General features: G+C 41.8%; 406 protein-coding genes, 5 tRNA genes, 3 rRNA genes, 1 other RNA gene, 8 pseudogenes and 1 other annotated feature (2 of these 424 only partly in view). Of the genes and pseudogenes, 253 read left to right on the forward strand and 170 right to left on the reverse strand.

The features are described 5' to 3' along the window. Positions 1 to 614, forward strand: the final stretch of a protein-coding gene (locus tag I3B46_RS02465) for a DNA-processing protein DprA (RefSeq protein ID WP_104873020.1). 736 nt of this gene lie to the left of the window's left edge; only the last 614 of its 1350 coding nucleotides appear in the window; its start codon lies off the left edge, out of view; its stop codon occupies positions 612 to 614. Between the two features lie 490 nt (positions 615 to 1104). Here I3B46_RS02465 and aarP read toward each other — a convergent pair whose 3' ends face one another. Next, positions 1105 to 1512, reverse strand: coding sequence for an HTH-type transcriptional activator AarP (gene aarP / locus I3B46_RS02470; RefSeq protein ID WP_004924490.1), 408 nt, complete (start codon positions 1510 to 1512; stop codon positions 1105 to 1107). 156 nt (positions 1513 to 1668) lie between these two features. Next, positions 1669 to 2835 carry an MFS transporter gene (locus tag I3B46_RS02475; protein ID WP_104873019.1) on the reverse strand — a complete coding sequence of 389 codons (1167 nt, stop codon included), beginning with the start codon at positions 2833 to 2835 and terminating at the stop codon, positions 1669 to 1671. 385 nt (positions 2836 to 3220) lie between these two features. Here I3B46_RS02475 and ivbL point away from each other — a divergent pair, with 385 nt between their 5' ends. The 4 genes from ivbL (at position 3221) to I3B46_RS02495 (ending at position 6253) form a co-directional block, all read left to right on the forward strand. After that, positions 3221 to 3310 (forward strand): ilvB operon leader peptide IvbL, encoded by a 90-nt coding sequence (ivbL, locus tag I3B46_RS02480; protein WP_154598840.1) that lies wholly within the window; start codon positions 3221 to 3223, stop codon positions 3308 to 3310. A gap of 104 nt (positions 3311 to 3414) precedes the next feature. Then, positions 3415 to 5112 carry an acetolactate synthase large subunit gene (ilvB, locus tag I3B46_RS02485; RefSeq protein WP_014656869.1) on the forward strand — a complete coding sequence of 566 codons (1698 nt, stop codon included), beginning with the start codon at positions 3415 to 3417 and terminating at the stop codon, positions 5110 to 5112. Between the two features lie 2 nt (positions 5113 to 5114). Continuing rightward, complete coding sequence (gene ilvN, locus I3B46_RS02490; protein ID WP_004924476.1) at positions 5115 to 5399, forward strand: acetolactate synthase small subunit; 285 nt, start codon at positions 5115 to 5117, stop codon at positions 5397 to 5399. 191 nt (positions 5400 to 5590) lie between these two features. Then, positions 5591 to 6253, forward strand: a complete 663-nt coding sequence (locus I3B46_RS02495) for a hypothetical protein (RefSeq protein ID WP_060560926.1) — start codon at positions 5591 to 5593, stop codon at positions 6251 to 6253. Here the strand turns inward: I3B46_RS02495 and I3B46_RS02500 are convergent. Continuing rightward, positions 6250 to 6807, reverse strand: a complete 558-nt coding sequence (locus tag I3B46_RS02500; protein WP_004924471.1) for a helix-turn-helix domain-containing protein — start codon at positions 6805 to 6807, stop codon at positions 6250 to 6252. The two genes, I3B46_RS02495 and I3B46_RS02500, sit on opposite strands and share 4 nt — an antisense overlap. A 224-nt stretch (positions 6808 to 7031) precedes the next feature. Between I3B46_RS02500 and I3B46_RS02505 the strand changes: the two genes are divergently transcribed. Together I3B46_RS02505 and I3B46_RS02510 are read left to right on the forward strand one after the other, a co-directional pair. Then, positions 7032 to 7784 carry a sulfite exporter TauE/SafE family protein gene (locus I3B46_RS02505; protein ID WP_014656867.1) on the forward strand — a complete coding sequence of 251 codons (753 nt, stop codon included), beginning with the start codon at positions 7032 to 7034 and terminating at the stop codon, positions 7782 to 7784. 168 nt (positions 7785 to 7952) lie between these two features. Further along, positions 7953 to 9143 (forward strand): MFS transporter, encoded by a 1191-nt coding sequence (locus I3B46_RS02510; RefSeq protein ID WP_004924464.1) that lies wholly within the window; start codon positions 7953 to 7955, stop codon positions 9141 to 9143. A 51-nt stretch (positions 9144 to 9194) separates the two neighbouring features. Here the strand turns inward: I3B46_RS02510 and I3B46_RS02515 are convergent, their stop codons facing one another. Next, positions 9195 to 10865 (reverse strand): ArnT family glycosyltransferase, encoded by a 1671-nt coding sequence (locus I3B46_RS02515; RefSeq protein WP_102780984.1) that lies wholly within the window; start codon positions 10863 to 10865, stop codon positions 9195 to 9197. A 634-nt stretch (positions 10866 to 11499) separates the two neighbouring features. Between I3B46_RS02515 and I3B46_RS02520 the strand changes: the two genes are divergently transcribed. The 3 genes from I3B46_RS02520 (at position 11500) to I3B46_RS02530 (ending at position 15658) form a co-directional block, all read left to right on the forward strand. Then, the gene (locus I3B46_RS02520) at positions 11500 to 12846 is read left to right on the forward strand and encodes an NCS2 family permease (protein ID WP_004924678.1); all 1347 of its coding nucleotides are present in this window, start codon (positions 11500 to 11502) and stop codon (positions 12844 to 12846) included. 260 nt (positions 12847 to 13106) lie between these two features. Next, positions 13107 to 14756 (forward strand): Na+/H+ antiporter, encoded by a 1650-nt coding sequence (locus I3B46_RS02525; RefSeq protein WP_004924681.1) that lies wholly within the window; start codon positions 13107 to 13109, stop codon positions 14754 to 14756. Between the two features lie 17 nt (positions 14757 to 14773). Next, the gene (locus I3B46_RS02530) at positions 14774 to 15658 is read left to right on the forward strand and encodes a carboxylate/amino acid/amine transporter (protein ID WP_014656864.1); all 885 of its coding nucleotides are present in this window, start codon (positions 14774 to 14776) and stop codon (positions 15656 to 15658) included. On the opposite strand, the gene metR is transcribed toward I3B46_RS02530, so the two are convergent. After that, positions 15558 to 16514, reverse strand: coding sequence for an HTH-type transcriptional regulator MetR (gene metR, locus I3B46_RS02535; protein WP_004924682.1), 957 nt, complete (start codon positions 16512 to 16514; stop codon positions 15558 to 15560). The two genes, I3B46_RS02530 and metR, sit on opposite strands and share 101 nt — an antisense overlap. A gap of 108 nt (positions 16515 to 16622) precedes the next feature. Between metR and metE the strand changes: the two genes are divergently transcribed. Next, positions 16623 to 18896: a 5-methyltetrahydropteroyltriglutamate--homocysteine S-methyltransferase gene (gene metE, locus I3B46_RS02540; protein WP_104873017.1), complete on the forward strand. Its 2274-nt coding sequence runs from the start codon at positions 16623 to 16625 to the stop codon at positions 18894 to 18896. Between the two features lie 68 nt (positions 18897 to 18964). On the opposite strand, the gene I3B46_RS02545 is transcribed toward metE, so the two are convergent. Then, a complete protein-coding gene (locus tag I3B46_RS02545) occupies positions 18965 to 19354 on the reverse strand; it encodes a YidB family protein (RefSeq protein WP_004924685.1) in 390 nt (129 codons plus the stop codon). Between the two features lie 396 nt (positions 19355 to 19750). On the opposite strand from I3B46_RS02545, the gene ltnD reads away from it, so the two are divergent. The 17 genes from ltnD (at position 19751) to tatC (ending at position 35453) form a co-directional block, all read left to right on the forward strand. Continuing rightward, a complete protein-coding gene (gene ltnD / locus I3B46_RS02550; protein WP_004924688.1) occupies positions 19751 to 20659 on the forward strand; it encodes an L-threonate dehydrogenase in 909 nt (302 codons plus the stop codon). Further along, entirely contained in the window at positions 20656 to 21933 is a 1278-nt protein-coding gene (otnK, locus tag I3B46_RS02555) for a 3-oxo-tetronate kinase (protein WP_004924691.1), read from the forward strand. The genes ltnD and otnK overlap by 4 nt, the downstream gene beginning before the upstream one ends. Next, complete coding sequence (gene otnC / locus I3B46_RS02560; protein WP_004924692.1) at positions 21926 to 22567, forward strand: 3-oxo-tetronate 4-phosphate decarboxylase; 642 nt, start codon at positions 21926 to 21928, stop codon at positions 22565 to 22567. Before otnK ends, otnC begins: the two co-directional genes overlap by 8 nt. A 10-nt stretch (positions 22568 to 22577) precedes the next feature. Then, positions 22578 to 23357 (forward strand): 2-oxo-tetronate isomerase, encoded by a 780-nt coding sequence (otnI, locus tag I3B46_RS02565; RefSeq protein WP_004924693.1) that lies wholly within the window; start codon positions 22578 to 22580, stop codon positions 23355 to 23357. A gap of 12 nt (positions 23358 to 23369) precedes the next feature. Beyond that, positions 23370 to 24137, forward strand: coding sequence for a DeoR/GlpR family DNA-binding transcription regulator (locus I3B46_RS02570; protein ID WP_004924695.1), 768 nt, complete (start codon positions 23370 to 23372; stop codon positions 24135 to 24137). Positions 24138 to 24192: 55 nt separating this feature from the next. Further along, on the forward strand, positions 24193 to 25152 hold the full coding sequence (denD, locus tag I3B46_RS02575; protein ID WP_104873015.1) for a D-erythronate dehydrogenase: 960 nt from the start codon (positions 24193 to 24195) through the stop codon (positions 25150 to 25152). 10 nt (positions 25153 to 25162) lie between these two features. Continuing rightward, complete coding sequence (locus I3B46_RS02580; RefSeq protein ID WP_004924699.1) at positions 25163 to 26539, forward strand: GntP family permease; 1377 nt, start codon at positions 25163 to 25165, stop codon at positions 26537 to 26539. A 258-nt stretch (positions 26540 to 26797) separates the two neighbouring features. Continuing rightward, positions 26798 to 27553: a uridine phosphorylase gene (gene udp, locus I3B46_RS02585; RefSeq protein WP_004924702.1), complete on the forward strand. Its 756-nt coding sequence runs from the start codon at positions 26798 to 26800 to the stop codon at positions 27551 to 27553. A 213-nt stretch (positions 27554 to 27766) separates the two neighbouring features. Continuing rightward, positions 27767 to 28549, forward strand: coding sequence for a tyrosine-protein phosphatase (locus I3B46_RS02590; protein WP_004924704.1), 783 nt, complete (start codon positions 27767 to 27769; stop codon positions 28547 to 28549). A 69-nt stretch (positions 28550 to 28618) separates the two neighbouring features. Continuing rightward, positions 28619 to 29149 carry a DedA family protein gene (locus I3B46_RS02595; RefSeq protein WP_004924706.1) on the forward strand — a complete coding sequence of 177 codons (531 nt, stop codon included), beginning with the start codon at positions 28619 to 28621 and terminating at the stop codon, positions 29147 to 29149. Between the two features lie 104 nt (positions 29150 to 29253). Then, the gene (rmuC, locus tag I3B46_RS02600; protein WP_102780989.1) at positions 29254 to 30609 is read left to right on the forward strand and encodes a DNA recombination protein RmuC; all 1356 of its coding nucleotides are present in this window, start codon (positions 29254 to 29256) and stop codon (positions 30607 to 30609) included. A 76-nt stretch (positions 30610 to 30685) separates the two neighbouring features. Beyond that, complete coding sequence (gene ubiE, locus I3B46_RS02605; protein ID WP_004924710.1) at positions 30686 to 31441, forward strand: bifunctional demethylmenaquinone methyltransferase/2-methoxy-6-polyprenyl-1,4-benzoquinol methylase UbiE; 756 nt, start codon at positions 30686 to 30688, stop codon at positions 31439 to 31441. Between the two features lies 1 nt (position 31442). Next, positions 31443 to 32096 carry a ubiquinone biosynthesis accessory factor UbiJ gene (locus I3B46_RS02610; RefSeq protein WP_163761905.1) on the forward strand — a complete coding sequence of 218 codons (654 nt, stop codon included), beginning with the start codon at positions 31443 to 31445 and terminating at the stop codon, positions 32094 to 32096. Continuing rightward, positions 32083 to 33717, forward strand: coding sequence for a ubiquinone biosynthesis regulatory protein kinase UbiB (gene ubiB, locus I3B46_RS02615; RefSeq protein ID WP_004924714.1), 1635 nt, complete (start codon positions 32083 to 32085; stop codon positions 33715 to 33717). Before I3B46_RS02610 ends, ubiB begins: the two co-directional genes overlap by 14 nt. Before the next feature lie 113 nt (positions 33718 to 33830). After that, positions 33831 to 34124 (forward strand): twin-arginine translocase TatA/TatE family subunit, encoded by a 294-nt coding sequence (gene tatA / locus I3B46_RS02620; RefSeq protein ID WP_004924718.1) that lies wholly within the window; start codon positions 33831 to 33833, stop codon positions 34122 to 34124. A 3-nt stretch (positions 34125 to 34127) separates the two neighbouring features. Continuing rightward, complete coding sequence (gene tatB, locus I3B46_RS02625) at positions 34128 to 34676, forward strand: Sec-independent protein translocase protein TatB (protein ID WP_014656861.1); 549 nt, start codon at positions 34128 to 34130, stop codon at positions 34674 to 34676. Positions 34677 to 34679: 3 nt separating this feature from the next. Beyond that, positions 34680 to 35453 (forward strand): Sec-independent protein translocase subunit TatC, encoded by a 774-nt coding sequence (gene tatC / locus I3B46_RS02630; RefSeq protein ID WP_004924722.1) that lies wholly within the window; start codon positions 34680 to 34682, stop codon positions 35451 to 35453. Positions 35454 to 35545: 92 nt separating this feature from the next. On the opposite strand, the gene rfaH is transcribed toward tatC, so the two are convergent. Next, positions 35546 to 36037: a transcription/translation regulatory transformer protein RfaH gene (gene rfaH / locus I3B46_RS02635; RefSeq protein WP_004924724.1), complete on the reverse strand. Its 492-nt coding sequence runs from the start codon at positions 36035 to 36037 to the stop codon at positions 35546 to 35548. Between the two features lie 168 nt (positions 36038 to 36205). On the opposite strand from rfaH, the gene pepE reads away from it, so the two are divergent. The 3 genes from pepE to fre all read left to right on the forward strand — a co-directional run bounded on the left by pepE (position 36206) and on the right by fre (position 39230). After that, positions 36206 to 36931 (forward strand): dipeptidase PepE, encoded by a 726-nt coding sequence (gene pepE / locus I3B46_RS02640; protein ID WP_004924726.1) that lies wholly within the window; start codon positions 36206 to 36208, stop codon positions 36929 to 36931. 114 nt (positions 36932 to 37045) lie between these two features. Beyond that, a complete protein-coding gene (gene ubiD, locus I3B46_RS02645) occupies positions 37046 to 38518 on the forward strand; it encodes a 4-hydroxy-3-polyprenylbenzoate decarboxylase (protein WP_163761906.1) in 1473 nt (490 codons plus the stop codon). A gap of 10 nt (positions 38519 to 38528) precedes the next feature. Continuing rightward, positions 38529 to 39230, forward strand: a complete 702-nt coding sequence (gene fre, locus I3B46_RS02650; protein WP_014656858.1) for an NAD(P)H-flavin reductase — start codon at positions 38529 to 38531, stop codon at positions 39228 to 39230. A gap of 338 nt (positions 39231 to 39568) precedes the next feature. On the opposite strand, the gene fadA is transcribed toward fre, so the two are convergent. Both fadA and fadB read right to left on the reverse strand, forming a co-directional pair. Next, complete coding sequence (gene fadA, locus I3B46_RS02655) at positions 39569 to 40735, reverse strand: acetyl-CoA C-acyltransferase FadA (protein ID WP_014656857.1); 1167 nt, start codon at positions 40733 to 40735, stop codon at positions 39569 to 39571. Positions 40736 to 40739: 4 nt separating this feature from the next. Continuing rightward, positions 40740 to 42932: a fatty acid oxidation complex subunit alpha FadB gene (gene fadB, locus I3B46_RS02660; RefSeq protein ID WP_004924732.1), complete on the reverse strand. Its 2193-nt coding sequence runs from the start codon at positions 42930 to 42932 to the stop codon at positions 40740 to 40742. 257 nt (positions 42933 to 43189) lie between these two features. On the opposite strand from fadB, the gene pepQ reads away from it, so the two are divergent. The 8 genes from pepQ (at position 43190) to rrf (ending at position 52853) form a co-directional block, all read left to right on the forward strand. Continuing rightward, a complete protein-coding gene (pepQ, locus tag I3B46_RS02665) occupies positions 43190 to 44524 on the forward strand; it encodes a Xaa-Pro dipeptidase (RefSeq protein WP_014656855.1) in 1335 nt (444 codons plus the stop codon). Continuing rightward, positions 44524 to 45138 carry an IMPACT family protein gene (locus I3B46_RS02670; RefSeq protein WP_004924737.1) on the forward strand — a complete coding sequence of 205 codons (615 nt, stop codon included), beginning with the start codon at positions 44524 to 44526 and terminating at the stop codon, positions 45136 to 45138. The genes pepQ and I3B46_RS02670 overlap by 1 nt, the downstream gene beginning before the upstream one ends. 27 nt (positions 45139 to 45165) lie before the next feature. Then, positions 45166 to 46617 carry a Trk system potassium transporter TrkH gene (gene trkH / locus I3B46_RS02675; RefSeq protein ID WP_004924738.1) on the forward strand — a complete coding sequence of 484 codons (1452 nt, stop codon included), beginning with the start codon at positions 45166 to 45168 and terminating at the stop codon, positions 46615 to 46617. Positions 46618 to 46633: 16 nt separating this feature from the next. Then, positions 46634 to 47158 carry a menaquinone-dependent protoporphyrinogen IX dehydrogenase gene (hemG, locus tag I3B46_RS02680; RefSeq protein WP_004924740.1) on the forward strand — a complete coding sequence of 175 codons (525 nt, stop codon included), beginning with the start codon at positions 46634 to 46636 and terminating at the stop codon, positions 47156 to 47158. A 444-nt stretch (positions 47159 to 47602) separates the two neighbouring features. Continuing rightward, a 16S ribosomal RNA gene (locus tag I3B46_RS02685) occupies positions 47603 to 49142 on the forward strand. A gap of 135 nt (positions 49143 to 49277) precedes the next feature. After that, a tRNA-Glu gene (locus I3B46_RS02690) sits at positions 49278 to 49353 on the forward strand. Positions 49354 to 49699: 346 nt separating this feature from the next. Further along, positions 49700 to 52608 (forward strand): 23S ribosomal RNA (locus I3B46_RS02695). 129 nt (positions 52609 to 52737) lie between these two features. Continuing rightward, positions 52738 to 52853 (forward strand): 5S ribosomal RNA (rrf, locus tag I3B46_RS02700). Together the 16S, 23S and 5S rRNA genes with 1 tRNA gene alongside form the textbook arrangement of a ribosomal RNA operon. Before the next feature lie 2340 nt (positions 52854 to 55193). On the opposite strand, the gene idi is transcribed toward rrf, so the two are convergent. The 3 genes from idi to narX all read right to left on the reverse strand — a co-directional run bounded on the left by idi (position 55194) and on the right by narX (position 58358). Continuing rightward, entirely contained in the window at positions 55194 to 55709 is a 516-nt protein-coding gene (idi, locus tag I3B46_RS02705) for an isopentenyl-diphosphate Delta-isomerase (RefSeq protein WP_004923075.1), read from the reverse strand. A 215-nt stretch (positions 55710 to 55924) separates the two neighbouring features. Beyond that, entirely contained in the window at positions 55925 to 56563 is a 639-nt protein-coding gene (gene narL / locus I3B46_RS02710) for a two-component system response regulator NarL (protein WP_014656853.1), read from the reverse strand. Between the two features lie 40 nt (positions 56564 to 56603). Continuing rightward, a complete protein-coding gene (gene narX / locus I3B46_RS02715) occupies positions 56604 to 58358 on the reverse strand; it encodes a nitrate/nitrite two-component system sensor histidine kinase NarX (protein ID WP_014656852.1) in 1755 nt (584 codons plus the stop codon). 336 nt (positions 58359 to 58694) lie between these two features. Here narX and I3B46_RS02720 point away from each other — a divergent pair, with 336 nt between their 5' ends. The 5 genes from I3B46_RS02720 to narI all read left to right on the forward strand — a co-directional run bounded on the left by I3B46_RS02720 (position 58695) and on the right by narI (position 66855). Next, positions 58695 to 60092: a NarK family nitrate/nitrite MFS transporter gene (locus tag I3B46_RS02720; RefSeq protein WP_040132752.1), complete on the forward strand. Its 1398-nt coding sequence runs from the start codon at positions 58695 to 58697 to the stop codon at positions 60090 to 60092. A 67-nt stretch (positions 60093 to 60159) separates the two neighbouring features. Continuing rightward, positions 60160 to 63921 (forward strand): nitrate reductase subunit alpha, encoded by a 3762-nt coding sequence (locus I3B46_RS02725; RefSeq protein ID WP_036941951.1) that lies wholly within the window; start codon positions 60160 to 60162, stop codon positions 63919 to 63921. Further along, complete coding sequence (narH, locus tag I3B46_RS02730; RefSeq protein ID WP_004926510.1) at positions 63921 to 65462, forward strand: nitrate reductase subunit beta; 1542 nt, start codon at positions 63921 to 63923, stop codon at positions 65460 to 65462. The genes I3B46_RS02725 and narH overlap by 1 nt, the downstream gene beginning before the upstream one ends. Continuing rightward, positions 65459 to 66181, forward strand: coding sequence for a nitrate reductase molybdenum cofactor assembly chaperone (narJ, locus tag I3B46_RS02735; RefSeq protein ID WP_040132754.1), 723 nt, complete (start codon positions 65459 to 65461; stop codon positions 66179 to 66181). The genes narH and narJ overlap by 4 nt, the downstream gene beginning before the upstream one ends. Next, a complete protein-coding gene (gene narI / locus I3B46_RS02740) occupies positions 66178 to 66855 on the forward strand; it encodes a respiratory nitrate reductase subunit gamma (RefSeq protein WP_004926515.1) in 678 nt (225 codons plus the stop codon). The genes narJ and narI overlap by 4 nt, the downstream gene beginning before the upstream one ends. A 107-nt stretch (positions 66856 to 66962) precedes the next feature. Here narI and I3B46_RS02745 read toward each other — a convergent pair whose 3' ends face one another. Next, positions 66963 to 67889: a DUF808 domain-containing protein gene (locus tag I3B46_RS02745; protein WP_004926518.1), complete on the reverse strand. Its 927-nt coding sequence runs from the start codon at positions 67887 to 67889 to the stop codon at positions 66963 to 66965. A gap of 312 nt (positions 67890 to 68201) precedes the next feature. On the opposite strand from I3B46_RS02745, the gene I3B46_RS02750 reads away from it, so the two are divergent. Further along, positions 68202 to 69185 (forward strand): glycosyltransferase, encoded by a 984-nt coding sequence (locus I3B46_RS02750; RefSeq protein WP_004926519.1) that lies wholly within the window; start codon positions 68202 to 68204, stop codon positions 69183 to 69185. A 51-nt stretch (positions 69186 to 69236) separates the two neighbouring features. On the opposite strand, the gene uriH is transcribed toward I3B46_RS02750, so the two are convergent. Then, on the reverse strand, positions 69237 to 70181 hold the full coding sequence (gene uriH, locus I3B46_RS02755; protein WP_102780786.1) for a uridine-preferring nucleoside hydrolase UriH: 945 nt from the start codon (positions 70179 to 70181) through the stop codon (positions 69237 to 69239). 340 nt (positions 70182 to 70521) lie between these two features. On the opposite strand from uriH, the gene I3B46_RS02760 reads away from it, so the two are divergent. The 15 genes from I3B46_RS02760 to I3B46_RS02830 all read left to right on the forward strand — a co-directional run bounded on the left by I3B46_RS02760 (position 70522) and on the right by I3B46_RS02830 (position 85749). Next, entirely contained in the window at positions 70522 to 71292 is a 771-nt protein-coding gene (locus I3B46_RS02760; RefSeq protein ID WP_014656847.1) for a helix-turn-helix transcriptional regulator, read from the forward strand. A gap of 236 nt (positions 71293 to 71528) precedes the next feature. After that, on the forward strand, positions 71529 to 72833 hold the full coding sequence (locus I3B46_RS02765; RefSeq protein ID WP_104873013.1) for an NAD(P)/FAD-dependent oxidoreductase: 1305 nt from the start codon (positions 71529 to 71531) through the stop codon (positions 72831 to 72833). 46 nt (positions 72834 to 72879) lie between these two features. After that, a complete protein-coding gene (locus tag I3B46_RS02770; RefSeq protein WP_004926531.1) occupies positions 72880 to 73248 on the forward strand; it encodes a cupin domain-containing protein in 369 nt (122 codons plus the stop codon). A 27-nt stretch (positions 73249 to 73275) separates the two neighbouring features. Then, a complete protein-coding gene (locus I3B46_RS02775; protein WP_104873012.1) occupies positions 73276 to 74769 on the forward strand; it encodes an aldehyde dehydrogenase family protein in 1494 nt (497 codons plus the stop codon). A gap of 1259 nt (positions 74770 to 76028) precedes the next feature. Continuing rightward, positions 76029 to 76316 carry a helix-turn-helix domain-containing protein gene (locus I3B46_RS02780; protein WP_004926536.1) on the forward strand — a complete coding sequence of 96 codons (288 nt, stop codon included), beginning with the start codon at positions 76029 to 76031 and terminating at the stop codon, positions 76314 to 76316. Positions 76317 to 76581: 265 nt separating this feature from the next. Next, entirely contained in the window at positions 76582 to 77124 is a 543-nt protein-coding gene (locus I3B46_RS02785; RefSeq protein ID WP_004926539.1) for a fimbrial protein, read from the forward strand. 58 nt (positions 77125 to 77182) lie between these two features. Further along, on the forward strand, positions 77183 to 77725 hold the full coding sequence (locus I3B46_RS02790) for a fimbrial protein (RefSeq protein WP_004926542.1): 543 nt from the start codon (positions 77183 to 77185) through the stop codon (positions 77723 to 77725). 14 nt (positions 77726 to 77739) lie between these two features. After that, on the forward strand, positions 77740 to 80214 hold the full coding sequence (locus I3B46_RS02795; protein ID WP_163761907.1) for a fimbria/pilus outer membrane usher protein: 2475 nt from the start codon (positions 77740 to 77742) through the stop codon (positions 80212 to 80214). Positions 80215 to 80223: 9 nt separating this feature from the next. Beyond that, entirely contained in the window at positions 80224 to 80931 is a 708-nt protein-coding gene (locus I3B46_RS02800; RefSeq protein WP_004926549.1) for a fimbrial biogenesis chaperone, read from the forward strand. A 28-nt stretch (positions 80932 to 80959) separates the two neighbouring features. Continuing rightward, positions 80960 to 81358 carry a hypothetical protein gene (locus I3B46_RS02805; protein ID WP_036941941.1) on the forward strand — a complete coding sequence of 133 codons (399 nt, stop codon included), beginning with the start codon at positions 80960 to 80962 and terminating at the stop codon, positions 81356 to 81358. Then, complete coding sequence (locus I3B46_RS02810; RefSeq protein ID WP_004926555.1) at positions 81351 to 81851, forward strand: fimbrial protein; 501 nt, start codon at positions 81351 to 81353, stop codon at positions 81849 to 81851. Before I3B46_RS02805 ends, I3B46_RS02810 begins: the two co-directional genes overlap by 8 nt. Positions 81852 to 81865: 14 nt before the next feature. Next, complete coding sequence (locus I3B46_RS02815) at positions 81866 to 82399, forward strand: fimbrial protein (RefSeq protein WP_004926558.1); 534 nt, start codon at positions 81866 to 81868, stop codon at positions 82397 to 82399. A gap of 15 nt (positions 82400 to 82414) precedes the next feature. Beyond that, complete coding sequence (locus tag I3B46_RS02820) at positions 82415 to 83440, forward strand: PapG chaperone-binding domain-containing protein (RefSeq protein WP_004926562.1); 1026 nt, start codon at positions 82415 to 82417, stop codon at positions 83438 to 83440. A 600-nt stretch (positions 83441 to 84040) separates the two neighbouring features. Beyond that, entirely contained in the window at positions 84041 to 84838 is a 798-nt protein-coding gene (locus I3B46_RS02825; protein WP_036941938.1) for a methylenetetrahydrofolate reductase, read from the forward strand. Between the two features lie 140 nt (positions 84839 to 84978). Beyond that, positions 84979 to 85749, forward strand: coding sequence for an N-acetylmuramoyl-L-alanine amidase (locus I3B46_RS02830; protein WP_076914514.1), 771 nt, complete (start codon positions 84979 to 84981; stop codon positions 85747 to 85749). 239 nt (positions 85750 to 85988) lie between these two features. On the opposite strand, the gene I3B46_RS02835 is transcribed toward I3B46_RS02830, so the two are convergent. Continuing rightward, positions 85989 to 86660 (reverse strand): LuxR C-terminal-related transcriptional regulator, encoded by a 672-nt coding sequence (locus I3B46_RS02835; RefSeq protein ID WP_014656840.1) that lies wholly within the window; start codon positions 86658 to 86660, stop codon positions 85989 to 85991. Between the two features lie 398 nt (positions 86661 to 87058). Between I3B46_RS02835 and I3B46_RS02840 the strand changes: the two genes are divergently transcribed. The 7 genes from I3B46_RS02840 (at position 87059) to I3B46_RS02870 (ending at position 95378) form a co-directional block, all read left to right on the forward strand. Next, positions 87059 to 88552: an APC family permease gene (locus tag I3B46_RS02840; RefSeq protein ID WP_004926576.1), complete on the forward strand. Its 1494-nt coding sequence runs from the start codon at positions 87059 to 87061 to the stop codon at positions 88550 to 88552. Next, positions 88527 to 89132, forward strand: coding sequence for a DUF3156 family protein (locus I3B46_RS02845; RefSeq protein WP_169342126.1), 606 nt, complete (start codon positions 88527 to 88529; stop codon positions 89130 to 89132). The genes I3B46_RS02840 and I3B46_RS02845 overlap by 26 nt, the downstream gene beginning before the upstream one ends. A 56-nt stretch (positions 89133 to 89188) precedes the next feature. Continuing rightward, a complete protein-coding gene (locus tag I3B46_RS02850) occupies positions 89189 to 90775 on the forward strand; it encodes an alpha/beta hydrolase-fold protein (RefSeq protein ID WP_231405920.1) in 1587 nt (528 codons plus the stop codon). Between the two features lie 201 nt (positions 90776 to 90976). After that, positions 90977 to 92416, forward strand: coding sequence for an alkaline phosphatase (phoA, locus tag I3B46_RS02855; RefSeq protein ID WP_061064676.1), 1440 nt, complete (start codon positions 90977 to 90979; stop codon positions 92414 to 92416). 419 nt (positions 92417 to 92835) lie between these two features. After that, complete coding sequence (locus I3B46_RS02860; RefSeq protein WP_004926590.1) at positions 92836 to 94488, forward strand: Na/Pi cotransporter family protein; 1653 nt, start codon at positions 92836 to 92838, stop codon at positions 94486 to 94488. Next, entirely contained in the window at positions 94472 to 95005 is a 534-nt protein-coding gene (locus tag I3B46_RS02865; protein WP_036941931.1) for a GNAT family N-acetyltransferase, read from the forward strand. The genes I3B46_RS02860 and I3B46_RS02865 overlap by 17 nt, the downstream gene beginning before the upstream one ends. A gap of 112 nt (positions 95006 to 95117) precedes the next feature. Next, positions 95118 to 95378 (forward strand): DUF1435 family protein, encoded by a 261-nt coding sequence (locus I3B46_RS02870; RefSeq protein ID WP_004926595.1) that lies wholly within the window; start codon positions 95118 to 95120, stop codon positions 95376 to 95378. An 80-nt stretch (positions 95379 to 95458) separates the two neighbouring features. Here I3B46_RS02870 and I3B46_RS02875 read toward each other — a convergent pair. The 3 genes from I3B46_RS02875 to rsmC form a co-directional block, all read right to left on the reverse strand. Beyond that, positions 95459 to 95544: transfer RNA gene (locus I3B46_RS02875), tRNA-Leu, on the reverse strand. A gap of 69 nt (positions 95545 to 95613) precedes the next feature. Further along, positions 95614 to 95699, reverse strand: a tRNA-Leu gene (locus I3B46_RS02880). 155 nt (positions 95700 to 95854) lie between these two features. Continuing rightward, positions 95855 to 96868 (reverse strand): 16S rRNA (guanine(1207)-N(2))-methyltransferase RsmC, encoded by a 1014-nt coding sequence (rsmC, locus tag I3B46_RS02885; RefSeq protein ID WP_072502539.1) that lies wholly within the window; start codon positions 96866 to 96868, stop codon positions 95855 to 95857. A gap of 208 nt (positions 96869 to 97076) precedes the next feature. On the opposite strand from rsmC, the gene I3B46_RS02890 reads away from it, so the two are divergent. Together I3B46_RS02890 and rimI are read left to right on the forward strand one after the other, a co-directional pair. Beyond that, positions 97077 to 97487 (forward strand): DNA polymerase III subunit psi, encoded by a 411-nt coding sequence (locus I3B46_RS02890; protein ID WP_004926599.1) that lies wholly within the window; start codon positions 97077 to 97079, stop codon positions 97485 to 97487. Then, complete coding sequence (gene rimI, locus I3B46_RS02895; protein ID WP_004926602.1) at positions 97456 to 97908, forward strand: ribosomal protein S18-alanine N-acetyltransferase; 453 nt, start codon at positions 97456 to 97458, stop codon at positions 97906 to 97908. Before I3B46_RS02890 ends, rimI begins: the two co-directional genes overlap by 32 nt. A 79-nt stretch (positions 97909 to 97987) precedes the next feature. On the opposite strand, the gene I3B46_RS02900 is transcribed toward rimI, so the two are convergent. Next, a complete protein-coding gene (locus I3B46_RS02900) occupies positions 97988 to 99040 on the reverse strand; it encodes a hypothetical protein (protein ID WP_072502538.1) in 1053 nt (350 codons plus the stop codon). A gap of 211 nt (positions 99041 to 99251) precedes the next feature. Continuing rightward, positions 99252 to 100820: a BCCT family transporter gene (locus I3B46_RS02905; protein ID WP_004926609.1), complete on the reverse strand. Its 1569-nt coding sequence runs from the start codon at positions 100818 to 100820 to the stop codon at positions 99252 to 99254. Positions 100821 to 101111: 291 nt separating this feature from the next. On the opposite strand from I3B46_RS02905, the gene I3B46_RS02910 reads away from it, so the two are divergent. The 3 genes from I3B46_RS02910 to I3B46_RS02920 are packed head-to-tail and all read left to right on the forward strand — an operon-like array spanning position 101112 to position 104685. Then, entirely contained in the window at positions 101112 to 102239 is a 1128-nt protein-coding gene (locus I3B46_RS02910) for an aromatic ring-hydroxylating oxygenase subunit alpha (RefSeq protein ID WP_014656833.1), read from the forward strand. A 15-nt stretch (positions 102240 to 102254) separates the two neighbouring features. Next, positions 102255 to 103703 (forward strand): NAD-dependent succinate-semialdehyde dehydrogenase, encoded by a 1449-nt coding sequence (locus I3B46_RS02915; protein ID WP_040132764.1) that lies wholly within the window; start codon positions 102255 to 102257, stop codon positions 103701 to 103703. Positions 103704 to 103731: 28 nt separating this feature from the next. Next, positions 103732 to 104685, forward strand: a complete 954-nt coding sequence (locus I3B46_RS02920; RefSeq protein ID WP_004926619.1) for a PDR/VanB family oxidoreductase — start codon at positions 103732 to 103734, stop codon at positions 104683 to 104685. A 32-nt stretch (positions 104686 to 104717) separates the two neighbouring features. Here the strand turns inward: I3B46_RS02920 and I3B46_RS02925 are convergent, their stop codons facing one another. Both I3B46_RS02925 and I3B46_RS02930 read right to left on the reverse strand, forming a co-directional pair. After that, on the reverse strand, positions 104718 to 105617 hold the full coding sequence (locus tag I3B46_RS02925; RefSeq protein WP_004926622.1) for a helix-turn-helix domain-containing protein: 900 nt from the start codon (positions 105615 to 105617) through the stop codon (positions 104718 to 104720). Positions 105618 to 105638: 21 nt separating this feature from the next. Further along, on the reverse strand, positions 105639 to 106562 hold the full coding sequence (locus I3B46_RS02930; protein ID WP_004926625.1) for a LysR substrate-binding domain-containing protein: 924 nt from the start codon (positions 106560 to 106562) through the stop codon (positions 105639 to 105641). Between the two features lie 108 nt (positions 106563 to 106670). Here I3B46_RS02930 and I3B46_RS02935 point away from each other — a divergent pair, with 108 nt between their 5' ends. From I3B46_RS02935 to deoD, 10 genes are all read left to right on the forward strand, one after another. Continuing rightward, positions 106671 to 107738, forward strand: coding sequence for a tartrate dehydrogenase (locus tag I3B46_RS02935; protein WP_004926627.1), 1068 nt, complete (start codon positions 106671 to 106673; stop codon positions 107736 to 107738). Between the two features lie 269 nt (positions 107739 to 108007). Further along, positions 108008 to 109597 carry a peptide chain release factor 3 gene (prfC, locus tag I3B46_RS02940; RefSeq protein ID WP_004926630.1) on the forward strand — a complete coding sequence of 530 codons (1590 nt, stop codon included), beginning with the start codon at positions 108008 to 108010 and terminating at the stop codon, positions 109595 to 109597. Positions 109598 to 109876: 279 nt separating this feature from the next. Beyond that, on the forward strand, positions 109877 to 110287 hold the full coding sequence (locus I3B46_RS02945; protein WP_004926633.1) for a BON domain-containing protein: 411 nt from the start codon (positions 109877 to 109879) through the stop codon (positions 110285 to 110287). Between the two features lie 201 nt (positions 110288 to 110488). Continuing rightward, positions 110489 to 111643, forward strand: a complete 1155-nt coding sequence (locus I3B46_RS02950; protein ID WP_053110836.1) for a patatin-like phospholipase family protein — start codon at positions 110489 to 110491, stop codon at positions 111641 to 111643. Continuing rightward, the gene (locus I3B46_RS02955) at positions 111636 to 112418 is read left to right on the forward strand and encodes a metal-dependent hydrolase (protein ID WP_004926638.1); all 783 of its coding nucleotides are present in this window, start codon (positions 111636 to 111638) and stop codon (positions 112416 to 112418) included. The genes I3B46_RS02950 and I3B46_RS02955 overlap by 8 nt, the downstream gene beginning before the upstream one ends. Before the next feature lie 304 nt (positions 112419 to 112722). After that, entirely contained in the window at positions 112723 to 113997 is a 1275-nt protein-coding gene (locus tag I3B46_RS02960; RefSeq protein WP_196993213.1) for a NupC/NupG family nucleoside CNT transporter, read from the forward strand. A gap of 477 nt (positions 113998 to 114474) precedes the next feature. Then, a complete protein-coding gene (gene deoC, locus I3B46_RS02965; RefSeq protein WP_004926644.1) occupies positions 114475 to 115254 on the forward strand; it encodes a deoxyribose-phosphate aldolase in 780 nt (259 codons plus the stop codon). A 53-nt stretch (positions 115255 to 115307) separates the two neighbouring features. Then, positions 115308 to 116630, forward strand: coding sequence for a thymidine phosphorylase (deoA, locus tag I3B46_RS02970; RefSeq protein ID WP_004926646.1), 1323 nt, complete (start codon positions 115308 to 115310; stop codon positions 116628 to 116630). A 61-nt stretch (positions 116631 to 116691) separates the two neighbouring features. Then, complete coding sequence (gene deoB, locus I3B46_RS02975; protein WP_014656829.1) at positions 116692 to 117915, forward strand: phosphopentomutase; 1224 nt, start codon at positions 116692 to 116694, stop codon at positions 117913 to 117915. Between the two features lie 157 nt (positions 117916 to 118072). Beyond that, positions 118073 to 118789, forward strand: coding sequence for a purine-nucleoside phosphorylase (gene deoD / locus I3B46_RS02980; RefSeq protein WP_004926652.1), 717 nt, complete (start codon positions 118073 to 118075; stop codon positions 118787 to 118789). A 94-nt stretch (positions 118790 to 118883) separates the two neighbouring features. On the opposite strand, the gene I3B46_RS02985 is transcribed toward deoD, so the two are convergent. The 6 genes from I3B46_RS02985 to I3B46_RS03010 all read right to left on the reverse strand — a co-directional run bounded on the left by I3B46_RS02985 (position 118884) and on the right by I3B46_RS03010 (position 128486). Then, complete coding sequence (locus tag I3B46_RS02985) at positions 118884 to 119387, reverse strand: GNAT family N-acetyltransferase (protein WP_169342152.1); 504 nt, start codon at positions 119385 to 119387, stop codon at positions 118884 to 118886. 159 nt (positions 119388 to 119546) lie between these two features. Continuing rightward, positions 119547 to 122336: a M16 family metallopeptidase gene (locus tag I3B46_RS02990; protein ID WP_060560952.1), complete on the reverse strand. Its 2790-nt coding sequence runs from the start codon at positions 122334 to 122336 to the stop codon at positions 119547 to 119549. Then, positions 122326 to 124032, reverse strand: a complete 1707-nt coding sequence (locus I3B46_RS02995) for an ABC transporter ATP-binding protein/permease (protein WP_104873009.1) — start codon at positions 124030 to 124032, stop codon at positions 122326 to 122328. The genes I3B46_RS02990 and I3B46_RS02995 overlap by 11 nt, the downstream gene beginning before the upstream one ends. A gap of 45 nt (positions 124033 to 124077) precedes the next feature. Beyond that, positions 124078 to 126846: a secretin and TonB N-terminal domain-containing protein gene (locus I3B46_RS03000; protein ID WP_163761910.1), complete on the reverse strand. Its 2769-nt coding sequence runs from the start codon at positions 126844 to 126846 to the stop codon at positions 124078 to 124080. Between the two features lie 117 nt (positions 126847 to 126963). Next, positions 126964 to 127950, reverse strand: coding sequence for a FecR family protein (locus I3B46_RS22265; protein WP_004926667.1), 987 nt, complete (start codon positions 127948 to 127950; stop codon positions 126964 to 126966). Then, the gene (locus I3B46_RS03010) at positions 127950 to 128486 is read right to left on the reverse strand and encodes an RNA polymerase sigma factor (RefSeq protein WP_014656824.1); all 537 of its coding nucleotides are present in this window, start codon (positions 128484 to 128486) and stop codon (positions 127950 to 127952) included. Before I3B46_RS03010 ends, I3B46_RS22265 begins: the two co-directional genes overlap by 1 nt. Positions 128487 to 128665: 179 nt before the next feature. Here I3B46_RS03010 and I3B46_RS03015 point away from each other — a divergent pair, with 179 nt between their 5' ends. Next, positions 128666 to 129448 carry an energy transducer TonB gene (locus tag I3B46_RS03015; RefSeq protein ID WP_004926672.1) on the forward strand — a complete coding sequence of 261 codons (783 nt, stop codon included), beginning with the start codon at positions 128666 to 128668 and terminating at the stop codon, positions 129446 to 129448. 43 nt (positions 129449 to 129491) lie between these two features. Here I3B46_RS03015 and I3B46_RS03020 read toward each other — a convergent pair whose 3' ends face one another. Then, positions 129492 to 130271 carry an AhpA/YtjB family protein gene (locus I3B46_RS03020; protein WP_004926675.1) on the reverse strand — a complete coding sequence of 260 codons (780 nt, stop codon included), beginning with the start codon at positions 130269 to 130271 and terminating at the stop codon, positions 129492 to 129494. A gap of 96 nt (positions 130272 to 130367) precedes the next feature. Here I3B46_RS03020 and serB point away from each other — a divergent pair, with 96 nt between their 5' ends. From serB to nadR, 3 genes are all read left to right on the forward strand, one after another. Next, the gene (serB, locus tag I3B46_RS03025; protein ID WP_004926677.1) at positions 130368 to 131345 is read left to right on the forward strand and encodes a phosphoserine phosphatase; all 978 of its coding nucleotides are present in this window, start codon (positions 130368 to 130370) and stop codon (positions 131343 to 131345) included. 134 nt (positions 131346 to 131479) lie between these two features. Further along, on the forward strand, positions 131480 to 132868 hold the full coding sequence (gene radA, locus I3B46_RS03030; RefSeq protein ID WP_004926679.1) for a DNA repair protein RadA: 1389 nt from the start codon (positions 131480 to 131482) through the stop codon (positions 132866 to 132868). A gap of 79 nt (positions 132869 to 132947) precedes the next feature. Beyond that, positions 132948 to 134180 carry a multifunctional transcriptional regulator/nicotinamide-nucleotide adenylyltransferase/ribosylnicotinamide kinase NadR gene (nadR, locus tag I3B46_RS03035; RefSeq protein WP_104873007.1) on the forward strand — a complete coding sequence of 411 codons (1233 nt, stop codon included), beginning with the start codon at positions 132948 to 132950 and terminating at the stop codon, positions 134178 to 134180. 81 nt (positions 134181 to 134261) lie between these two features. On the opposite strand, the gene ettA is transcribed toward nadR, so the two are convergent. Together ettA and I3B46_RS03045 are read right to left on the reverse strand one after the other, a co-directional pair. Further along, positions 134262 to 135929, reverse strand: a complete 1668-nt coding sequence (gene ettA, locus I3B46_RS03040) for an energy-dependent translational throttle protein EttA (protein ID WP_014656823.1) — start codon at positions 135927 to 135929, stop codon at positions 134262 to 134264. 921 nt (positions 135930 to 136850) lie between these two features. Continuing rightward, positions 136851 to 137378, reverse strand: a complete 528-nt coding sequence (locus I3B46_RS03045) for a bactofilin family protein (protein WP_014656822.1) — start codon at positions 137376 to 137378, stop codon at positions 136851 to 136853. Positions 137379 to 138166: 788 nt separating this feature from the next. Between I3B46_RS03045 and sltY the strand changes: the two genes are divergently transcribed. Next, positions 138167 to 140083 (forward strand): murein transglycosylase, encoded by a 1917-nt coding sequence (sltY, locus tag I3B46_RS03050; protein ID WP_036941904.1) that lies wholly within the window; start codon positions 138167 to 138169, stop codon positions 140081 to 140083. 70 nt (positions 140084 to 140153) lie between these two features. Further along, positions 140154 to 140474, forward strand: coding sequence for a trp operon repressor (gene trpR / locus I3B46_RS03055; RefSeq protein WP_004926695.1), 321 nt, complete (start codon positions 140154 to 140156; stop codon positions 140472 to 140474). Between the two features lie 182 nt (positions 140475 to 140656). On the opposite strand, the gene yjjX is transcribed toward trpR, so the two are convergent. Further along, positions 140657 to 141193 carry an inosine/xanthosine triphosphatase gene (gene yjjX / locus I3B46_RS03060; protein ID WP_004926699.1) on the reverse strand — a complete coding sequence of 179 codons (537 nt, stop codon included), beginning with the start codon at positions 141191 to 141193 and terminating at the stop codon, positions 140657 to 140659. A gap of 52 nt (positions 141194 to 141245) precedes the next feature. Between yjjX and gpmB the strand changes: the two genes are divergently transcribed. Further along, on the forward strand, positions 141246 to 141893 hold the full coding sequence (gene gpmB / locus I3B46_RS03065) for a 2,3-diphosphoglycerate-dependent phosphoglycerate mutase GpmB (protein ID WP_004926704.1): 648 nt from the start codon (positions 141246 to 141248) through the stop codon (positions 141891 to 141893). A 173-nt stretch (positions 141894 to 142066) separates the two neighbouring features. Here gpmB and robA read toward each other — a convergent pair whose 3' ends face one another. Next, a complete protein-coding gene (gene robA, locus I3B46_RS03070) occupies positions 142067 to 142963 on the reverse strand; it encodes an MDR efflux pump AcrAB transcriptional activator RobA (RefSeq protein ID WP_004926707.1) in 897 nt (298 codons plus the stop codon). Between the two features lie 254 nt (positions 142964 to 143217). Between robA and creA the strand changes: the two genes are divergently transcribed. Continuing rightward, the gene (gene creA, locus I3B46_RS03075; protein WP_014656819.1) at positions 143218 to 143694 is read left to right on the forward strand and encodes a protein CreA; all 477 of its coding nucleotides are present in this window, start codon (positions 143218 to 143220) and stop codon (positions 143692 to 143694) included. Positions 143695 to 143798: 104 nt separating this feature from the next. On the opposite strand, the gene arcA is transcribed toward creA, so the two are convergent. After that, positions 143799 to 144515 carry a two-component system response regulator ArcA gene (gene arcA / locus I3B46_RS03080; RefSeq protein WP_004926714.1) on the reverse strand — a complete coding sequence of 239 codons (717 nt, stop codon included), beginning with the start codon at positions 144513 to 144515 and terminating at the stop codon, positions 143799 to 143801. Between the two features lie 654 nt (positions 144516 to 145169). Here arcA and thrL point away from each other — a divergent pair. The 4 genes from thrL (at position 145170) to thrC (ending at position 150011) form a co-directional block, all read left to right on the forward strand. Then, positions 145170 to 145238 (forward strand): thr operon leader peptide, encoded by a 69-nt coding sequence (gene thrL / locus I3B46_RS22625; RefSeq protein WP_071599685.1) that lies wholly within the window; start codon positions 145170 to 145172, stop codon positions 145236 to 145238. Next, positions 145177 to 145298: a sequence feature (Thr leader region), on the forward strand. (Overlaps the previous gene by 62 nt.) 24 nt (positions 145299 to 145322) lie before the next feature. After that, the gene (gene thrA / locus I3B46_RS03090) at positions 145323 to 147782 is read left to right on the forward strand and encodes a bifunctional aspartate kinase/homoserine dehydrogenase I (RefSeq protein WP_014656818.1); all 2460 of its coding nucleotides are present in this window, start codon (positions 145323 to 145325) and stop codon (positions 147780 to 147782) included. 3 nt (positions 147783 to 147785) lie between these two features. Then, complete coding sequence (gene thrB, locus I3B46_RS03095) at positions 147786 to 148715, forward strand: homoserine kinase (protein ID WP_004926720.1); 930 nt, start codon at positions 147786 to 147788, stop codon at positions 148713 to 148715. 3 nt (positions 148716 to 148718) lie between these two features. Then, positions 148719 to 150011 carry a threonine synthase gene (gene thrC, locus I3B46_RS03100; RefSeq protein ID WP_004926722.1) on the forward strand — a complete coding sequence of 431 codons (1293 nt, stop codon included), beginning with the start codon at positions 148719 to 148721 and terminating at the stop codon, positions 150009 to 150011. A 122-nt stretch (positions 150012 to 150133) separates the two neighbouring features. Here thrC and I3B46_RS03105 read toward each other — a convergent pair whose 3' ends face one another. The 4 genes from I3B46_RS03105 to yaaA form a co-directional block, all read right to left on the reverse strand. After that, positions 150134 to 150691 (reverse strand): hypothetical protein, encoded by a 558-nt coding sequence (locus tag I3B46_RS03105; RefSeq protein ID WP_004926724.1) that lies wholly within the window; start codon positions 150689 to 150691, stop codon positions 150134 to 150136. Between the two features lie 61 nt (positions 150692 to 150752). Beyond that, positions 150753 to 150926, reverse strand: a complete 174-nt coding sequence (locus I3B46_RS03110; RefSeq protein ID WP_191864237.1) for a hypothetical protein — start codon at positions 150924 to 150926, stop codon at positions 150753 to 150755. Positions 150927 to 151232: 306 nt separating this feature from the next. Beyond that, on the reverse strand, positions 151233 to 152228 hold the full coding sequence (locus I3B46_RS03115) for an aldo/keto reductase (RefSeq protein ID WP_004926737.1): 996 nt from the start codon (positions 152226 to 152228) through the stop codon (positions 151233 to 151235). A gap of 191 nt (positions 152229 to 152419) precedes the next feature. Further along, positions 152420 to 153196, reverse strand: coding sequence for a peroxide stress protein YaaA (gene yaaA / locus I3B46_RS03120; RefSeq protein WP_104873006.1), 777 nt, complete (start codon positions 153194 to 153196; stop codon positions 152420 to 152422). 284 nt (positions 153197 to 153480) lie between these two features. Here yaaA and tal point away from each other — a divergent pair, with 284 nt between their 5' ends. Both tal and mog read left to right on the forward strand, forming a co-directional pair. Continuing rightward, entirely contained in the window at positions 153481 to 154434 is a 954-nt protein-coding gene (tal, locus tag I3B46_RS03125; RefSeq protein ID WP_014656817.1) for a transaldolase, read from the forward strand. A gap of 309 nt (positions 154435 to 154743) precedes the next feature. Continuing rightward, positions 154744 to 155322: a molybdopterin adenylyltransferase gene (gene mog, locus I3B46_RS03130; protein WP_004926746.1), complete on the forward strand. Its 579-nt coding sequence runs from the start codon at positions 154744 to 154746 to the stop codon at positions 155320 to 155322. 55 nt (positions 155323 to 155377) lie between these two features. On the opposite strand, the gene satP is transcribed toward mog, so the two are convergent. Next, positions 155378 to 155944 (reverse strand): acetate uptake transporter, encoded by a 567-nt coding sequence (satP, locus tag I3B46_RS03135; RefSeq protein WP_163761912.1) that lies wholly within the window; start codon positions 155942 to 155944, stop codon positions 155378 to 155380. A 334-nt stretch (positions 155945 to 156278) separates the two neighbouring features. On the opposite strand from satP, the gene dnaK reads away from it, so the two are divergent. Continuing rightward, a complete protein-coding gene (gene dnaK, locus I3B46_RS03140; RefSeq protein ID WP_104873004.1) occupies positions 156279 to 158198 on the forward strand; it encodes a molecular chaperone DnaK in 1920 nt (639 codons plus the stop codon). 110 nt (positions 158199 to 158308) lie between these two features. Next, the gene (gene dnaJ, locus I3B46_RS03145; RefSeq protein ID WP_004926754.1) at positions 158309 to 159445 is read left to right on the forward strand and encodes a molecular chaperone DnaJ; all 1137 of its coding nucleotides are present in this window, start codon (positions 158309 to 158311) and stop codon (positions 159443 to 159445) included. A 59-nt stretch (positions 159446 to 159504) separates the two neighbouring features. Here the strand turns inward: dnaJ and I3B46_RS03150 are convergent, their stop codons facing one another. Continuing rightward, on the reverse strand, positions 159505 to 160353 hold the full coding sequence (locus I3B46_RS03150; protein ID WP_104873003.1) for an EamA family transporter: 849 nt from the start codon (positions 160351 to 160353) through the stop codon (positions 159505 to 159507). 391 nt (positions 160354 to 160744) lie between these two features. On the opposite strand from I3B46_RS03150, the gene nhaA reads away from it, so the two are divergent. Further along, complete coding sequence (nhaA, locus tag I3B46_RS03155; RefSeq protein WP_004926760.1) at positions 160745 to 161917, forward strand: Na+/H+ antiporter NhaA; 1173 nt, start codon at positions 160745 to 160747, stop codon at positions 161915 to 161917. A 183-nt stretch (positions 161918 to 162100) separates the two neighbouring features. Then, positions 162101 to 163024: a transcriptional activator NhaR gene (nhaR, locus tag I3B46_RS03160; protein WP_014656815.1), complete on the forward strand. Its 924-nt coding sequence runs from the start codon at positions 162101 to 162103 to the stop codon at positions 163022 to 163024. A gap of 52 nt (positions 163025 to 163076) precedes the next feature. On the opposite strand, the gene rpsT is transcribed toward nhaR, so the two are convergent. Beyond that, positions 163077 to 163337 (reverse strand): 30S ribosomal protein S20, encoded by a 261-nt coding sequence (gene rpsT / locus I3B46_RS03165; protein ID WP_014656814.1) that lies wholly within the window; start codon positions 163335 to 163337, stop codon positions 163077 to 163079. Positions 163338 to 163938: 601 nt separating this feature from the next. On the opposite strand from rpsT, the gene ribF reads away from it, so the two are divergent. The 6 genes from ribF to I3B46_RS03195 all read left to right on the forward strand — a co-directional run bounded on the left by ribF (position 163939) and on the right by I3B46_RS03195 (position 170438). Next, on the forward strand, positions 163939 to 164877 hold the full coding sequence (ribF, locus tag I3B46_RS03170; protein WP_004926774.1) for a bifunctional riboflavin kinase/FAD synthetase: 939 nt from the start codon (positions 163939 to 163941) through the stop codon (positions 164875 to 164877). 27 nt (positions 164878 to 164904) lie between these two features. Further along, on the forward strand, positions 164905 to 167715 hold the full coding sequence (gene ileS, locus I3B46_RS03175; protein ID WP_004926779.1) for an isoleucine--tRNA ligase: 2811 nt from the start codon (positions 164905 to 164907) through the stop codon (positions 167713 to 167715). After that, positions 167715 to 168215 (forward strand): signal peptidase II, encoded by a 501-nt coding sequence (gene lspA, locus I3B46_RS03180; protein WP_014656811.1) that lies wholly within the window; start codon positions 167715 to 167717, stop codon positions 168213 to 168215. Before ileS ends, lspA begins: the two co-directional genes overlap by 1 nt. A 65-nt stretch (positions 168216 to 168280) precedes the next feature. Beyond that, on the forward strand, positions 168281 to 168751 hold the full coding sequence (gene fkpB, locus I3B46_RS03185; protein WP_004926787.1) for an FKBP-type peptidyl-prolyl cis-trans isomerase: 471 nt from the start codon (positions 168281 to 168283) through the stop codon (positions 168749 to 168751). Further along, the gene (gene ispH, locus I3B46_RS03190) at positions 168732 to 169685 is read left to right on the forward strand and encodes a 4-hydroxy-3-methylbut-2-enyl diphosphate reductase (RefSeq protein ID WP_004926791.1); all 954 of its coding nucleotides are present in this window, start codon (positions 168732 to 168734) and stop codon (positions 169683 to 169685) included. Before fkpB ends, ispH begins: the two co-directional genes overlap by 20 nt. 93 nt (positions 169686 to 169778) lie before the next feature. Continuing rightward, positions 169779 to 170438, forward strand: coding sequence for an HAD family hydrolase (locus tag I3B46_RS03195; RefSeq protein ID WP_004926796.1), 660 nt, complete (start codon positions 169779 to 169781; stop codon positions 170436 to 170438). 110 nt (positions 170439 to 170548) lie between these two features. Here the strand turns inward: I3B46_RS03195 and I3B46_RS03200 are convergent, their stop codons facing one another. The 6 genes from I3B46_RS03200 to I3B46_RS03225 form a co-directional block, all read right to left on the reverse strand. Further along, positions 170549 to 171124 carry a TerD family protein gene (locus tag I3B46_RS03200; protein WP_004926799.1) on the reverse strand — a complete coding sequence of 192 codons (576 nt, stop codon included), beginning with the start codon at positions 171122 to 171124 and terminating at the stop codon, positions 170549 to 170551. A 72-nt stretch (positions 171125 to 171196) separates the two neighbouring features. Continuing rightward, positions 171197 to 171775: a tellurium resistance membrane protein TerD gene (terD, locus tag I3B46_RS03205; RefSeq protein WP_004926803.1), complete on the reverse strand. Its 579-nt coding sequence runs from the start codon at positions 171773 to 171775 to the stop codon at positions 171197 to 171199. Between the two features lie 48 nt (positions 171776 to 171823). Beyond that, positions 171824 to 172867 carry a TerC/Alx family metal homeostasis membrane protein gene (locus I3B46_RS03210; RefSeq protein WP_004926804.1) on the reverse strand — a complete coding sequence of 348 codons (1044 nt, stop codon included), beginning with the start codon at positions 172865 to 172867 and terminating at the stop codon, positions 171824 to 171826. A gap of 31 nt (positions 172868 to 172898) precedes the next feature. Next, positions 172899 to 173354, reverse strand: coding sequence for a tellurite resistance TerB family protein (locus I3B46_RS03215; RefSeq protein ID WP_004926805.1), 456 nt, complete (start codon positions 173352 to 173354; stop codon positions 172899 to 172901). A 25-nt stretch (positions 173355 to 173379) separates the two neighbouring features. Next, a complete protein-coding gene (locus I3B46_RS03220; RefSeq protein ID WP_163761913.1) occupies positions 173380 to 174552 on the reverse strand; it encodes a TerD family protein in 1173 nt (390 codons plus the stop codon). Further along, a complete protein-coding gene (locus tag I3B46_RS03225; protein ID WP_004926810.1) occupies positions 174549 to 175142 on the reverse strand; it encodes a TerD family protein in 594 nt (197 codons plus the stop codon). Before I3B46_RS03225 ends, I3B46_RS03220 begins: the two co-directional genes overlap by 4 nt. Before the next feature lie 320 nt (positions 175143 to 175462). Here I3B46_RS03225 and I3B46_RS03230 point away from each other — a divergent pair, with 320 nt between their 5' ends. The 15 genes from I3B46_RS03230 (at position 175463) to carB (ending at position 193574) form a co-directional block, all read left to right on the forward strand. Continuing rightward, positions 175463 to 176530 carry an ATP-grasp domain-containing protein gene (locus tag I3B46_RS03230; RefSeq protein WP_004926814.1) on the forward strand — a complete coding sequence of 356 codons (1068 nt, stop codon included), beginning with the start codon at positions 175463 to 175465 and terminating at the stop codon, positions 176528 to 176530. Between the two features lie 2 nt (positions 176531 to 176532). Continuing rightward, positions 176533 to 177678, forward strand: coding sequence for a phosphoribosyltransferase domain-containing protein (locus I3B46_RS03235; protein ID WP_104873000.1), 1146 nt, complete (start codon positions 176533 to 176535; stop codon positions 177676 to 177678). Further along, positions 177671 to 178453: a hypothetical protein gene (locus tag I3B46_RS03240; RefSeq protein WP_004926821.1), complete on the forward strand. Its 783-nt coding sequence runs from the start codon at positions 177671 to 177673 to the stop codon at positions 178451 to 178453. The genes I3B46_RS03235 and I3B46_RS03240 overlap by 8 nt, the downstream gene beginning before the upstream one ends. Beyond that, complete coding sequence (locus tag I3B46_RS03245; protein WP_014656807.1) at positions 178446 to 179525, forward strand: cysteine protease StiP family protein; 1080 nt, start codon at positions 178446 to 178448, stop codon at positions 179523 to 179525. Before I3B46_RS03240 ends, I3B46_RS03245 begins: the two co-directional genes overlap by 8 nt. Continuing rightward, a complete protein-coding gene (locus I3B46_RS03250) occupies positions 179525 to 180475 on the forward strand; it encodes an HpcH/HpaI aldolase/citrate lyase family protein (protein WP_004926828.1) in 951 nt (316 codons plus the stop codon). Before I3B46_RS03245 ends, I3B46_RS03250 begins: the two co-directional genes overlap by 1 nt. A 257-nt stretch (positions 180476 to 180732) precedes the next feature. Continuing rightward, a complete protein-coding gene (locus tag I3B46_RS03255) occupies positions 180733 to 181206 on the forward strand; it encodes a hypothetical protein (protein ID WP_004926830.1) in 474 nt (157 codons plus the stop codon). Between the two features lie 306 nt (positions 181207 to 181512). Next, positions 181513 to 182151 carry a vWA domain-containing protein gene (locus I3B46_RS03260; RefSeq protein WP_014656804.1) on the forward strand — a complete coding sequence of 213 codons (639 nt, stop codon included), beginning with the start codon at positions 181513 to 181515 and terminating at the stop codon, positions 182149 to 182151. A 13-nt stretch (positions 182152 to 182164) separates the two neighbouring features. Beyond that, complete coding sequence (locus I3B46_RS03265; RefSeq protein ID WP_004926835.1) at positions 182165 to 182803, forward strand: TerD family protein; 639 nt, start codon at positions 182165 to 182167, stop codon at positions 182801 to 182803. Further along, a complete protein-coding gene (locus I3B46_RS03270) occupies positions 182804 to 183442 on the forward strand; it encodes a vWA domain-containing protein (protein ID WP_004926837.1) in 639 nt (212 codons plus the stop codon). It begins immediately after the preceding gene. Between the two features lie 106 nt (positions 183443 to 183548). Then, positions 183549 to 184589 carry a TerY-C metal binding domain-containing protein gene (locus I3B46_RS03275; protein WP_014656801.1) on the forward strand — a complete coding sequence of 347 codons (1041 nt, stop codon included), beginning with the start codon at positions 183549 to 183551 and terminating at the stop codon, positions 184587 to 184589. Beyond that, positions 184589 to 186127: a PP2C family serine/threonine-protein phosphatase gene (locus I3B46_RS03280; protein WP_102780776.1), complete on the forward strand. Its 1539-nt coding sequence runs from the start codon at positions 184589 to 184591 to the stop codon at positions 186125 to 186127. Before I3B46_RS03275 ends, I3B46_RS03280 begins: the two co-directional genes overlap by 1 nt. A 30-nt stretch (positions 186128 to 186157) precedes the next feature. After that, entirely contained in the window at positions 186158 to 187660 is a 1503-nt protein-coding gene (locus I3B46_RS03285) for a helix-hairpin-helix domain-containing protein (RefSeq protein ID WP_036941869.1), read from the forward strand. 246 nt (positions 187661 to 187906) lie between these two features. Next, the gene (gene dapB / locus I3B46_RS03290) at positions 187907 to 188728 is read left to right on the forward strand and encodes a 4-hydroxy-tetrahydrodipicolinate reductase (RefSeq protein WP_014656799.1); all 822 of its coding nucleotides are present in this window, start codon (positions 187907 to 187909) and stop codon (positions 188726 to 188728) included. A gap of 446 nt (positions 188729 to 189174) precedes the next feature. After that, positions 189175 to 190338, forward strand: coding sequence for a glutamine-hydrolyzing carbamoyl-phosphate synthase small subunit (gene carA, locus I3B46_RS03295; RefSeq protein WP_169342130.1), 1164 nt, complete (start codon positions 189175 to 189177; stop codon positions 190336 to 190338). A 14-nt stretch (positions 190339 to 190352) separates the two neighbouring features. Continuing rightward, a complete protein-coding gene (gene carB / locus I3B46_RS03300) occupies positions 190353 to 193574 on the forward strand; it encodes a carbamoyl-phosphate synthase large subunit (protein WP_163761914.1) in 3222 nt (1073 codons plus the stop codon). A 69-nt stretch (positions 193575 to 193643) separates the two neighbouring features. Here the strand turns inward: carB and I3B46_RS03305 are convergent, their stop codons facing one another. Beyond that, positions 193644 to 194042, reverse strand: coding sequence for a hypothetical protein (locus I3B46_RS03305; RefSeq protein WP_014656796.1), 399 nt, complete (start codon positions 194040 to 194042; stop codon positions 193644 to 193646). Between the two features lie 172 nt (positions 194043 to 194214). Between I3B46_RS03305 and I3B46_RS03310 the strand changes: the two genes are divergently transcribed. Further along, positions 194215 to 195231 carry a MerR family transcriptional regulator gene (locus tag I3B46_RS03310; protein ID WP_104872996.1) on the forward strand — a complete coding sequence of 339 codons (1017 nt, stop codon included), beginning with the start codon at positions 194215 to 194217 and terminating at the stop codon, positions 195229 to 195231. 53 nt (positions 195232 to 195284) lie between these two features. Here the strand turns inward: I3B46_RS03310 and I3B46_RS03315 are convergent, their stop codons facing one another. Together I3B46_RS03315 and metC are read right to left on the reverse strand one after the other, a co-directional pair. Further along, on the reverse strand, positions 195285 to 195956 hold the full coding sequence (locus tag I3B46_RS03315; RefSeq protein WP_004926866.1) for a DedA family protein: 672 nt from the start codon (positions 195954 to 195956) through the stop codon (positions 195285 to 195287). A 170-nt stretch (positions 195957 to 196126) separates the two neighbouring features. Further along, positions 196127 to 197314, reverse strand: a complete 1188-nt coding sequence (gene metC / locus I3B46_RS03320; RefSeq protein WP_040132821.1) for a cystathionine beta-lyase — start codon at positions 197312 to 197314, stop codon at positions 196127 to 196129. Positions 197315 to 197675: 361 nt separating this feature from the next. Between metC and exbB the strand changes: the two genes are divergently transcribed. From exbB to yedF, 4 genes are all read left to right on the forward strand, one after another. Further along, positions 197676 to 198608, forward strand: a complete 933-nt coding sequence (gene exbB, locus I3B46_RS03325) for a tonB-system energizer ExbB (RefSeq protein ID WP_004926872.1) — start codon at positions 197676 to 197678, stop codon at positions 198606 to 198608. A 5-nt stretch (positions 198609 to 198613) separates the two neighbouring features. Next, a complete protein-coding gene (exbD, locus tag I3B46_RS03330; RefSeq protein WP_004926875.1) occupies positions 198614 to 199039 on the forward strand; it encodes a TonB system transport protein ExbD in 426 nt (141 codons plus the stop codon). 1453 nt (positions 199040 to 200492) lie between these two features. Continuing rightward, complete coding sequence (gene yedE, locus I3B46_RS03335; RefSeq protein ID WP_014656793.1) at positions 200493 to 201704, forward strand: selenium metabolism membrane protein YedE/FdhT; 1212 nt, start codon at positions 200493 to 200495, stop codon at positions 201702 to 201704. Continuing rightward, on the forward strand, positions 201701 to 201940 hold the full coding sequence (gene yedF / locus I3B46_RS03340; RefSeq protein WP_004926886.1) for a sulfurtransferase-like selenium metabolism protein YedF: 240 nt from the start codon (positions 201701 to 201703) through the stop codon (positions 201938 to 201940). Before yedE ends, yedF begins: the two co-directional genes overlap by 4 nt. Before the next feature lie 241 nt (positions 201941 to 202181). On the opposite strand, the gene I3B46_RS03345 is transcribed toward yedF, so the two are convergent. Together I3B46_RS03345 and rdgC are read right to left on the reverse strand one after the other, a co-directional pair. Further along, the gene (locus tag I3B46_RS03345; RefSeq protein WP_004926889.1) at positions 202182 to 202694 is read right to left on the reverse strand and encodes a GNAT family N-acetyltransferase; all 513 of its coding nucleotides are present in this window, start codon (positions 202692 to 202694) and stop codon (positions 202182 to 202184) included. Between the two features lie 227 nt (positions 202695 to 202921). Continuing rightward, on the reverse strand, positions 202922 to 203827 hold the full coding sequence (rdgC, locus tag I3B46_RS03350) for a recombination-associated protein RdgC (protein WP_004926895.1): 906 nt from the start codon (positions 203825 to 203827) through the stop codon (positions 202922 to 202924). Positions 203828 to 204023: 196 nt separating this feature from the next. Here rdgC and mak point away from each other — a divergent pair, with 196 nt between their 5' ends. The 7 genes from mak to I3B46_RS03385 all read left to right on the forward strand — a co-directional run bounded on the left by mak (position 204024) and on the right by I3B46_RS03385 (position 213649). Beyond that, entirely contained in the window at positions 204024 to 204929 is a 906-nt protein-coding gene (mak, locus tag I3B46_RS03355; RefSeq protein ID WP_014656791.1) for a fructokinase, read from the forward strand. A 220-nt stretch (positions 204930 to 205149) separates the two neighbouring features. Further along, complete coding sequence (locus I3B46_RS03360) at positions 205150 to 207099, forward strand: bifunctional 2',3'-cyclic-nucleotide 2'-phosphodiesterase/3'-nucleotidase (protein WP_014656790.1); 1950 nt, start codon at positions 205150 to 205152, stop codon at positions 207097 to 207099. A gap of 935 nt (positions 207100 to 208034) precedes the next feature. Beyond that, a complete protein-coding gene (locus I3B46_RS03365) occupies positions 208035 to 208310 on the forward strand; it encodes a helix-turn-helix domain-containing protein (RefSeq protein WP_163761915.1) in 276 nt (91 codons plus the stop codon). Between the two features lie 119 nt (positions 208311 to 208429). Further along, positions 208430 to 208942 carry a fimbrial protein gene (locus tag I3B46_RS03370; RefSeq protein ID WP_004926913.1) on the forward strand — a complete coding sequence of 171 codons (513 nt, stop codon included), beginning with the start codon at positions 208430 to 208432 and terminating at the stop codon, positions 208940 to 208942. A gap of 86 nt (positions 208943 to 209028) precedes the next feature. Beyond that, positions 209029 to 209778, forward strand: a complete 750-nt coding sequence (locus I3B46_RS03375) for a fimbrial biogenesis chaperone (RefSeq protein ID WP_014656789.1) — start codon at positions 209029 to 209031, stop codon at positions 209776 to 209778. Between the two features lie 14 nt (positions 209779 to 209792). After that, positions 209793 to 212261: a fimbria/pilus outer membrane usher protein gene (locus tag I3B46_RS03380; RefSeq protein ID WP_014656788.1), complete on the forward strand. Its 2469-nt coding sequence runs from the start codon at positions 209793 to 209795 to the stop codon at positions 212259 to 212261. Between the two features lie 227 nt (positions 212262 to 212488). Further along, on the forward strand, positions 212489 to 213649 hold the full coding sequence (locus I3B46_RS03385; protein ID WP_004926924.1) for a fimbrial protein: 1161 nt from the start codon (positions 212489 to 212491) through the stop codon (positions 213647 to 213649). 88 nt (positions 213650 to 213737) lie between these two features. Here the strand turns inward: I3B46_RS03385 and I3B46_RS03390 are convergent, their stop codons facing one another. From I3B46_RS03390 to sbcD, 4 genes are all read right to left on the reverse strand, one after another. Continuing rightward, positions 213738 to 214040 carry a hypothetical protein gene (locus tag I3B46_RS03390; protein ID WP_004926928.1) on the reverse strand — a complete coding sequence of 101 codons (303 nt, stop codon included), beginning with the start codon at positions 214038 to 214040 and terminating at the stop codon, positions 213738 to 213740. A gap of 464 nt (positions 214041 to 214504) precedes the next feature. Further along, positions 214505 to 215104 carry a nitroreductase family protein gene (locus I3B46_RS03395; RefSeq protein ID WP_004926931.1) on the reverse strand — a complete coding sequence of 200 codons (600 nt, stop codon included), beginning with the start codon at positions 215102 to 215104 and terminating at the stop codon, positions 214505 to 214507. Positions 215105 to 215379: 275 nt separating this feature from the next. Beyond that, on the reverse strand, positions 215380 to 219057 hold the full coding sequence (locus I3B46_RS03400; protein ID WP_104872995.1) for an AAA family ATPase: 3678 nt from the start codon (positions 219055 to 219057) through the stop codon (positions 215380 to 215382). Further along, entirely contained in the window at positions 219054 to 220271 is a 1218-nt protein-coding gene (sbcD, locus tag I3B46_RS03405) for an exonuclease subunit SbcD (protein ID WP_102957334.1), read from the reverse strand. The genes I3B46_RS03400 and sbcD overlap by 4 nt, the downstream gene beginning before the upstream one ends. A 283-nt stretch (positions 220272 to 220554) precedes the next feature. Here sbcD and phoB point away from each other — a divergent pair, with 283 nt between their 5' ends. The 4 genes from phoB to I3B46_RS03425 all read left to right on the forward strand — a co-directional run bounded on the left by phoB (position 220555) and on the right by I3B46_RS03425 (position 226379). Beyond that, the gene (phoB, locus tag I3B46_RS03410) at positions 220555 to 221244 is read left to right on the forward strand and encodes a phosphate regulon transcriptional regulator PhoB (RefSeq protein WP_014656785.1); all 690 of its coding nucleotides are present in this window, start codon (positions 220555 to 220557) and stop codon (positions 221242 to 221244) included. 19 nt (positions 221245 to 221263) lie between these two features. Further along, positions 221264 to 222580, forward strand: a complete 1317-nt coding sequence (gene phoR, locus I3B46_RS03415; RefSeq protein WP_004926950.1) for a phosphate regulon sensor histidine kinase PhoR — start codon at positions 221264 to 221266, stop codon at positions 222578 to 222580. 540 nt (positions 222581 to 223120) lie between these two features. Then, on the forward strand, positions 223121 to 224446 hold the full coding sequence (gene brnQ, locus I3B46_RS03420) for a branched-chain amino acid transport system II carrier protein (protein WP_004926953.1): 1326 nt from the start codon (positions 223121 to 223123) through the stop codon (positions 224444 to 224446). A gap of 214 nt (positions 224447 to 224660) precedes the next feature. Then, positions 224661 to 226379 carry a thiamine pyrophosphate-dependent enzyme gene (locus I3B46_RS03425; protein ID WP_104872994.1) on the forward strand — a complete coding sequence of 573 codons (1719 nt, stop codon included), beginning with the start codon at positions 224661 to 224663 and terminating at the stop codon, positions 226377 to 226379. Between the two features lie 181 nt (positions 226380 to 226560). On the opposite strand, the gene ggt is transcribed toward I3B46_RS03425, so the two are convergent. The 4 genes from ggt to I3B46_RS03445 all read right to left on the reverse strand — a co-directional run bounded on the left by ggt (position 226561) and on the right by I3B46_RS03445 (position 230981). Then, a complete protein-coding gene (ggt, locus tag I3B46_RS03430) occupies positions 226561 to 228327 on the reverse strand; it encodes a gamma-glutamyltransferase (protein WP_004926960.1) in 1767 nt (588 codons plus the stop codon). Positions 228328 to 228560: 233 nt separating this feature from the next. After that, on the reverse strand, positions 228561 to 229181 hold the full coding sequence (locus I3B46_RS03435; protein WP_104872993.1) for a hypothetical protein: 621 nt from the start codon (positions 229179 to 229181) through the stop codon (positions 228561 to 228563). 289 nt (positions 229182 to 229470) lie between these two features. Then, positions 229471 to 230073, reverse strand: coding sequence for a peroxiredoxin C (locus I3B46_RS03440; RefSeq protein WP_004926964.1), 603 nt, complete (start codon positions 230071 to 230073; stop codon positions 229471 to 229473). Positions 230074 to 230372: 299 nt separating this feature from the next. Continuing rightward, positions 230373 to 230981: an acyl carrier protein phosphodiesterase gene (locus tag I3B46_RS03445; protein ID WP_014656782.1), complete on the reverse strand. Its 609-nt coding sequence runs from the start codon at positions 230979 to 230981 to the stop codon at positions 230373 to 230375. 297 nt (positions 230982 to 231278) lie between these two features. Here I3B46_RS03445 and queA point away from each other — a divergent pair, with 297 nt between their 5' ends. From queA to thiL, 10 genes are all read left to right on the forward strand, one after another. Beyond that, entirely contained in the window at positions 231279 to 232349 is a 1071-nt protein-coding gene (queA, locus tag I3B46_RS03450; RefSeq protein WP_036941828.1) for a tRNA preQ1(34) S-adenosylmethionine ribosyltransferase-isomerase QueA, read from the forward strand. Positions 232350 to 232438: 89 nt separating this feature from the next. Next, a complete protein-coding gene (tgt, locus tag I3B46_RS03455; protein ID WP_004926970.1) occupies positions 232439 to 233566 on the forward strand; it encodes a tRNA guanosine(34) transglycosylase Tgt in 1128 nt (375 codons plus the stop codon). Between the two features lie 93 nt (positions 233567 to 233659). Continuing rightward, positions 233660 to 233992 carry a preprotein translocase subunit YajC gene (gene yajC, locus I3B46_RS03460; protein ID WP_004926971.1) on the forward strand — a complete coding sequence of 111 codons (333 nt, stop codon included), beginning with the start codon at positions 233660 to 233662 and terminating at the stop codon, positions 233990 to 233992. A gap of 28 nt (positions 233993 to 234020) precedes the next feature. Beyond that, a complete protein-coding gene (secD, locus tag I3B46_RS03465) occupies positions 234021 to 235868 on the forward strand; it encodes a protein translocase subunit SecD (RefSeq protein ID WP_014656779.1) in 1848 nt (615 codons plus the stop codon). Between the two features lie 10 nt (positions 235869 to 235878). Next, a complete protein-coding gene (secF, locus tag I3B46_RS03470) occupies positions 235879 to 236847 on the forward strand; it encodes a protein translocase subunit SecF (protein ID WP_014656778.1) in 969 nt (322 codons plus the stop codon). A 178-nt stretch (positions 236848 to 237025) separates the two neighbouring features. Then, positions 237026 to 237475 (forward strand): transcriptional regulator NrdR, encoded by a 450-nt coding sequence (nrdR, locus tag I3B46_RS03475; protein ID WP_004926977.1) that lies wholly within the window; start codon positions 237026 to 237028, stop codon positions 237473 to 237475. A gap of 4 nt (positions 237476 to 237479) precedes the next feature. Further along, on the forward strand, positions 237480 to 238595 hold the full coding sequence (gene ribD / locus I3B46_RS03480) for a bifunctional diaminohydroxyphosphoribosylaminopyrimidine deaminase/5-amino-6-(5-phosphoribosylamino)uracil reductase RibD (protein ID WP_088499025.1): 1116 nt from the start codon (positions 237480 to 237482) through the stop codon (positions 238593 to 238595). Between the two features lie 102 nt (positions 238596 to 238697). Beyond that, a complete protein-coding gene (gene ribH, locus I3B46_RS03485) occupies positions 238698 to 239168 on the forward strand; it encodes a 6,7-dimethyl-8-ribityllumazine synthase (protein ID WP_004926982.1) in 471 nt (156 codons plus the stop codon). A 26-nt stretch (positions 239169 to 239194) separates the two neighbouring features. After that, positions 239195 to 239611, forward strand: coding sequence for a transcription antitermination factor NusB (gene nusB / locus I3B46_RS03490; RefSeq protein ID WP_004926984.1), 417 nt, complete (start codon positions 239195 to 239197; stop codon positions 239609 to 239611). A gap of 135 nt (positions 239612 to 239746) precedes the next feature. Further along, positions 239747 to 240736, forward strand: a complete 990-nt coding sequence (thiL, locus tag I3B46_RS03495; protein WP_014656776.1) for a thiamine-phosphate kinase — start codon at positions 239747 to 239749, stop codon at positions 240734 to 240736. Between the two features lie 588 nt (positions 240737 to 241324). On the opposite strand, the gene dxs is transcribed toward thiL, so the two are convergent. From dxs to xseB, 3 genes are all read right to left on the reverse strand, one after another. Beyond that, a complete protein-coding gene (dxs, locus tag I3B46_RS03500; RefSeq protein WP_014656775.1) occupies positions 241325 to 243193 on the reverse strand; it encodes a 1-deoxy-D-xylulose-5-phosphate synthase in 1869 nt (622 codons plus the stop codon). A gap of 252 nt (positions 243194 to 243445) precedes the next feature. After that, a complete protein-coding gene (gene ispA, locus I3B46_RS03505) occupies positions 243446 to 244363 on the reverse strand; it encodes a (2E,6E)-farnesyl diphosphate synthase (RefSeq protein WP_004926990.1) in 918 nt (305 codons plus the stop codon). 3 nt (positions 244364 to 244366) lie between these two features. Then, a complete protein-coding gene (gene xseB / locus I3B46_RS03510) occupies positions 244367 to 244618 on the reverse strand; it encodes an exodeoxyribonuclease VII small subunit (RefSeq protein ID WP_004926992.1) in 252 nt (83 codons plus the stop codon). 219 nt (positions 244619 to 244837) lie between these two features. Between xseB and thiI the strand changes: the two genes are divergently transcribed. After that, the gene (gene thiI / locus I3B46_RS03515) at positions 244838 to 246289 is read left to right on the forward strand and encodes a tRNA uracil 4-sulfurtransferase ThiI (protein WP_004926994.1); all 1452 of its coding nucleotides are present in this window, start codon (positions 244838 to 244840) and stop codon (positions 246287 to 246289) included. 59 nt (positions 246290 to 246348) lie between these two features. On the opposite strand, the gene yajL is transcribed toward thiI, so the two are convergent. After that, on the reverse strand, positions 246349 to 246942 hold the full coding sequence (gene yajL, locus I3B46_RS03520; RefSeq protein WP_104872992.1) for a protein deglycase YajL: 594 nt from the start codon (positions 246940 to 246942) through the stop codon (positions 246349 to 246351). Then, a complete protein-coding gene (panE, locus tag I3B46_RS03525; RefSeq protein WP_004926998.1) occupies positions 246905 to 247816 on the reverse strand; it encodes a 2-dehydropantoate 2-reductase in 912 nt (303 codons plus the stop codon). The genes yajL and panE overlap by 38 nt, the downstream gene beginning before the upstream one ends. Before the next feature lie 241 nt (positions 247817 to 248057). On the opposite strand from panE, the gene I3B46_RS03530 reads away from it, so the two are divergent. Continuing rightward, on the forward strand, positions 248058 to 248549 hold the full coding sequence (locus I3B46_RS03530; RefSeq protein ID WP_014656773.1) for a YajQ family cyclic di-GMP-binding protein: 492 nt from the start codon (positions 248058 to 248060) through the stop codon (positions 248547 to 248549). Between the two features lie 44 nt (positions 248550 to 248593). On the opposite strand, the gene I3B46_RS03535 is transcribed toward I3B46_RS03530, so the two are convergent. The 9 genes from I3B46_RS03535 to I3B46_RS03575 form a co-directional block, all read right to left on the reverse strand. Next, entirely contained in the window at positions 248594 to 249961 is a 1368-nt protein-coding gene (locus I3B46_RS03535) for an MFS transporter (protein ID WP_036941811.1), read from the reverse strand. A 151-nt stretch (positions 249962 to 250112) separates the two neighbouring features. Next, positions 250113 to 251000, reverse strand: coding sequence for a heme o synthase (gene cyoE / locus I3B46_RS03540; RefSeq protein WP_004927005.1), 888 nt, complete (start codon positions 250998 to 251000; stop codon positions 250113 to 250115). A 12-nt stretch (positions 251001 to 251012) separates the two neighbouring features. Further along, a complete protein-coding gene (locus tag I3B46_RS03545) occupies positions 251013 to 251345 on the reverse strand; it encodes a cytochrome o ubiquinol oxidase subunit IV (RefSeq protein ID WP_004927007.1) in 333 nt (110 codons plus the stop codon). Continuing rightward, on the reverse strand, positions 251346 to 251960 hold the full coding sequence (locus I3B46_RS03550) for a cytochrome o ubiquinol oxidase subunit III (RefSeq protein WP_004927009.1): 615 nt from the start codon (positions 251958 to 251960) through the stop codon (positions 251346 to 251348). It lies immediately after the preceding gene. Beyond that, positions 251950 to 253941 (reverse strand): cytochrome o ubiquinol oxidase subunit I, encoded by a 1992-nt coding sequence (gene cyoB / locus I3B46_RS03555; RefSeq protein ID WP_004927011.1) that lies wholly within the window; start codon positions 253939 to 253941, stop codon positions 251950 to 251952. The genes I3B46_RS03550 and cyoB overlap by 11 nt, the downstream gene beginning before the upstream one ends. A 4-nt stretch (positions 253942 to 253945) precedes the next feature. Continuing rightward, positions 253946 to 254893, reverse strand: a complete 948-nt coding sequence (gene cyoA, locus I3B46_RS03560; protein WP_004927013.1) for a cytochrome o ubiquinol oxidase subunit II — start codon at positions 254891 to 254893, stop codon at positions 253946 to 253948. 441 nt (positions 254894 to 255334) lie between these two features. Continuing rightward, entirely contained in the window at positions 255335 to 256117 is a 783-nt protein-coding gene (locus I3B46_RS03565) for a nucleoside-specific channel-forming Tsx family protein (protein ID WP_004927017.1), read from the reverse strand. Between the two features lie 253 nt (positions 256118 to 256370). Next, the gene (gene ampG / locus I3B46_RS03570; RefSeq protein ID WP_104872991.1) at positions 256371 to 257882 is read right to left on the reverse strand and encodes a muropeptide MFS transporter AmpG; all 1512 of its coding nucleotides are present in this window, start codon (positions 257880 to 257882) and stop codon (positions 256371 to 256373) included. 126 nt (positions 257883 to 258008) lie between these two features. Continuing rightward, positions 258009 to 258587 carry a YajG family lipoprotein gene (locus tag I3B46_RS03575; RefSeq protein WP_014656771.1) on the reverse strand — a complete coding sequence of 193 codons (579 nt, stop codon included), beginning with the start codon at positions 258585 to 258587 and terminating at the stop codon, positions 258009 to 258011. A 245-nt stretch (positions 258588 to 258832) separates the two neighbouring features. On the opposite strand from I3B46_RS03575, the gene bolA reads away from it, so the two are divergent. From bolA to I3B46_RS03620, 9 genes are all read left to right on the forward strand, one after another. Then, positions 258833 to 259171 (forward strand): transcriptional regulator BolA, encoded by a 339-nt coding sequence (gene bolA, locus I3B46_RS03580; RefSeq protein WP_004927022.1) that lies wholly within the window; start codon positions 258833 to 258835, stop codon positions 259169 to 259171. 357 nt (positions 259172 to 259528) lie between these two features. Continuing rightward, positions 259529 to 260833, forward strand: a complete 1305-nt coding sequence (gene tig, locus I3B46_RS03585; RefSeq protein WP_004927024.1) for a trigger factor — start codon at positions 259529 to 259531, stop codon at positions 260831 to 260833. Positions 260834 to 261396: 563 nt separating this feature from the next. Further along, a complete protein-coding gene (clpP, locus tag I3B46_RS03590; RefSeq protein ID WP_004927029.1) occupies positions 261397 to 262017 on the forward strand; it encodes an ATP-dependent Clp endopeptidase proteolytic subunit ClpP in 621 nt (206 codons plus the stop codon). 111 nt (positions 262018 to 262128) lie between these two features. Continuing rightward, positions 262129 to 263406, forward strand: a complete 1278-nt coding sequence (gene clpX, locus I3B46_RS03595; protein WP_004927031.1) for an ATP-dependent protease ATP-binding subunit ClpX — start codon at positions 262129 to 262131, stop codon at positions 263404 to 263406. 210 nt (positions 263407 to 263616) lie between these two features. Next, positions 263617 to 266061, forward strand: a complete 2445-nt coding sequence (lon, locus tag I3B46_RS03600) for an endopeptidase La (protein ID WP_004927032.1) — start codon at positions 263617 to 263619, stop codon at positions 266059 to 266061. A gap of 213 nt (positions 266062 to 266274) precedes the next feature. Continuing rightward, a complete protein-coding gene (gene hupB / locus I3B46_RS03605; protein ID WP_014656769.1) occupies positions 266275 to 266550 on the forward strand; it encodes a nucleoid-associated protein HU-beta in 276 nt (91 codons plus the stop codon). Between the two features lie 172 nt (positions 266551 to 266722). Then, positions 266723 to 268579 (forward strand): peptidylprolyl isomerase, encoded by a 1857-nt coding sequence (gene ppiD / locus I3B46_RS03610; RefSeq protein WP_104872990.1) that lies wholly within the window; start codon positions 266723 to 266725, stop codon positions 268577 to 268579. Between the two features lie 145 nt (positions 268580 to 268724). Beyond that, entirely contained in the window at positions 268725 to 269093 is a 369-nt protein-coding gene (locus tag I3B46_RS03615; RefSeq protein ID WP_004927040.1) for a ComEA family DNA-binding protein, read from the forward strand. A 208-nt stretch (positions 269094 to 269301) separates the two neighbouring features. After that, positions 269302 to 269733, forward strand: coding sequence for an acyl-CoA thioesterase (locus tag I3B46_RS03620; RefSeq protein ID WP_004927043.1), 432 nt, complete (start codon positions 269302 to 269304; stop codon positions 269731 to 269733). Between the two features lie 52 nt (positions 269734 to 269785). On the opposite strand, the gene queC is transcribed toward I3B46_RS03620, so the two are convergent. Next, entirely contained in the window at positions 269786 to 270484 is a 699-nt protein-coding gene (queC, locus tag I3B46_RS03625) for a 7-cyano-7-deazaguanine synthase QueC (RefSeq protein ID WP_102780764.1), read from the reverse strand. Between the two features lie 200 nt (positions 270485 to 270684). On the opposite strand from queC, the gene I3B46_RS03630 reads away from it, so the two are divergent. The 5 genes from I3B46_RS03630 to amtB all read left to right on the forward strand — a co-directional run bounded on the left by I3B46_RS03630 (position 270685) and on the right by amtB (position 276588). After that, a complete protein-coding gene (locus I3B46_RS03630; RefSeq protein ID WP_004927047.1) occupies positions 270685 to 271146 on the forward strand; it encodes an Lrp/AsnC family transcriptional regulator in 462 nt (153 codons plus the stop codon). Positions 271147 to 271235: 89 nt separating this feature from the next. After that, positions 271236 to 272981 carry a SmdA family multidrug ABC transporter permease/ATP-binding protein gene (locus tag I3B46_RS03635; RefSeq protein ID WP_104872989.1) on the forward strand — a complete coding sequence of 582 codons (1746 nt, stop codon included), beginning with the start codon at positions 271236 to 271238 and terminating at the stop codon, positions 272979 to 272981. After that, on the forward strand, positions 272978 to 274762 hold the full coding sequence (locus I3B46_RS03640) for a SmdB family multidrug efflux ABC transporter permease/ATP-binding protein (protein ID WP_004927051.1): 1785 nt from the start codon (positions 272978 to 272980) through the stop codon (positions 274760 to 274762). The genes I3B46_RS03635 and I3B46_RS03640 overlap by 4 nt, the downstream gene beginning before the upstream one ends. 193 nt (positions 274763 to 274955) lie before the next feature. Then, entirely contained in the window at positions 274956 to 275294 is a 339-nt protein-coding gene (locus tag I3B46_RS03645; protein WP_004927053.1) for a P-II family nitrogen regulator, read from the forward strand. Positions 275295 to 275304: 10 nt separating this feature from the next. Beyond that, the gene (gene amtB / locus I3B46_RS03650) at positions 275305 to 276588 is read left to right on the forward strand and encodes an ammonium transporter AmtB (protein ID WP_014656764.1); all 1284 of its coding nucleotides are present in this window, start codon (positions 275305 to 275307) and stop codon (positions 276586 to 276588) included. Between the two features lie 236 nt (positions 276589 to 276824). On the opposite strand, the gene tesB is transcribed toward amtB, so the two are convergent. Then, positions 276825 to 277691 carry an acyl-CoA thioesterase II gene (gene tesB, locus I3B46_RS03655; RefSeq protein ID WP_004927058.1) on the reverse strand — a complete coding sequence of 289 codons (867 nt, stop codon included), beginning with the start codon at positions 277689 to 277691 and terminating at the stop codon, positions 276825 to 276827. A gap of 321 nt (positions 277692 to 278012) precedes the next feature. Between tesB and I3B46_RS03660 the strand changes: the two genes are divergently transcribed. Together I3B46_RS03660 and ffs are read left to right on the forward strand one after the other, a co-directional pair. Then, positions 278013 to 278471 carry a YbaY family lipoprotein gene (locus I3B46_RS03660; RefSeq protein ID WP_004927062.1) on the forward strand — a complete coding sequence of 153 codons (459 nt, stop codon included), beginning with the start codon at positions 278013 to 278015 and terminating at the stop codon, positions 278469 to 278471. 132 nt (positions 278472 to 278603) lie between these two features. Continuing rightward, an RNA gene (ffs, locus tag I3B46_RS03665) (signal recognition particle sRNA small type) lies at positions 278604 to 278700 on the forward strand. 376 nt (positions 278701 to 279076) lie between these two features. Here the strand turns inward: ffs and I3B46_RS03670 are convergent. The 4 genes from I3B46_RS03670 to gloB form a co-directional block, all read right to left on the reverse strand. Beyond that, on the reverse strand, positions 279077 to 279280 hold the full coding sequence (locus I3B46_RS03670; protein WP_004927064.1) for an HHA domain-containing protein: 204 nt from the start codon (positions 279278 to 279280) through the stop codon (positions 279077 to 279079). 79 nt (positions 279281 to 279359) lie between these two features. Then, the gene (tomB, locus tag I3B46_RS03675; RefSeq protein WP_004927067.1) at positions 279360 to 279728 is read right to left on the reverse strand and encodes an Hha toxicity modulator TomB; all 369 of its coding nucleotides are present in this window, start codon (positions 279726 to 279728) and stop codon (positions 279360 to 279362) included. A gap of 567 nt (positions 279729 to 280295) precedes the next feature. Beyond that, complete coding sequence (gene mltD, locus I3B46_RS03680) at positions 280296 to 281633, reverse strand: murein transglycosylase D (protein WP_004927077.1); 1338 nt, start codon at positions 281631 to 281633, stop codon at positions 280296 to 280298. A gap of 78 nt (positions 281634 to 281711) precedes the next feature. Further along, a complete protein-coding gene (gene gloB / locus I3B46_RS03685; protein ID WP_014656763.1) occupies positions 281712 to 282467 on the reverse strand; it encodes a hydroxyacylglutathione hydrolase in 756 nt (251 codons plus the stop codon). 33 nt (positions 282468 to 282500) lie between these two features. On the opposite strand from gloB, the gene I3B46_RS03690 reads away from it, so the two are divergent. Next, positions 282501 to 283226, forward strand: coding sequence for a class I SAM-dependent methyltransferase (locus I3B46_RS03690; RefSeq protein ID WP_053110025.1), 726 nt, complete (start codon positions 282501 to 282503; stop codon positions 283224 to 283226). A gap of 78 nt (positions 283227 to 283304) precedes the next feature. Here I3B46_RS03690 and rnhA read toward each other — a convergent pair whose 3' ends face one another. After that, positions 283305 to 283775 carry a ribonuclease HI gene (gene rnhA / locus I3B46_RS03695; protein ID WP_104872987.1) on the reverse strand — a complete coding sequence of 157 codons (471 nt, stop codon included), beginning with the start codon at positions 283773 to 283775 and terminating at the stop codon, positions 283305 to 283307. A gap of 54 nt (positions 283776 to 283829) precedes the next feature. On the opposite strand from rnhA, the gene dnaQ reads away from it, so the two are divergent. Both dnaQ and I3B46_RS03705 read left to right on the forward strand, forming a co-directional pair. Then, positions 283830 to 284591 (forward strand): DNA polymerase III subunit epsilon, encoded by a 762-nt coding sequence (gene dnaQ, locus I3B46_RS03700; RefSeq protein ID WP_004927092.1) that lies wholly within the window; start codon positions 283830 to 283832, stop codon positions 284589 to 284591. A gap of 114 nt (positions 284592 to 284705) precedes the next feature. Further along, positions 284706 to 284782: transfer RNA gene (locus I3B46_RS03705), tRNA-Asp, on the forward strand. 198 nt (positions 284783 to 284980) lie between these two features. Here I3B46_RS03705 and I3B46_RS03710 read toward each other — a convergent pair. The 10 genes and pseudogenes from I3B46_RS03710 to I3B46_RS03755 form a co-directional block, all read right to left on the reverse strand. After that, the gene (locus I3B46_RS03710; protein WP_004927095.1) at positions 284981 to 286399 is read right to left on the reverse strand and encodes a hypothetical protein; all 1419 of its coding nucleotides are present in this window, start codon (positions 286397 to 286399) and stop codon (positions 284981 to 284983) included. 125 nt (positions 286400 to 286524) lie between these two features. Then, complete coding sequence (locus I3B46_RS03715; protein ID WP_231405890.1) at positions 286525 to 286920, reverse strand: hypothetical protein; 396 nt, start codon at positions 286918 to 286920, stop codon at positions 286525 to 286527. 6 nt (positions 286921 to 286926) lie between these two features. Further along, the gene (locus I3B46_RS03720) at positions 286927 to 287139 is read right to left on the reverse strand and encodes a hypothetical protein (protein ID WP_230088463.1); all 213 of its coding nucleotides are present in this window, start codon (positions 287137 to 287139) and stop codon (positions 286927 to 286929) included. Between the two features lie 97 nt (positions 287140 to 287236). Beyond that, entirely contained in the window at positions 287237 to 287557 is a 321-nt protein-coding gene (locus tag I3B46_RS03725; protein ID WP_040132871.1) for a hypothetical protein, read from the reverse strand. A gap of 93 nt (positions 287558 to 287650) precedes the next feature. After that, positions 287651 to 288385 carry an outer membrane protein gene (locus I3B46_RS03730; RefSeq protein ID WP_004927112.1) on the reverse strand — a complete coding sequence of 245 codons (735 nt, stop codon included), beginning with the start codon at positions 288383 to 288385 and terminating at the stop codon, positions 287651 to 287653. Between the two features lie 627 nt (positions 288386 to 289012). Beyond that, positions 289013 to 289849, reverse strand: a complete 837-nt coding sequence (locus I3B46_RS03735; RefSeq protein WP_004927116.1) for a DUF932 domain-containing protein — start codon at positions 289847 to 289849, stop codon at positions 289013 to 289015. Between the two features lie 101 nt (positions 289850 to 289950). Beyond that, entirely contained in the window at positions 289951 to 290385 is a 435-nt protein-coding gene (locus I3B46_RS03740; RefSeq protein ID WP_004927121.1) for an antirestriction protein, read from the reverse strand. Between the two features lie 240 nt (positions 290386 to 290625). After that, positions 290626 to 291051, reverse strand: coding sequence for an antirestriction protein (locus I3B46_RS03745; RefSeq protein ID WP_004927124.1), 426 nt, complete (start codon positions 291049 to 291051; stop codon positions 290626 to 290628). Between the two features lie 91 nt (positions 291052 to 291142). Beyond that, entirely contained in the window at positions 291143 to 292015 is an 873-nt protein-coding gene (locus tag I3B46_RS03750; protein WP_004924756.1) for a GTPase family protein, read from the reverse strand. 230 nt (positions 292016 to 292245) lie between these two features. After that, positions 292246 to 292484 (reverse strand): annotated as a pseudogene (locus I3B46_RS03755) (IS6 family transposase); the annotation flags it as partial. 598 nt (positions 292485 to 293082) lie between these two features. Here I3B46_RS03755 and I3B46_RS03760 point away from each other — a divergent pair. The 7 genes from I3B46_RS03760 (at position 293083) to I3B46_RS22270 (ending at position 298996) form a co-directional block, all read left to right on the forward strand. Further along, complete coding sequence (locus tag I3B46_RS03760; RefSeq protein ID WP_042117387.1) at positions 293083 to 293328, forward strand: helix-turn-helix domain-containing protein; 246 nt, start codon at positions 293083 to 293085, stop codon at positions 293326 to 293328. 406 nt (positions 293329 to 293734) lie between these two features. After that, entirely contained in the window at positions 293735 to 294511 is a 777-nt protein-coding gene (locus I3B46_RS03765) for a fimbria/pilus periplasmic chaperone (protein ID WP_004927133.1), read from the forward strand. 2 nt (positions 294512 to 294513) lie between these two features. Continuing rightward, positions 294514 to 297012, forward strand: coding sequence for a fimbria/pilus outer membrane usher protein (locus tag I3B46_RS03770; RefSeq protein WP_163761918.1), 2499 nt, complete (start codon positions 294514 to 294516; stop codon positions 297010 to 297012). A gap of 8 nt (positions 297013 to 297020) precedes the next feature. Beyond that, the gene (gene afaD, locus I3B46_RS03775) at positions 297021 to 297437 is read left to right on the forward strand and encodes an AfaD family invasin (RefSeq protein WP_121875207.1); all 417 of its coding nucleotides are present in this window, start codon (positions 297021 to 297023) and stop codon (positions 297435 to 297437) included. Between the two features lie 75 nt (positions 297438 to 297512). Then, the gene (locus tag I3B46_RS03780) at positions 297513 to 298031 is read left to right on the forward strand and encodes a hypothetical protein (protein WP_163761919.1); all 519 of its coding nucleotides are present in this window, start codon (positions 297513 to 297515) and stop codon (positions 298029 to 298031) included. Between the two features lie 37 nt (positions 298032 to 298068). Next, positions 298069 to 298581, forward strand: a complete 513-nt coding sequence (locus I3B46_RS03785) for a hypothetical protein (protein ID WP_163761920.1) — start codon at positions 298069 to 298071, stop codon at positions 298579 to 298581. A gap of 286 nt (positions 298582 to 298867) precedes the next feature. Then, on the forward strand, positions 298868 to 298996 hold the full coding sequence (locus I3B46_RS22270) for a hypothetical protein (RefSeq protein WP_255425050.1): 129 nt from the start codon (positions 298868 to 298870) through the stop codon (positions 298994 to 298996). Positions 298997 to 299048: 52 nt separating this feature from the next. Here I3B46_RS22270 and I3B46_RS03790 read toward each other — a convergent pair. After that, a protein-coding gene (locus I3B46_RS03790) for an IS3 family transposase (protein WP_395756063.1) occupies positions 299049 to 300124 on the reverse strand; the annotation gives its coding sequence in 2 pieces (ribosomal slippage) (positions 299049 to 299875 and positions 299875 to 300124; 1077 coding nt in all). 697 nt (positions 300125 to 300821) lie between these two features. Between I3B46_RS03790 and I3B46_RS03795 the strand changes: the two genes are divergently transcribed. The 8 genes from I3B46_RS03795 (at position 300822) to I3B46_RS21650 (ending at position 307804) form a co-directional block, all read left to right on the forward strand. Beyond that, entirely contained in the window at positions 300822 to 301178 is a 357-nt protein-coding gene (locus tag I3B46_RS03795) for a helix-turn-helix domain-containing protein (protein WP_163762235.1), read from the forward strand. A 66-nt stretch (positions 301179 to 301244) separates the two neighbouring features. Beyond that, positions 301245 to 301862: a hypothetical protein gene (locus I3B46_RS03800; protein WP_163761921.1), complete on the forward strand. Its 618-nt coding sequence runs from the start codon at positions 301245 to 301247 to the stop codon at positions 301860 to 301862. Positions 301863 to 301873: 11 nt separating this feature from the next. Beyond that, complete coding sequence (locus I3B46_RS03805; RefSeq protein WP_004927154.1) at positions 301874 to 304327, forward strand: fimbria/pilus outer membrane usher protein; 2454 nt, start codon at positions 301874 to 301876, stop codon at positions 304325 to 304327. After that, the gene (locus tag I3B46_RS03810; protein ID WP_004927157.1) at positions 304317 to 305072 is read left to right on the forward strand and encodes a fimbria/pilus periplasmic chaperone; all 756 of its coding nucleotides are present in this window, start codon (positions 304317 to 304319) and stop codon (positions 305070 to 305072) included. The genes I3B46_RS03805 and I3B46_RS03810 overlap by 11 nt, the downstream gene beginning before the upstream one ends. 125 nt (positions 305073 to 305197) lie before the next feature. Further along, on the forward strand, positions 305198 to 305680 hold the full coding sequence (locus tag I3B46_RS03815; RefSeq protein WP_147441381.1) for a DUF5462 family protein: 483 nt from the start codon (positions 305198 to 305200) through the stop codon (positions 305678 to 305680). Between the two features lie 112 nt (positions 305681 to 305792). Then, positions 305793 to 306593 (forward strand): hypothetical protein, encoded by an 801-nt coding sequence (locus tag I3B46_RS03820; protein WP_004927161.1) that lies wholly within the window; start codon positions 305793 to 305795, stop codon positions 306591 to 306593. 11 nt (positions 306594 to 306604) lie between these two features. Beyond that, positions 306605 to 307555, forward strand: a complete 951-nt coding sequence (locus tag I3B46_RS03825) for a hypothetical protein (RefSeq protein WP_004916916.1) — start codon at positions 306605 to 306607, stop codon at positions 307553 to 307555. A gap of 63 nt (positions 307556 to 307618) precedes the next feature. After that, entirely contained in the window at positions 307619 to 307804 is a 186-nt protein-coding gene (locus I3B46_RS21650; protein WP_154628737.1) for a hypothetical protein, read from the forward strand. Positions 307805 to 307868: 64 nt separating this feature from the next. Here I3B46_RS21650 and I3B46_RS22630 read toward each other — a convergent pair. From I3B46_RS22630 to I3B46_RS03840, 3 genes and pseudogenes are all read right to left on the reverse strand, one after another. Next, a pseudogene (locus I3B46_RS22630) lies at positions 307869 to 308030 on the reverse strand (transposase); the annotation flags it as partial. After that, entirely contained in the window at positions 308030 to 308425 is a 396-nt protein-coding gene (locus I3B46_RS22275; RefSeq protein WP_004927164.1) for a hypothetical protein, read from the reverse strand. The pseudogene I3B46_RS22630 and the gene I3B46_RS22275, both read right to left, overlap by 1 nt. Beyond that, positions 308409 to 309137, reverse strand: a complete 729-nt coding sequence (locus I3B46_RS03840) for an RHS repeat domain-containing protein (protein ID WP_121875210.1) — start codon at positions 309135 to 309137, stop codon at positions 308409 to 308411. Before I3B46_RS03840 ends, I3B46_RS22275 begins: the two co-directional genes overlap by 17 nt. A 214-nt stretch (positions 309138 to 309351) precedes the next feature. Between I3B46_RS03840 and I3B46_RS03845 the strand changes: the two are divergent. After that, positions 309352 to 309447 (forward strand): annotated as a pseudogene (locus tag I3B46_RS03845) (IS5/IS1182 family transposase); the annotation flags it as partial. A 10-nt stretch (positions 309448 to 309457) separates the two neighbouring features. Here I3B46_RS03845 and I3B46_RS03850 read toward each other — a convergent pair. The 12 genes and pseudogenes from I3B46_RS03850 to I3B46_RS03905 all read right to left on the reverse strand — a co-directional run bounded on the left by I3B46_RS03850 (position 309458) and on the right by I3B46_RS03905 (position 321315). Beyond that, positions 309458 to 309889 carry a hypothetical protein gene (locus I3B46_RS03850; RefSeq protein ID WP_042117394.1) on the reverse strand — a complete coding sequence of 144 codons (432 nt, stop codon included), beginning with the start codon at positions 309887 to 309889 and terminating at the stop codon, positions 309458 to 309460. Further along, positions 309889 to 310488 carry an RHS repeat-associated core domain-containing protein gene (locus tag I3B46_RS21655; RefSeq protein WP_071599683.1) on the reverse strand — a complete coding sequence of 200 codons (600 nt, stop codon included), beginning with the start codon at positions 310486 to 310488 and terminating at the stop codon, positions 309889 to 309891. The genes I3B46_RS03850 and I3B46_RS21655 overlap by 1 nt, the downstream gene beginning before the upstream one ends. Positions 310489 to 310497: 9 nt before the next feature. Next, positions 310498 to 310581, reverse strand: a pseudogene (locus I3B46_RS22635) (RHS repeat domain-containing protein); the annotation flags it as partial. A gap of 187 nt (positions 310582 to 310768) precedes the next feature. Beyond that, entirely contained in the window at positions 310769 to 311197 is a 429-nt protein-coding gene (locus I3B46_RS03860) for a hypothetical protein (protein WP_004916875.1), read from the reverse strand. A gap of 45 nt (positions 311198 to 311242) precedes the next feature. After that, positions 311243 to 312121, reverse strand: coding sequence for an RHS repeat domain-containing protein (locus I3B46_RS21665; protein ID WP_004927185.1), 879 nt, complete (start codon positions 312119 to 312121; stop codon positions 311243 to 311245). A gap of 684 nt (positions 312122 to 312805) precedes the next feature. Further along, complete coding sequence (locus I3B46_RS03875) at positions 312806 to 313111, reverse strand: hypothetical protein (protein WP_004927190.1); 306 nt, start codon at positions 313109 to 313111, stop codon at positions 312806 to 312808. A 15-nt stretch (positions 313112 to 313126) separates the two neighbouring features. Next, the gene (locus tag I3B46_RS03880) at positions 313127 to 317389 is read right to left on the reverse strand and encodes an RHS repeat-associated core domain-containing protein (RefSeq protein WP_196993148.1); all 4263 of its coding nucleotides are present in this window, start codon (positions 317387 to 317389) and stop codon (positions 313127 to 313129) included. A 5-nt stretch (positions 317390 to 317394) separates the two neighbouring features. Continuing rightward, complete coding sequence (locus I3B46_RS03885; RefSeq protein WP_004927193.1) at positions 317395 to 317820, reverse strand: DcrB-related protein; 426 nt, start codon at positions 317818 to 317820, stop codon at positions 317395 to 317397. Between the two features lie 781 nt (positions 317821 to 318601). Then, positions 318602 to 319219: an inovirus Gp2 family protein gene (locus I3B46_RS03890; RefSeq protein WP_004927197.1), complete on the reverse strand. Its 618-nt coding sequence runs from the start codon at positions 319217 to 319219 to the stop codon at positions 318602 to 318604. Between the two features lie 362 nt (positions 319220 to 319581). Further along, positions 319582 to 320166 (reverse strand): resolvase, encoded by a 585-nt coding sequence (locus I3B46_RS03895; RefSeq protein ID WP_183124535.1) that lies wholly within the window; start codon positions 320164 to 320166, stop codon positions 319582 to 319584. A 39-nt stretch (positions 320167 to 320205) separates the two neighbouring features. Next, positions 320206 to 320943, reverse strand: coding sequence for a hypothetical protein (locus tag I3B46_RS03900; RefSeq protein WP_004927201.1), 738 nt, complete (start codon positions 320941 to 320943; stop codon positions 320206 to 320208). 165 nt (positions 320944 to 321108) lie between these two features. Beyond that, on the reverse strand, positions 321109 to 321315 hold the full coding sequence (locus I3B46_RS03905) for a helix-turn-helix transcriptional regulator (RefSeq protein ID WP_004927203.1): 207 nt from the start codon (positions 321313 to 321315) through the stop codon (positions 321109 to 321111). Between the two features lie 126 nt (positions 321316 to 321441). Between I3B46_RS03905 and I3B46_RS03910 the strand changes: the two genes are divergently transcribed. Beyond that, positions 321442 to 322215, forward strand: coding sequence for a hypothetical protein (locus I3B46_RS03910; protein WP_004927206.1), 774 nt, complete (start codon positions 321442 to 321444; stop codon positions 322213 to 322215). Positions 322216 to 322263: 48 nt separating this feature from the next. On the opposite strand, the gene I3B46_RS03915 is transcribed toward I3B46_RS03910, so the two are convergent. After that, positions 322264 to 323466 carry a tyrosine-type recombinase/integrase gene (locus tag I3B46_RS03915; RefSeq protein ID WP_004927208.1) on the reverse strand — a complete coding sequence of 401 codons (1203 nt, stop codon included), beginning with the start codon at positions 323464 to 323466 and terminating at the stop codon, positions 322264 to 322266. Positions 323467 to 325032: 1566 nt separating this feature from the next. Between I3B46_RS03915 and I3B46_RS03920 the strand changes: the two genes are divergently transcribed. From I3B46_RS03920 to I3B46_RS03970, 12 genes and pseudogenes are all read left to right on the forward strand, one after another. After that, positions 325033 to 325428: a helix-turn-helix domain-containing protein gene (locus tag I3B46_RS03920; RefSeq protein WP_061064704.1), complete on the forward strand. Its 396-nt coding sequence runs from the start codon at positions 325033 to 325035 to the stop codon at positions 325426 to 325428. 133 nt (positions 325429 to 325561) lie between these two features. Beyond that, positions 325562 to 326122, forward strand: coding sequence for a fimbrial protein (locus tag I3B46_RS03925; protein ID WP_004927218.1), 561 nt, complete (start codon positions 325562 to 325564; stop codon positions 326120 to 326122). 74 nt (positions 326123 to 326196) lie between these two features. Then, positions 326197 to 326721 (forward strand): fimbrial protein, encoded by a 525-nt coding sequence (locus I3B46_RS03930; protein WP_004927221.1) that lies wholly within the window; start codon positions 326197 to 326199, stop codon positions 326719 to 326721. 67 nt (positions 326722 to 326788) lie between these two features. Continuing rightward, positions 326789 to 329323: an outer membrane usher protein gene (locus I3B46_RS03935; RefSeq protein ID WP_042117398.1), complete on the forward strand. Its 2535-nt coding sequence runs from the start codon at positions 326789 to 326791 to the stop codon at positions 329321 to 329323. Between the two features lie 78 nt (positions 329324 to 329401). Further along, a complete protein-coding gene (locus tag I3B46_RS03940; RefSeq protein WP_104872986.1) occupies positions 329402 to 330151 on the forward strand; it encodes a fimbria/pilus periplasmic chaperone in 750 nt (249 codons plus the stop codon). Next, entirely contained in the window at positions 330135 to 330824 is a 690-nt protein-coding gene (locus tag I3B46_RS03945; RefSeq protein WP_163761923.1) for a fimbrial protein, read from the forward strand. Before I3B46_RS03940 ends, I3B46_RS03945 begins: the two co-directional genes overlap by 17 nt. Before the next feature lie 14 nt (positions 330825 to 330838). Beyond that, entirely contained in the window at positions 330839 to 331363 is a 525-nt protein-coding gene (locus tag I3B46_RS03950) for a fimbrial protein (RefSeq protein WP_231405893.1), read from the forward strand. Next, on the forward strand, positions 331360 to 331881 hold the full coding sequence (locus tag I3B46_RS03955; protein WP_102780758.1) for a fimbrial protein: 522 nt from the start codon (positions 331360 to 331362) through the stop codon (positions 331879 to 331881). Before I3B46_RS03950 ends, I3B46_RS03955 begins: the two co-directional genes overlap by 4 nt. Then, a complete protein-coding gene (locus tag I3B46_RS03960; protein WP_102780757.1) occupies positions 331878 to 332441 on the forward strand; it encodes a fimbrial protein in 564 nt (187 codons plus the stop codon). Before I3B46_RS03955 ends, I3B46_RS03960 begins: the two co-directional genes overlap by 4 nt. Positions 332442 to 332617: 176 nt before the next feature. Beyond that, complete coding sequence (locus tag I3B46_RS22280; RefSeq protein WP_104872984.1) at positions 332618 to 333505, forward strand: hypothetical protein; 888 nt, start codon at positions 332618 to 332620, stop codon at positions 333503 to 333505. Between the two features lie 201 nt (positions 333506 to 333706). Then, positions 333707 to 334089 (forward strand): annotated as a pseudogene (locus tag I3B46_RS21670) (transposase); the annotation flags it as partial. A 364-nt stretch (positions 334090 to 334453) separates the two neighbouring features. Further along, positions 334454 to 335137 carry a TenA family transcriptional regulator gene (locus tag I3B46_RS03970; RefSeq protein WP_088499034.1) on the forward strand — a complete coding sequence of 228 codons (684 nt, stop codon included), beginning with the start codon at positions 334454 to 334456 and terminating at the stop codon, positions 335135 to 335137. 108 nt (positions 335138 to 335245) lie between these two features. Here the strand turns inward: I3B46_RS03970 and I3B46_RS21675 are convergent. Next, positions 335246 to 335536, reverse strand: a pseudogene (locus tag I3B46_RS21675) (DUF6122 family protein). 662 nt (positions 335537 to 336198) lie between these two features. Between I3B46_RS21675 and tkt the strand changes: the two are divergent. The 5 genes from tkt (at position 336199) to I3B46_RS03995 (ending at position 342469) form a co-directional block, all read left to right on the forward strand. Further along, the gene (gene tkt / locus I3B46_RS03975; RefSeq protein ID WP_104872983.1) at positions 336199 to 338193 is read left to right on the forward strand and encodes a transketolase; all 1995 of its coding nucleotides are present in this window, start codon (positions 336199 to 336201) and stop codon (positions 338191 to 338193) included. Between the two features lie 308 nt (positions 338194 to 338501). Continuing rightward, the gene (gene epd / locus I3B46_RS03980; RefSeq protein WP_004927255.1) at positions 338502 to 339521 is read left to right on the forward strand and encodes an erythrose-4-phosphate dehydrogenase; all 1020 of its coding nucleotides are present in this window, start codon (positions 338502 to 338504) and stop codon (positions 339519 to 339521) included. Between the two features lie 85 nt (positions 339522 to 339606). Next, complete coding sequence (pgk, locus tag I3B46_RS03985; RefSeq protein WP_004927258.1) at positions 339607 to 340770, forward strand: phosphoglycerate kinase; 1164 nt, start codon at positions 339607 to 339609, stop codon at positions 340768 to 340770. Between the two features lie 59 nt (positions 340771 to 340829). Beyond that, positions 340830 to 341906, forward strand: coding sequence for a class II fructose-bisphosphate aldolase (fbaA, locus tag I3B46_RS03990; RefSeq protein ID WP_004927260.1), 1077 nt, complete (start codon positions 340830 to 340832; stop codon positions 341904 to 341906). 158 nt (positions 341907 to 342064) lie between these two features. Next, entirely contained in the window at positions 342065 to 342469 is a 405-nt protein-coding gene (locus I3B46_RS03995; RefSeq protein WP_004927262.1) for a hypothetical protein, read from the forward strand. A 48-nt stretch (positions 342470 to 342517) separates the two neighbouring features. Here the strand turns inward: I3B46_RS03995 and I3B46_RS04000 are convergent, their stop codons facing one another. The 3 genes from I3B46_RS04000 to I3B46_RS04010 all read right to left on the reverse strand — a co-directional run bounded on the left by I3B46_RS04000 (position 342518) and on the right by I3B46_RS04010 (position 344629). Further along, the gene (locus tag I3B46_RS04000; protein WP_076914468.1) at positions 342518 to 343225 is read right to left on the reverse strand and encodes a colicin Z family toxin; all 708 of its coding nucleotides are present in this window, start codon (positions 343223 to 343225) and stop codon (positions 342518 to 342520) included. 170 nt (positions 343226 to 343395) lie between these two features. Beyond that, a complete protein-coding gene (locus I3B46_RS04005; RefSeq protein ID WP_223854846.1) occupies positions 343396 to 343764 on the reverse strand; it encodes a nuclear transport factor 2 family protein in 369 nt (122 codons plus the stop codon). A 13-nt stretch (positions 343765 to 343777) separates the two neighbouring features. Further along, positions 343778 to 344629, reverse strand: coding sequence for a LysR substrate-binding domain-containing protein (locus I3B46_RS04010; RefSeq protein WP_014656753.1), 852 nt, complete (start codon positions 344627 to 344629; stop codon positions 343778 to 343780). Positions 344630 to 344714: 85 nt separating this feature from the next. Here I3B46_RS04010 and I3B46_RS04015 point away from each other — a divergent pair, with 85 nt between their 5' ends. The 8 genes from I3B46_RS04015 (at position 344715) to I3B46_RS04050 (ending at position 353165) form a co-directional block, all read left to right on the forward strand. Continuing rightward, the gene (locus I3B46_RS04015; protein ID WP_163761924.1) at positions 344715 to 345401 is read left to right on the forward strand and encodes an ankyrin repeat domain-containing protein; all 687 of its coding nucleotides are present in this window, start codon (positions 344715 to 344717) and stop codon (positions 345399 to 345401) included. After that, positions 345401 to 345865, forward strand: a complete 465-nt coding sequence (locus tag I3B46_RS04020; RefSeq protein ID WP_004927277.1) for a nucleoside deaminase — start codon at positions 345401 to 345403, stop codon at positions 345863 to 345865. The genes I3B46_RS04015 and I3B46_RS04020 overlap by 1 nt, the downstream gene beginning before the upstream one ends. Then, on the forward strand, positions 345865 to 347085 hold the full coding sequence (locus tag I3B46_RS04025; RefSeq protein ID WP_104872980.1) for a cyanate transporter: 1221 nt from the start codon (positions 345865 to 345867) through the stop codon (positions 347083 to 347085). Before I3B46_RS04020 ends, I3B46_RS04025 begins: the two co-directional genes overlap by 1 nt. A gap of 93 nt (positions 347086 to 347178) precedes the next feature. Continuing rightward, positions 347179 to 348048: a helix-turn-helix domain-containing protein gene (locus tag I3B46_RS04030; protein ID WP_004927282.1), complete on the forward strand. Its 870-nt coding sequence runs from the start codon at positions 347179 to 347181 to the stop codon at positions 348046 to 348048. 102 nt (positions 348049 to 348150) lie between these two features. Beyond that, the gene (locus I3B46_RS04035; RefSeq protein WP_004927285.1) at positions 348151 to 350292 is read left to right on the forward strand and encodes a TonB-dependent siderophore receptor; all 2142 of its coding nucleotides are present in this window, start codon (positions 348151 to 348153) and stop codon (positions 350290 to 350292) included. Beyond that, positions 350292 to 350549: a hypothetical protein gene (locus I3B46_RS22285; RefSeq protein ID WP_104872979.1), complete on the forward strand. Its 258-nt coding sequence runs from the start codon at positions 350292 to 350294 to the stop codon at positions 350547 to 350549. Before I3B46_RS04035 ends, I3B46_RS22285 begins: the two co-directional genes overlap by 1 nt. After that, entirely contained in the window at positions 350546 to 351976 is a 1431-nt protein-coding gene (locus I3B46_RS04045) for a PepSY-associated TM helix domain-containing protein (protein ID WP_036941739.1), read from the forward strand. The genes I3B46_RS22285 and I3B46_RS04045 overlap by 4 nt, the downstream gene beginning before the upstream one ends. After that, on the forward strand, positions 351954 to 353165 hold the full coding sequence (locus tag I3B46_RS04050) for a RhtX/FptX family siderophore transporter (RefSeq protein ID WP_036941737.1): 1212 nt from the start codon (positions 351954 to 351956) through the stop codon (positions 353163 to 353165). Before I3B46_RS04045 ends, I3B46_RS04050 begins: the two co-directional genes overlap by 23 nt. 40 nt (positions 353166 to 353205) lie before the next feature. On the opposite strand, the gene I3B46_RS04055 is transcribed toward I3B46_RS04050, so the two are convergent. From I3B46_RS04055 to I3B46_RS04160, 22 genes are all read right to left on the reverse strand, one after another. After that, positions 353206 to 355866: a TonB-dependent receptor domain-containing protein gene (locus I3B46_RS04055; RefSeq protein WP_231405894.1), complete on the reverse strand. Its 2661-nt coding sequence runs from the start codon at positions 355864 to 355866 to the stop codon at positions 353206 to 353208. 308 nt (positions 355867 to 356174) lie between these two features. After that, positions 356175 to 356693, reverse strand: coding sequence for a 4-hydroxyphenylacetate 3-monooxygenase, reductase component (gene hpaC / locus I3B46_RS04060; RefSeq protein ID WP_004927299.1), 519 nt, complete (start codon positions 356691 to 356693; stop codon positions 356175 to 356177). A gap of 19 nt (positions 356694 to 356712) precedes the next feature. Beyond that, positions 356713 to 358275 (reverse strand): 4-hydroxyphenylacetate 3-monooxygenase, oxygenase component, encoded by a 1563-nt coding sequence (gene hpaB / locus I3B46_RS04065; RefSeq protein ID WP_004927302.1) that lies wholly within the window; start codon positions 358273 to 358275, stop codon positions 356713 to 356715. A 552-nt stretch (positions 358276 to 358827) separates the two neighbouring features. Continuing rightward, positions 358828 to 359511, reverse strand: a complete 684-nt coding sequence (locus tag I3B46_RS04070) for a LysR family transcriptional regulator (RefSeq protein ID WP_004927309.1) — start codon at positions 359509 to 359511, stop codon at positions 358828 to 358830. Positions 359512 to 360012: 501 nt separating this feature from the next. Beyond that, positions 360013 to 360903, reverse strand: coding sequence for a UTP--glucose-1-phosphate uridylyltransferase GalU (galU, locus tag I3B46_RS04075; RefSeq protein ID WP_004927318.1), 891 nt, complete (start codon positions 360901 to 360903; stop codon positions 360013 to 360015). A gap of 110 nt (positions 360904 to 361013) precedes the next feature. Beyond that, a complete protein-coding gene (locus tag I3B46_RS04080; RefSeq protein WP_004927322.1) occupies positions 361014 to 361910 on the reverse strand; it encodes a sensor domain-containing diguanylate cyclase in 897 nt (298 codons plus the stop codon). Between the two features lie 21 nt (positions 361911 to 361931). Further along, positions 361932 to 362387: a cellulose biosynthesis protein BcsD gene (gene bcsD, locus I3B46_RS04085; RefSeq protein ID WP_004927325.1), complete on the reverse strand. Its 456-nt coding sequence runs from the start codon at positions 362385 to 362387 to the stop codon at positions 361932 to 361934. A 2-nt stretch (positions 362388 to 362389) separates the two neighbouring features. Beyond that, on the reverse strand, positions 362390 to 366085 hold the full coding sequence (locus tag I3B46_RS04090; protein ID WP_163761926.1) for a cellulose synthase subunit BcsC-related outer membrane protein: 3696 nt from the start codon (positions 366083 to 366085) through the stop codon (positions 362390 to 362392). Between the two features lies 1 nt (position 366086). Then, on the reverse strand, positions 366087 to 368390 hold the full coding sequence (locus I3B46_RS04095) for a cellulose biosynthesis cyclic di-GMP-binding regulatory protein BcsB (RefSeq protein ID WP_163761927.1): 2304 nt from the start codon (positions 368388 to 368390) through the stop codon (positions 366087 to 366089). Then, on the reverse strand, positions 368383 to 370494 hold the full coding sequence (gene bcsA / locus I3B46_RS04100) for a UDP-forming cellulose synthase catalytic subunit (protein ID WP_163761928.1): 2112 nt from the start codon (positions 370492 to 370494) through the stop codon (positions 368383 to 368385). The genes I3B46_RS04095 and bcsA overlap by 8 nt, the downstream gene beginning before the upstream one ends. 49 nt (positions 370495 to 370543) lie before the next feature. Beyond that, entirely contained in the window at positions 370544 to 370879 is a 336-nt protein-coding gene (locus I3B46_RS04105) for a hypothetical protein (RefSeq protein WP_004927336.1), read from the reverse strand. A 459-nt stretch (positions 370880 to 371338) separates the two neighbouring features. Next, positions 371339 to 372223, reverse strand: coding sequence for a 4-hydroxyphenylacetate catabolism regulatory protein HpaA (gene hpaA, locus I3B46_RS04110; protein ID WP_004927338.1), 885 nt, complete (start codon positions 372221 to 372223; stop codon positions 371339 to 371341). A gap of 75 nt (positions 372224 to 372298) precedes the next feature. Further along, positions 372299 to 373669: a 4-hydroxyphenylacetate permease gene (hpaX, locus tag I3B46_RS04115; protein WP_004927339.1), complete on the reverse strand. Its 1371-nt coding sequence runs from the start codon at positions 373667 to 373669 to the stop codon at positions 372299 to 372301. 323 nt (positions 373670 to 373992) lie between these two features. Continuing rightward, positions 373993 to 374799 carry a 4-hydroxy-2-oxoheptanedioate aldolase gene (gene hpaI, locus I3B46_RS04120; protein WP_163761929.1) on the reverse strand — a complete coding sequence of 269 codons (807 nt, stop codon included), beginning with the start codon at positions 374797 to 374799 and terminating at the stop codon, positions 373993 to 373995. Positions 374800 to 374809: 10 nt separating this feature from the next. Beyond that, the gene (gene hpaH, locus I3B46_RS04125) at positions 374810 to 375613 is read right to left on the reverse strand and encodes a 2-oxo-hept-4-ene-1,7-dioate hydratase (protein WP_004927346.1); all 804 of its coding nucleotides are present in this window, start codon (positions 375611 to 375613) and stop codon (positions 374810 to 374812) included. Positions 375614 to 375715: 102 nt separating this feature from the next. After that, a complete protein-coding gene (locus I3B46_RS04130) occupies positions 375716 to 377182 on the reverse strand; it encodes an NAD-dependent succinate-semialdehyde dehydrogenase (RefSeq protein WP_004927350.1) in 1467 nt (488 codons plus the stop codon). Beyond that, positions 377179 to 378405, reverse strand: coding sequence for a Bcr/CflA family multidrug efflux MFS transporter (locus I3B46_RS04135; RefSeq protein ID WP_004927355.1), 1227 nt, complete (start codon positions 378403 to 378405; stop codon positions 377179 to 377181). The genes I3B46_RS04130 and I3B46_RS04135 overlap by 4 nt, the downstream gene beginning before the upstream one ends. Before the next feature lie 9 nt (positions 378406 to 378414). Beyond that, entirely contained in the window at positions 378415 to 378795 is a 381-nt protein-coding gene (locus I3B46_RS04140) for a 5-carboxymethyl-2-hydroxymuconate Delta-isomerase (protein ID WP_004927358.1), read from the reverse strand. A gap of 9 nt (positions 378796 to 378804) precedes the next feature. Beyond that, on the reverse strand, positions 378805 to 379686 hold the full coding sequence (gene hpaD / locus I3B46_RS04145) for a 3,4-dihydroxyphenylacetate 2,3-dioxygenase (RefSeq protein ID WP_004927362.1): 882 nt from the start codon (positions 379684 to 379686) through the stop codon (positions 378805 to 378807). Between the two features lie 134 nt (positions 379687 to 379820). Beyond that, a complete protein-coding gene (gene hpaE / locus I3B46_RS04150; RefSeq protein WP_004927363.1) occupies positions 379821 to 381287 on the reverse strand; it encodes a 5-carboxymethyl-2-hydroxymuconate semialdehyde dehydrogenase in 1467 nt (488 codons plus the stop codon). Next, positions 381287 to 382054, reverse strand: a complete 768-nt coding sequence (locus I3B46_RS04155) for a fumarylacetoacetate hydrolase family protein (protein ID WP_004927367.1) — start codon at positions 382052 to 382054, stop codon at positions 381287 to 381289. Before I3B46_RS04155 ends, hpaE begins: the two co-directional genes overlap by 1 nt. After that, entirely contained in the window at positions 382054 to 382683 is a 630-nt protein-coding gene (locus I3B46_RS04160; RefSeq protein WP_004927370.1) for a fumarylacetoacetate hydrolase family protein, read from the reverse strand. Before I3B46_RS04160 ends, I3B46_RS04155 begins: the two co-directional genes overlap by 1 nt. 408 nt (positions 382684 to 383091) lie before the next feature. Between I3B46_RS04160 and hpaR the strand changes: the two genes are divergently transcribed. Continuing rightward, positions 383092 to 383544 carry a homoprotocatechuate degradation operon regulator HpaR gene (hpaR, locus tag I3B46_RS04165; protein ID WP_004927374.1) on the forward strand — a complete coding sequence of 151 codons (453 nt, stop codon included), beginning with the start codon at positions 383092 to 383094 and terminating at the stop codon, positions 383542 to 383544. Between the two features lie 78 nt (positions 383545 to 383622). Here the strand turns inward: hpaR and I3B46_RS04170 are convergent, their stop codons facing one another. The 4 genes from I3B46_RS04170 to I3B46_RS04185 all read right to left on the reverse strand — a co-directional run bounded on the left by I3B46_RS04170 (position 383623) and on the right by I3B46_RS04185 (position 387732). Next, a complete protein-coding gene (locus I3B46_RS04170) occupies positions 383623 to 385629 on the reverse strand; it encodes a BCCT family transporter (protein ID WP_014656736.1) in 2007 nt (668 codons plus the stop codon). A 468-nt stretch (positions 385630 to 386097) separates the two neighbouring features. Continuing rightward, positions 386098 to 386364 (reverse strand): DksA/TraR family C4-type zinc finger protein, encoded by a 267-nt coding sequence (locus tag I3B46_RS04175; protein WP_004927380.1) that lies wholly within the window; start codon positions 386362 to 386364, stop codon positions 386098 to 386100. A 72-nt stretch (positions 386365 to 386436) separates the two neighbouring features. After that, on the reverse strand, positions 386437 to 386874 hold the full coding sequence (locus I3B46_RS04180; RefSeq protein WP_004927383.1) for a GNAT family N-acetyltransferase: 438 nt from the start codon (positions 386872 to 386874) through the stop codon (positions 386437 to 386439). Between the two features lie 180 nt (positions 386875 to 387054). Next, positions 387055 to 387732 (reverse strand): hypothetical protein, encoded by a 678-nt coding sequence (locus I3B46_RS04185; RefSeq protein WP_036941715.1) that lies wholly within the window; start codon positions 387730 to 387732, stop codon positions 387055 to 387057. 297 nt (positions 387733 to 388029) lie between these two features. On the opposite strand from I3B46_RS04185, the gene I3B46_RS04190 reads away from it, so the two are divergent. Then, a complete protein-coding gene (locus tag I3B46_RS04190) occupies positions 388030 to 388683 on the forward strand; it encodes a DUF421 domain-containing protein (RefSeq protein WP_014656734.1) in 654 nt (217 codons plus the stop codon). 77 nt (positions 388684 to 388760) lie between these two features. On the opposite strand, the gene I3B46_RS04195 is transcribed toward I3B46_RS04190, so the two are convergent. Then, positions 388761 to 390470: a phosphoethanolamine transferase CptA gene (locus tag I3B46_RS04195; RefSeq protein ID WP_061064716.1), complete on the reverse strand. Its 1710-nt coding sequence runs from the start codon at positions 390468 to 390470 to the stop codon at positions 388761 to 388763. Positions 390471 to 390840: 370 nt separating this feature from the next. On the opposite strand from I3B46_RS04195, the gene I3B46_RS04200 reads away from it, so the two are divergent. From I3B46_RS04200 to ccmB, 3 genes are read left to right on the forward strand one after another with little or no spacing between them, the layout of a single operon-like run. Next, positions 390841 to 392016, forward strand: coding sequence for an ion channel (locus tag I3B46_RS04200; protein ID WP_040132859.1), 1176 nt, complete (start codon positions 390841 to 390843; stop codon positions 392014 to 392016). Positions 392017 to 392031: 15 nt separating this feature from the next. Continuing rightward, positions 392032 to 392649: a cytochrome c biogenesis heme-transporting ATPase CcmA gene (gene ccmA, locus I3B46_RS04205; protein WP_014656733.1), complete on the forward strand. Its 618-nt coding sequence runs from the start codon at positions 392032 to 392034 to the stop codon at positions 392647 to 392649. After that, complete coding sequence (gene ccmB, locus I3B46_RS04210; protein ID WP_104872975.1) at positions 392649 to 393314, forward strand: heme exporter protein CcmB; 666 nt, start codon at positions 392649 to 392651, stop codon at positions 393312 to 393314. The genes ccmA and ccmB overlap by 1 nt, the downstream gene beginning before the upstream one ends. 204 nt (positions 393315 to 393518) lie before the next feature. On the opposite strand, the gene ugpQ is transcribed toward ccmB, so the two are convergent. Beyond that, positions 393519 to 394259, reverse strand: coding sequence for a glycerophosphodiester phosphodiesterase (gene ugpQ / locus I3B46_RS04215; RefSeq protein WP_104872974.1), 741 nt, complete (start codon positions 394257 to 394259; stop codon positions 393519 to 393521). Positions 394260 to 394732: 473 nt separating this feature from the next. On the opposite strand from ugpQ, the pseudogene I3B46_RS04220 reads away from it, so the two are divergent. The 10 genes and pseudogenes from I3B46_RS04220 (at position 394733) to I3B46_RS04265 (ending at position 402879) form a co-directional block, all read left to right on the forward strand. Beyond that, positions 394733 to 396838, forward strand: a pseudogene (locus tag I3B46_RS04220) (type VI secretion system Vgr family protein). Continuing rightward, positions 396835 to 397671 carry a DUF4123 domain-containing protein gene (locus I3B46_RS04225; RefSeq protein ID WP_231405895.1) on the forward strand — a complete coding sequence of 279 codons (837 nt, stop codon included), beginning with the start codon at positions 396835 to 396837 and terminating at the stop codon, positions 397669 to 397671. Before I3B46_RS04220 ends, I3B46_RS04225 begins: the two are co-directional and overlap by 4 nt. Then, positions 397637 to 398014, forward strand: a complete 378-nt coding sequence (locus tag I3B46_RS04230) for a hypothetical protein (RefSeq protein ID WP_053110078.1) — start codon at positions 397637 to 397639, stop codon at positions 398012 to 398014. Before I3B46_RS04225 ends, I3B46_RS04230 begins: the two co-directional genes overlap by 35 nt. Continuing rightward, positions 398011 to 399300: a hypothetical protein gene (locus tag I3B46_RS04235; RefSeq protein WP_104872973.1), complete on the forward strand. Its 1290-nt coding sequence runs from the start codon at positions 398011 to 398013 to the stop codon at positions 399298 to 399300. Before I3B46_RS04230 ends, I3B46_RS04235 begins: the two co-directional genes overlap by 4 nt. Positions 399301 to 399516: 216 nt before the next feature. Continuing rightward, positions 399517 to 399960, forward strand: coding sequence for a hypothetical protein (locus tag I3B46_RS04240; RefSeq protein ID WP_104872972.1), 444 nt, complete (start codon positions 399517 to 399519; stop codon positions 399958 to 399960). A gap of 24 nt (positions 399961 to 399984) precedes the next feature. Continuing rightward, positions 399985 to 400302 (forward strand): hypothetical protein, encoded by a 318-nt coding sequence (locus tag I3B46_RS04245; RefSeq protein ID WP_104872971.1) that lies wholly within the window; start codon positions 399985 to 399987, stop codon positions 400300 to 400302. A gap of 46 nt (positions 400303 to 400348) precedes the next feature. Next, positions 400349 to 401457 (forward strand): IS3 family transposase gene (locus I3B46_RS04250; RefSeq protein ID WP_163762236.1). Its coding sequence is split into 2 segments (ribosomal slippage): positions 400349 to 400601 and positions 400601 to 401457, totalling 1110 coding nucleotides; the frame shifts between segments, so codons are not numbered across the junction. 46 nt (positions 401458 to 401503) lie between these two features. Then, complete coding sequence (locus I3B46_RS04255; protein WP_104872969.1) at positions 401504 to 401905, forward strand: Tox-REase-5 domain-containing protein; 402 nt, start codon at positions 401504 to 401506, stop codon at positions 401903 to 401905. A 15-nt stretch (positions 401906 to 401920) separates the two neighbouring features. Beyond that, positions 401921 to 402598 carry an immunity 52 family protein gene (locus I3B46_RS04260; RefSeq protein ID WP_104872968.1) on the forward strand — a complete coding sequence of 226 codons (678 nt, stop codon included), beginning with the start codon at positions 401921 to 401923 and terminating at the stop codon, positions 402596 to 402598. Positions 402599 to 402612: 14 nt separating this feature from the next. Further along, complete coding sequence (locus tag I3B46_RS04265) at positions 402613 to 402879, forward strand: PAAR domain-containing protein (RefSeq protein WP_163761931.1); 267 nt, start codon at positions 402613 to 402615, stop codon at positions 402877 to 402879. A gap of 348 nt (positions 402880 to 403227) precedes the next feature. Here the strand turns inward: I3B46_RS04265 and I3B46_RS04270 are convergent. Then, positions 403228 to 404493, reverse strand: a pseudogene (locus I3B46_RS04270) (tyrosine-type recombinase/integrase). Between the two features lie 521 nt (positions 404494 to 405014). Between I3B46_RS04270 and I3B46_RS04275 the strand changes: the two are divergent. Then, positions 405015 to 405539, forward strand: a complete 525-nt coding sequence (locus tag I3B46_RS04275; protein WP_196993109.1) for a hypothetical protein — start codon at positions 405015 to 405017, stop codon at positions 405537 to 405539. Between the two features lie 135 nt (positions 405540 to 405674). Here the strand turns inward: I3B46_RS04275 and I3B46_RS04280 are convergent, their stop codons facing one another. The 11 genes from I3B46_RS04280 to mutY all read right to left on the reverse strand — a co-directional run bounded on the left by I3B46_RS04280 (position 405675) and on the right by mutY (position 415903). After that, positions 405675 to 406493, reverse strand: a complete 819-nt coding sequence (locus I3B46_RS04280; RefSeq protein ID WP_196993108.1) for an SHOCT domain-containing protein — start codon at positions 406491 to 406493, stop codon at positions 405675 to 405677. 20 nt (positions 406494 to 406513) lie between these two features. Next, positions 406514 to 406855 carry a hypothetical protein gene (locus I3B46_RS04285; protein WP_196993107.1) on the reverse strand — a complete coding sequence of 114 codons (342 nt, stop codon included), beginning with the start codon at positions 406853 to 406855 and terminating at the stop codon, positions 406514 to 406516. Continuing rightward, positions 406855 to 407421 (reverse strand): recombinase family protein, encoded by a 567-nt coding sequence (locus tag I3B46_RS04290; RefSeq protein WP_154610426.1) that lies wholly within the window; start codon positions 407419 to 407421, stop codon positions 406855 to 406857. Before I3B46_RS04290 ends, I3B46_RS04285 begins: the two co-directional genes overlap by 1 nt. Before the next feature lie 250 nt (positions 407422 to 407671). Beyond that, positions 407672 to 408103 (reverse strand): JAB domain-containing protein, encoded by a 432-nt coding sequence (locus I3B46_RS04295; protein WP_081335901.1) that lies wholly within the window; start codon positions 408101 to 408103, stop codon positions 407672 to 407674. An 80-nt stretch (positions 408104 to 408183) separates the two neighbouring features. Further along, positions 408184 to 408483, reverse strand: a complete 300-nt coding sequence (locus I3B46_RS04300) for a hypothetical protein (protein ID WP_196993106.1) — start codon at positions 408481 to 408483, stop codon at positions 408184 to 408186. Positions 408484 to 408629: 146 nt separating this feature from the next. Beyond that, on the reverse strand, positions 408630 to 411080 hold the full coding sequence (locus I3B46_RS04305) for a phage/plasmid primase, P4 family (protein ID WP_196993105.1): 2451 nt from the start codon (positions 411078 to 411080) through the stop codon (positions 408630 to 408632). 298 nt (positions 411081 to 411378) lie between these two features. Continuing rightward, positions 411379 to 413046, reverse strand: coding sequence for a site-specific integrase (locus I3B46_RS04310; RefSeq protein WP_196993104.1), 1668 nt, complete (start codon positions 413044 to 413046; stop codon positions 411379 to 411381). Between the two features lie 130 nt (positions 413047 to 413176). Then, a tRNA-Phe gene (locus I3B46_RS04315) sits at positions 413177 to 413252 on the reverse strand. 190 nt (positions 413253 to 413442) lie between these two features. Next, complete coding sequence (gene mltC, locus I3B46_RS04320) at positions 413443 to 414516, reverse strand: membrane-bound lytic murein transglycosylase MltC (RefSeq protein WP_004923287.1); 1074 nt, start codon at positions 414514 to 414516, stop codon at positions 413443 to 413445. Positions 414517 to 414569: 53 nt separating this feature from the next. Further along, positions 414570 to 414839 (reverse strand): oxidative damage protection protein, encoded by a 270-nt coding sequence (locus tag I3B46_RS04325; RefSeq protein ID WP_004923284.1) that lies wholly within the window; start codon positions 414837 to 414839, stop codon positions 414570 to 414572. Beyond that, positions 414839 to 415903, reverse strand: coding sequence for an A/G-specific adenine glycosylase (gene mutY, locus I3B46_RS04330; RefSeq protein ID WP_036941561.1), 1065 nt, complete (start codon positions 415901 to 415903; stop codon positions 414839 to 414841). The genes I3B46_RS04325 and mutY overlap by 1 nt, the downstream gene beginning before the upstream one ends. 275 nt (positions 415904 to 416178) lie before the next feature. Between mutY and trmB the strand changes: the two genes are divergently transcribed. The 5 genes from trmB (at position 416179) to I3B46_RS04355 (ending at position 420175) form a co-directional block, all read left to right on the forward strand. Beyond that, positions 416179 to 416898, forward strand: a complete 720-nt coding sequence (gene trmB, locus I3B46_RS04335) for a tRNA (guanosine(46)-N7)-methyltransferase TrmB (RefSeq protein ID WP_053110099.1) — start codon at positions 416179 to 416181, stop codon at positions 416896 to 416898. Then, positions 416898 to 417227, forward strand: a complete 330-nt coding sequence (locus I3B46_RS04340) for a YggL family protein (protein WP_004923275.1) — start codon at positions 416898 to 416900, stop codon at positions 417225 to 417227. Before trmB ends, I3B46_RS04340 begins: the two co-directional genes overlap by 1 nt. 114 nt (positions 417228 to 417341) lie before the next feature. Then, the gene (gene glsB, locus I3B46_RS04345) at positions 417342 to 418268 is read left to right on the forward strand and encodes a glutaminase B (RefSeq protein ID WP_004923272.1); all 927 of its coding nucleotides are present in this window, start codon (positions 417342 to 417344) and stop codon (positions 418266 to 418268) included. Between the two features lie 38 nt (positions 418269 to 418306). Beyond that, a complete protein-coding gene (locus I3B46_RS04350) occupies positions 418307 to 419032 on the forward strand; it encodes a DUF2884 family protein (RefSeq protein WP_014656683.1) in 726 nt (241 codons plus the stop codon). 192 nt (positions 419033 to 419224) lie between these two features. Further along, positions 419225 to 420175, forward strand: coding sequence for a siderophore ABC transporter substrate-binding protein (locus I3B46_RS04355; protein WP_014656682.1), 951 nt, complete (start codon positions 419225 to 419227; stop codon positions 420173 to 420175). A 115-nt stretch (positions 420176 to 420290) separates the two neighbouring features. Here I3B46_RS04355 and hemW read toward each other — a convergent pair whose 3' ends face one another. The 9 genes from hemW to rsmE all read right to left on the reverse strand — a co-directional run bounded on the left by hemW (position 420291) and on the right by rsmE (position 427078). Beyond that, positions 420291 to 421430 carry a radical SAM family heme chaperone HemW gene (hemW, locus tag I3B46_RS04360; RefSeq protein ID WP_004923262.1) on the reverse strand — a complete coding sequence of 380 codons (1140 nt, stop codon included), beginning with the start codon at positions 421428 to 421430 and terminating at the stop codon, positions 420291 to 420293. Next, positions 421423 to 422016, reverse strand: coding sequence for an RdgB/HAM1 family non-canonical purine NTP pyrophosphatase (gene rdgB, locus I3B46_RS04365; protein WP_004923259.1), 594 nt, complete (start codon positions 422014 to 422016; stop codon positions 421423 to 421425). Before rdgB ends, hemW begins: the two co-directional genes overlap by 8 nt. A 15-nt stretch (positions 422017 to 422031) precedes the next feature. Next, complete coding sequence (locus tag I3B46_RS04370) at positions 422032 to 422616, reverse strand: YggT family protein (RefSeq protein WP_004923256.1); 585 nt, start codon at positions 422614 to 422616, stop codon at positions 422032 to 422034. An 18-nt stretch (positions 422617 to 422634) separates the two neighbouring features. Beyond that, positions 422635 to 423456: a pyrroline-5-carboxylate reductase gene (gene proC, locus I3B46_RS04375; RefSeq protein ID WP_036941558.1), complete on the reverse strand. Its 822-nt coding sequence runs from the start codon at positions 423454 to 423456 to the stop codon at positions 422635 to 422637. 10 nt (positions 423457 to 423466) lie between these two features. Next, positions 423467 to 424162, reverse strand: coding sequence for a YggS family pyridoxal phosphate-dependent enzyme (locus I3B46_RS04380; protein ID WP_053110101.1), 696 nt, complete (start codon positions 424160 to 424162; stop codon positions 423467 to 423469). A 123-nt stretch (positions 424163 to 424285) separates the two neighbouring features. Beyond that, positions 424286 to 424705 (reverse strand): Holliday junction resolvase RuvX, encoded by a 420-nt coding sequence (gene ruvX / locus I3B46_RS04385; RefSeq protein WP_004923249.1) that lies wholly within the window; start codon positions 424703 to 424705, stop codon positions 424286 to 424288. Further along, positions 424705 to 425265 (reverse strand): YqgE/AlgH family protein, encoded by a 561-nt coding sequence (locus I3B46_RS04390; protein ID WP_004923247.1) that lies wholly within the window; start codon positions 425263 to 425265, stop codon positions 424705 to 424707. Before I3B46_RS04390 ends, ruvX begins: the two co-directional genes overlap by 1 nt. Before the next feature lie 124 nt (positions 425266 to 425389). After that, positions 425390 to 426337 carry a glutathione synthase gene (gene gshB / locus I3B46_RS04395; protein ID WP_036941552.1) on the reverse strand — a complete coding sequence of 316 codons (948 nt, stop codon included), beginning with the start codon at positions 426335 to 426337 and terminating at the stop codon, positions 425390 to 425392. Between the two features lie 9 nt (positions 426338 to 426346). Next, positions 426347 to 427078, reverse strand: a complete 732-nt coding sequence (gene rsmE / locus I3B46_RS04400; RefSeq protein WP_004923239.1) for a 16S rRNA (uracil(1498)-N(3))-methyltransferase — start codon at positions 427076 to 427078, stop codon at positions 426347 to 426349. Positions 427079 to 427558: 480 nt separating this feature from the next. Here rsmE and I3B46_RS04405 point away from each other — a divergent pair, with 480 nt between their 5' ends. After that, positions 427559 to 428200 (forward strand): prepilin peptidase, encoded by a 642-nt coding sequence (locus I3B46_RS04405; protein WP_076914517.1) that lies wholly within the window; start codon positions 427559 to 427561, stop codon positions 428198 to 428200. Between the two features lie 4 nt (positions 428201 to 428204). On the opposite strand, the gene I3B46_RS04410 is transcribed toward I3B46_RS04405, so the two are convergent. Together I3B46_RS04410 and I3B46_RS04415 are read right to left on the reverse strand one after the other, a co-directional pair. Next, on the reverse strand, positions 428205 to 428849 hold the full coding sequence (locus I3B46_RS04410) for a DsbA family protein (RefSeq protein ID WP_104872930.1): 645 nt from the start codon (positions 428847 to 428849) through the stop codon (positions 428205 to 428207). Between the two features lie 69 nt (positions 428850 to 428918). Continuing rightward, positions 428919 to 429791 carry an MBL fold metallo-hydrolase gene (locus tag I3B46_RS04415; protein WP_036941546.1) on the reverse strand — a complete coding sequence of 291 codons (873 nt, stop codon included), beginning with the start codon at positions 429789 to 429791 and terminating at the stop codon, positions 428919 to 428921. A gap of 124 nt (positions 429792 to 429915) precedes the next feature. Between I3B46_RS04415 and I3B46_RS04420 the strand changes: the two genes are divergently transcribed. Further along, positions 429916 to 430836, forward strand: a complete 921-nt coding sequence (locus tag I3B46_RS04420) for a LysR family transcriptional regulator (RefSeq protein WP_104872929.1) — start codon at positions 429916 to 429918, stop codon at positions 430834 to 430836. Here I3B46_RS04420 and I3B46_RS04425 read toward each other — a convergent pair. Continuing rightward, positions 430810 to 431745, reverse strand: coding sequence for a LysR family transcriptional regulator (locus I3B46_RS04425; protein WP_014656673.1), 936 nt, complete (start codon positions 431743 to 431745; stop codon positions 430810 to 430812). The two genes, I3B46_RS04420 and I3B46_RS04425, sit on opposite strands and share 27 nt — an antisense overlap. A gap of 116 nt (positions 431746 to 431861) precedes the next feature. Here I3B46_RS04425 and lysA point away from each other — a divergent pair, with 116 nt between their 5' ends. Then, positions 431862 to 433121, forward strand: coding sequence for a diaminopimelate decarboxylase (lysA, locus tag I3B46_RS04430; RefSeq protein ID WP_004923229.1), 1260 nt, complete (start codon positions 431862 to 431864; stop codon positions 433119 to 433121). A gap of 1318 nt (positions 433122 to 434439) precedes the next feature. Beyond that, positions 434440 to 434904 (forward strand): RidA family protein, encoded by a 465-nt coding sequence (locus I3B46_RS04435; RefSeq protein ID WP_004923225.1) that lies wholly within the window; start codon positions 434440 to 434442, stop codon positions 434902 to 434904. Between the two features lie 419 nt (positions 434905 to 435323). Here I3B46_RS04435 and fadE read toward each other — a convergent pair whose 3' ends face one another. Beyond that, positions 435324 to 437783: an acyl-CoA dehydrogenase FadE gene (gene fadE, locus I3B46_RS04440; RefSeq protein ID WP_040132885.1), complete on the reverse strand. Its 2460-nt coding sequence runs from the start codon at positions 437781 to 437783 to the stop codon at positions 435324 to 435326. Positions 437784 to 438132: 349 nt separating this feature from the next. Here fadE and lpcA point away from each other — a divergent pair, with 349 nt between their 5' ends. Together lpcA and I3B46_RS04450 are read left to right on the forward strand one after the other, a co-directional pair. Continuing rightward, the gene (gene lpcA, locus I3B46_RS04445) at positions 438133 to 438711 is read left to right on the forward strand and encodes a D-sedoheptulose 7-phosphate isomerase (RefSeq protein ID WP_014656671.1); all 579 of its coding nucleotides are present in this window, start codon (positions 438133 to 438135) and stop codon (positions 438709 to 438711) included. 26 nt (positions 438712 to 438737) lie between these two features. Further along, the gene (locus I3B46_RS04450; RefSeq protein WP_004923223.1) at positions 438738 to 439505 is read left to right on the forward strand and encodes a class II glutamine amidotransferase; all 768 of its coding nucleotides are present in this window, start codon (positions 438738 to 438740) and stop codon (positions 439503 to 439505) included. Here I3B46_RS04450 and I3B46_RS04455 read toward each other — a convergent pair. Beyond that, on the reverse strand, positions 439476 to 440213 hold the full coding sequence (locus tag I3B46_RS04455) for a L,D-transpeptidase family protein (RefSeq protein WP_014656669.1): 738 nt from the start codon (positions 440211 to 440213) through the stop codon (positions 439476 to 439478). The genes I3B46_RS04450 and I3B46_RS04455 overlap by 30 nt on opposite strands. Before the next feature lie 415 nt (positions 440214 to 440628). On the opposite strand from I3B46_RS04455, the gene I3B46_RS04460 reads away from it, so the two are divergent. The 8 genes from I3B46_RS04460 (at position 440629) to nqrM (ending at position 447933) form a co-directional block, all read left to right on the forward strand. Then, positions 440629 to 441972 (forward strand): Na(+)-translocating NADH-quinone reductase subunit A, encoded by a 1344-nt coding sequence (locus tag I3B46_RS04460; protein ID WP_004923217.1) that lies wholly within the window; start codon positions 440629 to 440631, stop codon positions 441970 to 441972. A 4-nt stretch (positions 441973 to 441976) separates the two neighbouring features. Beyond that, on the forward strand, positions 441977 to 443215 hold the full coding sequence (locus I3B46_RS04465) for an NADH:ubiquinone reductase (Na(+)-transporting) subunit B (protein WP_004923214.1): 1239 nt from the start codon (positions 441977 to 441979) through the stop codon (positions 443213 to 443215). Next, positions 443208 to 444002: a Na(+)-translocating NADH-quinone reductase subunit C gene (locus I3B46_RS04470; protein WP_004923212.1), complete on the forward strand. Its 795-nt coding sequence runs from the start codon at positions 443208 to 443210 to the stop codon at positions 444000 to 444002. Before I3B46_RS04465 ends, I3B46_RS04470 begins: the two co-directional genes overlap by 8 nt. Next, positions 443995 to 444624, forward strand: a complete 630-nt coding sequence (locus tag I3B46_RS04475) for an NADH:ubiquinone reductase (Na(+)-transporting) subunit D (RefSeq protein WP_004923209.1) — start codon at positions 443995 to 443997, stop codon at positions 444622 to 444624. The genes I3B46_RS04470 and I3B46_RS04475 overlap by 8 nt, the downstream gene beginning before the upstream one ends. A 4-nt stretch (positions 444625 to 444628) precedes the next feature. Beyond that, on the forward strand, positions 444629 to 445225 hold the full coding sequence (gene nqrE / locus I3B46_RS04480) for an NADH:ubiquinone reductase (Na(+)-transporting) subunit E (protein WP_004923207.1): 597 nt from the start codon (positions 444629 to 444631) through the stop codon (positions 445223 to 445225). A gap of 15 nt (positions 445226 to 445240) precedes the next feature. Then, positions 445241 to 446467: an NADH:ubiquinone reductase (Na(+)-transporting) subunit F gene (gene nqrF, locus I3B46_RS04485; protein ID WP_004923204.1), complete on the forward strand. Its 1227-nt coding sequence runs from the start codon at positions 445241 to 445243 to the stop codon at positions 446465 to 446467. Between the two features lie 190 nt (positions 446468 to 446657). Continuing rightward, on the forward strand, positions 446658 to 447689 hold the full coding sequence (locus I3B46_RS04490) for an FAD:protein FMN transferase (RefSeq protein WP_036943998.1): 1032 nt from the start codon (positions 446658 to 446660) through the stop codon (positions 447687 to 447689). Between the two features lie 16 nt (positions 447690 to 447705). Next, entirely contained in the window at positions 447706 to 447933 is a 228-nt protein-coding gene (nqrM, locus tag I3B46_RS04495; protein WP_004923200.1) for a (Na+)-NQR maturation NqrM, read from the forward strand. A gap of 128 nt (positions 447934 to 448061) precedes the next feature. On the opposite strand, the gene I3B46_RS04500 is transcribed toward nqrM, so the two are convergent. The 3 genes from I3B46_RS04500 to I3B46_RS04510 all read right to left on the reverse strand — a co-directional run bounded on the left by I3B46_RS04500 (position 448062) and on the right by I3B46_RS04510 (position 451908). Next, on the reverse strand, positions 448062 to 448973 hold the full coding sequence (locus tag I3B46_RS04500) for a glycerophosphodiester phosphodiesterase family protein (RefSeq protein ID WP_104872928.1): 912 nt from the start codon (positions 448971 to 448973) through the stop codon (positions 448062 to 448064). A 26-nt stretch (positions 448974 to 448999) separates the two neighbouring features. Then, positions 449000 to 449530, reverse strand: coding sequence for an RNA polymerase sigma factor (locus I3B46_RS04505; protein WP_004923195.1), 531 nt, complete (start codon positions 449528 to 449530; stop codon positions 449000 to 449002). A gap of 77 nt (positions 449531 to 449607) precedes the next feature. Further along, entirely contained in the window at positions 449608 to 451908 is a 2301-nt protein-coding gene (locus tag I3B46_RS04510) for a TonB-dependent hemoglobin/transferrin/lactoferrin family receptor (RefSeq protein ID WP_231405896.1), read from the reverse strand. A gap of 174 nt (positions 451909 to 452082) precedes the next feature. Here I3B46_RS04510 and dinB point away from each other — a divergent pair, with 174 nt between their 5' ends. Beyond that, complete coding sequence (gene dinB / locus I3B46_RS04515; protein WP_014656663.1) at positions 452083 to 453138, forward strand: DNA polymerase IV; 1056 nt, start codon at positions 452083 to 452085, stop codon at positions 453136 to 453138. Between the two features lie 73 nt (positions 453139 to 453211). On the opposite strand, the gene pepD is transcribed toward dinB, so the two are convergent. Beyond that, positions 453212 to 454672, reverse strand: coding sequence for a beta-Ala-His dipeptidase (gene pepD / locus I3B46_RS04520; protein WP_004923192.1), 1461 nt, complete (start codon positions 454670 to 454672; stop codon positions 453212 to 453214). A gap of 262 nt (positions 454673 to 454934) precedes the next feature. On the opposite strand from pepD, the gene gpt reads away from it, so the two are divergent. From gpt to aas, 7 genes are all read left to right on the forward strand, one after another. Next, positions 454935 to 455399: a xanthine phosphoribosyltransferase gene (gene gpt, locus I3B46_RS04525; RefSeq protein ID WP_004923189.1), complete on the forward strand. Its 465-nt coding sequence runs from the start codon at positions 454935 to 454937 to the stop codon at positions 455397 to 455399. Positions 455400 to 455577: 178 nt separating this feature from the next. Continuing rightward, positions 455578 to 456828, forward strand: a complete 1251-nt coding sequence (gene frsA / locus I3B46_RS04530; RefSeq protein ID WP_004923186.1) for an esterase FrsA — start codon at positions 455578 to 455580, stop codon at positions 456826 to 456828. A gap of 70 nt (positions 456829 to 456898) precedes the next feature. Beyond that, entirely contained in the window at positions 456899 to 457300 is a 402-nt protein-coding gene (gene crl / locus I3B46_RS04535) for a sigma factor-binding protein Crl (RefSeq protein WP_004923183.1), read from the forward strand. A 115-nt stretch (positions 457301 to 457415) separates the two neighbouring features. Then, positions 457416 to 458519, forward strand: a complete 1104-nt coding sequence (proB, locus tag I3B46_RS04540) for a glutamate 5-kinase (RefSeq protein WP_014656662.1) — start codon at positions 457416 to 457418, stop codon at positions 458517 to 458519. 2 nt (positions 458520 to 458521) lie between these two features. Beyond that, positions 458522 to 459775, forward strand: a complete 1254-nt coding sequence (gene proA, locus I3B46_RS04545; protein WP_004923180.1) for a glutamate-5-semialdehyde dehydrogenase — start codon at positions 458522 to 458524, stop codon at positions 459773 to 459775. A 133-nt stretch (positions 459776 to 459908) separates the two neighbouring features. Further along, a complete protein-coding gene (gene aroL, locus I3B46_RS04550; protein ID WP_004923298.1) occupies positions 459909 to 460406 on the forward strand; it encodes a shikimate kinase AroL in 498 nt (165 codons plus the stop codon). A gap of 111 nt (positions 460407 to 460517) precedes the next feature. Next, a protein-coding gene (gene aas / locus I3B46_RS04555; protein ID WP_036941520.1) for a bifunctional acyl-ACP--phospholipid O-acyltransferase/long-chain-fatty-acid--ACP ligase crosses the window boundary here: on the forward strand, positions 460518 to 461373 show its start. The gene runs 1289 nt beyond the window's last position; only the first 856 of its 2145 coding nucleotides appear in the window; it begins with the start codon at positions 460518 to 460520; the stop codon falls past the right edge of the window.

Here is a 461373-nt window from a genome sequence, read left to right on the forward strand (position 1 = left end):
ATAGCGCTCTTGTGATCCATTCAGGTAAAAAAGGGGGCACGTTAAGTGGTGCTGAAGAAAATCTAAAAAAAATGTGGGTGCCTCTATGGGTCAAGCCGACAATTGACAAAAGTGCTGCTAATGCTGATTTGGTCGCTAAAGGCGCGCGCTGGTTAACGGATGATGTGCAACATTCTAATATTGCAGAACTTATTAGAAATGACGTCAATAGTGTTGAGCAGGTAAAAGAAGAACAGCCTGATCTTTTTTCATCTACCGTTCCTGAACAACCAGAATTATTTGCAGAGCCTAATCCAATATTAGAAGCCAACCTGCCAGAGATAGAGAGCAATGTATCAAGTGTTGTGGAGCAAACAGACAGTTTGGCCGTTTCAAAGCAGTCTATAGAGATTGAGGAGCTGCGTTCAACCCCTGTAGATTTTTATCAATTATTCACAATGGAGCTTCAAGGGTTGGCTAAAGAACCAATTTCACTTGATGAACTTATTGCAAAGACAGAATTACACAAATCACAATTAAATGAGTGGTTGAAGCGCGCAGAAAAAGATGGCTTAGTAAAAAAACTCAAACGGCCAGTCCGTTATCAAGCGGTAATTGAGAAAGAGCAGGGCTAAATACCACGTAGTGGAACAAGGATGTTTTACTTAATTGGTAACAATTGAACGAGTGATGGCAGAGTAAGGGGGTTTTAGGGATTTATAGCATTGATAAACAATATCGCTTAATATGCCGATGATCCAATGGGGGAAGCTATTACAATATAGGAAATTAATACTGAGTATCATATTATTGTGATTTGAATGTAGAAAATGACACTAATATTATCACCGTATGCAATAGGTCTAGAAAAACACCTAAATATAAAAAGTTTCTAATTAGTATGGTTTTTTATTTAACCTAATAATGAAAATTTGTCTTTTTATATCAATTATAAAATATTTATCGAGGATGAACATTAAGGGTTTCTTAATATTCAATCAAAAGGAAAAAGGATAACAAATGGATTTAAATAAAAATAAAGCTCCAGTAAGTATTATTACTAGGAGCATATTAGTCAGTAATACAGTAATGCGTCAAATTTCGATGTCTTTTCATATTCAATGGTTAAGCGACCTTAGGCTCTAGTAACAAGAGGTCATTATAACCAGTGTCGGAAAGACGATATAAAGAAGGTGAAATACCTAAATAAGCTTTAAACCTTTTGGCAAAGGATTGTTGGGAGTCAAATTGGTATTTCAATGCAATATCAATTACTTGAAGGTTTGTGGTTTGTAGCTCTTTCGCCGCTTCACAGATCCGTCGACGGCGTATATATTCCCCTAAAGGCATACCGACAATTTTACGAAATACCCGTTGCAAGTGCCATTTGGTATATCCAGAATGTTGTGCAATATCATCTAATGATAATCGATTAGTAAGGTTTCCTTCTATCCAAACTAGGATTTCAGAGATAATAGAGGACTGAAATTGAGTATGTTTTCTGCTATATGAAATGGGTAATTTATTATACATAATACATTTCCTATTTGTTAGATTATAAGCATATTACTCATCGGATAGCTTTTGAATAAATAAAACTTAAACAGGTTATAATACAGTGTATTCCACTATGGCAGACGACGATTACACCTGTATATATAAAATTAAATACCTATCTTATTGTTTAATTCATTGCGTAATATGTTTTTTTAAAACAATACAAAAAACAAGAATGAAAATTGAAATGACCATTGACAGGACATTCATCAATTGCCAACCGAGCGAGAAAAATAACACACCGGCTGCAAGGCTACCTAAAGCACCAAAAGAATAAATAAGAAAATCTGTCATACCTTGCACTTTTGCTCTTTCGTGATCTTCATAGCCGAGAGGCAATAGTTGGGTGGTACTGATTAAAATAAAATTCCACGCGACACCAACGAATATGCCTGATAGTAGATAGTGATAAAATTGGCTTCCCAGCAGGTTTATTGTGGCAGAGAGAAACAGCAACAAAATACCGATAACGATGATCTTTTTTGTTCCAATACGATGAATAAGGTGCCCTGTAAAAAAAGAGGGTGCGAACATACCGAGTACATGGCACTGGAATACAAGAGCTATTAAAGAGAAGGGGAAATTGTGTTGTTTCATAGAGAGTGGAATGGAAGCGAAAGTCAATACCACTAACGCATAGCCAACCGCACTTACGATAGTAATTAATTTTAATATCGGTTGTGAATACAGTTGTTTATAACTACGTTTCGCTTTGCTATGGTTTTGCCTTTGTTGTTCGACTTTTTTCAAAGGCACTCTTAATAATAAAATAAAAGCGATAACATAGATGAGCGTTAATGCACTAAAGGGGCCAGCAAAAGGGTATTCAGTGAAAAAGCGCTGTGTCATAACGGCCAACGTTGGGCCGATTAAGGCGGCTGCAATTCCTCCACTCATCACTAACCCAACCGCTTTAGCATGTAAAGCTTTAGGAGCTTCTTCGAGCGCTGCAAAACGAAATTGTTGTGCTGTACCAATGGCAATTCCTGTAAAGAATAGGCCAATTGAGAAATAGGTTAAGTTGTAATAAATAATACCAACAATGGATAGAATGGCTCCGATCATCCCAGAAAAACTCCCCAGTATAAAGCCGAGTTTTCTTGAGTATTTCTGCATTAAATATGCAATAGGAATGGTTGCCATAATTAAACCAATATATTGGCTCAGGAGTGGAACCGTAGAGTAAGTCGGATCTACGGCAAGTTTCTCGCCGATCACGACTGCCACTGAAAGTACAATAGCATTCCCCGTTGTAAACAGTGCTAATGCGATAGCTAACCACCAAACATTTTTAGGCATAATACCCTCTAAAAATCAAATAAACTAATAGAAATAATCAGTTAAGCTGAGTTTGCTTTGCCAGTTTATTGTTGTGAAATACAGGAAATGTGCAGCTTACAACTTCAAGTCAACTTGAAGTCAAGAGGGAATATCAGTCAATTTAAGAGCCTGGTTGTTATCTCGGTTTAACGAGTGGATAAAACCAAAAAATAACTAATTGCCAGTTAAATGCTCTGGTAAGTTAGTAGTGTGATATTGATCGCGTTTTAAATGTGAGATGAATAAAAATGGAAAAAATGATTGTCATTGTGAACAAGATGTGTTTTCTTAAATGCACTTACACAAAATAATGATTAATAATTTAAACCAAATTAATATCGACAGACAGGAATAACCCGTGAACATGACTCTTCATCATTCAAACCTACTACTAACCGCGCCACGTGCCGCGGTGGTCGTGCGTGTGGTGGTGGTCGTGGGCTTAGCGCCGTAACGGGAACAATCAACGCAGATTAAAAACCCCGCCGGCGCAAACCGAGCGGGGTTTTTTTATGAATCGCCGCTCGAATCTCACCGGCTAGTGTGAAGGATAAGATTATGAGCGAATCGGGTACAACATCATCAGATAAAACCTGCTACACAGGTGCAGAACTGATAGTCCATTTGTTAGAAAAACATGGCATTACCATTGTTTCAGGGATCCCTGGCGGTGCAGCCCTCCCTTTTTATGATGCTTTAGGTAAAAGTAAGCAAATCCGCCATATTTTGGCGCGTCATGAGCAAGGTGCTGGCTTTATTGCACAAGGTATTGCGCGTACAACCGGAAAAGCGGCAGTGTGTATTTCATCGAGTGGCCCAGGGGCAACGAATTTAGTCACGGCCATTGCGGACGCTAAGCTTGACTCTATTCCACTGGTTTGTATTACAGGCCAAGTTCCTTCTTCAATGATTGGCACCGATGCTTTTCAGGAAGTTGATACTTATGGGATTTCTATTCCTGTCACAAAACACAACTATTTAGTTCGTAACATCAATGAATTACCGCAAGTAATTTGTGACGCCTTCCGAATCGCAGAGTCCGGTCGTCCCGGCCCAGTATGGATTGATATTCCTAAAGATGTGCAGACGGCAACGATCGAATTAGACGCATTGCCAGATATTCAGCCAAAAGATAAGGCGCCGAACTTTGAGATGGAAAAAGTGATCCAAGCGGCGGAAATGATTAATCAGTCGAAACGTCCTGTACTTTATTTTGGGGGCGGCGTGATTAGTTCAGGCTCCACAGAAACGGCGATTGCGTTTGCAGAGAAAGCGACATTACCAACGACGATGACACTGATGGCATTAGGGACTATTCCTATGCGCCACCCGCTCTACTTGGGAATGTTAGGAATGCATGCGGCGCGTAGCACGAATATGGTGATGGAAGAAGCTGATTTGCTAATTGTTATCGGTGCTCGCTTTGATGACCGAGCGATAGGTCGTGCAGAAAAATTCTGTCCTAATGCCAAAATTATTCATGTAGATATTGATAAAGCAGAGATCAGTAAAATTAAACGACCTGATATTGCTATCAATGCAGATGCAGGGCAAATTCTCGAGTTATTACTGCCGTTAGTTGAAAAAAATCAACGTGAAGAGTGGATGACAAGAGTTAATCAATTAAAGCAGGACTACCCATTAAATTTAAGCGAAGCCGATAATCCATTAAGCCATTACGGCTTAGTGCTTGCTGCTGCAAGAGCCGCGGGCGAAGAAGCGATAGTGACCACTGACGTTGGGCAGCATCAAATGTGGGCGGCACAGGTTTATCCGCTATCACGTCCTCGCCAGTGGTTAACATCTGGCGGTTTAGGCACGATGGGCTTTGGCCTTCCTGCCGCGATTGGTGCGGCATTGGCGAACCCAGAGCAAACCATCGTATGTTTCTCTGGTGACGGCAGCTTGATGATGAATATTCAAGAGCTTGCCACCGCAGTTGAGCACCAATTAAATATCAAAATTGTTCTGATGAATAACCAAGCATTGGGGATGGTGTATCAGCAACAAGAGCTGTTTTTTGATAACCGCATATATGCCGCAGCTTATCCATATCAAACAGATTTTATTAAAATTGCGGCGGGGTTTGGTTTGAAAACCTGTGATTTAAATACGGAAGCGGATCCTGAAATGGCATTAGAAGCGATTATGAACACGAAAGGTCCTTGCTTAATTCATGCCCTGATCGATGTGAATCAAAAGGTTTATCCAATGGTTCCACCGGGTGCAGCAAATATTGATATGATCGGAGCGTAATTATGGTTTTTGAACATCACCCAATTGCATTAGAACTTATTGTCCGCAACCATCCTGGTGTTATGTCGCATATTTGTGGACTGTTTGCGCGTCGTGCTTTTAATGTGGACGGCATTTTATGTATGCCAATAAAAGATAAAGATGAAAGCCGAATTTGGCTATTAGTACAAAAAGATGAGCGCTTGTCACAAATGGTGAATCAAGTTGAAAAACTAGAAGATGTTAGGGAAGTCCGTTTTAGTGATGACCTAAGACTATTTGAGACAATGCAAAACTATTTGCAATAACATTGCATCGCCACTGGCTCTCTATATTCAACCTACATTTATCCTGTAGGTTGAATTTTTTATTTGGTTTGAACGCACAATTTAAGCACATTTGTTTGTTTTAATGTTCTATTGTTTCTTAAAGTGAACAATGGTGGTATAACAAACTCAGCATTACGCTGTAAAGCATCAACAAATAAGTGGGGCATTTTATGCAGAATAATATTTATCTGACTGATACTTATCGCTATGAAATTCAAACAACTGTACTTGAAAAAGGCCAAGATGATGAGGGGCAATGGGTTGCGCTAAGGGATAATATTTTTCATCCACAAGGCGGAGGTCAACCAGCCGATGCCGGGTGGATCAATGATCAGCCTGTTCGTATTAAGAAACACCCAAATGGCTGGATAATTGCTTATTTAGCGCCGGATCAGAATTTGAATGTTGGTGATGCTGTCAGTGCGAAAATTGATAAGGCACAGCGCCAATATCATGCGGCTTTGCATACGACGGGGCACTTATTAAGTTGGGAAATGGCTTGTTTTGGATGGAAGGGGCAAAAAGGGCACCATTTTCCGAATGAGTCACGAGTAGAGTTTAGTGCAATTAGTGATAACCCCACCCCCATTGAACAACTAGATGAAAGGGAAATAGAAGCTTTAGTCAATCAACGCTTGCACAGTGACTATCCTGTATCTGTTGAACAACGAGGAGAGTTACGCCTTTGTCGCGTTTCTGAAGGTGATGAGGTGCCTTGTGGCGGCACTCATGTTGATTCACTCGGTAAAATTTGCCAGTTTGTGATTAAGTCGATGAAATATAAAAAAGGGATCTTGCGGATCAGTTATGATGCGAAGCATGTCGAAGTTTAGATACTGTCACTAAGATGCGAGTACGTCATCACGACTGTTGCATTTAATTCCCCCTCCATGCAGAGATAGGAGTGGGGAAAATCACAACTAAAGGCATAAAAATCCCCTTCTTCTAATAACACGGTTTGTTCATCTTTTAAGCGTAACATCAATGAACCAGTATGCAGCATGATATGTTCATGAGTTCCGCTCATATGTGCGGGGCTATTAATGATGGCGCCTCGTTTCATATTCAACTGCCATATTTCAGAAATATTGCCCATATTGATACGAAATTTAAATTGTTGTGAATAATCCCCTTGCTGAGGAGCTGACTTCACAAAGTAGGGGTAGGCTTCATGCTGTAATGTAAATAGATCACTCAATGGGAAGCGTAATGCGATGGCGATGGCTTCTAAGGTATCAACTCTTGGGTTTGAATCGCCAGACTCCAGTTTAGAAAGAGCCGCTTTTGAGATCCCTGATAAACGTGCTAGTTCATTCAAGGAGAGGTTCCTTGCTTGCCGGAGTAAGCGTACTTTTTGACCAATTTTAATGTTGATTTTTTTATCCACCCTGTGTCTTCCTTGAAAGTTAAATTATGCTGCTAATTCTACCATCATAACAACGTTATGTCAGAAACGTACTGATAAAGGCATAATATTTCGACAATGGAAGAAAATGAAGATGGCAACCTGATTTAATAATCAATCCGTTCACTTAGGTAATAAAAACAGGGCTTTTTTATTTATTCAGAAAAAATTATAGTGAACAAAAATACTCCCTGTAAGGGCTAATTATGCCGTTTGATTTTTTCTCGCTAGAAATGGCGATCTGTTTTTTTACACTACTGTGCGCTTATTTAGTTTTTGGGATGGCTGGGTTTGGATCCGCTTTGATAGCCACGCCTGTATTAGCAATGTATCTTCCTTTAAATATGATCGTGCCTATATTAGCACTGATTGATTTAACGGCGGCGCTGATCAATCTAGTAAAAGATGGTAAAAACGCGGATTATCAAGAAATAAAATGGATTATTCCACTCATGGTTGTGGGGAGTTTAATTGGTGCGGCTATCTTACTAAAAACACGCCCAGATATTCTGATTTTATTACTTGGTATATTTGTGATTTTTTATGTTATGAACGCCTTTTTTTCAAAGAAAGGCCAATCGCATTTTTCTAAGATATTAGTTGTTCCTTTCAGCTTGATCGGCGGTATTTTTAGTGCGTTATTTGGTAGCGGTGGCTTTATTTATGCTATGTACTTATCAAGCCGCATAGCCGATAAACAGCGCTTTCGCATCACCCAAATGACATTAATAGGCTTTAGCACGTTAACGCGTGTCACAATCTTTTTAGTGATGGGTGTCTATGTGAATGTCGATATTCTGCTGATGGCATTAGCGTTCTCACCCGCAATGTTGATTGGTATTTGGGCTGGGCGCCATATTACCTTGAAAATATCGCGAGAATCTTTCCTGAAAATTATCAATATTATTATTTTAATTTCAGGTATTGCCTTGCTATATCGTTATTTTTTTATTTTGTAACTCACGTCACTGTTAAAGATTTATCAGTATAAAATATAAAGCATGATACAATTACCTTTCGTCATCTTCGGTAATTCCAGATGATGAAGGGTTTTTATATTGTGTTTAACGTTAATAAATAGAATTTAAAATGGAAGCTTTCATTAATGAAAGCAGATTAATATCAAAATGAGCTCTGATAATCAGCGTTTACAGCATTTTCGTCGTACCCCTTCGTTCGCTATTTTTACCATTACAACCAGTATTGCTGTCATTGGTATCGTTATTGGTTTAAGTATCCCAATGGTCGCTTTGCGATTAAATAACTATGGTGTTAGCGAACTCTATATTGGCATTATTTCAGCTGCACCTGCTTTAGGGATGTTTTTAATTGCCCCTATGGTGCAACGGATTGTTCGTTGGTGTGGGAAACGACAAGCAATGCTTATCGCAACCATTATTTCTGCAATAAGTTTGCTACCGTTACTGAGTTCGTTACCATTGTGGCTGCTCTTTCCATTACGTTTGATTACAGGGTTAGCCAGCGGTGTACTGATTTGTTTAGGGGAAACATGGATTAATGAACTTAGCCCGGAAAGCAAGCGAGGCCGTATCCTCGCCATCTACACCACCGTTTTTACCGTGAGCCAACTACTCGGCCCCTCTTTTATTGCTTACTATGGCGTAGAAGATAAATCTCCATTATTGATTTGCACCTTACTTCACCTGATATCTATAGCACTATTTTTAATTATGGAACAAAAGGTGGGTGACCGTATTTCCGCGACAGCCAGTGAATCACGTTTTTCAATTATTCAGTTTGTTAAAGTCGCTCCGGGCATTTGTGCTGGTATTCTATTTTTCGCCTTTTTTGATGGCACGATTTTATCGATGTTCCCTATTTATGGTATGGGAATGGGGCATACTGAGGCGATTGCCGCGATGATGATCAGTGCAATTTTAGCGGGGGATGCGGTGATGCAAATGCCATTTGGATGGTTAGCGGACCATATGAACCGTGAAAAACTGTATCGGATTTGCGGCGTTGTCACATTAGGAGCGAGTTGTTTATTACCTTTCTTGATAACTCACCATTATTTAATTTGGGTCTTGTTATTTGTTTTGGGGGCAACAGCCGGTGCTATTTACACCATTGCGCTTGTGCAAATTGGTCAATATTTTAAAGGCAATGACCTAATTATTGCGAATGCCGCTGCGGCTATGTTATGGGGAATTGGTAATTTGTCCGGGCCGTTATTAGCTGGCGTCGCGACATCTCTTTCGCTGGCGGGGTTACCCGTATTACTCATTTTTATTGCTACAGCATTTTTGTGGTTTACGCGTGAAAAATATAGCGCCCAAAGCACGCAACAAGCTTAACTAAAAAATAGTGTGCCAGTGGTGATAAACTGGCACAGATTTTTCATTTCTCTACTCAATGCTTTTATAAACAACTAAGTTTTCGGTGAATTCATCGGGGCGGTGGTTGCTCCAAAATAGCGTCATACCTGCGGGAGCTGGCTTGATCTGTTTTGATAACACAATTAACCAGCGGCACTGCTCTGGTTTTTCAAAGCGATCTTGCCGTTGATGTAAGATCTTTGTGTAGTAGTACAGCATAGGGGCTTCGGATTCACCGATATTATCGGATGCCATACAGTCATTGGTATGATAATGGCCTTTTAGATGTTGTTCTAAATCGACAAAGACATCTTTAAACCCTTTGGTATAGTCTATCCAGCCTAAAAATAAGCTGAATGTGATCCCCCATACGATACACATGCCTAGCGTCCAGTTTTGCATGGCACGTAAGGTAATCTGTCGGCTCAATAACGCTCCGCGTAAAAACCAGATGGCGGTGAGGATTGTCGCGACTAGCAAAGCAACTATCGAAAATGGCATTTGGTAACTCATCGGTAGCCATTTACTAAAAGGTGTAAGCCACACCTGCGTCTGACCCGAAAGGGCGATAAAATAGCAAACCCACAGGAAAATAATAAGTAGTGACCATAGCGTAGCCGCAAAGCATGAGAAACCGCGTAGCACTTTTTCAGGAAGCGCAAGCACGGTTTGGGTCCCTAAGATTGCAAGTGGGGCGATGAAAGGGAGCAAATAGAGCGCTCTACCTGTTGCTGAAATTTGTAAAAATACAATCCCAAGTAGCGGGAAAATGGTGACTAAGTACTCGTTACGGCTACGTAATCGTTTTAACGGATTTCTAATAAAATAGAGGGTAGCCAGTATGCCTGCTGGCAGTGCAAATAGCAGCACGGATGCTGGAACACGTGTTAAGTTCGCTTTGGCACCTAATTTTTCAACAGAGAAGCCTAGAAAACGACCGATATTATTTTCCCAAAACCAAGTCATAAACAGATCGGGATGTTGGCGATAGAGTAAAATAGGCCAAGGTAAAATCAAGATAAGAGCAGTGAGACCGGCGATGATTGCAGGTAGCCAAAAAAGCTTTTGGCGGCAGTGTGGTAGAAAAATCGGGGCTAGCAGTAAGCTTAACCATAACACACCCGGAATAAACACCCCTTTTGATAGCATGGTGATCACTGTGCCAAACATTAGCCATAATGCGGACATCGCAACCTTTTCCTGGCGTATTAGCCCAAGAATGCCGTACAAACCGATAGTAGCACCTGTAATGAGTGCAACATCCGTAAACATATCATGGCTATGCCTTAAAATGCCGGGGGCGCAAAGGTAGAGTGCGAATGCAATCCAAATGCGTTTATCACTAATATGGTCTGTATTGAAGGCACGGCGAGCAAGTAGAATAAAAAATGAAAAGTTAATCACTGAAAATAACAATGTCGCACTGCGCGCCGCATCATAAAGCGGCATAAAGCCAGATAGCAAATGGGCACTGATGGTGGCGACCCAATAGTACAGTGGTGGCTTCTCCATAAACGGTTCGCCAGCATTCGTTGGTACGAGCCAATTACCTGTTTCGAACATAGTTTGGATAATACCAAAGCTATAGTTTTCATCTTGCTTCCACGGAGTGTGCCCGTAAATACCAGGTAAAAGATAGATGGCGAGAAAGCCAATAAATAAAATTAATGACTTTTGATTAGGTGTTAATTTTTTTTGCATTGTTCTTGCAGTGAATATATGTCAGTAATTAATAATTTTATGTGATATTTAATTTTAACGAGATCAAATATAATTAATGTTTACACATAAAAATTGTTAACATGATGAAATTAAAGTTGATTTTTATTTAAATTCTCGTTGTCAGATTATATTTTTGCAGCATTATATTCTATGTAATAAATGCGATTTAAAAAATAAGTTATTTGTCATCCTCTCGCTAATACCCCTCACTATTATTTAGCGAAGCAACACTTAACTCTAACAAAATATTTATTAACTGTAGCTAAACGAAAAGAAAATCCATTCACAATAGAGAGGGTTAATAAGTCGGATAGTAAGGATGCCAAATTCGGTAAAACCTCCTCACTGTGCTAGGGATAAAATCTAAAAATTTATGTTAAGTTTGCTTTGTTGTGTGCGATTGCCCCATGTAACTTGAAAACACTTGATCAATACGTCGATTTCGATTGATAATTGCCCGCTTCATAGTCTGCCATCTCTATTGTTAAAGCCAAACGATTGCGTGAGAGTGGGGGGTGAGTAAATCACTCGCTCAATCAGTTTTTTCTAAAAACGTAATCGTTTTCGTCAGTGAGATTAGGCGCTTTTTGTCATATTTAGCAGGGGTATTTCCATGTCTGGCCAACAGGCTTCAACCAATTGCAAATTGGATAAATATTTTAAAATTTCTGCGCGTGGCTCTTCGGTTCGCCGTGAAATTATTGCAGGGTTAACGACATTTTTGGCGATGGTGTATTCCGTCATTGTCGTTCCGGGAATGTTAGGGCAGGCAGGGTTCCCTCCTACAGCTGTCTTTATTGCGACCTGTTTAGTGGCGGGTTTTGGCTCACTATTGATGGGGCTGTGGGCTAACCTGCCAATGGCGATTGGTTGTGCGATTTCACTTACCGCATTTACGGCTTTTAGCTTGGTGTTAGGCCAGAAAATCAGTATCCCTGTTGCTTTAGGGGCCGTGTTTCTTATGGGGTGCCTGTTTACTATTATTTCGGTGACAGGAATTCGTAGCTGGATCCTGCGTAATATGCCTATGGGGATTGCGCACGGTACTGGGATTGGTATTGGGTTATTTTTATTACTGATAGCCGCAAATGGTGTCGGGTTGGTCGTTAAAAACCCAAATGAAGGGCTACCTGTTGCACTTGGCGATTTTACCTCTTTCCCTGTATTAATGGCATTAGCGGGTTTAGCGGTTATTTTTGGCTTAGAGAAGCGTCGCGTGCCCGGTGGTGTTCTGTTGGTGATTATTGCTATTTCAATCATAGGGTTAATTTTTGACCCTGCCGTTAAGTACCAAGGTTTCTTTAAGCTTCCTTCATTAGGTGAAGATGGTTTATCACTGATCATGAGCATGGACATTATGGGAGCCTTGCAACCTATCGTGTTACCAAGCTTATTAGCATTGGTCATGACCGCAGTCTTTGATGCGACAGGAACCATCCGTGCGGTTGCTGGTCAAGCTAACTTGCTGGATAAAGATGGGCAAATTATTAATGGTGGTAAAGCATTAACTGCGGACTCGGTAAGCAGTATCTTTGCTGGAGCGATTGGGGCTTCTCCTGCTGCGGTTTATATCGAATCTGCTGCTGGTACTGCTGCTGGTGGTCGTACGGGGCTTACTGCGGTGGTCGTTGGCCTGTTGTTCTTATTGATTCTATTTTTATCACCTCTGTCTTATTTAGTACCTGCGTATGCGACGGCACCAGCTTTGATGTATGTCGGTCTGTTGATGTTGAGTAATGTTTCTAAACTGAACTTTGATGACTTTGTCGATTCGATGTCCGGTTTATTATGTGCTGTGTTTATTGTTCTGACCTGTAACATTGTTACTGGCATTATGTTAGGTTTCGCCGCATTGGTGATTGGACGTATCTTTGCAGGTGAGTGGCGTAAGCTGAATATTGGAACCGTGGTTATTGCTGTTCTATTAGTGGCATTTTATGCTGCTGATTTAGCGATTTAAGATTCGTTGTTCTGTGGGGGCTGGCGCATCGGCTGCCCCCTAATGTATTATCGCGATTAATCTTAAAGTTTGAATTATTTTCCCGCCTAGTAGTTAGTTAAGGATAGAATAGACAAAAGGCGGTGAAACATGTGAAATCCGCGGGTTTTCACGAGTTGCTGGCTTTACTGAAAAATTTCATGGCCTGACGAGCTACCTAATATTCTGCTGCGACGGGTCATATTTGGGTTTGGTTCATTTCGTTAATCAGTAAGGGCAACATGGAAATTTTCTTTACTATTCTCATCTTAATTTTGGCAGTTTCTGTTTCAGGTGTGGTGACAAAAGTCATCCCTGTTCGCGTTCCATTACCCTTAATTCAAATCGCGATTGGTGCATTGCTTGCATGGCCTCAGTTTGGATTACATGTCACGTTTGACCCTGAACTCTTTATGGTTCTATTGATCCCGCCATTGCTATTCGTTGATGGCTGGAAAACGCCAACACGTGAATTTTTCCAAAATGGTCGTGAGATTTTCATCCTAGTATTAGTACTGGTATTGGTAACCGTTGTGGGTATCGGTTATCTCATTTACTGGTTAATGCCGGGTATTCCTTTGATTGCTGCATTTGCACTTGCTGCTGTCCTTTCGCCAACGGATGCGGTAGCGCTCTCTTCGATTGTCGGTAAAGGTCGTATACCTAAGCGTATGATGAGCGTGTTGGAAGGCGAAGCATTGATGAATGACGCTTCAGGTCTGGTTGCATTAAAATTTGCGGTTGCGATTGCAATGGAAACCATGATGTTCTCAGTGTCTGGCGTCACGATTGAATTTTTTAAAGTGGCGATAGGTGGTTTGCTATCCGGTATCATTGTGACTTGGGTTTACAGCAAGTCATTGCGCTTAATGAGTCGCTGGAGTGGCGATGATCCTGCAACCCAAATTGTCTTTATGTTATTGCTGCCTTTTGCCTCTTATATGATTGCGGAGCATATTGGTTTCTCAGGCATTTTGGCTGCGGTGGCTGCGGGGATGACAATCACCAAATCTGGGGTGATCCGTAATGCGCCATTAGCGATGAGACTGCGTGCTGACAGCGTATGGTCAATGTTAGAATTCGTATTTAACGGTTTGGTGTTTATCATGCTTGGCTTACAATTGCCGGGGATTTGGGAAACATCAGTACTGCAAGCGGAACTGGATCCTAGCGTAGAAACGTGGATGTTGTTTGCGGCAGTCGCCATTATCTACTTTGCCTTGCTAATTTTGCGTTTTTGTTGGTTATGGCTCATGAAAAGGTTTAGCCGCCTGTTCCTGAAAAAAAGGCCACTGCAATTTGCTAACTATACGGTACGTGAGCTGTGGCTAGCTTCTTTTGCGGGAGTTCGTGGGGCGATTACCTTAGCCGGTGTGCTTTCAGTACCCCTCTTTTTAAGTGATGGTTCACCTTTCCCAGCGCGTTATCAATTAGTCTTTATTGCGGCAGGGGTGATTTTATTCTCAATATTCGCGGGCGTCATCGCGTTACCGCTGTTGCTGCGCAACTTTAAAGTCGGTGATAAAGAAGCGGATATTAACGAAATTCGTATGGCGAAAGCCGCAATGGCTGAAGTCGCCATTGTGAGTTTAAACAAGATGGAAGAGCGTTTATCGGCGGATGTTGATGAAAAATTAGACCCTGAGGATATTAGTGAAGTGGCCTCAAGGGTTACGGGGCATTTGCGCCGACGTACCGCTAGCCAAGATGAAATCGAACATAACTTACAGATTGAAGATTTAGAGCGGCGCTTTAGGCTAACCGCATTACGTGCTGAACGTGGTGAGTTATATCACCTGCGTGCAACGCGTAAAATTAGCAATGAAACGCTGCAATCCTTACTGACGGATCTCGATTTGTTGGAAGCTGTATTGATTGAAAAAGAGCATTAATTGAGAACAATACAATAATGTGGTTACTTGTGATTACGACGCTGCTTTGGGCAGCGTCTTTTAGTCTTATTGGTGAATATCTCGCTGGGCAAGTGGATAGCTGGCTATCCGTCCTAATACGTGTTTCTTTAGCGGCATTGGTCTTCTTGCCATTTTTACGCTGGCGAGGGCTGGGATTCAAAGTGATTGTGCTGTACATGATTGTTGGTGCATGCCAACTCGGTATTATGTATTTCTTTGTGTTCCAAGCGTATCGCCATCTCACCGTCGCGGAATTTTTGTTATTTACGGTACTCACCCCTCTGTATGTGACGCTCATTTATGATCTATTGGAGCGCCAACGTTTACGGATGGGCTATTTGTTTAGCTCGCTACTTGCCGTTATTGGTGCAGCCATCATTCGTTATGACCATCTTAGTGAATCTTTCTGGGTAGGTCTGATATTTGTGCAATTAGCTAATATCTTCTTTGCTGTCGGTCAGGTGGGATATAAGCGTTTGATGGAAATATATCCTATCCCTCAGCATCAAGCTTTTTCATGGTTTTATATCGGTGCAACGCTGGTCGCACTGTTCGGATGGGGGCTATTTGGGGATAAATCGCTAGTGCCAACCACACATGTTCAATGGTGGGTTTTACTGTGGTTAGGTGTTGTGGCTTCTGGCATCGGTTACTTTATGTGGAATTATGGCGCCACAAAAGTAGACGCCGGAACCCTTGCTATCATGAATAATATGATGGTTCCAGCGGGGCTACTGGTTAATTTTGCCATCTGGCAACAGCATCCAGATTGGTTGAGTTTTACCATTGGAGCGAGCCTGATTGTCGCGTCTCTGTGGGTACATAGGCGTTGGATACTTTCACCGGTTTCACGTAAGACAGATTCTCAACGGCATGATTAGTGGCCGTTTTGGTAAAAGCTTCAATAGCGGGTTGGCGTTGCTCTCCTTCACGGCATGCAGCGTACAACCGGCTCCACAAACCACTCCCTAATGTTTTTATACTAATTAACCCCTGTTTTTCAAACGAATCCACCGCCCAATGTGGTAATGCGGCGATCCCCATTTTAGCTGCCACCATCTGTATTAAAATCAATGTATTATCAACGGCTTTCACCTTTGGTGAAACCCCGGCTGGCTGTAAGAAATGGCGCCAAACATCAAAGCGATGACGTTGTACTGGGTAAATTAGTAAGGTCTCATCGGCGAGATCATGAGGCTCGATAATCGGTTTTTTTGCTAAAGGGTGATCATTAGCCACAATTAATTTTACTTCATAATCAAACAGCGGCGTGTAGTGGATCTCTTTATCAGCCAAGATATCTGAAGTCAGTACAATATCCAGCTCTCGTGAAAGTAATTCGGGCTGCGGGTCAAAAGTCACTCCCGATTTAAAATCCACTGAAACTTGCGGCCATGTTTGCCTAAATTGCTGTAATGCAGGTGTTAGCCATTGAATGCAGCTATGGCATTCGATAGCGATACGTAGCGTCGACACGCCCGGTTCATTACAAATACGAATAGCATCTTTCACCATTGGTAATACTTGGTGTGCCAGTTGCAATAGCACTTCCCCTTGCGGTGTAAATCGTAATGGCTGGCTTTTACGAATAAATAGCTTAAAGCCCAAACGATGTTCTAAGTCACTAAATTGATGTGACAATGCTGACTGAGTCTGGTGCAGGTAAGTTGCAGCCGCTGCCAATGAGCCATGTTGGCTGAGCGCATGCAATGTTTTTAGATGTTTTAATTCGATCATGAGAAACCTTCAAGATGACAATGAATAATTTGCGCTTGTGCTTTATACAGTACCTGTTGATTATAGATGTGTAAACATCTAGACGGCTAAAAATTTTAAGGGGTCAATATGTCTGTTATAAATCATACACTTGGATTTCCTCGTGTCGGTCTGAAAAGGGAGCTAAAACGCGCACAAGAAGATTATTGGGCTGGAAAAATTGACCAAGCAGCGCTTTTAGCAACGGGTCGTGAATTACGTGCTCGTCACTGGCAACAACAAAAAGATGCCGGTGTGCAACTATTACCAGTCGGTGATTTTGCTTGGTATGACCAAGTATTAACGACGAGCTTATTGCTGGGGAATGTACCTCCACGTCATCAAAACGAAGATGGCTCAATTGATTTAGATACACTATTTAGAGTGGCTCGTGGCCGCGCGCCAACAGGAAAGCCAGCAGCGGCAGGCGAGATGACTAAGTGGTTTAATACCAATTACCACTACATCGTACCTGAGTTCCAAAAAGGGCAGAAATTCAGCTTATCATGGACACAACTGTTTGAGGAAGTCGATGAAGCGTTAGCACTAGGCCATACTATCAAACCTGTTGTAATTGGTCCGTTGACTTACCTATGGTTAGGCAAAGTAAAAGGTGAATCATTCGATCGTTTATCATTATTGAATGATCTGCTACCTGTCTATCAAGAAATTCTTGCACGTTTAGCGCAAAAAGGAATTGAGTGGGTACAAATTGATGAGCCAGCACTGGTGTTAGATTTACCAACAGAGTGGCAGCAGGCGTATCAAACGGCTTATCAAGCGTTAGCTGGGAAAACCAAACTGTTGCTGACAACCTATTTTGATGGCATCAGTCACCATCTGGATCTGATTAAACAGCTACCAGTACAGGGATTGCATGTTGATGTTGTCGCTGGGCAAGATGACATCGAAAAATTACACCAAGCGCTACCACAAGATTGGGTGCTCTCATTAGGCATTATCAATGGTCGTAACGTATGGAAAGCTGACTTAGGTGAAAAGTTTGCACGTATTAAGCCGTTGTTAGGCCAACGTAATTTGTGGGTCGGCTCATCGTGTTCACTACTCCATAGCCCTATCGATCTCAACGATGAGACTCGCTTAGATGAAGAAGTTAAAAGTTGGTTTGCTTTTGCGCTACAAAAATGTGCGGAATTAGCATTACTAAGCCAAGCGTTAAATGAGCCAACGGCAGAGCATCTTGCTGGATTAGAACAATACAGCGCTCCGGTTCGTGCTCGTAAGACATCAACTCGTGTCAATAATGCGGCGGTCAATCAGCGTTTGCAAGGGATCCGTAAAGGGGATGCTGAACGTAATAGCCCATATGAAATACGCGCTCAACGTCAACGTGAACGCTTTAATTTGCCATTATGGCCAACCACAACAATTGGTTCGTTTCCACAAACGAGTGAAATTAGAACACTGCGCCTTGATTTCAAAAAAGGTAACTTAGATAAAATGCACTATCGTACCAGTATCAGTGAACACATTAAGCAGGCGATTAAAGAGCAAGAACTGCTTGATATTGATGTGTTAGTGCATGGTGAAGCCGAACGTAACGACATGGTTGAATACTTTGGTGAGCATTTTGACGGTTATGTCTTTACACAAAATGGCTGGGTACAAAGCTATGGTTCGCGCTGTGTGAAACCTCCCGTCATTATTGGAGATATTAGCCGACCAGAAGCTATCACGGTAGAGTGGGCGAAATACGCACAATCGCTGACTGAAAAGCCAGTCAAAGGGATGTTAACGGGGCCTGTGACTATCCTATGTTGGTCATTCCCGCGTGAAGACATTAGTCGTGAAACAATTGCCAAACAAATTGCTTTGGCGCTACGCGATGAAGTGGATGATCTACAAAAAGCGGGGATTGGCATTATTCAAATCGATGAGCCTGCACTTCGCGAAGGCTTGCCATTACGTAAGGATGAGTGGGCTGAATATTTAAATTGGGCAGTAGAAGCATTTAAACTCAGTGCGGCAATTGCCGATGATGACACTCAGATCCACACCCATATGTGTTATTGCGAGTTCAATGACATCATGGATTCGATTGCTGCGCTGGATGCTGATGTGATCACGATTGAGACTTCGCGCTCTGACATGGAATTGTTGGATGCTTTCGAAGACTTCCATTATCCCAATGAAATTGGCCCAGGTGTATATGATATTCACTCACCAAACGTGCCAAATGTTGAGTGGATTGTGGCGCTACTGAGAAAAGCTGCTAAACGTGTTCCGGTTGAACGTCTGTGGGTGAACCCTGACTGTGGCTTGAAAACCCGTGGTTGGACAGAGACACGTCAATCATTGGCTAACATGGTGGAAGCTGCTAAAAGGTTAAGAAGCGAATACTAAGCTAAATATTGGTGAGTGGTAGGTTAGCATGTTGGTTAACCTACCACTTTTGCTTTGATGAGGCAGTATTAACCAAACAACTTTTCTTTCAGCATATTCATGCCAACTGCAGACAAATCAACGTGTTCTGGCAGAACACCTTCTGGTGTAGCTTGATTAACGAGTTTTGGGAGATATTTGGCGATCAATTCTGTCGTTTCTTGCGGGTCAATACCCACTTTTTGAGCTAATTGTTGGATATCTAAGTTACCAAAAACTTGAATTAATTGGTTAACGCTCACAGGTAGGTTCTCAGAGTTACTGATCCATGATTGAATAATGTCACCTAAGCCTTGTTGGTTAAATTTATCAACAACCCCTGCTAACCCACCTTGTTTATCAATCCATTCAATTACGGATTGAAACTGGCTCATTTTATCACCGGCAACCATGGTGATCAGTTGATCGAACAAACCCATTTAATACTCCTCATTATTTCTCAAACTGTGGGCTTCAACAGCGTGTTCAGTGCGTTAAAGGATCCCTAAAAATTAAGTAATCGGCTATTTTGGTCAATTTCAGCGAGGCGTCAATCAAAAATGATGCTATTGCGATTTAACTGAACGGAAAAGCGGAAAAGTTTTATTTTTTACACTTGATAGGTATAAACCACGCTCTCATCACATTTTTTATCACATTGCGATGTGAATTGTTTTGTGAATTACCAAAAATTAAAAATGCATTAAAAACAATAAATTAAAATAATATTGGTGATTTTTTATATTATTCATAATGTGATATCCATCATGTGTTTGTGAATTTTGTTATGTGAGAATTCACATCAATAACAAAGATTAACAACATCAGGGGTTGTTATGGGAAATTTCGTTAAGAACGTCGGTGTTATTGGCTTAGGCTCAATGGGTATGGGGATCGCTAAATCCCTAATAAAAAATAATATTCCTACCTATGGCTTTGACCTAAACCAAGATGCCTGCCAAACCTTAAAGCAAGCCGGTGCTGTCGCAGTAGGCCAAAATGCGGCGGAGTACGCTCAACATCTGCAAGCTTTACTGTTAGTTGTCGTCAATGGTCGCCAAGTCGAGGCAATCCTATTTGGTGGCGATAAGCCTCTGGTAGAGCAGTTGCAGCCAGGCACTATTATTATGTTGCATAGTACGCTATCTGCTGAGCAAACAAAACAGATTGCTCAGCGTTTGGCGCAATATCAGTTACCACTGATGGATGCACCTATTTCAGGCGGCGCGCTGAAAGCGGCAGAAGGCAAACTAACGGTGATGGCATCTGGCGCTCCGATCTTGTTTGAACAGCTTAACGAAGTTTTTGAGGCGATAGCTGAGCGTTTATATCGTGTCGGTGATGAGGTGGGGTTGGGGTCGACAGTAAAAACCATCCATCAACTACTTGCTGGGGTTCATATTGCGGTTGCTGCCGAAAGCATGGCATTAGCCGCTAAAGCGGGTATCGACCTGAATATGATGTATGACATCGTGACACATGCAGCGGGTAACTCGTGGATGTTTGAGAACCGTATGCAGCATGTTCTTGATGGTGATTATACGCCCAAATCGTCCGTTGATATTTTTGTGAAAGACTTAGGGTTGGTCATGGAAACAGGGAAAGCCTTGAACTTCCCATTACCTATCGCGGCCACTGCTCATCAAATGTTTATCTCTGCAAGTAACGAAGGTTTTGGCCTTCAAGATGACAGTGCAGTGATCAAAACTTTCAAAGGCATTGCTTTACCGGAGAAAAAAGTATGACTGTGAAATTAGGTGTGATTGCCGATGATTTTACTGGTGCAACCGACATCGCAGGATTTATGGTCCAGAACGGCTGGCGAGTCGTTCAATTACTGAATGAACCAGATGACAATACAGTCGTACCACACGATGTTGATGCGATTGTTATCAGCCTAAAAAGCCGTTCTTGTCCTGTAGATGAAGCAATTAACGCATCGTTAAACGCATGTCGTTGGTTAAAGCAACAAGCACACTGCCAACAAATTTTCTTTAAATATTGCTCCACATTTGATTCCACTGACAAAGGCAATATTGGCCCAGTGACTGACGCGTTGATGAAGCAGCTTGATACTCAAGTTGCACTGATTTGTCCTGCACTGCCCATTAATGGCAGAACCGTGGTTCACGGGCATTTATTTGTCAATGGTCAGCTGCTCAATGAAAGTGGTATGCAGCATCACCCCGTGACGCCAATGAAGGATGCTAACTTGATGAGGGTGATGGAAAAGCAATCAGAAGGTAAAGCTGGACTGATCCCATTATCTGATATTCAGCAAGGCAGCACGCTAATTAAACAGCGTTTAGCAACCTTAGCCGAGCAAGGTGCGAGTTACATCGTTGTTGATTCATTAACAATGAATGATTTGTTACCGATCGCCAAAGCGGTAAAAGAGATGCCTTTACTGACAGGCGGCTCTGGGCTTGGGGCGGCATTAGCCAATGTGGATACCGGATGTGAATGGGGGGCAGGTGGTAGCCGTGGTGAAACGCCTAGCCGCCAAGGCCGTCAGACCGTGATTTTATCTGGCAGTTGCTCAGCAATGACCAACAAACAAGTGCAAAACTACCAACAAATTGCACCAGCTAAAGTCGTGGATGTCGGGGAGTGTATTGATAACCCTCTCTATGCCCAACAATTAGCAACGTGGGTTCAAGAGCAAAAATTAACAGGACTCGCACCACTATTATATGCGACCCAACCACCTGAAATTCTGAGAAAAATTCAAGAGACGTATGGGGCAGATATAGCGAGTAGCGCAGTGGAAAATGTGTTTGGGGAAGTGGTAAAACTTTTACAAGCACAAGGTTATAACACCTTTATTATTGCGGGTGGCGAAACATCCGGCAAAGTCGTTCAAAGCCTAGGAACCGAGCAATTAAGCATTGGTGCGCCAATCGCACCGGGCGTTCCATGGGTTCAAGATTTAACAAGCGGTCACTGGTTGGCACTCAAATCGGGTAATTTCGGCCAAGAGAATTTCTTCCAGTACGCACAGGAGATGTTTAATGAGTGAAGAAAAGGCACTACGCCAAGAGCTGGCTGATTGGGCTAAATCGATGTTTAACCGTGGCTATAGTAGCGGCGGAGCTGGAAACATCAGTGCCAAACTTCCGGATGGGAACATTATCGTCACGCCAACTAACTCCAGCTTTGGGGATTTAGATCCTGAAAGACTAAGTAAGTTGGATGCAGAAGGGAACTGGATCGATGGCGATAAGCCCACTAAAGAAGTCTCTATGCATATGGCGATGTATCGACAGCGTCCTGATTGCCGAGCGGTGGTTCACTTACACTCCCCTTGGCTAACCGCACTGTCGTGTTTATCAGGGCTTGATAGCAGCAATTGCTTGCCGCCAATCACGCCTTATTACGTGATGCGAGTCGGCAAATTGCCATTAATTCAATACTTGCCACCGGGGGATGACCGTATTGGTGAAGAAATTGAAAAATTGGCTCCTAACCATAACGCAGTACTGCTATCGAATCATGGACCCGTAGTTGGCGGTAAAACCTTAAGGCAAGCTTTCTTCAATGCTGAAGAGTTGGAAGATACGGCGCGTTTATATATCACATTACGCCAGCAAGGTTTTACAACACTCACTGAAGAGCAAGTTAACGAGCTAGAAAGCCGTTATCCAAAGAAATGAGGCACCTGATATGGCTAAATTTGCAGCAAACCTCAGTATGATGTTTAACGAAGTTCCTTTTATTCAGCGCTTTGAACGCGCTGCACAAGCGGGCTTTACTGGCGTTGAATATCTTTTCCCCTATGAAGAACAACCTGAAGCGATAGCTGAACAGTTGGAAAAATATGGTTTAACTCAAGCGCTGTTCAACATGCCAGCGGGCGATTGGGCGGCGGGTGAACGCGGCATGGCATCTATTCCGGGTCGTGAAGATGAGTTCGCACAAGGCGTACAGACGGCACTGAAATATGCCAAGGCGTTGGGTTGTAAGCAGGTGCATGCGATGGCAGGTAAATTGGATGCCCGATTTACCCCTGAACAGCAGCAAGCGTGTTTTATTAAAAATATTCAATATGCCGCAGATATTATGGCTGAGCATGGCATTCGTGTATTAATTGAGCCTATCAATACGCGTGATATGCCGGGTTACTTTTTGACTACGCAAAAGCAAGCTGAGGCATTGCTACCAAAGATCGCACGTGAAAATGTGTTTATTCAATTGGATCTCTATCACTGCCAAATCATGGAAGGTGATTTATTGAAAACAATTGAGCGTTTATGGGGTAAATTTAGTCATATTCAGATAGCTTCAGTTCCTTATCGTCATGAGCCTGATAGCGGTGAAGTCAATTACCCATGGATTTTCAAACAATTAGATGAAATGGGATATCAAGGTTGGCTTGGATGTGAATATCACCCCGCAGGTCGTACCGAAGACGGTTTAGGTTGGCTGAAGCAAGCACAGTCTTAAACAGGAGAGCCTATGATCCCTTCAGAGCGTCGTGATTTTATTTACCGTTACGTCCATGAGTACCAAACCGTGTCGATTAACGACTTGGTGGAGCTAATGAATGTGTCGCATATGACGGTAAGACGTGATATCCGCATGCTAGAAGAGGAAGGGAAAGTCGTTGCAATAAGCGGTGGTGTTCGGTTAAACGATGCGTTACGCCAAGAGCTTCCTTGGAGTGAGAAAGCGCGTTTACATCACCGAAGCAAACGTGAAATAGGTAAATTTGCCTCATCGCTCGTTGAAGATGGGCAAGTGGTTTATCTCGATGCGGGAACAACGACATTTGAGATAGCCCGTGTGCTGGGTGAACGGTTTAATTTGACGATTGTGACTAATGATTTTTCTATCATGCAGTATTTGATGAACAAATCACAACTCAATCTGTATCACACGGGGGGGCAAGTGGATAAACGTAACCATTCGTGTGTTGGCAATACCGCCGCAATGATGCTGAAAACCCTAAATGTTGATGTGGCATTTATTAGCACTAGCTCTTGGGATTTACTGCATGGGGTTTCCACGCCTCATGAAGAAAAAGTACAAATAAAACAAACATTACTGGATGTTGCTCGGCGCTGTGTGCTGGTTTCTGACAGTAGCAAATTTGGTAAATATGGCATGTTCCGTGTTTGCCCACTAAATCAATTGCACGACATTATTTGTGATGATCAGCTACCAAACGATGCTGTGCAGCGGATAACAGAACAAAATATAAAACTTCATTTAATAAAGACATAAATAATCTTACCTAATGATGAATAGCTCAAATTAGGGCTATTCAAGGAGAATAACAATGAAAGTTATCATTACAGGCGGCGCTGGCTTTTTGGGTCAGCAGCTAGCCGCTGCTTTACTTAAAAACAGCCAGGGTTTTAAATTTGACCAACTCGTTTTAGCGGATATTCAGTGCCCTACATCGCCAATTGAAGACGCTAGAGTGAGTTGTGTTGCAACAGATTTAACTCAGCTGGGTGCCGCTGATAAGCTGATTGATGCGCAAACCGACATCGTTTATCACCTCGCTGCTATTGTGAGTAGTCATGCTGAAAGCGATTTTGATTTAGGCATGAAAGTAAATTTCGAAGCGACTCGCCAATTATTGGAAGTGGCTCGTGCTAAAAACCCTGCAATGAAGTTTATCTTTACCAGTTCATTAGCAGTATTTGGCGGTGAACTACCTGACGTTATCACCGACCTTTGTGTGGTTAACCCGCAATCATCGTATGGTGCACAAAAAGCGATGTGCGAATTGATGGTTAATGACTATTCACGTAAAGGCTATGTTGATGGACGTGTGTTACGCCTACCAACAATCAGTGTGCGCCCTGGCGTTCCGAACAAAGCCGCTTCTTCATTTGCCAGTGGCATCATTCGTGAGCCATTAAATGGGGTTGAGAGTGTTTGCCCTGTTTCACCTGAACTTGCGTTGTGGCTCTCGAGTCCAGAAACGGTTGTCAGTAATTTCATTCATGCTGCAACCATTTCAGCAGAGCAATTTGGCTTGTCTCGTACGGTTAACTTACCGGGGATCACTGTGACAGTTCAAGGGATGATTGATGCTCTACGTGATGTCGCAGGCCAAAAAACGGTTGATCTGATCCGTTTTGAGCCGGATGAAGCCATTAACCGTATTGTCGCAAGTTGGCCGGGTAAATTCGATATTAGCCGTGCTTTAGGCCTTGGTTTCCGTGCAGATGGTTCGTTTGCTGATGCAATTCGTTCATTCATCACTCACCACGGCTCACAGCAATAGGGGATAAGCTATGTCCTATATTCCTATTATTGGCCTCGCGGTGGCCATATTTGTCCTGATCTTCTTGGTATTGCGAACGCGTATTCATGCGTTACTTGCCATGTTGATTGCAGCAGCTATTGCAGGTATCTCAGGTGGGTTAACCGCCGCAGAAACCGTCTCTGTAATTACAAAAGGTTTTGGTAGCACACTCGGTGGTATCGGTATTGTTATCGGTCTCGGGGTAATGATGGGAAGGGTACTAGAAGTTTCTGGTGCCGCTGAACAAATAGCGTATAGCTTTATTCGTTGGTTAGGGAAAAAACGCGAAGAATGGGCGCTGGCTATCACAGGTTATATCGTCAGTATTCCAATTTTCGTTGACTCCGCATTCGTGATCCTCTACCCATTAGCGAAGGCATTAGCGAAAAATGGTAAGCGTAGTCTGCTGACACTTGGTGTCGCATTAGCTGGTGGCTTAGTGGTTACTCACCACACAGTGCCGCCGACTCCGGGTCCTTTAGGGGTTGCTGGGATCTTCGGTGTGGATATTGGTGCCATGATCTTAACGGGGATGACCCTTGCTATCCCTTGCGTTATTGGGATCGTATTTTACGCGAAGTGGTTAGCTGTTAAATACCCTGAGTTTATGCCCGATGAAAGCAACAACGCAGATCTGAAAGAAATTCACGACCGCTATATGGAAGAAAAGGCGAACAAGCCGTTACCAAGCCTCTTCTTATCTGTATTACCTATCGTAACACCGATCTTGTTGATCTTTATCAATGCGGTCAACGGGTTATTGCTAAAAACCGACGCCTTTCAAGGGATGGAGAATAATTGGTATTTCCAGACCTTTGAATTCCTTGGTGCGCCAATAATCGCTCTGTCTATCAGTGTGTTGATTGCCGTTTATACGCTGATGCCAAAAGCGACGAAAGAAGAAGTCATCGACCGCATGGAAGAAGGCTTACAGTCAGCCGGGATCATCTTACTGGTAACAGGTGCGGGTGGTGCGTTAGGTGCGGTTTTACGTGACAGTGGTACGGGGAATATTTTAGCGGAGCATGTGGCGAGTTTACCAATCACTCCAGTGTTGATCCCATTTATTATCGCCACATTGGTACGTTTAATTCAGGGTTCGGGCACCGTCGCGATGATCACAGCGGCATCGATTTCTGCTCCCATTATTAGCCAGATCCCTGATATCAATCTGCTTGTTGCGGCTCAAGCTGCGACAATGGGGTCACTGTTCTTTGGTTATTTCAACGACAGCCTCTACTGGGTTGTTAACCGAATGATGGGTATTAAGGACGTTAGACAACAGATGATGGTTTGGTCTATCCCAACAACGATAGCTTGGGCCATTGGTCTAGTAGGCGTTCTGATCCTTGATGTAGTTCTCTGATAGATAAACTATCTTTTATTTCTGCCAATAATTCAAAGCGCCTTCGGGCGCTTTTTCGTGACTTTCTTTCATATCGTCTATACTGATTGCATATTTGTATTTAAAACAATTAATTTGTGATCTAAATCACCATTTAATGAAATCTAGATAAAATCATTTCCATTAAAAGTGACTATGGTCACTAAATTGACATGGGTTTACCGCTATATTAATCACAACGTATAAATTCAATGATGCCATTGTGTAAAGGAGTTTGATATGTCTGACGTATTCCACTTAGGGCTAAAAAAGAGTGACTTACAGGGTGCAACCGTTGCAATTGTTCCCGGTGATCCAAATCGTGTCGAGAAAATCGCACGCCTGATGGATAATCCGGTACATCTCGCTTCTTTACGTGAGTTCACCTCTTGGCGTGGTGAGCTTGATGGTAAAGCAGTCATTATTTGTTCAACGGGAATTGGTGGTCCTTCAACCTCTATTGCTGTAGAAGAACTTGCGCAGCTAGGTATTCGTACTTTCTTGCGTATTGGTACTACAGGGGCTATTCAAGAAAATATTAATGTTGGTGATGTGTTAGTGACAACCGCAGCCGTAAGATTAGACGGTGCGAGCCAACATTTTGCGCCATTGGAATACCCAGCCGTTGCTAACTTTACTTGTACGAATGCACTCTATGATGCAGCGAAAGAAGCGGGTGCAACAGTCCATGTGGGTGTGACTGCTTCATCGGATACCTTCTATCCAGGCCAAGAGCGTTATGACACCTATACTGGTCGTGTGATGCGCCATTTCAGAGGTTCAATGAAAGAATGGCAAGATATGGGCGTGATGAACTATGAGATGGAATCAGCGACGTTGCTGACCATGTGCTCAAGCCAAGGCCTACGTGCGGGTATGGTTGCAGGTGTGATTGTTAACCGTACTCAACAAGAAATTCCAGACGAAGCACTGTTGAAGAAAACAGAAAGCAATGTATTAAGCATTGTTGTTGAAGCTGCGCGTCGTCTACTTTAATTTCTCCTATTACTGGCTCGTTTACTTTGATGTTCGCTCGGTTGTGAATAAACCGTAGACGAGCCCAGTTTTCTTTCTCTTTTTCGATATTGATTACATTTCAATGCACTCTTTTATGAATACCTGCTTAACGGCGGGTATTTTTTCTGATTTTTTTCCGGTCATAATCTGTTATGGTTTTAGTCATAATCAATATCATAGGTAGCGATAATTATGACAAAAACACCTTATTTACACCCTTCAGTATTACCGTTAAAAGGTGGAATTAACTTCCGTGACCTCGGCGGAAAAAAATTAGCCAATGGCAACAAAATAAAATCAGGCGTGCTATTTCGTTCAGGAGCTTTGAACCATTTAACGACAGAGGATTTGGCCGTTTTACAATCACAAAACCTTTATCAAATATTGGATTACCGTGATGTGGCGGAAACAAAAGCAAAACCAGATATGATTTGGGATGGTGCTCATTATGTTAATGCCCCAGCGAACCCTATGGCAAAGGAGGTCAGTGCCGACTTAGGTCAACTGACACCAGAGTCACTTGAACAGTTTGACCCTAAAATATTTATGGGGCGCCTTTACGAGCTATTGCCTTTAAATAATCCTGCTTACCATCAACTTGTGAGTATGTTAAAGCAGCCTGAAAAAGGGGGGATCGTTCAGCATTGTGCGGTCGGTAAAGATCGTACTGGTGTTGGCGCCGCTTTGGTACTATTTGCGCTGGGTGCAGACTTAGATACCGTCATGGAAGATTACCTACTGACAAATGAAACCCTCGCGCCATTCCGTAAGCATTTATTGGAAGAGCATGCACAAAGGATGAGTGACAGTGTGGTGAAAAAGTTTGAGTATGTCTATTCTGTGCGTGAAGAATTTCTTATGACAGCCATAAATAGCATAAAAACACATTATGGTAGTATTGATAAATGGCTGGAGAGTGATTTTGGACTGGATAATGCTGGCAGAAGCTTACTTCAAAGTTATTTCCTCGAATAATTAGTTTAAGATTGGTTTATTACATATTAGTTAATGTATTAAACCAATCCATTATAAGGGAGAAAGGCTGTGACGTTGAATGAAATCGTCCATACAGTGACCGAATTTACCCGTGAACATGAAATATGGGCGCTGCCAATCATCTTCTTTCTAGCATTTGGTGAATCTTTAGCCTTTTTATCTTTGCTGTTGCCTGCAACTGTCATCCTGTTAGGTTTAGGTGCCCTCATCGGCGAAAGTGGTATTACATTCTGGCCTGTATGGCTTGCGGCAACGTTAGGGGCATTTTTTGGTGATTGGCTCTCTTATTGGTTTGGTTTTCACTATAAAGATAACGTCCGTAAAATGTGGCCGATTTCTCGCAAACCTCAAATGATTGATAGAGGGCAGCACTTTTTCAATCGTTGGGGCATATGGAGTGTCTTTTTAGGGCGTTTCTTCGGCCCATTCAGAGCCGTCGTACCTTTAGTGGCTGGGATTTGTAAAATGCCTAAACGCTATTTTCAGGCGGCAAACTTAGTGTCTGCGATGATTTGGGCATTTGGTATATTAGCGCCAGGCGCATTTGGATTACGTTGGCTAGCTCAGTGGATGGGCTAAGCTGCGAATCGTCTCGCAATTTAGGGCTTGTTTTAAATTACTTCTGGACTGATATACAGTATCCGATTACCTTACCCTAGATCTCGTCATGTAAGGATTTAACAGTGGATACCTCTCTTTTATATGGGGTTATTGGCGCCCTTGGCGGTATATTAATTGGCGGCTTAGCCGTTTGGCTGTTTATTGCGCAAAAACTTAATCAAAAAGAGCAAGAACTCCAACACATTAATCGTCAACTTGCGGCCAGTGATGAAAAAAACATCCATCTTTCTGAGTGGAAAATGGAATATGAACGTCTCGATCAAGAGTTGCGAACACTCAGAGATATTAATCGTGAGCAAGAAGCTGAATTACGAGAAATCACAACGCGTTTTGAGCAAAGCCAGCTAGCCAATGAAGAGAAACAGCGCCTGCTGCAAAACAGTGAGCAGCGGTTAACGATTCAATTTGAAAATTTAGCCAACCGGATTTTTGAGCAGAATGAGCGTAGGGCATCAGAGCAGCAGCAAAAAAGCTTGATTGCCATGTTATCCCCATTTCGTGAACAGCTTGAAGGGTTCCGCCAACAGGTACAGCAAAGCTTTGGTGAAGAAGCCAAAGAGCGGCATACACTGGCGTATGAAATCCGTCAGTTACAGCAGCTAAATACTCAAATGACCAAAGAAACGGTTAACCTGACTCGAGCCCTTAAAGGGGATAACAAGATCCAAGGAAACTGGGGAGAAACCATTCTGACGCGGATCTTGGAAGCTTCTGGTTTACGCAAAGGGAGTGAGTTTGAAACACAAGTCAGTATTAATACCAGCTATAACAGCCGTTATCAGCCTGATGTGATTATCCGCTTGCCTGAAGGTAAAGACGTGATTGTTGATGCAAAAATGTCACTGGTCGCTTATGAAAGATATTTCAATAGTGAAGACCCTGACGAACAAACTCAGGCTATCAAAAACCATGTAGCTTCAATTCGTAATCACATGCGTATGCTAAGTCATAAGGACTATCATCAACTACCGGGGATACGCTCTTTAGATTATGTATTGATGTTTATTCCAATTGAACCGGCTTACTTATTGGCTTTAAAAGAATCGCCTGAGCTACTTGATGAAGGTATAAAACAGAATATCATGTTAGTTTGCCCTTCCACATTATTAGTGGCGGTGCGAACAATTAACAATTTGTGGCGCTATGAACGCCAAGGGCAAAATGCGCAAGAAATTGCCGCAAAAGCCGCAAAAATGTACGACAAATTACGCCTTTTTGTTGATGACATGCAACTTTTAGGGGCAAGCCTTGATAAAGCGGATAATGCTTACCAATCCGCAATGAAAAGGTTGGCTGAGGGGCGTGGTAATTTAATTAGTCAGGCAGAAAGCTTTAAAGAAATGGGGGTTGAGGTAAAACAGCCTATTTCACCACAGCTCGTTGAAAAGTCAGATAAGCCATATTGTGCGGAATCTTAGACTTCTTGATAGGGTTTTACCTCAAAGACTGTTACACTTCCTACAAAAGTTTGAATTATAAACAGGCATAATAGAAATGACAGAACCATCAAAAGAAACTATTGATTTTGGTTTCCGTACCGTAGGCAAAGAAGATAAAGTTGGCCTTGTGGCTAATGTTTTTCACTCTGTAGCATCAAAATATGACTTGATGAATGATTTAATGTCTTTCGGCATTCATCGTGTCTGGAAACGTTTTACGATAGAAGCCAGTGGTGTACGTCGTAACCAACGTGTTTTAGATCTTGCTGGTGGTACTGGTGATTTAACCGCGAAGTTTTCTCGTCTTGTCGGTGAAAAAGGTGAGGTGATCCTCGCTGATATTAACGACTCTATGTTAAAAATGGGACGTGAAAAATTACGTGATCTTGGTATTGTTGGTAATGTTAGCTATGTTCAAGCCAACGCAGAAGAACTGCCATTCCCTGATAACTATTTTGATTGTATCACCATCTCTTTTGGGCTACGTAATGTGACCGATAAAGACAAAGCTTTACGCTCAATGTTCAGAGTGTTAAAGCCAGGTGGTCGTCTGCTAGTACTTGAATTCTCTAAGCCTGTTATTGAGCCGCTTAATAAGGCTTATGACGCGTATTCATTCCATGTTCTACCTCGTATTGGTCAAGCTGTGGTTGGGGATCCTGATAGCTATCGTTATCTTGCAGAATCTATCCGTATGCACCCAGACCAAGAAACACTGAAATCAATGATGGAAAATGCAGGCTTTGAACAAGTCTCCTATACCAATATGACAGGTGGTATTGTCGCATTGCATAAAGGGTTTAAATTCTAAGATGGAAGCCACATCAGCACAGGCTGAAAGCCAAAATACAGTGTTATATTCTTTAATGACGGCATTCATGGAAACATGTTTGAATCATATGTTATTTAAAGAATCGGTCTTAAAACCCGCTAGAGCGCGCTTAGCGGGTAAAGTCATGTCTATCGATTTGAAAGAGCTGAATAAAACATTGACGTTGATTTTCAGTGATAACCATGTCGATGTTTTAAGCCAATGGCATGAGCCTGCTGATTGTACAATCAAAACATCCCTCTTTACGCTAATTAAGCTAAAAGACAAACAACAGTTATCACAGCTAATCAATAGTGGTGAAATTGTTATTGAAGGTGATATGCAGGTTGTACAGCATTGGTCGTCATTATTAGATATGGCAATTTGGGATCCTGCACACTATCTATCCCCTTACTTAGGCGATGTCGCGGCACAAGGTATTAGCCAAGTACTACGCAAGGGCGCGAGTTTAGCTTCACATTTAGCATGCAGGCAAAAAAACTATATCAAAGACACACTGCTTGAAGAGTGGAAAATGGCTCCAAACCCACTCGAACTGGCTTATTTTAGTAATGAAGTAGAACAAGTTTCTGATTCACTAAGTGAGCTAGAAAAACGATTGAGCCAGTTGGAGGAGTATAATGACGCCCGGTGAAATAAAACGTCTCTACTTTATTATTCGGGTATTCCTTTCGTATGGTTTGGATGAGCTCATCCCAAAAGTAAAGCTGACGTTACCGCTGCGTATTGGTCGTTTTGGTTTCTTTTGGATTAAAAACCAGCATAAGGGCAAAGAGCTTGGTGAGCGTTTACGTTTAGCTTTACAAGAATTGGGGCCTGTCTGGATCAAGTTTGGGCAGATGCTATCTACCCGACGCGATCTGTTTCCACCCGCTATCGCTGACCAACTCTCTTTGCTGCAAGATAAGGTCGCTAGCTTTGACGGCAAACTGGCTCGTCGTTACATTGAAGAATCATTAGGCGGCCCACTCGAACAGTGGTTTGATGATTTCGATGAAAAGGCACTAGCGTCAGCTTCGATTGCTCAAGTACATACCGCAAAACTCAAAGAGAATGGTAAGGAAGTCGTTTTAAAAGTTATCCGTCCTGATATCCTGCCGGTTATCAAAGCGGATGTAAAACTCATGTATCGTATCGCTAATTGGGTGCCTTTACTGCCTGATGGTCGCCGTCTACGCCCTAAAGAAGTGGTTCGTGAATATGAAAAAACCTTGATCGATGAGCTAAATCTCTTACGTGAATCGGCTAATGCTATCCAGCTTCGTCGTAATTTTGAGAATAGCTCAATGCTATATGTACCAGAGGTTTATGCCGATTATTGTCGCGAAAACGTTATGGTCATGGAGCGTATCTATGGTATTCCTGTTTCCGATATTGCGGCTTTAAAAGCGCAAGGAACAAACATGAAAATCTTGGCGGAAAGGGGCGTGAAAGTCTTCTTTACTCAAGTTTTTCGTGACAGCTTTTTCCATGCAGATATGCACCCCGGCAATATTTTTGTCAGCTATGAGCACCCTGAAGATCCGCTATATATCGGCATCGATTGTGGTATTGTTGGTTCACTGAATAAAGAAGATAAGCGCTATCTTGCAGAGAACTTTATTGCTTTCTTTAATCGTGATTACCGTAAGGTCGCTGAACTGCATGTCGACTCAGGTTGGGTGCCAGCAGATACTAACGTTGAAGATTTTGAGTTTGCTATCAGAACCGTTTGTGAACCTATTTTCGAAAAACCGTTAGCTGAAATTTCATTTGGGCATGTGCTATTAAACTTATTTAATACTGCGCGCCGTTTCAATATGGAAGTGCAGCCCCAACTTGTACTGCTACAGAAAACCTTACTCTATATTGAAGGCTTAGGCCGTCAGCTTTATCCTCAATTGGATCTATGGAAAACGGCGAAACCATTTTTAGAAGATTGGGTACACAGTCAAGTCGGTATTCCTGCAATTACCCAAGCGTTAAAAGAGAAAGCCCCTTACTGGGCCGAGAAAATGCCTGAAATTCCAGACTTAATTTATGGTGCTTTGCGTCAACATAAGTTCTTACAGTCCAATATCGAACAATTGTCAGAACAATTAAAACAGCAACGTAATAAACAGCGTAAGTCTCAATACCTATTAGGAATTGGTGCAACACTGATTCTTTGCGGGAGTTTATTCTTTATTTCCGCTTCAAATAGAATGGCTATAGCATTTATGTCTGCTGGCGCGTTATCATGGATTATAGGCTGGTATAAATCGGGGAAAAGTTAAGTAAACCTTGTTTTGCGACAAGTTTATAAGCCTGTGAATATTTCCGTATTGTGAGCAGGTTGTATATAATGGGATAAATAACTATTGATCCCACTTTTACAGAGGTATAAACAATGGAATCAACTATTGCAACGGCCGCTTTTGGTAGCCCTTGGCAACTTATTATTATTGCTCTACTTATTATTTTAATTTTCGGCACCAAAAAATTACGTTCTCTGGGGTCGGATTTAGGTGAATCATTGAAAGGCTTTAAAAAAGCGATGAACGATGATGAAGCTGCTAAGGCTGCAAAAGAAGAGCAAGAAAAACAAGATGCTGACTTTGCACCTAAAAATATTACAGAACAGCAACAGGCTGCTGACAAGAAAGACAGCCCAGTTGAGAGCAAAAATAAAGAGCAGGGTTAAACCGTGTTTGACATAGGTTTCAGTGAACTGCTGCTTGTTGCAGTTATTGGTCTTGTCGTCTTAGGCCCTGAGCGCCTACCAGTAGCAGTGAGAACTGTTGCTGGTTGGATCCGTGCGATGCGTTCATTAGCCTCCAATGTGCAAAATGAATTGTCACAAGAACTCAAATTGCAAGAGTTACAAGACACGTTGAAAAAAGTTCAGGAAAAAGCGGGTATGGAAACGCTTTCCCCTGAACTGAAACAATCTATGGATGAGCTTCGCCAAGCTGCACAATCATTAAAAACAGGATATCACTCGACAACAGAGAGCGTTGCAAGTGAGCTACAAAAAGCAAAAGAGTTAACTGATAACTACGACAATGCAGTTAAAGATGCTCAAAATAAAGCTTCGCAACCACCAGAGTCTGAATCGGATCCTGATCCTGAATATGCAGCAAAAATGGCAGCTGTCGTCGATGAGCCGACAAAGCCATCGCTAAACAATGACAGCGACCAGCAAAATGGCGTTACAGAGAAAAAAAATCCTAATCAGACAGAAAGCGAAAAATAGAACATGGCTGTAAATGATACACAACCACTTATTAGCCACCTCATTGAACTCAGGAAGCGGCTGTTAAACTGTTTGATTACGGTTTTGATTGTGTTCGCTGCCTTAGCTTACTTTTCAAATGATATATATCGGCTAGTCGCCGCACCTTTGATTGATAAGCTTCCTGTTGGTTCTCAAATGAGTGCGACAGATGTGGCATCAACCTTTTTCACTCCAATTAAACTGACCATGATGGTATCGGTATTTATTTCGATACCGGTGATCCTATACCAAATTTGGGCCTTTATTGCGCCAGCGTTATATAAGCACGAACGTCGGCTGATGCTGCCTTTATTGGTCTCTAGTAGCTTCCTTTTCTATTTAGGGATGGCTTTTGCTTACTTTGTTGTCTTCCCATTAGCCTTTGGTTTCTTTGTCAAAACAACACCGGATAGCGTCAATTTCATTCCTGATATTAGTAAATATCTCAGTTTTGTAATGACGTTATTTATGGCATTTGGTGCGGCCTTTGAAGTACCGATTGCTATTATTCTGTTGTGTTGGACCGGCGTCACAACCCCTGAATCACTAAAACGCAAACGGCCTTATATTTTAGTCGGTGCATTTATTGTGGGGATGTTTTTAACGCCACCAGATGTACTTTCTCAAACGTTACTTGCCGTGCCAATGTATCTGTTGTTTGAGCTCGGTGTGCTTTTATCTAACTTTTATGTGGGTAAAGGTCGGCGAGATCGGGAAAATAATGAAGAAGACGATGAAGAGAAAGAAGAGTCTTAATTTATCGTTATTCAGTCTATAAAAACTCGATTTATAACTGCACTCAACAGGTTGGTAGCCAACCCAATTAAGGTGCAGTTTTTTTATGTGGGTTAAGATAGCTTTTTAAACTGAGTATTATCGAGTACTTTAGACACATTTTTATTTAAAATATTCAGTAATAAGATTGAGCGTGATTCACCATTAGGCTCATCATAAATTGCCTGAATACCTGCAAAAATGCCTTCGGTAATCAAGACATTATCACCATGAGTTGGTGTTTCGGGATCGACGAGATGCCCAAGGGGCGCTTGTTGCAAAAGTTCGATAATTTCGTCTGGTACAATGGCGGGGTGTAGGCCAAAACGGACAAAATGGCTGACACCGCGAGTGGATTGTATTGTAGTGGTATGGATTTCGTTATGATCGAACTTCACGAACAGATAATTAGGGAATAGCGGCTCTTGTACTTTTGTTCGCTTTCCTCTAACCACTTTTTCTATTTCTGTCATGGGAGTCATGCAGATCACATTTTGCCTATTTAGGTGCTCTATGGCCCTATCAATTTGGCCACGTTTACAATATAGCAGATGCCATTTTTCCATTTCTTAAACCCAATACAACAAAATTATGCTCATCATAACAAATTAAAGTATAAAAATGTGACTAATCGACAAAGTAAGAATAGCATTTAGAATCAGAAATATATACTAACTAAAAATCAATAAATTATAGTTAGTGATAATGTAATAACAGGTTATCTAGGAGACAGCATGGAAATTTTTTTATTGAGTAACGGTAAGCTTCCAAACAATCCAGTATGGCTAAGTTATGCCTTACCTCGTATCCATGAAATGATCGCGCGTAGGAACATTACATCAGCGGTATTGGTGCCTTATGCGATATTACGGGATCCTCATGATGAGCGAGCAGAGCAATTAAGCGAAGCTTTAGGTATTAAAGTTACGTCAATTGAACATTTTTCCAGCCCTGTCGAAGCGATTGAACAAGCAGAATGTATCCTTGTAAGTGGGGGCAATACATGGTGGTTAAATAAATGCCTGCATGAAAATGGGTTGATTGTTGCGATCCAGCGCGCGGTTAAAGAGCGTGATGTTCCCTATATTGGTTGGAGTGCGGGTTGTAATGTGGCTACACCAAGTATTCGTACGACCAATGATATGCCTGTGAGTAATGCGGTGATTATGCCGTCTTTGGGGTTGTTTCCCGTACAGATAAATCCCCACTATATCGATTCTCATATCTCAGGTCATATGGGGGAAACGCGAGATGAGCGATTACAAGAGTTTTGTGTCATCAACCCTCATGAAGTCGTGGTTGCACTGAGAGAAGGTAGTGGATTACAGATTAAAGGCAACACATTGACTTATTTCAGTGGTAAAAATGAAGGTTTTAAACTCTTTCAGCACAACCAATCATTCCCTGAACAGTTTGATACTTTATCATTAAAAGCATTGGTTCCATTCGATTGCCAGTAAAATAAGATGTTTTTGACTATAACCATATTGATTATGAATAGTTTTTGTGGGTAACTTGTAACCTTGGCCGGACGTCTTATAATGAGACTCCCTCTGTAATAGTAAAAGATGACAATGAAATACCGTGACCTAAGAGACTTCATTGCCCAGCTTGAAAAGCAAGGCGAACTAAAACGTATTACGATGGAAGTCGACCCTTACCTCGAAATGACGGAAATAGCTGATCGCACGCTTAGAGCAGGGGGCCCTGCCTTATTATTTGAAAACCCTAAAGGCTATGATATGCCCGTTTTGTGCAACCTATTTGGCACAACCAAACGTGTTGCGATGGGAATGGGGCAGGAAGATATCAAGGCACTACACGATGTTGGTAAGCTGCTTGCTTTTCTAAAAGAGCCGGATCCACCGAAAGGTTTTCGTGACCTGTTTGATAAATTACCTAAGTTCAAACAGGTACTCAACATGCCAGCAAAACGGCTAAGCTCAGCCCCTTGCCAAGAGCAAATTTGGGCGGGGGATGACGTCGATTTAACCAAAATCCCTGTTATGCACTGCTGGCCTGAAGATGCTGCGCCGCTGATTACATGGGGATTAACGGTAACAAGAGGCCCTAATAAAGAGCGTCAAAACTTGGGTATTTACCGCCAACAGGTGTTGGGGAAAAATAAAGTGATCATGCGTTGGCTCTCTCACCGCGGTGGTGCGCTGGATTTTCAAGAGTGGTCCCAACAGCATCCGGGGGAAAAATTCCCTGTCGCAGTAGCGCTTGGTGCGGATCCTGCAACTATCCTAGGTGCGGTGACTCCAGTTCCTGATACGCTGTCTGAATATGCGTTCGCCGGTTTATTACGTGGTAATAAAACGGAAGTCGTTAAATGTATCTCGAATGATCTTGAAGTACCTGCGGGCGCTGAGATTATCTTAGAAGGCTACATTGAACCTGGTGAGCTCGCGCCGGAAGGGCCTTATGGTGATCATACTGGTTATTATAATGAGATAGATAGTTTCCCTGTCTTTACGGTAACCCATGTTACTCAACGCCGTGATGCGATTTACCATTCTACCTATACAGGCCGGCCACCCGATGAGCCTGCCGTACTGGGTGAAGCCCTAAATGAAGTCCTAGTACCTATTTTACAAAAGCAGTTTCCAGAAATCGTCGATTTTTACCTTCCTCCAGAAGGGTGCTCATATCGTCTTGCTGTTGTTACGATGAAAAAACAATACGCAGGCCATGCAAAACGCGTCATGATGGGTGTTTGGTCTTACCTCCGTCAATTTATGTACACAAAATTTGTTATTGTGTGTGACGATGATATCAATGCGCGTGACTGGAAAGATGTGATCTGGGCGATAACCACTCGTATGGATCCTGCTCGCGATACTGTTATGATGGAAAATACACCTATCGATTATCTTGATTTTGCATCACCAGTCTCTGGTCTAGGGTCAAAAATGGGGCTAGATGCAACAAATAAATGGCCCGGTGAGACAAACAGGGAATGGGGTAGGCCAATTGTTATGGATGAACAAGTGAAGTCGCGAATTGATGATATTTGGGATCAATTGAATATTTTTGAAAAATAAGAGGGGAGCCATGGCAACTTTGAGCTGTAAAGTCACATCTGTTGAGTCCATAACTGACACAGTATATCGGGTTATTTTGTTGCCGGATGGTCCTTTTCATTTTAAAGCAGGTCAGTACCTTATGGTGATCATGGATGAGCGTGATAAGCGCCCATTCTCAATGGCATCTACACCTGCTAATAACGAAACAATTGAATTACATATTGGCGCTTCAGAAATCAATCTTTATGCCATGGCGGTGATGGATCGAATTTTAGATCAACGCCGTATCGATATTGATATCCCACATGGCAAGGCATGGTTTAGAGAAAATAGCCAAAACCCAATGATCTTAGTTGCAGGGGGCACGGGGTTTTCTTACACGCATTCTATCCTACTCGCGGCTCTCATGGAAAACCCTTCTAGGGATATTACCTTCTACTGGGGGGGGCGTCAGCTAGAGCACCTTTACGACTTAGGAGAGCTGCAAGCGCTTAGTGAACGTTATCCTAATCTAAAAGTGATACCTATCGTTGAACAACCGGATGAACAATGGAGAGGGCGCTCAGGAACGGTTTTAAGTGGGGTATTGGAAGATTTTGGTGATTTGTCCTCCTATGATATTTACATAGCAGGGCGTTTTGAAATGGCAAAAATCGCCAGAGAACGTTTTTGTGCAGAGCGTAATGCAAAGCCTGAACAATTATTTGGTGATGCCTACGAGTTTATTTAAATGATAATTTACTGAATATTTGAATCGATGGCCTGTGGCATGATTGAGCATATATGTGCCACTTTCCTCGTTGGAGATGACATTGATTTGTTGTTTTAGACAGTAACTTGTCAGTTAAACTTTGCCCAAATGGATAAACCAAGTGGCAAAAAAGAAAAAGCCCGCCCCTGACTAGGCGGGAATGTTGACAACATACAACAACACTACGGCAACTCGCGGCTATACCCTTTATATTTCAATTGGCGCAGGTTTAGCTGTTTGGCATTGCTCAGATAATACCGTTTTTGAGCTTATCCTTTTGGCAAACATGCGCTTGAACGACTTAGGGTATAGACACACTATACACGCTCAATGATCGTGGCAATGCCTTGCCCAAATCCGATACACATTGTTGCTAGGCCAAATTGTTTATCCTTCAGCTCTAACTGATTGAGCAATGCCGTTGTAATCCTTGCTCCAGAACAACCCAGAGGGTGGCCCAATGCAATAGCACCGCCATTAAGGTTGACTTTTTCATCAATAAGGCTTTCTGGCAGTTTCAGCCCTTTTAAGCAGGCAATGGATTGAGCGGCAAATGCTTCATTTAATTCAATAATATCGATATCCGCTAATGATAACCCCGCGCGTTTTAGCGCTAGCTCTGTAGCAGGAACTGGCCCAAAGCCCATGATTGAAGGATCACAGCCAACAACGGCCATTGAGCGAACTTTGGCACGTGGCTTGAGCCCTCGTTCTTTAGCGTAGCTTTCGCCTGTGATGAGCATTGCTGACGCCCCATCTGAAAGGGCAGAAGAGTTACCTGCCGTGACGGTACCACTTACGGGGTCAAAGGCGGGGCGCAATGATGCTAGGCTTTCGAGGCTTGCATCAAAACGGATAACTTCATCATAATCCACGGCAAAGAGATTGCCTTGGCTGTCATGCCCAGCTACGGGCGCTATTTCATGTTTAAATTGACCATTTTTAGTGGCTTGGGCAGCACGTTGGTGCGATCTAAGGGCAAACGCATCTTGCTCCTCACGGCTAATTTTGTACATTTTAGCCAGCATTTCTGCGGTTAGGCCCATTGCACCAGCCGCTTTTGCGACACGTAACGTTAATTTAGGGTTGAAATCAATACCATGTGTCATGGGAACATGACCCATGTGCTCCACACCACCAATTAAGACTGAGTTTGCATCGCCTGTCATAATAAGTCGGCTAGCATCATGCAGAGCTTGCATTGAAGAGCCACACAAACGGTTAACTGTGACCGCAGGAACTGTATGTGGGATATCAGTCAGTAACGCAGCGTTTTTAGCGATATTAAACCCTTGTTCAAGGGTCTGTTGCACACAGCCCCAAATAATATCATTGAGTTCTTTTTTGCTTGCGTTAGGGTTGCGTTCAAAAATCACATTCATCAGGTGTGCTGAGAGGTCTTCCGCTCGGACATGGCGAAATACACCGCCCTTTGAACGCCCCATTGGTGTACGTATTCCATCGATAATAACGACATTTTCCATACTATTAGCCTCTCGCAACTTTTTTAATATCAATTGCCACTACAGGTGGCTTCGCATAATAACTGGAATTGGCCTGAGATTTTTCTTTGAGACCCGCAGGAATTTGATACAGAGGGCTTAACTGAGCATAGGTCTCCGCTGTCTTAGCATAAGATTGTGTGCCAACGGTATCTAAGTAGCGGAAGACGCCTCCTCGGAAAGGAGGGAACCCAAGGCCGTAAACTAAAGCGATGTCTGCATCGGCAGGGCTTTGAATGATGCCCTCTTCTAAACAACGAACGACCTCATTGATCATCGGGATCATCATACGTGCAATGATCTCTTCTTTTGTAAATGAGCGCTTGCCTTGACTGATTGAGGCGAGTAATGCATCTGTGGCGGGGTCATCAACTTTCTTTGGCTTTCCTTTTTTATCTTTTTCATATTGATAAAAGCCTTTACCATTTTTTTGCCCAAACCGTTTTTCTTCAAACATAACATCAATAGCATTTTTGCCTGTTTTACTCATGCGCTCAGGGAACCCTAATGCCATTACATGCTCTGCATGGGATGCGGTATCAATACCAACTACATCAAGAAGATATGCAGGTCCCATCGGCCAGCCAAATTCTTTTTCCATGACTTTATCGATTTCTCTGAAATCTGCACCATCTTGTAGCAGTAAGTTAAAACCTGCAAAGTAAGGGAAAAGAACCCTATTGACGAAGAAACCAGGGCAGTCATTAACGACAATGGGGGTTTTACCCATTTTGTTGGCGTAAGCGACGACTTTGGCGATGGTATCCTCTGAGGTTTTTTGACCACGAATAACCTCAACAAGCGGCATGCGATGCACAGGGTTGAAGAAGTGCATACCACAAAAATTTTCGGGACGTTTTAACGACTTCGCTAGCTCAGTAATCGGTATGGTCGACGTATTAGACGCTAAAATTGTTTCTGGGCTAACTAATGCTTCAACTTCCGTCAGCACAGCGGCTTTAATTTTGGGGTTTTCAACGACCGCTTCCACGATCACTTGTGAATTTTCGATACCCGCGTAAGAAAGCGAAGGATGAATCGATGCGAGTGTTTTCGCCATTTTTGAGGCATTGATTTTCCCGCGCTCAAATTGACCATTTAATAGTTTATGAGCCTCTTCGATGCCTAAATCTAAAGATTTTTCATTAATATCCTTCATGAGCACAGGAACGCCTTTACTTGCGGACTGGTAGGCTATTCCACCTCCCATAATTCCTGCTCCTAGTACTGCGGCATGTTGAGGCGCTTCAACGTGACGAGAAAGCTGTTTGCTTGTTGATTTAACTTGCTGATCATTTAAGAAAATACTAACTAATGAGCGAGCAACATCGCTATGAGCAAGTGGAACAAAAGCTGCTGTTTCATGTTTTAGGGCTTCAGTACGAGCACAGTTGGCTGCTTTTTCAATGGTATTGACTGCCGTCATAGGGGCGGGATAGTGTTTTCCTGCAACCTTATACACCATACCTTTTGCAACATTAAAGCTCATGCTCTGTTCAATAGGGCTAAGTTGTAATGGTTGTAACTTAGGTTGACGTCTTTGCTGCCAATTAATCGCTCCTGCGATTGCTGATTCAATGAGGGCAAGGGCTGATTCTACAAGTTTGTCCGTCTCAACAACGGCATCAACCAAGCCGAATTTGAGTGATTCTGCGGCACTAATGTCTTTGCCTGCGGTAATAATTTCTAGGGCGCTATCTAAACCGATTAATCGAGGTAAACGAACAGAGCCGCCAAAGCCCGGCATAATACCGAGTTTCGTTTCAGGTAACCCAATACGCGCATCTGGAGTCGCAATACGTAAGTCAGTAGAAAGAATACATTCACAGCCTCCACCTAGCGCATACCCATTAATGGCGCTAAGAGTAGGAACAGGTAAGTCTTCGATACGATTAAAAATACCATTTGCGTAGCCTAACCACTCGCTTAGGGTCTCTGCTGGTGCTTCAAAAAGTGAAAGAAACTCTTTGATATCTGCCCCAACAATAAATGCAGGCTTGTCAGATCTTAGAATAACGCCTAATAGGCCTGATTGCTGTTCAAGTACAGCAACTGCTTCATCAAGTGAAGCAACGGTATGAGTATCCAATTTATTTATTGGCCCAGGCGAGTTAAAAACGAGTTCTGCAATACCTGTTTTCAACCATTGAACATAGATTGTTTCACTTTGATAAAGCATGCCGTTCTCCTTATGATGATTTTATCATCTGGTACGACCAGATAGAGTTGAGTGTGACTAGAATGTTAAAGGAATGCAAATAATTGATAACAAAACTGGAACGTTGATCACAGCAAATAAGTGAAATATAGGAGAGGGAAAATAGTATTCTATTTAATAATCAGTTGATTAAGTGGATTTCCCCTCAGATTGCATACCAGTCAATTCAAGAACGTGCTAAGCTTGGATTTTCTAATAAAACTGAAAGGTTGAATGAAATGGAAAAACTGACTGCACTCTACGCTGACCATATTAAAACTTTGCAAACAACAACTCAGCAGGTCTTACAACGCAGCAAGCTAGACGCCATACTGATTCATTCGGGTGAACCTCAACGTATTTTTCTTGATGACAGCGACTATCCTTTCAAAGTGAATCCTCACTTTAAAGCATGGGTGCCTGTCACCGATGTTCCACATTCTTGGTTATTAGTGGATGGTGTGAATAAACCTAAACTTTGGTTCTATTCTCCCGTTGATTATTGGCACAGCGTTGAGCCATTACCAAATAGCTTTTGGACCAAAGAAGTTGAGCTTATTCATTTAAAAAATGCAGATGATATTAGTGAGTTTTTAGCGAATATACCTAAAGAAAATATTGCCTATATTGGTTCAGCTAAAGCTAGAGCGGAATCACTGGGTATTCGCCTACAAAATATTAACCCAAAACCTGTCGTTGATTTCTATCATTTCCATCGTTCTTATAAAACAGATTATGAAATGTATTGCATGCGTGAAGCGCAAAAAATGGCGGTAAATGGTCATTTATCGGCATTCGAGGCTTTCCAAGCAGGCATGAGTGAGTTTGATATCAACATCAGTTACTTACAAGCGACAGGGCATCGCGATACAGATGTGCCTTATGGGAATATTGTTGCACTCAATGAAAATGCAGCCGTATTGCATTACACTAAATTACAGCAACAAGCACCGAATGAAATAAGAAGCTTTCTGATTGATGCAGGGGCTGAGTATAACGGCTATGCTGCTGATATAACTCGTACTTATGCCGCAAAAGGCAAAAGTGAGTTTGCTGCTCTTGTTGCCGATATGAATAAAGAACAGTTGGCCTTGATTGATACCATCAAAGCAGGTGTACGCTATACCGATTACCATGTCGATATGCACCATCGAATTGCTAAGCTATTGAAAAAACACTCAATCATTAAGGGAATTAGCGAAGAAACTATGGTGGAGCAAGGGCTAACCACGCCATTCCTACCCCATGGGTTAGGCCATCCTCTAGGTTTACAAGTTCATGATGCTGCTGGTTTTATGCAGGATGAAGATGGCACACTGCTTGCTGCACCGAAAATGTATCCTTTCCTTCGCTGCACTCGCGTACTGGAACCAAGAATGGTGCTGACTATTGAACCCGGCCTTTATTTTATCGAATCGTTACTGTCATCTTGGCGCTCAGGCGAATTTGCTCAACACTTTAATTGGGAAAAAATTGAGCAGTTCAAACCTTATGGGGGTATTCGTATTGAAGATAACATCATCATTCATCATAATCGGATTGAAAATATGACGCGAGATTTGCAACTACCGTAATGAAACCTTATTTAATACCGGCTGAATCTATCTGTTATACAGAAGAAATTAAAAAAAGCCGTTTTATTACCTATCTTGCACATACAGAAGGTATTGATGCCGCAAAGGAGTATATTCAATCCATTAAAGCTCAATACCCAGATGCTCGGCACCATTGCTGGGCATTTGTTGCAGGACGCCCGGATGATTCTCAGCAGTTAGGTTTTTCCGACGATGGTGAGCCAACAGGAACGGCCGGAAAGCCAATAATGGCACAATTGCTCGGCAGCAATCTTGGGGAGATCACCTGTGTTGTTGTACGTTATTTTGGTGGTATCAAACTAGGGACAGGCGGTTTAGTTAAAGCTTATGGTAATGGTGCTCAGCAAGCACTTAAGTTATTACCAACACAAACAAAAGTACCGCAAAAATTTTTCCAGCTAGTTTGTGATTATGCATTTATTAATACGGTTGAGCAGCTAGTTACGCAGGTCAACGGGATGATTTTACACAGTGAATATAACGAATCTGTTTCCCTACGAATTGCAATTCCTGCTACCTTAGAGCAAGAAGTCAATGATAAATTACGCGATATGAGTCGCGGGGCTTTAGAACTCATACCTGAATCTGAATAGTCAATTGGTTAGCAAGGAACCTGCCGAATGCATTTTCGTGCAATAACCCGTATTGTCGGGCTGCTCGTTATTATCTTCTCTTTTACCATGGTTGTGCCGGGTATTGTTGCGCTTATTTATCGTGATGGAGCAGGTCGAGCATTTAGTCAAACGTTTGTTACGGCTTTAGTGCTCGGATTACTGTTATGGATCCCAACGCGCAACAGCAAGCATGAGCTTAAAGCAAAAGAAGGGTTTCTTATTGTCGTCTTGTTTTGGACCGTGTTAGGAAGTGTGGGGGCATTACCTTTTATCTTTTCTGAAAAGCCAAACCTTTCCATAACCGATGCTTTTTTTGAATCCTTTTCTGGGTTAACCACAACAGGAGCGACAACGTTAACTGGGCTCGATACGCTTCCGAAAGCCATCTTATTTTATAGGCAAATGCTACAGTGGTTAGGTGGGATGGGGATCATCGTACTTGCTGTGGCGATCCTGCCATTACTCGGTGTTGGGGGAATGCAGCTTTATCGTGCTGAAATGCCTGGGCCGCTTAAAGATAATAAAATGCGACCGCGTATTGCAGAAACGGCAAAAACCCTTTGGCTCATCTATGTATTGCTGACGATTGTATGTGCGATTGCGCTGTGGATAGCAGGTATGGATGTGTTTGATGCCATCTCTCATAGTTTTTCTACAATAGCGATTGGTGGTTTTTCAACGCATGACGCGAGTGTGGGGTATTTCAATAGCCCAGCGATAAATACCATTATTGCGGTTTTCTTAATTATCTCAGGTTGTAATTTTGGTCTGCACTTTGCCGTGCTTACTGGGCGTAGCTTAGGTATCTATTGGCGCGATCCTGAATTTAAAACATTCATTAGCTTCCAGTTAGCCCTCGTCATTATCTGTACACTGGTTTTACTTTATCACTCAGTGTATGGCTCTTTTGGGCAAACATTAGATCAGGCATTTTTCCAAGTTGTCTCAATGGCAACAACTGCAGGTTTTACAACAGATAGTTTTGCCGGATGGCCTTTGTTCCTGCCGATGCTTCTTCTATGTGCCGCATTTGTTGGCGGTTGTGCTGGTTCAACAGGAGGCGGATTAAAAGTTATCCGTATCTTGCTATTGTTTTTGCAAGGATCTCGGGAATTAAAAAGGCTTGTTCACCCAAATGCCGTTTACACCATAAAGTTAGGGCAAAGAGCTTTACCTGAAAGGATCATCGAAGCGGTATGGGGCTTCTTTTCAGCATATGCGCTCGTTTTTATCGTCAGTTTACTTCTATTAATTGCAACGGGTGTCGATGAATTTTCTGCTTTTTCAGCTATCGCAACAACGTTAAATAACCTAGGGCCAGGCCTTGGCACTGTCGCTGATAACTTTACATCGATGAACCCAGCAGGGAAATGGATACTGGTAGTGACTATGCTGTTCGGTCGTCTTGAAGTCTTTACATTATTAGTGTTATTCACGCCAACCTTCTGGCGCGATTAATAAGATAGGATCAAGAATGAGTTACTTACTTTTGCATTCGAGCACAGATGGACAAACTAAAAAAATTGTTTTGAAAATGGCGGAGCAACTACGAAGTGTAGGGCGCCAATGTGATATTCGAGATTTAAATAGCGAAAAAAATATCAATATTACATCGTATGAAAAGGTGTTAGTTGGAGCGTCTATTCGTTATGGTCACTTCAATAAAGCGCTGATGCGGTTCGCAACGATTCATCAAAGCCAATTAAATACAATGAAAACCGCTTTCTTTGGTGTGAACTTAACTGCGCGCAAAGAAGGCAAAGATACTCCTGAAACGAATGCCTATACGCGCAAGTTTCTGGAGAAAAGCCCTTGGCAACCAACACTAAGCTCAGTATTTGCTGGCGCATTGTTCTATCCACGTTATGGTTGGTTCGATAAGACGATGATTCGACTTATTATGAAAATGACAGATGGGCCAACCGACCCAAATACAGAGATAGAATATACGGACTGGGAAAAAGTGAGCAAGTTTACACAGGAATTTGACTGTTTATAGCTCATATCTTTAACGATAAGTGGTGTTTTTAAACGATTTGTTTAATGTTTCATCGGTTGAGTTAAAAAGTTTAAAAAACACTTGCTAGAATTTTCTGACTCCCTATAATGCGCATCCGTTGTCACGACAAACCGCTTCGGTGGTCAGGTTAGAAAAGAAACCAGTGGCAACGAGAGGTGAAAAAAGAAAGAAAAAGTTGAAAATAATCGCTTGACTTTCTCACGAAAAAACGTAGTATACATCACCTCGCGACAACGACCTAACTGGTTAATATCGAAAGATAAAGTCGCAACGCTCTTTAACAATTTATCAGACAATCTGTGTGGGCACTCACAGGACACTATCAAAAAAATATTTGATTTTAAAGTCTTGAAGAGTGACTAACACGTTAATTCATATATGAAAGAATGTAGTCAGTTTAATTCTTTGAGCATCAAACGCTTTTAATTGAAGAGTTTGATCATGGCTCAGATTGAACGCTGGCGGCAGGCCTAACACATGCAAGTCGAGCGGTAACAGGGGAAGCTTGCTTCTCGCTGACGAGCGGCGGACGGGTGAGTAATGTATGGGGATCTGCCCGATAGAGGGGGATAACTACTGGAAACGGTGGCTAATACCGCATAATCTCTTAGGAGCAAAGCAGGGGACCTTCGGGCCTTGCGCTGTCGGATGAACCCATATGGGATTAGCTAGTAGGTAAGGTAATGGCTTACCTAGGCGACGATCCCTAGCTGGTCTGAGAGGATGATCAGCCACACTGGGACTGAGACACGGCCCAGACTCCTACGGGAGGCAGCAGTGGGGAATATTGCACAATGGGCGCAAGCCTGATGCAGCCATGCCGCGTGTATGAAGAAGGCCCTAGGGTTGTAAAGTACTTTCAGTCGGGAGGAAGGCGTTGATGTTAATACCATCAACGATTGACGTTACCGACAGAAGAAGCACCGGCTAACTCCGTGCCAGCAGCCGCGGTAATACGGAGGGTGCAAGCGTTAATCGGAATTACTGGGCGTAAAGCGCACGCAGGCGGTTAATTAAGTTAGATGTGAAATCCCCGGGCTTAACCTGGGAATGGCATCTAAGACTGGTTAGCTAGAGTCTTGTAGAGGGGGGTAGAATTCCATGTGTAGCGGTGAAATGCGTAGAGATGTGGAGGAATACCGGTGGCGAAGGCGGCCCCCTGGACAAAGACTGACGCTCAGGTGCGAAAGCGTGGGGAGCAAACAGGATTAGATACCCTGGTAGTCCACGCTGTAAACGATGTCGATTTGGAGGTTGTTCCCTAGAGGAGTGGCTTCCGGAGCTAACGCGTTAAATCGACCGCCTGGGGAGTACGGCCGCAAGGTTAAAACTCAAATGAATTGACGGGGGCCCGCACAAGCGGTGGAGCATGTGGTTTAATTCGATGCAACGCGAAGAACCTTACCTACTCTTGACATCCAGAGAATTTAGCAGAGATGCTTAAGTGCCTTCGGGAACTCTGAGACAGGTGCTGCATGGCTGTCGTCAGCTCGTGTTGTGAAATGTTGGGTTAAGTCCCGCAACGAGCGCAACCCTTATCCTTTGTTGCCAGCGATTCGGTCGGGAACTCAAAGGAGACTGCCGGTGATAAACCGGAGGAAGGTGGGGATGACGTCAAGTCATCATGGCCCTTACGAGTAGGGCTACACACGTGCTACAATGGCGTATACAAAGAGAAGCGACCTCGCGAGAGCAAGCGGAACTCATAAAGTACGTCGTAGTCCGGATTGGAGTCTGCAACTCGACTCCATGAAGTCGGAATCGCTAGTAATCGTAGATCAGAATGCTACGGTGAATACGTTCCCGGGCCTTGTACACACCGCCCGTCACACCATGGGAGTGGGTTGCAAAAGAAGTAGGTAGCTTAACCTTCGGGAGGGCGCTTACCACTTTGTGATCCATGACTGGGGTGAAGTCGTAACAAGGTAACCGTAGGGGAACCTGCGGTTGGATCACCTCCTTACCGTTGAAGTGTTTTGTGAAGTGTTCACACAGATTGTCTGATGAAAAGTAGAGCAATAGGCTATACGTGGGAGACTTATTCAAAAGAATAGGGCTTACATGAAATGGGCCACAACGGTGTTGTGCAATATTTTATGTCCCCTTCGTCTAGAGGCCTAGGACACCGCCCTTTCACGGCGGTAACAGGGGTTCGAATCCCCTAGGGGACGCCAATTGCGCCGATATCGAGTGAAAGACGATGTCCTCAATAATGATTAAGCTAATTCAGTGAGTTAGCTTAACAATTATGCTCTTTAACAATCTGGAACAAGCTGAAAATTGAAACAACGCACATTGTTTATCGCTTAAACAATGTGAGAGTCTCTCAAAATTTCAAACCTGAAATTTTCGGTCATTCAAACGAGTGGCATGAGCGAGCAGGGTGAAATTCAAGGCGGACAGCGCGCAGCAAGCGCAGCGTACAGGAGTACGTGAGCATTGCGAGCACTGCCCAACGCAGAAGTTCACCACGCACAGCCATGACAGTCAGGTGATCGTTGAAACAATTTCGGGTTGTGAGGTTAAGCGACTAAGCGTACACGGTGGATGCCTAGGCAATCAGAGGCGATGAAGGACGTGCTAATCTGCGAAAAGCGTCGGTAAGGTGATATGAACCGTTATAACCGACGATGTCCGAATGGGGAAACCCAGTGCAATTCGTTGCACTATCGTTTGATGAATCCATAGTCAAACGAGGCGAACCGGGGGAACTGAAACATCTCAGTACCCCGAGGAAAAGAAATCAACCGAGATTCCCCTAGTAGCGGCGAGCGAACGGGGAGCAGCCCAGAGTCTTAATCAGCATCAGCATCAGGAGAACGGTCTGGAAAGGCCGGCAATAAAGGGTGATAGCCCCGTATCCGAAGGTGTTGGTGTTGTGAACTCGACGAGTAGGGCGGGACACGTGTTATCCTGTCTGAATATGGGGGGACCATCCTCCAAGGCTAAATACTCCTGATTGACCGATAGTGAACCAGTACCGTGAGGGAAAGGCGAAAAGAACCCCGGCGAGGGGAGTGAAATAGAACCTGAAACCGTGTACGTACAAGCAGTGGGAGCCTTGATTTATCAGGGTGACTGCGTACCTTTTGTATAATGGGTCAGCGACTTATATTCTGTAGCAAGGTTAACCGAATAGGGGAGCCGTAGGGAAACCGAGTCTTAACTGGGCGAATGAGTTGCAGGGTATAGACCCGAAACCCGGTGATCTAGCCATGGGCAGGTTGAAGGTTGGGTAACACTAACTGGAGGACCGAACCGACTAATGTTGAAAAATTAGCGGATGACTTGTGGCTGGGGGTGAAAGGCCAATCAAACCGGGAGATAGCTGGTTCTCCCCGAAAGCTATTTAGGTAGCGCCTCGTGAACTCATCTTCGGGGGTAGAGCACTGTTTCGGCTAGGGGGTCATCCCGACTTACCAACCCGATGCAAACTACGAATACCGAAGAATGTTATCACGGGAGACACACGGCGGGTGCTAACGTTCGTCGTGAAGAGGGAAACAACCCAGACCGCCAGCTAAGGTCCCAAAGTCATGGTTAAGTGGGAAACGAAGTGGGAAGGCTCAGACAGCCAGGATGTTGGCTTAGAAGCAGCCATCATTTAAAGAAAGCGTAATAGCTCACTGGTCGAGTCGGCCTGCGCGGAAGATGTAACGGGGCTAAACCATGCACCGAAGCTGCGGCAGCGACATGTAAATGTTGTTGGGTAGGGGAGCGTTCTGTAAGCCTGTGAAGGTGTGCTGCGAGGCATGCTGGAGGTATCAGAAGTGCGAATGCTGACATAAGTAACGATAATGCGGGTGAAAAACCCGCACGCCGGAAGACCAAGGGTTCCTGTCCAACGTTAATCGGGGCAGGGTGAGTCGACCCCTAAGGCGAGGCAGAAATGCGTAGTCGATGGGAAACAGGTTAATATTCCTGTACTGGTGATAATTGCGATGGGGGGACGGAGAAGGCTAGGCTGGCCGGGCGACGGTTGTCCCGGTTTAAGGATGTAGGTGGGTGAATTAGGCAAATCCGGTTCGCTATACACTGAGGTCTGATGACGAGTCACTACGGTGGCGAAGTAGCTCATGCCCCGCTTCCAGGAAAAGCCTCTAAGCTCTAGATTATCATTAATCGTACCCCAAACCGACACAGGTGGTCAGGTAGAGAATACTCAGGCGCTTGAGAGAACTCGGGTGAAGGAACTAGGCAAAATGGTGCCGTAACTTCGGGAGAAGGCACGCTGGCATTAGGTGAAGTGGTTTACCCATGGAGCTGAAGCCAGTCGCAGATACCAGCTGGCTGCAACTGTTTATTAAAAACACAGCACTGTGCAAACACGAAAGTGGACGTATACGGTGTGACGCCTGCCCGGTGCTGGAAGGTTAATTGATGGGGTTATCCGTAAGGAGAAGCTCTTGATCGAAGCCCCAGTAAACGGCGGCCGTAACTATAACGGTCCTAAGGTAGCGAAATTCCTTGTCGGGTAAGTTCCGACCTGCACGAATGGCGTAATGATGGCCAGGCTGTCTCCACCCGAGACTCAGTGAAATTGAACTCGCTGTGAAGATGCAGTGTACCCGCGGCAAGACGGAAAGACCCCGTGAACCTTTACTATAGCTTGACACTGAACATTGAGCCTTGATGTGTAGGATAGGTGGGAGGCTTTGAAGTGTGGACGCCAGTCTGCATGGAGCCAACCTTGAAATACCACCCTTTAATGTTTGATGTTCTAACGTAGCCCCATAATCTGGGGTGCGGACAGTGTCTGGTGGGTAGTTTGACTGGGGCGGTCTCCTCCCAAAGCGTAACGGAGGAGCACGAAGGTTGGCTAAGCATGGTCGGACATCATGCGGTTAGTGCAAAGGCATAAGCCAGCTTGACTGCGAGAGTGACGGCTCGAGCAGGTACGAAAGTAGGTCTTAGTGATCCGGTGGTTCTGAATGGAAGGGCCATCGCTCAACGGATAAAAGGTACTCCGGGGATAACAGGCTGATACCGCCCAAGAGTTCATATCGACGGCGGTGTTTGGCACCTCGATGTCGGCTCATCACATCCTGGGGCTGAAGTAGGTCCCAAGGGTATGGCTGTTCGCCATTTAAAGTGGTACGCGAGCTGGGTTTAGAACGTCGTGAGACAGTTCGGTCCCTATCTGCCGTGGGCGTTGGAAGATTGAAAGGGGCTGCTCCTAGTACGAGAGGACCGGAGTGGACGCACCGCTGGTGTTCGGGTTGTCATGCCAATGGCACTGCCCGGTAGCTAAGTGCGGAAGAGATAACCGCTGAAAGCATCTAAGCGGGAAACTTGCCTTGAGATGAGTCTTCCCTGACTCTTTAAGGGTCCTAAAGGAACGTTTAAGACGAAGACGTTGATAGGCTGGGTGTGTAAGCGTAGCGATACGTTGAGCTAACCAGTACTAATGAACCGTGAGGCTTAACCTGACAACACCGAAGGTGTTTTAGAGAGACGATTGTTGAAGCGCACGAGAGAGTGGTGCGAAAAAATCAGCTTGTTCAAGATTGCAGTTCTGGTTTGCGGTGTCGACGCGAACGAGAACGAAACCGAATTTGTCTGGCGGCAATAGCGCGGTGGTCCCACCTGACCCCATGCCGAACTCAGCAGTGAAACGCCGTAGCGCCGATGGTAGTGTGGGGTCTCCCCATGTGAGAGTAGGGAACTGCCAGACATCAAATCAGTGAGAAAGCCACCCGATGGGTGGCTTTTTTGCGTTTGGGAGAGATAAAGTTTAATCCCTTATTTTTGTGGTAGTGGCCTCACGGTGAGAGGCCGTTGCGAACACCACGACCCACCTTCAGTTTTACTGATTTTGGCAAATTCAGTCGCCTGTACTTTTAGTTTTGTTTGTATAGTGGGGGGAAGTTTAGCCTAGCAAGAATAGGTAGCCACACACGATTTAAATCACCGCATCCCATAAAACACGGTATGGTGGCTGATACATTGTTTTGATGGTCGTTATTATCGATATCATAAAATTAAACCCCAAACCCCAAACCCCAAACCCCAAACCCCAAACCCCAAACCCCAAACTCCAAACCCCATTTCATACTTTATTAACCACTTTTTATCTCAGCGCATATCTCCCCCTGATTAGCTATAACCATAATTATGGTTGTTATTCTCCCTCTACAGCACAGCTATACCGAGTTTGGCACACTACATGAACCGTTATTGATAGGATGATTGATGCGTTAATTAAAGGGGGGAATTAAAGCTTCAGTGATAATGCCCTGCTTTAAACAAAATTATTTGGTCATTGAATAGATTGAGTAAATATAAAGTAGTGAGTAACAGCTCACAGGTTTGTGTGTTCCAGTATTGAGAGTGTCAAATTTATTACTAATTATTAGCTATTTCAATGTGTTAGAGGGGGTTAATAAAAAAGGTATCATTCACTGTTTTTTGCTGGGTATTGATAGGGCGAATAGGTTTAGTGGATATAAAGTAGTGAGTAACAGCTCACAGGTTTGTGTGTTCAGGTATTGAGGGTATCAAATATGTTGTTAATTATTATCTATCCCAATGGATTAGGGCAGATGAGTAAAAAACTTATCACTTACCGCTTCTTTTGATGGACATTGATAAGGTGAATAGGTTTGGCAAATATAAAGTAGTAAGTAACAGCTCACAGATTTGTGTGTTTTGGTATTAATCAGGATATCAAGTTAGTTGCTAAACTATTTATTTCAATGAGTTAATGAATTATTAGCAAGGGATTTATAACTCACTACTCTCTTTGCTGGGTATTGATAAGGTGAATGGGTTTGGTAAATATAAAGTAGTAAGTAACAGCTCACAGGTTTGTGTGTTCCGGTATTAATCAGGATATCAAGTTAGTTGCTAAACTATTTATTTCAATGAGTTAATGAATTATTAGCAAGGGATTTATAACTCACTAATCTCTTTGCTGGGTATTGATAAGGTGAATAGATTGAGTGGATATAAAGTAGTGAGTAACAGCTCACAGGTTTGTGTGTTCCAGTATTGAGAGTGTCAAATTTATTATTAATTATTAGCTATTTCAATGGATTAGATGGTGTTAATGAAAAAGTATCACTCACTGTTTTTTTGATGGATATTGATGAGGTGAATAGTTTGAGTGGATATAAAGTAGTGAGTAACAGCTCACAGGTTTGTGTGGTCCGGTATTGAGAGTATCAACCTTATTACTAAGCTTTAATTATACTAATGAGCGAGGCGCTTGAGTAACGTTCTGCTTTTATTCTTTTGAATGTATCTAAGATCTGTAATACATATCTTATAATTTAGATTATTTTTGTGTTATTGAGGATGTTAAAGTAACCCGTTGTTACTTAAGCTGTTTCTATGGTTATTGAGGATGTTAAAGTAACCCATTGTTACTTAAGCTGTTTCTGTGGTTATTGATGTATTAAAGTAACTTCTTGTTACTTAGGCTGTTTCTATGGTTATTGAGGATATTAAAGCACTCCCTTGTTACTTAGGCTGTTTCTGTGGTTATTGATGGTATTAAAGTAACCCATTGTTACTTAGGCTGTTTCTGTGGTTATTGATGTATTAAAGTAACTTCTTGTTACTTAGGCTGTTTCTATGGTTATTGAGGATATTAAAGCAAACCTATTGTTACTTAGGCTGTTTCTATGGTTATTGAAGATATTAAAGTAACCCTCCTGTTACTTAGACGGCTCTGTAGGTACTGAGAATATTAAAAAATGCCTTATCACTACTCACTTAGACTATTCCCAGCGGTATGCAATATCCACTCAGCCTGACGCTAGCGGCAATCAATCCCAGTTACGTACGGATAGATGATGAGGGAAATATTATATCTGTATTCATTTTTATTACTCTATGCCCTTTAAAAGATAGAGCTAAGATTAAAATCAGTAAGCCAATTAAATAAACGTTATCAGCCTCAGTTCTTTATTATAGAATTTATTAATGCTAATAAAAAATAAACTGAGGGGGATTGATAACAGATAAATTTATTACTCATTAGAAATAAAATTTATATATAATTAAATATAAATTACTTAAATTGCAGTAATGGATATTTATTAATAATTAATTTAAACCAAGGCGTAAATTGGTCAGGGGTATTTTTGATTTCTGTTTGTAAGTCTGAAGGTAATACCCAGCGAATGGCAGAAACTTCATCACGATTAGGGGTTACGGCGCCATCATAATAACCAATAAAAAGGTGGTCATATTCATGTTCAATTAAGCCGCCATTGACTTCTGCATGATAAACAAAGTGGCCAACTAATGAAATTTCGGTAGTAAAACCAAGCTCTTCCATTAATCGACGTTTAGCCGCCGCTAATGTGTCTTCGTTAGGGCGAGGATGGCTACAGCAGCTATTTGCCCATTGACCCGCAGAGTGGTATTTATGAGCAGCACGCTGTTGAATAAGTAATTCTCCCTTGGTATTAAAAATAAAAACCGAGAATGCGCGGTGTAATCTTCCCTGTTGATGGGCTAATAGTTTAGGCATAGTGCCTATAGGATTATCTTGTCTATCAACAAGAATGATCTTTTCTTCCATTTGATTTAATCTTCCGTATTAATTATTTCATTAGTTTATCATATTATAGTTCAATTCGTGTTACTTGTAGATTTGAGCTTTTTCATTGATAAACGCTATTTATAACGACCCTAATCACATATTAGCTATGTGACTAGGGGGATTTTTTAGACTCAATTGGTTTGCTTAGCAATTATGGGGAACGTAGGTACGTTGTTATGCACATTAAATAGCGACTATTTTTGTTGTAGCACCCATACAGCGGCCTCGACACGAGATTTTAGATTCAATTTTTTCAAGAGGTGCTTCACATGAACTTTGACTGTACTTTCTGCGATATCGAGTTTGCGAGCAATCATTTTATTTGATAGCCCTTGTGCAATAAGCTCTAAGATATTGGTTTCTCTAGGCGTTAAAGATAGAAGATTATTTTCGGTTTGTGGGCGATTGTCTCTCAGTGATTCTGCCAACACGGAAGTCAACGCTGGGCTAACCACCATTTTGCCACTGGCGGCTTCTTTAAGAGCGACAATCAGCTCTTCTGGCTCCATATCTTTCAATAGATAACCATCCGCTCCGCGTTTGAGGGCGCTAACAAGGTCTTCACCGTAATTAGAAACGGTGAAAAGAATGATCCTGCCAGATAATTCCCGTTTTCTAAGCTCATCTAGGGTTTCAAAACCATTCATACCTGGCATATTGAGATCAAGAAGGATAAGGTCTGGATCTTGTTCTTCAGCAATTTTTATACCTGTAGCGCCATCACCGGCTTCACCTATCACGAGTAATGATGGCTCAAGACTGATTAATTGTTTGACGCCATTTCTTAGCATCGGATGATCATCAATCAATAAAATCGTGGATTTTTCGCTCATTATATTTGTGTTTCCCATGAATTGCTTTGCTCCAAAATGATTAAGTAACAGGTAAAGAAAAGGTGACTTGCACTTTTGTTCCACCTTGCGCTCTTGGAATGATTTCACACTCACCATTAAGGCTAAGCGCTCGCTCTCTCATAATAATTAAACCATAGTGGTTTTGTTTGCTTGGTGTAGGGGCAATACCTTCGCCATTATCTTCGATTGTAATTGTGACAACACCGGAATCTTGTTGAAGAGTAACTTGTGCCCAATTGGCGTGAGCATGCTTCAGAATATTGCTCAGCGCTTCTCGGATTATCTGTATGATATGAATCGATTGATGGGGTGAAATGCTTTTCGCTGGAATATGGTAATTCAATAAAATCTTAAATCCCATCTTCTGACTAAATTCGTTAATTGTGCTTTCCAATGACGGAAGTAGTCCAGGCTCCATTAACTTTAATCGAAACGTGGTGAGTAACTCTCTAAGCTGACTATAGGCAGTGTTAATTTCACCTCGCATTTCACTGAGCAATTGTTGGTGTTTATCTGGCAAAGATTCAGGTTGCATTTGTAAATAGCTAATTTGCATTTTTAGACAAGACAGCGATTGGGCGATCGAATCGTGTAGCTCTCTTGCGATAGCAGAGCGTTCATCCATAATGAGTAATTGTTGCTGTTGCTCTATTTGATGTTCCATCGCTAGCATGCCTGAAATTTGTTTTACTAGCATAAGAACCAAGTTATTTTGTTCCTCAGAAATATCTTCATTATTCTCAATTTCCGCAGAAATGACACCATAACGGTGCATATTATCGGATAGCTCCCATAATAATGTTTTGGGATGATGAACAATATCTTTGGGAATAAATGACGGATCTTCGGATAGCGGATCATTTGAAGTACAACAAATTTCATGAAAGTATTTTTCATTGCTATCTTCGTAGAGCTTTAAACTCAAGTTTTTTAAACTTGTGATATTTTTGAGTTCGCCAAGGACTTTTTGTAATCGTAAATCGAGCGGCTCAGTTGAATGTAGTATCTGATTTGATTGATAAAGATAAGAAAGTACACGGTTCTTGTTGCGAAGATCGGCCGTTTTTTCCGCTACTCTCGATTCGAGCTGATGATAACTTTGTGCTAACTCATCAGACATTTGATTCAAGGTTAGCCCTAAAGTATTTAACTCATCTTGTTTGTTATTATTAGGGTATCGTTGGCTAAAATCTTTTTGCCCAATCGCATGAGCCATAGAGAGGAGTTTCATCCATGGATAATAAATTTTACGTCTAAGGTGCCAAATCGTGACCATTAATAACAAAAAGACTAAGCCAATAAAGATCATTTGTGTCATGGCGACATATGCGATTTTTCGTTCTGTTTTTTCGTCAATATCATGAACGAGTTCATCCAACATATTGACAAAAGAGATCACTTCATACCGCGCATCGCTGGCAGAATTGGCCTCAGAGAGTGCAGGGCGTAAGGTTTTTAACCAAAATGTGTGTAATTCGGAGAATTTTTCAGTGAGATCTTCAGCTTTAACAACTTGAGTTAATTCTAGGCTGGATAAATCATTTTCTAGTATATCAAGGTACTCTTTGGTATGGTCATTTAAAGGAATTAAAGAAAGCAGCCGGTAGCTTTGCATTCGAAGTGAACCGGATTTATTAATTGCATGAGCGTTACCTTGCACACTGATTATCATACGATTTGAAATCGTCATTCCGATAATACCAAGGATGGCTATAAGCAACATCAATCCGATAACTTGATTAATAATTGAAAATCGACGGTGAAATACCGGCATATTCATTTCCTTCAAAATGACCTCGCAATCTACTTTTTCTTTTTTATGATGGTTATATTGTTCAGAGATTGCTTAAATTTAAATATACTACTTCAGGGTTAACCCTAAATTTCTTATCTATAGGATAGCGTAAATATCAGGATAAAAGTAATTTAAATAAATCTATTTTTATTTTGAATATTTATAGGGTTAGCTAAATATACCCCTTGTACCCCTCTAGTAGGTTGTTTATATAGTGTGCAAAACCTAACTTGAATATTTCTTGATTTAGATCAGTCTAGCTGTTCCTAAATGAACACAAACTGACCTCATAAATGCTATTTATTGGGGTGAGTTATGTCTCAACGAGAAAGTTTAAATACACGGACAAAACAATCTGGAGCGATTATTCAGGATTGGCGCCCTGAAGATACTCAGTTTTGGCAAACAACAGGGCAGCGCATTGCAAATCGCAATTTGTGGATCTCTGTACCATGTTTGTTACTCGCATTCTGTGTCTGGATGTTATTTAGTGCAGTTGCCGTTAATTTAAATAAAGTAGGATTTAATTTCACAACTGACCAACTATTTTTATTAACAGCGCTACCCTCAGTTTCGGGTGCACTTTTACGAGTACCGTATTCATTTGTTATTCCTATTTTTGGTGGCCGTCGTTGGACTGCAATTAGTACTGTTTTTCTTGTTATTCCCTGTATTTGGTTAGGGTTTGCTGTTCAAAATCCAACAACACCTTATAGTGTTTTTGTCATTATTTCGTTGCTATGTGGTTTCGCTGGGGCCAATTTTGCGTCCAGTATGGCAAATATCAGTTTCTTCTTCCCTAAATCACGTCAAGGAGGAGCGCTTGGGCTAAATGGTGGCCTTGGTAATTTAGGGGTGAGCGTAATGCAGTTAGTTGCGCCATTTATTGTTGGTGTTGGCGTATTCTCTTTTATGGGGGGAGCAGGCACACCACAGGCTGATGGCTCTGTGTTATGGCTAGAAAATGCTGCATGGATTTGGGTACCTTTCTTATTATTTTTCACCGTGATGGCTTGGTTTGGCATGAATGATTTGGCAGCTAACAGAGCATCGTTAACGGCACAACTTCCTGTACTCAAAAGAGCCCATCTTTGGATCTTAAGTTTTCTTTATCTTGCGACCTTTGGGTCTTTCATTGGCTTTTCTGCAGGGTTTGCGATGCTGTCTAAGACGCAATTTCCTGACGTCATCATCTTAAAGTTCGCCTTTTTTGGGCCATTACTCGGCGCACTTGCCCGCCCTGCCGGAGGTATGCTGTCTGATCGCTTTGGCGGCGTAAAAGTGACGATGATTAACTTTATTGTGATGGCTATTTTCTCTGGATTGCTGTTCTTCACACTACCAACTCAAGGTCAGGGCGGCTCCTTTATCGCGTTTTACGCGGTATTTATGGTGCTGTTTTTAACGGCGGGATTAGGTAGTGGCTCAACATTCCAAATGATCGCAGTTGTTTTTCGCAAGCTAACTATTGATCGCGCCTTGTCTCTTGGGGCTTCAGAACAAGATGCACAAAAGCAAGCGGTGACAGAGAGCGCGGCAGCATTAGGTTTTATTTCCGCTATTGGGGCAATCGGTGGGTTCTTTATTCCAAAAGCATTTGGAACCTCTTTAACACTGACAGGTTCACCCGCTGGTGCGATGAAAGTTTTCTTCGTGTTCTATGTCTCTTGTGTGTTTATCACATGGTTAGTTTATGGGCGTAAGCACAAATAATAACAACCAATAAATACGATTTAAGCAATGTATGACGCCTGTCGGCGTCTCTTTGGAGGCAATCCGAATGAGCAAATTTTTAGACCGATTTCGTTATTTCAAACAGCTTGGCGAGACTTTTTCAGGCGATCACGGACAAGAGTTGAACGTCAATCGTGATTGGGAAAATGGTTATCGTAGCCGTTGGCAGCACGATAAAATTGTGCGCTCGACACATGGCGTAAACTGTACAGGGTCATGTAGTTGGAAGATATATGTCAAAAATGGTTTGGTAACATGGGAAACGCAACAAACAGATTACCCACGTACACGCCCTGACCTACCTGATCATGAACCAAGAGGCTGCCCGCGTGGAGCGAGTTACTCATGGTATCTTTACAGCGCTAATCGGGTGAAATATCCAATGGTTCGTAAGCGCTTACTAAAATTATGGCGTGAAGCGAAAGCAGAACATCAAGATCCTGTAAAGGCTTGGTTTTCTATTATCAATGATCCACAAAAAGCACAAAGCTATAAGCAAGCTCGTGGGCGCGGCGGCTTTGTACGCTCAAGCTGGCAGGAAGTAAATGAGCTGATAGCCGCAGCTAATGTCACAACGATTAAAGAGTTTGGCCCTGACCGTATTATTGGTTTCTCTCCAATACCCGCAATGTCGATGGTTTCTTATGCTTCAGGAGCAAGATATTTATCGTTGATTGGTGGTGTTTGCCTCAGTTTCTACGATTGGTATTGTGATTTACCGCCATCTTCACCGATGACTTGGGGTGAACAAACGGATGTACCAGAATCGGCGGATTGGTATAACTCCTCCTATATCATTGCATGGGGTTCTAATGTGCCTCAAACGCGTACTCCGGATGCGCATTTCTTTGCTGAAGTACGTTACAAAGGTACGAAAACGGTCGCAGTCACACCTGATTATGCCGAAATAGCTAAATTGTGTGACCACTGGTTGAATCCTAAACAGGGTACAGACAGTGCAATGGCGATGGCGATGGGGCATGTGATCCTTAAAGAATTCCATATCGAACGCCAAGCTGAGTATTTTCGTGAGTATGTACGTACTTACTCCGATATGCCAATGTTGGTTATGTTGGATAAACGTGAAGACGGAACATATGCTGGCGGTAGAATGTTACGAGCCGCCGATTTGGTTGATTCTCTGGGCGAAGAGAAAAATGCTGAGTGGAAAACCATTGCTATTGATGAAGCAACAGGGGCGTTATGTGTTCCTCAAGGTTCAATGGGGTTCCGCTGGGATGATAGTCGCAAATGGAACCTCGAGCCTCGTAAAGCGGATGATGGGCAAGAGTTCAAAATGCAGCTTAGCCTCTTGGATGGATGCGATGAGGTTGTCGAGGTTGGTTTCCCTTACTTTGGCGGCTTAGAAAGCGAACATTTCCAAAATGTTGAGCTTAAAGACGTGCTGTTACATAAACTGCCCGTAAAACGTATTCAATTGGCGGATGGTAGCGACGCTTTGGTGACCACTGTTTATGATTTGATACTCGCGAACTATGGTATTGAACGTGGTTTAGGCGATGAGAATTGTGCCGCAGATTACGATGATATGAAGGCATACTCCCCCGCATGGGCGGAGAAAGTGACGGGGGTTAGCCGTCAAAATATCATCCGGATTGCACGGGAATTTGCGGATACGGCAGAAAAAACGCATGGACGCTCTATGGTGATTGTTGGTGCAGGTATCAACCACTGGTATCACATGGATATGACCTATCGCGCTATTATTAATATGTTAGTGTTCTGTGGCTGTATAGGACAAAGTGGTGGTGGTTGGTCACACTATGTCGGACAAGAAAAATTACGTCCACAAACGGGTTGGCTGCCTCTTGCTTTTGGCTTAGATTGGCAACGTCCACCGCGCCATATGAATAGCACCTCATTTTTCTACAATCATTCAAGCCAATGGCGCTATGAAACAGTCAAGACGGAAGAGCTATTATCCCCATTAGCCGATAAAAAAGCATTTAGCGGCTCTCTTATTGATATGAATGTGCGCGCAGAGCGCATGGGATGGTTACCTTCCGCACCACAATTAAACGTTAACCCTATTACGATTGCTAAACAAGCCGAAAGTGCAGGTATGTCAGCGGTAGATTACACGGTTAACCAATTGAAAGAAGGGAATATTCGCTTTGCTGCGGAGCAACCCGATAGCCCACAAAACTTTCCGCGTAACCTATTTATTTGGCGTTCGAACCTACTTGGCTCAGCCGGTAAAGGCCATGAATATTTATTGAAATACCTATTAGGTACTGAAAATGGTATTCAGGGGCTTGATTTAGGACAACAAGGAGAAGTGAAGCCTGAAGAGGTTGAATGGGCAGATAAAGCGGCAGAAGGAAAAGTCGACTTAGTCGTAACCCTCGACTTTAGAATGTCGAGTACCTGTTTGTTCTCGGACGTGGTTCTACCAACCGCAACGTGGTATGAAAAAGACGATATGAATACTTCGGATATGCATCCATTTATTCATCCATTGTCTGCGGCGGTTGATCCTGCTTGGGAATCGAAAAGCGATTGGGAAATTTATAAAGGGATTGCTAAAGCATTCTCAGAAGTCAGCGTAGGTCACCTCGGGAAAGAAACCGACGTTGTTACGCTGCCAATCCAGCACGACAGTGCCGCTGAAATGGGGCAACCTTTCGATGTGCGTGATTGGAAAAAAGGCCAATGTGAATTGATCCCAGGGAAAACGGCACCGCACATTATGACGGTTGAGCGTGATTATCCATCGACCTATGCACGTTATACCTCACTTGGTCCTTTGATGGATAAGCTCGGTAATGGCGGTAAAGGGATCAGTTGGAATACGCAAGATGAAATAGACTTCCTGAAAAAACTGAATAAAACCCAACCTAGTGGCGTTAACCAAGGACGGCCGAAGATTGAAACTGCTATTGATGCTGCGGAAGTTATCTTAACGTTAGCACCAGAAACCAACGGGCAGGTGGCAGTGAAAGCGTGGGATGCTTTAGGTAAAGTCACAGGCCGTGATCATACCCATTTAGCACGCTATAAAGAGGATGAAAAAATCCGTTTCCGCGATATTGTTGCGCAGCCACGTAAAATCATCTCTAGTCCCACATGGTCAGGCTTGGAAGATGAGCATGTGTCTTACAATGCCTGTTATACCAATGTTCATGAAATGATCCCTTGGCGTACCTTAAGTGGTCGTCAACAGTTATATCAGGATCATGAGTGGATGAGAGCTTTTGGTGAAAGCCTTGTGGTTTATCGTCCTCCTATTGATACCCGTGCGGCCCAACCGTTGATGGGGAAAAAGCCAAATGGTTTCCCTGAAAAGGCGCTTAACTTCTTAACACCGCATCAAAAATGGGGGATCCACTCCACATATAGTGACAATTTACTGATGCTAACGCTGGGTCGAGGCGGACCGATTGTCTGGTTAAGTGAAGAAGATGCCCGCCAGTTAGGTATTGAAGACAACGATTGGGTAGAAGCCTTCAACAGCAACGGGGCGTTGACCGCGAAAGCCGTGGTGAGCCAGCGTATTCCTGATGGCATGATCATGATGTATCACGCGCAAGAACGCTTGATTAATTTGCCAGGCTCCGAAATTACGGCGCAGCGCGGCGGGATCCATAACTCAGTGACCCGCGTCTGCCCTAAACCGACCCACATGATTGGTGGTTATGGGCATTTAGCATATAGCTTCAACTACTATGGCACCGTGGGCTCTAACCGCGATGAATTTGTGGTGGTACGTAAAATGAAGCAGGTCGATTGGCTTGATGGTGAGCAAGATGGCTATCAGCAGGCGCTGAGCGGAAAGGAGAAAGCATAATGAAAATTCGTTCTCAAGTCGGCATGGTATTGAACCTCGACAAATGTATTGGTTGTCATACCTGTTCAGTGACCTGTAAGAATGTCTGGACCAGCCGTGAAGGCGTTGAATATGCTTGGTTTAATAACGTTGAAACGAAACCAGGTATCGGTTATCCCCATAATTGGGAAGATCAGGAAAAATGGAAGGGCGGCTGGATCCGTAATATCAAAGGTAAATTAGTGCCGCGTATGGGCAACCGAGTCGGGGTACTTTCAAAGATCTTCGCTAACCCAGATGTTCCTGCTCTGGATGATTACTATGAACCATTTGATTATGACTACAGTCATTTAAAAAATGCTAAAGAAGGGCAACATGTGCCAACGGCTCGCCCACGCTCATTAATTACTGGGCAGCGTATGAGCAATGTCAATATGGGGCCAAATTGGGAAGATGATCTTGGTGGCGAATTTAGCAAACGCGCACACGATAAGAACTTTGAGCATATTCAAAAAGAGATGTATGGGCAATTTGAAAATACATTCATGATGTATTTGCCGCGCTTATGTGAGCACTGTTTGAATCCAGCTTGTGTGGCGACTTGCCCGAGTGGTGCTATCTATAAACGTTCAGAAGATGGCATTGTCTTGATTGACCAAGATAAGTGTCGTGGTTGGCGAATGTGCTTAACAGGCTGTCCATACAAGAAAATTTACTTCAATTGGAAAAGTGGTAAATCAGAAAAATGTATTTTCTGCTATCCACGCATTGAGTCTGGTATGCCGACAGTGTGCTCTGAAACCTGTGTTGGGCGCATCCGTTATTTAGGCGTGCTGCTATACGATGCCGATAAGATTGAGCAAGCGGCGAGTGTAGAAAAAGAAACCGACCTATATCAAAGCCAACTTGATGTATTCCTTAACCCACATGATCCACATGTGATAGAAGAAGCACAAAAACAAGGGATCCCTCTGAGTGTGATCGACGCTGCTCAAAAGTCCCCTGTTTATAAAATGGCGATGGAGTGGAAGCTTGCATTGCCATTGCACCCAGAGTATCGAACTTTACCGATGGTGTGGTATGTGCCGCCTTTGTCACCCATCCAATCCGTTGCGGATGCAGGTATGTTGGCGAGCAATGGTGTCTTACCTGATGTTGAAAGTTTACGTATCCCAGTACAGTACCTAGCGAATTTATTAACCGCTGGAGATGTCGAGCCAGTATTGCTTGCACTAAAACGTATGTTAGCGATGCGTCACTATAAACGGGCTGAAACAGTAGAAAATCAATGTGATACCAGTGCACTAGAACAAGTTGGTCTAACAGAAGCTCAGGCACAAGAGATGTATCGTTATTTGGCAATAGCGAACTACGAAGACCGCTTTGTGATCCCATCAAGCCATCGTGAGTTAGCGCGAGAAGCTTTCCCAGAAGCGAAAGCGTGTGGCTTTAGCTTTGGCGATGGCTGTCATGGCAGCGATAGCAAGGTGAATTTGTTTAATAGTCGCCGTATCGATGCGATAGATGTGACACCAAAAACATCGCAGGAGAAAACATTATGATGTCGTTGAAAGTGATTTCGCGCTTACTTGACTACCCAAGTGAAGCGTTATGGCAGCATCGTGATGAGCTTATCGAGGCGCTAGAGCAAGCGAATGAGTTGCCATTTACCCAAGCCGTTCAACTGATGATGTTTGTGCGCGAATACCTTGATGAAGATCTGTTAGACATGCAAGCACAATATTGCGAGCTATTTGATAGAGGACGCGCAACTTCCTTGTTGCTATTTGAACATGTGCATGGGGAGTCTCGTGATAGAGGGCAAGCAATGGTTGATTTGATGGCGCAGTATCAACAGCAAGGATTGCAGATTGATTGCCGCGAATTACCGGACTATTTACCGATTTATTTGGAATATTTAACGGTATTAACCCCCGACCAAACCCGTGAAGGCTTAAGCGATATTGCGCCAATTTTGGCGCTATTGGGTGAAAGATTGAAACAACGCCAAAGCCGATTCGGTGTGTTATTTGACCTTCTTTTGACGCTATCGGCGACTGCTATCGAAACTAGCCAATTGAGTGGGCAAGTCGCAGCGGAAGCACGAGATGATACGCCAGAGGCATTGGATGCTGTTTGGGAAGAGGAGCAAGTGAAATTCTTTACCGATGAAAAAAGTTGCGCGAGTGAAGTGACGGCTCATCAACATCGCTTTGCAAACGCGGTTGTGCCTCAATACTTGGATCTTGATGCGGGCTATAATGCGGGAGTTCAAAAATGAATTTTATCAATCAATTCTTCTTCGATATTTACCCCTACATTGCCGGTACTGTGTTTATTGTCGGTAGCTGGTTACGCTATGACTATGGGCAATATAGCTGGCGAGCTGGTTCAAGCCAAATGCTTGATAAAAAGAATATGCGCTTAGCGTCCAATTTGTTCCATGTCGGGATCATTGGTGTCTTTTTGGGGCATTTTTTCGGTATGTTAACCCCGCATTGGGTATATGAGTCTTTCTTGCCAATGCATATTAAGCAATTGATGGCGATGATTGGTGGGGGCGTATGTGGGCTAATGGTACTGATAGGTGGAGCGATGTTATTAAAGCGCCGCTTAACGAATCCGCGTGTCAGAGCTACTTCATCCTTTGGCGATATTATGATCTTAACCTTACTGGTAATACAGGTCTGTTTAGGTTTACTGACTATTCCATTCTCTGCTCAGCATATGGATGGTAGTGAAATGTTGAAATTGGTAGGGTGGGCACAATCGGTTGTCACCTTCCATTGGGGGGCGTCACAATACCTCGAAGGAGTTGGAATTGTCTTTAAGTTACACCTTGTTTTAGGAATGACGCTATTTTTGTTATTCCCATTCTGCCGTTTAGTGCATATCTGGAGTGCGCCAATAGAGTATATTACGCGCCGTTACCAGCTAGTGAGAAATCGTCACTAAAAATATGGCCTTGCAAATGAAGGCAAGGCCAGCTCGTGTTCTTGTGTAAACAACAAATATTGCTAATGTAGCAACCCCATATCATAGATATGGGGTTTTTTGCTTCTTTAGGCGCTTAAACGTGTTTTGACTTGTTTGGCTAAAGTGATAAGCAAAACGAGTATAATGCCCACGATTAACCCAAAAATAAGGTTTGCCAATGAAGGCGTAATGAATTGCATTACCTTACCAATTGCAGGTGTTAACGATAGCGCTAGGGCTAACTCTTCTATCCAATAATAGACTGTTGTTATACCATGAGTCAGAATACCGCCTCCGACCATAAACATGGCAGCTGTGCCGACAACGGATAAGGTTTTCATTAGGTAAGGCGTGGCATAAATAAGCCATGTACCTAATTTGCTTAACCAAGCAGAAGCCTTTTTCTGTAAATAGAATCCGAGATCATCCAGTTTGACAATACCTGCCACTAGCCCATAAACCCCAATTGTCATAACAATCGCAATAATGGAAAGAACAATAACTTGGTTCATAAAGGTTGTTGCAGAAACGATACCGAGTGTGATCGCAATAATTTCAGCGGATAACACAAAATCCGTACGTACTGCTCCTTTGATTTTGCTTTTCTCAAATGCCGCCAGCTCTTCCGGCGACATGACGGCTTTTTGTTCCCTTTTTTCATGGTGTTCTTGGGCGGAATGGAGATATTTATGCATTAATTTTTCTGCGCCCTCAAAACACAGGTAAGCCCCACCAATCATCAGTAAAGGCGTCACGGCCCAAGGTATGAAGGCACTGATCAATAAGGCAAGCGGAACCAATATCAGTTTATTGATAAAAGAGCCTTTTGCTACGGCCCATACCACAGGGATTTCTCGTTCAGCTCGAACCCCTGTGACTTGTTGGGCATTTAAGGCGAGATCGTCACCTAATACACCGGAGGTTTTTTTCGCGGCCATTTTTGTCATTACAGAAACGTCATCTAATACGGCTGCAATGTCATCAAGTAAAGCAAGTAAGCTACTTCCTGCCACAGAGTGATCCTTTTTTGTCTAATTTAAGGTGTGTTTAATGTTAATTAGGCTGATATTGCGATAATTAGTTCACCTTTTGGTAGGTAAATAAATCCGATTTAGAAGGAATCTATGTCTGTAAGCCAAGAGATGGAGGCTCCACTTTTTAATTGTGAATTTTTTGTGACAGTGGAACCAATATATATATTTTCTCTCTAATCATCTAAATTACCGTGTTTAGATGAGTTTTAAAAAGTATCGTTTGAACAAAATAATAGCAGAAAGTGACCAAGGAAGGTGGCTTTCGAATGAATGGTTTAATAAGGTTAATACATGTCTCCTGCACCTGTTTTGAGTATTGTCGTTGCCGTTTATAATGGTGAAAAGTTTCTTCCTCATTTTTTTGATAGCTTATTAGCGCAAAATCTGAGTAATTGGGAATTAATCGTCGTAAACGATGGTTCAAAAGATAACAGTGAGGCGGTGATCCGCCAGTATCAAGATAAATTCAGTCACTTTACATTATTAACGCAAGACAATCAGGGGGTTTCTGTCGCACGTAATACCGGCATGGCAGAAGCGCGAGGGAAATATATCACTTTCCCTGATATTGATGACGAAATTAGTCCTAAAATGTATGGTCGCTTGTTAGAAATTGCGTTGGCGGGAGATTTGGATGTAGCCACCTGTAACGGAACATATATTTACACTAATGGTGATGCACCAAAAGCGATTTTTCCACCCAATAAAGTACCATCAACAGGTGTGATTAGTGGCCCTGAATGGCTGGAAATTGGTTTAAGTTCACGTAAATTTTTACATGTGACTTGGTTGAATCTTTATCGTTTGGATTTAATTCGCCAGCATAACTTTTCCTTTGAACCTAAATTGCACCATCAAGATATTCCATGGACTACGGAATTACTGCTGGTGGCGAAGCGAGTTCAATTTATTAATGAGCAATATTACGATTATCTGATCCATAATCAGTCGGTTTCCCACTCCTTGCAAGGGGATGAACGGTCTATTCGTAAGATAAATACCTATTTGAAAATCATTGATATGCTGTTGGATATCTATAAGCGCTATCCGAAACAGGTTGAACAGGCGCCAGCGTGTTTATGGCAGGTCGGTAAAGAAGGGCTTGGGATTACTCAAGCCATACTTGCCATTAAATCACCGGAAACACAGCGAGATGTCGCCCGCATGTTTTTTGAGAAAGGTTATTGGGATGTGATCTGGTCTCATGCGACGACGATCAAGTTAAAATGGCGTTTGATCCGTCGTTACACTAAGTTGAAAGCTATCGCTAAATAATCGCTAAAGGGTAGCGAATGGAAACATTGGCTACCCTTGTTTTGAAAAGGCCTAATTAGGTAATCTTTTCAATGAATCAATAAACAATTCCCACAATCTAGCATTATCCAATCGAGTCGCAACTTGCGTATGGCAGTCGCTAGCTGGCGGATGCCGGAAATCAGTGACAGTCATCCCTGTGGTCAGTGCCCCTTGTAATTCAATATTTACCGGCGCTTTTTGGGTTGTGATTAATGTTGGATCAATAACATAAGCAACAGCGCAAGGGTCATGCACAGGGGCGTGCTCATTGGTTCCATTACGTTGGCGATATCCCGCAGTGTAGTAACTTAATGAGTCCACGACAAACTGGCTTATCGGTGTATTGAGTGCGGCGATATCGGCCATAATTTTGTCTGTCGGCCTTGCTTGGTGTGTTAAATCGAGGCCTACCATGGTGAGTGGCCAGTGTTCATTAAACACAATATGAGCAGCTTCTGGGTCGATAGCAATATTGAATTCGGCGACCGCAGAACGATTTCCGGTGTGGTAGCCTCCTCCCATTAAAACCACTTCTTTAACTAAATCGACGATCTCAGGCGCTTTTCTTACAGCAAGGGCAATATTAGTTAGCCCCGCAGTAGGAACGAGTGTGACCGTTTTAGGTGGATGGGATTTTAGGGTATCGATGATGAGATCAACGGCATGGCGCTTATCGAGTGGCTGTGTAGGGGAAGGAAGATGGGTGCCATCAAGGCCACTTATACCATGTACTTCTGCCGCATTTTGGATGTTACGTATTAGTGGGCGAGGACAGCCTGCTGCAATAGGGATTTGTTTTCCACCAGCGAATTCAGTGATGGCTTGAGCGTTGTGGGTGACTTTATCTAACGTTTGATTACCGACGACAGTAGTAATTGCTAGCACATCGATATCAGGATGCCCTAATGCCAATAGAATTGCCATTGCATCATCATGGCCGGGGTCGCAGTCTAAAATGATTTTCTTTTGTGGCATTTTTCTCTCCTAAAGTTGGCAGGAAAATGGTTAAGCATGAATGTATTAAGGAATGAGCTTAACCATAGGATCCATTGCTAATTGAGTCTATCTAAGCGTGTTATTAAGGTTAAAAAATTGCGTGTACATTTCCTGTGATACATCTCGGATTTATATGGATGGTGATAAATAGTTGGTAACAAATTATTAATACTTTTGGACGAGAGTGTGATTTGATTAACATATTAATAACAATTGGATTGAGTTGCTTAGGATAATGTGGTTTTTATAAGCTTTTGGCAGCTGATTTTATCGCTGAGAGAAAATAGCTTATTAATAAGTTAATGACTTTGGAGGCAGAATGGAAAACTATCTGGATAAACTACCTGATGTGATTGATTCTGTTGCAACCAACCAATTTTATCCTAATTTATTATCATGGCTATCATCATTTATTGCATTTGATAATGCCATTGTTTATTCATTTGAAAAAGATGCCCCACCACGCTTTTTATCGAAAGTTGAAAAGCGCAACAGTGACAGTGTGAACCGCATTTATCAACGCGGGGCTTACCTTATGGATCCTTTCTACCAAGAGTTACAAAAAGGGGGAGGTTCACAGGTGCTGACATTGAGAGAACTAGCACCAAAAGGTTTTTATCACACGGATTACTATCTCAATTTTTACCGGAAAACAGGTTGGTGTGATGAAGCGGGGCTGCTACTGGAAATCACCGCAGATAGGCAGTTAGGGATCTTTTTTGGTAATGAAGATGAACCGTTTTTATCTGAAAAATCAACACAGGCACCTTTAAAAGAAGCATTTGAAATTATTCGTAGCATGGCAAAACTGCATAAAGAAATTTCTCCAAATGATGTTTCTAGCCACTATCGCTTAGCAGATATGCAGACTCGTTTCGGTTTAACGCCAAGAGAGTGTGAAATAGTGGAACTGATCCTTGAAGGTAAAGGCTCTCCGCAGATTGCGCAGTCTCTCTTTATTAGTTTAGGCACAGTAAAAAACCATCGTAAGAATATCTATCAAAAGTTGGATATTAATTCTCAAGCAGAATTGTTTAACTTATTAATGAATCATCGAAACCACCCTTCTTATCGTCGCTGTTTGTGTTGAAATTTCTAACTTCAAGCATGACTTTAAAATTGTGATTATTAATATAAAAATAATACGTAATATTATGATTTAATTTGTTTTTGTTCTATTTTTAAATTAGTTGTTTATATCGAAATATTCTACCTGTGTCACAAATGTTAAATCAATGTTTCAAATATCCCTAAAGGGCTATGTAAATGTTAAAGAAAGGTTAAGATAATCGAGGTTATCGAAAGATACTAAATAGGGTATCCATTATGAATAACCAAGTAGAATCATTAACTTATTACGCTGCTACTAAAAAGTATGACCTACGTTTTCCAACATTGAGAGAAGACTTAGATGTTGACGTTGTGATCATTGGTGGTGGCTTTTCCGGTATCCATACGGCACTTGAATTATGTGAAAAAGGCATCACCAATATCGCGATTTTAGAAGGGCGTTATTTGGGATATGGCGGTTCAGGGCGTAACGGTGGACAAGTCATGGCGGGAATCGGTCATGATATTGACGCCATTAAAAAATATGTTGGCAAGGAAGGTTTAGAAACTATTTTTAAGCTTAGCAACATGGGGGCGGGGATCATGCGCGACCGTATTGCTAAATATAATATTGATGCCGATTTTTGTCGTGGTTACGCCTACTTAGGGAGTAACAAACGCCAAGAAAAAACGTTACGCAGTTGGTTGAATGATTTTAAAGCCGTCGATCCAGATGAGGAAATTGAGTTTTACTCAGGCTCTGATCTTAAACAGATCATTGGTTCGGATGCATATACCTGTGGCATCAAGCATATGGGCGGCGGTCATGTTCACTCCTTGAATTTACTCTTGGGTGAAGCAAAAGCTATTAGCGAAGTCTATGGCGCGAAAATTTTCGAAAACAGCCAAGTCGTCAATGTGGAATATGGTAATACCATCACAGTGCGTACGGCAATGGGATCTGTGCGAGCGCAAAAAATGCTATGGGCTTGTGACTCATTCCTGAATGGTCTTGAACCCACAATTTACCCAAAAACCATTAATACCTACGCTTATCAATTAATGACAGAAGAGTTACCTGAAGAACTCATTGAGCAAATTAGCCCTATTCGTGGTGCTTACAGTGATATTCGCCCTGTCATTGATTATTACCGAGTGACAAAAGAAAACAGGCTGCTGTTTGGTAGCTCAACGCATTTTCTTGAGTATATCCCGTCTGATCTAAAAGCTTGGAACCGTAATTTGATGCTAAAAATTTTCCCCTATCTAAAAGATGTCAAAATCGAATTAGCATGGGGCGGACCGATGGCATGTAGTGCGAACCTATTCCCGCAAATAGGAACATTGCCACAACATAAAAATGTATTTTATGTACAAGGCTATTCCGGTTTTGGTGTGACGCCGAGCCAGATCGTGTGCAAAGTGCTTGCAGAAGGTATGGTCGAAGGGTCAAGCCGTTATGACTTAATGAGTTCTATTCCTCATGCCAACATCATTGGTAAGGACAAACTGCGTAATGTCATCGTATCACTGGCAAAAATTATGCACCAAACATCGGGTTACTGGCAGGGGCGCCGCTAACTCAACTATTTTGTACCATCGTGTTAATAAATAAAAAGGTGAAGTCATGATTAGTCCACTACTGTTAAACAAACCACTTCCTGATTTACTGAATATTGGTAGTGTAACCAATTTAGGATCAGAGGTTGTTGAAGGTGACCCACAAGCTAGCGTTGCGATGATCCATGGTGAGCCAACAGATAACCTAACGTGTGGTATTTTTGCCTGTACTAAAGGTAAGTTTAAAATGGTTTACCCATTTGATGAAATGGCGACAGTATACGAAGGCTCAGTCAAACTGACTGATGTCAAAACAGGTAAGACTGTTGAATATCATAAAGGTGACACTTGGTTTGCTGCTAAAGGCACTGAAGTCCTATGGGAGATCACCGCTGAGCGTTTTGTTAAGCATTATCTTGCTTGTGTAAACGCATAATTTATTTTTAAAAGTGGAGTGATAACGATGAATCAATTAGCCCTATTGCCGGAAGTTAGTGCGTTTTTGCAACGTCAACATGGACATTTTATCAACGGCCAGCCAGTTTCCGGTGAGGGGGATGCCTTCTTTGAAGTCGTTAACCCTGCCACAGAGCAAGTTATCGCGAAAGTGAAAGAAGGCACTAAGGCCGAAGTGGATGCTGCTATGCAGGCTGCTTACACCGCTTTTCGTGGTGCTTGGGCAAAAACAACGCCGATGGAGAGAGGTAACTGCCTCAATCGCTTAGCGGACTTGCTCGAAAAACATCTTGAAGAGCTGGCGCAGTTAGAAACCTTATGTTCAGGGAAAAACATCCAATTATCGCGTTTTCTTGAAGTTGGCTCTGCTGCTCAGTTCTTACGTTATTTTGCAGGTTGGGCGACAAAAATTAGCGGTGAAACACTGAATGTCTCTCTACCATCATTTAAAGGTGAACAGTATTCAGCCTTTACCCAGCGTGAACCAGTAGGGGTTGTTGCCGGCATTATTCCGTGGAACTTCTCAATTATGATTTCCATTTGGAAGTTGGCAGCGGCGCTGACTTGTGGCTGTACTATTGTTTTAAAACCGAGCGAATTTACACCGTTAACTATGCTGAGAGTGGTTGAATTAGCCAAAGAAGCTGGGATCCCTGATGGTGTTATTAATATTGTTAACGGCGGTGGTCGTGAAGTTGGCCCAGCGTTAATTAGTCACCCATTATGTTCGAAAGTGACCTTTACGGGGTCAGTACCCACAGGACTTGCCGTAGGCCGAGCTGCAATGGAAGGGAAACTCACCCGTGTAACTCTCGAATTAGGCGGTAAGAATGGGGCGGCTTTCTTGGCTGACCTGCCTGTTGAAAAAATTGTTGATGGCATTATTGAAGCGGGTTACCTCAATCAAGGCCAGATTTGTGCGGCAGCGGAGCGTTTCTATATCCCATCTTCTTTGATGGATGAAGTATTAGCTCAGCTTAAACAGCGTTTATCTACCTTGAAAATTGGTTCTCCGTTGGATGAAACAACCGAAATGGGGCCATTGGCGAATAAAGCCCATTATGAAAAGATTTTAGGGTTATTTGAGAAAGCGCGTAAAGAAGGCAATGAAATTGTCTACGGTGGTCAGCCGATAGCTGGTGCGGGTTATTTCGTACCGCCAACCATTATCCGTGCGAACAGCCCAGATGATGCATTAATGAAAGAAGAAACATTCGGTCCAGTGGGTACTTTCTTAAGTTACGATGATGAAGAAGAGTTGATCGAACAGATGAACAGTACGCCATTTGGTTTGGCCGCGAGCCTTTGGACTAACGATCTGAGTAAGGCGATGCGTATGATTTCACGTATCGAGGCAGGAACCGTTTGGGTCAATATGCACACATTCCTTGACCCTGCCGTACCTTTTGGCGGGATTAAATCCTCGGGTATCGGTCGTGAATTCGGCAGTGCGTTTATTGAACATTACACAGAACTGAAGTCAGTCATGGTTCGTTATTAATTGTTAATGTTGTTGTATTCAGCATGCCTCCAATGCAGTGTTGCCAGTAGTTGTATTTGGACGTGTTGTATCGAGTATTTTTTGAGTCAATTTTATAGTGGTTGCCCAGCTAACGCTGGGTTTTTTTTTATCTCCAAAAAGTCAGGCGCAGCTTTTCTAACATTAGCCTTAAAGGGACGTTGAGACTCGGCTGGAGAAAATTATCAGTGGAGGTCACTCATGAAAACCCGTGCTCCCTGAGCTTTTGTTATCTTTTTCCTCTTGGTAACGTCGGTATCACAATCTTCGAAGAGAGTGCCTTAACAACGTACATAACCCAGTGTTAGGTAGGGCACAGAATGCCTTTTAGATAGGTTAGAACGTTTTCTGATATTGATTGTGAGACGATGCAGGATACCGCTTATCCATTAATTATTTTTAGTCTAAAGATAGATATCAAATCGCCGTAAACTCATTTCAGTTTCAGTGTCACGTTCAAAAGCCACCTAGCAAGAGCGAGTTATCAATGTACAGGTAACCGATTTGAAGGTTATTTGTAACGGCATTCACTATTAACTCTCAAACGACAAATTCTCGATATGGTTTTGTGTTGGTTTTTGGGAAACATATTAAAAATTAACACGAAAAGAGAGTTTACTTGAATTTACAAAAATCGATGAGTGAGATACAAGATAATTTAGTAGATAATGCTTTGATGGTAGGGGTAAATAATCATAAAGACAATTAAAATGTTTATTTTTTAATTTTAAATATTATAAAAAATAATGAAACTCATTTTAGTTGTTTTTGCTTTTGGTTATTTTATTTACGATAATGTTATTAAGTTTGTTTTTGTCTAAAAAATTATTTTAGCGAAAAACATGATAAATGGGTATACGTATTTTTTAATGTTTTCATATGTAAAAATTTATTTTAATAATAATGGGTAAATATACGTATATTAATTTAATGGGATTATTAAAATATAAAGTAATCATTTAAAGTGTATTATTCAAAAAGTCTTTTTAATCATTTGGTTAGTTGTGAAAATCCAGTAGTTGTATTTATATTATTATTTAATTCATCGAACAATTTACGTCACTTGATAGGTCTCACCTATCGTAAGTGGTTTGTTCGATCGAAATAAACTTCTTTAATCGAATATAGATAAGAGTTAGATTACATGCAAATAAAGAGTATTTAATTATCTAATAATTTATTTCTATTTGGTTTTTCATTTTTTTTATTCTGATAAATACTTGCACTAGAGAGATTGTTTTATGGTTTCACAAGAAAAAGAACATTTTGATGTGATTAACTCTGAAATTGGTGAATTTATAAGAATGATTAGAATAAAAAAAGGGTTAACGGGAGCTGAGCTTGGTAAATTAATAGGTGTAAGTCAACAGCAAATTTCACGGTATGAAAGAGGTTATCATACACTCTCATTATCAGATTTTACATTTATACTATCAGTGATGAATGTGTCATTTTTAGACTTTATTTCATATTCGTCATTCTTTAAGTCTGATGATTGCCATATAACGCCAAAAGACTACATGTTATGAAATGATAACCTATTTCTGTTTAAAGAATCTTTATAGTATAGATAAAAGTTAAACTAGTTTTAGCTGTATTGTCTTTCTAATATATTAAATTAACCTTTTAGCTTTATAGCTAATGGGGATGGACTTCGTGAATTTTTATGTATTAGAAAGTGTTTTATCTAAAATGCTTTCTAATACAGATATATTTATCTGTGTTGAGTAATTAAATAGTCTTAATTTTATTATTCAATTTATAATTAAACTTAAAACATTGATAGGAAATAGTATGAAATTAAATAAAGCTATGGCTGTATTAGCAGCGGCTATGTTAACCACATCTTTCGCTTCACTTGCAGACGTTAACTCAGGCACCGTGACTTTCAAAGGTGAAGTTCGTGATACTCCTTGTAACCTAGATGCGGGTCAAGGCGGTACGGCAACGGTTGTTGATTTTGGTCAGCTATCTCTAAGCCAATTAAATGCGGGCGATTCAAAATACAAAAATTTTGAATTGAACCTGAAAAATTGTTCTTTGACTTCTATTGACGATACAGATCCACAAAACCCAGTCACAGTTACTAAGACCGCAACGATTACTTTTGATGGTGTTAGCAAAATTGCAGGTCAAAATCTTTTAGCAACATCAGGTAGCGCAGCAAACGTTGCAGTTGGTATCCAAGATATTACTTTTGGAACCCCTGCGGCACTGAACCTACGTGATGGTGATAATACATTGACTTATTCTGCTTTCGTTAAGAAGGTGGGTGCTAATGCTGTAACAGCAGGTGATTTCTCAACGATCTCTACTTTCGAAATCGCATACCAGTAAGTTATACAGGCTCCTTCACTATTAGGCGAAGGAGCCTATAATTTGAAAAATTAATACTATGAAAAGCTTGCTGATTATTACTCTGTTATTCTCACCTATTTTCAGTATGCCAGTCTTTGCTGCAATGAATTGGGGACAGGCAACAGTAAAAGGAGAGGTACTCGCTTCTGGTTGCTCAATTCAATTGACGAGTAAAGACCAAATTATTGATTTTGGTGCCTATGCCTTAAGCAAGTTAGAAGAAAATAAGATAAAGAAACCATTTAAAATAATTTTAAATAATTGCCAATTATCAAATTCTTACTTCAATGATGAAAAATCGCCTGTACGAATAAAGTTTACAGGTCCAGCAACAAATAATTTTAATGGCTTTAAATTTAATGATGCCGATGGTTTAGCTATTTATATATTAAGTGGAAACGATGTTGTTAAACCTAATCAATACTACCCAATTTATAAATTAAAAAGAATATCTGGGAAAACAAAATCGATTAATGAACAGCAATTAGACTTTTTATCTGAGGTTATTGTTGTTGATAAGCTAAAGCCTCAATTAGGAGAATTCTCAAGTATCATTACATTTGATATCGATTACTATTAATCTAATGAGTATTTATGATGTTATCAACAAAAGAAAAAATAACGATATTCATGGTATCGATGCTTTGTTTGACTAAAGTGTCTTACGCTGTAGAGTTTAATACCGATATACTTGATAGCGAAGATAAAGCTAACATTGACGTCTCAAGATTTAAAAATCCTAATTTCATTCTACCGGGAACTTATTTCTTTAACATCATTATAAATAGTACTCAATTGACGCAGTCTACAGTTCCTATTCAAATTATTGGTGATAGTACAGATGCCTCTGTCAGTGATGTGTGCATTGATAAGTCATACATTAATAGCTTAGGTATTAAAGAAAAGTATATTGACCAATTAACCTATTGGAATGATGGGGCGTGTATTGATTTTTCGGCATTAAAAGGGGTCAGTGTTGTCCCTAATTTATCCGAAGGCACTGTGACGCTAAATATACCACAATTATATCTCGAATATATGGATAATAACTGGTTACCGAAATCATTGTGGGATGAAGGTATCAGTGGGTTGTTATTAGACTATAATGCAAACTATCAATATAGTGATCGGGATAGCTTAAAGAATCAGATTGCTTCCATTAGTGGATATCTTGGCGCCAATATGGGAGCATGGCGCCTACGTAGTGAATACTATGGTAATTATCAAAGACAAAATTCCAATGGTAAAACATCGACAATACGTAATTTTTTATTTAATGCCATTTATTTATATAGAAATATAAAAGCGCTAGATTCTAAATTAGTGATTGGTGAGAGTACAACCCCCTCACAAATTTTAGAGCCAATTAAATTTACAGGATTATCATTATTCACTAATGATTCCATGTTACCACCAAGGTTACGTGGATATGCACCAGAGATAACAGGTATAGCTAAAACGAATGCGCGAGTTGTCATTACACAACTCGGACGTGTATTGCACGATGGAAATGTACCTGCTGGACCATTTAAGATTCAATCATTAAACAGTGGAACTCGTGGTGAGCTTAACGTAAAAATTATTGAGCAGGATGGTACTGAACAACAATTTACAGTGAGTAGTTCGAATGTTCCGTATTTAACGCGTCCGGGCACCACGCGATATAACGTATCTGCGGGGCAACCGACAAAAATGGATCATTCGGTATATCGTGGTGTGTTCTTTTTTAGAGCAGAGGCTTCTCACGGTTTAAATAACAATTGGTCGTTAAACGGTGCAACAGATATTAGCCAAGGCTATCAACAGGTTTCATTAGGTGTTGGTCGTTTTATGAATCGGTTTGGTGCACTTTCTGTGAACATTACGCGTTCGTTCGCACAATTAGATCATGATAGTCCTTCAGGTAACTCATACAGTGTTAATTACTCGAAAACATTCGATGACTACGATATGGACTTAACTTTTGCAGGGTATCGATTTACTGATAGAAAATACTATACATTATCCCAATATTTAGATTTAAGAGATGATAGGGTTGTTGATAGCGAAAAAGAACGTTATCAAATAACGCTTTCTAAGCGCTTAGGTGAGTTTAATATAAACTTAAATTATCAATTGCAACAATATTGGGATAGAGGTCAAACTCATCAATATGGTCTTAATATAGGTAAAAGTATCAATCTTCCTTACTTAAAACTACAGGGAGGAAGCATTACATTATCAGCAAATAGAAGTTATTATCAAAATAAATATGATGACCAAATTAGCTTAATGCTTTCTGTGCCATTTGGTAAGCAGTTTTATACTTTTGATACAATGAAATATAACGATACTTATAATTCGCGTGTTTCAGTGTCTAATTTAACAGATGATAATGACTACTATAATATAAGTGCATCGACAAGCTACGGTAAAGATGCCAAAAAACAAAGTACACTTGCTGGAATGTATGATTTACCGACACGCTATGCATCTATCAATAGTAATATGTCTATCTCGGATAAAGGGGATAGTAGTTTAGGCTTAGGACTCAATGGTGGGGTGACATTGACGCAACATGGTGTAGCTTTACACAGTTCATCATATTCTTCTGCCTCAAGGTTAATGATAGACACAAATAATATCGCGGATGTTCCTTTAAATAATGGTACAACCGTGACGAATGGATTAGGTATTGGCGTTATTCCTAACATGACTAACTATTATAAAAATAGTTACAATGTGGATATGAGTAAATTACCAGATAATATTGAATCATCAAATACAATTTATGATATCGCCTTAACAGAAGGCGCTATTGGATATAGAAAAATAAGTGCAGATAAAGGTTTTAAATTATTTGCAACGATTAAAATGTCTGATAACTCAGGGTCACCACCATTTGGTTCTCAGGTATTAAATGAAAAAGGGAGAGAGGTCGGGATTGTAAGCGATAATGGATTAGTTTGGTTAACAGCGGTTCAATCAGAAGAAAAGTTAAATATCAACTGGTCTAATAAAATACAATGCAGTACGACCTTACCAACCTTAGATAATGTAAATCAAATTATTTTAATTTGTGAGAAATAGAGAGTTTTTATGAAATATAAGTTATTGTTAATTCCACTATTATTTATAGCACATAACAGCATGGCCGCGGTTTCTCTTGATAGAACAAGAGCGATAGTAGAAGGGAGCTCTAATCCAGTTATTATTAATATTGAGAATCAAAGTGATACTTTGCCCTATTTAGCTCAGGCTTGGATTGATGATAAAGATGGTAATAAATTAACAACAGGGCCGTTAATTGCAACACCATTGGTTCAACGTTTGGAACCAAACGTAAAAAGTATGATTCGAATCTCGACGACGGATGTATCTCAGTTACCGAAAGATAGAGAGTCTGTTTATTACTTTAATTTAAGAGAGATCCCGCCTAAAAGTGATAAACCGAATGTTATGCAGGTCGCATTACAGTCAAGAATTAAATTATTCTATCGCCCAGAGGCGATTTTAGATAAGGCAAAAACCAATTGGGCTTTAGATTTAGAATTACAATCTGTCAGTAATGGTTATGTGGTTAAAAATACATCACCTTTTTATTTGACCGTGATAGGCTTAGCCGGTGATAGAAATAAGTCAGAAAATGGTGCCTTTGATTCGTTTATGATCGAACCTTTTGGTTCTTATCAAGTCAAGACTGCTCATTTTCAAAAGCCTTATCTTACTTATATTAACGACTATGGCGGAAGGCCAACAGTTTCATTTAACTGTGATGCATCCGTCTGTAAAGCAGATAAACAATAAATTTCAGAGCTAACAAAGTGAGAGTGCAATGAAGTATTTTTATTTAGTGTTTTACACTTTATTTATTTCATTTAGTAGCATGGCCACTCAGTATGAGGAAAATAATTATTTTCCTTCGAATGATGTGACATCTGCAATGAAGATGAATGAATTAAGTGGAAAACTGAATTTTAAAATAAGTTTAATGTACTCTCCGTGTGTCATTTTAGCTAATGAATATGTTGGAAGTTTCTTTTTTATTGAGTTAGATAAATGCTTGTTTAATGATAATAATATAAAAATTCCATTACAGGCAAAAGCGAAAGTGTTTGAAGGTAATCAGCAAGTGATGGCATCTCAGAAGCTATTCTCAGGTAGAAATAATGTTTATCTACAGACTAAAAACATTAAGGGTAGAGCAGTGATTATGGAGCTAGATTATGATTAAAAAAATACTGGTCATATTACTTAGCTTGATGGTATCTCCCGCTTTTGCCAGTGAATTGGTTATTAATTTTAATGGTAATTTAGTTGATAAAAAGTGTGAAATTAAACAATCAGATATAACAGTTCAATTCATACCTTATTCATTAGGCTATATTGAAATCGGTGGCAATATCTCGGATAAAAAATCATTTGCAATTGAATTTCAAAATTGTACGCCAACACTGATGAATAAGATTATAAAAATTTCATTAGACTCTACTAATGTATATAGGCGAAATGGCGTTGATTATTTGAAAACGCAAGGTGGAACCGGTCTCATTGTCGGCCTAGAAAGCATGAGTGGGGAGCCTATATCATTTAATCAACCTTTAGAAGTACAGGTTACTAATGATAGTAAAGCAGAATTAGTTTTAAATGCATTTTTAACTAAAGGTGATTTCGCTAAACCTGGCACTATTCATGGCACAGCAAGTGTTATGGTTAATTATAATTAATAAGAGGAAATAATATGATAAAGACAAGACAGTTACTCTTATTATTATTGTTTCTATCCAATTGGAGTCTTGCCGCTGATTTTAATAGCGGTCGTGCAGATGTCAGAATAAATATTAGTGCAACGATTGTTGCTCCGGTCTGTACCGTTTTAGGCAATAATAATCAATCACCCTTGTTTGTGAACTTTGATAACATTGATTTTTCTGACGTAGAGAGTGGAACTGCTTATCAAGATATTCAACTTAAATATAACTGCGCTGGTAGTTCAGTACCCGCTAACAAAGTGATGAGCTTATATTTATATCCGACAAAATATGGCATTTATACACAGGTAGGTAATAATGTATTACGCACATCAAAGGAGGGATTAGGAATTTCGTTGACAAAAGAAAATACTAATCTTGATTTAAATAAGTGGATCCCTTTTGGGAGTAATGAGCTAGAAGGCTCATTTATTCTTCGTGCATCTTTAATTACACCTGATAAATCACTATTAACTGAAGGTAGCTTTGACAGTACGGTGGCTATTTTGATGAGTTATTTATAATCTGAATTAGGTCTTATGATGAAAAAATTTTTTTCTTTACTACCGGTCGTATTATTTGCTTTTTCAAATATTAGCTCCGCTGGAGACCCTGATGATTGGACTGTCATGGGATATAATGGCACTCAGTTTACCGCAAATACAACTTGGACAGGGGCTAATTTTAATGGTGTAAACTTAACGTTGAATGCCATTTTAAGTAGCTCTGGCGGGAGAATGACAGAATATGCTTGGGGGACTCGTGCCTGTGCTCCTTATGGTGGTTCTCCTAATTCAATTAACGTGCAGTATGTTATCGTACCAAATACAGTGAGATATGTTGATCCTGTAACGCGGAAGGCATTTGATTTTAGAATTGTTTTACCTCAATCTTTGGGATCAATTTCGGGATATCCTAATGCTCAATACGCAAAAATAGGTCAAAGTGCAGGTAATGTCGGGCGTGCAACGTGCAATTCAGTACCTTATACACCGATGGCTTTTAGTGGGCAAACGGCAGTAACTTTAATTAGTAATACAAATTTACCGATTAGAAGTACACCGCATATTATTCAAGTGGATACAACTTTGTTTGGGGTAAGGAATCCGGAGGTACCTAGTAAATGGTTAAGTTCTGTTGCGCTAATCCAGCCTAAAAACTCAGCAAGGTTAAACTTTTATGTCACGGTGGTGAATACGTGTCGAGTCGATAAAACTCAATTAGATTTTAATTTTGGTACATTACCTCAGTCATTAGCAGAAGGTAAAAATTTGACTAAAACAATAACGGTTAGTTGCACTCATCCAGGCAATATTAAAGTGACTTACCGACCATCAAAACCAATTGATAGTGCTAATCCAACTCGTACTAGTTTAGATTTAGGTAACACGTCATCGGGTTGGTATGGTGAGCTATCCGTGGATAATAAAAAACAGTTAATTACCACTTTACAAGGCATTACAAATAAAACATTAGATATTGGTATGACATTAGGAAAAAATAGGGCTAATGCATCGGTAGGTAATATGAGTGGTGGTGGTGTATTAATTTTTGAGTATATTTAATTTGAATTACGTTTGGTGATGGTGAAAATCAATGGATTGATTTTTACCATTTTTTATTGATATTAACACGCATAATGAGTCATTATACGTGTTAATATATGCTTTGTTTTATGATTCTCTTCATCTTCTGAGTTCACTATCACCATTTTTAATTCTCAAAATAATAAGCATCAATAATAATGAAATTAATCGTTTGATTTCCTATATCAACCTCGTAATCAATTAAATATTGATTGATTCTGTCTGTTCGATGAGTTCGTGAATATGCGCCATGACTGAGTTGATAGAAAAATACCACTCGTTTTATGCGTATTTTGTTTGTTGAAGTATTTTAGTTGTTCTCCTATGATGAACTATAATTTAAATAAAAGGATAAAGTTATTGAATATAAAATTAAAATAATTCAGTGTTTTCTCTATAGAATAGTGAGTTGAGGAACCGTGTTTCAAGTCATCTATAAACGTTTAATAAAATGATTAAAGGTATAAGATGTCCTCTATTTTAAATGTTCGATTGTTTTGTTTTTTGGGATGCTGTTACTTATGATTAATGAATGAGTGAAGCTTTAGTGGCGAAATGTTAGAGAGCGAGGGTATGTATATGGAAACAGCCTTGAGCTTTGAAATCAGTGCTATGTCTAAAATAGATAATACATTAGAACATTTGCTAAAAAATACTGAAGAGCTAACGCCCTTATTCTATACAGTGAATACTGAGATAGGTAAAACTGAATGGCGAGATACCTATAATACGTGTTGTGAATTAAAGAACCTTACTCATGTAAATGTGGTTCCTCATATTGCGATTAATAATAAAGATGAATGTGAGTTATGTTTTATTATTGAAGAGTATTTGAAGAATGATATAACAGAATTGTTTGTCATTAGGGGGGATAGACACCGTTTTGATGAGGAACTCCCATTTAATTATGGCATAGAACTTATTGATTTTATTCGGAGGAGATACCCTGAAGTGATGATAAAATCCAGTATTTATCCTGATTATCACAAAGAGAGTATCACACCTGAAATAGAAATTGATTGGCTAAGAAAAAAATTGCAATTAGGCGTTACAGAGCTTATTAGTCAATTATGTTTGAATAAAAATGCATTTTCTTATATGAAAAAGCAATTGGGGAATGATATTCCTATCACAATATCAATGATGCCTATGCTTAACTTTAGTTTTATCGAATCGTTTTTTAAAAATAATGCGATCGATTATCCATTATGGATAAAGAAACACATAAGACCGAGTAATATTAATAACCATAGGGCATTTGGTATTCAGCTTACTCAATTTCTCATCGGAGAGTATATAAAAGAAAACAAGCGATTGCATTTTTTTACATTAAATAATGCAGAGATGGTCAAAAAGCTATTTGATAAATTGAGATGAATCATCTGAATATCACTGATAGATTGAACTATTTTTTCCAGCGAAATTAATATTGGTTTTATCCCAACGACAATAGGGGATGATAATCAGTTTTAATTTTATCCTTGTTAGGCTAATTCAGTATCAATGAGGGCATGATAATGTTAAAAGTCGATTACAATGCGTACCGTTCAATAAAAGGTTTTAATCGTAGAGTAAGGTTTTTAGTCATGCATTACACTGCTTTGAATTTTCAAGGTTCAGTTAATGCATTATCAGGAAATGCCGCTGTAAGTGCTCATTATTTAGTTCCCGATCCAACAGATAAAATGTATACAGATGCTGGGTTTAAGGGGATGAGAGTCTTTAATTTAGTTGATGAAAATGAAAGAGCTTGGCATGCAGGCGTGAGTGCATGGGCTGGTAGAACTAACTTGAACGATACTTCGATAGGTATTGAAATTGTCAATGAAGCTCAAGATAACAACGGGAATTTTCTTTTTCCGCCATATAATGAAGTGCAAATTGAAGCAATCAAACAATTAGCATTAAATATTATCGAACGTTACCCTGATATTATTCCTACCAATATTGTCGGACATGCGGATATTGCACCTGATGGGCGTAAAAGTGATCCCGGTGCAGCGTTTCCTTGGAAACAACTTTATGATGCAGGAATTGGGGCTTGGTATGATGAGGCGACTAAATCTTGTTATATGCAGAAATATAACGGGGGATTACCAGAAAAAGCAGAAATTTTAGAGAAGTTAAAACGCTATGGGTATGACGTTTCAAAAGCGAATACAGATAATGGCTATAAAATGTTAATTCGAGCTTTTCAGCTTCACTTTAGACCAGAAAACTATGATGGTATTGCGGATGTTGAGACGGTTGCGATCATTTATGCCTTAGTTGAAAAGTACTTCCCTTAATGTAATTGCGTTAGTTGAATAATAGGACTTTGCCTAATACTTCATTGAGTGTGATAGTGAACGTATTTATTTAAGAATGAAATGCATTGGTGTTCAATCCTATTTGGAGAGCAATGTAATAGGGGCGTTGCCAATGCATTTACTCCCAGTTGTATTATTAAATAAACAAATAATTATATGGTTAATGAATCAAATATATTGGTTTTTCCATGAATTTATTAAGGGCTGTGTCTAAGCACTCACAGCATCTTTTCTTGGCGAATAATAAAACCGGATGAAACCAGTTCTGTGCGGTTGCTGACATTCGCCTTAGTAAAAATATTGCGTAAATGGGTTTTCACCGTAGACAGTGAGACCCCAAGTTGCAAAGCGATACGTTTATTGCTTGCGCCTTCTCGGACTAAGTGAATGATCTCTTGCTCCTTCGGGGTATAAGAAACCAGAGAATCAGGCAAAATGTCAAAAGTCATTAATTCAGCAATAGGTAAAATCGCGTTAAGCCGCATAACTTCTTGTTGTTGAAAGGGAGCATCCCGCAATACGGAGATCCCTGCGATGATCTTGTTTTTACGACGGATAAAAATCTCTGCCATATCTGTAATATTATTTGGCCTCATAAAGTCGTTATAAAACTCTTGGCTTTGTTGTTTCATGTCAGGTGCCATTCTGACTAATCGTAAATCATCACCTCGGAATTTATCGGGGTGTAACGGATCTAACTGATAAAAATGCTTTAAATAATCTTGATGCATACGTGAGCTAATACCATAGAGCACATGGTTATCAGGCTGCCAAAAATCATCCACCAAGTAATAAACGGATGCCGAAACAGGAATAATATGAGCAATTGTGTTCAAGCAACAGTTGATTAATGTTCGCTGGTGGTAGCACAAAGGGGGTGTCTTCATCATATTACCTTCCGTAGTGGGTCCAATCATTATCATGCAACTAATTCCTGTTAACATAAAATAAACATGTTAATAACGTGAGCTTGATTACAATATTTAAACTTCATCGGTGATAAGCCAACTCACTCAATTCGCCAATCTGTATCTTTCGTTACTACTTTATTAACATATTAATAATCTAGTTGTCTGTTATTTGTTGATTTTTAATGTATTATTTGTTTTTTTTGCAATTTATCCGGTACTTTTCGCGGCTATCCCCTTTATTCCCTCCCCCTATGGGTATCGTCCTTTAGGACGATAGCGGCAAGATTATGCTTATTTCTATAGTGGCAATGCAGTCACTCTATTTTTACAAAAAATTCACAATCATGACTGTGTTCTGAGAAAGAGAGGGAAGCAAAATGAATATATCCTCAAAATTAACCTCACATATTGAAAAGGGGAAAGTAGGGTTTCCAACGACCCTAGCTAGCTCTGTGGGTGTAATTATGGCAAGCCCTGTCATCTTGACGGTGACAAGCGGTTTCGGGATCGGCGGTGATACTTTTGCGTTAGCCGTACTGCTGAGTTTTATCATGATGCAAGCTCAGTTGACGACATTCTCTGAAGCAGCGGCGATTTTGCCAACATCAGGTTCTGTCTATGATTATATTTCATGTGGTATGGGGCGTTTTTGGGCAATTACGGGGGCATTATCAGCCTATTTGATTGTGCATGTGTTTGCAGGAACGGCGGAGACAATTCTGTCGGGTATCATGGCATTGGTAAACTTTGAAAGTCTCAATACCGTGATGGAAACCAGTAATACTTCTTGGATGGTTGGGGTTGGCTTAGTGATCACATTCGGCCTACTCAATGCCTTTGGTATCGAAGCTTTCAGTAAAGTGGAAGTGGTGCTCACGTTTGCGATGTGGAGTACTTTAGTCATATTTGGTATTGCCGGATTATTAATGCCATTCCATGCATCAGCTGAAGGCTGGTTTGGTCTTGGATTAAATATTTCAGACCCAACACTCGTGTTAAGCTTTGTGGGGATGGCGATGTTTATGTTTGTCGGTTGTGAATTGGTCACACCGATGGCCCCTGAAATTAAAAATTCAGCAAAAGTTATTCCTCGCGCCATGGCAACGGGGTTGTGTGGTGTTGCTTTTTGTATGTTCTTATTTGGTGCTTCAATGACACACCAAGTTGAAAACATCATTGTTGATCCTGCGAACAATGTTAGCTTGTTAGAAACACCAATGGCGATCCCTGCTTTCGCGGGGCAAGTGTTTGGGGATATTGGTAAATATTGGATTGGTATTGCGCTGTTATTAGCGGGTGGTGCAACGATTAACACATTGATGGCGGCGGTGCCACGGATCCTTTATGGTATGGCTCTTGATGGCGCATTACCTCGCATCTTTGCTTACCTGCATCCACGTTTTAAAACACCAGTATTTGGTATTTTTGTGGCGGTGATGATCCCTTGCCTACATACTTTCGCGATCCAAGGTGATTTAGACCGGATCATTCCATTAGTTTTAGCGGCAGTATGTTCTTGGGGAACGGCGTATTTGTTGGTGACTATCTCGGTTATTCTATTACGTATTCGTCGTCCTGATTTACATCGCGCTTATCGTTCACCGTTTTTCCCGCTTCCACAAATTATTTCTAGTGTCGGCATTATCTTGGCGATTATTTATATTACGCCGCCGGGAATGAATAAGTCTGATGTCTACATTCCTTTTATTATTATGTTAAGTCTGACAGCAAGTTACGCTTTAATTTGGACTGTCTTTGTGCAGAAAGTAAATCCATTTAAACCTGTTCCAGTTGAGCAAGTGCTATCAAGCACCTTTACTGAGGAAGAGTTGAAGGGGGTGAAAATTGAGCCACTACGCAACCTCGCCTAAGGGCAACATTTGGCAGCGTTTAAATAAAAAACGGTTGCCAGCAGGTTATCAACAAGGGTTAACCTTGAATAGGGTAGAGCGTGATATTTTACCGTATCAATGTGAATGGGGAGCTCCAGGGGAGCTCCTAATACACCCGCAGGCGTCATTGACTATTCGAGTGACTGAACGTGTTAAAACCTTATTTATGGCGTTTATTGTATTTAGCCGTTTTTCTGTGACAGGGCGCTGTGGTTCAGCTATCAATGCAAAAATTACGGTGAAAACCCGCGGGAGCTTAAAGCAAAAACATGTTCATTTCATCTCGAAGGATGAAGAAGGGCAAGCCGTCGTTAATTTATTGAAAGAGTACCCCATTATTGCTCAAACACTTGAAGAGTTAGACTTTAATTATTTTCACTTAGTGATCAAAGATGGGGTTTGGCATTGTGAAATAGAGCCTTTTACCGCTTCCGAGATGGTGTGTCGAATGCCAGCAATCCGCCGTTATTTACGTTTAACTCCAGAACAAAGGCACCGCCTATTAAGTGCATTGCAATTATTCCAGCAATTTATGGAAAAACATTATGATAATCATTGAGTTTGAAATGTTAATTTGATAGTAATGTTTGCTATTGAAACTCTTTCTCAATGGAAATGGATGTGAAATCGTTACCGTTATTAGGCTGTATCTTACTTTCATCGGCAGCTATGGCAGCCGTTCCAGATTGTATTCGCTTGGATGAATTATCTCCTTCTATTGAGGGGATTCATAATAGCGAAGGTCATAGCTGTTTGCTGGTTGAAATCTCAAATAAACAGTACATTCGCCAAGAGGGGGATGGTATTTCAGAAGCTGTGCTTTCAGGGAATGATAAGCAACCCATTCGCGTGTTAGTACAACATTTACCACAAACAGAGCCGCATTCTGTCTCTTATATTGTGCCCAAGCAGGGGCAATATTACCTCAATTTACAAGGTGCACCGGAGCAGCCTTGGCATCTCAAATTTAATTTAACTGACTATCAACCATTAGCGATTGAAGCGGAACATAAAATTGATAGCCCTAAATTACAAGCTTTACTTGATGCACATAAACAAGAGAAAACGACAGACGCTTTTTGGCGAGAGGTAAAAGCACAGGGAACCCCCTTAGTTGAAGAGTATAAAAAAGGACAAAAGAAGGTCACTTTTTTATGGCGTGGTGCAACCGCTAATGCTTATATTTTAGGTGCGCCTTCAGGGAATCATGAAACCATGGCCCATATCCCGAATACGGATATCTGGTATCGCACTTTTATCGTTCCGAAAGACACTTTGTCACAATATAAAATCGCCCCTGATGTGCCGAAAGTGACAGAAGGTGGGTTCGCACAACGCAAAGCGATTTTGGCGACGGCACAAGCCGATCCATTCAATGCGCATGGGATCCCGTCATTTGCGACGGATCGCTATAATCGCTTTTCATTATTGTCATTAGCGCCAGAAAAACGTCAATGCGACTTTGCCAAGATTGAGGGGCACCAACGTAAAGGCCGCTTAGAATCATTTAATTTTCACAGTAACCTGTTAAATAATGATAGGCAGATTTATCTGTATCGCCCTGCGGTCGCAATGAGTAAGCCATCGGTGTTGGTATTATTAGATGGGCAAACCTACTTGCATACTTACAAAATGGCTGACTTTTTTGATAAGTGGATGTCGGAGGGCGCAATACCACCAATGTATGTGGTGTTCCTTGATAGCATTAGCTCCGAGCGCCGCAACGTCGAGTTACCACCAAATCCTGATTTTCCGAAGATGCTGTCAAAAGAGCTGATGCCTGTCTTAACAACAAAAGGTATCCAAGCACCTGCACAGTCAACCATTATTGCCGGATCGAGTTATGGAGGATTAGGTGCGACTTGGAACGCCCTCTCACATCCTGAATTATTCGGCAATGTACTTAGTATGTCAGGCTCTTATTGGTGGGCGCCTAAAGGAAAAGAGCCTGAGTGGCTGATCCGCGAAATAGAGCAGATGTCGAAAAAACCATTGCGTTTTTACCTTGAAGCGGGGCTATTTGAGCAACGTGGTAGTTGGGGCGGTATCATTCAAAATCATTATCGATTATTGGATGTATTGAAGCATAAAGGTTATCAGGTGGAAGCGACTGAGCTACCAAGTGGACATGATTATGTCTCTTGGTGTGAAACGCTCTATACAGGAACTCGTTACTTAATGGCGGAACCACCGAAACAATAGTGTCATTTAATTGACCCAAAGAAAAACAATAATGGAAGCAGCCACCGTGTTGTTAGGCTGCTTTTTTTATTCTTAATGACAATGATCTTTTTTTCGACATAAAAGCGTCATGCAACTGTCATCTGACTCAATTAGCATGCCTGTCATTATTTGAAGCAATTACATATTTAATTTCTTTTTATTATTGGCAAGGAAATGGTTATGACAGGTCATTGCATGAAATCGATTTTAGCTGTTGCTGTAAGTACAATGATTTTTGGTAGTGCTATCCCTGTATATGCGGCAACGCCGACAGATGCGGTTTCACAAAATCGCGCAGCACAAGGTGATATCACTAAATTTGGCGGTGCTCGTCGACTAGCACAAGAGCAAACCGATATTATGAAAGCGGCGCTCCATAATGGGCAGGCGAAAAACGTCATTCTGTTTATTGGTGATGGTATGGGCGACTCTGAAATTACGGTAGCACGTAATTATGCAGAAGGGGCAGGCGGTTTCTTTAAAGGTATCGACGCATTACCTATTACTGGTCAATATACTCACTACGCATTAGATAAAAAAACGAAAAAACCTGATTACGTAACAGATTCAGCCGCTTCAGCGACAGCTTGGTCTTCTGGCGTGAAAACCTATAACGGTGCTTTAGGTGTTGATGTGTTTGATAAAGACCATGAAACCTTACTTGAAATCGCTAAGCGCCATGGTAAAGCGACAGGTAACGTGACGACCTCTGAAATTCAAGATGCGACCCCAGCCGCGCAATTTTCCCATGTCACAGCGCGTAAATGTTATGGGCCAGAAGAAACCTCCGCAAAATGTGCGAGCAATGCCTTAGAGAATGGCGGTCGTGGTTCAATCTCTGAGCAACTGCTGGTTACCCGTGCTGATGTTACATTAGGTGGCGGTGCGAAAAGCTTTAAACAAGTGGCGAAAGCCGGTGAGTACAAAGGTAAAACGCTAGAGGAGCAAGCAAAGGAGCGTGGTTTCAATATCGTGCGTGATGCGAAATCCTTAGATGCGGTTACTGTTGCAAACCAAGATAAACCTGTTTTAGGCCTATTCCATGATGGCAATATGGCGGTTGCTTGGGAAGGTCCTAAAGCAACGCATTATGGCAATATCAATAATCCACCGCTTGAGTGCAAACCGAACGCTAAGCTAGATCCAAATGCACCGACATTGGCTCAAATGACACAAAAAGCAATCGATCTGTTGCAAGTCAACCCGAATGGTTTCTTCTTGCAAGTTGAAAGTGCTTCGATTGATAAACAAGATCATATGGCTAATCCATGTGGCCAAATTGGTGAGACGGTAGCTTTGGATGAGGCCGTACAAGTTGGCTTAGAGTTTGCGAAAAAACACGGTGATACATTGGTGATTGTCACTGCTGACCACGCGCACTCCAGCCAAATTATCCCTGAAGGAACCAAGTCTACTGGGTTAACACAAGCATTGATCACAAAAGATGGTTCCGTCATGGTGGTTAACTACGGTAACTCTGAAGAAGAAGATTCACAAGAGCACACCGGCGCACAGTTACGCGTTGCAGCGTATGGCCCACATGCCGCTAACGTCATGGGGTTAACTGACCAAACCGATTTGTTCTTTACCATGCGCGATGCCATGGGATTGAAACAATAAACCAACCTGTAAGTGGAATCCTCTGCGATAGGAGATTGCGGAGGATTTTTTATTGCCCCCTCTTTTTAACCTCCCGCTATTTACGCTCTCTTACATTAACTTTTTTGCGTTAACTCAGCGATTCAGGTATAAAAAATGATTAGACGATTGAGCCTGCTTGATGCGTATTGTGGCATAGTGGGGAGAGTTTAATCGCTTATTCATACCATCCGCATTAAGGTTTATTGTTAACTTTTTGAATAATAATAAAAATAATGTATGATTGTATGATTTCACTTAATTCGGCAACGTTTTAAGTTATCTAATTAATTCATCCATCAAGCTAGAGTGAAAAAGGCGGTCTCCTTCCGTTTGAAATCACTCGTACAGTTTTATCACCATTGTCTTAAATATAACAAATATAACGTCATAGGGTTTCAATGCTGGCACTTTTACATCTTTTATCATCTGTCGCATTGCTAGTTTGGGGCACACATATTGTCCGTACTGGTATTATGCGGGTTTTTGGTGCAGATCTACGCCGTATTTTAGGAAAGAGTGTTAATAAGAGAACAAGCGCATTTCTTTCCGGCGTAGGGGTAACTGCGCTCGTGCAAAGTAGTAATGCAACGGCATTACTGGTTATCTCTTTTGTTTCTCAGGGGCTGATTTCATTAACGCCTGCCATGGTTATCATGCTTGGTGCCGATGTCGGGACAGCGTTGATGGCGAGGGTGTTAACGTTTGATCTCTCTTGGTTATCACCGCTGCTGATCCTTGTGGGTGTTTCAACCTTTTTAAGCCAAAAGAAAAATCGCACAGGGCAAATTGGTCGTGTCGGTATCGGGCTTGGGCTTATTTTATTAGCGTTACAGTTAATTGTGGCATCGGCAGAGCCGATTACCCATGCTGATGCGGTGAAGGCAATTTTTACCTCGTTAAGTGGGGATGTTGTCTTGGCACTGCTGGTGGGTGCTCTGTTTGCCATGGTGAGTTATTCAAGCTTAGCAGCGGTGTTATTGACTGCCACATTAAGCGCAACAGGCTTGGTGCCTCTTTATATTAGCTTGAGTATCGTTATTGGCTCTAACATTGGTAGTGGCTTACTCGCCATGATGAGTAGCCGCGGGCAAAATGAAATTTCACGACAAGTCGTTCTGGGGAGTTTGCTATTTAAACTAATCGGCTGTGTTGTCGTATTACCTTGGGTGAAACCACTGGCAGAATGGATTGGGGGCTACGGCTTTAATGAAGCCGAAATCGTGATCTATTTTCACGTGTTTTATAACCTAGCTCGTTGTCTTGTCATGTTGCCTTTTGTTGGGCCAATGGCGAGGTTATGTAATAAATTAATCCCTATTGTTCCTTCGATGGAGCAAGAGGTTGCCCCGCGTTATTTGGATAAAAGTGCATTAGAGACGCCATCACTGGCAATCGCTAACGCCGTACGAGAAACATTACGTATGGGGGATCTACTTGAATTAATGCTTCAACGTTTTACAGATGTTCTTAACGGTAATAAAGAGCAGAAAAGGGAAATTAACCGCTTGGATGAAGAGGTCGATATGCTGCATAGCAGCATTAAACTCTATTTAGCGCAGTTACATCAAAGCGAACTCAGTGAGGAAGATTCAAGGCGTTGGGCTGAAATTATTGATACTGCTTTTAATTTGCAGCAATCATCGACTATCATCCACCGAATGACTTCTGAGTTAGTCAAAAAATCGATTGATAATCGCCGTTCCTTCTCTAATGAAGGTTATAAAGAGCTACATTCTTTACTTGAGCGATTACAGACGAATTTGAATCTAGGGATGTCTGTTTTTGTTTCGGCCGATATTGATAATGCGAAACGTCTACGGCGTGCAAAACACCGTTTTCGTCTTATTAACCAACGCTTTGCTTATGCGCACGTTGAAAGGTTACACAAACAAAATATGCAAAGTCTAGATACTAGTAACTTACATGTTAGCCTGCTAGGCGATATGAAACGGTTGAATTCATTATTTTGTGCCGTTGCTTATCATGCGCTAGAAGGCGTAGCAGAAAGCCGTAAAGAACAATTGAGTTTAGAAAATGAGAAAAATACGTGAATTAACAAGGGATGAAGTTCCTTCGGTTTGGTCAATTGATAGAACAGAATTAATCGAAAATTTATATCTTCACCAAAATGGGAAATTAGTGTTATCCGCGCAACGCTTTGATATGAAAGGTTGGCCGGAAGGTGAACCTGAGGCATATACGCCACATTTACTCGAAAGCTATGATAACGGAGCGGTATTTATTGGCGTGTTTGATCATGACACACTAATCGCCGCTGCAAGTTTAGATAATGTATGGCGTGGTGAAGAGCGTAATTTACTTCAATTGTCATTCTTACATGTTAGCCACCGCTATCGGGGTGAGGGCTTAGGGGGCATGTTATTTAATCAGTGCTGTGAATTAGCCAAAGAGAAAGGGGCAGCTGGCTTATATGTATCAGCAACGCCTTCTGAAAATACAGTCCATTTTTATCAGTATATGGGGTGTGAACTGCTGGATAAGCCAGACCCAGAGCTATTTGCCTTAGAGCCTGAAGATATTCATTTTGTTTATTTATTTAATGAATAAATAGCTTTTATTTTTTCTTAAATCGGCATGGTTTCCTCAATAAAAAATATTGTATTTTGCCAAAAACAAGATATGATTGATAATCATTATCATTTAGATTGTTGAGGTCGCTATGCCAACTAGCGTAACAAAAAGCACTTATCTACGTCGCTCTACAGCAGGGTTATGGGGTGTTTTCGCGGTTATTTTGTTGAGCGTGATTTATCTACTCAGCAATATGGGGCTAAATAGCCTTAAAGCTGTCACGATAGTGACTATGCTAACCACCGCCGCAATGTTATTCAACCGCGGCTCTCGGCGCTTATTGATTATCCCCGCCGTGATAGCACTGTTATGCAGTCTAATGGCTTTAGTCTCACAACATAGCGTATAAGATAACCGTAGTTTACACGCCTACAGCGAATCTTCGGGTTATAGGGAAAGGGTTCGTTGATCGAGATAGGAAGTTAACAGTGGTGCGAAAGGGGGGACTTGAACCCCCACGCCCGAAGGGCACTAACACCTGAAGCTAGCGCGTCTACCAATTCCGCCACCCTCGCAGGTACTGTCAATTCATTGAAAGCTATCGATTTAATTTTTAACTTGGTGATTAAAAATTGTAGTCTGTATGGTGCGAAAGGGGGGACTTGAACCCCCACGTCCGAAGGACACTAACACCTGAAGCTAGCGCGTCTACCAATTCCGCCACCCTCGCAATATCAGACTCTATTTTGTGTCGATAGTACGCAGCGGATTTTAGGCTAATTTAGCCGCGCGTCAATAATTTTTTTATTATGCTTTTATTATTTGATGTAAAAACGGCCAACCATTTCTAGGTTAGCCGCGATAGAAATCATGGAGGTTTATGGATTAGCGTTTAATTGCTTGATAAACCTTAAATTTACCTGTTTTTGCTAATACTTCATGGCTGCCAAATGCCTTATCAAGCATGTCTGGATAAGGTAAAAAAGCATTGGCCACAATACGGAGTCGCCCACCTTTTTTCAGGTATTTCGGGGCTTGGAAAATCATATTTTCAGCCGCACTGTAGCTGGTATTTAACCCATCATGGAAAGGGGGGTTAGAGATAATCCAATCAAAGGTGTCATTGATATCTGAGTAGGCATCGCTTGCAAGTACTTTGCCAGTTAACTGATTGGCTTGTAATGTGGCGATAGAGGAGGCAATAGCAGCCGCGCTCACATCACTCAGTGTCAATGTTACATTAGGGTTGTGGCTTCCGACGACGGCAGCTAAAACGCCATTACCGCAAGCAATATCAAGTAGATTACCTGTAATAGGCTCATTCAGTGTAGAAAGTAGGAGTTCACTACCAATATCTAATTCATTGTGACTAAACACGCCAGGTAAGGCTTGGATCTGTACGTTCTCTACTTCATAGCGGCGCCACCAACGAGTTATATCAAAATCCGTAGGTTGTTCTAACTCACCATAATACAGCCCACAGCGTCTTGCAGAGTCAATTTTTTGCAATGTCGCGATGCCTTCCATGATAGATTCGGCACTTTTTACACCGCTACGGTTTTCGCCAACAATAAAAATTTGGCTACCTGTGGTCAGGTGAGTGCATAAATCATCCAGTTGAAAGCAGGCTTCTTGTTTATTTTTAGGCCAGAAATAGATCAGGGTATTGCAAGGACGTACAAAATCAGCATCTGCTACCGCAGCAAATTTCACACTGTCGCCCATTAAGGAGTGCAAATTTTGCCAACGATGGTATTGATTAGTGAGAACACGTACGCTCGCAGCTTCTAAGGTTGCTGCTAATTCATCTTGGATGTCACCCGCTAAAATGACATGGCGATCGGTAAAATGCTCAAGGTGGCGTTGGATAACTTCGCTAGCCGGTGTCAGTAGTGACATACTTTGTTGATCTCCTAAAATACCCTCAATCTTTCGAGCCATCGCGTTTTAGCGTCTAGCTACAATGCAAATTGTTTATGGTATGTATGTAAGCCTAATTATTTTGTGCACACTTTATCAGAAAATGGGGAAATAGCATTGCTCTGTTGGCGCTATTGATCCGCTTTGATAAGATGTCGTTGTTAACATAGCGACTGGAATGAAATGAATGGCACGACGTGACAGACTTTTAAATCAAATGGGTATCACTCAATGGGTAGTGAGAAACCCTGCTGTATTACGTGGTGAACGTGGTGTAAGAATTCCAGATTCGACTAAGCTTATTATTATTACTGATGAGAACCTTGATTTAAACAACCGTCTGTTAAAAGATATTTTTCTGGCGATGAAAATTTATCCAACGGATGTGGTTTGTATTAATTCAGAGCAATTGGCAATGCTTCCAACACCAATAACAATAAATTGTTGGGTCTTAGGCGGCCAATCTCATCCAGAAGGGTTAAATACAACCTTTATTTCTCCTGTATTAGATGAGCTGGCAGCCAGCAATAGCGCTAAACGGGCACTTTGGGAGCAGATTTATCAATATGACGAAAATTTCAGCACTAAAGCAGTCTGATCTTGCGACAGCTTTCTTAATCGAAAAGTTAAGTCATGATTTTCCTTGGACTGAGCGTGTTTTTTATGGAAACCAAGGGGAAAAGTATCATAACATCAAAATTACTCTTAATAATCAGATCGTTGGTTTTGCTATAACACAGTGTGTTCTTGATGAGGCAACACTCTTTAATATTGCCGTGCACCCCGATTATCAAGGAAAAGGGTATGGGCGTATGTTAATGGAGCAACTGATTAAGGATCTGGTTGATAAAGGGATTTTGACATTATGGCTTGAAGTTCGTGAATCGAATGCACCGGCGCTGCACCTGTATGATAAATTAGGGTTTCATCAAGTGACGGTACGTAAAGATTATTACCCTGCAAAGCAGGGGCGAGAAGATGCGCTTATTTTGGCATTAACCCTGTTTAATGACGCATAATGTGATTATTAAACCACGGCCGAATATGGGTCGTGGTAAATTTGCCTGCCGATTATTTAATACGAATACTTAAGCCATATTAGCCTTTTACAATGAGTGGGTCTTGGCTAACCATATTATATTCAGCATCTTTTCGGTAACCAAAAAGCCGAACCAGTGTGCGACGGTTATCTTTTACAATATCCCGACTATGTAAGCTTAATTTATTATTAATCACTATCATCCTATATGGCTGCAAATCGACGGCATCAAATTCCATATTTTCGGCAATAGAATTAAATTTATTATACGTTTTTTGGACGAATTCTGAAGCCGCGGGATTGAGTGAAAAACGCTCTGAATTATAATTCATATTCAATTTTCCATGCTTATCAAGTTCAAGGATAGAAATACATTTTCCACCGATACTTTTTCCTTCACTGGCTGTTTTCGCTTTACGGAAATCAAAGCTGGCTGTGGTTAAAGCAACGATTTCTTCAGGTGATAATTGGTCAATGATGCGCTTAATGGGGGCTACTTTTGTTGTTTCTGATAAAGGGTTCCACCTTGCAGTGAGTATCAGCGATGACGGTGAAGGGGAGTGCCCATCGATAATGTTAATTGCGGAGTAATAAGGGTCTTCAGTGTGTGGTACGACCGCTTTGCCCGAATGGGAACTGGCATCAGGGGCTTCATTTTGGCGTTTTTCAGCACCACCGCCATTAAAGTTAGCTACAATTCTAATAATATTTCCTAGGTTTTCAGTATCATAAGCAAATGTGGTTTCATTTAATAATGCTAAAATAATTTGCTCTTGTGAGGCCAATTTTAAAATTTCGATATCACTTTCTAATTCTTGGAGGGTCGGTAAGGCGCTTTTATTCGGAAGGTTAATCGGTTCACCATTAACGTCCGTATCCACAAACCCTTCAAAAACTAAATAAGGAATTTTTTCATTCCTATAGTCATCCAGTAGTTTCTTATCTTCATCATTGAATAAGTTGTATAACTGAGTTGCAACCTGCTCTGCTAATTTTTGACTTCCTGATATTTGAGGCCCACCATTTAAAGCGAATTGATAGGACTTTTCCTGTAAAAGCGTGGCGATCTCACTGCTGAGGAAAATGTGATTAATGGTTTTATTGTCTGGCATAATTTTATTATTCCTATAATTCAATTTGTTAGATAACGATTTTTAATGAATAAAAACTAATTCATTAATTAAGGAATAATAAAAAAATATTATTTTTTTTCGATTTCTTAATCTATTAGTGTTTGATCTTATAATCGGATGCTTTTTATTTGACGGCATGAAAAACCACAGTATCCAAACTGTGGTTTTATTCTAATAGGCTTTTAGAGGGTTATTTAGATAGCTTTTCAGATGCAGGTAGAATAGGGGGATTGATCACAACTTGGCTTTTTTTGCGGTACTTCTTTTCTGCTTTTTCTGTGCGGACCTCTTCATTAAGGCCTTTGTATGTCGAATAACACATCAATAGCATTAATATGGAAAGCGGGATAGCAGTGGCAACTAAAGCAGATTGTAAACCGGATAATCCACCTGTGATGATCAATACGATAGCAATAGCCGCGATAACCACTCCCCAAATGGTCTTCGTCGTATGGGTTGGATTTGGGTTACCATTTTCACTGACCATTCCCAATACGAATACGGCTGAGTTTGCTGAAGTAATAAAGAAAACCATCACTAAAACCATAGCCAATACGCATAAGAAGGTGCTTGCAGGGAAATAGTCTAAGAATTTAAAGAAAGCAGAAGTCACATCTGATTTCACCGCTTCTGCAAGTGCTTTTTGTCCCATGTTTTGGATAAGATGGATGGCTGAGCCTCCCATCACGGCAAACCAAGCGAATGAGCCGAACACAGGAATAAAGACAGCGCCAATCATAAACTCTTTAATGGTACGCCCTTTGGAAATACGCGCCACGAAACTCCCTACTAAAGGCGCCCATGCAATCCACCAGCCGAAGTAAAAGAGAGTCCAGTTCGCAATCCAAGCACCATCATTATAGGGTTCAGTACGGAATGACATACTGACAAAGTTTTGTACATAGTCACCAATACCTTGAAAAAGAACTTTAAGGATCGTTTGTGTCGGGCCAGCAAAGAGAATAAAACCCATCAAGGCGAATGCTAATAGCATATTTAAGTTAGATAAATGCTTAATCGCACCTTGTAAACCAGAGATGGTCGACATGATATAAATGATGGTGACCACTGCAATAATCGCAATTTGGATCCAGATACTTACAGGGATCCCCCATAAGTAATTCATGCCACTGTTAACTTGCAGTGTGCCAAAGCCTAGCGAGGTCGCAATACCAATAACGATCGACAATACCACTAATACATCGACCCATTTCCCTATCGAGCCTTTGATACGTTCACCGATCAGTGGGTAAAACACAGAGCTCAGCGATGAAGGTAATTTCTTTCTAAATTGGAAAAAGGCTAATGATACACCGACTAAGGCATAGCAGGCCCAAGCTGAGACCCCCCAATGTAAATAGACATATTGCATGGCGGTTTTTGCTGCTTGTTCGGTATAGCCTGTACCAACTGGAGGGCTGATATAGTAAGAAACAGGCTCGGCAACTCCCCAAAACACGAGGCTAATCCCAATCGATGCACTAAATAACATTCCAACCCATGTTGCGGTACGATATTCGGGGCGATCACTGTCCTCTCCAAGCCGAATATGACCAAACTTTGAAAAACCGAGATACATACAAAAACTAAAAAAGATAAAAACGGCTCCGAGTATAAACCAACCTAAATTGTTATAGATAAAACCCAGAGAGTAATTTGAAAATGCTTCGAGTTTGTCAGGTATAAAGGCGCCTAAGCTGATTAATACCAGACTAAAGGCGAGTGATACGTAAAATACAGATTTCTTATTATTCATCATACCTCTTCTCCAGTTGCTCACTTATTTTTATGTCTTTTAATGAGAGTTGGTTTGCAGGGAATGCTACTTTTGGTTTACAGAGAATATCCATGAAAATATTGCGTGGTCAACAATTAATTAACCTGTAATTAACAAATGTATTTCACGATATGTCATTATCTATATGTTTTAAATAGGTAAATTATTATTGTTATAATAATGTTTAATATTTCGTTTGATCATTATTGAGATCTAGATTAACATTCCCAAAAAACATGTTAACTATAAGTTTACATAAGTGAGGCAATAATGATGAGCAATGCAAAAAAAGTCATTTCGATTAATGATCACCTTGATATTGATAATGCGTGGACCATTCCTGCACGCTATTACACGTCAGATGACGTATTTGAGTTCGAAAAAGAAAATATCTTTGCTAACTCTTGGGTTTGTGTTGCTCACAGTAGTGAGGTGAAAGAGAAAAATGCCTATATCACTCGCCAGTTGATTGGCGAAAGCCTTGTTATCGTTAGGGGGCGAGATGATGTTTTGCGGGGCTTTTATAATGTCTGCCCGCATCGAGGCCATCAGTTGATCAGTGGTGAAAGCGGTAAAATGAAAAATGTCATCACTTGCCCTTATCATGCTTGGGCATTCAAATTGGATGGTCAATTGGCACATGCGACAAACTGCGAAAACGTGAATAACTTTGAAGCCGATGCCATGTCATTGAGCAGTTTTCATGTGATTGAGCACGCAGGGTTTATTTATATTAATTTGACAGAAGGGGAGCCTCAACCTATCGAGGAGCAACTGCCTGGATTAGCGGCAAAAATGGAAGAAGCTTGCTCAGTGATCCGTGATCTGAAATTAGCGGCACGCTTTGTCAGCCATACGCCAGCTAACTGGAAGACGATTGTTGATAACTATATCGAATGTTATCACTGTCCAACAAACCATGTCAGTTTTGCTAGCTCGGTCGATGTCAATGTGTATGAGCACCAGTTGAATGAAAACTGGACGGTACAGATTGGTCAAGCCAAACCTTCAGAGTCGTCATATCAATTTGATGAATCAGTAGTCAATCCACGTTTCTTCGGCTTTTGGATTTGGCCTAGCACCATGTTTAATATGCCGCCAGGTGGTGATTTTATGACCGTCATTTATGAGTTTCCGGTTAGTGCGGGAGAAACGTTGCAGCATTACGATATCTATTTCTTAAACGAAGAATTGACGGAGTACCAAAAGAATTTAGTGGAGTGGTATCGGACGGTATTTCGCCCAGAAGATCTGCGCCTCGTTGAGAGTGTTCAAAAAGGGTTACGTTCCCGTGGCTATCGAGGGCAAGGGCGGATCATGGCTGATAGGCAACGTAGTGGGATCAGTGAGCATGGCGTCGCACACTTCCATAAGCTGATTGCAACGGCACACACTGAGTGACGGGAGAAATAGCACATGAATAGGTTAAATAACCCAGCGCTATTCCGCCAGTCTTGCTATATCAATGGTCAATGGGTGGATAGTTCGAAGACTATTTCAGTATTGAACCCTGTGGATCAATCGGTGCTGGGTACTGTACCCAGCCTTTCACCAGAGCAGGTGAATGATGCGATTGTGAAGGCACATCATGCGATGGAGGCTTGGCGTCAGTTCACGGCAAAACAACGTGCTACGATTTTACATCGCTGGTTTACATTGATTGAAGCCAATATGGATGACTTAGGTTTGCTGATGACATTAGAGCAGGGCAAACCGTTGAATGAGGCTAAAGGGGAAATTCGTTATGCCGCCTCGTTTATCGAATGGTTTGCAGAGGAAGGCAAGCGAGTTTATGGTGAGACGATCCCGCAAACCGTAGCTAGCAACCGTCTTTTAACCATCAAGCAACCGATTGGTGTGTGTAGTGCCATTACGCCATGGAACTTCCCCGCCGCAATGATCACGCGCAAAGCCGCTCCCGCATTAGCAGCGGGCTGTAGCATGATCATCAAACCCGCCAGTGAAACACCGTTTACGGCTCTCGCACTTGCTGAGTTGGCGCAACAAGCTGGCGTGCCTGCTGGGGTGCTGAACATTGTGACAGGGGAATCTCGTGTTTTAGGGGAATTACTCACACGCCATGAATTGATCAGTAAATTTTCTTTTACTGGCTCTACGCAAGTTGGACGTCAACTGTATGAGCAGTGTGCCTCAACGATCAAAAAAAGCGCTTTAGAGCTTGGGGGAAATGCCCCTTTTATTGTGTTTGATGATGCGGATATTGATAAAGCGGTAAACAGCGCAATACAGGCAAAATTTCGTAATGGTGGGCAAACCTGTGTTTGTGTGAATCGTTTTTATATTCATGAGTCCATCTATGCGCCATTTATCGAGAAATTCACTGCGAAAGTAAGCCAGTTACGTGTTGGAAATGGGTTGGATGAGGGTACTGATATTGGGCCTATGATTACATCTCGAGCCATCGATAATATGAATCTATTAGTTAAAGATGCACTTGCTAAAGGTGCCAAGCAGCTAACGTTGGGGAGTGAAATCACTGAGCAAGGTAATTTTATCAATCCAAAAGTGTTAGTGGATGTGGATGATTCAATGGATATCGTACACGAAGAGATTTTTGGCCCTATTGCGGTACTTATTCGTTTTCGTGATGAAGATGAGGTTATTAAGCGAGCGAATAATACGATTTATGGTTTAGCCGCCTATTTCTTTTCAAAAGATATTGGTCGTGTTTATCGCGTGGCAGAGAAACTGCAAAGCGGCATGGTTGGGATTAATACAGGCCTGATCTCCAATGAAGTTGCTCCATTTGGTGGTGTTAAGCAATCGGGCCTAGGCAAAGAAGGTTCCCGATATGGCATAGAGGACTACCTGACCGTGAAATATCTGTGTATTGACATCGCTTAGCCAGTAATCAGTAAAAGAGGGAATTGTGATGAGCCAACAAAAAATAGCCGTAAATGTTAGCCGCATAGAGCAACTTAGCCCAACCATTAAAATGTTCGAGTTCGTTGCAAAAGAGACCTTGCTTGAACCGTTTAGTGCGGGGAGCCATATTACGGTACATATGAACGAAGAGCTGGGATTACAGCGGGCTTATTCGTTAATTAGCGATCCTAAAGATTGCCATTGTTACCGTATTTCTGTGCTACGCGATGAGAACTCGAAAGGCGGCTCTGCTTATATGCATGAACAGTTAGCGGAAGGGGATTTAGTTTATTTATCGCCTGCTCAAAACTATTTTTCATTGAAACATGACAGTTCTTGTAAGCATATTTTGATTGCGGGAGGGATTGGTATTACCCCGTTCCTCTCATACCTTTATGAATTAGAGCAAACGGGTATGGAATTCGAGCTTCATTACTGTTTTCGCGATCAAAATACGGCTGCTTTTGTTGAACAGCTTCAAGAGCGATTGGGGGAACGATTATATCTTTATGATAATGCGAAAGCGCAGCGCCTATCTGTCGAGCAGTTGGTTAAAGCGCAACCCAAAAATAGCCATGTTTATGTGTGTGGCCCTGAATCATTAATTAATGCGGTTATCGAACATGGCAATGCACATTTAGGTGAATCTCAAGTTCATTTTGAAAACTTTGGTGAAGTAGCAAATGAAGGCGAGGCTTTTGAGGTTTATTTCCAACGTTCAGGGTTTAGCTTAAATATCAGCGAAGATGTCTCCATTTTGCAGGCGATCGAAGCAGATAAACGTATTCAGGTTGAATGTTTGTGCCGCAATGGCGTGTGTGGCACTTGTGAAACGGCAATTTTAGAAGGCGAGGCAGATCATCGCGATCACTACCTTGATGATGATGAGCGTGCGGAGCAGAAGACCATGATGTTGTGTGTTTCGCGTGCTAAGACTAAACGGTTAGTGTTAGATTTGTAATGTATGATAGCCCCGATAATGGGGCTTTTGTGTTATTTAAGCTGAAACATGAGGAATGGCTGCTGCTCATCATTGAGATGATAAGAGGCACTAATTTCACGGTCTTGGAAGTGAATGTGGCCGTGACCTTTACTATACACCCCTTCTAACCACGGCTTATGATTGATAGCGAGTTGATAGAGTAAGCGCTGTAATTCCAAATAATCGATATCCGCAGTTTGGCTTTCGAGATTACTGGCAAGTATTTCCCCCGCTTTATCGGTAAACACAACTAAATGGTTAAAGTGAGCGAGTAAGACATCAAAGTAGCACTTAATTTTACGTAGCCGTAGTTCTGTATTTTTACGTTCGGTGTTATCTAGGCTGATCCCCACCAATTTAGTCACTTTACCATTTGGGCCTTTAACACCGGTTGCTCGTGAGGTGATCCATCGGTAGCCATCATCCCACGCAATTTTAAAATCCATTTCATGGGCGCCACCTTCACGAATGATCTTTGAGTAACCATTCACTAATTTATCTTTCGATTCTTGGTTCATTAAAGCCCAAAAATCATCATTAGTGGTGATTTTGATGCCGTAAACATCTTCAACATTATCCGAATAGTTCAGTTCGCCCGTGAGTAAATCCCATTCCCAAGTAACGATCTCAGTGGACTCTTGAAGATGCACTTCATTGATATTACGAACAATGGCTGGGTGTGAAGCGGTAGAGGCGTGATTGGTGTATTCACCATATTTGAGCCATATTTTATCAACATTCAGTAATTGTGCTAATTTCTCAAGGTTGTTTTCATCAATCATACCGCCTTTTGTCCACTTGTTGACGGCAGTCCGAGAAACACCAAGTGCTTCAGCGGCTTTTAACTGGCTCATTTTTTGTTGTTTCAATAAGGCCAGCAAACGTTGTCCAAATGTTTGCGTGTCTTTCATCGGCTCATGTCCACCTTTTGTTTATTCATCCTGAAATTGATGCGGTAAATGTTTTGATAAGTATTCTGTTAAATTTTCAATAAAAACGCGCAAGTTTGCATTATTGCGGGCGGTGCGTGAATAAACGGCATACACATCAGCAGGTTGGCTCCATTGTGGAAGTACGCGAATTAATTTCCCGCTCTCTAACTCCGGTAGTACACTCCATAATGAACGCAACAAAATACCTTCACCGCCGATACACCACTGTTTAGCGACATCACCATTGTTCACCATGAGCTTACTATTTGGTGCCACCGTCATACTTTCTGTTTGATGTTGTAGTTTCCATTGTGCAGGTGCTTGGTTGCGCTCTTTAATCGTAATGCAAAAATGTTGTTTTTCTAGCTCTTGAGGATGATTAGGGCTGCCATGCTGCTCTAAATAAGCAGGGGAAGCGCAGAGAATGCGTTTATTTTTGGCGATTTGCTTCGCAATGTAATGATCGGGGATTGTGCCACCAATATAAATATCGAGATCAATGTTTTCGCTGATAATATCAATGGAACGATCGGTTAAAGTAAGGTCGATCCCTAAGAGTGGATAGTTAGCACGTAATGCTAGGATAAAGGGGTTGAGATAGGCGCTACCAAAGCCTGTGCTGCAACTGACCCTTAACTCACCACGGATCTCCTCTCGACAGGCGTTTAACGCATTGTGCATATTGTCGAGTTCGTGTAATAGCCGCTCACCACTGCTCAGAACAATGCGTCCTTCATGAGTTAAATTAATTGAGCGGGATGCTCGCAGAAATAGCGTCTGTCCGAGATTTTCTTCAAGTAATTTTATGCGTTTGGAGACATAGGCGGGTGAAACAAGCAGTTGCTCCGCGGCTCGTGAAAAACTCATTAAGCGAGCAACAGTGACAAATACTCTAATGTCTTCCAATGCGGGTAGCTTGTTCATAGTTTGTAAACCCAAAGATTACACTTCGACGCTATACTTTATCACAGCAACCCATAAACTGGAGATCTTACTTACTCATAAAATTTATTGTTGTGGGAGTGCCGTGACATGTCACAATTTAATATCGCAGTCATTCCAGGTGATGGTATAGGAACAGAAGTTATACCTGAGGGATTAAAAGTCTTAGAGGCCGCAGCAAGTCAACATCAGGTAAAGCTTAACTTTACCCATTTTGATTGGTCCTGTGAAACTTACCATCGTACAGGGCGAATGATGCCTGAAGATGGTTTAGAACAGTTAAAAAAATTTGATGCTATTTTCCTTGGCGCAGTCGGGTTCCCTGGTGTGCCTGACCATATTTCACTTTGGGGGCTGTTGTTACCCATCCGCCGTGCTTTCAACCAATATGTTAATTTGCGTCCGGTACGCCTATTTGAAGGGATCAAATCCCCTTTAGCCGATAAAAAACCCGGTGATATTGATTTCTATGTGGTACGTGAAAACGTAGAAGGGGAGTATTCGGCTATTGGCGGCATTCAGTATGAAGGTACTGAAGATGAAGTGGTGTCTCAGCAAAGTATTTTTACCCGTAAAGGTACGGATCGAATATTAAAATATGCGTTCGAATTGGCACAATCACGGGAGAAAAAACATTTAAGTTCGGCAACGAAATCAAATGGCCTTTTTCACTCAATGCCTTATTGGGATAGCCGTTTTGCGGCAATGGCAAAACACTACCCTGATGTGAAAGTGGATCAATTCCATATTGATATTTTCGCCGCTAACTTGGTCAGAATGCCTGAATTTTATGATGTGATTGTAGGCTCCAATTTGTTTGGTGATATTTTGTCGGATTTAGGCCCTGCCTGTACCGGAACCATTGCCATTGCACCTTCTGCGAATATTAATCCTGAAAAACAGTTCCCATCTATGTTTGAGCCAGTACATGGTTCAGCGCCTGATATTGCGGGGCAAAATATTGCTAACCCAATCGGCACTATTTGGGCGGCCGCAATGATGATGCAGCATCTCGGCTGCCCAGCAATGCATGATACCATTATGGATGCGGTTGAAACGGTGATCAAAGAGCGCCATCACTTGACTCGCGATATGGGCGGAAATGCAAGTACACAGCAACTTGGGCAAGCCATTGCTGATCTGATTTTAGCCAAATAGTCACTCTTTTTGGGGAGCCTACTGAGGCTCCTTGATGGCTTTGGCGTGTCGTCCGTTCTGTTTTAATTAGTTTAATGGCAGTAACAAAAGAGTCTCTTTCTCGGTAACAATCGCTATCAATTAAGTGACCTTTGATTGTTTATGACCCTAAGATCTGAGAAAATAGCCGCCAATTTCGATTAACAAGACGGATTTGCTGAGCTAAGAGCCACCTATTGCCTCTCCTAATGCATGTACAAATCTGTATTCAAACAAAAAAGAACGGTTAAATGGCAGATCAGAATTTTCTACATGAAGTCAACGCGCGCAGGACGTTTGCGATCATCTCTCACCCTGACGCAGGTAAAACCACCATTACTGAAAAAGTATTGCTATTTGGGCAAGCGATTCAGCGTGCGGGAACGGTAAAAGGCCGCGGTTCAAATCAACACGCAAAATCAGACTGGATGGAGATGGAAAAGCAACGTGGTATCTCAATTACCACATCGGTGATGCAATTCCCTTATCATGATTGTTTAGTTAATTTGTTGGATACCCCGGGGCACGAAGACTTCTCTGAAGATACTTATCGTACTTTAACGGCGGTTGACTGCTGCTTGATGGTCATCGACTCCGGTAAAGGGGTTGAGGATAGAACTCGCAAATTGATGGAAGTCACTCGCTTGCGTGATACGCCGATTTTGACTTTTATGAATAAACTTGACCGTGATATTCGTGACCCAATGGAGTTAATGGACGAAGTTGAAAATGAGCTGAATATCGCATGTTGCCCAATTACGTGGCCCATTGGTTGCGGTAAGTTGTTCAAAGGGGTTTATCACTTATTACGTGATGAAACGATCCTTTATCAAACAGGCCAAGGTCATACAATCCAAGAAGTCCGTATTATTAAAGGGTTAGATAACCCTGATTTAGATAAAGAAGTCGGTGACGAATTAGCGGCTCAGCTACGTGATGAGTTGGAGTTGGTAAAAGGGGCCTCTCATGAGTTCGATCATGATGCTTTCCTTGAAGGCGAATTGACTCCGGTTTTCTTTGGTACTGCACTTGGTAACTTTGGTGTGGATCATATGTTAGATGGTTTAGTCCAGTGGGCGCCATCGCCTCAGCCACGTCAAACTGATGTGCGTGAAGTTGAAGCTACAGAAGAGAAATTTACCGGTTTCGTCTTCAAAATTCAGGCGAATATGGATCCAAAACACCGTGACCGTGTTGCTTTCATGCGTATTGTTTCAGGAACTTATGAAAAAGGTATGAAGCTGCGTCAGGTGCGTACGAAAAAAGATGTCGTCATCTCTGATGCGCTGACCTTTATGGCAGGTGATCGCTCTCATGTCGAAAATGCGTATGCGGGTGACATTATTGGTTTACATAACCACGGTACGATCCAAATTGGTGATACCTTCACACAAGGGGAAGATCTGAAATTTACGGGGATCCCTAACTTTGCACCTGAGCTGTTCCGTCGTATTCGTTTGCGCGACCCATTAAAGCAAAAACAATTGCTTAAAGGGTTGGTTCAGTTGTCAGAAGAAGGGGCTGTACAGGTTTTCCGTCCACTGACCAATAATGATTTGATTGTTGGTGCTGTGGGGGTGTTGCAGTTTGATGTCGTTGTATCTCGTTTGAAGAGTGAATATAACGTTGAAGCCATTTATGAAGCGGTTAACGTATCAACGGCACGTTGGGTTGAGTGTGATGACGCGAAGAAATTCGAAGAATTTAAGCGTAAGAACGAGCAGAACCTAGCACTTGATGGCGGCGATAATCTTTCTTATATCGCTCCAACCATGGTTAACCTAAACTTGACCAGTGAGCGTTATCCGGAAGTCAAATTCCGTAAAACCCGCGAACACTAATTTTATTTTCAGGCTAAGCCCACTACAGAAAGGCCTTTTTTGTAGTGGGTTTTCCCAAATTAACCATCCATTTTCGAATACTCTCCTGTTTTTTTATCTAAATATTGCAGATTACTCTGTCTTTTGCGTTTGAATACTTTATTTCAAGGGGCTTTTCCCATAGTCTATAGTTATCAATTGAAATAGCGACAGCGCTTAGGCATATGGCGTATGACGTCGATTATGGCGATACAGTGGGTATTTCAATACTTAAAACAGTAGTTGATAAGGAAGGTACCGATGAAACATTCAGCACTTTTACGTTCTTTAATTGTTATTGGGTTAAGTGGGACCTTATTTGCGTGTAGCTCATCGGCAAACTCCCCATTGAAAGAGCAAGCTGCTGAAACTTGGGATAGCGCAGTTAAAACAGCAGATATTGCAGGGAAAGATACCAGCGAAGCGATATCCAGTGGCGCGAAAAGTGTCGATAACTATATGGATGATTCCTCCATCACTGCTAAGGTCAAAAGTAAGCTGCTAACAACCAGTGGTATCGACAGTAATTCGATTTCGGTGAAGACAGTCAACGGCGTTGTTTACCTCTCTGGGTTTGTGAAATCGAATAACCAAGTCGATAAAATTGTTCAGGTTGTCTCGATGGTTGAAGGTGTAAAATCAGTACAAAATGGTTTAGTTGTGGCGAATTAATCGATAACGGCCAGCACAATAGCTCAAGTCAGCACATATTGGGTGAGTTGAGCGACTAAAATAATTTGCTCAAAGTTAAAAACTGAACCTCACTGAGAGGTTCAGTTTTTACATTGTTGATTCGTGACAATTTACTTTATGGGGCTGTGTTTATACATAGGCATCCTATCGCTATGTGTAGAAGGTTGTCAGGGGACGAAGATGGGAAAACATGTATCAGTAACACTTGGCAGTATTGAGCCTTTGGCTTTTTATGATGAGCTAAATAAAGGAAAAACAGCGCTTATCTGTGAAGGTGGAGGGCAACGCGGTATTTTTACGGCCGGTGTTTTGGATGAGTTTTTAAAAACAGGCTTTAACCCCTTTGATATCATGATTGGCACATCGGCGGGAGCACAAAATCTCTCTGCTTATATCTGTGGTCAATATGGCTATGCTAGGCGAGTGATCACGCGTTATACGACAAGCCCACTCTTTTTCAACCCACTGCGTTTTATTCGAGGGGGGCATTTAATCGATTTAGATTGGTTAGTGGAAAGCACCTCGAAAGAGTTTCCTCTGCATATCTCCTCTGGCATTGAGTTAATGGAGGCGGGGCGTGAGTTTTATATGGGGGCAAGCCGTAGCGATGATTTTGAAGCCGAATTTTTAAAGCCTAATGCGGATACATGGCTCGATATCATTCGGGCATCCAGTGCGATCCCCGGTTTTTACCGCATGGGGGTTGAGTTTGAAGGGACTTTGTATCACGATGGTGGGATCAGTGCGGCGATACCAGTTGAAGAGGCATATCGTCAGGGCGCTGACACGATTGTCGTCATCCGTACGGTGCCTTCACAAATGTACTTTACCCCTGAATGGGTCAAGAGAATGACTCGCTGGCTAGAAGGTGAAAAGTATGGTCTACAACGAATGGCAACCATGCTAAAAGTTCATCTGAAAAGTTATCGTCGTACTCAAGAGTTTATTGAAAATCCACCGGGTGATTTACAGATTTTTGAAATTTATCCACCGACACCGTTAAAAAGTAGTGCATTAGGAAGCCGCTTATCAGCACTTAATCAGGATTATCATGTCGGTCGTCGTTGTGGGCGCTATTTTATTGCCGCATTGGGTCACTGCTTTACAATGAATAATGATGCCGTCAATCGCTTTAGTTTTGAAAGTGCAGCCCATGAAGAGATGCAGATCCTCCAAGATTATGAAGAGGCGATATCTGATGCGCAGAATGATGGTGAATTAGTCGCTCAACGTAAAGCGAAAAAAGCGACCGATACAGCACAAGCCATTATGACGGGCGCAATTGTGGCAGCCAATGAGGAGCCGGCGCAACAGATCAACGAGAAAAATGACTAACCGATTTATTGATACACATTGCCATTTTGATTTCCCACCTTTTATTGGTGATATCAATAAAAGCCTAGAGGCTGCTCAAGCGGCAGGGGTCACTGATATTATTATTCCTGCTGTCAGTGCCGATAATTTTGAGCGTGTTTGGGGGTTAGCACATGATCATCAACAACTGCATGCCGCTATCGGCTTGCACCCTTTGTATTTAAATGTTTTTCAAGAACACCACTTGGAAACATTGGCTGAATATCTCCATCAACATAGCCCAAAATGTGTTGCAGTAGGGGAAATCGGTCTTGATCTCTATATGCAAGAGCCCTTGTTTGATTTACAACAACGTGTCTTGATTGCACAGCTAAAATTGGCGAAGCAATATGATCGACCTGTTATTTTACATTCGCGAAAAAGCCATGACCAATTAGCGGCAATATTGCGCCGTTATCCTGTTCCTGCATGTGGGGTTATTCACGGGTTTGCGGGGAGCTTATCTCAGGCTCAAGCCTTTATTAAATTGGGTTATTCGATTGGAGTAGGGGGCACCATCACCTACGAACGAGCTAATAAAACTCGCCAAGCGATAGCTCAGTTACCTCTTACTTCACTGGTGTTTGAAACGGATGCACCAGATATGCCTGTCTCTGGTTTTCAAGGCGAACCCAATCGCCCTGAGCGCATTCAATGGATTTTTCAGTCGTTATGTGAACTACGCCACGAAAGTCCAGATGAAATTGCGCAGCAACTTTACATAAATAGCCTATCATTATTTAATCTGCTCAAATAAAGGCCATCAAAATTCACTTAAGTGAACAGTTGGTTTATATTCCTCCATCGGCATATCTCGTTCGATTTTTCACCTATTTTTTGTGTTCTACGATGCTTTCCAGACTAAACTGATAATTAAATGTGATTTTGGTCACAAGAACTGAATTTTTGTTACTTTTTACACTGCGTATTTGTGACGTAGGTTGCGGGTTCTTGGAAGGGACTAGGTATAATCATCGCACAAAGAGTCAAGGGAACTTATGGGTTCTCTTTCTACATCAATCTAGCATTAAGTGAACAGGGATACTTCCATGCAACTCATTATGAGTCTGGTTGGGATGGCAGTACTGATTGGTATTGCCGTACTATTTTCCAGCAATCGTCGAGCGATTAAACTCCGTACCGTTGGCGGGGCTTTCCTTATCCAAATCGTTATCGGTGCATTCGTGCTTTATGTACCAGCAGGTCGTAGCGTATTACAAGGGATGTCTGATGGCGTTTCTAAAGTCATCAGTTATGGCCAAGATGGGATGAACTTTATTTTTGGCGGCCTTGTTTCTGACAAAATGTTTGAACTATTCGGCGGCGGCGGGTTTATTTTCGCACTACGTGTACTGCCAATTATTGTCTTCTTCTCTTCTTTAATTGCCGTTCTTTACTACCTTGGCATTATGCAGCTGGTTATCAAGATTCTTGGTGGTGGCCTGCAAAAAGTACTTGGCACATCAAGGACGGAGTCTCTATCTGCAACAGCGAATATCTTTGTTGGGCAAACGGAAGCACCATTAGTTGTACGTCCTTATATCTCTACCATGACCAACTCTGAGTTATTCGCGGTAATGTGTGGTGGTTTGGCCTCTGTTGCTGGGTCTGTACTGGCAGGCTATGCTCAAATGGGTGTTCCAATGGAATACTTGATTGCAGCATCATTCATGGCGGCGCCAGGTGGATTACTGTTTGCTAAACTCTTAGTGCCAGAAACGGAAAAAGCGTATGATAATGTCAATGCGACAGAGCTGATTGCTGAAGATGAGCGCCCTGCAAATATTATCGATGCAGCCGCTTCAGGTGCTGCTTCCGGTATGCAATTGGCCTTGAACGTAGGTGCGATGTTACTGGCATTTATCGCTTTAATCGCCCTAATTAACGGTATCTTAGGTGGTATTGGTGGCTGGTTCGATTACCCTGAACTGTCTCTTGAATTAATTCTAGGTTGGTTGTTTGCTCCGATTGCTTATTTGATCGGTGTGTCATGGAGTGAAGCAACAATTGCAGGTTCATTTATTGGACAGAAAATTGTTGTCAACGAATTCGTGGCCTTTATGAACTTTGGTGAATACATGAAAGCCGATGCGGATGTACTTGCAGCCGGTAAGCAAGTTCTGTCTGATCACACTAAAGCCATTATTTCATTTGCACTGTGTGGGTTCGCTAACCTATCTTCTGTGGCTATCTTACTTGGGGGGCTTGGGGGCATGGCGCCAAACCGTCGTGGTGATGTGGCACGCTTAGGTATGAAAGCGGTTCTCGCGGGTACACTCTCTAACTTAATGAGTGCAACAATTGCTGGTTTCTTCCTAACACTCGCAATTATATAACCTCAAATCTTTGAGAAAGGGCAAATGCCCTTTCTCTTTCATTATTATTTCATTATTTTCAGCTATATTCTTTCTTACTTTTTATTTCATCCTTCTATTTTTGAACTACGCTTAATCAAGTGTATTTATGGCGTGAAGTGACAAAAAAAGTCATAAAAAGCCATTTGAGAGAATAAAATTGAGACTAATTAGCGTATAATTGAGACATTGTTCACAAATATGTATTTAACAATGTAACTTTCAGGCAATTAATGTGATTTGTGGCACATAAAATAGCCGAGTTCCATGGTCAAATAGGTATAAATTAGCTGCTATGGGCTGCTAGTTCTCAGAGTGCATACACTCTAGGGCATTGTGCGGTGAGAAGGAATTCAGCTGCTACATTCGGGTTTTCGAGTAGCATCTTTAAGGAACCAAGCCCGCTCGCCAACAAAGAACGTGTTGTTCTGACAGAATTCACAAAGTTGGAGAGTTTTTATGACTGATTTAACTGTAGCTGCGCAACGCGCACTAAATCTAATGGATTTAACCACCCTGAATGATGACGATACTGATGAGAAAGTGATTGCACTGTGTCATCAAGCGAAAAGTCCTGCAGGGCAAACGGCTGCCATCTGTATCTACCCTCGTTTCATCCCTGTTGCCCGTAAAGCACTACGTGAGCAAGGTACGCCAGAAGTGCGTATTGCAACAGTGACTAACTTCCCTCACGGTAATGACGATATTGATATTGCACTGGCTGAAACGCGTGCGGCAATCGCTTATGGTGCAGATGAGGTTGACGTGGTTTTCCCGTATCGTGCATTAATGGCTGGGAACGAAAAAATTGGTTTTGATTTAGTGAAAGCCTGTAAAGAGGCTTGCGCTGCTGCAAATGTACTTTTGAAAGTCATTATTGAAACGGGTGAGCTAAAAGATCCGGCTCTGATCCGTAAGGCTTCTGAAATTTCAATTAAAGCAGGAGCAGATTTCATTAAAACATCAACAGGTAAAGTACCTGTTAACGCCACCCTTGAAAGTGCTGAGATCATGATGCAAGTGATCCATGATATGGGCGTAGCAAAAACAGTGGGTTTTAAACCGGCTGGTGGTGTGCGTACCGCTGAAGAAGCTGCTCAATACTTAGCATTAGCAGATAGAATTTTAGGTAAAGATTGGGTTGATGCTCGCCATTTCCGTTTTGGTGCATCAAGCCTGTTAGCTAATTTGCTGAATACGCTTGGTTTTGAAACTAAAAAATCAAGCAGTAGTTATTAATTAGACCGCGCTTAAGCGATTACCTAGATTCTGTTTGAATTAAGGAGCATACCGTGTTTCTGGCACAAGAAATTATCCGTAAAAAACGTGATGGTAAACCACTGAGCGAAGAAGAAATTCGTTTCTTCATTAATGGTGTACGCGATAATTCAGTTTCTGAAGGTCAAATAGCCGCTTTGGCAATGACCATCTATTTTAATGATATGACCATGGCTGAGCGTGTTGCCCTGACGTTAGCAATGCGTGATTCAGGCACTGTTTTAAATTGGAAATCATTAAACTTAAATGGCCCACTCGTCGATAAACACTCTACGGGTGGCGTTGGTGATGTCACCTCATTGATGTTAGGTCCAATGGTAGCGGCATGTGGCGGCTATGTTCCGATGATTTCGGGGCGTGGTTTAGGCCATACCGGTGGCACACTGGATAAGCTTGAAGCGATCCCTAATTTCGATATTTTCCCTAATGATGAGCGTTTTCGTGACATTATTCGTGACGTTGGTGTTGCAATTATTGGGCAGACGAGTTCACTCGCACCTGCGGATAAACGCTTTTACGCAACACGTGATATCACTGCAACGGTTGACTCTATTCCACTGATTACCGCCTCTATTTTAGGTAAAAAATTGGCAGAGGGCCTTGATGCACTAGTCATGGATGTTAAGGTGGGTTCAGGTGCATTTATGCCAACCTACGAAAAATCAGAGCAACTGGCCGAGTCCATTGTTAAAGTCGCTAATGGTGCGGGGTGTAAAACAACCGCACTGTTAACCGACATGAATGAAGTACTCGCTTCTAGTGCCGGTAATGCGGTTGAAGTACGCGAAGCCGTTCAGTTCTTAACGGGCGAATACCGTAACCCTCGTTTGTATGAAGTGACGATGGCGCTGTGTGTTGAAATGCTGGTGTCTGGTTCATTGGCGGCAAATAGAGAAGAAGCTCGCCAAAAATTACAAGCAGTCTTAGATAACGGTAAGGCAGCGGAAGTCTTTGGTCGTATGGTTGCGGCTCAAAAAGGCCCAAGTGACTTTGTTGAAAACTACAACAAATATTTGCCTACTGCTGTACTGAGCAAAGCGGTGTATGCAGAGAAAGCGGGTATAATTACCGCGATGGATACACGTGCGCTCGGCATGTCTGTTGTGACATTAGGTGGTGGCCGTCGTAAGGCAACGGATCCGATTGATTATAGTGTTGGTTTGAGCGATATCGCCGCGTTAGGTACTTCGGTTGATAATCAAACTCCACTAGCAATTATTCATGCTAATAGCGAGAAATCGTGGGAAGAAGCGGCAAAAGAGGTGCGTGCAGCCATGGTTATTGGTGATCAAAAACCAGAAACGACGCCAATGGTTTATCGCCAAATTAGTGAATAATTGACAAACAGTTTTATCAGTGGCACTTCCTAATTAGGAAAGATGACGCAGGAGAGAAGTTATGAAACGTACATTTATTATGGTGTTGGATTCTTTTGGGATTGGTGCAGCCGGTGATGCGCACAAATTTAATGATGAAGGTTCAAACACATTAGGTCATATTGCAGAGGCCTGTGCACGTGGTGATGCAGACAAAGGTCGTCAAGGACCACTGCATTTACCTAACTTAACCAAATTGGGTTTAGGTAAAGCGGCTGAAGCATCTTGCGGTAAATTCCCTGCTGGCCTTGATCCCAATTCAGAAATTATCGGTGCTTATGCTTACGCGAGCGAAATCTCGTCTGGTAAAGATACACCATCAGGCCACTGGGAAATTGCGGGTGTACCTGTGCTCTTTGATTGGGGGTATTTCGCGGATGAAGAAAATAGCTTCCCACAAGAGCTGTTAGATATCATTGTTAAACGTGCTAATTTGCCGGGTTACTTAGGTAACTGCCACTCTTCAGGTACGGTTATTTTGGATAAACTGGGTGAAGAACACATGAAAACGGGTAAACCGATTTTCTACACCTCCGCTGACTCCGTATTCCAAATCGCCTGCCATGAAGAGACTTATGGCTTAGACAAACTGTATGAGCTATGTGAAATCGCTCGTGAAGAGTTGACAAACGGCGGCTATAACATTGGTCGTGTTATCGCACGTCCATTTATTGGCGATAAAGCTGGTAGCTTTGAGCGTACCGGTAACCGTCATGACTTAGCCGTTGAGCCACCATCACCAACGATGCTGCAAAAATTAGTTGAAGAAAAACAAGGTGAAGTGGTTTCTATCGGTAAAATTGCGGATATCTACGCACATGTAGGTATCACTAAGAAAGTCAAAGCAACAGGGATTGATGCGCTGTTCGACGCAACCGTGAAAGAAATGAAACTGGCTGGTGATAAGACTATTGTATTTACTAACTTTGTTGATTTCGACTCCGCTTATGGTCACCGCCGTGACGTACCGGGCTATGCAGCAGCGTTAGAACTCTTTGACCGCCGTTTACCGGAACTGATGGAACTGGTCAAAGAAGATGATATTTTGATCTTAACCGCAGACCATGGTTGTGACCCAACTTGGCATGGTACTGACCATACCCGTGAGCACATTCCTGTTCTGATTTATGGTCCGAAAGTCAAACCAGGCTTTTTAGGTCATCGCGAAACATTCGCGGATATCGGTCAGACAGTCGCTAAATATTTCGATCTATCACCGATGGAATACGGCAAGCCAATGCTGTAATTGGTTAACATAAAAACTAAATAAGGCAGGAAACTGCCTTATTTATTGTTGATAGTATTGGGTCATTTGCCGTAGACAGCGAGTATTATCAGTCGCTACTATTATCAGGTAATGATGTTAAACCCTTTAATTTAATGATTTATAAGGAATAATAATAATGGCAACTCCTCATATTAATGCAGAAATGGGTGATTTTGCTGACGTCGTATTGATGCCAGGTGACCCGCTGCGTGCAAAATATATCGCTGAAACTTTCCTCGAAGACGTGCGTCAGGTGAATAATGTTCGCGGTATGCTAGGTTTCACTGGTACTTATAAAGGTCGTAAGATCTCCGTGATGGGTCACGGTATGGGTATCCCTTCTTGCTCTATCTATGCAAAAGAGTTGATCACTGATTTTGGTGTAAAAGTGATTATTCGTGTGGGTTCATGCGGTGCGGTAATGGATGATGTGAAACTGCGCGATGTTGTGATCGGCATGGGGGCATGTACTGATTCGAAAGTAAACCGTCAACGTTTTAAAGATCACGATTTCGCGGCAATTGCTGACTATGAACTTGTTCATAATGCGGTAGAAGCTGCGAAGGCAAAAAATGTTAATGTTCGTGTCGGTAACTTATTCTCTGCTGACCTGTTCTATTCTCCTGATCCAGACATGTTCAAAGTCATGGAAAAATACGGCATTCTGGGTGTTGAGATGGAAGCTGCGGGTATTTATGGTGTGGCTGCGGAGTTCGGTGCTCGTGCGCTGACCATTTGTACTGTTTCTGACCATATTAAAACAGGTGAGCAAACAACCTCAGCGGAGCGCCAAACAACGTTCAACGAAATGATTGAAATCGCATTGGATTCAGTGCTATTAGGCGATAAATAATCATTAAATGATTTTTAATTGAGTAATGCCACGTACATCACGTGGCATTTTTATTTGGGGAAAAATGAAGCTCATGGCACCCAAGTGGGTTTGATTACCCTCGATTTTTATTAATCCTACTCATCATAATCGCATCGACATATTGGCCATCGCGGAAAGCGTAATCACGCATCACACCTTCTTGTTCAAAACCAAACTTTTTATAGAGCCCCAAGCCATTGTCATTAGTGGCATACACTTCTAATTCAATACGGCGGATGTTTAACCAGTTATCACAGTAGTCGACCATCACTTGCATAAGCTTCGAACCAATACCTTTTCCTTGGTGCATTTGACTGACCGTAATGCCAAAACTCGCGGCATGTTTACGCCGTTGTTGACTTGGTTGATGGAGAGTGAGGATCCCAACGACAGTATTATCAAGAGTAGCAACAAAATGCGTGACGAGAGGATCATTGGTAGCTAGACGTGCCTCCCAAGTTTCTGTCGATGGGTAGGGTAGCTGTAATGTATTAGCGTATGCCGAATAATCAATATGCATTTGAGTGACGGCGGGAATATCGTCTAAGGTTGCTCTACGGATAACGATGTCGTTCATCATGCTATTTCTCTTTTTTATTTGAAAACACGATCATTAATCATATAAGCCTAGTGAACGTCAAATAATTAAATGATCGTATTTTCGTGAGGCAGCGTTTTATCAGCCCGTATTTTAAGCGAATAAAAAGGGGGGATTAACCCCCTTCAATAGCTACGGTTATGGTGTCATCGTAAATACTTTCGGGTTTTGCCCCAGATATTGATTGGCGATACGGTTGAGATCATTGACCGTAAGTTGCTGGATAATGGCACGCTCTTGGTTTAGACGCTGATATTGTTGGTCATCGGCAGCGACCTGAGCTAACGCCTCGGTCCAATAACCTGAACTGTCGGTTATTTGTGCATTTTCCGTAAGCCAAATATTTTTTGCTTCAGTTAATTCTTTACTATTTACCCCTGAGTGACGTAGTTGATTAATTGTCTTTTGGGCGATCTGTGACATCTCCTCAGTACGTTCTGGTGAGGTGGTAAAGTTGAGGCGTGCAAAATAGTAAGGCTGCGGTTTTTTCGCCAGCATTTGTGAAAAACCAAGTGCATAGATACCGCTGGCTTTTTCGCGGAGTTCGCCGCGTAGACGTTGGCTCACAATGGTATCTAGCAGTTGCATTGCTAACTGATCTTGCTGTGTCCATTGTGCAGGGGCAGCAAATTGGATGCTGACCATACTTTTATCACTACTGCTGATCGGGTAATTTTTATTGAAGCTCGCCATTTTAGGCATGATCCCCTGATCACGCCATGCCAGCTGATGATGACTGGCAGGGATAGAAGCAACCCACTGTTCTAATAATGGTTTTAAGTCACGGGTATTCACTGCTCCGCTAATTACCAGTGTCATATTCGCCGTCGAAGTGAGTAACTGGCGGTTAGCTTGCTGTAATTGGCCAGCGGTGAAATTTTTCCAGCCACCTTGTGGGTTAATGACTAACAGTTCACCGTGCTGGTAGCTTTCCTTATTAATATTATCAAGGAAGGTGCGCTCAACAGGTGTTTTGGCAAGGTTCAACGCAAATGACTGTTTCTGCTGCTCTAATTTTTCACCGCTAAATTGCGGAACTGTCAATTTTAAGTGCAGTAATTGCAGGGCGGTTTCGAGGTTATCAACAGGGGCCTTACCGCGGAAACCATGAGTGAGCAATTCACTATAAGGGCGAAGCGAAATCTGATTTTGTTTCGCTAATAATGCCAAATCACGTGCGCTATATTCACCATAACCGCTACTTTCTGGTAGCTTTAATGCCCAATCTGTTAGCCCCGCAGTTTGCATGGTTTCAAGTGAACGGCCGCCGGGTAGCTGTAAATTAAACTGAATATCTTCTTTAAGATTTTTATCAGCTTTGACGATGACCTGAATACCATTGCTAAGTAGCCAACGTTCGGTTTTTGCGACAGGAAGTGCAGTCTGCTCAGTGATTGTGCCTTTAGCCACTTTAGGCAATTGCAGAGTGATCGCTTGAGAGCGTAAGGTGAATGGCCCCGGTGAACTTAGGCGGGTATTTTGCCACTGCTCACTAAAGTCCGCATGATTGACTTTATTTGCGTCAGTATCAGGACCAATTAGGGCTAAGCGTGGTGAAGCTTCATTTAAAAAGTTAGCAACGTGCTGCTGTAAATCGTGCGGTTTAACTTTTCCAATCAGTTGGTAGCTCTTATCCAATTGTTGGCGTTTATTCCACATTGGCATCTCATATTCAAGCGCGGTGGTTAATTGACCTGCCAAATAATCATTGCCATAGCGCTGTTCAGCGGCGGCCTGCTGGCTGAGTTTTTTCAATAGATTTTGACGAGCGCTATCAAGCTCTTCTTGTGTTACCGGCTCAGTCGCTAATCGCTGTAGCTCAGTAAATAAAACCTGAGTGGCGCCAATATAATCATCTCCTTTAGGGTGGATAATCATTAATTGTTGTAAGCGCTGGTTATCTAACATCGAGCCTTGCTCATTAATACTAATGGCGGGTAATACGCCATTATCCACTAAGACAGAGAAACGTTGATTTAGAATGGCGAGCCATAAGCTATCCATTAAATCTTCGTATTGCCCTTCTCGTGTGTTGAGAGGGGCGATAATGTCTTTTTGCAAAGCAAATTGAACATAACGAGCGCCTTGCTCTTTATCAAACACTGGTTGAACTAACAGCAAATTAGAGTGAGCAAACTGCTTCCATTCTGGATTGTCTTGAGACAAGGTTTCTGGCTTTGGTATAGCGAAAAGCGTATTGATTTCGTCACGTACTGTAGATTGATTGAAATCCCCAATCACCAGCAGGGTCATACGTTGTGGCTGATACCATGTCGCATAATACTCTTTTGCCAGTTCAATCGGTGCTTGGCGAACGATATCGAGTTCCCCTATTGGGTTACGCTCTGCATAGCGGCTACCGTGGTAGCGTAAATGCTCAAGGCTATCATTAACACGATAGCCCATCCCTTGGCGCAAACGCCACTCTTCAATAATCACTGGGCGCTCTTTTTCAAACGCTTGTTGATCAAATGAGATATTGGATGCCCAATCCGCCATCACTTGTAGGGCTGTTGAGACTTGTGCTGGTGTGGCGTTCGGGAGTGATAGCTTATATAAGGTTGAATTGAGGCTAGTGATCGCGTTGACATGACTGCCAAGCTTCAATCCTTGCTGTTCTAACTGTTTAAAGCCTGTTGTGCCTGGAAAATGTTTTGTACCTTTAAAGGCCATATGTTCAGTAAAATGGGCCAATCCTAGCTGTTGTTCGTTTTCTTGCAACGAGCCACTTTTCACTAATAAGCGTAGCTCAACACCTGGTTGAGAACGCGGTAATAGGTAAACGTTTAGGCCATTATCTAATTGATAATGTTGCAAATCAGTACGGATAGGCAATAAATTCTGCCCCATCGTACTGGATGAAGCAGACACCCCGCAGCCTGTGAGGCTGAGGCCAATAAAAGCGGCGAGTAATATTTTACGAAGCATATTCAGGCAATCCTGTGGTTATATTGGCGCGAGTTTGCGCTTCTTGAAGCGGAAGAGTGTGTTCGGCAACTTGTGATAGGAAACGTTGATGGGTAACCAACACAATAGCGCTATCGTGTAGTTCATGTTTAATGAGTTGAATTAACTCAAGGGCGCTATTTTCATCAAGTGCTGAAGTGGTTTCATCCAAAAGTAATAATTTAGGGCGATTCAGAAGAAGTCGAGCAAACATAATGCGTTGTTGCTCACCACCTGATAATCGGTTATGCCAGTCTGTCTCTAAACTTAATTGATAGTGCAGTTTCTCTAGACCCACTTTGCTAAGTGCGAGTTTAAAATCAGCCTCTGTAAATTGCTTAGCATCTTGAGGGTATGCCAGTAAGCTGTCTAAACGGCTGATAGGAAGATAAAGGCGTTGTGGGATCCACATTAGGTGGTTTGTACGTTTAATCGCACCTTCAAAGAATGGCCAATGGCCACTTAAAGTACGTAATAGGGTTGATTTACCAATGCCGGAGCGTCCAGAAATTAAAGTGACTTCCCCTTGTTTAGCCACGACATGCACATGCTCAATTAAAGTGCGATTATCTGAGGTAGTCACTTTAACAGCGGCATCAAGTAAATGTGGTTCTTCGGTGATTTCTACCTCAGCCGCTTTATCATTTTCCAATAAAATCACAAAATTATATAGACGTGAGACGGTAGCCTGCCATGCCGCTATTTCTTTATAGGCGAAAATAAACCAGCCTAATGAAGTGGCAACACTGCTAAAGGCTTGGCGTAACTGCATCAAACCGCCTAACATAATTTCGCCGGCGAGGAATTTGGGCAGCGCCAATAATACAGGGGCGAGAGCGGTCACTTGTTGGTAGCCAACGGTGTAAAAAGAGAGGTTCCGTTCGCAACGAATTAAGCGGTTCCAATTACGAATAATTTCACCGAAGCGCTGCATGAGCTCTTTTCTATCTTGCGTCTCACCACGTTGCCCTGCTATTGCATCGCCATGCTGACGGCAATTGATCAAGGCGCTACGGTAATCGGCTTCACGGCGCTGCTTATCCATATTTAAGCGACGTAGAGGGAAACCTATCCATTGCGTTAAGGCGATACCAATAAGGGTGTAAATAATACAGGCCCAAAACATATAACCGGGGATAGACCAATCAGTACCCACCAAGTTGAATGAGAGGCTACCTGACAGTGTCCAAAGAATAGTGGCAAAGGAGACCAGTGTTAACATTGAGTGCAGGAAGGTGACCAGCAGATTCAGTGTCGATTCAATCAGTAATCGAATATCTTCTGCAATACGTTGATCAGGGTTATCTGGCTCTTGTGAGGTTAATCGTAGCATGTAGTGTTTACTGTTTGGAGAAAGCCAGCGATTGAGCACTAACTCTGTCATGCCTTTACGCCAACGAATGATCAGCATTTGCTTGAGATAGTTCCCCATAACGACCACGAAAATTAATCCGCTTACTAACACCACAAAATATTGCAAGAGGCCATAGAGTGCCTGACCATCCAGTTTCTGTAACGCATTATAGAAATCACCGTTCCACATGTTCATTTTGACATTGAACCAGACCGATGACAGGGTTAGCCCCAGTGAGGCGGCAAGCAGTAGCCAGCAGAAAAGGGCAGCGCGCTGCCCCCAAAAAGGTTTAACTAAATAGAAAAATTGTTTCAGTGTCTTCATGACGTTCTTCGTATTGTTGTAGATTGCTCACATTGCTAACAAGATTTAAAGGTCGTAATTGACCTGTAGCCAGAATTGGCGACCTGGATCGTAAGATTTCAACACCCTATCTTCGAACACAAAGCGGTCTGCGATATTTTTGTTATTCAAGATATTGTTCACTTCAACAGAGAAACCAAAGCCATAGGCAAAATCAGGTTTCCAGCCAAGGCGGGTATCCCATGTGTATTTACTGGAGAAGTGCTGTTTGGTGTATTTACGAACTTGCCCATACTCGGGATCAAATGCGTAGGCATTGTCATAGCGAACAGCTTGGTCGCGTGCGCCCCACCATTGCAGGCGGTTATACCAAGTTAGGTCGTAATCATCCCAAACACTGGTCAGTTCTAAGTTTAATTTGAATGGCGAGTTGAAACTGGTGGATGGCAGTTTCGAGGCATCAATGACTTTACCGTCATACCATACCTTGTTGAGGTTCACTTTATTGGCAGGATCAAACGAGTTATAGCCTGCATCTTTTGGCGTATTACTTTCACTTTGCTGCCATGTCAGTGAAGCGGTCATCACATGAGAAGCTTCTGCCCACTCCCAAGGTTGGCTGTTATTAACGGAAAGTGTCACGGTGTCATGTGAACTACGACCGCCATTATCAAAGGTGCGAATGCTACGTTTACTTGCATCACGAGTGTCGTATTTGGTACGCGTTCTTACCTCATCATAACCTTCACGGTGGACATATTGTAGGCGCCATGTGGTTGATAAGATCTCCTGTTGCAGTGCAAGGGTTAGCTCATCGTTATAAGGGGTTTTAAGTGAATCAAGTCCTTCATAATCTTTTTTGTTATCCCAATCGTTTTTATTAGGATCTAGGGAGCAGCCATCATAACTATTGCATAATTGCATCCCATCATTTTGTGCGCCATATAAGGCATAGGTGAGCATTGAGCGACCGTAATAACGGTTCGCACCTGCAATAATCTGTGTTTTGCCATCGCCAAAGACGTCGTAGTTACCGGATAAACGCGGTGTTATATTGGTACGATTAACGAAGTCGTCGCGATCTAAACGGATCCCCGGACGAATGGTTAACTTGCCGTATTGAATATTGTCATCAAGGAATACAGCATAATTAGTGTAGTCCGCAGCGTGGCTTCCTGCTTGGAATCGAGTGACATTACTGAGGTAACCGTTATACATGCCACTGTCATCTATGCTACCTGTGTATGTATAACGGAAGTAGTCTTTATCTCGTCGATAAGTGCCTTTGGTGTAATTGAGCTCTGCGCCTAAAGTGGGTTTATGAGTGAGGCCTATGCCATCTTCCATGGTATTAAAACGCATCACCCCCTTTAACCCATGATTTTTCTGTTTTGAGGTGAGATCGCCTAAACCGCCGCTGCTACTTTCCGTGGTTTGATAGGTGGAATAGTCAATAGCACGGACTGTGAGTGAATATTTTTGGTCATCAGTACGATCATCTTTGAGTGTTTGGGTGTTAGCGGTTAACTCGAATTGGCCAATATCAAATTGATGTTTAAAAACCGCGGTAAAACCCAGTCCATCATGGGTTGAATCATAACCTGAATTCATGACTGAAGCAGAAAATAGACGACTATCGTAAGAGGCATAGTTAGCTGAGAGATCTAATGTGCTTTTATCTGATAGGTCGAGCGAATATTTCAGGAAGTAGTTATCCGATGTACGGTGCTGCTTCTTTTCACCTGAAGCGAAATTAACCATTTCCACTTGATTATTTTCATCAAAGATAACGGAATCGCCGCCAGTTACCGTCATTGGTATCGTGGAACTGCGGCGTGATGCTGAAAATACGATACCTGAATTTTCACTGACACCTAATTCGAACCAACCACCAAAATCATCTTTATCGTAGCGATTTTGGAAACGAGCAGGGTTAGCGGTGTCATTCTTGGTCGTATCGATCCCAAGCGAGGAATCATGAAATAAATTGTTCCAACCGGAGCGGGTTAACCGATAATAGGCATGTGCGCTGTTTTCACCTTGCCAACGGCGGCTATTAACCTCAACGGTTCCCCCCGTAAAGCCACCAAATTCGACAGGAATATTATTGTCATAGACCGCCATACTATCGATAAGACGACTATCGATATAGATCCCCTGATCGCTACTGCTTAAGCGGGTTGCTGTTTCACCAAGGCCATTATCTGCGGGGTCAAAGTCATTGTTGAAGCTAACGCCATCAAGACGATAAGCATTTTGATAACTGCTGGAGCCGTGAATTGAAATACGCGAAGGCTTTATTTCCCCTTGGTTCATTGAGTTGCTGTCATTATTAGCAAATTGAACGGCAGGGTTGGTTTTCATCAGATCCGTAATATTGCCATCGCCCGTGTTACGTTGGCTGATCTCTTCCGATGTCACATACTGTGGCGCAGACATAACATCTGTCGCTGGGTGATTTTGTTGTACGACCCCAGAAACCTGTGTTTCGGGGAGGACTAATGTGCCTTGATTAAGGTTCTGTGAACGGATCACGAAGATGCCATTATCACTGACTAACTCTAATCCGCTACCGATAAGTATTTTTTGTAATGCGGTTTGTGCGGTGTAGTGACCTGATAATGCAGGCGCGCGTAGGCCATTGAGTTGGCTCTTGTCATACAGTAATTGGATATTTCCTTGCTGGGTTATCTGTGCCACAGAAGTGGCTAGTGCTTGTTCTGGAAGTGAGAAAGCGACTTCTTGCGCAGCAGCAGATTGGCAAACTATTGCGCTACTAACGGCAACGAACAGTGCAAGCGGCTTAAACCGTTTGTGGGTGAATCGAATAGACATGAGTATCCCTTATTCTTAAGCGGCACAAAAAGTGTGCTAAAAATGGCAAAATAAATAACAACTGCTTAAGTAGAGGGGGAAATGAGAATTATCCTCACCTGTAAATCGAAATAATTTTCATTTATTTTTTTTATTTTGAATAATCAATATGTTATTTTTGTCTTGATAAACGACTTGTACAGGTAAAAGCATTGGAAGTGCTTGGAAAAATGACTCAGGTTGACGTAAATTGATCCGACCAGAGATTTTACTTTGCGCTAAAGAAGGCGGTGATAATTCAATGTTGACGGGTGAGTAAGCGTTAAGTTCAGAGAGCACCTCAGCCAATGGTTTATCAGTAAAGCTCAACTCACCAAAACGCCACCTTGCCACATCAAGAGGCGCAATTTTATTCATTTTGACAGGGCTATTGATGGCAGAGCTAGTCGCGCTATCCCCAGCAAACAGGTAAGTCGTTGCTTGCTCTTGCCCTGTTTTCAGACTCACTATCCCTTTGCTAACACGGACAGCGACTTGTTGCTGATGTCTATCGACTTCAAACTCAGTGCCAATGACTTGAATGCGCCTTTCATCGGCTAAAATCACAAAAGGCCGATAAGGATTGGATTTGACTTTGAAATAAGCGTTACCTTCATCTAGATATATCCGCCGAACCTCTGTTTCATAGGCTACCCGCACGCGTGTCTGGCGATTGAGAAATAATGCAGAGCCATCTGATAGAGTGACCTCTTTTGGCATATTAGTTGCGACGAGAGTCATATTGTTGAACAACATTGAGGGTAGCTGACTATAGGGTAAGAATAAAATAGCGGCAATAAATAGCGCTGCTAAGGTATTTCCCAATGGGCGCCATAACCGGAAAAAGAGCTGTTTTTTCGGGGGGAGTTCAATAGACGCTGGCCGTGGCATTGAATCGAACTCGCGCCAAACCCCTGCAATCGCTTCATAGGCTTTCGCATGCTCAGGAGATGCGTGTAACCAGATATCAAATTGCTTTGCTTGTTCAGCGCTCATCTGCTGACTGTGCTTGCGGGTGAACCACAGCGCTGCTTGCTCATCAATAGAATCTAATGTATCCGGCTCAGAGTGTGTTGTACGTGTCATTAATTATTATTGCTCTGATTATCAAGGTGTTTTTTACAATGTACCAAAGCTGCTGCTATATGCTTTTCGACCATACTAATGGAAATTTCCATTCGTTCAGCAATCTCACTTTGTGACAAACCATCAAATCGGTAGAGCAAAAAAGCTTCGCGACGCCGTGGAGGGAGCGACTCGATCGCCTCACTAAGCCACTGGATACGTTGTTGATGCTCCAGTATTTCACTGGGATCAGCTTGTGTCTCTTCGAGCTGCTGTTCAAGTAAAGCATCATCAATGTTTGTTTCAGACGTGGATTGGCGTTGATGACGTCGCCAATGGTCAATTAACACATGATTGGCGATTTTGAACAAATAAGCACGGCTCTCTTTAATCGGAGATTGCTCTTTTCGATTAAGCCATAGTGTAAACACATCCTGAGATAAATCATCAGCATCGTTACTATTACCTAGCCGATTGCGGAAAAAGCGGACAAGTTGGCTATACGTTGACTGATATGCGCCGCTAATTTTACGGGCAAGGGATTTATCAATAGTCATTTTTCGCTGGTGTTAAAAGTTAAATTACACGCTTAGGCGTGATAAAGATTTGCTCAAATCGCTTTATTGTTTTATTTCAAATAGTTATTTTAACTTTAGAATGTTATTAATAATAATGAATATCATTTTTGTTTGTATTATGCCTATAATCTGCAAAAAATAAAGTCGTGAGGCAGAATATGAGCAGTATCGCGGGTAAGTTAGAGCGCCCGATTTTCCGTCCACTGGGCGGTTTATTTTTAAGTCTTCTTTTCCACGGAACACTCGCAGTGATATTTATTGGCTGGTTTACGGCGTCAATACCGACAACAGGGGTATTGCCACCCGCAATATCATTACAACTAGGCGTTTATCAGCTTGAGCAGCATTCAGAGCCTGAAGTGAATCATGCTGCGAAACAGCAGATGGCGACACATGAGGAAGTTTTACCTGAATTAGTTGAAAAAACAGAAAAACTACCCGAAACACCGTTAGTTAATAATGGAACCTTAACCAAGGTCAGCGAAAAGAAACACCCACCTAAAAAGAAACCTACACAAGTCAAAAAAGTCGTTGAAGAGGCGCCTCTCAGTACGCAAGAGTCAGCAGTGACTTCGGCACCAGCAGCGGGGAGTGAAGCAAGTAGCAGTGCGAACTTCTCCAGTAATGCCTCGGTGGCGGTGAGTGGTCATCAAGGTTGGCACAGTGAGGTTCATCAGCGTTTAGCAAAAGCGAAACGTTATCCAAGGGCGGCGCTACGTTTTCGTTCAACCGGTGTCTCTCAGGTCAAAGTGATGGTGGACAGTCACGGTGAGGTGATTAGTGCCAGTTTGATTAATTCATCTGGAACCAAACTGTTAGATAAAGAGGCGATTGCGACCATAAACCGCGCAGCGCCATTCCCAGCCCCTCCTGAAACGCTATTAGTGGATGGCAAAGTCGAATTCGTTGCACCGATTGTTTTTGATACTTATTCCATGTAATTGAACTGCTGAGGGGAGATCCTCAGCAGTGTGAGTTCGTGGCTTAATTTTCAGGGGGTTTGGGCTTATTCGGCTTGCTTTTAGCACGACGTCTTTTAGGGCGATAAGGCCGATGTTCGCTTCTTTTCCGGTCAAAATGAGGTTTTTTGGCAATGTTTGGTGCCATATTTTCATCATCTTCATTGCCGCTGTCTTCATCAACAACGAGCTGAGGCGGTACATTTTTGCCTTTCTTTTTCTTGGTGCGGAATAAGGTATTTGCCAGCACAATCCCAATACAGAGCGCTAATAAAATAAAGAAACGTAATACATTGGTACTGTTATCAGCTTGCTGAATTTCTGTGGTTAGTAGCTCAGTATCAATGGTAAGCCGTAAATAACCTTTTGGCTCTTCTTTTCCGGGAATAGGTACAACCAGTTGATATTGAAAAGGTTGTGTTGATTGTTTGCTATCAATGGCAAGGCGTTCACGTACCGGAACTGACTCTCCCGCACTCGCAATTAAGGTTCCTCCCGCCGAATAAATACTGGCATCCAAAATGTATTTGTCTTTGGTGACATTGTTTAAATTGGCGATAATGCGTTCTCGATTAAAATCTTTGCTGCCGGAAACGATATAATCGGATAAGCTGAAAGCCACTTGTTCGGCCAAAACTCGAGTTAGCTGTTTAAATTGTTCGACTCTGTTTTGGTTTTGGCTGTTACCTAAATAGGTTATGCCATGCATTAATAGGGCGATTAATGCGACACAGATAATAATTATCACTGTTTTGTGAAGCTTAAAGGTCAGTTTCATAGAAATCACTAAGTGCTCTTTATCCATTCTCTGGCATCATGTTGCCAGAGCTTGTACAGATAAGGTAGTTTTGGGGCATATTTTTATTATAAAACGTTGAGTCGATTACAGGAGCTAATTTTCATGTCAACGAGTTTGACCTATTGCTATTTACCCGATGAAATTCAAAAGTGGCCTGGGTTACCGCTGTCATTGAGCGGTGAAGAGGTCATGCCTTTAGATTATCGCGCTGGCGACAGTGGTTGGTTATTATATGGACGAGGGTTAGATAAGGCACGGATCAGCGATTTTCAGCAGCGTTTGGGGATAGCGATAGTGATCGTTTCATCATGGCGAATCGATGACTATCAAGTGGTCAGAATTGCGGGAAGCATTACTCCTCGCATCAAAAAATTAGCCGATGAAAGTTTATTAGATGTTGTTCCATTAGGGCAAATTCCCCGTTTACGTTCACCGGGCCTGCTGTTAATGGATATGGACTCTACGGCAATTCAAATTGAATGTATCGATGAAATTGCACGTTTGTATGGCGTGGGCGAGCAAGTATCGGAAGTGACTGAACGAGCCATGCAAGGTGAGTTAGATTTCACGGAAAGCTTAAGAGCGCGTGTGGCGTTACTTAAAGGGGCCGATGTGATGATTTTGCAGCAAGTCATGGATACGCTGCCATTGATGCCTGGCTTAACCAGCCTTGTTCGTAAATTACAAGCGATGGATTGGCATGTGGCGATTGCATCAGGAGGATTTACATTCTTTGCCGATAACTTACGTCAACAATTAAAATTGGTCGCCGCTGTTGCGAATCAGCTAGAAATCAAAGACGGCAAGCTCACCGGTAAAGTCAAAGGGCCAATTGTTGATGCCAAATTTAAAGCACAAACGCTGGTTAAGTTAGCAGAGCGTTTAGAAATACCGATTGAACAAACCGTGGCAATCGGCGATGGCGCAAATGACTTGAAAATGTTGCGTAAGGCGGGGTTAGGAATAGCTTATCACGCGAAGCCAAAAGTCTACGCACGTGCCAAAGTGGCTATCCGTCATGCTGATTTAATGGGGGTTATGTGCGTGTTGAGCGGGGGGCTTAAGCACGAAGAGCGGTAATATTCATCATACAGGGCAGCCGTAAAGCGACGGGGTATTTTAAGTATTACGGGCAGCAACTATGCGGATTATTGAATAGCATATACTTTGAATTAAAGGCAGTTAGTTAAAAAAGGGTTAATAGGAGCAATATTGTGGCGAAAGGTGCAAAAAGAGCGTTTGTCTGTAATGAGTGCGGTGCGGATTATCCGCGCTGGCAAGGGCAATGCAGTGCCTGTCATGCATGGAATACCATTACAGAAGTGCGCCTCGCCTCAAGTCAATCATCGCCACGTCATGATCGCTTAACGGGGTATGCCGGAAATGCTGCTGGCGTAAGCCGTGTGCAAAAGCTATCAGAAATTAGCCTTGAAGAGCTGCCGCGTTTTACCACAGGATTTAAAGAGTTTGACCGCGTACTTGGTGGTGGCGTCGTACCGGGGAGCGCGATTTTGATTGGCGGGAACCCAGGGGCTGGGAAAAGTACATTGCTACTACAGACCATGTGCTTACTTTCACGCGAAATGAAAACACTGTATGTCACAGGGGAAGAGTCGCTGCAACAGGTTGCTATGCGTGCACATCGCCTTGGTTTGCCGACGGATTCGCTAAATATGCTATCTGAAACCAGCATTGAGCAAATTTGTTTAACGGCAGAGCAAGAGCAACCTAAATTAATGGTGATCGACTCAATCCAAGTCATGCATATGGCTGATATCCAATCTTCCCCCGGCAGTGTGGCTCAGGTGCGTGAAACCGCCGCTTACTTGACGCGTTTCGCCAAGACGCGCGGTGTCGCTATCATTATGGTCGGTCATGTGACGAAAGATGGCTCTTTAGCTGGTCCTAAGGTGTTAGAGCACTGTATCGACTGTTCGATTATGTTGGATGGGGATGCCGATAACCGTTTTCGTACTTTGCGTAGCCATAAAAACCGTTTTGGTGCGGTTAATGAGCTAGGTGTGTTTGCGATGACGGAACAGGGTTTGAAAGAGGTAAATAATCCTTCGGCTATTTTCTTAAGTCGTGGTGATGAAATCACATCGGGTAGTTCCGTCATGGTGGTATGGGAAGGCACACGCCCACTGCTGGTGGAGATACAGGCATTGGTCGACCATTCAATGATGTCAAATCCTCGTCGAGTTGCGGTAGGGCTTGAGCAAAACCGTCTTGCGATTTTATTGGCTGTTTTGCATCGCCATGGTGGCTTACAAATGTCAGACCAAGACGTTTTTGTGAATGTGGTTGGCGGCGTTAAGGTCACTGAAACGAGTGCGGACTTGGCGTTATTGCTTTCTTTAGTCTCCAGTTTTCGGGATCGTCCTTTACCACGAGACCTTGTGGTATTTGGTGAAGTTGGCTTAGCTGGTGAAATTCGCCCTGTGCCGAGTGGGCAAGAGCGTATTTCAGAAGCGGCAAAACATGGCTTTAAACGGGCGATTGTTCCCCATGCGAACATGCCCAAAAAATCACCTCCCGATATGAAAGTGTATGGTGTGAAAAAGTTGTCAGATGCTTTAAGCGTAATGGATGAATTTGATTAATCGTCTCGTCATATTTCGCACTTTCGTGGCGTTCGATAGCGCTACATTTCGAATTATTGAGAGCAAATAAGGGAACTAAATGGCTGAATTTGACTATCTTAAGAATGCAATTAAGCAAGCTGGCTATACATTACAGCAAGTTGCTGATGCCTCTGATATGACCAAAGGGTATCTCAGCCAGCTTATCAACAACAAAATTAAAAGCCCGAGCGCACAAAAGATCGCGGCACTTCATCGCTTTTTAGGGCTGGAATACCCAAATAAACAAAAAAGCATTGGGGTCGTTTTCGGGAAATTCTATCCCTTACATACAGGTCAAATCTACTTGATCCAGCGTGCTTGTAGTCAAGTTGATGAGTTACATGTCATTCTTTGCCATGATGAGCCGCGTGATAAAGACCTATTCGTGAATAGCTCCATGTCACAACAGCCGACAGTCAGTGACCGTCTACGTTGGTTATTACAAACATTCAAATATCAAAAAAATATTCATATTCATTCATTCGATGAGCAAGGTATCGAACCTTATCCACACGGTTGGGAAGTGTGGAGTGAGGGAATGAAGGGCTTTTTGAAAAAGCACAATATTCACCCAAGTTTTATCTATTCGGGTGAAGCCAATGATGCACCGCGCTATAAAAAGTACTTAGGGATAGAAACTATCTTAATCGATCCTGAACGGACCTTCATGAATATCAGTGGTAATCAAATTCGTCAGGCCCCTTTCCGATATTGGGATTATATTCCGACAGAAGTGAAGCCCTTCTTTGTACGTAAAGTGGCAATACTCGGTGGTGAATCGAGTGGAAAATCGACACTCGTCAACAAACTGGCCAATATTTTTAATACCACCAGTGCGTGGGAGTTTGGGCGTGATTATGTGTTTTCTCATCTTGGTGGTGATGAAATGGCATTGCAATATTCTGACTACGATAAAATTGCATTAGGCCATGCTCAATATATTGATTTCGCGGTTAAATATGCCAATAAGGTCGCTTTTATTGATACCGATTTTATTACCACTCAGGCTTTTTGTAAGCGCTATGAGGGCAAAGAGCATCCTTTCGTACAGGCCTTGATTGATGAGTATCGTTTTGATCTGGTGATCTTATTAGAAAATAATACCCCATGGGTAGCCGATGGTTTACGTAGCTTGGGGAGTGAAAAAGACCGGCAAGAGTTTCAATCTTTGTTAATTGAAATGCTAAAGAAAAACAACGTGGAATTTGTTCATGTTGATTCTCCTGACTATGATACCCGTTTTCTCACCTGTATTTCGTTAGTACAGCAATTGCTGATGTTAGACGAATAATATAATGGGTTATTGAAAGTGAGAGATTGGAATAACACAAATACCTCATCATGAGGTATTTGTGTTTGTAGGAGGCTTGGCTTATTTGCTCATGCGCTTATATTTCATGCGATGAGGTTGTAGAGCTTCGGCACCCATAGTCCGTTTTTTGTAATCTTCATACTCAGAGAAGTTACCTTCAAAGAAGGTGATATTACCTTCATCTTGATAATCAATAATATGAGTTGCAATACGGTCAAGGAACCAGCGGTCATGCGAGATAACCATTGCACAGCCCGGGAACTCTAACAAGGCGTTTTCTAAGGCACGCAATGTTTCAACGTCGAGGTCGTTCGTGGGTTCGTCGAGTAACAGTACGTTACCGCCAACTTGTAGCAGCTTAGCTAAATGCAGACGTCCACGCTCACCACCGGACAACTCGCCAACACGTTTACCTTGGTCAACGCCTTTAAAGTTAAAGCGACCCACATAAGCGCGGCTTGGGATCTCAAAGTTACCAATACGCATGATATCTTGTCCGTTCGAGATCTCTTCCCAAACCGTTTTGCTGTCGTCCATGGAGTCACGGAACTGATCTACAGAGGCAATCTTGACCGTATCACCTAAGGTGATGGTGCCTGAATCTGGCTGCTCTTGGCCTGAGATCATACGGAATAGGGTTGATTTACCCGCACCGTTAGGGCCGATGATACCGACAATGGCTCCTTTTGGAATGGAGAAACTTAGGTTGTCGATAAGAACACGGTCACCGTAAGATTTGCTGAGGTTTTCAACTTCAATAACCTTATCACCCAAACGTGGACCTGGTGGAATAAATAATTCACTGGTCTCATTACGTTTTTGGTATTCAACGCTGTTAAGTTCTTCAAAGCGAGCCAGACGTGCTTTACCTTTCGCCTGACGGCCTTTTGGATTTTGGCGGATCCACTCTAACTCTTTCTCAATCGATTTACGTCTTGCCGCTTCCGTTGAAGCCTCTTGCGCTAAACGCTCATCTTTTTGTTCTAGCCAAGAAGAGTAGTTACCTTCCCATGGAATACCTTCACCACGGTCAAGTTCGAGGATCCAACCTGCAACGTTATCAAGGAAGTAACGGTCGTGGGTGATCGCCACAACAGTGCCTTCATAGTCATGTAAGAAACGTTCTAACCAAGCAACGGATTCCGCATCCAAGTGGTTAGTTGGCTCATCAAGGAGCAGCATGTCCGGTTTTTCTAACAGAAGACGGCAGATAGCAACACGGCGACGCTCACCACCGGATAGGTTTTCGATTTTAGCATCCCAAGGTGGCAAACGCAGTGCATCGGCAGCACGCTCTAGCTGGTTATCCAAGTTATGACCATCTTGCGCAGCAATAATGGCTTCTAACTCGCCTTGCTCTTTAGCTAACTTATCGAAATCCGCATCAGGATCGGCATAAGCGGCATAAACTTCATCTAAACGCGTTAATGCGTTTTTAACTTCAAAGACTGCCTCTTCAACCGCTTCACGAACAGTGTGTTCAGGGTTGAGCTTAGGCTCCTGTGGTAGATAGCCAATTTTGATACCGGGTTGAGGGCGTGCTTCCCCCTCAATTTCCGTATCGATACCCGCCATGATGCGTAATAAGGTTGATTTACCCGCACCGTTAAGACCTAAAACACCAATCTTCGCCCCAGGAAAGAAGCTCAGAGAGATATTTTTCAAAATATGACGCTTCGGTGGAACAATTTTTCCGACTCGGAGCATAGAATAAACATATTGAGCCAATTTTTTTACCTATTGTTTTATAAACGAAAGTTCAATATTTGATAGTGTTTTTAGCAGACATATGACCGTCTTATCACGCGATTATACCTTAGGCGACTTTTGCTGCTGTAAACGTTACTTTCTATCTTAAAATTTTTCTGAGCTTCACTCTAATTGTTCCTCACTCTAAGTCAATAGTTGCGTGTGTTTCCGATACTTTCTTGTGAATTAACCCCCACTTAAGACGGGATCAAAATTAAGTAAAAACGCGCATGTTTCATCATGGGGTAAATGACCTTTTACATTGTAAACAAAAAATAATCATTAACAGGGGGGAACGGGGGGTGTTGGCTATTTTTTAATACGGGGGCTGTTTTGTTTTATAGATAAACATATCGATTAGTCTTGTTAGGGTGAATTTAGTTTAAGGCTTAATGGAAATTTCTTTTCATTTAGCTTTGATGAAGGTATTTATTGGATCATGGTAGAGTGACATGCCATTTAATATTTCATTAATAAATCTGATATAAAAAAGATTATTTAGGGTTAATACTTTTACCTCTATTACTTTTTCTTCCGAGTTATCTAAATTTTGTGAAGATGATTTTGACGATAAGCTAAAGATGTCTATCAAAGCCCAAAAATCAGCGTGTAAAGCAGACGCTTAACCATTTGCAAGATGCAGCAAACGGCGACTGTTCAATAAAATAGGTTTTCCTGTTTTTATGTTTTGAAGATTACTGAGAGCTTATTATTTGATATTAATATTTAAATAGCGATTAATATTAAAAATCACATAGCGATTAAAATAGATTATTAGTAAATTATTAGCATAATAAATCGACATCTAAATATGTTGTAGATGATATTAATTCTATAGCAGAGCGATGACCACTATAGAATTAATTTTTAATATCATTAAAATCTGAAAATAAATAGATTTTATTGATTAGAAATAGGCGCTGATTCTAACTTAACGATATCAGGTTTTTTCTGTTTAAGCTCTCTTTGTACATCACTGGCCTGTATTTTTTTATCTGTTCTTTCAGAGGTTCCGGTGAATACCCCACCTTTCTTAATGGTTAGGTTTTTAGTTTGGCAGATCCCATCGAGCTGACCATTTTCTAGAATATCCAAGTTTTCAGAGACACATAAGCCTCTCATAATGCCGTTGATTGAAATGGTTTGAGCATAAATCTCGCCTTCAACAACCCCTTCTTTTTGGATTGTGACAATACCGTCATTGCTACGAACACTCCCTTTTATATGACCGAATATTTGGATGTCTTCATCTAAAACAAGGTCACCGGAAATGTTGCAACTACTTGAAATAGAAGTGCTCTTGCGTGCTGAAGGTGTTGAAAGCACTTTTTCTTCTTTAATTTCAACCGTTTCTTTTTCGGGCGTTAACTCATGCGTTTTTGCCGCTTCGATAACGTTATCTTTATCTTTACTTTTTTTCGCAAACATCCTTTTATTCCTTGTAGAGAGTATATAAAAAACAATGAAGAATATGATTAGGAAAGGCAGAGATACAAGAGAAGAGTGAATATCTGTTAATGTGTATATTAAAAGATATGCCCATCCGCACCCAAGAATAGAAAAAAATAAATTTTTGAAATCCATATCATATCTCATTTTAAAGGGAGTTTAGATTATTCCAAATGAGCTTCATCATATTGACAAAATTAAATAGTTTTTACATCCACTGATATTATTTAACAGTAAAGATCAAGATTTGTCTATTTTTACTGAAAATAATACATCAATATTGAGTAATTTAAGCATTCATACCTATTAATAAACATGGCTCACTGATTTTTATCTATTTAACAACCATTTTTATAGATAACTCATCATGTTATTCAACGATGTGCCATAAAGCCGACGATTATCAAATCCATCATTTTACGTGATTCAGCGTAGTCTATTCGGTGGATTAACCACTATTTTACTAGTTGTTTTGACGTATAGAAAGAGGCTACTCTCTATCAAGGCGTTAATTTCAAGAACACTCCTGTTGCTTTCAACCTAAAGATTTTATATTGATAAAAATCGTTTAACAAAGTTGTATCCACCTGATACGCATTATATTTCAGGCCATATCAATACAAGTTGTGTTTAGTGACTCAAACCGATGAGTTGATGGGGTCTTTTGGGAAAACTTCACTGAACACCTACATGCAACTCGAATAATTTCGAGTATAGTTATAGAAGCGAAAAATTTAGAGCAGCGCGGGAATAGGGAAATAGTCAGTATGAAAAAATTCTTGATGGCAGTGCCGATTGCCATGATGTTGGTATCGACGACGGTATGGGCAGACTCTTTACAGGCTCAACGAGAGCGTTATCAAGCCATCAAACAAGCTTGGGATGCCAAGCAAATGGATGAAGTTGAACGTTTATTGCCGACATTACAAACGTATCCATTGTACCCTTATTTAGAATATCGAGAGTTAACGCAAGACCTCGATATTATTTCGCCGAGTCAAGTACAAGCATTTATTGACGCTCACCCGACATTACCAGTCGCAAAAACGTTAAAAAATCGCTTTGTGAATGAACTTGCTCGTCGCCAAGAGTGGCAATCTTTGCTGGCATTCAGCCCTAAAGAGCCTATGCCTGCGGAGGCGAAATGTAACTATTTCTATGCTAATTGGGCTACAGGCAATAAAACGCTCGCTTGGCAAGGGGCGGAGAAATCTTGGCTTAATGGGCGTTCAATGCCTGCCGCTTGCGATAAATTGTTTAATGAGTGGGAAAAAGCCGGCCATTTAACACCGGAAATGATCCTTGAACGGATCCACCTTGCCATTGATGCAGGTAATACTTCAATGGCTACCTATTTAGCGAAGCGTCTGCCACCAAGTTATAGGACGATTGGTGATGCATTAGTGAAGCTGCAAAATGATCCTGCATCGGTTACCACTTTTGCTAAGACGATGACACCGACCGATTTTTCACGTCAAGCCACGATAGCTGCATTTAGCCGTTATGCGCGCCAATCGCCAGATCAGGCACGAGCCGCGTTAAAGGGGATCAGTAACGCGCAAAAAATGAATTTTGCCGAAACTCAAAAATTAAAAGATAGTGTTGCTTGGCAATATATGGGGGCGGTCACACCTGAGCAAGAAAACTGGCGCGATGAGGTGATCAGTGAAACGGATTCAACAGCCCTAAAAGAGCGCCGTATTCGCTTAGCACTTGGTGCTGGGGATAAAGCAGGAGTAGCAAAATGGCTGAAACAGCTTCCCGCTGATGCACGGCATAAAGATGAGTGGCAATATTGGCAGGCCATCACCTTAATGAATGAAGGCAAAAAAGCAGAAGGTGAAGCCATTCTACGCAAACTCATCGAGGGCAGAGGCTTCTACCCAATGGTGGCAGCACAAAAATTAAACACGGAATACCCTCTGTATATTAAAACGGCTGAAAAACCGGATAGCCAACAGCTAGATAAGTTAGCAGAAATCCAGCGTGTACGTGAATTAATGTATTGGGAAATGGACAATCTTGCTCGTACCGAATGGGTAAGTTTAGTCGCTTCACTACCACCAAATCAGCAAGAGCAGCTTGCCCGTTATGCGTTTGATAACAATTGGGCGGATTTAAGTGTGCAAGCAACTATCCAAGCGAAGTTGTGGAATCATTTAGAAGAACGTTTTCCATTAGCGTGGGAAAAAGAGTTTGAACACTACACAAAAGGTAAAACGATTTCTAAAAGTTATGCCATGGCGATTGCTCGTCAAGAGAGTGCATGGAACCCACAAGCCAAATCCCCTGTTGGGGCGACGGGGCTAATGCAGCTCATGCCAGCGACGGCGAAGCATACGGTACAGAAGCAAGGAATTGATGGTTATGTCAATACCAGCCAATTGGTGAACCCAGTTAAGAATATTGAAATCGGTACGGCTTACTTAGATGATGTTTATCAGCAGTTCTCTAATAACCGTATCCTATCAAGTGCGGCTTATAACGCTGGGCCATCAAGGGTCACGCGTTGGTTAGGTAATAGTAGCGGTCGTCTTGATGCTGTTGCCTTTGTCGAGAGTATTCCTTTTTCAGAAACACGAGGCTATGTGAAAAATGTGCTCTCTTATGACGTATTCTACCGTTACTTTATGGGACAACATGGGCCTGTATTGACCGATAACGAGTGGTTAATGAAGTATTAGTAGGTTTTACAGGTGATTTGTCAAATAGTGTGTTATCATTTGTACTAGTTAAATAGTATGGTTGGATAACATGACTGCAAATCACCTGAATGACCCAGCACTCACTACCGATGAGAACGATGATTGGCAACGCTTTGTTAAATTGCTACAGCTTGCGTTTGAGCAAGACTTACAACATCCCATATTACAATTGTTGCTGACACCCGATGAACGAACGGCGCTTGCGACTCGAGTCAGAATTGTGCAAGAGTTGATGCGTGGTGAAATGAGCCAAAGGGAATTAAAAAATGAACTTGGGGTGGGTATCGCTACCATCACACGCGGCTCAAATAGTTTAAAATCGGCACCTCAGCCTGTAAAAGAGTGGTTAGAAGCGCAATTGCTAAAATAGCCACTGCATATTCATTGAACACAGAGCACTCTATACACGTTACTCCATGACAGGGAGCCGAGTTGAGCATCAGTCCATACTGACTCAAGATGATGAGTTGTCAGTGTTAATTGTGTGATTTGTGTCATTAATATAGACAAATAGGGGCAAAGACTGCCCCTATTGTTATTTTTTCGTTATAATTAATCTTCTATCTGGTTTAGCTCTTTATAAATTTCATGCTTAATGGGAACCAGCGCCAGTATCAGTGCTTGTTGGTAGACACTGGTGCGTGTTAGTACCCCGTTAGTAAAAAAGCCGATGGCACCGCCTTGTTGTTTGATGTTATCGATGCCAGTTAAATCTGCCATTTCGTCACCAAGCTCACGCCCTTCACGGATACCCGCAAGGATTTTTTCTGGGATCATGATACTCGCTGAACGTGATTCACCACGGATCTGTTTATGTTCAATAACAATCCATGCAAAGGTCATATCTTCATCAATGCCAGCTTCAATCCCGACCCAAAAATCGGCCTCTGGGCGAACTTGCCTTGATGCCATTACACGTTGCCTTGCGCCTGTGCGGGTTTCATTATTACCGATAGGTTGCTGTGGAACGCTGCTATCAACGTTAATATCTTCTACTTGATAAGTGCCTGGCCCAAAAACAGCATCGAAAGCAAGATGAATCGCTTTAATTTTGGCAGGATTAGTCGTTGCAGCTATAACTTGGTACATTAATTATTTTCCTTTGAACACATATTTCGCAAAGTAATAACGGAACACATCTATGTTACAGGTTTATCTTGTTCGCCACGGTGAAACCGAATGGAACGTGGCACGTCGTATACAGGGCCAATCTGATAGCCCACTCACGGCCACTGGACGTCTGCAAGCAAGGCAAGTTGCCGAAAGGATGAAATCAGAAGGCATTACTCATATTATCACTAGTGATATGGGACGCACACGCGAAACTGCACAAATAATTGCGGATGTTTGCCGTTGTGAAATTATCATAGAACCTCGTCTTCGTGAATTAAATATGGGGGTTCTGGAACAGCGCGAAATAGAAAGCCTGACAGAGCAAGAAGAGCAGTGGCGTAAAAGCCTTATTGATGGCACAGAAGGCGGGCGTATTCCAAACGGTGAATCGATGGAAGAGCTGTATCAGCGTATGTATGCCGCTCTCAACAGTTGCCTCGATCTACCAAAAGGGAGTCGACCACTTTTAGTCAGCCACGGGATCGCATTGAGTACGCTAGTTAGCCGTATTTTAGGGGTTCCTGCTTATTCAGAACGCCGCTTGCGCTTACGTAATTGCTCAATTTCACGCGTGGATTACCAAAACAGCCCTTGGCTCGCAAATGGTTGGATCGTTGAAAGTACTGGTGAGGTTACCCACCTTACTCAGCCTGCGTTAGATGAACAGCAAGCGTAGTTGAGACCGTGTAAATTTGGAGTTCCAACAATGATAGATTCTAACTTATTCGAGTTGCAGCTAGGAGACTAACGGAGATAGTCGGGAACATAAATAATATGTGACTCGGCTAGCTAGGACAGTCCATGATGCCACAGCTTGGAAAGATAACGAGCCATTGAAACTCCAAATTATTAACGTTTTATCGGCACATAGTAATCAAAGGCCGCAACATGCGATTTCGGGTCATCATTTTTATGGTCTATATGACGTAACTCAACATTTTTGAGTTTATAGTGTTCGATATCATAGCCAGGTCGGCGCGTGATATTGAGCTTAGGCAGATAGACGCCATAAATCTGATATAAGAACTCTTGCATTGCTGCGCGCGTTGCTTCACCGCTAAAGCTAAACTTCACATATTCTCCAGCGGGAATAGTGAGATGGCTATATTCTGCATTGTTAAAACTTGCATCTTCAGGTTTTACTGCGGTGGTATAGAACACCGTCTGCTCATCTTCTTTATCGGCGTTATGAATCGCGTGGTGTAAGCCGAAGACCTCAGAGGCAATCGAGGTTGTATGTTCTAAATAGTAGTGCCAGAAAGTTTGGCGCATCTGTGAACAGGCGGTTGACCACTCTTCTAGCGCATAAGAACAGCTTTGCTCAAGCCCCACTAAAGGCTGCTCCTGCATCTCGACGAACTCATAATCTAAATGTTTATGTTCATCTAAAATAATAGGTGGACAAATACCCGTGGCACACCACTCATCGCTACGACGATAGTAAGCAGGGGTGATGTTAAATTGTTTCTTAAACGCGCGGGTAAAAGTTTGCTGTGAGTCAAAGCGATATTGTAACGCGATATCAAGAATCGGGCGGCTGGTCAGTCGTAAAGCTACAGCAGCGCGAGATAGCCGTCGAGCACGAATATAGGCGCCAATTGCTTGGTCAGTCACCTCTTTGAACATCCGTTGTAAATGCCATTTGGAGTAGCCAGCTTTTGCCGCAACATTATCGAGTGATAGAGGTTTATCTAGGTTATCATCGATCCAGCGAAGAAGGTCACGAATAATATTTGTTTGATCCATGTATATCCCTAGTCAATAAGACTTAAAAAACAGATATAGGTTATCAAGGAACGCCTATTCTATATCAAGTTACCTTTTTCGTTTATAGTAAAAGAGTTGTATTTACCATTTAGTTGTAAAGAAAATGATTAACTTCTTTTATACTTGTCATATTTCAGGCTGCCTTATGGTTAATAATGGCTGAAATGTCACTCGAATTGTTTAAAAAGTATATAACAAAGAGGCTAAGTCTTCTGGTTGAAAAGGAAATTTGTATGCATTTTTGCAAGTTGAAAAAGATCGTATTGGCATCACTGTTGTCTGCATTACCCTTTGCGACGTTTGCGGAAGAAATTGGCTCGGTAGATACCGTTTTTAAAGTATTTGGCCCTGACCATAAAATTGTTGTTGAAGCTTTTGATGATCCCGATGTTGAAAATGTGACCTGCTACTTAAGCCGTTCGAAGACGGGGGGGATTAAAGGTGGGCTTGGTTTAGCAGAAGATACTTCTGATGCGGCGATATCTTGCCAACAAGTTGGTCCGATTGAACTGAATGAACGGATCAAACGTTCACCGAAAAAACCGCACGTTGTTTTCCAAAAACGGACTTCATTAGTATTCAAAAAGTTGCAGGTAGTACGTTTTTATGATCCCAAACGCAATGCGCTTGTTTATTTGACTTATTCAGACAAGATGATTGATGGCTCACCGAAGAATGCATTAAGCGCTGTACCTATTATGCCATGGTAAGTCTTTAAGTGGGTCTACAGGTGCTCTTCCCGCATAAAATAACCCCCAATAATGGAATTATTGGGGGTTATTTATTCATCGGTCTTTATCGAACGATGGCGGGATTATTCGTCGAGATCACCACAAAAGCGATAACCCTCACCGTGGATTGTTGCGATGATTTCTGGGGTATCAGGCGTTGATTCGAAATGTTTACGAATACGACGGATAGTGACGTCGACCGTTCTATCATGAGGCTTAAGCTCACGGCCTGTCATTTTCTTCAACAAATCGGCGCGAGTTTGGATTTTCCCCGGGTTCTCACAAAAATGTAGCATAGCGCGGAATTCGCTACGAGGTAATTTGTAGTGTTCGCCAGCAGGGCTGATCAGTGAGCGACTGTTGATGTCGAGTTCCCAACCATTAAATTTATAGCTTTCGACTAAACGGCGCTCTTCAGTGCCACCAGCTAAATTCATAGTACGAGATAGTAGGTTGCGTGCACGGATAGTCAGCTCGCGAGGGTTAAATGGCTTGGTGATATAATCATCCGCACCAATTTCTAGGCCAAGGATCTTATCCACCTCATTATCACGGCCTGTTAGGAACATCAGTGCAATACTTTCTTGCTCACGTAATTCACGCGCAAGGAGAAGGCCGTTTTTACCGGGTAGGTTAATATCCATGATAACGAGGTTGATGTCATGCTCGGACAGAACATTGTGCATCTCTTCGCCATCAGTGGCTTCGTGAACTACATAGCCTTCAGCCTCAAAGATACTTTTCAGCGTATTGCGTGTGACAATCTCATCTTCAACAATTAAAATGTGTGGGGTCTGCATATTTGCTACCTAAAGTTTTAAAATAAAATTGTGAACTCATAAGCCGCTTCCAAATTAGGTGGTTTTGATTTTATTTTACTGGAACGACGCGTCTATGGGTTATAAATATGTTTTCGAGTCAAGGTTATTTTGTCGCCTCTATCGTCATCAGATTCTAAATTGAATCAAAATTTAGGCACCTTCCCAACGTTGGGCTGTTAACAGCAATATAACAGCTAATACTGCATTTACCACCTAAAAAAATAACTTTTGTTGATACATATCAAAATCAATTGTAGCACGTTAACAAAATTTGTTAGGAAGAAAATCTTACCGATTCAATGGCTGTTTAACTATCAGATAAAGAGTAAAAGTTTTTTATTCTTTGTTTACTCAAACGATGCGTTTGGGTGAAAAATGGCCAACTATTCAAGCTAACGCTAAAAAAAAGTTTATGGATATTTTAATCTGACAATTGTTAATTTTTTGGTTTTTTAAATTAGCAAATTGTGAGGCCTATTCATTTGTGATTAAATTTTGTTGAGAAAATAGGATAATTTTTGATAGGTCACGCTTTGAATAACGGGCTTTTTTTGCAAATAAATTTGACATTTTTGGGCAATTGCTTTAACCGTATAGGGAGCAAGTAACGAATCAAGAGACAGACAGAAATCTATGCGTAACATCAGCCTGACTACGATTATTATTACCACCACCGTAACCACAGGAAACGGGGCGGGCTGACGCATCCAAAAAATAAAAAACGAAAAAGCCCGCATCCAATCAGATGTGGGCTTTTTTTTGGTGTTAAATCAGGAGAGAAATACCATGCGTGTGCTTAAATTTGGCGGTACTTCGGTTGCAAATGACGAACGAGTACTGAATGTTGCTGACATCGCTGAAAGTAAATTGGCCGATGGGCAAGTGGCGTTGGTGCTATCTGCACCAGCAAAAATCACTAACCATTTGGTCGCAATGATTGATAAAACGGTTGCAGGTCAGGATGTCATCACGCATGTGAATGATGCAGAAATGATTTTTGCGAACTTATTAAAAGGATTAAAAGAAAAACAACCCGGTTTTGATTACGATAGACTGAAAAAACTCACTGAACAAGAATTCGCACAGATCAAACAAGTACTGCATGGTATTACTCTTCTAGGCCAATGCCCTGATAGCATTAACGCCTCAATTATTTGCCGTGGTGAAAAACTCTCTATTGCCATTATGGAGTCTGTGCTAACAGCACGCGGGCACAAAGTCACGGTGATTAATCCTGTCGAAAATTTATTAGCCGTCGGTCATTATCTTGAGTCCACTGTTGATATTAATGAGTCAACTAAACGTATTAAGGAATTAAACATCCCTAAAGACCACTTTGTATTAATGGCGGGTTTTACTGCGGGGAATGATAAAGGCGAATTGGTCGTATTAGGGCGTAACGGCTCCGATTATTCCGCGGCAGTATTAGCGGCTTGTTTACGTGCTGAATGCTGCGAAATTTGGACCGATGTGGATGGGGTATATACTTGTGACCCACGTTTAGTGCCTGATGCACGCCTATTAAAAGGGATGTCCTATCAAGAGGCGATGGAGTTATCCTACTTTGGTGCAAAAGTACTGCACCCGCGCACCATAGCACCAATCGCACAATTCCAAATTCCTTGCCTTATCAAAAACACCACTAACCTCAGTGCTCCGGGTACATTGATCGGGGATGGACAAACAGATGACAGCACCCCTGTTAAAGGGATCACCAACCTGAATAACATGGCGATGATCAACGTTTCAGGCCCCGGCATGAAAGGAATGGTTGGTATGGCCGCACGTATCTTCTCTGTGATGTCACGTAAGGGGATCTCGGTTGTACTTATTACGCAGTCATCATCGGAATACAGCATTAGCTTCTGTGTGCCTCAAGGGGAATTAGTACGTGCACGTGCTGCCTTGGAAGAAGAATTCTATTTAGAATTAAAAGATGGCGTCTTAGACCCTCTTGATGTCATGGAGCAGTTAGCCATTATTTCGGTCGTTGGCGACGGCATGCGTACTCTAAAAGGGATTTCAGCGCGTTTCTTCTCGGCATTAACACGCGGTAATATCAATATCGTGGCGATTGCCCAAGGTTCGTCTGAACGTTCAATTTCGGCAGTCATTGCCAATGAAGCAGCAACCACGGCGGTTCGTTTATGCCATCAAATGCTATTCAATGCAGAGCAAGTCATTGAAGCCTTCATTATCGGTGTGGGTGGGGTAGGAAACGCACTGATTGAGCAAATCCATCGTCAACAGCAATGGCTGAAACAAAAGCATATCGATTTACGCGTTTGTGGGATCGCCAACTCACGAGCAATGTTGACGAATATGCAAGGCATCTCTCTTGATAATTGGAAAGAAGAGTTGGCGCAAGCGACCGAGCCGTTTAGCCTGAGCCGCTTGATCAGATTGGAGCGTGAATATCACTTCCTCAATCCAGTGATCATCGATTGTACTTCTAACCAAGAAATTGCCCAGCAGTATGTCAGTTTCTTAAAAGACGGCTTTAACGTTGTGACACCTAACAAAAAAGCTAACACCTTATCAATGGAGTATTACCGCCAATTACGCTCCGCGTGTGAAGTATCAAAACGTAAGTTCCTTTATGACACTAACGTTGGTGCGGGTTTGCCTGTGATTGAAAACTTACAGAATCTCCTGAATGCGGGTGATGAGCTAGTTCACTTTAGCGGTATTCTTTCTGGATCACTCTCCTTTATTTTTGGCAAACTCGACGAAGGGATGTCTTTATCTGAAGCGACGGCTCTAGCTAAAGAGAAAGGGTTTACCGAGCCAGATCCTCGCGATGATTTGTCAGGCATGGATGTCGCACGTAAGCTGTTGATCCTCGCGCGTGAAGCCGGTTATGAATTAGAGCTAGAAGATATTGAAATCGAACCCGTATTACCTGCGGAGTTTGATAGCAGTGGCGATGTGACTGAATTTATGGCTCGCTTACCGCAACTTGATCAACCGTTTGCAGAGCGTATAAAAGCAGCAGAAGCAGAAGAAAAAGTGTTACGCTATGTCGGATTGATAGAAGAAGGACGCTGCCAAGTGAAAATCGTTGCGGTTGATGGCAATGATCCGCTCTTCAAGGTCAAAAATGGCGAAAACGCATTGGCTTTCTATACGCGCTATTACCAGCCAATTCCTTTAGTACTCAGGGGCTATGGAGCAGGTAATGATGTTACCGCAGCCGGCGTATTTGCAGATATGTTGCGTACTCTATCATGGAAATTGGGAGTCTAATAAGTGATTAAAGTTTATGCGCCCGCTTCAATTGGTAATGTTAGTGTCGGGTTTGATGTATTAGGCGCGGCGGTATCGCCAGCAGATGGAACGCTGTTAGGGGATTGTGTCACTGTTGAAGCGGCTGAGAGCTTTTCTTTGACGAATAAAGGCCGCTTTGTCGCAAAATTACCGAAAAAAAATGAACATAATATTGTTTACCAATGTTGGGAACTGTTTTGCGAACGCTTTGGTAAACCGCTTAATGTTGCGATGACTCTCGAAAAAAACATGCCTATTGGTTCAGGGCTTGGCTCCAGTGCATGTTCTGTTGTTGCGGCACTGATGGCACTGAATGAGTTTGCCGGTCAGCCTTTTGATGAGACCACGTTATTAAGTATGATGGGGGAGCTAGAAGGGCGTATTTCAGGCAGTGTACATTACGATAATGTGGCTCCTTGTTACCTTGGTGGCTTACAACTGATTATTGAGCAAAACGGAATTATTTCTCAACCTGTTCCCGCTTTCGAGAATTGGTATTGGGTGATGGCGTATCCGGGGATCAAGGTTTCTACCGCGGAAGCGCGAGCTATTTTGCCAAATAGTTATCCGCGCCATGATATTGTTAATCATGGGCGTTATTTATCGGGCTTTATCCATGCTTGCCATACAGGCCAACCAAAGCTTGCTGCGACTATGATCCAAGATGTCGTAGCTGAACCTTATCGAACACAGCTACTTCCTGGGTTTGCCGAGGCGCGTAAGAATGCTTATGAAATTGGTGCACTTGCATGTGGTATTTCTGGTTCTGGGCCGACACTATTTGCCATTTGTGATGATAAACAAATCGCTGAAAAAATGGCCGATTATCTACAACAACATTATGTTCAAAATGATGAAGGCTTTGTGCATATCTGCCGTTTGGATCTCACAGGGGCAAGGACAATAGGGTAAACAATGAAACTGTATAACTTGAAAGATAATAGCGAGCAAGTGAGCTTCGCACAGGCAGTAAAACAGGGATTGGGCAAACAACAAGGTCTATTCTTCCCGCAAGATTTGCCAGAGTTTAGCGCTGCTGAAATTGATGAGCTACTAAAACTGGATTTTGTCACTCGTAGTAGCCGTATTTTAACGGCATTTATTGGTGATGAGATCCCTGAAGCTGAGCTGGCGGCTCGCGTCAAAGAAGCTTTTGCATTCCCTGCTCCTGTTACTCAAGTTGAGCAAGATGTAGCGACACTAGAGCTATACCATGGTCCAACACTCGCCTTTAAAGACTTTGGTGGCCGTTTTATGGCTCAAGCACTTGCCCAAGTTGCTGGTGACCAGCCTGTGACTATTTTAACTGCAACCTCTGGGGATACAGGGGCGGCGGTTGCACATGCATTTTACCGTTTAAATAATGTGCAAGTGGTTATTCTCTATCCAGAAGGTAAGATCAGCCCACTACAAGAAAAGCTCTTTTGTACCCTAGGTGAAAACATTCACACGGTTGCAATCAAAGATGACTTTGATGCCTGCCAAGCCTTGGTCAAACAATCTTTTGATGATGAGGCGCTGAAAAAAGCATTGCATTTAAACTCAGCGAACTCAATCAACATTAGCCGTTTGTTAGCACAAATTTGTTACTACTTTGAAGCGGTTGCTCAAATCCCTGCTGAGAAACGTGAGCAACTCGTTATTTCTGTTCCAAGTGGTAATTTTGGTGATTTAACTGCGGGCTTACTTGCTAAATCACTGGGCTTACCGATTAAACGCTTTATTGCTGCAACTAACGTCAATGATACGGTTCCTCGTTACCTTGAAGGTGGGGAGTGGAAACCACATCAAACCGTTGCGACTTTATCGAATGCGATGGATGTGAGCCAACCTAATAACTGGCCGCGTATTGAGGAGCTATTCCGTCGTAAAGGGTGGTCTCTGAAAGAGCTTGGTTATGGAGCGGTGACCGATGAGGTGACTAAAGAAACGGTGCGTGAGTTAGATAAAAAAGGGTATGTATCTGAGCCGCACGCAGCTGTCGCTTACCGTGTTTTACGCGATCAATTACAAGATGGTGAGTATGGTTTGTTCTTAGGAACGGCGCATCCTGCTAAGTTTAAAGAGAGTGTAGAGGCGATTTTGAATAAACAACTTCCTCTACCAGAAGCTTTAGCTGAGCGTGCTGAGCTACCTCTGCTATCACACTTTTTGCCGTCGGATTTTGCGAAGCTAAGGGCTTTCTTAATGGAACGTGCACCTAAATAGCGATTTCTGGATCCATGAAACGGAAGCGATATGCTTCCGTTTCTATTTATCGTAATGATAATAGTTCATTGATTCAAATATTGATGACACGATGAGATCACGAAAGTCGGTATAGTAGAGGACTAGTGCGTAGAGCGATTTGAACTTGCACCATCTAGGCCGTTTCTGCCACCATTTGGTCCACCAAGACCTCCTTTACCCCCTTTTCCTCCTTCTGGGCCTGCATCTCCACCGTTTCCGCCATTGCCACTTCCTGAACCATGACCGCCGTTACCACCGTTGCCACCATGACCCCCATTCCCCCCGTTTCCGCCGTGACCATTTCCTGTACCATTACCGCCATTACCTCCGTTACCGTAGCCGTCACCATTACCGCCTCGGCCCCCGTTCCCGCCATTGATTCCGCCACTACCGCCATTACCACCATTACCGTTACTGCCGGGCTGTGCATGGCCCCCATCTCCTCCATTACCATTATTGAGTCCATTGCCCCCATTACCGCCGTTGGCACCATTACCTCCATTTCCACCATGATTCACATAAAAGATATTGTGCTCACTCGAAATCGCATGTGGTGGCGTTGTGCTGTGTAGTGGATTGTTGTAACTGAGTGAATGGCTTGATATTGCGGGAGTTAAGAAAAATAGCGTGCTGATAGTGAGAAGCCATTTTCGTTGCATAGTTTCCTCCGCCCCCCCTCCATTTAGAAGGGGGGAATAATCATATAAGATTACGAGTTAATTACCGACCATTACCACCGTTGCCGCCATTGCCACCGTTACCACCATTGCCAAAGTATTGGCCCGATACTGAGGTCGGATCCATTAGCATATCAAGGAGTTGATATTGAGGAAGAGAAGCGAAAGATAATGCAGGGGTAAACAGAGAAGCGATAAGGATATGTTTTATTTTCATATAATATTCTCTTGGTTAAATGAATTAAACAAACTGCTATTTCAGTTTATTTGTTCATTTTTATTTATCAATAAAAGTGGGCTTTTAGAATGTGTTGTATTTAAAATATCCTGATTTATAAGAGATTATTTATTTAAACGGTGAATTAACTTAATATATTCCTTTAAATAATATTAAATTAATTTATTGACCTGCGATCAGCAAAAAAGAAGCCACGAGACAGTTAATCACTGTTTTTGTGTTGAGGGGAAGTTGGTATGGCGCTGCCACTTCATACTCGGAATACAAAGGAGCAGCGGATAAGCGCTAAATGGCGTCTTCTAAGATAAGTTCAATGGTTTTTAGCTCTTCAGGTGTAAATTCGCGGTTTGCCATCATACCGAGAGCGTCATCAATTTGGCTAACTCGACTTGCACCAATGAGCACAGAGGTGATCCTATCATGGCGTAATACCCAGGCTAGGGACATTTGGCTCAATTTTTGGCCTCTTTGCAAAGCAAGTTCATTCAGTTTTTTCACCCGAGCGAGTACCGCGGAGGTTAGCCTTTCTGGGGGAAGAGAAGGGTTGCTTGCCGCCCTTGAATCGGCAGGAATACCGTTTAAGTAACGGTCGGTAAGTATGCCACCTGCAAGCGGCGAATAAGCTATGGAGCCGACGCCTTCATCTTCAAGCACATCAAGTAATTCATCTTCTGGATCACGGACTAACATGGAATATCTAGGTTGATGGATTAGGCAAGGCGTACCTAATTGGTTAAGGATCTCAATCGCTTCTTTTGCAAGCTCGGCAGGATAGTTAGAGATCCCAACATACAGAGCTTTACCTTGGCGTACGATCAGATCAAGGGCGCCCATTGTTTCCTCAAGAGGAGTATCAGGATCTGGGCGATGGTGATAAAAAATATCAACATAATCTAGACCCATGCGTTTTAGGCTTTGATTAAGGCTGGCAATTAAATATTTTTTACTGCCCCAATCACCATAAGGGCCATCCCACATGGTAAAGCCAGCTTTTGATGAAATGATCATTTCATCTCGGTAAGGTAAAAAATCTTGTTGGAGTATTCGTCCAAATAGGCTTTCTGCTGCGCCCGGCGGAGGACCATAATTATTGGCGAGATCAAAGTGGGTGATCCCATGGTCAAAAGCATACCTTAACATGGCTCGGCAGTTATCCGGGGATTTGTTGTCACCAAAATTGTGCCAAAGACCTAAAGAGATTAGTGGGAGCCTTAACCCGCTGCGACCACATAGGCGATATTCCATATCCGTGTAACGATCAGTATTTGCAATATAAGGCATACTTCACCTCCAAATAGTTGGCAGAGACCTAAACGATACTGACACAAATGTCATTTTCGCTATGGTGAATCAATGCTAATTTTTAACCAAAATACAAATTTTTAGTAAATATGTGATGGAGGATAAAAAAGAGACAATATTGCCGAGTCGTGAGTTAGGTGATCACACTAGCGACCACCTTATTTAAGGGATTAATGTTGTTCAGGACGGGTAAAGACCAGCTCATTTCCTTTGGATTGGCTCTCATCGAATTGGTAACCTTCAAGGTTAAAATCAGCCAATTGATCTGTTTTGGTTAGCTTATTTTGAATAATAAAGCGGCTCATCAAACCACGTGCTTTTTTAGCATAGAAACTGATCACTTTATATTTGCCATTTTTTTCGTCAAGGAAGACCGGTTTTATGATGACACCATCTAATTTTTGGCTATTAACGGCTTTAAAATATTCATCTGAGGCAAGGTTGACTAATACATGATCGCCTTGATCCGCAAGCGCTTTGTTGAGCTTGTCGGTGATGATATTGCCCCAAAATTCATACAAATCTTTGCCTCGAGGGTTTTTTAGGCGCGTTCCCATTTCGAGGCGGTAAGGCTGCATTAAATCGAGAGGGCGTAATAAGCCATATAGCCCTGATAAGATACGCAAATGCTGCTGGGCAAACTCAAAGTCCTGTGCAGAAAATGTTTCAGCTTGCATACCTGTATACACATCCCCTTTAAATGCAAGAATAGCTTGGCGTGCATTTTCAGGCGTGAAATCCGCATGCCACTCACCAAAACGTGCAGCATTGAGGCCAGCCAGTTTATCGCTAATTTTCATTAAGCTTGAGATGTCTGCTGGAGATAGTTTGCGGCAAACCTCAATCAGTTGCTGTGACTCATTCAGTAAATCAGGTTGTGTGAAAGAGTGTGTTGCGAGCGGGCTTTCATAATCTAATGTTTTGGCTGGTGAGATTGTGATGAGCATAGCAAGATCCCTATAATAAAATGACGACGACCACTTTAACAAAAATTGCCATTAAATAGCTAATCGGTGAGATAAGTAAAAACAATTTTTCTATTTTGTCGTACTGTGATTATGCTTATTCGAAGCTAAAAGGATTCAGTTTTAATTTAAATTGCGAAAACGATTGCATATCAATTAGTTGCTATAGAATAGTTTTAGTCGCTTGCAGCAACTTGGATGCGTGATATTATCATTGTACGGTGCGGCGTTTGCCTCAATTCCTTTATAACAACGAGATTAAAGAAATGACCGATAAATTAACCTCCTTACGTAGTCTGACCACCGTTGTTGCTGATACTGGCGATATTGAAGCGATGAAGCTTTATAAACCACAAGATGCGACAACTAACCCATCTTTGATTCTAAATGCAGCACAAATTCCTGAATATCGTAAACTGATTGACGAAGCGGTCGAGTGGGCCCGTAAACAAAGCAGTCATCGTGAACAGCAGGTTGTTGATGCTTGTGACAAATTGGCAGTCAACATCGGTTTGGAAATTCTAAAACTGGTTCCAGGCCGTGTTTCAACGGAAGTTGACGCACGTCTGTCTTATGATGAAGAAGCGTGTATCGCTAAAGCGCGTCGTCTGATTAAGCTGTACAACGAAGCGGGTATCAGCAATGACCGTATTCTGATTAAATTGGCTTCAACTTGGCAAGGCATCCGTGCAGCTGAGAAATTAGAAAAAGAAGGCATCAACTGTAACTTAACCCTACTTTTCTCTTTTGCACAAGCTCGTGCATGTGCGGAAGCAGGTGTTTATCTGATTTCACCATTCGTTGGTCGTATTCTTGACTGGTACAAAGCGAATACCGATAAAAAAGAGTATGCACCGCAAGAAGATCCAGGTGTTATTTCTGTGACTGAGATCTATAACTACTACAAAACCCATGGTTACAAAACCGTCGTTATGGGCGCAAGTTTCCGCAATGTTGGTGAGATTTTGGAACTGGCGGGTTGTGATCGCCTAACGATTTCACCTGCACTGTTAAAAGAACTCTCTGAAGCGCAAGGCGAAGTTGTTCGTAAATTAACTGACTCTGGTAAGACAAAAGAGCCAGAAGCTAAACTGACTGAATCTCAGTTCTATTGGCAGCATAACCAAGATCCGATGGCAGTAGATAAACTGGCTGAAGGTATCCGCAAATTTGCTATTGACCAAGAAAAACTGGAAAAAATGATCGCAGAGCTACTGTAATTTCTGCCTTCACTTTTTATGAGAACCCAGTGTCTTCACTGGGTTTTTTGCATTTTGGATCAGTGAGTACCAAATACAAAAGAGCCCCTGATAAGCAACCTGAATATTATTTAACTAAATGAAATCATTGACGACGCGGCTAATGCTGAACAGCCTACATTCCTTCATGTATTTTCACTAAGCAATATCGCGATACTTAGCACTGAAACCTTATATTTCCCATGATATGATAACCTACGTATTAATGCGCGTGATTTGCGGGGGCTGCCCGCAATGAGCACTTTTTATTGGTTATTTATTGAGGTTTGTATGGATGAATTGCGCATAGGTTTGGTTTCAGTTTCTGACCGTGCTTCAAGTGGTATTTATGAAGATAAAGGGCTCCCATCCTTAGAAGCATGGCTTGCGAAAGCGCTGACAACACCTTTTCGTATTGAAACTCGCCTGATCCCTGATGAGCAAATCATGATAGAACAAACATTATGTGAGCTAGTGGATGAGTTTGCCTGCCATTTAGTACTGACAACTGGTGGTACAGGCCCCGCACGTCGTGATGTCACGCCAGATGCAACATTAGCGATTGCCGATCGCGAGATGCCTGGTTTTGGTGAACAAATGCGTCAAATTAGTTTAAAATTTGTGCCAACGGCCATTCTTTCTCGCCAAGTGGGGGCGATACGCAATCAAGCATTAATCCTCAACTTACCGGGTCAACCTAAAGCCATTGCAGAAACACTGGAAGGGTTAAAGGATGCGGAAGGGAATGTCATCGTCTCTGGGATTTTTGCTAGTGTGCCTTACTGTATTCAACTGCTCGATGGGCCTTATGTCGAAACGGATCCGAGTGTTGTGAAGGCATTTAGGCCAAAGTCGGCGATCCGCTCTTAAATCATGATTATTAAGTCAGGTGAGGTTCACTCACCTGACTTGCTTACGACGACGATTAACAGCGCTGCCCTATTGGTAAAACAGTTTTGCCATATTGCTCATTCAACACTTCAGCCATTGCTAAGTAGAATGCACTTGCGCCACAAACAATCCCTTCAAAGCCTGCGATCGTTAAAATAGTGCTATTGCCTGTTAAATTACCGATGGCTAACAATGCAAACAGTATGGTTAAGCTGCCAAAAACAAATTGCAAAACAAAATTGGCTTTTAATGTTCCAAGGAACATAAAGAAGGTGAAGACTCCCCAAATCAGTAAGTAACCCCCTAAAAATGCAGGTCCGGTTGGCTCTGCTAAGCCCAGCGTGGGCAAAAATAATAGGCCAACTAACGTTAACCAAAACATCCCGTATGAGCTAAAGGCTGTTGCGCCAAACGTATTTCCTTTCTTATATTCAATAAGTCCGGCTATCACCTGAGCAATACCACCATAAAAAATCCCCATGCTCAAAATCACTGATGAGAGAGGGAAAAAACCTGCATTATGGAGATTGAGCAGAATTGTAGTCATACCAAAGCCCAATAAACCAAGTGGACCCGGATTAGCAATAGAGCTGGATTGCATATAACCTCTGGTGAAAAATGATTAAAATTCAAAAAGATATAAAATTTTTTGCCAGCTTGTTTAGGTTGGCGGCGAATCATACGCAGTTTTTTTGCTGAAACAATGATCGAAAGACAGGTTTTTTTGCAAAAAATATGAAATTTTTTTAAGTCATCCCCTTGATGAATGAATTTACGACCCCATCTTTAAAGCATCACTCGTTATCAGTCGAATAATTGTGTAAAGCAAAAAAATTGAGCCTCGGAGTAAAAACTCCCTTGAAAATGAAATATTGAGCCTCATATAGATTGGTAATGAAATTGAACAAAAAAGAATTCCTTTGGAGGCGTTTTAGATGGGTAAAATTATTGGTATCGACTTGGGTACAACTAACTCATGCGTTGCAATTATGGATGGCACAGCTGCTCGTGTTCTTGAGAACAGCGAGGGTGATCGTACTACTCCTTCCATCATTGCGTACACACAAGACGGTGAAATTTTGGTCGGTCAGCCAGCAAAACGTCAGGCAGTGACTAACCCTGAAAATACATTATTTGCGATCAAACGTCTGATCGGCCGTCGTTTCCAAGACGAAGAAGTTCAGCGCGACGTGGCTATTATGCCATACAAAATTATTGCGGCAGATAACGGCGATGCTTGGTTAGATGTAAAAGGCCAAAAAATGGCTCCACCACAAGTTTCGGCTGAAGTTCTGAAAAAAATGAAAAAAACAGCAGAAGATTACTTGGGTGAGCCAGTAACAGAAGCTGTTATTACTGTTCCTGCATACTTTAACGATGCTCAGCGTCAAGCGACAAAAGATGCTGGCCGTATTGCTGGTCTTGATGTTAAGCGTATCATCAACGAACCAACAGCCGCAGCATTGGCTTATGGCTTAGATAAAGAAGTGGGTAACCGTACTATCGCAGTTTATGACTTAGGTGGTGGTACATTTGACCTATCAATCATCGAAATTGATGAAGTTGATGGTGAAAAAACATATGAAGTGCTGGCAACCAATGGTGATACTCACTTAGGTGGTGAAGACTTCGATAACCGTTTGATCAACTACTTAGTTGAAGAATTCAAAAAAGACCAAGGTGTTGACCTACGTAATGACCCGCTGGCAATGCAACGTCTGAAAGAAGCGGCTGAGAAAGCGAAAATCGAACTTTCTTCTGCACAGCAAACAGATGTTAACCTGCCGTACATTACAGCAGATGCAACAGGTCCTAAACACATGAACATCAAAGTGACTCGTGCGAAATTAGAGTCACTGGTAGAAGATTTAGTTAAACGTACCATGGAGCCTGTTAAGGTTGCGCTACAAGACGCTGGCCTAAGCGTAAATGACATCAACGATGTTATTTTGGTTGGTGGTCAAATCCGTATGCCTTTGGTACAAAAAGCAGTTGCTGATTTCTTTGGGAAAGAACCACGTAAAGACGTGAACCCAGATGAAGCCGTTGCAATAGGTGCAGCAGTTCAAGGTGGTGTGTTAGCGGGTGATGTTAAAGACGTGCTGTTACTTGACGTAACGCCACTGTCTTTAGGTATCGAAACAATGGGTGGCGTGATGACTCCGTTAATTCCGAAGAACACCACTATCCCAACGAAACATAGCCAAGTGTTCTCAACAGCAGAAGACAACCAAGCTGCAGTAACAATCCATGTTCTGCAAGGTGAACGTAAGCGTGCCGGTGATAACAAATCACTGGGTCAGTTTAACTTAGATGGTATTCAACCAGCACCGCGTGGTATGCCACAAATCGAAGTTACGTTTGATATCGATGCTGATGGTATCTTGCATGTATCAGCGAAAGATAAAAACAGTGGTCGTGAGCAAAACATTACCATTAAGGCTTCTTCCGGTCTGAACGACGAGGAAATCGAAAAAATGGTACGTGACGCGGAAGCGAACGCTGAAGCAGACCGTAAATTTGAAGAGTTAGTTCAGGTTCGTAACCAAGCTGACCAACTGATCCACGGTACGCGTAAGCAAATTGAAGAAGCAGGCGATAAACTGCCAGCAGAAGATAAAGCGAATATCGAAAAAGCAACATCTGAGCTAGAAGTAGCAATCAAAGGCGAAGATAAAGCAGATATCGAAGCGAAGATCCAAGCTTTAGTAACTGCTTCAGCTAAACTTCTGGAAATTGCACAACAACAAGCTCAAGCTGGCTCAGCAAATGCTGGCGCAGGCGCAGAAGCGAAGAAAGATGACGATGTTGTTGATGCTGAGTTCGAAGAAGTTAACGATAAAGACAAAAAATAATGCCCTTAGCGGGCGCAGTGACCTTGCTAATGGTTATTAATGGTTACTGATACCGAACACGGGCGTCGAGGAAACTCCACGCCCGTGTCGGCATGTTAAGGGTAAAATAAATGGCGAAAAGAGATTTTTATGAGGTCTTAGGCCTCGAAAAAAATGCTTCAGATAAAGACATCAAACGCGCATATAAGCGTTTAGCAATGAAGTATCATCCTGACCGTAATCAGGATAAAAAAGATGAAGCAGAAGCTCAATTTAAAGAGATAAAAGAAGCTTACGAAGTCCTGTCCGATGAGCAGAAGCGCGCAGCTTACGACCAGTATGGCCATGCTGCCTTTGAGCAAGGTGGCATGGGCGGCGGCGGTTTTGGCGGCGGTGCTGATTTTAGCGATATCTTTGGTGACGTCTTCGGTGATATTTTTGGAGGCGGCCGCAGACAGCAGCGCCCAAGCCGTGGTTCTGATTTACAGTACAACATGGAGCTGACCCTTGAAGAGGCTGTCCGTGGAGTGACCAAAGAGATCCGTATCCCAGCTTTGGAAACCTGTGATGTCTGCCATGGTAATGGTGCTAAACCGGGAACCAGCGTAGATACTTGCCCAACATGTCATGGTATGGGTCAGGTACACATGCGTCAGGGCTTCTTCTCTGTACAGCAACCTTGTCCAACGTGTCATGGCCGAGGCAAAATTATTAAAGATCCATGCAACAAGTGTCATGGTCATGGCCGCGTTGAACGCTATAAGACCCTATCAGTGAAAATCCCAGCAGGGGTAGATACTGGCGACCGTGTTCGTTTATCCGGTGAAGGTGAAGCTGGGGAAAATGGGGCACCAGCAGGGGATCTGTTTGTTCAAGTTCGTGTGTTACCACACAGTATTTTTGAACGTGATGGCAACAACTTACATTGCGAAGTTCCGATTAACTTTGCGGTTGCGGCATTAGGTGGTGAAATAGAAGTCCCGACCCTTGATGGTCGCGTCAAACTGAAAATCCCAGCAGAGACCCAAACCGGTAAAATTTTCCGCATGAAAGGCAAAGGCGTGAAATCTGTCCGTGGTGGTATGCAGGGTGATCTCATGTGCCATATTGTCGTTGAAACACCAGTTAAATTGAATGAGAAGCAAAAAGAGCTACTCAAAGAGTTTGGAGAATCACTCGGTGGTACGAGTGGCGAAAAGAATAGCCCACGCTCAAAAAGCTTTTTAGACGGCGTGAAGAAATTCTTTGATGACCTAACTAACAAATAATAAATTAAATGGCCCGCTTAGTTGCGGGCTTTTTTTTGAGATTAGTGCCTTTCTTTGTATTAATGGCTCAGCTTCGCGAGTAACACACCAGCTAAAATAATCACACAAGCAGTAACGCGCATGAAGTTGAACCTCTCTTTTAAGAAAACGATAGATAAAAACATCGCGAAAAGTACGCTGGTTTCTCTTACCGCAGCAACCAAAACGATGGGGGCTTGGCTCATTGCCCAGATAGCAATGCCATAACTCACTAACTGCATTAATCCACCAATTAAACCAGAGCGCCAATACTGTTTGATACCTTGAAACAGGGTTTTTTGATATTTCAAAGCGCCCGAGAGAGTAAGTACTATGCCGTTAAGCAAAAATAGCCATAACGTATACACGATAGGATCTTCGCTAGCCCGAGAGCCTTGCCCATCGGATAAGGTATAGCAGGCGGTAAAAAAAGCAGTGCACAGTGCGTAACAGAGTGCTTTTCCTGTGATATTGAGCGTCAGCTTTCTTCCGGCAAACGCAATAATAATCACCCCACTCATAATGAATAGGAGCCCAAGTAGCCCAATTAAAGAGATCATTTCATGGAAGATTAGCAAACTGAGCAAGGCAGTAATAAGCGGTGCAGAACCTCGAGAAATGGGATATATCTGCCCTAAATCACCATGTGTATAGGCTTGGCTTAAAAAATAGGCATAGCCAAGATGAAAAAGGAGTGATAAGGCTAACCAAGGTATGGCATGAACGGAAGGCAACCCCAACACAAACAGTGCCGGTATTGCTAACACCGCAGAAAATAATGAGATCATGACTAAACCGAAAAAACGGTCATTACCGAATTTTACGATGGCGTTCCAACTGGCGTGACAAAATGCTGCAAATAATACAGCGAGCAAAACATAGGTTGTCATAATACGAATAGGTGAAATAGGTTGTCATTCAGTATTACGTAATGAGGCTTTTTTGTGAAGGGCTTACGAGGTTGATTGTCACTCACTGGATGGTGAAGCTTTATTTTGTGAGCCGGCACGAAAAAGAGCGTTTACTCTAAAAAAGTGGCTAGTGGTTGATCTGTTAAGCATATTATCTTAAAAAACGGGATGTGTACTGCGACTGCGTAAAAAGAAAAATATGGATTCAAATAAATTTGTCTATATTTAAATTTAACAGTAATTAAACAAAAAGAGTGAGTAATTTCTCATATTGCTCGAGAATATCGAATCATTACTGATAAATAAACGACTTTTTACGAACTAATGATTAGCATAATATTAACACTCTGTTTATTTTGGGGTTAAATATATGACAGCAATCATCCGTAAATTTTTAAGGTTAGAAGCAGCGGGAGGGCTACTCCTAATTATTGCTGCCATAGTCGCATTAATTATGGCGAATTCGCCAGCTCAGGGACTATACCAGCAGTTTTTAGATATACCTATCTCCGTTAAGATCTCATCACTAGAGCTCGATAAGCCATTAATTCTATGGATTAATGATTTTTTGATGGCGATTTTCTTTCTTGTCGTCGGTCTTGAGGTTAAACGAGAACTGCTTGAGGGGTCGCTTGCAGGGAAAGATAAAGCTATTTTTCCTGCTGTTGCAGCGCTAGGTGGGATGTTAGCACCTGCACTCATTTATTTGCTGTTTAATGGCGCTGATGATATTACACGCCAAGGTTGGGCAATACCCGCAGCAACAGACATCGCCTTCGCCCTAGGGGTTATGGCGCTTTTAGGTAAGCGAGTGCCAACAGAGTTAAAAGTCTTTTTATTGGCACTAGCGATTATTGATGACCTTGGTGTCATTGTGATTATCGCATTCTTCTATACCAGTTCGTTATCTTTAGTCGCGCTTGGTTTAGCGGCTTTATGTGTGGCATTACTGGTTATCATGAATTGGCGGCGAGTTGAAAATACCGCAGCTTATTTAGTTATCGGGCTGATCCTTTGGGTTTGTATTCTTAAATCAGGCGTGCATGCAACTCTCGCGGGGGTCATTGTCGGTTTCTTGATACCACTGCATGGCACAAATAATACAAAACCGTCAGAAGAGCTTGAGCATGTGCTACACCCTTGGGTTGCTTATATGATTTTACCGATATTTGCTTTTGCCAACTCAGGTGTTCAATTAAACGGCGTCACGTTTGATGGATTGATGAGTACATTACCTTTAGGGGTTGCGGCAGGTTTACTTTTTGGTAAGCCTTTAGGGATTTTTCTCTTTAGTTGGGTTTCGGTAAAACTTGGGTTTGCAAAATTACCTGAGTCCATTAATTTGAGGCAAGTATTCGCAGTATCTGTTTTATGTGGAATCGGTTTTACTATGTCTATCTTTATTACCGGACTGGCATTTGATGGGTTGGATGATAGCTATAGTACCTATTCAAGACTAGGAATTTTACTTGGATCAACATTAGCTGCCTTTTTAGGTTACTTTTTGTTAAAGGTAGTGTTACCGAAACCTCAACAAAAATAGTGATTGTCTGAATTCCAATAAATTCAGAAATAAATAGTAAGAAATTCCGAGTTAATGGACTATGATATACCCGCAACACACCTTTTTTGTGTTGTGGGTATATCTATATAACTCCTGCAAAAGGAGCAGTGAAAAATAGTATGGTCAGTATTGATTATTATTGGCGGTACAGAAGGAATCGATATGCGGGTTTCACACCTTAATTTTAACCACCTTTATTATTTTTGGCATGTCTGTAAAGAAGGGTCTGTCGTTGGGGCAGCTGAAGCGTTGTATTTAACCCCTCAAACCATTACCGGGCAAATAAAAGCATTAGAAGAGCGGCTAGGCGGTAAATTATTTAAGCGCCAAGGGCGCGGTTTAGTTCCCTCAGAGCTTGGGCAACTCATTTTTCGCTACGCTGACAAAATGTTTATGTTAAGCCAAGAAATGCTTGATATTGTCAATTATAGCCGAGAATCAAATTTGTTGTTTGATGTCGGTGTTGCTGATGCCTTATCGAAACAGTTAGTAAGTCGAGTTTTAGAAACGGCGGTCGTTGAACATGAGCAGATCCATCTTCGCTGCTTTGAATCGACTCATGAAATGTTGCTTGAGCAACTGAGCCAACACAAACTTGATATGATTTTATCTGATTGCCCAGTCGATTCATCACAGCAAGAAGGCCTATTTTCTGTGAAGTTAGGCGAGTGCAGTGTGAGTTTCTTTTGCCGCGACCCTGCACCTAAAAAGCCATTCCCTGAATGTTTAGAAGAGCGTCGTTTGCTGATCCCAGGTCGCCGTTCAATGTTAGGACGCCACTTATTGACTTGGATCCGTAATAAGAATTTGCAAGTTGAAGTACTTGGTGAATTTGATGATGCTGCTTTAATGAAAGCCTTTGGTATGCATCACAATGCAATCTTTGTTGCTCCCTCATTATATGCCGCGGATATTTTGGGAGGGGAGGATGTTATCGAACTCGGTCGGTTAGATAGCGTTAAAGAAGAGTATTTTGTCATTTTTGCGGAACGCATGATCCAACATCCTGCGGTTCAGCGTGTCTGTAACAAAGATTTTTCCAATCTGTTCTCAGCGCCATTTGATAAGCTTGAGAAAAAAGTTTAACAGACAAAAAAACCGGCAGAAGCCGGTTTTTTTAGCTAATCAAGAAGCAAAATTACATAGCTTTGATTTGAGCTGCTAAGTTAGCTTTATGACGCGCTGCTTTGTTTTTGTGGATCAGGCCTTTAGTGGCGTGACGATCAACAATAGGTTGCATGTCATTGAATGCTTTCTGAGCCGCTTCTTTATCGCCAGCAGCGATAGCAAGGTAAACTTTCTTGATAAAAGTACGCACCATAGAACGACGGCTAGCGTTGTGCTGACGACGTTTCTCAGATTGTATAGCGCGTTTCTTAGCTGATTTGATATTAGCCAAGGTCCAACTCCCAAATGTATTCTATTGAGGACAATTCAAAGGTCGAGGAATATGCCCTTTCGCCCTTCATTTGTCAATGGATTTGTGCAAATAAACGTCGTGTACATCGACGTAAGTGCGTTTGTGAATGGTGCAAGATTCTACCAGCAAATGCTAGAGGAATACAGATCTTCACGCGAAAAAAAAGCGTATTTGATGGCACATAATAAAAAATTTTTTTACTGAAAAAATTTTTGAGTTGAAGATAATAGCAGTTAGTATAATTATCACGCAATAATTGTTTGTTTATTGGTCATTGAGAACAATGGCTTGCATAAGTCTGGACGAAAATCAGAAAAATTTACGATTTTTCGAGACCTCAGCGCAATTTTGTTGTATTGATAATCCATTGGTTATCCCTATATTTTGATCTTTATATTCAGCAACAGCTAAATTTTTTTCGTTAAAACCGCTTAGTCGGGGTTTTATTCAGGCTAAAACTGGGCTGTAACTTGTGTATTGATCAAAAAATGGCGATTGAATGAAACCTTTTACGAACTTGGGTTAACCTTAAGCGTCGTACAAGGTATAATCCAGCAATTTCCTCGGTATTGAGCCTGTTATGGAGCTAATTCGCGGTATACAAAATATCCGGGCGTGCCATCATGGTTGCGTGCTGACTATTGGTAATTTTGATGGTGTCCATCGTGGGCATCAGGTTTTACTTCAAAATTTGAAGCAAAAGGGTGAACAGTTGGGGTTACCCTCTGTCGTGATGATTTTTGAACCACAACCCCTTGAGTTTTTTATTGGTGATAAAGCGCCTGCTCGTTTGACGCGTCTGCGAGACAAAGTGAAATACTTGGCAGACAGTGGGATTGATTACCTACTGTGTGTTGAGTTTAACCAACATTTTGCCTCTTTAACGCCAGATGAGTTTGTCGCTGAACTACTGGTAAAAAAATTGGGCGTAAAATACCTCGCCATAGGCGATGATTTTCGTTTTGGTAAGAATCGTATGGGCGATTTTGCTTTCCTACAGCAAGCAGGTAGCCAGTATGGGTTTCAAGTCGCGGATACAGAAAGTTTTTGTGATTCGGGGTTGCGTATCAGTAGCACTGCGATTCGCAAAGCAATACAAGATAACGATCTGGCATTAGCAGAAACGTTATTAGGCCACCCATATCGTATCAGTGGGCGTGTTGTGCATGGAAACCAACTTGGGCGTACCATCGGTTTTCCAACGGCAAACCTGCCATTAAAACGATTAGTCACACCTGTGACGGGTGTGTATGCTGTAGAAGTTTACGGTTTAGGGGATAAGCCTTTGCCTGGTGTAGCAAATATAGGTACTAGGCCAACAGTATCTGGTAAAGGGCAGCAATTAGAAGTCCATCTGATTGATGCCAATATGGATTTATACGGACGTCATATTGATGTCGTGTTGCGTAAGAAATTACGCGACGAACAGCGGTTTGCTTCATTAGACGCACTTAAGGAGCAAATCGCTAAAGATGTGATTGCGGCTAGGGATTACTTAGCGGCAATAAATGTCAGATAATTTAGCGGAAAATGGAACTGAGAATCGATGAGTGACTATAAAAATACCCTGAATCTACCAGAAACAGGGTTTCCAATGCGTGGCGATCTCGCCAAACGCGAACCACAGATGTTAGAGCGCTGGTACAAAGAAGGTTTGTATCATGCTATCCGTAAAGCAAAATCGGGCAAAAAAACATTTATTCTGCACGATGGTCCTCCGTATGCTAACGGCAGTATTCATATTGGTCACTCAGTCAACAAAATTCTCAAAGACATTATTATTAAATCCAAAGGGCTGGCGGGCTTTGACTCCCCATACATCCCTGGTTGGGATTGCCATGGTTTACCTATTGAACATAAAGTTGAGCAAATAGTAGGCAAGCCAGGGGAAAAAGTTTCCGCCGCTGAATTCCGTGCACAATGCCGTCAATATGCTAAAGAGCAAATTGAAGGCCAAAAAGCTGACTTTATTCGCCTTGGTGTTTTGGGTGAGTGGGATAAGCCGTATCTGACGATGGACTTCAAAACAGAAGCAAACATTATCAGAGCATTGGCGAAAACTATCGCTAATGGTCACCTAGTGAAAGGGGCAAAACCAGTTCACTGGTGTACTGCTTGTGGGTCTTCACTTGCTGAAGCAGAAGTTGAATACTATGACAAAACGTCACCATCTATCTACGTTCGTTTCCCTGCCGTAGATAGCAACGCGGTGTACGAAAAATTTGGCGTAGTGGGTGATAAAACGCCAGCGCTAGTCATTTGGACCACAACGCCTTGGACGTTACCAGCTAACCGTGCTATCTCACTGAACCCTGAGTTTAAATACCAGTTGGTTGAAGCCAATGGCGAAGTCGTTATCCTTGCGGCTGATCTCGTTGAAGATGTCATGAAAACAGTGGGCATTGAGTCATGGAAAGTGCTGAGCGAATGTGAAGGCAGTGCCCTTGAATTATTGCGCTTCGAGCATCCATTTATGGGCTTTGATGTGCCTGCTATTTTAGGGGATCACGTTACTCTAGATGCCGGTACAGGGGCAGTGCATACCGCCCCAGGTCATGGTCCAGAAGACTATGTAGTCGGTCAAAAATATGGCCTAGAAACTGCAAACCCAGTAGGTCCAGATGGTTGCTTCCTTGCGAATACCTATCCAACCTTGGATGGTGTGTTCATCTTCAAAGCTAACGATGTCATCGTTGAGTTACTGAAAGAAAAAGGCGCATTGCTGTATAAGCAAGCTATTTCACATAGCTATCCATGCTGTTGGCGTCATAAAACCCCAGTCATTTTCCGTGCTACACCACAATGGTTTATTGGCATGGATAAGAATGGCTTGCGTGAGCAATCACTAAAAGAGATTGATATCGTTCAGTGGATCCCAGGTTGGGGTCGTGCACGTATCGAATCAATGGTTGAAAACCGCCCTGACTGGTGTATCTCGCGTCAACGTACGTGGGGAACACCAATGTCACTGTTTGTGCATAAAGAGACCGAAGAGTTACATCCTCGCACGTTGGAGTTGATGGAAGAAGTCGCTAAACGTGTTGAAGTTGATGGTATTCAAGCATGGTGGGATCTGGATGCTGCTGAGCTATTAGGTGATGAAGCTGAAATCTACCGTAAAGTGCCAGACACACTGGATGTATGGTTTGATTCAGGGTCGACACATTTTGCCGTTGTGGATGCACGTCCTGAGTATCACGGCAATTCAGCGGATATGTACCTTGAAGGTTCAGACCAACATCGTGGTTGGTTTATGTCTTCATTGATGCTCTCAACGGCAATGAAAGGCAAAGCACCTTATCGTCAAGTACTGACTCATGGCTTTACTGTCGATGGTCAAGGCCGCAAGATGTCTAAATCTTTAGGTAACACAATTAGCCCACAGGATGTGATGAACAAACTGGGTGCTGATATTTTACGTCTATGGGTGGCATCTACCGATTACACTGGTGAAATTGCGGTATCGGATGAGATCTTAAAACGTGCGGCAGACTCTTATCGCCGTATTCGTAACACTGCACGTTTCTTACTGGCTAACCTGAACGGCTTTAACCCTGAAACTGATATGGTTAAACCTGAAGAGATGGTGGTGTTAGATAGATGGGCAGTAGGGCGTGCACTTGAGGCTCAAAAAGAGATCACTAAAGCCTATGATGAATATGACTTCTTGTCAGTCATTCAGCGCCTTATGCATTTCTGCTCTATCGAAATGGGCTCATTCTATCTGGATATCATTAAAGATCGCCAGTATACCGCGAAGAGTGATAGCCTTGCTCGTCGTAGCTGCCAAACAGCGTTATTCCATATTGCGGAAGCCTTGGTTCGTTGGATTGCACCAATACTGTCGTTCACTGCGGATGAAATTTGGAACGAGCTGCCAGGTGAGCGTGCTAAGTTTGTATTAACCGAAGAGTGGTATGACGCATTATTTGGTTTGGCAGAAACAGAAAGCATGAATGATGATTTCTGGGCTGAGCTACTTGCTGTTCGTGGTGAAGTTAACAAAGTTCTTGAGCAAGCACGTGCAGATAAACATATCGGTGGCTCATTAGAGGCCTCTGTCACCTTGTATGCGGATAAAGCGCTTGCAGAGAAGCTCAATAGCTTAGCGGATGAGCTCCGTTTTGTGTTGTTGACCTCTCAAGTACGAGTTGCTGATATTGCTGAGGCACCAGCGAATGCACAACAATCAGAGCTAAGTGGCTTGAAAATTGGCTTTAGCAAGGCTGCTGGTGAGAAATGTCCTCGCTGCTGGCACTATGCTAATGATGTAGGTTCCGTTGCTGATCACCCTGAATTGTGTGGTCGCTGTGTCACTAACGTAGCCGGAAACGGTGAAATACGTAAGTTTGCATAATGAAGAGACCTATTTGTTCTACTGGGTTACGTTGGTTGTGGTTAACCGTTGTGCTGATTGCATTGGATTTAGGCATTAAACAGTTAGTCTTGAAAGAGATGAACCTGTATGAGCCACATCCAATCATGCCTTACCTCAACTTGATGTATGCACAAAACTTTGGTGCCGCATTTAGTTTTCTTGCTGATGAGGGAGGCTGGCAACGTTGGTTCTTTGCTGGCATCGCGGTGACGATATCTGTCATTTTAATGGTAATGATGTATCGCCAAAGCGCGCAAAAACGACTAAGCAATATCGCTTATGCGTTGATTATCAGTGGAGCAATTGGCAATCTGAGTGATCGTTTAATACATGGCTTTGTCATTGATTATATTGATTTTTATATAGGCAATTGGCATTACCCAACATTTAACCTTGCAGATGTTACGATTTGTATTGGTGCCGCTTTAGTGATCTTAGAAGGCTTCTTGCCTGACAAGGACAAAAAGAAAGCAAATTAACTGATATAATAACCCTCAGCCCGGTTCTGCCGGGCTGATTTTTATAATAGAAATAGGTTCGATTTATGTCTACTCAGGTACAACCACAAAGCGCGGTATTGTTGCATTTTACGTTGAAACTAGAAGATGGTTCGACAGCCGATTCTTCCCATAGTCAGGGTAAACCTGCGTTGTTTAGTTTAGGGGATGGTTCACTTTCACCTGAATTAGAAGCGCAATTAGTTGGGCTGAATGTGGGTGAAAAGAAAAGTTTTTCATTACCGGGTGATACGGTCTTTGGTAAACATAATCCTGATTTAATTCAATACTTTTCTCTGCGTGATTTTACGGAAACAGGGATACCTGAGATTGGCACAATCATGCTTTTTACTGCAATGAATGGCAGTGAGATGCCTGGAGTAGTAAAATCAATAGAAGGTGAATCTGTGACGATTGATTTTAATCATCCGTTAGCAGAGCAACAAATCACTTTTGATATTGAAGTACTTGAGATTGACCCGCAATTGGAGAGTCAAAATGCAAATATTAATGGCTAACCCTCGTGGCTTTTGTGCAGGGGTAGACCGTGCGATCAGCATTGTAGAAAGAGCACTTGAGCTTTATGGTGCACCTATTTATGTACGCCATGAGGTTGTTCACAACCGTTATGTGGTAGATGATCTGCGTCAGCGCGGTGCTATTTTTATTGAAGAGATCTCTGAAGTACCCGATGGCTCGATCCTGATTTTTTCTGCTCATGGCGTCTCTCAAGCTATTCGTCAAGAAGCGCGCTCACGTGATCTGACGATGTTATTTGATGCGACTTGTCCATTGGTGACCAAAGTACATATGGAAGTGGCGCGTGCTAGCCGAAAAGGCAAAGAAGCTATTTTGATTGGTCACGCAGGCCATCCAGAAGTAGAAGGCACCATGGGGCAGTACAGTAATCCAGAAGGTGGAATGTACCTTGTTGAAAGCCCAGAAGATGTCTGGAAGCTGCAAGTAAAAGACGAAAATAATTTGTGCTTTATGACCCAAACAACGCTCTCGGTCGATGATACCTCTGATGTTATTGATGCATTAACTCAACGTTTCCCAAGCATTGTTGGCCCGCGTAAAGATGATATCTGCTATGCGACGACCAATCGTCAAGAAGCAGCGCGTGAACTTGCTGAGCGTGCAGATATTGTGTTGGTTGTGGGGTCTAAAAATTCGTCAAACTCGAATCGTTTGGCGGAATTGGCTTCCCGAATGAAAAAACCAGCTTATCTCATCGATGGTGCTGAAGACATTAAAACAGAGTGGCTAGTCGATAAAAAAATTATCGGTTTGACTGCGGGAGCCTCAGCGCCTGATATTTTAGTTCGCCAAGTGATCGATAAACTGAAAGAGTTTGGCGCCGATGAGGTTGTAGAGCTTCAAGGCCGCGAAGAAAATATTGTGTTTGAAGTGCCTAAAGAGTTACGTGTTGAGGTTAAGCAAATTAGCTAATGGCAAGGCGCCTAGTTATTTATTATAGAATACCTCTGATCTGCCTAATAGAGGCAGGTTGGAGGCAACGCAGCGTTTTTGGAGTTTTCATTCGTGCCCAACAATACCGCCCATGCCGTTAATGTACTTTCTGTTTTTGATTTCGATGGCACATTAACATATCGTGACAGCTTTATCCCATTTTTAAAATTCGCGTTCGGGAAATATCGTTTTTCCCGCAAAATTATTAGATTGGTTTTGCCTACTTTGCAATGTGCTAGGCGCAAGCTCACGCGTGACGAATTAAAAGAAGTGCTGATTAAGACCTTTCTCACGGGGGTTGACGAGAAGTGGCTAAAAGAGAAGGCCGAACAGTTTTGTAAGATTTATTGGACGAAATTGATGCGCCCTGAAGGGGTATTAGGTGTTGCCGCTGAAGTTGAAAGTGGTGCTGAAGTGACGATTTGTTCCGCCTCACCATCTCTGGTCCTTAAGCCGTTTGCAAAAAGGTTAGGCATCAAGTTGATCAGTACTGAACTTGAAGTGGTGAATGGTAAATTAACGGGGAATTTGGTTGGCCAAAACTGCCGCCGTGAACAGAAAGTAAAACGTTTAGAGCAGGTATACGGTGACTTGGGTCAATATCACCTACGCGCTTGGGGTGATACTCGTGGGGATTTTGAATTATTGCAAGCTGCGCAAGACGCACACTGGCGCCATTTCCATAAAAAGCACTACCGATATAAACATAAACAGGTGGTTAGTAGAGACTGATTTTATTATCAGTCTCTTGGGAAAATAAAGTCATCAAGAGAGAGATGAGAGCTTGATGACTGCCAGTAATCTTTATAGATGAGGGCAGTGCTCATCTTAGTTAAGGTGAATTAGATATTGACACCGTGTTGAGCTGCTAATGCACTCAAGCCACCCGCGAAGCCTTGGCCTACCGCTTTGAATTTCCACTCGTTACCATGGCGATATAGCTCACCAAAAATCATTGCTGTTTCAGTTGACGCGTCTTCAGATAGGTCAAAACGTGCTATTTCAGCATTGGTATCGTTGTTGTAAACACGCATAAAGCTGTTGCTTACCATGCCAAAGTTTTGTTTACGTGTTTCTGCATCATAAATCGTGACAGAGAAAACCAGTTTTTTCACTTCAGCAGGAACTTTAGTCAGGTCGATTTTGACTTGTTCGTCATCACCGTCGCCTTCCCCAGTACGGTTATCGCCTTGGTGTTCAACAGAACCACATGGGCTTACTTTGTTGTTGAAGAAGATAAAATTTGCATCAGAGAGAACTTTACCGTCTTCTCCAACCATAAATACAGAAGCATCTAAATCAAAATCTGCGCCGTCAGTAACACGAGCATCCCATCCCAGACCGACCATAGCAACATTCATTGTCGGTGCTTCTTTAGTCAGGGATACATTACCACCTTTAACGAGGGAAACTGCCATATAAAGCTCCTTTGCTGTTGAAAATTGGTAGCGTTTTTTCGCTACCAATACTTATCACTGATTTTACTGATATCAAGATGCATTGATGCCGTATTGAGCGCATACAGAGGCTAGGCCACCTGCATAGCCTTGACCGACGGCACGGAATTTCCACTCATTGCTATGACGGTATAATTCACCGAATAGCATTGCCGTTTCCGTTGACGCGTCTTCAGTCAGGTCATAACGAGCGACTTCAATTTGGTTGTCATCATTGACTAAACGGATAAATGCACCAGAAACTTGGCCGAAACTTTGGCGACGAGCTTGTGCATCATGAATAGTGACAACGAAGATGATTTTATCGATGTCCGCTGGGATCAGGTCTAATTTGATTTTCAGCGCTTCATCGTCACCATCGCCTTCACCAGTACGGTTATCACCGGTATGAGTTACTGAGCCGTCGGCAGATGCTAGGTTGTTATAGAAAATAAAGTCTGCATCACCACGTACTTTTCCGTTAGCGGCTAATAAAAATGCAGAAGCATCTAAGTCAAAGTCCTGACCGTCTGTTGAACGAGCATCCCAGCCAAGTCCAACTAGGACGTTTTTCATCGTTGGTGCTGCTTTGCTTAACGAAACATTGCCGCCTTTAGATAGAGAAACGCTCATTGTTATAACTCCTTGAAAATTTATGCAAAAATATGTTGTGAAAGAATGTTAGCTATGCTTTTCATCCTCAGATTTATCTTTTTCTGGAAAAAGTACGCTTGCGATAATGCCTAATGCAAGTACCCCAAGTACCACAAACAAGCTTGTGCTAGCAGAGATACTAAAGCCATGATGCCAAATATGATCTGTTGCATTCAAGCCAAGTTTAACGGCAATAAAGAACAGAAGAACGATGACGGCTTTTTCTAAGTAGACAAGATATTGCTTCAATGCTTCCAGAACGAAATAAAGCGTACGCAAACCTAATATTGCAAACATCATTGCGCTGTAAACAATCAGTGGCTCACGGCTTACCGCGATAATAGCGGGTACAGAGTCAAAAGCAAACATCACATCAGATAACTCAACGACAGCCACACATAACATAAGTGGGGTTGCGTAAAGTGCTGCTTTTTTACCGCGGCCGATTGTCACATCTTTGTTTTCAGGTTTGGCTAGCTCTGCATCAACTTCTTTTTGTGTTAATAAGAATGCGTGCCCCGTTATTTTAGGCCAAATTGGGAAGAAACGTTTGACTAAACGATAGGCTAAGTGCTGAGAATAATCCTCAATTTCATCACTGTCATCGCCGCTACGTAACATCATTACCGCTGTCCAAGCAACCACAAGGGCAAAGATGATTTCAACGTATGGTCCTAAGCTGAGAAGTCCTGTACCGATGGCGACGAAGATCCCACGGAAAATAATGGCACCGATAATCCCCCAGTATAGAACCCGGTGGCGAAAGCGATCCGGTACGGCAAACCAAGAGAAAATCGCCATCATGACAAACAAGTTGTCGACCGAGAGGACTTTTTCCAACGCATAACCTGTTACGAATAGGCTGGCAACTTCCGAGCCATGATGGATATATAGGAATCCAGCAAATGCCATAGCAATGGCAACCCAGAATATGGACCAGAAAATTGCATTTTTTAATGTGATCGGTTTATCAGCACGGTGCATAAATAAATCGATAAAAATAGCTCCGATTGCTAATACCACAAACACAATTACGGTTTCAGTCGGAAAGCCAATATGAGTGGATACCATAATAATTCCTAAACGGGGTCCTTAATTAAAATTACAGACCAAAGTCTGCTGGTGAAAAGCCTAATGCAGTTGCAATATCACGTACCGCGGCTTTCTCATCATTGTCAAAATCACCATCACTTTTGGCGACCGCAATACCAACGCGGATAGCTAACTGAGCGGCTTCAGGTTGATCTTTTAGTGCAAGGATGTATTTCATTGTTTCACCCTTGCCAATTTCTGAGTCGAAATCAAAGCTTGTAATGAGCTTATTAAAAAACTCAATCACTTCAGTGGTATCAAAAACTTTTAACTCATCAGAGGCTTTTAAGAAGCCAAGCATTTTCTGCTTCTCTTCAGAGCTAACGCCATCGCTGGCAATAGCAATACGAGCACAAACAGCCACGGTGCCTTGCATAAATTTTTTGTTTTTAAAACGACCGACTTGTTTGGTTAACTCTGCTCGGCCTGTATTCAATGCATCTTTAACTTTATTGAAAAAACTCATGGTATATCCCCTAATTTCCTTTTGATTATTTAGAACCGGTAGTCCAGCGAAACCCCCAGCCAAAGGCGTTATCCATATCTTTATGACCTTTAAAGAACTGGTTGATACGCTCAACTTTGATAGCGCCTTGCTCGTTCACGAGTCGCGCGATAGCGCACATGCCGCGACCATTATTTCCTTCGGTTAAACGTGTTTCAATTGGTGGTTGATCTGGTACATGAATAGTGACCACACCGTCCGTTTTATCCCAGCTTGGTACACCTTCGTAAATAAAGGCGTAAATCAGTATTTGCTTGATATTTTTCCACTCACGACCATTGATATATATCCATTCGCCACCTGAAACATCACCAGTGCGGTCATCCCCTTGTAACTCGACGAACGGTGGAGAATTAAAGAAGCCGAAAGTGTTTCCAAGCGCTTGGATAACCCCTTTTTCACGGTTCTGTAGCTCAACAAATGCACCTAAATCAAGGTCAATTCCTTTATTTCCACCACCAAATAAGCCACCTAAGAAGCCTGTTGACCCAGTATTACTACCACGGTGCCAATCAAGGTTGATCCTTATCTTCCCAAAATCGTCTTTTTTAACGAGGCTAATTGAAGGTTTTTCTTTAGTTAGAGACACTTTGCTCAGATTCACGGAAGCCGGAGCAGGGGGCGGTGTTGGTGTTGAGGCTGGTGCTGGAGTGGGTGTCGGTGTATCTTCAACATCAACACCAAAATGCTCAGCGAGAGGTTTTAGTCCACCATTAAACCCTTGAGCAATAAAGCGGAACTTCCAACTGTCATTACGGCGATAGAGTTCACCGAGAATTAATGCCGCTTCTTGGCGTCCATTAGTTTCCACCGTGCCGTTTAACAAAACTTCATTATTAGCATCAACTTGAATAGCAAGACGCTGCAAGCCAGCAATGGTTTGGTTGCCGTCACAAGTTGCTGTAAATGCAACTTTTTGCACACTAGGGTGTAAACGATTTAAATCGACGGTAAAGAGGCTATTGTTGCCTTCAGGACGAAAGCTAATGGTTTGATCATCATTCGTTGTTTGACCATAAAAAACCATATCCGCATCGTTTTTAACTTTACCTGTATCGTATAAACGGAAAGCCGAGGCATCAACAGCCATGCCAGATTGAATACGGATCGTCAGGGTTTGAGAAGGAACGGTAGCATTAGCACCTGGAGTCATATTCATGGGCGTACCACCACATTAACGATGTCAGATTGCATATCTTGAATAGTGCGACCTGTAGAAGGCGAACCGTGAGCGGTGAAATCCCACTGACCGTTATTACGACGCAAAGAAGCAATAATGATCCCTGTATGTGAGCCTTGTTCCGTTAATTTATAGTTTGCCAGCTCCTTTTTAGTAGCGTGATCAACAACGCGGCAAAATGCGTTTTCGACTTCATTGAAGGTTTGACCACGGAAGCTATTGACTGTGAATGCGAGGTATTCGGTATTGGCTGGCAGTTTATTGAGTTCTACAAAAATGGTTTCATCATCGCCATCACCTTCACCGGTAAGGTTATCGCCTGAATGAATGACAGAGTTGCAGCTTGATTTTAATTTGCGGAAAGAGACTACATCAATTTGCTTTCCTTGTGCATCAAGTAAAATGCAGCTAGCGTCCAAATCGATTGAATTACCGCCACCAAAAAGCCCACTTAAAAATCCTTTTTTCTTAACCTGAACCGGATCCCAGCCCAAACCAAACATCAGATGATTCAACGCAGGTGCTTGCTTGCTCAGGGAGATGGTTTGATTTTTGCTTAATGAAACCATAATAAAATTCCTTCAAAGTTACGATGAAATAGTGGTTTTTACATAACTAAAATCCCAAATATAAAGTTAATCATATCATGATGAAGTAGTTGGGCAACGCTATTTTTTTCAATATTATTTCTTTTTATTTTAACGTGTTGAATATAAATGATTAATTTATTTTTAGTATATTGATTAATGAGATTTTTCCGAACTAAATGTAAATATATGTAGTTCTAAACTATTAACGGTAATAAATCACAATATGATTGACATGTTGCGGTTTAAATCGCATTATTGCCGATCTTATTATTGGGTGCTTCGGATGGATGTAGGGATTGATGAACAGTAAAATATGGTTTATGGAAGGCTTGTCTTCGCAGCGAGACCTTATTCAAGGTGCTCGTGAGTTTGCTCAACAACAACTGAAAAACATAACGATATTTGCTTCTCATCGTCATGCCCGAAATGAAATTTTATCTCAGGCCGACTATGCACGATTAGAGCCAGAAGATAGTGCTGAGCGATTGGCATTTATCACTCGGCTGGTTGAAAAAGAGAAAATATCGGCAATCCAAGCTGGCCGAAATAGTGAATGGTTTGAATCTCACCGCCAGCAAATTGAGTCTCTTGGCGTTAAATTAACAACGGGGGCGATGAGTGTTAGTGCACTTCAGTTAGCCGATGATAAATATGCTTTTGCACAATCAATGGAAAAGCACGGTTTGCCCGTTGTCCCCTCTATTCAGATTGACTCAATTGATGAATTAAAAGCATTTATCGTGAATAACCCTTTTAAAAATGTGCCATTATGTGTGAAACCTATTAAAGGGATTTATGGTATGGGATTTTGGCGTTTTGATGATTCCGTTTCTGCTATGGCGGCATTTACTCACCCTGAGAGTCGTCGAGTTAACCCTCGCCTCTATTTGCAAGCGATGGAACAAGCAGACGGCTTTGAACCTTTAGTCTTAATGCCTTATTTGCCGGGGCCTGAATATTCGGTAGATATGGTTGTCGAACAAGGTCGTGTTATTGCTGCGGTTGCTCGTCGTAAAGAAGGCTCTTTGCAGCACTTAGAAAACTCAGGGGAAGCTTATGAGTTAGGCTGTGCTTGCGCGCAAGTGATGCAAGCCGATGGGATTGTTAATGTGCAAACACGCAATGATGCTCAGGGGAACGCCGTTTTGCTTGAAATCAATATGCGTCCTTCTGGTGGAATAGGTTACACACAACATAGTGGTATCAACCTACCTGGTATTTTTGCTTTGCGGCAGCTTGGTTTAATTAGCCAAGAGGAAGTCGTTGCTGAAAAAGCAAAATTCACACCTTCGATTATACGGCCTATCACAAATTCAATCAGTTATAGTTCAATAACAACCAATTTAATCAGTACGGATAAAAACTAATAATGAAGAGTACGACTGAGCCTGTAGTTTACCGCCGCAATCTGACGACTGGCACTTTGAGTGTTATTCCCACTTGTTCTTTGGACACGCTAGATGAACTCTTTGAAATCGCAGAGAGACGTAACCCGAAACGTGCCTTTCTATTTGTGAGTAAAGTGTTGGGCAGGCATATTCCTGTCCAGCCAAAATTGATGCGTAAAACATATCAGCAATTATGCCAACAATTTCCGTCAACACTTGAAGGGCCTGTTTTATTTATAGGCATGGCAGAAACCGCCGTGGGGTTAGGGGCTGGCGTGTTTGATGAGGCGAGAAAACATTATAAAGATTCTGTCTATTTGACGTCGACGCGTCATCCTGTTGAAGGGGGTGAGTTATTGTGTGAGTTCAAAGAAAATCACAGCCATGCGACGGATCATCTGCTTTATTTACCCCATGACCCTGAATTAAGACGCCGTGTATTGCATGCGCAAACCGTTGTCCTTGTTGATGATGAGGCAACCACGGGAAATACCTTTATTAATTTACTTTGTGCTTTACGTGACGCTGGCGGTTTGACTGAGATTAAACAGGTGCTAGCCGTCACCTTAACCGATTGGAGTGGTGACGCTTTACAAGAGCGTAGCCCCTTACCGATACGTACTCTATCGTTAGTGCAGGGGCAATGGCAGTGGCAGCAAAATAAAGATGCGCCTGTCCCCATCATGCCAAATGTGAATATTACAGGAACAGGTCATTTCCCAATTACAGGTAAGCAAAGTTGGGGAAGGTTGGGGATAGCAGCACCGGCTGGAGATTTGGGCCGCCATATCCAAGCCTCTTCCGACGAAAAAATATTGGTGCTTGGCTCAGGGGAATTTGTTTGGGAACCCTTTTTGTTAGCAGAGAGGTTAGAGCAACAAGGTGCGGAGGTAAAATATAGCTCCACAACGCGTTCACCAATTTCTGTTAATTATGCAATTCAATCTGCTATTGCCTTTAAGGATAATTACGGCTTGGGGATCCCTAATTTTGTTTATAACGTTGCCCATCAACATTTCTCACGCATCATACTGTGCATCGAAACACCCAAAGAGAGTGTGGACCCCGTACTACTTGAAGCACTGAATAAAGTGGCCCCAATAGTTGAGGTATTAAGTTATGAGTAGGCCGGTGATTTTTACCGATTTAGATGACACTTTGTTTCAGACCCGGCGGAAAATGGTTGATGAGCTAGACTTAATGCCTTTTCAGGTTGGCGCCTTAGACAGAGACCTAGAGCCACGTAGCTTTATGACCCAAGAGCAAGCCATGCTAGTGGATTGGATGATTGAAAATGCTGATTTGATCCCTGTTACCGCACGTGGAACGGAAGAGATCCGCCGTGTCACCATCCCCTTTCGTTCTTGGGCCATTACGACACACGGGGCGGTGATCTTAAATCCACAGGGTGAAGAAGATAGGCAGTGGCGAACACAAATATTAGCGAGCCTGCAAAATTACACTGAACAACTGATCCAGATGCAGCAAAAGATCACCGCGTTAATGGCCGAACGCAATATCGATGCTTGGGCACGAATTAATTATGAATATGATAATACGCCCATTTATTTGGTTATGAAGCACCGCGATAGCACTAAATTAGATGAGTTGTATGCCATTGGCGATGAAATTGAGCAGCTATTTTCAACCAAAGGTTTCTATATTCATCGTAACAGTAACAATATTGCTTGGTTGCCTGAGTCGATAGAAAAAGGGCATGCGGTGACTTATTTACTTAATAAATTGAGAAGTGAACGAGGCGTTTTTCCTGTGATTGGTTTAGGTGATAGTTTAAGCGATCATCGTTTTATGAAGCTGTGTAGTTGGTTTGGAATGCCAAAACAGAGTCAGTTTGCTGCTCAAATTAATACAAAGATTTTTGAGGGATTAGACGATGCGTGATTTTGAACCTTTTTCTGGTAGCTATTTGCCTGATGATGTCCATTTTTTGTTGCAGCCCGTCACCATCGAAATGACACCTGTTGAGCTAAAAGAGCAACTTATACAGTCAGGGGCAAAGCACTATTCAGATATGCTAAGTCAAGAGCCTGAACCGACTCCGTGGCACCTTGATTTATTTGCGAAAGCCCTTGATTCAGGCGCGGCACGTTTAGCTAGCGAGGTTGTGATGCTAGCCAAAGCGTTAATTCAGCAGTTCGATAAGACCCCAATTGTGCTGACGAGCCTTGTGAGGGCAGGTGTGCCGTTAGGTGTTATGTTGCAACAAACACTACGTGCGATGGGGAAAGAGTCTTATCACTATGGTATCAGTATTATTCGCGATAGAGGAATCGATACCACGGCATTAGAGTGGATTGAGCGGCGTCATGGCACCGAAGGTATTGTGTTTGTTGATGGCTGGACGGGAAAAGGGGCCATAACCGGTGAATTAGTGCGCTCATTAACGGGGCGTGAGGGCTATCCTGCGCAGCCTAGACTCGTCGTACTAGCTGATCCTTGTGGGTGTGCATGGTTGTCTGCGAGCCATGATGATTGGTTGATCCCATTTGGTATCATGGGAGCACCTGTTTCAGGGTTAATTTCACGCTCAATATGGACTGAATCAGGCTTTCATGGCTGTGTTAAATGTGATCATTTAAGCCAATTTGAGTGCAGCCGCCTGCTTGTCGATACCGTTGCTAAACAACGAGATGCTTTAGAGATGGCTTCAATTGCCACACCGTCTCCAAACTCCCCATTATGCGCATCGCTCAAACAGCGTAGCGAGCAGGTAATCAACACGTTGGCAGAGCAATACAGTATTACCAATATTAACCGTATCAAACCAGGGATTGCAGAGGCAACTCGTGCGGTATTACGTCGTGTTCCCGATCATGTTTTAGTGCGCAAAATGAGTGATCCTGATGTCGCTTTGTTGGTTTATTTAGCACAACAGAAAAATATTACTATCACTGAGGTTGGCAATGACATCGGCCAATATCGTGCAGTAACGATTATTAAGAAGGTAAAGTAATGGAGCAGAGACTCTCACCTTGGAAACTAGGTGCTACGCTTTATATGCCAGCAACACGTACTGATATTGCTGATGTTATTTTGAATCACAAAATAGCAGGACTACGTTCATTAATCATCTGTTTAGAAGATTCGGTGAGTGAATCGGATATTCCTCTGGCGCTAAATAACCTGCAAGCTTTACTACTTGAATTATCTGAAGTTAAAAAACAAACGGGTAATCAGGCGTGGCCGTTAGTGTTTATTCGCCCAAGAGAGACGGAAATGGGTGAATGGATAGTGCAACATCTTGATCTCAGTGCAATTGACGGTTTTGTACTGCCAAAATTTACCCAAGAATCACTCCCGGTCTGGTGGAATATCATCGAAAATACACATTTGTGCATGATGCCGACACTGGAAACAGAAGAAGTCTTTGATGTAATACAAATGACTGAACTTGCAAATCATTTACTAGTACACCCTTGTCATGAGCGAATTATTGCGCTACGAATTGGTGGAAATGATTTAATGAATGTGATTTCATTGCGACGTAATCGCCATTTTACGTTATATGATGGACCGATGGGGTATGTGATCAAAATGCTCGTTGCGGTTTTTGGCTCCCGTAATTTCTTTTTAACGGCTCCAGTTTGCGAGCATATCGACGACCATCAAATCATGGAAAAAGAGTTGATGCTTGATATTGCTAATGGCTTAGTGGGGAAAACGGCGATCCATCCTAAGCAGATCAGTAAAATAGAACAAGCACTGATGGTCTCTCAGTCAGAACATTCGGACGCTTTACGTATTTTGAACTCAACCCAAGCGGTGTTTAAATCTCAGGGCGCTATGTGCGAGCCTGCGACTCATCGGCGTTGGGCAATCGGTATTTTAGCTCGTTCAAAAATCTACGGTATCGCACAAGAGCAAGGCAAAATAGGTTCACCACGTTTAAATGCAACACAATGATGAAGTTGATGATTGACGTTTTAAATAATTCGATAGTATAGGAAGTATGGCTTGTGTTATCGACATTATTTTAAGTAAAATCGTTAGTTGGGTTGAAAATGGTTATCATACATGGATTTTCGCATGTTATCGCCAATAGGTGAGTTTTCTTTTGATATAATATATGTTATTAATATTTAAAGATATTATCATATATAAGTATCAAATCTATTTTGTATCCTTAATTTTCGATTTTATTCAAGTAAGTGACAACAATCATGCAACTCAGTACTCGCCAAATCAGAGTTTATACATTAGCCGCGCTTTTAAGTCCGGGGAAGCCAGTTGCTACGACAAAAATAATCTCTTCGCTAGAATGCTCAGAGCCAACGTTGACACGCGTATTGAAAGAGCTGCGTGAAGCTTATGGCGCAGAGATAAAATACAGTAAATCGAATCGTGCTTATCAAATGACCGAAAGAGGGCAATTGGATAATAAAACGATCCGTCGCATGCGCGAAGCATTAGTGGCTAATGAAGAAAGAATGCATCAAGAAATTACTAGTCGGGTAAGATTAGATAAAGACAAAAAGAAGTCAGTTTCATTGTCATTAAAAATGCTTACGTTAAGAAAGATTGACCGACTATCACGTTTAAATAAATCAACTCGTAGTGATGCCGTTGAATTACTGGTTGATAATTTTATTGAGCAGCTTATTCAAAAAATCTCCGCAGAAAATAAAAAAAGCTAACTTATTAAGTATATCTATTCGTTATGCTTTAAGTTATCGCATTGTTAATGATGCTTTTCCCTAATGTGGGCGAGAAATATAGTCGAGGCGTATCATTAGCATTCATTGAGATTTACTGAATTATGATTAATCCGAATAATAGCCGACTAATTTTAGTCGGCTATTTTTTTACTTAATTTTCAAATATTAACGGGATTGTTCTGATTGCCTTGCTACGAGTACTAAGTGCAATATTGATTGAATTCATGTTGAGATGCATTAAGATATTGTATAAATAAAAAACATAATTTTGAATAGGACTCATTCATGCGCCGATTGCCCGTTTATCTTTTACTTGATACCTCTGGTTCTATGCACGGAGAGCCGATTGAAGCGGTGAAAAATGGTGTGCAAACGCTGTTATCGACACTAAGACAAGATCCTTATGCACTCGAAACAGCCCATGTATCCATTATTACCTTCAACTCAACGGCACAACAAATTGTTCCATTAACCGACCTTATCAATTTTTCCTTACCTGATTTACAAGCGAGTGGCACGACAGCATTGGGAGACGCTCTCTCCGTTGTGGCTCACTGTATCGAAAATGAAGTGCAAAGAACAACCGTAGAGTCAAAAGGTGATTGGCGTCCGTTGGTATTTATTATGACGGATGGGGCACCAACTGATGATTGGAAGGCCGGATTAAACAAATTTAAAGCAGCAAGAACGGGGCTCGTCATTGCTTGTGCAGCGGGGCAATCAGCACAAACAAAAGTGTTAAAAGAGATCACCGAGGTTGTTCTTCAGTTAGATACCGCGGATTCAACGACGATTAAGTCTTTCTTTAAGTGGGTATCTGCAAGTATCTCCGTAGGTAGTCAGAAAGTGGATTTGAGTAAAAAAGATATTGCTGATCTCAATGACTTACCACCACCGCCACCAGAAGTTAATGTGGTACTTTAAAAAGGATTAATTTATGTCAGTTAGCTTAAAGAAAGGCCAAGGCGTCAGTTTAAAGAAAAGTGAATATGATCTTTCCTCTGTCACCATTGGGCTGGGTTGGGATATTAAAGAAGAAAAAAAAGGTTTTCTAGGAAGTCTTTTCGGTAAACAAGAAGAGTACGACTTAGATGTCATTGCTTTTTTATGTGACGCTAATGGTAAGGTTGCAGATTTAGGCAGAATGGAAGGCGGTCAAGCATCTCTTGTTGATGGCGACATTATTTTCTTTAATAGCCTAAGACATAAATCAGGGCAAATTTGGTTGACGGGTGACAACCGTACAGGCGCTGGTGATGGTGACGATGAACAGATTATCGTAAAACTGAACACCCTCGATGACAAATATGCCAAAATTGTCTTCATTGTGCAGATTTATAACGGTAAGCAGTTACAACAACATTTTGGCAAAGTACAAAATGCGTTTATTCGTGCAGTCGATGCGAAAAATGTTGAAATGGCGCGTTTCGATTTATCTGGTGGTGCAGAATTTAATCACCAGCGCTCTATGCTTTTTGCTGAGTTGGTCAGAGAAGACTCTGGCTGGAAATTGAATGCGATAGGTCAACCTTCAGACTCAGATTCATTCGTCTCTTATTTGAAGGATTATTGCTAAATGAGAAGGTTACCCGTTTATCTTTTGATTGATACATCTGGCTCAATGCGAGGTGAATCAATACATGCCGTAAACGTTGGGATCCAAGCTATGCTTAATGCACTAAGGCAAGATCCTTACGCATTAGAGAGTGTTCATATCGCGATCATCACCTATGATAACGAAGCACGTGAATTTATTCCTCTTACCGCATTAGAAAACTTTCAATTTACCGATATTGTCGTGCCTAGCTCTGGAGGGACCTTCACTGGCGCTGCATTGGAATGCTTAATTCAATGTGTTGATAGGGATATTAGACGTACTGACGATACGCAAAAAGGGGATTGGCGACCTTTAGTTTTTTTAATGACAGATGGTACTCCGTCAGACAGCTATGCTTATACCGAAGCCATTAAAGAAATCAAAAAGCGTTCTTTTGGTTCCATTATTGCTTGTGCCGTGGGGCCAAAAGCAAAACATGACCACCTGAAACAGCTAACCTCTCAAGTCGTTGCACTTGAAACACTCGACTCGAATGCCTTTTCCGGTTTCTTTAAATGGGTTTCAGCGAGTGTCTCTTCAGGGAGTTCCAGCGCAGGTATTAATAGTAATCAGGATACCTTGCCTCCTCCACCTCCTGAAATACAACTTGTATTATAGGAATAAAGCAAAGTTTCATTATGAAACTTTGCTTTTATTGGGCTATCCACTGTTTGATGAACAACAGGACAGCTTGAAAGGAATTTACTTGTAATAAGGTTTAGTGATGAGAAGACTGCCTATTTTCTTCGTGCTTGACTGTTCTGAATCCATGGTGGGAGAAAACCTAAAAAAAATGAATGATGGTCTACAGATGATCGTCAACGATCTCAGAAAAGACCCTCATGCATTAGAAACAGCTTGGATTTCCATTATCGCTTTTGCGGGTATTGCTAAAACAATTGTGCCGTTAACGGAAGTTGTTTCCTTCTATCCACCTCAATTGCCCATAGGGGGTGGAACCAGTCTTGGTAGCGCCCTGAAAGAATTATCCTATCAAATAGATACTCAAGTCCAAAAAACCACTTATGAAAGAAAAGGGGATTGGAAGCCTGTGGTCTATTTACTGACAGATGGGCGACCTACCGATAATGTGGCACCGGAAATTCAGCGTTGGAAAGAAAAATATGCCTCTAAAGTCAATTTAATTGCGATTGGCTTAGGCGCCTCTGCCGACTTAAACGTATTATCGCAATTAACGGAGAACGTTTTATTGTTTACGGAAGCTCAGGAAGGGGATTTTACTAAATTTATCAAATGGATTACGGCATCCGTTGTTTCCCAAAGTCGCAGTGTGGGCGATGAAGCACCACCACTATTGCATAAGACAGAGCAAGTGGTGCGGTTAGCTAAAGATGAAATTGCGGCAAGTTATGATGATACTTGCGTCACTTTTGTCGGGCGTTGTAACCGTTCTAAACGGCCTTATTTGATGAAATATGAACGTCCACCAACACATCTACCTAACCTGAACTTCAAATTGAACCTCAGTCACTTTAACCTTACAGGGTGTTACACAATTGATGAAAGTTATTTTGCGTGGAGCGATGATAGCGCGAATATGTCACAAGTGAACACTAGCGAGCTAAATGGTACGCCAGGTTGCCCATATTGTGGTAATGCGACCGCTTTCGCCGTCTGTGCCTGTGGCAAATTACTCTGTGTCAATGGCCCTGAATCTGTCATCTGTCCTTGGTGTGAAAGGGGGATCTCTTTTAACAATAGTGATGACCAGTCTGATTTTGATGTGACTAGAGGAAAAGGGTAATGGATCAAAATGCACTATTGATTAAATTGCTGCTAGAGCACGCAATTAGAAATCGTAATATGCCTATTTCTGAAAGCGCTTTGGTGGCAATTTATGAAGATAAACAGATAGCTGAAGCCATTTTTAACATTCTTGAGCAAATCCAAGAAAAATGTGCAGATATTAAAGAGCAGGCACAGTTCGCTGATAGGTTGAATGAGTGCCAATTCAGTGATTCACAACTGACTCTATTATTGCCTTATTTGCAAAGCCAGTCACAGCAGGTCACCGAGCCTGTATCTTTGGAAAAAGAGCCCGTGCTTAAACCGGGGCAGATCCCCGCAGCAGGCAATGCGAATATCACGAAAGAACCCGTTTCTCTGCCTCCTACTGCGAACATTGTGATCGCAAATGGGCGAGTTGGGCTTGCCTTTAATTCTCAAGTTCAAGTGTTATTGAGTAATGGTGAAACGGCAACCGTTGAGCGTGTCGATTTTTCAGATGAGATTGGCGTTACCTTTGATGCTGAAACATCAATGTTATCAGGCGTACCAACACAAAGTGGCAACATTAAGATGTCGGTAGTTTGGTCAAGTGAAGGCCGAGAGCCTTGTACCACAGAGGGGATTTTTATTATCAATCCTGATCCTCGTAGTCTATGGCAAATTAATGAGCCACCAGCAGATAGCCCTTACCCTAAAAAGCATATTGACCATCAAATTATTTCAGAAGGCCCATTGCGTATTGCAGCAGCAAGCCGCCGTGGTCGCTCTCATGAACACGCTGGATCATTTCGTGATGATGATTTTTATATTCACCATGATGATAAAAGTGGTTGGAGCTTAATGATTGTTGCTGATGGCGCAGGCAGTGCAAAAAACTCACGTGAAGGCTCACGTATTGCGGTCAATACATTCGGTGAGTACCTTAACGGGCGGTTATCGAGTGCTAGCGATGAAGAAAGAGCACAATTTATGGGAGCGCTGACGTCATGGGATGCGGAATCAACCAAATATATCGGTGCCTACTTTGCTAAGTTGTTCCATAACGCAGCACAATTGACGATCAATAATATTAAAAATGAAGCTATTCACGTTGATCAACCGATTAAATCATTCTCAACGACGCTACTGGCGACGGCTTCAATGCGTGTTGGCGATGAGTTATTCGCGGCTTCGTTTTGGATGGGGGATGGGGCAATTGCTGTTTATGGTCCAGCAGGTAAAGTACGTCTTCTTGGTGTACCCGACAGTGGGGAGTACGCAGGGCAAACCCGTTTCCTCGATGAGAGTGAAATCAATGATAACGACTTTAATCGGCGGATCGGGATTGGTAAATGGCCTGAAATCACTCACCTGATCCTGATGACTGATGGGGTTTCTGATCCTATTTTTGAAACCGATAACGGCCTGAAAGATCCACAGCGATGGGATGATCTTCTTGAGCAAATAACGCCTTGTTTAGAAAGCCCTGTAGAGGCTGATAAAAAGCTTGCCGAATGGTTAAATTTTTTCTCAGCAGGTAATCATGATGATCGCACCATCATTGTTGCTTGGTAACCGTTCTGAAATATAAATTTGGTGGTTTTTATGGCAAATATTATTACCTGTACAACTCAGGATGGGAAAACCGTTCAATACGTTGACGAAATTATTGGTTCCGGCTCCATGAAGGATGTCTATTTTTCGCCAGACAGATCCTATGTCGTCGCATTTTATAAAACGCCCCAAAATGCGCAAGCGCTTGAACGTATTGATATGATCACAGGGCAATACAGAAAAAATATTTTTGAGCAAATTGGTGGTGAATACTGGAAGGGTTTGTTTTGTTGGCCAACCGATATTGTGAAGCATGAAGGTAAGGTTGGTATTGTTGTTCCAACTTATCAATCCCATTTTTTCTTTAAATATGGCTCTAAGAATAATGACTTCCTAGCGATTAAAGGCCGTGAAAAAGAAGGAAAGTGGTTTGCCAGCGCAAATAATCAAAATAAATTCTTAGATCCGCGTGAACGCGGCAATATGCTGAATTACTTGAAAGTGTGTCTTTTGTTGGCAAGAGCCGTTCGCCGAATGCACGCTGCGGGTCTGTGTCACAGTGATCTAAGCTATAAAAACGTGCTAATCGACCCTGAACAGGGGCATGCGTGCGTGATTGATATTGATGGGTTAGTGGTTCCTGGAAAATATCCCCCCGATGTGGTCGGTACACCAGATTTTATTGCACCGGAAGTGGTCAAAACGGCTCATTTAGCCAAATCCGACCCAAATCGTATTTTACCGAGTATTACTACAGATAGGCATGCGTTATCAGTTCTGATCTATATGTATTTATTTTATCGACATCCACTGCGTGGCGGTAAAATTCATGATATGGATGATGAGATGAATGATGAAAGCTTATTAATGGGGGAAAAAGCGCTTTTTATTGAACACCCTACCGATAGAAGTAATGCCGTTAAATTGAATCAGGTTAAACCTTCATCTTTGCCTTGGGCTGATCCTGAAAAAATCCCTTATACCGTGATGGGGCCTTATTTAACGCCGTTATTTGAAAAAGCGTTTATTACTGGTCTGCACGAACCCTCTCTCAGGCCTACTGCGGATGAGTGGGAAACGGCACTAGTAAAAACTGTCGATCTCATTCAGCCGTGTCAAAACCATGATTGTGAGCAGCAATGGTATGTTTTTTCTGGGAAAATGCACCCTGTTTGCCCTTATTGTGGCACTGCATACTCAGGTAAATTACCGATCTTAAACCTATACTCTTCACGTAAAGCGGGAAATTATCGACCAGATGACCACCGGTTGATGGTATGGAGTGGGCAATCACTTTATGCTTGGCATGTTAATCGACTTATTGCGCCTAATGAGCGAACAACGGATGAGCAAAAGAAACGTGTTGGTTATTTTATTTTCCACAATAACCAATGGTGGCTAGTGAATGAACGTATTGATGGCTTGATGGTATTACCAGAAAAAAGACAGATACCTATTGGCGATAAGATTGCATTGACTGATGGCTTGCAGTTTGTGTTATCGACAGAAGAAGGCGGCCGACTAGTCGTCGTTCAATTAATTTCTAATGATTAGCTGACTTATCTCACACACTAGCCACAGAGGCCCCCCTTCTGTGGCTATTCCTATTTTTCCCACAACTTTTTCTGATAATTTCTAGCCATTATACGCTTTTGTTAATAATTCAAGATTAGAGCTAGCAGAGTCTCAAGAGGCTCGCTAAGCTATATCACAATGATTTTTCACATGACGATGTTGTGGTGGCGAGTGAAGTGGTATTGGGCCTCACATTCACCGCAAAACGGACAAAAAGGATAGCAAATGGCAAATTCAATGGTACGTGTTGCAATTGTTGGTGCAGGAGGGCGCATGGGGCGTCAGCTTATTCAGGCAACACAAAATCAAGAGGGTATCCGGTTAGGGGCGGCAATTGAGCGCGTCGGTTCATCATTAGTTGGAACGGACGCGGGTGAGCTTGCGGGAGTCGGCAAACTGGGTATTGCTGTCGTTGATACATTGGATAAAGTTGTTGATGATTTTGATGTCGTGATTGATTTCACGCGTCCCGAAGGTACGTTGAATTATTTAGCTTTTTGTCGCGCTAACCATAAGGCGATGGTAATTGGTACAACCGGTTTTGACGATCAAGGCAAACATGCCATCGCCGAAGCCGCTAAATCGATCCCTATTGTGTTTGCAGCAAATTTCAGTGTTGGCGTTAACTTAGTGCTGAAATTGCTGGAAAAAGCGGCGAAAGTGATGGGAGATTACACGGATATTGAGATCATCGAGGCTCACCATCGCCATAAAGTCGATGCCCCTTCAGGTACGGCACTGGCTATGGGTGAGTCGATTGCTCATGCACTAGGTAAAGATCTTAAAGAGTGTGCAGTATATGCGCGTGAAGGCCATACCGGAGAGCGCGAAGCTGGCACAATTGGTTTTGCGACTGTACGAGCGGGTGACATTGTTGGTGAGCACACTGCAATGTTTGCCGATATTGGTGAGCGTGTAGAGATAACTCACAAGGCTTCCAGTCGAATGACCTTTGCTAATGGGGCAATTAAAGCATCTGCATGGGTAGTTGCTCAAAATGCAGGCTTATATAATATGAAAGATGTTCTCGATTTAGAGAATTTATAGATTTATGTTTTAATATTGTTGATGCAAATCATGATGTTATTTACGTATTTGTTGTGATTTGCATTTATTTTTATGTATTTTATAAATTACCTTTATTTCTTACTGTTTAGTTGTTTTTTCTAAGTCTTTTTGCTTAAAAAATAGACTTTCTTCGATACTCTTTCTGCTTTACCATAAGATATTCACTTAATTCAGTTTGCAACCGTTTACTTAGGTACTATTGGTGTTAGTTTTGCTAGCCATCGCACTAAAAATCGGGCTGATCACTAAAAAAGTAACAAAAAAATGAAAAAAATGCGTTTTTTCCTAGACAAGACCTCATCTCATCATTAGAATGCGCGCAATTTGCCAAAAATTTGCTTAAAAACGCATTTTGGCATTGATTTAGATCCTCAAATCTGAATTAATATGCACTAATTGTGATTTATTATTCCCTGGAGGGTGTTTTGATTAAGTCAGCTATACTGGTTCTCGAAGACGGAACCGAATTCCACGGGCGCGCCATTGGTGCTGAAGGGGCCGCTGTTGGAGAAGTCGTTTTCAATACGTCAATGACCGGATATCAAGAAATAATTACCGACCCTTCCTATTCCCGCCAAATTGTTACTCTCACCTATCCCCATATTGGTAATGTCGGCACTAATGCCGATGACGAAGAATCCCCAAATGTTCATGCTCAAGGTTTGATTATTCGTGACCTACCACTGGTTTATAGTAACTTTCGCGGTCAGGAAGGCCTATCAGAATACCTGAAACGTCATAATGTCGTTGCTATCGCCGATATTGATACACGTAAATTAACGCGTTTATTAAGAGAAAAAGGGGCTCAGAACGGCTGTATCATTGCCGGTGATGCACCAGATGCGGCGTTGGCGCTGGAAAAAGCTCGCGCATTCTCTGGCCTAAACGGCTTAGATTTGGCGAAAGAAGTGTGCACGAAAGAAGCATACAGTTGGACTCAAGGCTCTTGGACTTTGGCTGATGGTCAACTGAGTGCGAAAAGTGAAGATGGGCTACCGTTACATGTAGTCGCTTATGACTTTGGGGCTAAGCGTAATATTTTACGTATGCTAGTGGATCGTGGGTGCCGTTTGACTGTTGTTCCTGCAACAACACCAGCAGAAACCGTATTGGCGATGGATCCAGATGGTATTTTCCTTTCTAACGGGCCTGGCGACCCTGCCCCTTGTGACTATGCTATCAAAGCAATTCAAGATTTCTTAAAAACAGAAATTCCTGTTTTTGGTATCTGCCTAGGGCACCAGCTACTGGCGTTAGCAAGCGGCGCAAGTACGATGAAAATGAAGTTTGGTCACCATGGTGCAAACCATCCAGTTAAAGATTTAGATCAAAATGTTGTCATGATCACAGCACAAAACCATGGTTTTGCTGTCGATGAGTCAACATTACCCGACACATTACGTGTGACACATAAGTCATTGTTTGATGGCACTCTGCAAGGTATTCACCGTACGGATAAGCCAGCGTTTAGTTTCCAAGGGCACCCTGAAGCAAGTTCTGGCCCTCACGATGCGGCGAAATTGTTCGATCACTTCATCGAACTTATCCATGAATATCGCCAGAACCAACCTCGTCATAACGCAAAATAATCGGGAGCAGAAAAATGCCAAAACGTACAGATATAAAAAGTATTCTGATTCTAGGGGCTGGCCCGATTGTTATCGGCCAAGCATGTGAATTTGACTATTCAGGTGCGCAAGCGTGTAAAGCACTGCGTGAAGAAGGCTATCGAGTTATTTTAGTCAACTCTAACCCAGCAACCATCATGACTGACCCTGAAATGGCTGATGCAACGTATATTGAGCCAATTCATTGGGAAGTGGTGCGTAAAATCATCGAAAAAGAGCGTCCGGATGCGGTGTTGCCAACCATGGGTGGGCAAACTGCTTTGAACTGTGCACTGGAGCTTGAGCGTAAAGGCGTATTAGCTGAGTTCGGTGTGACAATGATTGGTGCCACCGCCGATGCGATTGATAAAGCCGAAGACCGCCAACGTTTTGATAAAGCCATGAAAAAAATTGGCTTGGATACAGCGCGCTCCGGTATCGCACACAATATGGAAGAAGCCTACGCGGTAGCTGAAGATGTTGGGTTCCCTTGTATTATCCGTCCTTCATTTACGATGGGGGGAACTGGCGGTGGTATTGCTTATAACCGTGAAGAATTTGAAGAAATCTGTACGCGCGGCTTTGACCTCTCACCAACCAATGAGCTACTGATTGATGAGTCGCTCATTGGCTGGAAAGAGTACGAAATGGAAGTGGTACGCGACAAAAATGATAACTGCATTATTGTTTGTTCAATTGAAAACTTTGATGCGATGGGGATCCATACGGGTGACTCTATCACCGTTGCGCCAGCCCAGACACTGACCGATAAAGAATATCAAATTATGCGTGATGCCTCGATGGCGGTATTGCGTGAGATTGGTGTTGAAACTGGAGGCTCTAACGTTCAATTTGCCGTCAATCCCAAAAATGGACGTTTGATTGTTATTGAAATGAACCCTCGTGTATCGCGCTCTTCCGCACTTGCTTCGAAAGCGACTGGTTTCCCAATTGCCAAAATTGCCGCTAAGCTTGCTGTTGGCTACACACTTGATGAGCTAATGAATGATATTACAGGTGGTCGTACACCTGCATCATTCGAACCTTCCATTGACTATGTCGTCACAAAAATTCCTCGTTTCAATTTCGAAAAATTTGCGGGCACGAATGACCGCCTGACAACGCAAATGAAGTCCGTTGGTGAGGTGATGGCAATTGGTCGCACCTTCCAAGAGTCAATGCAAAAAGCATTACGTGGCCTTGAAGTTGGCGCGACTGGTTTTGATCCAAAAGTTAGCCAAGATGATCCTGAAGCACTAACACGTATTCGTCGCGAGTTAAAAGACGCGGGCGCAGAGCGTATTTGGTATATTGCCGATGCCTTCCGTGCAGGACTATCCGTTGACGGTATTTTCAACCTAACTAACATCGACCGCTGGTTCTTAGTGCAAATCGAAGAGCTGGTGCGCTTAGAAGAACAAGTTACAGAGCTAGGCATTAATGGGTTAACCAAAACGTTTTTAAGCGTTTTGAAACGCAAAGGTTTTGCTGATGCACGTTTAGCAAAACTTGTTGGTGTCTCTGAAGCTGAGCTACGTAAACTGCGTCAAGGTTATGGCTTACACCCTGTTTATAAGCGTGTTGATACCTGTGCGGCTGAGTTTGCAACAGATACCGCTTATATGTACTCCACCTATGAAGATGAGTGTGAGTCTAACCCTAATTTCGATAAGCCTAAAGTTATGGTATTAGGTGGTGGTCCAAACCGTATAGGTCAAGGTATTGAATTTGACTATTGCTGTGTTCATGCTTCGTTGGCACTACGTGAAGATGGGTATGAAACCATCATGGTTAACTGTAACCCTGAGACGGTTTCAACAGACTATGACACCTCAGACCGCCTCTATTTTGAGCCAGTTACCTTAGAAGATGTACTTGAAATTGTACGTATTGAGCAGCCAAAAGGGGTTATTGTTCAATATGGCGGGCAGACGCCATTAAAACTGGCTCGTGCCCTAGAAGCAGCTGGTGTACCCGTCATCGGTACTAGCCCAGATGCCATTGACCGTGCAGAAGACCGTGAACGTTTCCAACAAGCGGTTAATCGCTTGAACCTGAAGCAACCACAAAATGCGACTGTAGTGACGATTGAGCAGGCGGTTGAAAAAGCGTCAGGCATCGGTTATCCGCTGGTGGTACGTCCATCCTATGTTCTAGGAGGACGTGCGATGGAAATCGTTTATGACGAATCTGATCTACGTCGCTATTTCCAAACTGCCGTGAGTGTTTCTAACGATGCACCAGTACTACTCGACCGTTTCCTAGATGATGCAGTTGAAGTAGACGTTGACGCAATCTGTGATGGTGAAATGGTGTTGATTGGCGGCATCATGGAGCATATTGAACAAGCTGGGGTGCACTCAGGTGATTCAGCATGCTCATTACCTGCTTATACACTTAGCCAAGAAATTCAAGATGTGATGCGTGAGCAAGTGCGTAACTTGGCATTTGAGTTACGTGTTCGTGGCTTGATGAACGTCCAGTTTGCCGTAAAAGATAACGAAGTTTATCTTATCGAAGTGAACCCACGTGCAGCGCGTACTGTTCCATTTGTATCTAAAGCGACTGGGCTGCCTCTGGCAAAAATTGCTGCGCGAGTGATGGTTGGTCAATCATTAACAGAACAAGGGATGACGAAAGAGATTATTCCTCCTTATTATTCTGTAAAAGAAGTGGTGCTACCGTTTAATAAATTCCAAGGTGTTGACCCAATTTTGGGGCCAGAGATGCGCTCAACAGGGGAAGTGATGGGCGTTGGCCGTACATTTGCGGAGGCTTTCGCGAAAGCAATGTTAGGCAGTAACTCGACAATGAAAAAATCCGGTCGTGCATTGTTGTCTGTGCGCGAAGGGGATAAAACTCGTGTCGTTGATTTGGCGGCTAAATTGCTTAAGCATGGTTTTGAATTGGATGCGACCCATGGTACGGCCATCGTCTTAGGTGAAGCTGGGATCAACCCTCGTTTGGTCAACAAAGTGCATGAAGGTCGTCCTCATATCCAAGATAGGATCAAAAATGGTGAATACGATTATATCGTGAACACTACGGCTGGTCGTCAAGCGATTGAGGATTCTAAGTTAATACGCCGTAGCGCATTACAATATAAAGTACACTATGATACGACGTTGAATGGCGGCTTTGCGACCACAATGTCATTAAGCGCTGATCCAACGGAAAAAGTGATTTCAGTGCAAGAGATGCATGCTCTAATTAAATAATGCAATAAGATAAGTTTAAAACCCTGTCCTTAATCTTAAGTGGCAGGGCTTTTTTATTTTAAGAAAATACTATTGTGTTGCTTCTCTGTGTTTTAATATTTTGTATTCAATATCTTTTATCCACGAAAGTTTGAGATCATGGAATTGCTGGTCGGCAGCATAGAGCGCGGCTCCCCGCAAAGAAAGCTCTCGGAGGTTACTTTGTGGAATGTTGGCAACACTCATTTCTCGGTTGTATTGGCGAAATGACTCTATCTTTTGATCACAGTAACCAAGAGCCGCTTCGGCTATTTGGCTGGCAGGTTGGTCATATTGTCTTGCGATATCAAAAGCATATTGGTCAATACACGCTTTAGCTTCCTCGGCTTTCTCATACCCAGGCGTACTCGGCTCTCCGGTGTTTAGGGGATTTGCTAACCCTAAAGAAGGGAGTAAAAGCAATCCTATACATATTGCTTTCATACTCATTAATTTCACCATTATTATTCAGTGTGGGTTATTCCGCGAAAATTATAATCAGTGTGTTTGTGAAGATAAAGATGATCTAGAAAGAGAAAAAAAGATAAAATTCTTGTCAGAAACGGTTGACTCTCACGTAACGTGAGGCACTAACCTGCACATCAATCACAGGAGGTTCGATATGCTATTTCAAGTGGGTGAGATTGCACAAAAAACAGGGCTAACCATTCGCACACTTCATCATTATGAAGAGATAGGATTACTCGTTCCAACTGCGAGAACCGATGCGGGTTATCGACTCTATAACGTACAGTGTCTCGAGCGTTTAACTCAAATTCAAATGCTCAGACAAGTGGGCGTTAAACTCAAAGACATCGGTAAGATCTTAGATGGCCATAGTGGGAATATGGCGCAATTGTTACAGGAGCGTATTAGCGCGCTTTCTGAACAGATGAAACAGATAGCCAAACTACGCTATCGGTTAGAGCAGCTTCAATTACAAATGCAAGCTGGCGATATTCTCACTCAGGCTGATTGGTTTTCCATATTGGAGATGATGTCTATGTACGACAAGTATTTTACACCGAAAGAATTAGAAAAAATGCCATTATATACGGAGAATACGTTAAAAAGCCAAGAGTGGCAGCAACGCGTAGAAACCGTTAAAAACCTTATGCAAGAAGGTGTTACACCTGACTCTGAACAAGCGCGCAAAGTGTCAGCGGAGTGGATGATCGCTTTAGAGCGTGATACTGGTGGGAACCCTGACTTTTTCGCTAGATTGAATAAAATTCATTTATCGGATAATGAATTTGCATTGTCTTCAGGTATTACTGAGGAAATGATTGAATATGTGGCGAAAGGGTTTAGCGAGCACCAGCTTGCGATTTTTAAGTCTTATTTAACGGATTCACAGTTTGCATTTGTGCGTGAACACTACTTTGAATCAGGTAAAGTATGGCCTGAATTGATTGCGGGCTTATACAGAGCGCAGCAATCAGGTGTATCGCCTGAATCACCAGAAGTGCAATCCTTGGCTAAAACATGGTTAAACATGTTTAATCAATTTACTGGGGGAGACCCTGAATTACAGGAAAAAATTCGTCAAATTTATCGCGAAAACCCTGTTATTTCACAAGGTACGTGGATGACCCCTGAAATTGGTCAATACTTATTTGCGGCCTTAACAGCGCATTAAAATAAGCCATCATAACTAAGTCTAATGCCGCCTCAATGATGAGGCGGTTTTTATTATTTCGATTTATTATTGATAGACTTGCGATGTTTCCAATACATCATGATGGAGCCGATAAGCCCACCGATGAGCAAAAGTACAGGTAAGATCATTAATACGCTAATGACGATTTGTTCATGTTGCTTCACAAAAGGAATTTGGTTCAGTGCATATCCTAATGTCACGATAATGCCTACCCAAAGTAAGCCACTTAACCAATTGAAGAGTTGAAAACGTCGATGGCTTAGCTCAGACAGCCCAGCTAATACCGGCAATAGTGTGCGGACAAAGGCTAAAAAACGACCGATGAGTAAGGCGTAAAGGCCTTGTTTATGAAACATATGGTTGGCTTTATCATGATATTCATGCGGGATCTGTGAGAGCCAACGCTTAACGATTTTTGTTTCACTCAACCACCTTCCTTGAAGAAAACCGAGCCAACACCCCAAGCTTGCCGCTGTTGTTAGTAGCAAAATGGTCGGAATAAAGTGCAGCACTCCTTTTGCAATTAAGGCTCCCGAAAGGATCAATAAGGTATCACCAGGTAAAAAAGCGGCGGGGAGTACCCCATTTTCTAGCACAATGACTACAAAGAGAACTGTGTAAATAACCCAAAGCACTTCTGGATTGGAGAGTTTAAGGAAATCATGATGCCAAAGCGCCAGCACGATTTCGCGTAGTACTTCCATAATTGTTCCTGTCTATCTACGAAAAAGCGAATTTCTTTTCTTATATTACAGGAAAAAACCATACCAAGTTTGATTTGTTTACTAAATGAGAGGATTAGTTGATAAATAAGATGATTGAATTTTCACGCTTTCATCTTGGGTCGATGATGAAAGCGTGTAACAAAACACCATTATTGGATACGTTCAAATGCCAATGTGAGGTCATCAATTAAATCTTGGGGATGCTCCAGACCAACATGAATACGGAAAAAAGTACCCTCATTGGGGGTAAAATCATACTGACGCATGCTGATAAGATCTTCTTTTTGGTATCCCAAAATCAAAGATTCATAACCTCCCCATGAATACCCCATCTTAAAATGGCTGAAGTGATTTAAGAAATTTTCAAACTGTGTTTGGGATAAGCGTGATTTTAATTGAAAAGAGAATAGCCCGTTGCTGCCACTAAAATCACGAACAAAGAATGAGTGCCCCGGACAAGAAGGAAGCGCGGGATGGAAAACCCGTTCAACTTCAGGGCGCTGCGCTAACCACTGAGCAACAGCTAAGCCATTGGTTTCATGCTGTTTGAGTCTCGTTGCTAACGTATGTAAGCCGCGACCGGCCATATATACCGTATCAGGATCGGCAGTCTGACCGAGTAAATAAGAGTTTTCGCGAAGGGGTTCAATGCAGCGCTCATTAGCAACGGCAACGCCTAACATACCATCCGAGTGACCATTAATATATTTAGTCGCAGACTGGATAGAGATGTCGATGCCTAATAATAAAGGTTTTAATAACACGCCCGCGGCCCAAGTGTTGTCAATCATAATAATAGTTTCGGGGGCTTTTTGACGTATCGCTTGCACAATAGCAGGGAGATCATGAATCTCCATAGTGATAGAACTGGGCGCTTCTAAAAAGACTATTCGAGTATTAGGACGGATAAGCTCAGCGATACCAGCTCCAATCATCGGATCAAAATAGTCCGTTGTAACGTTTAGTTTTGTTAGGATCTTATCGCAAAAGTTTTGTGTGGGATCATAAGCTGAGCCTGTGACAAGAATATGATCTCCCGAAGAGATAAAAGATAACAGTGCATTGGTGATTGCGGCCGCCCCTGAGGGATAAAGTACCGCACCTGCACCACACTCTAATTCCGTCATCGCCTCTTGAAATGCAAAGTGAGTTTGTGTTCCACGACGCCCATAAAAAAGTACAGAATTGGCTCTGTTTTGTGTCGCATGGCGCTTCTCAGCAAGGGTGTTGAATATTACGGATGAGGTGCGCTGGATTATAGGGTTCACGCCTTTTTGAGTAAAAGCAGGGTTTCTACCAAGGTGCACGAGTTGAGTTTCTGGTTTGATCTTAGCCATATTGCGTCCTTTAGCTGCTCCTGAGCGATACGAAACAAAAAGAGAATACTTGAAGTTAAATGATTTTGTTGAAGATGTACAAGTGTAAACGTCCAATCGGATTTTTTTTCATGTCACTCAGTAATAGTCTCACTGTTGTTGAGGGCATATTTGTTAAAGCGCAAGAAATATGAAAAAAATATTGAATAGTAATGATAATTACTATCAATTCGCGCAGCGTTTGATATTATCTGCACCATCTTTTGAAAAAAGAGATGAATTGGGCGAGTCAATTTCGCTTTTATAGGTTAGTCGGTGAACGTGAAATCATCGGCACGAATTTATTAATAGAACACAGAAAAAGAGAGTATAAGGCCAACTGATGCGTAAACTAACAGCTTCTATTCTATTGGCGATAGGCCTGTTGGGGACAGCAAATGCTGAAACCACACCAGCAACAACCCCAGCGACATCCACAGCGTCAGCCCAAACAACACCAGCGGCACCGGCGACTGAAACAAATACCCCATCGGCAGCAGCACCGGCACAAACTCAAGCCGCAGCAGAAAATGGTGCAACAACACCAGTGGTTAGCGAAAGTATTGAGATTGCGACCGAAAACCAAGGTGGCTTTGATAAGGACCTATCGGTCTGGGGTATGTACCAAAATGCAGATAACGTTGTTAAAACAGTCATGATTGGTCTGGTTTTGGCATCAGTGATTACATGGGCCTTGTTCTTCTCTAAAGGCATCGAGTTATTGGCAGCGCGCCGTCGTTTAAAAGCTGAAGTAGCACAGCTTAATAAGGTCAAATCGTTAGATGAGGCAATGAGCATCGCTGAAGGTTTTAAGGCAAACAGTGTAACCCGTTTATTGTTAAAACAAGCGGTTGTGGAAAGAACACTGTCAGCACAAAGCACAGATCTTTCTGGTATTAAAGATCGCACAGGGTTCCGTCTTGAGCGTTCAATCGCTGCAATTAGCCGCCATATGGGGCGTGGAAATGGTTATTTAGCCACCATTGGGGCGATTTCTCCGTTTGTTGGGTTGTTTGGTACGGTTTGGGGGATCATGAACAGCTTCATTGGTATTGCTCACTCACAAACCACTAACTTAGCCGTTGTTGCTCCAGGGATCGCGGAAGCATTATTAGCAACAGCAATTGGTTTGATCGCAGCAATCCCTGCCGTTGTTATTTATAACATTTTTGCCAGAATGATTAATAACTACCGTGGTCAGGTCGGTGATGTTGCAGCACAGGCTGCGTTACTATTAGGTCGCGATCTGGATCTGGCAAATAGCAAAGCAAGGTAACGATTATGGCAATGCGTTTAGGTGACGAACAAGACGATAGTGGTGAAATGCACGAGATCAACGTAACACCGTTTATCGATGTTATGTTAGTTCTGTTGATTATCTTTATGGTTGCCGCTCCTTTGGCAACGGTTGATATCAAAGTGGATTTACCTGCTTCGACAGCGAAACCGCAACCACGTCCAGAAAAACCGGTCTTTCTGACGGTAAAAGCGGATAGCCAATTATTCATAGGAGACCAAGCTGTAACAAAAGAGCAGTTAGCGGCCTCTCTTGATCTGGCAACAAATGCGAATAAAGATACCACAATTTTCTTCCAAGCGGATAAGAGTGTTGATTATGAAACAATGATGGATGTAATGAATGCATTGCGTCAATCAGGGTATCTTAAAATTGGCCTAGTAGGCATGGAAGCGGCGGCGTCTAAGTAGTTCGCTAGTATCTTTTTCTATAGTAAGCGCACTTTATCCTTTTACATATAGTGGGGTGATAAGGTGCGTTTTTTATTGAGGGTTTAAATCTACAGGCACCAAACTGCATCATTGAGTTGCCTAAGTCACAATTTTTTTCTTGATTCGGTATGACGTATTGCGAGTAATGATTAGTTTTTTGAATTAATTTTATGACTTCTTTGTAATTTATCCGTTGAGTTGTATGGTTTTTTTTTGTCCACTAACACATCTTTTTTTGCCTAGTTCCTCAATAAGTGATTATTAAAAATAAACTATTTTTCTATTAGGATGTTATTTTATTTTGTGAGTTTTTAAGTAATTACGCGTATTTTTTATTTTTGCGTAGATAAAGGGTTTTTTATTTCGCTTTTATAACCTTTTGTTTTACATATAAAATTCTTATTATATTATTGAGAGTATAAATACAGATTATATTTATCCATTACAAGTGTTATTGAGTAGAATAGATAATGAAATAAATTAGATTAATGCTTATTCAAATTATGATATCTATATAAATAAATCTAACAATTAAATGTTAATTATTATCTAGATAAGAAGAGTTAATTGAATAATTTGTTTTGTAACATTTTAAAGATGTCGCTATTTATGTAAATTATTATTAAAAATATATAATTATGTTTTTTATATTTAACGATAATAGTGTAATAATATGATTTTATTCATTAAAATTGAATTTGCGTTGAAATTTTAGTTAAATGAAAAAAACACTTGCGCAACAATTATGTTGAGTTATAATGCGGTCAATAACATTTAGAAATACTTTTAAACACTTTTCATCTTTCAAATTTTTTTATTTTCTTTATTCGCCAAACTAGGGAAAAATAAAGTCATCTTGATAATTTGAGTTAGTAAAAATGATCTATATCGTATTATTTTTTAACTTACGGATGAATGCGTTTTTAAGTTGATAAATGTTATTACTGGAGTCAAATGGGCTGACTTCAGACTACGCATAGCATGCAACGCCGTTATACGGCAATTTCATATTATACTCCTCTACTATAGATAAAATAAGACTACACATTCCCGCGTTATCTCTGATAACGCTTTTTTTTTGCTTAAATTTCTTTTATAAAACATAAAGTTAATGTAAGTTTTCAAAAATCTTCATGTTAATGGCAAAACCTGAGATGCAATATAATCAACCTAGGGTATTGCGAGCCATCCTTTTATTTTCGATAGGTTATTATATCTGCTGTAAAAATCAGCGATTGAAGGGATAGACCGTGAAATATTTATAGCATATAGCTTCCCGAAACTAATTATCGGAGTATGATGTTATCCCTATCTGCTGTGGGGAATATGCCAATTTGCTTTCTTGCAACCATTGGGGGGCTTGTGAAGCGGGCATGCTATACAACGGCGGGGTTCTCTGCCAGGTTCTGGCGCGAATGAATTGGACGTTAAAATGACTTGGTCTGAGTTTAAATCTCACTATCTCATCCGTTTTTGGAAACCTCTACCTGCGGTTATTGCGGCAGGGATCTTATCCACCTATTACTTTGGTTTAACAGGTACATTCTGGGCTGTTACTGGTGAATTCACCCGTTGGGGTGGGCATATCATGCAGTTATTCGGTGCTGAACCCGAAAACTGGGGATATTTTAAAGTCATTGGCTTAGAAGGTAGCCCCCTAGATAGAATTGATGGTGTGATGATCATCGGTATGTTTGCGGGGTGTTTTGCGGCTGCGTTATGGGCAAATAACGTAAAATTACGTATGCCACAACACAAGATACGTATTTTCCAAGCAATTATTGGCGGTATTATCGCTGGTTTCGGTGCGCGTTTAGCGATGGGGTGCAACTTAGCCGCATTTTTTACTGGGATCCCTCAGTTTTCTCTGCACGCATGGTATTTTGCTATCGCAACCGCAGTAGGCTCCTATTTCGGTGCTAAATTCACATTAATGCCGATGTTTAGGATCCCTGTTAAGCTCAAAAAAGTCTCTGCTGCTTCTCCATTAACACAACACCTAGATGTGGCAAAAAAACGCTTTAAATTAGGGATGACTATCTTTTTAGTCGCGATCGCGTGGGGCTTTTATACCTTATGGGATGCGCCCGTATTAGGTATCGCCATTCTATGCGGTATTGGGTTTGGTTTGCTTATTGAACGAGCACAAATTTGTTTCACCTCCGCTTTTCGTGACTTATGGATCACCGGAAGAACACATATGGCAAAAGCCATTATTATTGGTATGGCGGTGAGCGCAATTGGTATTTTTAGTTATGTACAATTAGGTGCAACGCCAAAAATTTTATGGGCTGGCCCGAATGCCATTATTGGCGGGTTATTGTTTGGGTTTGGTATTGTGCTTGCGGGGGGCTGTGAAACGGGCTGGATGTACCGTGCCGTAGAAGGGCAAGTCCATTATTGGTGGGTCGGTTTCGGTAATATTATCGGAGCAACCATCCTTGCTTACTATTGGGATGATTTAGGCCCTTGGTTAGCAACAGATTTCGATAAAGTGAATTTGCTAGAAACCTTTGGTCCACAAGGGGGATTAGCGGTGACTTATCTGTTGTTAGCTTTAGCATTTATCTTGATGTTGGTGTGGGAACGCTATTTTTTCCGTAAACGTCAATCACCAGTTTCAACATCAGCGGAGGTTGTATGAGTCATAAAGAAATCATTCCTGACTATCGATTAGATATGGTCGGGGAGCCTTGCCCTTATCCGGCCGTAGCGACATTGGAAGCGATGCCATCCTTAAAAAAAGGGGAAATATTAGAGGTGGTCAGTGATTGCCCACAATCAATTAATAATATCCCTTTGGATGCCAAAAATTATGGTTATACCGTGCTGGATATTCAGCAAGATGGACCAACTATACGTTATTTGATCCAGAAATAACGATACTTGCCATACTTTAAGTTGCAGTGCTGTTGGCGGCTTCCACAGACCCTAGTGACATACTTATGTATGCTTCTAGGGATCTGCTCGTTTGCCGCCTTGCTGCAACCTGAATGAGTTAGATGATCTGCTGAAGTGAGCTTCGAGGTTCCCGCCTCAGAGAGATATCGGCATTATAGGCTTATGAATTGCCATGTTAATCATTAAATAATAATAGGTGGCAATCCCCCTATTTTCTAAATCACGGTTCTTCTTGCCAGTTAGTTAAATCAAGAACAAGTTCACATTCATCATCTAAATAAGCCCCTGTAGGAATAAAACCAAGCTTTTTATAGAATTCAAACGGGCTTTCTTCTCCTTCGCCACAGCTATTATAAAGTCGTGGATAACCTTTCTTTTTTAAATAGCGGATCACTTGAAGAAGGGCTTCGCGACCAAAGCCTAATTTTTGATAAGGCTCTGCTATCATAAAGCGCCATAGCATAATTCCATCATATTCAAGCTCGTCATCATCTAGCCCCGAATGCAGCATAATAAAACCAACGGGAACATCGTCAGCATATATACCGCGATACCATGCACAATCGGAAAATTGAGCTTCAACAATAGAATAGGCATTATCCGCTACCATACCGCGTTGTGCTTCGCTGAGCGTATGGCTGAGTAGGCAAATTTCCGAAAAATTATCTGCCGTAATTTTTTGTAGCGTGACAACTGAATGTTCATCCACTTCGGGTTCGATGAGCTCTTTCATAACAATTCCTGCGATTGAAGTTGACCTTATTTTGATAGTTAACGTGATTCGTTTAGTTATTTTTATTTAACAAATAAACGTTGCGATAATTTTGTTATCAAGATGTAATTCAATTCACCAGAGATTGAGTAGGCAGTCAATGAATTAATAGTGGCAATGCTAGCGAGGTCTAAAAAGTGATGGCAACACGGTGGATCGTCTGCTGCCATCTGGGGATATGGCATCGATTAATGTTCAGCTTCACCGCCGAGAACATCAATAAGGCGTGCAATCAGGGCGCTCAGTTCCCCTGTCATAAGCACATAATCGGCATCAAAACGCTGAGCATAATCTTCTTTACCGATATCATCGTTTTGTTCTTTTAATGTATCACTGAATTTTAGTCTTTTCAGTGAACCATCATCAGACAGCATAAATTGGATCCGTTCTTCCCAGTCTAAAGCCAGTTTAGTCACTAATTTCCCAGCCTCAATATGGGTCGCAATTTCATCAGAAATCAGATCCTGCTTTTTACAACGAATGATGCCACCTTCCTCTAGAATGGCTTTTAACTCTGCTTCATCCATTACGGCAAAACCTTGAGGCAGAGAGCCTGAGCGGATCCATTCGGTTAACGTTAGCTCAATAGGATCTTTAAAAGTTAGCGGCACAACAGGCAGTGAACCGAGGCTTTTACGCAATAGTGCTAAATTATCCTCTGCACGTTTAGCGCTGGCGGCATCAACAATAATCAATTGATTGACGGTATCAATCCAAATGTAGGTTTTATTGTATTTGCTGAATGCTCTTGGTAATAAGGCATGGACAACCTCATCTTTAAGAGAATCTTTTTCTGTTTTTTTCAGTTTACGGCCTTGGTCTGCTTCAAGTTTTTCGATTTTTTCTTGTAGCTCCTGTTTGATGACAGGGGAAGGCAGCATTTTTTCTTCTTTTTTGGCACAGATCAGTATTTGGTTACCCGCGGCATGGGTCAAAGCATCAGAACCTTTCATGGGTGACACCCATCCCGTTTTCATCATGTCTTGACTACCACAAGGATGATAGGCCAGAGGGGCAAGCTGTCTTTCCAGATCGTCAGCACTGAGAGCCAGATCACGATTCAGACGATAGACCAATATATTCTTGAACCACATGAAAAACCTACCTTTGTTGATGGATTACCTGTTTTAGCCGGTGGCTATGATAACGAATTGTCGGTTATTAAGCGAAAAAAAATGCCTTCTTGGCGTATTTGTTGTGTTTATAGGCCTCAGTTTTGTCGCTAATCGCTTGAAATCGATAGGGTATACAGGCAATGATACAGAAAATAGCTAAGTAGTGGGTGTGATGATGAGAATTGGAATTGACCTTGGTGGTACAAAAATAGAAGTGATTGCATTAGATGATAATGGCGAAACTCTATTTAGAAAGCGCGTGGCGACGCCCAGAGGAGACTATAACGCAACGTTAAATGCGATTGCAGGTCTTGTTCATGATGCCGAAGTGGCCACGGCGAGAAAAGGAAGTGTGGGAGTTGGGATCCCCGGGACACTATCACCTGTGACAGGTAAAGTGAAAAATGCCAATTCCACATGGCTCAATGGTCAATTTTTTGATGTAGATTTAGCGCGAATACTTGAGCGGCCTGTAAAAGTCGCCAACGATGCTAACTGCCTTGCTGTTTCAGAAGCCGTTGATGGTGCAGGCAAAGGGGCAAAAGTGGTATTTGCAGTGATCATTGGTACGGGATGTGGTGCTGGTATTGCGATCAATGGTCAGGTTCATTCTGGTGGTAATGGGGTCGCGGGGGAATGGGGCCATAATCCATTGCCTTGGCAAGACAGCCAAGACGCATTGTTTCTTCAAGAAGAGCAATGCTATTGCGGGCTAACAGGGTGCACTGAACTATTCGTATCTGGAACAGGTTTTATGGCGGACTATCGTAAATTGTCTGGTGAAACCAAAATAGGTTCAGAAATCATCGAATTGATGAAGTCTGGGGATCCACATGCAATAGCCGCAATGACACATTACCAATCTCGGCTTGCTAGAGCATTAGCTCAAGTTATCAATATGCTCGATCCCGATGTCATTGTGCTCGGTGGTGGAATGAGTAATGTCGAAGGCTTATATCAAACATTACCTTCACTGGTGAAAAACTGGGTATTCGGTCGTGAATGTGATACGCCAATTCGGCAGGCCATTCATGGTGACTCAAGTGGGGTGCGTGGGGCTGCATGGCTTTGGCCTAAATAGTTATGTACCGTCAATAATTTTGTGACTTATATATGATTAAATAGTGCTTATTAAGATAAACAGTGACTTCGATGGACAAGAGAGGCACTGTTTATCAACGCTTATCGAAATATCAACGAATAGAACGCACACATTCACTATATGTAATGCTGTTTGTACTATTTTTACAGAGAATATAAGCAAGGGTTATTTTGCACAAATCAACGTAAGGGGAATTACGGTGAATACTATTTTTAAATTATCAGCATTAGCTTTATTCGTGGCATTCAATGCCAATGCCGCAACAGTTGATTTACGTGTTATGGAAACGTCTGACATACACAGCAACTTGATTGATTTCGATTATTTTAAGGATAAACCAACGGATCAATTTGGATTGGTGCGTACTGCAAGTTTAATTAAGGCGGCTAAAGGTGAAGTGACAAATGCCGTCTTAGTTGATAATGGTGATTTAATTCAAGGCAGTCCTTTAGCGGATTATATGGCAGCAAAAGGCCTTGAGGAAGGGGAGTCACATCCTGCTCATAGTCTAATGAATACAATGGGCTATACTGTAGGTAACTTTGGTAACCATGAATTTAATTTTGGTTTAGATTATCTGCAAAAGGCAATTGCAGGGGCAAAATTCCCTTATGTTAACGCCAATATCATCGATGCTAAAACGGGTAAAAACTATTTTACTCCTTATATTATTGTTGATACTCCCGTCAAAGATCGTGATGGAAAAACCCATAACTTAAAAATTGGTTATATTGGTTTTGTTCCCCCACAAATTATGATTTGGGATAAACCCAATCTTAGTGGCAAAGTGACGGTCAACGATATTACGGAAACCGCCAAAAAATTTGTGCCTCAAATGAAAAAAGAAGGTGCTGATTTAGTGGTGGCAATCCCTCACTCCGGTTTTTCACAAGAGCCTTATAAGGCAATGGCTGAAAACTCTGTTTATTATCTGAGTGAAGTACCGGGAATAGATGCGATTATGTTTGGTCACTCTCATGGGGTATTTCCAAGTAAAGATTTCGCCAATATTAAAGGTGTTGATATTACCAAAGGTACCGTTAACGGGATCCCAGCGGTGATGCCAGGCCAATGGGGGGATCACCTTGGTGTCGTCGACTTAGTCGTCAATAATGACGACGGCAGTTGGAAAGTTGTTGATGCGAATGCGCATGCTCGACCCGTTTATGATAAAGCCAACAAAAAAGCGCTGGTTGAGCGTGATGATGAATTAGCGAAGATCATTGATAAACCTCATAACGATACACGTCAGTTTGTTGGGAAATTGATCGGAAAAGCCTCCGATAATATGTACAGCTATTTGGCATTAGTTCAAAGCGATCCAACGGTACAGATAGTGAATGATGCGCAAGTTGATTATACGAAACATTATATTCAAGGTGACCCTGACCTTGCTGACTTGCCTGTATTGTCTGCAGCTGCTCCATTCAAAGTAGGTGGACGTAAAAATGCGCCTGACGAATTTGTTGAGGTTGAAAAAGGAGATCTAACCTTCCGCAATGCCGCTGATTTGTATTTATATCCAAATACACTAGTGGTTGTGAAAGCGACAGGTGCCGAAGTGGTCGAGTGGCTGGAGTGTTCAGCGGGTATGTTTAACCGTATTGATCCTCAATCAACATCACCGCAAAGCTTAATTAACTGGGATGGCTTTAGAACTTATAATTTTGACACTATCAGTGGGATAAATTATCAAATCGACCTCACTGAGCCTGCAAAATATGATGTAGATTGCCAGCTAGTCAATAAACAGGCGAATAGAATTAAGCATGTCACTTATCAAGGGAAACCAATAGACCCGAAAGCTACCTTCTTAGTTGCAACCAATAATTATCGAGCATACGGCGGTAAATTTGCCGGAACGGGCGATAATCATATTGCGTTTGCTTCCCCAGATGAAAACCGTGCCGTATTGGCCTCTTATATTGCGAAAGTTTCTAAAGAACACGGTGAGGTTACCAGTAGAGCTGATAATAATTGGTCATTCTTGCCAATTAAAACAGATAAGGCTCTCGATATTCGTTTTGAAACCTCTCAGAGTGATAAAGCTGCGAAATTCATTCAGCAGAATGCCCAATACCCATTAAAACAGGTAGGCACTGATGATATTGGTTTTGCTATTTACCAAATAGACTTAACTGAGAAATAAGCAGTATCGAATTTAGTACCATTATTAAAATTTGATCATTAAAAGCCTCGTTATTGTTAATTTCATTTTAATAATAATGGGGCTTTTTTTATTGAAGGTATAAAAATCACTACCTCGTTATTAAAGATAAAAGCTGAAAAACATCATTAATAGGCGGTGAAAATAGGAGATACAATTCTGATATATAACAAAAGGGTTAGTCTAATTGTGTTTGTGTTTCTATCTAAGAATGAAATAAACAATAAGAGAAATATTAATTTTTTTATATATTTTTAATGTTAATTAATTTTTTTCATTACAAAAAGTTCTGTTCAATATATTCATTTTTTTAATATGAAATTTTTCTAAAAAAAGAAGATGAACTCATTTTTTATAATATCATTCAAAAAATGATTTTCTATAAAGGACGCTTTTTCAAGATGAAATCCAAAGATAATGTAATGTAAATATTAGTTATGTAATTAAATAGGTAACTTTACACAATTTTAAATTGTGAAAGGGGGCACTTTTTTATTTCTAGTTTCTATTATTGATGATTGATTTATGATTAAATTTTAATATAAATGAGTTACTCTAATTGCGAGTATTAATGATGATAATCTAAAAATGCAAATAGGTTGATATATATTAATACATAAAATTGATTTTTTTGGTGTTAATGTCGATTTTTCAACATTAAGTAGATTTTTTATCTTCTTTAATTGCTTGTTGATTTCTAAATCAGATGTTAATTCTGGTTTGGGATATTTGATTAACATTATGTTTTTATTGGCGTTGTTTGACTTCCGATAATTCTAGTTTCTATTTTTATTTTCATAATATATTTTACTCTTTCGTGAGTGGTGTTATTTGTTTTTAAATTATGGATACGTAATATATTTGACAAGAACTAATCTGAATCAATGTGTGAATAATAAATTCAGAGGTACCCGCATATGGAAAATGAAAGATATAAATATTCATTGTCTGTTGGGCAAAGAATAAAGTCACTGAGATTGCAAAATGGTTGGAGTGGAGAAGCATTAGGTAAAATAACAGGAATAAGCCAACAGCAAATTTCTAGATTTGAACATGGAGTTAATAGAATTGATGTCGAATCATTAGCAAAATTTGCTAATGCCTTTAATGTAGATATCGTCGTGTTATTGTCTGATTATGACAAAACTATTTACGATAAAAATATATTTGTCGCGAATACTTTAGTTATTTAGTTATTTAGTTTTTGGAATGTTGTCTTAAATGGATTTAGCTCTTACTTAAATGTGTAGTCAGTTGTCCTTATTTTTAATAATAAAGGATTGGAATTGTTTTATCTTAACAAAGGTTAAATATGAAAAAATCACTTTTAGTTTTATTCATTGCATCGTCAATTTCGGCATCAGCATTAGCGGCAGATGGTACTATTACGTTCAACGGTGAAATCACTGCAACAACTTGTGATGTCACTACGGGTAATGGTGGTGACTTCACAGTCACTCTGCCAACAGTATCGACTACTGCATTGAGTTCTGCTGGTGCAACAGCAGGTAATACATCATTCACTATCGAACTGGCTAACTGTAGCGTTAGTGGTGTTGATGTAGCAGCAAACTTCGAAAGTTTGACAAGTGGTGATGCAGTAACTGGTAATCTTATCCCAACAACTGCACCTGCTAACGTACAGATCGGTTTAGCAGACCAAGCTGGTAACGCTGCGAAAGTAAACGGCGCGCCAGCAGGTAGCCAGCCAATCGTTAATGGTGCAGCTACATTGGCATACCAAGCATTCTATTATGCGAAAGATGTAGTAACCGCTCCAGGTGCTGTTACAGCACAAGTTAACTATACATTGACTTATCCATAATAAGTTAATTCTGCCGGGGGAATTCATTCCCCTGGCAGATCAATAAAAGACTAAATTATTACAACTTAGAGTAGGGTTAGGTCATTATGATAACTAGGCTATCTATCATAAATAAAATCGTTTTATTTATTTCATTATTCATTGTATCAACATCCATGTATGCCAGCGTTATTATTAATGGCACTCGTGTTATATATAATGAAAAATCTAAAAGTAAAACAGTACAGTTGGTTAATGATAATAAATGGCCAGCTTTGGTGCAAGTTTGGCTAGATAATGGAGATCCTAATGAGTTACCTGAAAATATTAAAACTCCATTTTCAATTACACCACCGATATTTAAAATGTCTGCTGGAGCAGGTCAAAATTTAAGGTTAACTTATCTTGGTGATTCTTTACCAAAAGATAAAGAGTCTATTTTTTATTTGAACGTGTTAGAAATTCCACCTGAGAATGAAGATACTGCTTCTCAAAATAAGAATACAATGCAAATTGCCATTCGAACAAGAGTGAAATTATTTTATCGACCAACAGACATTAAAATGCCTGCACAGGTTAATGAAAAACTTTCTTTCTCAATAAAGAAAACGGCAAAAGGAAATGAGTTGCTTGTTAAAAATAACTCGCCATGGTTTATTACTTTTCAGGATGTTACATTATCTGAAGGGAATAGAAAGTTAAGCTTAGAAGGGAATATGGTTGCGCCATTCTCTGATATTTATCTGAATAGAGGAAAAGGTGTAGCAATACCCAATGATTTTATTAATGCAAAAAAAGTTAGCTACTCAGTCATTAATGATTATGGTGGCTTAGATTCCTACGAGTCTAATTTATAATAAATGGTATTGCTATGAAAATAAAATTACTTTTTGTTCTTGTTTCTTTGTCTTTAGGGTATGGTAGATTTGCATTAGCGGTAGAAGAAAACCAAAATGAAAAGAAATACTCTTACAATGAGGGGTTCTTATTAGGTAATGCTAAAGATATATCAATAGATAAATTAACAGAAGACCAAATTACTCCAGGTAATTGGTATGTCGATTTATATTTAAATAATGAATTTCTTTATAATAAAGAGATTAGATTTTATGAAAATGAACAGGGACGTGTTGTTCCTTGTTTAACCAAAGAAGATGTTGATGGGTTTAACATAAAACCAGAATATTTAGGGCTAATAGAGTCTAATGGTGAATGTGAAGACTTAAAATCATTATCAAAAGATGTTCAAGTTAATTTAAAGCAAGATATATTACGATTAGATATTTTAATTCCTCAAGCAATGGTGGAGTATTCAGCACGCGGCTCTGTACCAATCAGTGCTCTTAATGAAGGGGTTCCTGCTTTTTTTATGAACTATAACCTTAATGGGTATAGTACTCGTAGTCATGGTAAGGACGAACATTCTGCTTACGGAAATATATCGGCTGGGCTTAATTTAGGCTTGTTTAGAATTCGCCATCAATCTAATTTGCAATACAATGAAGATGATAAATTTCATCATGAAAGCATCAGAACGTATGTTCAGAGAGCTATTCCACAAATAAAAAGTGAATTAACGGTTGGGCAATCTTTTACCGATGGAAGCCTATTTGATAGCTTTTCGTATACCGGTGCTGAATTAGCGACTGATAACCGAATGCGTCCACAATCAATGCAAGGGTTTGCGCCAACAGTTAGGGGGGTTGCAAATAGTAATGCTCGGGTAAGAATAATACAAAATGGTTTTGTAATATACGAAACGAATGTCTCTCCCGGTGAATTTACGATCAATGACCTTTATGCAACAGGTTATGGCGGTGATTTAACTGTTGAAGTGACTGAAGCAAATGGCAGTGTTTCCACGTTTGTCGTGCCATTCTCAACGGTACCAGGTTTATTAAGACCGGGTCAGATTGATTATAGCATTGTGAGTGGTAAGTTACGGGGTGATCATACTTCTTCCGATATTTTTGCTCAATCAACAATAAAATATGGTTTAAGTAATATTCTAACGCCATTTGCAGGGGTGCAGTATTCCAATAAATACCAATCTGGGTTATTAGGTTTTGCGGTTAATACACAAGTCGGTGCATTTAGCTTTGATATGGCAAGCTCAAAAGCTGAATTAGACAATAAACGTACCTATAACGGTGCTCGTGCGCGAGTCACGTGGAATAAAGACATTAATGCCACTGGTACAAATATTGCGTTAGCTGGTTACCGTTATGAATCGCAGAACTATTTAAGCTTATATGAAGCAAGTTCTTATCGTGATAGTTATTTGTTTAATGGCGAAAGCATTAACCCAAGACGTTCCCAATATGTATTAACGGTTAACCAAAATTTAGCGGATTATGGTACTGTGTATGTCAGTGGTTCATTGCAAACTTGGCGTGATAATTTGCCAGATACTAAGCAATTGCAAGCTGGCTATATGAATAACTTTAAAGGTATTGGTTATAGCTTTACCTATATAAAAATGTATCGAAATGGCGATCAGGGTGGAGATAATAACTATATGTTTAACGTCTCTGTACCATTCTCACTTTGGTATCCAGAACAGAATACGTTATTAAGTAGCTCCATAACACGTTCTGATTCAGATCATCGTTGGTCAAATAATACGACAATTAGTAGCTCTTTCGGTGAAGATAATTCTATTTCTTGGAACGCGACAGCGAGTGATATTGGTAATTCAAACAGTAGCTTCTCTGGAAATATTCAGAAAGATTTCTCTTCGGCTTCTGTAAACGCGGGTTATTCACAAGGTAATAATTACAAGTCATTATCGGTGGGAGCAAGTGGTGCATTAGTGGCTTATCAAGGTGGCGTTATTCCGTCTCGCTATTTAAGTGATACTTTTGCGATTGTGGAAGCTAATGAAGCGGAAGGTGCATCAGTAGCCTCATGGAGTAATATTGTTATTAATGATAGCGGAAAAGCCGTTGTACCTTCATTAGTACCTTATCAATATAATACACTGTATCTTAATACAGAAAATATGGATACAGATGTTGAATTAGATAATAACTTAGCCAAGATAGCACCTTATGCAGGGTCTGCGGTATTAGTGAAATTTAATACACAAAAAGGTAACAACATTACTTATCGTATTATTTTACAAGATAAAAAAGCAGTGCCGTTTGGTGCCGATATTTATGATGAAAATAATAATAAGATTGGTTTAGTTGGGCAAGGTGGCTTAGTACATTTTAATTCTCAATCTGAACAAGGAACAGTTATTGTTAAATGGGGTGAAGGTAGTCATCAACGTTGTAAGTTTGATTATAACATCTCAAGTAATAGTTCTATTTCTGAATCTGTTTGTTATTTTTATTAAGGTTGTATGTTGTTTAAGAAGAAATGATTTCTTAAAGTGCTACTGTGCCTTATTTAATTTACGGTTTTTATGGTTAATAAGTTCCGATACTTTTCTAAAATATGAAAATTAGTATCTTTTAAAGATTAACTATTCAGTGTTGGGCTTATTAATCATTATGTTTTTTATTAATTTACCCATAAGTTTTTAAAGAAGACTTATTCGTTAACAAGTATTTTGGGGGCGTTATGTTTATATCTAAACGAGCCATAACATCAATTGGTTTTATGATTTTATTTTTCGCTGGAACAGCAAATTCCACTTGTATTATCCAAAATGGTGGGATACCTGGAACACAAGTGAGTATTGGCTCTAAGGTTGACGTCAGTATATATGGGTTACAATTTCAGCCTGCTGGAACAAGAATTGCTTTTGATTCTATAACGAGCACTCAAATGGCATCATTAATGGGCGCTCCGCCAGATCGTGTCGTTTTTAAATGTGATATCGCTGATGCATCCTCTATTTTTGAAATATACTATTTACCTAAAACTTATATTTTCGATAACGCCGCTCCCGCGTTTACGTATGACAATATAAAATATTGGGGAACGAATATTCAAGGAATGGCTTTTGAACTATTTCTAGGTATGAATAGAGATGCTTCATATCAATTTGATAATGTGGTGAATGCGAAGCCTATGGCATATGACATAGATCCTGATAACCCACAAAAAATTAATATTAAGCTGAAACATTTTTCGGGTCTTTCTATTGAACAGGTTCGCTCTCAGCAAAATGTCAGTGGTAACTCGTTAGGTACCGTTGGGGTCGTTAATAGAGGGGTTGTTGGGTTCAAAGGCCCTGGGATCAATAATACGATAAATAATAACTATGAACCCGCAGGCTACACTTTTTTTAAAATACGTCAGCGTCCAGTCGGGGGACGTCAGGTTACAACTTGTGGTTTGAAATCGTCGACATCAACCGTTTATTTAGGTAGCCATTCATCAAATGATATTCCATCAACTCCTACTCCTTTTTCTTTCACATTAGAATGTCAGAAAGGGGCTAAAATTAGTTATGGTTTTGCACCTGGTGAAGAAAATAGGGCTATGAATGAGGTTGACTATTTATTATTAGATCCTAATTTAGGCTCGACAGCAAAAGGGGTCGCGATTGAAATATTAAATTCATCGGGGCAGAGAAATAAACTACTTCGTTTAGGAGCAATTGATTCACCAATTCCTACAGCAAATAATTGGACTAGCGTTTCTGTGCCAACGACAGGCGCTGCAACACATGAGCTGCTATTAAACTTTACAGCACGCTATGTTCGTTATGGAACTGAGCCAATTAAACCAGGTAAAGCAAACAGTAAAATGACCATAACGTTAAATACTAATTAAATTTAACTATCAAATAAAAGCTTAGTTAATTTAGTATCGTTGAAAGAGTTAGCAAGATTTCGCTAACTCTTTTAATAAATAAAGAGCATTAATCGTAGGTCACATTTAGAGTGGGTTTATTGTTGAATTGATTATATTCGACTTTTACAAAATCAGAACTGAGTTTTTTGGCATTTTTAAGTGAACTGGTTTTGGTGATATTTTTACCATTGCGGAAACATTCAAGATCAATTTGTTCGCTACTGGATACTTTAACTGCGCATTGTGGCTCATAGACATAGCCAATAAAAGTAATGGTTCCACCTCCGATTCGATTGGTTGCAGCATGGGTAAAAGTAAAACTGGAAATGAGTAAAGCAGTCACTGTTACAATTGAGGATAAACATTTCATTGCTTCTACCTCCTAGTTGAACTAGCGCTAGTTAAATAACACGAGTAGCGCGTTACAAAATTCTCACTGACTAGTTTAGTTCAAATACGAGTAAAAAATATGATTTATGCTAATAAAATATCGATTTTATTTAGTTTATTTTGTAACAGTATGAAATTTAAACGAATTTATTTAGTGTAATATTCTAAAAAGATAGCTAAAAATAGATAGATACCGACAATAAGTCGGTATCTAATAGAGATTATCAATATGAAATTTTATTAGATTGCTATTAATTGATTTTATATTCTAAAGGATTAGCGTTTGATAGCATGGGTTGTGGAATAACTAATTGATATTGCATATCAATAATAATCGGATCCCTTGGTGTTGGCTGGTATTGAAAAGTGATATATCACATTATTTGGCAGGTGATTTGCCCTTGTTTTAATCAACAAGGGCTTTTTATTCGAATTTTATTCTGATTATTTAAAGATTTTGAAACGAATTTCATCATCCATAAAGTCTTTATCACCCGCAGGAGCATTAATTGACCCAAATACCATTTGAGCACGTAGTACCCAATTATCAGGTGTTCCCCACTCTTTTTGTACCTGAGTATCAATGAGTGGATTATAGTGTTGCAGTGATGCCCCGACGTTTTCTTGCGCTAAGGCTGTCCATACCGCAAATTGTGCGATACCGCTGGCTTGTTCTGACCAGATTGGGAAATTGTCGGCATAAAGTGGGAATTGCTCTTGTAAGCCTTTCACGACCGCCATATCTTCGAAAAATAAGATAGAGCCAGCACCCGCAGCGAAGCTATCAATTTTTTGTTCAGTAGCTGCAAATGCCTGTTCTGGCACGATGGCGCGCAATGTTTCTTTGGTGATGTTCCACAGTTTTTTATGCTCTGCGCCAAATAAGATCACAACACGTGATGTTTGTGAGTTAAAAGAAGAAGGTGAATGTTTTACTGCTTCTTTAATTAATTTTGTAACATGCTCTTCAGAAACTGGTAATGCATCGCCGAGGTTATAAATAGTGCGACGATTTTTAATCATTTCAATAAATGCGTTTGACATGTGAGTCTCCTAGCTATTTGTTAAGTATTACTATAGCGCTGTGAAGGGAAAATCATAGAAAAAAAAATTAACGGTAAGGTTCAAATTTTTCGGCTGAGTCAATTTAATTGTTTTTTATTAAAATCAATTAAATACAAATTGTTATTTTTTATGATTACATTGGGGAGCATCTATCAGCCCTTCATGATAGAAAATTGAAAGAAATTTTTGATTGATGTGGTAAGGCGCTTTTATCTAGGAATGTCTTGTTCCTATGATAAAGCGCCATTTATATTTTAACGGATACGATATCGGCTAGGTAATTCACTAAAGCCAAAACCGTTGGTCTTTTTCACGGGGATCTGTACAGAAATTCGCTCTTTCATCGCTTCAACATGGCTAATTACCCCAATCGTTTTTCCGGATGCATTCAGGCTTTCTAACGCATCTAAGGCAATATCTAATGTTTCAGGGTCGAGTGTGCCAAAGCCTTCGTCGAGAAATAAAGACTCGAGTTGAGTTTTGTTACTCACCATATCCGATAATGCGAGAGCAAGCGCTAGGCTGACTAAGAAACTTTCTCCGCCAGAGAGGGTTTTAATATCCCTGATAGTATCGGCCTGCCAGCCATCAATCACTTGTAATTCCAGATCCGCATTATGATTACGTTTTAGCAAATAGCGACCATGTAGCTTATCCAAGCGCAGATTAGCGAGAGAAATGAGGCAATCAAAGGTTAACCCTTGCGCGTAACGGCGGAATTTATCTCCTTCCGCTGAGCCAATCAGTTCGCAGAGATATCCCCAATCTTCATAGTGGGATTGGCTCTGCTCGATTTCTTGTAATAAGCCACGTTGTTGGTGACGTTGTTGTTTGTCTGCTTCGAGTTGGCTGAAGATCTGCCCCTGTTGTTTATTGAGATTTTTAATCTCCTCATCAAGCTGAATAATTGCTTGCTGCCACTCCTCCAAGCTTGCCTCAATATGATCATCGGGCTTTTGGGCCAAATGTTCTTGTCGTGCGCGCTCACCTTCTTTATAACGGGTTTGCGCTTGTAAACGTGACTGGAGTAATCGTTGTTGCAATTGTTCAAGTTGCAGCTTTTCATCCGGCGCTAATAGTGCGGCTAAGAATGCTTGCTGTGTTGCAAATGGGCTAGTCGAAAGGGCATGCTCGAAGCGCTGCTGTGCTGTGGTTAACTGATATCGTGTCTTTTCTATCGTCGTGATGACCTCGTTAAGGCTGCCTTTTAGAGAAGCTAAGTGTTTTTCATGATGCGTGACCTGCTCATTAAGTTGTTGTTGCTGATGAGCCAGTTTGTTTTGCTGATCTTGCAATCTACCCATAAATTGTGAAATAGATTGCCCATCAAGTAATAGCTGCCGTGCCGCCTGTTTTTGTTCAACCTGTTGTTGTAACTGTTGCAATTGCTGTTGCGTATTTTCTAGCCGTTTACTTAAATGGGTTTGTTGAGCTAACTCAACTTGCAACGTCGCCTCAGCGACCGCTATTTTTTGGCTAATATCTTGCGCACTTTGTTTTTTCGCAGCATATAGCTGACCACGCTGCTCTAGTAACGTAAACCACGGTTCAAAACTTTCGCTTTCAGGCAACCTAAATTCAGCCAAAGCCCCGTGGAGCTGTTGCTGCTGCTGATTATGGCGCTGTTGGTGTACGACATGCTCTTTTTGTGTTTCATCAATAAGTTGGTGCTGATGCTTAATTCGTTCAGTAAGCAAGGCGAGCGAGGATTGTTGCTGTTTATTTAATGACTGCTGCTCATGTAATCGGTGTTTAAGTTGTTGATATTCACGTTCGAGGGCGGTGAACGCCTGTAATGACTGCTGTTTCTCTGATAACTGTTTTTGGATATCCGTGAGCAACTGCTCTACGGCAGCATGAGTCGTGGTCAGTTCAGGGGCGAGAGCCTTCTGGCACGCGGTCATCCATTGTGTTCGCAGTTGACGCTCTTGAGCTATAAGCTGCTGTTGTGCCTGTTGATTTTCTGCTTGGCGCTGCATTTCTCTTTGCAGTAGCGACTGTTGAGTGACTTGCGTTTGCTTAAGCTCTTCTAACTGTTTGGTTAATGCGATTAAGCGCTGTTCAGTTTGCGTTGGCTCTACAGATTGATATTGTTCAATTGCAGGGTGTTCGGTAGAGCCACAAAGTGGGCAAGGCTCACCCGCAATAAGTTGTTGGCGCTCCTTTTCTAAACTGACGATTTTCTGCTCTAAGCGTAACCGCGCATTCAAATCTGTTAAATGAGGCTGAAGGTGCGTAATTTGTGTTTCAGTTAGCTGGAGCTGCTTTTCAGCCTGAGAAATTGATTGGGTTAGCTCCTCTTGCTGGTGTTGTTTGATTTTTAATTGGTTTTGCTGCTCTTGCCATTGAGATAACAATAAAGGTAAAAGTTGGGCATGTTGTGATCTGGTGTGTAGCTGTTCTATTGATTGATTAAGTTGTTCAATATCTTGTTTTTCTTGCCACTCTAGATAGCGACTTTCAACGAGTTGATATGCCGCAGTATCCTGTTCAAGTTGGTGCTGCGTTTGGGCATTTTGCTCAATTTGCTGTTGTTGCTCGCTAACTAATGCTGACTGCTCTTGTTGCAGTAGTTGTTGTTTTTGCTCTAAGGCTTGTACTTTTTGACTCAATTCATCAATAAATTGACCTTGTTGCCGCCATAAACCTATTTGTTGGGTAATAGCCGCATCTTGGGGATGTTGCTGTAGGTAATGTTCAATTTGTTGTAACTCTTCACGGTCCAAATGAGCTTGATGTTGGGTTCGAGTAATTAAGCTGTGCTGCGATTGATATTCCGTGTGATATTGCTCTTTTTGTTCTGAAATTTCTTTAATCTGTTGGTGTAGATGAAGAATCGCATTATCTAATGGGCGAACGTGGGTATCGATCAACACGGTTTGCTGCTGAACATAATTTTGGTGCTGGCTATGCTCATGTTGGACTTGAGCAAGTTGTGCTTGTAAAGGCGCAAGTTGTTGAGTGTTATTTTCACACTGTTGTGAAAGGCTCTGTTGCTTCTCTAATAATTCATTTAATGCCTGTTGTTGGCGTTCCACATCCTGCCATAAAGGGCGCAAATTTTCAGCAGGCAGATTGTCTGAGAGTTTTTTAAACTGAGGCTCAGCGTCTTGATATGCCTTTTCAGCCTGCTGTTGATCAAGCTCTAACTGATGTAAGCGGGCAGTTAACTGTTGTTGGCGTTGCTGCCAATACAACGCTTGTTGGTTTCGCGTTCGTTTTTGATTAAGCTGCCTTTCTTGGTCTGCTAATACGGTTTGTTGTTCGATGAGGGCTTGATGTTCGCTTTCGGTGAGCAAATGAATGCTTTGCGCTCGAGCTTTTAAAATCTCTAAATCATTTTTGACCTGTTTGTGCTGGCGATAGATATAGCTGGATATTTGACTATAAATTTCCGTGCCGGTGATCTCTTCTAACAGATCGGCTCGCTCTTTTTCGCTCGCATTTAAAAAGGCGGCAAAATCCCCTTGTGAAAGCAAAATAGACTTTGTAAACCGTCCGAAATCTAGCCCTGTGATCTGAACAATTTGTTCTCGTATGTCACTGACTTTTTCCGCAATGATTTTACCGTCACTGACAGTCGCTAGCTCGGCTTTTGGCGGTTGTAATTTTCCTTCTGGCTTGTTGCTGGCTCGTCGTTGGCTCCAAAATGCGCGGTAAGCGATACCTTTGACCTCAAATTCCACTTCAGCCAAGCACTCGCCAGTATGGCGTGTCATAAGCTCATTTTGTTTAACGGATAGTGTACTTAAACGAGGTGTTTGGTGATAGAGTGCGAGACAAATAGCATCTAGTAAGGTGGTTTTACCCGCCCCAGTAGGGCCTGTGATCGCAAACAATCCTTGGCTAGCAAACGGCTCTTGGGTGAAGTCAATTTTCCATTCGCCTTTTAGAGAGTTAATATTTTTTAGGCGTAGACTTAAGATTTTCATGAATTTCCCTCTAACTCAGCACGCAAAGCGTCATAAGATTGCCTAAAGAGTACTAATAAGCGCTGCTCTTTTTCTTTATCATCTAGCGACTCTTCCGCTAAACGACGCAAAAATACCTCTTCGGCGGTAAGCTCATTTAAGGTTTCATTAGCGAGAGCTTGTTGGGGGTTTTGTGGTTTACGTGCACGGCGTAACAATACAACTTCAACGGGTAAGCCTTTGATAATACTTTCGATACGTTGTTGGATATCAGCAAGATAGTCCTGTGAAGCGACTTCGATATCTAACCAAACTGGGGGCGTATCTGGCTTGATAGAGAGTGCATGTAACTGATTTTGAATGTCTGCAAGTGACCCTTTTAGTGTTTGCAAAGGTTGAAAAGTTGGGATCGCAAGTTGGTGGATTTGCGACAGTTCGCGGCCATCAAACTCCACTAAGCAAACACTTTTTTGTTGGTTCGCTTCATCAAAGCTTAATGCAATCGGTGAACCAGAGTAACGAATATGTTGCTGTTGACCAATAACTTGCGGACGATGAATGTGCCCCAAGGCGATATAGTCAGCCGGAGGGAAAGCGGCAGAGGGAAATGCGTCTAAAGTACCAATATAGATATCACGCACAGAGTCCGTCAATTCAGCCCCGACAACCGTTAAATGCCCCGTTGCGATAATTGGGATATCTAACCCCATAGTTTGCCGCTGCTGCTCGGCAAGCTGATAGCTAGCTTGGTAATAGTCACGAATGGCTGTTTGTAATGATAGCTGCTTCTCTTCACTGCTCTGTCCTGCAACACTTAATTGAATATCTCTAGGGCGTAGAAAAGGGATCGCACACAACAGTGCTCCGGGTTGCCCTTGTGCATTCTTTAATGTGATCACATGGGGCGTTGCTCCTGAAGTGACGACATCCGTATTCAAATAGGCAAGCAGTGAACTGGTTTCATTTAAGACGGAAACAGAGTCATGGTTACCACTTAGGATCACCAATTGGCAACCTGTTTGCTGTAGCGAGACGACAAATTGATTATAAAGCTCACGGGCATAACTTGGGGGGGAGCCGGTATCAAAAATATCTCCCGCAACAATCATGGCATCAACTTGATGAAGTTTGACCTGCTCAATAAGCCAAGTTAAAAACTGTTGATGTTCGGCTGCGCGGCTTTTAGTGAAAAAATACTGGCCAAGGTGCCAGTCAGAGGTATGGATAATACGCATGAAGGCCCCTTCCTACGGCTTTATATGTATACTATGCTCAGTATACCCTATCATGACCCTTTAAGGGGATCTCTGAACAAGCAGACAATTCAATGTGATAACGATAGGCGAAGCAGCAGGCGCGACGATGTAAAGTATGACGAGAATGTTTCACTTAAATGACAATTTACCGCTAATATAGAAAGGATTATTGTTATTTGATGACGGTATTCATAATTCTGTCATAAAAGTGACGCATAATGCTTTCACTTTTAATGATCTCTTCTTATTTACAGGATTAATCATGGCAAGACGCATTCTAGTGGTTGAAGATGAAGCGCCCATCCGAGAAATGGTTTGTTTTGTATTAGAGCAGAATGGTTTTCAGTCGATTGAAGCTGATGATTATGATTCCGCCATCGCGCAGTTAGTTGATCCATTACCCGACCTTGTTTTATTAGACTGGATGATCCCTGGTGGTTCAGGCATTCAAGTGATTAAACACATGAAACGTGACAGTGATACGCGCGATATTCCTGTGATGATGTTAACCGCAAGAGGGGAGGAGGAGGACCGCGTAAAAGGATTGGAAGTGGGGGCGGATGATTACCTAATAAAGCCGTTTTCACCCAAAGAGCTTGTCGCTCGTGTGAAAGCCATTCTACGTCGTATTTCCCCGATGGCAACAGAAGACATTATTGAAATGAACGGGTTAACACTAGACCCAACGTCTCATCGGGTCAGCAGTAATGACACTCCTATTGATATGGGGCCGACGGAGTATAAGCTGCTGCATTTCTTTATGACTCACCCTGAACGAGTATATAGCCGCGAGCAGTTACTCAATTATGTATGGGGAGCGAATGTGTATGTTGAAGATAGAACGGTTGATGTGCATATCCGCCGCCTCAGAAAAGCCTTGGAGGCTGAAGGGCATGATAAAATGGTTCAAACAGTGCGTGGTACTGGTTATCGCTTCTCAGTGCGTTACTGATCAATAACAGGAGATACCAGTGCTTGAACGCCTATCATGGAAACAGCTAATTTGGGGGCTGTTTTTATTCATCTTACCTGCATTAATCTTATCGATTTTTATCGGCCATCTTGCATGGCTTTTAGTCATCTCATTGACCGCAGCGCTGATTTGGCACAGTTATAACTTGATGAAGTTGTCATATTGGTTATGGCTTGATCGGAGCATGCTGCCCCCTGATGGTAAAGGCGGCTGGGAGCCAATCTTTTATGGGATCTATCAGCTTCAGCAGCGCAACCGAAAACGTCGGCGTGAATTAGGGCAGTTGATCAAACGCTTTCGCAGTGGCGCAGAATCTCTCCCTGATGCCGTCGTAATGATGACTCTTGAAGGGAATATTTTCTGGTGTAATCGCCATGCTCAACATTTATTAGGTTTTCGCTGGCCGGAAGATAGCGGGCAACCGATTTTTAATTTATTACGCTATCCAGATTTCAGCCGTTATTTTACATTACAAAACTATGAACAAGCGTTAACGATAGAGCTAAACAGTGGCGCTATTGTTGAATTTCGTGTCTTACCTTATACCGAAGGTCAGCTATTAATGGTTGCGAGGGATGTCACGGAAAAGCGCCGATTAGAAAAAGCACGTAGAGACTTTTTTGCGAATGTCAGCCATGAACTACGCACACCACTAACGGTGATCCAAGGTTATCTTGAAGTATTAGATGATCAAGAAAATGCCTCAGCTGCCAACAAAAAAGCGTTAACGGTAATGCAAGAGCAGGCGCATCGAATGGATAATTTGATTAAACAACTGTTACAGTTATCTCGCATTGAAGTGGCGCCTCATATTAATTTAGATGAGCAGGTAAATATTCCTGTAATTTTAAAAATGATTGAACAGGAAGCGATGAGTTTAAGCCAAGGGCGGCAACAGTTTAAATTTATGGTTGATGAAAAGCTGTATGTTTACGGTAATGAAGAGCAGCTTCGTAGTGCGGTGGCTAACTTGGTCTATAATGCCATTATGCATACACCGGAAGGAACAACGATCCAAGTCAGTTGGCAGAAAACACATAATGGGGCACGTTTTGGCGTTGCTGATAATGGGTTGGGGATCCCCCCAGAGCATATTCCACGTTTAACTGAACGTTTCTACCGTGTTGATAAGGCGAGGTCTCGCCAAACAGGGGGAGGAACGGGGCTTGGTTTAGCGATCGTCAAGCACGCTTTGCAGCATCATAATAGCCAATTAATGATAACCAGTCAGTTAGGCAAGGGGAGCGAATTCTCTTTTACTCTGCCTCCTGTATTGATCGTATCAGACAAAAAAACAGCTAAAACACTTCATTAAAGATGTGACATACCTCGATGAGAGCGGCAAACAGCCGTTCTTATCGACCCAATCCAACATATCATTATCACCGCCAGATATGTCGCTCCTTCTTATTTAAAAAATGAATCTCTCTATATTTGTGATGGGTTATTAAAAATTTCTGTTTTCTAAAAAACCTATATTTCGCTTTGCAAAACCATAATCGATTTAAAAGATAAGATAAATAATGGTTTAATTGGTTGTTTTTTGTTCAAATCATATAGCGCATATTCTTATTTTACTGACAGTAATCACTAGTTATAAAAAATACTTTAGAGATTTATTCTTGTTTTTAGGTTTGCTATTGCCTTTTTTCCCTATAAAAGTTTTACTTGTAGCCAGTTATTGGCGATTTTTTCTGTTTTTTGATTTTTAATCTTGCCTGATGTGATAAATCGTACACATTGTATTGTTTATCAACTTGTTAATTAGAATTCTATACCGCCATTTATAATTCAAAGAGTTACTGATTGGTTACTCTATATTTTCTAACACCGTTACAAAGATTTAACATAAAATATGGCTCATCGTTTAACATCCAGAGATATTCTTGCCTTAGGTTTTATGACCTTTGCGCTCTTCGTTGGTGCTGGAAATATCATATTTCCACCAATGGTTGGCTTACAGGCTGGCGAGCAAGTGTGGACTGCCGCGCTAGGCTTTTTGGTTACAGGTGTGGGGTTGCCTGTTTTAACCGTTGTGGCATTAGCCAAAGTGGGTGGGGGTATTGAAGCCCTAAGTACACCTGTTGGTAAAACGGCGGGGCTATTGCTTGCTGTTGTTGCTTACCTGTCCGTTGGCCCGCTATTCGCCACGCCTCGCACTGCGACGGTTTCTTACAAAGTGGGGATTGCACCGCTACTTGGTGGTGAATCAGATATATCATTATTAATTTATAGTGCAGTCTATTTTGTGCTAGTCATCGGTATTTCTCTATACCCAGGTAAACTACTGGATAGTGTAGGTCACATACTGGCACCTGTAAAAATGTTAGCCCTTGCTATCCTTGGTGTTGCGGCTGTGCTTTGGCCGGCAGGTCAACCTATGTTATCAACAGATGAATACCGCGATATGGCCTTCTCAAATGGCTTTATCAATGGCTATTTGACGATGGATACATTGGGAGCAATGGTCTTTGGTATCGTGATTGTTAATGCGGCTCGTTCGCGAGGTATCGAAAACTCCTCACTGCTGACCCGCTATACCATGTGGGCGGGGCTGATTGCGGGAGTGCTACTGACACTGGTTTACCTTTCACTATTTAAATTAGGTGAAAACAGCGCATCCATTATTCCAAACCCTCAAGATGGTGCTGATATTCTGCATGCCTATGTTCAGTATACATTTGGTAACTATGGTAGCTTCTTCCTTGCCGTATTGATTTTTGTTGCCTGTATGGTGACGGCTGTTGGTTTGACCTGTGCTTGCGCGGAGTTCTTTAGCCGCTATGTGCCAATCTCTTACCGCACGCTAGTTTTGGTACTTGGTGCATTCTCCATGGTCGTTTCTAATCTTGGATTAAGTAAACTGATTGCGTTTTCTGTTCCTGTATTAGTGGCGATTTACCCACCTTGTATTGTGCTTATTTTATTAAGCTTTACTTTAAAGTGGTGGCGTAACCCAAGTGTGGTGATTGCCCCAACCATGTTGACCAGTTTTATTGTGGGGTTAATTGGTGCAGCGAAAGCGTCAGATCATCTGAAAACGTATATTCCTGATTGGATGACTGGAATTCCGTTATATCAACAAGATTTGGCATGGTTATTACCATCATTTGTGGTGTTAATTGTAGCGGCAATTTGTGACCGAGTGATCACACCCGCAGCCGAACATAAACAAGCCTAAAAATATCAATATTCAATAATAGAAAAAGGAGCTTATTAGCTCCTTTTTTACTTCTTATTCTGACGGAAAAATATCATAAAAAGAAAGGTTTAAAATAAAAATAGTGCTTTTAATTGCAGTTATTACTTATTGTGATATTAATAATATAAATATGTAGACAAGAGTCATCTGTGATCTTTTGTTTATAAGAAATAATCTGCTATTGGAGCCTTGCATGAAAAAAAATGTTGCTAGCGTGATTGTTGATATTCTCCAAAATTCAGGTGTGAAGCATTGTTATGGCATCGTTGGTGATACCTTAAATTATGTCACGGATGCGATACATGAAAGTAAGATGGAGTGGATCCATGTAAGGCATGAGGAGGTTGGGGGATTTGCCGCCGGTGCCGAATCCTTTATTTCAGGCCAACTCACCGCATGTGCAGGCTCCTGTGGACCTGGAAGCTTACATTTTATTAATGGATTATATGAATCACATCGCAATGGCGCGCCTGTTATTTTGATTGCAAGCCAATTAGATACTAATACAACCGATAGTTCTTTCCCTCAATACGTCGATTTTAAATCCGTTTATAGTGAATGCTCAGTATTCTGCGAAGAAATTATTAGCCCTGATAAAGCGATAGAAGTGACAAAAAATGCCGTTAGTGCAGCTTTAAGTCAAAAAGGTGTCGCTGTTATTATTCTTCCAGTAAATATAAGTAAGTCTGAAATAGACTATCCAAATAAAATAGCCGTCAATTATCATCAACCGCGAATTATCCCTGCTCAAGAAGATATTAAAGCGCTGGCAGATGTATTAAATAAAGGTAAGAAAATAGGTATTTATGCGGGGATTGGTAGTAAAGATGCCAGAGGAGCACTTCTTCAATTGGCAGAAAAATTAAAAGCGCCAATTGCACATACCTCACGAGCCAAAGATTTTATTGAATATGATAACCCATATAATGTGGGAATGACGGGAATGATCGGTATTGAGTCCGGTTTTACCATGTTAAAAAACTGCGATACTTTGCTGCTGTTAGGTACTGATTTCGCATGGCCTCAATTTTTCCCTGAAAAAGCAACCATCGTACAAGTTGATATTAATTTAGAAAATATCGGTAAACGCCACCCTGTCAATTTAGGGCTTAATGGTGATGTCAATGAAACCTTATTGCAATTATTGCCTTTAATTGACAATAAAACCGATGATGAGTTTTTACGTAAATCTGTCGATTTGCACAAAAAGACACTCGAAAAAATTAGCTGGCTAGAAAAAGGGGCGAAAGCTCATGTCATCCACCCTCAATACCTTGCTCAGCTACTCGATAAGCATGCAGATAGCGACGCTATTTTTACGGCAGATGGGGGTTCTGCAATGGTTTGGATGCTGCGCTATATCAATACCAATGGGCAGCGAAGAACATTAACGAGCTTAAAACATGGCACCATGGCTAACGCAATGCCCCAAGCATTAGGATTGAAAAAAGCGTTTCCTAATCGCCAAGTGATCTCTATGTCAGGTGATGGTGGGTTAGCGATGCTATTAGGCGATCTACTCACTATGATGCAAGAAAAATTGGCGGCAAAAATCGTTATCATCAACAATAAATCGCTTAACTTTGTTGAATTAGAACAAAAAGTTGAAGGGTTATTGAATAACTATACCGATTTAGAAAACCCTGATTTTGGTAAGTTGGCGAGTGCGTTAGGGATGTTTGGTGAATCAGTTGAATCCCCAGAAGCATTGGAGGACGCTGTTATCCGCTTCCTAAATTATAATGGCCCAGCGGTATTAAACGTGCATACTTCACCGAATGAATTGGTTATGCCACCGAATGTAGAGCTTAATAGTGTTGTCGGTATGGGGCTTTATACGGCAAAAGCGGTTTTACATGGTCGTAGTGAAGAAGCGATCAGCCTTATTGTGGATAATTTTATTCGTAAATAACGCAAGGTAATTTCAGGCCGTGGGTCAACATCAAGGTGTTTGGCTGCGGTCATAAGAGATTGTGAAAACCATTAAAAATATCAATTTGTTGATTTTTTAGTAGATAATACTAAGCGGGTCTCCCCGCTTAGCTAATCATTTAAATGGCGGGTTATCCCGCCATTTGTTTTAAGTGTGGATTTTAATCGACACCAACGGCTTTACCGGCTGGACGACGAACATCATTTGAACCGTAGATATAGCCTTGGCGAACTTTGCCTGAAACTGCGGCATCATTGCCTGATGAGTCTGTTTTATCTCCTTTAGCATCCGGTACGGGCACCATAATTAACTCTGCTGCGCCCCATGGTGTTTGTTCTACCATTTTGTAACCCATCTTATCGAGCAACGCTAAGGTATCTTTAGAGACACCACGCTCCTCATAGTAAACTTCATCGGGTAACCATTGATGGTGGATACGCGGTGCGTTCACGGCTTCTTGAGGAGGCATTCCATGGTCAATGATATTCAGGGCGGTTTGCAATGTGATTGAAATAATCCGTGACCCGCCTGGGGAGCCGAGCACTAAGAACACTTTACCATCTTTGGTCACTATGGTTGGGCTCATCGATGATAGTGGGCGCTTACCAGGAGCAATCGCGTTTCTTTCACCTTGAACTAAACCATACATATTTTTCTCACCGACTTTGGTGGTGAAATCATCCATCTCATCATTTAAAAAGAACCCTGTACCAGGCGGGATCACCACGGAGCCGAAACGTCCATTGATGGTATAAGTCGTTGAAACCGCATTACCTTTGTCATCGACAACAGAGTAATGAGTGGTTTCTGGTTTTTCATGTGGCCCTACACCGGGTTGGACTTGTGTTGATGGCGTTGCTTGGTTAGGTTTGATCTCTTTACGTAGCTCTTCTGCGTAGGCTTTACTCAATAACTTGTCGGTTGGGTTATCGACAAATGCCGGATCGCCTAGGAAAGTGTTTCTATCCATGTAGGCATGGCGCATTGCCTCTGTGAGAGTATGAATATATTCTGCCGAATTGAACCCCATCTCTTTAAGGTTATAGCCTTCTAAGATATTGAGTGTTTGGCAGATGGTTACCCCACCCGAGCTAGGCGGTGGTGCTGAAATAAATTTATAGCCTCGATAGGTACAGCTAATTGGTGTGGTGTCGGTGATCGTATAATTAGCAAAATCTTTTGCGGTTAAGATCCCCCCATTCTTTTTAGACGCTTCTTCTACGATCTTCGGTATTTCGCCTTCATAGAAAGCTTTAGGGCCTTCTTTCGCAATTTTTTCAAGGGTATTGGCTAAGTCGGTTTGTACTAACAGATCGCCGGGTTGAAAGGCACTACCATTAGGTTTTAAAAAAATGCGTGCGACTTCTGGGTCTTGCTTAAAGCGATCGACAGTGGTATCTAGGACATCGGTATCTGCCCGCGTTAAAACAAAACCTTCTCTGGCTAATTTAATTGCCGGCTCCATGACTTGCTGGCGGCTCATTGTGCCATATTTTTCGAGCGCATAATCAAGCCCTTTTACCGTTCCCGGAACCCCCGATGCGAGGTAACCATAGAGGCTGGCATCTTTTATTAAATTACCATTCTTATCTAAGTACATATTAGCGCTAGCGGCTTCTGGGGCGGTTTCTCTAAAGTTGATAAAAAGATCTTTGCCATTAGCAAGGTGAATGGTCATAAATCCGCCGCCACCAATATTCCCACAGCATGGATTAACCACGGCTTGGGCATATCCCACAGCAACAGCCGCATCAACTGCATTACCGCCTGCATTAAGGATGTCGGCACCAATTTGAGAGGCTAGGTGTTGAGAAGACACAACCATTCCTTTTTTGGCCTCGACAGCAGGTTCTGAGGCGGCAAAGAGTTGAGGTGAGATAAGCAGTGAAAGTAATAGGACAGAGGGGCGCCATGATGTTTTTATCATTCGTATCTCCCGATGAATAAAATGGAATGGGCTTTTTATGAAATTGAGTAACACAATTAACTAATGTGATTCATTTGTTAATTAATTGTGTTCTTTATGTATAGCATAAAATAGCTGGAGAGACTGAAAGATACAATCGAGAAATGTTAACAATGTAGTGAAAAAATTAACTTAAACATATAAAACAATGGGTTAAGCAGAGCCTGATCGTGGCTCTGCTTAGGGAGACAAATTTATTTTTGGTTGAACAATGCAATATGGATCCAGCCGTTATTGGTCAGTACCAATGGGCTTTGTTGTGATTTTTCAGCACGCTCTTGGATTGATTTGATTTGTGGGTAGGCGGCAATGACTTTTTCATTTTTGGCCCAAGGTGCCACATCTTCAATTTTTTGTTTAAAGTTAGCGATAGAGATTTTTTGACCACCGCGCTCAGCTGGCTCTGTGAAATTCGTGACTTCAGTGACCACTAACTTACCTGTACAGAAGCTGCCACGCCCAGAAAATTCGGCTTTTGCTTCATCAAAGAATTTTTGACCTTCACTCGTTAAGGTAAATTCAACACCTTCACCTGTTTGTTCTGTTCCCCACATATCTTTGATAACGACTTTTTTTTCTGATTTGTTTAATAATCCAGCATCAACCAAACTATCTAATTGTTCTATTTTTCGAGTATTTGCTTGTGCTAAAAGCTCAGCAGGGAATGGGCCAGTATTGATACAAATAGCCGATTTAGTATCGAGATAATCTTGAATGGATTTTTTGAAATTACTTTCAGAGGCTGTTTGGTTGTTATCACAGCCTGCAAGCAAAGTACCAGCTATAACAACCGATGCTAACAGTTTAAATTTCATTGTTTTTTCCTACTTTACGATTGACGCTATATTGAGTTAAAAATGTAACTATTTATGGATAAATGTAACCATATTATAAATAGCAGTCCTGTAAAAGTATGGTGCGCTATATATCCTCAGATATATTGTTCTTTAGCATCAATTAAGAACTTTCTAGCAATAATTATTTGAAAAAAGACGAATAAAAAGCAGAGAATAAAGTAAAAGCGGGCAAATGGGATTGTCAAAAATAAAAAATCGGCATAAACCGAAGTTTATGCCGATCCATAAAAACAGTAAACGCTATGAATTATAGGCCAGTTGCGTTTTTAGTCAGGTAGTCAGCAACACCTTTAGGTGATGCGTTCATGCCTTCTTTACCTTTTTCCCATTGCGCTGGGCAAACATCACCGTGCTCTTCGTGGAATTGCAGCGCATCAACCATACGCAGCATTTCATCGATGTTACGACCGAGTGGTAGGTCGTTAACGACTTGGTGACGCACAACGCCATTTTTGTCGACCAAGAAAGAGCCACGCAGAGCAACGCCAGCTTCTGGGTGCTCAATGCCGTATGCTTTCATGATTTCACGTTTGACGTCAGCAACCATTGGGTATTTCACTTCACCAATACCGCCGTTATCAACAGGAGTTTTACGCCATGCGTTGTGAACGAATTCAGAGTCAAAAGAAACACCGATTACTTCCACACCACGTTTTTTGAATTCTTCATAACGGTGGTCGAACGCGATAAGTTCTGAAGGACAAACAAAAGTGAAGTCCATTGGCCAGAAGAAGATCACCGCTGGACGGCCGTTTAGGTGATTTTTCAGGTTAAAGTTGTCAACAATTTCACCGTTACCTAGAACAGCTGCAGCAGTAAAGTCAGGGGCTTGACGTGTTACCAGAACCATAATTTACTCCTATGAGTTTGAATTAAAGGTTTTATATCCATAATAGTTTAAACCACTTATTGGACCGCGTTAGGTGCCTAGTGATAGCGCTATTTTGCTGCTAGGAAGCCTTTCGCTGGTTGCCAACAAACCGTTCAAATTATTTAGGCAATATATCAAGAGAGAATATGAAATTCCCTACAAAGAATAAAGGTATAAATACCAATTTCTGTGATAGTTTTTATCTATCAATTATACTTATTTAACAAATTGATATCAATACAATAGTTTTATTACGGTAAAGTACAAGTGATAATTGATCAAGGCTTCAGTGTTGTGAGGTGACCGACAAATATTCCTTGTTCAGCCTGTTGTATCATTTGCGGATAAAACTGGAAAAAAATCTGTTCAAGTGGCTTATATTGCAATAAAAAGTCATCAAAAGAGCCGCTAAGCGCATGTAGTTTAGGCCGCCGACGTGCCATTCCATTCAACGATTGCCCTATATATGTTTTATCTGCATAGCGAATTAACCAATTTTGGGGCCAGAGAAACTCATTTAACTCCTGAAACTTTTCAGGCGTATGACGCAGATTAGGTTCAATTTGGCGACGTGCATAATAGATGAAATCGGCCAATCCGATAGTTTGTTCGATTTTAGACCAATGCAATGAGAGGAAATGATCCCATACAAGGTCAAGTGTGATCGGCGCGACCCGACGGTAATCCGGCCTGAACAGTGCGCGCGCTTCTTTGACTAAAGGGTGAGAGTCTGTCGCCTTATCAACGGCTCGATGCATAGTGATCCCCGCGACAACATCGGGCGCATAATGGCCTTCTGGGTTGCCACGAACGAAGTCGGCCATGATATTGCCCAATAGGGAGCTATTCGCTTTATAGGCAAGATGCAAGTGAGCAAGAAAGTTCATGTTGATATCATATACTCGATGCTTGGTAAATTATAGCCCGTTTACTGTGCACGCATCTTTAGATGTCTATGGTCTGTTGTTTTAACACGGATCTGAAATTGCCTAGAGATATCCGTTTAGCACGAAATCGAATAGCAAACAGCGATGCAGCGATGACATAAGGAAGAAAATTTTCGTGACTTGAGAAATATTTGTTAAATATTGAAGGTTTTTTCGGCAAAAATACGCTTATTTCTTGCGCCTTTGAGTGCTCAGCACTAGACTAGTCGCCTGTTTTTTTAGATTGAAGTTAAGACAATGCGTGTTTCCGATTTTACTTTTGAGTTACCTGAAGAATTAATTGCCCATTATCCTCAAGCGCAGCGAAGCGCATGTAGACTGCTAAGCCTTGATGGCCCAACGGGGCAGCTCACGCATGGTATTTTTACGGATATCCTTGAGAAACTGTCACCCGGTGATCTGCTGGTGTTTAACAACACGCGTGTCATTCCAGCAAGGCTATTTGGTCGTAAGGCGAGCGGTGGCAAAATCGAAATGCTGGTCGAACGAATGCTGGATGAGCATCGCGTACTTGCTCATATTCGGGCATCTAAAGCCCCGAAAGAGGGGGCAGAGCTGATTTTAGGTGAAGATGAAAGCGTTAATGCGACTATGGTTGCGCGCCATGGGGCTTTATTTGAAGTGCAGTTTGATGATCAGCGCGATGTATTGAGTATCCTCAATGAAATCGGGCATATGCCATTACCACCTTATATCGACCGCCCTGATGAAGAATCGGATAAAGAACTGTACCAAACCGTTTATAGCCAACGTCCTGGCGCGGTTGCAGCTCCTACCGCTGGCTTGCATTTTGATGAGCCTTTATTGGATGCACTACGTGAAAAAGGCGTTGAAATGGCGTTCGTCACCTTACACGTCGGCGCGGGAACCTTTCAACCCGTGCGTGTTGACACTATCGAAGATCATGTCATGCATTCTGAATATGCAGAGGTGCCACAAGAGGTTGTGGATGCCGTATTGGCATGTAAAGCGAGAGGTAACCGTGTGGTCGCTGTCGGAACCACTTCTGTACGCTCATTAGAAAGTGCGGCAAAAGCGAGCCAAGATGCGCTCATAGCCCCATTTTTTGATGATACCCAAATCTTTATTTATCCAGGGTTTGAGTATCAAGTGGTTGATGCTTTGATCACCAACTTCCATTTGCCAGAATCGACACTGATTATGTTAGTTTCTGCATTTGCTGGATATCAAAATACTATGCAGGCCTATAAAGAAGCAGTAGCACAAAAATATCGTTTCTTTAGTTATGGTGATGCTATGTATATCACGCGTAATCCTGATGCTCGTTTTGAGCAGATTGGGCAGTAGCGTGAGTTAGATAGGCGGTGGATAAGCTGCTCGCCTGTGAAAGTTAATATCAGCAACAGACTGTTTTTCTGCTGCTAGGAGAAATAAACGTGAAATATGAATTACAAACCACGGATGGCAATGCGCGTCGTGGGCGCTTGATTTTTGAGCGTGGCGTGGTGGAAACCCCCGCTTTTATGCCTGTTGGTACTTATGGAACTGTCAAAGGGATGACCCCAGAAGAGGTCAAAGAAACAGGTGCACAAATTCTGCTTGGTAATACCTTCCATTTATGGTTGCGCCCAGGGCAAGAGATTATGAAATTGCATGGTGACTTACACGATTTTATGCAATGGCAAGGTCCTATCTTGACTGACTCAGGCGGTTTCCAAGTCTTTAGCCTTGGTGCTATGCGTAAAATTAAAGAAGAAGGTGTGCATTTCCGTAACCCTATTAACGGTGAAAAAATCTTCTTAAGCCCTGAAAAGTCAATGGAAATTCAATACGATCTCGGCTCAGATATCGTGATGATTTTTGATGAGTGTACGCCATATCCTGCCGATTGGGATTACGCGAAGACATCCATGGAGATGTCCTTACGTTGGGCTGCACGTAGCCGTCAACGCTTTGATGAATTAAACAACAAAAACGCACTATTTGGCATCATTCAAGGTAGTGTTTACGAAGATTTACGTGATATTTCAGTTAAGGGGCTGGTAGAGATCGGCTTTGATGGGTACGCTGTAGGCGGTCTCGCGGTAGGCGAGCCAAAAGAAGATATGCATCGTATCTTAGAACATGTATGCCCACAAATTCCGGCGGATAAACCTCGCTATTTAATGGGGGTTGGTAAACCGGAAGATTTAGTTGAAGGTGTTCGCCGTGGCATCGATATGTTTGATTGTGTGATGCCAACACGAAATGCGCGCAATGGTCATTTATTTGTCACGAATGGCGTGGTAAAAATTCGCAATGCGAAGTATAAATCGGATACTTCAACACTCGATCCTGAGTGTGATTGCTATACTTGCCGTCATTATAGTCGTGCGTATTTACACCATCTCGATCGTTGTAATGAAATTCTTGGCGCAAGGCTAAATACCATTCATAATTTGCGTTATTATCAGCGTCTAATGGCTGGTATTCGTCAAGCGATTGAAGATGGTAACTTTGAAGAGTTTGCGAAAGATTTCTATCAGAAGATTGGCAAAAGCCAACCTTCATTAAATATGGAATGAATTTAAGTGCGAAATGAGCTTAATCTGTGTAGCATATTAAGCTTTGCTGTACTTATGTTTTAAATAGCGTTCAATAACAATGAGGAAAGTTGAATGAGTTTTTTTATTTCTGAAGCAGCGGCATCTGCAGGCGCGCCAGCACAGGGCAACCCGTATACGATGATTATTATGCTCGCCGTGTTTGCTTTGATCTTCTATTTTATGATTTTACGTCCACAGCAAAAACGTGCTAAAGAGCATCGTAAACTGATGGAGTCAATCACTAAGGGCGATGAAGTTTTAACAACAGGTGGTTTGATTGGTCGTGTAACCAAAGTTTCTGATAATGGTTATGTTGTTCTTGAACTGAGTGAGAACACCGAAGTAACTATCAAACGTGATTTCGTTGCTGCTGTTTTACCTAAAGGCACAATGAAAGGTATTTAATTTCTGATTTTTCCCGAAGGGAACTGCCGTGCTAAACCGTTATCCTTTGTGGAAGTATCTGATGCTGATCGCTGCGATCCTCATCGGTCTGCTTTATGCGCTTCCAAACCTATATGGTGAGGATCCGGCTGTTCAAATCACTGGCGTGCGGGGAACCGCCGCCAATGAGCAAACGCTGATCCAAGTCCAAAAAACGTTAGAAAAAGACAATATCCAGAGCAAATCTATTGCCTTGGAAAATGGGGCTGTACTTGCCCGATTCAACAACCCGGATATTCAATTGCGCGCTCGTGAAGCACTGGTTAGCGCTCTGGGTGACCAATATGTTGTTGCATTAAACCTTGCACCTGCAACACCTAAATGGCTAGAAGCTGTTGGTGGTGAGCCGATGAAACTCGGTCTAGACCTGCGTGGTGGGGTTCACTTCCTCATGGAAGTCGATATGGACACTGCATTAAGTAAATTGCAGGAACAAAACATGGACGGTATACGTAACGACTTGCGCCAAGCAAAAGTTCCGTACTCTTCTATCCGTAAAGGCGACAATTACAGCGTTGAGATCCGTTTCCGTAATGCTGATGATCGTAGCCAAGCAGAGAAAATACTCCTTCGTAAGTTCCAAGATCTTGTATTTTCTAATGGTAACAATAATACCATGACTGCGGTTATGACGGATGAGCGTCTACGTGAGGCTCGTAACTATGCCGTATCTCAAAACATTACCATTATTCGTAACCGTGTAAACCAATTGGGTGTTGCAGAACCTCTTGTTCAGCGCCAAGGTGCGGAGCGTATTGTTGTTGAGTTACCTGGTATCCAAGATACCGCGCGTGCCAAAGAAATTTTAGGGGCAACGGCAACCTTAGAGTTCCGTTTAGTTAACCAAAGTGTTGACCCAGCAGCGGCAGAAAATGGCCGTGTGCCGGGCGATTCTGAGGTTAAGTATGATCGTAATGGCTTCCCTTACGTTCTGTATAAGCGAGTCGTCCTGACTGGTGACCACATCACTGACTCAACTTCAGGTAGTGATGAAAATGGTGCGCCACAAGTAAGTATTGGCCTTGATAGCGCGGGTGGCTCTGTCATGTCTGATTTTACCCGTGACAATCAGGGTAAACAAATGGCAACGCTGTTTGTTGAATATAAAGACAGCGGGAAAAAAGATGCCGAAGGCCGTGTAATTTTGATGAAAGATGAGAAAGTGATTAACGCGGCGAATATTTCTGCGCGTTTCGGAAGCCAATTCCGTATCACGGGGATCACTGATCCAAACGAAGCTCGTCAATTGTCGCTATTGCTACGTGCTGGTGCGTTAATTGCGCCAATCCAAATCGTTGAAGAGCGTACTATTGGGCCGACTCTTGGTTTACAAAACATTGAACAAGGTCTAAAAGCTTGTTTAGCTGGTTTGTTCGCCTCAATCTTATTTATGATTATTTACTATCGTAAGTTTGGTTTGATTGCGAGTACGGCGTTGTTTGCAAACTTGATCATGATTGTTGGGGTGATGTCCTTGTTACCAGGCGCCACACTGACCATGCCAGGTATTGCCGGTATCGTACTGACCCTTGCTGTCGCCGTCGATGCTAACGTTTTGATTAACGAACGTATTAAAGAAGAGTTGCGCAATGGGCGTTCAGTCCAGCAATCTATTCATGAAGGCTATAAAGGCGCTTTCTCAAGTATTATCGACGCAAACCTGACTACACTTATCACTGCAATTATTCTGTATGCAGTGGGTACAGGGTCAATCAAAGGCTTTGCAATTACGACAGCTATCGGTGTCGCCACCTCTATGTTTACAGCTATTATTGGTACACGTGCTATCGTGAACCTGCTATATGGCGGTAAACGTATCAACAAGCTGTCAATTTAAGGAGCACGTTGTGGCACAGGATTATACTGTTGAACAATTGAACTATGGTCGTAAAGTCTATGACTTTATGCGCTGGGACAACGTTGCCTTTGGGATTTCTATTGTATTACTGATCGCATCTATCGCGATTATTGGGATGAAAGGCTTTAACTGGGGCCTTGACTTCACTGGTGGTACAGTCATCGAAGTCAACCTGAGTCAGCCAGCTGATTTGGATAAAATTCGTGACAGTCTTTCTAATACGGCTCACAAAGATCCTTTAATCCAAAATTTTGGTAGCAGCCGTGACATCATGATCCGTTTACCACCTATTGAAGGGGTTGCAGGTCAAGAAGTCGGTAAAGAGATCATCACTATCATCAATAAAAATGTTGATGAGCAAGCGACAGTGAAGCGTATTGAATTTGTGGGGCCTAGTGTTGGGGCAGAACTTGCTCAAACAGGGGCACTTGCACTGTTAACGGCGCTTATCTGTATCTTGATTTATGTTGGTTTCCGCTTTGAATGGCGTCTAGCGACAGGTGCAGTATTAGCACTTGCCCATGACGTTGTGATTACGTTAGGTATTCTATCTTTGTTCCATATTGAGATAGATATGACCATCGTGGCGTCATTGATGTCCGTTATTGGTTATTCACTGAACGACAGTATCGTTGTATCTGACCGTATCCGTGAAAACTTCCGTAAAATTCGTCGCGGTACACCGTATGAAATCATGAACGTCTCTTTAACACAGACCTTAAGCCGTACCATTATGACATCTGCAACAACACTGTTAGTGGTGCTGATGCTGTATATCTTCGGTGGCGCGATGTTAGAAGGCTTCTCATTGGTCATGTTAATCGGTGTAACCATCGGTACGATTTCATCTATCTATGTGGCTTCTGCACTAGCACTGAAAATGGGTATGAAACGTGAGCACTTACTTCCACCGAAAGTTGAGAAAGAAGGTGCTGACCAAGAGTCTTTACTACCGTAATCCCCATTGGGTGAAAGTCGGTGGCTTAGGTGACTGAATGAAAGCCGTCTGGTGTGTTCTAAAAAGATGGCTTAAACATGAAAACACCCCGTTAGACTGCAAATGTACAGTCTTGCGGGGTGTTTTTTATTAAGCTCTGGGTTACACTGTTTACCCGAAATAAGAATCAGGAAACACTATGCACTGCCCATTTTGCTCTGCTGTAGATACGAAAGTAATTGACTCGCGTCTGGTTGGAGAAGGCTCTCAAGTGCGCAGGCGTCGTCAATGTCTGCTTTGCCATGAACGCTTCACCACCTTTGAAGTGGCGGAACTTGTTATGCCACGGGTAATTAAAAGTGATGAAGTACGCGAACCCTTCGATGAAGAAAAGCTAAGTCGTGGTATGCAAAAGGCCTTGGAAAAACGGCCCGTAAGTGCTGATGCCGTTGAACAGGCCATTATTTCTATCAAATCACAACTACGTGCAACAGGGGAACGTGAAATCCCTTCTAAAATGATTGGTAATTTAGTGATGGATGAACTGAAGAAACTGGATAAAGTGGCTTATATCCGCTTTGCTTCAGTCTACCGTAGCTTTGAAGATGTACGGGAGTTTGGCGAAGAGATCGCTAAATTACAGGATTAAGAACATGATTGAACAAGACCGCATCTATATGGCGCGGGCACTTGAGCTTGCCCAAAAAGGCCGTTTTACCACTTCACCAAATCCTAATGTGGGTTGCGTTATCGTACGTGATGGTGAAATTGTTGGTGAAGGGTATCACCAAAAAGCGGGTGAACCGCATGCTGAAGTTCATGCCTTACGCATGGCAGGAGAGAAAGCGAAAGGCGCTACCGCCTACGTAACATTAGAGCCATGCAGTCATCACGGTCGTACCCCACCTTGCGCTGAGGCTTTGATTAATGCGGGTGTTCGTCGTGTTGTGGCAGCAATGCAAGACCCCAATCCTCAAGTTGCAGGTCGGGGATTATATATGCTTTCTCAAGCGGGGATTGAAACTGCAAGTGGCGTATTGATGGAAGAAGCGGAATCATTAAACCGTGGATTTTTAAAGCGTATGCGTACAGCATTCCCTTATGTTCAACTGAAACTTGCAGCCTCCCTTGACGGCAAAACGGCCTTAGAATCTGGCGAAAGTAAATGGATCACGTCAGCAGCAGCAAGGCAGGACGTACAGGTATTGCGTGCGCAAGCGAGTGCAATTTTGAGTACCAGTAGTACTGTGCTGGCAGATAACCCTTCACTGACCGTACGTTGGAATGAATTACCTGCCGAGATACATGCTGTTTATCCGCAAAGCACATTGCGTCAACCAATTCGTATTGTTTTAGATAACCATAATCGTGTCACGGCGGAACATAAGGTCACCCAATTGGCAGGTGAATGTTGGTTAGTTCGCTCTCAACCCGAGCCTGATGCGGTTTGGCAGGGGCAAGTTGAACAGCTTGCTATTCCATCTGATGATAATGGTATTGACCTTGTGATCTTGATGATGCAGTTGGCTAAACGAAATGTGAATAGCGTTTGGGTTGAAGCAGGACCAATACTCGCTGGCTCATTGCTAAAACTTGGTTTGGTGGATGAGCTGATTGTCTATATTGCTCCTAAATTATTAGGGGATACAGCGCGAGGTTTGGTGAATATTCCAGCACTTGCACATTTGTCAGATGCACAAAAATTTGAATTTACTGATGTGCAGAAAGTCGGTGATGACCTGCGTGTCAGGCTACGTCCTGTGTGGTAATAAAAGTTTTTTATCATTTTGCTAAAATTCAACCACGCGATTAACGAAAGAATGTGATAAAATCCGCGCCCCGCGGGTTATAATTAATATTAAAGGAAGGCTATGAACGTAATTAAAGGTGTTGTTGCCGCGCCACAAGCGCGTGTCGCCATTGCAATCGCTCGTTTTAACAACTTTATTAATGATAGTCTGCTGGACGGTGCTGTTGATGCTTTAGAGCGTATCGGCCAAGTGTCTCAAGATAACATCACTGTTGTCTGGGTGCCAGGCGCTTACGAGCTACCATTAACCGTTAAAGCACTGGCCGAAACGAAAAAATACGATGCTGTTATTGCATTAGGCACGGTGATCCGTGGTGGAACTGCGCATTTTGAATATGTTGCAGGCGAGTGCAGTTCAGGTCTTTCTCATGTCGCAATGAACAGTGAAGTGCCAGTCACTTTCGGTGTTTTGACGACTGAAAATATTGAGCAAGCCATTGAACGTGCTGGTACTAAAGCTGGCAATAAAGGCGCTGAAGCTGCTCTGACGGCATTAGAAATGATTAATGTACTTAAAGCTGTAAAAGGCTGATTTAGTTTTTATTTAAGGGGAATCTTGTGAAACCTGCTGCTCGTCGCCGCGCTCGTGAGTGTGCTGTACAGGCCATCTATTCATGGCAATTATCCGGTAATAATGTTTCCGATGTGGAATATGAATTTATTGCTGAACAGGACATGTCTGACGTTGACGTTATTTATTTTCGTGAACTGTTGTCGGGAGTCGCCAATAACGCTGCTAAGCTTGACCAGCTAATGGCTCCTTTCCTATCTCGCCAGCTTGAAGAGTTGGGGCAGGTAGAGAAAGCGATTTTACGTGTTGCTATGTATGAACTAAGCTACCGTGAAGATGTGCCTTATAAAGTTGCAATTAACGAAGGCATTGAACTAGCCAAAGTTTTTGGTGCTGAAGATAGCCATAAATTTGTGAATGGTGTTCTCGATAAGGCTGCGCCTTCTGTTCGTCGTAAAAAATAAAAATTGATCAGGGTTCCCTCCTGTAATACTACAGTAGTAATGAGGTAGGCTGGGTTCCGGCCTATCTTTGTCTTTTATGTCTAATTATCAGTGATGAAGTTGATAACTGGGCATAGCGAAAATGGAAAAGCTACCATGTCATATGGCGAATTTGACCTCATCGCGCGTTACTTTAACCGTCAAACAACAAACAGACGGGATGTGAATATTGGTATTGGTGATGACTGTGCGTTGATGACCATCCCAGAAAAACAGCAGCTTGCTGTGAGCACCGATACATTAGTTTCTGGTATCCACTTCCTTCCTGAAATTTCTCCAGCCGATCTTGCTTACAAATCATTAGCGTCTAATTTAAGTGATCTTGCTGCTATGGGAGCAGATCCGGCATGGGTTTCTCTAGCGATCACACTACCTCATGTTGATCCAGATTGGTTAGAGCAATTTAGCGATAGCTTATTTGAGCAAATTAACTATTACGGTATGCAGCTAATTGGCGGTGATACAACGCGTGGGCCAATGAGCCTAACTTATACCGTACATGGCTTAGTACCGAGTGGGAAAGCATTGTCACGCTCAGGAGCCCGTAATGGCGACTGGATATACGTGACGGGCACACTAGGTGACAGCGCTGCGGGTTTAGCAATATTACAGGGGAAATTAGATATTGCTGATGAGAGCCAAAAGTCATGGCTAATTGGGCGTCATCTGCGTCCTCAGCCGCGTATTTTACAAGGGCAGGCGTTACGCCACTTAGCTTCTTCCGCGATTGATATTTCTGATGGTTTAATTTCCGATCTCAATCATATCCTCAAGGCTAGCGGCTGTGGCGCTCGTATTAATCTTGATGCTTTACCACTTTCCGAGGCGTTGCAACAAAACTGCTCTGTAGAGCAGGCACGCATTTGGTCGTTAAGTGGTGGTGAAGATTATGAGCTTTGCTTTACGATCCCTGAAGTTAATCGTGGTGCTTTAGAAGTAGCATTGGCTCATACAGGCGCTAATTTTACGTGTATTGGTCAAATAAAACCGCAATCAGAAGGGATCAGTTATTATTGTGATAATCAGGCGGTTGATGTTGCCCTTAAAGGGTTTGATCATTTTGCATTAACGGATGTTAATAGTTAAGTTGATAAAATAATCATGCTGTTTAGTGAACCCGTGTCAGTGATTGAGACGGGTTTTTTATTTTAAGCGATCAAAAAAGATCTTTTTGTTATCGTAATAATCCGTGTTGTTATTTTATATAGGTTACAAAGAGGTCATTACCGTGATTTTTTATAGAAAAATATAATAGGTTCTAGATAGAGGATATTAAAAATAGCGATTAGAAAATTAGAGGGAATTACTTAATCTATTGAATCTATTTGATTTATTTTCTTTTTTGCAAAAGAAAGCTGCCAAAAGGCAGCTAAAATAAAAATGAGGCGTATATCTCATATAAATATGAGACATTTATGTCAATAATGACAAAAATTATTATGAGGGTAATTGGGTATTAACTTCATACTGAACTTTATTTGAGATAAAAGCAAGATCCTTTTAAAAGAATTTTAGCTTAGTTTGATCTTATCGATGATCAAAATAATTTTATCTTAAATAAGAAAAATGAAATTTCACATAAGGAAGAGGGGATTGTAATGGAAGATCGATTAAGGAAGAATATTGAGAAAAACAGGTATTGTTATTATCACAATACCTGTTTTTTACTATAGGTTATGATTTCTGCTGATATTGTTCGATTGCGTGAATAATACCTTGACTATCGAGACCTAAGTCAGCAATAAGCTCTTCTTGGCTGCCTTGCGGTATAAAGAAATCAGGTAAACCAAGATTTAATACAGGTATCATCTTATGTTCGCGCATCAGGAATTCGTTAACACCACTGCCTGCACCGCCCATGATAGCATTCTCTTCTAGCGTGACTAACATGTCATGGCTGTTTACCATATCGAGGATCAGTGCTTCATCTAATGGTTTAACAAAGCGCATATCAACAACGGTTGCATTAAGCGCTTCGGCAGCGACGAGCGCATGTTTGAGTAATGTACCGAAGCAGAGGATGGCAATTTTTTCCCCTTGGCGACGAATGACCCCTTTACCAATTGGTAGTGGTGCAAGAGGTTGTAATTCTGCTCCAGTGCCTGTTCCGCGAGGGTAGCGTACCGCGCTAGGGCCATCTTTATAATGGTAACCAGTATGTAGCATTTGGCGGCATTCATTTTCATCACTTGGCGTCATGATAACGAGTGTTGGAATGCACCGTAGGTAAGAGATATCAAATGCCCCTTGGTGAGTTTGGCCATCAGCCCCAACAATCCCCGCACGATCAATGGCAAATAAGATAGGGGTTTTTTGAATCGCAACATCATGGATCACTTGATCGTAACCGCGCTGCAAGAAAGTGGAGTAAATCGCGACGATCGGATTATAACCACCGATAGCTAAGCCAGCGGCAAAGGTAACGGCATGTTGCTCGGCGATGGCGACATCGAAGTATTGGTTAGGGTACTCTTTGGAAAAACGCACCATTCCTGACCCTTCACGCATAGCCGGTGTGATAGCCATGAGCTTATCATCGTTTTGGGCTTCTTCGCATAGCCAATCCCCAAAAATCTTAGAAAATGTAGGACGGGTCTCTTTACTCTTAGGCAGGGTAAATGTGCTTGGATCAAATTTAGGAACAGCATGCCAACTGATCGGATCTTTTTCAGCAGGCTCATAGCCACGACCTTTTTTGGTCATGATATGTAAGAACTGAGGCCCTTTTAGATCACGCATATTTTTCAAGGTTTGCACAAGCGCAACGACATCGTGACCATCAACAGGGCCGATGTAGTTAAAACCTAACTCTTCAAACATGGTGCCAGGAACGACCATGCCTTTGATATGTTCTTCTGTTTTCTTTAATAGCTCTTTAATCGGCGGCATATTAGAAAACACTTTTTTACCACCTTCACGCAAAGTGGTGTAGAGCTTGCCAGAGAGCAGGTGAGCAAGATGGTTATTCAGCGCCCCAACATTTTCAGAAATCGACATTTCGTTATCGTTGAGGATGACTAACATATCAGGAGCAACATCACCGGCATGGTTCATGGCTTCAAATGCCATACCCGCAGTAATCGCACCATCCCCAATGACACAGACGGTTTTGCGGTTTTTATCTTCTTTTTCAGCGGCAATGGCCATACCTAAACCGGCACTAATTGAGGTTGATGAGTGACCAACGCTCAATACGTCATATTCGCTTTCGTCACGCCAAGGAAAGGGATGCAAACCATTTTTTTGACGAATGGTATCAATGCGATCTCGGCGACCTGTTAAAATCTTATGGGGGTAGGCTTGATGGCCCACATCCCAGACAAGGTTATCGAAAGGAGTTTTATAGACATAATGTAATGCAACGGTGAGTTCAACGGCGCCTAAACCAGAGGCAAAGTGACCGCTAGATCGACCAACACTACTAAGTAAAAATTGCCTGAGTTCATCACACAGCTTCGGCAGGCTTTCTTTCGGCAGCAGACGTAGCTCTTCCGGTGTTTCTGCCAGCGCTAGTGTTGGATACTTAGCGATATCAATACTCATTAGGGGGCCCACGACTATTTATAATTGTTAATAAGGTAATAACGCTGGTTAATTCCAGCGTTTGAATTTAGCTATTATGCCACTTTTATTATCAATAGTATGAATAGAAAGCAGCATTGTATACTCGTTATGATCTCGATGGCAGCGTTATTGACTATGTTCACGCGTGCTGACCATAGATTTTTGTATGATCCTAGCAACTTGTTCGCTTCTCGCCTAGCCGCATCTTTAATCGTTTGAGAGTATGTAAGATTAGCTTTTACGCTCGATAATGAAATTCGCTAGGGCGACTAAAGTTTGTGTATTATAGCCTTCTGCTTCAATGGCTTTTAACGCTTCCAACGCATTATAATACAGCTCGCGAGCTTTTTCTTGAGCCGCTTCAAGTCCTAGCAAAGATGGATACGTGCTTTTCTCATGCTCAGCATCAGCGCCTTGGCGTTTGCCTGTCACTTCACTATCACCAATCACATCCAAAATATCATCTTGTACTTGGAATGCGAGGCCAATAGATTCTGCATACTTATCTAATGCAGGTAGTGCCTTATGTCCTTTTATTCCAGCGGCATAAGCACCCATACGAATAGCTGCTCGTATTAATGCACCCGTTTTGTGTTGGTGAATACGTTCAAGGGCTGCAAGATCAACACGCTTGCCTTCAGCCTCAAGGTCGAGTGCTTGACCACCACACATACCCGCTAGACCACTGGCATAAGCGAGTTCTGACAACATAGCAATTCGGTCTTTGTCAGTAACATCAGGCATTTCTGCGGAAGACAGTAGCTGGAAGGCTAATGTTTGTAGCGCATCACCCGCCAAAATGGCATTCCCTTCACCAAATTTGATATGGCAAGTGGGTTGCCCACGCCGTAGGTCATCATCATCCATAGCAGGGAGATCATCATGAATTAATGAGTAGGCGTGAATACACTCAACCGCTGCCGCTGGCGCATCAAGATTAACAGAATCGACACCCAGCATGCTTCCTACAGTATAGGTCAAAAACGGGCGTAGGCGTTTCCCCCCAAGTAGTGCACCATGTTTCATGGCAGCGGCAAGGGGTAAATCAGAGAAAGGAAGCGCATCTAAGGCATTTAGTAAATACTGGTTAACTCGCTCATACGCTTGTTGTTGCTGTATCGTGAAGCTATTAGGGTGTTGTTCGGACATAATTTATTCGGTATCTGGTGAAAAATCATCAAGAGCTTTATTTTCATCATCGCTAAGCAGGATTTGCACGCGTTGCTCAGCCTGTTGCAGGACTTTTTGCCCTTGTTTAGCGATTTGGATGCCTCGTTCAAACTCATTGAGCGCATCTTCAAGTGGTAGTGAGCCAGACTCAAGGCGAGAAACAATTTCCTCAAGTTCTTTGAGTGAGTTTTCGAAGCTAACTACAGGTACTTGCTGAGATTTTTCTTTAGCCATCTTTCTTTAACCACAAATATTTAATCATTCAATCAAAGGATTGTATTAATTGAGCAGACTAACTTAGTCTCGCGCTGGATACAATTTATTATTGGTGTTTTTAGATTCAACACACAAGATAGTGCTATAATACGCCTCTTTATTGACAATTGGTAACCTGTACGTGTGTCACTTTGAAAATACGTTCACTTGCCCCTATAACATTAACATGCTGCTATTATGAAGTTTATCATTAAGTTATTCCCAGAAATTACGATTAAAAGCCAGACCGTTAGGCTACGTTTTATTAAGATCCTTACCAGCAATATCCGTAATGTCCTGAAGCCGTTGGGCGAAGAAATCGCGGTTGTCCGTCATTGGGATAACATTGAAGTGCGTGTTAAAGGGGAAACGAAACACGACGAAATTTGTGACATGCTGACGCGCATTCCCGGTATTCACCATGTGTTAGAAGTTGAAGAAAAGCCGTTCACCAGTTTGCACCATATTTATGAGATGGTGCATGACTCTTATGCGCCTTCGCTAGAAAATAAAACTTTCTGTGTGCGCGTCAAGCGAAGAGGGAAGCATGAGTTTACTTCTATTGAGGCGGAGCGCTATATCGGTGGTGGCTTAAATCAACATATTCCTTCTGCGAAAGTGAAGCTGACAGCCCCCGATGTTACGGTGCATTTAGAGATAGAAGACGAAAACTTGATCCTCGTAAAAGCACGCTATGAAGGTATTGGTGGTTTCCCTATTGGGACGCAAGAAGATGTATTATCACTGATCTCTGGGGGCTTTGACTCTGGGGTATCAAGTTATATGTTGATGCGCCGTGGTTGCCGTGTTCATTACTGCTTCTTTAATCTAGGTGGAGCGGCTCATGAAATTGGTGTTAAACAAATTGCCCACTATCTCTGGAACCGCTTTGGTAGTTCCCATAAAGTCCGTTTTATTGCGGTTAATTTTGAGCCTGTTGTGGCAGAAATCTTAGAAAAAGTAGATGACGGACAAATGGGCGTTGTCTTGAAACGCATGATGGTCCGTGCCGCTTCAAAGGTTGCTGAACGCTATGGCGTTCAAGCGATAGTGACAGGGGAAGCATTAGGGCAGGTATCAAGTCAAACATTGACCAATTTGCGTTTGATTGATAATGCGTCTGACACTTTGGTGTTGCGTCCTCTTATCTCTCATGACAAAGAGCATATCATCAAAATTGCCCGTCAAATTGGCACAGAAGATTTTGCGAAAACCATGCCTGAATATTGTGGTGTGATTTCGAAAAGCCCTACTGTTAAAGCAGTGAAAGCGAAAATTGAAGCGGAAGAAGCCAATTTTGACTTTAGTATCTTAGATCAAGTCGTTGAGCAGTCACAAAATATTGATATTCGCCAGATAGCCCAAGAAAGCCGTGAACAAGTCATGGAAGTGGAAATGGTGAGTGAGCTTGCGCCTGAGCATGAAGTGATTTTAGATATTCGCTCTACGGACGAACACGAAGAGAAGCCATTATCCATTGAAGGGATTGAGGTTAAGCATATCCCGTTTTACCGCTTGGGTACTCAATTTGGCGATTTACCAAAAGATAAAACCTACTTGTTATATTGCGAGCGCGGGGTGATGAGCCGTTTACAAGCTCTTTATTTGCAAGAGCAGGGGTTTAATAATGTAAAAGTCTATCGCCCGTAACCGAGTCATGTCATAACTAAGATAAAGGCCGAACGGTATCATCGTATCGGCCTTTACTATTACTGTTCTAAATAATCATTAATCCCATTAGGTAAAATTAATTGAGATGCAACCTTGCCGGCGATATCGCGGCCAACCAGCAACTCAATCAATTTCAAGGCGAAATCAAAGGTTGTTGCTGGCCCTTGGCTCGTTAATAAGTTGACACGCTCATCAAAATAGACTCGCTTATCAACCCATTTATTTGCCGCAATTTGATTTTTCATCGTGGGATAACCTGTCATATTCCCGATTGGAAATAACTGGTGGTATTCCAATACCAAAGCAGGAGCGGCACAAATCGCGGCTACAATTTTACCATCAAGGTGCATTCTCCTCGCTTTTTCCACGACTAATGGGCTGTCGCGGAAGGTTTCGGCTCCTTTTACTCCACCGGGAAGAACAATCGCATCAAAAGGTTCATCAGCCACCTTGATAATTGGGATATCAGCGACAATTCTGACGCCTCTAGAGGCGGTTATTTCAATAGAGCCATCGTCAGTCACACTAGCTAATGTAACCTTGATCCCTGCTCTTACTAATAAATCAGCAGTGGTTACGGTTTCGATTTCTTCACTACCATTGGCGATGCATATCAGTACGGAAGCCGTCATTTTTTTCTTCTCGCTGTTTAATAAAATGGTACAAACGATCATTCTCTGGTGTGCTTAGGCCATGTGCTCTTGCTTGTTTAATGAGATAGCCTGTAATGTAGTCGATTTCGGTTCGTCGCTTATTACGAATGTCTTGTAACATTGAGGAGTAGTTACTCGCCGTACTGTGAATAATGCCATAAATATAGTCAACAAGCTGGGCTTTATCAGTATGCAGTCCTTCAATAGCCATCACTTGGCATATTTCATCAATTAGCAAATTAATTTGCTGTGAATGATTGAGTAAATCACCATTTTTACAATTATGAAGAATAGTGAGAGGATTTATCACACAGTTGACGGCAAGTTTCTTCCAACACGTCGTCAGGATCTGGTTATGCCATGCGACATCTGGAAGGGCCTCATGCAAAATATCGGCAATGGGGTAGTAATTTTCAGCCAGCGAGTTAACGGCTCCGATATGGGTTATACCATTAGCGACATGAAAAACTTGGTTGTTTTCTTGCCAAGCTGCGTGGGTGGTGATGCCGGATAAAAAAGGATGGCGTAAAGTGCCTAACTCATCAAGGGTCCCCATACCGTTATGAAGTAACAGGATCGGGCAGGCGTCTGGTATATTATGCAGTAAAGGCAGTAGCGCATCGGAGACTTGCCATGCCTTCAAACACACAATAACCAATTCACTGTTTTGTAAATGATTGAGGTTGTTGCAAGGGATCCATTCACGAAAAATACGGCCATCGGGTTCGTTGACATCAACAAATAAGTCAGATTGGGCTATGCGTAGCCAGCCTTGTATATCGTGCCCTTGCTGACTTAACGCGGCGAGCCATAATTTACCAATAGCACCACAACCGATAAGCGTTATTTTCATATTCCCCCTCTGGGTATTAGTCAGGTTCAAGCCAATAGTTATTTAATGGTCAGTTTTAACCCTTTCAAATTGCAGCTAGGTGTTAAAATCGTCATCTGATGGGTAAACACATAGCCAATGGTGCTGCGCTTGAAGCTCGACGAGTATAGATGCTTGTAAATTCATATATCAAGTATAGTGCTTTTGCTCTTAATAGAAAGAAGCTATCATGCATCACATTGATTATCAGGAGGTCATAACCATGCCATCATTTGATATTGTATCTGAAGTAGAAATGAATGAAGTGCGTAATGCGGTTGAAAATTCCGAGCGCGAATTAACCACCCGTTGGGACTTTAAAAATGTGGCGGCAAGCTTCGAACTCAATGAGAAGAGTGAATCTATCAAAGTAACGAGTGAGTCGGACTTTCAAGTTCATCAGTTGTTAGACATTTTACGTGAAAAAATGGCAAAGCGTGGCATTGATGGCGCTGTCTTGAATATTCCCGATGATGTTGTGCACAGTGGCAAAACTTACAGTGTTGAAGTGACGTTAAAGCAGGGGATTGATGCGGCAACGGCTAAAAAAATTGTTAAGTTAATTAAAGATAGCAAACTGAAAGTTCAAGCTCAGATCCAAGGTGAGCAAGTGCGAGTGACAGGCAAATCACGTGATGATTTACAATCAGTGATGGCACTTGTCCGTTCTGGCAACTTAGGCCAGCCATTCCAGTTTACTAACTTCCGTGACTAATAGGCACAACAGCCCGCTGCTGATATTGCCGCGGGCTATTTGTATTAATCTTCACCTTTAATTATTGCTTCTAGTTGTTCTCGCGTTGTCAGTTTCCTATCCACTTTCACATAAACGCCCATTTCATCGGGAATAATGACGGCTTCTAATACACCCGGCAGCGTGGAAAGTTGAGCTTGTAACTTGTCGATATTTTTAAATCGATGAGGTAAAACAAGACGAATACTGCTGACATAAGGAGGCTGCCGCATGGTCAGACTCACGATAAACCAAATGGCTGTTAAGGCTAGCCCGCCAATAAATACGGCTGCCGCTCCATCCATATCATAGAGCCACCCACCGAGTATGCCGCCTATCGCCACACCTAAAAACTGGCTGGTGGAATAAACCCCCATTGCGGTTCCTTTATAGCCAGCGGGAGCTTCTTTACTGATCAATGAAGGGAGAATGGCTTCCATAATATTAAAGGCGACAAAAAATAGCTGTAATCCTAAAAAGATCACCCACAGATGGTTTCCCGATAACCATAAAGTGACCTCAGCTAACGCCAAGATAAAAATACATAGTAAAAACACCTGTTTCATTTTTCGGTGTTTTTCAGCATAGATAATAAAGGGAAGCACTGATACAAAGGCGATCAGCATGGTAATCAGATAAGCCTTCCAGTGATCTTTTGCCAAGTATCCCGCATGAGTCATGATTAAGGGGAAGGCAACGAAGCTCGACATAAGCAAAGTATGTAGGCTTAAAATGCCAAAGTTGAGTTTTAGCAACTGGGGGTTCGTTATGACTGTACGCAAATTCTCTTTTACGAAAGCGGATTCGCGGTTAGTCATATGCTGATGGCTATTAGGCACCACAAACAGGGTGACCACAATAGCACCGCCCGCTAGTAGGGTGATCCCCCAAAATAACCCACTTAATCCAACCCAGTGAGTGACGATTGGTCCTAGGACTAATGCGATAGCAAAAGTGATGCCAAAGCTAATCCCTAAAAAAGCCATGGCCTTGGTACGATTCTGTTCGCGGGTAAGGTCAGAAAGTAATGCCATAACGGCAGCAGAAATCGCTCCAGCACCTTGTAAGGCACGACCAATAATGATCCCCCATATGGAGTCACTAAGTGCGGCGAGTACGCTACCAATGATAAATATCATCAACCCAAATACGATTAAAGGTTTACGACCAATTTTATCTGACATCAAGCCGAAAGGGATTTGGAAGATGGCTTGGCTTAGGCCATAAATACCAATCGCGACCCCGACCAAAAGCTCTGATGAATCTTTAAGGTGAATACCATAACTGGTTAATATGGGTAATACCATAAACATCCCTAGCATTCTTAGGGAAAAAACAGAGCCTAGCCCCCATGTCGCACGTAATTCGGAGCGGGTCATCTTGTTATCATTCATGGTAAAGCCTCGGGTATAGACGAAAAAGGTTATTCTATTGGGGAACCTAGAGGTAGGTAAATGAATATTTAATCATTATTAATAATCAATAATGATGTTATAAATGAAAACGGCAGGACTGGCCTGCCGTTGGGAGTTATTGTGTCAGAAATTATCTAACTAAAGCTATAACAGTATCGGTTGAAACTGTTGGGTCAACTGACATCATGACACTCAATGAAGTGATCGCCACAATGGAGAAGATAAACAGTTTACGAGCCCAAACACGGTCATCATTTTCGGTTTTAAACCCAGAAATTGCCATGCCAAGCCACCAAAGACTGACCGCAGCACCCACAACCAGATATTTATAACCAGCGTATCCGCTGATAGCTAACATGAGTGTGGCAACCATGAATGCCAAGATGTATAAGAAGATATGTGTCTTAGCGACAGAGATCCCTTTAATTACAGGCAAAACAGGAATATTAGCTGCTTTATAGTCTTTAAAACGGAAAATCGCGATGGCATACGAATGAGGCATTTGCCACAAGCTGAAAATCAATAACAGGATCAATGCACCAGTATCGAACTCATTTGTGACAGCGCAATAACCGATAACCGGTGGAGCTGCGCCAGATAAACTACCAATTAGCGTGCCATAGACTGATTTACGTTTCATATATAGGCTATAAATACCTACATAAACTACGAAACCAATTACCGCAAGGAGCATTGCCAGAGCATTTGCTGCTACAAGAAGTAGCAGCATGCCAGCAATACCTAATGCAGCGGCGTAAATCAGGCTAATTTTCGGGTCAATCAGCCCTTTAACTAAAGGGCGATTCTTCGTTCTTTCCATGATACGGTCGATATCACGGTCGATATAGTTGTTAAAAACACAACCAGAAGCGACGACCAGTGATACACCCAGCAAAGTCGCAATAAACAGCGGGTAATCAATCGAGCCTTTTGAGGCGAGAAGAAAACCGCCGATCACAGAAATTAGATTTCCGAAAATAATTCCTGGCTTGGTCACTTGCAGGTATTGCTTAAACATATCGGCAACTCTTTAGTCGAGCATCATATTGATGTTCAGGTTGTACATAATCCACAGAGAGCCAATGACAACGATACCGATGATTAGCATAGTGAACAGGAATGCAATCAGGTTCCAACGCTCATCTGATGATGTGTTCATGTGCAAGAAGCATACTAGATGAACGAGGATCTGTACAACAGCCATACCCACAACTGTCCAAAGGATAGTGGCTTGTGATGCTGTACCTTCCATCACCATCCAGAAAGGAATCACTGTCAATATGACTGACAGAACAAAACCAATCACGTAAGTCTTCATGCTACCGTGGCTTGCTCCAGTATGAGCATCTTTTGCGTGACTCATTTAAATTGCCCCCAGAAGATAAACAACGGTAAATACACAGATCCAAACAACATCTAAGAAGTGCCAGAATAGGCTCAGGCAGTTCAGACGCGTTTGGTTCACCTCAGTTAGGCCACGGCGTGAAACTTGGATAATCATGATGATGATCCAAACTAGACCACAAGTCACGTGGATACCGTGAGTTGCAACCAGCGTAAAGAAGCCAGACAAGAAGCCACTGCGGTCAGGACCATAGCCTTCTGCAATTAGCTCATGGAACTCATAAACTTCCATGATAACGAAGCCAAGGCCTAACAGGAAAGTGACAAACAGCCATAAGTTAACGGATGCAATTTTACCTTTATGCATGGCTAACATTGCAAAGCCGTAGGTGATACTACTGAATAACAGTAGGAATGTTTCACCTAAAACGAATGACAGGCTGAAAATGTCTTTACCTTCAGGACCGCCGGCAGTGCCGTCAGCCAAGACAACATAAGTTGCGAATAAACAGGCGAACAGAATCAGGTCACTCATTATGTAGAGCCAGAAACCAAATACCTTAGTTCCGCCTGCATCATGGTGCCCATGCTCTGCATGGGCCAAGTTTTGATTAGTCATTGTATTAGTTGACATCGTTCACACCTGCCTTACGTAAGTCTTCAAAGTGCTTATTCTCGATTTGCTCGATTTCGGCCACAGGTACGTAATAATCAACATCTTCGTCGAAGCTTTTTGCAATCCAAGTAACAATCATGCCAGCGAAACCAACGATTGCGAGCCACCAGATGTGCCAGATCATCGCGAAACCTAAAACCAAGCTGAATGCAGCGATGATCACGCCAGCGCCTGTATTTTTTGGCATATGAATTTCTTCATATTTAGCAGGACGCTTATGAGCGGTACCTTTTTCTTTCATATCCCACCAAGCATCGCGAGTTTGGATGTTTGGCTCGATGGCAAAGTTATAGAATGGCGGTGGAGAAGATGTTGCCCACTCCAGTGTACGGCCACCCCATGGGTCACCAGTTAGGTCACGGTTTGCATGACGGTCACGGATACTCACGATGATTTGGATAACTTGACACAGGATACCCAGCGCAATCAGTCCAGCACCACATGCAGCAACAACGAGCATCGTGTGATAAGCCGGATCAATATTTTGGCTTAAACGACGAGTCATTCCCATAAAGCCAAGGATATATAGCGGCATAAATGCTAAGAAGAAACCAGTGATCCAGAACCAGAAGGCACGGACACCCCATTTTTCATTTAGCGTAAAGCCGTAAGCTTTCGGGAACCAGTAAGTCATACCCGCGAAACAACCGAATACCACACCACCAATGATAACGTTATGGAAGTGAGCAATCAGGAATAAACTGTTGTGCAGAACGAAGTTTGCACCAGGTACTGCAAGTAGAACACCTGTCATACCACCGACAGAGAAGGTGATAATGAAGCCGACAGTCCACAGCATCGGTGATTTAAACTCAATACGACCTTGATACATGGTGAACAGCCAGTTGAAGATCTTAACCCCTGTTGGGATTGCGATAATCATCGTGGCGATACCAAAGAAGGCGTTGACGTTTGCTCCCGAGCCCATCGTAAAGAAGTGGTGCAACCAAACGATGAAGGACATAACGGTAATAACGATAGTTGCCCACACTAACGAGGTGTAGCCAAACAGACGTTTTTTGGAGAACGTTGCCGCAATTTCTGAGAAAACACCGAATACAGGTAGTACAAGGATATACACCTCTGGGTGACCCCATGCCCAAATCAGGTTGATGTACATCATCATGTTACCGCCCATATCATTAGTAAAGAAATGGGTACCTAGGTAACGGTCTAATGTCAGAAGCGTCAGTGTAACAGTCAGGATTGGGAACGCTGCTACGATAAGTACGTTCGTACAGAGTGCTGCCCAGCTAAATACTGGCATTTTCATCATCGACATACCCGGTGCACGCATGCGGATAATTGTCGCGATAAAGTTAACCCCTGTTAATAGTGTACCAATACCGGATATCTGGAGACTCCAGAGCCAATAATCGACCCCGACACCCGGGTTGTACTCCAAGCCCGAAAGCGGCGGATAAGCTAACCAACCTGTTTGTGCGAATTCACCCACCCCTAACGAGATGTTAATCAGCACAACACCGACGACGAAGAACCAGAAGCTCAGTGAGTTCAGGAATGGGAAAGCAACGTCACGCGCACCAATTTGCAGAGGAACAACAAGGTTCATCAGACCGACAACAAATGGAGTCGCCATGAAGAAAATCATGATAACGCCGTGTGCGGTAAAAATTTGGTCATAGTGGTGAGGGTTTAAGAAACCTTCTTGACCAGCAGAAGCGAGTACTTGTTGACCACGCATCATGATAGCATCCGCGAAACCACGGAATAGCATGACCATTGCGACAATGATGTACATGACACCAATTTTTTTGTGGTCAACGGATGTCAACCACTCTTTCCACAACCACTTCCATTTACCGAAGTAGGTGATCGCACCAAGAAGCGCAATACCGCCGATAATGATACAAATCAGTGTCACGACGACAATTGGCTCATGGAGCGGAATAGCATCTAGTGTTAATTTTCCGAACATGCCCTTATTCCTCAGCGCCTGTATGAGCGTTATGGCTCATATGCATAGATTGACCTGCAGTTTCATCTTTCTTGTCTGCAGGAGCGTGACCTTTATGGTGCTCATGACCAAACTTGAGAATGATGTCTTCATACAGATTTGGTTTCACGCTAGAGAAGTAGGTTACAGGAACGTTCATGCTAGGTTTGGCGACTTCATCAAACGCTTGCATGGTATCCATAGTCTTAGGTGACGCTTTCACCTTTTGTACCCACTCATCAAAACCTTGGCGATCAGGTGTTGCGATAGCATTAAACTTCATATCAGAGAAGCCATGACCACTGTAGCTTGCAGAGAAGCCTTTATAAGTACCAGGTTCATTAGCAATTAAGTGAAGCTTAGTTTGCATACCTGCCATCGCGTAGATTTGACCACCTAACGATGGAATGAAGAACGAGTTCATCACCGAATCAGACGTAATTTTGAAGTTGATTGGCACACCAGTAGGGAATGCGATTTCGTTAACTGTTGCAATACCTTGCTCTGGATAGATGAAGATCCATTTCCAGTCAGCCGAAATAACTTCAATAGTGACAGGTTCCTGATCACTGACTAATGGCTTATAAGGGTCAAGCTCATGAGTCGTCTTCCAAGTAATAGTACCTAGAATGATGATAATGATGATAGGAACGGTCCAGCAGACTAACTCAATTTTATTTGAGTGAGCCCAGTTAGGACGGTAAGTTGCTGATTTATTGGATTCACGATATTTCATTGCAAAGATAAATGCCATGAAAATAACAGGAATCACAACAACGAGCATTAAGCCGATTGCAATAAGAATCAGCTCTTTTTGTTTGACGCCAACGGCGCCTTTAGGGTCCATCAACACCATGTCGCAACCACCTAATAATAAGGCGGCTACAACTAGCGAGATTGCCCCAATGCTTTTTTTGTAGTTCATAAGTCTCATCCACGACCCCAAATGACAAAGATTCTAATTGTCGTTTCATCAGTGGGGGCATTCTACGGTAAGGTTATGTGAGTGTAAACAATTGTAAGGTAAAGAAGCAGGATTGTTAGCTCTTTATGTTAATATGATCACATGTAAAGAGCTTATGATTAAAAAGTTAAAAGTCATGCAGATTATAGGTATATTTTGCTAAAACGAAGGTAATACTAAAATATCTTTGTCATTTTTCAAAGAAAAATATGTACAAAAGTGAGCAAAAAATGAAGAAACTGCTATGATTGTTAAATAAAATGATAGGTGAAATTACGATTTTTAATGCCGATAAGGCGGCTAGCACCACCTTACCGGCCAAAATAGCTAAGAAAAATTGTTACTTTCTTGAAAAGAAAAGAGAGTTTTTAAATTTTTCTATAAGTATTCATGTTGACTTAAGTGAGCTATTTAGAACGTATATTTTAATGTATAAATAATCGCATCTTGATAGAAATCTTCACCTAACTTGTTATCAGCGTAGCGATATTGAACACCTGCTGCTAAATTTGGTGTTGCATTCCACCAAAATGCTAATGCACCATTGACACCATCACGACCACCGTTACCGCTGCCATAACGTTTATGGCGTGCAAACTCCATTTCGTGCCAGTTAGTGATCATGAAATTCTCTTCAAACATTTTGAATCCATAACCAGCAACCCAGCCGACGACATAGCCGTTATTACCTGAATAAAACGATTGATCGACATAGTGCATTGCAATAAATGGTTTGAACCACAGGTCACCAAATGCAGTGTTGTATCCTAAACCATACAATGTATTGACTTCATGGAAATTACCACCATATTTAGCTCCTGGCAGTGACCAAGTACCATAGACGTGTCCATATACGTTAAAGCCACTGTCACCTAAATAGAAACGTCCCGTGGTTTTGATTGTATAACGTTGGTTACGACCTGGTTCAGTACGGCGTTTATGGAATGGATTTTCCACATCAAAGAAGCCGTATAATTCCCCCCAATTGAAGTTAGCACCGCCTTCTAACTCAATGTAGGCAAAGTCTTTTTTACGAGAAGTATATTCTGACTTAGTTTCGGTGCGGTGAGACCAGTCTAGATAGTTGACATTGATATCCGCGAAACCATTCTGATAGCCAAGAAAGCCGTCGTCTGCATTCGCTGTTCCAGCTAAAGATACGAGTGCCGCGGCGCAGAGAAGTTGTTTTTTCATAATATATTATTTTCGTTTGAGTATTAACGATATTTATTATTCAGCCGTGAGGCTGATTAGCCCTTAACGTGTGAGATATTAGGCTTTTCATTTGTAATTAAAAAATATATTTCATTGAATAAGTGATATGCATCACGATATGACGCGAGGGATATCAATATTTGCTAGTCAGATCTAATTTAAAAGGTCAAGAAAAACCCGAAACAGATTTATCTTATTTCGGGATAATTACTCTAGTTATTAATTTTTTTGATTAATTAATAGCTTTTTTAACTACTTTCTTGACCGCAAAGAAATCAAGGCATCCACCAATAATCAAACTTAATGCCCCAATCCCAACGCCGGTATTGAAGATGCTATTTTGATATTCAGGCAAGGAAAGCCAAAGTGATAGATGAGTTGTAAACAGATAGATTTTGACAGATGAGAATGAGCTGATTAAGAGCGTTATTAGCCAAATAGCAAGGATGCTAATAGCTAGCAAGAATAAGTAAACCGCGATTTTGTAGGCTTTTGCATATTGTTCACGGCGCTGGAATAGCCCAGTTGTTTGGGTATAGATAAGCGATGTGCGGCAGGCAAGTAGCAGCAAGATCCCCGGTAGAGCAACGATAATCGAGAGTAAATAAAAGATTGGCCAATCATAAGCACTCACAAGAATACTGGCAACAGGGCCGATATATACGCGTCCTACTGCGGAAAGTGCAGATAGCAAAGCAAATTGTGTGGCAGAAAGAGACTTATTACATAAGGTCATCAATAAGGCAACAAAGGCGGCGGTACCCATTCCTGAGAAAAGGTTCTCAAGGAAAATAATTGTTCCCATAGTCATGATGTTAGGTGGCGTGACTGCAAGGAACCAATAGCCGATATTAGATACGCCTTGTAATATTCCGAAAATAAAGAGCGAGTTAAATAAGCTCATTTTTTTCATCAAATAACCGCCAAATAACGCCCCAATAATGGTCGCCAGCATACCTACTGTTTTATTGACAGTGCCGACTTCACTTAAGCTAAACCCTAGCCCATGCAGTAGAAAATTGGTGTTAAGTGCCATAACAAAAGCATCACCCATTTTATAAAACACCAGTAACAGCAGGATCAACCAAGCATTGTTACGGCTGAAAAATTCAGCTAATGGTTCATAGATAGCTTTTTTTAGTGAAGTTGGTGGTGCGCCATTATCTTCAGGCTCTTTGGCAAGCAGCGTCGCTACAACACCGATTAGCATTAACCCCGCCATGAGTAGATAGAGCTGTTTCCATGTGAGAAACGTATCTGCCATCCATAATGCTAATCCACCTGAAACTAGCATACTGATGCGATACCCCATCACCGACACGGCGGCACCAAAACCTCTTTCCTCTGCACTGAGCAAATCGGTTTTATAGGCATCGAAGACAATATCTTGTGAGGCGGAGCAAAAGGCAACCATGACGGCAAGTGCTGCTAACCACCATAGGTGTTCGGATGGATTCATAAAACCCATCGCCCCTATGCTAATAATAAGTAGGATCTGTGTGGTGAGTAACCAACCTCGACGCCGACCAAAAAAAGGAGGCGTATATCTGTCCATCATGGGAGACCACAGAAACTTTAAAACATAAGCTTGACCAACAAGTGAAAAGAAACCGATTGTTTTGATATCGATGTTTTCAACTGTTAACCAAGCTTGTAATGTACCTGCGGTAAGGGCTAACGGAAGGCCGGAAACAAAACCTAATAGGATTAAAATGACTGAGTTAGGTAAAAAGGCACGGGACATAATCTTCCTATGATTGGTTATTTGTAAAATAGAGGACTTCCGTTATTGGTTGCTTATTGTAGTAATAGCACCACACTTTTAAGAGCCTATAGAAATAGGCTCTTACCGTATAATAATGAAGGGCGATTACCGAGCGTTTTGTCTAATAAACTGCGTCAATTCTTGGTCATTTGCCATATCATTAATTAAATCTGTTAACGCGATATTGATCGCTTTTTCTATTTTATCGTTACTTGCACCAAGTAATTCTTGGTTGTTGTAATTACGCGTAAAAGTACGTGATTTCGTCGAGCCGTTAGGCGCTGTCGCATTAACGGTCACACTGGTGTTTACCGTGATATTGTGACGTAGACTGCCTTCAGTGACTTGGGCGTTTAATTGATTTAATTGTACGACTAAGTTAACACTCGCGGGTGACGACACCATAAAACCACGTGCTGCCATTTGTTTCTCAACCGCTTCTTGCATTAAATAGCGAGGATCACGCGAAGGTGACAAGACCACTAAACTCCCATTACGGTTGAGTTCCGTAAGTGATTTTGATGGTCGGTTATCAACGCTACTCACACTAATTGCGGTTGCATTGAGTGTCGGGTTGCGCGCAGGTAGCGTGATTTTGGGTTCGAGCGATAAAGTGTTATTGCTTGTTGCACAACCTGCTAGAAGAAATAGTGCAAAAAGTGGAAAACAAAGTTTTCTTAACATAATTTTTTCCAGTTAATCTTTCCTAATTGAGTCTGTTCCGTTATGGTGCAATCTAACGAACCCTGTTATGTTTTATAGGGTATAGTGCCATTGTGACGGATTTTCTAAAGGGTTAGACAACCATTTTAGAAAAAATTCGCCAAAGCGGGTATTTATCATATCATTGTAGAGTGATTGTCCTCTACCGTGACAAAAAAAGATAACAAAAAAAACGTAAATGTTGGTTGAAGAAAGGAGTTATTTTTATGGGGATAAATGCACCGCAGAATATGCAGTCACGTATTCAGCAAAAGTTGCATACAGCCTTTGAACCTGCTCATCTTGAAGTGATCAATGAAAGCTATCAACACAATGTGCCTGCTGGTTCAGAAAGCCACTTTAAGGTGGTTTTAGTCAGTGAAAAATTTGAAAATAAACGTATGGTTGGCCGTCATCGCGAAATTTATGCTATTTTGGCGGACGAATTAGCAGGAAGTATCCACGCATTAGCGCTCCATACGTATACCCCGACAGAATGGGGGGAATTGGCGGATACGGCATTAAATTCACCTGCATGTCGTGGTGGTGGTAAAACAAACGGCTGATTGACTCATTCTCTGTTTTACTGTCATTGTGATGAAATGATTCACATCATTTTACGATGTCGACATTAATTTCGATGAGCATTTTTTCTCCAATTTGCGTGGAGAAGACATTTTTTAGTCGGAAAAGTCACAAATAAAGCGGATTGATCGCTTCTTTTATCAGCTTTTCTCGACTCGGAGCATCTGCATCGGTATAATGTCGCGTCTAATTTTCAGTAAGGTTTCGGGACGCTTCTGATATCAGGGATGACCGTTGTGTAAGCAACGCCCCCGGTTCTGGAAGGGAGAAGGTCGTTATGATTTAATGACCAAACTCTGGAGTAGACCGATCACTAAGATTTTTTTTGAGGTAAGAAGATGCAAGTTTCTGTTGAAACGACTCAAGGCCTTGGGCGTCGTGTAACAATCACCGTTCCTGCTGCCGATATTGAAAAAGCAGTAAACAGCGAGCTGGTTAATGTCGCGAAGAAAGTACGTGTTGATGGTTTCCGTAAAGGGAAAGTACCAATGAACATCGTTAAACAGCGTTACGGCGCGTCTGTTATGCAAGACGTTCTGGGCGATGTGATGCAACGTAACTTCATCAACGCGATCATCGAACAAAAAATCAATCCAGCAGGTGCGCCTAGCTACAAACCTGAAATGCTGGAAGATGGTAAAGATTTTGTTTACTCAGTTGAATTCGAAGTTTATCCAGAAATCGAGCTGAAAGGTCTGGAAACTATCGAAGTTGAAAAACCAGTTGTTTCTGTAAAAGATGAAGATCTGGAAAACATGCTGGAAACGCTGCGTAAGCAACAAGCTCAGTGGAAAGAAGTTTCTGAAGCGGCAACTGCGGATTCACGTATCACTATTAACTTCACTGGCTCAATCGATGGTGAAGAGTTCGAAGGCGGCAAAGCAGAAGATTTCGCACTGGTTATGGGCGAAGGTCGTATGATCCCTGGCTTTGAAGATGGCATCGTTGGTCACAAAGCAGGCGAAGAGTTTGATATCGAAGTTAACTTCCCAGAAGATTACCACGCTGAAAACCTGAAAGGTAAAGCAGCGAAGTTTGCTATCGTTCTGAAGAAAGTTGAGCAACGTGAACTGCCAGAATTCACTGAAGAGTTCATCAAGCGTTTCGGTATCGTTGATGGTACTTTAGAAGGTCTGCGTGCTGAAGTTCGTAAAAATATGGAACGTGAACTGAAAAATGCAGTTCGTAACCGTATTAAAGCGCAAGTTTTAGATGGTCTAGTTAACGCAAACGAAATCGAAGTTCCTGCTGCTGTGGTTGATGGCGAAATTGACGTTCTGCGTCGTCAAGCTGCGCAACGCTTTGGTGGTAACGAGAAGCAAGCGATGGAACTGCCACGTGAACTGTTCGAAGAACAAGCAAAACGTCGCGTTGTTATCGGTCTGCTGTTAGGTGAAGTGATCAGCGCTAATGAGCTGAAAGCTGATGAAGATCGTGTTAAAGCATTGATCGAAGAAATGGCGTCAGCTTATGAAGATCCAGCAGAAGTTATCGAATACTACAGCAAAAATAATGAGCTGATGAATAGTGTTCGTAACTTAGCATTAGAAGAACAAGCGGTTGAGAAAGTTCTTGAAGTTGCAAAGGTGACTGAAAAAGAAACTAACTTCACAGAACTGATGAACCAAGTTCAAGCGGGTTAATTTCGCTTTTTCAGTTGTGCAAATAATAAACCCGTGGCATTGCGCTGCGGGTTTTTTGCCAATTAGAGTTATTACATTTCAAGTTAGGGTGAGGGTGCCTAGATAGAGGCTGAGCTTGGGGTTTATTAGCCATTTGTGCTGCCTAAGATGGCTTACTTGTCGCTTTATTACCATTCGAATTATTTAAGGTAGGCGCACCAATCGTCTTGAAAATCACATTTTCGCCCTAATTTTATTATAAGCGCTGCGGTATATTCACATAAGATAGGCTGTTTGGTTCTCGGTTATCTGAAAGAACAAATCCGTGAATCCTTACGGACTTGTGTTAAACTATTTTATAGTGGGTCTTGTTTTCTACGGCGTCATTCGCTGTGTTCATGCTCATCTCTATTAACGGCTTTTTAGTTAACTTAAAAGAAATAACGAGATGAGATAATAGTGGAAATAGGCAAGATAGAGAATTTTTAAAGACAAACTGTTTGTTTGCTGCTTAGAATGCTTAAAAGTCGAACAAACAGCAAATTTAGGCGCAAGCACCAGATAGTTTTTAATAGGAGATTTCGATGTCATATTTTGGCGGTCAGGAAAATCTAGCATCCCAAATGGCTCTAGTGCCAATGGTCATTGAGCAGACCTCTCGGGGTGAACGTTCATACGATATTTATTCACGTCTGTTAAAAGAACGTATTATCTTCCTGACAGGTCAGGTGGAAGATCATATGGCGAACTTAATTGTCGCACAGATGCTATTTCTGGAAGCGGAAAACCCAGAAAAAGATATCCAACTTTACATCAACTCCCCTGGTGGTGTGATCACCGCAGGTATGTCTATCTATGACACAATGCAATTTATTAAGCCGGATGTCAGCACAATCTGTATGGGGCAAGCTTGCTCTATGGGCTCTTTCTTGCTGGCTGCGGGGACTAAAGGCAAACGCTTCTGCTTGCCGAACTCTCGTGTGATGATCCACCAACCATTGGGCGGTTATCAAGGGCAAGCGACAGACATTCAAATTCACGCTCAGGAAATTCTGAAAGTGAAAACTCGAATGAATGAATTAATGGCATTGCACACAGGTAAATCAGTTGAAGAGATTAATCGTGATACTGAACGCGATCGTTTCTTGTCTGCAGATGAAGCCAAAGAGTATGGTTTGGTCGACCATATTTATACTAGCCGTTAATTAGCTAGGATTTATCCATACTTAATTAATATTAAAGAAATTTATTATCCTGTTTTAGGTTGTTTATCCAGCAAATAAACAGGGTAGTTTGACGATAAGTGAGGTCAACTGATGACAGAAAAACGCAAAGAGGGGTCAGGTAAGCTGTTGTACTGCTCTTTCTGCGGAAAAAGTCAGCATGAAGTCCGCAAGCTGATTGCCGGTCCGTCAGTCTATATTTGTGATGAATGTGTCGATTTATGCCTCGATATCATCCGTGAAGAGATCAAAGAGTTAGCTCCTCATCGTGAGCGTAGTGCACTGCCTACTCCCCATGAAATTAGAGAGCATCTTGATGATTACGTCATAGGTCAAGAACAAGCGAAGAAAGTACTTTCTGTTGCTGTTTATAACCATTACAAGCGTTTACGTAATGGAGATACCACTGCTGAAGGGGTAGAGCTTGGTAAAAGTAATATTTTGCTGATCGGCCCAACAGGTAGCGGTAAAACACTGTTGGCTGAGACGTTGGCTCGTTACTTGGATGTGCCATTTACGATGGCTGATGCAACCACATTAACCGAAGCGGGTTACGTGGGGGAAGATGTCGAAAATATCATCCAAAAATTACTGCAAAAATGCGACTACGATGTAGAAAAAGCTCAACGCGGTATTGTTTACATTGATGAAATTGACAAAATTTCGCGTAAATCAGATAACCCATCCATTACCCGTGATGTTTCAGGGGAAGGGGTACAGCAAGCGCTACTGAAACTCATTGAAGGAACAGTGGCGGCGGTTCCTCCACAAGGTGGTCGCAAGCATCCTCAACAAGAGTTTTTACAGGTTGATACCTCTAAAATCTTATTTATCTGTGGTGGTGCGTTTGCAGGGCTTGATAAAGTCATCGGTCAGCGTTTAAACACACGTTCAGGTATTGGTTTCGCTGCGGAAGTCAAAGGCGAATCTGACAAAATCAGTGAAGGTGAGTTGTTAACGCAAACAGAACCAGAAGATTTAATCAAATTTGGTCTGATCCCTGAGTTTATTGGTCGTTTGCCTGTTGTTGCGACATTAACTGAATTGAGTGAAGAAGCATTGATTCAGATTTTGCAGGAACCGAAGAACGCATTAACCAAGCAATATCAAGCGCTATTTAGCCTTGAAGGGACAGAGTTAGAGTTCCGTGAAGAAGCCTTAAAAGCGATTGCTAAAAAGGCAATGGCTCGTAAAACCGGGGCTCGTGGCTTACGCTCAATTGTTGAAGCCGCATTACTAAATACAATGTACGATCTGCCTTCTATGGAAGGTGTTGAAAAAGTCGTTGTTGATGAGAATGTGATTAATGAACAATCAGAGCCATTACTGATCTACAGCAAGCCTGATGCCCAAGCCTCTGGTGATAATTAGCGCCTAGGATTTAGCACCAAAAAGTTATCAGTGAAATGAGGGATCCTCCCCTCATTTCACTTTTTATCTTCAAGTACCCATTGAATGCTAAAATCTTATCCCCATATAGTTTATATTCTGAGTGTGGTTTCTTTGTTTTTAAAATAATTACTTTCTAAACAATAGTTGGAAACCCTTAAACTAGCGTAAGCTAAACGAAGAGAGAGCTTTATGAATCCTGAGCGTTCCGAACGCATAGAAATACCAGTATTGCCTCTGCGTGATGTAGTGGTGTACCCACATATGGTGATCCCACTGTTTGTTGGACGTGAAAAATCCATTCACAGTCTGGAAGCAGCGATGGATCATGACAAGCAAGTAATGCTGGTAGCCCAAAAAGAGGCCTCAACTGATGAGCCTGGGGTTAACGATTTATTTTCTGTTGGCACCGTTGCTTCAGTTATTCAAATGCTGAAATTGCCCGATGGCACAGTTAAAGTATTAGTTGAAGGTTTAAGAAGAGCACGCATAAGCAGTTTAACTGACAATGGTGAATATTTCTTAGCACAAGCTGAACTGTTACAGCCTGAATCAGTGAAACACGTTGCGGGAACTGATAACTTTTACAATGAAGCGGGTGCTAAAACGCAAGTTGCAGAGCTTCTTGATGAAAAAGAACAAGAGGTTCTTTATCGCACGATAGTCAGTCAGTTCGAAAGCTACATCAAACTGAACAAAAAAATTCCGCCTGAGGTGCTGACCTCGCTACACTCGATTGAACAAGATCAACTCGATAAACTAGCGGACACAATAGCCTCTCATATGCCATTGAAATTGGCAGATAAACAGCGCGTATTGGAGATGGCGAATGTCGCCGAGCGTGTTGAGTTCCTGATGGCCATGATGGAGTCAGAAACTGAGCTGCTGCAAGTTGAAAAACGCATCCGTAATCGTGTTAAAAAACAGATGGAAAAAAGCCAACGCGAATACTATTTGAATGAGCAAATGAAAGCGATTCAAAAAGAGCTTGGTGAAATGGATGACGCGCCAGATGAATACGAAGCGCTGAAACGTAAAATTGAAGAAGCGAAGATGCCAAAAGAGGCTCATGAAAAAGCGGAAGCTGAGTTGCAGAAGCTAAAAATGATGTCTCCGATGTCGGCTGAAGCCACCGTCGTACGTAGCTATATTGACTGGATGGTGCAGGTGCCATGGCATGCGCGCAGCAAAGTGAAAAAAGATCTTGTTAAGGCGCAAGAAGTCCTTGATAAAGACCATTATGGCTTAGAGCGCGTTAAAGAGCGTATTTTAGAGTATCTGGCAGTACAAAGCCGTGTTAGCAAAATTAAAGGGCCTATTTTATGTCTGGTAGGGCCTCCGGGGGTTGGTAAAACTTCTCTTGGGCAATCTATTGCGAAAGCGACAGGGCGCCAGTATACCCGTATGGCGTTAGGTGGTGTGCGTGACGAAGCGGAGATCCGTGGTCACCGTCGTACCTATATCGGTTCTATGCCGGGTAAATTGATCCAGAAAATGGCAAAAGTTGGGGTAAAAAACCCACTATTCCTGTTAGATGAGATCGATAAAATGTCTTCTGATATGCGTGGCGATCCAGCATCCGCATTGTTAGAGGTATTAGATCCTGAGCAAAACGTCGCCTTTAACGATCACTATTTGGAAGTGGATTACGATCTGTCAGATGTGATGTTTGTTGCTACGTCGAACTCAATGAACATCCCAGCGCCGTTACTTGACCGTATGGAAGTGATCCGTCTTTCCGGTTATACGGAAGATGAAAAGCTGAATATTGCTAAGCAACACTTATTGCCAAAACAAGTTCAGCGTAATGCCTTGAAAAAAGGTGAGCTAACCATCGATGACAGTGCATTAATCGGTATTATTCGTTATTACACGCGTGAAGCTGGTGTGCGTGGCCTCGAACGTGAAATTTCGAAATTGTGCCGTAAAGCGGTGAAAGCCTTATTGATGGATAAAAAGCTTAAACATATCGAAATTAACGCTGACAACCTAAAAGACTTTTTAGGTGTGCGCAAATTCGATTACGGGCAAGCAGATACTGAAAACCGAGTTGGTCAAGTGACAGGTCTTGCATGGACAGAAGTAGGTGGTGATTTATTAACCATCGAGACAGCTTGTGTTCCGGGCAAAGGTAAACTCACGTATACCGGTTCACTCGGTGAAGTTATGCAGGAATCCATCCAAGCGGCATTAACCGTAGTACGTGCTCGAGCAGAAAAACTGGGTATCAATAGCGATTTCTATGAAAAACGCGATATCCATGTACACGTTCCGGAAGGTGCGACGCCAAAAGATGGCCCAAGTGCGGGGATTGCAATGTCAACCGCGTTGGTGTCTTGTTTAACGGGGAATCCTGTTAAAGCTGATGTAGCAATGACGGGTGAAATTACTTTAAGAGGTCTTGTTTTACCGATTGGTGGTCTGAAAGAGAAATTACTTGCGGCACACCGCGGTGGCATCAAGACAGTATTAATTCCATTTGAGAATAAACGTGACTTGGAAGAAATTCCAGAAAACGTTATTGCAGATTTGGAAATTCATCCGGTTAAAACAATTGAAGAGGTACTCTCTTTAGCACTAGCGAACCCACCATTTGGTGCGGAAATCGTAAAAAATAAGTCAAAAAGAGTGAGCTGAATCAAGAAGTTTACATAAAAATGAGACTGACAGCTAATTTAGGGGTTGTCAGTCTTTTTTTTCGTCGCTAATTTAACGATGATTCTGATAATTATTTGGATGTAATCTGTTCTCTTGCCATTGGCATTCAGGATTGATATAACGGCTGCATCATTAATTAGCTTAAATAGCCTAATTAAGATCATAGTCAAAACTAATATGGGGATGATAAGAGTGAATAAGTCTCAACTGATTGATCAAATCGCTTCTGAAGCGAACATTTCTAAAGCTGCAGCTGGTCGCGTTGTTGATGCGTTTGTTGCATCTGTAACGACTTCACTAAGCAAAGGTGACGATGTTGCTTTAGTTGGCTTTGGTACATTCACTGTTCGTGAGCGTGCCGCTCGTACAGGACGTAACCCACAAACAGGTAAAGAGATTAAGATCGCTGCGGCGAAAGTACCTGCTTTCCGTCCGGGCAAAGGTTTAAAAGACGCGGTTAATAGCTAATTCAGTTTTCTTTTGGTTTTGTTTTATTTTTTCTAAAACACACACTGACTGAATAATATTAATCAGCTAATATAGAGGCGCATCATGGAAATGGTGCGCTTTTTTTTCAATCTGGGTTAAGATTAGCGTATTATTAGGAAATTGAATTTAACAAGCGGAGTTAAGCCTTTTTATGATGGACAATCTACGCACGAAAGCGAACAGTCCTTTTATCAAAGTGCTACTGGCTATTATTATCCTGTCATTCGTGCTGACAGGGGTTGCTGGTTACATGATTGGCGGTTCAAGTAATGATGCTGCTAAAGTTAATGGACAGTCAATTAGCAGGGAGCAATTCCAAACGGCTTTCTCGCAAGAGCGTCAGTCTTTACAAGATTCCTTGGGTGATAAGTTCTCTGAAATTGCTGGCAATGAAGAGAGCATGAAATTTTTGCGTAATCAGGTTTTAAATAACTTGATTAACAGTACGTTAATGGCTGAGTATGCTAATGAATTAAACTTATCTGCCAGTGATCAGCAGGTAAAGGATGCAATTTTTGAAATGCCAGTATTCCAAACTAATGGAAAATTTGATGGCGATAAGTATCGTCAGATATTGGCAGCAAATAACTACAGTGCTGATAACTTAGCGGAACAAGTCCGTGCTAATTTAATTCTCTCTCAGCTTTCTGATTCATTTATTAAAACCGATTTTGCGCTACCTTCAGAAGTGAAAACATATGCAGAGCTCGTTTTACAAGAGCGCGAAATTCGTGTAGCGACCCTTTCGTTAGCCGATGAACAAGCAAAGCAGACGGCGACTGAAGATGAAATTAAAGCTTACTATAATGCGAATCAGGATAGCTTTATTGCTCCTGAGAAAGTGCAAGTTAGCTATGTAGAAATAGACGCGGCAGCTTTACCTCCACAATCAGTCACTGATGAAGAGGTAAAAACGTATTATGAGCAAAACCTAAAAAACTACACTCAAGCTGAGCAAAAGCACTACAGCATGATCCAAGTGGCGTCAGAGAAAGAAGCTAACGCTATCATTGATGAGCTAAAAGCCGGTGCTGATTTTGTGGCGTTAGCGACTGAGAAATCAACCGATAAGCTTAGTGCGGGTAATAAAGGTATCATTGGTTGGATGGAAGAAGCCTCGACGCCCTCTGAAATCGTTAATGCTAACTTAACGGAAAAAGGGCAAATCTCTACACCTATTAAGTCAGATTCAAATTTTGTGATTTTCCGTTTGGATGATATCAAACCTGAAAGTATTAAGCCTCTTGACTCGGTGAAGGATGAGATTAAAAATAAACTGATTCAGGACAAAAATAGTAAGCAGTTTTATGACTTACAGCAGAAAGTCAGTGAAGCGGCCACAAATGATAATGAGTCACTTGCTTCAGTTGAAGAAGTATCAGGTTTAAAAGTGGTGGCAACGGATTGGTTTGATAAAAATAATCCGCCAGCAGCGCTTAATTACCCTAAAGTGATCAACGAAATATTCAGTGAACGTTTAGTGGATCAAAATGGTTCTACGGGGATTAACTCAGATGTTATCGACGTCCAAGGTGACCGTGCATTTGTTGTCCGTGTATCACAATATGCACCGGAGCAAACTCAACCATTAGAAGCTGTTAAATCTCAAGTTGAAACACTCGTTAAACGCCAGAAAGCGAATGCAGCATTAAAAGCTGAAGGCGAGAAATTAGTCGCAGCCTTGAAAGAAGGTAAAGGTGATACTGCGAATATTCAGTTTTCTGCACCTGAAAAGGTTTCACGCTTGATGCCTCAAACGCCAGTTATTGGCGCGGCAATGGCAATGGTGAAACCTGCTGACGGCAAAGCAACTTATACAACAGTGCGTGATGAAAAAGATAATTTAGTCATTATTCAACTTGATAAAGTGATCCCAGGCAAAGCTTCAGATAAAGAGCTTGAGCAGTTAACCGCAAGCTACCGTGGTATGATGGGAATGGCGGTAAATGAAGCTTTGATTCAGAACTTACGTAATAACGCCAAAATTGAAGTGATTAATTTAGACTAAATTGCGAAGCCGCTCGTAATTCTAAGTGCAACAAAAATAAGTTGAGGCCACCTTTGGGTGGCCTTTCTCATTTCTATCATCACAAAAAAGCTTTTGCATAATAAATTTGGCATTGTGGCATCTCAATTTAAACAGGAGAACATCAATGACATGGATGAAATTTATAAAGCAATCATTAGGCAGCGCTGCCGTTATTCTGACGATATTAATGTGCTCACAATCGGCGCTAGCAAAAAAAGCAGAAGCTGATAAGCCAGTGGCAGCGGTGGTTAGTAAAAAGCCTAAGGAGGAAAAACCATCGGAGAATTTGAAAGAGACAAATCAAGTGAACATCAACCAAGCGAGTGCCGAAGAGTTAGCGAAAAAGCTTCATGGAATTGGCATACAAAAAGCGAAAGCTATTGTTGAGTATAGGGAGAAATATGGCGCATTTAATACTCTTGAAAATATTTTGGAAGTACGTGGAATAGGGCCTGCATTTTTAGAGAAAAACAGAGGCAAGCTAGCGCTATAGTGAGCTGTGTGCCCACCTTGTTGTGGGCACTTAATCTTATTTGTGGTGAATACCAATATTATAGTGTGATCTAAGACGATCCTATTATTGTAATACTTGCCTTGGTACATAAAAAACGCGATCAGCATCGAAGAAAATAGAACATTTCAGCAAATAGCATGATTGTTTGTTATATTTTTGTAACGAATAGCAACTGGTCGGAGTAGTTATGGCAACGCAAATTAAAGTACGTGGTTATCATATTGATGTTTTCCAACATGTGAACAACGCACGTTATCTGGAGTTTTATGAATCAGATAGATGGGCCTGTATGGATGAGCACAATTTTCTGGGCTGGGCACTAAAAAGCCAGCTTGCCATGGTGGCGGTTAATATCAATGTGAACTATTTTCATGGTGCCATACTTGGCGATGAGCTAACAGTGACGACGCGTATTGAAAAAATTGGTACTAAAAGTGCGTTGTGCTATCAGCAAATAACACGCGAAAGGCAAGGTAAGAGAGAAGTGGTATCAGATGCAAAGGTGACTTTTGTCTTTATTGATTTAGCGCTGAATAAATCCATTAAGATTGAAGGGGAACTGCGCGAAAAACTTGAGTTATTATCCAAAAGCAGTACTGAAGATTTTATTGCCGCTTAATCATTAACACCGGAAAGTTGCTAACTCTCCGGTGTGGTTAGCAAGCAAAGTACTAAGCGAGATTAGCGAGTTTTTTTAGAGAAGCTAACACCGACTCTTTATGGCTTAAATAATAGTCCAAGCCTTTACTGCGAAGGTGGCATGCAGCACACTCCCCACAACCGTCACCTTGTATACCATTATAACAAGTCAACGTTTGCTCACGTATGGTTTCTAAATGCCCATAATAGTCTGCAAGTGCCCATGTTTGTGCTTTATCGAGCCACATTAAAGGCGTTTCAAAGCGGATATCTTTTGCTAGCCCAAGGTTTACGGCATGGTTAAGTGCTTTAACAAATTCGTCTCGGCAATCAGGGTAGCCTGAAAAATCGGTTTCACATACGCCTGTGATAACCGCCTCTGCTTGGACTTGGTAAGCGTAGATGGCTGCAAGCGTTAAAAAGAGAATGTTTCTACCCGGAACAAAAGTGCTAGGTAGCCCATTAGTTGCACTTTCGTTATAGTCGGGTACAGGGATATTGTCGCGGGTCAAACTGCTTACGGCTAACTCATTGAGTAGGTTTACATCAAGGATTTTATGCGCGGCTGCACCCAGTGAATGGCTTAGCTTTTGAGCCACTTCAATTTCAAGCCGATGACGTTGTCCATAATCAAAGGTGACACAATGGACTTCATCATACATTTTTAAAGCTTGAATGAGACAAGTCGTCGAGTCTTGACCACCACTGAAGACAACAACAGCACGTTTCATAAACACTTCTCCTACTCAAAAATATAAATACTTAACTGATGGGTCATGGTAATGATGCTAGCGTGTGATGAACAGGGAAATTTTTGTCTTTTTGTGGTTATTGATGAATTATTTATGCTGTCGTAAATCTATTTAGGTAAAATCATTCTATTATATAAAGTCGACAGTGATATTTTTTTATAAATAAAAAGAGAATACCTATGTTAGATAAGATAGATAAAAAGTTGCTTCGCTTGTTGCAAAATGACAGTAGTCTATCTTTAAATGCACTTGCAGAGGCCGTTAACTTGACGTCGACTCCTTGTTGGAAAAGGTTGAAACGCTTGGAGGATGAAGGGTACATTCGCCACCGAGTGACCTTGCTTGATGGGGAAAAATTAGGTCTCGGTCTAACGGTTATTGTTATGATCAAAACGCAACACCATAACAGCGAGTGGTATGAACAATTTGTCTCTTTTGTTAGCCAACTCCCTGAAGTCCTTATGTTTTACCGTATGGCAGGAGAGTATGATTATCTGATGCAAGTCGAAGTCAAAGATATGAAATCCTACGATCTATTTTATAAGAAACTGGTTAATGGCGTTCATGGCCTGATTGATGTAACCTCTAGTTTTGCAATGGAAAAAATCAAGTATACGACAGCGCTACCTATTCCTGATTAGTGTTGTTAGTTCTGCTTTTCTCAATTGTTTTGCATCGTTAGGATGCCACATAATGGCAAATATTAAATCTTATTCAAGGCAGTAACTCAGTGCGATTATTTTCACAATTAAGCTGGTATTTTCTTAGTGAATGGCGGCGCTATGTTGGCGCGGTTTGCTTTCTCATTATTATTGCTATTTTACAGCTTGTTCCTCCACGGCTTGTGGGCGTTGTTGTTGATGGTATTAGCAACCAGACGATGGCTACGAGCCAGCTAGTATCTTATGTCGCCTTGATGTTATTTATCGCTGTCGTTGTGTATGGGCTGCGCTATGTGTGGCGGATTTGGTTATTCGGAGCATCCTATAAGTTAGCCGTACAATTGCGACAAAAATTCTATCGCCAATTAAGCCTACAAAATCAGTCTTTCTATCTACGCTATCGAACGGGGGATTTAATAGCGCGTACAACCAATGATGTTGACCGCGTTGTTTTTGCAGCGGGGGAAGGGGTACTGACGTTTGTTGATTCCTTAGTCATGGGATGTGCGGTATTGATCATGATGAGCGTGGAGATCAGTTGGCAGTTAACGTTATTAGCATTAATTCCTATGCCAATTATGGCACTAGTTATTAAACGCTATGGCGACCAATTACATCATCGTTTCAAACATGCCCAAGGCGCATTTTCATCCCTAAATAATCATGCTCAAGAGAGTTTAACCAGTATTCGCATGATTAAAGCTTTTGGTCTTGAAGCTCACCAATCAAACCAATTTGAGCAGGTTGCGACAGAAGCAGGGCGGCGTAATATGCATGTTGCCAGAGTTGATGCACGCTTTGACCCAACCATTTTTATTGCTATCGGTATGGCTAACTTGCTTGCTATTGGCGGTGGCAGTTGGATGGTATTACAAGGAACATTGACGCTCGGTGAACTGACTAGCTTTGTGATGTACTTGGGGCTAATGATTTGGCCTATGCTGGCATTGGCATGGATGTTTAATATCGTAGAGCGTGGTAGTGCTGCTTATAGTCGTATCCGAAGTTTACTTGATGAGCCGCTCGATATTGAAGATGGGCATCAATCACTGGGTGCTGAAAAAGGGGCATTGAGCGCGAGAATTAAAACGTTTAGCTACCCTGAAACAGATAGAGTCGCACTCCACGACATTCAATTTGACCTCAAACCGGGGCAATTTTTAGGACTATGTGGCCCGACAGGTTCAGGGAAATCAACACTTATTACGCTGATCCAACGCCAATTCGATGTTACTGAAGGCGCGATTTCTTATCAGGGGAAACCGTTACCTGAGATTCGGTTAGATGAGTGGCGAGGTCGTTTAGCCGTTGTTAACCAATCACCTTTTTTATTCTCTGATACGATTGCAGGGAATATCGCATTAGGCAACCCACAAGCCACAGTAGAGCAGATTGAGGAAGCTGCGCGTATTGCTTGCGTACATGATGATATTTTGAGGTTACCTGAAGGCTACCAAACCCAAGTGGGTGAGCGTGGCGTAATGTTGTCTGGTGGGCAAAAACAGCGAATTTCTATTGCGCGCGCTATTTTGCAAAATGCCGAAATTTTAATTTTAGATGATGCGTTATCGGCGGTGGATGGGCAGACTGAATTTACTATTTTACAAAATTTAAGTCGCTGGCGAGAGGGTAAAACATTAATCATTAGTGCACACCGCCTATCTGCGTTAGTCGACGCTGATAATATTCTCGTGTTATCCCAAGGAAGCATTGCGGCGGAAGGTATTCACTCAACGTTATCAGTCCAACCTGGATGGTATAAAGATATGTACCATTATCAACAAATCGAAGCCACTTTGGATGGTGATTTATGAGTCAGAAAAAACCATTGTGGCCAGCGTTAAAACGCTTACTTAGCTATGGCAAAGTTCACCGCGGTACAATGTCGGTTGCCATTGTTATGCTATGGGTCGCTGCTGCGGCTGAAGTCAGTGGGCCTTTGCTGATTAGTTATTTTATTGACAACATGGTGGCTAAGAAACAGATCATCATGCCGTTAACCTTATATTTAGCGGTTGGTTTTGTGTTATTACAGATTGCTGCTGCACTCTTACATTATTATCAAACGATCTTATTTAACAAAGCGGCTGTTGGCGTGGTTCAGGCTTTACGTACCGACGTAATGAACTCAGCATTAAGACAACCATTAAGTGCGTTTGATAAACAACCTGTAGGTCAAATCATTTCCCGTGTTACTAATGATACCGAAGTTATTAAAGACCTATTTGTGATGGTTGTGCCGACAGTCTTCCGTAGTTTAGCGCTAATTTGTGCGATGCTTATCGCGATGTTTACCCTTGAATGGCGCATGGCTTTAGTGGCAGTCATGATTTTTCCAGCCGTGATGGTGGTGATGCTCGTGTATCAACGGCTAAGTACTCCGATTGTGCGCCGCGTTCGTTCTTATCTTGCTGAAATAAATAATGGCTTTAATGAAGTAATCAATGGCATGACAGTGATCCAGCAATTTCGCCAACAAGCTCGGTTTGGCGAGAAAATGTTAGAGGCTAGTCAAGATCACTACCTTGCACGCATGAAGGCATTAAAACTGGATGGGTTATTACTTCGACCTCTGCTTAGCTTGATCTCGGCATCGGTGCTTTGTGGGTTACTGTTATTGTTTGGATTTGATGGTACGAGCACAATTGGTGTTGGGGTTTTATATGCTTTTATCAACTATCTTGGACGTTTAAATGAGCCTCTCATCGAATTGACCTCTCAACAATCTATGTTGCAACAAGCGGTCGTTTCAGGTGAGCGAGTGTTTGAATTAATGGATAGTCCGAAACAAGCTTATGGCAATAATATACAGCCATTACAAAGTGGTGCTATTGATATTCAGGGGTTATCTTTTGCGTATCGTGATGACAAAAAAGTGTTAACGGATATCAATCTTCATATTCCTGAAAATAGCTTTGTTGCTTTAGTTGGTCACACGGGAAGTGGGAAAAGTACCATCGCAAACCTGATTATGGGCTATTACCCTTGGCAGCAAGGGGAGATCCTACTTGATGGACGTTCCTTACACACACTTTCACATCAAGTTTTACGTAATGGGATCGCGATGGTGCAACAGGATCCTGTCGTTCTAGCGGCATCTTTCTTTGATAATGTCGCGTTAGGGCGTGAGATAACCCAAGAAAAAGTTTGGCAGGTTCTCGATGTTGTACAGTTAGCTGAGCATGTCCGATCACTGCCAGAAGGATTAGATTCGCTACTAGGAGAACAGGGGAATACGCTTTCTGTCGGGCAAAGGCAACTACTCGCGATGGCTCGGGTCTTAGTTGCAACACCCAAAATATTAATTCTGGATGAGGCGACAGCCAATATCGATTCAGGTACAGAACAGGCTATTCAAAAAGCACTGCGTATAATCCGCCAAACGACTACACTCGTGGTTATCGCACACCGATTATCCACAATTGTCGATGCCGATCAGGTTGTTGTGCTTCATCGTGGTGCAATTGTTGAAAAAGGTAGTCATACACAGCTACTGCAACAAAAAGGGCGTTATTATCAAATGTATCAGCTTCAACAGGTCGGTGAATCGTTGAATTTGCATGATGATATGGAGCCTGAAGCGTTATTGAATTAGCCTGTTTGCACATTTTTAACGCATCGTCAAAAGGCCACTCGGATGAGTGGCCTTTTCTTTTGCGATGACTATTTGAATTATAAGCATAATTAATTTTGGCATGCTATTTGCTGTTAGTGTAGTTGCAGCCAATGATGATGTTGTCGTACGTCTTTAGCTGGATAGGTAGGGGATCATATTATCCGGAGGGAAAATGAAATATATCATCGCAATTATTAAGCCTTTTAAGTTAGATGAGGTCAGAGAGGCTCTTTCAGATATAGGGATACAAGGCCTTACGATGACTGAAGTGCGTGGTTTTGGGCGGCAAAAAGGACATTCTGAATTATATCGTGGTGCAGAATATACCGTCGACTTCTTACCAAAAGTGCGTCTAGAAATTGCTGTTTCCGATGAATTTGCTGATCTCGTTATTGAGTCAATAGAAAAAGCAGCCAATACAGGGCAAGTAGGTGATGGGAAAATATTTGTATTAGAGCTTGAGCAAGCCATACGTATCCGTACTGGCGAGAAACAAGATGAAGCACTATAGGAGAGTAGCGATGAGTAAACTGTTTCAACGTTTGTGTTGGCTATTTATAGCAAGTTTTCCTGCAAGAGTGTTTGCATCTGATGACGGTGTCGATAAAGCGGATAACGCATTTATGATGGTTTGCACTGCATTAGTCCTATTCATGATCGTTCCGGGTATTGCTTTATTTTATGGCGGGTTACTGAGAAGCAAAAATGTCCTCGCACTGATGGCGCAAACTATGGTTATTTTTGCACTTGTTTCAGTGATTTGGGTCATCTATGGTTACAGTATTTCATTTAGTGAGGGCAATAGCTTTTTTGGGGGATTAAGCCAATTTATGCTCAAGGGTATCAATATTGACAGCTTATCTGCCACCATCCCTCAATTTATTCATGTCGCATTCCAAGGTGCTTTCGCTTGTTTGACGGTTGCGCTGGTGGTTGGTGCGTTAGGCGAACGAGTTAAATTTTCTGCAATACTGATATTTACTGTCATTTGGACAACCTTTGCTTATTTGCCTATTGCTCATATGGTGTGGGGAGGAGGACTCCTTGCCCAAGATGGTGCTTTGGACTTTGCTGGAGGCACTGTCGTTCATATTAATGCCGCTGTTGCTGGGCTTGTTGGTGCTTACTTACTTGGAAAGCGCACAGGGTTGGGTAAAGAAGTCATAAAGCCTCACAATTTGCCGATGGTGTTTATGGGTACCGCAATCTTATTTATCGGTTGGTTTGGTTTTAATGCGGGGTCAGCGGGAAGTGCGAATTCCGTCGCGGCCTTGGCATTTATTAATACGGTGGTAGCGGCATCCGGAGCAATACTTTCATGGGTACTTGCTGAATGGATATTTAGGGATAAGCCCTCATTGTTAGGTGCCTGCTCAGGGTGCTTAGCGGGGTTGGTTGGTGTTACACCCGCAGCAGGAACGGTTGGAGTTGCAGGAGCATTAATTATCGGCCTACTTTCAGGTATTGCTGGGTTATGGGGGGTTGTGGTTTTAAAACGTTGGTTAAAAGTTGATGATGTTTGTGATGTCTTTGGTGTTCATGGTGTTTGCGGGGTGGTTGGGTGCTTACTCACGGGGGTGTTTACTTCGGCGGCTCTCGGGGGGATGGGGTATGCAGAAGGTATAACAATGATAAAACAAGTTGGCATTCAGGCGTTTAGCATACTTATTTGTGTTGTTTGGACCTCAATTGTTGCCTACCTTGCATTTTTAATCGCAGATAAGACAACAGGCTTACGTGTTGATGTTGAACAGGAGCGAGAAGGGCTTGATATCACTTATCATGGAGAGAGTGCCTATAATTGATCGAAGCCAAAAAGTGAGTTGGTACTAACATACAAGGAAGTTTATCAAACTAAAGCTGTTCAACACCTACATCTCAATATCTTGATAAACATAATGATAGATGAGTGCGGTCACGATATCCCAAACTAAAGCGAAAATAGTGAATGACCCCCAATAGTTGGATAACCCATTACTGGGGGCGTTTTTTAACTCACAAAATAGTTAGTGAGTACTCGCACTAATTAGCTATAGTTGACTTAGCGAGGCCTTCTTTTACGGATCACCCCTTCTTGAACCGCTGTTGCCACTAAGACCCCTTGTCGGTCATAAATTTGCCCTTTAACAAAGCCTCGTCCTCCAGAAGCGGAAGGGCTTTCAATGGCATAGAGTAACCAATCATCAATTTTAAATGGTCGGTGATACCACATTGAGTGATCGATTGTTGCGACTTGCAAATCTCTCTCCATAAACCCACGGCCATGTGGCTGTAGGGTTGCAGGTAAAAAATTATAGTCAGACGCATAGCCTAATAAGTAGTTGTGTAATGAGGGAATATCAGGCAATTGGCCTTTGGCTTTAAACCAAATATAACGAAAAGGCTCTTGCGGTGGGTTATTAAATGGGCTGTAAAATTGAATAGGCCGAAACTCAAAAGGATTTGGGCGCAAAGCATACTTTTTGACCGACTCGGGCAATTGGGTTGCCAAACGTTGAATGATTTCATCCTGTGATGCCAGTGTCTCTGGTAAAGGAACATCTGGCATGAGGTTCTGGTGATTAAACCCCTCTTCTTGTGCTTGGAAAGAGGCCGTCATAAAAAAGATAGGCTTGCCATGTTGTATTGCGCTGATGCGTCGTGTACTAAAGCTGCCACCATCTCTTAATATTTCGACATCATAGACAATAGGGCGTTGGCTATCACCAGGACGCAAGAAATAGCTATGGAATGAATTTATTACGCGACCTTCGGGGATAGTCTGTTCCGCTGCGTACATGGCTTGACCAACAACTTGCCCCCCAAATACTTGAGGTAATCCAAGATCTTCACTTTGACCTCGATAAATACCCTCTTCGATTTTTTCCAGCTCCAATAGGCTGATTAAATTTTGCAATTCTGGGCTCATAGCAACCTTGAAAGTTGATTAATATTTATCAGATGCGGGTATTTTCCCATTAATACATAAAAATAGGTAGAGCGTTTTTGTCTTATTGCTTTTATATATCAATAGCAGAAAGCATGGCTGGCTATGATTTTAAATAGGCGATGACTACCGTTTAGGCCGCTATGTTCAACAGTTGATTACATTTTGATGTTGTTTGTTACATTTTGAAAGAATATTTTGTTGGTGAGTATTTTTTAGCTATAATCAATTCGCCTTCAGTAAAAATCACACTCTGATTAGTATAAAAATACTTAACAACAAATTGTTTTTTGGACATTTATTATGAAACTACACCTATGCATAATTGGCTTTGTTCTGCCTGCTTTTTTGGTCGGTTGTGAAGGTAATAATAATAATGTAAAAGAGACGAAGGTTAACAATCACAGCCATAATGCAAAGCAGCATTTAGACACTGACGTCATTAGAGGGCAAGTTGTCATTCCGCAGCAGGTCAAATTGCCTCAGAATGCCGTGATTACAGTAACCTTAGCGGATATTTCAATCGCGGAACTACCTGCGTTGATCTTATCACAAAAATATTATGAGACTTTAGGCAAACAGTCTCCTTTTCCTTTTGAATTAAGCTATCAAAAGAATGAAGTACGCCCAGATGCCCATCTTGCGATGAGAGCGACAGTATCTGTTGATGGTAATATCTTGCTGATTTCCAAAGTAGAAAATCTCTCTACTAGTGATGATACGAGCAAAGAAATTAGGTTAGTTATTGAACCCACCAGTTGATTATTTTTTAATAAATATCATTAATTACGTATTTTGTGCAAGAAATCAGCACTTGGCAGTAGTTTTCTTGCTATTTTAGTTGTCATCAAGCATAATGCCTCCTGCTTTTTAGGAAGCAATCTATGGGGGCTCTGTTGGTTCTCCCGCAACACTAACTTGTTAATTTGGTCAGGTCTGGAAAGAAGCAGCCACAGCAGGAGATGTGTGTGCCGGGATGTCGCTGGCAGGGCCCCCACCCAATTATGAGTTAAGTAGCCTATCTGTTTATTTCCCCCCTCTTTTATCTTATAACTTAAGCTAATATTCATTGGCAGATAAAATAGCAAAATCGTAAATTTGAAATGAGTATTATTAATTTTAATGCTATTTTTATAAGATAAAGCGACGATTATTTGTAAGGTTTTATAAATTCTTTATGAATAAGCGTAGCGCTATTGAGAAGCTGTCTAATTATGAATATCCAAAGCTTAATTGGATAAAATACGAGCGCGATGGATACATTGTTTACAATGTATAATAATGGAATGAAAGACAATATACACATTAAGCCGATAAAATGAATTATCGGCTATAACCAGTTATTATCTGTGCATATTAATAAGTAGTTACCTAACAAATTTCCAAACCGATGCAGGGATTTTGTCATAAAGTTTATTCATAGTGAGTTCTGCAAGGCGATGGTCAGCAGCTGAATAGAACAATTCTAACTCATCTTCAGAAAGCTCATACTTATTTTTCTCAATAACACGCTCAAGTGTATCGATGGTTGTGCATTTTCTTAAACGCATCAGATAATCAGTTTTGGTCATAATACCCTTTCTTTTATTGATAATTAAAAAAGCTTTATAACATGCTATGTTATAGTTTATATAGCGACGAATAATATCTTTATGTTTTGCTTGCAGGGCACTTTAAATCATCATCAAGTACGGAAACTAGATTTTGATTCATGCTCTGCCAGTCAATAATTTCACTTAGAGTTATTACAGGGCTTCCGAATAAATCATAAGTCTCATCAAGATACTCTTCAACTAATGATATAACGAGATTCTCTTTGGGATATTTTATCTTAAATTGCCACACGAAGGCTGCAATATGTTCAATGAGTTCATTAAGTCTAGCACTTTGTGGTGAACTTAAATCATTGACCCAGTGTGTATTAGTTTTCTGTAAGCTTAACATTGCTTCTCGATTCAAACTGTTACACAAGTATTTTAACTCAGATATATCATAATTTTTGGGTGAATATTCATCCATAATCACCTCCGCAGGCGAGACTAACCTTTGCTATGTGTATTTCTATATCTAAATAATCTAGTACAAACTAAATAAAACACCTTGGTTATTAACATAAGCATTTACTAATCAACGCATTAGGTTATATATACTTTGTAACAAAGTAGGTGTAATTTTTAGAATTATCAATAATTATATCAGTAATATTCAAATACGGGCTAGCAGCGCTAACAGTTTTCGCTGTGCTAATAATATAGCACTTTTATTACATAAGTCACCACCTGACCGCGGTTTTTTTTCAAAAATAAAGCAGGATAAAGGACTTATAGTGCTATTTATATCAATTAAGCGCAGTTTTAAAGGAGTTTTATATCCAATTAGAGATACTTTTCGTTTGTTTACAAAAAATAACGATGATTTTAACTTAAAAACGATATGCAAAATAATTTGAAGAGGTTTTTTTAACAAAATAGAGAAAAGATTAACGGTAATTGAATATGATACCAATATTGATAAGCATAATTAATTTTTAATACCAAATAAGTAATACCTACCGATTAATCGGTAGGTACATGACAGAGACTTATTTTATAAGTAGAGGTTCAATGTGACACCAGGTTTTAGATCTGCCATTTTGACACCTGAATTCCAACTCATTAAATCATTGAGTTTGATCCCATGCCTTTTGGCTATGCTGTAATAAGAGTCACCTTTCTTCACTCTATAAGTTTTGGTTTTACGACTATTGGCAGTAGGGGCTGAACCTTTTATCTTAAGGGTTTGGCCCGGATAGATAGTGGCCGTTTTCATTCCATTAAGCCGTTTTATCTCTTTACTTGTCGTATTGAATTTTTTGGCAATACTTGCAACCGATTCCCCTTTAGCCACTTTATAAGTGAAATTATTGGCGGGTTGGGTTGATCTCTGATGCTGATTTTTAGCCACAGCGAGACGGATATTATCTAAAACAGCTTGGTCAGAAAGTGATACTTTTAATTGCTCCGCTTTTGCTGTCGGTAACATAATATAATGTGGGCCATTAGGTGATGTTACACCACGCTTATAGCCAGAATTATAAATTTTCAGCGACTCTTCCGAAATACCTGTTAGCTCGGCAGCTTGGGTTAATGTAATTTGCTGCCCAACATCGACTTGAGTTAACGCTCTATTTCGGTTACTACGCGGTAATTTAATTTGATATTTTTCAGGTGCTCTTAATATTTGGCTAAGTGCTAATATTTTAGGCACATATTGTTTTGTTTCTTTAGGTAAAGATAACGACCAGAAATCAGTTGGCAACCCAGCTTCTTCATTCTTCTTAATCGCATTCAGTACACAGCCTTCACCGCAGTTATAAGCGGCTAAGGTTAATTCCCAATCATGTCCAAACATGATATTTAAATTTTCGAGCAAATCAAAAGCAGCCTTAGTCGATGTGACTAAGTCACGGCGCTCATCGACCCATTGATCTTGTTTTAAGCCATAAGAGCGTGCGGTGATAGGAACAATTTGCCACAATCCTGCCGCCTGTGCAGGTGAGGTTGCTTTTGGATTGAATGAACTTTCTATGATTGGAATCAGGGCCAATTCCATGGGTAAGTTACGATTATCGATTTCGTCCACGATCCAGTACATATAAGGTTCGGCCCTTAATGTGACGTCGTAGAGAAAACTTTGTTTTGTATAGTAATTACTTGCCTGTTCCCTGATGATAGCATTATCAGGTATATCCATCTTCAGCTCATCACTGATATAACCCCAAAGGTCGTTATCTACCGTTGAGATTTGTCTGCTTGCTGCCTGATTATGTGGAGCAACGGTTTCTATAGTGTGGTTTGCTGAAGACCTGTTCTGCTTGGTTTGTTGAGGCGAAGATTGGCATCCGGCCAGCAGAACAATGGCGATAATAGTCGCTATTGTCTTCATTGTGTCTTGGTTCTTTGTTGTATGTGTAAAAGTCGAACAATAATACTTATCCGACACAAAGAAGACAATAATTAAACGTTAATAATGATCTTTTAATTGACGTAGAACGGTAAAAACAGCTCTAAGTGGTGGGTTAGCTTGATTTATATTTAATTTTCTTTGCAATTGTGCATTATCACACTGTAAAAAAATATTCACTTTTCGTTCTGTTTTTAGTGTGGTAGGTACAGTTGGTTGATTTTTGTTTCGCTTAGCGGCAACCTCTTCTTGATATTGGCTAATTTGCGTGTTTTCAGGCCAAATATGGTGAGCGAATTTCAAATTAGATTGAGTATATTCATGGGCACAACAAATTAATGTGTCATCAGGGAGAGCAGCAATTTTCTGAATGGATTGATACATTTGCTCCGGTGTACCCTCAAATATCCTTCCACACCCAGCAGAAAACAGGGTATCGCCACAAAATAGATAAGGGGCTTGATAAAAAGCAATATGACCAAGGGTATGTCCAGGTAAGCCAATAACATCAAAATTAAAATCGTTAATTTTGACACTATCACCTTGCTCAACGATTTGTGTTGCTCCTTTAACTTGAGTCTCTTGAGGCCCAAAAACAGGTAGGTTACTGAAGTTTTTCAGAATACCTTTTACACCACCAGTATGGTCATTGTGATGATGGGTCAGTAAGATAGCCGTTGGGGTAAGCTTTTTTTGCGCCAATATTTCGAGGACTGGCTCTGACTCCGCGGGGTCAACAATGATACACTGTTGGTTATTATCAGACAGAATCCAAATATAGTTATCATTTAAAGCAGGGACTCGTATTAACTCCATAATGACCTCTCTATTTTGATTAAGGGGAATTTGATGAAGCCAGCGCGTATTGAAAAAAAGTTCCAGATGCCTGTGAGTTGGTCTGATATTCCTTTTGGGGAACACTATCGCCAAGCGTTGCAATATCAGCTTCGCCCTTGGTGGCCAAAAATATTTGGCTTTCATTTGCTTAAGCTTGGGCACCTCAGTACTGAGGTCGATACCGAAGAGTGTATGGTATCGCATCAGTTTTGTTTGGGGAATGGTGACCCTCGTTTTCAAGTTATCGCTGAACCACAAGCGCTTCCCTTTACGGCCAAATCAATCGACGCATGCCTAATTTCACACATGTTGGCATATAGCCATGACCCCCATTGGGTATTGCGTGAAGTTGACCGTGTGCTCGTTGATGATGGCTGGCTAATTATTTCTGGCTTTAACCCATTTAGCTTATTAGGGATCGGTAAAATGGTGCCGTTCCTTCGTAAACAGCAACCTTATTGTAGCCGTCTTTTTCCTACGTTAAGGGTATTTGATTGGCTTAGTGTATTGAATTATGAAGTACTTTACCATCGCAATTGTCAGGTGTTTCCATGGCATGGCCCTGAAAATTGGTTAAATCAGCGCATAAAAGGGGTAGGTACTTTAAATGTGATTGTTGCGAGAAAGCGAACTTACCCTCTAACTCCGACATTGCTCAAATTTAAACAACCGAAAGTTAAAATAGGCACTGCACTGGGGGCAACAAAGCGTATTTCTGATAGCACCAAAAAATTATAAATTTCAGCGATAAACACGCGATATGAATTAAGGCCTACACTGTGTGGGCAAATGTAGGCAAGTTGGGATTGAACCCGTTTAATCTTGTGTAGGTTGGTAACCTGTATCTTCTTTTGTTGGTGATTCAGCCGCTTGGCGTGCGAGTTCATCACATTTTTCATTTTCCGGATGGCCTGCATGGCCTTTTACCCAACGCCAATCAATTTTATGGCGAGCGATAGCCGCATCTAAGCGTTTCCAGAGGTCAACATTCACTACCGGAGACTTATCTGCTTTACGCCAATGACGACGCTTCCAATTGTGGATCCATTGTGTGATCCCTTGGCGAACATATTGGCTATCGGTGGTTAAAATAATATCACATGGTCGTTTTAACGATTCAAGGGCAACAATAGCAGCAAGTAGCTCCATACGGTTATTGGTTGTCATAAAAAAACCTTCATTGAGTGTCTTTTCATGCTGTTGGTAACGAAGAAGAATGCCATAACCACCTGGACCTGGATTACCCAGACAGGAACCATCAGTGAAAATTTCTACCTGCTTTGTCATTTCTGTTAAACTCTACCTTATTCATCAATCTCTAGTTTGACACAAAAATCCATTATGAGCACGGCGATAACCAGACAAATTGTCCTCGATACTGAAACCACAGGTATGAACAAACTGGGCGTTCATTATGAAGGCCATAACATTATTGAAATTGGAGCCGTCGAGGTTATCAATCGTAGGCTGACGGGGCGCAATTTTCACGTCTATATAAAACCTGATCGTCTCGTGGACCCTGAAGCTTTTGAGGTTCATGGTATCAGTGATGAGTTTTTACAAGATAAACCCGTGTTCGCTGATATTGCCGATGAGTTTATTGAGTTTATTCGTGGAGCAGAGCTGATTATCCATAACGCCCCCTTTGATATTGGCTTCATGGATTACGAATTTAGCAAATTGAATAAAGATATACCGCCAACGGCCGATTTTTGCCAAATAACGGATAGTTTAGTGATGGCTCGGCAAATATTTCCCGGTAAACGGAATAACTTGGATGCGTTGTGTGATCGCTATTTGATTGATAATACGAAACGAACTCTCCATGGGGCTTTGCTCGATGCCGAGATACTGGCTGATGTCTATTTAGCGATGACTGGTGGACAGACGTCTTTGGCTTTTTCAATGGAAGCAGATACTTCAAACGAAAGTTATGTTGAAGAAGTACAACGGATAGACCGTCCTGTCAGTGGGTTAAGGGTACTTTATGCGACGGATGAAGAGCTGATTGAACATGAAAAGCGGCTAGATATCGTCGATAAAAAAGGTGGTAAGCCTTGTCTCTGGCGTCAATCGCCTGAGGAAGGGGAGACGGTTCATTAGCAGTTATTCGCTTTTAAGGCTAAAAACTGTTCAAATGCACGTTTTTTCAAGAAAAAGTATTGACTGTTATTGAAAGTATTCGTAATATGCATCGCGTTCCCAAGGGGAATGTTCGGAGCGGTAGTTCAGTTGGTTAGAATACCTGCCTGTCACGCAGGGGGTCGCGGGTTCGAGTCCCGTCCGTTCCGCCACATTATAACGCCATGCTATTGATTAGCATGGCGTTTTTGCTTTTGGGCTTTATGAGTATGCCATCCAGTATGCCATTTTATTTTGGTTTCCTTACTACTATTTTGGTTTGTATTGGACGTTATGCGCTATTTTAAGTGCTTCGCTCACAAGGATAACTTGATACGAAGTGCTCTTGGCTATCAAGTTATCCTACTTTATTATTGGGCAGAGATCGGTGGAAGGCGGAACGGGTCGTCCATTGCCATGTAATCATCTACATTATCAATATTACGCAATGAACCAGCTATGAGTTGACTCATATCCAGAGACTGTATACTGATAACCTCACCGTCTTTTGTTTCTTCAATCAATTGCTTCTCTTTTAAAAAGTAGCTATTAGTACCTTTGTTGTATTCCCAGACAATTTTTTCAATGCCTTTATCGGGATACTGTTGAAGGTAATGTTTTACGGTATTTTCAGCCGCTAACTTAGCTTGAGTATCGATGATTTTATTCTGTTCCTCTGGCGCTAGGCTGTTGAGTTTCTCTTGGTATTCCTGCATTTTTTGTGTGAGTTCGGTAATTTCTTGTTGGACCACTGAATTTTTGATACTCAGCATTGCATCGCTCATCGTTGTTAACGTGTTATCTAATGCTTGCCACTCTTCTCTAATCGGTTTTTCACAATGTATTGTTGCATTATTTCTCAGTGTTTCAATATCTTGCTGATAACGGTTTGCTGATTCACTATCAACATATTGATATTCAGGGAAGCTAATTCGACTTTCACAGGTTTTTAAATGGTTTGGGTCAAATCGGATATAGCGCTCACTGGAGCGTTTACAATCCTCTTTTTCTCGTTGAAGGTATTGTGCTTTTTTGGTTTCTAGAAACGCCTTATCATTCCTCACGGTATCTTTGTAAATGGCTTTCTGCTTATCTAATTCCGCCGAAATACAATGTGATGACATTCTGGATTTAGCCATATCAAGCATTTCCTGAATACGTGTTTTTACTTCAGGGTGGTGAAAATACAAATAAAGTTCTTGATAATGTTGGTAATGATCAAAATTGATTATTGTCAGGTTATGAATAGTACTATTGGGAGGTATATGACGATTTGGAAGTGTTGAGATGACCTTTTGTATTTCTGGCCTATTTTTATTCTGTTGATAATAAGAGGAGAATGCGTCTTGTAATACCGCTTGCTCTATGGGGGATAGGGATTTGATGGCAAATAGATTACCAGAATATTGCTGTAACTTTTCTAACTGCTTAACGTCGGTGCTTAATTGATTAAGGCGATCATTGGCATTATCCCGTATTGACTGTGCTTGCTGTTGTAAAAATTGAGTCTCTTGCTCATAGGCTTTTGTATACAATGCCTGTCGTGCTTCTTCACTGTAATTGAAGTAACTTTTGCCTTTCTTGAGTTCACAGGTATAAATGACGTGTTGATGAACCGTATTCTCCGTTGACCAAGCAGTGGATTGACACACACCACGATAATCTAAGAGCTGTTGATACGTATACTGACTAAAACCTGAGGGCGACATATCTTTAACCTGTTGTATTGCATTGTCACAACCTGTTAATAAGAATGAAATAGGAAATAAAAATACACAGATATTTTTCATGCGACGTCCTTCTGATAAAGGTTGGATCGGCTCATTAAGATTGAGCCGATAGCGAAAATAAAATGGAGGTTAGTGAGAAATACCTCGATAATGCAGCGGATCACACTGAAAGTTGGTAAAGATTTTTAGCCTATTTTTTCATTTGGTTGAAATTTCCCAATCGGCTTATCATCAACATAAACCTCAAATTGGTCAGCCTTCATGATGGCTCGCGTGAAACTGTCCCACATATTGCCTTCACTACGTGTTTTGGTTTCCTCGGGAATGTAATAAGCTTCATCGTCAATGATAAAGGCGATATCGTGGGTATCAATAAGGGCTTCTCCGTGATAAACATAAACACCATTATCGGCTTCGTCATCGGCAGCAACATTACAGGCAATAATGACACTGAGATGTTTATCATTACTAATACCGTACTCCATATAGCCTTGTGCATAGGTTGCTGACCAATAATTGGGGATAGCGAATGCACTTAGCGAGCCACTCATGAGAACACAGGCAAATAGTATTTTTTTCATTTTCATTTAACCTCTGCGATGTCGGGAACAATATTGAAGCGCTTTGGCGGAATAACCGAGATATTGACGTTGTTCTTCGGTTAATGATTGGGCTGTATTGATTTTCGACGTCATAAATTGGGCCAGTTTATCTTCGGGAAATTTTTTAGTCAGAAGAGTGAATGCGCATTCACACTCCTGTTTATTAAAGGCATTACTGTTGTTAACACATTGATGCATAAAAACCTCTTTGGGCGACTCTGAACAACTGGTTATCAGGAATAAGCTTAAAAGAAGCAGATATAAACGAAATAGGTTGCGATTTTTCATTGGATATTCAGCCATAAAAGAAAGAGTACACAGGGATTAGCCCGACAAACCAGCCAATGACTTGAGGGCCGATAGCCCAAAAGAGCTTGGCTTGTATCAGCCCTATCGCACCTTCGCGTGTTGTGATGTAATCTGGCATAATCGCGAGTCGTATAGCATTACCGATAAACATGCCCAGCCCTGTTCCTAAGCCCATGACAACGAAAAACTTAATCCCTGCCCAAACACCGTAGATATGACCGGTAGGCGAAATCCAATTATAAACAACGACAATTGCGCTAATGACGAAAGCAATTAGCAGGTATTTAATAAAATAAGATGAGTTCATGTAACCACCTTTTTTAGGATGTAAAATAGCCAACATCAAAAAGCATGTTGGCTAGGTAAGTTGAGGGTAATCTATAAGGCTGAATGCCAGAGATTAGAATCGGTAAGTCAAACCAAGCATGATATCGTTGGCCTTCACTTTGATTTTCGAGGTGTTTTCACCATCGCCCACCGCTGTCGTGATGTCGGCTTTTCCAGCATCTAAATAGCGATAACTCAGACCCATATCCCAATCGTCATTGAGGGCATAGTTCACCCCCGCACCAACACTCCAGGCAAAGTTATTGGCGGTATGCGTGTGAGTATCATGCAAAGAGAGTCCTGGGGTATAAGCATCAGCGCGGGTGGTTTTAAAATCCACGGCCGCATAGCCTAGCCCGACAGAGATATACGGCGTGAAATTTGAGCTATTTTTAATGTCGTAATACCCATTGACCATTAACGTATTGAGTTTGATTTGGTTTTTAATATCACGAGTTTGATGTACGCCATTGCGCACACGGTCACGGATATTGTAGGTTGAACTCACTTTATCACGCGCCATAAATTCCAATTCAGCGCGAACAGGGATATCAAACTGATTGGAAAAGTCATAACCCAACGCAAGCCCACCGCCAAATACCCCCGTACGATGGCTATCTCCATTTTTGGTACCATTATCACCCGCATCAGCATAGCCGCTGTAGACAAATTGCTGACCTGACATCTGCATAATGGATGCGCCCATTTTACCCGTAACATAAAGCCCCGTTTTACTGTCATCTGTGTTAGCGAATGCCGGTAATGAAATGCACCCCATTAGGGCGGGAACAATAAACGCTTTTTTCATGATTGATTTCCTTTTAATCAATATCACATTAAGTATGGTTGAATCGCGTTATATCAGTGGAAGGCATGAAAGATTTGACTCAATCACCTTAATATCACTGACATAAAGATAATTTAGCGTGAGATAGTTTAACTTAATTGATCTGTTTTACCTATCAATAATTAAAATACGATCGATAATATCGATCATATCTATCAATAAACGGTTATCGATCGGCATAATCGATCAACTGTTGTTTTGGTGCTTAAATAAGAAAAAGAGTTGATGAGGGAGTTAGTCAAAATGGAAGGGAATAAAATGATGTTTAAAGAATGCTCTCCTTTATTGAATAGGTTAGTGTGCTCGATATTATCAAATACCAAAATACGGAATAAGTCTTTATGTTAGCGCTAACGCTTTATAAGCAACGCCGTTTACTCATGTTATAGATATGAAAACCGAACTCCGTTAAGACCCAATGGTTTGATGTATGCCAGTGGATTAAGCCTTTCTTCTCCAGCGAGTTGAGTGTCCTTTTGTTGCAGAGTGAGCCATAATTGACTTTCACATTACCCAAGGTTTTTAGTTGCCGTTCTGATAATTTCATCGCGTTCACCGTAAGATCCAATTATTTAACGTATACTGTGGCTATAGTTGTTCGCGTCCAGCAAAATGAGCATGCATTTGTTCTGTCAGTACCCACAACGCTTTATTGAGCTTAATATCCCCATCAATTCCATTCACTGAACGCGTGCGAGCGCGTTTACCTTTAGCATTCCTGCCTGATAATCCTCCCTTGATTAAATTTTCCTGCAAACGTTGGTACACTGTCCAAAGATCGTCTTTTTTATCTTCAAAGCGGCGAGGTTGTAACACTTGGGCTTCAGTGATCGGTTGATGTTCTTCGCCATAACGATACATGAGAGCGGCTTGGGCGAAGATCTGTTGTGCTGGTGGCGGTAATAGTAAGGACTGCATTTGCTCACGTTTTTCAGCGATAGCATCAAACGTATCTAACACTTCGTAAGCCCCTTCAATCACTTTATCGACGACATTACCTTTATGGGGAACTCTGACCTCCCCAAAGGTATCGCCACAAACCAGCCCATTTTGACAAACATAGCGAAAAAAGCCAGGTAACATTTGATAACTGCTTGAACCATCATGGCTATTAAGTAAGATGATTTCAGGCACTTGGCTACCCGTAATTTGGTCATGACGTCGGAGCCGTAACATATGCTTAGTATGATCACGACGGCTGTCATCTCGCACACGAGTTTGGCATGCAAAGAACGGATAAAAACCTTCTTTTTGCAGGCTATCCAATAAGGTAATCGTAGGAATATACGTGTACTTTTCGCTACGAGATTCATGCTTTTCTTCAGAGAACACACTGGGTACGGTGCGAAATAACTCTTCGAGAGTTAACGGGCGGTCACGGCGAATGCTATTCGCCGCACCAAAGCGAGAAGCTAAACGAGACATAGGGGGCCTCCTCAGTGATAACACTGATAAATTAAAATAAGATAAAGGAAATAAGTGAGGTGATAAGCTGGTGGACGCTGTATTAAAGCGTTATCAATAACTTAGTCAATTAGGTGAAAGATTTGTGCTTGCTCGGGATGTTGCATCGCATAGTCACGAAGTTGGTAAAAATACTCTACCAGCACAGAACTCTCGGTTTTAAACGACCAGATGCTATACACCATTAGACAGACTGCGATACCGGCCGCTTCAGGGCTTAACTCAGCCTCGTTACCATTATGAGGGTTAAACATCGGCAAGGTGATTTCAATCATCTCAGGCCAGATAAAAGCCCCCCCATTCGATAACATGGTGAACTCCCAAAACGCGCCCTGATAGCGATGACAGAGCTTCGCCATCATGTTAAAAATATCGCCCTCGATACGTTGCCAATCGGGCACCGTCCCAAAGTAGAAACGCCAGAAGATATGACGGCCACTGGAGTGAACGAGATTGGTTTTGATAACAGTTGATTCTTGCTCTTGTAAGGTAAACATAATAGAACTCCAATTCAGTCGATATTGATAGACAGTAATAAGCAAAAAAGCCCTACACCTTGCGGTGCAGAGCTTTCTCGAAATGATAGGTATATTGAGTATCATTTTTAGTGACTCATTCTGATGATTGAGTCACTAAAATAATATAGATATAAAAATAAATGTAAGTTAATTAATGGGTTAGTCTGATGATGCTTTTATAATGAATCAGATAATACGAAGGCGTAAATAAGGACGTGGTTAATCGATTAGATTGAAAATGGCGGAACGTTCTGGGTGTTGCGCCGCATAATCACGCAATTGATAAAAGCGATCGACGAGGATGTCACTTTCCGTTTGAAATGACCATAAACTGTACATCATCAAACACACGGCAATACCTGCCGCTTCGCAACTGACGTTGGCTTCGTTACCGTTATGTGGGTTGAACAGCGTCAGTGTCTCTTGAGGTAAATCGGGATAAATAAAGGCGCCACCATTGGATAAGGTACAATATTCCCAATACCCGCCGTGGTAGTCATCACAAAACTGCCCCATAGTGGTAAAGATGACCACTTCAAAGGTGGTCCAGCCTTTCACACTCCCGAAGTGGTTGAGCCAAAAATCCAGGCGTTGTTCATTGGGGACGAGTGTCATTGCAATAACGGATTCAGTTGTATTATTCATCAGTTGATACTCCAAGAAAAAGAAATAAAAAAGCGTCAATCCCGTTAAGGACTGGCGCTTGATGTCATCAATGTTGTATTAATGTAAGAAGCTAAAAGAATATGCTCCACAGGGATTTAGCAACGGATACGATGCTATTTTTGACTGTATTCATCGTTCCTTTTATTAATGCAGGCAGGGGAAGGATATCTATCAGAGTATCGACGATATCACTGACGCATTGCCCAAAATCGTTACGTGCGGCGTTCTCCACGGATTGCGTCCGGTAAGCGCTGTTTAGTTGCCTAGCTACCCCGCTACTGGCTTGCGCCGGTAACGCCTGTATGAGTTGCTCTGCTAATTCAGTGAGTTGATAGTTTTCGACCGCAGAAACTGTTATCACAGGATGATGTGGCTTAAAGGCGGTTATGACGGCTTGTTGCTTTAATTTTAAGTTATAGGTCTGCTCTGAGGATGGTTGATGCTTGTATTCATCCCACTGGCGACAAGGCTCTATTTTATCGGCTTGGTTCAAGACAAATAGAAATTGATTAGGTTGGTAACCGCATTTCTTCGTGAGAAAGCGATAACACTGTTCATCAGAAGACCATGCTCGGTCATCGGCCTTGAGAACCCAAATGATTAAATCGAGTTCTGGTAATAAGTTGCGATAGAGCTGGTGGTACTCTTTATCTCGCTCAAGGCTTTCCCCCACACCGGGTAAATCAATAAAGGTGAGTGTATGGTTGTTCATCGTCATACTGAAGCGTTGCGCTTGGCGTGTGCAGCCGGAGACATCACTCACAGGCGATAGTTGGGATTGGAACAGCGCATTTAGCAGACTGGATTTTCCAGCCCCTGTTTTACCCATTAGACCAATGGTAGGGGAGTAATTGATGAGCTGACTGAGTTGGTTAAAAAATGATGTTTTAAATGAAAAGGGAAAGACTGCGAGAGCCTTCTCCAGTTCAATATGTTGATTCATACAAACTCCTTGAAAATAAAATTATCATTATTCAAGGTGATAATATATATTTGAAATTATTTTAAATTTTTCTTTTTAACTAACAGTATGAGTTCTTCAATGGGATCCCGTGGTAGATCAATTTGATCAATCATCGCCTCGATAATTTCGTTAATATTTTTATTATGATTTTTGGGTCATGTATTCAATCCGGTTGTTGAGAGTTTTGATTTGCCGTTGTTCCAAGTTATACCGTTAACTTTGACGTAGGTTTCATCGAGCTGCCAAGAGGAAACCGATCGAATGAATTGATATTTTTTGCATTTTTTACGGAGAATGGAGGCATACTCAATAAATCAACGATAAATCGTTGAGCGGTGAGCGTATCACTGACGTTGGCATAGCCTAATGTCGTAGAGCCATACCAACGCAAGCACCAAATGATGATCGGGGGAGCAAAATGTTTCCATTTAAGCTCATTCGATGGCATGGCCTATTTCTAATAAGACATAATCAATACTGTGAGTGTTTCTCACTTAGGTCATTTTTGCAACAAGCCCGTTTTAAGACACTATCAGACAAACCGTTCTTTAAGTCAAAATACCCCGTATTCCTCTGTGGAGCCATTTCATTTTGCTTTTTTTAATTCAGTTGAAACTAAGATTATTTTTATCTAAGAAAATGGTTGGTTAGATTTAAAGTGTAACAAAATGAAAAAAATAAAGACGTTTTATCACAAAATACAGGGAACGGTATTTTTAGAAGATTTCACCAATAAAAAAATCAATTACGCGCCATGCGGTAAAAATACTTGTGGATCAATCGGTTGAATACTCTCTGTGTGGGGGGGGGTTGCCTTTTGATCGATAAAATCGATCATTTATCAGTTGACGATAGCTGAAACCTATCAAATTTGACTTATTTGATCGTTATAATCGTTTTTACAATTGTTCAGAGTCTATTTATATTCAATTCACATTAATCGCAGCTGTTAAATAATTTTTAGCCTTGTTATCACTGAGTAACCAATAATGAATGGAGTTAATGTATGCGCTCTGAAAATGAAATTAACTGCACTCAGGATTTAAATAAAAAACTGGGGCTTTTTTTTAAGAGAAAATAGATTAAAGGTGAATTTGACAGGCAAAGAACTGGGGCGGCTGATGCATGTTAGTCAGCAACAAGTTTCTCGGTATGAAGCCGGTGTGACCAATTTGACAATCTCGCAATTAAATCAATATTTGATGGTGCTAGGTATTTCTTGGCAAGATCTTATTCGGAATGTGATTGAGGAATATAATTGGGAATTCATTTTTAATCGTCATTTACCCTGAATCACTAATTAATTTAAATATCGTTAATCATGCATGGTCATTAGGTCAACAATAGAGCGTCTTAATCTATTGTTGGTGGTCGTTATTTTTAAATGACGGAACGAAAATAAGAAAAAGAAAGTTTATAGAAATACACTTTTCTATCTTTGCCTGATTTCAATTAAACAATTAAATAATTAAATAATTAAATAATTAAACCGATATCGAGGGGGTTCTTACGTGCCTTTGTTGCGTGTTCACGCAGCCCGCCAAATGCGAATGAATACACAATGATGAAAAAGCGATAAGTAGTAATCAATAAGGTTGTATAACTCTTTAAGTGGGAGTGCGTTTTATACAACGGTATTTTAATAAAATACGGGTCTATTAAATTAGGCTGCTTAGTTTTTAAATGGGGTAATGTTTAATGAGTCATAAAAAGGTTAATAAAATTGTCATGTTATGGGTGGCTTTGTGTGTAACTCAGACATCTGTAGCAAATTCATCCCCAACTAATTTAGTTCATGAAACGCAAAAGTTCTCTGTGGAAACGGGCGCAACAAGAGTTATTTTTACGCCGAATTCTCAAGGTTCAACTTTAACGGTAACTAATCCGCAAACATACCCGATTTTAGTACAGTCGGAAGTGTTACAAGCAGATAAAGAAACAAAATCGTCTTTTGTTGTCACCCCACCGTTATTTAGATTGGATGGTGAGCAAAGTAATCGTATACGTATAATCAATACTGAAAAATTAGGTCCTGATGATAGGGAGTCATTGTATTGGTTATGTATAACGGGTATCCCACCAGAAATTGATTCGGATTGGGTGACCGAAGATGAAAAATCAAAACAATTGGACTCTGCCACGTTATTAACTCAGATGAGAATAAAATCGTGCATTAAGTTAATCGTTAGGCCTAAATCGATTGCTAATAAAACAGCACTAGATGTTGCATCATCAATTGAATGGATAAAAGAGGGTGAGCGTTTAAAAATACATAATCCAACACCTTATATTTTTAATTTTAAAGATATTAGTATTAATAATAAAAAAGTTAGCCTTCCTGACTCTGGGTATATCCTACCTTATAGCGATGCCACTGTGAGCGTTAAAGCTGTGGGTGATAGTACCGTTTCATGGCATTTAATTACCGATTTTGGTGGTGAAAGTAGAAAGTTTGAATCCAAAATAAAAGGGTAGTAATGATGAAATTTAAATTAAGCATATTCGCTTTAGCTATTTTATCATTTTCGTCATTTAATTATGCCCAGCAATATACATTTAATTCAAAATTAATAGAGGGGGTTGATGGTGACTCTATTGACCTCTCTTTATTTGAAGGTGGAGGGCAGTTGCCAGGGACTTACTTGGTTGATGTCCTGATTAATGGCAGGCAAGTTGGTACATCATATATCCGTTTTTCAAAATTGGATGAGGATGACGAAAAATCGCTCTTGGTTCCCTGTTTATCAAGTCTTCAGCTGGTGCAGTATGGTGTTGATATTCAGGAAACAGAATCCCAAGTTGAGCAAACGGAAGATGCATGCTTTGATATTGCCTCGTTATCTGGTGCTAATGCCCATTTTAATTTTAACGCCCTGACCCTTGAGTTAAGCGTTCCTCAAATTTATTTAAAGAAATCCACAAAAGGGATAGCGAATCCTGAATTATGGAATGAGGGAATAACGGCGTTTATTTTAAATTATAAAGCTACAACAACACATACTACGTATAAATCAAATGTTCGAGAATCAAATGATTCAACGTGGGTTCAACTTAATTCGGGATTGAATCTTGGTGCTTGGCGTATCAGGAATAACTCCACATGGAAAAATACAAAAAGTGATACCAATCAATGGGAGAATATTGCTTTATATGCGGAGCGTGGATTATATAGCTTAAAGAGTCGCTTAACGTTGGGCGAACGTTATACCTCAGGTGATGTGTTTGATAGTGTTCCATTTCGAGGGGGCATGCTGGCTACGGATGATAAAATGTCACCCTCTAGTCAGTATCAATATTCCCCAGTAGTGAGAGGTGTTGCACGAACGCAAGCGCGTGTGGAAGTGAAACAAAATGGTTACACTATTTATGATGGTGTTGTGGCACCGGGTCCATTTGAGTTAAATGATTTATCGGTGAGTGGGGCCTCGGGCGATATTACGGTGACGGTTTGGGAAACGGACGGTGCTCCTCAGGAGTTTGTTATCCCCTATCAAGCACCTGCGGTTTCAGTTAAGGAAGGCTACCTTCGTTATAGTGTCATGTCAGGTCAATACCGGCCGAGTGATGACAATATAAAAAAGCAAGCGTTGGCTCAAGGGACCGCAATTTATGGTTTGCCTTGGGATATGACGGTTTTTACCGGAATACAGTTAGCGGAGCATTACCAATCACTGTTGTTAGGTGTTGGTAAGACGTTAGGGAATTTTGGTGCTTTGTCGGTTGATATCACCCAAAATCACAGCCAACGTTGGGGCCATGACACTCAAGATGGTCATTCTTTACAATTTCGTTACAACAAAGAATTTGACAGTAATACTCAGCTATCTTTAGCCAGTTACCAATATGACAGCAAAGGGTTCGACTCATTATCAGATACCTTAAATACATATACAAAAAACGGTTGGAAAAACAATGAATCTTCTAGCTATAAACAAAAAAGCCGTTTTGCGGTCACCTTGAATCAAGGGTTAGCTGAGTGGGGAAATATTTCGGCATCAGGTTATCGAGATGATTATTGGGATCGTTCTGGCTCCGATAATACTTACAATATAAGCTATTCTGTTTTAATCCGAAATGTAACAGCGTCACTGAATTGGCAGAAAACGCAATATACGAGAGAAAATGGACGTTCTAGTAATGATAATATCATCAGTGTTTGGCTAAGTGTGCCATTAGATGAATGGGTCGGCGGGAGTACCCGAGTATCTTATCGTTACACGGAACCGTCCAATGGTGGGGATACCCATGCGGTAGGGTTATCAGGTAATGCTTATGAGCAACGCTTGAATTGGAATATAAGTCAACAATACAAAACTAATTCGGCAGAAAACTCAAATAATGGAATGTTGAATCTTCAATGGCGAGGAGCATCAGGGCAGATAAATTCCAATTACAGCTACAGCAATCACTATAATCAAACGGGGATTGGTGTCAGTGGCAGTGTGGTGGCACATAGGGATGGTATTACATTGTCTCAACCATTTGAAGGGACGGCTGCGCTCATTGAAGCACCGGGGGCCGCAAATGTTAAAGCCAGTAGTTTACCTGGGATTGAAACGGACGGAAGAGGTTATGCGATTCAGCCATATTTAATTCCTTATCAGGAAAATACGATTACGCTTAACCCTGCGAGTTTTTCGTCGGACATTGATGTTAAAAATACCAATACTAAAGTGGTACCAACGGAGGGGGCGGTTATCCCTGCCAAATTTATAACCCAAATTGGTGCTAAAGCTTTATTTAATTTGAAATTTAAAAATGGCAAAGTCGTTCCCTTTGGGACGCTAGTGACAGTTGATAATCGTTTGGGGATCAATGGTATTGTCGGGGAACAAGGTAATTTGTATTTATCGGGTATTCCTGAAGAAGGTCTATTACAGATTAAATTAAAAAATGAGGTATGTTCAGTTAAGTATCAATTACCGCCTAAGAAGAACAATGATATTTATTATCAGTTAAGCGCAATTTGTCAGTAAGGAAAAAGATGAAAATAAATAAAATTATCCTGTCCTTCGTTCTCCTAGGATGGGGGGGAGCAACAAGTGCTTTATCCTTAAATATTAGACCTGTTGATGGATTAAAATCAGGGGTTATTACCGATGGGACGTTACTGGCGAAAGGCGAGATTTCTGATAATGGCGATTATTGTGGATTTAAAATATGGAGTGATGCTCCATTAAATAATGGCAGGTCACAACGCTATCGTTTATTTTCATCAGGTAAGCAATTGAATATACGTTTAAGTGCCCCAGAATTAATTCATGATGAATTAAATAAAATTAGCATTATAAAGAGCAAAAATAAAACGGAACTCTTTGAGATTGTCTCTGATGGAACACAAAAAATATCGTCTGCATCATGGGAAATTATATTAAACGGTTCTGTATTGAAGTGTCAGTAATATTTTAGTTTTTTTGTACCTATCGCACATTATTCTATTTTGGAATGGTGCATATATAAATAAAGGAAAGTAGAAATGAAATTGAAAAAAGTCAATGGGTTTAAATTATTATTAGGTGTTGCGGCAATCGCAATGAGTTCACAGGCGGCATTAGCAGCGGGTATTGCGAGTGATATCTTCACTGGAACAGCCAATGCGACTTATGCGTTGGGGCAAGGGCCACAACTCACTATTACCCCTGTAGACAATCTAAGAGCTGGGGAATGGACAACACCTGATGCTCCTATTGCTAGCTTCAGCGTTTCAAATCTAGATGGGCACGATCACTATGCCATTAGATGGACACCGGGAACATTTACTTCAATGGGAGCAGAAGTTTCTAAGAATGCAGCTATTCTCTCTGGAAAAAATAATCCAAATAATAAACTTCGAGCTTTCTTTTATGCGGGCGACGGTTCTTGGTCAAATTCTGCGCCAGAGTGGTTCGTTTATCCATCATCAGTGACCACTGATACTATTGGAGCTTTGATAGGCCAGGAGATTAATGCGGACACTTATGTTGTGTCATTAGATGCTGCATTTTGGGCTTTATAAGTTATTACAATTAATTTGAATATTTAAGAGAGTATGTATGAAAAAGTTAAAAGTCGCTTTATTGGCATCTATTATTGCATTTGTATCAACAGGTTCAGCTATTGCAGATGAAATTGATTCTGAGGTTGTAACAGCAACGGCCGATGTGATTTTTACAGCTAGGGGAACGGCTTCAGTTACATTAACCGCGAGTGATGATCTTGTTGCTGGTCCGCAAACTGCAGGTACACAGGTTGCGACGGGCTTAGCTAAAGCGACAGAAAGTTCAGTGGCGATCCGCTGGACTCCGGCATCTGGTACAGTAACGCCAGAAAATGAGTTAAGCACAATCATTCAAGTTAAGGGAACGAATAATCCGACTCATATTGCTAACTTTGTGTTAGTACCAGACGCTTCGGCAGGACAAATGAGTAATGGTGGCAACGGTTGGATTGTTCCTACAAATGAAGATACATCAAAATTGAATTTCACCGTTCAACAACATGATACAGCAGTTGTCGCGGGGGATACTTATGTATTGTCTGTTGACGCAGCTGTGTGGGCATATTAATACTATAATATAAATAGATTAATTTAAATTAGAAAGGTGTTAGTTTGAATTGTTGTGATTTAAGCTAACACCATTCTTATTTTTTTAGCCTAATTAAATAATAATATTATGCAGTGATAGGTCTTTACTTAATACCTTGTAGTATTAAAAACTCACTCAACAATTGGTAAAGAATACAGAATAGAACAGATTGTATTTGTGGTTTATCAATATGTGAAGATTAATAAGAGAAAATTTTTGTCATAAATATAAATCTGCTTTTTATTGAATGTCATGGGCTTAACGTATGAAAAAAAATGTCTTTATTTCTTTTATTGTCACCGGAAAAATGGCTGCTGATACAAAATTAAAAAAAACAAAAAGAAGGCCTGTTTTAATTGTTTTCTCATGTTTTTTGGGCTTGTTGCAAAAATGACTTAGAATCTATGTAAATACCCCATTTATAACACAGTCATCTCGTAGAATATTTATGCCGCACTTCGGTACTCAAATGGCGTCATGTCATTGAGTGAATCGTGCGGCCGTTCGTTGTTGTATAGCTCAATCCAGTCTTCGGTTATTTGCTTCACTTCGTTCAGGTTGTTGAAAATGTAGCAATTGAGTACATCATCGCGATAAGTTCGGTTAAATCGTTCAATGTATGCGTTTTGATATGGGCAACCGGGTTTAATGTAATCAATCATAATGTCATGTGTTTTTGCCCAATTTACAAACACTTCCGAGGTGAATTCGCTGCCATTATCAACCCGAATTTTCTCAGGGTAACCGTGCCACTCAGCAAGTTGGTCAAGATAGCGTATGACACGCAATGACGGCATGCTGGTCGCAATATCAATACCTAAAACTTCGCGGTTAAAGTCATCAATAACGTTAAATGTGCGGAACCTGACTTTGTTGTGCAAGCTGTCATTCATAAAGTCCATTGACCAAGATTTTCCCAATGCATTCGGTGCAGCTAACGGCTCTGGGTTACGGTTGGGCAGTCGCTTTTTGCCTTTGCGTCGCAGGTTCAGTTTTAGCTCCTTATAAACGCGATAAACACGTTTGTGGTTCCAACTGTGGCCTAGCTTTCGAAGGCGTTTAAAGCACTTCGGGAACCCCCACCGATAATGCTTGTCGATTAAAGCATTCAAGGCATCAATGATTTCGTCATCATTGGTCAGCTTTGGCTCGTAATAGCAAGCGGTACGACTGATACCAACCACATGACAGCACTTCACTACGCTTGCGTTATACTGCACCTGTAACTCGTGTGCCCAGACTTTCCGTTCTGCCACAGGCGCTAGAGCTTTTTTATGATGTCTTCTTGCATCTGTGACTTGAGACTCAACTCAGCATACATCTGCTTAAGTCGACGGTTCTCTTCTTCAAGCTCTTTCAAGCGGCGCACATCTGACGCTTCCATACCGCCGTATTTTTCGCGCCATTTATAAAACGTTGAATTACTGATGCCGTACTTACGACAAATATCTTTCACCGGCATACCCGCTTCGGCTTCTTTTAAAATCGCCACAATCTGGCTTTCAGTCATGCGTTTGCTCATCGTAAAACTCCTTTGTTTTAGTTTACAAGAAATTCTACGAGTGAGCTGTATTATTTTACGGGATAGTTACACTTTTATTTCAATTTGTAATATTTATTTTCAATCAAGTGAATATCGTATTACTACAAAATCGAAAATAAAATGAAAACCAAATTACTCACCCCCGCGATGTGTTTATTTTTAATTCCTATTAAACAATTAGTTATATGCATTTTGGATGATTTCACAAGTCTCTTTGATCTATATTTGGCGATCAACAATATTCTCTTGATAGGCAGTACCTATCATTCAGATTCTATCAAATGGTATAAACGTCTTTTCCCTTTTAAAGGGTACGCCTATATTTATATCAAGTAAAAACGAGGGTGAATATAAAAACCAATAATTAAGATTTAATCTTAATTATATTTTGGGGTGTTTTTATTTAATATTCAACTCTGTTTCGCTTGCTTGTTTTTTTATTTTCATTATCACACTCGATGAGCGATCTCTTTATTTTTATTGGTACGCACTTTTTTGTTTTTATATTTATTTCTCGTTGCCATCATTTTTTGATGATCATGATGCTATTAAGAATAATGCATTTATCTGAGGGCGAAATTGACTGTTTTATTTATCCGTCTAATAAGATGAGTGAATAAATCCAATACTCGGCTCGCCCATTTTTTTTAACCGTGTTTGTTTCTCGGAGGTCATGATGACATCAACCACGAAGGCAACTTTAGCGATTTCACCCGAAAATTATTTTGGCCATCCGCCAGAGAAAAGAATAACAGCAAAACAACTCAACGAAGCGACAGGGTTATTTATTCGACAAAAACGCATTGAATTGGGGTTGAATGGGGCAGATTTGGGGCGTTTATTGAATGTCAGCCAACAACAAATCTCCCGTTATGAGCGCGGTATCACCTCCTTAACCCTTCATCAGTTAGAGCAGTTTTTACGTGCGCTTGCGGTGTCATGGGAAAGCTTTATTCGTGAGGTCATTCATCCGCTTTGCCTGATATCGCAAGATGGGCAAGGAAAGCTCGTTACTGAGTCCCCCTTCTTATAAATGGGTTGCAGGGTAGCCGTCATTTTAGCGCGCTAAATGCGCATGACATTGTGAAAGAGGTAACAAATGGGCAAACAAGGTAAAGCGCGATGGCAGTATTTATTGAGTGTCATTGGCATGGGGTTACCTGCGGGGGTGTTCGCCAGTGTGACGAACACCACGACACTCACAGCGACCATTGTGGCCTCCTCCTGTGTGGGGGAAATTTTGACTCTAAACTCATCCGGTCGGGCAGCAGGCAATGCCGGTACGGTTGATTTTGGGGTTATTAACCCCAAAAGTCGCGCCGCGCCGGTACGTCAGTTTTCATTGCGGTTATCGGAAGTGGTGGGCGGAAAAACGGGATGCAGTGCGTTTGAAGCTTACGGCCGTCAATACCCCATGGCGACACTGAGCTTTGGGGATGCGGGCAATACGCAGTTGGATGAAGCGGGGGTGATATTGCGTTATGACGACGGCAGCGACACGCACATGCGGGTTCGAGTCAGTCCGCTCAATGCGGAAGGTACCTTCCCCACCGCTGGGGCGCCGGGGTACGTGACAGCCACTCATGCGCAAGTGACCTACCCCATTCCCTTTGCAGTCAAAGGAATGTTTGATTTTCAGGCGATATTGAGTGAGTGGCAGGCGGCGAAGTCCGGTGCATTTAGTGGGACATTGACGGTCACCGTCGTGTACCGATAAGGAAATCTTCCGTGAACAGACTCTCTAAAAACAACAATAATTATCGATGTGTTTGGGCTATCGGGCTGTCATTGGCCTTCACCGGCGCCAGTTGGGCCACGACAGCAGAGGAAGCCTCCCCCTCAGCAACGGCGACCATCGCTGAAAGTGGGCAGGCTGCGCCAGACGAAACAGAGGATGGCGCCCTAAATTTGAATTTTATGCAAGGCGGTGGCGCACAGGCGGCGGCATTTTTATCAACAGCGAACCGTTACTTCCCGGGGCGTTACTGGGTGGATGTGCAGGTCAATGGTGAGCCAGTTGGTAAACGTGTTTTGACGGTGACACCGCAAGAGCAGTCGGCCTTGTGTCTCTCACCAGAATGGTTAGCGGACGTGCAAGTGTATTTGCGTCCGGCGTTTTACCAATCGACCTATCAAGCTGCGCGTCAGTGTTATGTCCTTGATGAGCAAGCCAATACGCAGGTGGTGTTTGATTTGGCCACCCAGACATTGAACTTGGCGATACCGCAAGCGGGATTAGCCAAAGCGGGGGATGCTCTGGATTGGGAGTTTGGTAACAGTGCTCTGCGCATGAACTACAACGCCAACGCCAATAAAAACCAAGACGGCGTGGATTATTACGGGTCGGGGTCGTTACTGGCGAACGTGGGGGAATGGATAGTCAACGGCAGTGCGTCGTTAACTCAAGATGACCAAACGGTCTCGGTGTTCACGGCTTCCAAAGCCCTTTTATCGCTGCAAGCGGATTTAGTGATGGGGAAAACGGGGGTGAGCAGCGGTGAGCTGGGGGGGTTATCGACCTACGGTTTGACGTTAAGCAGTAACCCATCGATGCGCCGCCAAACACGCGGCTATACCCCCGTGTTCAGCGGTACAGCGCAAGGGCATGCGCGGGTGACGTTACGTCAAGGCAACACGATTTTATATTCAGAAATGGTGCCACCGGGTCCGTTTAGTATCAATGATGTGACGGTGCTCAATGGGGGCGATGTGGTGATGACCGTGACGGAAAATGACGGCACCACCACCCGAGAGGTGTTCCCCATTACCCTTATTAGCGGGCAGATATCACCGGGGGAGCACGAGTATTCCGTATCGGTGGGGGTGATTGATAACGACAACCCAGAAGGTACCCCGACAGGAGGATTAGCCGCCTTTAGTTACGGTTACGGGTTGGATTATCTGTCACTGCGAACAGGCGCCCTGCTCGGCAGTCAGTTTACCGGTGTCACGGGGGAAGTGACATCACAGCTCGGGTCATTGGGTTCGGTCTCGTTGGCGCTTTCGGGGACGCAATCGCGCTATGACGAGGGCAACCGACAGGGACACAAAAATACCCTGACCTACGCCAAGAGCTTTGATACTGGCACCTCGGTGCGCGTGGGGTATAACCGCCTGAGTGAGCAGTATGACACGCTTGGGGAATACAACGATACCGATTACGCCCGTTTTGCCGAGCGCCAACGCTTGAAGCAGGACATCTCGCTAGGGTTCAGTCGACCGCTGTGGCGCGGAGCCACGTTGTCGGTGAATGGTTGGCAACGGGAATATTGGCGTCGGGATGATAAGCAACGTGGGGTGACGGGGAACTTTTCTACCCGTGTCGGTCCGGTGAGTGTGTCATTAGCGGGGTCACAGTATAAAACGGGCAATGACAGCCAATACAGTTTTTCGACGTCGGTCTCGATCCCATTTTCCGTGTTTGACCATGAATTTAATACGTTTGCGTCGATGTCTGGCAGTAAATCGGGAAGCAACAGCTACTCCGCAGGGGCATCAACCAATTTAACTGACCGCTGGTCGCTATCCGCCAATGAAAGTTGGGGCGGGGATGGCAATTTGGGCACCCAAACCAGTGTGTGGACCGCCTATGACGGACGGCTGGCACAACTCAGTGGCCAGATGACCCACACGGACAATGGCACGTTGGGGTCGGGGTCGGTGAGTGGCTCGGTGATGTATTTAGCGGCAGACAACAGTGTTTTACTGGGGAAAAACATCTCTGATACGGTGGCGGTGGTGCATGTGCCGGGCGGGCAAGGGGTATCGATGTTGGGCGGTCTGGATAAGGCTGACCGCAATGGCAACCTGATGGTGCCACTGAGCAGTTATCAGCTCAACACGTTGAGCATTGATGCGAGTACGTTGCCGGCCAATACAGAGTTAGCTGTGACCAGCAAACCGTTGAAGCCGACACAAGGCTCGGTGACTTACGTGCCGTTTGAAGCGATGACGGTGAAACGGTATTTACTGCAAGTGAAACGCCCTGATGGGCAATTTATCCCCGCGGGCGAATGGGGTTACAGCGAATCGGGGGCGCCCTTGGGCTTTGTGAGTCATAACGGCGTGATATTAATCAACTCTGTCGATACGTTAACGGCGGTGCGGTTTTCTGACTGCTCGGTTGCGGGGACGCAATTGACGGATTCAAATCGATTACAAGAGGTAGTGTGTGAATATTAAACGATTAAGCATGGGAGTATTGGCAGCCCTGAGTCTGATGACGGCATCATCGGCCTGGGCGGCATTATCTGTAGACCAGAGCCGTTACATTTTTGAAGGGGATAAGGACGCGGTATCGATAGTGGTGGAAAACGCCTCCCCGAAAACTTACGGCGGGCAAACGTGGATAGAGAATATCAAAGAAGTCGATACCCGACCGACGTTTGTGGTGACGCCCCCGTTTTTCAAAGTCGCCGGTAACGGCAAGCAAGTGTTGCGGGTGATTAAAGCGTTAGAGCAGATGCCGGAAGATAAAGAATCGATTTACTGGGTGAGTTTACAAGAAATTCCTCCGCTGAATAAAGACGGCGGTTTATCGGTGGCGCTGCGCACCAAGGTGAAACTGCTCTATCGCCCAGCCAGTTTGATGAAAGACCGCAAAGGCGCAGAGTCCGGTCTCTCGGTGAAGACGGTGGACGGGAAAACCGAATTGGTGAACAGCACGCCGTACATTTTTGCCATTGCGGATGTGTTGGGGGAAAACGATACCCCGTTAGCCTTTGACCAGAAGCAACACGAGGCTTTAGCGATGTTTACGCCAGGGGATAGCGTGACGTTACCCAAAGGCACCACGGCGAAAAAAGTGGTGTCGATAGATGATTTGGGGCACTTGGGGACGCACGTGTTAACGGGCAAAACTGCCGTGACATCGGACGCTAAACCCGAGGCGGCATTGCCGGCACCAGCGACCCCTGAGAAAAAATAAACGGAACCCCGTTACCCCTTGTACAGGAAAAGGAGCACACCATGACACAACAGGCGGCGTTATCACACCCAACCCCTCGCGCGAAATATCGCCGGAGAGGGCGAGCTTGGGTGCTGGGGATGATAATGAGTACGTTAAGTTTTGGTGTGCTCGGTCAGGCAAAGGAAAACCAGCGCGTGGAAGCCCTTGGGGTCGTGAACGGCAATATGACCGCACGTAACACACAAGTGGACATTACGGTGTTTTTGTCAGGGCAACCGCTGTTTCAGGTGACAGAGGCACCAGAAGCTATTGGGGTGTTAACCCTTGAGCAGACACGCTTGGTGTCAAAAGACGGTAACACGTTTCGGGTACAGCAGGAGCTGACACTGTCGGACGGCACGCAAGGTTCGGTGTTGTTACCGGTTCAAGTGCGCGTGAATGGCAAACCTGTCACGGCCTCAGTGACGGAAAGCAGTTTGGGGGTGGTGGTGACGTTACCGTCGCCTGCTCAAACGGTGGACTTGGTGCCTGCGGGGGCGGTGCAGCTGACCGTGCCCGTAGGTTACCGAGGCGACTTAAACACGCAGTGGCGCGTCACGGGTGAGGCGTCATTGTTAACAGAGTGATGATAGTCATCATCGTAAGGTGCTGCCCCTCGTGCGGTGTGAGAGCAACACGGGGGACAGCAAAGGCAGGACGATATCATGCCTAGGGACAGGCTAACACAAAGGAAAGACCATGAAAAAATATAATTTAGGTGTAATGGCCGTGGCATTGGCCGGGGCCTTGACCAGTGTGGGTGCCTTAGGGGCAACCGGTGTGGGGGCAATTAATCATGATATTCGCTTCGGCGGCATCATTGCAGAGAACGCCCCAAAATGGGTGTGGAGCTTACCGCAAAACACTGTGCGTATTGACCTAAGAGACGGGGATGGCGTTGTTGATACAGCGTCCAGTACCAAAGTGTGGGACATCATGCAAAACCGTCAACCGTACCGCTTCTTAGAAGGGTATATGGAGCCGACGGTCAATGGCTCAGTGATGTTGGGCCTGAATCCGGACGTAAAATACCTGCAAGATGGCGCTGAAGTGACACCGACCTATGACACCACCAATGCCACGTTACTGCCGTTAAAAGCGACGGGGAACAAAGACACCACGCCAGTGGACGGCCACTTAGAGTTAACCTTGCAGCCGGTGTTACTGCTGGCCCAAGCCGAGAATGCCGGTGACACAACCCTTATCGGGAAACCGTTGGCGGGTGTGGGGGTGACGCAAGCGGATGTGAATGCGACACAAGCTTACAACAACGCCATAACGAAGCTAGCGAGCCAGCAAAGTAAAGTGGGCGCGACTAGGATTACTTATGACATGAACACGCCATGGCCGGCAAACACGCTTAATGACGGTACCGAAGTGAAGCTACCGATGATTGGGGGCTATGCCTCAACCATGACGGCTGGGAAATTGAGCTTTCCGCAAGACACCCCTGTCAGTCAATGGGAAAGTGTTATCACGGTCCAGGTCCAGTATAAATAAGGAATAACCACATGAAAAACATCAAAAATCTTATCGCAATCGCGGTGGCAGCGGCAATCATGAGCCCGATGGCAGCGATAGCGAACCTCCCACCGGATAACGTGGGTAACGTGACGTATATGGGTAATATCGTCGCCAATAGCCCAATGTGGCAGTGGACGGTGAATGATTATCCGGGTCCGCGTTTGGATGCCAAGCCGAGTGAGGCGACGACAACCGCAGATGGCGTCACCACCTACAAATTAGCCGGACAACCGTTTATCGCCGTGAGTGGTTATTTACCCTCGATGACGGGGATGGTTGGACCTGATACGAACACCATCGGTGTCCGCGATATCACCGAATTCCGCGATGGCAACGGAAGCCCTATCACTGATATCAAATCTTTGGCGGAACCCCAAGCCATGAGTTTTGCCATCAGTGCGGTGTCCACCGATGCAAGCGGAGCACAAGCAGTCGGCAAATTAACATTGAAAGCCACCGAGGTGCGCGGTGGGCGGTACGCGGGAGTAAACAGCAGCGATGGTCGCAAGGTGTTAGCATCGTATGTAGTGACATCCTCAGCGAAGAAAATACCAACACCTGACGGGTCGTGTTTTGTCGGGAACAGTGGACCGGCTTTGACGTTGAGCGGAGAAGGAGCCGATATCAAATTCACAGACGGGTCTAAAACAGCTGCCGCAGCGTACTTGAGTGCGTTGCAGCAAGCCGACGTCACCGGCAATGTCAAGTTGGCGTCTTTAGACGGGTACACGACTAGTCCAGCGACACAATATGCCGTCGGGTGCGAGACCCCTACTACCGAGTTCATGGCGTCGGTGTCTTCACCAACGGCGCACAGGACGTACCATTACATGGCCGCGGCACACATCGTAGAGTTAACGCCCACAGATTTAGAGTTCAATACCCCTGTGCAAGGTGCTTGGAACGCGACGTTAAATGTGACCGCTTACCAGATGTAGGGTTAATAAATATATTGGCCTTGTACACTGGACTAACCCTCTCAGCAAACACTGGCGAGGACGGTGATGCCGATGTGGGGCCATTCAATACGCATTGAACCCATTGTAACCACCGTACGCGGTATTGCGACACGCGCTCCGCTTGTGCCTTGGCTGTCAAGCGGGACGTTTGCTCATAAAGCTGTCGACACCGAGTTCGGTGGTTTGCTAACGCGCGGGGGGCAACCCCCGTTATTCCATTATGGGTAAGCCAAGCGCCCATCCAATCAAACCCTTTACTCACCCGACCGATAAACGTTTTGTCTGGGTGTTGACGAAAACCGAAGGAAGCAAACCATTGATTTAATTGACGGATGGCTTTGCGCAGTTGACCTCGCGTGCGGGTCAAGAGCACAAAATCATCCATGTAACGCACGTAATGCACCCGTTTTTGCGCAAAATACTGATCCATCTCGGTCAGATGTACTGCCGCCATCAGAGGGCTAAGTGCACACCCTCGGGGGATCCTTTTTTAGGCGTATGAATAATCCCACCGAGGTCGACGCAATAATACACATACTGCTCAAGCAGTGACCACAGTGCGGGGTCAGTGATGTATTTTTCACACTGCTCAAGTAAACGCCTTTTATCGATGTTGGCGTAATAGCCTTGAATATCGGTTCGACACACCCAGTGATACGGCGCCTGTGGCCCCGCGGTTAGGGCACGTAACCGTTGAACCGATTTCGGCCCGCCACCATGGCCTTTGAGGGGCTCGCAGGCGCGATGTACGGGCAAAAGCGGGGAGAGGTTCAATTCAAGCCATTTTAACGCGAGCGCATCAGCAGAGGACCAAATCACCCGTGGTGAGCGTTTACCGACACGTTGCATGGAAGCCCAATGGATTAGGTGCATAAGCATACAAATTCATCCCACCCAATAACCCAATCGGATCAGGCATGATAAATCGGCCTATTTGTGGGTCGTAGAATCTGAAAGTATTAAAATGTAATCCCGTTTCATTGTCAAAATACTGTCCGGCATAGCGTAAGTTCTGCTCGAAGGACTCCATTTCACGTTCTGGGTCGGAGTAGAAACTCAATGGGCTACTGCGAACAAAACCAAAACGTTCATATTTCCCTGACCACACGGTGTTGCCTTGTGCATTGGTGACATCAAGTGGGGCACTGTTAATGTCGCAGTGGTGCCAGTAATAACGGTAGCCTGCGGGTTGCTTCACGATAACGGCGAGTGGGGTATAACTGCCGTGTTCTTCGTAGCAATAGGTCTGACATTTACCCGTATTGATATCCTGCTCTTGCAGCAACCGAAGCCCTTGCCACACAAAATGGGTTTCGTGTCGTTTCAGTGTGCCGTGAGCCCGTGATTCGACGACTTTATGAATGCGGCGACCCAGTGCATCGTAGTGATACTGAGCTTTCATGTCACTGGTCTGGGCGATAACTAAACGGTTATCCCCATCATACTGATACGTTTGTTTGACTTGGTTGGGATTTTCGCGTGAAATCACGTTACCATAGGAGTCATGGCGATATTGCCAGCCTTGGAATTGAAGTAGTCTTATGTGATCTATGATGTCCATACAATAATAAAATCATACTGGTCAAAGTTCATCCTTATCAAATTCTCTGCGATCAGATCAACGTATTTGTTTAAACTAATGATGCTTTCTTCTGGGGTCGTATGACCTGAATGAATAATATTTCTACCACCGTCAACTGTGTCACGCATTTTCCAGATGGGGTCATAGTCGCCAACCCCGTTTCTACAGCCTTATGCCTTATTAGATTATTACAATTCTGACCCGATGGGGAAAGAAGACCGAAGATTACGAGGCCATTTTGCATTTTGCCTGTGACCTCATCGCCTGGAATAAAGCTCTATTGAGATAGGCTTTTAGCATCATTTTATCCATTGTTGATATTTCTCTGGGTCATTGATAATTAGTGCTTTTAATTCCTCAAAAACCTCTTTTACTCCGGAAGAATCTGATTTATATTTATCAAAAACAAAAATAATTCCTTTTTCAATATAATCAATTGCATGACATATTCTTTCAGTAAATGAAGTTGATTCTTTGTATGGAATGAATATTACAAATTCAACTTTTTTCTTTTTCGATAACGTTGTTGGCCCCTTAACTAAAGGACTATTACCTCTTGTTGATGTGATAATAAAAACAACAGAATAATCATTTGTTTTGAATAGCTTTTCATAATGTATGATATTTTTATCTAAAGCATCGAGATTATTTTTTAACGGTATTAGTACCGAATTGGTAATATCATAGCTAGTGTCAATTTCAGCATATATCTGGCTAAATAATATTTTCATTAACATTTACCTTGTGGTTTATAGCTTTTTTTGTTGCCTTCTGGAACTTGGTTTGTCTTTTTATAATACTCATCAAGTTTTGCTGTTTCAGCAGCTTTTGCGGCTGTAGTTGTTTTATAACCTTCTTCTATAACAGTACCTGTTATAGTTTTGTCTGGATATAGGTCTTGAAGTTTACGCACTTGTTGATGTAATCGTGTTGGGAGATTAGTACTTTGAGTTACTCTATTTAAATCTGCCTTACCATATTTATAAAGCTGCCCATCGATCTCTATTTTATAAACCCCAAAATTTCCAGTGGCTCCATTAGTATTTAAATGGCTCCAACCCCAAGGATCAATCCAGCCCAATGGATTAGGTGCATAAGCATACAGATTTATCCCACCCAATAACCCAATCGGGTCGGGCATGATAAAACGACCTATCTGTGGGTCGTAGAATCTAAAGGTATTAAAATGTAATCCCGTTTCATTGTCAAAATACTGTCCTGCATAGCGTAGATTTTGCTCAAAGGACTCCATTTCACGTTCAGGGTCGGAGTAGAAACTTAATGGGCTACTGCGAACAAAACCAAAACGTTCATATTTCCCTGACCACACCGTATTGCCTTGAGCATTGGTGACGTCGAGCGGAGCACTGTTAATGTCGCAGTGGTGCCAGTAATAGTGGTATCCGCTTGATTGTTTCGCGATAACGGCGAGTGGGGTATAGCTGCGCTGCCGTACTTTTCGTAACGTAACTTGATATTAACTCTATCGCCAACTTTTCAAACAGTTCGTTTTACCGTAATTTAAAAATATCCTTTTGAAGTTACCCCAATAGTTGGATAACCAATTACTAGGGGGATTTTTATGTCAAAATACATCCTGAGCCTTATTCTTATAAGCGTATCTTTGCGAGAGTATTAACAAAAAGACGGTGTATGTCTGAACAAAACTGAGAGTTTTCAATGAAGTCAGGTAAAATCAAAACATAATAGAAAATATCATCTAACTGTAAATTTATATCATATGGTTCAAAATTTGATTCAGATTCAAACTCAAACAATGTAGCTATTCCATGTAAATTAACTATCTTTGCTTCTATACAAAAACATCCTTTATTATCAAGATCAAGGTTATAGCCAATATCTTCATGATGACGTAACATGTTTTTATCTTTATAAAAAAATAGCGATTCTTCATCGTTGTATGAATTATATTCGTACTGATAATCTATTTTAAGGATTTCATTTTTAAAAAAAGAAAAAACACTTTTCGTTGGTTTGTTCGTATAAAATCCATATAATTCGCCTGTCCATTCAGACATAAAATTCTCCTATGCTACAAATTTTGATGAATGTCATTGATTCAGCTAACAGCGACCATGTGTAACACCACTTTTTATTTTATTATTAGGATCGCGAAGATTTATATTTTCTTGTATGAAAAGACGTTTCACTCCATCCTGCCTGTCAACTCGTTGGATCTTGCTACTATCTATTTCAAAAGAGATATAATGTGTACTCTTTGCATTAGTTAGTCCCATTTGCCCTCTAGCTTTTGATGCATTCAGTTCTTCAGGCGACATTGTTGTCACATATACTGCATTAGGTTTTCCAGATATGGCTCCTTTACCTCGAGCTCCTGGGTCACTCATATTTATAGAACCAGTACCCATAATCCCTTTATATCCATCACTACTTGTGTAGTGATAAACCCTGACAATTTCCCAGCCCCAAGGATCAATCCAGCCCAACGGATTAGGTGCATACGCATACAAGTTCATCCCACCCAGCAATCCAATTGGGTCAGGCATGATAAAGCGGCCTATCTGTGGGTCGTAGAATCTAAAGGTATTAAAATGCAGCCCTGTTTCATTGTCAAAATACTGCCCGGCATAGCGTAGATTTTGCTCGAAGGACTCCATCTCGCGTTCTGGGTCAGAGTAGAAACTTAATGGGCTACTGCGAACAAAACCAAAGCGTTCATATTTCCCTGACCACACGGTGTTGCCTTGAGCATTGGTGACGTCGAGTGGGGCACTGTTAATGTCGCAGTGGTGCCAGTAATAGTGGTAGTCTGTGGGGTGCTTCACGATAACGGCGAGGGGGGTATAGCTGCCGTGCTCTTCGTAGCAATAGGTTTGGTGTTTACCGGTATTGATATCCTGCTCTTGCAGCAACCGTAACCCTTGCCACACAAAATGGGTTTCATGTCGTTTCAGTGTGCCGTAAGCCCGTGACTCAACCACTTTATGAATATGACGACTCAGTGCATTGTTATTTCAAGAAGGCTATGCCTGTAAGGCAAATATTGAAAAGCAGGGTTGCCCCTGCTGATCGTTATGAAAAATATGAAGGTAGAGCGCCTCCTGTAAGTCTAGGTAACCCCTAATAATTCTTTAACCTGATAATCAGAATGTGGGCTTAATGGTGGGTATTTGGTTAAATACATCAAAGAAGACGGGGCACCCCCAACTTATGATGAGATCGGAAAAGCGTTGGGTTATTCAAAAGGTCTGGTCGCACACCGTGTGAGGTTGTTGGCAAAGCGGGATAAAAGCGTGGTTTTTCCCACTTTGTGTTATCAGCCGAAAATCAATAAATTGATTTTCGTAATTTATTTTCAAAACCTATTAGACTTGCCGCCAAACATAATATGTTTGTTAGCAGTCTGAGATGGCAGGTAAAACTGCCTTCTATACTTGTTATTTAGCAATATAAAAATTAAATGCGGTAGCTGTTAAGTAGCGACCATCTGTACCATCATAAATTTTTGCAGCATCAGGCCAAGCAAAATACCGAGTTTCAGGTTTGTCACGATACAATTCACCCGTTTCCCTGTTAATAGCATAAACCTTTTTGGCTCCTTTTTTGAAGATTTTCCAAACGCCCTTAACGAATGCATCTGTTTTTGGGGCTTATTGGATATTTACCTACTCATCAGTAAACGAATAAGCACTCTCACATAAGAGATTTTGTTTTGATAGCGATTCTAACTTTCTGATATCATTTATTATTCTCTCTAATGCTAAATACAAACCTTCTAATTCCTTTATAGATAAATTGTATGTTGCTGCATTCTCGATAATATCTATGCCACTTTTACATTTATCATGTATGTACAACGTTATGAATTTTTCATAATTAGGCAGCTTTATGGTACTTGATACCCCCCCAAAAGAAGTGTTTGAATTTACATCACCAAATAAATAGGTTCCAGTGTATATCTCTTTGGGCATATATAACTCCAGATGTTAACATTTTTTTAATTTAACTTCAGGGTGATTAGGTGATGGCAGCCTTGAACCGCCATCTGTTAGTTTATTATATGTATTTAAACCTTTGCCTTTTTTGTCTATAGCATCTACATTTTTGAGCCCTGCTTGTTGGGCAACGTAAGTCGTACGATTATTTAAGGTTGCATACACCTCTTGCCCATTAGGCATTATTATTTTTTCATAACTAATTTGAAGACCATCTGGTAATTTACCTAGTTTTCTAGTTTCAATGATGGCCTCTTCTACTGTTTTACCTTTCCATGGGCCTTGCGCAAAAATATCCGAAATAGAATTTTGTGTATACCATAAGTCATTAGGATTAATTAATCCTAATGGATCTGTATGTGACAACGGATTCGGTGCATATCGATACAAATTCATCCCACCCAGCAACCCAATTGGGTCAGGCATGATAAAACGGCCTATCTGTGGGTCGTAGAATCTGAAGGTATTAAAATGTAGCCCCGTTTCATTGTCAAAATACTGTCCGGCATAACGTAGGTTTTGTTCGAAGGACTCTATCTTGCGTTCAGGGTCAGAGTAGAAACTCAATGGGCTACTGCGAACAAAGCCAAAGCGCTCATATTTCCCTGACCACACCGTATTGCCTTGTTCGTTGGTGACATCAAGTGGGGCACTGTTAATGTCGCAGTGATGCCAGTAATAGTGGTATCCACTGGATTGCTTCACGATGACGGCGAGTGGGGTATAGCTGCCGTGTTCTTCGTAGCAATAGGTTTGGTGTTTACCGGTATTGATATCCTGCTCTTGCAGCAACCGTAACCCTTGCCACACAAAATGGGTTTCCTGTCGCATTGGCTTGCCATGCGCCCGTGACTCAACCACTTTATGAATGCGACGACCCAGTGCATCGTAGTGATATTGGGCTTTCATGTCGCTGGTTTGGGCGATAACTAAACGGTTATCCCCATCATACTGATAAGTTTGTTTGGCTTGGTTAGGGTGCCCGCGTGAAATCACGTTACCATAGGCATCATGGCGATATTGCCAGCCTTGAAATTGAAGTAGCCTATCCCCTTGTGGGCTTAGGGCAGGCATTGATGGCGTTTGAGCCTCGATTTCTGATTGAGGACGCTCTAACAGATTATCCGCACGGTCATAGAACAGCATGGCATCCATGTTTTCGCCACTGGAGACTTTTTTCAGTCGCTGCTCAGAGTCATACAGGTATTCCACCCAATCCCGATAATGGTCTTCCATCGCGCCAAGGTTATCTTGTTCGTCATAGAACCATTTTCGTGATGAGGCAATGCCGTTGAGTGGATGCGGTTTATTGCGTGAGCTGAAGGTACTTATCGTCCGTCCCAGCTTATCGTACTGTCGATATTGGGTTAGAGCACCTTGGGTACGGCTAATTTCACGGTGCAGGTCATCGCGTTCAAATTCGGTGATTAAGTGCGGGGTGCCGTCGACAAGGTGATTGATGGCAGTGGCATGCCCTGAACCGTAATAGAGCCAGTTTAGGCTGTCACCTTGAGGTAACGTCAGACAGCTCAGATTATTGAGTTCATCGTAAGCAAATTCGACGATATCATCGCCAGTTTGCTCACGGGTAATACGCCCAAGGGCATCGTAGGTAAAGTGAACTTGGTTCGCTTGCAAGCCCATTTCAAGGCCGAGTTGATTCGGTTGCCTCGACGCCACCAACAGGCGGTTTAGGCTATCCCACTGGTACTGATAGCTATCAGTTAATGTTTCCCGTTGAACAAGGTTACCCGCGGGGTCATACTGTAACAACACCGTGCGAGCGGGGGAAGGGAACACGCGGTCGCCTAAACGAGTTTCCTCGGCTAAACGGCCGAAACTGTTATAGCGATATTGCAGCAGTGTATCATCCGGTCTGATTTCCTCGATAAGTCGGCCTTCGGCATCACGGTTGAGTAGGTAACGTCCGCCATTGGCGTTTTCAATTGAAATTAATACGCCTTCAGCATTGTAATGGTAATGAATATGTCGAGCGAGTTTATCAATTTCCGTTGTGACGCGACCGAAGGCGTTGTATTGCCACTGACGCGGGGTATTGTCATTGCGTTGGTGATGGGTGAGGAGCCCCGCGGCATTCCAGGCCAATTGAACGGTAGAATTATCCGGCAACACAATGCGCGTAATGTGTCCTGCATTATCGTAGTGGTACTCTGTGGCTTCATGCAAGGCGTTAGTGTGAGAAACCAAACGACCTTCATCATCATAATGCCAGTAGTGCTGCTTGCCAGAGCAGTCGGTATGACGCAGTAATTGTCCGCGTTTTGTCCAGAGGAACTCGCTGCGCCCCTGTTTGGTATCAATGCGGACGGTGGGGCGCAGTGTAGTTTTAAAGTCATAGCGGTATTCGGTCGTTTGCTCCAGTGGAGAGATTTCTTTGATTAACCGTCCAAAACGGTCATACTCTAAACGTGATTCAGTGCCATCAGGCCAAAAGACAGCAATAAGGCGGTCACGTTCATTTTGGTATTGCCAGCGGGTTTGGTTGCCATTACCATCGGTTAAACTGAGTAATCGCCCGAGTTCATCCCACTCACTGGTTTGGGTATGTCCTTCGGCGTTGCGACAGCCACACGGTAGCCCGCATTCATCCCACAGGAGTTCGGTTTGGATGCCTGTACGGTCAGTATACTGAATAATCTGATAGTCATCATTGAGTTGCCAACAGGCAGTTGTGCCATCATACCAATAAGCGGTGCGTGTGAGATGGATATCATCGTATTCCAGTCGGTAGCTTTCCCCTTCGCTGGTTGTGTTTTCAATCACACGCCACAGGTTATCGTCGGAGAGTTCCCAACGGTACTCGCTGCGTAAACCATATTTATCCGTATGCCACGCCATGATGCCAGCATCTGTCCAACCAAATTGGCGGTAAGGGTGGTCTGTGTGCTGTTCGACACGTACCAGTTGGGCGTGTTCGTTATAAAAATAAGCACATTGACGGCGACGAGCTTGATTGGCGTTTACCTGATACACGGCTGTGAGACGTGATACCGTTTTTTCTTCAAACGGAAAGGATTGGTATTCACAAACGATATTCAGGTCACCGCAACCGGTAATGTGAATGAGTTGATGCTGTTCGTTGTAGTGGAAACGTTGCTCATTACCGACATTATCTATGACGTGGCTTAAGCGGCTGCGACCTTCGGTATCAAAAGGGGGGTAATGATAACGCAGTTCACCTGCATCCTGAAACGTCCAACTGTCATCGTCATTGTGGATCATCCAGCCTTGGGCAGCCTCACAAAAGCTACGATACCCTAGTGGGATGTCTGGAAACGGAAGGATGTCACCCGACAGGTTTTGCCAAACAAAGCCGTCTTCGGTTTTAATCAATTGGGTTTCCCAAAAGAAACTCCAGCCTCGACCCAATACACCCTCATAACAATAACTGCTTAAATAGTTGCGTTGCCAGTGAAGCGGTAATTCAGACTCATAGGTAAAATCCAGCTCATCCTCACCGTTTAATACTTTCTGCCCACCAATCACCTCCACAGGGCGAGTGAGTATGCCGATTGCGGGGATTGCCATGCTCATCGCTGTAAGTACCGTTCCATAACGACAGAAGAAACGGCTAATTTTGGCGCTGCCTGGTAATTTGCTCCACAGCTTTGCCACCGCGCTGGGGCCTTTCGCCACTCCTCCACCAAAGCTTAAAAATCCCGCAAATAACATGGTTAAATCAGAGGCCGTAGTGACCCAAGACGGAATTTCAGGCTCTATATCTTCAGTGGCTTGCGTACCGCCGCCAATTCTGACATTGGGAGAGCCTTCCATCACGGTGGCATCACAGGTGGTTTTATCACCGACCCGAGAGGCTGGGAACCCATTGATATACACCGAGCCAGAGCCTTCTGCCATTTGACGGAGGCTATTTTCCTTATCGCACTTGACGTCACTGCGAGTGGAAATGGCGGCGGCCTTACCGTTAATTCGTACATTGTGAGAGCCTGTTTTGATTTCCCCGCAGGGGCTTAAGGATTTAGATCCCGTTTCAACACATTTATCCCGTGCCCATTCCGCTAGCTTAGCTGTGCCATACCCAATTGCTACTGAAGCTCCAATAGCAAAAAAACCGATACCAACACAACTTGTTCCAATGCCAATCCCCATCAAGGCACCAGAGATGACTGCGCCTCCTATGGCGATAGCGGCACCTAATACCGTACCGACAAGCATTCCCCACATTGATTTGGAGTGACCGATAATATCCCCGACTCTGGCGGCTTCTGGCATGGCGATTACCCTCTTGGTTGAAAGCTAAGCAGGAGGGTGTTCATCCACGCCCATTGCTCATCATTAAAGGCGTTCGGCGATGACATTGTAAAAATCAGGGTTTGGGTATCACTGAAAGGGTAAACGGCCTGAATTTGATAGACTTGCTGCTTTTTGTTCGGGCGGTAGCGTGAACTAATAAGGTGGCCGTGAATACCATTCTCACCGAGCACCGAAGGCTTTTCTTCAAGGAGTTGCCAATCTTTCAAGGAACGTTGCAAAAGTTGCTTTTGGCGAGCAACATAGTCATCAAAGGTTTCATCAGCGGGTTTGTCATCCCGAGAAATGTTAACCGCATTGCCAGTGGGGGAAATCAAGATGTTGACAGTTTGTTCTTTGTAGCCCTCAGGCAGGCTGATGCTTCCTTCTGTGAATAAACAACGTTGCTTCATGTACGTAATCCTTTGTTTTTTTATATGGTTTGTTGAAGGGTAAATATTAATGTAATAGTGAAAGTTATTAGATTAAAACGAAATTTATAGGCTACTATGTCACATAAATCAAATTATCAACATTATTGAATGGTTGTAAATATAAAATAGTTGTGAGGCTTTATGATTAAGAGCCTATCTCGATAGGTGATACAAACAGTATTTTAAGCAGCTGGTATTAACGTTTAAAGACGATAGATACTGCATCAGCAAACATCAGTTCTCTAAAGTTATTTATTTGTCAACTCCCTATTGAGATAGGTTCTAAATAAAGAAAATAGGATAATTAATGTTGATTATGCATGGAAATCAATGCTGGGACTTATCGAGGCCCAACTCCAAGCTTTGGATATATTCCATTATTAAAGTATTCTGTTTGATTAAAGCAAAGCAGCTGGTGAAAATCACATACACACTGAAAGTGATCCAGTTTTTCATGTAGAAATTAGTCTTATACGCCAGTATTGCTCTGAGCATAAAGTCATGGATTTATCCTATTACACCCTGTATACCAGCTGTGAACCCTGATGTATGTATCCTGTTTAGTGATGGAATCAACTAGGTCGTATGGTTTATAGCCTTTCTCATAATAAGTTTGCTGAAATAGTAGGTTTTAACAGTATGTTAGGGAGTGATGAAATCTTTGCTAAAAGCCCCTTAGGCCCTAAAGTTGTCAAAGGGAGCTTAAAGGGGCAAGCTGTTTCAAAAGGCAGGTAGTGGGCGCTACCTGCCTAAGTCGCTTCTAGTACTGACTATAGCCTATCGTACGGTAATTCGAACTGTAGTGTTTAGAATATTCTTTAGCTAGGTAATTTAATCGTTCTATTACGGTATTATAGTCATCGCTAAAGGATAAGGCTTCTTGATTTAAACAGTACCGACAGTTCTCAGGGTAGTGAACTAATGGACCAGTATCAATAATAGGGTCTAATTCGAGCTGTAACGCACTGTACCACGCTGTGGTAATCATCGTCCGTAAACTAGGTATATTTAAGTCATAGTCTCCTAGATGATAGTAGGCGTCTTTATTGAAGATTAATGCACAGTGGTAGTGAGGGAGGTATCCATCTACGAGTTCTTTTACCCAGATGTAACGTAAACGGTTAGGGTAAACGCGTATCCCTTGACGAGCTCTACGGTGTTGATCGTGTTTAAGCTTTGCATTTAAGGAGTTCATAAAACGGGTGATAGGAGAGCCTTCAGTGTTAGGGAAACAGTTTGGCATATCCCCATATTCATCCATCATAGGGAAATGGAGATCTACTCGTATCACAGTAATACGAGGGTGGGCTTGTAAGGCACAATCTAAAGTTTCTGTAATCGCACCTTGGTAACCCGGGTTGTATTCTTTTTTAGACATAATGATCCCTTAGGGTAATTTAAAATTACCCTTTCGTATGAATGTTATGAGTTATAAGGGACAGATAATGCGGTTATCTGATCCCTTATGGTTTATTGGGTCTGTTATTATTTACCCTGTAAATTTAAATATTATTAATCTATAGATTAATAAGGTTGTTTTATTTCTATATCCCCTCTTGTTGATATTAGATTACAGCCAGTATTGTATGTGATTGTATAGATATCTAAGATATGGGTTATATTAGTAAATATATTTAGGTTACATGGTTGTTAATATATATTACCTTTCCAACATCAATAATATCGATAATACCCCACCAATACTGAATTGGTAGATAAATAATCACTCTGTAGTTAGTGTTATTCAAATAGTCTTTTTTTCCAATGTCGTTTTACAGTAGAAAGGCTAATATTAAAATGTTTAGCTACCTCTCGTTGTTTATATCCTTTGCACCTCATTTCATAAATTGCTTTTTTATAGACACTCCCTTCCGGTCGTCCTAATATTTTTCCTTGCTGTAATGCCCTCGCATGTCGTCTGTCGAGTTTCATTTTTTCATAATTATCCTCAATGGTTTTTAATTGAGATAACATCTCAGTTAAAGAGATATTGAGTTCTAATATATTGCGGCCTAAGTCGTTAAGGAAGAGTAATGTCATCCCCAAAGATTGACAGCGTTGTATGACATAAGCGATTTGTTGTGTGTTATTTCCCAAATCATAGAGCGTCCTTGTAATTAATACGTCATCAGGTGTAAATACCCTATCAATATAATGCATCAATTGTCTCGGTAGCTCAGTGATATCCGCGAGCGATTGATGCTCTACAATAATTCGCTCCTTTTTCATCGGACAGGTGCTAGCGATATCGATTAGGCATTGCTCAACCTCCTGTAGGCTAGAATGGCTATTTTGAACGACTCTAAAATACGTATAATGGCTCATTTGCTTACCTTAAGGGTCATAAAACGAATTAATGACCGGTTACAGTGGATTTATGATAATCGTATTAGGACTGCAATCTGTTTTCCTATTCACTTGCGTTTTATCGATCACGCCAATCAAAACGCACTGATTGTTTGTGTGATAAATAGGAATGAAAGCCGCATAAGTGCCTTTCAATATTATTTGATTTTTTTTGAATGCGCCCTCTGTCCCATGAAAAACAATATCCTTTATCGGAACATGAATAATTGCATTAAAATCGAATAGATAATTATTGTATTCGGTGTTTCTAATTAATATTGTATTTGAAAAACCTCCTGCTTTATGTAATTTATAATGAACGTGCCTGTCGGTATAAATAAAAATCGCTTTTTGAATGTGCGGTGGATCAATATAATTATTCAGTGTTTCTTGAATATTTTTCTTTTCCTCTGAACCTACTTTGGGATTTTTATAGGTATGAGGGTAAGCATGTTGATCAATAATAATCCCTTTTTCTATTATGTGGGTTTGCCAAATATCTAGCAGGTATTCGGGTAACGAGAATACGGGTGTATCTCCCCATGATGTTCTTGGAATTTTTTTAGGATTAAAGAGTTTGTTTTCTAATTCATTAACCAACTGTGTGTGTTGGTTAATTTCAGTCAATAAGGGATAAGCACTCGTTAATACGCTTGCAATGACGGAAGAGCGCGTTAATTTATGCTTAAGACAGTATTCATCAATGGCTTTTAAGCTTGATTCATCTTTTATGGTAATAGAGATCCGTTGGGACATGTGATGTTCCTATTGTTTAAGGCTAGTTAATATAAAAATCAATTATCATTGAATTGTCATCATTCAATGGAGTGATGCTATTTGGGATTAATGTTTTAACTTCTTCACAAAAATTATTACTCTTGACTTAATATCCTTTATAACACTGCTATAGTCACATTTATTCTAGGGTGATTCTCTAGAGAGTAGCCAGTTATTGATTTCGGATTCAATCCATCCAACAGATTGGCGTCCTAAGCGTTTTTGCTTTGGAAATGTGGGATCATAACGGGGTGAATGGGGATTCATCCAGTCATACAGTGTTGAACGCGCAACACCAATTTGTTGGATTACTGCGGGTAAGCGCAGAATTTTGATATTAGATGTGTTCATCCTACGTAAGCCTCTATGAGTGTGTATGGGATAAGAAATAGAATAATGAAATAAATCGGCTAGAAACAGGTAAGGGCTAATCTCTTTTTTTTTACAAGCCTACTTTTTGTAAGGGCATTATTTTAAATGAATGAATTAAAAGATATTTATGATATTTTGATAGAAAAATATAATGAGCAAAGGAAAATCGCCCTAGAGATGACTTCTGCTTGTAAATGGTTATCTCCCTCAGTAAAAAAAGAAGTTGTCGAGATTCTTTCAGGTGATAGCAAAAAGGTTCAGGAATGGGTAGATATGTATAAGGCGAATTTTTTCGATAAAAAAGGTCATGTTAGTAAGCATGCAGTCAGCGAGATAAGAGTAAGAGAATATATGATGATGTTTCGCTCATCAGGCGAAGGATTAAATCATTACACTAAGGCATTATTTTTATGGATTGGTATCAATAAATCGTGGTCGGAATTTTGTTGGGATTTTGATAAGAAAGCCGCAGTTGAAGCGTTGATTGTTGCTATTTGCCGTTTAGCCAAACTGGGGTCAATTGAGGGTTATCGAGAGCTTTTGAAGATAGAACGAGAGTGCCGTTTGAAGAGGATATCTTCATCAAAAAAAGGCGGTAATGTCGTTGCTGAATTAGCGGCGCTTTTTCGTAATGAAGCGATAAGGTTACTTCATCGCGCCAAATCAGATGGTAAGGAATGGAAAAGTAAGAAAAAAGCCGTGGAAGCAATAGAAAATGAGTTGTGGCAATTTATTGAGACTAAAAGAAAAGAAGGGCATAAAACGTTACTAAAACAAGAATCTTTGAATGATGCAGTTTTACGTTGGGCAAAATGTCATGATGATCTTCGGTTTGCGTTGGAAAATGTTGTAAAAAACAAAAAAACAAGGCGTGATTAGTATTTGATGAAAGAAAGCTAGCTAAATAGATTAGCTAGCTTTCTCGATTTATTTTGATGGCGGTAAAAGATAATCTGCCCAAGCTTGCATCATGGGTCTTCGTTGCTCTAATAAATCAGTGCGGTGGTACGCCGCTTCTACTTTATTTTTAACGGTATGTGCAAGTGCCCGTTCAGCTAAATCCCGCGAATAGCCATGTTCTGAACACCAATCTCGAAAGGTAGAACGAAAACCATGTGCTGTTGCAACGCGACCATTGGTGTCACTAGGGGCTTTGGTTCGCCTAAGAAATGAGGTGACAACCATATCGGAGAGCACAATTTGTTTTCTAGGTGATGGAAAAACTAGTGTGTCATGTACGCCTTTTAGATTGTTCAATAGCGCTAAAGTTTGCTCAGATAATGGCACTCGGTGTTGCAACCCTGATTTCATACGTTCTGCGGGTATTGTCCATACCGCTCGTTTAAAATCAATTTCCTGCCATTGCATCGCTCTAGCCTCGCCAGAACGACAGGCTGTTAACATGATAAATAGCAGTATTGCTCGGGTAACATTGTAACGTTCGGGTTGGTATATATGTGTGCGAATATATAAAGGTAGCATTTTCCAAGGCATCGCAGGTTGATGCTCGGTACGTACATGAGCGCTGATTTGTTGCGGTAATAAATGGTTAACGACATCAGTAGGGTTGGCAGCGCAATAGCCATGAGCCCATCCCCACTGCATAACTGCGTGGATACGTTGTTTTATGCGGGATGCTGTTTCTGAGCGAGTTAGCCAGATAGGGCGTAATGCATCTGCAATATTGGCTGGAGTTATGATATCCAACTTTAATAAACCTATGGTAGGAAATACATATTGTTCCAGTGTAGTGATCCATTGTTTACCGTGTTTTTTATTTTTCCAACCAGGTAGTAACTCTGCATGGAGTTTACGGGCAGCCACCTCAAAAGTAGGGATTGAAGGTTCATCGGAGATTGATTTTTTGAGCTCAAGAGGATCAATGCCTTTAATAATTTGTTCTCGCATTGTTGATGCGATATTTGTAACTTCGGAAATAGATATTTCGGGAAAACTACCTAAACCCGCATTTCGGCGTTTTTGTGTTACAGGACTCATATAACGCAGTACCCACTTTCCTTTCCCTTTGATGGATGATGGATGCAGTGTGAGTCCCGTAATTCCACCGTGAGGTAATGGTTTATCGCCGGGTTGTATGTGTTTAGCTTTGGTATGGGTTAATAATGCCATAGTGAATAAATCCTAACTTTTGGGTATGCCATTGGGTATGCCATTAAGGCTAAGTATTGAATGGAGTCGATTATATGTGCTTGGACTGGGTATTTAAATAACTAATTGATAATAATGTATAAATTGGATTTATTTGGATTGTATTGGACAGGTTTATGGCAGACGTCCGTTCCGCCAGATATCGAAGCCCTGATTCTTAGAATCAGGGCTTTTTGCATTTATGCCTTTGTTCTCTCAAATACACAAAAGAAAAATCCCTCATAAATGTAATGATAGGGGATGCTCTTGATATCCCAATCTGTGTTCATGGCTATTGCAGCGAGTCAGTAATAAAGTTTATGAAATAGAGAACGAAGTCTTGAGTTAAGACTACTATTACACGTAAGCAATTTATAAATCTAAATAAACAGATGAAAGCTAACATGACATTAATGATCGTTATCGAGGTATGACGATGAGAAAATTAGTTAGATAACTTTAACTCCATCCTTTTGTGTGAATCATTTCGCTTCACTACCTTTTAGTATTTCCCATCCTGAATAAATGATATTGATTTAATCCTCTTTTAGTGGGCGATCAAAACACTATCGTTCAATTCATAATCTATAAATCACTTATTCATCTCTTGATGGCTTTTAATGTTACCTTTAAGTGTTTTTGAGAATAATAATGGTTTTCAATTTAAATTGGTTTTAAAAGTTAAATTTTGTTTTTATCCCTTTATGATACTCATTATAAGTATATTTAATTTTAAATAAAATAAACATAATAAGAGTATATTCATTTTTCTTGCATATTTATATTATGTAAATTAGTAGTCGTTTTCCAATATTATGAAATTAACTAAAAATTAACACATCTTATTTTTAGTTATGCTGATTATTATTTTAAAAGTGATTATGAAATCGTGGTTAGTATTATTACCTAAATCAAAAGATAACGTTAACTTTTGAAGGAGTCTTATCTGATATTTAAAGATTGGTTATTATTTAAAATAATGTGGACTGCTTTGTATCTATATGAAAAATATATATTTATTTTTCTGTTTGCTATTTTATAAGAGGTGTTTAATAAATTAATTAATTTATATTTTCATTAATGATTATGACTATTTATAAAATTTAAAATTCTCATCTTTATTTGCGTCATAATTAGTGTTTTTATGGTTGAAAAGTCCATTTTATATAGACTATCTTAAAATGATTCGCCCTAGAAGCCAGCAAAATAGCTAGGTTTTACGATATTCAAGTTACTCTTTAATGGTGTAAACAGGAGATCTCTGTGCTGCCAGATGGTAGGGGGGAAGTTTGATTTTACTCCAATGCTCAAGTAAATTAATAGGCATTGATTCAGTGACAATACATAATACAACATTATTTATACCTATAGACTTAAAGTTGCATAAAACATGTTGAAGATAGATTTTTTATTCAATTTTAAAATGGAATTTTAAATGGAATGGGTTTCTATGCATATCGATTTTTATTAGTTATCTTCGTTCGATATATTTATGTAAGTGACATTTAAATAGGTAAGTGTAATTAATTTAATGCATGGAGAAAAATAGTGAGAGTAGATGCGGTACAAATGCCGAAAAATAAACTCGATGATTCAAGAACTGTTTTTACCAAAGCTATCGGGAAAGAAATACATAAATTACGCAAAGAACGTTCGATGACAGGAAAAGATCTAGCTAAGCTAGTTAATGTTTCCCAACAACAAATATCACGTTATGAATGTGGAGTTTGTAATATAACAATAGATACATTGATTGTTATTTTAAATGCATTAAATGTTTCGTTAACAGATTTCTTTAATCAGGTCTTTTTACAGGTATTCGAAAAGGAAAAGAAAATCTGTGTGCAATATCATAATGTATTTAGCTCTACTGACCAATCGGAAGAATTGAAGAAACAGCTCGAAATATTTTCTCGATATGACCAAACTAACTTATGGGGTTAGTTATTTTATCATTTCTTTTTATTTAAAGGTTTTTAAATTATTTATCTCTAAATAATTAGGAATACGCACGTCTGAAGGATTGTCAATACATTCCTTTTTTCAAATACAATATATTTATATTGCAGAGGCAATCATGAAAAAAATTATTTTAGCAACCTTAATTTCTGGTGCAATGAGCGCATCCGCTTTTGCTGTGGATGCAGGAAAAGGCACAGTAACTTTCACGGGGTCTATCATTGAAGCACCATGCTCAATCGCTCCAGGAGATGAAAGTCAAACTATTGATTTAGGACAGGTTTCTAATGTTACCCTACAGAAAGGTGGTATGTCCGCAGCTCAGCCTTTTGAGATCCATCTCGAAGGTTGCACGTTGAACGCAGAATATAAAGATAAAGATGGCGTTACCCAAAAATATAACAATATGGTTGAAGTGAAATTTGAAGGTACAGAGTGGGTAAACAATGGTAGCAATACTGGATTAATTCAAATTACAGGTGATGCGTCTGGTGCAGGTATTGTATTGATGAATAAATCAGGTGCAAAAATCAATATCAATGATTCAACCGTTGAGCGTGCTTATACCTCAGGTAATAACATTTTGAGTTTTCAAGCTGCGCTACAAGGTATGTCAGATGCGACTGTTGTTCCGGGTAGTTTCCAAGCTGTGACCAACTTTACATTGGCCTATAACTAATCGTTATTGTCAATGAAGTATTCCCCTAAGTCACTTCGTGATTAGGGGAAATATAAAAGAGGGGGAACTCGGTTATGAAAGCTATTTTAGTCATGTTACTTGTTAGTCAATTTGCCACTTTACCGAGTGTACAAGCACAAGCTTCCACACTATGGGGAAGTGTCAACATGAATGGCAGTATTGTCGATTCTGCATGTGCTATTGATACCGGTTCTTATGAACAGGTTGTCGACATGGGAATATTACCCGTTGGAACAATACGCCAACAAGGACAAGGTCCTGTTCACCCTTTCTCTATTACGCTAATTGGTTGCACTTTAGTGCCATATACCGGTTCTCCTTGGCAAGCTTTTACGGTGACTTTTGACGGTCCTGCTTCTGGTAATTGGTTTACGGTGTCGGGAGATGCGCGTGGCGTTGCTCTGTTATTACAAGATGCAGATGGGAAGCCTATTTATCCAGGGAAGTCCACAGAGAAACAAACTATCGCACCGGGAAATACTGTACTGAATTATGGGTTAAGGCTAGTTGCCGATAAAGAGCCTTTACGTCCGGGGCAATATCAAAGCGCACTGCGTTTTAAGCTGGATTATTACTAATAATAAAAAGTCATTTTTTCTTTTTAGCTTACGTTTTTCCTGAACCTGATTTTTAGGGATGTTATTTATGTCTTCTTCACGACCTGTATTTTTTCGCCTTAGTTGCTTAGGCCTAGCCATTGTTTTTTCATTCTATGGTCTATCAACGCCATTGTGGGCAACTGAGACAATTGAATTCAATACGGATGTGCTAGATCTAGAAGATAAAAATAACATCGATCTAGAGCAGTTCTCTCGTGCGGGTTACATCATGCCGGGGACCTATTCTTTAACATTAAAGGTAAATGGCGAGCAGTTTTCAGAAGTGTCAGTGCCTTTTTATCCCCCTGAAGATGATCCACAAGGTAGCACAGCTTGTATATCGCCAGAGGTAGCGGATCAATTTGGATTGACTTCATCGGCAAAAAAAGAGTTGGCATGGTGGCATGACGGACAGTGTCTGACAGCAAGTAGTTTACCAGGGATGCAAATCCATGGTGATTTAGCTACCTCGTCATTATACGTGAGTATCCCACAAGCTTATCTCGAATTCACTGCGCCTAACTGGGATCCACCATCGCGTTGGGATGAGGGAATTGCTGCGTTGATGCTGGACTATAACATTAATGGTAATGCCAATAATTCATATAACGGTGGTCACGATAGTTATGCGTTAAATGGAAATGGTATTGTAGGGGTGAACTTAGGGGCTTGGCGCTTTCGCGCTGATTGGCAAGGTCGTTTAAATCATGCTACTGGTTCTGGTGATTCGGTTAATAAAGACTTTGACTGGAATCGGTTTTATGCCTATCGCGCATTGCCGTCACTCGCTGCTAAATTGGTATTAGGGGAGGATTACCTCGTTTCTAATATCTTTGATTCATTTCGTTTTATTGGCGCCAGTGTGCGTTCTGAATTGAATATGCTCCCGCCAAATTTGCGTGGTTATGCACCAGAAGTGACAGGTATCGCAAAAACAAATGCGACGGTAATAGTTAGCCAGCAAGGGCGAGTGTTGTACGAAACACAAGTCGCTCCAGGGCCGTTTCGTATTCAGGATTTGAGTGATGCTGTTAGTGGCAAACTCGATATCACAGTTAAAGAACAAGATGGTACAACTCAAGACTTTCAAATAGATACAGCTAGCTTGCCTTATTTAACGCGTCCGGGGCAAATGCAATACAAATTAGCATTAGGCCAGCCAACTAATTATCAGCGTCACAGTGAAGGGGATTCTTTTGTCACGGGTGAATTTTCGTGGGGAGTCAACAACGGCTGGTCACTATTTGGCGGTAGCCTGAATAGTAAAAATTACAATGCCGTATCGCTGGGTATTGGGCGTGATTTATTGGCATTTGGAGCTTTATCTTTCGATGTTACTCAATCTTTTGCTCGATTACCAAATATGGGGAATTTAAGCGGAGGTTCTTACCGTATTAATTACTCTAAACGTTTTGAGGCGATTGATAGCACTATTCAATTTGCAGGTTATCGCTTTTCCGAGCGTGACTTTATGTCGATGTCTGATTTCTTAAATGCACTGAAAACCGGTGAGCGTTATGGAGGGAGTAAAGAGTTATATACGATATCGCTGAATAAAAATTTCGGCGAGTTAGGAATGTCGTTATACCTCAACTATAACCACCAAACTTATTGGGATCAGCCGGATAATGATTATTACAGCATTATGCTGTCGAAATATATGGATATTGGTTCACTCAAAAATATCAGTGTTAACTTATCGGCAAACCGCAGTGTTTATAACGGTGTCAAGGATGACAGTATATATCTATCGACCTCATTCCCCTTAAGTAACGGCGCCAACGTAGGGTATTCGCTGAATAGTAGTCGCTACGATACGACAAATCGGGCGACCTATTACGACCGAATCAATGATCGAACGACATACCAGTTGAGTGCCGGGAGTAGCAAAAAAGGAGGAACGGGAAGTGCATTTATCACCCATCAAGCTGATATCGCACGTTTAACGGCTAATGTGAGTTATATGCATAACCAATATAGTGCATTTGGTCTATCAATGAGCGGTGGAATGACTTTTACCCCAGAGGGAGGCGGACTTCATCGTGTTAATACATTAGGAGGAACGCGAATGTTAGTCGATACCGATGGTGTTTCGGATGTACCGATCAAAGGGATAGGTGCACCGATCACCTCGAATATGTTTGGTAAAGCCATTGTTGGTGATGTGAGTAGTTACTACCGTAGTAAGGCTCAAATTGATTTAAATGCATTACCAGACAATGTAGAAGCACAGCAGTCGGTAGTACAAGCTACGCTCACAGAAGGCGCTGTAGGTTATCGTCATTTTGCTGTGGTATCAGGACAAAAAGCGATGACTGTACTGCGATTGCCTGATGGTAGCCACCCGCCATTCGGCGCTCAAATACAAAACAGTAAAGCGCAAAATACAGGAATTGTGGGTGATTCTGGAAGTGCTTATATCAGTGGTATTAACCCTCAGAGTGTGATGACTGTGACTTGGGGAGAAGATAAGGCTTGTCAGATCACCTTTCCTATTCAGTTAGGTTCTTTACAGGAAGCATTACTATTGCCGTGTATTCCGACAACGTTACCAGCATCAACAGTGATAGCGAAAAGATAGTTTTATTCAGCACAAGAATAGCCTAATTCACGAAAAGCATGGCTCAAGAGAGAACACAGAAATAAAAGGTAAATAACTATGCAATTAACGATTTCTTATCGTACAACCATGGGGTTAATTGGTTTGGCATTATTTAGCAGCACAGCTTATTCCGCGGTATCGATGGATAGGACTCGGGTTATTTTTGATGGTGGACAAAAGTCAATCTCACTCAATATTTCAAATAACAACAAACAGTTACCATATTTAGCGCAAGGGTGGATTGAAAATGCGGAAGGGCAGAAGATCCAATCGCCATTGGTTGTATTACCGCCCGTACAGCGTATAGAGCCAGGTAAATCAAGCCAAGTAAAAATTGAAGCATTACCTGCTATTAATTCGTTACCTCAAGATCGTGAGTCTTTATTTTATTTTAATTTACGAGAAATACCGCCAAAAAGCGATAAACCAAACACATTACAAATTGCTCTGCAAACACGAGTGAAGCTGTTTTATCGACCTAAAGCGATAATACCTGAAAAAAACGGTGCGCCATGGCAAGACAAATTAACCTTAGATAAACAAGGTGAACGTTATATCGTGAAAAATCCAACCCCGTATTACGTCACGATTATTAATGCGACGACTAATGGCAAAGCATCGGATGGCAAAGATTTTACACCTGTCATGGTGCCACCGTTTGGGCAGGATGATTTAGGCATCAGCGCTAATCAATTAGGAAATAATCCCGTACTGACTTACATCAATGATTATGGTGGACGCCCTAATTTGACCTTCCGCTGTCAGGCGTCGAGCTGTCAGGTTGTTCCAAATGGTAAAAGCGAATAATTCGAGTAAGCACCCGACTGACGGTGCCCATATTGAAGGAGTACGCATGACAGACTTACAAAGAAAAAACGTTTTCCGATACGGCTTACTTCTAGCGATGTTTAGCAGCACCGTCAGTTTATCAGGCATGGCGGCTGATAATAATGGCAATCTCTATCGGCCAGTAGATAACTGGAATATCGATGGACAGCATGGTGTGTTGTACGTGTCAGGTTCATTAACGGAAAGCCCATGTCGGCTAGCGATGACATCTAGTTACCAATCAGTCGAGATGGGGAATTTGGATACCAGTACCTTGCAGCATAATGGTAGAGGAGCACCCGTACCGTTTCAGATTGAGTTAGAGGACTGTTTAGAGACTGAGACTCGTTTAGATAATGTACAAACGGGAATGACAGCATGGAGCTCCAGTCAGCCAGCAGTCAAAATTCGTTTTTTAGCAGATAGTGTGCCATCAATGCCGGATGTCGCTCGCGTCAATGGGGTAAGAGGATTGGGGCTGGCTATCACGACGCCAAATGGTTCACTGCTACCTTTGGGGTTCGAAAGTGAGCCACAGTTATTGCCTTCAGGGCAAAGTCAGTTGACCTATTACGTGACGCCGGTGAGAACGGGGCAGCTTGTGCCGGGAGCGTATTCGGCGCTGATTGCATTTGAAATGTTGTACGAGTAGGAGTGGTCATCACTATGACAATGAGACGATGTCGACTGCCGAAAGTGCTGGCAACGAGTCTGTTGATGAGCAGCTTGATGCTGTGTTCAGCGGCGACCCTTGCAGAAACCTATACCTTAACCGTGAAGGTCACAGTGGTTGAGAAGACCTGTGATATCTACGGGCCTGACGGGATTGGACAGCCCATCAATGTGGCGATGGGCGACCTGATCATAAAAAACATCGATGGCGTTAGCTACGGGAAAACTGACATTCCGTATACTCTAAGTTGCGACGATGCAGCAAGTAATCCAGCCTTAAAACTGAAATTTGATGGCCCCCGCATGAGTGGCCAAGCGGCGAATGTGTTGTCCACCTCGGACAAGAACTTAGGATTACGCCTTATGGCGGGTAACAGTAATCTGAATTTAGGTGTCTGGCGTCATTTTAATTATAGCACTCAGCCAACCCTCAGTGTGATACCGATTGGCAGTGGGACTGGGGGGATTAATGACGGTCAGATGACTGCATCCGCGACGTTGAGTGTGGAGTATCAATGATGAGGTTAAAAACAATATTAAGGTTAAGTGTCTTTGTATCAGCGAGTTTTATATTACAGATGGCACATGCTGTTGATGTCAATTTCACGGCGAATTTAATTCAAAACCCACCGTGTGATGTGTCAGGGCCTGAAGGTGTGAATCAACCCATTAAAGTCCCATTCGGTGAAGTTGGTATTACTAAAATTAATGGGGTTAATTATCAAAAAGACTTTACGTTAACGCTAAGTTGCGGTGCAGGGTTAGGGGAGTCGGTCGCTTTATATCTAGAGTACCGTGGTATGGCAGCGCCTTTTGACGACAAGGCATTACAAGCCAGTGTACCAGGGCTTGGGATCCGTTTGTATCACGAGGGGCAGGTTATTCCACCGAATACGGGAACCCCAATAAAAATGTCGAGTAATGGCAGCGCAGCTTTACCGTTATATGCGGTACCTGTCAAAGATACGGATCCTTCAGTAACCTTGTTTGAAGGGGGATTTACTGCAACGGCTAGCGTGGAGATGAATTATCCATGAATAGACTCAATGGTAAGGTAACACGCTGGATATCAATAAGTGCATGTTTATTATTTTGTAGTTGTTTGTCATTAACTACTCAGGCGATGAACAGTAATGATATCCAGTACAGCGGGACATTGATTGCATTGCCATGCACAGTCGATCCTACCTATGAAAATTTTGGGGTTGATTTTGGCGGCAATATTAATTCAAAGGATTTGCTGAATGGACAACGTCGTTATAGCAAGGAAGACATCCAATTTCATTTGACGGATTGTGATACTTCTTTGGGAAATAGTATTTCAGTGAAATTTAGTGGTGTTTCGACGACCGACAATGGATTACTGAATGTAGATGCTGGAAGTCAGGCTAGTGGGATTGCGATAGGTCTTGAAACCCCGAGTGGGGTAGCGTTACCCATTAATAACACTCAGGTAGAGCCTTTAATACCGATAAAAAAAGGGGATATGACTATTCGGTTGCGAGCATATGTGCAGGCGGTGGAAGGCGCAACGGTAGAGAGCATTCAACCGGGTTTTTTTACAGCAACTCTGACGTATGGCTTGATATATGAATAATGAATACATTTTAGTGCAAACTGAAAAATCAACCGCAGGAGCCAGTAGTTCCATGAGCAAAGCTGGATATCGTCAGACTTAGTGCTGAATGTCATTTGTTTTAACGATGAGGCAGAGGATTTCGGGCGTATTATCAGCTCTTTCTTATTGCCTTGGTGTATATAGACGAGAATAATATGAAATTATTACTAACCTTACTTCTATTAGTCCCATTACTTGCATTCGGTTCTAATTTTAACCTAGAAATCGAGGATCGATTTGGCAGTGGTAATTGGCTTGCTCCTAAAACAATCACTTGGCTCTCGCTTGACAGTATTCTTAATCCACAAAACATTGGACATAGGCCAACGTGTGGTTATAGTAGTTTTGGTCCCCCTCTTTGTAGTATGTGTACATTCGTTAGTCGTATTTGGTATCCAAGCATTAACGGAAAGTGGACGACGTTATGGTCAGATAGTATTCAATTACCGTTATCCTGTCACCATTATTCTAGTGATGACATCATCAGTGAGATTGTTTTTCAGACTGTTAAGAGTGGCCACAAGTATGGGGGCGAAGGCGTGTATGAACTAGCGCCGAATACTGTTGTATGTGCGCAACTGTACGGGCTCAGTACTACTGTACCTCCAATGATTCCCTATGATATGGAGAATTATGGAACTCCACTTCAAGCAATGTGTAAATATGTTAACTATGATATCGTACCACCTGTCTGCACAACTTCAATACCAAATATTAACCATGGTGTTATTAGCCGTGAACTCGTGGCAGGACACGTCGCTACTGGACAGGGCAGCATTAACTGTAATAAAAGTGCAAATGTGAGTATTTATGTTATGTACAATGATCCTATATCGAAAACTGATGTAATCAAGTCCCCCTCAGGATCTCAACTCTCTCATACTCTTACTATATCCTTGGACGGAAAAGATTATGTAAGTGTTATAGAGTCCACTATTGAGGGTGGGAATACCCCCATTTACATCTCTGATTCATTAGGAACAGAAGCGGCGGTTGCAGGTGAATATCTCGGCAGCACGATCATCGTATTTGATTATAGGTAATAGCGACAGCTCCTCTTATTATTGTTTACATGGGAGGAGCAATAACTGTTAATCGATATCGTAATTATGTTATTCATATTTTGGGAAGTGATGATGTACCAAGAAGAAGTCCCTTTATAATAGTAGTTTTTAGTGGCATAGTTAATTTGGTCATTGAATAGAGGTGCTATTATACACTGCATAACTTAATAGGTGACATGTATGACAAAGCAAATTAGATGTAATTTCAGTATGGAATTTAAACTTGAAATCGCTCAATGAGTTCTCGACCAGAATTATGCCATGATTGAAGCAGTTAGTGCCATGGACATGGTGAAATCAACCATTGGATAATGGGTTCGGCAACTCAAAAATGAGCGTAAAGGTATTTCGCCAAAAGCATCGACAATGACACTAGAACAAGTTGAAACTCGTGCACTAAAAAAGAAAATTGCTCACCTCGAAAAGCATAACGAGCTCTTAAAGAAGGCTACTTTTCTGGTGATGTCAGACTCCCTGAACAACTTGCGATAATTAAAAAACTGAGCCAAAGCTATCGTATTCAAATATTATGTGGTGTGTTTAGGATTAAACTCTTTCCATATCACAATCCAATGAATCGGTAAAAATCCCCCCTATCGTCATTATTCTTAGCGTCCATAAAAGCGACAAAATATCATCATGTACTTTTAATTAAAACAAAGCGATGAAAATATAATTTATATATTGGTAATTAGAATGGTTATTTTACTTTGTTAATGATGTGAATTATTTAAATTTGTATATTTTATGATGCTATTTTTATCGGTAATTTAATGAGCTAATAAATTATTAATGATTAATATAATTAAATATAAGTCAATGTAACTGAAATATGCCATGGTTATTTTAAAGGAAATGATTAATTTACTTTTATCTTGTTTGATAAAAAACGTATTCTTCCCTGAAAATAAACTTGGAGGTTGATGTATGTCATTGAATATAGAATTAAAAAACCAATTGGAATCATCTATACTTGATTTAAATCTGCCTGAAAATCCCTATTTTAAATCTCTGACTTCTGGTGAAATGACTCATGAACAATTTTTAAATAGCCAATTAGAATTTGCACCGATGGTTTATTTTTTCAGTAGGCCAATGGCACAAATTATTGCCAATATATCCGACCCCATTTCACGAATTGCCTTGGTGGGTAATCTTTGGGAAGAACATGGTCAAGGTATCAAGGAAAATGTACATGGAAATACAATCTTAACTTTGATCGAACGTTTAGGCGGTGATATATCCAGTATTGACTTACAGAACCCCCCTCCGAATGCTCGGATCTTTAATGAAGCATTACGTGGAGTTTCTGCTTTTTGTGATTTTCGTTTTGCTGCTTCTATGTATGCAGGTATTGAGAGAACGTTTGTTGATGTATCGTGCATGATATTTGAAGCTATAACTAAAGAGGGTTGGCTGCCAGAAGATAAGATCACCCATTATGGTTTACATCGAGAACTGGATATTGAGCACTCAGAAGATTTTTTGAAAGTAGTCAATCAATATTGGGATGAACCAAAATATCAATTTATGATTAAAGAAGGTATCAAATTTGGCTGCCAATTATTTGCTAATGCATATGTTGGTTTTTATCGGAGCATGGGCAAGTAGCTCCAAGGATATTTATTGTTTTTAGTGATATAAATAAAATGTAGAATTTGGCTATTTATGACTATTGATATTTATTATCATAAATAGCCGATTTTGGTTTGTATATGGCTAACCACTAATATAGTGGGGGCTGTGCATATGATATTTCTCAATGAGAACGATATAGGTGGTATTTTGTTTTAAATTTGCCATATAACAATCCAGTGAGTCGGTAAAAAGATGGAATAAATACCCCACCGCAATTGCTTTTAATTTCCATGATGGTAGTAAAAATATCATCACATACGCGATAGCCGCCCAACCAGTGTGTAACGAATGGAAACCAATACTCTATTGATTAGGCTCAAAAATCGGATAGGCCAGTAAATGATCTAAATCGACTGTCATGGTTGTTATCATCAATAATTCTGCTAGTTTTCAGCTAGTTTCGCCAAAATAGATAGCCAAATAAGATTGTCACTAAAAAATGAAAGCCGTAGTGCACAATATTGCGAAAAATTCCAAATGCCACAATTAAACCTCTAATGCATTATTTTTATTTATTAGCAGATATCTCTTCTTCATTCCTATCTGCATTGGATTATTCAGCACTTTTGAGCTAAATATACTCATTTTTTGGCGGCTAGCGTGCTCCTGTTGTATCGAGATTATAACCAAGTCGTATAACGAATAGGGATTTTTTGTTTCGATGTGTAGAGCCATGCTTATCTCTTATCTAATCCACCAATTTTTCATAGCAAAATTTGCTAATAATCACTATTGTTATCCCTAAATGCATAAGAATGACAAATCACCTTGATCCCTGATGGTAAACTCAGGTTTAATAAGGGTAATGATTTGCGCAAAAAAATCATCTTTAAGTGATATTTTGCGCAATGGAAAGGATTCAGCTCTGAAATAGTTTAATTTATTGACGATTCGCGGGCACGAATGTAGCGAATAATTGCTGTGTGGAGCAAATTGCGTTAGTTTCATAGCTTGTCTGTGAAAAAGAGCAACAATTCCATATTGCGTTGTGAAAATTGGTTTAAGTACGTTTTTATCCGACCTGGAGTATACTAATGACGACTCGTAAAACCCTTGCTAATGCTATCCGCTTTCTAAGTATGGATGCGGTTCAAAAAGCAAAATCAGGGCACCCTGGTGCGCCTATGGGCATGGCTGATATTGCTGAAGTGCTGTGGCGTGACTATATGAATCATAACCCAGCAGATCCACACTGGGCTAACCGTGACCGCTTTGTGCTGTCAAATGGCCATGGTTCAATGTTGATCTATAGCTTGCTGCATCTGACGGGTTATGACTTATCTATGGATGAGTTAAAAAACTTCCGCCAGCTCCACTCTAAGACCCCTGGCCACCCTGAATATGGTTATACTCCAGGTGTTGAAACCACAACCGGTCCATTAGGGCAAGGTATCGCAAACGCAGTTGGTTTTGCTATTGCAGAGCGTACATTAGCTGCTCAATTTAACCGTCCAGGCCATGACATCGTCGACCACCACACCTATGTGTTTATGGGCGATGGTTGTATGATGGAAGGGATCTCCCACGAAGCCTGTTCTTTGGCTGGTACGCTGAAGCTAAACAAACTGATCGCGTTTTACGATGATAACGGTATCTCTATCGATGGTCATGTACAAGGTTGGTTTACAGACGATACGGCAGGGCGTTTTGAATCTTACGGCTGGCATGTTATTCGTGATATCGACGGTCATGATGCTGACCAAATTCATGCTGCTATTACTGAAGCACAGCGCGAAACAGACAAGCCAACACTGATTATGTGCAAAACCGTGATCGGCTTTGGTTCACCCAATAAAGCAGGCACTGAATCAGTCCATGGTGCACCATTAGGTGATGCTGAAATTGCGGCGACTCGTAAAGCTCTGGATTGGCAATATGGCCCATTCGAGATCCCACAAGAAATCTATAAAGCTTGGGATGCGCGTGATGCAGGTAAAGAAAAACAACATGCTTGGAATGAAAAATTTGCCGCTTATGCAAAAGCATTCCCTGAATTAGCTGAAGAATTTAAACGTCGTATGGCGGGTGAGCTACCGGCGAATTTCGATGCAGAAGCGAAAAAATTTATTGAACATCTGCAAGCAAACCCTGCGAATATCGCAAGCCGTAAAGCATCACAAAATGCATTAGAAGCCTTCGGTAAAGTCTTACCTGAGTTCTTAGGTGGCTCTGCTGACCTAGCACCAAGTAACTTAACAATGTGGTCAGGCTCTAAACCACTAAACGAAGACAAAGCGGGTAACTATATCCACTACGGTGTCCGTGAATTTGGTATGTCAGCAATCATGAACGGTATCGCTCTGCATGGCGGTTTTGTTCCTTATGGTGCAACATTCCTAATGTTCGTTGAATATGCGCGTAACGCGGTGCGTATGGCTGCACTGATGAAAGTACGTAGTATCTTTGTTTACACTCACGACTCTATCGGTCTGGGTGAAGATGGCCCAACTCACCAACCTGTTGAGCAATTAGCTAGCCTGCGCGTGACGCCAAACATGAATACATGGCGTCCATGTGACCAAGTTGAATCAGCGGTGGCATGGAAATACGCTATTGAACGTAAAGACGGCCCAAGTGCGCTTATTTTCTCCCGTCAAAATCTGGAGCAACAACCTCGTACAGCGAAACAATTAGCTGAAATCGAGAAAGGGGCTTATATCCTGAAAGATAGCGAAGGTCAGCCTGAGCTTATCTTTATTGCGACAGGTTCAGAAGTTGAGTTGGCGGTGAAAGCTGCGGATCAACTATCTAGCGAAGGTCATAAAGTGCGTGTTGTTTCAATGCCTTCAACTGAAGTATTTGATAAGCAAGATGCGGCATACCGTGAAGCTGTTCTACCTTCAAGCGTCACTAAGCGTGTTGCGATTGAAGCGGGCATTGCAGATTACTGGTTTAAGTATACAGGCTTGAATGGTGCTATCGTTGGTATGCACTCATTTGGTGAGTCTGCACCTGCCGAAGAGCTATTTAAAGAGTTCGGTATTACTGTTGAAAATGCGGTAAAAGCAGCGAAATCATTGCTGAAATAATTGCGGTTACGGCCTAGAGATAGGCAGTAATCACGAGTGAAAATACGCCTCTGTATCAATTTTGGTGCAGGGGCGTTGTTTTTTTGTGCATTTCATTGGGTTTGACTATTGCGTTCTGTGAATATATCCCTTAATCTAATTCTTAATTAGCTGAACCGTTTCAGTCTTTGCTGTGATTGAGATAAAAAATTTCAAAAATGTCGAGTGAAGCACACTTTTGATGTTTGACAGTTAAAATCAGCAGTAGAGTTTGTGTGAGTCAGTTATCCTTATCAGCCGTGTGATTTTGTTGAAATTCAAGGTGTAGGATGCCAATAAAAGTGGCGATTAACGGCTTTGGCCGGATCGGGCGGAGTGTACTAAGGGCGTTATACGAGTCAGGGCGACGTGCTGAAATAGTCGTTGTCGCGGTCAATGAGCTAGCAACTCCAGAAGGGATTGCTCATTTGCTCAAGTACGACTCTAGCCATGGGCGCTTTGCTTGGGATGTCCGTCTTAATGGTGCGTTGTTACAGGTTGGCGACGATAACATTCGTCTTTTCCATCAGCCTGATATCGGCGCCTTACCTTGGAAAGAGCTAGGGGTTGATGTCGTACTTGATTGCTCTGGGGTGTTTGGTTCCCGTGCAGATGGCTTAGCACACCTTGAAGCAGGCGCGAAGAAAGTACTGTTCTCTCACCCTGGTACGGATGATTTGGATGCGACAGTTGTTTATGGTGTTAATCATGATAACTTAACGATTGAAGATAAAATTGTTTCAAACGCATCTTGTACCACAAATTGCATTATCCCGATTATTAAATTACTTGATGATGCTTTTGGGATTGAATCGGGTACGGTGACAACGATCCATGCATCAATGAATGATCAGCCGGTGATCGATGCGTATCATCATGATTTAAGAAGAACGCGAGCAGCTAGCCAATCTATTATTCCTGTTGATACAAAGTTGGCAGCAGGAATTACGCGGATTTTTCCTAAATTCCAAGACCATTTTGAGGCGATATCAGTACGTGTGCCGACAACCAATGTGACAGCTATCGATTTGAGTGTTACCGTGCACAGTGATGTTAGTGTGGCTACAGTAAACGAACTGTTGCGAAGCGCCGCACATGGTCATTTTCGTGGTATAGTAGACTATACTGAATTACCGTTAGTCTCGATGGATTTCAATCATGATCCACACAGTGCGATTGTTGATGGGACGCAAACGCGAGTTAGCGGCAAGCATTTAATTAAAACCCTTGTTTGGTGTGATAACGAGTGGGGGTTTGCTAACCGGATGCTAGATACAACATTAGCGATGGCAGCAACAGGTTTCAACTAATTAACGGCTGACAGACGGTAGGGTAAACTGATACCCAAACAGCCATTAATGAAAACTTTATAGAGAATCAACAAGAGGATTCACCATGTCTGTAATTAAGATGACCGATTTGGACCTAGCGGGTAAACGCGTTTTCATCCGCTCTGACCTAAACGTTCCTGTAAAAGATGGCAAAGTTACTTCTGACGCACGTATCCGTGCTTCATTACCAACAATCGAAACTGCTCTCAAGCAAGGTGCTAAAGTCATGGTCACATCTCACCTCGGTCGTCCGACTGAAGGCGAGTACAATGAAGAATTTTCACTGCAGCCTGTTGTTGACTATCTAGCCGACAAAATCGATTATCCTGTTCGTCTTGTAAAAGACTACCTTGGTGGTGTGGATATCGCAGAGGGTGAACTTGTCGTTTTGGAAAACGTACGCTTTAACAAAGGCGAGAAAAAAGACGACGAAACGCTGTCAAAACAGTACGCTGCATTATGTGATGTTTACGTTATGGATGCTTTCGGCACTGCTCACCGCGCTCAAGCATCAACGCATGGCGTGGCGAAGTTCTCTCCGATTGCATGTGCAGGACCTCTGTTAAGTGCTGAACTTGAAGCATTAGGTAAAGCATTAGATAACCCTGCTCGCCCAATGGTCGCTATCGTAGGTGGCTCAAAAGTATCAACAAAACTAACGGTATTAGATTCTCTATCTAAAATTGCCGATCAATTAATCGTTGGTGGTGGTATTGCAAATACCTTTATCGCGGCAGAAGGCAACAACGTTGGTCGCTCTTTATATGAAGCGGACCTGATCCCTGAAGCGAAAAAATTACTGGCAAACTGCCATATCCCAGTTCCGACTGATGTTCGTGTGGCGACAGAGTTCTCTGAAACTGCCGAAGCGACACTGAAATCCAGTTCAAAAATTAAAGATGACGAGCAGATTTTGGACTTAGGTGATGAGTCTGCTGAGCGTCTGGCTGAAATTTTGAAAAATGCCAAAACCATTCTGTGGAATGGCCCTGTTGGTGTCTTTGAATTCCCTAACTTCCGTAAAGGAACAGAAATCGTTGCTCGTGCTATCGCCGATAGTGAAGCTTTCTCTATCGCGGGTGGTGGTGACACATTAGCGGCTATCGATCTGTTTGGTATCGCGGATAAAATTTCATACATCTCAACTGGCGGCGGTGCTTTCCTTGAGTTTGTTGAAGGTAAAAAGCTGCCAGCGGTTGTGATGCTGGAAGAACGTGCTAAAGCGTAATTAATTTGTCATGAACAACAGGCTGCCGATGCAGCCTGTTTAACACAGGACCTTTTCAAATGTCTAAAATTTTTGATTTTGTAAAACCGGGTGTTCTCACAGGTGATGATGTACAAAAAGTTTTCGCAGTTGCCAAAGAAAATAACTTTGCATTGCCAGCGGTGAACTGTGTCGGTACAGACTCAATTAATGCCGTACTTGAAGCGGCAGCGAAAGTACGTGCTCCAGTTATTGTTCAGTTTTCTAACGGCGGTGCTGCTTTTATCGCAGGTAAAGGCTTAAAAGCGGAAGGCCAACAAGCGGCTATTTTAGGTTCCATTTCAGGTGCTCAACACGTCCATCAAATGGCTGAGCATTATGGTGTTCCTGTGATCCTGCATACTGACCACTGTGCACGTAAATTGCTGCCATGGATTGATGGTTTGCTAGACGCAGGTGAAAAACACTATGCGAAAACCGGTAAGCCTCTGTTCTCTTCACACATGATTGACTTGTCTGAAGAAACTCTGGAAGAAAATATCGAGATCTGTGCTAAGTATCTGGCTCGTATGGCGAAAATCGATATGACGCTGGAAATCGAACTGGGTTGTACTGGTGGTGAAGAAGACGGAGTTGATAACACCGGTATGGATAGCTCTGCGCTGTACACTCAACCAGAAGACGTTGCTTACGCGTATGAGAAACTGAGCGCAATCAGCCCTCGTTTCACTATCGCTGCTTCTTTCGGTAACGTTCACGGTGTTTATAAGCCAGGTAACGTACAGTTAACACCAAAAATTCTACGTAATTCACAGGACTATGTTTCTGAGAAATTTAACCTGCCTCACAACAGCCTAGACTTTGTTTTCCACGGTGGTTCTGGTTCAAGCGCTGCTGAAATCAAAGAAGCTGTTAGCTACGGTGTTATCAAAATGAACATCGATACAGATACTCAGTGGGCAACTTGGGAAGGTATCCTGAACTACTACAAAAAGAACGAAGGTTATCTGCAAGGTCAGTTGGGTAACCCAGAAGGTGATGACAAGCCTAACAAAAAATACTATGACCCACGCGTATGGCTGCGTAAAGGTCAAGAATCCATGGTTGTTCGTTTAGAGCAAGCGTTCAAAGAACTGAACTGCGTTGACGTTCTATAATTGTGCTTAGGCTTGGTTAACCAAGCTAATCGCTAAATCAATCCCTCAGTAGGGTTATCTTACAGGGGGATTTTTGTATTTTTGAGCACTGAAACTAAATGTATAACAAGCTAAGATGGAAGTTATTATTTTTTATTTGTTATAAAGGAGATATTTGAGTGAGTCGATGGATCCAGAATTTTTTAATCGCTATTGTTGGTGTCTTATCAATAGGTTGTTCAGTGGCAGGTAACAACGATAGGCTCGTCTATAAATTTGAAAATGATGAGTTTATTTTAGAAAAAGAGTGTGTTTCTGTACTTCAATTGGGACATTCACAGTTAAAAAATGACTATGTTTTGAATATTGAGATCAATAGAACACCTAAATGTTCGGAAAGATTTAATTCTCTTCTGAGTAAAAATATTGGTAAAAAGGTATCTCTTTACTTCGGTGTAAATAAAATTTCTCAAACGTATATCGCAGGGGAAATACAATCTGAAAATGGATATAGACAGGCATTTTCGGATAAAAAAGTAATAAATAATATTTTAGAAAGTTATGGACGAAATGCTAAAAACTAAAAGAAATCACGTTGTACTTCTTTTAGTTTTATATAGTTAAATAATGAATTATTTAGGGAAGCTTATACTGACCGTGATAGGTACTGAATGTGATTTTATGCGTATACTTGCAGTTCCACCACCAGTAGCTTCAATAAGATAAGCTCCTGGTCCCACTGTATTAACCGTTTTCATTCCACTAGATATTGGATATTTAATCTCCACATCAAATGATGACTCTAAGTTTGATGAATTATTAAAATTAACTGTATACGAATGGGGAGTATTGGTAATTTCATTTGGCATACTTGTGAGGAGATCTTTCCACGCACTCCATATCCCTGGCATTGCAATAATACCTGTTGACTGTATAGGCCCTGAATAACCACATGGACCTTGTCTTTCCCTTGCGACTCTGGCTCTATCTAAACTCGCCATAATAATGCTTTTTTTCATATTCCTGAATTGCGCAAATCTTTGACTGTAAATTCTTAAAGCACCCGTCTTATCACCACTATTGATCGCTTTAATTAATTCTTGAAAATTTTTCTCTTTAAGGTACGGACAATTCTTTTCACCACAAACAAGACAAATATTGTTCTTTAATGCATCCTTGACTTCAGGCTGCAAGCTTGCTGGGATGAAGTCATGATTAACTTGTACATCATTGAACTCCCATGCTTTTGAATGTGGATCCCAGTGTGTATCAGGTATATGAGGTATACCACTATTACAATTATAGGGGTCGTAGTTAGGCCGAATAGGGTGTCTTTTCATTTTAATTTCCTTTTATTTATTCCATTAACTATTTAAATTTATTAGATATTATTTTCAATAAACAAATAAAATAGTAGCCATGAAATTGCATAGAGTAAATAAACGAAATTTGTTTATATGTCATAGGAAAGTGTAATCGTAATGACGTTTACGATGCAGCAAAAAAGCATTTATAACGAGCTTGGTGTTCCTTGGTGGAAACGGAGCTGCCATTGGTTGTGATGATTTTTGCTCCAAATCGATGAACGTAGTGTTTGTTTAATACGTATCTCATTATCAAGTTGAAAACTTAAATAGGTGATGAGCACTGTATTCGCATCTATCTGTGCACATTGGAAATTTTCGGAGTGAATTTCCAATAAATTATTAGCTTGGGTGAGGGCTAAAAGTGTCTCTGTTTTATCGGCGCTCACACCAGAGCGGCAAAATTCTAAAAACGCTGGGTGCAGAATATTTTCAAGAAATTCTAAATTATCTCTATTTGAATAATGATGTAGCTTTTTTTCTAGCGTGATTAGGTGATCAAAGAGTTTCTGCATATCATGTTCTTTATCAAAGTTGTTCAAGCTGTCTTGCCAACCGTTCTGCTAACACCTTAATCGAGTCGGAACTATCGTGGACATGCATCGCTATTTCCATCTCTTCGGCGGCGGGGAAACCTTCTTGCTCCGTCAGGATCCGATGTTGTGGTAACTTAGCGCGTAACGGCAGTAAGCTGATCCCAAGCCCATCAGCAATGGCACTTTGAATACCTGCAAGGCTTGAACAGGTGTAAGTTATATGCCAAGGGCGCTGTTCAATATCCAGTAAGCGGAACATATCGTTACGATACAAGCCATTTTCAGGGAAAACAATCAAAGGCAAAGAATCGGCATTTAAATACTCATTATTGGCGCTCGTTAGCCAACATAGCGGCTCCGGCCAGCGATAATCACTCTTAAATTCCCCCTTGCGCTGCTTAACGATAATCAAATCAAGCGCTCCTTGCTGGTAGTGTTGATATAACTGGCGACTAAGACCACTTGTGACCTCTAAACGAATATTGGGGTGTTCATGCATAAAAGCGGCGAGAGTCGGGGTTACTTGCCCTGAAGCAAAATCTTCCGGAAAACCTAAGCGCAGCGTTTGGATCACCGCATTTCCCGTGATTTTCATAAAAAACATATCGTTGAGCGCGATGATCTTCTTTGCATAACTGAAAAGTACTTCGCCGGTTTCCGTCAGTGTGAGCATACGATGACCACGGATAAATAAAGGCTGTCCAACCAAAGCCTCTAAGCGTTGGATTTGCTGGCTTAGCGTGGATTGAGTTGAGTTTAAATGTTGTGAAGCGACGGTGAAATTACCGGTTTCTGCCACAGTAATAAAGGTCTTAAGTAGAATAAAATTCAGCAATGTATTCATTTTATAGATACCTGACATTTAAATATTTAATTTTTAAATAGCATATATTTTCAGTAGATTAAATAGACGACAAAGGAGGAGCACAATGAAAAAATGGTGTTTAACGACCAAGTGGTTAGCTTATATGTTAGGTATTCTTAGTATGTCACTGATATTAATGGCAAAATCATTTGCACAAGTAGACTCATCGTCGTTGGTGACTCTTGCTGAAAAAGGGGATCTTTCTGGGGTGACTCAAGCCCTTAAGCAAGGTGCAAATATTGAACAGCGTGATTTACGTTTACGTACTCCTTTAATGGCAGCGACACATGCCAATCAAATCGAAGTGGCTCGCTTTCTAATCGAGCAGGGGGCTAACGTCAATGCCCGTGATGCAATCCAAGATTCACCTTATCTGTATGCGGGGGCCAGAGGGCTACAAGAAATTCTAGAGATGACACTAGAAAATGGTGCAGATCTAGCAAGTACTAACCGCTATGGGGGAACCGCATTGATCCCCGCTGCTGAACGCGGTCACGTGAAAACTGTGCAAACCCTAATTGATGCCGGTGTTAATGTTAACCATGTAAATAGACTTGGTTGGACGGCATTAATAGAAGCTATCATACTCGGTGATGGCAGAGAAAAATATGCCACGATTGTGACGCAACTTATCAAAGGTGGTGCTGATGTTAATTTAGCAGATGCGTCAGGCAATTCTCCATTGACGTTGGCAAAGCAGAAAGGATATAGCAACTTGGTTGAAATCCTTGAACGTTCAGGAGCGAAATAATGCAAGATAAACAATTTTTACAACAAGCTATTTCACTGGCTAAAGAGAATGTCAAAGCAGGTGGACGGCCATTTGGCGCCGTGATTGTGCGTGATGGCGCAGTGGTTGCAACAGGTGTTAATCAGATGCTTGAGCTGAACGATCCAACGGCTCACGCAGAGCTAATGGCGTTACGTCAAGCAGGCGAAACCTTAAAACGCACTCGGTTAGAAGATTGTGTGGTATATGCGAGTGGTCAGCCATGCCCAATGTGTTTAGCTGCGATGCGTATGGCGGGGATTTCGCGGATTGTTTATGCGTATTCAAATCAAGATGCAGAGCCATTTGGTTTATCGACAGAGGCTATCGCCCAATCACTGAGAGTCGAGCCACAGCAACAACATGGGCTGACTTTTATTCAATTAAAACCCGAAAATGAGGCTCAATCCGCGCTTTATACTTTCTGGCGGGAACAACAACATTAATGGCTGGGCATAAAACCGCTTCATTAGGTTTGGTTATGACCATCGTATTAGTCGGGATCAATTTACGGCCCTTTATCACGGGGCCTGGTCCACTGATCGAGGGGATTATCCAAACTACGGGGATGACTTACCAAAGCATTTCATTACTGACGCTGTTACCGATGCTATTAATGGGGGTTGGCGCTTTAATTGTTCCTGCCTTGAACCAAAGGCTAGGTGAGCGAGTTGGGCTTAGCCTTGCGATGTTATTGTTGCTTATCGGCTCTTTATCGCGTCTATTTGTGACTAATGGAGAGCAGCTCTTAATCACCGCTTTTATTTGTGGTGTGGGAGCTGCGCATATTCAAGCGGTATTTCCGGGACTAATTAAATTACGTTTCCCACAAAAAATGGCCGCGATGACGGGGCTATACTCCGCGATGTTAATGGCGGGTGGGGCGATGGGTGCACAGTTGGCCCCGATACTTGCCAATATTTCTTGTAACGAGATGGCACAATCATGTACAACAGCCTCAGGACATTGGCAAATTGCTTTAGCATGGATGGCATTACCCGCTTTATTTGCACTAATCGCCGTTGTCGTTAATATCGATTCATCAGCCACGCATCAAAACCATGGGCGAGGATCGGTTTTTGTCTTTTTAGCGAAGCCGAGGGCTTGGCTACTCATGGTTGGTTTTGGCCTTGTTAATGCAGGATATGGAACGGTAGTCACATGGTTAGCGCCATTTTTTATTGAGCAAGGTATGAGCAGTGCTGATAGTGGTTCACTGGTTGCCTTACTGAGCGTGTTTCAAGCCCTCTCTGCTTTGTTAATTCCCATTCTTGCTTCTCACAATATTGACCGTCGATTTTGGCTGATTGTGACATTATGTAGCCAAATGATCGGGTTTACAGGGTTAGTGTTTTTCCCTCAGTTATTCGCTTTTTTGTGGGTTTGTTTAATCGGTATTGGGTTAGGTGGGTGTTTTGCATTGAGTATTATTGCTTCTCTTGATCATCTTCCGCACCCTGAGAGTGCGGGGGCATTAACCTCTTTGATGCAAGCTGGCGGGTTTATTATCGCGGCCTTTGGGCCTCTATTTGCTGCTTGGTTACATGAGGTAAGCCAAAGTTTTGCTTTGGTTTGGATAGCGCATATTTTGATGATCTTGATAACCTTGTTGTTATTTTTACGTCTTAATCCAAAGCATTACGCCAGATTATTCAATCTAAAATAATTGGCATTGCACAATTTGCAAATGATAATGATTGTTATTTTCTTATTTATTTGACAAGATAGTCAGTACATCGCCTTTGTTTCGAAAAAAATCATGCAGCAACGTTCTGAAGATAAACTTAATCAAGCGCATTCTAACCGCGAAGATTATACTGTTGGGCCTTTTGTGCGCATCAGTCGCGGTGAGTTTGTGATCCCACATGATCTGGGGATTAATGAAGAACAACAGGCAGGCCTGAAGTTAGTGGCCATACATCAAGGCGCAATGGGTTGTCGTAGCAGCTCTGGACATAATGTCGAGGTTAATTCACCCTCATTGATACTCTCTGGCAGCCAGAAAAATTACCAGCTATGCAACCTGTTTCGCGCCTGCCAACCGATGAAATATACGATGATCGATATTTCACCTGAATGGTTGGAACAACATCAATTAAAGTTACCTGAAAGCTGCTATCATCCTAGTAAAGCTCAATTATTACATTTTTCAATTCCTGCAAGTGTGCTAGCAATGACACAGCAGCTATTTGCCTGTCCTACTCATCCATCATTACATCAGCTCTACTTATGCGCTAAAGTAACTGAAATTACAGCGTTATGCTTAGATCACTTTTTACATGAGCCATCGCAAATAGCGCCTAAATTGCGTCAACGTGATATTGATAATTTGCAGATAGCGAAATCTATCTTAATGCAGGAGTTAGAATCCCCGCCTAGCTTGGATGAATTAGCGAAGCGTGTTGGTATGAATACTCGTAAGTTAACGCAAGGGTTTCGCCAACTGTTTGGTAATAGTATTTACGGTTGGTTGCAAGAGTATCGATTGGAAACGGCTTATCAGCTATTGAGCGTCCATGATGCGAATATTTCTACCGTAGCTTATCAGGTTGGCTATACTCCCGCTCACTTCTCCGTCGCTTTTCGTAAGCGCTTTGGCATCTCACCAAATCAACTCAAAAAACGTTAGTTATTGCCGGATAGCGATAGACAAAATCCGGCATTCGAAAGTATCCCACCCCATTAATTGCTAAATTGATAACAATTATCATTTAACTTTTTAGGGTAGAAAATGTTGTCCGTTCATAATGCTAAGCGCTTAAAAGGGCTAAAACTTGCCCCTTGCGCACTGTTTTTAGCAACTGCTCCATGGGCTTTATCAGCAGGGGCAGAACAAAGCTCGCAACCTAAGCATGATGTCATGCAAGTAACAACGACCTCCAGTGCTGATGACGATTATGTGGAGCCTGGCGTCACAACATTAGGCAAAATAGCCCTAAAACCAAGAGAAGTTGCACAATCTGTCAGTGTTATTGACCGCGAGCAAATCGAAAAGCAGAACCTACAAACCCTTGACGATGTTATGCAAAGAGCCACAGGGGTAACGAGTGCCCCTTACGTCAAGTTAACGACCGCCTACTATGTACGTGGCTTCCAAATTGACTCCTTTGAAATTGATGGTGTGCCAGCGTTGCTCGGTAATATGGCGAGTTCACCGCAAGATATGGCGGTGTATGAGCGTGTTGAGATCTTACGTGGCTCCAATGGGCTACTTCATGGAATGGGAAACCCTGCTGCGACGGTCAATATGGTTCGCAAACATGCACCAAAGGAAGATATGGCGAAACTCAGCTTAACAGCGGGGAGTTGGAACCGTTATCGCGGTGAAGCGGATGTTGGTGGATTACTCAATCAATCAGGCAGTGTGCGTGGGCGATTTGTGATGGCGTGGGAGGATAAGGATTTCTTCTATGATGTATCCGATCAAAAAACACGTTTAATGTACGCGACGGTTGATGCGGATCTCACCCCTGATACTTTATTACGTGTTGGTGCACAATATCAAACTATCGATTCAGTCACCAATATGGCTGGCGTACCTATGGGGAAAGATGGTCGTGATTTGCATCTTCCGCGTAAAACCTACCTTGATGTGGATTGGGACCGTTTTAAATGGGATACCACACGCACCTTTGCTGCGATTGAGCACCAGATCAATGATGATTGGCAATACAAACTCAATACTGAATATCAACATGTTAATGCTCGCCTAATTTATGCAGGTGCATGGGGCAATATCGACCCTGAAACTGGGGATGGCGCCATGCTAATGGGGGGCGCTTATAAATTCCGCAATGAACAAATCAGTCTTGATACAAGCTTGAATGGTAAGGTTGAAGGCTGGGGGCAGAAGCATGATGTGATTATGGGGGTTAATTACTCGCATGCGAGTGAAAAGCAGTATAGCGCGGAATTTGACCCTTCACTGAATGTTCCCGTGAACGTCTATCGCTGGGATCCACACAGCGTACCTAAGCCTAATGTCGGGCCTTATAGCTCTCCAGGTGCAACGAAAACAACTCAAAAAGGCGTTTATGGTATGGGGCGCATTAAGGTTGTAGAGCCTGTCACGGTGATCATTGGGGCTCGCGATAGCTGGTGGGAATTGAAATCGCCAACGTCTAAATTTACTGAAAATGGCCGGATCACCCCTTATGGCGGTGTGATTTGGGATTTTGCAAAAGATTGGTCTTGGTATAGCAGCTATTCAACCGTTTATCAGCCTCAAACCGCGAAAACCTGGAGTGGTAAAATGCTGAAACCCGTTGAAGGGCAAACGCTAGAGACGGGGATTAAAGCGGGATTACTCAACGGTAGCTTGAACTTATCAGGGGCTATCTATCAGATAGATATCAAAAACAATCCTCAAGTTGACCCTGATCACCCGACGGGAGGCTTTGATAACTACTTTATTAGTGGGGGCAAAGTACGTAGCCAAGGTTTTGAATTAGAAGGTGTTGGCTATATTACGCCATTTTGGGATGTCTCTGTCGGCTACACCTATACAGACACCAAATATCGCGATGATAGCCAAAACAAAGGTAATGCCTACAACACGTTAACGCCTCGTCATATGTTACGTGTATGGACCAACTACGATCTTCCTTGGGATGAACGTAAATGGAGCATTGGGGGCGGTATGCAAGCACAAAGTGCTTATAGTACCACCAACGGCAATGTCACTTTACGTCAAGGGGGTTATGCACTCTTTAATACGCGTTTGGGGTATCAAATTGACGAAACGTGGAGCGCAGCGGTCAATGTGAATAACTTATTCGATCGCCGCTATTATTCAGGTCTTTTCTCTCCACAATGGAATAACCGTTACGGCGAACCTCGTAACGTGATGTTGACTGTAAAGGCTGATTTTTAATGAAATTAGTCAGTGCGATTTCCGTCATTGGCACTTTAATAGGGGGAGTTGTTCTCTCCCTATTATTCGTTCGCATTTACCCTTCGGATGATCTTCTAAACCGCTTGTATGGCGCTGTTTTTCTTGCCATTTTTTGCACCATGGGGATGTTTGTCTACTGCTTTACCGCGAGTAGCTGGCGACAAATGTTATTACGCAGTTACGGATGGTGGCCGCTTCCTCTATTGTGGTTATTGCTGTGGGGGGGAGGACAATGAAAGTCCCACTGACGCGCAGAATGTCCGATCTACATCGTAGTGCGGGTGCATTTTTGGGCGTTTTTTTATTTGTGATTATGCTAAGTGGCACTTGGAGCTTAGGAAGTGATGCTTTACGTCTTTGGTGGAATAAAGCGCCCCTTTCAGGAGAACTCCTGCCGCTATCACAATTACTAACGTTACAGCCAGAGGCTGCATTGGTGCAGTTACCTCAATCAGCCAATCCTACCATCACTTTTTGCCTTGGGATGGGGCAGTGCGATAACAGCTATAGTGCCATTACGGGCCAAGCTTTAGCGCAGAATACTCCTGCAATGTGGCTGGTCACATTGCATAAAAACCTATTTATTGATTTTCCAGGACGTATTCTGATTAGCCTATTTGGTTTTGCGTTGGCAGTACTGTTAATTAGCGGCTTTATTATTAACCGCCGCAAGCTAGCTTCGATGATGCGCTTACCGCGTCGGCTGAATTTACGCTTATTTATTCATGATCTGCATAATTGGCTGGGATTATGGTGCTATCCATGGCTAATTTTATTTGCTGTGACAGGGGCGCTTTCAGGGTTAGGTGCGTTAGGAACCGTTGGCTTGGCATCAAGTGTAAGCCCTGATAATCCACAGTTGGTCATGCAGCAATTGATGGGGGGCTTTCGTAAGGTTGATAACCACCAAGTAGTTCTACGCGAGCATCAACCAGAGCAAGTATTCGAGTGGCTTAAACAAACTTATCCCTCTTTTACGCCACAAACCTTGATGCGCCAAGGCGATTCATTGGTGATTGGTGGAGTACACGCGGGGCAACCGGGTAGTGCCAACTTTGAGCAATATCGTTTTGATTTGAATGAAGGGCGGCTTGTTGGTGTTCGAGACTCCTCTGATCACGCTTTCTGGACTCGTGCTTTTATCAGTATTCAACCACTGCATTATGGCCAGTATCAATGGCTACCAAACGTCGAAACGCTATTTAGCGTTTTGCATTTTATCGCGGGATTTAGTGGCTGTGTCTTGGTAGCGAGTGGGTTGGCAATGTGGTGTTGGCGGCATGCTGCCTCGCGGATTGCCGGGGGGATCGTTGGATGCTGTGGTGGACTGTTGCTGTCAGTAAGCGCATTGCTGGTTGTGATGTCTCTGTCATTAACATTGCCAATAAGTGCTTTTTTCCTGTGCTGGGGAGGCATTTTTATCCTCTGTCTAGTGATTAAAAATGCTCGCAAGATGCTGATTTTAATTGCTGCTTTATCAACTTTACTCTTTTTCATCGCATTTATTTTCTCGTTATGGCAGCAGCCTGCTGGCTTTAACCGTATTGATGTCATGCTGCTATTTTGTGGCTTGTTTTTGTTATTAACACTTGGATGTGTGGCTAAGTTATCTGCGACACAAAAAAGTGGTCGGAGTGGATATGAAAGATCTGTTACAGAATAAACAACTGGTGATGACCTTAGGATTGTTATACCTCGCTCAAGGTATACCGATGGGGATTGCGATGGATGCTCTACCTACCTTTTTACGACATGATGGTGGTGAGTTAAAGGTACTCGCATTTTTGCCACTTGTGGGCTTACCTTGGGTAGTAAAATTTTTATGGGCATCTTTTGTTGATAACCATTGGGGAAAACGGTTAGGACGTCGTAAGAGCTGGATTATTCCTATGCAGGTTATCGTGACACTCACCATGTTTGCACTTAGCTTTATTGGTTTCTCTGTGGAAAATGCACTGGCTTGTGTTGTATTGCTATTTATTGCTTCTTTAGCGAGTGCGACACAAGATATTGCCACCGACGGTATGGCGGCAGAGCAAGTCAGCGGCTCAATGCTATCAAAAATCAATGCCGTGCAGATAGCGGGCGTGATGGCTGGCTTTTTTATTGGTGGTGCAGGGCTGATGATTATGAGTGAGTCATTGGGTCAGCATATGGCATTAGCGATTTTGGCTTGTGTGCCGTTGTTAAGTCTGTTTTTTATTTCGTTGTGCCCATTAAAAACATCACAAGCCATTCAGGAAGATGAAAAAGCGAGCTTATTAAAAACCTTTAAGCGTCAAGGTGCACCTCGTCTACTGCTGCTAACCTTACTTTCTGCGGTGACCGCCGTTTCTGGTTTTGGTTTGGCAAAATTATTCTTAAATGATACAGGTTGGTCGCTGGCTCAGATTGGGAAAATGGGAATGGCAGGTGGCATGGTCACGTTAGTGTTAGGTTGTGGGGGCGGCGCTTGGTTGATTGGTAAAATCGGCGTCTGGCGCGCATTCTCATTTGGCCTATTATTCGCATTACTCTCATCGCTATTATGGACATTCCAGTCGATGAGCGGCGTATCAATGGCATTAGTGGCTACCTGTATCACACTTGGTTCATTATCTTCCGGTGTCACTTCTGTGGCGATTATGACCGCAGGTATGCAATTCGCTTCTCGCTATACGCAAGCAGGAACGGATATGACAGCAGTACAGAGTACTCGTGATATTGGTGAATTGGCTAGCTCAATGATGCTGGTGGGGCTAACGGCGGCGGTAGGCTATTCTGGCGGGTTTATGCTAGGGGCTGGTATTGCGTTTGTTGCATTGTTAGTCACCTTTTCTCACTATCGTTATATGAAAAAAATCGAAGCTTAATTGTCATCTTCCTGCCCACTCCTTGGGCAGGAATTGTTATTTAAAAGCGATAAGTAAAATCAACTGAAACCGTTCTACCTGGCGCAGGCATCAAGCTAAGCGCCATTGGATCAACATAGTATTCATTAGTGAGGTTAGTGACGGTAAGGTTGATATCCGCATTAGGGTTGAACTGATAATTAGCGTAAGCATCATAAGTCACGGTTGATAAATAAATTAACTGGGTTCCCGTCATCCCAACGGTATTCCATGAACGGTTTAATTTATGAGTAGGACCGCTATTATAGATACGGCGAACGCCAATATCTAAGTTGCGTTCATCAAGTAGCCTCACCCCAAGTGTTGTATTGATGCTGTATTTGGGTGGGTTAGTGATATTAACTAACGAGGTGCCAAAACCACCATTCACACAGTTTGGGGTATTAGGATCGCCATAAGCGTACTGACGAAAACGCTCAGCAGTTTTCGTATCACACGTTGTGGCTTCTAAATAGTAGTTACCCGATACATCAGCATAGAAGCGATCTTGATCATAAGCTAAGCTATATTCAATACCGGATGTTTTATAAAGATCCACATTCTCTATGAACCAAGAAGCGTTATTTGGGTGATAGCCTCGAGTGATCATGTCATGTAAGTCACTCTTAAACCAGGATACCTTAGCGGCAAGTTTATCTTCTTCGGTAAATAGTGAGTTTTGTACAGTTGATGCACCGATTTCAAGAACTTTGTTTTTCTCTGGTTTTAAATCAGCAGACGGCATTGAGGTCCAGTTGCCTAAAGTTGACTCAAAGATAGTTGGGTTCTTAACGGCTTCACTGTATTTAACATAGATTTGACTATTGTCATCAAGGTGAAATGCCAGCCCTACCTGTGGGCTGAAATCGCTTCCTTTCCGCTCAATAGGTTTGGTGTAAGCGTATTCTGTGGTGACTTCTTTTTTCAGATAACCTTTTTCCCCTCTTGGGTCAGGGTCATAACCATCAAAGTCATACTTTTCGCCAAGCGTTGTGTTTGCGTATGGGGTTTTCTTTAAAGAGTCTAACGTGTAGTTTCCTTGTTCATCAGGCCACCACTCCATATACCAGCTTTCAGGCCATTTGGTGAAATATTCACCGTTTTTCTTTAAGCGAGCAAACGTGTACTCTTGAGTGCGAGATTTCGCCGCATAAGCGGTGCTGTTTCTATCTCTAACATGATATTCGGTATAACGCCCTCCAACTTGAACTGTTAACCAATTCACGGGCTTATATTCTAGGGAGCTTGATAAGCTATACTCTTTGCGAACACCACTGCGCAAGAAATAGTTTTTTTGCAGATTTTCTTTTAGGACAGGTGAATTAGGGCCGGTATCTTCATACTGGAAAGCACCACCAATTGTTAAATTAAACTCACCAAGACGATTTTCGAACGTTGAGCGGTTGGTTAAATTCACGCCATATCTATCCGCTTTAATATCGGATAATAGCCCTTGTTTGTACTCTTCACTTTGTGGGTCTGGACGCTGCTCAGTACTTTGATCGAAAACAGGAACGTTACCGATATTTGCATTGTACATACGGCTGACTGAGTGGGTATACCACAATTCAGAGGTCAAATTGACCCAATCATTATCCGGATCAAAATTGTGCTTTGCTGATAATGAATCAATGGTAATTTTACTCGGGATAAATTGATTAGATTCCCCTTTGCTATTGGGGGTTGTAATCATCGATGGCATGATTTCACCCCATTTAGCGTCATAACGGCGATAAATTAACTCGAGCTTTTGGGTATCAGTAAGCTCGCCAGCCCCTTTGACTAACCAAGATTCACTACGGTTATGGGTATCAAGAACCTCTTTTCCAGCAGGATAGGCGTCAATCACCGCGGCTGTTGTCATCCCCGTGCCACCCGTTGACGAATAATGGGCGTCACGATAGCGTTTCGCGCCGTTTTTACCTGCAAAATAGTTACCTTGATTACGGTAGGCGTAAGCTGCAAGTAATTGATAGCGATCCTGATCTGTTGCGATAGCGACACTACCAAAGCGGCTATTCATATTCGGCCACGGATTGGCGTCATTACTCTCTTTGGTTTTAGTATAAAAACCGGATCGTTCTGAGACCGTGTTATTGGCAAGCCCCCCTCTTAAACGTACCCCAAAAGTTTCACCTTTCGGAATAACATCGGCAGGTTGTAAGGTTGTGACCCGCACCGCTCCTCCGATAGCTCCCGCGCCATCTGTCGCAAGGGTAGGACCTTTGTCGATGGTAACATGGCTAATCAAGTCGGGGTCTAAATAGCTGCGTTGCTGTACACCAGCGTAACCACGGTAAACATCAATGGATTGCTGCGTACCGTCGACAATAACGGGAACGCGGCTTTGGCCTTGTAAACCGCGAATATTGACATCTAACGCTCCGCCATTACGAATATCCCCAAGATGGACGCCACTGACGCCACGTAGAAAATCGGCAGCTGAATTACCTCGGAATCTCTCAACGGTTTTGCCATCAATATAGGACGAGGAGCCAAGCTGCAAATAAGGATATTCAGCATCTAGCTCCTTTTGTGATTTTGCGGAAACTTTGAGAGGGCCTAGCTGTGTTGGTTCTTGAGTTGCACTCTGTGCAGTCATCATGCCGCTTGCCATAAACGGACTCACACCAATCATTAATTGAAGAAGCCGAGTGACAGGCTTCATAGTGTCATTTTTCATAGCCATTATTGTTAAAGATTAATTGGTAATGAGATTGTAAATAATAATTATTATCATTCAATGAAATAACTAAACATTAACAATAAAAGATAGATTTGTACTAATGTATTGATTTAGAAAAATTATAAACATGACTAATTTGTATTTAGGCAGTCAATATAATTACATAGTATTTGTTGGGATATTGAAAAAAAGAAGGGTGACTGTATCGGTAGGAACATATTGCTTAGAAAGGACTTTCTTAGCGTTGGATCAAAAAGAGGGGCTATATCGCATAGCCCCTCTAAGCATATTGATGGTTTAATCCGTTATGCGGTTACTGCTAATGTCTGGTGCATAACTGGGTGGAATTTACGTTTGAAGTAAATTAACCCGTGACCTTCTTCTCTCACGATAATCTGCTTCATTTCAACCAAATAAACAGAATGCGTACCAATGTCTTGCACTTGGGTTATTTCACCCTCTAGGTTAGCAAGTGCATCTTTCAATAATGGTTGTTGCAAAATACCTTTATCCCAGATGCTCCAAGCAAAGCGCTCTTCCATTGTAGAGCCTTTCATTCCCGCGAAGTGGCACGCCATCTCTTCTTGTTCATGGTTAAGGATATTGACACACAGGCGGCCATTTTCTTGAAAGACCGCATTCATAGCGCTGTTGCGGTTAACACACACCATCAAAGTGGGTGGCGTGTCCGTGACTGAACAGACTGCTGTTGCAGTAATACCGCAGCAACCTGCTGTGCCATCCGTGGTGACTATGTTAACTGCTGCACCAAGACTTGCCATCGCATCTCTGAAACGCAGGCGATGTTCATTTTCTAAAGACATATTGACCTCCTGCTGCCGATTATTTCAGCAGCGAATCTAACTTATTAATATCGTTGTTGTTATGCAGGTGTGGGCGTTTCCAACCATGCTGATCGTAATCAGACAGGCAGCGGTCAACCATATCTGTCATTGCTTTCATATTACCCGAACCATAAGCATGGCGTAGACATTGCAGACGAATTTCGTCCTGACTACCCGCATAGTTGATTTCATAAAGCTCATGACGTCCGCCAAACTCGCTTCCAATCGCATCCCACATTAGCTTTAACACCTTGATACGTTCTACATGATCCATACCGTTAGAGCCACGCACATATTTTGCCAGATACTTATCGATTTCTGGGTTGTTCATGTCTTTCACACTGGATGGTAGATATATCAAACCACTGGTGACATTACTTTCTATGATATTCTTGATTTTCGTATAGGCCATTGGTGCCATTACGCGATAAGTTTGGATTGCTTGCGTATCTGGCAGATAGGCTCCGCCTTCCCAAGCCTTCGCTTCCGAAGTCATTGCATCGGTAAGTGACCAGAATAAATTACGCCATGCGACCACTTCACCTAAGTCTGCTTGTACACCACGGAAGTCGACAACTCCAGTACATTCAAGGCTTTTTTGCAGTAAGCCTGTAATGAAATCCAATTTAACCGCTAAACGCACGCAGGCTTGTAATGGGAACAAGCGAGCGAAACCACCTTGTACAGCCCAATTACGCGCTCTATCAAAATCACGATAAATTAATACGTTTTCCCATGGGATCAACACATGATCCATGACTAATATCGCATCATTTTCATCAAAACGGCTTGATAGTGGGTAGTCAAAAGGTGCGCCTGTTACGCCAGCAACTAATTCGTATGATGCGCGTGAAATTAGTTTCACACCATCAGCGTCCATTGGTGCGACGAACATCAGTGCAAAATCAGGGTTATCCCCCATCACTTGTGCAGAGCCGAAACCGATAAAGTTGTAGTGAGTTAGGGCGGAGTTAGTGGCAACCACTTTTGCGCCGCTGACGATAATACCTGCATCAGTTTCTTTTTCCAGCTTGATATAGACATCTTTTACTTCATCAGCAGGTTTATGGCGATCGATTGGTGGATTAACAATCGCATGGTTAAAATAAAGCCCACTTTCTTGAATACGTTTATACCAATTACGCGCGTTATCAGCGAATTGGCCGTAATATTCTGGGTTAGCCCCTAAACAACTGGCGAATGCCGCCTTATAGTCTGGAGTGCGTCCCATCCATCCATAGCTTTGGCGTGACCAATCAGCGATGGCGTCACGTTGTTGGCGCAGTTCATCGGCGCTGGTGGCGAAACGGAAGAATTTGTGTGTATAGCCGCCGTTTCCGGTATCTGTTCCCCAGCAAAGGCTGTCATGAGTTGCTTTATCATGGAGTGCATCATATAACTGTCCTATTGAAGCGGCTGAATTACGAAATGCTGGGTGAGTGGTGACATCTTTAACACGCTCACCATAGATATAAATTTCACGGCCATCTTGTAGGCTTTTTAAATATTCTTGGCTGTTAAATGGGCGTTTGGCATCTGAGCGAAAATCTTCTGGTTTCATGTCTACCTCGTTATCTCACAAACAGCGCCGGCGCATCATAGGGTACATATTTTCGCTGGCATCTGGATTATGTTAATTTTATGTTTATTTTGTGTTTCTTAATTGAAGCTTTTTATTTAAAAATAAGAAAGAGACTTTAGAAAGGATCGCTGGTACTTTTCGTTGAAAAAGAGAGTTTATGATAAGAATGTGATCACGGTAGTATTTTTAATATTAACAAATGATCGATGCACTATAAAAATAATCATTTAATTCAATAAATTAAAATTTATTAACTACTTAATGAGTTTAAATTTTACAGGATTTTTTGATAAAAAAACTACCAATAAAAATTGCTTTATCAGTGATTTTTAAAAGAAAAAGTACTTTTCCTAGGAAGAAAAAAAGGTGTGCTGATCTTTCTCTATCGAGAACCGATGACAATAATAAAGTTAACAAAAAGTTGCATTGCAAGACGTTGTCGGTGCTAAAACTTCTCTTAGGTTAAGCGTACTACAATAGCGAAGATTGAGTTTTCGATATGTAGCACGCTGAGTTCCAGTAAGAGAAGCGCTAGGCGATATGGTTTTTTTTCAATAAAAGATCTATCGATTCATTGATTAAGTTACCAATGTGCAAGTAGTTATCCATATTTCTATCGCCATTTCGAAAACAGATTTTAGATTTTATTTCTGAATACGAACCTAAAATACTCGTTGGCTGCTCTGTACTATGTCCTTTTTGGGTGACAAATTGATGGTTTATAGGGAAGCTTATCAAGGAGGCTGAAATAAAGTTATCGGGGCATTTTGTTGAAGAAACGATCAGCAAGTTTAAGGACATCGAGGCGAGCTGGGCAAACAGTTCCTCTGAGCTATCCACCGTGACTATTAAGTTAATATTAGGGTCACTTGCTAAGACGGCTTCTGTAATGTAGGAGGCAAAATACTCTGGTAATGAATCAGAAATGCCAATATGAAAAGTTTTTATATTATTATTTGTAGATTGCTGTGCAATGGCTTTAATTTCTTCTATCTCTTTTAAAATAATCTTGCTGTGCTCTAAGATTTGTAGACCCAAAGGTGTAAAGTTAACCCGACGGGTGGTTCTTTCTAGCAGAAAACAGCCGAGTGTGTTTTCTAGTTTACCAATCTGAATACTTAAGGTTGGTTGAGCTACATTGCAATATTGAGCCGCTTTTTTAAAGTTAAGAAACTTACCTAATGCGTTTAAATACTCGAAATCTCTAATATTCATTTTGTTGCCTCTGCTGTGGTTTAAAAATCAAATTTCGTTGTTATTGTCCATTGCTTACATGACTGAGAATGAGTACTAATAAAAATTAAACAAAAATCATTAAAGTAATGGGATAATAAAACATCTGTTTTCAATGAAGTCAGTTTTACTTAGCTGATGACTAAACTCATTCATAATGAAATCTCGAATTAATCCATCATTGTTAAGGTATTACATAGGAGATATCATTATCAGATAAGTTTATTCAGACAGAGGTAAAATATTTCTCAATACGACCCATACTTTTTTAATAAAAAAGAATTAACATGATTAATTGTAATCTTCTTATTCTGTTAGCAATAAAAATCCAATCCTGATTTTTAAAGTTGTTATATCTATTTGAATAACAAACAAATATAAAAAATAAAGAACAAGATCTCGCATTAGGCATATAACTAAAAATCAGACTAGCGATTGGATTTTGTTGATTCATAAAATCTACCCTATAAATAGGCGTTATGATTAAACAGTTTCTACCGAATCTTTCAACCAGCGATGAAACTGTGAGCCAAATGTTTGATGCTGACGACTATATTCAAAGAACGCTTTCATATACCCCATTTTATCGCCACAATCATGAGAACGCCCCTTTATGTGATAACCTTCGATAGCATGGGTTTTCAGAAGCATGGATAATGCATCCGTCAGTTGGATTTCATTACTCTTACCAATAGGTGTTTTTGCCAGCAATGGCCAAATCTCTTTACTTAAAACATAACGGCCAACAATAGCTAAGTTTGATGGCGCACTCTCTTTATGTGGTTTCTCTACAATCGCATAGATATTATTAAACTCTCCGCTATGAGTAACCTCATTATGGCAATCTACAATCCCGTAATTTTCGACATGCTCGATATTGACTTGTTCAATTAATATTTGGCTTTTTCCTGTCGAGTAAAAGCGGTCAATCATTGCGGGTAAATTATCAGATGCGTAATTACAAGCATATTCATTAATAATGACGTCTGGTAAAACAACAATAAAATCATTATCACCAATAAAAGGCTGAGCACATAATATCGCATGGCCTAGACCGCTTGCACAGCCTTGTCTAACATGCATAATTTTTAAATTTTCAGGGCAAATACCATTTATTTCATTGAGTAATTGCTCTTTCCCTTTTTGTTCTAATAACGATTTTAATTCAAAAGAGGTATCAAAATGATTTTCAATTGAATTTTTAGATGAATGAGTAACAAATATAATTTCATTGATACCCGCCATATAACATTCTTTTATTATGTATTGTATAATAGGTTTATCTACAAGAGGTAACATCTCCTTAGGTATCGCTTTTGTTGCTGGTAGCATGCGAGTACCTAACCCCGCAACAGGTATGACAGCTTTCAACATATATAATCCTTGATAAATAAAATATTTATTATAATCTTTACTTGTTGAGTGTAGTTTTCAACTAAGTACGGTTTTAAATTTTATTAGTTAAAACAGCTATATAGTTAAACCTAAATACATTTCTTTATTTGATTTCCTCCTTGTTTTTTCGCATGGTATAAGGCTATATCGGCATTTTTTACTAAACTCCCTAAACGCTCACCATCACGCGGGTATTGTGCAATGCCGACACTAATATTGATATTCGATACTTCTCCTTCTAAATGGCAATATGAATAAGTCCCCATAAAGTGAACCAGCTCCCAAAAGATAGATTCTGCATGATGATGATGTATGTCATTCACCATTAACACAAATTCATCGCCACCTAATCGAGCAAAAATAACCTCACTCGGTAAGTGCTTTTTTACATTTTTAGTGAACTGTTTTAATAGTCGATCACCATAACCATGACCAAAGGTATCGTTTATTTTTTTAAATTTATCAATGTCAATAAGCGCCAAATAGCATTCTGTTTTACTATTTTTGGCTAATTTAAGAGCTTCTTTGCCTTTTCTATAAAAACCATATCTGTTTAATAGTCCAGTTAGAGGGTCATGGTATACTTGGAAAGAGAGTTTATTCTTAGCTGCTATTAGCCTTGTTACTTCAGATAAAATAAGACAGTAATGATAGGCATTGTTGCTATTTTCTTCTATCTCCATTAATCTAGCTATAAAAAATATTTTTTTATTTTCTTTAGTTATAAAAATAATATCTTCAGTGTTACTATAATTAGAAATAAAATCAAGACTGTTTTTTTCTAAAATCAACTGATTATTTATTATGCTTGGCTTATATCCAATAACATCTGCACGATTGTAGTTGTAAGTTTCTAAGAAACGTTGACTAACATATGAAACTCTTCCATATATATCAATTAATAAAAAAAGACAGGTTTGACCAATGATTAAGTCCAATGAGATTTTTTCATTTTTTATTGATAACTCTTTGGTTTTATTAATCATGATAATTTATATTTGATGAATCTATTTAAATAAAGCATAACGAAATATGAAAATATCTTCAGTTGCATTTTCATTCCACAATACAGGCACTGATTTATTACCACCTTGCGATGTTAACCACTGAGTATATAAGCCTTCTAAAATACTAGCGCTAGCTCGACGCCATTTTTTATTGACCGATTTAGGCGCGTGAGGCCACGCACAATGCATAATAAGCAATTCACTATTTGCGGGTGCCATTTTAACAAACCCCCAATTGAACACTTCTAGAACAGTATTAATATTTTTTTCTAATTGACTTAATGTACTTGAATTCTCAATAGTGTGTAATTCACCAAGCTGTTGCCCAATTCGCCGTAGCGTTTTACAGCCTTCATTAGTTTCACCTGACGAAAACTCATAAAATAAAAAATTAATTAAATCATGCCAGCCTGTTTTATAACCACGTTGTAAGTAACTATCTTGGTCAAACATCATTTTTATTTTCCTAGTATATCTTTGTCGAATAAATATTTAAAGTAAATATTAGCTTTTGTCTCATCATAATTACCAAAAGTATTATAACTAACATTCGCTCCAATAAATGAAGATGGTGATATTTTATAGTTAGTCTCTACGCCAAAAGAATAACTTATGCCATTTTTACTGCTCTTTTTATAGTGAGTATCTATATATTCATCATTATCTGTGTAACTGTTTAATTCATCTTGTAGTTGTCTATCTGTAGGGTAATAATCTGCACTTTCAGTCGTGTACGATTGATATCCAACAGTGGAGTTTAATTTTACTGATAAATTATCTAATTTTTGCTCATAAGAAATAGGCAATGAAACTGCAATATATTTCTGTGGGCTGAAATACCCTGCATGCCCTAATGTATAATAATTAAGATTTTTATCAAATCCCATATAATGAATATTAGCGCCTAATTTTAGAGTTTTATTATTTTCATTTATTCCATAAATATAAGAGCCAGCATTGAGATCAACAGATTGGTTATTAGGAACGTGGGTACCAATATACTTATTAGCGGCAACTTTGGCATAAGTACCATAATGGCTATTATCCCATGCATATTGTGCTGACAGCGTATTGCGTGTCACGGCTCCCCATGTTCTACCTGTTACACTATCTTTAAGCCCACTGTACGAAAGTTGGCTATCAGTTACCGCTCGCCGTTCGGCTGCTAAAGTTAATTGGCTATGTGGTGAGGTGTTAATTGACCATTCAGCTCCGCCAACTAAGGAAACAATTAAGCCATCACTATTGGTATGCCCGAAATCCAATTGAAAGTTATCGCCTTTCAATAAAATATTTGATTCTAAGCCTTGAATTGAACGGCTATTAATTTCATCGGCATGTACATTAGCACGTGAAGCACTTTCAATTAGGCTACGGCGATTGGCTCTCGTTAACGCTCCACTGCCCACAAGGCTGGCATTTTCAGCGGGAGTTTTGCCTGAACTAATAACCGAAGGAGATACGCTCAACGCTAACTTAATATTATCAAGCAGTGGAAGAGAGAGTGTGAGGGTCTCTTTGATTTCGGTAAATTTGCTTAATCCTGACTCCCCTGAGTGGCTGTTTACCTGAATGGTATTATTCAATGCGACAGATGTTTTTTGCTGTAAATCTGTAAGCATCATTTCAATATGGTCTAACTGGGCCTTTTGGCGAGGATTGTGCTGAGTGTGCATGAGTATTTGCCCAGCTAATGGGTGATTTACTGGTAAATAAGTTGGCTGTTCTTGCGGCTGAATTAATCCCCATTGTGCTGTTTTTAATAATTTGAGTGCTTGGGTATTATGACCTTCCAGCTCAGCAAGGCGAGCCGACAAAATCAGGTAATCGGTTTTGTTGGTTGCCTTGATCTCTGCAAAATATTTTCTTGCTGCCACACTGTCGTCATTGTTAATCGCTAGATCAACTAAGCCTATTAATGCATCCTGATTTTTAGGGGAAATAGCTAATAGGTATTGATAAACATCACTCGCTTGCTCGGGTTGATCATTTGATTGATAAACTCGGGCAACAGCTAATAAGAGTTGGCTATTATTCGGATCATTTTTTATTTCTGGCGCTAATATTTCCCAAGCTTCGTTGAGATGACCTTTTTCGCGAAATAAATCGGCTTGTTCGCTGAGGTAGCCCGCTCTAATGTGATTTAACTCTTTTTCGCTGGTTGTGGCGAGTAAAGCCGGGGAGTTCATCAAGCTCTCTGCTTCTGCAAAGTATCCTAAGCGGCGTAAGATAAGGATTTGCTGTGTATAATCTTTTAGGCTTCCTTGTGGTTCAACAGATAGGTTTTGATGGATCACATTTAGCGCCATTTGACTATCACCCGCATCTATATATAGCTGAGCAAGGCGGCCAATATCGGCTGGGTTCTGAGGTAATGATTTAATATTTATTTTTAGGGTATTTAATGCTGCATTGTGATTCCCACTATCAATGTAGTGTTGGGCAATATCAATTTGTTGATTAAATTTAGCGCGATGTTTAAGCTCAGTTATTTCTGCTGTTTGTGATCCACTAGGAATTTTATGAATTAAATTCAATACATCCTTCCAGTGATTTTGCTCGCTTGCCAAAATGATCGCGCTATGCCAAGTTGCAGGTGAAGGATAGGTTGCAACCAAATTATTCATCACTGCATTTGCTTTATGATGATCACCTTTTTTAAGTAGCAGTCTGGCGTAATCGAGGTGCAGCCAAGCATTTTGAGGATCTTTATTAATGGCTTGTGTGAGAATATTTTCCGCTTCATTCACTAAGCCATTATTAAGTGCTTTTTCTGCATTTTTTCGGTATTGCTCACTGAAATTTATTTTTTGCTGATAATCATAGCGCTCAGTAGGAGAGAAGGTTTGTAATAATAGCTCTAATTCTTGATATTTTTTTTGTTCGTTAAATAACCAGACTAGCTGCTCTTTCACTGTTTTATTATTAGGGTAGTTTTGATGAAGCGTCCGATATAACGACTCTGCGCTAGCATAGTCTTTTTTATCACGATAGGTTTGTGCTAGTAATAAATTGAGAGCAAGTTGCTGCTGTGGGTCACTCACACTGGTACTTTTAAGTAAGCTAATCGCGTGATCAAATTGCTGATTACGCGCTAATTGTTTAACTCTATCTAGTTGCGAATAGTAGTTAATATTTTTGATATCTTTTAACCATTGGGCTCTTTTATGATCCGTTGTGTTATTAGCCGCTTCACTTAATAACTTCTCTGCTTCTTGATAGTTTTTTTGACGGAGCGCCACGTAACCCAGACCCGCAGTGGCATCGATATTTTTAGGATCATTTGTTAGCGCTTGTGTGAATTTTTGCTTTGCTTGTTCAAGGCTACCTCTATTTAATAGCGTAAATCCAGCACGAATATCACTGTTACCAATGCGATTGTTATAGTGTTCCATTACAAGGCTATCATTTGGTGATAAATTCATAAAATGCTGGTAAGCGGGCAGATCTTTTTCATCGGGTTGTAACCACAGTAGTGCTTGCTTCAATGAATTGACCACCGCCTTATCTTTATTTTCGATCTGGATGAGCTTTTGAATTCCCTCTCGCCTTGTTTTCTCTTGATAGGTTAATACCGTTGCAAGAATACGCTGTACCTTCTCATCTAATGGTGTTTGCTGTGCTATTTTTCTTAGCTCAGCGATTGCTTTTTCTAGGTGTTTTTTACTGCCAGCGAGTGTTTCATAATATTCAATCGCTAAGTCACCACTAGGTGGATTATGCGTAAATAATTTGTCATACGCCTGTATTGCTTGTTCAATCTGACCTTGTGTTGCAAATTCTCGGGCTTTTTTGAGTATCTCATCGGAACGATTTTCACGGGGCGAAAACTGGGCTAATTGTGAAAGCCGCTGATCGTCTGGGGCATATTTTTTGAGTTTATTAACCCAGAGAGCCGCTTCTTGTTTTTTACCTTGCTGAATTTTGTAATATGACATTAGATATAATGCTTCAATATTATATTGCTCAATGGCAAAAACTTTACTCAGCGCATCGTAAGCAAGGTCATAGTTAGATTTACTGTGCCAATAATTGGCTTTTTCTAATAGAACTTTAATGGCTGTTTCATTTTCTAATGATCGAGCTAACGTCGATAGTGGGTATGTACCACAGAGCAAAGTAATAAATACTTTTATTAATAAGCTATTTTTCATTTTATTTTTTCATCCTTGATAGACGTTTGGATTCATGGTTTTTTAATCTTTTAAACAAATACAAACTCATAAGGAATAAGGTGGTAAATAACATAGCCATTAATAGAAATAAATGTTGGCTAAAAAACCAAAGGACTAATGTGTGTAGCGGTAATTCGCCTGATAAAAATGATGCATTAACTCGCAGAACCTTAACATCATCAAAATCATTAAATAGCAAGATATCACCCGATTCGAGTTGTTGTCTTCCAGGCTTATCAATATCATCATGGAGTTTTTTCAGTTGTTCACTGTTAGTCGCAGTTAAAATGGTCACGACTTTGTTGCTAGACCAAGGTGATGGGAAACTGAGTAACCCTCGCCATTTTTGTGAATTTATTAAAATATTGTTTGCTTCTTCAAATTGATTTTTCCATTCTCCGAGTAGAAGCAGTTTCAGTTTCTGCAATAGAGAAGGGGGAATGACTTGTAATTGCCCATAACTATAATGATAAGAGGTATCTTTTATTAGTGGCTTGAATGCTGCGATCTCTTTTAATTTAGAGATTGCAATAATATTCGAACTCGTGAGTTTTAAATTATTTTGTGGTTTTGTTGTATCAGTGAGTATGGTGACCTGACTAACCGGAAAGCCAGTAATGCGTCCTGCTTTTTCCATTAAATGAAGCATTAATGCGATTTCTTCTTTAGCTGGATTTTTGGTTAATAAAATGACGGTATCTGATAAATCGGCATATTTCGTAAATGGGAATAGGCCATTTAAAAACCAAGCCGTATTTGGTAGCTCCCCAAAATTGGAAATATTACTGAGATCAAATGTAGAGCTAGACAATATTTGATTAACAATCTCACCATTATTACGGATATTACAAGGCGTTTCTTGATGCGGTGTGATATTAAAATAAAAGCTTAGTCTGTTTTCACCAAATAAGCTTGCGCTATCAAGATAAAGTGTTGTGCTGTTGTCGTGGTTATTAGTAAAAAACTCTGTGATTGGACTAATAATGCTGTGTTTTTGAGCAGAAATATTTTTTAAAAATTGATAGTTCAATGCGATAGTTAGCATCGAATGCTTCATATCAATCCAATTTTTACCATCAAACGTATAGTCTATTTTCACGGGGATTTTGTTCCCTGATAACATGAATACATCAGGTGGAAGGCGAAAAATAATGTTTTTCTCTTCATTCCAAAACAAGCGGGATTGCAGGGCGTCGCGACTTTTAATTATTTGGCTGAAAGTGATTATTTTTTTCGCCGAAAGCCAGTTAGGGGCATCATAAGCTTGCCGTTTTTGTACATGATAGTTGGCGATAGCCATATCGCTGCTGTCAGGTAAATCAGGTGTAAAGAGTTGGTAAGCGGCCTGACGCAGCTCATGTGCATGACGTCTACTAATGACCAAGATTTTGTATTTCTCGTTTACAGGGTTATCTATAATTCTGATATTTGGGCCTTTAGCCTGATTAAAGGAGATCCCTGAAATGGTCTCATCCGCCATTGTGAATAAAACAGCATGCTTTTCCGGTAATTCATCAAGATAAACATTGAAATGGTTCCCTTTTTCCCCACTTTTGATGCCAAAAATAGAGGCTACAATGGCAGAGGCCATTAAGGTATCTGGGGTCGGTGAAGCGGCATAGATAAAAGCAAGTTCATTGCTATTCATTTTTAAAGGATCTAAAAATGGCCGAGGAAAATCCATGAGTGATTTACGCGTATTCATTAATACCCCTTTTAATGCCATTGAGGTTAAAGGGGAAATCTCAAGATTAAGATCTTTTAAGTCTGGGCGCTGGCATGTCCACTCATTATTAATGATGTCATCATTACTAATGATCTGAAAGTTTAAATTGTTCTTTGAAGAGAGAATGGCGTTTGGCACTTTTAAAGTAAAAGTCGATTTGTTTTCATGAAGTTGAGATAACGGTATCGAACCTAAAGACTGATCATTTAGCGTTATTTGTAAATTATCCTTTTCGATATTTTCAGTTTCTTTGATTGAAATGATTAAGCGTATTTCTGCATTTATAACAATAAAATCATAGGGCAAAGTAAAACTAATACCAGATTGGAGTTTATCACCACTTAAGGTCAGGCCGTTTATGAGGCCAATTTTTTTCAAGGTAATTTCTTCAGCGGTAGTGTCTATAACATCGCTATTTTTTATTAGCCCATTATTTAATATAAAGTCTAATGGCGCAGAAACTTTTTTCTGTGTATCCACTCTCTCTACGGCAAATGCGGCCGTATGACTTATTAATAACGCGTAAGCGATAAATATTAATTTCAGGCGGTTAAACATGATGCTGCTCTTTACTATTTTGTTTTGAAAGCAAAATGGAATTATCCGTGGCCTTCTTATCTTTACGGATAATGAACAATTCAAATGCACATTGCAGCACGTCGATAAATGACCTTAATGGTTTGTCGTTTGCATGTTTAGGTTTAAACCAAGCATCTGCTCGAGTTAATACAACACGTACAACATCACGTCGAATAGCATGAGTTAAGTGAGCAAATTCCATTCTTAATTGCTTATTATCAATCCATGCTTGCTGGATCGGGATAAATGCTCTTTCTTTGCCTATACCAATGGCAATTTGTGTAATAAATGCCTGTGTAACATTATGCTCAAATGGGAAGTTAAGTCTTGCCCCACTCATGGAGAGATCAATGGACTGAGTTTCTATAACGCTATTATCAGAAAAATAAACGGTCACAGGGATTGATGCAGGAACCCTCGTGGCTCGACGTAACTGTTTGGTCTCTTTTGCTACCGATATAGAAGCGAGGACAATCAGTAAGCTATAAATACCCCATATAAGGTTAATCACAATGACACCGTTATCAATATAATGATATAGACCCATAATCCATTTGAATAAGGCAATCCCAATTGCGGCGACTAAAAGTACGGCGACAATAAGGAGCGGGCGAACGGCCGTGTGATCAAAATAGTTTTTATCTGTTAAATCACCTTTATCAGTAACATTAAATTTACCGAGTTTTGGCGATATTAAGCTCATCAATGTTGGGAGTATTAAATGAAAAGCCATCACTGTTTCATAAATTTCCCCCCAGAAAGAATAGCGATAGCTACCGACAAGTTTTGAATTGACATAGTTAGAAGTAATCAAATGAGGTAGCGCATAAGAAAATATGAGTGTTGCGGATGATGAGATAATATTTAAATCAAATAGAATAAAAACCAAAGGGGATAAGAGGAAAATCGCTCGAGGTAGCCCATACTGAAAATGTAGCATGGCATTTAAATAACAGATACGTTGTGTAAATGTCAGACCTTTACCTAATAGCGGGTTATCGACGCGAAAAATCTGTGTCATGCCTCGTGCCCAACGTATACGTTGGTTAATGTGCAAAGTTAAGCGTTTAGTCGCTAAACCCGCTGAAAGAGGAATATCTAAGAAAGCGGTATTCCATCCCTTACGCTGCAATTTAAGGGCTGTATGGGCATCTTCGGTAACCGTTTCTACCGCAAATCCATTTGTCTCTTTTAAGGCACTGCGGCGAATTACCGCACAAGAGCCACAGAAAAACGCGGCATTCCAATTATCGTTACCTTGCTGCACTGGACCATAAAATAGCGCACCTTCATGCGGCGCTCTTTTAGCCGCACTTAAATTACGTTCAAAGGGATCTTTAGAGTAAAAATAATGGGGGGTTTGGATCAAAGCGAGTTTTTCATCGACTAAAAATGCCCCTACTGTTGCTTGTAAAAATACGCGTGTCGCTACATGGTCACAATCAAAAATACAAATCAGTTCACCATGCGTTTTTGTTAATGCATGATTAAGGTTTCCTGCTTTTGCATGGTTATTATCAGGGCGGATCATATAGCCAACTTGAATATCTTCAGCTAACTGGCGAAACGCATCTCGCTTTCCATCATCTAATATATAAATTTTTAATTTATCTTTAGGATATTCGATACACTGTGCAGCAAGCGCTGTATCTTTGACGATATCAATACTTTCATTATAGGTTGGAATAAATAGATCAACCGTTGGCCATAATGAAGTATCTTTCGGTAAGGGGGCGATCGTTCTTTTTAATGGCCAACAGGTTTGAATATAACCGAATAATAGAATAGCTAATGAATATAGTTCCGCAATAAATAGTAATGATCCTAAAATCAGCTCAATATAAGAATCAAAATAAAGGGTCGTTGTTGCCCGCCACCAGATATAACGAGAAGTACAAAGTAGTGATATTAATATCAAGGCAAGCTGTAGCTTTTTATTTTTAAATATTCCAATAAAGAATGTAAATACAATTAACACGCCTCCTAATAGAAACTGTTTATCACTATCTAGAGGAATGATAATTAATAAAATAAATAAGAATAACAAAAGTATAGACGTAACGATTTTGAGTGTTTTTTGCATATCACTAACTCATAATGAGGTTTTATTATACTATAGGTAAATGAGTATTTTATTTTTTACTAATACTTGAAAAGAGTTCACTCAGTATAACAAGTTGCTCCGTATGAGAAGCTGAGTCCGCTGTATTATGGTAGTGATTATTTTTATAATTAAGGAAATGAGAAAACTCATTAATTGTTGAGTAAGACTCATTTGGTTGGGTTGGCTGGGGCTGAGTCGTTGATTCAGAAACCACTTCAATTTTCTCAGGTAATGGGAGTTCTTGCTTAATAGCCATATTAGATAATGGCTGTTCATCCTTGGATTGAGTGGTTTCTTCAATTTCAAGGAAAGAAAAATTATCCATTTTAAGCTGACGGCTTAATGAATTTAAATCATCGTACATAGTTAACCTTCACCCTGAGAATAACAAACACCATTACACGTAGAATGAGTGATTTTTACCATGGTCTTTTAGGTAAATCATCTTATTTTGATATAATATTTAGTTATAGAATTAAGTAAAAATACCTAATTGATTAATATGTAAATAATCTATAGAGATACGTTATATAACATCCTGATTTAATTTTAAAATATGATGTAATTGTGAAATTTGAATAAATAGTAATTGTTAATTTATTTCATTTTAATAGTTATTATTAATAAATAAAAATGACAATGAAAAATAGAAAATACGCATTGATTATTACTTATAGATATTAGTAATGAACAATTTATAAATAAAGCAGTTTATTAAACATTTTTATTATGGTTATTGCGATAAATAGCAGAGAAACGCGTTAATAGACAGCGTTAAAATTTTCAATAACCACGTGTCATGATTAAGTTTAACTATCATAGATTAGTGGATATTTTTATCTCGCCATTGGCTAGGGGAATCTCCAACTAAACGGTTAAAGAAGCGTGCAAAGTAAGCCGGATCTTTAAATCCAAGTTGGTAGGCTATTTCTGATACAGGGCTGTCACAAAACAATAGCATACGTTTCGCTTCTCGTAATATGCGGTCAAAAATCAGGCGCTTGGGTGGACGGTTAGCGAAACGTCGGCACATATCTTTGAGACGAGATTCGGTAACACCCAGTTTGTCTGCATATTCGGGAACAGAAAGGTGCTCATGGTAGTGTGAATCAATAAGCTGGTTAAAACGTTGGAATAGGCGATGTTCTCCTCTTACACCACTAACTGGGTGGTCATCAAGGGGAATTGAGCGTAATAGGAAAGTAAATAGCGCTTGAGCTAAAGAGGATAATACCTGATCGCGTCCGGCGTAGCTATTGGCCGATTCGCGAGCCATTAGTGCCCAATAGTGATTAAAAGTTTCAAGGTCATCAGGTTTATCAGCAACGGACAAACAAATCGCAGGAATAGAGACTAAATCAGGGTTAGCAGGGTAAAGTGATTCTAATAAAGGGATGATTAAATCTTGGCGAACGGTCAGCACGTGCCCATCTGTATCTTCTTGAGTAAAAAAGGCATGAGGAACAGAAGGCGGCGTTAGAATAAATAAAGGGGCTTGGACTGAATAACGTAGGTCATCAAGTTGTAATGTGATATGACCTGTTTCAAGGTAGTGCAACTGAAAAAAGCCATCATGTCGATGTGCTTGCATATCACGGCCAAAAAAGGCGGCCATATTACCGAATGTTTGGTAATGAACATCATCATTCCCTTGTGTTTCATCATAATCTTTACTGATATCAATATTGGTTATTAATGATGACACCACATTCTCCCTTTACTCTGTTGGTTTCGAGCCGCAATACAGAGGATTGCGGCTCGACTATTTTGTTATCTTTGAATATTACGGTGTTGCTCTAGGACGTGAGCTTTTCATGGGGATAAATGCGACTAATAGCGCCCCAACGACCAACAACCCAGCGACAAAGTACAGCCCTGAATTGAAGCTACCTGTTTGGTCTTTTAGCCAACCAATCAGTAGTGGGCTGACCGCTGAACCAATATTACCTGTTGCGTTGATAACAGCAATACCAACAGCACGAGCACGTAAACTGATGGATTGGTCTGGCGTGGTCCAGAATACAGCCATTGCGGTAAATGAACCTGTCGATGCCATAATGATACCAATTAATTGGATGACAGGATGATGTGTCAGTGCCGCTAATACCCAACCTGCCGCTGCAAATAGGTAGGGGAGTGCGGTGTGCATTTTACGTTCTTGTAATCTGTCAGAACGCCGGCTCCAATACACCATACCAAGTATAGTACAGAACTGAGGGATAGCCGTCAGTAGGCCTATCATGGCGTTACTACTGCCTTCATTAAAGCTCTGCATAATTTGTGGCGTCCAGATATTAATGGCACTGAGCGTATTGGTCAGGCAGAAATAGGCCACGGTATACATTAAGACAACAGGGGTAAAAATCTCTTTCCATAAGCTAGTATTCTGTAATGCCGTATGGCTTTTCGAACCGTGCGGCTGAACCAATTCTAACTTATCTTGCTCCATCATTTCTTGAAGACTCTCTTTGTCTTCTTTCGTTAGCCATTTTGCTTTATCTGGTGAATCATCAAGGTAGAACCAGACCAGCACGCCTAAGATCACTGAAGGGAAACCTTCCAGCAGGAACAGCCACTGCCAGCCTTTTAGGTTTAAAATACCATCCATTTCGAGGATGTAACCCGATGCTAGGGAACCAAATGCCATTGTGACAGGCATGGCCACCATAAATAAAGCGTTAGCACGGGCGCGGAAATAAGCAGGAAACCAGTAAGTTAAATAAACTAGGATACCCGGTAAAAAGCCAGCTTCGGCGACGCCGACTAGCATCCGCAAAATATAGAGGCTTGTCGGGCCTGTTGCGAACATTGTGGCTGTTGAGGCGATGCCCCACAGTACCATGATGGTGGCAATCCAACGGCGGGCGCCCACAATACCCAACATAATATTGCTAGGTATCCCAAAAATAACATAGGTTGCATAAAATAGTGTGGCAGCAAGGCCAAACATCGTTGATGTCAGACCAATGTCTTTCCCCATAGTCAGACCCGCAAAACCGATATTAATGCGGTCAAGGAAAGAAAAAACAAATAATACAAATAAAAAGACAATTAGGCGGCGAAATAATTTTTTAATTACGCGTTGTTGTGGTTCAGTTAAATTTTTATGCTGTTCAGCAGGATTTTTTTCAGCAACATTGGATAAATTGCTCATTTTGTAATTCCCTCATTTATATGCATTTAATGCTATTATGGGTACAAAAAGCTCTTAGGCAGCCATATAACATGTCTGCCCCGTAGGTACAGGGTTGTTAATGTTGTTTTCCCTTAGCCACCAGATTGATATTTGTAGGGTAATTGGTTTGCCATATTCCAAGTTGTTTCATTATTCGCTCTTGCTTATCTATCCGAGTCACACAATAATCCATGCTCCTCGGCGATTTTTGCTTAGCGCTTAGAGACAAACTCGAAGTATTTACAACCGAAAGATCGAGTTATCTTAATGGCTTTGGGTGTTTACTACTGTATTGCAAATCACTAATACACACTGGGTGTGTTAGATGTCACTTCAGAAACGGTATTGCCAAAGCGAGCCGCTAATGCTTCTGCGCTACGCGCTAGCAATGTTGTATCCACACCAACCGCAACAAATAGTGCACCTAATTTTAAATAATGTTCAGCGACGTCTGGCGCTGCCATTAAAATACCAGGGGCAATACCCGCAGCACGAATTTGGACAATAGCCTTTTCGATGACTGCCTTCACTTCGGGATGATTTGGATTACCTGAATAGCCCATGTCTGCACTGAGATCAGCTGGTCCAATAAAGACGCCATCGATCCCTTCGACTTGTAATATTTCCGAAAGATTATTGATAGCTTCACGGGTTTCGACTTGCACAATGACACACATCTCATCATTGGCCCGTTGCAGATAATTAGGAATACGATTCCAACGTGATGCACGTGCTAGAGCGCTCCCCACACCGCGGATCCCCGCCGGAGGGTAACGTGTGGCGCGAACAGCTTGCTGTGCTTGCTCTGCATTTTGCACCATAGGCAGTAATAATGTTTGTGCCCCAATATCCAATAACTGTTTAATAATGATAGGATCATTCCAAGGTGGACGTACAACCGGCTGCGATGGATAAGGTGCGATTGCCTGTAATTGAGTTAATATTGTTTGTACATTATTAGGAGCGTGTTCACCATCAATCAGTAGCCAGTCAAAACCTGCTCCAGCCACCAATTCAGCACTATATGAGCTGCATAGCCCCAGCCATAAACCGATTTGTGGTCGACCTTCTTTTAGTGCATGTTTAAATTTATTTTGTAGGATATCCACGATGATCTCCTTATACGAAGCGGCAACTGACGGAACCCATCACGCCGTAGTCCACATGAAATACATCCCCTTTACGAGCAGGAACCGGTCGAGTAAATGAGCCACCTAAAATGATTTGGCCAGCTTCTAGTTGGACGTTGTGTGGCGCGAGTTTATTTGCCAGCCAAGCAACCCCGTTTGCAGGGTGGTTAAGTACCGCAGCCGCGACGCCAGACTCTTCAATAACACCGTTACGGTACAGCAATGCACTGATCCATCGTAAATCAAGGTCGCGAGGTTTGATTGGTCTCCCCCCTAAGATCACCGCCGCATTCGCCGCATTATCTGAAATGGTATCGAATACTTTGCGTGGGCGCTTTGTTTCAGGATCAATACCGTGGCAACGGGCATCAATAAGCTCAAGTGCCGGTATGACATAATCAGTTGCGTTATAAACATCAAACAGGGTGCAGTTTGGGCCACTTAAGGGTTTTGCTAAAACAAATGCTAGCTCAACTTCAATACGTGGAACGATAAAACGATCTGTTGGAATTTCACAACCATCGTCAAAAAACATATCGTCGAGAAGTGCACCGTAGTCAGGTTCATCAATTTGAGAACTAGCCTGCATAGCTTTCGATGTTAAGCCAATTTTATGGCCTTTCAGTGAGCGACCTTCAGCGATTTTTAGGCCAACCCATTCACGTTGAATAGCGTATGCGTCTTCAATGGTGATTTGTGGATGATCCAATGAAATCTGACGGATCTGTTCACGTGTTTTCTCGGCCTGATTAAGGCGCTGTGCAACTTGCGATATGACATCTTTTTGTAACATGCGAGTATTGCTCCTGTTGAACTCTGCTTATCACGCAAGAAACGTTGGGCGCTTTCTAACCCGCACTGCCAGATGGCAGTGCGCTAATCTGTAAAGGTCAAATTAGTTTGTAGATAGCCCACCGAAGCAGAGATATTTCACTTCCAGATAGTCTTCAATTCCGTAACGTGAACCTTCACGCCCCAGCCCTGACTGCTTAATGCCACCAAATGGGGCAACTTCATTTGAGATAATGCCTTCATTGATACCGACCATGCCGCTTTCGAGTGCTTCTGCAACACGGTAGATGCGGCCGATATCTCTAGAATAGAAATAGGAAGCCAGACCAAATTCGGTATCATTTGCTAAATCAATGGCTTCTTGTTCATCGCGGAACTTAAACAGAGGCGCCAATGGACCAAAAGTCTCTTCTTTGGCGACGATCATAGATTCGGTGACGTCTGCTAATACGGTTGGCTCGAAGAACAATCCGCCTAATGAAGCAGGTTTACCGCCTGCCAGTACGCGTGCGCCTTTAGAAACCGCATCTGCAATATGCTCGGTGACTTTATCAACCGCAGCTTGGTTAATCAGAGGGCCTTGTTGTGAATCGGCTTGAGTTGCTGGGCCGATTTTTAGCTCAGTGACTGCTTTTGCTAAGCGTTTAGCAAATTCATCATAGACGCCTTCTTGAACTAAAATACGGTTAGCACAAACACAGGTTTGCCCGCTGTTGCGGAATTTAGCCGCTAATGCGCCCTGTACGGCGGCATCAAGGTCGGCATCGTCAAACACGATAAAAGGCGCATTGCCACCGAGCTCCAATGATAGCTTTTTCACTGTATCGGCACATTGCGCCATGAGTAATTTGCCAACGCGTGTGGAGCCAGTGAAAGTCAGTTTACGAACAACAGGACTTGATGTGAGTACACCACCAATGGCTTTTGCATCTGTACCTGGCACGATGTTGAACACCCCTGCTGGGATACCAGCTTCTTCACCTAATGCTGCTAGTGCTAATGCTGATAATGGGGTCTCAGCCGCAGGTTTCAGTACCATCGTGCATCCTGCCGCCAGTGCTGGGCCAACCTTACGGGTGATCATGGCATTTGGGAAGTTCCATGGCGTAATCGCAGCGACCACACCCACAGGCTGTTTAATCGTCACTAAGCGGCGACCAGGAAGTGGAGATGGGATTGTTTCGCCATAAACGCGTTTACCTTCCTCGGCAAACCACTCAATAAAGCTTGCACCATAGGCGATTTCACCCATTGATTCTGTGATGGATTTGCCTTGCTCCCAACTGAGTAGCTCTGCAAGCTCTTTTTGGTTTTCCATCATCAATTGGAACCACTTATTAAGAATTTGGCTACGCTCTTTGGCACTTTTAGCACGCCAAGCGGGTAGGGCTTTTTCCGCAGCATCAATCGCTTGTTGGGTTTGTGCTGCACCTACATTACTGACTTTTGCAATGACTTCACCGTTCGCAGGGTTAGTGACATCGAATTGACTATTGTCGTTGGCGTTAACCCATTGACCGTTGATATAAGCCTGCTGGCGGAATAAGGTAGAATTGACATTGATACTCATTTTTCTTTTTTCTCCGAAGGCACTGAGACTAACTGTGAGCGGACATTTTTAGCCGAGAAACGTTGGCTTGTGAAACTTAATCCGGCACAGACAGCCATAACCAGTGCCATAGCAAATGGGGATTCATCCTGTAGTACAGAAACTGCAACACTTGCCAGCGCCGCCAATGCAAATTGAATCGAAATAGCAAGCGCACTGGCGCTACCGGCAATTTTTCCTCGATGCTGCAATAACAGTGATAAGCTATTTGTACCGATAGCATTGACCATCGATAAAAACAGCACCACCAGAATAACAATAATAGGCAGGCTTTGCTGGTAGAAAATGAGTAGTAATAGCCCAAACAGTAATTGCGCACCACTTTGTAGGCAGAGTATGCGAGTTAAACTGTATACTTTGAGCAGTCTGACATTCAGTAGTAATACCACTATCATCCCGAGAATATTACAGCCGAATAATAAACCGTAGTGCTGCTCCGATACGCCAAAATAGTTGATATAAACAAAGGGAGAGCCGCTGATAAAGGCAAACATACCCGCAAAAGAGAATGCCATCGTACCGATAATACTCAGTGCTTCTCTATCGCTTAAAACTTGAGCGTAATTTTGAAACGCGACACTGAGTAAATTTTTAGATTCTTTCTGCGGTGTCAAGGTTTCAGGAAGCAAGAAGAAAATACAACTTGCAGAACAAAGACCTATCAGTGCAAGAAGATAGAAGATCGCTTGCCACTGAAAGTGAATTAATAAAAAGCCACCGAGTAGGGGAGCCAGTAAGGGCGCTATCATAGTGACTAACGTCATCAAAGATAAAACTTTAGGCAGTTCACCTGTTGGGTAAACGTCTCGAGCAATGGCTCGTGCCATGACAATGGCGGCTCCACTACCGAAGGCTTGTAACGCACGAAAAGCAATTAATGCGTCAGCCGAAGAGGCTTGCGCGCACAGTAAACTTGCGAGCGTAAAAATAGTTAGGCCACTTAACAGCATCTTACGGCGACCAAGAATGTCGCTGAGTGGCCCATAAAACAACATGCCAATACAGAAGCCAGCAAAGAATGCGCCGAGTGTATACTGCATCTGCCCTTGGCTCGCCTGGAGGTCATTTCCCATTTGCGGCAGAGCAGGCAGATACATATCTATCGATAATGGCCCAAATGCAACCAGTGACCCTAATAATGGGATCAAGTAGCGAGGGATCTGTTTATCGAATGGCGTCGGCATCAGGCTTCCTTATTTAAATAAAGCGTGAACATTGTTTTGTTTGTAATTCAACACGGGATCAAGCTCTTCCATGGTAAATGATAGAGCGAGATACCTATCACTCATTAACTGAGCAAAGTGTTCTTTGATGAGGGTAAATAGCATCTCACCTGTTTTTTGACGATCTTCAAGAGAACGCCCTGAACCAATTTTGAGTGTCATATGGACAAAGGCGTAATCATGTTTACCATCAGCCATCTGCCAAGTATCTAACCAAATAGCACGGCTACGAATGCCGCCTAAAGGAAAAATACCAGTTCCTGCTAATGCACTATTTACCTTGGAAAATAGCTCAGGCAAATTCGCTTGTTCACGGATATTGTCGGTACACTCAGCAATAAAATGCGGCATGACGACTCCTTACGCACTGACTTTTTGTTTATCGGTGATATAGCTTGGCAACGGGAAAATAGCGTTAATTTGTCCGGTACCTGAACTGGCGAATAAATCGGTCAGCACTTCAACTTTTTCTGCATATTTATCCCAACCTAGCATGCCTAATAGCATCACCGTATCGTGCATATGACCTTCGCCATAACAGTAGTCAGCGTATTCCGGCAGCATCTTACAGAACTCACTAAAACGGCCTTCACGCCACAATTTGACGACACGCTTATCCATTTGCTCATCAAATTCACGGGTATAATTGTTCATCCCTTCTTCTGCACGATGGTCATCAATAAAGCGATGCGATAATGAGCCACTCGCGAGTACAGCAACCGTGCCATCATATTTTTCGATGGCTGTGAGTACGGCTTCGCCTAATTTACGGCTGTCTTCAAAACTGTGAGAGGTGCAAAATGCAGAAATAGAGATCACTTTAAAGTGGCGATCACTATTCATATAGCGCATAGGAACTAAGGTGGCATATTCTAACGTTAGGCTTGGGATTTCGTGGGATTGAGCACGAACGCCTAGTTTACGGGCTTCTTCACCGATCATGCGACCAAGCTCGGAGTTACCATCATATTCATATTCCATATCACGAATAAAATGAGGGAGTTCGTTACTCGTATAGATCCCTTTAAAGTGATCGGCACAGTTGATGTGATATGCACTGTTAACTAACCAGTGAGTATCAAAAACAATAATAGTATCAACACCAAGTTCGCGGCAGCGGCGGCTGATCTCTTTATGACCGTCAATGGCGGATTGGCGGCAGCCATGATGTTTGCCGGGTAATTCTGACAAATACATGGATGGAACATGCGTTATTTTTGCCGCAAGTGCTAATTTACCCATAAGTTTTTACCTCCCCCGTGATATTTCGAGCTGTAGCGTGTGAGTGATTTTTCGCTACAGCCCGAATTATTTAGGGCATAAGTTAGATTAAATATTTATTATTGAATTTCCAATAAACTAAATATCTCAATAAATTAAACACCCCAACGAGGAATGTTGTGATCCCCGAAGGAAATACAAACGTTCTTCATTTCTGCAAAAACTTCAAAGCTATATTCACCGCCTTCACGACCAACACCAGAGGCTTTAACGCCACCAAATGGTTGACGTAAATCACGTACGTTTTGTGTATTAACAAACACCATACCGGCTTCAATGTTGCGTGATAAGCGAAGGATCTTGCTGACATCTTGTGTCCAAATATAAGATGCGAGACCATACTCAACATCATTTGCCATACGTAGGCCATCTTCTTCTGACTTGAATGGGATCAAGCAGGCAACTGGCCCAAAGATCTCTTCTTGCGCAACACGCATACGGTTATCGACATCTGCTAATACGGTCGGGCGTAAGAAGTTACCATTTTTCAGATGTGCAGGTAGGTCGGTTGGCTTGTCTGGGCCACCAGCCAGTAATGTTGCCCCTTCTTCTACACCAAGGCGAATATAGCCGGATACCTTGTTCCAATGCTGTTCACTGATCAGTGCACCAACTTGTGTTTTTGGATCCGTTGGGTCGCCGACAATTAGGCGATTAGCGCGCTCAGCGAAGCGCTTAACAAATTCAGGGTAGATACTTTCTTGGATGAAAATACGAGAACCGGCAGTACAACGTTCACCATTAATTGAGAAAATGGTAAACAGAGCCGCATCTAATGCACGTTCGATATCGGCATCTTCAAATATCAGAACAGGGGATTTGCCGCCAAGTTCCATCGAATATTTTTTCAGACCCGCGTTTTGCATGATCACGCGGCCTGTTGCTGTTCCACCAGTAAAGGAAACGGCACGAACGTCATGGTGTTTGACTAGAGCGTCACCTGCTGTGCTGCCGTAACCTTGCACAACGTTAAGTACGCCAGCAGGGATCCCCGCTTCTAATGCCAGCTCACCTAAACGGTTTGCTGATAATGGTGACAGTTCAGACATTTTTAAAACAGCGGTGTTACCTAGGGCTAAACAAGGTGCTGTTTTCCATGTTGCCGTCATGAATGGCACGTTCCAAGGGGAGATCAGTGCACAGACACCAACAGGTTGGATCAGGGTGTAGTTCATCATTTTGTCGTCAACAGGGTAGGTACGACCATTCATCTGTTGGCAGACTTCGGCAAAAAACTCAAAGTTATGTGAAGCACGAGGGATCAACACATTTTTGGTTTGATGAATTGGCAAACCTGTATCCTGAGTTTCCATTTCTGCAATTTCAGGAACGTTTTGGTCGATCAATTCACCAAGACGGCGCATCAAACGAGCACGCTCTTTCATTGGCGTATTAGCCCATTTAGGGAATGCCTCTTTGGCTGCCGCAACGGCTTGATTTATTTCATCTTGACCACCAGAAGCCACTTCAGCGAGTACTTCACCTGTTGCAGGGTTGGTGGTTTGGAAATATTCTTTGCTGGCAACATTTTTGCCATTGATCCAATGGTTAATCTTAGTCATTACACTCGTTCCTCATATTCTTTTTCGCTGACAATATAGTTAATCAGCCGGCCTACACCCTCAACTTCAACGATCACTTCATCACCAGGTACGACATCAGAAAGGCCTTTTGGTGTTCCTGTTGCGATCATGTCACCCGGTTGCAGTGTCATAAAATCACTGAGATAGGAAATTAAAAATGGGATATTGAAAATGAGATCAGCAGTGGTTCCTTTCTGGCGCAACTCACCGTTTACATAGGTATATAGCGCAAGGTTATGGGGATCTTTAACCTGATCTTTATCGATAACCCATGGACCGATAGGCGTTAAAGTGTCACGGCTTTTAACACGCAGGTTGGGGCGATAGTAATTTTCTAAATAGTCACGGATCGCATAATCATTACATACGGTGTAGCCTGCAACATAATCCATCGCATCTTCTTGTGATACTTTGTATGCCGCTTTACCAATGACCACAACAAGCTCTGACTCATAATGCATATAGTCAACATTATCGGGGCGCACTGAAACTTGGCGATGGCCTGTTAATGTGTTATCTGCTTTGATAAAAATCAGAGGCTCTTCAGGTGGCTTGAAATCAAGTTCAGTAGCATGGTCGGCATAATTTAAGCCCAGTGCGAACAGTGTGCCTCTAACAGGAGGTAACCATTCAACATTAGCATCATCGCCTGCAATAACTTGGCCATTTGGTAATGTGATTTGCTCGTTTTCACCAACCGTAACGGAATACTCAGTACCTTGGTAACGAATTTTTGCGTGTTTCATTATTGTCCTCCTGCCACAACAACGTTATTGCTTAGGCTCGGAAAGCCTTCTGCTTGAACAGTGACTTCATCACCAGGCTGAATGGTGACGCGTTGATGAGGCGTGCCCATCAGTATCACATCACCCGCTTTTAACGTGGCAAATTCACTGAGTGCGGCAACTAACTCACTGGCATCACGAACCAGATCTTTTGTAGACCAACGGTCAGCTTCTTTACCATTGATGAGGGTGATAATGTCGACAGGGGCAGTTAATGTTGTTTCAACCATTTCCCCAATAGGGCAGAAACTATCACAGCATTTTGCTTTGATAGCAGGACGATAAAATGAGTCTTCAGGTAGGCTGACTTCATTTGCTAATGCAAAGCCCGCAATATAATTTTTGGCTTCTGACTGGCTGACTTTACGTGCATCTTTACCAATAACCAGTGCTAGCGTTGCACCACTTTGCACCACTTCACCGGCAGGGTGCAAAATAGGCTCCCCTGAATTGATCCGAGTATTACGCGGCTTTATAAACCACACAGGTGTTTTTGGTGGGGTTTTATAAGGGGCTTGCCCGAATGCCTCATGCCAGTGAGCCACTTGGCTTTGATGATTGAGGGCAACGGCAAATACAGTGCCTTTCATTGACAACTCCTTATTAGGAAAACGATGATTTCGAATGATTGTTAATATATTAATAATGTATAAAGTGGTAATTGGCAATAGGCTAGAGAAATTGTTAATTTTAATTGTGATCTCTTTAACATATTCAGAAGGTTTTTATGTAACCTATTGATATTCAGTATTCTGATATTTTTTTTGAATTTTTATTGTAACTTTTTATTAACTTTTTGGTTTGCTGTTGAATTGTTTACTCATTAATATTTTGGGGTTTTTCTTTGTGATTGTTATTTTACCGTGCTAACCTTGGTTTTAAGTGGATAGAATAGGCTATCACTAAGGGTAAATTTGCGGTGTAAAGGCGCAATAGATTGTGTAATACCAATTTAATTGGTATTAAATAAACATTTTAGAGTGGTGAGTTTTAAACTTATGCATGAATCATTGACAATTGCATTATTACAGGCAAGAGAGACCGCGATGGGGTTCTTTCGCCCTATTTTAAAGTCATACAATTTGACTGAACAGCAATGGCGTATTATCCGAGTACTTGCCGATAAACGCTCTATTGATTTCCATGAGTTATCAGTTCAAACCTGTATTCTTCGTCCAAGTTTGACAGGGATTTTGACTCGTATGGAGCGGGAAGGGTTAATTTTTCGCTTAAAGCCACTCAATGATCAGCGTAAGCTCTATGTTTCTCTGACGCCTAGTGGTCAAACATTGTACGATAAAGCACGTCAAGAAGTGGAAGAGGGCTATCAAAAAATTGAGCAGGCATTTTCTCAGGAGAAAATGCAACAATTAACCGCACTGCTGGATGAATTAATTGCTTTAGAAAGTCCTGATTACAGCCATATTGCGGATAAAAAAGAGAGCGCTTAGGGCGAATTTCGCATGTCGTGGGCAATAAATAAATTGCCCCCTAATCAGCAACATTCTGATTAGGGGGCTTTTTGTTGTTTACTTACCTAGTAGATGTAGGAAGTGAATATGTTTCTCGTACTGGTCGAGAATATCATGGATGACCTGTTCTTTGGTCCAGCCCATAACATCATAGTCTTGCCCACCTTCTTTAAGGTGAACCTCTGCACGATAATATTTCTGCTCTTCGCTTTTTTCATCATCGCTCTCTGTTCCCATGCCAGAAAGGGCAAAAGAAGGTTGAACATAGTAGCGCAAGCGAACTTCGTATAGGAAGTTCATATCCTCACCTAAATCGACCTCGAAGCCAATCCTATCATCTTTATCATTATAGATATGGCAAGTCGTATTCTGCTTCTCAAGCTCCTCTGAGACCATTTCCATCGATGGATGAACAACCTCACCGAGAAAACGTTTTACTTGGTTACGTTTTGGGAAATACGCGATATTACGTAAGCGTCGTTGCCATGGAATTGGATTGCGGCTCGCTGTCGGAGCAATTGTGGCTAATTGTTGGCTATCACGTTTATAAGCATCAATACGCAATGCTTTAAATAAGCCATAAATTGCTGCTAATAGTACCATCGCAAACGGTAAGGCGCTGGCAATAGTTAAGGTTTGTAGTGCTTGTAAGCCACCTGCAAGTAATAATGTGATAGCAACGACACCCATTAAGCCAGCCCAGAAAATACGCTGCCAAACTGGGGTATTTGAATCACCACCCGATGCTAAAGTATCAACAACCATTGCCCCTGAGTCAGCCGAAGTGACAAAGAAGACGACCACCATCAGCATAGCAAAAAATGACAGTACGGTAGAGAAAGGGAAGTAGGTTAAAAATTCAAACAGGGCGAGTGAAACATCTGATTGCACTGTTTCTGCCAGTTTAACGGCATCTTGGTTTTTAATCAGGTTAATGGCGGAATTACCGAAGAACGTCATCCACATCAAGGTAAAGCCAGCAGGAACAAATAGAACGCCAGTGACGAACTCACGAATAGTACGTCCACGTGAAATTCGCGCGATAAACATCCCAACAAATGGCGACCAAGAGAGCCACCAACCCCAATAAAGTAATGTCCAACCACCTAACCAATCACTGGATTTAGGCTCATAGGCATATAAGTTAAAGGTTTTGTTGACTATCTCGGATAGATAACCACCTGTGTTTTCAACAAATGATTTCAGTAATAAAACGGTTGGCCCTAAGATCAACACCAGCAGCATCAATATAAAGGCTAAACCTAAGTTTAATTCAGAAAGAATGCGGATCCCTTTATCTAGGCCTGAAACTACAGACAGCGTCGCAAGGCCAGTAAAGACAACGATCAGAATAACTTGTACGGTTGGGCTAACAGGCAGACCAAACAGGTGATTCATCCCTGCATTAACCTGCAATACGCCAAAGCCTAATGATGTCGCAACCCCAAAAACAGTACCGACAACCGCGAAAATATCGACAAAGTGGCCAATAGGGCCATAAATACGATCACCAATAATAGGATACAGTGCGGAGCGGAGGGTCAGCGGTAACCCATGGCGGTAGCTAAAAAAGGCTAAAATCAGCGCCACAATGGCGTAAATCGCCCAAGCGTGTAAGCCCCAATGGAAGAAGGTCAAACGCATTGCCTCTTTCGCGGCTTCAACCGTTTGCGGATCACCGACTGGTGGGTTGAGGTAGTGCATTACAGGCTCTGCAACACCAAAGAACATTAACCCTATCCCCATACCTGCGGAAAACAGCATGGCAAACCAAGACACATAGCTAAAATTAGGTTGTGCGTGATCGGGGCCGAGTTTTATCTGTCCATAACGAGAGAGTCCCAGATAAGTCACACTCAAAAGAATGATAGCGACGGCTAGAATATAGAACCAGCTAGCATTATTGAATAGGTTTTGTTGAAGATGACTTAGATGAGATTCTGCTACTTCCGGCATGATGGCGGCAAAACCAACAATAACCATAATCACAAGTGCAGAGGTATAAAATACCGGGGGACTAATTTTTGAGCGATTTTTTTTAGAATCAGTATCGTTTTGACTCATAACAACCTTCTTTGATTTATTTTATTTTTGACATACCAATAATCTGTTGGGTATGCAACGCGCTGTCCTTCTTAATGAAACAATGAAATTGCGAAAGGGTTCCCAGTGGGGAAACAGTAGAAAAAACAATAATGAAACAGTTTGCAGAGATAGCGATAAAAACGGTTATTGCGCCCGTTGCTATCAAATGTTTTTTTAGCTGTTATTACTCCATTTGCGAAAAAACCGGCGGATATATTGCCATATATCGAGACTGGTTTCAAATAAACAGGAAAAACCTCTATGTTTTCATAAAAATATAGCCTTATAAATCACATTATTAACTATCATTGTTGTTATCTTTTTAACTATTTAACAAAAAGTTAGATAAAAAGCTTAGAAAGGTTAATTAAATTAACATTAATATTCGGATTTTAGGTAGAAATAAATATTGGTAGAGTTTCGGTGTTATTTAGGAATAGGGCATATTCACCGTAACTGACTATCTTTACTCCCTCGGCGATTATAACCACTAAATGTGGCACTTTTTTGATCGGCGGCATTTTGGCAAGTGATACAGAGCTGTACGCCAGGGAGTGCCTTGCGACGGGCGAGAGGAATAGGCTCACCACATTCAACACAGTATTCAGCACTTTCGCCTGAATGGAGTTGACTGCGAGCCTTAGCGATAGCGTCATCAAGAGTGGCATCAATTTGTTCTTGAACCGCATTTTCGTTAGCCCAACCATTTGCCATAATCACCTCGTACAAAAAAGCATCACTTTATTGATCATAAGGGGTGATATGGAAAATTCAAGGCGTTAGAACTTAAATTAACGGTAGAACCATATAGATATGATCCATACCATCTTCGTCATACATTTCGCCTTGTGTGTGATAGCCTAATGTTTCGTAAAAGGCGATTGCGGTATGTTGTGCAGATAGTCCTACAGCATGAAATTGGTTCTCGATAGCGTACTGCTCAACAAATTTCATTAACTTACGTCCAAAGCCTTTGCCTCGATATTGTTTAAGTACCGCGACTCTGCCCACTTTTATCACTTTGTCGGCTTGTAAAATACAACGTAGTACAGCAACAGGGCTATTTTCTAGGTATAGCACCACATGTAATGCGTCATCATCATATACATCTACATCGATTTCAGCAGGAAAGCCTTGTTCATGGGTAAAAACTTGTTGGCGAAGCGCGAAAGCGTGATTAACGATTTTAGGATCAGTATACCCAAGGCTATATCTCACTTGCATGTTGTCTCCAATTTATAAGGTAACGTGTTTATATTATTTCGGTTTTAAATTGTTATACCAGAATTGAGGGGGAACAGGACATGGTTTTGTGTGCTTTACTTTCTCCGTATAAAAATATAAAAAAAAGCAGGCCAGCGTAGACCTGCTTTGAGAATAAACCGAGTTATCTAGCACAGATAGTTATTTGTTTTCTGCTTTTAATTCTTCAGTTTTATTTTTGGCATCAGTCGCTAGTTCATCTGCTTTATTGATTGAGTCTGTTTTCACTTCTTGGCTTTTTTCTGCTATTTTATCATTTGTTTCTGATAGCTTATTTTTTGCCGATTCAGTTAATTCATCTGATTTTTTATCAGCCGCATCTTTTAGCTCTTTAGCTTTATCAGATAGCTCATCTGCCTTAGCTGAAGCTTGTTTTTCAAGTTCGTTAGCTTTCTCTGTGGCACTATTTTTAAATTCAGAGATTTTTTGCTCGCTAGCCTTTTTTAATTCATCGGCTTTCTCTGTAGCGCTCTCTTTAAGCTCAGCCGCTTTTTGCTCGCTAGCTTCTTTCAATTCATTAGCTTTCTCTGTGGCGTTCTCTTTAAGCTCAGCTGCTTTTTGTTCGCTAGCTTCTTTTACTTCTTTAGCCTTATCTGCAATTTCATCCGCTTTTTCTGAAGCTTGTTTTTGAAGGTCATTCGCTTTTGCTTCTGCACTATCCTTAAGTTCGGCTGCTTTTTGCTCACCAGCATCTTTTAATTGCTCCACTTTTTCTTCAGTTTGTTTCATCGTTTGATCTGTCTTTGATGAATCATCACAACCTGCCGCCATAGCGATAATACCTGCTAGAATAAGAGAACTTAATATTTTCTTTTTCATAAATATTTCCTTTAGCATGATGTAAGTGGATACGGATCTGCTATCAATAGCATGTTATAAATATAACTCATATTTTTAATAATTAAAAATCAGTTGTCTCTGAAAGTTACCTGAAATAAAAAGGTAGCATTATCAGCAAAATAGTGATTTTAATGCTTGATATCAATATTTAACTTAATAAAAAAGACGAGCTTTATTATTTCGCTATAATTAATCTTGGATATTAGCAAAAAAATAATATGCTGGTTTATTTAACTAAAATTCATAAAAACGTGAGTATACGAAAGGAAGTCTTATATGAGTTATTACTATATGCTTGTTGTAGTCAAGTTTATCATTGGTTTTGCCATTGTTCTTACTCATATGAATTTGTCTGGGAAAACGCAGCTGTCACAGATGACACCTATTGATTTTATTGGGAATTTTGTGTTGGGTGGAATTATTGGTGGTGTGATTTATAGCGATACAATCCCATTATATCAGTACATCACTTTACTCTTTATAGGTGTGTTTTTTATATCAGGGCTAAACTATTTAACTAAAAAATTTAACTTTATTCGCAACGTGACTATCGGCAATCCTATCCCTATTATTAGTAAAGGAAACTTTATTATGGAAAATATATTAGAAAAAGGGAATAAAATTGATATTTTGAATATATCCTCAAGAATTCATGCACAAGGGGTTCATTCATTCCAAGAAATCTATTATGCCCAGATTGAACCAGATGGGCAATTAACGGTTATTTGTGATCCAACAAATATGCCATCAGTGATTATTATGAAAGATGGTGTTGTTAGGCTAAATGAATTGCAATCGATAGAAAAAGACGAAGAGTGGTTAAATAAACAGATGGTTAAACATGGGATCGATAAGCCCGAATCTGTTTTTCTTGCTGAGTTTTGGCAAGGCGAAGTCAAATTTATTCGGCAAGATGGCAAAATTCAGTAACTATCACGTTTCTTAATAAAAAGATGAAGAGCCGCTAAAGGCTCTTCATCTTAGGTCGAAGATGCTTTACTGACAAATTATTTTTTCAAATCATCATACAGCATCAAAGAGGATTTATTCTCAGGGTCACCAATGTAACGCGGCTGTGGTTGGTATTCGTCACTAAATAGGCTTTTCTGAGGAGTGTAGCCTTTATAGTTAAAGCCCGCGATATCAGACCATGAGTAGATAAAATCCATGGTGCTATAAGGCCTATCGGTTTTACTGTTCAAATTAAAATTATGGCTTTGTAACCATTCAGGAGATTGCCATACTAGGAATGGAACATTGTAGATCACACGACTTGGTTTGCCTTCACTACGACCTAAAGTTTCATGAGGAGGTGTATCAAAGACATCTTCACCATGATCAGAGAAAAAGACTAAAAAGCCATTTTCTTTTGATGAATCAAAATCTTTAATTAATGTGGAAACAATATAATCATTGTAGTGTTGTGCGTTGTCGTAAGCATTGTAATCTTCGACTTGGCTCTCTTTGAGGTTACTTGGCACCAGACTATCTTTACCTTTAAAGATGGCTTTATCTTCAGGGTAACGGAACTCATATCGCATATGGGTTCCAAGTAGATGAACAACAATAAATTTTTTCTCAGCAGGGTCGGCCAGAGCTTCTTTAAACGGGGCTAGCACAACTTCATCGTAAATACGTGAACTTTGGGCCATATCGTTATTTAAGTAATATTGTTTATCTGTTTGTCGAGAAAAAGCAGTTAATAGCGTATTACGCTCCGTCATTGTCTGTTGGTTTGTGATCCAAAAAGTTTTAAATCCAGCTTGCTTCATCATATTCATGATTGAAGGGCGCGAATTAAATAACTCGGGCTCAGTTTGAGAGGCAAACGTGAGAATTTGCTGGAGCGCCTCTATTGTATAAGGACGAGAGGTCACGACATCGTTAAATACAGACAAATTATCGGGATACTGTTGTTTTAGCTGCTCAAGCTCTGGTGTTGTTGGGCGTTTATAACCATATAAGCTCATTCTATCGCGACTTGTTGATTCACCAATGACCAAAACAAAAGTTCTCGGCGTATTGCCATTAGCATCGATAAAGTTTTCTAATGGCGGGATCTTACTGTTATCACGGATCAGTTCTTCCATATTGGCTAACTGGTTTTTATAGAGAAAATAGCCACTAACAAATTGCCAAGGCGCAGCATAGGCAAGTTTACTATTCACATAAGACATGACATTGGCGAACGGCCTATCTTGTTTAATTCCTTTATTATAATAAGGCACGCCAAATAAGATGATTAGCACGAGCAAAGAGACACCACATCTCGCTGACACTGGCATGGTCACTGGTTTTAGTCGTGACCATAAGAAAATCGCGACCAAAGTATAAATCAATATAACCGCGATAACCTTAAAGCTAATGTATTGCCTTAAAAATTCACCTGCTTCATTTGTATTTGTTTCAAACATCACAAACATGACGCTTTGTGAGATCTGATGCCCATAGACGACAAAATAAGCGAGTGCAATGACAGATGAAAGCCAAAGAATGATACCGATAATGCCGGCAACTAATTTGATCCTTCTAGGGAAAAAGAGCGCAGGGATTAACCAGAGTGTGCTGTACAGTAAAGAGTCTCTTAATCCGACGGTGTTACTTTGTCCTGTAACAACAACATAGATTTGGAGCAATGATGAGAAATACCAGAAATAGATGAGCAACCACAGTAAAGCTGTCCAGCTAAATCTCTTTGCTTGCGTAGAATTAACCATAATTTATTGAACTCTTATTCTTAAGTCATGTTAGGTAATAAGAAAAAACGCCAAAAATCGATTTTTAGATATTATCTTAGAAATTAAGTTCAATAAAATAAACAACTAATAATTGATGAGATTTGGTTGATATTTGGTTTAATTTTACACAGGAAATAAAGTCAAATTAAGATAGCTTCAGTTTGATAGTTAGGCTTTTTTTATATTTTATTTCTCCTAAGTATAAAAATGGAACTGTATCAGTTGATATAAGGATATGTCGGTTATACCAATAAAATCAACCGAAGAACGGCATTCTAACTAACATCAATGACCAACATGTGTTATATAGACTTTATGTAATCTTATCTGAGCAGAGGGTGAAGGAAAAATGTCAGATAACGCGTTTATTGCTTTTCTGAAATCATCCTTATTTATCCGTTTAATCATCTCAATACTTATCATTTTTGATGGTTTTATGATTATTAAGCCTGTATTGGGGGCTTATACTGACTATATTGATTGGCGAGCGAATGGGTTTAGTGAGTGGCTTAAATCTCTCGGCTTTATGAAGTTGCTTGATATCCCTCGTTTTTTGTTAGGAATTTCATTGATATTTTTATCTTTTTTCATGCTTAATGGCGCCCGAATCGCATGGGTGTTTTCACTGCTTTTACTGGCCATTATTTCGTTTGTTGATTTAAAAATTGCAACGGAAAACCTTCATCAAGGTTATTTTTCGCTGGTCCTTTTTTTGGCGTTGAGCTTTTTTTGGAAGCGTTATCATCATCACAGCTTAACCAGTGCGGGATTTGTGGCGATAACTTGTATCATTGCATTATTGCTTTATTCCATTTTTGGCACACTCTATATCGGTAATGAATTTCTACCCGTCGTTAAAGATGGAACCACGGCATTTTATTTCGCGTTAGTTTGTATGACGACCGTCGGTTTCGGCGATATAGTGCCAGTCTCTACAGATGCTCGGGTATTTACTGTTACGGTCATTATTCTTGGTATTACAATTTTTACAACATCAGTGGTTTATGTTGTAGGGCTGTTAGCTAAAGGAACAAAGGAAATTGTTCGCAAGAGGTTTTCTTATATGAAAAATCATTATGTTGTAATTGGTAGTACGCCAATGGCGGTAAGCATGTATGAAGGGTTAAAAAATCGCGAACTGCCAGTTGCGGTGATCTGCCAAGAAAGTCATCGCGCACATTATCCTGAGAAAGATAATATCGTCACTGGTGACCCTACAGATACAGCGCTATTAGCCGAATCGAATGTTAAACAGGCAAAATATGTATTAGTGATGACAGATAGCGACGCCTTAAGTACTTTCGTGCTCTTAGGGATAAAACAACTTGCTGGTGAAGGTGTAAAAACGGTGGTATTGGTTAACCAAGAAAGCAATATAGATAAAATTCGCCTGCTTAACCCCGACATGCTGTTTTCATTATCTTCTTTAGGGGGCGAAGTTTTGATGAAAGTGCTTTGCGGTGAAACAATATCAAATGACAGTATTAGTGATATTCTGTTAAATAAAGTGGCGAAAAACGAATAACAGGAATAAAACACTATGTTAACTGCCGAGCAAATCAGTTGTCAGCGGCAAAACAGGATGCTTTTTCAAAAGCTGGATTTCACCGTATTGCCCGGCCAAATTTTACAAGTTGAAGGGCCTAATGGTGCGGGTAAAACGACCTTATTACGTATGGTGGCTGGGCTGTTAAAACCCGATGAAGGGGATATTTTGTGGGAGCAATATTCGATTCATCAGTTAAAAGAAGATTTTACTCGTCAATTACTTTACTTAGGGCACAAGCCAGCCGTTAAATCACTACTCACTCCTTATGAGAACCTACAGTTTTATTATCAGATGCAGCATCGCCATCCTGCCGGGGATAGTTTGTGGTCGGCTCTCGAAGAAGTGTCACTCATTGGCTATGAAGATGTTCCTGTTGGTCAGTTATCAGCGGGGCAACAAAGGCGAGTGAATCTTGCAAGGTTATGGTTAAGTGAAGCTCCTTTGTGGGTGTTGGATGAGCCTTTTACTGCTATTGATGTCGCAGGCGTGAAACGTCTTACCGAACGTTTTCATCAGCATGCTGAACAAGGTGGGATCATTCTTTTTACTTCTCATCAAGCTATGTCGGGGCATTTTGGATCCTTAAAACTGACGGGCGGATATGAATAATGTTTTGGCTAGTGATTAAAAGAGAACTAAAAATAGCATTTAGAAGTTTTTCTGAATTGGTAAACCCATTATGGTTCTTCTTAATTGTTATTACGTTATTTCCATTGAGCATAGGGCCTGAGCCTCAGTTATTAGCACGTATCGCTGTTGGCATTTTTTGGGTAGCCGCGGTGCTTTCTTCTTTATTATCGCTCGAACGTCTCTTTAAAGATGACTATCTGGATGGTTCGTTAGAACAACTGTTGCTCGCACCGCATCCACTATTTTTAACGGTATTAGCTAAAGTGATTGCTCACTGGCTGGTAACTGGAGTGCCGCTAATCTTACTTTCACCGATAGCAGCTTTAATGCTCTCTTTTGACGCGAATACCCTTTCTGTACTTGCAGGTACTTTGTTGCTAGGTACACCGATCCTGAGCTTTATTGGTGCAATAGGGGCTGCTTTAACGGTATCTCTGAAAAAAGGGGGAGTACTCGTGAGTTTACTGGTGCTGCCGCTGTATATTCCTGTGCTCATTTATGCAACGGGAACAATGGAAGCGTATAGTTTTAATATGCCTTTGGGGGGTTATTTTGCGATTCTAGCTGCATTGTTAGTGGGGAGCGTGACATTTTCGCCTATCGCAATTGCCGCAGCATTAAAAATTAATATCAGTCATAATTAAACACGGTACCCAAAAACATCACTAAGGCGGTTGCACTATTTTTCAATCAGCTCCATCGTTAAAAGCAAATTAGAGTCGGGGGATAGCAATCTTCATCGTGATAAGCATAAAGCCAGAAGTGAGATTCAATGCTGGCTTTATGCTTTTTAATTATGCGGCGAGTGAAATAGTAGGTATCTATAGATCAGTATGTAATCTATTTAATTAGGCACCAAAGTTGGGGCCAATGATATCAATCGCATCCGTACAAATTGCATCAACTCCCCAGTTTAAAAGTCGCGAAGCACGCGCAGGGTCATTAACGGTATAAACTAAAATGTATAAGCCAGCCTCTTTTAAGCGTTTTACGCGTTTTTCATCCAATAATGTATGATCTAAATGGATGGAGACACAATCAAGCTGTGTTGTAAGGGTTTGCCAATCATCTCGCCATTCATCTAATAATAACCCTCTCGCTAGTTCAGGAGCGTATTGTTGAGCCGAAATTAGTGCTTCAATTGAGAAAGATGAAATCAATGGGGCTGTTTGTCCTTGCCACAGTTGACGAGCTGCAAGCGCAACAATTTGACCTGTTTTAGCTTCCAAGCCTGTCGTTGGTTTGATCTCAATATTTGCCATCATGCCATGTTGCTGACAACGTTTTGCGACCTCAGAGAGTAAAGGCAGCCGCTCTTTGGCGAATTCTGGACCATACCAGCTTCCAGCATCGATATTTGATAATTGCTCCCAATTTAATTCGCCTGCAATACCATGACCATCACTGGTGCGCTCAAGAGTATCATCATGTAATAAAAAGATTTGATCATCATGGGAAAGTTTGGCATCAAACTCGATCATGGTATGTCCATATTTTGCGCCAATATCAATGGCTGCGAGTGTATTTTCAGGAGCAAGTCTGCCACCACCACGATGGGCAACAATTTTAGGATAAGGCCAAGAGTTCATAATGTTGTCTATTTTCCTATTAAAGAAATACAACGGCTTTTTAAAGCGGTGTGAATGTCACATTATATTACTCTTTAGCAGCTGTAAATGAAGATTAGCTCTAGAGGTAAGTTATCTATTTACAGAAAAGCGGGTGTTTATGAGAAAAAAATTTTCAAAAAAACGATATAAAAGCCTATATTTGTTTTTTTATTGGTATTTTAATTTTATTTATTACTCTAATAATGAGTATCTGAAAATGTGATCTTAGCGCCTTTACCGAAATTGTTTCGTTTTGTAGGATGCTTAACTTAAATTTAAGTATCGCAGTTGGATACATTGATACATCGAACAACTTATTTATCTGGTTGCTTATTACTGGTTATTGTCGAGGTTTAATCGTGATTTTCTACTATTAGCCATGACTCATTCGTGATGAATGGTTTTTATCAATAGTAGTTTGTGGCGCGGTATGATCCTCAAACGGAGCATGTATGTCCACTCAAAACTCAAGTAAATCCGCTAACCCACCTCCAGTCAAAATGACACCAGCTGGCAGGGCTTATGCGGAACAAGAACGCCGTACCGCGAAGCGAGATCCCTTCTTGAAAGCATGGTATAACGGGGAATTAAACTCTGGTTTGGTGTTTAACTGTCGTATCAATGGGCTTCCCGATGACACCTTTCAGGTTACCGAATTTGATCTACAAGAGGGGTTGTCAGAACTATTTACTTTAACTCTTCATGCGGTCAGCTCCCTACTTGATGTGGATTTCCATGATATATTAGACGGGGCTTCTTCCTTGACTGTGAAACGGGATGGGATAAAAATTCGTGAGGTACAAGGCTTATTGGCAAGCGCCGAGAATCTGAATACCGATGGAGTGAAAACATAGTATAAATTTGTTATACGCCCAGAAATGTGGGTGATGACTCTCAAGCAAGACAGCCGTATTTTCCAAGATACCACCGTACCAAAGATATTAGAAACCTTGCTGAATGAATCGCACATTAAACACGATAAATTGTTTTATCATCCCGAAGAGCACCTTGAACGCCCGTACATTACCCAAAAGCGTGAAACGATGTATGATTTTTGGTGCCGCCTCGCCGCCGAAGAAGGGATTACCTTTTGGTTTGAGGAAGGCCCGAAACTGTTTTACAGCGACCGCCATTTAGGAATGACGGCAGGGATTACCCTCACTTATAACCCGCAAGCCGATACCGATACTACCGACAGTACTGCTACTACATGGCGCTATGCCGAGCAGCTGTGCAGCGATATTCGTATTGATAAAGATTACCATCAACAGCGACCTTCTCACCCGCTCAGCCATCAAGTCGTTGGTGACGTGCACCACCAACACGAAGTGTTCGAAAGTTATGGTCGCTTCCAAGAAGACGCGGAAGGGGAAACGTTCAATCAAATTCGTTATGAACAATCGCAAAATAACCGTCAAATGGGGCACGCCAGCACCAACTGTTTTGCCTTGCACCCCGGTAAGATGTTTACTTTAACCAATCACCCCAATGAGCGTATGAATAAGCGTTGGCAGGTGGTCAGGGTATCACATCACGGCGTACAACCCCTTGCCGACAACAGTGGCGGCGAAGGAACGCAGTTGTCCAACAGTGTGTCGTTTATCCCAGAGACGCAAGAGTGGCGACCGCCGTATCGTTATAAACCGACTGCTGATGGTGATGAGTTAGCGACAGTTGTGGGGCCTCCGGGAGAGGAAATCTATACCAACAGCAAAGGGGAAGTGGTGGTCTATTTCCATTGGGATAGACGCGGCACGCCCGACCACGGCGCCTCCTGCTGGGTGCCAGTGTCACACGGCTGGAGTGGCAATGGCTATGGGTTTATGAGTATTCCTCACGTCGGGCAACAGGTTTTAGTCAGTTACCTGAATGGGGATATTGATAGGCCGATTGTCACGGGGTGCACCTACAATGGACGCAATAAACCACCGTTAAATTTACCCAACGAAAAAACGCGTACCACCTTTAAAACTTGTACTCGTAAAGGCGAAGGGTTTAATGAATTGCGTTTTGAAGACAAAGCCGGATACGAAGAAATCTATTTTCACGCACAGCGTGATATGAATGTGCACATTCAAAACGATAATCACACTCATATTCAGCGGGACAGCAAACAGCGCATTGACCAACATCGCTACGCTGAGATTGCGGGTGATGACCACCTCCATGTCAAAGGCACGCAAAAAGCGTTAACCGAAGGCGATGTTTTTCAGCAAGTGCTGGGGGCTTACCATCAGCAAGTGGATGGTGCATTGGTCAGTGAAAGCGGACAAGAAACCCACCTGAGCAGCCAAGGCAAAGTGGTGATTGAAGCCGCCACCGAAATCACGCTTAAAGTCGGTGGCAGCTTTGTGCGCATCACCCCGAGCAACGTGTTTACCTCGGGCAATGTGGCGATTGGTGACAGTGGAGGCGGCTCAGGGCAAGCGGTCAATCTTCAGCTCCCTGACGGGGTGGCTCCGTTTGCACCTCCGCCATACCCCATCAAACCGTACTGTGCGATGCAAGCTCAAGCCACTGGCAGTTGGGTGATTAAACCCAACGGAGGCAATGCATGAGACCGACGCCTTGGACAACGTGGTTGAGTGAGCCTCACCGTGACCCGGTGTATTTACTGCTCAATACCTTGGCGCAGCCCAACCCGACGGATGTGCTGTTTGCCAACGATTGGATTGAACAGGCGTTTCCGCTGTATAACGGCACCCCCTTGGCCCATTTAATCGCACAAAGTCCGTGGTTGGTGAAATTGAAACCGAGCGCCGCCGTCCCACTCGGGCAGCTGCTTGACCGCAAAGGCTTCAGTGACCCCAGTTGGGGCTGGGCTTACCGCAGCCCGATGGCGTGGGACGCGCAGTTACACCATTGGCAACAACGTCAATTAGTGAAACTGGATGGCGAAATGGTGGTATTACGCTTAATGGACAGCCGCATCGCCAATATCTTGATACCCAGCATGCGCGAAGCGGATTGGTATGTGTTGATGAACCCGGTGCATGAAGTGATGCTGGATACTGACACACAACCTGTCTGCCTGATATCGCCCGCCCGTGACCGTCCGCCGCTGATACCCGAGCTGAAAGTGCACCCGTTTACCTTGGGTGAGCATTTACAAACGGCGTGGGAGAACTCTGAAACGTGCATCCAACTGATGGCAGAAAACCTCGCTTGTGAATTGTGGGAGAACCAACCTGATAACGCACTGGCGCTCGACACCCCTGTAGGGCAATTGCACGAACGCTTGGTCGGTTGGTTGCATATCTCCCCCATATTAGCCGGTAACGTCGCACACGCACCCTCGCCCAGTTTACCGACTATGCCCAACAATTGGGCTGGATACCCTCGACAACGGAGCCGTCATGAGTCAAAAAACAGAATCTTGCATTATCTGTGACAACTACCGATTTTGGATTAACCTGCAATTGGTGGATGATAAAGGACAACCATTAATTGGCGTGGCTTATACTTTATCCGAACGTGGCACAGGGCGCACCTTAGCGGGCAGCAGTGATACGCAAGGGATAATACACGCCGAAGGCATGACGGCACGCCCGTATACTTTAACCCTTGAGCCGCAGTCACTGGCGGATGCACTGACCACCCTATCTCCTCCGACGGCGATTCAAGGCAAAGATAAATCGTTGAAAGATTTTTGTCGCGAACAGGGCTATTCACTCAGTGAACAGCACCGCCGGGTGAATTTAACACCGGATTGCCCGAGACCGTTCACCGTATGACGGCAGGGCAAATCAGCCGTTCAGCCCATTATCAACAGCGAGATGTAGGCTATCAACTGTGGTTCCCCTACGACCTCCACCGCGTGATAGCAATTAAACGCATTGCCGAACCGGTATTTGCCAAATCTATCTTGCGCGGCGAAGGCAATACAGATGCAGGTGATGCGGTCGAAGACTTGGCGAATTTTGGGGAGTGTGATTACAGTGCGTATACCTGTGGTATTCCGTCAGCAACTGAACAATCTGAGTCTGAAGCTAACTGGGTTTCATCCTTATTCAGTACCATTGGCAATGCACTCAATCCGATTGGGACTGCACAGGCATTTCCTTTCTTCGGTGGTTTGGGTGGGAGCATGGGAATGGGAGGAGCCTTAAGTGGTGGTGTTGCCGGTGCTGCTGTAGGGCAACAAGAGAACGATTTTGGTTGGGGTACAACACAACAGAGCTCAAGTAAGAACATTTCCAATGAGCTAGAACAAGTTTTGCGGGTATCATTTCCCGTCACCATGGACGGCAGGAAGATCTTTTTCGCCATGGTGGCTCACTATTATAAAGGCGATAGTTTAACCCAGCAGGATTTATTGGAAATTGCGGATATGGGGGGAACGGCACCGACACGTTTGCGAGTGGGCTTTGCCTCAACTGATAAAACCGCAGTCGCAATGGCAGCGGCATCACAGCTGATTGCTCTTCATACTGAGCCGGATAGTGATAAAGCGCAAGTTCCTGTGATTAAAGGTCAGCTGGCATCTGGAGCTGAAAGAATGGAAGTCATCAGCTTACCTGCGTATCAATCCCTTGGTCATGCACTCAGTCTGCTGGCGCCTATTGAAGTATACCGATTTGATGTGGATGGTGGTACTCAGCTGTATATGGGGGTAGCGGCGTCAGGCAATATTATTAATATCTCAGCGCGGATTGATGATATTCCAAAAGGGCCGATTATTCATGCAGGGCCTTCCCCTCTGCCACAAAAAGTCGATAAGCCTGAAGGGTTTGATATTCATGATTTCGATTATCGACCTGAGACACTGCCTGTTGCGGATGACGATATTGTCTGGCGGCATACGGGACACGATGTTGAACCTGTCGATTTTCGGGATTATATCCTGACGGTTGAGAAAAAGGATGTAAAACCTGTTTATTCGAGTTTAAATGAAAAAAACAGTACAAATAAAGAATCAAATATTTCTCCAATTGAAGAGTTTATGTCTGAGCAAAAAGCAAAGATAAACAAAAAATTGGTCAAGGACGATTACCATATGAACCTGGCCCAGATGGCATAAAAGAAGCTACACAGACAATAAAAGATACGTTAACAAATCCTATAGAAGTGAGTAATATTATTAAAGCAGAGCAATTAAGAGGAGAATATGATTTAATTCATATTTATAATGAAAAAACAAATAGTATTGTAAGCTTAAGGATTTTGTCAGAAGGAAATGTTGAATTTGATACTTTAATCCCTGAAAAGTCATCAAAATTTTAATGAGGATTGATTTATGATAAATAGTATAATGACTAATTTTAGAAACATGTCTTTTTATATGAACGGCGAGTTAGCAGCATCAAACCTTGTTCTTTTTATAGAATTTGACAATGTCAACTGGTTTTCTTTGACTATAGGCGAAGGGATGCTTGAGTTCATTAAAAAAGAAACAGAACCTAAATGCAGCTTAACAGTTAACTTACAAGATTCATTCTCATATCCAATTACTGAGAATACTCAACTGAAAAAGTATAAAGGATGTAAGTTAATAAGCGCTCACGAATATAGATTAATTAAAAATTTAGATTATAGCTTGGGAATTTATTTTGAAACAGATATAGGAGGGATAAGCATCATTGAAGATGATGATGAGCTCTTTATAACCGAGGGAGTTAATAATGATTTATTGTATGCGTGTAATTTAATTAAATATAATATATTAATGATAAAACATTAAAGCCCCCTGCTTTTGGCATGTGAAATGAAATATGAAATCACAAAAACACGTCATCACATCAGGGGAGCCGAGATTAAAATGTCTATTGATATTATGTGGTACACAGCACTAGAAATTGAAAAATTAAAGCCAAGACTGAATTATTATAGTAAAAGCTACCTTCCATTTGAAAGGAAAGACTATATTATTTATAGTCAAAGATCAATTTTAAATAGATGTGAATTAGATTTTATAAAAGATAAGTTTGAAAAGTATAAACAAGAAACTTCTCTTATAATATCTGAAGTATTTAGCATGACCTACAGTGGTAAGAAGACTATTTGTCCACTCCCCCTAAAATAAGACAGCTATAATTAGAGTTTCTGCCCTAAAAATTGCAGAGGTCATGATGAAAAAAGCCCGTTTTACTGAAACTCAAATCGTTAATATTTTAAAGCTCGCTGATTCAGGGATGAAAGTGGAAGACATTTGTCGCCAAAATGGGATCAGTAACGCCACTTATTATAATTGGAAATCAAAATATGGTGGCATGGAAGCTAATGATGTTAAACGATTAAAAGAGCTTGAGGATGAAAATGCGAAACTGAAAAAGCTCTTTGCGGAAGTCAGCCTTGAAAATCATGCGATGAAGGAGCTTTTTGCAAAAAAGGGTTGGTAGTGACTGAAAAGAAGTCCTGTGCACAATCATTAAAAGAGGCAGGTTTATCAGTCATTAAGGCTTGCAAACTAACTTCATTGCCCCGAGCTACTTTTTACCGTCAGCGAATAGATTGGCGCAAAAAAGACCGCGTGGTAATCGATGCTATACAAACCATTTTAGCTAAATCGCCACAATCGGGATTTTGGAAATGCTATTTCCGACTACGATTTCAAGGCTATCCCTTTAATCATAAACGAGTTTATCGCGTTTATTGTCAATTGGGGCTAAACCTGAAACGACGGGTTAAAAAAGTGCTTCCGAAGCGTGAAAAGAAGCCATTAGTGATAGAAAAAGTCCCAAATATTCAATGGGCACTGGATTTTATGCACGACAGTTTATACTGCGGTAAACGGTTCAGAACACTCAATATTCTTGATGAAGGAACACGTGAATGTTTAGCGATTGAGGTTGATACGTCATTACCGGCAGAACGTGTTATCAGAGTGCTTGAACGTTTAAAAATCGAAAGGGGGTTACCAAAGCAACTCCGAGTCGATAATGGGCCTGAGCTGATCTCAGTTAACTTATTGAATTATTGTGAAGATAACCAAATTTCGCTATGCCATATTCAACCAGGAAAGACACAACAAAATGGCTTTATCGAACGTTTTAATGGTTCGTTCCGTCGTGAATTTTTAAATGCGTATTTATTTGAATCGTTAAGCCAAGTTAGAGAATTAGCGTGGTTTTGGCAGCAAGATTATAACCAAAATCGAACTCATGAAAGCTTAAATCACCTCCCTCCGGAGGCCTATCGTAAACAGTTAGAAAACTCTAGTTTAGGGGGGCTTAATTAATGGGGAGTGGACATATATTGCGCAAAATGAGAAAAAACTATTGGGTATGGATTATTATTTTCCGCCTATGTTTAATGGAGAAAGTAAAACCTCATTTATGCCGATAACGGATGAATTACGTACCTATGAAGCATTTAATAGCATGAAAAGTAAAAAGATTATGGAGTCTGTTGCTTTTGACTCTTTTCGAGAACAATATTGTGAACTTCAAGAAGCGAAGGGGAATTACTCGTGGGCCTTAAATGCAGATTTATCTTTTAAAGGTTTTTTTCCTAAAAGTGATTTTACCACCCAAGCCAGAGTTCAAGAGTTTATATGGAAGTCATTTTCGCCATCTAACTTGATGTGGTATTTTTTGCAAGAACATGTAGAGCTAGTTGTAAAGAGCTTGTTTAGTAAAAGTGGAATTGATGTTCCTACTCAGTATCGTCCATTTATAATAGTTTAGAGCGAGGTGATCTTTATGGAGATTATGTTTAGTATAAGAGGTAACTCTGTACAAGATGCAGAAAAAACAATTAATTTTTTGGGGTATTGTTTAAAAAAAATAAATACAATAAATAGTAATATAACTTCATTTTATGCTCAATCAGAAGATTTGGATGAAGCAATGTCACATAAATTAATCGACATAACTGGTAAGAGATATGAAGAGAACCTTCACTTTGTTGATGGTAGCCGTGGAGATGTTGGGGCATGGAGTGGAGACTTAGATAATGATGCCTCTGTGTTTTTATTTTCTAAAGAAAAACAAACAGTTGTTACCTTAAATTTTTATTCAGATTTAAAACCTATAGAACTTCTTAGTAAGATAAAAGAAGTATTTATAAATTTAAATAATGATTATGAACTAATATTTTTCAATGTAAATTACCCAAACGCGAATATTGTTTATCCTGATAGACCAAGTACAAGTTGGATGCTATTTATTAAAGATACTAATTTTAGTGAGGCTAAAATAGATCAAGCTGAAGTAATTGAAAATATAGAAAAGGATGGAGTTAAAATTGGTGAGCTACTGATTACTACAAAAAACTATGATCCTAAAAATATTCATCATCAAAATAGGTCTAATGATATTGACATATTGCTGCTTGGTTATCATTTATTACCTAAGTACAAAGAAATATATGTTAAATAATATTAGGGTATACAATGTTTAATAAATCGGTCATTCGGCTTGGTGACAGTACTTCTCATGGCGGAAAAGTAATTTCCGCCCAAGATAGCTTTATTTTGAAAGGTCGCGCAGTAGCAGTTGTCGGGGATCAAGTCAGTTGCCCTAAATGCAAAGGTATCTACGCGATTGTAGAAGGCTCTGCCACAATGAAATATAACGGAAAAAGTCTTGCTCTGGAGGGGATGAAAACTGCTTGTGGTGCTACTTTGATTGCATCACAGAGTTCAATCACGGGTAAATAATTTTATTTGTATTTAGATGTAAAATACTACGCGTTGTTATTCTGTTTTTAACAGCGCATTTGTTACCAAAGTAGGATAAGTATCTACTTAATGGGTTAAAATACAGTCTAGTTTATTCTGTCTCTAACAGTGCACTTATCACCGTAGTGGGATAAGCGCCTACTTAATAGCTTGAATTAATTAAATAAAAAATGACATGACAATAGCCATCTTTACGGATGTCCGTAAAGATGGCTTAAAGTTGGGTTTAGTTTGACTAATGCTCTAACTCATCAATATAATCTGCATACCACTGTATCATTTCTTTTTTCCCTTCCAAATGGCTCTCTTATATGAATGGCTAAAGTATTAGCTACTCATGGGATTATTCAATTTAGCAAAATCGAAAGGTGATATTGTTTTCTCCCGATTCGCATTCAAATAATCAGCCCACCACTGCACCATCAATCGACGTTCATCAATATGTTCGGCTTTATGAATATAAGCAGCCCTCACTGAGTTACGTTCTTGGTGGCTCATTTGCCTTTCTACTGCATCCTTCGACCATAAACCTGATTCAACTAATGAACTACACGCCATCGTTCTAAAACCATGTCCACAAATTTCAGTCTTCGTATCATAACCCATGACGCGTAAGGCTTTATTGACTGTATTTTCACTCATGGGTTTAAAGGAATTATGAGCGCCCGTTAGGATCAATTCATGTTCACCCGTCCATGTCCAAATCTCTTTCAGTATAGTGATGGCTTGGTGGCTAAGGGGAACTAAATGCGGAGAGCGCATTTTTGCTCCGCGATGTGAGAATTTAACGCCGGGTATAGGCTTTCGCTGAGCAGGAATAGTCTATAAGGCTTTATCGAAGTCAATTTCAGACCAACGCGCATAGCGAAGTTCGCTTGACCGAATAAACACTAATAAATTTAGCATCACGGCTAGGCGAGTGACGGGTTGCCCTTTATAAGTATCGATACGGGCAATGAGTTCAGGTAGACGGTCAAGATTAAGAGCTGGACGGTGTTGGCGTTGTACAGTCGTTACAGCCCCTGCGGTATCAATAGCAGGGTTATAGCCAATAATACCTGATTGCACCGCATAACGCATAACAGCAGCGATACGTTGCTGTAAACGCGCAGCTATCTCATAAATCTCTTTACTTTCTGCTGCACGGATAGGAATAAGCAGGTCAGGGGTTTTGAGGGTAGTGATATCGCGTAATCCAATATAAGGAAATACATGCGACTCCAAACTCTTTAAAACCTTTTCACTGTGTGATTCAGACCATTTTTTATTGCTGGCATGCCATTGTCTTGCGATGGTTTCAAAAGAGAGATTAGCAACAGAAGCTGCTTTAGCCACACGTTTTTGTTCGCACGGGTCAATACCGTCATCAATCAATTTTCTTGCTTCATCACGTTTTAAACGCGCCTCTGATAAAGAGACATCAGGGTATAAACCCAATGCTAAGGTTTTCTCTTTACCTAAATGGCGGTAGCGTAACCGCCAGTATTTAGAACCGTTGGTGTGAACCAATAAGTGCAGACCTGCACCATCGGTTAATTTATAGGATTTCACATCGGGTTTGGCCGCCCGAATTTTAGCGTCAGTCAGTGCCATAGTGAGCTTCCTGAAAGATAAAATGGGTACAAAATTCTATCGAACTAGTGTATACCCGCAATTGTACCCGCACAATAGGGTTGATGTGGGTAGAATCGAGTAGAATTCAGTTGAGTTGAAACTTTGGGAGAGTGTTGATTTTAGCGGGCTTTACAAACAAAAACAGACGTCGGTTGACGTCTGTTGATAATAAGGTGGTGCCCGGACTCGGAATCGAACCAAGGATACGCGTTCTATACCAACTTTTTATTGATTAACAGTCGGTTACGTTTTCGCTTCGAGGAGCAATGTACCACTGTTTTGTACCATTTTTCAAGTTTTTTATGACCAGCTAGAGGTTATAATCTAGCTGGTGGATAAGTGCCAAATTGTACAAGGCCAGATTTGACCATACAAAAAGCTAACAGCTCGCTTTACATCAAGAGTGGGTATCATTATTTCTTGAGTTCTTTGTTAATATTGCTTGCAGCCTTATGATTATTGTATTCAGCTACTTCTATTTTTTATAGTGTGGAAATTAAATGAAAAAAGAAAAAATATTTATAACGTTCCTAATGATTTTTTTCGCATGTTGTCTGGTTATTATAGTTGGGAGTTACATTTTTAACTTCTATAATAGTTCTATATCAAGTGATCCATCTGACTGGGGAGTTTTAGGAGATTATTTCGGCGGTGTTCTTAATCCATTTATATCCTTGATAACACTGCTGTTTTTGATAAAAACGTACTTATCTCAGAGAAAAGAACTTTATCAAAGTGGAGAAGCTGCGGATGAGCAGCGTCAAATTTCACAAAAGACTGCTCGCATCCAGTTATTAAGCACCCAAATTTCAGAATGCTATGAACGTATTGCCTTGTATAGAGGTGAAATGGAGGGCGTAACCTTCGCCATGAATAATGGAAAAAGCTATACCGGAATTGATGGTGAACTTTACTATTCAGATGATAAACAAAAGGCTTACAGGGAAAAGATGGCAAGTAAAATACAGGTGAAATTAACAGAAATAGATAAATATCTAATACAAATAGATTCCCTTTCTATTTGAATTTCAAGCCTCTAACACTGGCGGAAATGATATGATAATTTAGTGCTCATTATATTTATAGTTAGTTAATGCCGGATGCCCGCTCAGACTCGACAGATTTTATCTACAAAACCTGTCGAGTCTGAGTCAATACAACTAAATTATCTTTTTGATACTGGCGATATCTTCATCGGTCAGTATTCCATTTTGCTTTAATGGAGCTAACTCAGCAAGAAATTCCAGTGAGTCTATCTTTAGTGAGGTAAGCGATATTTCATAGATTAGTTCTCTCTTTTTGCTGTCTAATTCTTCTTGAGTAATCATATTGGCATCAAATAATGCTGATAGCTTGGTTAATGTTGATATGAATTCTTCTGGGGTAAACAACCTTTCTTTGTCTTTATGCTTTTCTGTGAGATAAATCATACTAATAGAGCCGATAATTGAAGCAATTATGACATAGATACCAGTTCCCCCATGGTATATTAGATTCCCCATACGGCGTGAATATTCATCAGTATCAAACAAGTTCATTGTTACAAAGGGATAAGCAGCTAATAGCATGATGACTAATATACATAATGTAATATATTTGTTAGGTAAACGCTTTCCTTTGGTTAATATATTCATGCCAATACCAATGGATATTGGAGTCGCAATTGATAGCGCATAGAGGACAATGCTATTAAATTCGTACATATAGAATAGTGAGACGACTACTCCAATGATAATGCATGCGATACCTTGGGCTATGTCAGTTTTTGCTCTTGATTCAATTGTATCAGCAAAGGCAGGGTAGAAGCTTGCAGATATGATTAATGAGGTAATGAATAGCAAAATTCTGACAAATACTGTATCAGTATAGAAACGATATGTGCTAAAGGTATACGCTCCGATTATTTCTTGAGTGTATAAGATTGAACCAATAGCAACTAAGCAGCCAATGATTAACAAGAGTTTTGAAATGTTTGTCATAAGTTAGTTTCCTGATGTTCTTACTGTTGCGTTGCTTTTGTTGATGTACAAGGAATCCAGCGATCACGAAAAAGTAAAAACATTTCTGACCTTCCTTTTTGGTCATGAATTTTTATTAACGTTTTGATGTAGTATTCTTTGTTTGCAAATATGGCGATTGGGTTATCTGTTGTTCCTTCGTAATGACTGAATGGTAGAAAAGGTAAACCTTCCATTGAGATTGATGATTGTTTAACATCGTCAGGTATTATCATGTCTAACCGAATACCATTTGTGCATACAAGCTTTATATTGACAGTGCTGGCATAGCCAACAGTGGTATACAATACAGCTAGTGTTAGGATGATTTTTAAGTACTTCATTACCTTTTTTCCAGTAAATCAGGGCGGTTTTCCCTGATGATTCGATAAATGCTAGTAATGCCAATGCCGAGTTGACGCGATATGTCCGGCTTACTGAGTCCAAGTTCAACCAGCTCAATGATTTCTTGTGATTTCTCCCTAGCCGTTGCTTTGCGGCCTATGTATTTGCCTTGCTGCTTAGCCAAGGCGATACCTTCGGCTTGACGCTCTAGCATGATTTCACGTTCGAACGTGGCGATGGCACCAATCATGGTTAACATCAGTTTGCCCGTAGGCGTACCTGTATCAATGCCGATGTTCATAATGAGCAGTCGGACTTGTTTTGCTTCTAAGTGGTCTGAAATTTCCAGCAGATGCTTTGTGTTGCGTGCTAGGCGGTCGAGCTTGGTAACTTTCACCGTGTCGCCTTCACGAACGTAATCAAGCAATGCCATGAGTTCGGGGCGGTTGTCTTTTGCACCGCTGATGATCTCTTTGAACACTTTGTCGCAGTCTTGTAATGCATTGAGTTGTGCATCTAAGCTTTGGCCTCGTGTGGATACACGGGCGTAGCCAACAATAGCCATTATTTCCTCCAGACCCTGCCAATAGAGCATGCTAAGATGTGTAAACATGCCAAAACTACAAACAAGGGTTTTGGCAGGCCTGTAAGCCTTGTTACACTGTTCATTCGGTGGAGTGCCGTTAAGGCATGCTTATTGGTAGGTGTGATAATGAAATTTGAGTTAGGTTAACAGTAAGCTGTTGATATCGTTTTTAGAATGTGAAAGGCTGCGGTGATGAGTCCTTTAATGAAAGCAGTCAACAGAACTGTTTTCATACCAGACCTCTTTCAGCCAGAGAAACTGTTTTACCGCCTGCAACAATGATATGATCGAGTAGTGTGATGTCGAGCAGCTTCATTGTCTCTTTTAATGTTCGGGTCGCTGCAATGTCGCTTTCTGACGGCGTTGGCGTACCAGATGGGTGGTTATGGGCACAAATGATGTTAGCAGCGTTAAGTTTTAAGCCTAACTTGGCAATCTCTCGGGGAAAAATGCTGGTGTAGTTAATGGTGCCGTTGAACATTTCAGCGTACTGAATCACCTGATTCTGACCATTAAGAAAAATCACAGCAAAGACTTCTTGCTCTTTATCGCCAAGGTGGACGGCTAGAAAATCTTCGGTATCTTTTGGGGATGACAGCTGTTCTGTTCGGTAAAGCTGTTGTGATAGGTACTCACGGACTTCGTGTATTTGTTGCTTCATGATAAGCTCCTGATTGTTGTTTCAAGGAGCTTATACCGGTTGTTAGGGCAATTATTGAGCAGGGTTGCCCCTGCTGGTAGTTATAGCCATGTGACCTTTGGATAAGCTCGTTTTAATGGTTTAGAGTTTGCATATCTATCACGAAACTCCATATCCACACCTCCAAAAGGGTCAAGTAACTCTTTTAGGCATCTGGCCTTCCAGAGTACATCCACTTCGGATAGGCGGCTTTCGTAGTGTGTTTTTTTTATATGCTTAAGAATTTTATCTTCAATTTCGTCAGGTAGAGCACCTTTAACGATCAAGTTAATATCAAAAGCTTTTTCAAGAAGGTTAGTCTGATACTCAGTCGCATAGACGGTGATTTTGTGTTTTGCCATGGTGTTTTCTCCGTTGGCATGTTATCTATTCTTTGCTCATAAAGAGAAAGAATTGAGTGCCGATTTATCAGCATTTTTATAAACTTTCCATAGAGAAAACTCACAGAAAAAGTTTACTTATATGCCGTTTAATCGGCACTGAGGTTTTAAACAGTAAAGATTGAACTTTCTTTATTGGTCACAGAGCCTAGCTCATGGTCAATCAGAGCGATACCGCGAAAGCTGGCCTTATTGTTACGGCGGATCTTCTTAAAGCCACGCTCAACCATCTTCTTCGTGAAAATACGTTGCGTCATTCGCCATTCGTTCCCTTCACTGGCAAAGCTTAGAAATGCACTGTACAGATCACTGGCAGCGGTGTAAGCATCCGGTTCTAGCCTGCAACCTTCGAGGAATTCACCGATGAGGTCGCTTTCTTGTCGATACTCGTCGTTAGCCGCAATGACCGCCGCAGGGAGTGAGCGTTTAAGGCCTTCGGCATGCCATGCCTGTACGCCTTCCAGTGCCCAGTTTAAGATACCTTGCATCTCCCTGCCTAATTTTACGGGTAACTCAGGGTCAATCTGTGCTGCCGTGAAGTTTGCCGCAAAAGGAATTAAGCACATCCGACGCCACATACCGTGAGACATATCGTAAATGGCAGGCTTGTGGTTGCCGATAATTACTAGGCTGAATTGCGATTGAAACTCCAGCTCGTGCTTGCCGTATACTTGCCGTGCGACTAAGGTATCGCCGCCTGTCATGGCTTTAATGAGCGTGTCATCAAGGCGACCATTTTCAGGCAATTCATTGGCAACGACTAACCGTTTCCCCGGCAACTTGGCTAATGAGGCATTAGGACCTCCGCTGTTTTTATTCATCATGAGGACGTCACTGTTTATCTGTGTCGCATAGCTGCCCATCAGTGACTGAATAACCTGAATGAACGTCGATTTGCCATTGCTGCCGTGACCGTAGAAGAAAAACAAGAGCTGTTCATCTGTTCGGCCTGTTAAGAAGTAACCCACCAGCCGTTGCAAGAAGCTAGCGAGTTCAGTATCGCCGACGGTGATATCATTAATGAATCGCACCCATGTTGGGCATTTTGCATTCGGATTGAAATCAACTGGCGTATAACGTGTGATAAAGTCACGACGGCGGTTCTCACGGTATTCACCCGTGTTTAAGTCTATAACGCCGTTGGCGACCCCGAGTAACATAGGATCAGCGTCAAGGTCAATTGTACGCACTTCCAATTTAGGCTTCACCAATTCAATCATCGCCTTTAACTTCGGTAGGTTATGAAGTTGTCCGGCTGCTTTTATCAGTTGAGTACCTTTGTTGTCGTCGTCTGCAAGCACTTTATGACCTTCTGCTAGCATGTCAGCGGCAACTTGCTTGGGGTATTCCATGACCTGAACACCAGCTGGCTTCCATTGATTATCAATAAAATGAATGAAGCTATCAGTTTCACGAACATAGCATAAATCATGACCAAACCGACGGGCAAGACGGTTAGCATTACCCACGTCATTGAAGCCCTCAGCACCGCAGGAGTTCGGTAGGTTGGTGACGGGTGTTTCTGTCAGCGGTATAAATGTTTGCTCAGCTTCGAGTGCTTGCCAATCGCCACCTTGACGAATAAACTCATCAATATCACTGCCACGTTGTGGCACAATGTAATGCGTTGCAGATGGGAATTTAGAACGGTATCGGTCACCAGCATCATCATTATCAAAGTAAGTATTGATAGGACGCCCCAAAGAATTGATATAATCAACTTGCGACTGGCTAAGTGAGCCAATCGATGCAAGTACAGGGGCAGTATATCCTGCTTCAATTAGCGTCAAGGCATCATTTTCACCTTCGACAAGGGCAATCGTTCCGGGCTTTTCCAGTGTTTGCTGTCCGTACCAATGCGCTTCTGGCAACCAGTATTTTTTCGGTTGCTGAAACTTGAAGGCCTTTTTCGGGTCTTTAAAGGTAAAGCGAACGATCCTTCCATTGTGAAAGTGCGGGTAGACATATACCCCAGCAGGTACGATATCGATAATGCGACCATTAACTTCACGAAACATGCCGGTAGCTAAGAGGGTTTCATCATCATATTCACCGGAGAGCGTGGCGTAACATTGCCCATCTGCAAAACCGATACGGTGTTGCTCAAGCAATCGCGGTGAGTGTCCACGTTGCTCAACTTGATAGTCTAATGCTTCGTCAGTCAGATTTTGGGCATAGTACAGGGCAATATCCGTGAACACGCTTGAAATCAAGTTATGATCTCGGCTATCTTCTTCGACTCTGATTTCTACAGGTGCAATTGATGGAATTTCACTCGTGCTAGTGAGATAGCGAGCAGCTTCAACGACATCCGTTAGCCCTTTGAGTTTCAATACTAAGTCAAGTACGCTACCGTGTTCTTCGCAAGAATAGCAATGGTATTGGTTGCTATCAGTATACAAGCGAAAACAATCTTTATGATTGCAACATGGGCAGGTCTTATCTTCTGGCTCTAGAATGTTTGAACCACAAGAAATGGCATTGATACCTGTTATTTGTGTGAAAGTATTGCTTATTGAGGTGCTGCTATTTAGAAGTTTAAAATCATGCTTAAGCATAATGTTAATCTCAAGCCACATCTTTTGCGGTGGCACACAATGGAAGGCCGTGGAACACCTTCCGGATGGAGTCGAACTCCATCATCAGATAAGCTTGCTGAGCTATGGAAGTAGATTACTTTCTTGCTATCTTGTTGTAAAGCAATATTTTTATGCCTAAATGCCTCAACTTTGAATTTGTTAGATGGGTGCTGTAAAAACTAGTATTGTAAATATTTGTAAGCTAAATACAGCTTGGTTAATAGATGGTTTTGTCAATGAAATCGGCATGGATGACCACGCCGTAGATTCGAAGGGGTTATGATCGCTTCCAGATATCCAGTACGGGAAGTTCTAACCGAGGTATCGTTTGAATCAGCTCTTTCTTGGCTTCAATAGGGTATGAGCCATACCCACCGCTAACGTCTTCTTGAGCATGACCTGTAATGTCATTTTGGATATCTTTTCTGGCGTTGATGCTTCGGCAATGAGTGATAAACGTATGCCTAAAGCCATGAGTCTGTTTGATTTCTTTACGAGTGATACCGTGGCTTCGAATGTACTTGCCCCACCAGCGAAGGAAATTATAAGACGACTTGCCTGAGGGGTTTTTTCGTTCAGTAAATAGATAGTGATTACGGCTTTTAACGTATTCAAGGAAGCCTAAATCAATGATGTGGCTGTGAAGCGGCACAACACGAGGTAACCCTGTTTTCGTTGATTGTTCGCCAGTCGATTCGATTTGAATGCAATAAATGCCGCTATCCCTGATGATATTTTCAGTATAGAGCTGAGTAATTTCTTCAACTCTGGCACCTGTATAGTACAGAATGATTGGCACCCAGTAGGCCATTGCACCATGAGGCGTTTCTTCACCGTGGAAGAGTGGAGTGTTAAAGATAAGAGCGATTTCATCACGAGTGAAACCACGTTCTTTAGGCGTTTGGCGTTGCCGTTTACGTTTAGGCATTAAGCTAACAGGGTTTTCTGAAATAAGCTCATCCTCAGTGGCTAAGCGAAAAATAGACGACAAGGCCATGAGTTGATTTCTGGCCGTTTGGGGGCTGATTTTTTCGCCGCTGAGTTCTGCTTGCTCTTTTAACGGTAGCTTTTTAACGGCTTTAGAAGGGCGGCATGGCAGCCGCTCAAGGAGTTGCCTAAAATCAGCCATGTCGTGCTTGGTGATATCTTCTATTGGTTTGCTACCAATAAACTCCTCAAAGCGATTGACGGCTGTCTCGTAGGCTTTAATCCGCTTTTCTGCTTCACGCGGCTCTGCATAGCGGACATGTTCTTTATAGCGTTCAAACATCATGCTAAAGCTGATTGTGGGTTTAGCGGCTTTTTCTTGGGCGGTGGCAGCATATTTAGGCAGAATGTTAAGTATGTGCATTTCGGCAGCTTGCATTCTATAGTCAGCTAAACGCCATGCTAACGTTACTTTCCATGTTGGCGTAAGTTCAACAGGCGTTAGTTCAAGTGACTCCTTTAATTCATGCCTGAGCAATTGGAGCAGCTCGATATCACGTTGCTGATAATCATCAGGGACGTTGATAGCTGGAGAATTAAATAAATCATCGGCTGGCATAGCAGAGTAGTTAGGGTAATCGTCATTTTTTTCGAGGTAACAACGAATTATCCTACTTTCAGGCGACAGGTCTAAACCATAGAGGGAATCGACTAAATAGCGTTCTTTAATAAGTTCAGGTTGTGGAAGAATAAAAGTTAACCAGCTTGAGGCTATGCGTTCAATATCATCTTTGGTAATAGCTTGCTCAGCGTGCAGAGTTCTTCTTGCCGCGTCAATTTCAGCTTGCATTAAGGCAATGACGGCTGGAGCTTTACGTTTTGCTTCTGCGAGGTCTTTAGTTTGCAGTGAACGTTTAAGCTCACCTTTTCCGAGGGTGTTTTTAAGGTCGGCAGGCACTGCCATTCTGAGGTTATAAACCCCGTGTTTGTTCTTAGTTGGCTGTATCATCGTGCTCATGAATGTACCACCATTCTGTACCACCGTGAAGCAGATTCGGTGATGAGTGAAAGATGAAATTCACTGATAAACCAATAAGTTAATGATATAGAAAGCAAAAACCCCCGCCGAAGCGAAGGTTATAAATGCGTGGTGCCCGGACTCGGAATCGAACCAAGGACACGGGGATTTTCAATCCCCTGCTCTACCGACTGAGCTATCCGGGCAACGAGGCGTATTAAACCTGATTTCACAGTTGGAGTCAAGGAACATTCGAAAAACTTTATTTCGTATGCGCTTTTTTTCAACAGGTTAGCTGATTATTGAACAGTAAGGCTAATAAAAAGACGATAAAATAAAAAACACTCGCCAGTTATATACTGAAACGAGTGCTTTTTGTACTAATATTAATCGCCTTTAGAGACGGTAATTCTTCTGAGCCTTATCGACTTTTATCAGATAATTACGCGATTCGGCAGCAGGATGCTTTGTTGATAGCGTTTGATAAACTTCGCCAGGGGCGAGCTGATTGATCTTCTGTGCAGCTACTTTTTTATCGCTGTGGAAGACTCTAAGGACGCTACCAGCACCACCGTTATAAGCGGTTATTACGGCATAACGGCGTGACACTGGGTTTTGAATATCACCTAAATAGCTATTTTGTAAAATTGCCAAATAAGCAGTTCCCGTATCAATATTTTTTTCCGGATCGAAAAGGTAACTACGGCTCGGAACCCCTGACTTACCTTGCGAACGGAAAACATCTTTACCCGCGGTATTTGGCATGATTTGCATCAAGCCTAACGCATCGGAACGACTTACCGCGTAAGGGTTAAAGCTCGATTCGATTTGCATAATGGCTAAAATAAGTGACTCATCAACCCCATATTTAGCCGATGCCTTCCTGATAAAAGGAAGGTACTTATGAGCGCGTTTATCAAGGTGGTTAGGAACCAGTTGCATGGTCACAGACCAAATGACATTCATACCTGATTGCCGGCGCTGCAACTTATTATTAACAAGGTATTCAGCGTATTTATTTGCGCGCCATTCCCAACGAATGGGTTCACCTGTGTTATCTAATACCTGCCCAAATAGAAAAGGTTCTTGGCTGTGAGGTATATCATTAATATCAGAATACAAATCGATAGAATTTGGGTCATCACCCATTAATAGGGTAGTGATGATAGCCTTTTTCAAATGTTCTGAAGGCTCTACGGCGGAGATGGTTTCTACTGTAATCGTCCCAGCATCAAAGTTGATATGACTACGGGTACGATACTCATCGGTATACTTAACATAATCTTTAGGGCCTGCAATGAGAACTTCTTTGATCCCCCAGATATTTTCGATATTGTGGGCAAATTGCCCCATAAGGATATCGAACCCATTGGTGTCTTTCACATAGTTAGGATTAAAATCAGACTCTTTATTGCTGGAGCAGGAGATAAGAAGAGGCACCAGCAGCGTTAAGGCTAACAGTTTTTTCATACATTCCACAGTATTCAAGCTCATGGTCTACCTAAGATAGGTAGACCAATCAATTATTTTTCAGGTGTGTAGCCGTCGATATGAATATCGTGTCCCTCAAATAGGAACTTAACCATTTCTTGCTCTAGCATTTTACGGTCATCAGGGTTCATGGTATTGAGCTTTTTCTCATTAATCAGCATGGTTTGTTTTGCCATCCACTGACCCCAAGCCTCTTTCGAAATCTCATTAAAAATGCGCTTTCCTAGCTCACCCGGATAGAGCTGAAAATCTTGCCCCTCAGCGTCACGTTGTAAAAAAGTACAAAAAATTGTTCTACTCATTATTTTTTCCTCAGAATATCAGGCGGCACGGCAAGCTGTTGAAGTAAGCTTTCAACCGGCGCAGCGAGGCCGATTGTTGCACCGAGATTTAAGTTATACCAAAGTCCTTTACCTTCATCCATGGCTGAAGTAAATGCCTGAATATTAACTTTAACAGGAATAATATCCAGATGAAAATGGCTGAATGTGTGGCGAAACGCAATTAATTGTTCTGGCGTATCATGTTGAATACCGGATTGAGAAAGCCACGCATTCATTTGCTCTTGAGTTTCAAATTGAGGGAAGGCAAATAGCCCTCCCCAAATACCTGAAGGTGGTCGCTGTTCAAGCCAAACGTGATCGCCTTGCTGCATAATTAGAAACCAAGCTGTCTTTTCAGGGATCTTTTGTTTCGGCTTTTTACCAGGGTAATCCTGCCATGAGTGGTTAGCATAGGCTATGCAACCTAAATGCAGGGGGCAAAGTTCGCATTTCGGTTTACTACGGGTGCATACCATAGCACCTAAATCCATCATAGCCTGATTAAAGAACTGGACGCCTTCTTTAGGGGTAACCTCAGTACTGATATCCCATAAGCGATTTTCGACCTCTTTTTTCCCCGGCCATCCTTCGACGGCATAGCAGCGAGCGAGCACGCGTTTAACATTACCATCTAATATTGGATAGTGCTGTTGTTGTGATAACGACAAAATAGCGCCTGCTGTAGAGCGACCAACACCAGGAAGGGCCACAACATCATCGAATGTAGTTGGAAACTGCCCATTGAAACGTTCTGCTATGACTTTTGCGGCCTTATGCAAATTGCGAGCGCGTGCGTAATAGCCCAGCCCCGTCCATAGATGTAATACTTCATCTAAGGGGGCATTCGCGAGGTCTTTTACATCGGGAAAACGGCGAATAAATTTTTCGAAATAGGGAATAACCGTACTGACTTGAGTTTGTTGTAGCATGACTTCCGAGAGCCAGACATGGTATGACGTTTTTTCTTTTTGCCACGGCAAAGTTTTCCGGCCATATTGGTGATACCAATTAAGCACGGCGAGCGAAAATTGTTGAGCTTCCATTGAGTATATTATTTTTATCGGTAATTCTATTAAAATCAGAGATAGTCAGGATTGCAACATAGACCGGACAAGCTGTAAACCGCTTATTGTGTGCTGGAGTGTAAAGTTATCCAATTTTCACCTGCAACCTTGGATGAGTTTTGATAAACTCCCTGCACTTTCATGTGAAGTTTGTATTATTAATCGTTTTACTAACTTGTTGAAAATAGTCGGCAAGGGTAGTCATTTTCGCTTATTTACTTGATTAGGCAATCAATTCGTAGAATTTTTATATTATGATCAATAACGTCATCTCCCCAGAATATAATGAAGAAGGGCGGGTTATGCGCCGCGTTCGCAGCTTTGTCCGTCGTCAAGGACGTTTGACGCAACGCCAAGAAGATGCGCTACAAAGTGAATGGGCAACGATGGGAGTCGATTTTGTTGCACAGCCTTTAGATTTTGCCGCAATTTTTAATAACCAAAATCCTGTTGTACTTGAGATAGGGTTTGGTATGGGGGCCTCTTTAGTCACAATGGCCTCACAAAATCCTGAAAAAAACTTTCTAGGGATTGAAGTCCATGCGCCTGGTGTTGGAGCATGCCTTGCTTCCGCAAAAGAAGAAAATGTGACAAATTTACGTGTCATGTGTCATGACGCAATTGAAGTGTTGGACCGTATGATCCCCGATGAAAGTTTATCTATGGTTCAGCTATTTTTCCCAGATCCATGGCATAAGGCAAAACATAACAAGCGCCGTATTGTGCAAGGGCCTTTTGCCGATAAAATTCGCGCTAAACTGGTGAAGGGCGGTGTTTTTCATATGGCGACGGATTGGGAGCCATATGCGGAACATATGTTGGAAGTGATGAGCCATGCAGATGGGTATAAAAACTTATCTGCATCAGGGGATTATGTACCTCGGCCTGAAACACGACCTGAAACAAAATTTGAAAAACGCGGCCAGCGGTTGGGGCACGGTGTATGGGATTTAATGTTTGAGAGGACAAAATAATGGCTAAGCAACAACGCAGTCGTCGTTTACGTAAAAAACTACGTATTGATGAATTCCAAGAGTTAGGGTTCATTGTAAAATGGAGCTTTGAAGAAGGTACGCCTATCGAAGAAGTCGATCGTACCGTTGATGCACTGATTGCTGAAGCAATTGAACCTAATGGCTTAGCGTTTGAAGCAAGTGGTTATATGAGCTGGGAAGGTATTGTTTGCCTGCAAAAAATCGGTAAATGTACTGAAGAACACCGTACCATTGTCGAAAACTGGCTAAAATCAAAAGGCATGAAAGATATCGTTGTTTCAGAGCTATTTGATGTTTGGTGGGAATAATTTCTTAAGTCGGTAATCGATTTATTGGGTTTCTTATTTGTTTTACGAACTCTAATGGTCATTACGACCAAAGGCATCCTTTTAGGATGCCTTTGTTTTCTGGAGTGAAGTACAGTGAGCCGTCTATTTTCTAATCAACTACTGAACGATATCTTAGACCAAGTACGGCCTTTAATTGGTCAAGGCGCGGTCGCAGATTATATTCCTGCTCTCGCGAATGTCCCTCCTCATCAATTGGGGATTGCGGTGCATACTGCTGACGGTGAAATTTTTATGGCGGGAGATGCTCAGACACGTTTTTCTATCCAATCAATTTCAAAAGTACTGAGCCTGACTTTAGCGATGACGCGTTATGAAGAAGATGAAATTTGGCGACGCGTCGGGAAAGAGCCATCAGGATTACCATTTAACTCCTTGATCCAGCTTGAAATGGAAAAAGGTATTCCGCGTAACCCTTTTATTAATGCGGGAGCGATTGTGATTACAGATATGCTGCAATCACGTTTAAGTGCGCCCAAGCAACGCATGCTAGAGTTTGTCCGAAAACTTGCTTGCGAGCCAGATATTAGCTACGACATTGCGGTTGCGCGTTCGGAACTTGAACATGCCAGCCGTAATGCCGCCATTGCCTTTTTGATGAAATCATTTGGTAATTTTGAGAATAATGTCCTTACAGTTCTCGAAACTTACTTTCATTATTGTTCTCTAAGTATGAACTGTGTAGAGCTGGCACGCTGCTTCTCTTACTTAACATCACAAGGGATGTCATCTTGCTCTATCGACCCTATTATTACGCCACTACAGTCGCGGCAAATTAATGCCTTAATGATGACTTGTGGGATGTATGATGGTTCTGGTGAATTTGCCTTTCGTATTGGCATGCCAGGGAAATCGGGTGTTGGTGGTGGGATCGTTTGTGTCGTACCGAACCAGTTTTCTGTTGCGGTATGGGCACCTGAATTAGATTCGGCGGGGAACTCGCTGGTGGGTTGCGCAGCTCTTGAATTATTATCAAAACGCATTGGTCGTTCGGTGTTTTAGATATCATCAATCGGTAAAACGATCTAATAGGAGTTACTATGTTACGCCGTACTTTAATTGTTCTTTCTTTATTGGCTAGTGCAGGCACTCAGGCCGCAGATTATAAATGTTCAGTGACGCCTAAAGACGATATCTTTCTAACCCCAGCAAGTGTTCAAGTGGTTGGGCGCAGTGGCGACTTGAATATTACGCCTAATGGTGATGTGACTCTTAATGGCAAAAAAATTGAGGTAACCGAGCAGCAAAGGCAGCAAGCTGTTCGTTATCAAGCCGCTATCCGTAATGATATTCCATGGATCAAATTGGAAACCCAAAATAAATTATCGGCCTCGAAAAATACCCTTGATAAAGTGGTGATCCGAGTAATCGGTAATGATAGCAATGTACGTAAACGCTTAACAAAGTTAGAAAGTGACCTTAATGGTCAGATCAATCAAGTCATAGAGACACGCCCTGATGGTTATGCTTTCCATCACCAAGCAATGAGCAAAGTTGAAACGCAAGGGCGTCAATTGGTCAATGAGAGTCTAGGTGGCATATTACAGGACAGTATTAATGAAATGGGGCGTAAGCAACTGCTCTCTGGCGGTGATAGCAGTAAAGCGCTGCAAGGTCTTTTAGGGAATTTAGGTGGGCTTCAGCAAGACCTCGAAGCTGAGTGGAAAAAACAAGAAAATAGCTTCCAACAGTTTGGTCAACAAGTGTGTGGTAAAGTGACTTCCCTTGAACAGCAACGTATTTCATTAATGAATTCACTGAAGTAAGAGATATTCTCTTCTTTTTTAAGAGGCAGAGGCCTATTTTGGGCTCTGCCTCTTTGTTATTTAGCACAGCAAAAATGTGATGTTTTTATCAATAATAATAATCAAAATGAAATTGATTCTTATTTGATTGACTTATTAATGGCTCACTTTAGAATGCAAGTTTGGTTTAGTGACTAACTGGTATTGTTTAATATGAAAAAATTCATTCCTGCTGTACTTGTTTCCTTACTCTCTTTTTCCGCGCCATATGCACTGAGTGCTGAATCAGCGGCATTTACCCCTAACGCCGTCATTGCACAAGGCACTGAAAAAGTGAATATCAAACATTTGTCAGGTGAGACTGAAGTGAATAAGGCTCCACAGAAAGTGGTTTTATTCGACTTTGGTGTTTATGATTCAATGCAAAAATTAGGGCTTGGCGATAAGGTCGTTGCGCTGCCAATGGGCAATGCGCCTGCTTACATTAAAGGCAATATTGCTGCTAATGTGCAAAATGCAGGTGGAATGAAACAGCCTGATCTTGCAAAAATTGCAGAATTAAAGCCTGATCTGATCGTGATCACTGGTCGCCAAGGTAAGTCTTATGATGAACTATCTAAAATTGCTCCAACCATTAATTTAGGTACAAATAGCCAGCATTACATTGATTCAGTGAAAGCGAATATCAATTTAATCGGTGAGCTGTATGGCAATCAAAAATCGGTAGAAGAGCAACTGGCTCAGTTGGATAAATCTATTGCGGTAGCCCAAGAAAAAGCGAAAAAATCACAGTCTAAAGTGTTAGTTCTGCTGCATAACGATGGCAAATTGATCCCAAATAACCAAAGTGTTGTTTATGATGTTGTTAAAGCACAACGCGCAGAGTTACCAGAGCCAGCAGAAGCGGATAAGTCTAAGCGCCGTGTCGTTGATACGAAAACCATCGCACAGGCAGATCCTGATGTGATTTTAATCGTGGATCGCAGTGAAGCGATCGGGGCAGGTAAGCTGGATAAAACCGTTTTCGAAGATCAAAATATTCAAGAAACGAAAGCCTACAAAAATGGCAAAATCACATACTTGCAGTCTGATTTATGGTATTTGTCAGGTGGTGGTTTAGTGAGCCTAACAGAACAAGTTGATGCAGTCGCTAAAGCACTATAAGTGATCTAAAAAAGCCCGCACCAGTTAAAAGCGCCTAATTTTATGAGCGCACTTTAATCTGCGGGCTTTTGTGATTTATGGTGCGGGATAGGGATATTTTTATTGCAAAAATAAATTACTCTTCATCAAGAAAAAGCTCTAGTAATGAGTTTAAGAATAATTTGCCATGTTTGGTAATTTGCCACTCATGCTCATTTTCAGTGATATAGCCTTTATTTAGCGCTTCATTAAGTGAGTCTCTTACCACCGATTCAGGCAAGCCCGTATAGTCACTAAATTCTTTTCGGGGCATTGGCTCCAATAACCGAAAGCGGTTCATAAAATATTCGAACGGCCTATCTTGGGCATCGACATCGTAAGATTTTTGTAAATAGCGCCCCTCCATATAACCACGAGGATGCTTAGTCTTGATGGTACGCATAATACGTCCATCAGTGAATGAGATCTTACCATGAGCGCCACAGCCGATACCGAGATAATCACCAAAACGCCAATAGTTGAGGTTATGTTCACATTGAAAACCAGGCTTAGCATAAGCCGATGTTTCATATTGCTGATACCCTGCCGCAGTGAGCAGCTTATGCCCTTCGGAATAAATTTCCCATAATGTATCATCATCGGGCAGGGTCGGAGGGCGCGAGCCAAATTGTGTATTAGGCTCGATAGTCAATTGATACCAAGATAAATGGGGAGGGGAAAGCGCAATTGCTTGGCGCAAGTCAGATAACCCTTCATCACGAGTTTGTGAAGGTAAGCCATGCATCAAGTCTAAGTTAAAACTACGTAAATTAAGCTGTGTCGCAAGCTTCGCAGCCCGTTTCGCTTCTTCAGCGCCGTGGATGCGGCCAAGAGTAATCAATTTGTCATCGCCAAAGCTCTGTACACCAATAGAGATCCGGTTAATCCCTGCTTTTTGGTAGCCTGAAAAACGATCGGCTTCCACAGTACCCGGGTTAGCTTCCATCGTGATTTCAGCTTGTGGGTCAAGATGAACTCGTTGACGTACACCATCCATCAGCGCTTGCATGGATTCCGCACTTAATAAGCTTGGTGTACCTCCACCAATAAATAGTGTTTTGATGGCGCGATCACCGATGAATTTCGCATCAATCTCTAAGTCGTGCAACAGGTGCTCAACATACTCTCGCTGGGGGATATCACCTTTAAGAGTATGCGAATTGAAATCACAATATGGGCACTTTTGTACACACCAAGGAATATGGATATATAGGCTTAGAGGTGGCAACTTAAGCATTCTTGAGTGCATCCAATAGCATTGCTAAGGCTTTGCCTCGATGTGAAATCGCTTGTTTTTCTGATTTCGTCAGCTCAGCAGAGGTACAATTCAGTTCTGGCACATAAAAAATAGGATCATAACCAAAACCGCCTTGCCCACTCGGTTCATGAGTGATGATGCCATGCCAGCGTCCATGGAAAACCAAAGGTGTTGGGTCTTCTGCATGGCGTAAGTAAACCAACACACAGTTAAATTGTGCCTGACGTTCCCCATCAGGCACCGATTTCATCGCATCGAGTAATTTATGCAGGTTTTGTTCATCCGTTGCTTCTTCACCAGCATAGCGAGCGGAATAGATCCCCGGAGCACCACCGAGTGCGTCAACGGAGATCCCAGAGTCATCCGCAATAGCAGGGAGACCAGTTTGCTGAGAAGCATGGCGAGCTTTTAAAATCGCATTTTCGATAAATGTTAATCCTGTTTCCTCGGCAGACTCAACACCGAGAGAAGTTTGGGCTACGATATCCATCCCAAAATCACGTAACAGGTCAGCAAGTTCATTGACTTTTCCCGGATTACCGGTAGCTAAAACAACCTTTTGCATTTTTAATCGCTCTTATTACATTACGCCAACAGCGTAGAGAATGCCTGTTAATGTTGGATCAATCATCAGTGAAATATCAGAACGTAGATAATTCAGCGCAATTAAGATGAACATGACAATCATTGCTGAGAAATCAAGCCCACCCATAGCAGGGATAATGCGACGGATTGGCGCCATTAATGGTTCTGTTAATTGATATAACAAATAGTCGACAGGATTACGGCCTTGGCTAATCCAGCTCATGATCGCTCTAATCAATATCATCCAGAAAATTAATTTTCCGGCATAGGTTAGTAACAGAATAATACTGATTGGAATAACACTAAAACTGAGAAGGGCCAATGTATGGGTGATCCACAAGCTAAAGACAATAGCAACAAGTGATAAGATAAATGCGATAGTAACTGTTGCTGTATCAATAGGCCCGATAGAAGGGATAACACGGCGTAATGGTGTAATAACAGGTTTCGTGGCTTTTACCACGAACACGGAGAAGGGGTTATAGTAATCTGCACGTACCCACTGCATCCAGACTCGTAGCAGTAAGATAAAAATATAAAGTTGAATAATGGTTGTAACGACAAAAAGTAAAGTCTGCATGTCTCGTCCCGCTGTTAATTAAAAAAGTTTTTCCATCTCTTCTGCCCGAGTGATAGCACGTTGCATCGCTTTTGCTACCATTTGCGGAAGACCACTATCGTAAAATTGCGCTAATGCCATCGCTGTCGTTCCTCCCTTAGAAGTCACTTGTTCGCGCAATGTGGAAAATGGGGTGTCGCCTTGTGATTTCGACAACGCAACAGCACCTTCCGCGGCATTTAAGACCAATTGACGGGCTTGATCGGGCGTATAGCCTAGTTTTTCGGCTTCTTGCTGCATGGATTCCATAAATAAGAAGAAGTAAGCAGGAGAGCTTCCAGTAATCGCAATAATATTATTGATCTCTTGCTCTTTTTCGCACCAAATTGTCGAGCCAACACTTTGCATCAATTGCTCTGCAAATTGTTTGTCTTCGGCGTTAATACTCTCTTCTGCGAATAAACCACTCACGCCTTTACCGACGAGTGATGGCGTATTTGGCATGATACGAACCAACTGCAATGGTTGGGCTAAATAATCGGCATAGCGGTGAGCGGGGATACCCGCAGCAATGGTCAATACCAGTTTTTTACTGAAATCCACGGCATGCTGTAAAGGTTGACACACCTCTTCCATCATTTGTGGTTTTACAGCAAGTACAATCACATCGGCGTGTTGCACAGCGGATACATTATCACTACTGCTGATAACGCCATATTGTTCGGCGATTTTTTCTCGGCGAACAGGGGTTGGCGAACAGACGGTGATCATTGAGGCGGGGTAACCGTGGCTAACAAGCCCTGCAATAATAGCATGGGCCATATTTCCGGCACCTATAAATGCAATTTTGCGATGTTGCATGTTGTACTCCTTATGATTTGTGATAGTCACGGGCACCAAAAATAGCCGTTCCGATACGAACGAGGGTCGACCCACAATGAATGGCAGCAGCCATATCATCGGTCATCCCCATAGATAGGGTGTCGACGCTAGGGTAGTGTGTTTGTAACTGTTGATAGGCTTGCTCCATTTTGCGAAAAGCTTCGCATTGGCGCTGGTAGTCGCTTTCCGGTGCTGGAATGGTCATCAAACCACGAAAAACTAGGTTAGGCATTTGGCTAACTTGTTTTGCTAGCTCATCAAGCTCTTCAAGTTTTATGCCTGACTTACTGTTTTCATCACTGATATTTATTTGGATCAGCACATTTAGCGGTGCTTTGTTGCTTGGACGCTGATCATTTAGACGTTGGGCGATTTTTTGCCGATCCAGCGTATGGAACCAGTCAAAATACTCGGCGACAAGACGGCTTTTGTTTGATTGTAATGGGCCAATAAAATGCCAAACCAGATCTTGTCTATCCGCGAAAAACTGAATTTTCTCAACGCCTTCCTGAACATAATTTTCACCGAATTGACGCTGTCCAGCCTCGATAGCCTCCAAGATAGCGTCACAAGGTTTGGTTTTACTTACTGCAAGTAGTGTGATGTCCTGTGCAGAGCGATGACATTCTGCTGCCGCTCGTTCAATACGCGCTTTTACATCAGAGATATTACGTTGAATGGTCATTATTCTGTTCAATTACGTTAGGTGGATAATCATAATGCCCATAGTGTAAAGCATATTGCTTGATAACGGCACCTTTGCATGTGTAGATTAAAAAAAATTACATTTCGGAAAACATTGTGCGGCTTAAAGGTGTTGCTCAAACCAACTTTCTAAGATCACGACAGCAGATGCTGAGTCTACTTTGCCTTTACTCAGTGCTCGGTAACCACCACGCTCAAATAGTTCTGCTTTTGCGGCAACCGTGGATAGGCGTTCATCGTGTAGCTCGACTTTGACACCAAATCGCCCATGGATACGATTAGCAAAGTTACGCGCTTGGCTGGTGACAAGTTGTTCAGTGCCATCCATATTTAAAGGAAGGCCAACAATGACCAATTGAGGTTGCCACTCTTTTAGCAACTTTTCGATCTGTTGCCAATCAGGGCGGCCATCATTGGCTTTCAGTGAGGCGAGGGAGCGGGCTGTTCCTGTGATTTCTTGGCCAACAGCAACACCAATACTTTTCGTACCAAAATCAAATGCAAGAAGGGTTCTGCTAGACATCACGCGTGCCCTGCCTGCATGGAAATTGTATGGATATTCACGCCTAGAAGGTTAGCAGCAGCTTGCCAGCGATCTTTAATGGGGGTATCAAACACTAACTCTGGTGTGGCTTCTACCGTCAACCAACTATTTTCCATAATTTCATTTTCGAGTTGACCGGGCTCCCAGCTTGCATATCCCAGAGCGACTAATGATTGCATAGGCTGCTGGTCCTTGCCGAGTGTTTCTAAGATATCTTTAGAGGTCGTTACCATCATGTCATCATTGAGATGCAGACTTGAGGCAAAGCCTTTAATCGGCGTATGGAGGATAAAACCATGCTCTTCAGCAACAGGGCCACCAGCAATCACTGGTTTAGCAAGGTTGCTGGTATTGGTTGTTGAAACCGCTATCTCTAATTTCTCGAGCATGGTACTCACAGAAAAATCATCAATAGGTTTATTGATAACGATCCCCATAGCGCCTTTTTCATTGTGTTCACACACATAAACAACAGACTGCTCAAAATAGGGATCAGTAAGAGATGGCATTGCTATCAAAAAATGATTTTGTAAATTCATAATTTTTAGGCTCAGTGTAGTAAGTAACCTATTTTAATGATAAGAATTGCCTTTAAAGGTTGAGAAAAGGCACTTTAATGAGCCTTTTCTCATTACCAATACGCTATTTTTAGCGCTGAAGGCACTATTTTTTTATATCGCGCTCAATGGCATCCATCAACATACCCGTGATAGAAATATCGTAAGCGGCTTCAATTTCGCGGGCACAAGTTGGGCTAGTGACATTAATTTCAGTCAAACGATCGCCTATAATATCAAGCCCAACAAAGTATAAGCCTTTTGCTTTTAAAGTTGGGGCAACGGCGCGGGCAATTTCCCAATCGCTTTCACTTAATGGGCGAGCTTCTCCGCGACCACCTGCCGCCAAATTACCACGGGTTTCCCCCTGTGCTGGGATACGAGCTAGACAGTAAGGCACAGGCTCACCATCAACGACCAGTACACGTTTGTCACCATCTTTAATTGCTGGCAAATAGTTTTGTGCCATGCAGTAACGGCTAGCATGCTCGGTGAGCGTTTCGATAATAACCCCAACGTTAGGATCGTCTTGCTTCAAACGGAAAATAGACGCTCCGCCCATTCCATCAAGTGGTTTAAAAATCACATCGCCATGCTTTTGATGGAACTCACGTAGCTGTTTAGCGCTACGAGTGACTAATGTGTGTGGTGTTAATTCAGGGAACCACGCTGTAAACAGTTTTTCATTGCAGTCGCGTAAACTTTGTGGCTTGTTGACGATCAGTGCGCCAGCCTGCTCAGCTCTTTCAAGAATATAAGTTGCATAGATAAACTCAGTGTCGAAAGGGGGGTCTTTACGCATTAAAATAGCGTCAAGATCACCGAGCGCGATATCTTGCTCAGATTTGAACTCATACCATTTGTTTGGGTTTTCTTCGACAGTGACGACTTTTGTCGTTGCGCGAGCTTCACCTTGATACAGATAGAGATCATTCATCTCCATATAATGGATTTCATAACCACGACGTTGAGCTTCCAGCATCATAGCAAAACTAGTATCTTTCTTGATTTTAATGGATGAAATAGGATCCATTACTATACCGAGCTTGATCATTTTTTCTCCTTAACCTAGGTCACCTAGGCGCACTTGCAGTGCGGTGATTGCAGTTAGCGCAGTCGTTTCTGTTCTTAACACTCTTGGCCCTAACAGAATATCGGTAAATTGATAATTAGCTGTCATGGCGATTTCTTCTTCACTTAGCCCACCTTCGGGGCCGATTAATAGCCGAACTTTATTTAATTCGGCAGGTAATGTATTGATACTTTGTGTTGCTCGTGGGTGTAAGTTGACCTTAAATGCCCCATCTTCCTCAGCACACCATGCTTCGAGTGACTGTACAGGACGAATTTGTGGGATCCGATTACGACCACACTGCTCACACGCAGCAATGGCAATCTTTTGCCATTGTTGTCGTTTTTTCTCTAACCTTTCAGGATCTAAACGAACACCACAGCGCTCAGAGAGTAAAGGGGTGATTGTATTAACACCTAGTTCCACCGATTTTTGGATAGTAAACTCCATTTTTTCACCACGCGACATGACTTGCCCAAGGTGTAAATCTAATGGCGATTCTCTATCATCAACATGGCTATCGATAATATTGACGGAGACTTTCTTTTTTGTCGCCTCTGATATTTCAGCGCAAAACACCTGATTACTGCCGTCAAATAATTCCAGTTTTTGGCCCGCAGTCATGCGAAGCACTCGCCCCACATGGTTGGCTGCATCATCGCCAAGAGCGATTGTAGTGTTAATTTGTAGTGGCTCAGGGTGATAAATGCGTGGAATGCGCATACAGTTTCCTTAAAAAGAACAAGGTTAAAAAAGAGCAATAGCAGATCAAAAATATGGGGATGCAATCGCCAAAATCAAGAGCTAGCTCAATTTTATAGTGGTTTATGGTTTTTTTGTAGTCTAGCCTGTGTGGTATTGGTGTGATGAATGATAATATATTATCAAATACGACAAAAAATCATCGCGGTTAAAACGATAAATTGTGTCGGAATTACTGTGTAGGGAAATAAATAGAGGTACGGTATATTTGTATATAACTCCATAATGGAATAAGGAGAATATATGATATTACCGATTGAAAGGATCTATCATAAAATTATCCATCATCTCTCTTTTTTATCTTTTAGTGATCTTAATAATTTTATTACTTCAACTTTTCCAATGCTAACAGTATGCCGAGGCAACTTAAGTTCAGGAAATGTAACTATCGATAATTCATACTGTTTTTTGGGGGATGTATGTGGCTATAGGCTATTACTTATGGCTTTTATCATTGTTATATCAGCGAAAATTTCACAGTTGATGTTACAACATATTCCTAAAAAATATTTAAATAAAGATGGGATAAGGATAGGTTATAAATGGCTGGTACTTATTTATTTTCCTTTAATAATATTTAATTTCTCATTAAATGATGAATTAATTATTGTTATTTTATTTAGTATTTTCTTCAATTTAATAGTTTGTCTATTTATTATTGATATGAAAATAGGCTATTTACCAGACATACTTGTTTACCCACTATTATGGGTAGGGTTAGTGTATCAAGTGTGCTCTGAGCAAGGTAATGTGGTTTCGGCTATCTATGCGGTGATCACCAGTTACCTTTCCATCATGCTGTTAACGGTAATTATGGAGAAGATCCGCCAATCCCCGCAAATGGGGCGAGGGGATTTTAAACTGATTGCCGCATGTGCAGCTTGGCTCGGGCTTATGAATTTACCTCAGTTTTTTGCGTTAGCGGCGGGCATTGGCGGGCTTCACTATTGGGCCATTTATTTACGTCATCGGCACAAAGCTATCGCCCGTATCCCCTTTGGCCCAGCTATCATTTTGAGTGCAACTTATTGGTTATTTGCGCCATTGGTGTGTTTAGTGATGTTCAATGGCGCGATGTCGTAGCGCATCATTGATTGGCTGCTACTAGTGAATCCAAAAATTGTTGCCATTTTTGAGGATCACCTAAATAGTTTTGTAACGGTACGCGCAGCCACTTATGCTGCTGTTTTATGAGTAAGGTCGGGAAGCCGGAAGATTCGGGTTGAGTCAGTAGCTGGCGGCTATAGTGAATATGGTGTTCAAGGTTATTCCCTCCTTGTTCGGCATAATCAAACTGGTATTGCTCGCTATCTAACCCGATTTCTTGTGCGATCGCTAATAAGACATTTGGGTTGCTGATATGACGACCAGAGACGTAATGAGCATGCTGAACTGCTTTTAACATCGCTAATGCTTTTTGTTGCTTTTCAGAAGCAAGAATGGCTTGTAAAGGTGGTGCTGAATCAAGAACAAGATTTGGCTCATCCAGCATTTTTAAATAGTCATTACCAAAAATTTGCCCTGTCATGGCGGCAATGCGTTTATCGGATTGTTTGATGTGCTCACGGAATTGATTATCCATATGAAGGCGTGATGCGCCTGCCAGCATGCCTCCGCCATGTAATTCTAACACAATGTCAGGGTGAGAATTGGCAATTTCAATCAATGGTGAAGCACCGTAACACCAGCCACATAAAGGGTCATAAATGTAATGTAAGGTGATTTTATTCATGATAGCTCCTTAACTATTCAGTGATTCAATTAGCCTATCCATTATAGGGATAGGCTAATTGAGATTATTTTATTGTGGCCACTGCATTTCGCCTTTAATGACTTTGGCACTTAGCTCTAAGCTCGATTTATCATCAAGATGAGGGTAAGCCTTCTCCATTTTGCTCGTAAGCTCTTTGGCATCTTTACTTTGTTCAGCCATGGCCTCAAAGGTATTCAAGTAATTTTGAGTAAAGGTAACAGAGCTAAGATCCATTTTTGATTTGCCAGTAAAGTGCCCTGGTACAACGGTTTTAGGTTGTAAAGCTTGAATGCTTTCTAAAGTTTGTTGCCAGTGTTGTCGCGATGATTGAGTTTGAGTATCTGCAATCCAAACATGGATATTATCAGAGACAACGACTCCCCCAACGACAGCTTTCAATGATGGAACCCAAACATAAGTACGCTCTGGAGCTGGACCATCACTTCCTTTAATAAAGAGAGTTTCACCATCGACAGTAAAACTATTGCCTTGTATCACATCGGGTACGATAAGTGTTGTTGGCGCTTCGTTTTTAAGCACTTCACCCCAATATGCCAACTTGCCATCTTTCGATGCTTTGATAGCTTCAACGGTTTCTTTCGTCGCTATCACCTTAGCTTTAGGAAATGCTTTCGTGATCGTATCTAATCCAAAATAATAATCGGGATCAGAATGGCTGATATAAATGGTTGTTAGGGTTTTATTGAGCGCTTTTATCTTTTTCACTAAGGCCTGCGCATCATTTTTTTGAAACTGTGCATCGATCAGTACAACTTCTTTATCACCGCTGATAATTTCAGAGGAAACGGGAAATACACTGTTATTTCCTGGGTTATAGATATCTAATTTAAGCTCTGCTGCATGGGCAAATGTAGCGCTCATTGCAAGTAAAGTGGCGGCGGCGATAGCATGTTGTTTCATCATTAACTCCTAATTGTTAGCCATATTTTAAAAACCTCGTTAAGTTGGGTGTATATTAAATTGCAATAATGATGAGAAAAACGCCATAATTAGCAAATGTTTGTTGCACAAATCGGTCAAATAGATGGATAGATTAACGGCGGTACAGGTTTTTATTAGTATTGTTGAGCATGGCAGTATGAGTGCTGCCGCAGATAAACTCGATATGTCACGAGCGATGGTGACCCGATATCTTGCTGAAATGGAACAGTGGGCTGGGGTACGTTTATTAAACCGTACGACAAGGCGGCTGAGTTTGACATCGGCAGGAGAAGGGGTTTATCAACAAGCGCTAAAGTTAAATGCACTCTCTTTAACTCTGCCTGTACAACAGCAACATGATGCGACTCAATTGACGGGGCTAGTGCGTATTAGTTGTGCTCAGTCGATTGCCAGCCAAGCGCTTTCTGTCGCAATAACCGAGTTTTTACAACACTACCCGAATATGGCGATTGATTTAAGTATTACAAATAAGGCGGTGAATCTGATTGAAGATAGGATTGATTTGGCTATCCGTATTACGAATCAATTAGAGCCGAGTTTGATAGCCAAGCCGCTTTCAACGTGCCACTCTGTGATTTGTGCAGCGCCATCTTTTTTCAAAGATAAAAAAATACCGACTAAGCCGGAGGATTTAGCGCCACTGGAATGTTTGACCTACAATTTTTTTGGGCGCAGTTTATGGCGTTTTGAAAAAGATGGGGAGCTTTTTTCCGTATTAGTAGGAGGGCGACTCAGTGCCGATGAATCTGTATTTTTGGCTCAAGCGGCATTAAATGGTGCAGGTATTGCTATGCAGCCTTATTTATCGGTCAAAAAATACTTAGAATCAGGGGAGCTGCTCCAGCTATTACCCGACTATGTGCCGCAGCCATTAGGAATTTATGCAGTGTATGCCAGTCGCCAAAATATGCCGACAACATTAAGAGCTGTACTGGATTTTTTAGGTAACTGGTTTACAACTTCAGAATATTGGCAGTCACTGATGCAGCAACGCGCTACTTAAATCCTGCTCAGTTTTGGCAAATGAAACCCGTAAGTATTGGGTAAAAATATCTAATAGTTGTGATGATGGCCGGTGAATCGGCTTAATTAAACTCACCGTAAAAGGAATCGAAAAACTCAATGGGCGAATGATCAGCTTACCTGCTGATTGCTGGTGGAAATCCAAAGCGGTGATAGGGTTGACGATTGAAATACCGATGCCTTTTAACGCCATTGCGCAGATAGACGATGCTGAATGCGTCTCCATCACCATTTTTCGCTCAATTTGATGTTGGGCAAAAATGGTATCGATAATCTGCCGATAGCTGTCTGTTAGTGACAGGCTAATGAAGTTTTGTTGCTGAAAATCAATCGGTGTTAAAACGGGTTTATGCTCAAGGGGATGACCCGCCGGTAAGACACAAACCTCATTCAGCGAGCCTAATGTGAGTTGTTCTGTGCCTGGTGGCGTTTGTAAGTGTTCGGTTAGACCAAAATCATAACGTTGAGCCGATAGCCACTCTTCGAGGATTGGTGATTCTTGAGGGATCACTGTCAGATTGACGTCAGGATAATCAGCCATAAATGTTTGGCACACTTGTGGTAGTAATGATTGGGCGAAGGCGGGTAAGCATATGATGGAGATCTGTGCATTATCAAAACGGCGGATGGTTTGTACTGAGTTTTTTATCCGCTCTAAACCATAATAAGAGCGCTCAACCTCCTCAAAAAAGCGCAATCCCTGTGCTGTCGGGCGCAATCGGCCTTTAACGCGATCAAATAATTTGAACTGTAGCAGATGTTCAAGGCGAGCAAGCTCTCGACTAATGGTCGGCTGTGAGGTATTTAGCAGTAACGCTGCTTCTGTTAGATTCGGCGTCGTCATTACCGCCCGAAAGATTTCAATATGTCGCCAAGAGAGAGTTTGCATGATGTTTTTCTTTCTATATCAAAAATGAATAGATTTTAGCAAAATGGATATTTTTTTTCCCGAACTTTCTCTGAATAATAGGACAATATAAGAAAAAATTTACTTGCGAGAAAAACATGACCTCATTTGCCACCACTACTAGCCAATATTTAACGCCCGAATACTTATCGACGTTACCTGAACAGTTTGGTACCCCTGTTTGGGTGTACGACAGCTCAGTGATTATTGAGCGAATAAATCAGCTCAAACCCTTTGATACCGTGCGTTTTGCTCAAAAAGCTTGCTCAAATATTCATATTTTGCGCTTAATGCGTGAGCAGGGAGTCAAGGTTGATTCTGTTTCGCTAGGTGAAATAGAGCGTGCGCTTGTGGCTGGTTTCCAGGCTGGTCGTGAAAACTCAGAAATTGTTTTTACTGCTGATGTACTGGATAGAGCTACTTTGGCACGGGTGACTGAGTTAGATATTCCGGTGAATGCTGGATCTATTGATATGTTAAGCCAGATTGGTGAGCAAAAATCGGGTCATCCTGTTTGGTTGCGTATTAACCCTGGTTTTGGTCATGGCCATTCACAAAAAACCAATACAGGTGGTGAAAACAGTAAACACGGTATTTGGTATCAAGACCTACCAAAAGCACTGGAACAAATTCGCCGTTATAATCTGTCATTGGTTGGGCTACATATGCATATTGGCTCTGGGGTCGATTATCAACACTTAGCAAATGTCTGTGATGCAATGGTTGAACAAGTGATCTCGTCAAATGCGGATATTCAGGCGATTTCAGCCGGTGGTGGGTTATCGACACCTTATCGAGAACAAGATGAAGTTATCGATATTCAGCACTATTACAGCCTTTGGAACACTGCTCGCCAACGAATTGAGCGTCATTTAGGTCATTCTATTGAACTGGAAATTGAACCGGGTCGCTATTTGGTTGCTGAATCGGGGGTATTGCTCGCGGAAGTGAGAGCGGTTAAAACGATGGGAAGCCGCCACTATGTGTTGGTCGATAGTGGATTTAATGATCTGATGCGTCCTGCAATGTATGGGAGTTATCACCATATCTCTGTATTACCTGCTGAGGGGCGCTCATTAGAAAATGTACCTTTAAAAGAGACTATTGTTGCGGGGCCTTTGTGTGAATCGGGGGATGTGTTTACCCAGCAAGAAGGAGGAATGGTCGAGACCCGTTTACTGCCTGATGTGCAAGTAGGGGATTATTTGGTCTTCCATGATACTGGTGCTTATGGGGCGTCGATGTCATCAAACTACAATAGCCGCCCTCTGTTACCTGAAGTGTTATTAATTGAGGGTACGCCAAAACTTATCCGCCGTCGCCAAACGATTGAAGAATTATTGGCATTAGAGCTTTAATCTTTTTTGACGATACTGCTTTTTAAAGCAGTATCGTGACCAACTAATATTAAAATTCGTTTATTAAAATACTATTCCTGACCTATTTTCTTTCGGTTTTTAACTCATCCTATCTCAGAAATTAAGCGATAAAAAATAAGTTTATATGTTGAAAAAATAAACATATATTCATTGTAATAACTAAGGTTAATTTATTATTGCTTGAACTTATAACTAAAATTATTTGTTTATATTGAAATAAGGCCACCTATAAATAAAAAACGGCCAGTCTATTGAATAATGATAAATATTACTTTTGTATCGTGAGCTTAACTATTTTTATCGAGAGCAGTAGGTTTCCCTATTTTAGAGTAAACCAATAGATTGTTTTTTATCCAAAGTAGACGTATGTCCAATTAACCTGTAGGGATATTGGTATCTATCTTTTGAGTTTCTATTATTAGGGCGCTTTCAGGTAGGCGGATTAAAGTTATTACTTTTACATTCAGACTGCGGTTTATGGGTTGAAAAAATAAGTTGTTATTTTAAAATATTATAAATTCTGGATAGTGTAGATGACTTCACTTAGTGAATTCTAGATTGCCATAAAATTAGCCGTCATTATTGTAAAGAATTGAATATTACCCTTGATCCATTCGTTCAGATGCACTTTAATGCTCACCATTCATTTACTGAATGGACGAATGGTAACCTTCAGTGTTTTAGAGAGTTTTTTGCTGATTTAATGATTAGATAAGTGAATGGCTGTCTAAAGTTGCTGATATTAATTATCATAGATAATGAATTCAACAATGAAGAAAAAAGCGTTTTGTTAAATACCCTTAAACTAGACGATATCTTTGAGGACGAGCATTAATCTGTGGCGCAGCAAATACGTTGGTGTAATTTTAGCGGGAGAGTCTCTGACAAACTGACTCATTTCGTATTTAGCTTATTCATCACCTTCATGACATTGTTAAGTCATGGAAAGGATGTGGTACTAAAATAGGTTAATGGCCTGAATTTACTCCGGTAGCGTCTGAATATAGGCTAAAAAAACCATAGTTTATGTCTGGTAAATATATCGCCAAATTAAAGGTAAATTTGACAACATAAATATTGCAGTAAGGGATAATATCTCTTAAGCACTTAGTGGATATCTTTTGAACTGAAATAGTAAGAGATAAACACATAAATGTTATGCTGCTTTGATGACCATTTTTATTATGGGCAAAGTGGCTTCTTATATGAATGACTGATGAGAAGGTGTAATGGCATCTTCACTAGAGGTCATTTCTAGATTTTATAAAAAGCAATATCATAAAATAGGGAACTGAATATGAAAAAAGCATTACTAATTTCAGCACTATTAGCCAGCAGCGTAGCGATGGCTGATAATTCTTCAATCGTTCGTACCGCAGTACCTGACTTCCCAATCTCGAGCGTAGTTGAAGTACCTGCGAATATGAAAACCTATTATTTCAGCGGTGTTGTTCCATCAAAACAAGCTGATGGTTCATTCGGTAAAAACACAGAAGAACAAACCGTCAATGTACTTAACTCAATTAAGTCTGCATTGGAAAAACAAGGCCTAGGATTAGGTGACGTTGTTAAAATGCAAGTTTTCCTTGTTGCAACACCAGAAACAGGAAAAATGGACTTTGACGGCTTTATGAAAGGTTATACTCAATTCTTCGGTACTAAAGCTCAGCCTCTGACACCAGCTAGATCAGCAATGGAAGTGAAGGCTCTGGTTCACCCTGAATGGTTGGTTGAAATTGAAGTTACTGCGGTTAAAAAATAAGCCGTTTTAGTAATCAATTTCCAGCCTTAATATAGGCTGACCGCCTTTTGATGATAAAACTCTCGGTAATATTTATCGGGAGTTTTGTATTTTAGCGCTAAATAAAAACGCCGCTGTAATTATCTGTTAACCAAACTTCTTAGTATTTCGACCTAAAGGCAATAGTCACATAGCATCTGCCGTTTGAAGGGGAGTGGTGTCGAACAGTGAAATGCCCATACAAACGGCCTTATAGCAGGAATGGATAGCGAGCGTGATTGCTCCACTAACAAAATGATTATTGTATAAAAAGACACACCATCCTCTACCTTATGACTTTTTAATAAATATTCAGTTTCCTTTTATGAGCCAGTTTCCATGCAAAAAATAAAGCCCCAATATGTTTGGGGCTTTATGGCGCTGACAATGTAGGCAGCTAATTAAGCGGCTTGCTTTTTCTTAGCTTGCTTTTCATTTTCCTCGCGAGGGTTTTTTTCACTGTGTACGCCTAGAGCATCAAACTCAAATTCATCAACATTGATGGTGCGTAGACGGCTTGCCTCTGCTTTACGTAAAATATCAGCTTCTTCTTGTGTGATAATATTTTCAGGCAACATCTGCTCTGCCAATTTATCTAAGCGAGTGAAGCTAAACTTGCGCTCTTTCAGACGGCAGATGCGCTCAAAAATTGGCTCTGCAGCAATGATGTCATACAGCGCCTGATTCACTAAACCATGCGGGTTATGCTCTGTTGGTGTCAGATATTGCCCACGACCGATCCTGTCACGAGTTTCAGATGGCTCCATTAACAGTTGTGCTAGCTTGTGGTCTAGGCGATCAGAAGGGGCAGACATAGCACGACCAGTCGGGAACAAGGTAATGCGCATTAAACCTGCAACCATTCTATTTGGGAAGTTTTTCAATAAATCATCCATCGCCTTCTCAGATTGATACAGACAATCTTCTACAGCCCATTTTACCAGTGGTAAATCCGCTTTTTGACGACCTTCATCTTCATAACGCTTAAGTGTTGCGGTTGCTAAATATAAGTGGCTGAGAATATCGCCTAAGCGTGCAGAGATACGCTCACGACGTTTTAAGCTACCACCTAAAACAGCCATGGAGATATCGGCAAGTAAGGCAAGGTTAGCACTTTGGCGATTTAACATTTGATAGTAACGACGTGTTTCATCTTTTGTTGGTGCGCTACTTCCTCGACCATTGGTTAATCCCAACCAGAAACTACGGACTTGGTTGCTAATAACATGTCCAATATGACCAAATACCGCTTTATCAAATTTGTGCAGATTATTGTCTTGTGCTGCCGCCATCTCTTCCAGCACATAAGGATGGCAACGAATAGCCCCTTGGCCAAAGATGATCATGCTACGGGTTAAGATGTTGGCACCTTCAACGGTAATGGCGATTGGCGCACCTTGGTAAGCTCGACCAACAAAGTTAGATGGGCCAAGACAAATGCCTTTACCACCCGTAATATCCATGGCATCGATGACTGAATGTTGCCCACGGTGAGTACAGTGGTATTTAACGATAGCAGATAGCACGGCAGGTTTTTCACCTAACATGATACCAGAGGTAATCAATGTAGCAGCAGCATCCATCAAATAGGCATTACCTGCGATACGAGCGAGCGGCTCTTCAATCCCTTCCATCTTACCAATAGGCAATTTAAATTGGCGACGGATATAAGCGTAGGCTCCTGTCGCCATTGCAATGCTCTTTAAGCTACCTGTCGAGTTAGATGGCAGAGTAATTCCACGACCTACAGATAAACACTCCACAAGCATACGCCAGCCTTGGCCTGCCATTTTAGGGCCACCGATAATGTAGTCGATAGGAACAAAGATGTCTTTTCCGCGCGTTGGTCCATTCATAAATGGAATATTCAGTGGGAAGTGACGATGGCCTATTTCGACGCCTGGGGTATTAGTGGGGATTAACGCACAGGTGATCCCTAACTGTGTTTCACCACCCAATAAACGATCAGGATCTGATAATTTGAAAGCCAACCCAAGAACTGTCGCGATGGGGGCAAGAGTGATATAGCGTTTGTTCCAGTTTAAACGCATACCTAACACTTGCTCTCCTTGCCATTCACCCATACAGACAACGCCAGTATCAGGGATAGCACCGGCGTCAGAGCCAGCTTCTGGGCTAGTGAGTGCAAAACAAGGAATCTCTTCACCTGTTGCTAAGCCAGGGAGGTAACGTTTTTTCTGTTCATCAGTACCATAATGTTGCAGCAACTCACCTGGCCCCAATGAGTTAGGAACACCAACGGTGATAGCTAAGATACCGGAGACACCCGCCAATTTTTGTAAAACTTGGGATTGCGCATAGGCAGAGAACTCAAGGCCACCATACTCTTTTTTGATGATCATGGCGAAGAAGCGGTGCTCACGTAAATATTGCCAAACTTCTGGGGGGAGATCGGACAATTCATGGCTTACTGCAAAATCATTCACCATGCCACAAACCGTTTCTACAGGGCCATCAATGAAGGCTTGTTCTTCAGCCGTCAGCTGTGGTTTTGGGTAATTATGTAATTTATTCCAATCCGGTGCGCCACGGAAAAGATCACCTTCCCACCATGTTGTTCCTGCATCAATGGCTTCTTTCTCTGTACGAGACATGGGAGGCATGACTTTTTGGAACATTTTCAGTGCACGCACTGAAACCAGTGATTGACGCACGGGAGTGAAAACAAAAGGGAATAACACAAGAGCCACTGGCAGTAACATCCAGTAACTCCATACATCAAGTACCCCCATAACGGCGGTATAGGCAAGTAACAGAACGGTACTCAATGTTAACGAAGTCTTGTGGTAACAGAGAATACCGATTAATGCGAGAAATAGAATTATGCTGAGTAGGGTCATAGGGAAACTCCTGTCTACTTGTAAGAGGTCTGACCTGTTGTTTCTCTTAATCTATATCCAGTAATAAACAATTAGCAAGACATTTACATCTTAATTACAACTTGGCTCACAAAATCACCAAATAATGTTTGGTGATTGTTTCATAAAAAAATTTGTGAGATAGATGAAGTAGGCGCAAAGGGAGAAAAAGAGGCAAAACGCATTGATTAGCCCTAAATGCATAAATCAAGCGTAATCAGATGTAGAAAGAAAATGTACCCTGTGTAACAATCTGAGTAGTAAAGATTAATTACCTATCTTGATGCCGTTTATCATGGCACAAAACTCGTTAAATTTAAGGGGAAATCTCATGTATCAAGACCTGATCCGTGGTGAATTATCAGAAGCGGCCGATACGTTGGCAAAATTCCTTAGTGATGATGCAAATATTCAGGCTATTGAGCAAGCGGCGGTGTTACTGGCAGATTCCTTTAAAGCCGGAGGAAAAGTGCTTTCGTGTGGTAATGGTGGCTCCCACTGTGATGCCATGCACTTTGCTGAAGAACTGACAGGGCGTTACCGTGAAAATCGCCCAGGCTATCCTGCTATTGCCATTTCTGATGTTAGCCACTTATCTTGTGTCAGTAATGACTTTGGCTATGAATATGTGTTTTCTCGCTTTATTGAGGCTGTAGGTAAAGAAGGGGATGTTCTTCTGGGCATTTCGACTTCTGGCAACTCAGGCAACATTATCAAAGCTATTAGTGCTGCGCGTGAAAAGGGCATGAAAGTGATTACGCTGACTGGGAAAGACGGCGGCAAAATGGCGGGTAGCGCAGATATTGAAATTCGTGTACCTCATTTTGGTTATGCGGATCGTATTCAGGAAATCCATATTAAAGTGATTCATATCCTGATCCAGCTGATTGAAAAAGAAATGGTAAAGTAGTTTCTTAAACTATAGAGGGTCTTGTAATGTGCGAATTACTTGGCATGAGTGCAAATGTGCCAACAGATATTAACTTCAGCCTAAGTGGACTGATATCCCGTGGGGGGCAAACTGGCCCACATAAAGATGGTTGGGGGATCACGTTTTATGAAGGGCTGGGGTGTCGCACTTTTAAAGATCCTCAACCTAGCTTTTTATCCCCAGTGGCACGCTTTGTGCAGGAGTATCCAATCAAATCGGAAACGGTGATAGCACATATTCGCCAAGCGAATCGAGGTGATGTCACACTAGCAAACACGCATCCTTTTACGCGTGAATTGTGGGGACGTAATTGGACCTATGCACATAACGGGCAATTAAAAGGGTATCGCTCACTAAATACAGGGCATTATCGACCGATAGGTGAAACAGACAGCGAAAAAGCATTTTGCTGGATTTTGAGCCAACTTGCAGCGAAATATCCGAAAACCCCCTCGAATTGGCCCGCTGTTTTCCGTTTTATTGCGGTGCTGGCTGAGCAGTTACGTCGTAAAGGCGTATTTAATATGCTGCTATCAGATGGGCGTTACGTAATGGCATTTTGTTCAACCAATCTTTATTGGATCACTCGTAAAGCTCCATTCGGTAAGGCGAAATTACTCGATCAGGATATTGAAATCGATTTTCAAAGTTGCACAACACCAACCGATATTGTTTCAGTGATTGCCACGCAGCCGCTAACAGGTAATGAAAATTGGCACAAAATTGAACCGGGTAGTTTCGTGCTATTTCACCTCGGCCAACGTATATTGTGATCGAAGTCTCAATAAAGTATCCGACCTTTCTGGCAAGCTATTCACAGCATACTTTCCTGATGTTACAGAGATTTGTGCGGGCTTGCCTACATCCTGAAAGTAATCATAAGCCGGTTTTAGTTGCTGCCAGAAAGCGTAATGGCTGGAGTTTCTGTGGATCAACATATTTTCTTTTGTCATTCGAAACGGGTAAATACTGACATCAATCGTGCTTTGTCCACTTTTAAAAGCACTTTCAACAGTTTGGTAGATTTCACTCATGTATTTATCTGTCATCGCATAGCAACCAACAGAAACACAGTCGCCATGTATCATCAAGTAGTTACCTTCATAGCCCTGTGCTCGGTCATATTCATTAGGAAAACCTAAATTAATAGATCGGTAATACCGACTGTTTGGATTTAGTTGGGAGGCGGTTATTTGATAAAAGCCTTCAGGGCTTTTTAGATCACCTTCGCGCTTTTTAGGGCCTAGCCCGCCCGAAAACTTACAAATTGGATAAGTTTTAGATAAGTTATATTTTCCGTTCGGCGCTTTTTGATATAGCTCCAAGACGCCTTCTTGCTTAAATATCTGAATAAAGATCGCGGAATTTTGCTGGTTAGTTGTTTTACTATTAAGCAAAAATGAATGGTTATTCGCTTCAGCAACCGTAATTTGCAGAAAAAACAGGTTGAAAATAAAGCTAATAAGGATATTTTTATTCATACTTAAACCAAATTTAAATGAGTATTTTTGCCTAAAAAAAAGACATTATGGCGCTATTTTAAATGAGCTAAAAGTAATTTGATATAGCCTATTAATAGTTTCGTACGGAATAGATATTGTGTGAAAATCGCACAGCGTTCGATAAATATGATGTAAATGCTCGTTTTTTACGAATAATTATAAAGAAAGTTGAAAATTTATTGTAATTTGCTTGAGCTAAGTCACTTGAATATCCGGACAGAAGTCGGGGGAACTGATAAAATTACGAGCGGCAGAAAGAGAATAGCTTCACGATATCGAGAGAATTATTTGCTTGAGTTATGTGAGTAACTTGAGCTGTTTTTATTTACTGAGTCGCTATGGTCTATGTCAGGATCATTAGCTTAGGGTTAACTTAGAAACTTGTGCAGATCTTATGATTAAAATTAAAAAAGGACTCAACCTTCCTATTGCAGGTGAGCCAGCCCAAGTAATAGAAGACGGCCCGAAAATTCAACACGTAGCATTGCTAGGTGAAGAATATGTCGGAATGCGTCCTTCTATGCTGGTTAAAGAAGGTGAGCACGTTAAAAAAGGGCAGGTTCTTTTTGAAGATAAAAAGAACCCTGGTGTCTTATTCACTAGCCCAGCCTGCGGTAAAATTATTGCTATTCATCGTGGTGAGCGTCGTGTACTCCAATCCGTTGTTATCGAAATTGATGGTGACGAGCAAGAGGCCTTTGCTGCTTATAAGCGTGAAGAGCTTGCAGGATTGACTCGTGAACAAGTCGAAGAAAACTTGGTTAAATCAGGTTTATGGACAGCATTGCGAACGCGTCCATTTAGCCGCTCACCGGCACTGGGTTCCTCACCCGCCGCGATTTTTGTAACGGCGATGGATACCAACCCACTTGCTGCTGACCCACTTGTGATTATTCGTTCACAACAACAAGCTTTTAATGATGGTTTAACCATTATTAGCCATTTAACCGAAGGTAAAGTGCATGTTTGCCATGGCGCGGGGGATTTAGCGAAATCTGATAATCACCCTCAAGTGAGCTATAGCGAATTTGCAGGCCCTCATCCCGCAGGCTTAGTCGGTACTCATATTCATTTTCTTGAGCCTGTGAGCCTCAATAAAAAAGTATGGCACCTTAATTATCAAGATGTCATTGCGATTGGTAAGTTATTCACAACAGGCTATCTATATACTGATCGCGTGATTGCCCTTGCGGGGCCTCAAGTTGAGAAACCACGTTTAGTTAAAACTCGTCTTGGTGCGGATCTCTATGAGTTAACAAAAGGTCAGCTCAAAGAGGGAGATAACCGCATTATTTCTGGCTCTGTACTGTGGGGCGTACCTTGTGATGATACACATCACTATTTAGGGCGTTTTCATAATCAGGTTTCAGTATTACGTGAAGGGCGTGAAAGAGAGCTTTTCGGCTGGATTTGGCCGGGCTTTAATAAATTCACCATTACACGTACAACGGTTGGCCATTTCTTGAAAGGCAAACGCTTCAACTTCACCACAACCATGAATGGTGGTGAGCGCTCAATGGTGCCAATTGGTAATTATGAACGTGTAATGCCTCTCGATATTATGATAACTCACCTGCTACGAGACCTCCTTTCTGGAGATACGGATTCATCTCAGGAATTGGGGTGTCTAGAGTTGGATGAAGAAGATCTGGGACTGTGTACTTATGTATGCCCGGCTAAATATGAATATGGCCCTGTACTTCGTGATGTACTGACCAAGATTGAGCTAGAAGGGTAATTCCATGGGTTTGAAAAATTTATTTGAAAAGCATGAGCATCATTTTGAGCCTGGTGGAAAGTTAGAAAAACTCTATCCATTGTTTGAAGCTGTTACGACAGTCTTCTATACGCCAGGAACGGTGACTAAAGGTCGTTCTCACGTTCGTGACACAATAGACCTGAAACGCATGATGATCTTGGTTTGGTTATCTGTATTTCCTGCGATGTTTTGGGGGATGTATAACGTTGGTAACCAAGCCATTCCTGCACTTTACCACTTATACAGTGGGGCTGAGCTACAGCAAGTTTTAGCGAGTGATTGGCACTATCGCTTAGCTCAATTCTTGGGGGCATCATTAACACCTGATGCAGGCTGGGGTAGTAAAATGCTGCTTGGTGCAGTCTATTTTCTACCTATCTATGCGGTTGTTTTTGCAGTCGGTGGTTTTTGGGAAATTCTGTTTTCTCTGATCCGCGGTCATGAAATCAACGAAGGTTTCTTTATATCGTCCATCCTATTTGCCCTGATTGTGCCGCCAACTATCCCATTATGGCAGGCGGCGCTCGGTATTACATTTGGTGTGGTCATCGCTAAAGAAATTTTTGGTGGAACAGGGCGCAACTTCTTAAACCCTGCACTTGCAGGCCGTGCTTTCTTGTTCTTCGCTTACCCTGCACAAATTTCGGGTGATCTTGTTTGGACAGCGGCGGATGGCTTCTCTGGTGCAACCCCACTTTCTCAATGGGCTGCGGGCGGTGAGCGCGCGTTAATGAATACGGTATCTGGTGAGCCAATCTCTTGGATGCAAGCATTCCTAGGGAATATGCCTGGCTCTATCGGTGAAGTTTCCACATTGATGATTTTCATTGGTGGTGCCTTCATTATCTTCTTCCGTATTGCATCATGGCGCATCGTTGCTGGCGTTATGCTTGGGATGATTGCCATGTCTTACCTGTTTAACTTTATCGGGTCAGAGACGAATCCATTGTTTGCAATGCCATGGTACTGGCACATGGTTTTAGGTGGTTTTGCATTCGGGATGATCTTTATGGCGACGGACCCAGTTTCGGCCTCGTTTACAGATAAAGGCAAATGGGCCTACGGTATTTTGATCGGTGTAATGTGTGTGCTTATTCGTGTTGCAAACCCGGCATATCCGGAAGGCATGATGCTAGCAATCCTGTTCGCCAACTTGTTTGCTCCTCTGTTTGACTATCTGGTCGTTCAAGCAAATATTAAACGGAGAAAAGCCCGTGGCTAATGAAAAAACAACCAATAAAGATAGCGTCGGAAGAACGTTCATAGTCGTTTTTATTCTATGTCTAGTCTGTTCTATCGTCGTAGCCGGTTCTGCTGTAGGATTAAAATCTAAGCAGCAAGAACAAATTTTATTAGATACGCAACGTAATATTTTGAGTGTTGCAGGTCTATTGCAACCTAAAATGACAGCGGAAGAAGTTCAAAAAGTTTACAGTGACCGTATTGAACCTAAGCTGTTGAACTTCCAAACTAATGAGCTTTCTGATAGCAAGAGTCGCTTTGACCTCAATAGTGAATTACGTAGCGATGAAACCAGCATTGCACTTTCACCTGAAGAAGATATCGCCAAAATTCGCCGTCGTGCAAATACAGCTGAAATCTATCTTGTGAAAGATGAACAAGGCAAAATTTCACAAATTATTCTGCCTGTTTATGGGTCAGGACTATGGTCGGTGATGTATGCCTTCGTTGCGGTAGATGTGGATGGCGTGACTTCTCGTGGTATCACATATTATTCGCATGGTGAAACGCCAGGTCTTGGTGGTGAAGTCGATAATCCACAATGGAAGGCGCAATGGCCGGGTAAAAAACTGTTCAATGAGCAGGGGGTACCGGCAATAAAAATTGTCCGTAGTGGCTCTACAGATAGTCCTTATGGTATCGATGGCCTTTCAGGTGCAACGCTAACATCAAACGGCATTCAGCATATGTTTGATTTTTGGTTAGGTGATAACGGTTTTGGTCCGTTCCTGAAAAAAGTTCGTGAAGGAGCGCTGAATAATGGCTGATTCTAAAGAAGTAAAACGCGTCCTACTTGGGCCTTTGTTTGATAACAACCCAATTGCGTTACAGATCCTCGGGGTGTGTTCTGCACTGGCAGTAACGACTAAGCTGGAAACGGCTGTCGTCATGACCATCGCAGTAACTTTGGTTACCGCGTTCTCTAACTTTTTTATCTCATTAATTCGCAACTACATTCCAAGCAGTGTGCGGATCATTGTTCAGATGGCAATTATTGCTTCTTTGGTTATCGTTGTTGACCAAATTTTGCGTGCCTATGCTTATGAGATATCTAAGCAGCTGTCGGTGTTCGTCGGCCTTATCATTACAAACTGTATTGTTATGGGTCGTGCAGAAGCCTATGCCATGAAAGCGCCACCGGTAGAAAGCTTTATGGACGGTATTGGTAATGGCCTTGGTTATGGTGTCATTCTGATCCTCGTTGGTTTCCTACGCGAGCTGTTCGGCTCTGGCAAATTGTTTGGTATTACCGTTATGGAATCATTGCAAAATGGTGGTTGGTATATGCCTAATGGTTTGTTCCTGTTAGCGCCTAGTGCATTCTTTATCATTGGTATGCTGATTTGGGGGTTACGTACCTTGAAACCAGCTCAGGTAGAGAAGGATTAAGTCAATGGAACATTATATTAGTCTGTTCGTAAAAGCCGTGTTCATTGAAAACATGGCATTGGCATTCTTCCTCGGTATGTGTACATTTTTGGCAGTATCGAAGAATGTTAAGACAGCTTTCGGTTTAGGTATTGCTGTTACCGTGGTGTTAGGTATTTCTGTACCTGCCAACAACCTTGTGTACAACCTAGTACTGCGTGATGGTGCATTAGTTGAGGGGGTCGATTTATCTTTCCTTAACTTTATTACCTTTATCGGGGTTATTGCAGCACTGGTGCAAATTCTGGAAATGATTTTAGACCGTTATTTCCCGTCACTTTATAACGCATTGGGTATCTTCCTGCCGTTGATTACCGTTAACTGTGCAATCTTTGGTGGCGTCTCTTTCATGGCTCAGCGCGATTACAACTTTAGCGAATCTATCGTTTATGGATTCGGCTCAGGTATCGGCTGGATGTTAGCAATTGTGCTGTTAGCATCGATTCGTGAAAAGATGAAATATTCAGATGTTCCGGCGGGTCTGAAAGGCTTAGGTATTACCTTTGTCACCACCGGTTTGATGGCACTGGGCTTTATGTCCTTCTCCGGTGTGCAGCTATAAAGGCGAGAAGAATTCATGGATATTATTATTCTAGGCGTAGTGATGTTTACCCTGATTGTCTTGGTGCTAACAGGTCTGATCCTGTTTGCTAAATCCAAGTTAGTCAATACAGGGAACATCAAAGTTGAAGTTAACGGCGACCCTGATAAGAGCTTTGAAGCTCCCGCAGGTGACAAGCTGTTAGGTATGTTATCTAACCAAGGGATTTTCGTTTCATCTGCTTGTGGTGGTGGTGGCTCCTGTGGTCAATGCCGCGTGAAAATCAAAGAAGGTGGTGGGGATATCCTGCCAACAGAGCTTTCTCACATTAATAAACGTGAAGCGAAAGATGGTTGCCGTTTAGCTTGTCAGGTGAACGTTAAACAAGACTTAAAAATTGAGTTACCAGAAGAAATTTTTGGAGTGAAAAAATGGGAATGCGAAGTTATTTCTAATGATAACAAAGCAACTTTCATTAAAGAACTGAAACTGAAAATTCCTGAAGGTGAAGTCGTACCATTCCGTGCAGGTGGTTACATTCAGATAGAATGTCCACCACACGTAGTGAAATATGAAGATTTTGATGTTCCAGAAGAGTACCGTGAGGATTGGGATAAATTTAATTTGTTCCGCTATGTTTCTGAGGTAAAAGAACCCACAGTTCGTGCTTATTCAATGGCTAACTACCCAGAAGAACACGGGATCATCATGTTGAACGTGCGTATTGCTACACCGCCACCACGTAATCCAGATGTTCCACCGGGCATCATGTCATCTTATATTTGGTCGCTAAAACCGGGTGATAAAGTGACAATTTCTGGGCCATTTGGTGAATTCTTCGCTAAAGAAACCGATGCAGAGATGATCTTTATTGGTGGTGGTGCGGGGATGGCACCAATGCGTTCACATATTTTTGATCAGTTAAGACGTCTAAATTCGAAACGTAAGATCAGCTTCTGGTATGGTGCTCGTTCTAAGCGCGAAATGTTCTATACAGAAGACTTTGATCAATTAGCGGCTGAAAACGAAAACTTTACTTGGAATGTTGCACTTTCTGACGCATTGCCGGAAGATAATTGGGATGGTTATACCGGGTTTATTCATAATGTATTGTATGAAAACTACCTGAAAGATCACCCAGCACCAGAAGATTGTGAATTCTACATGTGTGGGCCACCAGTGATGAACGCTGCGGTTATCAAGATGCTTAAAGATCTTGGTGTAGAAGATGAAAACATCTTGTTGGATGATTTCGGTGGTTAAGTACCCTAGAGTTGTTTGTATATACTTTAAATAATTCGAGGTACAGCGAGACGGCAGGCCAATGAGTGACTAGGAATTTAAACAGCTTTGTGACTCGTGTGAATGAATGCCATCAATAATGTTGAAACTTGAAGTATGGCGAGTATAGCGCCCACTTGTGTGGGCGCTTATTATTGAAGCAGAGAAAATTATGCTGAACAGAAAAGTGATTACCCCAGTGCTGCTATTTGCAGCGACACTATTGTTGGCTGCCTGCGGTGGGCCTGAACAGGCAAACCTTCAGGGTCAGACAATGGGAACCTACTATTCCATTAAATATGTTGCTGAATCTTCATCGCCAAGCAGTGAATCTATCCAAGCTGAGATAGATAAGCGCTTAGAAGAAGTGAATGATCAGATGTCAACTTATCGTCCAGACTCGGAATTAAGTCGCTTCAACCAATTTAAAGAGGTTAATGTTCCTTTTCCTGTTTCAGCAGCAACAGCGAAAGTTGTTAAAGAAGCCATACGCATTAATGAATTAACTAATGGTGCATTAGATGTCACGGTAGGGCCGTTAGTCAATTTATGGGGCTTTGGGCCAGAAGGGCGAGTAACCAAAGCACCAACAGATAGTGAATTGGAGAAACGTCGTGCATGGGTTGGTATAGAAAAGCTGTCTGTGCAGGGCAATAACTTAATTAAAACTATCCCTGAATTGTACGTTGACCTTTCTTCGATAGCAAAAGGCTATGGCGTTGATGTTGTGGCTGAATACTTGGAGTCAATTAATATCAATAATTATATGGTTGATATTGGTGGTGAAGTACGTACAAAAGGGAAAAATGGTAAAGGTGCACCTTGGCGGATTGCGATTGAAAAACCACAAACCGATGGCGTAAACCAAACGGCTCAGGAAGTGATTGAACCTGGTGATATGTCTATAGCTACCTCTGGTGATTATCGAAACTATTTTGAACAAGACGGTGTGCGCTTCTCTCATACCATCGACCCAAAAACAGGGATGCCAATTAAACATAACCTCGTTTCGATTACGGTACTGGCACCAACTTGCATGAGTGCTGATGGGCTATCGACCGGGCTTAATGTATTAGGGCCTGTTGAAGGTTTTGCCTTAGCTGAAAAGCTCGATATTCCTGTGTTTATGATCATTAAGACAGAAAAAGGCTTTGAAGAGCGTTATACTAAGGCATTCGAGCCATTTTTACAGAAAAAGCAGTAATTAGGAGGATGTAAGAATGCTAAATGTTTTTATTGCAGCTTTCGTCCTATTCCTACTGGCATTTCTCGGTATGTCACTAGGGTATATTATTAAGCGCAAAAGTATTCAAGGTAGCTGTGGTGGGTTAAGCAGTATTGGTGTTGAAAAAGTCTGTGATTGCCCTGAACCTTGCGATGCCCGTAAAAAACGTATGGCACGGGAAGAGGCTCGCCAAAAGGCACTTGAAAAACACCGCATTATTTAAATAGTCGATATTAGTATGATGACAGCCTTAACTGCGAACATTCACAGTTAAGGCTTATTTTTTATTTGGCGGTCTAATTAAGACAGATAGCTTTAACGTAAAACCGATTAGATAAAGCCAGCTAAAATTTACTTAATGATTTCGCTTTTAAAAGTTTTAGGGGAATCAACCATCACGGCATCCGCACCAATTTCTTTAGCTAATTGATAATCTGCCGCACTATTGACACCAAATAGAACAATGTAGGCCTGACCATTTTTTCTAAAGCAATCAATGGCTTCTTTATCCCATGACAACGTTGCAGGTGAGCGAGCCTCTCCTAACGTATATTTCTCTACAACCTCGACTTTACGGTGTAATTCAAAGCCATACCAACGCGATTTAGATTGTGCATCACTGCTGATTGAACAATGATGATTCATCGCGCTATTCGCTAAGATAGTGCGTGTTTCATCACGGCTTTCAAAGGTATTAATTTTATCGGAGCGCTTGGTTAGGGCTTTTACAAATGCATCATTGGTTGAATAAAACCGAGTATTTTTAAAAGCATTATTTTTTTCGAGCAGGGAGTACACCGCTTCTGCTTGAGTATCTGGATCGGCGTCAGGTGATTTTAAATCAATATAAAACGCAGTATCTGGATATTTTTTAAGAACGGATCCAAGTGTTGGGATCGTGGTTTGCTGTAAAGGTAATTGAAGATGAGCCTTTTTATTAAATTGATGGGCGGCATTGAACGTTGTGAGTTGTTGAGCGGAGTAATCGGAAATAACCCCTTTTTTATCGGTTAATGCCTCTAACTGGCTTGGCCGATATAGAACAAGTTGATTATCTTTAGAGAGTTGGACGGTTAGCCAAATAATATCGGCGCTATTTTTTTTAGCCAGTTCAATTGCATAAAGCGTATTTTCTGGCGCATCTGCCGTTCCTGCTCTATGGGCAACAATTTGTGGTGATTGAGCGGCTGCACTGTAGCTGGCAAGAAACAATAAACTGATAGCCACCCCTTTTTTAATAGATGGCATTGCTGTTTTTGTCATATTTATTACCTATAATAATAGTTATCTCAATGAGTTAAATACGTTTCAGTGAGCTCTTTTTGTAATACTTTTCTTGCTACTTGTAAGTAGTACTTGATTGAATTAGGACTAACTTTTAACTGAGTTGCAATTTGTTGGTATGTCATCCCTTCAAATTGCGCGAGTAAATAAGCTTGTTCCATATTTTCAGGTAGTTTGGCAAGTTGCTCAGACAGTAATTGCAATTGCTCTTCGACTACTAACTGAGTTTCTAAATTCCACTCTGGCTCAGGCTCCACCAGCAAACGTTGATATTCCGCTTCGATGCGTTGCCGACGATAAAAATTAGCGATGTTGCGTTGTGCCAGTGTGTACATAAAGGCTCTCGGAAATTGCAAAGTTTGGCAGCGATATGTTTCAATCGTATGAACAAAGACATCCTGTAAAATTTCGTTTGCGATATCGCTATCAGGTGTGCGCGCAAGAATATAGCGAAATAGGCTAGGGGCGTGCTGTTGCAAAAGTTGGCTTTCTTCTGCCAAGTCGCTATTTTCTATAGAGGGGGTGTGTGTTGTCATAAATAAAAATAATTATTATTATCATTTTTATTTTATTGTCAATTATGGACTCTCAGAGATGAGAGTCCATCGATTGCTTAGAAGTACTTGGTGATACTTAAGCGAACATCACGACCAACGCCTGAGACAGACTCCCCTAAGTAGGGATAGTAGTCACGGTCAAAGAGGTTAGTCGCGGTCACTCTAATATTGGTATCTGGAATAAATTCAGGCTGCCATTGCGCAAATGCACCATAGAGTGCATAGCCTTTCGACTTTGGGTATCCCCATGAATCGGCTTTAGGATCTCTATCTGCGGGAGAGCGGACTTGATGACCAACAAAGTCACCGGTGAGACCAAAGTTGGCATTCCATTGAGGGAGTTTATACCCCAACATAACATGTAAAGTATCTGGTGGGATCTCACCAATCCATGTTTTTTGCCCAAACCAAGGGTCTCGAGGGGAAGCGTCACGTTCACCCTTGATGGCGGAGTAGGCCATTTTACCGAATACATTCGGGCTATCATAAAATAGCTCAATTTCTAAGCCCTCAATGGTGTAACCGGGTAAGTTACGGTAATTGGATAAGGGGCGACCACAATCGCCAGTACCATTTTTCTTGGCTTCACAGTATTCACCACGGCGGCGGAATATCTCATCCTTTCCTCTGTTACGAAAAAGCGTGGTTCGTATCTGCAGCTGATCATTGGCCTGTATGACTTGATCAAAGTCGAGTATTGCGCCTAAACGTACCCCATCCATGCGCTCCTTACCCAAGTTTCGACTACTTCCGGTTAAACTACTATTGGCAAATTGCACCTCATATTGTTCATCAATAACAGGTGCACGCCATGTGCGGCTAACATCCCCGAATAAAGTGAGATTCGGTGTCGTTTTCCAAAGAATGCCTAAGTGAGGTGAAATACCACTATAAGTGACAGAACGGTAGTCATGACCAATTAGCGGGTCTTGCTCCATATAGGTTGCGGCTAAGTTTCCTTTACCTTTGTTCTGCACATAGTCATAACGTAAGCCCGGTGTGACAGTGAGTGTGTGCCAACTAATCGCATCTTGGAGATATACACTAGTGGTTTCTTGAACACCTGCTGGCATAAATTGTGGCTGATAATAACCATAGTTATATTTAGGGTTTTTCGCTTTTCCCGCATCAAACATCAAAATACCGCGATCATTTTTATGCCAACGAGCACCTATAGTAAGTTGATGTTCTAAACGACCAGTATCAAATAGACTTTCATTATGGATATCAAATAGCTGATCGGTATAGTCAACCCAACTTTTATTCCCTAAGCTGGAGGTTAAGTATTTTGAAGCATTTTCTGGTCGGGTATCATGCTGTTGACTCTTAGACCAAGCATAAGTTGTCGTTAGGTTGATCCAATCACTATTTTCAGGGATATAATTCCATTTCACACTATAGTTTTGATCTTGTTGATCCCGTTGGACCAATTTGCGTTTTATCGCACCGTCAAAACCATATTGCTCAATCTCTTTTTGCGTTGGTGTTGCTAACTCATCTCGTTTGGCTGCCCAAGGAACTAAGTTATCCGATTCGGAGCGCATTGCCGATAGACTGAGCGTGTGTTCATCATTGAGATAAAGGTTGGTTTTCAGTAAATAAGAGAGTTGGTCAGCTTGCGAAAAGCCAAATCGAGTGCCATCGGGGCGGCGTAAATCATCCCCTTTTCGTTTACTGACATACAGCAAACCATCTGCAACGCCATTTAATGTTTTACCATATAGTGCTGAACTGTAAATATTTTGGCGATCATTAGTGTGATAGCTATATTTGAACATAGCGCCAAAATGTTGATCGGCAAGTAGTAAGTCTGCGGGATCTTTGGTGGTAATTTTAACGGTTCCGCCGAAACCACCATTACCATCCATAATATTATGTGGTCCTTTATCTACGTCAATGCGTTTAATCAGCTCAGGCTCGATAAACACAGAGCCTTGGCGATATTTTTCAAACCCTTTAGGGGCATCATCAAGGGTCACTTTGACATCTTCCACATCGCCCATGCCCCAAATATTTAGGGTTTGTCCACCGGGGCGAGGTGAACCTGATGAGGAGATCCCCGGTAGCTGATCAACTAATTCTGCAAGGTTATTAGCTTGAGTACGCTCAATATCCTTCAGTTTTAATACAGAGCTACCGGCACCGACACTGGAATTTAAATTACCAACAACAGAGAGCGCGGGGAATTGAACGACATCATCTTGTTGTTTTGTCTGTTTAACCTCTTCCGATGTACTTTGCGCAAATGCAGAGGAGGTAACAACAAGTAATCCAGCCAGAGAAAGGTGATTAAATGTTGATAAAAAGAGATGTGTAGAGTTATTGATTTTAAACCATGAAATATAATTTTTATTCATTATTTTCCTACTAATTAACCATTCTATAAACATCTTTAATGAGTCGTTTTGAGGTGGTTTTTTGGGTAATAAAAATAATAATTATTTTCATCTATGTTGCTTGCTTGAGGAATAATTGCACAGTCTATAAATATACTGTATATTTGAACAGTGTTGTTTGTCGATCAGATTGCTATGCGTAAAATAATTCATATCGATATGGACTGCTTCTATGCAGCGATAGAAATGCGTGATGACCCAAGTTTGCGCAATATTCCAATTGCCGTCGGTGGGAGTGCTGACCGCCGTGGTGTCATCAGTACCGCGAATTATGAAGCGAGGCGTTATGGCGTACATAGCGCCATGTCAACGGCGGTTGCATTAAGGTTGTGTCCTCATCTGAAAGTTGTACCGGGTAGGATGGCCCTTTATAAAGAAACCTCTTTACATATTCATAAAATCTTTTCCCAGTATACGGATTTAATAGAGCCTCTTTCTTGGGATGAAGCTTATTTGGATGTCAGTGAGTGTGAGCATTACCACGGCTCAGCGACATTGATTGCCCAAGCCATTCGCCAGCAAATTTTTGATGAACTGCAACTCACTGCTTCGGCAGGGATAGCCCCAATAAAGTTTTTAGCCAAGATAGCGTCTGATCTAAATAAACCGAATGGCCAATACGTGATCACGCCTCAAGCGTTGCCCGACTTTGTTTGGTCATTGCCATTAAAGAAAATTCCTGGGGTAGGGAAGGTAACCGCACAAAAATTACTCGATATGGGGCTAGAAACTTGTGGTGATGTACAAAGTTATGATGTGGTTAACTTAATCAAAGTGATGGGGAAATTTGGTCAAGTCCTGTGGGAGCGTTGCCATGGAATTGATGAACGCTCAGTCAATCCCGATAGGCTACGTAAATCTGTTGGTGTCGAACGCACACTGGCAGAAGATATTCAACATTGGGAAGATTGCTTACCATTACTTAATCAATTATATGAAGAGTTGGAAGTCAGGCTTATGAAAGTGAAACCGGACCGCCGTATTGCTCGGCAAGGGATAAAAATGAAATTTAATGACTTTCAGCAAACAACTCAAGAGCATGCTTATCCCATTTTAGACAAGCAAGACTTAATATCATTAGCTAAGCAAGTGTGGGAGCACCGCCGTAAAGATCGAGGTGTTAGGCTAGTGGGCCTGCATGTAACGTTATTAAGCCCACAGATAGAAAGGCAATTATTACTAGATTTCTAAAAAACACCCGCCATTAATGACGCTGATCCCATAAAGCTAGACCGTTCATTAAGACGGGTATTTGAAGAAACAATTAGTTTTTAACAGGGATCGCTTTTAAGACCGCTGTTAATAATTTCCAGTATTCACCAACACTGGCGATATGTACTCGCTCATCAGGTGAGTGCGCACCACGAATGGTTGGCCCAATAGAGACCATATCCATATCAGGGTAAGGCTTCTTGAATAGACCACATTCCAGACCTGCATGGATCACCATTACATTAGGAATTTTACCAAACAGTTTTTGGTAAGTTTCGCTAACTAAATGCATAACGGGTGAGTCTGCATCGGGTTGCCAACCTGGGTAGCTGCCTTCTGCACGGTATTGTGCTTGTGCGAGCTTGCTCACCGATGTCAGCATATTCACGACATAGTTTTTACCGCTGTCGATTAATGAGCGAACGAGGAAAATCACTTCGGCTTTCTCTTCCGTCATCGTGACAACGCCTTCGTTAAGTGAGGTTTCTACCACACCTTTTGCGACATCGCTCATGCGGATCACGCCATTTGGCGCCGCATTTAAGAAGAACACAAAGCGTTTTTGGCACTCTTCAGTCAGCGCTTTCAAGTTGCTTTGAGTTTCTTCTAATAAAAGAACTAAGTTTGGCTCAACAACGGCCAGTTCATTTTTTAAGATGTCTTCATAGCGTGCTCTTAGGGCTGTTAGTTCAGCGACTTTATCCGCTGGAACAGCGATAATCACATGCCCTTCACGAGGGATAGCATTACGAACGGTTCCCCCAGTGAATTCTAACAGTTTTAAACCAAGCTCTTCTTGGTGGCCCGCAAGGAAGCGTGCCAACAGCTTGTTAGCATTACCTAAACCTAAATGAACATCACCACCAGAGTGACCGCCTTTTAAGCCTTTTAATGTCATGGTGAAGGTTTTGTAGCCTTGCGGTACGGCTTCACGAGTGAGGTCAAATGTTGTTGTAAAATCAACACCACCCGCGCAACCCATATAGATTTCGCCTTCTTCTTCTGAGTCAGTATTGATCAGAATATCCGCTTGTAGCCAACCTGCTTGTAAGCCAAAAGCACCGTCCATGCCTGTTTCTTCGGTCATGGTTAACAGTACTTCAAGTGGCCCATGTTCAACGCTATCATCTGCTAGCACCGCAAGGGTAGATGCCATTCCGATACCGTTATCTGCACCTAAAGTTGTGCCTTCTGCCGTGACCCACTCTCCATCAACGTAAGGGCGGATAGGATCTTTGGTAAAATCATGTACCGTGTCATTATTTTTCTGCGGAACCATATCTAAGTGTGCTTGCAGCACAACAGGTTTACGATTTTCATAGCCAGGTGTTGCCGCTTTGCGGATCAAGATATTACCGACTTGGTCACGTTCTACATGAAACCCTTTTTGTTTTGACCATTCGATAATGTGTGTTGCTAGCGCTTCTTCATGATGAGAAGGATGGGGAATTGAACAAATTTTGGCAAAAATATCCCATAATGGCTGTGGTGACAATTTGGCTAGTTCAGACACGTTAGATCTCCTTAAGCGACTTTGGTCTTATTTATTTTTAGCTACTTATTCTGCTTAAAAGGTGTGGCACAGATATTCAGGCCACACGATTGATTTTCTCAGCATACACCTAATTGTTATAAATAGTCAGTGTAAATCATATTAATTCATCACAATTATCCGTTTTTGCTGGTTTTTGCTGTGTCAAATCACTATAATCTCGCGCAACCTTTTTTCCGCAAGACACATTTCAGTATTACTCAGCAGTCGGGACCCGAATTTTATGAGCGAAAAATATGTCGTAACGTGGGATATGTTGCAAATACATGCCCGTAAACTCGCACAACGTTTATTACCAGTCGAACAATGGACCGGCATTATCGCGGTTAGCCGTGGTGGCCTTGTACCAGGTGCACTTCTTGCACGTGAATTGGGTATCCGCCATGTTGATACCGTATGCATCTCCAGCTATGACCATGACAACCAGCGTGAATTGAAAGTCATTAAACGTGCCGAAGGTGATGGGGAAGGTTTCATTGTCATTGACGACCTCGTTGACACTGGTGGTACTGCAAAAGCCATTCGTGATATGTACCCGAAAGCACATTTTGTGACAATTTTTGCAAAACCAGCAGGCCGCCCATTGGTGGATGATTATGTCGTTGATATTCCACAAAACACGTGGATTGAACAGCCATGGGATATGGGCGTGGTGTTTGTAAAGCCTTTGTGTGAGCAAGATAAATAAACCATAACGGTTTTGAGTTAGATCTAAATGACAGGTAAAAATAGCGCTAATATGGGGTGTGCCCTTTATTATGATGCTTAAAACATTATTACCTAATAAAATTAAACACGAAACGTTATGATAAGGGGGATGCAATGGCATTCCCTTTTTATTTTAGCTCAACCGACAGGTTATCAGGATGACTCAACAAAATCTCTCCGAAAAACTGTTCAAGCCAAAAGTTAAGCAAACTGAAACATCAACATTAGTTTCTTACTCCGCTTATAGCGCCCCTATTGTCAATAGCCATTCGGCATTAAGTGGTGCCCAGCACGCGGGCTGGTATCGTATGATCAATCGCTTGTTGTGGATTTGGCGTGGTATTGACGCTTTAGAAATTGAAGAGGTTTTGAGCCGTATTGCGGTAACAGAAGCCGAACGTAGTGATGAACATTTACTTGATACCATCATTGGTAATCGTCGCGGTAACTGGTGCTTTGAGTGGTCTCATCAAGCCATGCAATGGCAACAAAAAGCCTTGCAGTTTGAAGGAGGAGAAAAAGCCAGTCGGGCATGGTTGCGTGCTGCCAATTTGTACAGTATTGCCGCTTACCCTTTTATAAAAGGCGATGAATTAGCGGATCAAGCGATTCTCTTGGCATGCAAAGCCTATGATAGCGCCGCACAATTTTCGCGTTATAAACTGAAAAAAATCGCGTTTAAGGTCGATGGTAATAAAGAGGTATGTGGCTTTTTACATATCCCTTCAACGGGTCAGGGGCCTTATCCGACAGTCATGGTATGTGGAACGCTGGATAGTTTACAAATCGACTATTGCCGTTTTTTCCGTGACTACCTTGAGCCACTTGGTATTGCCATGTTGACATTAGATATGCCGTCAATTGGCTATTCAATTAAATATAAGCTATCCCAAGAAACCAGTGAACTCCATGAACAAGTGGTTCGCCAGCTAAACACAATCCCATGGATAGACCATACACGCTTTGGCCTTGTTGGGTTGCGCTTTGGCGCCAATGTCGCTTTAAGGCTTGCCTATATGTGCCCTGATAAAATCAAAGCTGTCGCTGTCTTAGGGCCAGTTGTACACAGTTTATTGCATGAAGAAAAATATCAGCGCGATATTCCACGTATGGAGCTGGATGTTTTCGCCAGTCGTTTAGGAATTTATCATGTTGATGGTGCGGCATTACGGCATGAATTAAGTTGCTATTCATTAAAAAATCAAGGGCTTTTAGGGCGTCGTTGTCGTGTGCCTATGATGTCGGTTTATTGGAAAGGTGATATTTATAGTCCTAAAGCAGAATCCGATTTGATCAGGCGTTCATCAATGGATAGCCATATATTAACCCTGCCAGAGACACCTGTTTTTGAAAACTTCCAAAAGTCACTGAGTGAAACAACAGATTGGTTAAAAAGTAAAATTGTTTAATTTTATTTAATAACTTGATTATTTTTTAACTTTTGTTAAAAAGGGATCTTCTCAAAAAGGAGATCCTTACATGGCGTTACCTACTGATTACTCTAATGGGAAGTATTTAAAGAAGTTTTCTGCTTTAGGACCTTATCTACGAGAAAAGCAATGTTTAGATGGTTGCTATTTTTTCGATAGCCTAACTGTTTGCGTTAATGTCAATTCAGCACCAGAAAGACGCGAGTTTTGGGGCTGGTGGATGCTATTATCGCCAAATGAAGATGGATTTGAGTATTCATACCATTTGGGTTTGTACAATGTTCATGGTACTTGGCAAGATAAGCCACTGAAAGATAATGCAACCCTTGATATCATTGAGCAGAACCTCATATCCTTCCATCAATCCCTTTCCAAACAACTTTCTGAGCTTGAGCTATCTTTGTTTCCTTCCGCAAAAATGGCAGAATTTAAATTGGAATTAAGCGCATAAAATTGTTTTAAGCCAACTTTTGTTGAATTTAGCGTTATGCCTGTTGGCATAACGCGCGCCAACTGATAAAAATGATACCTAATTTGTATTGATTAATTTTAATGGCAGAAAAATGATGAAAAATAGCCAGACACTTGTTGTTAAATTAGGCACTAGTGTATTGACCGGAGGCTCACGGCAATTGAACCAAGCTCATATTGTTGAGTTAGTCAGGCAGTGTGCGCAACAATATCAAAAAGGGCATCGTATTATTATTGTCACGTCTGGCGCTATCGCTGCTGGTCGTGAACACCTTAATTACCCCGAACTTCCAGCGACAATCGCGTCGAAGCAGCTTCTTGCAGCGGTAGGGCAAAGCCGCCTTATTCAGTTATGGGAACGTCTATTCTCTATTTATGGTATTCATATTGGGCAGATGCTGTTGACACGGGCCGATCTGGAAGACAGAGAGCGCTTTTTGAATGCCCGAGATACATTGCAGGCTCTGCTTGATAATGGCATTGTGCCTGTGATTAATGAGAATGATGCTGTCGCAACCGCTGAAATTAAAGTGGGGGATAATGATAATTTATCAGCCCTTGCCGCTATCCTTGGTGATGCTGACAAATTGCTATTATTGACAGATATTGAAGGGTTATTTGATTCTGACCCTCGTAGTAACCCGAATGCAAAACTGATCCCAGAAGTGTATGGCATCAATGATGAATTGCGTGAAATGGCGGGGGGAAGTGTTACTGGTTTGGGGACGGGGGGGATGGCAACTAAGTTGCAAGCCGCCGATGTTGCAGGAAGAGCAGGAATAGATGTCATTATTGCGGCAGGTAATAAGCCAGATGTGATCAACGCGGTGATTGAAGATATTCCAGTAGGCACGCGGTTTTATGGGCAGAAAAACCCAATGGAAAACCGCAAGCGTTGGATCTTTGGTGCTCCAGCGGCTGGCGATATATATATCGATGATGGCGCTCAACTTGCTATTATGGAAAAAGGAAGCTCCTTACTGCCGAAAGGCATCAAAAAAATTGAAGGTGATTTTTCCCGTGGTGCCGTTGTACGGATACGGAATATGGCAGGTAAAGATCTTGCTCACGGGGTCACTCATTATAATAGTGACGCTTTAAGAATGATTGCGGGCCATCATTCACAGGAAATAGGCCGCATACTGGGCTATGAACATGGCTCTGTAGCTGTCCACCGCGACGATATGATAGTGGGTTAATTATGTTAGAACAAATGGGAAAATCGGCTCGTGAAGCCTCATGGCAACTCGCCCAATTAAGTACAAAACAAAAAAATGCGGCTTTAGAGCAAATTGCTGATCTACTGGAACAAGAAAGTGCAGCGATTCTTGCCGCTAACGAAAAAGACATAGAACAAGCTCGTGCAAATGGGATGTCGCCTGCACTGCAAGATCGTTTATTACTAACGCCAGAGCGCCTAAAAAATATCGCGGATGATGTTAGAAAAGTGTGCCAATTAGCCGATCCTGTCGGGCAAGTGATTGATGGCAATCTGTTGGATAGCGGTTTAAATTTACAACGTCGCCGTGTGCCACTAGGGGTTGTTGGGGTGATCTATGAAGCTCGCCCAAATGTGACCGTTGACGTGGCTGCTTTATGCTTAAAAACAGGTAACGCGGCGATTTTACGTGGTGGTAAAGAAACGCATAATACCAATTTGGCTATCACAGATGTGATCCAAAAAGCATTAAAAAATAGCGGCATATCGGCGAATGCTATTCAAGCGATTAATAACCCTGATCGTGAATTAGTGGCGCAGCTACTCAAATTAGATCGTTATGTTGATATGCTGATCCCAAGAGGTGGAGCAGGGCTACATAAATTGTGTCGTGAGCAATCGACGATCCCTGTGATCACCGGTGGGATTGGTGTTTGTCACACATTTGTTGATGAATCAGTTGATTTTGATAAAGCAATCAACGTGCTGATTAATGCAAAAGTCCAACGTCCAAGCGCTTGTAATTCACTTGAAACCGTATTGGTTCATGAAAAAATTGCGGCGGCGTTTTTACCTCTACTAAGCCAAAAAATGGCTGAACAGCAGGTCACTTTACATGCCAGCAAGCAAGCTATGCCGTACTTGCAAAAAGGGCCTGCAAAAGTGGTCGATGTCACGCCTGAAAACTTAGTGGATGAGTGGTTATCACTCGATCTGAATGTTGAAATTGTCTCGGGGATTGATGCGGCAATCGACCATATTCGAACCTATGGCACCGCACACTCCGATGCTATTTTAACGGAATCTATCCGCCAAGCTGACTACTTTGTCCTACGTGTAGATTCTGCGGCAGTGTATGTCAATGCAAGTACTCGGTTTACCGACGGAGGTCAATTTGGACTAGGCGCTGAAGTTGCTGTGAGTACACAAAAACTGCATTCTCGTGGTCCAATGGGATTAGATGCCTTGACGACATACAAATGGATTGGTTATGGAGACTTCCTTAACCGAGCTTAAAAGTTAAATAATAATAATTAGGCCACACTTAGCGTGTGGCTTTGTTTTTATGATTATTGGTTGTTTTGAGACTAAAAAATCTATAACGCGTAGCGTATGCCTCGTAATGATCATGACAATGGGATGAATCAAAATGTTTTACATAATAGGTCCGAGAGGTTCAGGGAAAACAACAATCGGTAGGCGATTGGCTGATTATAAAGCATGTCAATTCATTGATACCGATAAATTGATTGTTGAACGTGCGGGAACCAGTATTGCGCGGATAGTAGAACAACATGGCTGGGAATACTTTCGTCACTTAGAAAGTGAAGTATTAAAATCGATAGCCGATCCAGATGCCGTGGTATCGACGGGGGGCGGCATTATCCTATCTGAAGAAAACCAACGTGTGATGCGTGATAATGGCACGGTGATCTATTTGAGCGCGAAACCAGAGGTTTTGGCGGCGAGACTAGCAGCAGAGCCGCAAGCTGATCAACGCCCAAGCTTAACAGGCAAATCAATATTAGAAGAAATTGAAGAGGTCATGTCACAAAGGGAGCCTCTTTACCAAGCAACCGCACATTATGTGATTGATGCGGAGCTGCCCGTCGAGACAATTATCACTCAATTAACAAATTTGGCTTAAAAGCATCGTGCTTCAAGGCACTTTAGGAGTAAACTACTTAGCTTAATTCTGGTTTTCAAGACATAATTATCTGTTGGAATGATAAAAGAAGACAAAACATAGGGATTTATTATGCTGGCAAATATGCTCAGGGCAGTACTTAGATTTTTATTTCGTATCCGCGTACTGGGAGACGAAAAAGAGTTATATCAAGACAAATGTCTAATTACACCTAACCATGTTTCATTCATTGATGGGATATTAATTGCGCTGTTTTTACCTATCAAGCCTGTGTTTGCAGTTTATTCGACTGTTGCAACACCGAGAATGATCAAACTACTAAAACCTTATGCTGATATTGTTCCTCTTGATCCGGCAAATCCTCTGGGGATCCGCAAACTAGTCAAAGAAGTTGAAAAAGGCCGTCCAATCGTTATTTTCCCTGAAGGGCGTATCAGCGTTCACGGCTCGCTGATGAAAATTTATGACGGTGCGGCATTTGTTGCGGCAAAATCAGGGGCAAAAGTGGTACCTATTCGTATTGAAGGCGCTGAAAGGAGTTATTTTAGCCGCCTAAAAGGTATTATTCCTTTGAAATGGTTTCCTCAAATCACTCTGCATATTTTACCCGCTGAAACTATCCCTATGCCTGAAGCGGCAAAAGCGATTGAACGCCGTCGTTTAGCCGGTATTCATTTATATAGCATTATGAAGTCAGCACGTATGGCTTGCCGTCCTCAAGTCACACTGGTTGAAGAATTTATTCAGAGCGTAAAACGCTTTGGGCGCCGTTCGCCATGTATTGAAGATATTAATTTTAAAGAAGATAACTACCAAACGCTGTTGAAAAAATCGTTAGGCGTTGGGCGAATAATCGAACGTTATACCCATGAAAATGAGCGTATTGGCCTATTATTACCAAATACAACAGTGACGGCGGCCGCTATTTTCGGGGCTTTAATGCGTGGACGAGTTCCTGCCATGCTGA

Origin of the sequence: Providencia sp. 2.29, assembly GCF_015832305.1 — a bacterium.
GTDB lineage: Bacteria > Pseudomonadota > Gammaproteobacteria > Enterobacterales > Enterobacteriaceae > Providencia > Providencia stuartii.

Excerpts from the sequence above, each read along its gene's own strand:
- I3B46_RS03725 (WP_040132871.1), bottom strand. The coding sequence starts at position 287,557 with ATGAACTCATCTTATTTTATTAAATACCTGCTAATTGCTTTCGTCATT.
- I3B46_RS03315 (WP_004926866.1), bottom strand. The coding sequence starts at position 195,956 with ATGGAAGTACTACGCGAAATCGTGCTGGCGCTTTGGCATCATGATTTC.
- I3B46_RS02925 (WP_004926622.1), bottom strand. The coding sequence starts at position 105,617 with ATGAAAGACACGCAAACATTTGGACAACGTTTGCTGGCCTTATTGAAA.
- ribD (WP_088499025.1), top strand. The coding sequence starts at position 237,480 with ATGATTGAACAAGACCGCATCTATATGGCGCGGGCACTTGAGCTTGCC.
- I3B46_RS02900 (WP_072502538.1), bottom strand. The coding sequence starts at position 99,040 with ATGCCAGACAATAAAACCATTAATCACATTTTCCTCAGCAGTGAGATC.
- fadE (WP_040132885.1), bottom strand. The coding sequence starts at position 437,783 with ATGACCCTACTCAGCATAATTCTATTTCTCGCATTAATCGGTATTCTC.
- fadA (WP_014656857.1), bottom strand. The coding sequence starts at position 40,735 with ATGGAAAATGTCGTTATTATCGATGGAATACGTACACCAATGGGGCGT.
- arcA (WP_004926714.1), bottom strand. The coding sequence starts at position 144,515 with ATGCAGACCCCACACATTTTAATTGTTGAAGATGAGATTGTCACACGC.
- dnaJ (WP_004926754.1), top strand. The coding sequence starts at position 158,309 with ATGGCGAAAAGAGATTTTTATGAGGTCTTAGGCCTCGAAAAAAATGCT.
- I3B46_RS02505 (WP_014656867.1), top strand. The coding sequence starts at position 7,032 with ATGCCGTTTGATTTTTTCTCGCTAGAAATGGCGATCTGTTTTTTTACA.
- I3B46_RS03380 (WP_014656788.1), top strand. The coding sequence starts at position 209,793 with ATGAAAATAAAATTACTTTTTGTTCTTGTTTCTTTGTCTTTAGGGTAT.
- gloB (WP_014656763.1), bottom strand. The coding sequence starts at position 282,467 with ATGGAGTTAATACGAGTCCCTGCTTTAAATGATAACTATATTTGGATT.
- I3B46_RS04050 (WP_036941737.1), top strand. The coding sequence starts at position 351,954 with ATGAAAGATCTGTTACAGAATAAACAACTGGTGATGACCTTAGGATTG.
- I3B46_RS02955 (WP_004926638.1), top strand. The coding sequence starts at position 111,636 with ATGACTAACCGATTTATTGATACACATTGCCATTTTGATTTCCCACCT.
- I3B46_RS03800 (WP_163761921.1), top strand. The coding sequence starts at position 301,245 with ATGGGCAAACAAGGTAAAGCGCGATGGCAGTATTTATTGAGTGTCATT.
- I3B46_RS03545 (WP_004927007.1), bottom strand. The coding sequence starts at position 251,345 with ATGAGTCACGCAAAAGATGCTCATACTGGAGCAAGCCACGGTAGCATG.
- I3B46_RS04190 (WP_014656734.1), top strand. The coding sequence starts at position 388,030 with ATGAGTTATTACTATATGCTTGTTGTAGTCAAGTTTATCATTGGTTTT.
- phoB (WP_014656785.1), top strand. The coding sequence starts at position 220,555 with ATGGCAAGACGCATTCTAGTGGTTGAAGATGAAGCGCCCATCCGAGAA.
- I3B46_RS22270 (WP_255425050.1), top strand. The coding sequence starts at position 298,868 with ATGAAAAAAAATGTCTTTATTTCTTTTATTGTCACCGGAAAAATGGCT.
- I3B46_RS02850 (WP_231405920.1), top strand. The coding sequence starts at position 89,189 with ATGGATGTGAAATCGTTACCGTTATTAGGCTGTATCTTACTTTCATCG.
- I3B46_RS04240 (WP_104872972.1), top strand. The coding sequence starts at position 399,517 with ATGATAAATAGTATAATGACTAATTTTAGAAACATGTCTTTTTATATG.
- ribF (WP_004926774.1), top strand. The coding sequence starts at position 163,939 with ATGGAGCTAATTCGCGGTATACAAAATATCCGGGCGTGCCATCATGGT.
- I3B46_RS02800 (WP_004926549.1), top strand. The coding sequence starts at position 80,224 with ATGAAATATAAGTTATTGTTAATTCCACTATTATTTATAGCACATAAC.
- thiI (WP_004926994.1), top strand. The coding sequence starts at position 244,838 with ATGAAGTTTATCATTAAGTTATTCCCAGAAATTACGATTAAAAGCCAG.
- gshB (WP_036941552.1), bottom strand. The coding sequence starts at position 426,337 with ATGATCAAGCTCGGTATAGTAATGGATCCTATTTCATCCATTAAAATC.
- I3B46_RS02530 (WP_014656864.1), top strand. The coding sequence starts at position 14,774 with ATGTGGTTACTTGTGATTACGACGCTGCTTTGGGCAGCGTCTTTTAGT.
- I3B46_RS04350 (WP_014656683.1), top strand. The coding sequence starts at position 418,307 with ATGTTACGCCGTACTTTAATTGTTCTTTCTTTATTGGCTAGTGCAGGC.
- I3B46_RS04055 (WP_231405894.1), bottom strand. The coding sequence starts at position 355,866 with ATGAAAAATGACACTATGAAGCCTGTCACTCGGCTTCTTCAATTAATG.
- metE (WP_104873017.1), top strand. The coding sequence starts at position 16,623 with ATGTCTGTTATAAATCATACACTTGGATTTCCTCGTGTCGGTCTGAAA.
- I3B46_RS04465 (WP_004923214.1), top strand. The coding sequence starts at position 441,977 with ATGGGTTTGAAAAATTTATTTGAAAAGCATGAGCATCATTTTGAGCCT.
- I3B46_RS03535 (WP_036941811.1), bottom strand. The coding sequence starts at position 249,961 with ATGAATGATAACAAGATGACCCGCTCCGAATTACGTGCGACATGGGGG.
- sbcD (WP_102957334.1), bottom strand. The coding sequence starts at position 220,271 with ATGCGTATTATCCATACCTCTGACTGGCACCTTGGCCAGTATTTTTTC.
- I3B46_RS04230 (WP_053110078.1), top strand. The coding sequence starts at position 397,637 with ATGAGTCAAAAAACAGAATCTTGCATTATCTGTGACAACTACCGATTT.
- bolA (WP_004927022.1), top strand. The coding sequence starts at position 258,833 with ATGGGGATAAATGCACCGCAGAATATGCAGTCACGTATTCAGCAAAAG.
- I3B46_RS03395 (WP_004926931.1), bottom strand. The coding sequence starts at position 215,104 with ATGTCAAACGCATTTATTGAAATGATTAAAAATCGTCGCACTATTTAT.
- I3B46_RS04380 (WP_053110101.1), bottom strand. The coding sequence starts at position 424,162 with ATGACCATTCAACGTAATATCTCTGATGTAAAAGCGCGTATTGAACGA.
- I3B46_RS04290 (WP_154610426.1), bottom strand. The coding sequence starts at position 407,421 with ATGGCTATTGTTGGCTACGCCCGTGTATCCACACGAGGCCAAAGCTTA.
- I3B46_RS04325 (WP_004923284.1), bottom strand. The coding sequence starts at position 414,839 with ATGAGTAGAACAATTTTTTGTACTTTTTTACAACGTGACGCTGAGGGG.
- proC (WP_036941558.1), bottom strand. The coding sequence starts at position 423,456 with ATGCAACATCGCAAAATTGCATTTATAGGTGCCGGAAATATGGCCCAT.
- I3B46_RS04140 (WP_004927358.1), bottom strand. The coding sequence starts at position 378,795 with ATGCCGCATTTTATTGCTGAGTGTACCGACAATATCCGTGAACAAGCG.
- tkt (WP_104872983.1), top strand. The coding sequence starts at position 336,199 with ATGACGACTCGTAAAACCCTTGCTAATGCTATCCGCTTTCTAAGTATG.
- epd (WP_004927255.1), top strand. The coding sequence starts at position 338,502 with ATGCCAATAAAAGTGGCGATTAACGGCTTTGGCCGGATCGGGCGGAGT.
- I3B46_RS02905 (WP_004926609.1), bottom strand. The coding sequence starts at position 100,820 with ATGATGAATAATAAGAAATCTGTATTTTACGTATCACTCGCCTTTAGT.
- I3B46_RS03910 (WP_004927206.1), top strand. The coding sequence starts at position 321,442 with ATGAATGAATTAAAAGATATTTATGATATTTTGATAGAAAAATATAAT.
- ugpQ (WP_104872974.1), bottom strand. The coding sequence starts at position 394,259 with ATGAACTCTTGGCCTTATCCTAAAATTGTTGCCCATCGTGGTGGTGGC.
- tatC (WP_004924722.1), top strand. The coding sequence starts at position 34,680 with ATGGCTGTAAATGATACACAACCACTTATTAGCCACCTCATTGAACTC.
- hpaX (WP_004927339.1), bottom strand. The coding sequence starts at position 373,669 with ATGAGCAATTTATCCAATGTTGCTGAAAAAAATCCTGCTGAACAGCAT.
- I3B46_RS22265 (WP_004926667.1), bottom strand. The coding sequence starts at position 127,950 with ATGACACGTACAACACACTCTGAGCCGGATACATTAGATTCTATTGAT.
- I3B46_RS04420 (WP_104872929.1), top strand. The coding sequence starts at position 429,916 with ATGGATAGATTAACGGCGGTACAGGTTTTTATTAGTATTGTTGAGCAT.
- mutY (WP_036941561.1), bottom strand. The coding sequence starts at position 415,903 with ATGGAAGCTCAACAATTTTCGCTCGCCGTGCTTAATTGGTATCACCAA.
- tig (WP_004927024.1), top strand. The coding sequence starts at position 259,529 with ATGCAAGTTTCTGTTGAAACGACTCAAGGCCTTGGGCGTCGTGTAACA.
- yaaA (WP_104873006.1), bottom strand. The coding sequence starts at position 153,196 with ATGCTCATCACAATCTCACCAGCCAAAACATTAGATTATGAAAGCCCG.
- amtB (WP_014656764.1), top strand. The coding sequence starts at position 275,305 with ATGAGTAAACTGTTTCAACGTTTGTGTTGGCTATTTATAGCAAGTTTT.
- rfaH (WP_004924724.1), bottom strand. The coding sequence starts at position 36,037 with ATGGAAAAATGGCATCTGCTATATTGTAAACGTGGCCAAATTGATAGG.
- I3B46_RS03925 (WP_004927218.1), top strand. The coding sequence starts at position 325,562 with ATGAAAAAAATTATTTTAGCAACCTTAATTTCTGGTGCAATGAGCGCA.
- I3B46_RS04095 (WP_163761927.1), bottom strand. The coding sequence starts at position 368,390 with ATGTTTAACCGCCTGAAATTAATATTTATCGCTTACGCGTTATTAATA.
- dinB (WP_014656663.1), top strand. The coding sequence starts at position 452,083 with ATGCGTAAAATAATTCATATCGATATGGACTGCTTCTATGCAGCGATA.
- I3B46_RS02770 (WP_004926531.1), top strand. The coding sequence starts at position 72,880 with ATGATTAGTCCACTACTGTTAAACAAACCACTTCCTGATTTACTGAAT.
- I3B46_RS03305 (WP_014656796.1), bottom strand. The coding sequence starts at position 194,042 with ATGAGTATGAAAGCAATATGTATAGGATTGCTTTTACTCCCTTCTTTA.
- yajC (WP_004926971.1), top strand. The coding sequence starts at position 233,660 with ATGAGTTTTTTTATTTCTGAAGCAGCGGCATCTGCAGGCGCGCCAGCA.
- yedE (WP_014656793.1), top strand. The coding sequence starts at position 200,493 with ATGACTTGGTCTGAGTTTAAATCTCACTATCTCATCCGTTTTTGGAAA.
- I3B46_RS03575 (WP_014656771.1), bottom strand. The coding sequence starts at position 258,587 with ATGTTAAGAAAACTTTGTTTTCCACTTTTTGCACTATTTCTTCTAGCA.
- I3B46_RS02570 (WP_004924695.1), top strand. The coding sequence starts at position 23,370 with ATGATCCCTTCAGAGCGTCGTGATTTTATTTACCGTTACGTCCATGAG.
- I3B46_RS03880 (WP_196993148.1), bottom strand. The coding sequence starts at position 317,389 with ATGCCAGAAGCCGCCAGAGTCGGGGATATTATCGGTCACTCCAAATCA.
- ivbL (WP_154598840.1), top strand. The coding sequence starts at position 3,221 with ATGACTCTTCATCATTCAAACCTACTACTAACCGCGCCACGTGCCGCG.
- hemG (WP_004924740.1), top strand. The coding sequence starts at position 46,634 with ATGAGTTACTTACTTTTGCATTCGAGCACAGATGGACAAACTAAAAAA.
- I3B46_RS03225 (WP_004926810.1), bottom strand. The coding sequence starts at position 175,142 with ATGGTTTCATTAAGCAAAAATCAAACCATCTCCCTGAGCAAGCAAGCA.
- lpcA (WP_014656671.1), top strand. The coding sequence starts at position 438,133 with ATGTATCAAGACCTGATCCGTGGTGAATTATCAGAAGCGGCCGATACG.
- creA (WP_014656819.1), top strand. The coding sequence starts at position 143,218 with ATGCATTTTTGCAAGTTGAAAAAGATCGTATTGGCATCACTGTTGTCT.
- I3B46_RS02775 (WP_104873012.1), top strand. The coding sequence starts at position 73,276 with ATGAATCAATTAGCCCTATTGCCGGAAGTTAGTGCGTTTTTGCAACGT.
- exbD (WP_004926875.1), top strand. The coding sequence starts at position 198,614 with ATGGCAATGCGTTTAGGTGACGAACAAGACGATAGTGGTGAAATGCAC.
- I3B46_RS02670 (WP_004924737.1), top strand. The coding sequence starts at position 44,524 with ATGAAACCTTATTTAATACCGGCTGAATCTATCTGTTATACAGAAGAA.
- dnaQ (WP_004927092.1), top strand. The coding sequence starts at position 283,830 with ATGAGCACGGCGATAACCAGACAAATTGTCCTCGATACTGAAACCACA.
- I3B46_RS04425 (WP_014656673.1), bottom strand. The coding sequence starts at position 431,745 with ATGCAAACTCTCTCTTGGCGACATATTGAAATCTTTCGGGCGGTAATG.
- nrdR (WP_004926977.1), top strand. The coding sequence starts at position 237,026 with ATGCACTGCCCATTTTGCTCTGCTGTAGATACGAAAGTAATTGACTCG.
- I3B46_RS03640 (WP_004927051.1), top strand. The coding sequence starts at position 272,978 with ATGAGTCAGAAAAAACCATTGTGGCCAGCGTTAAAACGCTTACTTAGC.
- crl (WP_004923183.1), top strand. The coding sequence starts at position 456,899 with ATGGCGTTACCTACTGATTACTCTAATGGGAAGTATTTAAAGAAGTTT.
- rdgB (WP_004923259.1), bottom strand. The coding sequence starts at position 422,016 with ATGCAAAAGGTTGTTTTAGCTACCGGTAATCCGGGAAAAGTCAATGAA.
- I3B46_RS04070 (WP_004927309.1), bottom strand. The coding sequence starts at position 359,511 with ATGAATATTAGAGATTTCGAGTATTTAAACGCATTAGGTAAGTTTCTT.
- rsmE (WP_004923239.1), bottom strand. The coding sequence starts at position 427,078 with ATGCGCATTCCACGCATTTATCACCCTGAGCCACTACAAATTAACACT.
- I3B46_RS03260 (WP_014656804.1), top strand. The coding sequence starts at position 181,513 with ATGCGCCGATTGCCCGTTTATCTTTTACTTGATACCTCTGGTTCTATG.
- gpt (WP_004923189.1), top strand. The coding sequence starts at position 454,935 with ATGAGCGAAAAATATGTCGTAACGTGGGATATGTTGCAAATACATGCC.
- lspA (WP_014656811.1), top strand. The coding sequence starts at position 167,715 with ATGAAGAGACCTATTTGTTCTACTGGGTTACGTTGGTTGTGGTTAACC.
- ccmB (WP_104872975.1), top strand. The coding sequence starts at position 392,649 with ATGTTTTGGCTAGTGATTAAAAGAGAACTAAAAATAGCATTTAGAAGT.
- cyoA (WP_004927013.1), bottom strand. The coding sequence starts at position 254,893 with ATGAGACTTATGAACTACAAAAAAAGCATTGGGGCAATCTCGCTAGTT.
- I3B46_RS03265 (WP_004926835.1), top strand. The coding sequence starts at position 182,165 with ATGTCAGTTAGCTTAAAGAAAGGCCAAGGCGTCAGTTTAAAGAAAAGT.
- tesB (WP_004927058.1), bottom strand. The coding sequence starts at position 277,691 with ATGAGCCCAGAATTGCAAAATTTAATCAGCCTATTGGAGCTGGAAAAA.
- I3B46_RS03945 (WP_163761923.1), top strand. The coding sequence starts at position 330,135 with ATGGTAAAAGCGAATAATTCGAGTAAGCACCCGACTGACGGTGCCCAT.
- trkH (WP_004924738.1), top strand. The coding sequence starts at position 45,166 with ATGCATTTTCGTGCAATAACCCGTATTGTCGGGCTGCTCGTTATTATC.
- I3B46_RS03850 (WP_042117394.1), bottom strand. The coding sequence starts at position 309,889 with ATGAAAATATTATTTAGCCAGATATATGCTGAAATTGACACTAGCTAT.
- deoB (WP_014656829.1), top strand. The coding sequence starts at position 116,692 with ATGAAACGTACATTTATTATGGTGTTGGATTCTTTTGGGATTGGTGCA.
- I3B46_RS02610 (WP_163761905.1), top strand. The coding sequence starts at position 31,443 with ATGGAAGCCACATCAGCACAGGCTGAAAGCCAAAATACAGTGTTATAT.
- I3B46_RS03390 (WP_004926928.1), bottom strand. The coding sequence starts at position 214,040 with ATGAAATGTTTATCCTCAATTGTAACAGTGACTGCTTTACTCATTTCC.
- lon (WP_004927032.1), top strand. The coding sequence starts at position 263,617 with ATGAATCCTGAGCGTTCCGAACGCATAGAAATACCAGTATTGCCTCTG.
- I3B46_RS03970 (WP_088499034.1), top strand. The coding sequence starts at position 334,454 with ATGTCATTGAATATAGAATTAAAAAACCAATTGGAATCATCTATACTT.
- mltD (WP_004927077.1), bottom strand. The coding sequence starts at position 281,633 with ATGAAGACAATAGCGACTATTATCGCCATTGTTCTGCTGGCCGGATGC.
- I3B46_RS04155 (WP_004927367.1), bottom strand. The coding sequence starts at position 382,054 with ATGAAACACGCAAAAATTCGTTACCAAGGTACTGAGTATTCCGTTACG.
- I3B46_RS03240 (WP_004926821.1), top strand. The coding sequence starts at position 177,671 with ATGAGTAGGCCGGTGATTTTTACCGATTTAGATGACACTTTGTTTCAG.
- nadR (WP_104873007.1), top strand. The coding sequence starts at position 132,948 with ATGGCTGAATTTGACTATCTTAAGAATGCAATTAAGCAAGCTGGCTAT.
- I3B46_RS03660 (WP_004927062.1), top strand. The coding sequence starts at position 278,013 with ATGAAACTACACCTATGCATAATTGGCTTTGTTCTGCCTGCTTTTTTG.
- I3B46_RS03440 (WP_004926964.1), bottom strand. The coding sequence starts at position 230,073 with ATGGTTCTGGTAACACGTCAAGCCCCTGACTTTACTGCTGCAGCTGTT.
- I3B46_RS03150 (WP_104873003.1), bottom strand. The coding sequence starts at position 160,353 with ATGACAACCTATGTTTTGCTCGCTGTATTATTTGCAGCATTTTGTCAC.
- rnhA (WP_104872987.1), bottom strand. The coding sequence starts at position 283,775 with ATGACAAAGCAGGTAGAAATTTTCACTGATGGTTCCTGTCTGGGTAAT.
- yajL (WP_104872992.1), bottom strand. The coding sequence starts at position 246,942 with ATGACGGCTTCCGTACTGATATGCATCGCCAATGGTAGTGAAGAAATC.
- I3B46_RS02990 (WP_060560952.1), bottom strand. The coding sequence starts at position 122,336 with ATGCTTCGTAAAATATTACTCGCCGCTTTTATTGGCCTCAGCCTCACA.
- I3B46_RS04160 (WP_004927370.1), bottom strand. The coding sequence starts at position 382,683 with ATGAAAGGCACTGTATTTGCCGTTGCCCTCAATCATCAAAGCCAAGTG.
- fbaA (WP_004927260.1), top strand. The coding sequence starts at position 340,830 with ATGTCTAAAATTTTTGATTTTGTAAAACCGGGTGTTCTCACAGGTGAT.
- thrA (WP_014656818.1), top strand. The coding sequence starts at position 145,323 with ATGCGTGTGCTTAAATTTGGCGGTACTTCGGTTGCAAATGACGAACGA.
- I3B46_RS03345 (WP_004926889.1), bottom strand. The coding sequence starts at position 202,694 with ATGAAAGAGCTCATCGAACCCGAAGTGGATGAACATTCAGTTGTCACG.
- I3B46_RS03745 (WP_004927124.1), bottom strand. The coding sequence starts at position 291,051 with ATGAATAATACAACTGAATCCGTTATTGCAATGACACTCGTCCCCAAT.
- I3B46_RS04510 (WP_231405896.1), bottom strand. The coding sequence starts at position 451,908 with ATGAATAAAAATTATATTTCATGGTTTAAAATCAATAACTCTACACAT.
- I3B46_RS02725 (WP_036941951.1), top strand. The coding sequence starts at position 60,160 with ATGAGCAAATTTTTAGACCGATTTCGTTATTTCAAACAGCTTGGCGAG.
- bcsD (WP_004927325.1), bottom strand. The coding sequence starts at position 362,387 with ATGATGTTTGACCAAGATAGTTACTTACAACGTGGTTATAAAACAGGC.
- nqrF (WP_004923204.1), top strand. The coding sequence starts at position 445,241 with ATGGATATTATTATTCTAGGCGTAGTGATGTTTACCCTGATTGTCTTG.
- I3B46_RS02795 (WP_163761907.1), top strand. The coding sequence starts at position 77,740 with ATGATGTTATCAACAAAAGAAAAAATAACGATATTCATGGTATCGATG.
- I3B46_RS03020 (WP_004926675.1), bottom strand. The coding sequence starts at position 130,271 with ATGGATAAAGAGCACTTAGTGATTTCTATGAAACTGACCTTTAAGCTT.
- I3B46_RS04405 (WP_076914517.1), top strand. The coding sequence starts at position 427,559 with ATGGCTTTTATCATTGTTATATCAGCGAAAATTTCACAGTTGATGTTA.
- lysA (WP_004923229.1), top strand. The coding sequence starts at position 431,862 with ATGACCTCATTTGCCACCACTACTAGCCAATATTTAACGCCCGAATAC.
- I3B46_RS02785 (WP_004926539.1), top strand. The coding sequence starts at position 76,582 with ATGAAATTAAATAAAGCTATGGCTGTATTAGCAGCGGCTATGTTAACC.
- I3B46_RS02920 (WP_004926619.1), top strand. The coding sequence starts at position 103,732 with ATGAGCCAACAAAAAATAGCCGTAAATGTTAGCCGCATAGAGCAACTT.
- proA (WP_004923180.1), top strand. The coding sequence starts at position 458,522 with ATGTTAGAACAAATGGGAAAATCGGCTCGTGAAGCCTCATGGCAACTC.
- tatA (WP_004924718.1), top strand. The coding sequence starts at position 33,831 with ATGGAATCAACTATTGCAACGGCCGCTTTTGGTAGCCCTTGGCAACTT.
- I3B46_RS02860 (WP_004926590.1), top strand. The coding sequence starts at position 92,836 with ATGCTGGCACTTTTACATCTTTTATCATCTGTCGCATTGCTAGTTTGG.
- I3B46_RS03280 (WP_102780776.1), top strand. The coding sequence starts at position 184,589 with ATGGATCAAAATGCACTATTGATTAAATTGCTGCTAGAGCACGCAATT.
- ilvN (WP_004924476.1), top strand. The coding sequence starts at position 5,115 with ATGGTTTTTGAACATCACCCAATTGCATTAGAACTTATTGTCCGCAAC.
- ispH (WP_004926791.1), top strand. The coding sequence starts at position 168,732 with ATGCAAATATTAATGGCTAACCCTCGTGGCTTTTGTGCAGGGGTAGAC.
- gpmB (WP_004926704.1), top strand. The coding sequence starts at position 141,246 with ATGTTACAGGTTTATCTTGTTCGCCACGGTGAAACCGAATGGAACGTG.
- I3B46_RS03220 (WP_163761913.1), bottom strand. The coding sequence starts at position 174,552 with ATGAATATGACTCCAGGTGCTAATGCTACCGTTCCTTCTCAAACCCTG.
- I3B46_RS04130 (WP_004927350.1), bottom strand. The coding sequence starts at position 377,182 with ATGAGTATCAATGTCAATTCTACCTTATTCCGCCAGCAGGCTTATATC.
- ggt (WP_004926960.1), bottom strand. The coding sequence starts at position 228,327 with ATGATAAAAACATCATGGCGCCCCTCTGTCCTATTACTTTCACTGCTT.
- mak (WP_014656791.1), top strand. The coding sequence starts at position 204,024 with ATGAGAATTGGAATTGACCTTGGTGGTACAAAAATAGAAGTGATTGCA.
- narL (WP_014656853.1), bottom strand. The coding sequence starts at position 56,563 with ATGAGCGAAAAATCCACGATTTTATTGATTGATGATCATCCGATGCTA.
- I3B46_RS02520 (WP_004924678.1), top strand. The coding sequence starts at position 11,500 with ATGTCTGGCCAACAGGCTTCAACCAATTGCAAATTGGATAAATATTTT.
- ilvB (WP_014656869.1), top strand. The coding sequence starts at position 3,415 with ATGAGCGAATCGGGTACAACATCATCAGATAAAACCTGCTACACAGGT.
- otnI (WP_004924693.1), top strand. The coding sequence starts at position 22,578 with ATGGCTAAATTTGCAGCAAACCTCAGTATGATGTTTAACGAAGTTCCT.
- I3B46_RS02950 (WP_053110836.1), top strand. The coding sequence starts at position 110,489 with ATGGGAAAACATGTATCAGTAACACTTGGCAGTATTGAGCCTTTGGCT.
- I3B46_RS02865 (WP_036941931.1), top strand. The coding sequence starts at position 94,472 with ATGAGAAAAATACGTGAATTAACAAGGGATGAAGTTCCTTCGGTTTGG.
- I3B46_RS03860 (WP_004916875.1), bottom strand. The coding sequence starts at position 311,197 with ATGTCTGAATGGACAGGCGAATTATATGGATTTTATACGAACAAACCA.
- I3B46_RS02515 (WP_102780984.1), bottom strand. The coding sequence starts at position 10,865 with ATGCAAAAAAAATTAACACCTAATCAAAAGTCATTAATTTTATTTATT.
- ubiE (WP_004924710.1), top strand. The coding sequence starts at position 30,686 with ATGACAGAACCATCAAAAGAAACTATTGATTTTGGTTTCCGTACCGTA.
- I3B46_RS04455 (WP_014656669.1), bottom strand. The coding sequence starts at position 440,213 with ATGAATAAAAATATCCTTATTAGCTTTATTTTCAACCTGTTTTTTCTG.
- galU (WP_004927318.1), bottom strand. The coding sequence starts at position 360,903 with ATGTTGAAAGCTGTCATACCTGTTGCGGGGTTAGGTACTCGCATGCTA.
- I3B46_RS03115 (WP_004926737.1), bottom strand. The coding sequence starts at position 152,228 with ATGCCTTATATTGCAAATACTGATCGTTACACGGATATGGAATATCGC.
- I3B46_RS04020 (WP_004927277.1), top strand. The coding sequence starts at position 345,401 with ATGCAAGATAAACAATTTTTACAACAAGCTATTTCACTGGCTAAAGAG.
- I3B46_RS03645 (WP_004927053.1), top strand. The coding sequence starts at position 274,956 with ATGAAATATATCATCGCAATTATTAAGCCTTTTAAGTTAGATGAGGTC.
- I3B46_RS02960 (WP_196993213.1), top strand. The coding sequence starts at position 112,723 with ATGAGTCTGGTTGGGATGGCAGTACTGATTGGTATTGCCGTACTATTT.
- I3B46_RS03615 (WP_004927040.1), top strand. The coding sequence starts at position 268,725 with ATGACATGGATGAAATTTATAAAGCAATCATTAGGCAGCGCTGCCGTT.
- cyoE (WP_004927005.1), bottom strand. The coding sequence starts at position 251,000 with ATGTTTAAGCAATACCTGCAAGTGACCAAGCCAGGAATTATTTTCGGA.
- I3B46_RS03630 (WP_004927047.1), top strand. The coding sequence starts at position 270,685 with ATGTTAGATAAGATAGATAAAAAGTTGCTTCGCTTGTTGCAAAATGAC.
- I3B46_RS03010 (WP_014656824.1), bottom strand. The coding sequence starts at position 128,486 with ATGACTATTGATAAATCCCTTGCCCGTAAAATTAGCGGCGCATATCAG.
- otnC (WP_004924692.1), top strand. The coding sequence starts at position 21,926 with ATGAGTGAAGAAAAGGCACTACGCCAAGAGCTGGCTGATTGGGCTAAA.
- I3B46_RS02525 (WP_004924681.1), top strand. The coding sequence starts at position 13,107 with ATGGAAATTTTCTTTACTATTCTCATCTTAATTTTGGCAGTTTCTGTT.
- I3B46_RS02840 (WP_004926576.1), top strand. The coding sequence starts at position 87,059 with ATGAATATATCCTCAAAATTAACCTCACATATTGAAAAGGGGAAAGTA.
- I3B46_RS04025 (WP_104872980.1), top strand. The coding sequence starts at position 345,865 with ATGGCTGGGCATAAAACCGCTTCATTAGGTTTGGTTATGACCATCGTA.
- I3B46_RS02910 (WP_014656833.1), top strand. The coding sequence starts at position 101,112 with ATGAGCAATGCAAAAAAAGTCATTTCGATTAATGATCACCTTGATATT.
- ispA (WP_004926990.1), bottom strand. The coding sequence starts at position 244,363 with ATGTCCGAACAACACCCTAATAGCTTCACGATACAGCAACAACAAGCG.
- yjjX (WP_004926699.1), bottom strand. The coding sequence starts at position 141,193 with ATGTACCAAGTTATAGCTGCAACGACTAATCCTGCCAAAATTAAAGCG.
- I3B46_RS03370 (WP_004926913.1), top strand. The coding sequence starts at position 208,430 with ATGAAAAAATCACTTTTAGTTTTATTCATTGCATCGTCAATTTCGGCA.
- xseB (WP_004926992.1), bottom strand. The coding sequence starts at position 244,618 with ATGGCTAAAGAAAAATCTCAGCAAGTACCTGTAGTTAGCTTCGAAAAC.
- proB (WP_014656662.1), top strand. The coding sequence starts at position 457,416 with ATGAAAAATAGCCAGACACTTGTTGTTAAATTAGGCACTAGTGTATTG.
- sltY (WP_036941904.1), top strand. The coding sequence starts at position 138,167 with ATGAAAAAATTCTTGATGGCAGTGCCGATTGCCATGATGTTGGTATCG.
- I3B46_RS04135 (WP_004927355.1), bottom strand. The coding sequence starts at position 378,405 with ATGCCGACGCCATTCGATAAACAGATCCCTCGCTACTTGATCCCATTA.
- fre (WP_014656858.1), top strand. The coding sequence starts at position 38,529 with ATGGCAACTTTGAGCTGTAAAGTCACATCTGTTGAGTCCATAACTGAC.
- robA (WP_004926707.1), bottom strand. The coding sequence starts at position 142,963 with ATGGATCAAACAAATATTATTCGTGACCTTCTTCGCTGGATCGATGAT.
- I3B46_RS02545 (WP_004924685.1), bottom strand. The coding sequence starts at position 19,354 with ATGGGTTTGTTCGATCAACTGATCACCATGGTTGCCGGTGATAAAATG.
- deoC (WP_004926644.1), top strand. The coding sequence starts at position 114,475 with ATGACTGATTTAACTGTAGCTGCGCAACGCGCACTAAATCTAATGGAT.
- I3B46_RS04200 (WP_040132859.1), top strand. The coding sequence starts at position 390,841 with ATGTCAGATAACGCGTTTATTGCTTTTCTGAAATCATCCTTATTTATC.
- I3B46_RS03740 (WP_004927121.1), bottom strand. The coding sequence starts at position 290,385 with ATGTTTACCTTACAAGAGCAAGAATCAACTGTTATCAAAACCAATCTC.
- yedF (WP_004926886.1), top strand. The coding sequence starts at position 201,701 with ATGAGTCATAAAGAAATCATTCCTGACTATCGATTAGATATGGTCGGG.
- I3B46_RS04370 (WP_004923256.1), bottom strand. The coding sequence starts at position 422,616 with ATGCAGACTTTACTTTTTGTCGTTACAACCATTATTCAACTTTATATT.
- fkpB (WP_004926787.1), top strand. The coding sequence starts at position 168,281 with ATGTCTACTCAGGTACAACCACAAAGCGCGGTATTGTTGCATTTTACG.
- I3B46_RS03245 (WP_014656807.1), top strand. The coding sequence starts at position 178,446 with ATGCGTGATTTTGAACCTTTTTCTGGTAGCTATTTGCCTGATGATGTC.
- uriH (WP_102780786.1), bottom strand. The coding sequence starts at position 70,181 with ATGCCACAAAAGAAAATCATTTTAGACTGCGACCCCGGCCATGATGAT.
- I3B46_RS04105 (WP_004927336.1), bottom strand. The coding sequence starts at position 370,879 with ATGTACGATGATTTAAATTCATTAAGCCGTCAGCTTAAAATGGATAAT.
- I3B46_RS03230 (WP_004926814.1), top strand. The coding sequence starts at position 175,463 with ATGAACAGTAAAATATGGTTTATGGAAGGCTTGTCTTCGCAGCGAGAC.
- carB (WP_163761914.1), top strand. The coding sequence starts at position 190,353 with ATGCCAAAACGTACAGATATAAAAAGTATTCTGATTCTAGGGGCTGGC.
- narJ (WP_040132754.1), top strand. The coding sequence starts at position 65,459 with ATGATGTCGTTGAAAGTGATTTCGCGCTTACTTGACTACCCAAGTGAA.
- I3B46_RS04340 (WP_004923275.1), top strand. The coding sequence starts at position 416,898 with ATGGCTAAGCAACAACGCAGTCGTCGTTTACGTAAAAAACTACGTATT.
- I3B46_RS04295 (WP_081335901.1), bottom strand. The coding sequence starts at position 408,103 with ATGAAGCAACAAATACACGAAGTCCGTGAGTACCTATCACAACAGCTT.
- I3B46_RS02830 (WP_076914514.1), top strand. The coding sequence starts at position 84,979 with ATGTTAAAAGTCGATTACAATGCGTACCGTTCAATAAAAGGTTTTAAT.
- I3B46_RS03715 (WP_231405890.1), bottom strand. The coding sequence starts at position 286,920 with ATGAAAAAAATACTATTTGCCTGTGTTCTCATGAGTGGCTCGCTAAGT.
- I3B46_RS04390 (WP_004923247.1), bottom strand. The coding sequence starts at position 425,265 with ATGAATTTACAAAATCATTTTTTGATAGCAATGCCATCTCTTACTGAT.
- I3B46_RS03770 (WP_163761918.1), top strand. The coding sequence starts at position 294,514 with ATGATGAAATTTAAATTAAGCATATTCGCTTTAGCTATTTTATCATTT.
- clpP (WP_004927029.1), top strand. The coding sequence starts at position 261,397 with ATGTCATATTTTGGCGGTCAGGAAAATCTAGCATCCCAAATGGCTCTA.
- idi (WP_004923075.1), bottom strand. The coding sequence starts at position 55,709 with ATGGAAGAAAAGATCATTCTTGTTGATAGACAAGATAATCCTATAGGC.
- I3B46_RS04175 (WP_004927380.1), bottom strand. The coding sequence starts at position 386,364 with ATGGCAAATGGTTGGGCTAACGAAAATGCGGTTCAAGAACAAATTGAT.
- I3B46_RS03905 (WP_004927203.1), bottom strand. The coding sequence starts at position 321,315 with ATGAACACATCTAATATCAAAATTCTGCGCTTACCCGCAGTAATCCAA.
- serB (WP_004926677.1), top strand. The coding sequence starts at position 130,368 with ATGTCAACGAGTTTGACCTATTGCTATTTACCCGATGAAATTCAAAAG.
- I3B46_RS03710 (WP_004927095.1), bottom strand. The coding sequence starts at position 286,399 with ATGAAAAATATCTGTGTATTTTTATTTCCTATTTCATTCTTATTAACA.
- I3B46_RS03400 (WP_104872995.1), bottom strand. The coding sequence starts at position 219,057 with ATGAAAATCTTAAGTCTACGCCTAAAAAATATTAACTCTCTAAAAGGC.
- I3B46_RS03825 (WP_004916916.1), top strand. The coding sequence starts at position 306,605 with ATGAAAAACATCAAAAATCTTATCGCAATCGCGGTGGCAGCGGCAATC.
- I3B46_RS04275 (WP_196993109.1), top strand. The coding sequence starts at position 405,015 with ATGAAAAAAGAAAAAATATTTATAACGTTCCTAATGATTTTTTTCGCA.
- I3B46_RS02810 (WP_004926555.1), top strand. The coding sequence starts at position 81,351 with ATGATTAAAAAAATACTGGTCATATTACTTAGCTTGATGGTATCTCCC.
- I3B46_RS03750 (WP_004924756.1), bottom strand. The coding sequence starts at position 292,015 with ATGAATCAACATATTGAACTGGAGAAGGCTCTCGCAGTCTTTCCCTTT.
- I3B46_RS04090 (WP_163761926.1), bottom strand. The coding sequence starts at position 366,085 with ATGAAAAATAGCTTATTAATAAAAGTATTTATTACTTTGCTCTGTGGT.
- I3B46_RS02995 (WP_104873009.1), bottom strand. The coding sequence starts at position 124,032 with ATGAAGACACTGAAACAATTTTTCTATTTAGTTAAACCTTTTTGGGGG.
- I3B46_RS03365 (WP_163761915.1), top strand. The coding sequence starts at position 208,035 with ATGGAAAATGAAAGATATAAATATTCATTGTCTGTTGGGCAAAGAATA.
- I3B46_RS04030 (WP_004927282.1), top strand. The coding sequence starts at position 347,179 with ATGCAGCAACGTTCTGAAGATAAACTTAATCAAGCGCATTCTAACCGC.
- I3B46_RS03720 (WP_230088463.1), bottom strand. The coding sequence starts at position 287,139 with ATGCATCAATGTGTTAACAACAGTAATGCCTTTAATAAACAGGAGTGT.
- aarP (WP_004924490.1), bottom strand. The coding sequence starts at position 1,512 with ATGTATAATAAATTACCCATTTCATATAGCAGAAAACATACTCAATTT.
- metC (WP_040132821.1), bottom strand. The coding sequence starts at position 197,314 with ATGGCTAAGATCAAACCAGAAACTCAACTCGTGCACCTTGGTAGAAAC.
- I3B46_RS02890 (WP_004926599.1), top strand. The coding sequence starts at position 97,077 with ATGGCACGACGTGACAGACTTTTAAATCAAATGGGTATCACTCAATGG.
- I3B46_RS03690 (WP_053110025.1), top strand. The coding sequence starts at position 282,501 with ATGAAGCCAGCGCGTATTGAAAAAAAGTTCCAGATGCCTGTGAGTTGG.
- I3B46_RS03235 (WP_104873000.1), top strand. The coding sequence starts at position 176,533 with ATGAAGAGTACGACTGAGCCTGTAGTTTACCGCCGCAATCTGACGACT.
- I3B46_RS04475 (WP_004923209.1), top strand. The coding sequence starts at position 443,995 with ATGGCTGATTCTAAAGAAGTAAAACGCGTCCTACTTGGGCCTTTGTTT.
- I3B46_RS03890 (WP_004927197.1), bottom strand. The coding sequence starts at position 319,219 with ATGTCTAAAAAAGAATACAACCCGGGTTACCAAGGTGCGATTACAGAA.
- I3B46_RS04185 (WP_036941715.1), bottom strand. The coding sequence starts at position 387,732 with ATGAAAAAGAAAATATTAAGTTCTCTTATTCTAGCAGGTATTATCGCT.
- I3B46_RS02475 (WP_104873019.1), bottom strand. The coding sequence starts at position 2,835 with ATGCCTAAAAATGTTTGGTGGTTAGCTATCGCATTAGCACTGTTTACA.
- I3B46_RS04460 (WP_004923217.1), top strand. The coding sequence starts at position 440,629 with ATGATTAAAATTAAAAAAGGACTCAACCTTCCTATTGCAGGTGAGCCA.
- I3B46_RS04015 (WP_163761924.1), top strand. The coding sequence starts at position 344,715 with ATGAAAAAATGGTGTTTAACGACCAAGTGGTTAGCTTATATGTTAGGT.
- panE (WP_004926998.1), bottom strand. The coding sequence starts at position 247,816 with ATGAAAATAACGCTTATCGGTTGTGGTGCTATTGGTAAATTATGGCTC.
- I3B46_RS02825 (WP_036941938.1), top strand. The coding sequence starts at position 84,041 with ATGGAAACAGCCTTGAGCTTTGAAATCAGTGCTATGTCTAAAATAGAT.
- I3B46_RS03930 (WP_004927221.1), top strand. The coding sequence starts at position 326,197 with ATGAAAGCTATTTTAGTCATGTTACTTGTTAGTCAATTTGCCACTTTA.
- I3B46_RS03935 (WP_042117398.1), top strand. The coding sequence starts at position 326,789 with ATGTCTTCTTCACGACCTGTATTTTTTCGCCTTAGTTGCTTAGGCCTA.
- I3B46_RS04225 (WP_231405895.1), top strand. The coding sequence starts at position 396,835 with ATGAGACCGACGCCTTGGACAACGTGGTTGAGTGAGCCTCACCGTGAC.
- I3B46_RS02935 (WP_004926627.1), top strand. The coding sequence starts at position 106,671 with ATGTCACAATTTAATATCGCAGTCATTCCAGGTGATGGTATAGGAACA.
- I3B46_RS04195 (WP_061064716.1), bottom strand. The coding sequence starts at position 390,470 with ATGGTTAATTCTACGCAAGCAAAGAGATTTAGCTGGACAGCTTTACTG.
- I3B46_RS22275 (WP_004927164.1), bottom strand. The coding sequence starts at position 308,425 with ATGCAACGTGTCGGTAAACGCTCACCACGGGTGATTTGGTCCTCTGCT.
- I3B46_RS03375 (WP_014656789.1), top strand. The coding sequence starts at position 209,029 with ATGATAACTAGGCTATCTATCATAAATAAAATCGTTTTATTTATTTCA.
- I3B46_RS04005 (WP_223854846.1), bottom strand. The coding sequence starts at position 343,764 with ATGCAGAAACTCTTTGATCACCTAATCACGCTAGAAAAAAAGCTACAT.
- I3B46_RS03015 (WP_004926672.1), top strand. The coding sequence starts at position 128,666 with ATGAGCAGTATCGCGGGTAAGTTAGAGCGCCCGATTTTCCGTCCACTG.
- I3B46_RS02720 (WP_040132752.1), top strand. The coding sequence starts at position 58,695 with ATGTCTCAACGAGAAAGTTTAAATACACGGACAAAACAATCTGGAGCG.
- rsmC (WP_072502539.1), bottom strand. The coding sequence starts at position 96,868 with ATGTCACTACTGACACCGGCTAGCGAAGTTATCCAACGCCACCTTGAG.
- metR (WP_004924682.1), bottom strand. The coding sequence starts at position 16,514 with ATGATCGAATTAAAACATCTAAAAACATTGCATGCGCTCAGCCAACAT.
- I3B46_RS03735 (WP_004927116.1), bottom strand. The coding sequence starts at position 289,849 with ATGTCTCGTTTAGCTTCTCGCTTTGGTGCGGCGAATAGCATTCGCCGT.
- hpaH (WP_004927346.1), bottom strand. The coding sequence starts at position 375,613 with ATGTTACAAAAAGATGTCATATCGCAAGTTGCACAGCGCCTTAATCAG.
- I3B46_RS04490 (WP_036943998.1), top strand. The coding sequence starts at position 446,658 with ATGCTGAACAGAAAAGTGATTACCCCAGTGCTGCTATTTGCAGCGACA.
- narX (WP_014656852.1), bottom strand. The coding sequence starts at position 58,358 with ATGCCGGTATTTCACCGTCGATTTTCAATTATTAATCAAGTTATCGGA.
- I3B46_RS02945 (WP_004926633.1), top strand. The coding sequence starts at position 109,877 with ATGAAACATTCAGCACTTTTACGTTCTTTAATTGTTATTGGGTTAAGT.
- pgk (WP_004927258.1), top strand. The coding sequence starts at position 339,607 with ATGTCTGTAATTAAGATGACCGATTTGGACCTAGCGGGTAAACGCGTT.
- I3B46_RS02765 (WP_104873013.1), top strand. The coding sequence starts at position 71,529 with ATGAATAACCAAGTAGAATCATTAACTTATTACGCTGCTACTAAAAAG.
- bcsA (WP_163761928.1), bottom strand. The coding sequence starts at position 370,494 with ATGCAAAAAACACTCAAAATCGTTACGTCTATACTTTTGTTATTCTTA.
- I3B46_RS03940 (WP_104872986.1), top strand. The coding sequence starts at position 329,402 with ATGCAATTAACGATTTCTTATCGTACAACCATGGGGTTAATTGGTTTG.
- I3B46_RS04245 (WP_104872971.1), top strand. The coding sequence starts at position 399,985 with ATGAAATATGAAATCACAAAAACACGTCATCACATCAGGGGAGCCGAG.
- I3B46_RS03765 (WP_004927133.1), top strand. The coding sequence starts at position 293,735 with ATGAGTCATAAAAAGGTTAATAAAATTGTCATGTTATGGGTGGCTTTG.
- fadB (WP_004924732.1), bottom strand. The coding sequence starts at position 42,932 with ATGCTTTATCAAAGTGAAACAATCTATGTTCAATGGTTGAAAACAGGT.
- I3B46_RS02590 (WP_004924704.1), top strand. The coding sequence starts at position 27,767 with ATGACAAAAACACCTTATTTACACCCTTCAGTATTACCGTTAAAAGGT.
- I3B46_RS04010 (WP_014656753.1), bottom strand. The coding sequence starts at position 344,629 with ATGAATACATTGCTGAATTTTATTCTACTTAAGACCTTTATTACTGTG.
- I3B46_RS04255 (WP_104872969.1), top strand. The coding sequence starts at position 401,504 with ATGGATTATTATTTTCCGCCTATGTTTAATGGAGAAAGTAAAACCTCA.
- I3B46_RS02510 (WP_004924464.1), top strand. The coding sequence starts at position 7,953 with ATGAGCTCTGATAATCAGCGTTTACAGCATTTTCGTCGTACCCCTTCG.
- ppiD (WP_104872990.1), top strand. The coding sequence starts at position 266,723 with ATGATGGACAATCTACGCACGAAAGCGAACAGTCCTTTTATCAAAGTG.
- I3B46_RS04450 (WP_004923223.1), top strand. The coding sequence starts at position 438,738 with ATGTGCGAATTACTTGGCATGAGTGCAAATGTGCCAACAGATATTAAC.
- I3B46_RS04080 (WP_004927322.1), bottom strand. The coding sequence starts at position 361,910 with ATGATTAATAAAACCAAAGAGTTATCAATAAAAAATGAAAAAATCTCA.
- I3B46_RS03950 (WP_231405893.1), top strand. The coding sequence starts at position 330,839 with ATGACAATGAGACGATGTCGACTGCCGAAAGTGCTGGCAACGAGTCTG.
- pepQ (WP_014656855.1), top strand. The coding sequence starts at position 43,190 with ATGGAAAAACTGACTGCACTCTACGCTGACCATATTAAAACTTTGCAA.
- I3B46_RS02805 (WP_036941941.1), top strand. The coding sequence starts at position 80,960 with ATGAAGTATTTTTATTTAGTGTTTTACACTTTATTTATTTCATTTAGT.
- hpaC (WP_004927299.1), bottom strand. The coding sequence starts at position 356,693 with ATGTCTTTAGAAAATGAACATCGCCTGCGTTTCAGAGATGCGATGGCA.
- mog (WP_004926746.1), top strand. The coding sequence starts at position 154,744 with ATGGATGAATTGCGCATAGGTTTGGTTTCAGTTTCTGACCGTGCTTCA.
- nhaA (WP_004926760.1), top strand. The coding sequence starts at position 160,745 with ATGACAGCAATCATCCGTAAATTTTTAAGGTTAGAAGCAGCGGGAGGG.
- I3B46_RS02985 (WP_169342152.1), bottom strand. The coding sequence starts at position 119,387 with ATGAACGACATCGTTATCCGTAGAGCAACCTTAGACGATATTCCCGCC.
- I3B46_RS02930 (WP_004926625.1), bottom strand. The coding sequence starts at position 106,562 with ATGAACAAGCTACCCGCATTGGAAGACATTAGAGTATTTGTCACTGTT.
- I3B46_RS02820 (WP_004926562.1), top strand. The coding sequence starts at position 82,415 with ATGATGAAAAAATTTTTTTCTTTACTACCGGTCGTATTATTTGCTTTT.
- I3B46_RS03550 (WP_004927009.1), bottom strand. The coding sequence starts at position 251,960 with ATGTCAACTAATACAATGACTAATCAAAACTTGGCCCATGCAGAGCAT.
- I3B46_RS03110 (WP_191864237.1), bottom strand. The coding sequence starts at position 150,926 with ATGAAAATAAAACATATCCTTATCGCTTCTCTGTTTACCCCTGCATTA.
- I3B46_RS03960 (WP_102780757.1), top strand. The coding sequence starts at position 331,878 with ATGAATAGACTCAATGGTAAGGTAACACGCTGGATATCAATAAGTGCA.
- exbB (WP_004926872.1), top strand. The coding sequence starts at position 197,676 with ATGCGTAAACTAACAGCTTCTATTCTATTGGCGATAGGCCTGTTGGGG.
- I3B46_RS03435 (WP_104872993.1), bottom strand. The coding sequence starts at position 229,181 with ATGAAATTTAAACTGTTAGCATCGGTTGTTATAGCTGGTACTTTGCTT.
- I3B46_RS04265 (WP_163761931.1), top strand. The coding sequence starts at position 402,613 with ATGTTTAATAAATCGGTCATTCGGCTTGGTGACAGTACTTCTCATGGC.
- narH (WP_004926510.1), top strand. The coding sequence starts at position 63,921 with ATGAAAATTCGTTCTCAAGTCGGCATGGTATTGAACCTCGACAAATGT.
- I3B46_RS04505 (WP_004923195.1), bottom strand. The coding sequence starts at position 449,530 with ATGACAACACACACCCCCTCTATAGAAAATAGCGACTTGGCAGAAGAA.
- thrC (WP_004926722.1), top strand. The coding sequence starts at position 148,719 with ATGAAACTGTATAACTTGAAAGATAATAGCGAGCAAGTGAGCTTCGCA.
- I3B46_RS03780 (WP_163761919.1), top strand. The coding sequence starts at position 297,513 with ATGAAATTGAAAAAAGTCAATGGGTTTAAATTATTATTAGGTGTTGCG.
- ltnD (WP_004924688.1), top strand. The coding sequence starts at position 19,751 with ATGGGAAATTTCGTTAAGAACGTCGGTGTTATTGGCTTAGGCTCAATG.
- brnQ (WP_004926953.1), top strand. The coding sequence starts at position 223,121 with ATGGCTCATCGTTTAACATCCAGAGATATTCTTGCCTTAGGTTTTATG.
- I3B46_RS03045 (WP_014656822.1), bottom strand. The coding sequence starts at position 137,378 with ATGTTTGCGAAAAAAAGTAAAGATAAAGATAACGTTATCGAAGCGGCA.
- ubiB (WP_004924714.1), top strand. The coding sequence starts at position 32,083 with ATGACGCCCGGTGAAATAAAACGTCTCTACTTTATTATTCGGGTATTC.
- frsA (WP_004923186.1), top strand. The coding sequence starts at position 455,578 with ATGACTCAACAAAATCTCTCCGAAAAACTGTTCAAGCCAAAAGTTAAG.
- I3B46_RS03000 (WP_163761910.1), bottom strand. The coding sequence starts at position 126,846 with ATGTCTATTCGATTCACCCACAAACGGTTTAAGCCGCTTGCACTGTTC.
- hemW (WP_004923262.1), bottom strand. The coding sequence starts at position 421,430 with ATGCTTAAGTTGCCACCTCTAAGCCTATATATCCATATTCCTTGGTGT.
- I3B46_RS03670 (WP_004927064.1), bottom strand. The coding sequence starts at position 279,280 with ATGACCAAAACTGATTATCTGATGCGTTTAAGAAAATGCACAACCATC.
- clpX (WP_004927031.1), top strand. The coding sequence starts at position 262,129 with ATGACAGAAAAACGCAAAGAGGGGTCAGGTAAGCTGTTGTACTGCTCT.
- I3B46_RS04310 (WP_196993104.1), bottom strand. The coding sequence starts at position 413,046 with ATGAGCACGATGATACAGCCAACTAAGAACAAACACGGGGTTTATAAC.
- I3B46_RS03730 (WP_004927112.1), bottom strand. The coding sequence starts at position 288,385 with ATGAAAAAAGCGTTTATTGTTCCCGCCCTAATGGGGTGCATTTCATTA.
- I3B46_RS03445 (WP_014656782.1), bottom strand. The coding sequence starts at position 230,981 with ATGAACTTTCTTGCTCACTTGCATCTTGCCTATAAAGCGAATAGCTCC.
- pepE (WP_004924726.1), top strand. The coding sequence starts at position 36,206 with ATGGAAATTTTTTTATTGAGTAACGGTAAGCTTCCAAACAATCCAGTA.
- I3B46_RS04180 (WP_004927383.1), bottom strand. The coding sequence starts at position 386,874 with ATGCAAGTGAGATATAGCCTTGGGTATACTGATCCTAAAATCGTTAAT.
- trpR (WP_004926695.1), top strand. The coding sequence starts at position 140,154 with ATGACTGCAAATCACCTGAATGACCCAGCACTCACTACCGATGAGAAC.
- I3B46_RS03795 (WP_163762235.1), top strand. The coding sequence starts at position 300,822 with ATGACATCAACCACGAAGGCAACTTTAGCGATTTCACCCGAAAATTAT.
- I3B46_RS02780 (WP_004926536.1), top strand. The coding sequence starts at position 76,029 with ATGGTTTCACAAGAAAAAGAACATTTTGATGTGATTAACTCTGAAATT.
- I3B46_RS22280 (WP_104872984.1), top strand. The coding sequence starts at position 332,618 with ATGAAATTATTACTAACCTTACTTCTATTAGTCCCATTACTTGCATTC.
- I3B46_RS04235 (WP_104872973.1), top strand. The coding sequence starts at position 398,011 with ATGACGGCAGGGCAAATCAGCCGTTCAGCCCATTATCAACAGCGAGAT.
- I3B46_RS04260 (WP_104872968.1), top strand. The coding sequence starts at position 401,921 with ATGGAGATTATGTTTAGTATAAGAGGTAACTCTGTACAAGATGCAGAA.
- I3B46_RS03215 (WP_004926805.1), bottom strand. The coding sequence starts at position 173,354 with ATGAGTTTTTTCAATAAAGTTAAAGATGCATTGAATACAGGCCGAGCA.
- I3B46_RS03875 (WP_004927190.1), bottom strand. The coding sequence starts at position 313,111 with ATGCCCAAAGAGATATACACTGGAACCTATTTATTTGGTGATGTAAAT.
- hpaE (WP_004927363.1), bottom strand. The coding sequence starts at position 381,287 with ATGACTAAGATTAACCATTGGATCAATGGCAAAAATGTTGCCAGCAAA.
- I3B46_RS02790 (WP_004926542.1), top strand. The coding sequence starts at position 77,183 with ATGAAAAGCTTGCTGATTATTACTCTGTTATTCTCACCTATTTTCAGT.
- I3B46_RS22285 (WP_104872979.1), top strand. The coding sequence starts at position 350,292 with ATGAAATTAGTCAGTGCGATTTCCGTCATTGGCACTTTAATAGGGGGA.
- dapB (WP_014656799.1), top strand. The coding sequence starts at position 187,907 with ATGGCAAATTCAATGGTACGTGTTGCAATTGTTGGTGCAGGAGGGCGC.
- I3B46_RS03900 (WP_004927201.1), bottom strand. The coding sequence starts at position 320,943 with ATGTCCCAACGGATCTCTATTACCATAAAAGATGAATCAAGCTTAAAA.
- I3B46_RS04500 (WP_104872928.1), bottom strand. The coding sequence starts at position 448,973 with ATGACAAAAACAGCAATGCCATCTATTAAAAAAGGGGTGGCTATCAGT.
- hpaB (WP_004927302.1), bottom strand. The coding sequence starts at position 358,275 with ATGAAACCAGAAGATTTTCGCTCAGATGCCAAACGCCCATTTAACAGC.
- I3B46_RS02495 (WP_060560926.1), top strand. The coding sequence starts at position 5,591 with ATGCAGAATAATATTTATCTGACTGATACTTATCGCTATGAAATTCAA.
- tomB (WP_004927067.1), bottom strand. The coding sequence starts at position 279,728 with ATGGATGAATATTCACCCAAAAATTATGATATATCTGAGTTAAAATAC.
- I3B46_RS04305 (WP_196993105.1), bottom strand. The coding sequence starts at position 411,080 with ATGCTTAAGCATGATTTTAAACTTCTAAATAGCAGCACCTCAATAAGC.
- ampG (WP_104872991.1), bottom strand. The coding sequence starts at position 257,882 with ATGTCCCGTGCCTTTTTACCTAACTCAGTCATTTTAATCCTATTAGGT.
- I3B46_RS04280 (WP_196993108.1), bottom strand. The coding sequence starts at position 406,493 with ATGACAAACATTTCAAAACTCTTGTTAATCATTGGCTGCTTAGTTGCT.
- I3B46_RS03530 (WP_014656773.1), top strand. The coding sequence starts at position 248,058 with ATGCCATCATTTGATATTGTATCTGAAGTAGAAATGAATGAAGTGCGT.
- queC (WP_102780764.1), bottom strand. The coding sequence starts at position 270,484 with ATGAAACGTGCTGTTGTTGTCTTCAGTGGTGGTCAAGACTCGACGACT.
- I3B46_RS03425 (WP_104872994.1), top strand. The coding sequence starts at position 224,661 with ATGAAAAAAAATGTTGCTAGCGTGATTGTTGATATTCTCCAAAATTCA.
- I3B46_RS04045 (WP_036941739.1), top strand. The coding sequence starts at position 350,546 with ATGAAAGTCCCACTGACGCGCAGAATGTCCGATCTACATCGTAGTGCG.
- I3B46_RS03620 (WP_004927043.1), top strand. The coding sequence starts at position 269,302 with ATGGCAACGCAAATTAAAGTACGTGGTTATCATATTGATGTTTTCCAA.
- ruvX (WP_004923249.1), bottom strand. The coding sequence starts at position 424,705 with ATGTCTAGCAGAACCCTTCTTGCATTTGATTTTGGTACGAAAAGTATT.
- I3B46_RS04355 (WP_014656682.1), top strand. The coding sequence starts at position 419,225 with ATGAAAAAATTCATTCCTGCTGTACTTGTTTCCTTACTCTCTTTTTCC.
- rimI (WP_004926602.1), top strand. The coding sequence starts at position 97,456 with ATGACGAAAATTTCAGCACTAAAGCAGTCTGATCTTGCGACAGCTTTC.
- I3B46_RS02580 (WP_004924699.1), top strand. The coding sequence starts at position 25,163 with ATGTCCTATATTCCTATTATTGGCCTCGCGGTGGCCATATTTGTCCTG.
- aroL (WP_004923298.1), top strand. The coding sequence starts at position 459,909 with ATGTTTTACATAATAGGTCCGAGAGGTTCAGGGAAAACAACAATCGGT.
- I3B46_RS03820 (WP_004927161.1), top strand. The coding sequence starts at position 305,793 with ATGAAAAAATATAATTTAGGTGTAATGGCCGTGGCATTGGCCGGGGCC.
- satP (WP_163761912.1), bottom strand. The coding sequence starts at position 155,944 with ATGCAATCCAGCTCTATTGCTAATCCGGGTCCACTTGGTTTATTGGGC.
- I3B46_RS03285 (WP_036941869.1), top strand. The coding sequence starts at position 186,158 with ATGGCAAATATTATTACCTGTACAACTCAGGATGGGAAAACCGTTCAA.
- I3B46_RS02835 (WP_014656840.1), bottom strand. The coding sequence starts at position 86,660 with ATGATGAAGACACCCCCTTTGTGCTACCACCAGCGAACATTAATCAAC.
- I3B46_RS03915 (WP_004927208.1), bottom strand. The coding sequence starts at position 323,466 with ATGGCATTATTAACCCATACCAAAGCTAAACACATACAACCCGGCGAT.
- denD (WP_104873015.1), top strand. The coding sequence starts at position 24,193 with ATGAAAGTTATCATTACAGGCGGCGCTGGCTTTTTGGGTCAGCAGCTA.
- nqrM (WP_004923200.1), top strand. The coding sequence starts at position 447,706 with ATGCTAAATGTTTTTATTGCAGCTTTCGTCCTATTCCTACTGGCATTT.
- ccmA (WP_014656733.1), top strand. The coding sequence starts at position 392,032 with ATGTTAACTGCCGAGCAAATCAGTTGTCAGCGGCAAAACAGGATGCTT.
- I3B46_RS03250 (WP_004926828.1), top strand. The coding sequence starts at position 179,525 with ATGGAGCAGAGACTCTCACCTTGGAAACTAGGTGCTACGCTTTATATG.
- I3B46_RS03895 (WP_183124535.1), bottom strand. The coding sequence starts at position 320,166 with ATGAGCCATTATACGTATTTTAGAGTCGTTCAAAATAGCCATTCTAGC.
- narI (WP_004926515.1), top strand. The coding sequence starts at position 66,178 with ATGAATTTTATCAATCAATTCTTCTTCGATATTTACCCCTACATTGCC.
- dxs (WP_014656775.1), bottom strand. The coding sequence starts at position 243,193 with ATGAGTATTGATATCGCTAAGTATCCAACACTAGCGCTGGCAGAAACA.
- I3B46_RS03955 (WP_102780758.1), top strand. The coding sequence starts at position 331,360 with ATGATGAGGTTAAAAACAATATTAAGGTTAAGTGTCTTTGTATCAGCG.
- prfC (WP_004926630.1), top strand. The coding sequence starts at position 108,008 with ATGGCAGATCAGAATTTTCTACATGAAGTCAACGCGCGCAGGACGTTT.
- ribH (WP_004926982.1), top strand. The coding sequence starts at position 238,698 with ATGAACGTAATTAAAGGTGTTGTTGCCGCGCCACAAGCGCGTGTCGCC.
- I3B46_RS02870 (WP_004926595.1), top strand. The coding sequence starts at position 95,118 with ATGCCAACTAGCGTAACAAAAAGCACTTATCTACGTCGCTCTACAGCA.
- I3B46_RS04300 (WP_196993106.1), bottom strand. The coding sequence starts at position 408,483 with ATGGCAAAACACAAAATCACCGTCTATGCGACTGAGTATCAGACTAAC.
- ubiD (WP_163761906.1), top strand. The coding sequence starts at position 37,046 with ATGAAATACCGTGACCTAAGAGACTTCATTGCCCAGCTTGAAAAGCAA.
- ileS (WP_004926779.1), top strand. The coding sequence starts at position 164,905 with ATGAGTGACTATAAAAATACCCTGAATCTACCAGAAACAGGGTTTCCA.
- I3B46_RS03840 (WP_121875210.1), bottom strand. The coding sequence starts at position 309,137 with ATGGACATCATAGATCACATAAGACTACTTCAATTCCAAGGCTGGCAA.
- deoD (WP_004926652.1), top strand. The coding sequence starts at position 118,073 with ATGGCAACTCCTCATATTAATGCAGAAATGGGTGATTTTGCTGACGTC.
- udp (WP_004924702.1), top strand. The coding sequence starts at position 26,798 with ATGTCTGACGTATTCCACTTAGGGCTAAAAAAGAGTGACTTACAGGGT.
- thiL (WP_014656776.1), top strand. The coding sequence starts at position 239,747 with ATGTCATATGGCGAATTTGACCTCATCGCGCGTTACTTTAACCGTCAA.
- I3B46_RS04435 (WP_004923225.1), top strand. The coding sequence starts at position 434,440 with ATGAAAAAAGCATTACTAATTTCAGCACTATTAGCCAGCAGCGTAGCG.
- hpaR (WP_004927374.1), top strand. The coding sequence starts at position 383,092 with ATGCATGAATCATTGACAATTGCATTATTACAGGCAAGAGAGACCGCG.
- I3B46_RS04285 (WP_196993107.1), bottom strand. The coding sequence starts at position 406,855 with ATGAAGTACTTAAAAATCATCCTAACACTAGCTGTATTGTATACCACT.
- I3B46_RS04035 (WP_004927285.1), top strand. The coding sequence starts at position 348,151 with ATGTTGTCCGTTCATAATGCTAAGCGCTTAAAAGGGCTAAAACTTGCC.
- I3B46_RS04000 (WP_076914468.1), bottom strand. The coding sequence starts at position 343,225 with ATGAAAAGACACCCTATTCGGCCTAACTACGACCCCTATAATTGTAAT.
- I3B46_RS03105 (WP_004926724.1), bottom strand. The coding sequence starts at position 150,691 with ATGCAACGAAAATGGCTTCTCACTATCAGCACGCTATTTTTCTTAACT.
- I3B46_RS03310 (WP_104872996.1), top strand. The coding sequence starts at position 194,215 with ATGCTATTTCAAGTGGGTGAGATTGCACAAAAAACAGGGCTAACCATT.
- I3B46_RS02750 (WP_004926519.1), top strand. The coding sequence starts at position 68,202 with ATGTCTCCTGCACCTGTTTTGAGTATTGTCGTTGCCGTTTATAATGGT.
- otnK (WP_004924691.1), top strand. The coding sequence starts at position 20,656 with ATGACTGTGAAATTAGGTGTGATTGCCGATGATTTTACTGGTGCAACC.
- nqrE (WP_004923207.1), top strand. The coding sequence starts at position 444,629 with ATGGAACATTATATTAGTCTGTTCGTAAAAGCCGTGTTCATTGAAAAC.
- I3B46_RS02915 (WP_040132764.1), top strand. The coding sequence starts at position 102,255 with ATGAATAGGTTAAATAACCCAGCGCTATTCCGCCAGTCTTGCTATATC.
- I3B46_RS03885 (WP_004927193.1), bottom strand. The coding sequence starts at position 317,820 with ATGAAGCAACGTTGTTTATTCACAGAAGGAAGCATCAGCCTGCCTGAG.
- terD (WP_004926803.1), bottom strand. The coding sequence starts at position 171,775 with ATGAGCGTTTCTCTATCTAAAGGCGGCAATGTTTCGTTAAGCAAAGCA.
- queA (WP_036941828.1), top strand. The coding sequence starts at position 231,279 with ATGCGTGTTTCCGATTTTACTTTTGAGTTACCTGAAGAATTAATTGCC.
- trmB (WP_053110099.1), top strand. The coding sequence starts at position 416,179 with ATGATCAATAACGTCATCTCCCCAGAATATAATGAAGAAGGGCGGGTT.
- I3B46_RS03275 (WP_014656801.1), top strand. The coding sequence starts at position 183,549 with ATGAGAAGACTGCCTATTTTCTTCGTGCTTGACTGTTCTGAATCCATG.
- I3B46_RS04415 (WP_036941546.1), bottom strand. The coding sequence starts at position 429,791 with ATGAAACAACATGCTATCGCCGCCGCCACTTTACTTGCAATGAGCGCT.
- I3B46_RS03565 (WP_004927017.1), bottom strand. The coding sequence starts at position 256,117 with ATGAAAAAACAACTTCTCTGCGCCGCGGCACTCGTATCTTTAGCTGGA.
- I3B46_RS03255 (WP_004926830.1), top strand. The coding sequence starts at position 180,733 with ATGCAACTCAGTACTCGCCAAATCAGAGTTTATACATTAGCCGCGCTT.
- phoA (WP_061064676.1), top strand. The coding sequence starts at position 90,977 with ATGACAGGTCATTGCATGAAATCGATTTTAGCTGTTGCTGTAAGTACA.
- afaD (WP_121875207.1), top strand. The coding sequence starts at position 297,021 with ATGAAAATAAATAAAATTATCCTGTCCTTCGTTCTCCTAGGATGGGGG.
- I3B46_RS04410 (WP_104872930.1), bottom strand. The coding sequence starts at position 428,849 with ATGAATAAAATCACCTTACATTACATTTATGACCCTTTATGTGGCTGG.
- cyoB (WP_004927011.1), bottom strand. The coding sequence starts at position 253,941 with ATGTTCGGAAAATTAACACTAGATGCTATTCCGCTCCATGAGCCAATT.
- hpaD (WP_004927362.1), bottom strand. The coding sequence starts at position 379,686 with ATGGGTAAATTAGCACTTGCGGCAAAAATAACGCATGTTCCATCCATG.
- dnaK (WP_104873004.1), top strand. The coding sequence starts at position 156,279 with ATGGGTAAAATTATTGGTATCGACTTGGGTACAACTAACTCATGCGTT.
- I3B46_RS02760 (WP_014656847.1), top strand. The coding sequence starts at position 70,522 with ATGGAAAACTATCTGGATAAACTACCTGATGTGATTGATTCTGTTGCA.
- I3B46_RS02815 (WP_004926558.1), top strand. The coding sequence starts at position 81,866 with ATGATAAAGACAAGACAGTTACTCTTATTATTATTGTTTCTATCCAAT.
- I3B46_RS03270 (WP_004926837.1), top strand. The coding sequence starts at position 182,804 with ATGAGAAGGTTACCCGTTTATCTTTTGATTGATACATCTGGCTCAATG.
- I3B46_RS03385 (WP_004926924.1), top strand. The coding sequence starts at position 212,489 with ATGTTTATATCTAAACGAGCCATAACATCAATTGGTTTTATGATTTTA.
- mltC (WP_004923287.1), bottom strand. The coding sequence starts at position 414,516 with ATGAAAAAACTGTTAGCCTTAACGCTGCTGGTGCCTCTTCTTATCTCC.
- I3B46_RS03815 (WP_147441381.1), top strand. The coding sequence starts at position 305,198 with ATGAGTACGTTAAGTTTTGGTGTGCTCGGTCAGGCAAAGGAAAACCAG.
- nhaR (WP_014656815.1), top strand. The coding sequence starts at position 162,101 with ATGCGGGTTTCACACCTTAATTTTAACCACCTTTATTATTTTTGGCAT.
- I3B46_RS03200 (WP_004926799.1), bottom strand. The coding sequence starts at position 171,124 with ATGGCAGTTTCCCTCGTTAAAGGTGGTAATGTATCCCTGACTAAAGAA.
- rdgC (WP_004926895.1), bottom strand. The coding sequence starts at position 203,827 with ATGTGGTTCAAGAATATATTGGTCTATCGTCTGAATCGTGATCTGGCT.
- I3B46_RS03210 (WP_004926804.1), bottom strand. The coding sequence starts at position 172,867 with ATGGTATCCACTCATATTGGCTTTCCGACTGAAACCGTAATTGTGTTT.
- tal (WP_014656817.1), top strand. The coding sequence starts at position 153,481 with ATGACCGATAAATTAACCTCCTTACGTAGTCTGACCACCGTTGTTGCT.
- I3B46_RS04170 (WP_014656736.1), bottom strand. The coding sequence starts at position 385,629 with ATGAGTCAAAACGATACTGATTCTAAAAAAAATCGCTCAAAAATTAGT.
- I3B46_RS03785 (WP_163761920.1), top strand. The coding sequence starts at position 298,069 with ATGAAAAAGTTAAAAGTCGCTTTATTGGCATCTATTATTGCATTTGTA.